Genomic DNA, 461,373 nt, shown 5'->3' with positions numbered 1-461,373 from the left:
TTCGCTGCTGCTGGCCGCCGCTTAAAGAGTCCACGGTACGGTTTTCGAAGCCGTCTAAGTTCACCAGTTTTAAGGCGTACTTGATCTTATCCTGAATATACGTCTTCGGTTTGTTTTTGATCTTCAGTCCAAATGCGATATTTTCCGCAATGGACATATGGGTGAACAGCGCGTATTTCTGGAATACGGTGTTCAGCTGGCGTTTATTTGGCGGAAGGCTGGTGATCTCCTGGCCGTCAAAAATGACCGTGCCCTGATCCGGCCGTTCGAATCCGCCGATAATCCGGAGCGTTGTGGTTTTACCGCAGCCGCTGGGTCCAAGCAGTGTGACAAATGTATTTTCCTTTACGGAAAGATTTAAATCGTCCAGCACAACCGTGCCGTCAAATGCCTTCGTAATGTTTTTTAAATCAATTAATGGCTGACCCATGACCCTTTATCCTCCTCGTTATGAGCACTTAGCGGACGTCTTTTGGCCGCTTACGTGCGATACATGTAATTTTAAAAGCTAGGCGGAGAGCTGACCCAGATTAAGACTGCGCCGGCCTTGCTGCTTAAGTAGTGCTTTTTATCTGAAACAAAGTAAAAGGATTCCCCTTTTTTCGCTTTATATGTCTTGCTTCCTATATGAATGGAGATATTGCCCTGCAGGACATAGCCAAACTCTTCTCCCTCATGCGGATTGTCGGGGTACGTTTCCCCGCCCGGCTCCAGTGTCAGAAGAATCGGCTCCATCATGTTCTTCTGTGCGTTGGGAATGATCCATTTGATATCATTTTTCAGTTCCAGATCGTGCTTTTCAAAGTAATCTGTCTTTCCAAAGACGATCTGCTCCTCCGGAGTCTCGTTAAAGAACTCTCCGATGGAGGTCCCAAGGCACTGCAGGATGTCCATGAGAGTTGCGATGGAGGGGGAAGTTAAGTCCCTTTCCAGCTGGGAAATGAATCCCTTTGACAGCTCCGCACGGTCTGCCAGCTCTTCCTGGGTTAGGCCTTTTAAGATCCGCAGTTCTTTTAATTTCGCACCGATATCCATACGCTCCTCCTTTTAATAAATATAAGCCTGGAGTTTAGCTATACTAACTGACTATAATAATAATCTAAAAGTTTAGTAATAATAAACACACGGCAAAATACATTATACCGGATTTTATCCGTATGTCAATAGTTTCTCCTTAACAAAAATACATTTTTATGATATGATATTTTTAGTTTATACAAGGAACAATCCAGGAGGACGCGAATATGAAAGGAAAGTATATGGCATACGTAGGTTCCTACTCCTACAACGGCCAGGCAAAAGGGATTACGGTGTACGATGTGGACGTGGCCAAAGGCCGTTTTATACCGAGATGCGAGATGGAAGTGGACAACTCTTCTTATGTCATCGCATCGAATGACGGAAAGACCCTGTACTCCATCGCGGACGAGGGTGTCGTATCATTCCGGATTCACGAGAACGGGGCGATTACAAGGCTGAATTCCGCTAATATCAAGGGAATGAGGGGCTGCCATCTGTCTACGGACGCAGAGGACAAGTATATATTTGTATCCGGATACCACGATGGGAAGTCCACAGTGCTGAGACTGAACCCGGATGGAACGGTGGGGGACATCGTAGACGGAGTGTTCCACAAGGGGCTGGGCAGCGTGGCGGAGAGAAACTTCCGGCCGCACGTAAGCTGTACGAGAAGGACTCCGGATGGCCGATTCGTAATGGTGGCCGATTTAGGGATCGATCAGGTAAAGATATACCGGTTCGATGAAAAAGAAGAGAAGCTGATGCTGGTGGATGCACTTCGCTGTGAGCTGGAATCTGCGCCCAGATGCTTCCGGTTCAGCTCAGATGGCAGATTCTTCTATCTTTTATATGAGTTAAAGAACGTGATTGACGTATACTCCTATGAGACGGGCGAGCGCCAGCCGAAGATCGAGAAGATACAGACCATATCCACGACGGGGCCAAAGGCGTTATCCCAACTGACCGCGGCCAGCTCCATGCGCTTATCCACTGATGAGAAGCACATGTTCTGCGGCAACGCAGGCGATAACACGGTAACCGTCTATGACCGTGATCCGAAGACGGGCCTTTTGGATTATATCTGCTGTCTGCCCATCAGCGGAAGCTACCCGAAGGACATCTGTGTATTCCCGGATGACAAGCATATCGCTTCCATTAATCATGAGAACGGCAGTATTACTTTCTTTTCCGTGGACTATAAGAAGGGCCTGCTGATCATGAACGGCAAAGAAATCAGAGTCAATGAACCCAACAGCTGCGTGATCGTAAAGGTCGGAGAGTGATTGCAGAAAATGGTATTTGAGAACCGGGGGCCGGTCCGTTTGCACAATGGACGCGGGCCCCGGTTTTGACAAAACAAGCGTGGATTGAAACAAGAATTGAGATAAGGAGAGATCATACATGGCAGGATCAACACTTGGGACCATATTGAAGGTAACAACCTGGGGAGAATCACACGGAAAGGGTATCGGTGTCGTGGTGGACGGATGTCCGGCGGGGCTTCCGCTCGCGGAAGAAGACATTCAGGCGTATTTAGACCGCAGAAAACCGGGGCAGAGCCGTTTCACCACCAAACGCCAGGAGGCGGACCGGGTGGAAATCCTTTCCGGAGTGTTTGAGGGGAAGACGACGGGAACTCCTATCTCCATGGCTGTGATGAATACGGACCAGAGATCGAGGGATTACGGGAATATCATGGAGGTGTACCGTCCCGGCCATGCGGATTATACCTTTGACGAGAAGTACGGATTCCGGGATTACCGGGGCGGCGGCCGCTCCTCGGGCCGGGAGACCATCGGCCGTGTGGCCGCGGGAGCCATAGCGGCCAGGCTTTTAAAGAGTCTGGGTATCACGGTATGCGCCTATACGAAGGCCGTAGGACCGTACGAAGCAGATCCCGCACAGTTCGATCCGGAGGAGATGTACAGAAACCGTCTCTACATGCCGGATGCAGGAGCCGCTGCTTTAGCCGAAGCGTATTTGGACCGTATGATGTCGGAATGCAACTCTGTGGGCGGCGTGGTGGAGTGTGTGATCGACGGACTTCCCGCCGGAGTGGGTGATCCGGTCTTTGAAAAGTACGACGCATCTCTGGCAAAAGCCATTCTGTCCATCGGGGCCGTGAAGGGCTTTGAGATCGGAGACGGATTCCAGGCCGCGAAGTCGGTCGGCTCGGAAAACAACGACGCGTTTCGCATGGACGAATCCGGTAAGATAAAGAAGGAGACGAACCACGCCGGAGGAATCCTGGGCGGCATCAGCGACGGAAGCCGGGTCGTGCTGCGGGCGGCCTTCAAACCGACGCCGTCTATCGCACAGCAGCAGAAGACCGTGACGCGCGGTATGGAGGAGACGGATATCGCGATCAAAGGCCGTCACGACCCGATTATCGTACCGCGGGCCGTGGTGGTGGTGGAAGCGATGGCGGCGCTGACGACGGCGGACTTACTCCTTCTGTCCATGACCTCCAGACTGGACCGGATTCAGGGATTTTTCGGTGTGCATAGCGCGGAGCATTTATAAACCATACATCTATAAAAACAGGAGAGAAGAAAATGAAAATAGCAATAGGAAATGACCATACAGCCCTTGAGATGAAGAATGAGATGAAGAAGTTCCTGGAAGAAAAAGGATACGAGGTAATCGATTACGGCACGAATTCCACGGAGAGCTGCGACTACCCGGTTTACGGAGAAAAGGTGGGCAATGCAGTGGCAAACGGCGAGGCGGATCTGGGGCTCGCCATCTGCGGAACCGGCGTAGGCATATCGCTGGCCTGCAACAAGGTAAAGGGAATCCGCTGCTGCGTCTGCAGTGAGCCGTATACGGCGAAGCTTTCCAGAATGCACAACGATTCCAACGTCCTCGCCTTCGGTGCCAGGGTGATCGGTGTGGAGATGGCGAAGATGATAACGGAAGAATGGCTGAATGCAGAATACGAAGGCGGAAGACACCAGAGACGTGTGGACCAGGTGATGGATATCGAGAGACGTAACCAGAGCGCGCTGTAGTCCGGTGTATGGTATGAGCGGCATGCTGGTAGCGCTCACGACCTGGATAGATGAAATATTCTTTGTTTCAGGTCGGGCTGATCCGAAATCCTATGGGATTCAGCCAGGATGAGATTCACGATGCAGACGGAAAGGCGGAGGTGCAGGCCATTGCCGCGGAAGTATTAGACAGCCTTCACTCACTGGTAGAATGCAGGATTATGCTGGGCGGAATCTATGATTCCATGTCTAACATCATAACCAGCTTTCATCAGACGCAGATGGTTGCGGAATTCTGTGAAAATGACAGGGGCCGCGTGTTCTTCTATGACGAAATAATGGCAGGAAAGCAGGAGAACGCCGCCTATGTAAGGGTGATGCCGGAGTATGAGGTGGCCCTTCTTTTTTGACTTACTGTCCCACATATCCAAAAAGTTGAAAATTTTGTTGGAAAACGCATTATTTCCATGCGCTCGGAATTGTGGTAGAATAAAAATATCAAAAAACAAAACCGCATGGGCAGATCCAGCGAGGGCTGAAATCATTTCCTGGATTGCGGAGAGGGTTTGGATATGTGTTCTTATGGACTTGATATGATGAAAATTAGAAAAAGAGACTTTTTAGTGGTGTTTTTTCTAGCTTTAATACCACTGATATTGTTGACTGGTTATCGGTTGTTTTCGCTTATTATAGAGTTAGCAGGCTCGATGAAAGATGGGGATATTATTTCAGGCGTAATAGCTTTTCTTTTGAGGATATTTGTTGAAACGATTGTATTGATAATCATCTCTGTGATATGGATTGCAATCTGTTGCTACATCCCATTAAAAAAGCTGCATAATTTTTATTGTGAAAATATTTTTACGCAGGCGGTTTTGCGCAACTCCGATTACTCCTATGTGCGCTATACTGAGCGATTGTTGAATACAGCGGAACTGGTGAAAGCGAAGATTATACCTCCGTATACCGACTATAAGCAAAAAGAAGCGGAATATCTGGTGGGCAGATACAAGGACGTCGATTTTGAAATCGCGCCGCTCACCTTATCCTATGGAAAAGGTCCCAATGAGGAGATTAACGGCTGCATCGTTGTGTTTACCGGGTTGGCAAGTCTGTTTCATAACGAAGATTTTGTGCAGGTATCTTGCAGCACAGATGAGGATGTCTTTGCCGAATACCTCCCCCAAAAGCGAGGGCTGGAGGTTAAAAAGAAGATTGCCATCAATCATAATAGAAACTGCTTGTTTATCGCACCAAAAAATCAGAGGATTTCCGAGGAACAATTTGTATTGCTGGAGCATCTTGTGGGGGAACTTTCCGAACAGGTGAGAACACATTTTTATATAATATTTGCACAAAGTCAGGTGTACTTTATCAACAATGATAAAACTCTTATTATTAATCTTCCTTTGTGGCACAGCATAGAAAAAGAGATTCAGGAGGTGGAGAAAAACGGGATTGTTAACATAAATCTGTTTGTCAACACATTTATCCGTGCAAAAGACGGGCTATCAGCTTATCGCTGATAGTCCGTCTTTTGGTGTCATATCCCGCTTGCTGGCTGCACAATTTGTATGTTCTTAAATATTGCCTCATTGGGGGCGGCCTTTATGAGGTAATATTTTTCGCATTTTACTCCATATATCCGCCCTTCATAGGCGAAACGGCATGTTCAGAAAAGATCTTCAGCACGCCGGAGGTGTATTTGGCCGGTTTTGGTGTCCAGTTCTTCAGACGCACGGCCAGTATGGCGTCCATTTCCTCCGGTGTTTTCTTCTCGCCTCTGACTCCGATTATCCGGAGAATTCTGGCGGGAATATCGATCTCGATTAAGTCATCCTCTTCGATCAGGGCGATCGGTCCGCCCTCCGCGGCTTCGGGGGATACGTGGCCGATGGCCGGTCCCCTGGAAGCGCCGGAAAAACGTCCGTCGGTGATGAGCGCAATGCTCTTAGACAGCTCTTCATCGGAGGAAATAGCCTCCGTGGTGTAGAACATCTCCGGCATACCGCTTCCCTTCGGGCCTTCATAACGGATGATGACGGCATCTCCTGGCCGTATGGTTTTGTCTAATACGGCGGCGATGGCCTCCTCCTCACAGTCGAAGGGTTTTGCCTTTAACACGGCCTGAAACATCTCTTTCGGAACAGCGGAATGCTTCACCTCCGCACCCTCGGGCGCCAGATTGCCGCGAAGGATTGCTATGGTGCCGTTGTCCCCAATGGGATTTTGGAAGCTTCGGATAATGTCGGTGCGTTTCCTTCCGACCTTCGCCAGGTATTCATCACATTTCTCATAGTAACCGTTTTTCTTTAAGTCTTCCAGATTCTCACCCAGCGTCTTGCCTGTGACGGTTAAGACATCGAGGTGAAGCATACTCTTAATCTCCTCCATGATCCTGGGAACACCGCCGGCATAATAGAAATACTGGGCCGGCCATTTGCCTGCGGGGCGGATATCCAGGAGATAGTGGGCGTTCCGGTGCATACGGTCGAAATAGTCTGCGTCGAGTTCATAACCGAACTCATGGGCCGCGGCCGGTATGTGAAGCAGGGAGTTGCTGGAACCGGATATGGCGGCGTGCACCATGATGGCATTTTCAAAGGACTTCATCGTTACGATATCAGTGGATTTAAGCCCGGTCTCTGCCAGCTTTACCGCCTGTACTCCGGCATCGTAGGCCGCCTTCTTCAAATCTTCACAGGTAGCAGGCATCAGGGCGGTGCCAGGAAGCATGAGACCCAGCGCTTCGGCCATTACCTGCATGGTGGAAGCCGTTCCCATGAAGGAGCAGGCGCCGCAGGAGGGACAGGCGTGCTGCTTGTACCAGGTCAGCTGGTCCTCTGTGATTTCCCCCCTCTGGCATTTGGCGCTGTACATTCCGATTTGTTCCAGCGTAAGGAGGTCAGGACCGGCGTCCATGACGCCTCCGGTTACGACGATAGACGGAAATTTCAGCCTCCCTATCGCCATCAGATGAGCCGGAACTGCCTTGTCACAGCTGGCAATGAAGACGCCTGCGTCAAATGTCGTGGCGTTTGCATGGATTTCGATCATGTTGCAGATGGTATCCCGGGAAGCGAGAGAGTAGTTGATTCCGTCGTGCCCCTGTGCCATGCCGTCGCAGATATCGGTGGCAAAATACCGTGCTCCCTTGCCTCCGCTGTGACCTATTCCCTTCACGGACTCTTCCACAAGTTCCAATAAATGAGCGCTGCCCGGGTGGCTGTCTCCAAATGTACTCTCTACTATAATCTGAGGCTTCGACAAGTCATCCACTTTCCAGCCCATTCCCATGCGCAGCGGATCCATCTCCGGCGCCAGTGCACGGACTTCCTGACTTTTTAGTTTCATAGCGTTTCCTCCTGAATTCTATGTTTTTCCTGGCAAAGGCATAATACGTATGATGTATTTTATAAAACCAAAATACCATACTCGCAGGACAAAGTCAACAAGGCGTTGGAAAAATATATGAAGTGCTGTTTATCCAAGAGGCTTCTCTTCTTTTTCTAACTGCCGGAATACTCTCCGGTTGTAGATCAGATGCATGTACATCGCGCATTTTGCGCCTTCTGCATCACGTTCTGCGATGCAGTTTACGATTTCGCGGTGGGTCTCGATGGTCTCCTGGCCCAGGGCACGGTTGGTTACATCGACAAACACGGCGATGGAGGAATTGATGACCGGAATCAGTTTTTCTACTACACTGTTGCCGCTGCAGGAGGCGATCATCGTGTGAAGGCGGATATCGGCCTCCATGTGGTCACGGCCGGATTTGATCAGCTCTTCGATCTGATCGCACTGGAGCTTCATCTCCCCGATCTGTTCCGGTGTCGCGTGATCGGCCGCCATCATGGCGATCTCAGGTTCCAGCATCAGACGTACGCTGACTAAGTCCAGCGCCAGCTTGGTCTTGTCTTTTACAAAGGTAAGTCCCAGCGGATCGTCGGTGATTCCCTGCCTCTCGGAGACGAAAGTGCCGGCGCCGCGCCGGATCTCCAGGATCTGCCGGGATACCAGGATCTTGATAGCCTCGCGAATCGTAGTACGACTGACGTTTATCATCTTGCCGAGTTCGAATTCGTTGGGAATCTTAGCCCCTACTTCCAGATTGTTGTCTATAATATAGTTTAATATATAGTCGGCTACCTGCTCTGCCAACGGTTTCCCATTATAAAATTCTAAGCTGCTCACCCATTTTACCTCCCTGTTAAATTGAGTTTATTTTAACATAGAACCGGCGTTTTGTCACCTGATGGCCGTTGAATTTAAGGCGTTGAGGGCTCAGAAAGCGTCAAATGGATATCTGGAAAATAGATCATACGTATTTGAGGGAGATATGCACAAAATAGAGTGGAATAATTTGTATAAAAAGTAAAATTATATGAAAATACTTGACATATTTATCCGGGAATGATATTTTATAGAGGCAAAGACATCATACGTATTATGAAAAAAGATAAACTTGAAACAGGGAGGTATTTTTATTATGGATTATGTAGCAAATCCGGCGCAGCTGATAACTGCCACACTGGTGGGGTTCGTGGTACTCTTGTTCCTGATTATTAAACTGAAGCTTCATGCGCTTCTGTCGGTTCTCATAGCGGGAGTCGTTATCGGAGTTGGAAGCGGTATGCCGTTTTCGCTGGTTACTCAGGCTGTCACGGATGGTATGGGAAACACCCTAAAGGGGATCGCGCTGATCGTCGGACTTGGTTCCATGTTTGGCGGCATTCTGGAAGTCAGCGGCGCGGCGCAGGCGATTGCCGACAAGCTGGTTAAGGTATTCGGTGAGAAGAATTCTGCGTTTGCACTGGGGCTAGCGGGCGTTATCATCGGTATTCCGGTATTCTTTGATCCGGCTTTCATTATTCTTATGCCAATCGTTTATTCCATTGCAAAGAAGACGAACAAATCCTTACTATATTATGTTCTTCCGATGACGGCGGGGCTCGGTATCGGATCGGCGATTCCGCCCACGCCGGCTCCCATGCTGATTACGGGAAGCCTTCCTGTGGATCTGGGAACGGTCACGATCCTGGCGCTTGTACTTGTTATTCCGAAATATTTAATCAGCTATGCGGTAGCTGTTCCGTTTGCAAAGAAAATGTATGTACCGGTTCCTGAAAATGCCGTTATGGCTCCTGAAAAGAAAGAGGGCACCGCAGGTGGGCCGTCCTTCGGCCTGGTTATCTCCATCGTGCTTCTGCCGATACTCCTGATTTTAATCAGCGCCTCCGCAGGCATGATGACTGCGGAGGGGGCCGGAATGCAGAGATTCCTGGATTTCTGCGTATTTATCGGCCAGCCGTATCTGGCATTGATCATCGCCAATGTGGCCGGAATCATCTTCCTGTGTGTGCGTAAAGGGATTACCATGGAGACGGTGGAGTCCGTTCTTGCAAAATCCCTTCAGCCTGTGGCCATGATTGTCCTGGTTACCTCGGCCGGCGGCGTGCTGCGTTACGTTCTGGATTATTCCGGGATGGGAACCCTGATTGGCAATGCCCTGCAGAATGCCAACCTTTCCGTTATCCTTGTAGCCTATATTATTTCTACTCTGATGAGAATCGGAGTGGGCTCCACCACGGTGGCGCTGACTATGACACTGGGAATTGTTGCATCGTTTCCGCAGATTTCCACCTACTCTCCAATGTATCTTGCCTGTATCGGTATGTCCGCCATGTTCGGAGCGACCAGCTTCTCTCATGTCAATGATTCCGGTTTCTGGCTGACAAAGGAGTATATGGGAATTGATTTGAAGACAGCGTTTAAATCCTGGACCCTGTATGGAGGCTTCTGCTCCATCCTGTCATTTATCGTATTGTATGCCATCAGCTTTATCTGGGCATAGACGCAGAAAGAAGGGAGAATACATATGGCACTTTTAAATGTAGATTTTTACTCATACTACCTCGGAATGGATTCACCGCTGACTGTTCTTCTTCCTGAAAAAAGGGGGAGGAAGCCGGAGGCGGCTCCTGATAAAAAGTATCCCGTCCTGTATCTTCTGCACGGCCATGCAGACGACAACACTGCGTGGATCAGAAAGAGCGATTTGGAGCTGCTGGTCCGGGATCACGATGTCATCGTGGTTATGCCTTCAGCACACAGAAGCTTTTACACAAATGGAAAACACGGGCACCTGTACTTCGATTACATCACAAAGGAGCTTCCCGTCGTTGTGAGCAATTTCTTCCCGGCATCCACCAGGAGAGAGGATACGTTTATCGGCGGTCTCTCCATGGGCGGTTACGGTGCCTTAAAGGCGGCGCTGTCCTGCCCGGAACAGTACGCAGGTGTCGCCGCAATGTCGGCGGCCAACAGTCCCTTCGAGGCTATGAAGGCAGCCGGAACCATGTTTTCAGTTTCTGATTTTATGGACAATGTTTACCGCATTTTTGGCGACGAGGAGGAGTATAAGGGATCGAAGGACGATCTGGAGTATCTGGCGAAACAGACAGCCGCATCCACAGGACCCAAGCCGAAAATCTACCACAGCTGTGGACAACAGGATCCCCTTTACGGTCTGAATGTGGAATTTAAGCAGTTTATGGAAACAAATTGCCCGGAACTGGATTACCATTACTGCGAATGTGAAGGGAACCACAACTGGGGCTTCTGGAATCCACAGCTGAAATGCATACTGGAATATTTCGGACTGATTCCGGCCAGCCGGGAGAAGTCCGGTACGTGAGAGCAGAAAATCGGGAGCCGGTCCGCTGCTTTTGACGAATGAGGCAGCCCGTGGTACAATCGCAGTATGGAGGGGCGCTATGATACATACAATCGATTTTTTATACGAGGTAAGAAAGTCAAAAGAGCTGGAGCGGAGACTGCTGGATAATATGAAAAACCGAAAAGAAGCGCATCTGCTGATTGGCGATTTCTCGCTGAAATTCGATTTCGACAGACGCATGGTGAATATTTCCTGCATGAATCCACAACACCCCTTTTTCCATAAATGCCCTCCGTTAGACTGGACGTTTGAAGAAATGGAAGAGGCTGTGAAGGTTGTTGTGGGAGATAAAAAATAATGAAAAGTTTTTTTGAGAGTATTTAAAATGCTCCTGCCGGATATGGCGGCGACAGGCATTTTGATACTCTCATTTTTGATTCATATGCAGCGGCGGCTTATAAAAAAGAAATTCCCCGGGAAGGTGTACTTTGTCTACCTGAATTTCGATGCAAAAGCCCGGACGGCCGTACGATTCTTTACAGACATCATGGGTTCTAATTACCATTGTGAAAAAAATATTAAAATATTTAATAATAGTTATTGTTATTATTTTAACGGCGTGATATAATGAGACCATATTGGAGATACTCTAATTATCTGAAACATTTTTTAGAACTAAGGTTTTACTCATTTAAATCATGAACAGGAGGATATTCACATGAAAGAAACTATTGTAGTAATCGGGGCAAATCATGCGGGAACGGCGGCGCTCAACACAATCCTGGATAATTATAAGGATAAAGAGGTGATCGCCTTTGATTCCAACAGCAACATCAGTTTCCTGGGCTGCGGTATGGCGCTCTGGATCGGCAAACAGATATCGGGACCGGAGGGACTGTTTTACTCGGATAAGGCGGCGTTTGAGGCAAAGGGCGCCAAAATATACATGGAGACTCCGGTGACCTCTGTCGATTACGATAAAAAGATCGTCTATGCGGCCGACCGCGAGGGCAACACGTATGAGCAGCATTTCGACAAGCTGATCCTGGCGACCGGTTCACTCCCGATTCGTCCGGCCATCGAGGGAATGGAGCTAGAAAATGTACAGTTCGTAAAGCTGTTCCAGAATGCTCAGGATGTGATTGAGCGTTTGAAGGATGAGAGTGTAAAGCGCGTCGCAGTGGTCGGCGCCGGTTATATCGGCGTGGAGCTGGCGGAGGCATTTAAGAGAAACGGCAGGGAAGTGGTTCTGATCGACTGTGCGGAGACCTGTCTGGCCGGATATTATGACAGAGAATTTTCCGATCAGATGGCGGATAATTTGAAGGAGCACGGAGTTACGCTGGCCTTTGGAGAGACTGTGAAAAAGTTGGAAGGTTCCGTTCGCGTGCAGAAGGTAGTCACGGACAAGGGAAGCTACGATGCCGATATGGTAGTGTTCGGAATCGGCTTCAAGCCCAATACTGCACTGGGCGGAGAACAGATCAGGCTGTTTAAGAACGGCGCGTTCTTGACGGATTTATGTCAGGAGACCAGCATTCCGGGCGTCTACGCGGTTGGAGACTGTGCAACGGTTTACAACAACGCGATTCAGGCCACAGACTACATTGCGCTGGCGACAAATGCGGTCCGCTCCGGAATTATAGCGGCTCACAATGCCTGCGGCACGAAGCTGGAATCCGTGGGCGTTCAGGGTTCTAACGGCATCAGTATCTGGGGCCTTAACATGGTGAGCACGGGAATCAGCCTGGCAAAAGCCGAGAAGCTGGGAATCGAGGCGCTCACCACGGATTTTGAGGACTGGCAGAGAGCGGAATTTATGGAAAATGGAAACTATAAGGTAAAGCTGCGCATCGTCTATGACAAAAACACGAGAGTGATTCTGGGCGCGCAGATCAGCTCGGACTACGATATTTCCATGGTGATCCATCTCTTCTCGATGGCGATCGAGGAGCAGGTGACCATCGATAAGCTGAAACTGTTCGATGCGTTTTTCCTTCCTCACTTTAACAAACCTTACAACTATATCACCATGGCTGCGCTGAGCGCGAAGTAAGATGGCCGGGAACGGCAACCGGGAATCCCGAATGACTCCAAAAAGTTTCCGCCGGTAATTTACAACCGCCATGGCTCGTGTTAAAATCGGAATAGAAGATGGACAATACGAGAAGGAGGATAAGGATACATGAAAAAGGTGGGATTTATCGGAATCGGGATCATGGGGAAATCCATGGTGCGCAACCTGATGAAGGCTGGTTTTGAGGTGGCGGTTTACACGAGAACAAAGGAAAAAGCAGAGGAAGTGATCGCAGAGGGCGCAGTTTGGTGTGAGGACGTGAAGACCTGTGCCGCCGGGCGTGACGCGGTGATTACCATCGTGGGATATCCGAAGGATGTGGAAGAAGTATACTTCGGGGACGATGGAATCGTCGCCAGTGCAGATCCGGGCACGTTTCTGATTGATATGACGACGACGAGCCCGAAGCTGGCGGTCAGGATATACGAGGATGCCGCAAAAGCGGGGCTGAAGGCCCTGGACGCGCCTGTAACCGGCGGAGACACAGGGGCGAGAGAGGGAACGCTGACGATCCTGGCCGGCGGAGATGAAGCGGACTTTAACGCGTGCATGCCGCTCTTTGAGGCCATGGGAAAGAACATCAAGTATGAAGGAAAAGCGGGAAATGGCCAGCATACGAAGATGTGCAACCAGATTGCCATAGCCGGCGCGATCTCCGGCGTATGCGAGGCCATGGTCTATGCGAAGGCCACCGGACTCGATGTGGCCCGGATGGTGGATTCGATCGGAACGGGAGCGGCGGGCAGCGCACAGCTCAAGACGGTAGCGCCCCGTATCCTTGTCGGCGATTTTGATCCCGGCTTCTTTATCCGGCATTTTATTAAGGATATGAAGCTTGCCTCCGAGGAAGCGGAGAACGCAGGCGTTCATCTGGGAGTGCTGGATTACGTGCTTTCCATGTATGAAGATATGGAGGCGCAGGGAAAAGGAAGTCTGGGGACTCAGGCGCTGGTTCAGTACTACCAGTGGTAGAGGAAAATGAAGATATAGCAGAAAATGCGGAGGTCTGCCGGGAACAACCGGCGGACTTCCGCATTTTCCATTACTTATTTAGAAAGAGTTCAGCCTTCGCATACGGCAGCCGCTGCCGTATGTGAAGGCTGAACTCTTTCCTTATTCGATTTTTCCGATGCCTGGATAATACCGGAACAGTACTTTTGCAATGATTTTATCACGCTTTACGTATTTATTCTCCCAGCGCCTGGCGTCTGCGGAGAAATTACGGTTATCGCCCATCATAAAGTAGGAATCCTCCGGCACTTCGAAGCGGGCCGGTGGTTCCGGGTCCATGGGCTCCCGAATGTAAGATTCGTCGAGAGGCGTCTCCGATCCGTTTAAATAGACCTTTCCATCGATGATATCTACGGTGTCTCCGGGCAGACCGATAATCCGCTTTACATAGTAAATGGTACCGGTCGGATCATCCGGAAAGTGAAAGATAACGATGTCGCCGCGCTTTGGATCGCTGAATCTGTAAGACAGCCTGGAACCGATGACACGGTCTCCGGTCATGATTGTATTTTCCATGGAGCCGCTTGGAACCTTGCTGTTTGCGATGATGAAGTTGTTCAGAACAAAGGCGATGACGGCCGCCGCTATAATAATTTTAATCCAGCTTATGATCTCGGCCTTCCAGTCAAATGCCTCGCTCTTCTCCAGTCTGTTATCTTCCTTTTTCATTGAAACCTTCTTTTCTATCCATATATTTTGTCCATAACAGAGTTTAAATGAGTTTCCGGGATTCCGCAAGGGGTTTTCTTAAATGGTAAGAAAATATTCACAAACATTCCACGAAATGTCCATAAAAATATGGTACCGTTATTTTAAACAATCCGCTGTGTGGGGCATGGCGGAAGACTTCGGGGGGAAGACGTATGGGAGAGACAATTAAGCAAAAGAGTATGAACAGCGGCGCAGAGGGGAATCCTGCACAGAAGCGGCGGGAGATACGGCTGCTTCTGGCATCTGGCGTCCTGTTTGCGTTATCACTGCTTTTTCAGCTTCTGGCCCGTCTTGTACCGGGATTTGGAGAATGGTATGCAGTAACCGTTTATCCGGTTATCGTGGGAACACTGGGACGATTATCCGGGATTTTTCCATTTTCCGTAGTAGAGTCAGCCGTTTATTTCCTTATAGCATCAGCGGTCTGGTATACGGCCACTCATATCAAACGGATTAAAATGGTGCTTGTGAGGGCGCTGTTTCTGCTGACGGGGATTTTTTTTCTGTTTACATTTAACTGTGGTATCAATTATTATAGAAAACCGTTCTCCAGCTACACCGGTCTGGAAGTCAAAAAGTCTTCAAAGGACGAACTTACGGAACTGTGCGCTGCGCTGACAAAGACCGTGAATCAGTACTGTGAAGACGGCGTCGGTGCGGCCATGGAGATGAAGGAGGCCAACCGGGAAGGCGTGGCAGCCATGAGACGGTTGGGAGAACGGTATCCTCAGCTTGCAGGCTACTATCCCAGGCCGAAGCCGCTGGCGTGGTCATATTTCTTTTCCGTTCAGCAGCTGTGCGGCCAGTATTCACCCTTTACCGTAGAGGCGAATTACAACCGGGAGATGCCGGATTACAACATTCCCCACACGATCTGCCATGAGCTGTCCCATCTGCGGGGATTTATGAGGGAGGACGAGGCGAATTTTATCGGTTATCTGGCCTGTATTGGTTCCGATTCTCCCTCCTACCGTTACAGCGGATACTTAACCGGATGGGTCTATGCGACCAACGCCCTGGCGAAGACCGATATGGATGCGTATCTGGAGCTGTGCGGCGCTCTGGACGAGCGGGCCTGGGTGGATCTGAGAGGAAATAATGAATTCTGGGCAAGATACGACGGGAAGGCGGCGGAAGTGTCCAACCAGCTGAATGATACGTATTTAAAAATAAACAGTCAGGCAGATGGTGTGAAGAGCTATGGCAGCGTTGTTGACTTAATGCTGGCTTATGCCAGGAAACAGGCGGATTCCCTGGAGGAAGAACAATAGGAAAACGTGTAGATTTCGGAGGTTTTTTGTCGGAAAAATACGGAAAGTGCTGTTGGATTCTATTGTAAAATACGCATATGAATGCTAAAATAGACTCAGTCGCAAACCCCGCCGCAGACAGCGGGGAATCAAAAATGCAGCGTCGTGAGCGGCGGGGGTTCCGACCCTCGCGGCAGTCGCCGGATGGACCCGCAAGCGCGTCCGCCCGGCTCGTTGCACGCGGGAATAAACAGGGACCAGGAGGATATTGTATGGACAAAAAGTTGTATGATTTGATGGATTGGGCCGGGATTGAAGAGATTGTATATTCAGAAGCGGCGGACCCCCACAAGCTGCTGGGACCGCATATCACGGACGATGGACTGCTGATCTCCGCATTCATACCGACGGCAGTCATGGTGACGGTCAGACTTGCCTCCTCGGGAAAGGAATTTCCGATGGAACTGGCAGACGAGGCGGGCTTTTTCGCAGCGCTGATTCCGAGAAAGAATATTCCGGAATACACCCTGCTTGTGGTTTACGATAATGGCACGTCGGAGGAACTTTACGATCCGTACGCATTTTCACCGCTGTACACAGAGTCGGACTTAAAGAAGTTTGAAGCGGGCGTTCATTATACAATCTATGAGAAGATGGGCGCACATCCGATGAGTGTGAATGGTGTGGAAGGTGTCTATTTCTCCGTGTGGGCGCCGTGTGCCATGCGCGTCAGTGTTGTCGGAGATTTTAACTTATGGGATGGAAGACGTCATCAGATGAGGCGCCTGGGCGATTCCGGGATTTTTGAATTGTTTATACCGGGTCTGGCATCGGGACTGATTTATAAATATGAGATTAAGAACAGCCATGGAGAGCCGCAGTTAAAGGCGGATCCATATGGTAATTTCTGCGAGCTGCGTCCGAACACGGCTTCTGTCGTATGGGATACGGGCCGATATGAGTGGCAGGATAACGCGTGGATGGAAAAACGCGCGAAGATGGATTCTAAAAATCAGGCTATGTCCATATATGAGATCCACCTCGGATCGTGGATCAGGAAAGAGACGGAGCGGGATGAGAACGGGAACGATATCACCGGTTCTGAATTCTATAATTACCGTGAGATCGCGGTAAAACTGGCGGAGTACGTGAAGATGATGGGTTACACCCATGTCGAGCTGCTTCCGGTCATGGAGCATCCGCTGGACGCATCCTGGGGCTATCAGGTGACCGGGTATTACGCGCCGACCAGCCGGTATGGCACGCCTGATGATTTCATGTATTTTATGGATTATATGCATGGACAGGGCATTGGCGTGATCCTCGACTGGGTTCCGGCACATTTCCCGAGGGACAGCTTCGGACTGGCTAACTTTGATGGGACATGCGTCTATGAACATAAGGACCCGAGACAGGGAGCTCATCCGCACTGGGGCACGCTGATCTATAACTATGGCCGTCCGGGAGTATCCAACTTCCTGATCGCCAACGCGCTGTTTTGGGCGGACAAGTATCACGCGGATGGAATCCGTATGGATGCTGTGGCTTCCATGCTGTACCTGGATTACGGAAAGAATCCGGGGGAGTGGGTTCCTAATATTTACGGCGGCCACGAGAACCTGGAGGCCGTGGAATTCTTAAAACATTTGAATTCTGTATTTAAAGGAAGGGCAGACGGAGCCGTTCTGATCGCTGAGGAGTCGACCGCATGGCCGGAGATCACCGGCGATATCAAGGAAGGCGCCCTGGGCTTCGATTATAAATGGAACATGGGCTGGATGAATGATTTTACGGGATACATGCAGTGCGATCCCTATTTCAGAAAGCACCATTACGGAGAATTGACATTCAGCATGCTTTACGCATACAGCGAAGATTTTATTCTTGTGTTCTCACACGACGAGGTGGTCCACGGAAAGGGATCCATGATCGGTAAGATGCCGGGAGAGGAACTGGAGACCAAGGCTGCGAACCTGCGTGCTGCGTACGGTTTTATGATGAGCCATCCGGGCAAGAAGCTGCTGTTCATGGGACAGGAGTTTGCACAGGTTCATGAATGGAATGAGAATGCGGAACTGGATTGGGGGATTACAGAACAACCGGTTCACAAACAGATGCAGGAGTATGTGAAGTCCTTAAATGAAATTTATGTAAACTATCCGGCGCTGCACCAGATGGATTATGAGCCCGAAGGCTTTGAGTGGGTGAACTGTACGGATTCGGAAGAAAGCATTGTGGTATTCCTGAGAAGGACGAAAAAGAAGGAGGAGACACTTTTGATTGTCTGCAACTTCGATACAGTACTGCATGAGAAATTCCGGGTTGGCGTTCCGTTTGCCGGAAAATATAAAGAGATTTCCAACAGCGACGCGGAAAGCTATGGCGGTGAAGGACGCACCAATCCGCGTGTGAAGAGCTCGAAAAAGGCAGAGAAGGACGAGAGGCCGGATTCCATCGAAATTACGGTGGCACCGCTCTCTGTGATGATCTTTACCTGCACGCCGGTGGAAGAAAAAGTGGTTAAGAAAGCTGCCGGAGCGAAGGCTGCCGCTGCAAAAACCTCCGGAGTAAAGACGGCTGGAACAAAAGCAGCTGTGAAGAAGGCACCGGCGAAAAAAAACGCTGTAACAAAGGCGGTGGAGGTGAAGCCTGCGGCAGAAAAGATCGAGGACAAGAAGCTGGAAACTAAGAAAATCGCAGATAAAAAGGTCATGGCGGAGAAGCTTGAGGATAAGAAGCCCGAGACAAAGAAAATCGCGGATAAAAAGGTTGTGGCGGAAAGAATCGAGGATAAGAAGCCCGAGACAAAGAAAATCGCGGATAAAAAGGTCGTGACGGAGAAGCTTGAGGATAAGAAGCCCGAGACAAAGAAAATCGCGGATAAAAAGGTCGTGGCGGAGAAGCTTGAGGATAAGAAGCCCGAGACAAAGAAAATCGCGGATAAAAAGGTCGTGGCGGAGAAGCTTGAGGATAAGAAGCCAGAGACAAAGAAAATTGCGGACAAAAAAACAGGGGTGAAAAAGATCGAGGGATAAGAAGCCCGAGGCGAAAACGGCTGAGGACAGGTAACATAAGAATTGATTTGATTGGAGAGATATAAGAATATGATCACTGGCAGTTCAAACGCGAGCATTCCGGAAGAATCTCTGGCGGCCCTGCAGCAGGAGGTTCAGCAGAATTTAGAACAGCTGAAGCCTAACGTTATGCTGGAGACGATGAAAGGCTGGATTCCGGGACTGATCGCATTTGGAATCAAGCTGCTGATTGCACTGGCGATCTTTGCCGTTGGTTCCAGAGTTATTAAAGTTATTTACCACATGCTGAATCGTTCCTTTACAAGGATGGATATGGAGATCAGCTTAAGGAAGTTCCTGCTGTCCGTGCTGAACGCGACCATGTACTGCCTGCTGGGCTTCATCATTGCCGGGCAGATCGGTGTGAACTCCGCTTCCATTGTGGCTCTGCTGGGATCGGCCAGTATCGCCATAGGTCTTGCCGTCCAGGGAAGCCTGGCGAACTTTGCAGGCGGGGTATTGATCCTGATGATGAAACCATTTCGGGTAGGTGACTATATTGTCTCTAAAGACGGAGAGGGAACGGTGCATACCATTGGTCTTGTCTATACAGTGTTGAATACGGTTGACAACAAGCAGGTGGTAATTCCCAACGGAACACTGTCCAACTCGCCTTTAACCAATGTGACAGCCATGGACAAGCGGCGTGTCGATATTAAAATCGGCATTGGTTACAGTTCGGATCTGAAACGGGCAAAGGAGATTTTAGAGCAGATTTATGTAAATCATCCGTCTGTCTTAAAAGAGGAGTCTATTGATGTCTATGTGGACGATCTGGGGGCCAGTTCTGTTACGATCGGCGGCCGCGGATGGGTTGCCGCGGAGGACTACTGGTCTACGAGATGGGATATGATGGAGCAGATTAAGCTTCGCTTTGATGAAGCGGGAATCGAGATTCCTTTTAATCAGCTTGATGTGCATATAAAAAACGGAAATGTGGAGACGCGGGACAGTTAGATGCGGGATTCGGATTTCTTTTAAGAAAGTAACAGCAGGGGCGCTTCCCGAACGGTGCAGAACCGGCGGGCAGTGCCTCTTTTCTGCATTTACTATGGTGTCCGGGGCGGGAACTGAACTGTTACCGGAGAGTGAACTGTAACCTTCAAAAGATTGCTTTTTCCAGTGCACTTTGTTATACTCGACATAGTATGTTTTTTAATGATTAAATAATTACAGATACTGTCCGGAAGGAAGTTCCGGCGAAGGAGTGCGGATGATGAAACGAGCATCGGTCGTGAAACGGTTCCGGCTTTGTGCTGTGGTAAGCTTTGTGATCATGATAATGACAGCGCTTTGCATTACCTCAATGGCCGCGGAGAGTCAACCGCGGGTGCTTCGGGTAGCATTTAGTGAAGCAAAAGGGATTACGGAAAAAGATGCGGATGGAAGCCGCCATGGACTGGTGGTGGATTACCTTAATGAGATAGCCAAATATACAGGATGGGAGTATGAATATATCGATACAGTTCCGGAGACTATGCTTGAAGAATTTGCCAACGGTGAGTATGAACTGATGGGCGGTAATTATTATCTTCCAGGAATGGAGGAGTATTATGCCTATCCGGATTATAACATTGGTTACAGCAAGTCGGTGATTTTCGCACGGGAAAACGATGATTCTGTACAGAACCATAATCTGAGATCGCTGAATGGGAAAACTATAGGAGTTTATGACCGCGCTGCAGAAAACATCCGTCGGTTAAAAGAATATCTGTCCATGAATGATCTGGACTGTACCTTGATCTACTATTCCTACGACCAGCTGGTGGATGGGAATCTTTATCCGTATTTGATAGAGGGAGAGGTGGACTTACTGCTGGGAAACAGTGTGGAACAGAGACTGGGCATCCGTGCGGTAGCTTCTTATGATTCGCAGCCATACTATATTGTGACGAATGTGGGAAACCAGGAGGTCCTGGATGGCCTTAATATGGCCATGGCGAAAATTGCGGATTCAAATCCTGATTTTGCAGCAAGCCGCTATGCCGCCAATTTTATGAATCAATCTCCTGTTGATATACATCTCACCCGGGAGGAGACAGACTACATTCGGCTGAAGGGCATCGTAACAGTGGCCATGCCGCATAATTTTCATCCAATGGCCTGCGAAAATCCGGATGATATGCATGATGGACTGTCATATGATATTCTAAAAGAGGTCGCTGAATTTACCGGGTTGGAGTTTAAATATGTTTCTGCTGAATCTTATATAGAAGCGCTGGACCTGGTGCGGCAGGGGAAGGCGGATATACTCGGATTTTATCTGGGGGACGAAGCGGATTCGCTGAATCAGAAAATGGTGCTTACGGCTCCGTTTGCCAGTATGAACAGTATTATCGTGCGCAACAAAGCGTCCGGCTTTCCGGGAAGCGAGCTTGTGGGGGCGGTGATTGAAGGAAGGACGCTGCCAAAGAGCATACGGGCTGCCGAGGTAAAAAGCTATCGCAATATCAATGAGGCGTTAAAGGCGGTGAACCGTGGAGAGGCAGATTTTGCTTACGGTCTGGCCACGTACATGGAACATGAAATTCAGAAGAGTCATTTTGCCAACGTCGTACCTGTGACGCTGATTAATGACCGCATGGATATCTGTTTGGCAATGGCAAGACCGGCGGACCCGGAGCTTCTGACGATTATGAATAAGGCAATCAACAGCATACCCAGCGACAGAAGCGCAGAACTGCTGGATCACAATATGGTTTCCGCGGGGACGGGCGTGCTTTCCATAACAGAACTGATTTATGCCAATCCCATGATGTTTGTGGGGATTTTAACAGCTGTCCTTCTGATTCTGGTTATTGTCATTCTGTGGGTTAACCGTGTCCATGTGAAGGCCGCAGTTATGCAGAGTGAATTAAAAAAGGCTGAGGCAGAGAGCCGGGCGAAGGGCGAGTTTCTCTCCCGCATGAGCCATGAACTCAGAACCCCTATGAATGCTGTGGTAGGGCTGGCGGATCTGGCCGTAATGACAGAAGGGGTGCCACAGAATATCCGGGAAATGCTTGTGAAGCTTCGGGCTTCTTCCCATTATCTGTTGGATCTGATCAATGATATTCTGGATATGAGCCGCCTGGACAGCGGGAGGCTGACCATTGCCAGCGAGCCCTTCTCTCTGGAACGTATGCTGAATGAGCTGCGGACAATGATGGAGACAGACGCGAACAGGCGTGGCCTGAATTATCGTATCGAGACATATATTTCTCATGGCGGAGTGACCGGTGATGTCATCCGCCTGAGACAGGTTCTGACGAATCTGCTTTCCAATGCGTTTAAATTTACTCCGGAGGGGGGCACTGTGATTCTCCGGGTGACGGAGAAGAGGGACCCCGGTGAGCATGTGGACAGTGAGAATGCACTTTATGAATTCCGGGTGCTTGATACTGGAGTGGGCATTGATCTGAAAGACCAGACGCGTATTTTTGATACCTTTGAACAGGTGGGGACGAATTATGCCAAGAGCCAGGGAACCGGGCTCGGGCTGCCGATCAGCCACAATATTGTGCAGCTGATGGGCGGAGAACTGCGGGTGAAGAGCGAACCGGGCCGCGGCAGTGAATTTTACTTTACGCTTACGCTGCCTGTTGGCAGCCCTGTATACGATAGCGTGAGTGTGAACGAACCCCATATCGGAGAAGCGCTGTTGAAGGAAGTCAGGATTCTGCTTGCGGAAGACAATGATCTAAACGCCGAGATCGCCATTCAGCTTCTGGAACTGAAGGGAGCGGTGGTGAGCCGGAGTGAAAACGGCAGGCTTGCGGTGGAGCGGTTTAAAGAGAGTGAGCCGGGAGAAATCCAGGTGATTCTCATGGACATTCAGATGCCGGAGATGAACGGCCTGGAGGCGACGCGGGCCATACGGGCCATGGACAGGCCGGACGCAGCCGCCATTCCCATCATAGCCATGACTGCGAATGTATTCAAAGAGGATGTGGACGCAGCCATGGAAGCCGGTATGAGTGGATTTGAAGGCAAGCCATTGGATGTGGAACATCTTTATCTCCAGATTTGCCGGCTTCTGGGACTCGAGGCAGGCGGATTAAAGAGTGAATAGAAGAAAGAACTGAGGCTGGAAAACAGTAAAAAACCCCCGTTTTGGAATGTTGAATTCCCAAACGGGGGTTTTGTTGATTGGAGCGTTAGACGGTATCCCCTCTTTACGGACGGTATTTCCCATCTATTTGGCGGAGATTCCGCTTTCTTTCTGCATCTTTTTGTAAAAGAACAGCAGGTGGTTCATGTGAGCTGTGCTTCTCTGGAATCCGCCGCTTCGATTTCTGGCTGTCCAGAGAGAGTAATGAATCTTCAGTATTTCGTCCAGGTCATCGAAGAGTACCGCCATCTCCCGGGAAAATGCTTCCGGATCGTCCCGGAGTGCGGTCATCGTATGATACAGATGCAGTCCATGGCGAACCATACGCAGGCCATTTGTCATCTCTGCGCGAATCAGTGCGGCATCGGCGCAGCATAGGGAAATATCGGAAATTTCCGTCTCCACCCGGTCCAAATACTCTTTCATAGCTGTAAAATCAATTCGAATAGCCGGTTCTCTCGGCGGAATGGAGTTCGTCCGCGCAATGTTGGCGGAAAGTGTCAGGAGCCGCTCCATTTTTGCATCAAATTCCTCTATGGATTCAAAGGTGTATTTGCTGGACATGACTGCGAACGCCAGCGTCGTGTTGTACAGCGGCGCATGTTCCAGGTGGTAATAATTGCCCAGATCCCAGGCGGCCTGGAAGGCGTTTTCAGCGGGGCTCTCATAGATGAAACGGTTGCAGAACCAGGCCGTTAAATCGGAATCACTTTCGGGGCCAGTCCAGGAGCAGGCAGCAGTATAGGCGAATCCTGGATAGCTGGCACTTAAGTACTGCCAGTGGCCGAGATCGCCCCAGTCAGTTGTGATAATACCGCGCCCGCCATATTGGATGGCACAGGAGGCAGCATCCCGGATATTTTTCGCCATATTGTCGGAACGGCCTGTTAAGGAACCCCAGGAGCTGGTTCCGGGGCAGAGGCAGTAGTTTAAGCCGGTTTTCTGCATCAGTTTGGCGTGGTCCTCAAAATGGGCGTCACCCTCATAGATCCAGTCCAACAGGACCGCATCCTTTGGAAAACGGGATACACAGTCCGGGTGATGAAGAATCTCATCGCCCCACATGAGCATCTTCCTGCCCTGTGAGGTGCAGTAATCATGAAGCTTTTCCACATATTCAAAGTACAGGCTCAGACGGCCTTCCTTTTCTGCGGCCTCCTTGTTTTTTCCCATGCCCAGTTCGAAGGGTTCATCCATGTTGACGTTGATGTAGTTGGAGACGGAGGCCTCCATCAGCGTGCCCAGGAGCGTTTCCGCCAGTTCAAAGCTTCGGCTGTCACGGACATCCAGGGTCATCGGCGGGCGCCAGAAGAGATTTTCAAAGATATAGCCGTCCTCGCATTCAGCCAGGCTGCGAAACTGCGGTTTCTCCAGCCATTTCTCCATGTGTCCCAGAACATTCTGATTGGGGACCAGATCGATAAAATGTGCCCTGGCATACAGGGAGAGTTCCCGGAATTCCGCTGGAGTCATGGGTGTTTCGTTGGTGAAGAGGTAGTGGAAATCCTCGTAATCGAAACTGAATCCCTCCATATACATCTGGAGATGGTTGATTCTCATGGAGGCAAATAAATCGATCAATCCACGAAGTGTCTCCATGGAAGGTATCTTGTCACGACCAATATCCAGCATGATACCCCGGACAGAAAGGACAGGCTCATCTGCAATCTCTGCACATGGAAGGGGACCGCCTGCCTGGGCAGCCAGCTGAACCAGCACACCCAGTGCGTAGAAGAATCCGGCGCCGTCTCCACAGGAGATCCGTATACCGGAAGGAGCGATGTTCAGTTGAAAGCCTTCCGGCGCACACGATACGTACTCGGCTGTCAGTGTGATCCCTTCCGGCGAAAAACCACCTGGAAATACAGAAGCCAGTAGCGGGGCTGGATCGAAGCCGGCAGCCCGGCAGGATTCCTCGATTTCAGGCGCTGTTGTCACGGCGCCGCAGCTGGTGCAGGACAGCGTATTGTGATAAAACGTGCATCGCTTCGGTGATGGGAAAATTCGGTACATTGTAAATACCTCCTAACATTTATCAAGGTGAGAGACGGATAGCGGCAGCGGGAACCAGTTTACGGAAAAAAGTGGGGAGGACGGATCTCGGCCATAGAACGAGGCCGGAGAAAACAAGAGATCCACTGCTTCCACATCGTTCAAACAGAGATCTGGCGTGTCACAGCATGGCTCTATGGTGATAACTCCGGAAGAGACTGCTATGGCAAATGCGGGCCTGCCGCCGATTTTCAGTGCGAGACGGCCGTCAGTTAAAGGCTCTGTCTCCGATTTGATGGAAAGGAAGAACCGAATCGCGTCGCTGTAGTTGAAAATCCGGTAATTATCTTCTTCCCGCACCGAAAAACGCTCATAGAAACCGGACACTCCCCGGATTCGTTCCGTATCATAGGAAGGGACCGCCAGCGTAAATGATTCGCAGCCTTGGAGTGCGGACCATGCTTTCAGAGTCGGGAAGAGCAGTGTTTCATCCGATAGAACCAGTTCGTAGACATGGTCCTTTGTGCCGCAAATGTAACCGGCTGTGGGCTGTGCGGATTTTTGCAGACCCGAGGCGTCTGCCGGATTCTCAGTTTCTTCCATATCCACTGCGTACAGGTTGCTGCCCCAGCTGGTGCAGATATTAAAGAAATCCTGGACGGAGCGGGAGGTGTGTACGGGAAGCTCGGAATACATGCGGCTCAGTACCCCAATCCGTTCGGTATCCCCGGCCGCGACCGGGCGCAGTGTGAGTGGGGTATCAGGATAACGGGCCGCACAGTGGCGGAAGTTATCCTCGTTGAAACGGTATTCCAGATAGTGGCCGCCGGGCTCATAGCCGTAATACTGATAGCGGTGGCGCCTGCCGTCCAGAATGCTTAGGGTGATGCCCTGGCGTTCCATATCTTCGGCAGCCATAGCCATCAGCTGCTTCATATAGCCTTTTCCGCGGCTGTAAGGATGGACCGATACGCTGCCCACGGTGGCGCAGGTGATCGTATGGCCGCCATGCTCCAGGGTGATGGGGAGAACGCAGACGACGGCCCTTATCTTGCCGTCCTCTTTTGCCAGATAGTGGCACCATTCAGTCTGGCGGTCCGCACCGTAAAGTTTGGGTAAGAGGGTCCGGAAGTTATGAGGGGCCTGGTGCATGCTGAATACCATGTTAATAAAGTCCAGAATCTCCGGAAGTTCTCCCGGCTGGCCCTTGCAATAGACTGTCATGAGGCAAATCTCCTTTCTTGACTGCTGTTATCCTGTTGCTGTTATCAGGTTACACCAAAAGAAAAATATTCCTAAAAGTATGAAAAAAGACATAAAAACAGATTAAAATTTAGATATCATCCATGTTAGCACAATTTAGGATGTAACACAATATAAAAGTAAAAAAATCAAAAATATTAGGAATATTCCATAAGATGAGGCGGGTAAATACGGCATATTGACTATATTGACAGAAACTGGAGAAACGTGTACGATAAAGAAAAATATTAAAAAAAGTATGAAAAAGGAGATGCAATATGTCAAAGATTGTATTTATCCCTTTGGACGAGCGGCCCTGCAATTACATTTATCCGGACTATATTGGAAGAATGAGCGGGCTGGAGCTGAGTATGCCGCCAAAGGAGATTCTGGGAGACTTTAAAAAGGAGGCTGACGTAGAGGCTGTCTGGGAATGGACCAAAGGACAGGTAAAAGGAGCTTCCCATCTCGTGGTATCCATGGATATGCTGTTGTACGGAGGGATTGTGCCGTCGAGGCTCCATCACCTGCCGGACGCGGTCTGTGCTAAACGGCTGGAGCGTTTAAAGGAGATCAAGAGGCTGGAGCCGGGGATTCAGATATACGGTTTTCAACTGATTACCCGGGCGCCGGCCAGGGACGGCAGCGGGGAAGAACCGGATTATTATGAGGATTATGGCTACCGCATTTTCCGTTACGGCGTGATCCGGGATAAGGAGTCGGTGAAGGCGGCGTCTCCGGAGGAACTGAAAGAACTGGAGACCATCTGCCGGGAAGTGCCGGAGGAATACTTAAACGATTTCTTAGAGCGCCGCCGCATCAATTTTAACAACCATATCCGTTCCATCGAACTGGTGGAGGAGGGCGTCATCGATTATATGATTATTCCTCTGGACGACTGCCGGGAGTACGGTTACGCTCCCTCTGAACGGAAAAAACTCAGCTCCGTTATGGCAAAGAAAAATCTGCTTTCCCGTATTGCCATGTATCCGGGGGCTGATGAGATCGGCTGTACGCTGCTTGCCCGGGCGGTCAATGGGCAGAGCGGTCTGGCGCCTGCCGTTTACGTCGATTACTCCTCCCTGCGCGGAAAGACACAGATTCCATCGTATGAGGACCGCAGTATCGGTGAGACGGTTTTGTCCCACCTGCTGGCAGCCGGATGCGGCGAGGCAGAGACGTCTGCGGAGGCGGATTTCGTACTGGCGGTCAATCCGCCTACACCATTCAGCTTAAAGCTGGAAAAGGAAATCCTTACCGACGATATTATTCTGGAGAGTGAGCGGAACCTGTCCGCATTTCTTGCAAGAATCAGGAAATACAGGAAAAAAGGGCTGGCAGTGGGAATTGCCGACTGCGCGATTCCCAATGGGGCTGACCGGGCGCTGATGCAGTTTCTATACGAGCAGGACATGCTGAAGGAGTTGGCCGCCTACGGCGGATGGAACACCTCATCCAATACCCTTGGAACGGTGCTGTCCCATCTGTGCGCGTGGAACGCGGCGGAGAAGCTGGGGCGCTTATCGGAGGCGGTGCGGGAAGCGTCCGAAGAATTCCTGTTCTTCCGGTATCTGGAGGACTGGGGCTATATGGCGGAGGTGCGCAGAGATGTGACCAATCATCTGACGGATATTGATCCGGCTCTGAACCGTCTCGATTTAAGAGATAAGGAGCCGGTCGTTCGGGAGATTGTGAAGAAACGGCTGGAAGAGTTCCAGGCGAAGTATTTTCCGCAGGAACCGTACCGGTTTGACCTTTGGATGCCATGGAACCGGATGTTTGAGGTTGAGATTCAAATATATTATGTATAATTGATATGAAAAGAAGATGCGGTATTTAAGGGAGAGCTGCCTTGGCAGTCAAATCGCAAAAATACGCATCTTCCATCATTTATTTCAATCGAATGTAGCAGGTTGCTTTTCCTGCGCCTTCACGTTTTAATTCACCGGACTTTACCAGCTTTCGCAAAGAACCCCATTGGAACTGATGCTTAGGGACGGGCACAGCTCCCGGATATCCTGCTTATTAAATCTTCCGATTTTGTTTTGAGTTGATTTTCTTACCATGTCAATCGCAGGTAATTCTGTGCAATTTTAGACTCCAGTGAGATGTACTTTCCAACATAAAAACCATTTCGGTATAAAAGCAGTGTCGTGAGTAAGCGGCTCATTCGGCCATTTCCGTCATTAAAGGGATGGATGCATAAAAAGTCATGAATAAATACCGGTATTGCAATCAAGGGCTCAACTTCCATGTTTCCGATGACTCGATTATATTCTTCGCAAATTCTATCAAGGGCTTCCGGCGTTTCGAAGGGAGCAAGTGGAGTAAATAAAATTTCTGTGTGTCCTGCAATCGGGTTATTCATGTGGCTGTACATGATTTTGTGCAGCTGCAGAATGCAGTTTCTGGAATTCGGAATAACATCAAAACTCTCATGATTCTTTATAGATGGCTGCTATATATCCAAGGATGTCAGAGTCCCATTTTTGTTCTCTGATTTGTGAGTAGTTGAATTCTCTCATTCCCTTAGTCTCCTTTCAATTCCCTTAAATCAGGTAAATAAATTTATGCCCCGAGAATCATAAACGGATTCATTCGGGGAGTTTTACGAAAGAAAAATCAGGGCAGCCCGAGGCGTGATTTGATTTTTTTGCGGTAGTAGATTCCCATACAGACCGCGGCGGTTCCCCAGGTGACGGGATAGCCGAGATACAGTGTGTAGATAGATGGGAAGAGGGGGATCATGATGGTCAGCCACAGGATTCTGAGTCCGCATAAGTTCAGGATAGACAGAAGCATGGTGCTGAACGTATTCCCTGCGCCCCTGGCGGTTCCGATCAGAATCTGGCATGTAATCAGCAGAATATAACCCGGTCCGAGAACCTGTCCCATCATAGCTCCGAAATGGACGACCTCCGGGTCGGAGGTGAAGAGCCGGAGCGGGCCTGCGCTGAAGAAGCAGAGCAGGATTCCCATGACGACTGCGTAGAGGTTGCCGAGCCACAGAAAGCTTTTAAAGCCCTTCTTCACACGGTCAAACTTTCTTGCCCCCATGTTCTGAGCAATGTAGGTGGTCGTGGTCAGGGACAGGCAGTTGGCGGGGAGCAGAGCAAAGCTGTCTACCTTCCCGTAAATGTTGCTGCCAGCCATGGCCAGGGAACCAAAGCCGTTCAAATAACTCTGTACAATGACATTGGACAAGGAGATGATGGCGGTCTGAAGCCCGGTGGGAATGCCGAATTTTAATATCTTTACCAGCATGGCCCGGTCGGAACGTATCTGTGAAGGTACCAGACGGTATATATCATCGGTATGAGTCAGCTTCCATAACACACAGACAGCCGAGACCAGCTGGGCGATTAAAGTGGCCAGAGCAACCCCAGGCACCGCCATGTGGAAGACGGTGACGAAGAGTATGTCCAGCACCACATTGACTACAGAGGAAAGGCAGAGATAGTAGAGCGGATGCTTCGTATCTCCCGTCGCCTGCAGCGTACCGGCTCCCATATTGTAAAGGATATTGAAGAGTGCCCCGAGGAAATAGACGCGCAGATAGATGGCTGCGTCGGGAATGACCTCGGCCGGGGTGTTCATGGCAGTTAAAATAAGGGGGGAGAGAAGACAGCCTGCGATAGAAACCAGAATTCCTCCCAGGATACAGAACCAGAAGGACGTATGGACGGCTGAGTGAAGACGGGTGCCATCCCCTGCGCCGTAATACTGTGCGATGATGATTCCCGCACCGGTGGTCAGGCCAATGATGAAACCGATGAACAGATTGATAATCTGGGCGCTGGCGCCGATGGCGGCCAGCGCACCGCTGCCTACGAAATTGCCTACGATAAAGGAATCCGTGGTGTTGTAAAGCTGCTGGAACAGGTTCCCGATGATGAGGGGGCCTGTAAACAGCAGAATCGACCGGGTGATGGGCCCTTCAGTCAGTGAAGTTGATGAGCGCTCCTTCATATTACAGTCTCCCGCATGTCCTGTCAGGTCTGGTCGCTGTCAGAAGAATCGGACTGGCTGCGGCTGATTTCGAGGTAATTATAAAAAGTGAATTTGCTGATTCCCAAAAGTTCGCAGATCTGTTCCCCGGATTTTGTGATGAGGAACGCGCCCTTTCGGTCGAGAAAACGGATAAATTCGATCTTCTCGTTTTTGTTCATCTCCAGGGCAGGCTTTCCGATCTGTTCCTGTCCCATCTGAATCAGATGGCTGAGAAGATTGTTCACGTCGGGAGCGAAAATCTCCTCGTCGTTGGAGGTAAAGTTATCAAATTGGTTGAACTGGCGTAAATAGCCTTCAAACTGAAGCGTCTCCGTGATATCCAGATTCACACAGATCGATCCGATGACGTCTCCCTGATCATTTTTAAGATAAATGGATGAGGAGCGCAGGATCTTTCCATCCTGTGTGGTGGTAACATAGTTAAAACGGTCCCCGTCCAGCACGGTGCCCCGAAGGACCTCCAGTCCTAAGTTGCTTCCGCAGCCGCCTATGGAACGGTGCGTAATGTCTCCGTTGCGGATATCGACAATAGTATGGTTGTAATCCTTCGTGAGATCGTGGAGCACGACTTCACATTTGTTGCCAAAGTGCTGTTCCACTAATGTGAGGAGCTGCTGAAGTACTGGCATAATTTCATCAAGGGTTTTCATCGTATCACCTCTCAAATATGAAAAAAAATAAGAATATAGTTCCAAATACTGTTTGTAAATTCAGTATATCATATTAAAAGTTTTCTAACAACAGAAAAATCAGAAAAAAAGTATGAAGGTTACACCGAAACCTAATGCTGCAGATGTGACCCGCAGCTTTCACCGATAATCAGTTCCGGGGGGAAGGTGATGCGGGCGTTTTCGGTGGAGCCCTGGACGGCCTGGATCAGGGTGCGGACGACCATCTGTCCCCAGCGGCGGCTGTGATGATGGATGCTGGTGAGGCGGGGGATCGTATAGTCGGCGAAGTAGAAACGGTCGCAGCTGATGAGGGCCACGTCGCGCGGGACTGAGAGACCGTGGTCGGCGAATGCGCGGATGGCGCCGAGGGCCACATTGTCGTTCATGGTGATTACGGCGGTAAATGGCGCATTTCTGGATATAAGGGCTTCGGCGGCCTGGTATCCATCCGGGAGATAGTAGTCGGAGAGGGATATCAAATCCTCACGTACCCCGCGGCCTGATGCGGCAGCAGCTTTTTTGTATGATTCCAGGCGGGTCTCTGTAATGGTGACGCCGGGCTGGCCTCCGACGAAGGCGATATCTTTATGTCCCAGTGAGGATAGGTAGTTGTAGGCAGTCGTGACGCCGCTTCCGTTCTCTGAGTCAATAAAGATGCAGCCGGCGCCGGGAATCTCCCGGCCTGCCGCCACGACGGGGAGCGAGGCTGAAAGCTTGTTCAGTGCCTCTTTATAGGCGGGAGTGATTTCGACCATGTCCAGCTGTCCGCCGATGATCAGAATTCCATCCACCTTTTTATCCATCATCATACGGAAATACCCGGTCTCGTCGATCGGGGCATCTCCGTGGTGAAAACGGGTGTTGCACAGATAGACGGAGTATCCCTCCTCAGCGGCGCATCTCTGGACTTCCTGAAAAATGGTCGCAAAATAAGGGTTGGTGATATCCGGCAAAATGACACCCAGCGTCATGGTTCTCTTCGATATTAACCCGCGTGCCAGTGCGTTGGGCGTAAAATCATATTTCCTGACAACCGCTTCGATCCGGGCTTTTTTATCAGCGGAGACCGGTACTTTTCCATTTAAAAAACGGGAGACGGTGGCGACCGAGACGCCGCTTTCCTGGGCGATCTGGGTAATTGTAATCGTTGATTTCATAATCTGCCCCTCCTAAAGATCTGATTGTTTCCCACGAATAAAGAACCGGGGGTCCTCCCAGTATATCACGAACGAAATGAAATTGCAATGAAACCCTTTTCACAAAAATACGGGATCAAATTTATGTAATATCACGAATTGACAAGCGGATAACCGGATGGTATTGTAAAAATATGAAAACCTTTTCATAAAAATCAAGCTTAGAGAGGGAGTAACGGTAATGAATACGTATCTGGGAATGGATTATGGGGGAACGAAACTCATCATCGGAGAGGTCCGGGAGGATGGAGAGCTTCTGCGCTACAGGAGATATCCGACCGGGCTGACCGGGCAGGAGGAAATAGCGGCTCATCTTCTTCAGTGTCTCGATAACTATGTGGCAGAGGAAGCCCCGGGGGACAGAATCCGGGGAGCGGGTATCGGCATTGTAGGGATCAGCGATTTTAGAAATGGAATCTGGCATTCTGTGAATCATGAAAAAGGAATTCCAATTCCTTTGGCGCAAATGGCTGCCGATCGGCTGGGAGTGCCGGCGGGAATTGATAACGATGTCAGGAGTGCGGCAACGGCGGAGCTTCTGTGGGGCGAGGGAAAGAACTGTTCCGATTTTATCTATGTGAATGCGGGAACGGGGCTGGCTGCCGGATTCGTGATAGACGGAAAGGTGCTGCATGGGGCCCACTGTGATGCCGGGGAAATCGGGCACATGGTTGTGGATTACAGGAGCAGCAGAGAGTGTGTCTGTGGACGAAGGGGCTGCTGCGAACTCACGGCTTCCGGAATCGGAATTCACAAAATGGTCAAAGAGAGGCAGGCGGAGGCTCCGGCGGAACTCCTGGAGCTGGGACGGAACGGGAGATATCCGGCGGCGGCCGTATTCCGGCTGGCCCGGGAGGGCAATGATTTCTGCCTTTCCATTGCGGAGGAAGCCGCTGCGGTGCTCAGCTGTACCATTATGAATCTGGTGCGCATGTCAGATCCCGATATGGTGGTGGCCGGAGGCGGCCTGATGTCAGATCCGTGGTTTTTTAAACGTGTGGAAAATCTCCTGGAGAAAGTGACCATGCGCCACGTATCAAAAGGATTCCGGGTATCCGGCTTCGATGCAGCCTTTTCCGGTGTAATCGGTGCGGCGGCCGTAGGGTGCCTGAAGGCAGAATAGTTGGAAGAAAGGGAACGAATAAACAGCATTTAATGACAGGAGAATAAATCATGAAGATAACTATTGCAGAAAATGAAAAACAATTTGACGAAATCGTTGCCTGGAGAATTATCGGACAGATTCTGGAGAAGAAGAATTCCGTAATCGGCCTTTCCACAGGGCAGACGACTACAAATATGCACAGAATTGTCAGCGAGCTGTATGAGCTCCATCCCTTTGACGTCTCGGAAGCCGTGTTCTTTAACGTAGATGAACTGACGAATCTCCCGCGGAGCTATGCGGGCAGCTGCTATGCCATGATACGCAGCCAGCTGCTGGACCATTTAGGCGTGCCGGATGAGCGCTTTTTAATGCCGCTCACAGAGAGTGATGATTTTGAACTGGAAAGCAGAAAATTCGAGGACAGTATCAGAGAACACGGCGGTGCGGATCTGCAGATACTGGGCATCGGCTGGAATGGCCATATCGGGATCAATCAGCCGGGAACACCGTTTGGCAGCGATACCTGGGTATCTCCTATGGACGAGATATTCGAGGCAAGGGTGAGAAGAGAGACGGGAGTGCCCGACGGGCACGAGCTGGGCGGCCTGACACTGGGGATCAGGACGATCATGCAAAGCAGGCGGATTATTCTGGCGGCAAAGGGAGCACATAAGGCGGAGATTATAAGACAGGCCCTGCAAGGACCTGTGACTGAAGCGGTACCGGCCTCCATTCTTCAGCTGCATCCGAACTGCGAGGTGCTTTTGGATCGTGAGGCAGCCAGTACAGCGTTGCGCAAGTTCCAGTGAATTCTGCACTCGCTATTCACGCCAGGACCACGCCCGCGAAGCTAGACGTAGGGTCCACTACGCCGTCGCTTCGCGGACGCGCCCCTGACGCCAATATCAAGTGCATAATTCACCGAAACTTACGCAATGCTGTACTGGTACAGCATTAGCTTTATAAGTGTTACCAGATTTTAAGCTTTACAGAAATATAAATCCCGGATTCCCGGCGAATTGCGGAGTGATGACAGAAAGGACGGAATATGCGGATGAATGCAGAGTTTCAGCAGGAACTGATGGAGAGTGGTTACATACACAGACCGCTGCCTCTCCACGAGGAAGCATCTCTGGAACAGACGGAGAGAGAAAAAAAGGTGACAGCGAGGCGGGCCGTGTGGAGCGGAGGCGGGGAGGGCTGCTGCGGCAATCCTGTGTCCATGGAGCGCGGAACGGTGGAAACTGTCCGGATAGAAGCGGAAAATATGCTGGCTATGGAGGCCCCTCTCCTGTGCCCGTGCTGGCCCGAAGGGATGCCGCAGGATGGCGACTGCGCATATTACGGCCATATTCATGCGGCATTTCCGGTGAAGGAGGCGGACTGGACGTCGTTTCACCGCGTACGCGCCCTCATCAGGCCGGAGTGCGACGGATCGAGAACGGTCAGTCTCTCCATGTATCTGGAAAATGACGGAGAGCGCAAAGTGCCGGACCGGTACCGTCGACAGGGTTTTCATATGATGAACTTAAATAACCACCAGTGGAACGACTGTATATGGGAGTTCCCGTCTCTGCCGCGGGACTGCGTGAGCGGATTTGGATTTCGCTACCGGATCAATGGCCGGGATACCGCCAGCGGCGAGAACGCTGTCTTCTATGTAAAGGAAATCTGGCTGGAGGCTGTGGAAAATCCGGGAAAGGAAAGCGGCTGGCTCCCGGAGTCAAATCGATTCTGCTATTCCACCTGCGGCTATGAGTCAGGTGCATCTAAGAAGGCGGTGCTGGCTGCGGGGGCGGATACGGATACATTTACAATTGAGGACCGAAAGGGACAGATTTGTCTGGAGAAACGTCTGGAAAATGTGGCCTGGAAGGGAGAAAACTTCCAGATCGCGGACTTTTCAGAGCTGACACAGGAGGGGGAATACCGAATCTGTGCAGGCGGCATGGCCGGAGACTGGTTTCCGATAAGGGACGGTGTTCTGGAGGACGTAACGTGGAAAGGAATAAACTTCCTGTTCTGCGAGCGGTGCGGTTATCCGGTTCCAGGCAAGCATGGCCTCTGTCACATGGACACATACGCGGAGCATAAAGGCCTGAAGCTTCCCTACTGCGGCGGATGGCACGACGCGGGCGACATGTCCCAGCAGACGGTCCAGACCGCGGAGACTGTAGAGAGCCTTCTGGAGCTGGCTGCAGAGCGAAGAGAGAGCACGCTGCTCTGCCAGAGACTGATGGAAGAGGCCATGTGGGGACTTGAATTCATCTTCCGGACGAGATTCGGAGACGGTTACCGGGCCACCAGCCTCGGCCTGATCCGGTGGACCGATGGAAAAATAGGCAATGACGATGACGCTTCCAACGTGCGGGTTCATAACCACGCCCTTGAGAATTTTATCTGCGCCGGAGTCTTTGCGTTGGCCGCCGAGTGTCTGGGCGATTACGACCGGGAGCTGGCCTGGCGGTGTGCGGGGGCGGCAGAGGAGGACTTCGGATTTGCACAGGAACGCTACCGGACCCATGGCATGGAACTGCCTCTTCCGTGGGAGCACACATACTCTTCCTCTGCGGCGCTTTATTATGGAGAGATTGTGACCGCCGCCGCCAGAATCTGGAAAGTGACGGAGAAGGAGGCGTACGCGGAGGCGGCGGCAGAGTATGGAAGGAAACTCCTGGACTGTCAGGAAAAGGATTCCTCAAAGACGGGAATGCGCGGCTTTTTCTACAGGGACGAGACCCATCAGGATATCATCCACTACAATCACCAGGCCAGGGAACACGTTCCGGCCACGGCCCTTGTACTGCTGTGCCGTGTGCTGGAACACCATCCCGACAAGATCTTGTGGGAAGAGGGAATCCGCCTGTACGGAGAATATCTAAAGAATCTGCTGGGGTATGCCTCCCCCTATGAAATGTTTCCGGCCGGACTCTATTCGGAGACAGCGGAGGATCCGGATATTTTCCGCCTGCTTCATTTGCAGGCGGATTATGAGACAGAGAAAGATAATCACACGCTTCAGGTGAAAGCGGGAACACGGGTGAAAACGGGCTATGGAGTGCGCCAGTTCCCTGTATGGTTTTCCTTTCGGGGAAATACGGCGGTGATGCTGTCCGCGGCCAAAGGCGCGGCTGCTGTGGGCGGATATCTAAAGGATACATTTCTGATGAAGGCCGCGGCCTCCCAGACGGACTGGCTGTTCGGCAAGAATCCATTCGGCCGCTCTCTTATGTACGGTGCAGGCAGGGGATATCAGCAGCTTTTCTCCACATTTCCGGGTACCTGTGTGGGACAGCTGCCCGTGGGAATCGAGACGGACGGCAATTCCGATGTCCCTTACTGGCCCGGCGGCAACCAGTCTACCTACAAAGAAGTCTGGGTCACATCAGTTGCCAAATTGTTTGGAATAATTGCGGAAATATACAAAAATCAGACATAAAGTATGAAATAGCAAACTAAAAAACATATAAAAAAAGAGGAGAAATTAAAAAAAGTAAGCGGTTAATTAAAAAAAGTGATAAAAAAGCCGAATAAAAAGAAAAAAAATACTTGAAAACTAACAAAAAGTATGATATTCTAAAACCACCAAAAGAAAAAATGATTTGAAAAAGCATAAAAAAAGTTTGAAAAATATGAAGAATATTAATAACTGCTTTTATGCAAAGAAAAGGAGGAGAATTAAATGAAGAAGAGATTTATGTCCTGCCTGCTGGCGACTGCTATGGTGATTACCTCACTGACAGCGTGCGGAGGCGGAAAGAGCACCACAACTGACACCACTGCGGCTGCAGGCGGAGACGCAAAAGAGACAACAGCCGGAGAGGCAGCGGGGGATACAAAGGCAGAGAGTGGTGACAGAAAGAAAGTTGTTTTCTGGTATTCCCATACAGGTGATGAGGCAACCTGTTTTGAGAATGCGATTAAGGCTTATAATGAGAGCCAGGATAAGTACTTTGTAGAGGGGTTAAGCGTATCCGATAAGCAGAAGATCATCGTTTCCATTTCCGGCAATGAGGCGCCTGACGTTATTGAGGTATCCAACCAGGATGTTCTTTCCTACGCCACCAACGGTCTGGTAGAGTCCATCTCCGATCTGGCGGCGGCTGATAATTACGATCTGCCGGGCGTATTTTCAAACCAATCCCTGGAAGCCAACACTCTTGACGGCACCGTATACGGCGCCCCGCTGGCATCCATGATTATTCAGATGTTCTATAATAAGGACATTCTTGAGGAGATCGGCTACACAGAGCCTCCGAAGACCATGGAAGAACTGTATGAGATGGCGATAAAGGCCACTGAGGTTGACGATAAGGGGACCATTACAAGACTCGGCTATCCGTTATTCCCGCTGGCAAGTGCAAGACAGGAACTGATTTACGCTTTCGGCGGAAAGTGGTGGTCAGATGACGGATTAACCTTAACACCGGATGATCCGGCGATCCTCGACAGTCTTAAGATGAACATCGACTTCAGAAGCCAGTACGGAATTGAGAAGGTTCAGGAATTCGTAGCAACCGCCAATACCAACCGTTATACAGAGAACGATATGTTCTTCGCCGGAAAGCAGTTATTCCGTTTTGACGGAACCTGGATGGCAGCCATGATGAAGAATTTCAACTCCGATGTGAACTATGGCGTAGCGCTGATCCCTGGAACCGAAGCACATCCGGAGATTGCAGGAACCAGCCGTTATGAGACCAACTCCTTAAGCATTCCGGTCGTAGCGAATGAAAAAGAGGGAGCATGGGACTTCGTTAAGTACTTCACAAACTCTGAGGCGACAAAAGAACTGTTAATCGGTATGGCAAACCTGCCGACACAGCTTGCATTATATGATGATCCGGATATTCTGGCACAGCCGAACTTCGATATGTTTATTGAAGCGCTTAAGACAGAAAACGGCATTCAGTATGCGAAGATTGAAGATCTTGCAAAATATACTTCCTTAATTGAAGAGTATCTTGACTATGCTTACAACGGTATGCAGACGCCGGAGGAGGCCATGAAGGGCCTTGCCGATCAGGCAAAGATGCTTCAGTAACCCATAACTCAGCGGGTCACCGTGACAATCAGAATATCACATATGATGCCGCAGCACATATGTGATATTCGTATTTATTCAGCTATACAGCTGAATAAGTACTGATATCCGGATCGTTTTTGCGATCTCACACATCAGAAAGGAGTAGTCCAATGTCAAAACCGACTGCCAAGAAAATGAGCAAATCAGAACGGCGGGACAATATCAATGGATTTCTGTTTGCACTTCCATGGATTATTGGATTCGTATGTTTCAGCCTGATACCGCTGCTCACCTCGTTTTACTACAGCTTCACGTCCTTTAACCCGGTGAAGCCGCCGGAATGGATCGGCCTTGAGAACTTCAAGTATATTTTCCAGGACCCGCTGGTTTTCAAGAGCCTGAGAAATACTCTGTTCATGGCCTTTGTATCCACTCCCATCAACTTATTCATTGCAATGCTCCTTGCTTCCTTATTAAATAGTAAGTTTAAGGGCAGGGGTGTGGCGAGAACCATTTTCTTCATGCCTTCCATTATCCCGATGGTTGCGGCTACCATGGTATGGATCTGGATGTTCGACCCTACATACGGCTATATCAACCGTGTCCTGGAGATGGTCGGCATCAACGGGCCGTCCTGGCTGGTTAATCCGGCCTACACGAAGTGGGCGCTGGTATTAATGGGTACCTGGTGTACCGGTACGACCATGCTGATCTGCCTTGCGGCGCTTCAGGATGTGCCGAACAGCTATTATGAAGCTGCCGAGATTGACGGAGCCAATGCCTTTGACAAGTTTTTCCGGATTACGATGCCGTGTGTGGCGCCGGTTCTGGTTTATCAGGGGATTTTGAATATCATCAACTCGTTCCAGTATTTTACACAGGTATATGTTATTATTAATGCAAGCTCCGGCGGCGGCGCCAGCAATGCCAGCGGCGGGCCGGCCAACTCGATTTTAATGTATCCTCTGTATCTGTTTAATACGGCTTTCTCCTATATGAAGATGGGGCGGGCTTCTGCGATGGCATGGCTGTTGTTTGTCATTGTATTTGTACTGACGCTGGTAATGACCAGGATCACGAAGAAGGTATCCGAGAATGGCGTAGGGGGTGAATAAGAATGAAAAACAATAGTGCGTATTATAAAAAACGTTTAAAACCGATTCCGAAGTATGTACTTGTCATCGTGCTGAGTCTCGTCTTTTTTTCACCGTTTTTAATTATGGTGACGACGGCCCTTAAGACAAACGCGGACGCCTTTCAGCTGCCGGTCAGACTGTTCCCGAGAGAGATCATCTGGAACAATTTCCCGGAGGCCATGGCGAAGATTCCTTATGTCAGATATATGATGAATACCATTTTTATCACGCTGCTTTCCGTAGTGGGACAAATGATAGCTACCCCTCTGGTAGCCTACTCTCTTGCCAAGATCAAATGGAAAGGCGCTCCCATCATATCCGCTCTGATTATGGGAACGATGATGATCCCCTATACGGTAACCATGATCCCGTTATATAAAATCTGGTCCAGACTGGGCTTCACCAATACATATGTACCGCTGATTCTGCCGACATTCTTTGGCAGCCCGTTCTACATCATTATTATGAGACAGTTTTTTGCGGGTCTTCCCAACTCCTTAATGGAGGCGGCAAAGATTGACGGCGCAGGTGAATTTAAACGCTACATCGCCATTGCACTTCCGCTTTCAAGACCTGCGCTGACAACCGTCGGTATCTATGCGTTTATCAATGCCTGGTCCGATTACCTGGCGCCGCTTATTTATATCAACAAGACAGAAAAACTGACGCTGTCCTTAGGTCTTCAGGGTTTCCTAAACCAATACTCGGTTGACTGGACGCACCTTATGGCGGCGGCGACTATTTTCGTAATTCCGGTCGTAATCTTCTTCCTGTTCTTCCAGAGGAACTTCGTAGAAGGTATTGCAACGTCCGGTATCAAGGGCTAGTAGGAGCAGATTATGGAACATAGAATTACACTGAATGGCACCTGGAACTGGTGCGATATGGAATCGAAGGAATGGCATAAAGGAACTGTACCGGGAACTGTTTTGACCGATATGATGGATGGCGGTCTCATAGAAGATCCCTATTGGCGGACGAATGAGTATGAGACCAGGGAGCTTTCCCGCAGGGATTACCGATATGAAAGAGAGTTTGAAGTGCCGGAAAGCTTTTTCCGGGAAGAAGAACAGTGCCTTGTGTTCGAGGGACTTGATACGATCGCGGACATTTATTTGAACGACGAACTGCTCCTCGCGGTAAATGATATGCACCGCACCTGGAGAATTGATGTAAAGGGAAAGTTAAAGGCTGTAAACCGGCTGGCTGTTGCGTTCCATTCCCCCACCGCCTTTATCGAAAAGGCGGACCGGGAGGGCGATATCTTTTATGCGTCTACCGGCTGTATGAAAGGAAACGGAGCGCTCAGAAAGGCTCATTATATGTTCGGATGGGATTGGGGTCCTCAGCTTCCCGATGCCGGAATCTTCAGAAATGTCTATCTATCCGGCTTTTCAACCGCCCGTCTCGATGATGTGAGAATTCGCCAGGAACACGGAGCCGGCGGGGTGAAGCTGTCGGTTGAAAGCAGTGTAAGGAAGCTCAGCGAAAGTGACACGGCTGGAAGTGGTACGCTTGCATGTAAAATCACAGCACCGGACGGAACCGTGATATCCGTGGAAAAAGAGTTATGCATAAATGATACCATCGAAGCCCTGATCGAAGCCCCGCAGCTGTGGTGGCCGAACGGATACGGCGCGCAGCCGCTGTACGCGGTCCGTGTGGAGTTAAGGACGTCGGATTCTATTCTCGATGTGTGGGAGAGAACGATTGGTTTAAGGACCGTCACGGTCTGCACCGACGCGGATGAGTGGGGGAACCAGTTTGCCTTTGTGGTCAATGGCCAGAAGATATTTGCCATGGGTGCCAACTACATACCGGAAGACAATCTCCTCGGCCATTTGAGTGAGGAACGCAGTGAACGGCTGATCCGTGACTGCGCCAGGGCCAATTTTAACTGCATCCGGATCTGGGGAGGCGGTTACTATCCGGAGGACTACGTATATGACGCCTGTGACCGTTACGGAATTCTGGTCTGGCAGGACTTAATGTTCGCCTGCAATGTCTATAATTTAAACGATGAATTTGAAGCTAATATTCTGGCTGAGACGGCCGATAATGTGAAACGAATCCGCCACCATGCATGCCTTGGCTTATGGTGCGGCAACAACGAGATGGAATGGGGCTGGCGTGACTGGGGCCGTCTGGAGGGACACAGACCGAAATACAAGGCGGATTACACGAAGATTTTTGAAATGCTCCTGCCCCGTCTGGTAAAACAGGTGGATGGCCAGACGTATTACTGGCTTTCTTCTCCATCGTCAGGCGGTTCATTCGATGATCCCAATGATTTCAACCGGGGCGACAACCATTACTGGGAAGTGTGGCATTCAAACAAACCGTTTACGGAGTACCGGGATTTTTATTTCCGGTTCTGCTCGGAGTTTGGCTTCCAGTCATTCCCCGGAAAGAAGACGCTGGATAGTTTCAGCCTTCCGGAGGATCAGAACATCTTCAGTGAGGTCATGGAATCTCATCAGAAGAACGGCCTTGCAAATACCAAGATATTCTCCTATATTTCCGGCTATTATAAGTATCCGAAGGATATGGAGAGCATCGCTTATATTTCCCAGATTCTCCAGCTGAAGGCGATTCAGTACGGCGTGGAACACTGGAGAAGGAACTGGGGCCGGTGCATGGGTTCTATCTACTGGCAGCTTAATGACTGCTGGCCGGTGGCTTCCTGGGCCAGCATTGATTACTATGGCCGCTGGAAAGCGCTGCATTACGGAGCGAAACGGTTCTATGCCCGTTTCATGGCTACTGCCTGTGAGAAGGAAGAACTGAGTACAGAGATTGACTATTACATTCATAATGAATCCTTTGAGGAGAGGAAGGCCGTATTAAGGGTCCGCCTCATCGACCGGGATTTCCATACCCTGTATGAGACGGAAACGGAAATCACGGCGGCGGCCTTCGAAGTGAAGAACGTGCTTCCCATGGACTTCGCCCCCTTCCTGGCAGAGGCCGGGCTGAAAAAGAGGGCGGTGGCGGAATACAGTCTGATCGAGGATGGCTGTGCAGTAAGCCGCGGAACCACGCTGTTTGTGAAGCCGAAATACTTTGATTTCAAGACTCCGGAGTACCGGATTTCCGTGACAGAGAAGGCGGATGTATTCTGTATTCACGCAGACGCTGATACGTATGTGAGTTATGCGGAACTAAGCCTGGATGGGTATGATGTGGTATTGGAAGACAATTTCTTCGACATAACATCGGAAGAAGGCGTGGATATAAATGTGGATAAAAAGGAATTCCCGAACCAGGTAACGGCGGAGGAAGTGGCGGCTGCACTTCACATCAGGAGTGTGGCAGACAGCTTTTAAAGGGAGGAAGAACGTATGCAGAAAGAATTACTGGATCAGTTGGAGACACCCTGCATTGTCATTGATATGGCCAGGACGGAGAAGAATGTGATCCGGATGCAGGCGGAAGCGGATGCGGCCGGATGCAGGCTGAGACCGCATATCAAGACGCACAAGATGCCGCTTTTTACCAGAATGCAGCTGGCTCACGGGGCCGCCGGCATCACCTGTGCGAAGGTCTCCGAGGCGGAGGTCATGGCAGATGGGGGAGCGGAGGACATTTTTATCGCTTACCCCATGGTTGGTGATTTCCGCATAAAAAGAGCCATCGCACTGGCCGGGCGTTTAAAACGCCTGATTCTGGCGGTGGACAGCATGGAATGCGCGGTGCCGCTTAATGAGGCGGCAAAGGCCGCCGGTATTACCCTGGAGGTCCGGCTGGAAGTGGACACCGGAGCGAAGAGGACCGGCGTCCAGAGAACAAAGGCCGCAGAACTGGCGAAGGAAGTCTATCAGCTTTCCAATTTGAATCTGACTGGTATTTATACCTTTAAGAGTCTGGTTTATCACGATGAGCCAACCGAGGATAAGGTCATCGCGGGAGCCGAGGAAGGCGATATGATGGAGGCTATAGCGGAAGAGATCAGGAAGGCCGGCGTTCCCATTGCCGAGATCAGCGCAGGCTCCACACCTACGGGCGTGGAGGTTGCGAAGACGGGAAAGGTGGATGAGATTCGCCCGGGCACCTATATTTTTAAGGATCACATGCTGTGCAAGGAGGGGGCGGCTGAGCCGGAGGACATTGCTGTCCGGATCTACGCTACAGTGGTCAGTACGCCATGCAGGGAGTATGCGGTGATCGACGGCGGCACGAAGACATTTCCCATGGATATTCTTCTCGATACGCCTCCCTATTATTACCCCGGATACGCACTGGTTGCCGGAAATGATGATCTTCAGCTTCGCCGTATGAATGAGGAACACGGAATTATTACCAGCAGAAAGGGAGACACCGGACTGAAGGTCGGCGACAAGGTGGAACTGATTCCGATTCACGTCTGCACCGCCATCAATATGCAGAATAAAGTTTATCTCTATGACGGGGAGACGCTGCGTCAGGAAGTGGTGGCTGCGAGAGGGATGCTGGTATGAGAACACTGATAAAAAATGGACTGGTTTATGACGGAAGCGGCGGTACGCCTTTCCGGAAAGATGTGCTTATAAAGGATGGATTTATCGAGGCGGTGACAGAGAGCACGGAAGCGGCCGCAGCGGAAGTCATCGACGCGTCGGGGCTTGTCGTGACGCCGGGCTTTATCGATACACACAGACACTGTGATATCGATGCCCTGTATAATCCTGAATTCGGCAGACTGGAGATGGCTCAGGGCCTTACGACGGTCATTGGAGGAAACTGTGGTCTGGCGCCGATTCCGGCCCCGAAACAGTACCGCCGGGATATTTATGATTTTATCGAGCCGTGTCTCGGTATTGCGCCTGAGGAGATGGCCATCGAACGGTTTGGCGATTATCTGGAGGAACTGGGGAAACGGGAGCTTCCGCTTCATGTGGGCAGCTTGCTTGCGACAGGGACGCTTAAGGCAGCGATCAGGGGATATGGGAAAGGTCCGTTTACCAGACAGGAGATGGACCAGGCGAAAGCCTATATCCGTGAAGGGCTTGAGGCTGGGGCCGCGGGCCTTTCCATGGGCATTATGTACCAGCCGGAATGCTATTCCGCCCGGGCCGAGATGCAGGAGCTGATTAGCGCAGCCGCACCGTTCGGACGCCCTTTGTCCTGTCACATTCGAGGTGAGGGGGATAACCTGGTCTCTTCTGTGAAGGAGATTATCGAGGTCACAAAGGAAGCCGGGGTCCCCTTGAATATCAGCCATTTCAAGGCAACCGGAGTGAAAAACTGGGGCAAAGAGATCTATCAGGCGATCGAACTGATTGACGCGGCCAGAGCGGCCGGCCAGGATGTGACTGTGGATTTCTATCCCTACTGCGGCGGTTCCACCACGCTGATCAGCCTTCTGCCCCCTTCCGTGATGGAAGACAGCGTGGAGCTGACCTTAAAGAAGCTTAAGACAGAAAGCGGAAAGGAAGAACTGAGGCGGGAGATCTACCGGGAGCATACAGGCTGGGACAACATGGTGACCGCCATAGGCTGGGAGCGTATTCTTCTTAGCTCCGTTACGAAGGAGGCGAACCGCAGGTTCACAGGAAAGAATTTCCGGGAAGCCGCATCCCAGGCCGGATACGAAGAGCCGGCTGATTTCTGCAGCGACCTGCTGGCAGAGGAACAGGGAAAGGTGGGAATCATCGTTCTCTCCATGTCCCAGGAGGATGTGGATACGGTAGCCCGGCTTCCATACTCCATGGTAATTTCGGATTCCCTGTACGGCGTGAGCGACTGTCCGCATCCCAGACTTTACGGTTCCTTCCCGAAGATTATCAGGGAATACGTCAGAGAACGCGGCGTTCTGACAATGGAGGAAGCAGTTAAAAAAATGACGCTTCTGCCTGCGAAGAGGCTTTCCCTCGATGGCCGGGGTATGATAAAAGAAGGTTACCATGCGGATATTAACGTGTTTGACCCTGCAAAGGTAAGGGTTTACGCGGTTTACGAAAATCCAAAACAGCTGTGCAGCGGATTTCAGATGATTATGGTAGATGGAACGGTTGCCGTTTCAGACGATAGGATATTGAAAAGAAACTGCGGCAGTGTTATAAAATTATAGTATAACGAAAAATCAGAAGAATGAGGGAATGAATCATGAGTGATGTATATGCAAAGTTAAAAGAATTAGGTCTGGAACTGCCGAAGGCACCTGCAAAAGGAGGCGTTTACTCATCCTCCAGAATGTTTGCAGGCAATCTCGTTTATATCTCCGGCTGCGGCCCGGTAATCGACGGTCAGGTGGCTGGCAAGGTTGGCAAGGAATTTACAAAGGAAGAGGCGTACGTATTCTCCAGGAATTCCATGTTAAATGTTCTGGCTGTTTTACAGGACCGCATCGGCGATTTAAACAAGGTAAAACAGGTTGTGAAGATCCTGGTTTATGTGGCAAGCGAGGATGATTTTTATGAGCAGCCATACGTTGCAAACGGAGGTTCCCAGCTTCTGGTGGATTTATTTGGCGAGGAAGCGGGAGCGCCTACCAGATCTGCAGTAGGCATGAACGTGCTGCCGGGGAATATTCCGGTGGAGACAGAGGCTATTTTCGAAATCGAAGAATAGGTCACAGGAGTACGAGATGGAAGCGGTATATTTGGATGAGAGCAGGACAGATGAAGAGAGGGTACGGGATCTGGTGTCACAGATGACGCTGGAGGAAAAGGTATCGCAGCTTCGTTACGATGCCCCGGCGGTAAAACGTCTGGGGATTCCAAGCTATAACTGGTGGAACGAGGCGCTGCACGGAGTGGCCAGAGCCGGAGCGGCTACGGTATTTCCGCAGGCCATCGGATTAGCGGCAATGTTTGATGAGGCGCTTTTGCAGAAAATCGGTGATGTGACCGCTCTCGAGGGGCGGGCAAAATATAACGAGGCGGTGAAGAACGAGGACAGGGGACTCTATAAGGGAATCACCTTCTGGTCTCCCAATATCAATATTTTCCGTGATCCGAGATGGGGGCGGGGTCATGAGACGTACGGGGAGGACCCGTGCCTGACAGGACGCATGGGAACAGCCTACATTAAAGGGCTTCAGGGAAATGGAAAGAGGCTGAAGGCGGCTGCCTGTGTGAAGCATTTTGCCGCCCATTCGGGACCGGAAAAGGGACGTCATTCCTTTAACAGCGTGGTGAGTAAAAAGGATCTGGCGGAGACGTATTTTCCGGCGTTTGAGCGTTGCGTGAAGGAGGCCGGAGTCGAAGGAGTGATGGGAGGCTACAACCGTTTGAACGGCGAGGCGGCCTGCGGGAGCCATCATCTGATCACAGAGATTCTGAGGGAAAAATGGGGCTTTGACGGTTATTACGTTTCGGACTGCGGGGCGATCAAAGATTTCCATATGCATCACGGGCTGACGGACACACCCCAGGAATCGGCGGCTCTGGCGCTTAAGAGCGGCTGTGATTTAAACTGCGGCGCCGTCTATCTTCATGTGATGAGTGCCTGTAACCAAGGGCTGGTGTCTGAGGACGATATCGACAGAGCAGTCACCCACTTAATGATGACGAGGATGAGGCTGGGAATGTTTGACCAGCATACGGAATTCGATGAGATACCCTATGAGGTCAATGACTGTGCCGAACATCACAGTCTGGCCCTGAAAGCGGCGGAGGAATCCATGGTGCTTTTAAAGAATGACGGAATTCTCCCTCTCGATAAGGCGAAGCTTAAGACTGTGGCGGTAATCGGACCCAACAGCGACAGCGAAGAGATTCTGAAAGGTAATTATAACGGCACAGCAACGGAGAAATACACGCTTCTGGAGGGAATACGGGCCGTACTGGGGAAAGATACCAGGATTTTCTGCTCGGAAGGCGCCCATCTTTACCGCGACAATGTGGAAAATCTCGCTGAGGCAGATGACAGGATCAAAGAGGCTGTTTCCATGGCAATGCGGAGCGACGTGGTATTCTTATGTCTGGGCTTAAACGGCACACTGGAGGGGGAAGAAGGCGACGCCAACAACAGCTATGCCGGTGCGGACAAGGTGGATTTAAGTCTTCCTGAGTCCCAGAAGAGGCTCTTAAAGGCGGTCTGTGAGACGGGAACGCCGGTGATTCTGCTCCTGTCTACAGGCAGTGCCATGGCGATAAGCGATGCTGATGAACACTGCAGTGCGATTCTGCATGTATGGTATCCCGGACAGATGGGCGGTCTGGCGGCGGCAAGGCTGTTGATGGGAGAAGCAGTGCCTTCGGGCAGACTGCCGGTCACATTTTACCGGACAACGGAAGAACTGCCGGACTTCACAGACTACAGCATGAAGGGCAGGACATACCGCTACATGGAACATGAGGCGCTGTATCCGTTCGGATATGGTTTGAGCTACGGCGATTTTGAATACAGCAATTTGAAGGCGGAACAGATCGAAACGGGACAGGGGGAAGCCAGACATTTAATGCTCTCTGTGGAAATTACGAACCATTCGATGTTTGAATGCGACGAGGTGGCGGAGGTTTACGTCCGGATTACGGATTCGGAACTGGCGGCGCCTGGGGGATCCCTGGCGGACTTTAAGCGGATTCATTTAAAAGCCGGGGAGTCTGCGGCGGCCACGTTTATCCTTTCTGCCAAAGCATTTATGGTGGTAAATGAGGAGGGAGAGTTTGTATTTGACGGAAGTGCGGCGGTTGTCACCTGCGGAGGGAGCCAGCCGGACGGCCGCAGCGTAGAACTGACAGGAAAGACGCCTTTAAAACTGGAATTAAAGCTGGAGGACATAAGATGGTAGAGCAGTACCAGGCCATATTGTCAGCGGAGGCGGCAGAACTGAAAAAACGTCTGCCCGGGGGCAAGCTGGCGGACATGTTTGAACGGTGTTATTTAAATACAATCGATACAACTGTAAAAGAACTGGAAGATGGAAGCCTGTTTGTCATAACCGGCGATATTGAGGCCATGTGGCTGAGAGATTCGGCGGCGCAGGTGCATCACTACTTACCAGCCGCGGCCCGGCATGAGGAAATCTATGATCTGATCAGACGGGTTCTTCAGAAACAGGTCTATTATATGAATAAAGATCCTTATGCCAATGCATTTAACGTCACAGCCAACGGACGTCACTATGCGCCGGACCGGTCAGACCAGACAGACTGGACCTGGGAACGAAAATACGAGGTGGATTCTCTCTGCTTTCCGATTGCACTGGCCTTTGAACTGTGGAAGACTACAGGGCGTACGGACCATCTGGATCATGCTTTTAAAAGCGCCTGTGAGAAGGTCACAGACCAGTGGGCCGCAGAACAGAACCATGAGGCAGAATCCCATTACCGGTTTGAACGGGATACGGATAAAGAGACAGAGACTTTAAAACGCTCCGGACTGGGAACACCGGTTGCCTATACAGGCATGACCTGGTCAGGATTCCGGCCCAGTGATGACGCCTGTACTTATGGATATCTGATCCCTTCCAACATGTATGCGGCTGTGGCTCTGGAACAGATGTCTAAGATTGCAGAGACGGTATGGCAGGATCATGCGCTGGCCGGCCGGGCAAAGCTTCTTAGCCAGGAGATTCGGGGCGGAATTGAGCGGTACGGAATCGTGGAGCACGGAAAATATGGGCGTGTCTACGCTTACGAGGCGGACGGATTGGGAAATACACTTTTAATGGATGACGCAGGAATCCCGGGGCTTTTGTCTATGCCGTATTTTGGATACTGTGATGCATCCGATCCGGTGTATCAGAATACCAGGAGATTGGCGCTCAGCAGTGAAAATCCGTACTATTTTGAAGGAACCAGACTCACCGGAATTGGAAGCCCCCACACGAAACCAGGCCACGTATGGCCGATGGCTCTGATTATTCAGGCTCTCACAACGGATGACAACGCAGAAATTGACCGCTTGATTACTATGCTGGTGGAGAATGATGCGGGCACGGGATATATTCATGAGAGCATTTATAAGGACGATGAGATGATTTATACGAGGCCCTGGTTTGCATGGGTGAATTCGCTGTTCAGTGAGATGCTGATGAAGAAGGTTATGAGATAAAAAGGGGATTTGAGACAGGCTTGCCTGTCTGGTTGACTGAAAGAAGTCTTCCGGGCGGACAAGCCTGTTTTTATTTATTGGAGTAATCGATAACTCCTGCTTATAATTAAAAATGTGAGAAGGAGCGTACGCGCACTGATTAATCTAAGTTCTCGCCGTTGGATTCTATTACATTTTTATACCAGAAAAAGGAGTCTTTTTTTAATCGGTCTAAATCACCAGTGCCATCATCATATTTATTTACGTATACGAATCCATAACGCTTAGCCATTTCGCCTGTTGATGCGGAGACAACATCAATCCATCCCCAGGGGGTATACCCCATCAGATCCACACCATCTTTTACTGCTTCTGCCATCTGTCGGATATGCTGTCGTAAATAGTCTATTCTGTAAGTATCATGGATTGATCCGTCTTCTTCCAGCCGATCAAAAGCGCCTAATCCGTTTTCGACTACCATCAATGGTATTTGGTATCGATCATAAATTTCATTCAATGAATAGCGTAATCCTTTCGGGTCTATCTGCCATCCCCAGTCGCTTGATTTTAAATATGGATTTCTGATACCACCTATTATATTGCCGCCTGCCTGTTCAACAATGGCAGGGTCTGCGGATTCACAAGCACTCATATAGTAGCTGAAGGTATAGAAATCAACTTTACCATCCCTCAAAATTTTATCATCTCCGCTATCTTTTACAATTTGAATATTATTTTCATCAAAGAAGCGTTTGGCATAACATGGATAATACCCCCGAACCTGAATGTCCGAGCAAAACCAGTTCATATCTCTCATTCGCTTCTGACATAACAAGACATCATCTGGATTACAGGTACTTGGATATTTTGCGGCAAAAATGCTCATATTGCCAATCTTAAAATGAGGATATTTGTCATGAGCGATCTTAACAGCTTTAGCGCTTGCGACAAATTGATGATGGAGTCCCTGATAGCGAATTTGTTTTTCATCCGGAACGTCAGCAATCGGACCGCAATAGCCTTTGACTGTTCCTAATGATAACACGGCTCCCAACGGCAGTGTACCAGAGTTTATTTCATTGAAGGTCAGCCAGTATTTAACGTTGTCCTGATATCGTGCAAATATGGTTTTACAATATCTGATATAGCAGTTAATGACTTCTCTGGAATACCAGCCGTTATATTTTTCGACCAATGCGTATGGGATCTCATAATGGGAGATGGTTACCAGTGGCTCGATGCCTGCTTTACTTAACTCATGAAAAACATTATCATAAAATTTTAATCCTTCCTCATTAGGCACTGTTTCAAGGCCTGTCGGATAAATGCGTGACCAGTTAATGGACATACGAAAAACATGGAATCCCATTTCTTTCGCTAAAGCGATATCTTCTTTAAAATGGTGATAAAAATCAGTGGCTTCCCAGCTAGGATACAATGTTCCTTTTTCCAACACGGGTGTAATTCGTTTGGGACTTGACTGTGATCCACAGGTGCAGTGATCTGAAATAGAAGCTCCTTTGCCACCGATATTCCATGCGCCTTCATACTGGTTGGCAGCAGTTGCACCGCCCCATAAAAATCCATTTTTAAATGTCATGATATATTCACTCCTGATTTTTTATGCATCCTCGTTATCTTTCACCAAGTAGGTAACGGCAACTGATACTATGAAAGTAATTAGTAAAATTGTATTTCCAATGACTGTATTGCGAGGATCCTCCTGATTCATCCAACAGGCCCAGATTCCGAGCACAGAAGTAGAGGTATAAACATATAGTTTGGGAACAAAGATACCACACAGGAAGCCGCCCACCGCACAGGAAGAGATCAGACCTAAAATAGATTTTTTATACTTGATTAATACTCCATATAGGATTGGCTCCGTAACGCCGCCTAAAATACATGTAAAAAAATAATTAAGAGTTAGACTCTTATTTTCTTTGCTTTTTAATTTCAACGCCACGCCTAAAGCGATACCAAATACGGCTACATTGGCAACATAGGCCGTATTAAAGAGGAATGGATCATAACCATAGTCATTCATCATGCTCATGGCAAATGCCGATAAACCGCCGTGCATACCCAGAAGAATAATGAATGGCCAGGCAATTGTAATAAGAGTAGCTCCGATAATTCTCGAAAATGAATTAGCAGAAGACAGATACATGAAGATATTTCCCAGGTAATTGCCAATATAAGTACCCAAAGGGGCACAGATACCTAACATGACAGGAGCCATAATCAGTACTGTCAATAATGGTATTAGTAATGCCTTGGCAGATGAAGGAATGTGGTTTTCCAGGAACCCGAGAATATATTTACATACTAATCCTCCCAATAGTACCGGCAGGAATGAGTTGGAGTAACTGATTATAGGGAAAGACATACCCAGTACGACTAAACTATTCTGAACACCCACCAAGTTGATAAATCCGGGAACGATTATCAGAGTACCCAGATAAATACCGTATATTGGATTGTAGTTAAGTACCTTGCCTGCAACATACCCCAGAAATACCGGAAGGAAATAGAAGAAAGCATCATACATCAGATTGAGCATAACATATAGTCCATTATCCGCAGCTATTACTTTTAAGAAGTCCGGTCCAAGCAAATATGCGATGACTTTACATAGACTGCCTGCTACCATCAGAGGGATAACAGATGTCATCATTGGGCTTAGGTAATTCAGTGCCTTATAGCCCAGACTTTTCCAACTCCATTTTCCTCTTTTTACTAAATCCTGGTCTAAATTTGTATTTATTTTTGCGCTATTTTCGAAATTTCCAATCTTACATAAAGTAGAATATAGTTTATCACTTTCAGCCCCAACGATAACCTGGAACTGTTCCCCCTGCCACTGACTTCCCATTACTCCCTTTATTTTATTGATATCTTCTGCTTTAACAATACTTTTATCCTTTACATTAAACCTCAGTCTTGTAATACAATGCGTGAAATTAGAGACATTTTTTTCACCGCCTACAAGTATCAGGATTTCTTTAGAAAATTCTACATGGTTCATATGTAATCCCCTTCCCAAATATATGAAACCTCACACACAAAACAGCGGTCTGCTTTGTGTATGAGGTTTCCGCCCGATTGGTTACAGACCTCTTACTTACACTGATAAATATCATCATTAAATTAATCAATTACATGGAAACCATAAGCTTTAATCACATGATCATAGGCACCTGTATGTTCGCCCCAGGCAAAAAATAACTTATGCTCATATGGTATCTTTCCTTCATACCAGCTTCCGTATATTTGAGACTGGCCATGCCTTTCAATACGCGGTTCTTTTGTAAAACCTTTCGTTCCCCACTTACCACAGAAATGAATTTCCTTTGGCCCTATATGAAAAATAGCATCTTTATAGACAACAGTACCGTCATCTACATAGGGAAGGTGTACCCAGTCTGCCTCAATTTCTGCATTACTGACGATAATAGGTTCCTCCCCCTCAAGCCAGTAGTAACCATTGTTGATACCATTAGATTTATCGTCATATAGGCCTTTTGTAATCATGTAAGCTTCTTCTCTACCGTCTTCTCTGATTCCGTGTCCAACGACATAAATATATGCAGATCCGGCCATTACATCGTCGACGACAGTAGAGGGGGCATAAATTCGGTCGTAGCTGCCTAAGCCCATTACAGGCCGGTTCTCATAGAAACCTGTCAGCATACAGGGCTGCTGAACCTGAAAACGCCCCTTAAACATGTTCCCATAGTCCACGTTAGCGTATTTGAAAGGCTTAAAAGTTAAATCGAGAAAATCTGCCTCTTTTACTGTAAGGGTTCCATCATCGTAATATCGTATTTCCGAATAGGGAAAATCTGTCTGCTGTACATAACCACCGCAGGGAGTATCTTCAAACCTGACATATTGCTTAGTCACGGGGGTAGTGGGCTGTGCCATCTCATCGTGATGTTTTCCTGATTTTTGATGTGACAGGTAATCATCTCCCAATTCTGTTATTCCATTGAACCTGATTTTATTTATGTAGGCGTGGTGAAAATATACCGGCGGTTTTTGGCTCGTATCCCCATAAGGGAATAAAAATCCATATGGGTCCAACATAATTAGCTTTGCTCCCTCATCTAATTTATCTGGATCTAATTCTCTTGGAAAATCGGGTGATGCACCAATTTCACTGAATTTTTTTAACTTAAAGTATTCTGCAGCCATGTTCCTGTTCCTTTCTTAAGTTTTATATTTACAACACTTCGCGCGTTAGTATTGTTAAAATTATTATAAATAAAACCTCATGCACAAAACAGCGATCTGTTTTGTGCATGAGGTTTCTGCCCTATTGGTTACAGTCCTCTCTGGTACACAGACGATTAATGTGCAGCATTAGATACAGTTTTTCCTCATCGGTAAGTTGGATGCCTGTTTCACTTACAAAATATTTGCTTACTTTTTCTGTACAGACATAGGTAAGGGGTTGGTCTTCCTTTAAAATATGATACAATTTTCTGTTATCTGTAGAAAGAAGTTCTTTGCTTTTTCCTCGTTTTAAAAGGTAATGCATATGTGAAACAAACCGGGAGTAATTAAAATTTTCTTTATTAATCTTCAATTGATACTCTTCTTCAATGAGTTCCGTTATTTTTTCGATAATCTCGTCATCATTGTTTTCTTCCTTACTTTTAAAGTTTTCTTCAGCGTTAATAATGTGTAGTGCAATGTAAGCGGCTTCTTCCTTAGGGAGATAGACATGCAACTGTTTCTTAATTAGCTTTAACCCATACTTTCCAATTTTCATTTCTTTTTCGAAAAAGAATTCAATATCATTCGTAATTGGAAGCTTTATATTCATATGTTTCTGATAACGCTGTATACAAAAATTTATGTGATCCGCCAATGTAAAGACAATATTGGAACTAATGGGATTATCAATTACAAGTCTCGTATAATCAATGATTTTTGATGAAACATCAATAATTTCATCTGGAAAGTCATTGATCATAGCTATATAAGCTGAATCAACATCATAATACGTACGGTTAATCACACCTAAATCGGTAATTTCTCTGGGAACAGTACCAAAGCCTATTCCTTTCCCTGAGACGATACATTGATTCCCGGCGCTGTCCTCCGCTACAGCAAAATTGTTATTAATGCTTTTTATGATTTTCATAACTATCCTCTAACAATAATATCTCTGGTTTAACAGTCTCTTTTATATGCTCTTTTCTTCTTTTTTATAAGTATAACCATTACGGGTGGTTGAATTCCTTCAGCGTTTATTCGTTTGCATTCATACCGAATCGCAGGTTCTAAAGTGAACTAAATTTCCTGTCTGTTATCTGTTTTTATTCCAAAGTCATGTTTATTGGATAAATTATTGTAATTATACTATCGATGCTTTAATACCTAAAAGCCTGCTGTGATTTGGGAATATCTTTTCTTACCATTTTTTGTAACAAATATAGCAAACCTCTTTATCAATAAAAAACTCGCGGGAAATAACCGATAGGTTATGCCTCCGCGAGAGTTACATGCTATTCATTAATTACTTTATACCAGAAATTGAATTTATTGTCAATTGTTTTTGTAATAATTATACAAAAATATTTCTGAGCCTGAGTCTTACTGAATTTCAAACTCCACCGTCACCCGCGCTTCGACGCTTAACTGTCCCGGTTCGACGCTCATGGAGGCCGCGCCTGCAGCCATATCTTCAACGGCTGCATTCTTATAGGTGGAGTAGCGGGCGATCTGGTTGTCGTTATATTCTGCCACGTGGACGACCGGTCCCAGCGTGCAGCCGCCCGCTTCCGCAATGGCTTCAGCCTTGACTTTGGCAGAGGCGATGGCATTCTTAAGCGCCTGCTGGTACGTCTCGTCATACTTGCTGGAAAGGTAGGTGACCTGGCTGATGCTGTTAATTCCGGCTTCAACGCTGGAAGATATCAGGGTTCCTGCCTGATCGATCGGAATATCGGACACGGTAATGGTGGTATTCATCTCGTAGCCTGTGATCGTTCTTCCCGAATTCCAGTCGTAAATCGGGTCAAGCCCATAGTTGGAGGTTTGAATCGAAGTTTCCGCAATACCGGTACCCTTTAAAAAGCTGATTACATTGTCCAAATCTTTGCTGTTCTGTTCCTGGCATGCCTTCGCGTCTGCCGCCTGAGTGGTCACTGAGAAGACCAGCTCCGCCATGTCGGGGACGACCTTTACCTCCTCCGTACTCTGTACGGTGATTACATTATCTTTTACATTTTCAACTTTAATTGTGTCTGGAATGGGAGCGGTAGTGCTGCCCTGTGTGCAGGCCGTAAGGCCTATGGCCGAAACCGCGGCCAGAATAACTGCTGTCTGTGTGAAATGTTTTCTCATAATAAATCTCCTCCTTATTCTGTCGTACCTTCATTTTACACTAAATGCAAGAGTTTACTATTTCTTTTCTCTTAACATTACAGGTCGAATTCTTGAATTATTTCGTCGGTGTGGCACAACCGGATGAACTCCCTGGCAGACGGCGTTAAATACTTATGTTTGTGGTAAATAATAGAAAATTTACGGGAGAGTGAGATACCTTCCACCTTTTTTTCCAGGATAACACCGTTTCTGATGTCATCGGCGACCAGGAGATAGGGGAGAATGGAAATGCCAAGCCCCTCGGCCACTGCCTTGACAATGGCCTGCGTGCTGACGCTCTCCCAGACGGCATTCAAATGAATCTGAAAGCCGGTTAAGAGACTCTCCAATATCTCGCGTCCCCCGCTTCCCGGTTCTCTTAAGATAAAATTGTGCTGCTCCAGTTCCGCCAATGGAACCGCGTCTCTCGATGCAAGAGGATGAGCTTTGCCGCAGATCAGGCAGAGACGGTCGTTCATGAAGGGGTCCCTTACAATTTGAGGAGATTCCGGAATTCCTTCGATCAGTGCAAAATCGATCCTGTTGTTTAAAATACAGTCCTCAATATAAGAAGAGTTATGAACCGATACATTTACATTCATCTCCGGGTGTGTGGTCGTAAACTTTTTTACGAGGCCGGGGAGAAGGAAGTTGCCAATGGTGATGCTGGAACCAATGCGTAGCGTACCCATGTGTTCCCAGTTACGGATCCCCAGCTCCATCTCATCGAACAGGGAGACGATGTGGAGCGCGTAATCGTAGAACATCCTTCCCTGTTCTGTGACATAGAGCCTTCTGGAGATACGGTCAAACAGGCGGATTCCGTAGTAATCCTCCAACTCCCGGATAGCCAGGCTGACGGATGGCTGGGCCAGATGGAGTTCTTCAGAAGCCCTGGTAATTCCATTGTTCTGGTAGACTGATACAAAGATTTTCATATGGCGGAGCGTCATAAAAATACCTCCTTTCGATCGGGTAAATTTGCGATACATAAGAAGTATGTTATATATTTGATATAATAATACTATTTTACTTATTAATCAAGTGGAAATATACTGTTGGTAAGAGGAGGGAAGCAAAATATGAAACGAGAAAAAGGAATTTTATTAAAGCTGTTTCTATCCATGATATCGCTTGGAACTTTTACTTTTGGAGGCGGCTACGTGATCGTGACTCTGATGAAAAAGAAATTTGCCGATGAATATCACTGGATTGACGAAAAGGAAATGCTGGATCTGATTGCTATTGCACAGTCCGCACCCGGAGCCATCGCGGTCAACGGTTCCATCGTAGTAGGCTATAAGCTGGCAGGCATACCAGGGATGCTGGTGTCCATACTGGGAACGATTCTTCCACCGTTCGTGATCCTGTCCCTGGTCTCGATGTTTTATATTGCATTCCGCGATAACATCTGGGTCCATTCCATGCTGACGGGAATGCAGGCAGGCGTCGCGGCAGTCATTATCGCCGTGGTAATCGAGATGGGACATGGAATTCTGGTGGAAAAAAACAGGGTGTCCGTACTTATTATGGCAGCGGCATTTATTCTTACGTTTTTCCTGAACATCAATGTGGTATACGTGGTAATCGGCTGTATCGTATTTGGAGCGGTCAGAACCTGGAGAGCGATGAAGAAGGGGGAGGTACAATGAGTTACATTCAGTTGTTTTTAAGCTTTTTGCAGATTGGAGCATTCAGCTTTGGTGGAGGTTACGCGGCAATGCCGCTGATTCAGAATCAGGTGGTTACGCTGCACCACTGGCTGACGGCGGGGGAATTTAATGATCTGGTTACAATCTCCCAGATGACACCGGGACCGATTGCAGTCAATTCTGCTACCTTTGTGGGGCTTCGTATTGCCGGGCTTCAGGGAGCGGTTATAGCAACCGCCGGGTGCATTCTGCCGTCCTGTATTCTGGTGTCGGCTCTGGCATACGTCTATACGAAGTATAAGAAACTCACGATGCTTCAGGGGATTCTGAATACCTTAAGGCCGGCTGTAGTGGCAATGATTGCGACTGCAGGAATGAGCATCATCATCACCTCTTTCTGGGGGGAGGCCGGATTTTCTCTTCCGGCGGTTATATCCGGACTGAAGGTGGACGCGGTACTGATCTTTGCGGCGGCACTGTTTGTGCTTCGCCGGTTTGATATCAATCCCATTTATGTCATGGTACTGGCAGGTGTCTGCCAGACCGTTATTACAGCGGCAGGAGGTATGATAGGATGAAAATCAGGATTAAAGAATGTGTGGGAAATTCCAGAATTTACGGAGAAGATGGAAGTATGGCAGGAACCATAGAGGGATGGCCCAAGAACGGCCCTGCCCGTGAAATATGTGGAACAGACGGCAATGTCCTTTACCGTGTAAGAAAGGAAAAGGGCGGCTGTCTCATAGAAAACAGGACAAAGCCGCAGATGAAACAGGAAGTTCCAATCTCTTATCAATATGAGGAGAGGACGGAGAACAGCGGAAGCGGTAAGGGATATGGAGCGGCGGTCCTGTTTCGTGCACCGCTGGCCGTGAAGGCGGTGATTCCCCTGACGGCAGGTGATGTGATGGTACGGCAGAACCGGAAACGGGAAATAGTTCTGGAAGATCAGAACGGACGGATCGGGCGCATTACCCAGATCGCCTCCTTGACAGGACATGAGGTGGAATGGGAGAAAACACTTGATGTATACGAAGCGGCTGTGGTGTTTGCGGTGGCGGAATATATGTATCATGATGATGATATTGACATGGTGTAGAATCAGGATACGTGAAGCTCCTTCAAAGAGGCACAACTCTTAGGGGGAGCTTTTGCTCCCCGTGAAGTAAAACAACTCTTAACTTCAAGCTTTTTCTCAACATCTCCATAATCATACAATTCGACGCTTTTACCAACAATCTCCTCTGCGTTTTTAAATAAAAGGAATAATAATTGTGACATATGCATAAAATTATAAAATAATATTGTGGTATAGTGACAAAAATAGAAAGGGAATTAAAAAAACTCTTGCATCTCCTCGTACACTGTGCTATAGTGAAAACAAGGTTATTGGAAACGTTACCGATACCGTTACCGAGAAGGTTCCCGGTAACAGTTCCAAACGTAACGCAACACATAATATGGTAAGTACCTGCGGCAGAGAACGCAGATACGGAAGGAGGATATATATTATGAAACTAAGAAAACTGGCAGCACTTTCACTGGCAGCCGCTATGGCGGCTGGAACACTGGCCGGATGCTCTTCCAAACCGGCGGAGACAAAACCGGCAGAGACCACAGCGGCTCCGGCTGGCGAGACCACCGAGGCGGCAAAGGCGGAGGACACTACTGCAGCACCATCCGATGCGAAGGGACAGATCTATTACTTAAACTTTAAGCCTGAGGTTGCGGATGTATGGGTAGAGCTGGCTGAGAAGTACACGGCTGAGACCGGAGTACCGATGAAGGTTCAGACAGCAGCAGCCGGAACGTATGAGCAGACATTAAAATCCGAAGTAGCAAAGAAAGAACCGCCGACACTGTTCCAGATCAATGGACCGATCGGATATAAATCATGGGCTAAGTACTGCCGTGATTTAAAGGATTCGGATATTTACAGCCATCTGGTTGATAAGAGCATGGCAGTGACAGACGGCGACGGCGTATACGGTATCCCGTATGTAGTAGAAGGCTACGGCATTATTTATAACGATGCGGTTATGCAGAAGTATTTCGCACTGGACGGTGCAAAAGCAAAATCCATGGACGAAATCAAGAATTTTGATACATTGAAGGCAGTTGCCGAGGATATGCAGGCAAGAAAGGCTGATCTGGGCATTGAAGGTGTATTCGCTTCCACATCCTTCGCACCTGGTGAAGACTGGAGATGGCAGACCCACCTTGCAAACCTTCCGATTTATTACGAATACAAAGATGACAATGTAAGCGATAAAGATGCGATCGACTTCAAGTATTCCGATAATTTCAAGAACATTTTCGACTTATATTTAAATAATTCCTGCACAGATCCGAAGATGGTAGGTGCCAAGACCGTAGAGGACTCCATGGCTGAGTTCGCACTGGGCAAGGCTGCCATGGTTCAGAACGGTAACTGGGGATGGAGCCAGGTAGCAGGCGTAGAAGGTAATACCGTGAAGGAAGAAGATGTTAAGTTCCTTCCGATCTATACAGGCGTAGCAGGCGAAGAGAAACAGGGCTTATGTATTGGTACAGAGAACTTCTTCTCCATCAACAGCCAGGCCAAGGAAGAAGATCAGCAGGCATCTCTTGACTTCTTAGCATGGCTCTTCAGCTCTGATACAGGAAAAGACTATGTGACAAATAAGTTAGGCTTTATCGCTCCGTTTGATACTTTCGCAGCAGACGAGAAGCCAACCGACCCGCTGGCAAAAGAAGTTGACAGATACATGAGCAATACCGATTTATATTCCGTATCCTGGAACTTCACATCATTCCCGAGCCAGACCTTTAAGGATAACTTTGGCGCATCCCTGTTACAGTACGCTCAGGGCGGAAAAGAATGGCAGGCCGTTGTGGACGACATGAAGGCCGACTGGGCTAATGAAAAAGCGATGACCAAATAAGACTAAGGCAACAGACATGAGATGGGTGAGCGTAAGGGAACTTCCTCACCCATTTCTTTACTTATCACGGTGACTCGTGCGCGAAGCGTCCGGGTGATCGTCAATAGCTAAGAATCAGTATGAATGTTCAAGGAGGGTGCGCCATGCAAAAATCCATCAAACGGTATTTTCCGATTTTTGTGCTGCCGACGCTGATTGCATTTATCATTGCATTCCTGTATCCGTTTATCATGGGTATTTATCTTTCATTTACGGAATTTACCACGGTAAAGGATGCGACGTGGGTAGGCATTAGCAACTATAAAAAGATATTTCTGGACCAGAACTTTTTAAACGCATTGGTATTCACTGTGAAATTTACCATAGTGTCCGTTGTTACAATTAATGTGTTTGGATTTTTGATGGCGTATGCTCTGACAAGGGGAATCAAGGGGACGAATTTATTCAGAACCGTGTTCTTCATGCCTAACTTAATCGGCGGTATCGTTCTGGGCTATATCTGGCAGCTGTTATTAAACGGTATTTTGGCGAAGTTCGGAGTTACACTGTCCTTCGATGCGAAATACGGCTTCTGGGGTTTGGTTATCTTGATGAACTGGCAGCTTATCGGATATATGATGATCATCTATATCGCTGGCCTTCAGAACGTTTCTCCGGACCTGATCGAAGCGGCCAAGATTGACGGAGCTACGAAGACACAGACACTGCGGCGTATCATTATCCCGATGGTTATGCCATCTCTTACGATCTGTCTCTTCTTAACCCTGACCAATTCCTTTAAGCTGTTTGACCAGAACCTTGCTCTTACTGCGGGAGGACCGGGCAGACAGACCAGCATGCTGGCACTGGATATCTACAGCACGTTTTACGGCAGAGTCGGATGGGAAGGCGTCGGTCAGGCGAAGGCGGTTGTCTTCTTCCTGATGGTGGCGATTATCTCTCTGACACAGCTGTATCTGACAAGGCGTAAGGAGGTGGAAAACTGATGAGCGGGAAAGCTAAAAAAGTGGAAAATCAGCAGATGGAAGTCAGCAAATCGACTGGCGCTGTGATGACGGCGTTCTTCAGCGTACTTTCACTCGCATTTCTGTTTCCCATTTTCCTGGTACTGGTAAACTCTTTTAAGAGCAAGCTGTATATCAGCGACGCACCGTTTCAGCTGCCTAAAGCGGGAACCTATGTGGCCCTTACGAACTATTTTGAAGGCGTAAGGAAGACCGGATTTTTCCCGGCGTTTGGACGGTCTCTGTTTATCACGGTGTGTTCCGTGGCGGTAATTGTGCTGTTCACCTCCATGACCGCGTGGTACATTACGAGAGTAAAATCGAAATTTAACAGTATTCTCTACTATGTTTTTGTGTTTGCCATGATCGTGCCGTTCCAGATGGTCATGTTTACCATGTCCAAAACGGCCAATGACTTATATTTAAACTCCATGTATGGACTTGTTCTGCTGTACCTGGGATTCGGGGCGGGGCAGGCGGTGTTCTTGTTCTGCGGATTCGTAAAGGCGATTCCGCTGGAGATCGAAGAAGCGGCCATGATTGACGGTTGTTCTCCCATTCAGACTTACTTTAATGTGGTATTTCCGATGCTCCGGCCAACCGCTGTTACAGTAGCGATTTTAAATGCCATGTGGATTTGGAACGATTATCTGCTTCCGAGCTTGATTCTTCCACAGGAAAAGGGTACAATACCCATGGTTATCCAGAACTTAAAGGGCGGCTACGGTTCTATCGACATGGGAGCCATGATGGCCATGCTGGTTCTGGCGATTGTGCCAATTATTATTTTCTATTTAAGCTGTCAGAAATACATCATTAAGGGTGTGGCTGCCGGCGCAGTAAAAGGATAAAGGAGACACACGATGCGGGAATGTGGTATGTTGCTTCCGGTTGCCAGTCTGCCGTCAAAGTACGGAATCGGAGCATTTTCTAAAGAGGCATATGAATTTATTGATACATTGAAAGAGGCGGGGCAGCATTACTGGCAGATTCTGCCATTGGGACCGACCAGCTACGGGGACTCGCCCTACCAGTCATTTTCTGCTTTTGCAGGCAATCCCTATTTCATCGATCTCGACAGGCTGGTGGAGGAAGGTCTCCTTACAGAAGAGGAATGCGACGCCGCGGATTTCGGAGATAATCCGAGGGATATTGATTATGGAAAGATCTATTTTAACCGCTTTCCACTGCTTCGCAGGGCGTATGAACGCTGGCTGAAGGATGGACACACAGCGGCCGAGGCCAGGGAGAAACTCTGGCCGGAGACCGTAGAATACAGCTTTTATATGGCGGTTAAGAACCATTATAAGGGAAAGAGCTGGACGGAGTGGGATGAGGATATCCGCCTTCAGAAGCGGGAAGCTATGGAACAGCTCCAGTATGAACTGGCGGATGAAGCGGGATTTTACGCCTTCCTTCAGATGAAGTTTGAAGAACAGTGGAGCACGCTGAAATCTTACGCGAATGAAAAGGGAATCCGTATCATTGGGGATATTCCCATCTATGTGGCCTTGGACAGCGCGGATACGTGGTACCATCCGGAGCTGTTTCAGTTCGATGAGAACAGGGTGCCGGTGGCGGTAGCAGGATGCCCTCCTGATGGATTTTCAGCCACAGGACAACTTTGGGGGAATCCGCTGTACCAGTGGGAGTATCATGGTAAAACCGGATATCAGTGGTGGATGAGGCGTATGGAATACAGCTTCCGCATGTATGATGTGGTGCGTGTGGATCATTTCCGGGGCTTCGATGAATACTATTCCATACCGGCCGGGAGTGAAACTGCCATTCATGGAACCTGGGAAAAGGGACCCGGAATTGAGGTTTTCCAAAAAATGCAGAAAAAGTTTGGTAAACTCGATATTATTGCGGAAGATCTTGGATTTTTAACGCCATCTGTGTTAAAATTAGTAAAAGATACGGGATTTCCAGGAATGAAGGTTCTGGAATTCGCGTTCGATTCCAGAGAGGAAAGCGATTATCTGCCGCATAACTATACGACTAACTGTGTTGTTTATACGGGGACTCACGATAATAATACCATCCGCGGATGGTATGAGGAGATGGACGAGGCCGACAGACAGCTTTCCGTGGACTACATGAACAATGCACACACCCCCGGGGACGAGATTCACTGGGATTTCGTACGCCTTGCACTGTCGAGTGTGGCGAAGCTTGCAGTGATACCGGTTCAGGACTATTTAGGGCTTGGAGGGGAAGCGAGGATTAACACGCCTTCCACTCTGGGGGAGAACTGGAGATGGCGCATGCTTTCCGGGGAAATAACTGACGAGATCGCGGTAAAGTGCCGGAAGATGGCAAAGCTTTACGGCAGGGTATGACAGGGGATGAGTATTTCTTATGGATTCTATCAATATTAAGGACATAGCCAGAATCTGCGGGGTTGGCGTAAGTACGGTATCACGTGCTATTAATAATCATCCGGATATCAATCCGGAGACGAAGAACATGATTATGCAGGCGATTAAGGAACATAATTATATTCCTAATAACAGCGCCCGGAATTTAAAACGCACGGATTCGAAGGCCATTGCGGTATTGATCAAGGGAATCAGTAATCCGTTCTTCAACAAGATGATCCGCGTTTTTGAAGAGGAAATCCAGAAGAAGAAATACTTGTTTATCATGCAGCGTGTGGACGCCAGTGAGGATGAGGTGGACGTGGCGCTGGAACTGATTAAGGAAAAGAAGCCGAGAGGAATCGTGTTCCTGGGCGGATTTTTCTCACACAGCAGGGAGAAGCTGGAGCAGCTGACGGTTCCCTTCGTGCTGAGCACCATCGGAATGACGGATTCTCTGGAGGAATCCTCTTCCTACTCCTGGGTTTCCGTGGACGACTACGCGGAAAGCTACAAGATGACGGATTATTTATGTAAACTTGGACATAAAAGAATCCTGATTCTGGCGGCAACACAGGATGACGAGAGTATCGGAAGACTGCGTCTTGAAGGATATAAAAAGGCCCTGGAAGACAATGGGATCGAGCCTGATGAGGAGCTGTGTGTGTTCTCTGATGCAGGCAGGGACTGTTATACCATGGATTACGGATTTGCGTCTATGAGCCGGATTCTGAGGGAGAATATAATGGATTTTACGGCAGTCTACGCAATATCGGACAGCATCGCCATAGGAGCCTGCAAGGCGATTACCGAGTGCGGCGGGAAGATTCCGGAAGATTATTCCGTGGCCGGATTCGACGGGCTCGATATCGCTCATTACTACAATCCGACGCTGACTACCATAAGACAGCCGGTGGAGGAGATGGCCGAAAGCACTATAAAGATTCTGTTCGATGTAATCCGCGGGAAGGCGGGCCATCAGAAACGGGTGTTTAAGGGTGAACTGGTGGAGGGAGAGTCGACCAGGAGAGTTTGAGGCTGGTGGGAAACGAACTGTAACATTTATTGTGTATGCTGTACACGGATTTTAAATTGTGATTGACATATCATATTTATAAGGTTTATAATAAAGGTACAAAAGGCAGTCCACTCCACAGAGTGGCTTCCAAAAGATTAATTTCTATTAAAAAATAGTCACTTACCTTTGGGTTGGAGGGTGACTATTTTTTTTGTACCATTTTTTCTATCTATGTAAACGAGAATAGCAACGATAAGCATCGCTGCATTTATGATAATCATAAATTCTTCATAAGTAGACATATTATAGAACCACCTCCTTTCGGAGATGGAAGTCACCCGGCAGATGGACTGCCTGATTGTATTATATCAAAATACGGTAAAAAAAACAACTAATTAAAGTGATGAATATTGATACGAGTATGATAAGATTGAATTGGGATTATGTGATATTTCATATATTTTACTGAGGGACAGTGGACTTATATAGAACACTGTCCCCACTTTTTTACATTCTTTTGTCTTATTTGCTTTTTTATCAGAATCAACCGGCCAGCCGTCTTCTTAGCAGTTCCAGATACGGCTCGTTTACCTGACAGTTTAAAAGCGCAAAGGATCTCATGATTCTGGCAATGTCATCGGCGGAACAGTTCTGAAATGCCTTGGCGTATTCCGGCTGCAGGACTCCGGCGCAGAAACTGGTGAGAAGGGCGTAGTTCATGCATTTCTGGAAGGTGCCAAAGGTGTAGTTTGACGACTCGCTTAAAAGTGACATGACGTAGCGGGTGAACTGTCCGGTGACCTCCTTGCCGGGGCAGGCGCTTCGCCAGGCGGTGAAGTTTTCTGCGCCAAGCAGACCTTTCATACGCTGCACATCAGAGACTGTTTTCATGTATTCGCTCTCGGGATCTAAAGTGACCCAGCCCATGGTACCGCAGTCCTTGTACGTCCAGGTGGTCCAGTGAAGCCCCAGTTCATTAAATGCACGGAGCTGATCATCCATGGAGGCCAGCCGGTAAGGGATGTCATCGCCTCCGGTGCAGTACTGGGAACCGAATTCCCCTACCCACAGAGGAACCTGGTGGGTCTCGGAAAACTGCCAGCCTTCCGTCTCCTTTATGTGGCGGATCTGTTGTTCATAATCCCAGTAACAGCCGGCTTCGACGCGGTCGTTGTGAAGCATCTCATACTGGCCGGGATAGGCGCCGGGACCGAAGCTGGAGACAATATAGTCGTGGGAAGAGTATACCAGGTTATCGTCAAACGGAGCCTCTAAGCCGTTAAAATTATGGCCGTAGGAGTCCCCTTCTATGAAGATGATGTGGCGTTTGTCTATCTCTCTGATCCGGTCTACGGCAGTGTGAATGATCCGGTTGAAGTTCTGATAATCGGAGGTAAAGTTTTCATACATATTAAAGGGATAATCTCCGCTGCGGCAGCTTGAACTCGGTTCATTGAGAAGCTCATAGCCAGCCACGGCCGGACAGTCTTTAAAGCGGGACGCAATTTCCTGCATCAGGGCGTAATAGCGCCTCTGGTAACAGGCGTCAGACCAGAACAGGGAGATTCCCCGGTCATTATCGCTGTGCCAGTGGGTGTTCTGCCAGCCCTGAACCGCATGCATGTCAAAGATTACGTAAAGACCGTGTTTTTCACAGAGATTCACGGTCTCCCGGAGAAGACGGAAGCCCTCTTCTCTGTAAACAAATGGAGCGTCATCGGTCTCAAAATGACGGTAGTTCAATGCCAGACGCACCACAGTAGCGCCTGTGGAAGCAATAAATGCCAGGTCTTCCTCTGACAGAAAATTGCGAATCATTTCCTGGAAGAAGTAAGTTCCGTTCTCCTCCCCCAGCCTTTTTTTCATATGCTCGCGAAGCGAGATCTCTGTTCCTGGGAATCCGTTGATAAAATTCTCCATGTTCATCCAACCGCCTACACAGGTGCCCCTCAAGTAAACCGGCGTTCCGGATTCCGTTACAATGTTCTTTCCTCTGGTATTAAGGAATTCCATACAGTATAACTCCTTTCTAAAAAAATATTTATCTAATTTTACTATGGAGAAGTGGCTGGGACAAGATGAAAAAACATAAACATTAACAAAAAAATGGATAATAACGAAACAATAAACGGAAATGTTGATAAAAAATCATACTTATTTTTTCTGGAGCGATGTGCTAAGATGCAATCATGAAGTTCAGATGACGCCGGCGCTGGCAGCAGAACTTGTAAATAAAAAATGGAGGAGTCTATCATGAAATTAAAAAAGTATTTAGGGGTTTTACTGAGCGGAATAATGGTACTTTCCATGGCGGCCTGCGCCGGTACGGATAAAGGGCAGACGGCAGCCCCGGAGAGTGGACAGACTGGGGGGACAAAAAAGGAACAGGCGAAAGGGGAAGAGGGAAGCGGCGATATAACTAAGATTACCATGTGGTCCAATGACCAGCATGATCAGGCGGTTTATGAAGAAAGAGTTAAAGAGTTTAATGAAACCATTGGAAAAGAAAAAGGAATTTCCGTGGAATACACAGTTTATGGGAGTGATTATTATACGACGCTTGATGTGGCTGTAACTGCCGGAGAGGGGCCGGACATTTTCAAATGCAATAAAATCGGCAATTATGCGGAGGCGGGATACATTATGCCGTGGGAGGATGAAGACGGTTTAAAGGGTCTGGTGGATCGTTTTTCGGAGTATAACGCTCCAGGCTATGGAGAATTTGGCCAGAAGACGTATTCTATTCCGATCCGCGTGACGACGTATGGCCTTGCCTGCAACATGGATATTTTTAACAAATACGGACTTAAGACGCCTGAGACATGGGAAGAAATGAGGGCGTGTGCCAAGGCAATCACCGAAGGGAGCAGGGAATCGACTTACGGATATGCACTGGCCATGGGATATACATCATACAACTATTTCTATTTGAATTTACCGAACGCAGCCAGCGTGGGTGATGAATATTTCAATCACACTACAGGCCGGTATGATTTTGAATCCCTTGGCGGTTTCTTTGACCATCTTCAGGGGATCATCGACGACAAGAGTATGTTCCCGGGCTTTGAGACGATGGATGGGGATACTGCAAGAGCTCAGTTTTCGGCAGGAAATGTAGGAATGATCGGTGTTATGTCTTCAGATGTGACGACATTTAAAAATCAGTTTCCATGTGATTTCGAGTGGGTCGTAATTCCGTATCCGGTTCAGGATGCTTCTAACCGTTATAAGGAACCGATTGGAGTTTCCATGTCCTATGTCATTAATTCCAGGGCGGCAAAGGAGGGATATGCGGACAAGGTTGCAGAGTTTGTAAATTACCTGTATTCCGATGAAATGTTTGTTGCTACAAATGATGCACAGGTGGATATCAGTATTCTGGGTGACGAGATTACCAGCCAGTCGAAGGCAGAGAGTCTCGATCCGAACTGGATTAAATTCTCTGATATGGATGTGTATTGTATCAAGTATCCAAATCCGGATGGTGATTTATCAATTGAAGGCGACAGCTATCAGGACGTTTACAATAAGATTTTGACCGGAATTGTCACAGATGTGGATGGTGCGCTGAAGGATTTGACGGAACGCTATAATAAGGCCCTGGATGAAGCCATTGCCTCTGGAAAGGTGAACATCGACGACTATATTGATTCTAATATTGCCGGGAAAATGAAGTGGGGTCAGTAACAAAGATGATAAAAACGAAGAAAAAAACGAAAAAACTGCATTCCGCAAACAAAATTCAGGAAATCCTGATGATTACGCCAATGACGATCGGCTTTCTTCTGTTTTCCGTCTATCCGATTATCTGGGTGCTTCGGTGGTCATTCTTTAAGTATAATGGATACAGTGAACCGATTTTTGTGGGGCTGGGTAACTTTATCCGGGTGTTCACACGTGATCCGGCATACTGGGATTCGCTGAAAAATACGTTCCTGATTGCCGGTATGAAGATGGTATTTGAAATTCCGCTGGCCCTGGTTTTAGCGGTATTCCTGAATAATAAGATTAAGGGAAGCTCTTTCTTTCGCGTGGTATTTTTTCTGCCCTCCGTGTTCAGCATTGCTGTAGTAGGTTTGATTTTCTCTATCCTGTTTGGGGCTTACAACGGAATCGTCAACGCGATACTAAAAAATATGGGGCTGATCACGCAGAATATCAGCTGGTTCAGTGACAAAGGACACGCCATGTTCGTCATAATCCTGGTGTCGCTGTGGACTACCTTCGGATTAAATATGATTTATTTTCTGATGGGGCTTCAGAATATCTCCAAATCGTTGTATGAATGCGCTGCCATTGACGGAGCCAATGAAATGCAGCAGTTCTTTTACATTACGCTGCCCCTGGTAGCCCCTATCCTGCAGCTCGTACTTATGCTGAGCGTATTGGGAACCATGAAAATGACGGATTTAATCCTGGTGCTCACGAATGGAGCGCCGGGAGGTTCCACCGAGGTGGTTATGACGTACATCTTTAAGTATTTCTTTTCTTATGGGGAAAGCGCCGCTATGGAAGTGCAGTTCGGTTACGCTTCCTCCATGGCGGTCGTCACGGCGGTGATTCTGGGCATTGTCACGCTGATCTACTTAAAGGTATCGAAAAAAATGCAGGAAGTGGAAGAATAGGAGGCGCTATGAGAACAGTCAGTAAGAGCTTCTGGAAAGCAGTGATCTACGCGTTTCTCCTGGTGATTGCCGCATTTGCACTGTTTCCGGTTATTTACATTTTACTAAGCTCCTTTAAGTCCAATAAGGAGATTCTGGTTGGAGGACTCGGAATCCTTCCGACGGAGTGGCATTTTGAAAACTATATACAGGCATGGAAGCTGGCGGATTTTGGAAGGCTGACCTTTAACAGTATTTTTTATGCGGTTGTGGTGGTAGGCGGATGTGTCGTTACATCGATTACGGCGGGGTATGTATTTGCCAGGGGGACGACCCGGTTTTCCAAAGTGGTGAACACCATGGTGCTCTGCTCCATGTTTGTATCCATTGGAACTCTGTCGCTCTATCCGCAGCTCAGTCTGGCCAAGGTGTTCGGGCTTAGCGGGACGTTGTGGGGACCCATCATCATCCGCGTGTTTGGCATGAATGCGACACAGGTTTTTATCGCTACCGGTTTTGTGAGGCAGATATCCAGGGAGATCGATGAGGCAGCACAGATTGACGGATGCAGTTTTTTTAAAATATTCTGGAGAATTATTTTTCCGCTCTGCAAGCCGCTGGTGGCAACTACAGGCCTGGTAGCGTTTCGGACAGCCTGGAGCGATTATCTCCTGCCTTACGTATTTACCATTGCGGCAAAGGACAAATGGCCGCTGGTCGTCGGTGTTGTCAGTCTGAAATCCAGCGGCGAGGCTGTGTCCTCATGGAATCTGATGCTGGCGGGAATCAGCATTTCCATTTTACCGATGCTTATTGTATACTTATTTTTAAACAAGTATTTTATTTCAGGTTTGACGGAAGGCGCCATAAAAGGATAGGTGACTGTTAAGCCGGACGGGGATTGTGGGGGAAGAAGATGTTTTATACAATTGGATTGCTGGTGGCGTTTTCTGTCATACTGCTTATTTTCGACCATAAGAGCAGATACTCCTATTTATTTGTTCTTATGGCGACAGGAGCGACCCTGGCCTTCTTCTCCATCATTCTCCATATTAACATGTTTGCCAGTTATGGAGAATACTACGGCAGAAATATTTATTACCGGCTGGACTATATGATCTATAAAGTAATAACCGCCAGGCTGGCGCTTCCCATCGTCATGAACATCCGGCTCATGAACGTGGGGATCGCCCTGTTCCTTCTGGCTGAGACGATTTTTAACTATGAATTTCAGAAAAACCTGGGAAGAGGGAAGACGAAAACAGAAAAGGATAGCTGGACGAAGCGGCCGCGCTCCGGCGCGCGCTTCCGACATGCCGGACTCTTTATTCTGGTCCCCCTACTCTCCCTGATTCTTTATGATCCGGTAACTTCCACAAAAATGTATATTTTGTACCATACCAGCGGGAACAAGCCGCTTGTGTACGCTTTGTTCTGTTTCTTAAATGTTGTATTTAAGCTGGTGGTTCTGCTGTTGCTGCTGCGTCCCATCTGTGTTCTGATCCGGTATGTGATGGTGACGTCAGTGCGGTTTTTGCGCAAACGGATACTCCTGTTTTCCATGGGGCTTCTGCTTGCCGACGCAATCTTTTATGTGTTCTTTTATATCGGGCCGTTCAGCGTGTCTGTGGATAAGGTAATCCGCAGCGGTTTCTGGATTTTTGAAAATGTCCAGGCCCGGATTCAGAAGGTCTATTTGACCGCCCCGTCACTGGTACTGGTGGTGATTTCTTTTTGCATGTTTATCCTGCTGAGTTTCCGGATGGACATGTCGGCGACGCCGTTTGTGAAGCGGAAGATCCAGAAGAATTTAAACATTATGAACGAGGTGCTGGGAGAAACGCTTCACTCTCAGAAAAATCTCTTCTTTTCCCAGCAGATTCTAATCACGAAGATCGAAAATAAGGTGGAGAATAAGGAGGCGATACCGGAAATCGGGCGCATGAGAAAGCTGATCGACGAGTCGCTGGGACGGACGACGCAGATGCTGGATGAATTGAAAGAGATTAAGTACCACTACTTAAATAACAGCGTTACCAGCATCATCGATGAGGCGTTAAATGAGGTTACGCTGCCTTCCTACATCACGGTGGAGTGGAGCAGCGAGGGTTACGAGGATATTTGCGGAATGTACGACCGGTATCATCTGTGCAAGGCGCTTGTTAATATTTTGAATAATTCAGTGGAGGCCATTGAACAGTCGGGAAAGGAAGAGGGGAAAATCGCAATCCGGCTGGAATTTCTGTTCCGGTGGCTGATTATCATGATCCAGGATAATGGGAAAGGAATCCGTTTCCGTGACCGCGGCCGCATATTTTCACCGCACTATTCCGGAAAACAGGGGAAGATGAACTGGGGGTTGGGTCTTCCTTACATATACAAGGTGATCAGGGCACATCTGGGACAGATTAAGATTGACAGCAGATACGGAGTGTATACGTCGGTGTTTCTTCTCCTGCCCATGAGCAGAGAGGAGAAGGCTGGTCCTGCATTGCAGAATGCAGCGCTAGTGCCTCCGAAGGCATTGGCGCCTGGAGACACCAAGTAAAAGGGGGAGGAAAATGGAGAAGATTAAGCTGGTCATAGCGGATGATATGGAGGAGATCAGAATTCATCTGGCGGAGGAGATTGCCGCCCACTCGGACGATATCGTGGTGGTGGGGCAGGCGGCTACCGGCCATGAGGCGTTTATCATGGTGGAACGGCTGCTTCCCTCTGTTGTTCTCATGGATATTCAAATGGAGACCAGAACATCCGGCATTACGGCGATCGGCAAAATTCACGAGCGTTATCCGGGGGTGAAATGCATCGCGCTGACCATTCATGAGGACGAAGAATTTATATTTCAGGCATATCTGGCCGGAGCAGTCGATTATATCATAAAGACCAGTTCGATTGAAAAGATAGTCAAATCCATTCACGATGTGATTGACAATAAGCTTCTGGTCCGACCGGAGGTGGCGAAGAAACTGATCGACGGGTACCAGAGAGTCTACGAGAAGCAGAGCCGGTTAAAGGAGACCTTTCAGGTCATGCTTCTGATTAACACGACGGAATATGAGATTCTTAAAATGGTATATGAAGGCTTTACTTATAAGGACATTGCATCAAAGCGTTTCGTGGAGGAAACCACGATACGGTCCCAGGTCAACCATATTTTAAAGAAATTCGGCAAGAAGCGGATGAAGGATGTGGTGGCACAGTTAAGGGAACTGAATATTTTTGACGAGTGATTTTACAGATAGAAATGGGGATGGATAACGATGGAATACAATATATTTGGCAGGACCGGCATGAAGGTGTCGGATATCGGATTTGGCGCCTGGGCGATCGGCGGGAAAGGCTGGGGTGATGGAAGCAGTGACAGGGATGCGGTCGAAGCTTTAAATGTTTCATGGGAAAAGGGGATCAACTTATACGATACATGCGATGCCTATGGAGATGGGCACAGCGAAATACTGATCGGAGAGTTTTTGAAGGGACGAAGAGAGACGTCCGTTATCGTGACCAAGGGCGGTACGAACTACCGTCTGCCGGAACGCAGCAAGAATTTTAACAGAGATTATCTCATGATGTGTCTGGAGGAGAGTCTGAGACGGCTTCAGACGGATTATGTGGATGTCTATCTCCTGCATGTCCCGGATGCGGATTGGCAGGACAGAGCCGCGGTACTGGAGACGCTGAAAGAGATGAAGCAGTCGGGTAAGGTGCGGTTTGCAGGACTGGCGATGTGGGGAGCAGGAGATACGATGCACGCTCTGGAACGCGACCATGACCGCGTGATCGATGTGCTGGAATGTCCGTTTAATATCCTGAACAAATCCAATCTGGAGGTCGTGAAGCTGGCAAAGGAGCGGAATATCGCGGTGATGACCAGTCAGCCGCTGGCCAGCGGAATACTGACTGGAAAGTACCGGGAAGGCGCCCGTTTTGCGGAAGGCGACAACCGGAGAGGATTCTGGTCAGAGGAACGTTTCGAGGCGGTAAGACCGGACATGGAGATTGTGGAGGCGTGTACCGCGGAGACGGGACTCTCCATGGGGCATCTGGCGCTGGCGTATAATATGACGTATCCGGGTATCAGTTGTGTGATTCCGGGAGCGAAAAATGCGGCCCAGGCACTGGATAACGCAGCGGCCACAGGACTGCGTCTAAGCAGTGAGATTATGGAGCGCTTAAGCAGTACAAAAGGCTTTGTTTTTTAGTCTGGTGCCGCATAAAGCTTGAGGGAGACTGTCATGAAGAAAATAAATTTGCGGGAGGGCTGGCTCCTGAAGCGCTTTCCCGCGGGAACGGAGTATCGTCCGGAGGAATTGGAAGCTGCTTTTGGAGCGCCTGGCAGCGGGAAGGACCGCAGTTTTTCTGTCAGGGATTTTCCGGAGCAGGTACACGATGTGCTTCTGGATTACGGTGTGATAGAGAATCCCAATGAGACGGGGATTAACCGTGATTTATGGATTGATGAGTACGACTGGGTATACCGGCTTGAATTTACCGGCGGTACTTTTGCGGGAGCAGGGGGATCAGTCTATCTCAATCTGAAGGGAACAGATACCTTTGCTTCGGTCTATTTAAATGGAACGTTAGTTGGCACATGCTGCGATGCATTTCTGGATTACCGGTTTCCTGTAGAGGGAGTGAAGGCGGAAGAAAATGTGCTGCTTATCTGGTTTCGGTCTGCAAAGGAAAAAGTGAACGGGGTCAGGCTTCCGGAACGGTATGAGGGGCGTGTACCCACTATCTCCGCAGTGCGGGCATTCCGCTCTGGTTTTCATGAGTACTGCGGCCCGGTTCCGAGCCTGATCCGGTGCGGGATCTATGGTGATGTGACTCTGGCGCGGGAAGATCCTCTTCTGTTTGATGAGGTGACCGCGGACAGCAGGCTTTCTGAAGACGGGGAAACAGGTATGGTTGCGGTTACAGCCTCTTTTCTGGGGGCTTTGGAGAAGTACCGGGGAGAACTGCTGCGGGCCAGGATTCTTGATGGGGACGGCTGTGTGAGGGCGGAGGAAATACGGCCAATCACGAAGCGGTCAGAGACCGTGGAACTCATGGTACCGCATCCCAAACTCTGGTGGCCGAGGACAATGGGCGAACCGGCGGTATACCGGCTGGAGCTTACGTGCGGCAGCGGGGCGGTGGATTCGTGCGGCAGCGGAATGGCAGATTCGGTGGAAAAGGTGATCGGATTCCGCAGAATATCCATGGTGGGGGATATGGATTTCCAGATCAATGGAAAGCCGCTTAAGCTGTGGGGAGCCAATCTCGTCCACCCTGATACACGGAGCAACCGTTACCGCCCGGCGGTGATGGAACGGCTGTTTAATCTGGCGGAGCTGGGGAATTTTAATATTCTGCGGGTCTGGGGGGAGAGCGAACGTTATCCTGAGGCATTTTATGAGGAGTGTGATAGACGGGGGATACTTATCTGGCAGGATTTTTATCTCTGCTATTCGGCATACCCGGAGGAACCGGAGTTTCTGGAACTCTGCCGCAGAGAGGCAGAGCAGATGACGAGACGGCTGAAATCCCATCCGTCCATACTTCTCTGGTGCGGCGGTAATGAGACACTCTTATGGAGAGATTATGATAATCCCGGCGGTCCCTGTTTTGGTGAGGAGATCGTTTGCCGCGTACTTCCACAAGTATGTGCGGAACAGGACCCGGATCGGTACTACCATCCGTCTTCTCCGTGCGGCGGGGACTTTGCCAATGATCCTTCCGCGGGAGATACCCATGGCTACACCCATCTCTGGTTTGTGCCAGGGAGGGAATTCCCCGTCTTCTTAAGTGAAAACTGCCGGGTCTCTACACCATCCATGAAGTCCATGAGACGGATGATGAAGCCGGAAGAACTCTGGCCCCCCGGATATACGGGGTGTGTTAGCCGGAGGCAAAGGAAAGAGTGGCCGGAAAGCTGGGAGCTTCACAACACGAATCAGGGCGTTATAAAGCTTGGGCCTGTGGAACATTATTATGACGCGGAGACGGCAGAGGAACTGGTCTATCGGATCGGCGCCGCTCATGCGGAGTATATTCACGGGCAGGTATGCCGGTTTCGCAGGGGCTTCCGGGGAGATGAAGCGTCTTCCACCGGCACAGTCAGGAGGACGAACGGCCATATACTCTGGAAATTTAACAATAACAGCAATATTATCTCCTATGGAATTGTGGACTACTATCAGGAACCCTACTATCCCTATTACGAGCTGAAACGGTGTTACTCGCCATTTCTTGTGTCGTGTGAGCTGGGGGATCATGGGTACATCTGGGTGACGAATGATACGGGGTGCGCCGTAAGCGGACGTCTGGAAATATTTCTGTTTGACATAGTAAAGAATGAACGGCAGGCGGTATTTTATGAGAACTTTCAGGCGGAACCGGATGAATCGAAACCGGTCTGTACGATTGACCGATTCGGTCAGTTTAAAAAAACCAATCTGGTCTGTGCCGTCGCATATTCCGTGGAAGGCAAAATTCTGGGAATGTGTGCAGAGCCGTGTGAGATTGAACGAAGAATGGAGTACCCGGAACATACGGGGCTTCAGATCAAGCAGGAGGGAGATGACCTTGTCGTCACTGCGAGCCGGTTTGCCAGATGTGTAGAGCTGACCGGGGATGAGGACGGCGATGAATTTGGCTGGCTGTTTGAGGACAATTACTTCGATTTGCTCCCCGGAATGAAAAAAAGAATCCGGGTTCTGGGGCGCCATGAGAGGGGAACGGTGAAGGCGAAAGCCATCTATGATGACGATGAGGGGAAAACAGAATATCAATTACTCATGTCTTCTACCTCAAACGTTGGCTACAATAGGCTGATTGATAGCAGCCTGCCTGCTTCGGACATGCCTGACAGGCCTCTGCAAACAGAGTATTATATCCTCCCCTCCATAGCGGGACTATAGTTTTGGTACGATTACCGGACCAAAAACATACCTGCTCCATACCGTGAGATAAGTGCCTTTGTAACTGTGCAGTTAAAATAAAGTAAATAGCAAGCGAAAATTTTGGAGACTATTATTGTATCATTAGTTGGAAAAGAGAGGAGGCTAAGTGGAGATCACGAAAGAGTCAAGAGGGGTACAATTCCTCTCATGTCTAAAGATATGAATTTCCATGTACATTTTATGAAAAGAGAGATAGAGGAGCACAGGAAGACTCCGGTGAGATATGACTGTGATGTGGTCGTCTGCGGGGGCGGAACTGCAGGCTTTACGGCGGCGCTGGCAGCAGCCAGAAACGGAGCGGATACCATACTGGTGGAACGGTTTGGCCATGTAGGGGGAACTCTTGTGAATGGGGCCGGACCGCTGCACAGCTTTTTTAACCTGTATAAGGCCTATGCGGATGCGGCAAAGACTCAGGTGGTCCAGGGAATTCCGCAGGAAATTGTGACGCGCATGATGGAGGCATCGGGATCGCCGGGGCATCTGGAACAGGATAAGGGCGGGAACTACGATTCTGCTATTACGCTGATAGATTGGGAGATTTTTAAGGATGTCGCATTTACCATGCTGGAAGAGGCAGGTGTGAGGATTCTGCTTCATACGGTGATCGCAGACGTGATAAAAGACGGCGGGCGGCTGGAGGGGATTATCATCGAAGGGAAGTCCGGAAGAGAAGCCATACTTGCCCGCACCGTGATCGATTCCACCGGCGACGGCGATGTGGCGGCGCTGGCTGGAGCAGGATTTGTTAAAAAGCATGATACAACCTCAGTGGGAATGCCCTTTGGCATGACAAATGTGGATATGCCCCGGCTGGTGGAATTCTGCCGGGAGAGGGGCCTTGTCAACCAGCTGATTGAGGGGGATAAGGGGAGCGTGACCGACCATGTGATACGGCTTGGCTTTGAACTGAAAAAGGTGCCTGAATTTACGGAGTTTATGGAGCAGACAGGGATGTGGGGACCCCTTGGGTTTTCTCTTCATGAGGGAGAATTCACCTACATTAATTCGGCGGCGCTGCCCAGTGTGGATACCACCGACACGGAGGCTTATTCAAAGGCGGAGATCGCGCTCCGTCATCAGATTATGAAACTGGCGGCAATGCTGAAACAGTATATTCCAGGCTTTGAACACGCTTATGTGAGTTGGACGCCGGCCAGTATCGGCGTGAGACTTACGAGAATCGTGGAATGTGAGTATGACCTGTCCCTTGAGGAGATTGTATCCGGAAAACGGTTTGGGGATGAGGTGTATTTATATGGATTCCATGACTGCGCCCCAAGAATTACCATTCAGGGAGGCGGATATTACGGCGTTCCATACCGGGCGCTGCTTCCAAAGCATGTGGAGGGACTGCTGGTGGCGGGAAGATGCATTACCAGCACCTGGGAGGCACATATGTCCACGAGAAACACCGTGTCCTGTATGGCTCAGGGCCAGGCAGCAGGAACTGCGGCGGCGATGTGTGTAAAGGAAAATATCCTGCCGAGAGGTCTTAATGCGGAGAAACTGCGAAAAACGCTGAGGTCGCAGGGTGTATTTTTGGGTGATGCTTCATAAGAAAGGAGAACAGGGATGAAAATTAAATTACTGGAGCCTATAGGGGTTCCCGCGGAAACAATCGAGGAATATGCCCGGAAACTGACGGAGATGGGGCATGAGTTTGAGTGGTTTGACACCGTGGCGACAGATCCAAAGGAGCTGGCTGTTCGATCTGCAGGGAGTGATATTGTTATGATAGCCAATCATCCCTACCCGGAATCGGTGATTCTGTCTGATCAGGATTTAAAGATGATATCCGTGGCATTTACGGGAATTGACCATGTAGCAGCGGAGGCTTGCAGGGAAAAAGGAATCATGATCTGCAATGCGGCCGGTTATTCCAATCAGACCGTGGCAGAACTCGTTATCGGGCTGGCGGTGAGCGGACTTAGAAATATAAGGAAGGCGGATATCCAGCTTCGCAAAGGCGGGACAAGCGCGGGAATCGGCGGCCGGGAGATCTGCGGCAGAACGGTGGGAATCATCGGTCTGGGACGCATCGGCCTGATGACCGCAAAGCTGTTCCTGGCATTTGGGGCGAGAGTGATCGCCTATGGGAGAAGCCGTTCGGAAGAGGCGGAGAAGATGGGGATTACCTACTGCTCCCTGGAAGAGGTTCTGGCGGAGAGCGACATTGTGTCACTGCACCTTCCGCTCAATGGAGAAACCAGAGGCTTTCTGAATGCGGACCGCATCGCACTTATGAAAAGAGATGCCGTGTTTATCAATTGTGCCAGGGGTCCGATTGTGGATAATCAGGCACTGGCCGACGCACTGAATGAAGGGCGTCTTGGCTATGCGTGCATTGACGTCTACGATATGGAACCGCCGCTTCCGGAAGATTATCCTTTGCTGTCCGCAAAGAATACGCTGCTGACACCTCATCAGGCGTTTATTTCGGAAGAGTCCATGCTTCGGCGGGCGGAGATCGTGTTTGAAAATGTCTTTGCCTGGCTGGAGGGGAAGCCTCAGAATGTTTGTAAGATATAAATTTGCAGGATAATAAAGGGATTATAAAAATGCAGGCTGATGCAGATCGGCCAGATATGTATAATTTTCCGCATATTGACATCTCTTTCAACGTAGAGAGGATCTCTGCACAGATATATTTCTTATCCAGTTAAGCGCCAGAGCAGAAAAAATTCTAATTGACACGATGGAATAGATAGGTTTTCATTAAAAGTACAAAAGGCAGTCCACTCCACAGAGTGGCTTCCATGCGATTAGTTGCTATTAAAAAATAGTCACTTACCTTTGGAGGGAGGGTGACTATTTTTTTGTACCATTTTTTCTATACTATATTAAACGAGAATAGCAATGATAAGCATCGCTGCATTTATGATAATCATAAATTATTCATAAGCAGACATATTATAGAACCACCTCCTTTCGGAAATGGAAGCCACCCGGCAGATAAACGGCCCAATAAAATTATATCAGAGAAAAATTCTGACATAAGGAAAAAGTTGATATAATCCTGTAAAATGATATGGATCTCAATCGTAGCCCAATGTATATACAACTTAACATAGGCGTTACTAAAGACAATGATAGAAGATAGAATAAAAAAATCGAATGGTATAATACGCATTTATAACGTGGAGACAGCGGTCTATAGAAGCCCGCTGTCCTCACGTTTTTTATGTGAAAAATATCATACCACGGCTACCTTACAAAATGCAAGCATATATAAGCTTACAAAATTGTGACATGTGTGCAAAACAAAGCGGTTATGTTTGTACAAAAGGTAAAATAACATAATAAAACGACAAAAATAAAAAATAAATATTGCATATTGCATAAAAGTATAGTACCATGTAACTAACAAAGGAAATAAAATGTATGCATACAAAAATGACCGTATCATGAATGAAGTAAGAGGAGGGGCTTATGGAAAAATTAAAGGCAAAGGAGAAGGACAGGCGGATCAAGCGAAGCACGATTGAGGTGGCGGCCGAGTACCTGATTATAGCGATTCTGGCACTGGCGTTTATCGTTCCGTTTATCTGGCTGATTCTGAGTTCTTTTAAGACGAGTCAGGATTTATTCCGGACACCGCCGAAGTGGCTGCCTGAAACATGGACAATAGGGAACTATATCCAGGGATTTACCGGATTTCCATTTCTCAAGTATCTGGGAAATACGCTGTTTATCATTGTATTTAACGTGATCGGCGGACTGTTCTCCAACTCTCTTGTGGCCTATGGATTTTCCAGAATCAAATGGAAAGGAAGAAACGCGGTGTTCTATCTGGTGCTGATGACGATGGTTCTGCCGTTCCAGGTAACCATGATTCCGTTATTCCTGATGTTTCAAAAGCTGGGCTGGATCGGAACCTTTCTTCCGCTGATCGTTCCGTCGTTCTTTGGTAATGCCTTCTTTATCTTTCTGCTGCGGCAGTTTCTGGTCGGGGTACCGTATGATATCTCGGAATCCGCCAAGATAGACGGGGCAAGCGAATTTACTATTTTTTACCGGATTATTATCCCACTGGCGAAACCGGCGCTGACGACGGTGGCGATCTTTACCTTTATGAACTGCTGGAATGACTTTATCGGACCGCTGGTATTTTTGACGGATAACAAGCTGTATACCCTGTCCATTGGAATTCAACAGCTGATGAGCACGAACGACCCGAGGTGGCCTCTGGTTATTGCGGTTGGAGTGTCGATGACACTGCCGATGCTGGCGATTTTCTTTATCCTTCAGAAATACTTTATCGAGGGAATTTCATTTTCCGGTATCAAGGGGTAATACTGGATTTGATGCGTAAGGTTTGATGCATAAGGTTAGATGCGTGAGAGGTGACACGCAGATAGGAGTGAGATATGAACAGGAAAAAAACGAGGAGCAGATCGAAGGCGGACAGACGGAGTCTTCTGACGGGCCTGGCGTTTATCAGCCCGTGGATCGTGGGATTTTTATGCTTTACTTTATATCCGATCATTAATTCTTTGCGGTATTCGTTTACGAACTATTCCGCACTTAAGGCCCCCAGATTCGTAGGCCTCGATAATTATAAGACGCTGTTTACCAGTGATCCTCTGTTTATCAAGTCCATTATGAATACAGGGTATATGATGGTGGTGGGCCTTCCCATAATTATCATTGTAACATTTATCATTTCAGCAATTGTAAATGACCGGAGACTGAGAGGCGTTTCTTTTATCAGGACATTATTTTTCATGCCGACGCTGGTGCCGATGGTGGTGCTTTGCATTCTGTGGATCTGGCTCCTTAAGGACAATGGGGCGGTAAACCAGGGGCTGGCACTGATCGGGATCGACGGACCGGGCTGGCTGGCCAGTCCACGGTGGGCGAAGCCGGGCATGATTCTGATGAATTTATGGTGCTCCGGTAATCTGATCATTATATTCCTGGCCGGTCTGCAGGATGTACCGACGAGCCTTTATGAGGCAGTGGAGATTGATGGAGGCAATATCCTACATAAGTTCCGGTACATTACCATTCCTTTTATGAAGCCGATTATTGTGTACAATGTGGTCACTTATATGATCAAGCTGCTGCAGCAGTTCACAGAATCCTTCGTTATGACGAACGGAGGTCCCAATGATTCGACGACCTTCTTCGGATATTATCTGTATAACAATGCGTTCAAGTTTATGAAGATGGGGTATGCATCCGCGATGGCCTGGATCATGCTGGTGGCTGCGATGATTTTGACCTTTGTCATGCTGAAGGTAACCGGTTTTGGCAAAGAAGAGTCTTAACATATTTAATAAGAAGAAAGATAAATATAAGGAGAAAGCGAGGAAGTAAAATGGGAAGCGTAATAGAAACAAATGTGGTGTGTCAGATTGGACTGGTAGTCAATGATGTGGAGAAGACAGGGCAGGCCTTTGCAGATTTCTTTGGAATCGAGAGGCCGGAGGTTGCGGATTCCGGCCCCGATGAGATTGTAAAGGCGGAAGTCTGCGGGGAACGGTCCACGGCCTCCTGCAAGATGATGTTTTTCGATACGCCAACGGTACAAATTGAGCTTATTGAACCGGATGAGAAGCCCAGCGCTTGGCGGGATATTCTCAATGAAAAGGGGGAGGGACTTCATCACATCGCCTTCCAGGTAAAAGATGCCGAGGGCAAGATAAAGACTCTTGGTGAAAAAGGATTTCCGCTGATGCAAAAGGGCAATTACGGAAATGGTTCGGGAATGTACGCCTATATTGATGCAAGAAAAGATCTAAAACTGATTTTTGAGCTTCTGGAAAGCTTTTAAGAGAAGGAGATACGAGATGGGGAAGAGAAAAGGAATCATTAATCCAAAGACCTGCTGTCAGGTAGGACTGGTCGCCAGAGATATTGAAAAGACGGCGGCGCTGTACGCGGAAGTGTTCGGAGTCCCTATGCCTGAGATCAATTCGATGCCGCCGGTGGAAATAGCGCAGACGAAATTCAGGGGAATCGCTTCAGGCACGCAGGCCAGGCTATGCGGATTTGACATGGGCCAGCTGTTCCTGGAGATCATGGAACCGGATGAATGTGACAGCTCCTGGAAGGAAGCACTGGGGGATAAGGACGTGGTATTCCATCACGTGGGCTTTATGGTCGATGATCTGGAGGAAGCCGTCGCATTTTTCGAAGACAGGGGCTGCCCGGTCAGACACCATGGAAAATATCCGGGGGGCGAGTATCTGCTTCCGGAGTCCATGGAGAAGTATGGAATCCTGTTCAATTTAAAATATGAGCCGGAAGGCTGAAATGAATCATTAAAATAAGAAGGAGGAGCATTTCATGAGAAAAAGAGGAGCAGCACTGGTTCTTACAGCGGCAGTGGCGTGCAATCTGGCCGGATGCGGCGGTACAGCGGCCACAAAGAATGAAACCACAAAGAGTGATACCACAAAGAGCGAGACCACGAAGGAGGCCGGAGCACAGACGGAGGAGAGCAAATCGGAAGCAGCGCAGATGCCGGCGGAAGGAGAGGTTGTAATCAAATACTGGTATCCGTGGGGTGGAGATTCGGAGACCTGGGATCTGTGGCGTATCGAGGAATTTGAAAAGAACAATCCGGGCATAAAAGTAGAAGCTACGTATGTGCCGCCGGATGCGGGAATTACCAATGGAAAGCTGATGGCGGCCATCGCCTCCGGCAATGTACCGGACGTCATCTGTGCACCGAACCTTCTGACCTATCCTATGGCGGCCCAGGGCGCCTTCGAGGACGTGTCTGCGGCTATGGAGAAGCTTGGCCGATCCAGAGACGACTATCAGCCCAGCGTTCAGAGCCTGATGGATATCGATGGAGCATGGTACATCATGCCGATGGAGACGGACACGCAGATGCTTTTCATTAATAATGAAAAAGCGGCTGCGGCCGGCCTGGACGTGAGCAATCCGCCGAAGAGCATATCGGAACTGGATGAGTGGGCGGATAAGATGACGGTGAAGGAAGGCGACGACTATACGACAATGGGCTTTATCCCATGGATTGACGGCGCGGAGACCGACGTTTACAATCAGGCATGGTACTTTGGCGCTCAGATTTATGAGGATGGGAAGATCAACCTTACCGATCCGGACCTTGTCGAGATGATGAACTGGCAGAGAAAGTATGCAGAAAAATATAACCCGGAGAAGATTAAATCCTTCGCTTCCGGTTTTGGAGGCGCATTCTCGCCGGATCACGCGTTCTTTACGGGAAAAGTGGCCATGACGATGAATGGAAACTGGTTTAACAACGCGATTAAGCAGTATGTGCCGGATATGGACTATACGGTAGTGCCGATGGTAGTAAGCGACAGCCATCCGGAGCTGTACGGCGGTTCCGTTTTGGGCGTCAATACGTACTGCGTGCCTAAGGGGGCAAAGAACATCGATGCGGCTGCCCGGTTTGTCGATTACATTGCCAACGCATATATTGCGGATGACAACAACAAGACATGGTACAGCACACCTACCAGAAAAGACGTTATCGACGAGCTGACTCTGGTAAAGGAGAATGACGAACGCTATTCAGTTATCAAGAATATGGTCTTTAACGAGCACTCCAATACTCCGGCGCTGTGCAGCATTCGAAGCGTCATGGGCCAGGAACTGATCTCCGTCCGTGATAAGTGCCTTTATGAAGATAAGGACCCGGAGCCGCTGCTGGCGGATCTGCAGGGAAGAATGGAAAAGGAATTGCAGAACACGCAGTAGAGCAATGTTTAAATACGCTCTGGTGAAAAACGGGGCTGCTGCACTGAATCAGTGCGGCGGCCCGTTTGTACGCGGATGGAGGTAGAAGCGATGGAAGTATTGGTATCGGGGGCGCTTATGGGACTGGGCGCCGCGTTATGCAGAAAATTTTTAAGCGAGGGACACCGGGTTTTCGCAGGTGTGCTGCAGACAGAAGATTTGATGGAGCTGGAAGAACTGAAGGGCAATCCCCGGCTGATTCCCGTCTTGCTGGACGTTTCGGATAAAGACAGTATTGAGGCGGCGAGAGCGGCAGTCGGGAAATACACGGACCGTCTGGAAATCCTGATCAATGTGGCCGGAGTGCTCTTAAACAGGGAAGGAACCATTCTGACGGACCGCTATGAGGAGCTGGAGAAGACCTTTAAAGTAAATACCATAGGCCCTGTCTATATTTGCAGCCGCTTTTTCGACCTGCTGACGGAGAGCGGAGGAGGAACCGTGATTAATATTTCGTCTGAGGTGGTCTCGATTGACGGAGTGGGGCCAAAGTACGCCGCCTACTGTATGAGTAAGACGGCAATTGCACAGTATGGCTTTATACTGAAGCAGACGGTTGCTGCGCTGGGTATACCGACCCGCGTCTTTTCCGTTCACCCGGGGCGTATGAAGACGGCCATGGGGGCGGAGAACGGCCAGATTGAGGCGGCTGAGTCGGCCGAGGGAATATATCGTCTGGCGGTAGGGGAAGTGCTTGCGGATAACAGGGAAATCTATGTGGATTACCGTGGAACTGCTATGCTGCATCAGGCTGGAAGAAAGGAGTGACAGGATGGGATTTAAGGATGGATTTGTGTGGGGAGCGGCAACGGCTTCCTATCAGGTAGAGGGGGCTGTGACGGAAGGCGGCAGAGGTTTAACCGTATGGGATGAATTTGCCCGCATGCCGGGAAAGACATTTTCCGGGCACACGGGGGATGTGGCGGCGGACCACTATCACCGCTATGCGGAGGACGTGGCGATTATGAAGGCGCTTGGGTTAAAGGCCTACCGCTTCTCCGTGGCCTGGAGCAGGATTCTGCCGCAGGGATACGGGGCGGTGAATGAGGAAGGCCTCCGCTTTTATAAGAACCTGGTGGATGAACTCGTTAAGAATGGGATTGAGCCGTATGTGACACTGTTCCACTGGGATCTGCCATACGGGCTTTACCGGATCGGCGGTTGGCAGAACCCTGCGATCACAGATTATTTTGCAGAGTATGCGCGGATCGTGGCGGAGTATCTGGGCGATAAAGTGAAACACTATATTACGTTTAATGAGCCTCAGTGTTTTATAGGTCTCGGCCACGTGACCGGCGAGCATGCCCCGGGAAATATCATGTCCCGGAGAGCCGTTCTGGAGATGGCTCATCATGTGCTTCTTGCCCATGGAAAAGCCACAAAAGTATTGAGGAAAGTGGCTCCGCATGCTAAAATTGGGTATGCGCCGACGTGCAGCGCCCATTATCCGTATACGCAGAAACAGGAGGATGTGGAGGCTGCGAGAATGGCAACTTTCGATATATGTCCGGATCCGGATAATTTTATGTGGAATATTCCCTGGTGGAGCGATCCTGTTCTCTTCGGGAAATACCCAGAGGAAGGGGTTCGCCTGTACCGGGATATTATGCCGGAGATCGGGGCAAAGGACATGGAAGTGATCTCTGAGCCGATCGATTTCTACTGTCAGAATATCTATAACGGGAGCGCGGTACGCGCGGATGGAAACGGCGGATACCGCTATGTCCCGCGTGAGCCGGGATACGCCCGCACATCCATCGGATGGCCGGTGACGCCGGAGAGTCTGTACTGGGGTCCCAGGTTTTTATATGAGAGATATCAGAAGCCGTTTTATATCTCAGAAAATGGGATGGCGGCTCACGACAGTGTTTCGCTGGATGGAAAGGTCCATGATCCGAACCGGATCGATTTTCTGCAGCGGTATCTGCGCTGCTTAAAGAAAACGGCGGAGGAAGGGACTCCTGTTGAGGGATATTTTTTGTGGTCCCTGATGGATAATTATGAATGGTCAAAGGGTTACTCTGAGCGTTTTGGAATCGTTCATGTCGATTACAAAACACAGGTGAGGACTATCAAGGATTCCGGATACTGGTACAGAGACGTAATTGCCGGCAACGGTGTTCATTTGTGATAAAAGGTTACTGTGCACAGCGTGAACCGTAACGATAAAAGAGATTGTCAGAACCCAGGGGGTACGAAGATGAGGACAACACAGCAAGACATAGCAGATTATTTGAAAATATCCAGACTGACTGTTTCCAAGGCGTTAAATTATGCCTCGGGAGTCAGCGAGGAGACGCGGAACCTGATTTTGAGCACGGCAAAACAGCTCGGATACCGGCATATTTCTGAGAGACAGATGCAGGAGGCAGAAGTCCCTTCGGAACAGGAGGGAAATGTGACGATGTCGGATTTAAAACAGATTTGCCTTTTTTCAAACTTAAACTGTACAACGGACTCTTACTGGGCGCCTGTCATCAGCGGAATGGTCAGGACTCTGACGAAACGCGGCTATAATCTGAATCTGTGTTTTCTGGATCTGTCGGAGGATACGGATTTTGAGTTCCCGATTAACTTTAATCCCAGGACGGCCAGCGGAATCATTCAGCTGGGGAATTTTAAGAAACACCATATCCGCCGGATCAGGGAGTGCGGACTTCCGGTGGTGGCTGTGGATACGGTGGAAGACGCGTGGACGGAAGGGCTTTTCTCAGATGTTATCATGGGCGTAAACGAAGAGCCCATGAAGGTGCTGATCGGCCATCTGGCAGATCTGGGACATACGAGAATCGGTTATGCCGGAGCCATAAACGGCCAGCTGACGAATAAGGAGCGGTGGCAGGGCTACCGCCGGGGGCTGGCGGCCGCGGGGTTAAACGTGGGATCGGAGGACTGTTTTATCGGAGAGTTCCAGGAGATCGTACAGAAGATTGAGGCAGAGGAGCGGCTTTCGCATCTGAAGAATTTCCCTACGGCGGTGGTGTGTTTTAATGACGTGCTGGCCATTTCGTTGATGCGGTATTTCCGCGCAGCGGGGGTAAAGGTGCCGGAGATGGTGGCGGTGGCTGGTTTTGATAATCTGAGCGAATCGCTGGCCGCGGATTTGACTACGGTGAGTGTGAACCGGGAGGAGCTGGGGATGAGCGCTGCGGAGACGATCCTGTGGAGAATTGAGAATCCGGAACGCCCGTACCGGGTGATCCGGATATCGGGGGCGGAATTGATCGTTAGAAACAGCACCAGTGCAAAGCTGTACTAGAGCGTGGGGGAAAGAGAAAATAGAACTTATGGATAGAGTGAAAACAGGTATTTTAGGCTGCGGTGTGATCAGCAGTACCTACATAAAGAACATACAGGAGCTGTACCAGCCTCTGGAAATCGTGGCGTGTGCAGACGTGGATACCGGGAAGGCAGAGGCGCGTGCCAGAGAGTTCGGGATAGAAACGTGGTCCGATCCGGACCGTTTGCTTGAAAATAAGGACGTTTCCATGATTATCAATCTGACGCCGCCTAAGTTCCATTATGAATTAAACCGCCGGATTCTGATGGCGGGTAAGAATTTATTCTGCGAGAAGCCATTTGCCTTTACCTGGGAACAGGCGAGGGAGCTGACGAAGCTGGCAGAGGAGCGGGGAGTGCGGATCGGCGGTGCTCCGGATACGTTTTTAGGACTGGGGCTGCAGCGGACCAGACTGCTTCTGGAGCGGGGAGCCATAGGACGGCCGCTCTACTTAAACGCGGCGATGATGTCCTGCGGAGTGGAAACGTGGCATCCGGCGCCGGCTCAGTTTTACCAGGAAGGGGCCGGGCCGCTTTACGATATGGGACCATACTATATAACTGCTGTCGTGGCCTTGTTTGGACCTATTGCGGAGATCAGAGCCATGGCGGCAACCGGATTTGAGAAGCGGAAGATATACAGCCAGCCTTTGGCGGGCGAAGAGCTTACCGTTGAGACTCCCACTTATTATACGGCCCTTTTAAAGCTTACCGGCGGGCTGATTGCCAATCTGACCATCAGCTTCGATATCTGGAAATCTACTCTGCCGATGTTTGAAATATATGGAACAGAGGGGACGCTGTCTGCACCGGATCCCAATATGTCGTCGGGAATGCCGGAGGTCACCAGGAAAGAGACAGTGCTGACGGACCGTACGGCCGCAGCAGAGCCGTTAAACCGCAGTTTCCCGGATGAAGAGGAACTGAGACGGCTCTATCCCGAGACTGCGGAGTATATAAGAGGAGGCGGGGCGCTGGATTTAGCGATGGCCATAAATGAAAACAGGCCTGCAAGAGCCGGAATGGATTTGGTCTGCCACGTGTTGGAAGCTATAAACGGAATCATGGAAGCTGCGAAGAGCGGCGGGTGCTATTATATGAAGACAACCTGCGGGAGGCCGGAGCCTCTGATGGAGGGGGATTCTGCGGGAGAAGTCAGACAGAACAGAAAGAGAGAATAGAATATGAGGCTGGGATTAGCGTCGCCGCTGAAACATGAGACTCCAAAGGAGTGGGCGGCCAATATGAAAGCCATCGGCTGCGGCTGTGTAGTATTTCCCGTGGATTATATGGCGGGAGAGGCGGTTGTCGGTGCGTATGCCGAAGCCGCGGAGCAGGAAGGGCTTACAATCGCAGAGGTAGGGGCATGGTCCAATCCGCTGTCACCGGATGAAGATGTGCGGAGTGAGGCTTTCACCCGCTGTGTCCGGCAGCTTCAGCTGGCTGACCGGATTGGCGCGTCGTGCTGCGTCAATATAGCCGGAAGCGCGGGAAGCCGGTGGGATGGGGCTTACAAGGAGAATTTTACAGAGGCGCACTGGAAGAAGACGGTGCGTTCCATTCAGAATATTATTGATGAGGCAATGCCGGAGCGGACGTATTATACGCTGGAACCGATGCCCTGGATGGTACCAGCCGGTCCGGAGCAGTATCTGCGGCTGCTGGAGGATGTGAACCGGGAGTGGTTTGCCGTGCATATGGATCTGGCAAACTGGATCACAAGCCCGGATAAGTATTTTAACAATCATGAATTTATGGAGCAGTGCTTTGCGATGCTGGGAGACCGGATAAAAAGCTGCCATATTAAGGACGTATCCCTGCGGGAGGAATTTACGTTCCAGTTAAAGGAGACGGCCTGCGGAGACGGGACGCTGGATTTAAGGAATTATATCAGGCTGGCAGAACACGTCAATCCGGATATGCCGGTTATCATTGAGCACCTTAAAGGGGATGAGGAATACTTAGAAAGCCTGAAGTATGTCAAGTGTTTTGGTTCTGATATCCCATAGGAAATACCTATATAATACAATACAAAATCTATATTTCCCTATGCTTTCGATCTATGCTATGATTATGTTCATAAAATCAGAGCCGCCAAAGGCGAAAGGGGCAGCTGCCCTTTGCATATGGCCCAACCGGCAGGGAGATAGAAACATGAAAACAACAGATATATTTGCAAAGAAACCGGTGCTGTCCTTCGAGGTCTTTCCTCCGAAGAGAACCAATCCGGTCGAGACGATATACGAGACACTGGACAGTTTAAGAAAACTGAATCCGGATTTTATCAGCGTTACATACGGGGCGGGCGGCAGTGAAAACTGTAAGGCGACGACGGAGATTGCCTCCAGGATCAAGAATGAATACGGGATCGAGAGCGTGGCGCATTTGCCATGCATTGGCCTTAAGAGAGACGATGTAATCAGCCTGCTGGGCGGATTTAAGAGAGCAGGAATCGACAATATTCTCGCTCTGCGCGGGGATATCCCCGAGGGAGGCCGCCCGGACGGCGACTTCGAGCATGCCAGTGACCTGATCTCCTTTATAAAAGAACACGATGAGTTCAGGGAATTCAATGTGCTGGCGGCCTGCTATCCGGAAGGCCATACGGAATCGGAAAACATCCTGACTGATATCCGCAGCTTAAAGACCAAGGTGGACGCAGGCGCCGACCATTTGATTACACAGCTCTTCTTTGACAATGACTGTTTCTACCGGTTCCGGGAACGCGCTTCTCTGGCGGGAATTCACGTCCCGGTGGAGGCGGGGATCATGCCGGTTACCAACAAAAAGCAGATCGAGCGTATGGTATCTCTCTGCGGCGTAAGCCTGCCTTCAAAATTTACCGCAATGATGGAACGGTATGAGCATAATCCCGAGGCTATGCGTGACGCCGGTATCGCCTACGCGGTGGACCAGATCGTGGATCTGATTGCGCGTGGCGTCGACGGCATTCACCTTTATACCATGAACAATCCTTACGTTGCGGCAAAGATTCACGAGGCTGTCTGCCGCCTGCTGGCCGCATAAGTAATCTTACCGGCCGGCCTCCGGCAGAATGGTGAAGCCTTCTTCCAGAATCAGCTTCTTCAGTTCGCTGATATAGGAAAGTGAAATTGGGCTTAGAGGGAATTTATCGCTGCAAATATAGCCCACCCGCATCCATTCATCCGTTTGAAGCGGTACGGACACGATGTTGTCACCATTTAGATTGCTGTTTAGTATTCCGCTGCAGATCGTGTAGCCGTTCAGACCAATCAGCAGGTTAAACAGAGTCGCCCGGTCGCTTAAGTGAATGGTCTTCTTATGCGGGGCGGTGCTTAAGATCTCCTCTGAGAAATAAAAGGAATTATAGGTTCCCTGTTCAAATGCAAGAAACGGATAGTCCTCTAAGTCATCGAGAGTGACCGCCTCCCGTTTGGCGAGCGGATGGGCGGAACTGATAAACACGTGGGGAGCCGCCTCGAACAGGGGCACAAAGGCCAGATGATGCTCCTTCAGCAGCTTTTTCAGCACCTTTTCATTAAACTGGCTGAAGTAGAGAATCCCCACCTCACTTCGGAAATTTGCCACATCTTCTATGATCTCGTACGTTCGTGTTTCCCTTAATGTAAACTCATACTCATCCGTATCGATCCGGGAAATTAAGTTGACAAAGGCGTTGACCGCAAATGCATAGTGCTGCGTGGATACGGAGCAGAGCCGCTTCGCCGGCTTTCCATTTGTATAGCGCTGCTCTAAAAGCTGCGTCTGCTCAATGATCTGGCGCGCATACGATAAAAATTCCGTGCCTTCGGCTGTCAAGGATATCCCTTTCGCTGTCCGGTAGAAAAGTTCAATTCCAAATTCTGATTCCAGTTCTTTTAAAGCCGCGGAAAGGCTGGGCTGCGATATGTACATCTGCCTCGCCGCCTCCGTGATCGATCCGCATTCTACGATTTTTATGATGTATTTCAGCTGCTGAATCGTCATAGGACACCTCCCATAGTTTTTTTCTATAATATACTGTATTTTTACCAAAAGTGCAAATAGTAACGTAAAAATGAGCCTTTCGGGCGATTTTTCGACCCATCAAAACTGCAGAATCCGTCCGTCGGTCCCAAATTCCGACAAAAAATGACTCTGGAAAAAATTACCATTTTTGGAAATTACCAAAATATGGTATGATGAAATAAGGTTTTTAAATTCAGGAGGAGAAAAATTGAGAGGCTTACGATGGGATTATGACTTGCAGGAGAGAATTTATCAATTTATCGTGTACTTTGTTTCTGAAAATCTGTATTCTCCCACCATCCGCGAAATCTGTGACGGTGTGGGAAAAAACTCAACGGCTACGATCAGTCTTTATCTGGAGGAACTGGAGGATATCGGGAGGATTATTCTCGGCCATGGACCGCGGACGATTAAGCTGGTAGGATTTAAGGTCGTGGAGGAGTGTGAGCATTAAAACTGTATGAGAACTGAGGGGGGAGTCAAAAACCCGGGAGAGTATTTCAACTGATGGATTCAGCTGAAATGCTCTCCCGGGTTTTTGTATGGCAGTTATGTTGTTATTCTGCTGTTTCCAGATTGGCGTCGTTCTCAGCGCTGTCACCGGCATCCGCATCACTGGCCTGGGCTGCTTCCTGGCTGGCCTGGGCAGCCGCTTCCTCCGGGTCCAGATTCTCGCCCTGAGGTGTGATCGTTACACGGGCCTCGTTGCCGATTAAGTCCTTTACACAGATGGTCAGATTCTCCTTCTGCATATCGAACGTGACGAGTCCGGTGCTGCGGTCGATAGAGAGCGGAAGAATCTCCGGCGTGTCATCATCGTATGCGTATATGGTGTCATAATTCACTCCGGACTGGGTATCCTCCAGACGGAAGGAAAGAACGCCGTCCTCGATGATGGAATCCTTTATGCTTGGCGGAGTGTCGTCCAGGACATTGACCTGTTCGGAAAATATATTTTTCATGCCGTTAAAGGCTGTTAAACTCACTTTTACGGTTCCGTTGGAGCCGAGCGTCGCCGCGTAGGTCTTGGAGGCGGTTTTGGTGAGCTCCACTGCGTTGCCGTCCAGCGTCACAGTCAACTCCTTGATGGGAAGCAGTGATTTTATCTTTAATTCCATGGTCGTTGTCGTAAAATTGGTGGCCTCCCCGATGGTCAGATCGCCCTTCGGAGCCGCGGTGACGAGAATAAAGATAATGGAATTGACGACAATAAATGGAAGCACGTAAAACAGGAGGACCGTCATAAAGTCACTCCGTCCGGAATCGTGCCGGTTGGAGCCTCCTCTCCCTCGGTTCTGCCTGGAATTGTTGGTATATGGACTCATATTGATTAAGGTTCCTCCTCATGTTTTTTACGTTTCCTAGCATAACAGAAAAAAGCGTTTCTTACAAGATGATCTGTTAAATCGTAATAAATTGTGGTAATATATTAAGAAAGAGCTTAGAAGGAGATGCCATATGGTTGACGAGGCCGTTGCATTTGCGATGAAGGCCCATGAGGGGGCCTTCAGGAAAGGAACCAGAGTTCCTTATATCGTCCATCCGCTGGAGACGGCAGTGATCGTTTCCATGATGTCGGAGGACGAAGAACTGATTTGTGCGGCGCTTCTCCATGATGTAGTGGAGGATGCGGGAGTATCGGAGCAGCAGCTGGAGACCTTATTTGGTCCGCGGGTAGCGGCGCTCGTGATGGCGGAGACGGAGGACAAGACGAAGTCCTGGAAGGAACGCAAGGCGGCGACCCTTGATCATCTGGATACGGCTCCGAGGGAGAGCAAGATCCTGATTCTGGGGGATAAGTTAAGCAACCTGCGGTGCACGGCCAGAGATTATATGGTAATGGGCGAAGCAATCTGGGACAGGTTCAATGAAAAGAGGAAGTCGGAGCACGCCTGGTATTATAACGGAGTGGCGGAACGGATCAGGGAACTGGCCGGGTATCCGCTGTGTCAGGAGTATTTTGAACTGTGCCGGAAGGTGTTTGGAAGCTAGTGCCTCCGGGCGCGGATAATGAAAAATGGTATGGGACTGCCCTGAAACTGTGATATCAGGACGGCACCATACCATTTTTTTTCGGTGGAACCATTACAGCGTGTTCGCTCGATCTGCGACATTTTTGTTGAAATTAATCACCTGATGCTCATAGGTTGCGCCCATCAGCGGAGAGGTGATAATAAAATCCGCGGTCGCCCTGGTATTGGCGATGGGAATATCATAAACCTGAGCGATACGGAGCAGGGCCTTCACATCGGGGTCGTGGGGCTGTGCGGTCAATGGATCGGAGAAGAAGATGACCAGGTCAATTCTTCCCTCCACGATTTTTGCGCCGATCTGCTGGTCACCGCCTAAAGGACCGCTGTTGTAGCCCTTCACCGACAGGCCCGTCTGGTCTGTGATCATGCGCGCTGTGGTGCCGGTTCCGCATAAGGTGTGCTGGCTTAAGATGTCTTTATGTTCCTTGCACCACTCGATGAGGGAATGCTTTTCATTGTCATGGGCGATGAGAGCAATATTTTTCTGTTTCTCCAGTGTCAGTGTGATAAAATCTTCCTGTATCATAAGATTCCTCCTGTAAAATATAGATTCTGATGTCTTATCTGGTGGTATTTTCCTTTTTCAAACTCCCTTTTATCATAAATGATTTTTAAACAATTGAATAGTGTAAAATGGTAAAATTCTTTAAAAGAATGGAATTGTAAGGGGATATCAACCGGTATTGTAGGAAAGATTTAAGGAATTCAGGAGTTATTTGCCCGGAATCTATGCTATACTTAATATATCAAAATTGAAGATGCTTGCGGAGGTGGGAGAAATGAAGAGTATTAAATGGAAGATTCTGAGAAGAATCGGGGCGTTTGTTCTGGCAGCCGCGCTGGTGGCCGGTGGACAGCCCTTCTGTTCCTGTGCGGACGAGGCTGCGGCAGAAGAAGAGATCGGACCGGGAATCATCCCAAAGGTGAATCCGGAGGATTTGACGCTTCTGGTGGTGAACTACAGAGCCTATCAGGACAGCGTGGGCTGGAGTGAGGTTAAGGCCGACAACGACCCGCTGAAGGTTCAGACGGGAAGCTTTGCCAGCGCCATCCGCATGACGGTCTCCGGACAGCCGGAGGTCCTGAAGGGAACGCTGGCCTATCAGGTGAATATCATCGGCAAGGGCTGGCTTGACTGGGGAGAGAATGATGTGGAGATCGGAGCGGCTCCAGAACAGCTTCCGATTGAGGCGGTTGCCATGAAGTTTACCGACAGACTGGCTGAGTATTACGATATCTATTATTCCGTATGGGAAAATGGCGCATGGACCGAATGGGCCATGAACGGCGCAGCGGCGGGAGCGGAAGGCTCCGGTATCCGTGTGGAAGGCTTAAGGGCCGCGGCTGTGATCAAGGGGGCCGCTCCGCCGGAGATAAAACCGGAGGGAATCGATCCTGCGAAGCCCATGGTGGCCCTTACTTTTGACGACGGGCCAAGCACGCCTGTGACCACGAGGATCTTAAACAGCCTGGAAGCGAATGGAGGCCGGGCCACCTTTTTCATGGTGGGCAACCGTGTCCCCGGAACGCAGGCGGTGGTTCAGCGCATGAATGCCCTGGGCTGCGAGGTGGCAAACCATACATATGAACACAAGTACTTAACAAAGGTGGGGGACTCAGGAATCCGTTCTCAGGTAGGGCTGACGAATCAGAAGATCGCCGAGGCATGCGGCGTGACTCCGACTCTGGTAAGACCGCCGGGTGGCTTTTATAATCAGGCGTCACTGGACACACTGGGCTCCATGGGAATGGCGGCTATTATGTGGGACATCGATACGCTGGACTGGAAGACGAGAAACGCGCAGAACACGATCAATGTTGTATTGAATCAGGTAAAGGATGGGGATATTGTGCTGATGCATGATATTTACAGCACTTCGGCGGATGCCGCGGAGGTGATTATTCCGGAACTGGTGAACCGGGGATATCAGCTGGTGACAGTCAGTGAGATGGCCCAGTACCGGGGCGGAATTCAGGCCGGACACGTATATAATCGTTTCCGGCCCTGAGAATTTAGTCCTAGTACAGCATTCACTGGAACTTGCGCAACGCTGTACTAGCTTGGTATAATGCTCTGAAGTGAATACGTAATGGATAAGTCTTTTCTGGAATACGCTTTTTTAAAATTCTGGATAATCCGCTTTAATACCATCTCTCCGTTTTCATAGGTGGCTGTCGGAAGCAGCATAAGGTACTGGCTGACGCTGTACCGGCTGTAGATGTCGCCCCGGCGGAGAGAGGTGCGGATGGACTCACCCAGCTCATCCATGGCCCTCGTCTGTACGGAGGGCTTTAATAATTCTCCCTTTAAGTTGCTGATGGTGATCAGGCATAAGAAGATGGAGTCGCCGGTACGCTCGATGGCGCGGGTCTCCAGCTGATAGACATCCCGGAATACGGAAGGTTCACAGCAGAATGCGCCTTTTTCCTTGGCTCCTTCCATCAGTGTCTCCTGGATCGTGCTTAAATCCATGGTGATGCCGTGCTTCTTGTCGCTGATCAGCTTATAAAGCTCTTTAAACCGCGCGGACGGAGTGATGGCGAACTCATTATAAAACATGTCATTGACATGCTGATAATGTTCCATGGCCATATACTGATTGCCGCTCTGGTAGAGGGCGTAGATCAGATAGTAATGGGCATCCTCCTCATACTGGTCGATCGCGATGGCCTGCTGGCAGACGTCGATGATCGTCGGATAATCCTTCTGCTCATCAAGCAGCAGCAGTGTGCGGTGAATCAGGTTCTGATAGAGGGTATGGTAATACGTATGGATCGGTACGACCCAGGATTCCCACTCAGATTTTGGAAGAAAATTACCCTTATAGATGGCTACCGCCTCCAGACAGAGGGAGAGGCATTCCTCGCTGTTTATATCCGTCGCTTCGGAACGAAGGCATAAATCCTCAAAACGATCCGTGTCGGTGATGGTAGTCAGTTCTTTGGTCCAGCCGTAGGCCTTCCTGTTCTGAGTAATTAAGTCCTGAGGCGGAACTCCCAATGGCTCTAAAAGCTTCCTGACACGGAACATCAGGGTCTTCAAAGCGCCGGCCGGGTTATTGCTGGCCTCATCCTTCCAGAATAAATCGATCAGTTCCTCAACCGGGATGTTTCGGTCGCGGAAGGTAATTAAATACTCTAACAGGCTCCAGGGCTTTTTGGACTGATTGTTCCGGTCCATGATCGTCTGGCTGCCTATCGTTATGGAGAATTCCCCCAACATATTTACATATATGATTTCATTCTTGTTATTCATGAGTATCTCACACTCCCATTTTCTAATATTAGTATAAAGAATAAAAGGAAAAATGTCCAGTACTGCTTGTGAAACATTTTAAATATGAAGGGTGGGAGCGGAAAAAAGATTGAGATTTCACCAGAAATCATATATACTGTAGGAAAAAATACATAAAACCGAAGGAATGTGACAGTATGAAGAAAAAACGTATTGCATCGGTCCTCCTACTGCTGGCCGTGGTGCTGGCGGCGGTAGCGGGAATAAAAACTTATGTGGATTACCAGGTGCGGGCTGCGGCTGAGCGTGAGTATGAGAGTCTTGCGGAAATGGCCAGAGAGACAGAAGCACCGACCGAGATTTCGACCGAGGCCGAGACGGAAGAGACAGAGGCGCCTTACGTGTCGCCCATCCAGTTTGACGAACTGCGAAAGATCAATCCGGACATCGTAGGTTGGCTTAAAGTCGAGGGGACTGAGATCGATTACCCTATCGTCCAGACCGGAAATAACGAAACTTACTTAAATACGGACTTCGAGGGCAAAAAAAGTGTGGCCGGAGCCATATATCTTGATTATGAGAGTGAACCTGATTTTTCCGGCAGGCATAATATAATTTATGGGCACAATATGAAAAATGGAAGCATGTTCAAAGACATCGTAAAGTATAAGGACGAGGAATATTTCAAGGAACATCAGGATATCACCGTCTATACTCCGGAGCGCGAATACCATTTACGCCCCATGTCTGTGCTTTACACGGAACCGACCGGCATGAGACGGAAGACGAAGTTTGCCACGGAGGAGAGTTTCCAGGCGTATGTGGAAGAGATGACGAAGGGCTGTGATTTTGCACAGATCCCGGAGAAACCGCTGGAGCAGCTCTGGTCCTTCATCACCTGCAGTTATGAATTTAACGACGCCAGAACGATTCTGTACGCATATGAGGCCGCGGAAGAATAGTCTCAGCGGCGGTCTGTAAAATTATAACAGTTCAGACGTGGATCGAAATAAGAGAAACTTAATTGAAAAATGGGAACATGTGTGCTATAGTACATTCTGATTCTGGAAAATCAGTTAGCAGTACTCGTATTGAAAAGAGGAGATAAAAATATGGGCAAGTATTTTGGAACTGACGGTTTCCGAGGGGAAGCCAACGTAACGCTGACAGTAGAAGATGCTTTTAAGGTAGGACGGTTTCTGGGCTGGTACTACGGACAGAGGAAGAAGAGCGATGTATGCAGGATCGTCATCGGAAAAGACACGAGAAGAAGCAGCTACATGTTCGAGTATTCCCTGGTGGCGGGATTAACCGCATCCGGAGCGGATGCCTATCTGCTTCACGTAACGACGACTCCCAGTGTGTCTTATGTGGTCCGCACAGAGGATTTCGACTGCGGCATCATGATCTCAGCAAGCCATAATCCTTATTACGACAATGGAATTAAGGTAATTAATGGAAACGGAGAGAAGCTGGAAGAGAGCGTAATCGTTGAGATCGAGAAATATCTGGATGGGGAGACTCCTGAGGTTCCGCTGGCTAAACGGGATAAGATTGGAAGAACCGTTGATTTTGCCGCCGGCAGAAACCGCTATATCGGATACTTAATTTCCATTGCTACCCGTTCTTTTAAGAATAAGAAGGTGGCGTTAGACTGTGCCAACGGCAGCGCTTCTGCTATTGCCAAGAACGTGTTCGACGCTCTGGGAGCGGAGACTCATGTAATCAGCAACAGTCCCGACGGCCTGAATATCAATACAAACTGTGGTTCTACCCATATTGAGGTACTGCAGGAGTTCGTGAAGGAGATCGGAGCCGATGTGGGATTTGCCTACGACGGCGATGCGGACCGCTGTATCGCGGTAGATGAGAACGGAAATGTCGTGGATGGCGATGTGATCATGTTCGTCTGCGGCAAGTACATGAAGGAGCAGGGCGCGTTAAAGAATAACAAGGTGGTTACCACCATCATGTCCAACTTCGGCCTATACAAGGCGCTGGACCGCGAGGGAATCGGCTATGAAAAGACGGCGGTCGGTGACAAGTATGTTTACGAGAACATGGTAACTTATGGAAACTGTCTGGGCGGCGAGCAGTCCGGCCATATCATATTCAGCAAGCATGCCACCACGGGCGACGGCATCTTAACGTCCTTAAAAGTGATGGAAGTCATGCTGGAGAAGAAGGAGAGCCTGGCGAAGCTGGCTTCTGAGATTGAGATTTATCCGCAGGTGCTTAAAAATGTCCGCGTGAAGGATAAAGCAGCGGCTCAGGACGACTCCGTGGTGAAGGCAGAAGTTTCCAGGGTGACGGAAGCTCTCGGAGACAGCGGAAGAATCCTGCTTCGCCAGTCCGGCACGGAGCCGGTAGTCCGTGTCATGGTCGAGGCGGCCGATTTGGAGACGTGTGAGAAGCACGTGGATCAGGTGATCGAAGTGATGAAACAGCAGGGGCACATCCTGTAAGCGCATGTGACCGGAGGGGCGGTGCCCCGGAGGCCCGCGGCCCGGGGGAGAGGAAGAAAAAGTTTGTTCCTCTCTTCCGGGCCGCGGGCTTTCTGTTTTTCCGGGAAGTGGCCTGATTTTAACAGATTTTAGCCGAGAACTCCCCTGTCCTCTTAGGCGGTGGGGTGAATCGGCTTCGGTTGTAAGGTGTGGTTACGTTCTTTGTAACTATATCGCAACAGCCGATAAACAAAGCTTGAATAGAACGGATAAAAAAGGTATTATATAATGGAGTTGGACAATAATGCGCACTCAGTATTCTTGCGGCATTATCACCCGGTTCTTGTTGTAAAATAGCGGAGAAAAGTCTTTGATATTGTTTACGAAAGAACAAAATCCATTTTTGAGTATATTGCTCCTAAATATCATAACACATTGATGGAATGGAATCATGACCATGACCATGTGCATGTGCTTGTGCTTTTACGGGCACATCCTAAATCTGAAATCAGCAAATTTATCAATGCCTGTAAAAGTACATGCGGCAGGCTGATTAAGAAAGTGTTTCCGAGCATAAAGACAAAGCAGTGGAAAGAGTATTTCCGGAGCCAGAGTTTTTGCCTTATTACAGCAGGCGGTGTACCGCTTTCTGTCATAAAGCAATCCATAGAATCGCAGGGAGGTAAGCAGAGCCGGCAGATAACCAATGCTTACGATGCCGTTGTGGTGGAAAATCTTAACATGAAAGAAATGTATGAGGCATTACGGTTTGGAAAATCTGTTCACGATGATGGCTGGGGATGTTTATCCGGTTCCTGCAGTACAAGCTGACAGAAGCAGGAAAACAGCTTGTAAAAGTAGATAAATGGTTTCCGTCAAGCAAAACCTGTTGTGTGTGTGGAAAGAAAAAAGATGAACTTGCCTTGTCAGAACGAGTGTATCTATGCGAGTGCGGGAACATCATGGACAGAGACCAGAATGCAGCAATAAACATAAGGCAGGAGGGACTAAGAGTGTTAGGCATAGCCTGAAACCTTATAGCAACCGTGGGACACACGGGGATAGCTTGTTGATACTGTCGGGATTACCCGGCTTGAACAGGAAGCCCCCACTTCAAGAGAAAATCATCCAGTGAATGATTTTCTCTAAGTGGTGGGAGTATGTCACATTGTAAACGGGCTCAATTCATGATATGATAGGTAGTGCTATGAAGGATGCAAATGTTGAATGCATATGGAGAAAGGCCATTGTTTATGGATAATAAAGACTTTTTAAATTTAGGAGATCAAATCAGGGATTCTGTGCAGGATGCCATAGATTCCATGGATTTTAAACAATTGAACAGAACGATTTCGGACACGGTGAATTTCGCGCTCGATGAGGCCAGAAGCCAGATGCGGGGAGGGATGGACGCAGCCCGAAGGATGGATACCGGCAACAACGGACGAAAAGGACAGGGCACAGGGCCGGATACAAACGCAGGCGCTTATGATACGGCCGCAGCTGCGGACGCAGGAAGATATGCGGGGAGAGACTGCGGCAGCTGGACGGGATCGGCAGCCGGCAGCGGCCGTACCGGGGAAAGAAGGCGGACCGGCTATGAGAGCCGCCGCTACACCACGGAGAGAACCACCACACGCGCGGAAAGTCCGGGGTACCGCGCCTTTCAGACCAGCGAGACGGCAGGAGAAGACCAGAGGGCATACCGCGTTAGAAAAATGGCTCCCAGCCCGGTTGCCATAAAACTGAATCAACCCGGGCGCATTTCCGGGATTCTGTTTACTGTGTTCGGCGGAATCGGGCTGGGCGTGGTTGGAATCCTGTTTCTCGTGACATGGATTCTCGCCCTCGTGGTAAAACCATTTTGGGGAGCTATTCTGGGATCGTCAGGACTTCTTCTGGTGCTGGGCTGTGTCTTCGGCACCATGCTGGGGACCGGCATCTCAACGAGAGGCCGTTTAAAACGGGCCGGCCTCTATTTAAAGCAGGCGGGCAGCAGGATGTTCTGCGATATCGAGGAGCTGGCGCGCAGCATTGGGAAGTCAAAAAGATTCGTTGTCCGTGATTTACAGAAGATGATTGAAAAGGGGATTCTGCCGGAGGCCCATATCGATGAGCAGAAGACCTGTCTGATGTTAAACGAAGAGACGTACAAACAGTATTTAAGCGCCCAGCAGTCCTTAAAACAGAGGGAGAAGGAGATGGCTCTTCTGGCTGAATCGGAAAAGAAGCAGAAGAAGAGTACAGCGGCTCCTGAAGGAAAGAAAAAGGCAGAGGAAGATGAAAAACAACTTCCGGAGGGCTTAAGAGAGATGATGGCCCAGGGCCATGAGTATTTAAGAATTCTGCGGGAAGCCAACGATGCGATTCCGGGAGAGGCGATATCCGGGAAGATTTCCAGGCTGGAGAATGTCATCAGAAGAATCTTCGAGACAGTGGAGCGTCAGCCGGACCAGATGGAGGAGATGGAGCGTTTTATGGAGTATTATCTCCCAACCACGGTGAAGCTGGTAACTGCGTACCGCGATTTCGACAGAATTGAGATAGAGGGCGACAACATCGTCTCGGCGAAGCATGAGATTGAGGAGACTCTGGATACGATCAATACGGCGTTTGAGCGCCTTCTGGATGATTTATACCAGGACGCGGCGATTGACATCACCACTGACGCCTCCGTGCTTCAGACGATGCTGAAAAAAGATGGATTCGCAGAAAGCGATTTTAGTAAAAGCGACTTAACAGGAGGGAAGAATCATGAGTAAAGACATCGAAACGATGATAAACGAGGCGCCGGTGCTGACCCTGGACCCATTCAGCACATCGGAGCTTCCGGCGGAGAGCAGCCAGGCGGTGCCTGCGGAGATGAAGGAAGAGAGCTTGACAGAGTCCATTCCCGAGGCGGAGCTGACACCGGAGGAGCGAAAGATGATCGACAGTTTCGCGGCGAGAATTGATTTGACGGATTCCAACCTCGTGCTTCAGTACGGAGCGGGAGCCCAGAAAAAGATCGCCGATTTCTCTGAGGCGGCGCTGGATAACGTTAAGACAAAGGATTTGGGCGAGATCGGCCAGATGTTAAGCAGCGTGGTGACGGAGCTTAAAAGCTTCGAGGCGGAGGACGAGGATAAGGGCTTCTTCGGCTTTTTTAAGAAGAGCTCAAACAAGCTGGAAAGCATGAAGGCAAAATACAACAAGGCTGAGATCAATGTGAATCAGATCTGCAAGATTCTTGAGAACCATCAGATTCAGCTTTTAAAGGATATTGCGCTGCTGGACAAGATGTACGACTTAAACACGACTTACTTTAAAGAACTGAGCATGTACATTCTGGCGGGCAAGAAGAAACTGAATGAGGTTCGCGGAAGCGAGCTGCCGGCTCTCATGGACAAGGCTCATAAGACCGGCCTTCCGGAGGATGCGCAGGCGGTCAACGATATGGCGTCTCTCTGCAACCGGTTTGAGAAGAAGATCCATGATCTGGAGCTGACACGTATGATCTCCATTCAGATGGCTCCTCAGATCCGTCTGGTGCAGAATAATGATACACTGATGTCGGAGAAGATCCAGTCGACCATCGTCAATACGATCCCGCTCTGGAAGAGCCAGATGGTTCTGGCTATCGGAATCAACCATTCCGAACAGGCAGCCAGAGCCCAGAGAGAAGTCACCGACATGACGAATGAGCTGCTGAGAAAGAACGCGGAGGTCTTAAAGACGGCTACCATCGAGACGGCCAAGGAGTCGGAACGCGGAATCGTGGATATGGAGACCCTTAAGATTACCAATGAATCCCTGATCACCACGCTGGACGAAGTGGTCCGTATACAGACGGAAGGCCGCCAGAAGAGGAGAGAGGCGGAGACGGAGCTGGCCCGTATGGAAGGCGAGTTAAAGCAGAAGCTTCTGCAGCTGAGCAATTAAACTTAACGAAGATTTTTGTTGTAACTCATTTCTGAACGTGCTATAATAGTATAACACTTTACCTCGGCAAATTCCGGGAGGGTGATTCTTATAGTAAAGGAATGATGAAGATGGGGTTAGACCTGTAAAAACCACGTTGTTCATTGTCAAGAAGTATAGCGTGATTTATCGACTCCAAAGCCCTGGATGAAGATAAAAGGGAATGAATCGAATAAAAATTATAATTTGGAGGAGAAAGACATGTTAAACTATCAGAGATATAAGCGGGTACCAGTAATCAATTATCCGGAGAGACAATGGCCGTACAAAGAGATTGAAAAAGCACCGATCTGGTGCAGCGTTGACTTAAGAGATGGAAACCAGGCGCTCATTGAGCCCATGGTTGTGGAAGAGAAGATTGAGATGTTCAACCTTCTTGTGAAGCTTGGTTTTAAGGAGATTGAGATCGGATTTCCGGCCGCTTCCCAGATTGAGTTTGATTTCTTAAGACAGCTCGTAGAAAGGAAACTGATTCCTGATGATGTGGTAGTCCAGGTTCTGGTTCAGTGCCGTGAGCATCTGATTAAAAGGACATTTGAGGCTATTCAGGGAATTAAGAAGGCGATTGTACATATTTATAACTCCACCTCTACTCTGCAGAGGGATGTGGTATTTCACAAGAGCAAAGAGGAGATCAAGGACATTGCCGTAGAAGGCACAGAGATGGTAAAGAAGTACATGGACGGGTTTGACGGGGAAGTGATCCTCGAATATTCACCGGAAAGCTTTACCGGAACGGAACTTGATTTCGCGCTTGATATCTGTACGGCAGTACAGGATACATGGGGAGCGACTCCCGAGAAGAAGATCATTATCAATCTTCCTTCGACCGTGGAGATGACGACTCCTAACGTTTACGCAGACCAGATTGAGTGGATGGACCGTCACTTCAAGAACCGTGACAGCATCATTTTAAGTGTTCATCCCCATAACGACCGCGGTACCGGTATCGCGGCCACGGAGCTTGCGCTCCTGGCAGGCGCTGACAGGGTGGAGGGAACTCTGCTCGGCAACGGCGAACGGACCGGCAACGTGGATATTCTGACCGTGGCATATAATATGTTCTCCCAGGGCATCAATCCGGAGTTAAATCTGGAGAATATCCGCGAGATCGTGGACGTATGTGAGCGGTGCACCAAGATGGAGGTCGAACCGAGACATCCGTACGCAGGAAAGCTCGTCTTTACCGCGTTCTCCGGTTCCCATCAGGATGCCATCAACAAGGGCATGCAGGCCATGCACGAGAGAAACCAGGAACACTGGGAGGTTCCGTACCTTCCGATCGATCCGGCGGATATCGGCAGACAGTACGAACCAATCGTGCGCATCAACAGCCAGTCCGGCAAGGGCGGCGTGGCGTTCGTCATGGATACATTCTATGGTTTCAGGCTTCCGAAGGGAATGCACAAGGAATTTGCCGATGTCATTCAGGCAATTTCTGAGAAGCAGGGTGAGGTTGCACCTGAGCAGATCATGGATGAGTTCAAGAGAAACTACAGCGAGCGCAAGGAACCGATCCATTTCCGTAAGTGCCAGATTACAGAGGCCGAGGATGATACCGAGTTCTCAACACTTGCCAAGGTCCGTTATACCGACCACGGCGTGGAGAAGGTCTTTGAAGGCGTCGGAAATGGTCCTATCGATGCGGTACAGAAGGGACTTGAGAAAGAGCTGGGAATTGAAATCCGGGTACTGGATTACAACGAGCACGCACTTACTTCCGGTTCAGGAGCACAGGCGGCTTCCTATATCCACCTGCTGGATGTGAAGTCCGGACGCGCCACATACGGCGTGGGTATCAGCTCCAACATCACCAGAGCCTCAATCAGAGGTATCTTTAGTGCGGTGAACCGTCTGTTTTATTAAAAAGAAACGAAATAGCAGCAGGGTTGCTGCAGAATGGCTGAGTGATCAGTTGTTTTGCAGTAGCCCTGCGAGACTTTAAGAGTAAGCGATAGCCGTCGCTTCGCAGACGCACATCTGACGCGGATATCAGGCACTATTACTGAGTTATTTATGCAATGCTGTACTAGCCGGATTTAGCGCGCAGTTCGCTATGGGTCGGATATGCATGGAGCGCAGAGCTGCCCTTATAATCCAGGTCAGGAGTCACCAGGAGAAGCTTTGATTCGTACTCCATCCATTCATGCAGAGGAGAAGGAACCAGAATATCGGAAAATTTGCTTCCATCCTCCGTAACCAGTGTGATCCACACGATTGTGCTGGCCTTTGACCGGAAGTAACGTTCTTCTTTTTTCCAGACACAGATGGCATTCTGTACGTACAGCATGTTCTTCAGAAGCCGGCATTTTTGCAGATATGCATTACAGCAATACAGGCCATAAAAGATCGATATAGAAAGGTTGCCAAATATGTAGGGAGATACGGCAGGTGCGGTACTGCCCGCCATGATTAAAGAATTTATCAAAAGAAAGGCTGCAAAAGCCCAGTACAATCCCATGACATATCTGTGTTTCAGTATTTGTTCTTCCATCCTGCATATATGATAATATTCATTTCGATGGATAGGTCTCCACATATCACTTACCCCCAAGAATGGGAATCATATCAACAGTATTCTTTCGCATAATAAGGTCTCCTTAATAGTTAATAAGTTTATTATGCAATAAAATGGCTAATAATGGAAGCATTAATGTTATTACAGATGGAAAATGCAGCAAATGATAAAACTTTTGGAATTGAAGTAAAGCTGGCAGGTCCGAAGGTAAAACAGCACAGTTGCTGTTGGCTGACGGAAAAGTAGAGGCTGTATATTTCCTAAAGGGAGATGCTTATGGGGGGATAGCGGGCAGAAAAATCACAGTGTCTGTTTATCTGGCTAACAGAGTGAAGTTTGATTATCAGAGAGATGATAAAAACCAGAAGCAAGGCGGATATTAAAACTGAGGATCAGAGTACCGGAGAATTGGAATGAAATATAATGCAGAGACTGCGGCAGCCTGTTAGGAAAGGCGCCGCAGTCTTGCTGTTATTGCTCTGGAATATGATCCAAGGTGTATGTTTGTTTACTTTAACGGATACTCTGTACCGTTGACTGAAATGGACTGTATCTCGGATACCAGGATAATCCGGCCGAATTCACCGGCTATTGCAAGCTTTCCGCTGGGATTTCTCTGCCCGTATGTGGTGGTGACAAGCGGTCCGGTCATAGGATCTTCTCCGATGACAACGCCGCCGCCTCCGGTTATTGTACCGCCTTCGCCGGAGTCGAAGGACATGGGCGTGATTAAATCTTCCTGTGATCCGTCCTTAAAGGTAAGGCTGATGGAAGGCGTGGGAAGCCCACCGGAGGCAGCGCCTTCACTTCCAATTACCAGGAAGCCTAAGGGGGAGATCTGGAGCGTCTCAATCGTCAGACTGTTGTCGATGGCCTGATTGATGGTAAGCTCTGCAGCGGCCGCTGAGCCTTTGATATCCGATTCCAGAGTCAGGTTTCCCAGACTTTCGGACAGGGAGACTTTGATATTCCAACCGGTACAGTCGGTCAGGGAATCCAGCTGAATGTGGTAATAATGCTGGCTTTTCGATGAAAATTCCGTCAGTTCCGTGCAGGTAAAGGCCATGGTTTGTTCCTCCTGCTCAGAACCGGAGACGGGAGGCTGAAGCTCTACCTGGAACAGATTGAAAGGATCTGTTTTTTCGATGTCTTTGTCGGCCTTGCCGGATACGGTCTTCAGCGATACAATAAGGTTGATCTTGTAGCCGTCTGTCAGCATGCTGTCCAGCGCCATTTGCCGGGTGCCGTCCGTGACGGTGATTTCAGGTGTCAGAATATCCTGTCTGGCATTGTCAACCGTGTCTCCGTAGATGGAGCGGAAATACTCGAATCCTCCTGCCATGGCAAACGCAGTCGTTGCAAACAGGCAGAAGACAGCGGCGATCGCCGCAATTTTCCATGCCTTCTTTTTCATATTTACTCTTTTCCCGGCCGGTGCGGCCGTTTTCTGTTCTGGATGCAGCTTCTGAAATACGATATCTTCTATTCGCTGCTCCGAGGGGTGTAAGTCTGTCATATTGGTCACTTCCAGGTCTTCCATATATTGCGGGTTCATCCGGGAACATAAATCACTGATTTTTATCTTTTTATTCATATTGATATCCCCTTTCTTCAAAGATCCCTTTTATCCGTTTGCGGCACCGGTGCAGCTTTGTGCGGATTGTCGACTGGTTCATGGCCAGCCGTCTGCCGATGGCCTCGATGCGCTCACCCAGAAAGTAAAAACGGATAAAGATTTCCCTGTCTGGCTCGCCGAAGGCCTCCACTGCCGAATTGATAATCTGTGTCTGTTCCCGTTTGATGGCCAGTTCATCGGGATTTTCCCCGGCCTGCAATGTGATGATGTCATCGTCGAAGGGAAGGGCAGCTTCTCCGCGCTTTCGCAGTCTGCTGATCGCTGTATTGCGGGCGGCCTGAGCCAGATAGGGGCGCAGCGGCCTGTCCTCCATGAGGCCGGCCGCGTGGTTCCAGACAGACAGAAACACGTCGGCAGACAGTTCTTCCACATCCTCCACGCTCAGAATCCCCTGGGAAATGTTGCAGACAATAGCCGCTACATAGCCGGAATACTGCTTCATTAAGTCCCGGAGGCCGTCCTCCTCCCTGCGCTTTAGCTTTTGGATGATTTCGTAGTCATTCATGATATCCTCCTTTTTATGTATCTCACCTATCAGTACGCAGTCTGTCAGAAAATGTTTCAGTTTATTCAAATTTTTTATTTCCGCGCAAGGCAGAAACGCAGAGACCGCGGCAGCCTTCCGAGAAAGGTGCCGCGGTCTCCAAATGGGTTAGCTGATCCAGGGCCTGTTTGATAATTCATTTCTGCCATCTGCACGCCCCATTTTGCGGTATATTTACCCCTCATTCGGTCAACGTAGCCCACTACGCGTCCCTTATTCGGGGCAAATCTCCCACAAAATGTGACGCACATCTGACAGAAAGCAATTTTCAAACATGCCCTATAGCGGATAGATGTTCAGCCGTTTTATTTTGCCGTTCTCATCCGTCTCGGATAAGAAGGCGGTAACCGGTACGACGTGATCGTGGTAGGTAATAAAGTACCATACGGTATTATCCCCCACGTATTTTACACTGTGAATGGGAAATGGTCCCCCGTTGAATCCGAATTTGTGGTGGAACATCATTTCCACGGCCATCCTTCCTTCCAGGTGGATGGTGTCCATGCCGGCCTTTATAACGGACGAATCGTGAAGAACACCGTACTCATTAAACAGATCGGCCAGTGCCACTTCATCGCCCTTTTTCATGCATTCAATATACTGCTCTAAGATTGTCATCGCTTTATCCTCCTTATTTAAATCTGCTCTGAACGAAGCAGGGCGTCAATGCCGCCATCAACGAACAGAATGACTCCGTTGATGCCGCTTGCCAGCGGAGAAGCCAGGAACACAATTCCATTGGCGATCTCCTGGGCGTCCAGGAATTCCCTGCGCCCGTAGCGGGTCGGTATCGGGATTAATAAGGCGGCTTCCATCTGGGCGTCTGTCATACCCTGGGTCATCGGTGTCGTCGTGTTGCCGGGGGCCACAGAGTTGATTCTCAGTCCGTCTACGGCCCAGGAAGGAGAAATCCGGCGGACCCAGCGGGCGAGTGCGTGTTTGGAGGAGCTGTAGCAGGACGGTGTCTGATTCCTGGGGATATCGTCCGCCAGTTCCAGAATTCGGTCTTCATCCATGACATTGGAAAGCATATCAACCCAGTCCATACGCACTGTCATGTTGGTGATGGAGTTGGAGGAGGTGATGACACAGTTGCCGCGTTTCTTCTTAAGTAATGGTCTTAAGCCTTCCGCCAACTGAATGCTGGCAAAGAAGTTCAGGGCAAATATCATCTTGGGCGGCGCGGTCGGGCCGACGCCTGCATTACAGATCAGAACGTCGATTCCATCGGGATACTTCTCAAAGACCGCCTCGATGGCGCCCTGGCGTCCCTCCTTCGTGGACAGATCGGCCAGGTAGTCTCCGCCCTTATAATCAATGTTAAATACCTCATGGCCCTGATCCAGTAATGTCTTTCGTACCGCTGCTCCGATTCCGGTTGTTCCGCCGGTAATTACATATGTACTCACTGTTCTTACCTCTCTTTCTCCCATCTGTTTCATGGTGACACCTAAATAATAGTAATTATTATTAACTTATGAAAATAGCATATCATGTCATGAATTGATTGTCAATTAAAATAAATATTTTACAATCTACGGTTAAAAAAAGGACAAATAGGTATTGTTGTTGCACAAAAATGGTGGTAAACTGGGACTATAAAAAATCCTGCATAAGAAAAGCGGGGAAAGAAAGGAGACAGAATATGGTGAGATTTCAGTGTGGCGTGTGCGGATTTGTTTATGATGAGGAAAAAGAAGGGAAACCTTTTGAAGATCTGAAAGAATGTCCGGTGTGCAGGCAGCCGGCCTCCGTGTTTGCCCCGTTAAAGGAAGCAGAGGAGGAAGCTGCATTGACGAAGGAGGAGGCAGTATCCGCGGAATCTGTGGATATCGGTGAAAATCGGCCAAAGGGCCTGGAATACGATCCAAAGTATGCGAGACAGGACAGCACCTGCCGCTATATGAAAGAGATCCATGAGATGGCGGTGAGCGGGAAGACGATTATCGATGCCATGGGCACAAAGATGGCCATGCCAAATTGGGATGATATCCTGATTCTGGGTGCGCAGCTGAATCCGCCGCCTTTGATGGAGCACGATCCGGTGAATATCACTACGGTGATTGGCAAGCGCGCGAAAAAGCCCATGGTGCTGGACGGACCGGTCTACATATCCCATATGTCCTTCGGAGCGATGTCAAAGGAGATGAAGGTGGCGCTGGCAGAGGGAAGCGCTATAGCCAGGACTGCCATGTGCAGCGGCGAGGGCGGAATACTGCCGGAGGAGAAGGCCGCGGCTTACAAGTATATCTTCGAGTACGTACCCAATAAATACAGCGTGACGCCTGAGAATCTCCAGGAGGCGGACGCCATCGAAATCAAGATTGGCCAGGGAACGAAGCCCGGGATGGGCGGCCATCTGCCGGGAGAAAAGGTAACTCCCGAGATTGCTGCGATCCGTAATAAGCCGCTGGGCAAGGACGTGATCAGCCCTTCCAAATTTGAAGATATCCGCAGCAAAGAGGATTTGAGGGACCTGGTAACCCAGCTGCGCCTTGCGTCTGACGGACGGCCCATCGGGATCAAGATCGCGGCGGGAAGAATTGAAAAGGATTTGGAGTACTGTGTGTTCGCAGAACCTGATTTTATCACCATAGACGGCAGAGGAGGCGCTACGGGAGCCAGTCCGAAGCTGGTACGGGATTCCACCAGCGTTCCCACGGTCTTCGCCCTGTCGCGGGCGAGAAGGTATTTAGATGAGGCAGGAGCCGACATTGATCTGGTGATCACAGGCGGACTGCGGGTCTCCTCCGATTTTGCAAAGGCCATTGCCATGGGCGCGGATGCCGTGGCGGTAGCGTCTGCGGGCCTGATTGCGGCGGCATGTCAGCAGTACCGGATCTGCGGAAGCGGAAACTGTCCGGTGGGAGCGGCCACGCAGGACCCGGAACTGAGAAAAAGGTTTAATGTCTGCGCTGCGTCTGCACGTGTCGGCAACTTTTTAAAATGCAGCTTTGAGGAACTGAAAACATATGCGCGGATTACCGGTCATGAAGATATCCATGATATGACGGTGGACGATCTGTGCACGATTAACCGGGAGATTTCGGAATTTACGGATATCCGGCATGCGTAAGCCGGAAGACATACGAGATACATAAGATACGGTGACACGATACGGCCGCCGGGGCAGGGAACTGAAAGGACTCTGCTCCGGCGGCCGTTGTTTACATTTCCGGGCAGATATAGTACAATGATGGGCAGATGATTACAGAACAGGAGAACACAAAACATGAAAAAGTATGATTACGTCCTGGTAGGCAGCGGACTCTATTCCGGAGTCTTAGCATATCTGGCGGGAAAAAAGGGCAAGAAGTGTCTGGTGGTGGAAAAGCGGGATCATATCGGCGGCAATATTTACTGTGAGGACGTGGAGGGCATCCATGTTCATCGTTACGGCGCGCACATTTTTCATACCAGCAACCGGAAGGTCTGGAAATTTGTGAATGAACTGGCAGAGTTTAACCGCTATACCAACAGCCCGGTGGCAAATTATAAGGGTGAAATGTACAATATGCCCTTCAATATGAATACCTTCAGCAGGATGTGGGGCGTATCCACTCCGGCGGAGGCGAAAAAGAAGATTGAGGAACAGAAGGCTTCCGTAAAGGGAGAACCGAAGAATCTGGAAGAACAGGCCATCAGTCTGGTGGGCATGGATTTATACCAGAAGCTGATCAAGGGCTATACGGAGAAACAGTGGGGCCGTGACTGCAAGGACTTACCGTCCTTTATCATCAAGCGGATTCCGGTGCGTTTTACGTATGATAATAATTATTTTAATGACCTGTTTCAGGGAATTCCGGTAGGCGGCTATAACGTAATTATAGACAAGCTGTTCGAGGGATGCGACATCGAGACGGGAGTGGATTACCTGGAGAATAAGGAGCGGTATGACGGTCTGGGCGAGACGGTCGTCTATACGGGGACCATCGACGCTTACTTCGGATACCGTTACGGAAAGCTGGAGTACAGAAGCCTGCGATTTGAGAGCGAAACGGTGGACACCGATAATTATCAGGGTGTCGCTGTGGTAAACTACACAGACAGGGAGACTCCGTATACGCGGATTATCGAGCATAAGCATTTTGAATTCGGAACCCAGCCTAAATCGGTGATCACCCGGGAGTATCCGGTGACCTGGAGTGAGGGCATGGAACCGTACTATCCGGTCAACGATGAGAAAAATCAGGAGCTGTTCCAGAAATATGCGTCCCTGGCAGAGGGCGAAAAGAACGTGATCTTCGGCGGCCGGCTGGGCGAATACAAGTATTACGATATGGATAAGGTGATTGAATCGGCGATGAAAAAGGCCGGAGAGGTGCTGGGAGTATAAATGGAATCTCGGCGGAATAATATAGAACGTGATAAAAATTCAGAGTGGAGGCCGCAGGAAACTGCTGCCTCCATTTGACACATTCGGGCAGGAAGCAGTTTCGATCCGCCTCCATTTTAAAGAGTTTTGGTAAGATAATACCGTTTTCCCGTGAGTGGATATTCTTCCAGCGCAAACACTTCACGATAACCGTGTTTTTTATAAAAATCCGGCGCCTGGAAGCTGAACGTATCCAGAAAGGCGTATTTGCAGCCCCTTTTCCTGGCTTCTATTTCTGCTTCCTCCAGAATCCGGCTGCCTATATGCCGGCCTCTCAAGGATTCATCCACCCATAAAAACTTAACCATAAGCCAGTTGCCATGGGTCTCTCCAATCAGCCCCGCCTGTTTCCTGCCCTGCTCATCTTCCAGATAGATACCCAGTTCCTTTGGATTTCTGTCCTCGATTCTGTCCAGATTATATTCCAGCAGTCCCTGAAAGATTTCCGATCTGTCCTTTTCTTCTATCTTTTCTGTTATTTTAAAATTCATTCTAATCCCCTTTTCTGATGTATGCTCCGCCTTCTGTGAGGCGGAATGGAAGTGCGGTGTGGGAGGTACCCTTACAGTATAGGGGAAAGCCGGGCGGAGTGCAATGGTCTTTCTAAAGAATTCATGACATTTCCAGATGGCTATGGTAAACTGTATATATCAGCGGAAATGGAGGTGAGGCCATGCCTGAGAAAGGACCATTGCATGCAGCCGCGATACCAATTGAGTACTCAGCAGTAAGGGGGGAAACGATGAAAAGAAATAAAAACTGTTTCATAATTTTTTACACGGTTGTAAACATAGCTCCAGTTGTATTAACGATTCTTACAGATATGATACTCAGAGCATACAAACGGTATGCTTTTCCCGCTATGCCTGTCTATTACATGTATATTTTTACTCCAATCGTAATTTCAATTCTGTCTTTTATAAAGATAAAAATGCAAAGCGGAATGCCGGTTAAGCTTAGCAGACTTCTTAATATCATAGTCATTATATTTTTTGTTATTGCGGTAAAGCTTTTTTATCATACGCTGGGATTCATGCATTTTATCAGCACGTACGTCTTCACTTCATTTGTCTTTTATTTACATTTGTGTTCCCTGGCCTTTGATATTTTCATTCGAAAAAGTGAGGATAATAAATGAATTGATTATTTGTATTCGACGTAATGAAAGAGAGCAGTATCTTTCCTGCCGGAGGCCCAGCCCGGCAAGAAGATTCCCTGCATAAAACGGCCGGCGGCATGGAACCATTGAGTTCATATGCCGCCGGCCGTTTTATTCCTTGCAATTTACAAGGCTTCTGCACCGTCTGCCATCGCCTTAAGCGCCGTGATAAGCCTTAAGTTATCTTCTCCATTTCTGACTGCGATCCGCACATACTGTCTTCCGTTATGCAGCTTTGAGGTCAGATCCTTGATGAAAATATCGTGTTTCAACAGTTCGCAGGCAATCTCCCTGCTGGTACGGCCTTCCATGACCTCACACATCACATAGTTGGCCTGAGAAGGGATCGGCCGGAGAAATGAAACAGAGCTTAACTCCTTCATCAGCCTTCTTCGATCTGCAGCCAGTTTTTTTAAGGATTCCCGGTAGTCTTTTTTATACTTTTCGCTGTTCTGCATAAAGAATTCGCCAAAAGAGTTGATGTTCCAGATCGGCGCCTCTTTCTTTAACAATGCGATCGCGGCCTCGTCGGAACTTGCCAGAACACCGAGGCGGATTCCGGGAACTCCATAGGATTTGGAGATGCTCTTTACGACGAAAAGACCGCTGTAGGACTGCAGCACCTCCTCGTTAAGCAGGGATAAGTCCAGGGCTTGCGTGTCTCCCGGCAGCTCTGCAAAGTCAGAAAAGCTTTCATCGATAACGAGGCGTATGGAACTTGTCCTGGCCCAGTCAATCAGCTTTTTAAGGCCTTCGCAGTCGATGTAATTGCCGCTGGGATTATCAGGGTTAATGAGAACCAGCGTACCGACCGTGTGGCCGGGACTGTTGTAATACCGGATTAAATCTTCCGCCGTATAGGAGAAATCTTCATTATCCGGTGTAAAGACAACCGATAAAGCGCTGTCATAGCGATTGGGATATTCTTCAAAGGTCGGGCGGATAAAGCCTACAGGACCTTCCGTGTGTTCCATGAGTACCTTAATCAGTTCCGCGGCACCATTGCCGATCACGATGTGCTCCGGCCGTACGCCGAAGTTTCTGGAGGCCAGCAGGCTGTTGATCCGCATGCCGGAGGGATATTCCGAGATCAGGATCTCAAAATTGGATTTCATCTCGTCGAGCATCTTCTGAGGCGGAAAATAGGGATTGACGAGATAGCAGAAGTCCAGCAGCTTCGGATAACGCCAGTGGCCGCCGTAGCGGGAGGCAATGGCGTCATACCGCTCCTGGATGGTGCCGGCAAAAAGGCTTTCCGCAATATCCAGATCCTGAATGTCGTCGATCTCATACCAGACCTCGCCGCTCAGCCTTTTAGCCTTGATCTCCTTTGTCTCCAGAAGAGCGATGAGTTTGATGACGGATTCGTAGTATTCGTTGTTGCCCATGGCTTTCGCATACGCTTCCAGGAAGGGAACGTAGGTGTTGGCGGAAAAATGCTGACTGAATTTATAGATATTGACGGTCTTATAGTAACCGCCCTTGTCTTCGAACTTTAAGTATTTGCCCGGGATAAAATCCTTGATGGAATCGTCGTCATCCAGCACCATGCAGGTTCCGTCCATCCAGCTGGCGAACTTGTCCACCAGAGCCAGGGTCTCTCTGGAGTCTTCCATCAGAATATCTACCAGGGCTTCCTCAAAAATGATATCGGATTCAAAGAGCAGCGTATCCTCGGATACGAGATACTGTTTGGCCAGAGCCAGGGAGTAGATATTGTTCGTTTTGTCATAGACCTCATTATTGATAAAGCAGACGGGAGTCTGTATGGCCAGCGTACCGATATAGTCCATGAGCTTCCGGCCTTCATAGCCTGCCACAATGACAATTCTGGAAAGCTGTTTTTTATCGAGAATGCGCAGCGCGCGTTCAATTAAAGTGGTTCCATTCACCTTTACCATACATTTTGTATTTTCCGCGGTATATTCCTTCAGTCTCTTTCCCATACCTGCGGCCAGGATGATTGCCTGCATCGCGTTCCTCCAATCTGCGCCCGTCGCGGGCACTTCAAAATTCAGCTTCATTTTATCACAGGCAAGAGATGATTACAATGCGGAAACGCTGGGAGTGGGCTGAACTGTTACATGAATGCATCTTAAGATATTAAGAATTCTTACGATTTTCTTATAAAATTACGATTTTTCCGGATGCTTTACTTTTAAAAATCGCTATAGTATAATGATACTATCTGCTTTTTAGAGTATGGAAAGCCCGTTTCTTTCGGGAAAAAACGGATGTATCAGGAGGATAAGGATATGTTACAGGCATTGAAAAAGGTAGCAGGTGCCGTAGCGCTTGCCGCTTTCATGGTGTTAGGATGCATGACGGCATTTGCCGACGATGAGGTACAAAATCCACCGTCTCCACATGTTGTATATCAGGTATTTACCGATGGTCAGTGGAAGAGTGAAGCCATGGACAAGCAGTCGGCATCAGATTCAGCATCGCCGGTGGAGGGCCTTAAGGTATGGCTCACCGGTGTGGACGGGAGTATTTCCTACCGCGTATACTTACACGACGGCGGCTGGCAGGGCTGGGTTTCTGACGGCGCTGTGGCAGGCGGAGAGAATACCGGGAATCAGATTGAAGCGATTCAGATGAAGCTTTCAGGATACGCAGGACAGGTATTGGATGTCTGGTACCGGGCTACTGTTTCAGGCAAAGAAAAACTTGGCCTGGCCATGACAGGAAGTCCGGCCGGAACCGTAGGAGAGGGAAAACCCTTGACGAGCCTGGAGGCGTACCTGACAGAAGTGAATCATAACGAGAGCGACGGGACACCGTCTGTCAGAACGAATCTTCCATTTGGATTCTATGATGACAACGGCGTAACACGCTACACGGATGTTCCGGGCGGTATTTATACCGGTTGGATTGATCATGACGGAGCACGTTACTATGTCCGGGACAACTCCTTCTTAACGGGCTGGCAGTATATAGACGGACTGAAGTTTTACTTTGATGAACAGGGAAAACTGGTTCAGGATCTGGATCCGATTATTGGAATTCAGAGCTCTTACGTGATTAAGATCAACAAGCAGTTAAATACACTGGTTCCATACGCCAAGGATGGCGATAACGGATACATAATTCCGGTTAAAACGATGTTATGCTCCGTGGGAGACGATACTCCGCTGGGGACCTTCCACACACCGGAAAAATACCGCTGGCGTCTTATGGTGAATGATACTTATACACAGTATGCGACCAGAATTACCGCTGGACAGGGATTCCTGATCCATTCGGTCTGCTATGACAAACCTGATATTTACACGATGCAGTCCGTCGGATATAACGGACTGGGCGTGGTACGCTCTCTTGGCTGTATCCGTCTGACCGCGGAGAATGCCAAGTGGGTATATGACAACTGCGCGATCGGCACTACGATCGAGATTTTCGAGGACCCAGTAAATGTAGGACCCTACTATAAACCAACCATTACTCCGATTCCGGTTGAACAGACATGGGACCCGACCGATCCGCTGGTAAGCGATGAGGTAAAGAATCAGGCCGCAGCGCAGCAGCAGGAAGAAGCTGCACGCCGTCAGGCGGAAGAGCAGGCAGCGGCACAGGCCGCAGCCGAGCAGAAGGCAGCAGAAGAAGCCGCAGTGAAGGAAAGACAGGAAGTCGGACCGGGCTTTGGACTGTAAAAGATGAAAGAAGTGCAGCATCAGAATCTGTTTAAGGCAGATTCTGATGCTGCTTTTTCGTTACTCCATCATGGCCAGCCGTATAAATTCGTCCATTTCCCGCGTCTTCCATTTATCCTTGTGGTAGAAGATCTGGCGGTACATGGAGGCGTGAAAATCGGTGACATCGAGGACACAGGTCTGCCCCTTTGCGGCGCTTTCCATAACGGCGAAGCGTGGAAGGAAGGAGAGACCCTTGTTCTCCTCGATCATTTTAATGATAAATTCGGTATTGCTGATCTCCAGAAATGGGGTCAGCAGTATATTCTTCGTTGCCAGATAGCGGTCAAATGCGCGCCTGTAATTGGCATTCTTCTCCGTCAGGAAGAAGGGCTCATGAAGCAGCTCCTCCAGTTTAATCCCTTTCTTTCCGGCTAAAGGAAAGGAGGGCGAGGAGAGGAAGACCACCTCTTCCTTCTGTTCCATGGCCTTATACCAGTTGCTGTCATAGCGGGGCTCGTCCAGAATATAGATAAGATCCAGCTGGTTGTGTTCCATCATTTCGATCAATTCTTCCGGCGGCGCGGTGGTGATCCGTATCGCTACCTTCGGGTGATGTTCCCTGAAACAGCGCAGGATAGAGGGAAATTTCGAAAAACAGAGGGACTCTATGGTGCCGATATGGAGGGGATTTTTGAGTTCCGTTTCATCGCTGACGGACAGCTTCGCCCGATTGACCTCATAGAGGATATCGTAAGCGCTGGTCAAAAACTGCCTTCCCTGTGGTGTGAGTGTGACCTTTCTTCCGATCCGGTCGAAGAGTCTGGTGCCCAGCTCCTCCTCCAGCAGCCGGATCTGCACCGTGACAGCGGACTGAGAATACCCCAGGCTCTCGGCTGCCTTTGAAAAGCTCTGAAGCTGTGCCGCCCGGATAAATGTGCTCAACTGACGCAGTTCCATTTGATTTATGCCCCTTTCCAAGGATGATTCCGGAATATAATCTATTAAAAATATTCAATAAGTACATAAAATATATGAATTGGATTCATACATAATGCCATGATATAATGAGACCATAAAGATGTCAACCGTGAAATGAAAAAACAGGAAACGGTGCAGGGAGGTTATCATGTCGTTTATCAGTGTTTTTGATGTATTGGGGCCTAATATGATCGGCCCATCCAGTTCCCACACGGCGGGAACCGCTGTCATTGCCTATCTCGCCCAGAAGATGATCAATGGGCCGCTTAAGAAGGTAGAATTTACCCTTTACGGGTCATTTGCCAAAACCTACAAAGGCCACGGTACGGACCGGGCTCTCTTAGGCGGAATTATGGGATTTTCCACGGATGATACCAGGATCCGGGAATCATTCCGTATTGCTGACGAGCGGGGCCTTGAGTTTCATTTCATTGTAAATGATACGGAAACCGATATTTACCCAAACACCGTGGATATTCGCATGGAGAATGAGGCTGGCCAGGTTATGACTGTGCGCGGGGAGTCTCTGGGGGGCGGAAAGGTGCGGATCGTGCGCATCAACCAGGTGAAGGTGGATTTCTCCGGCGAGTACAGCGCCGTCATCGTCGTCCATCAGGACAAGCCGGGTGTCGCCGCCCATATCACAAAAGTATTGAGCGACTGCAGCGTCAATATTGCCTTTATGAGAATATTCCGCGAGGCGAAGGGACATACGGCTTACACCATTGTGGAGTCTGACAACCGCCTGCCCGAAAATATAACTGAAACCTTAAGAGAAAACAGCCACGTTCATGATGTGATGATCGTACAGTCATAGGAATGGCGCCGCCGTGTATCTGAAGCAGGCGGCACAGGTGAGGAGAAGAAAAATGATGGATTTTAAAAATGCCAGAGAGCTTCTGGATTTATGCAGTGAAAATCATTGTCCGATATCAACGATTATGCGGGAGAGAGAATGTGACCAGGGAGAGACGACATCCAAGGAGGCGGACGGCCGTATGAGGCGTGTCCTGGAGATCATGCGCTCATCCGCCACAGAGCCGATTGAAAAGCCAGGGAAATCCATGGGCGGCCTGATCGGCGGAGAGGCCCGGAAGCTGGCCGTACGCCGGGAACATGGACAAGCCGTATGCGGCACAGTCATGAGCCGGGCGATCACCCACGCCATGGCTGTCCTGGAGGTGAACTCCTCCATGGGACTGATCGTAGCGGCTCCCACAGCCGGTTCTTCCGGCATCGTCCCGGGACTGCTGCTGGCCCTTCAGGAAGAGTACGGCCTTACTGACGACCGGCTTATTGACGCCCTTTACAACGCCGGAGCCGTCGGCTACCTGGCCATGCGCAACGCCACGGTGGCGGGAGCCGTAGGGGGCTGTCAGGCCGAGGTCGGAATCGCCTCCGCCATGGCCGCGTCAGCCGCTGTAGAGCTGATGGAAGGAACCCCGGAACAGTGCCTGTACGCCGCCTCCACGGTTCTCATGAACATGCTTGGCCTCGTCTGCGACCCCGTAGGCGGCCTTGTAGAATATCCCTGTCAGAACCGCAATGCATCCGGCGTGGCTAATGCCCTGATCGCCGCAGAGATTTCCTTGAGCGGAATCAGGCAGCTGATCCCCTTCGATGAGATGCTGGCTACCATGTACTCTGTGGGCAAAAAGCTTCCCTCTGAACTTCGCGAAACCGCTTTGGGAGGCTGCGCCTCGACTCCATCGGCCTGTCAGTTGTGCCATTTATCCAGTTAATTGAGAGGCTTTACTTTTCCGCCCCAATATTGTAGAATAAAACGGAACATTGTTAGAAATTGGAGGCAGACGGATGGCAGGTTTTTATGAACCGGAGATCCTTTCCCGTGTACAGCAGATGGAATTGGAGATACTGAAGGATGTCATGGATATCTGTGACAGCCACGGGCTTCTCTGCTTTGGCATGGCGGGAACGGCGATCGGAGCGATTCGGCATAAGGGATTTATTCCGTGGGATGACGACATTGACGTTGCCATGCCAAGGAAGGATTTTGAGTGCCTTTTAAAGCTGGTGGAAGAAGAACTCGGCGATAAGTATTACGTCCTGAACTGGCGGACCAGTGAGAATTATCCGTTGATGACGACGAGGATCTGCCGCCGCGGCACCAGATTCGTGGATTCTCCCATGAGGGATGTGGACAGCCCTCTCGGAGTATTTTTAGATATGTATGTATATGACGATATACCGGATTCCGGGTTTCTCATGAAGCTTCAGGCATGGGAGGCCTGGTTTTTCAGTAAACTTTTAATTCTGCGGTCGATTCCCCGGCCGTATCTGGCCCAGACCGGCTGGAAGGCCAGGGTGATCACCGCCATCTGTATTGCGGTGCATAACGTGCTGAAGGGGCTTCGCATCTCAAAGCGGGGACTGGCGGCCCGCTGTGAGAAGATCTGCCGCCGCTACGAGGGGAAAGATACAAAGCGCATGGCCTTTTATCCGGATACGAACCCGTTCTGGAATGTAGTGGAAAAGGCGGCGTTTTCGCCGGGCATGAAGCTTGATTTTGAGGGCTTCAAGCTGGTATTTCCAAGAACAGAGCATGACATTCTCACCTATATGTATGGGGACTATATGCAGATGCCTCCAGTGGAGAAGAGGAAGACCCATTATCCCTACATTCTTGATCTGGGCGACGGAACAGTACTGTCGGGAGAAACGGTCACAGACAGAGGAATGAAGAAGACATGAAATGGCTCAGACAAAGGATGTTCGGCAGTCTCCGTACAGGAACTGCCGAGGTAGAACGGCAGAATATTGCCTGGAACATGATCGGGAGCCTGATTTATGCCGGCTCCAGCATGATTCTGACTGCTCTGGTCAATCATTTAATCGGCCCGGAGCAGGGCGGTATCTTCGGATTTGCGTTCAGCGCATTCGGTCAGCAGATGTTTCTGGTGGCCTATTTTGGTATGCGTCCGTTTCAGAGCACCGATGTAAATCAGGCCTACACCTTTGGAGAGTACCGGCGTGTCAGGCTTTATACGTGTGTGGCGGCCGTTATATTCGGCATAATCTATATTTTCGTTAATTCGTTTATCGTACCGGATGGATATTCACGCCAGAAGACGGTGGTGGTTTTTCTGATGGTAATTTATAAGGTTCTGGATGGCTTTGCCGATGTCTATGAATCGGAATTCCAGCGGGAAGGACGTCTCTATCTGACCGGGAAAGCCATGGCATACCGGACGATTCTGTCGGTAATCCTGTTTCTGGGCGCGCTTTATGCGACACAGGATCTGGTATTTTCCTGTGTAATCGCAGTACTGGCCCAGGCGGCCGGAATTCTGTTGTTCGACTGGAACACCATGAAGCTGGTGCCCGGCGTGAACCTTTCGCGGGCGGCAGGAAAATCCCTGGCTCTGATCCGGGAATCCTTTCTTCTGTTTCTGTCGGTCTTCCTCGACGGTCTAATCTTTGCTATGGCGAAATATGCGGTGGATGCACAGATGACCTCGATGGACACCGCCATTTTCGTGGCTGTCTTTATGCCGACCTCTGTCATCAATCTGGCGGCCAACTTCGTGATCCGGCCGTTTTTAACGAAGATGTCCTACCAGTGGGAGGAAAAAAAGTTCGTCGAATTTACCCGGGATTTAAAGCGGCTGGTGGCCATTATACTGGTCCTGACAGTCATCGCACTGGCCGGCGCCTGGGCGATCGGTGTGCCGGTGCTGGGGGCGATCTCCAATGTGGAACTGGCGCCATATAAGTCCGGACTTCTGTATATTATTCTGGGAGGCGGGTTCTTTGCGGTTATGAATCTGTTTTATTATGTGCTAGTTATTATGAAATGCCAGCGCAGGATCTTCTTTGGATACGTTCCTGTGTGCCTCCTGTCCGTGATTCTGTCGTTTCTTCTGGTTAAGATCGGCGGAATCAACGGAGGGGCATTTTCTTATATGCTGGAAATGCTGGTGCTCATGATGTGCTTCATGGGTCAGGCATTCTATGTATTTCACAGAGCGAAGAAAAGACAGGGAGGGGGTTGACCATGGACAAGGTGCTGGTGATCATACCTGCATATAACGAGGCGCTCAATATTGAGCGTGTCGTGACGGGGCTTCAGGAGGAATATCCCATCTTCGATTACGTGATTGTCAATGACGGCTCTGCGGATGAGACTGCGGCTGTCTGCCGGCGCTGCGGATTTCATCTGATCGATCTGCCTGTAAATCTGGGGCTGGCCGGGGCATTTCAGACAGGACTCAAGTATGCGTACCGTAAAGGATACCGCTACGCGATCCAGTTTGACGGCGACGGACAGCACAGGCCGGAATATATTGAGGCAATGCGGGAAAAAATGGATGAGGGATACGATATTGTGATCGGTTCCCGTTTCGTCACGGAGAAGAAGCCGAATTCCATGCGTATGCTGGGAAGCAGGCTGCTGTCGGCGGCGATCCGGCTGACAACCGGAGTTTCAGTCGCGGACCCGACCTCCGGAATGCGTATGTTTAATGAGCGCATGATCCGTGAGTTTGCAGAAGGCTTAAACTATGGCCCGGAGCCGGATACGATTTCCTATCTGCTGAAGCAGGGCGCGCGGGTGGCGGAGATTCAGGTGATGATGGATGAGAGAATCCTCGGAGAGAGTTACTTAAAGCCTGTGAGCGCCGCTCGTTACATGGGGAAAATGATGTTTTCCATCCTGCTGGTGCAGAATTTCAGGAAACGCGACTGAGTTTCCGAGAGTACTCAATAAGAGAAGGGAGAATGTACGATGACCGTTATACTTCGGTGGGTACTGATAATAGTTTCCATACTGCTGACATTTTTTGTGCTGAGAAAGATCCGTCAGTCCAAGGTAAAGATTGAGGACTCCATATTCTGGGTGATGTTCGCTCTGATGATGGTTGTGTTCAGCATATTCCCGGGATTAGCCGACATTCTGTCTGATTTCGTCGGAACGTATTCCACCTCTAATTTCATCTTCATGTTTGTGATCTTTATTCTGCTTGTGAAGGTGTTCTTTTTGTCTCTCAAGATCTCACAGCTGGAAAGCAGGGTGACGGAGCTGATCCAGCAGATGGCGCTCGACAGAAAAGAAGATGGAGACAGAAAGGAAGATGGAGACAGAAAGGGCGTGGAAACCTATCCGGATAAGAAGGGAGAAACGCGCGATGAACGCAGATACTGTTAAAGTCGGAAAGAAGAGAAATCTTCAAACTGCAAAAAAGATTGCGGGACAGAGCGGTCTGTGGATGGCGGCGGCCGCAATCCTTTTTCTTCTCATTGTCTTCGTAAAGCCGTATCACAATGTGATTGACGCCATTCCTTCTCCGGAATACGAGTCTGTGCGTCTTTTTTATATCTGGGTTTTGCGGCTGGGGATCGTGTTTCTGGCAGTTCTTGCCGGAATACTCTGGATATACGGGAAGAAACCTGGCTGGTTGCTTCCAGCTACGGTCATCTGCCTGGGACTCTTTTACATGATGATTTTGCCGCCGTTTTCGGCTCCGGACGAACCGCGCCATTTTGTCAGCGCATACCGGCTGTCAAACCAGATTATGGGGAAACAGGCAGTGGCGGACGAGGTATTTCTTTCATCGGCGTCGGATAAGGAAAAGGAATACATTGCCCGGGGCGGCAACGTTCTGGTGCGGGAGCAGGACGGACGGGAGGAACCGTATTCCAGCGTGGGGCGGGATTCCTATGCGCTGATGCTTAGGGAACTGTTTACGAAGGATGCAGGCAGCGGCACGACGGTTCGTTTCGAGGCGCCGGTGAATACGACGCCGGTGGTCTATTTACCGCAGGCGCTGGGCATTTCCTTTGCAAGAGTACTGCATCTGGGATATATTCCGCTCATCTATATGGGGCGTCTGTTCAACCTGCTGGCATTTGCCGGCATGGCATGGCTGGCTGTCCGCATTATGCCATTTAAGAAAGAAATGTTCATGGCCGTGAGTCTTCTCCCCATGACCCTCCATCTGGCTGCCTCCTTATCGTACGATACGTCGCTTATCGGCCTGTCTCTCCTGTTTTTCGCATGGTGCTTTTATCTGGCCTACGAGAAGAAACAGATCGGAATCCGTGATACGGTGATCCTTGGACTTCTTCTTGTCCTTTTAGAACCATGTAAAATTGTATATCTGCCGCTGGCGGGGATCTGCCTTTTGATTCCGGCATCGAAATTTGGTGAGAAGAGACGGTACTGGATCTCGGTAGCCGCAGTCATTGGAGTGATGGCGCTGGCTATCTTCTTAATCAACAATGTGGTACTGTCCGCCTGGATTCAGGATACGGAAAATATAATCAGCTGGGAAGGCGGATCGGCCGGATATACGATCCAGGATATCTTAAAGGAGCCGTACCAGGCGTTCCTGATTTATTATGAGACACTGGTGACACAGTTTGACTACTATCAGGCCACCATGCTGGGCGGGTATCTGGGAAATCTGGATCCCAATCTGACGGTTCCGTATTTCTGTCTGTATCTGTTGTGGGGAATATTGATTGTAAGCTCTGTCAGGAGGACTGGGGAATATACTCCGTTTAAGTCTGGTCAGAAGGTGTGGATCGCGGTTCTTACATTACTGAGCTTCTGTCTGGTGCTGACCTCCATGCTTCTGGGCTGGACGCCAAAGGGCTTCACCTATATCGCGGGAATCCAGGGGCGGTATTTCCTGCCGATTCTTCCGCTGATTCTGCTGATGATTTATGGAGACAATCTGACTATTAAGAGGGATTATTCGAAGGGGATTTATTATCTGGAGTGTTTTGTCAGCATCTATGCGCTTGTGAGAATCTGCACTGTGACGTGTATCAGATGATGGGAGATGGTAGACAGATGATAGATAGCAAACAGATGGTAGATAGCAAACAGATGGTAGATAGCAGACAGATGATAGATAGCAGAAATAAATAACAGAAAGGCTGGACTATGGCAGTAGAAACGATTGAAAAAAAACGAACGGTGGATGTCATTATTCCGGTATATAAACCGGATGCGGTATTTGAAACGCTTTTAGAGCGGCTGGGAAAGCAAAACTATCCGATCCGGCGTATTATTATTATGAATACAGAACAGTCTTTCTGGAAAGAAGATATTTATGAGACTGTCCCAAATCTGGAAGTACACCACGTGACAAAAAATGAGTTTGATCATGGCGGAACGAGAAACCAGGGAGCTTCATATTCGGAAGCCGATATCATGGTATTTATGACGGACGATGCGATCCCCGCGGACAGGGAGTTAATCGGAGCGTTGGTAAAGGGGCTGAGTCAGAAAGGGCCGTCAGGGGAATACGTGGCGGCGGCCTATGCGAGACAGCTGCCAAACCGTGACTGCGCTCCGGCGGAAAAATATACCAGATCCTTTAACTATCCGGCGGAAAGCTATGTAAAGACGAAAGGCGATTTAGAGGAACTGGGAATTAAGACATTCTTTGCTTCCAATGTCTGCTGTGCCTATGACAGAAAGCTTTTTCTTGAGGCAGGCGGATTCACGAACCAGACGATCTTTAATGAGGATATGATTTACGCAGGAAATGCAGTTCTCTATTGGGGGCAGGCGATTGCCTATGTTGCAGAGGCCAGGGTGATTCATTCTCATAATTATGGGTGCAGCGCTCAGCTAAAGCGCAATTTTGATCTTGCAGTTTCCCAGACAGACCACCCGGAAGTATTTGACGGGATCCGCTCAGAGAGCGAGGGAATCCGTTTGGTGAAGAAGACGTGTAAATGGCTCGTAGAACAGAAAAAGCCATGGCTGATCCCCGGAGTGATTGTAAAAAGCGGATTTAAGTATCTGGGATATCTGATGGGGAAACGGTATAGGAAGCTTCCGAGGTGGGTGATTATGAAAATAACGATGAATCGGGAATATTGGGGGAAAGTATCGGGATAATAAGGGAGTAAATAAAAATAGAGTATATAATACTGCTTGCTGTTGTAAAACATTGCTATATATGTTAATATAAAGTTGGGTGCTGCCAAAACGGTAAGCGGTTCACCTTTCGCCGAAATGAGTACATTTTGAGAACTTCCCGTATTTTCGGAGGTGATACATATGTGGAAAATAAGAACGAAAGGGACAGATGATGCCAGTGCCCCATCCAGCCAGTAATCATAGTTCCAGCACTGCCTATTTTGCCATCTGCCGCGTTGTCGTCGGTCAGCGGAGGAACCCACTCCGCTTCCGTCCTCCGCCTTGCAGACTGACAAAATATTCAGCACTGGAATTATGATTACTGACTGGATGGAGCACTGGGTATTGTTGTCGGGATTGTCGGTATCATCGTGACTGTAATCAGTATTGTAGTAACAGTCGTGAGTATCAGACATGATGACAAAAAAGACAGAATAAATTGACATCAAAAAAGCAACCGCTCGACTTCCCAAAGTAGTAGTTGCTTTTTTTGATAGTAACTATTAACCAAGGTGAACCGTTTGCTATGGCAGCACCTTTTTGTAATTACATTGTAGCAGAGTAGAATGATTGTGTCAAGGATTCTAAAATATAAAGTGGAAAAAATAAGAACGAAAGGACAGATGATGTTAGGTATTGTTGTTGGGATTGTCGGTATCATCGTGACTGTGGTCAGTATTGTAGTAACAGTCGTGATTATCAGACATACTGACAAAGAAGACAACTATCAAAAAGCAACCGCCCCTTCACCAAAGTCGTGGTTGCTTTTTGATAGTAACTGTTAACCAAGGTGAGCCGTTTGCTATGACAGCACCTTTATGTGTTTACATTGTAGCAGAGTAAATATCATCTGTCAAGATGGGAAGATACACGAATTCTAAGGTAAAATCCCCCATCTAGTGGAAATTTAAGCTGAGTTGTGATAGAATGCTACAAGACAAGAAATGACAAAGTGATGTAAAGGAGCATGAAAATATGGGAAAGATAAAAGTAACACCGTGTGATATTAAAGGGCTTTATGTGATTGAACCGTCTGTATTTCCGGATTCCAGGGGATATTTTATGGAGACTTATAACCAGAATGATTTTAAGGAAGCAGGACTTAACATGGTATTTGTGCAGGACAACCAGTCCATGTCTGTGAAGGGTGTGCTTCGCGGCCTTCATTTCCAGAAGCAGTTTCCACAGGGAAAGCTGGTGCGGGCCGTGCGCGGAAGCGTCTTTGATGTGGCAGTGGATCTTCGTTCTGATTCCGAGACGTATGGGAAATGGTTTGGCGTTGAACTGACTGCAGAGAATAAAAAGCAGTTTTATATCCCGGAGGGCTTTGCCCACGGTTTCCTGGTTCTGTCCGATGAGGCGGAATTTGCTTACAAATGTACGGATTTCTATCATCCGGGCGACGAGGGCGGAATTCTCTGGAGCGATCCGGAGATTGGTATCGACTGGCCGATTGAGGAAGGTATGGAACTGATCATTTCCGATAAGGACCAGAAGTGGAGCGGTATTCGGGATACATTTAAATTTTAACCGGAGAGGAGCGGACCATGGATTATCTGGTTTCCTTATGTAAAGAAATTGTACACAAGAGAAAATTGATTCTGGATCTGGCAAAGGCGGACTTTAAGAAGCGGTTTGTAGGTTCTTATTTCGGTATCGTGTGGATGTTTTTGCAGCCGCTTGCGACTGTGATCGTCTATTTTTGCGTATTCCAGCTGGGATTTAAGAGTGTGCCGCCAGTGGACTACCCTTACGTGTTGTGGTTGATTCCAGGCATTATGCCATGGTTTTACTTCAGTGAGGTGTTAAACTCGGGAACTAATTGTTTGCAGGAGTACAGCTATTTGGTCAAGAAGGTGGTGTTCCGTGTGGAGATACTGCCAGTTATCAAGATGCTGTCCTGTATGATGGTACATGGAATTTTCGCCATTATCATGATTGTTGTCTTCCTGGCATACCGTATACCGCCCAGGTTCAGCTGGTTACAGATTATTTATTATACATTTGCATGTTCCATGCTCTCGCTGGCTGTGACGTATTTCACCAGCGCTATCAATGTATTTTTCAAAGACATGGCGCAGATTATAGGAATTATGCTGCAGTTTGGAATGTGGATGGTACCCATTATGTGGGCGCCGGAGATACTACCTAATGCGCCTGCGTGGCTGACACCACTGTTAAAATTTAATCCATTCTACTACATCGTGGCCGGTTACCGCGACAGCATGCTGACCGGGGACGGATTCTGGATGCGGCCGACACTGGGAATCTACTTCTGGGCGGTGACCATCATTTTGATGCTGATCGGACTGAAGGTATTTAAAAAGCTGCGGCCGCATTTTTCCGATGTACTGTAAGAGGCCCGAAATGGAGGACTAAGATTCGTGAAATCAAAAAATAGTGCAATTTCGGTAAAGGATGTTACAAAGATTTACCGGCTATACGAAAAGCCCATCGACCGTTTAAAAGAGACGATGAGCATTACCCATAAAAATTATCACAGAGATTTCTACGCGCTAAACGGAATTTCCTTTGATGTAAACAAAGGAGAGACGGTGGGAATCATTGGAACAAATGGTTCCGGTAAGTCCACCATCTTAAAGATTATTACCGGGGTTCTGACCCCGACGACCGGCGAGGTGGAGGTGGACGGAGTGATTTCCGCCTTACTGGAGCTGGGAGCCGGATTCAACATGGATTACACTGGCATTGAAAATATCTTTATGAACGGCACCATGATGGGCTTCTCCAGAAAGGAGATGGAGGCGAAGCTTCAGGATATTCTGGAGTTTGCCGATATCGGAGATTTCGTCTATCAGCCCGTTAAGACGTATTCCAGCGGTATGTTTGTGCGGCTGGCTTTTGCGCTTGCGATTAATGTGGAGCCGGAGATTCTGATCGTTGACGAGGCGCTGTCAGTGGGCGACGTCTTCTTTCAGGCCAAGTGCTACCGCCGTATGGAGGAGATCAGGAAGAACGGCACCACCATTCTGATGGTTACCCACGATATGGGCGCTATTATTAAGTACTGCGACCGCGTCGTGGTGCTGAACAAAGGCGCATTTATCGCCCAGGGAGAACCGGGGAAGATGGTTGATTTATATAAGAAGATTCTGGCGAATCAGATGGATCAGCTGGAAGACGAGCTGGTGGAACTGAATTCAGAGGAGATGAGTGATTTCTCGGGAGACAGCGCTGCCGGACAGAGGCGGAAGGCGGAAGCCCACAGCGGCCTCATGAAGGAAAAACTGACGATCAATCCCGCAAAGACAGAATATGGCGACGGACGGGCGGAGATCGTGGATTTCGGCCTTTTTGACGAGCGGGGTAATTTGACGAACCTGCTTTTAAAGGGCGAGATGTTTACGATTAAAGAACGGATCCATTTTAACACCAGTCTGGATACCCCGATTTTTACGTATACGATCAAGGATAAACGGGGAGCTGATTTGACGGGAACCAATACCATGTATGAATCGGCGGATGTGAAGCCGGTGAAGAATGGCGACGAATACGAGGTGGAATTCAGTCAAAAGATGAATCTTCAGGGAGGCGAATATCTGCTATCCATGAGCTGTACCGGATTTGAAAATGGGGAGCACGTGGTATATCACCGCCTGTATGATATTGCAAATATAACGGTAATTTCCAATAAGAACACAGTGGGCGTCTACGATATGGAATCGGAAGTGAAGGTGGCCCTGAAACGGGGAGTCGCTGTACTAAGCGGTCAAAGAACGCCCGCTAAGTACCAGTGACATGTATCGCACGTAAGAGACCAAAAGACGGTCTCTAAGTGCTCATAACAAGGAGGAAAATGATATGGGGAGCATCAGTTCCGAAATAAAAGATCTCCTGATAAAGTATCACGGCGACACGAAGCTGGCGATTAAGGAAGAGCCGGAGCCCGCATACTTTTATGCGTTATCGGATACCCGGGAAAATGTACTGGAATGGTTTGATTTCAAACCGGAAGCCTCTCTTCTGGAGGTCGGATCCGGCTGCGGGGCTTTAACCGGCCTTTACAGCAGACGGGTGAAGGACGTGACCGTTCTGGACGAAGATCTGGAGGATCTGGAAGTGAACCGCCTCCGCCATGGCGCCTGCGGGAATATTCAGTATGTGAAGGGCAGCCTTGACACGTATGAGGGCGGCGCATTCGATTACGTGGTGATGGCCGGATCCCTGAAAATGCCGTATGAAGCGCAGATTAACAGGGCTAAATCTCTGCTGAAGCCGGGCGGAACCCTGATGGTAGCGGTGGATAACCGTCTTGGCCTCAAATATAAGTTGGGCGTGAAACCGGATGAGACCTGCCTGCTTAAGACGGAGCTGACGGAGCTTCTGTGCAGCGCCTCTGACGGAAAATGCGGCAAACTCGAGTACTATTATCCCATGCCGGATTACCGTCTGCCCGTGACCATCTATTCGGATGAGCATCTTCCTGCGAAGGGAGAGCTGGCTCACGCGGTTCTCGCTTACGATTATCCGGAGTATATCCGGTTTGATCCGGGAAAATTTTTCGACGAAATATGTGAAGCCGGACTGTTTGAAGCGTTTGCAAACTCATTTTTAGCCATATGGAGCAGCTATGAAGAAGACTAAGTATATTAAATACAACAGGACCCGCCGGGAAGAGTTTCAGATACGGACCTGTATCGTGGAAGAGGACGGGAAACAGTATGTGGAGAAAACGGCTTTAAACGAGCAGGCAGTCTCCCATATCCGGTCGATGAAGGAAAAATATGACCGTCTGACCGATCAGAGTCCTCTGGGCGTGGCCCTGGTGACGCTGGATCAGGAGGGACGCACTGCACGTTTCCCATTTCTGAAGGGGGAGACCATGGCCGAGATCCTGGGCCGCAAAATAAAAGAGGAACGTGTCCCGGTGGAGGAACTGAAGAAAGCCATGGAACTGGTCCTGGAGGTTCGGGAAGGTTTCTTAAGACCGTTTGTGGAAACCGCTGAGTTTGTCACGGTGTTTGGCCGGTATACGGGTTCAGAAGGGAAGGCAGAAGCGGGGCCTGGCGGGAAGGCAGAAGCGGGCTTCGACGGGAAATCAGTAGCTGATTCGAGTGTGGAACAGGACGAGGCATTTGTTGCTTCCAATGTGGACTGCCTGTTCGAGAACATCATGGTAACCGAAGACGGCCCGTGCTGTCTCGACTATGAATGGGTGTTCTTTTTCCCGATTCCGGTGCGCTTTATCCGTTACCGTATGCTGTATTATTTCTATGAGCAGTACAGAAGCCTTCTGGGAGAGACGACTCTGCCGGAGTTTATGGTGAATTTCGGCATCCGGCCGGAGATGATTCCGGTTTATGGAGAGATGGAACACCATTTCCAGGAGTATGTTCACGGAGAGAACCAGAAGATCTATCTGACGAATTACATGCACGATGTCCATATAATTCCGGAAGACATGAACGAGGTAAAGCGGGCGGTAGAAAAGCAGCGGGAATGGGTAAAACAGCTCCATCTGGAGATTGAGGAAAAGGATTTGTCCATCCGCAAGCAGATCGAGCTGAAGCGTCTGACGGACAATCATGTGACGAATCTGGAAGTGATGATCGGTAATCTCCGCCAGGATAACGAGAACATGGCCCAGACGATTGCAGTCTTAAACCGCCATGAAGCCATCATTTTCAAGGTGAAGAGAAAGCTGGGAGAGAAATTCAACCAGAAGTTTCCCAAGGGAACCAGAAAAAGGAAGATCCTGGGCTATGTGAAGAATACATTCCGCCATCCGGTGGAGTCCTTTCATTTATACACCACTCCCGAGGGGCGGAATCTCATTGAGGGAGACATGAAGATCGGCGAGGGGTACCGGATTCATGGAAAACTCAGGTTTAAAGAAGAGAACGAGCCGATGGTATCCATCGTCATTCCGGTATACAATCAGATTGATTATACGTATGTCTGCCTGGCCTCCATTTTGGAACACACCACGGATGTATCGTATGAGGTGATTATCGCGGATGATGTCTCGACGGATGCCACTATGGAGCTGTCGAAATTTGTGGAACACGTGACCATCTGCAGAAATGAGACGAATCAGGGATTCTTACGCAACTGCAATCAGGCGGCGAAGGCGGCCCGCGGAAAATACGTGATGTTCTTGAATAACGACACCCAGGTCACACCGGGATGGCTTAAGAGCCTGGTGGACTTAATCGAGCGCGATCCGTCGATTGGTATGGTGGGGTCCAAACTGGTTTATCCGGATGGGCGGCTTCAGGAGGCGGGCGGAATCATCTGGAGCGATGGTTCCGGCTGGAATTACGGCCGTCTGGACGATCCGGATAAGCCGGAATATAATTACGTAAAAGATGTGGACTATATTTCAGGAGCCGCAATTCTCTTATCCAACAATCTGTGGAAACAGATCGGCGGTTTCGACGACCGGTTTGCACCTGCGTACTGTGAAGATTCCGACCTTGCTTTCGAGGTGAGAAAGGCTGGTTACCGGGTGGTATATCAGCCGCTTTCGAAGGTAATCCATTTTGAAGGCATTTCCAATGGAACCGATGTGAGTGGCAGCGGCCTTAAGCGGTACCAGGTGGAAAATTCCGTGAAGTTAAAGGAAAAATGGGCGGATGAATTCAGGAAGCAGTGTGTAAACAACGGTAATCCAGACCCATTCCGGGCACGCGAGCGGAGCCAGGGAAAGGATATTATCCTGGTGATCGATCACTACGTTCCTACGTATGACAGGGACGCGGGGTCTAAAACCACCTTCCAGTATTTAAAGATGTTCCTGGAAAAGGGATATGTGGTAAAATTTTTAGGCGACAATTTCCTTCACGAGGAGCCGTATTCCACTGTACTGATGCAGATGGGTATAGAAATCCTCTATGGACGCGACTATCAGGTGAAAATCTGGGACTGGCTGAAGGAGCATGGGGGTGACATCACAGCCGCCTATTTAAACAGGCCTCATATTGCGGAAAAATACGTGGACTTTATGGAGGAACACACCAATATCAAGATGATTTACTACGGCCATGATCTTCATTTCCTGAGAGAGGGCCGTGAATACCAGCTGACCGGGGACGAAAAGAAGCGGGATGCGTCGGAATACTGGAAAGCCATCGAATTCCGCATCATGCGGAAGGCGGCGGTATCGTATTATCCGTCCTATGTGGAGCGCGACGCGATCCATATGATCGATCCCACAATCCGGGTAAAGGCAATCGTAGCCTATGTATTCGAAAAATTCTTAGAGTCGGTCCCGGATGACTTTGAGAAGAGGGAAGGGCTGCTGTTTGTAGGCGGCTTCGCCCATCCGCCGAATGCGGATGCGGTTCTCTGGTTCGCGCGCGAGATATTCCCTAAGATCCGTGAAAAACTGGAAGTCCCCTTCTACATCGTCGGATCAAAGGTGACAGAGGAAATCCAGTCCCTGGAGCAGCCGGGAAACGGTATCATTGTGAAGGGCTTCGTCTCTGAAGAAGAACTCTCCGAGCTGTACCGTACCTGCCGGATCGTGGTAGTTCCCCTGCGCTACGGCGCCGGAGTCAAAGGCAAGGTCATCGAGGCGCTTTATAACGGCGCGCCTGTTGTGACAACTTCGATCGGCGCGGAAGGAATCACGGAGGCCGAATCGGTCATGTGCATCAAGGACGCCCCGGAAGAATTTGCCGAAGAGACGGTCCGCCTCTACCAGGACCCGGAGAGTCTCCGTGAACTGAGCCGGAAAACGCAGGATTATATTCGCGAGTATTATAGCGTGGATGCGGCGTGGAGTGTGGTGGAGGAAGACTTTAGAGGAATGGAAAAGATATAGCGTAAGTATATGCGTAAGAAGATGTGAAGTATAAAATATTATAAAAAGCCAGTGACTCCTGTTATTTAAGAGCCACTGGCCTTTTTTTCGGTCAGACAAACGCTTTACAGTCAGACAAACGTTTTGCGGACTGATTTTACGCGGCACTGTTTTTTGAAAAATGCAATTCCATAGTTAAGAACTTCTGTGTAGCCTTCCTCTGGCAGCCAGTCGTTGTAATGGTTTGCTTCGATCTGTTTCAGAGCGGCGTCACAGGCGGTCTCCATACCTTTGTAGGTATCGGACACCATCAGCTCCAGAATAATGGGGGGCTTCGATACATTGAGACTGCGTATCGCAATGTCGTATCGCCCAAGTCCGGCCTCTCTGTTAGATGTTACAAGGTATTCCTTCAAATTCTCTAAAATTCCCAGAAAAAAACCGTGGTAGAATGCTTCGCCTCCATCCATATAGCTGATGGAGTTTATTAGCAGCTCCGACAACTCCTTCTGGAAGCTTTCCGCCTCACCGCTTAAAAGTGCCTGATAAAGAGCGGTCATATCCCTTGTTTTTATCAGATCACGAAACCAGTTCATAACTGTGCTGTTATAGATATACCGTACCTCTCTGTTGGGAATGGCCAGGCGGACATATGGGATATCCTCTTCCAGCCTGACGGAAATCTGTTTCAGGTAACCGGTAAAGAACAGAAAATTCCAGAGATTATCCTCAGAATCATAGATATCTCCGTATGTGATGTCTTCGTGAACCGGTTTTTCTATGGTGCCGTCGGCTATAAGATTTTCGATTTCAGCTTTTACCTGGAAGTCCGCCCGCTCTACCAGGTCCTTTACTATGGCATTGGAACTGGTATTTTTCCAATAAGGGAACGGAAATGCTGTCGGGTTTATTGACAGAGCTTTTACGTAATTAATCACGCTCCAGGGATTATAAACTTCGGCATTCCCGAACAGGTATCCATCGTACCATTCCTTTAGTTCCATCTGCTTTTCCGCTCTGTGATAATCCTTGAGCATCTGATCGGCTTCCTCCTGCAGGAAACCAAAATGTTCTCCGTAGGCATCAGACAGAATGGAATGAATCTCCAGATTGTTCAGACCTGTAAAAATGGATTCTTTCGAAACCCTTAAACAACCGGTCATCACTGCAAATTCCAGGCATGGATTTGTCTTGAGCGCCGATTCAAAAACGGAACGGATAAAACTTATCATCTGGTCATAAAAACCCGCGAACCAGGAGTTTTCCAGAGGTACATCGTATTCATCGATGAGGATAACGGTTTTTGCATCATAACATTTCGTCAGACATTCAGAGAGAAAACGGATTGAGGTAGCGTATTCCTGTTCACTGCCTTCTTCTTTTGCTATTCTTATATATTTATCCTTTTCCAGCTCTAATTTTCCGCTGTCAAGAATCGATATATGGCGTTTGTATTCTCTGGCGATTTCTTCACGCAGGCAGCCGAAGGCCAGTTCATAGGAGGGCTGTTTTCCTGATTTTAAGGAGAGGTTTATGACTGGATACGCATTCATTTTTGCCAGATAAGTGTCGCCGGCTTCCATAATTTTCATTCCTTGAAATAAAAAACGATTGCGTTCATTCCATTCATTTACACCTGTATTTTCAAAATAGTACTGGAGCATGCTTATATTCAGGGTTTTGCCGAATCGGCGGGGACGGGTAAATAAGTTCACTTTCCCCTTCAGATCGAGCAGTTCCTTTATGAACCAGGTTTTATCTACGTAGTAGTAGCCACCGAGAATTAATTCATCAAAGCGGTCAATTCCGATAGGCAGTGGTTTATATTTCATAAAGACGACCTCCTTTTGCCAAGTCAATGGTATCGTATTCTTTGCTAATTATATCAGAAAGCCAGGGTGTTCTCAATCGTTTCAATCAGGTATTATGTAGAAGTACACTGCAAAATTATTTCAAAATCCTTAAGATGGTGGATTGTTCCCCGCAATCTATGGTATAATGTGATGCAAAATGGATTATTATGCAGTTTTGCAGCTGTTACAGATATTTTTATATAGCAGGAGGAAATCATACGATGCAGGCAGTATTACTGGCAGGTGGACTGGGAACCAGGCTTCGTTCCGTGGTGGCTGACCGACCGAAGCCCATGGCGCTCATTGGGGATAAGCCGTTTATGGAGTATGTGGTGCGGGAGCTGAAGAATCATGGAATCACGGAAATCGTTTTCGCTGTTGGATATAAAGGCTCTATGGTGGAAGAATATTTTGGTGACGGAGAACGTCTGGGAATCAAGGTTTCCTATGCGTATGAGGAGACTCTGTTAGGCACTGCAGGTGCCATTAAGAATGCCGGCCGTCTGGTGACGGATGAGCGTTTTTTCGTCTTAAATGCGGATACCTTTTATCAGATTCAGTATGACCGTCTGGTGAAGATGAGCCAGGAGAAGAATCTGGACATGGCGCTTGTACTCCGTGAGGTACCCGATGTGTCGCGGTATGGCCGGGCTGTCCTGGAAGGAGACCGTCTGACTGCGTTTGATGAAAAGACGGAAGGTGCCAGTCCGGGGACGATAAACGGCGGGGTTTATTACATGAAACGCGCCCTGCTGGACGAGATACCGGAGGGAAAGGTTTCCTTAGAGCATGATATGATTCCAAAATGGCTTTCCGGCGGGGAGAAGGCTCTCGGCGGAATTGTAAACGACGGATATTTCATTGATATCGGAATTCCGGAGGACTATTACCGTTTCATAGATGATGTGGAGAAAGGGGCAGTAACTGTATGATAATCAGAGGAAGAGCGCCGCTTCGGGTCAGTTTTGGCGGCGGAGGCACGGATGTGGCGCCGTTCTGCGTGGAGCAGGGCGGAGCGATCATTGGAAGCACGATCAACAAGTATGCGTATTGTTCCATCGTTCCCAGGAATGACGATCAGATAATCGTCCATTCGCTGGACTTCGATATGACGGTGAAATACAATACAAAGGAAAACTACGTTTACGACGGCCGCCTGGATCTCGTAACGGCGGCGTTAAAGGCCATGGACATCAAGCAGGGATGCGAGGTATACCTGCAGTGCGACGCACCTCCAGGATCCGGTCTTGGAACGTCTTCGACGGTTATGGTGGCGCTGCTGATTGCCATGGCGAAGTGGAAGGGCGTTTATTTAGACGGTTATGCCCTGGCCGATCTGGCATACCAGGTGGAACGGGAAGACTTAAAGATTGACGGCGGCTATCAGGATCAGTACGCGGCTACCTTCGGCGGATTTAACTTCATTGAATTCCATGGACGCAACAATGTGGTGGTGAATCCGCTGCGCATTAAGAAGGAAATCATCCACGAGCTGCAGTATAATTTACTGCTGTGCTATACGGGAAATATCCATGTGTCCGCCAATATCATCAAGGATCAGGTGAAGAACTACGAGAAGAAGGACGCGTTCGACGCCATGTGTGAGGTGAAGGCGCTGGCTTATGCCTTAAAGGACGAGCTTTTAAAGGGGAACTTATACAGCTTCGGCAAGCTGCTGGACTACGGATGGCAGAGCAAGAAGCGCATGAGCAGCAAGATCACCACTCCGCAGATCAACGAACTCTATGATGAGGCGCTGAAGGCGGGGGCTCTTGGCGGGAAGCTGCTGGGCGCGGGCGGAGGCGGATATCTGCTGGTATACTGTCCCTACAATGTGCGCCATAAAGTGGCGGCCAGGCTGGAAGCGGCGGGCGGTCAGCTGACGGACTGGAATTTCGAACTCAGAGGCGCCCAGGCATGGGTGACGGATGAGGAACGGTGGAATTACGACAGTGTGAAGGTGCACATGCCTAACGGAGACTACACATTTAATCTGTAAAACGGGAACCTATGTAATTTGAATAAAAAAATATATTACAGGAAGACGATGCATGGACAGAGTTATTTTTTTAGACCGGGATGGAACCATTAACGAAGAGGTGGAGTATTTACACAGGCCGGAGGATTTAAGACTTCTTCCCGGTGTGGGAGAGGCCATCCGGCGTCTGCGGGAGCATGGATTTGCCGTCGTTGTGGTGACGAATCAGGCGGGAGTCGCAAGAGGGTATTATGAGGAAGAAGACGTAACTGTGCTCCATGACTTTATGAATGAGCAGTTAAAAGAGCAGGGCGCCTGTATAGACCATTTTTTCTACTGCCCCCATCACCCGGTTCACGGAATTGGAAAATACCGGGTGGCATGCCATTGCCGTAAACCGGAGACCGGAATGTTTCTCATGGCGGAGCAGTTCTATCAGGTGGATAAGGCCAATTCCTATATGATCGGCGATAAGCTGCTGGATGTGGAAGCAGGCCATAACTACGGCGTGAAATCCGTGCTTGTGGGGACCGGATACGGCGCAGAGACTGTGGCAGACATGACGGAGGAGGAACAGAAGAACGCATTCGAACACTACTCCCCGAATCTGCTGTCTGCGGCGGACTGGATAATCGGAGAAACCACGACAAAACGCCCATAACAAAATGCCCTTAAAAAGGAGGAACGATAAGATGGAACCTATGAAGTATTTAGAGGAACTGGTGGAGCGGTATCCGGTACTTGATGCGGTAAAAGATGATGTGCAAAAAGCGTATGAACTGCTGGAAGCCTGCTATGAACAGGGCGGGAAGCTGCTGATTGCCGGTAACGGCGGAAGCTGTGCCGACGCGGAACACATTGTCGGTGAACTGATGAAGGGATTCGTGAAACGCAGAGAGGTATCCGATTCTTTTGCCGAATGCTTAAGAAACGCTGATGAGGTCCGGGGAGCGGAACTGGCGAAGAAGCTGCAGGGCGGCCTTCCGGCCATTGCCTTAACCGGCCACGCAGGACTTTCCACCGCCTATTTGAATGATGTGGACGGGGATCTGATCTTCGCCCAGCAGACGTACGGATACGGAAGGCCTGGCGATGTGCTGATCGGTATTTCGACCTCCGGCAATGCGAAGAACGTGATGTATGCCATGACCGTTGCAAAGGCCCTGGGCATGAAGACCATCGGACTCACTGGAAAAGACGGCGGAGCGCTGAAGAGAGAGGCCGATGTTTCTGTCGTCGTGCCTGAGACGGAGACATTTAAGATTCAGGAGCTGCATCTTCCTGTTTATCACGCCCTGTGCCTGATGCTGGAAGAACGCTTTTTCTAAATTCGGGACAGATTGGAGACTGCTATGACAGAAAAGCACTTTATGGATGGAATCGGTAAATGGAAGGATGAGATCATTGCCGCGGGACTTCTTATGGCGTTTGCCTTCTTCATAAACAGAGGAATTGAAATAAAGGGGCTTTATATGGATGACCTCTATCTGTGGTCCTGTTACGGAGAGCAGACCTTTGGGCAGTTTATATTTCCCATGGGGAGTACGCGGTTCCGTTTCCTGTATTATCTGGCCGCATGGCTGGAGCTGGCGGTAATCGGTAATCATATCGGATGGTTTGTACCTCTGAACATCATCTTAAACGGCTGTATCGCCTATTCGGTATACCGGTTTGGAAAGCGGCTGTCGAGAAGCTATCTGATGGGACTCGGATGCGGGTTTCTGTACCTCTTATCCAGAATGTCCTACTACCAGATCAGCCAGGTGTACGGGCTGATGGAGAGTCTGGCTCTGTGGGCAGCGCTGGGGATTCTTTACTGTCTGCTTCGTTACGTGGATGAGAAGGGGGAGGGAAAGAAGTACTTAATCCGGTCGTGCGTGCTCTATTTTGCAGTCTGCTTTATTCATGAGCGCTATCTGGCGCTGCTTCCCCTCATTTATCTGGCGATTCTGTATAAAAAGGGAAAAAAGAAGGCGTTCTGGTTTCTTCCTGCTGGAGTGTTCGCAGTGGTCATGGCGATCCGTGTGCTGACGACCGGAGGTGTAGCGCCTGCAGGCACGGGAGGGACCAATGTCGCCGAGACGTTCAGCGTGATGACCTCCATACGCTATGCGATCGACCAGGTCCTGTATATTTTCGGCATCAATGCCGGACCGGGCCATCTAAGCGGCGCCAGCTGGACCGAGTCGCCGTCATGGATCCATGTGCAGATCATTGCCGCGGACCTGGTGCTGCTGGTGCTTGTGATACTGGCAGTCATCCGTTTGATCCGGGATAAGGAAGGCCGCCTTAAGTATCTCCGTGATATCAGCCTGTTCCTTGTATTTATCGCCCTCTGTATCGGCGCATCCAGTGTCACAATCCGTGTGGAGACGAGATGGATCTATGTGTCCATGACAACTGCCTATCTGCTGGCCGCCTATTTATATGGGATGATAACGGCAAAGCCGGAACACGGCAAGGTCGTTGATATCAAGCGGGAAGCGAGAAAGGCAGCCGATAAAAAAGCGGGACGCCAGAGCGCGGTTCTCTGCGGCGGCCTGTTTCTGGTCTATATTATCATCATGTTTCCCGTGGAGAATTACTACCGGGGACAGTATCCCAACCTCTATTTCTGGGCCGACCAGCAGCGGTATAATTCGCTGGCGGAGGAGACGTATGGAAAATACGGGGATGATATCTTCGGCCGGAAGATCTATATCATAGGTAATTCATACCAGATGAGCGATTTCACGGCGAGGACCTTCTTCAAGGAGTTTGACCGTGACAGGAAGGCGGAAGGAACGGAAGTTCATTTCATCGATTCCATCCATGATATCGGCCTGATCACCAATAATATGCTGGTGCTGAAGGAAGATCCGGCCCACAACGCGTTCCAGGATGTCACCGACTTTGTACGTAATTTAAAATGCGAGGCGGTATACGGATATTACCGGGATGGCTGGATGGACGAGAGCGCCGAAGTCAGGGTTATGACAGGAACCAGCGGAGTGATCAAATTGGAGATCTATTACCCGGGAGAACTGACGGGATTGGAGATTTCGAAGATTTCCCTGAATGGGGAACCTGTCAAAGATCTGGTCATCAATCAGAATACCATGAAGCTGGAGATTGAGGCGGAACCGAATCAGATCGCCTGCCTCCGGTTTGATAATAATTTTTATTTAAAAGACGCGGGAGAACAGAGAGGGGAGAAACGTTTCTCCATGATTGTGAATTTTGCCGCAGACTAGTGCCGCCGGGAGGCATTAATACAGCATTACATTAGAATGAATTACCTGGAAAGGAACTTTATGAAACGCAGATACTATTTATCCATCCTTCCCCTGGCCGGAATCCTGTTCGGCATGTGGTATATCCATATTGCGGCTTCCGATGTGATCTATTCCGATTATATCAGACTGGTGAACAGTTATCTTCCGGATGTGTGGAACCCGGCCAAATTCTTTGTGCCGGATGTTCTCACCAGAATTCCGGTAAATTATCTGTCCCGCATCATCAATGTGGCGTTTTTCGGATTCAACACCATGTTTGACCGGGTGCTCGGCGTTCTTGCGCTGGGACTTTCCGGATTTGTCCTGGGAAAATACTGCCTGTTAAGGAAGGTGGGGGCCGTCTGGTTTACTATCCTGATGGCGCTGATGTTCAGCCTGAATAAATGGGAGATGCTGATCAATGGAAGCGGCTGGGCCCATTTCCTGGCCTTCGCCGGATTCTATTACCACTATCTCGTTATGGACAGGCTGTGGACCGGGGACGAGAAGCCGGGAGACAGAAAGCTTCTCGTGATCCTTCCGTTTGCCATAACCATCCTGACGGCCGGTCCGTACTGCGCTGTCTATTCTGTGGTGGTCATGATGGCATATGGCTTCATGGCGATTCTGGATTACCGGAAAACGAAGCGGCTTGAGAAAACGTATCTTCTCTATGCTCTGTGTACACTGGCGGCTCTGCTCCTTTATATGTGGAGTAATTCGCTTACGGTGGAGGATCATGCCGCGGCGGCCGAGGTGGGGCTGTTCACACAGCTTGCGCAGACTCCGGGCTTTTTTGTCCGGTTTATCCTGATCTCCTTTTCCTCCATGGTCGTTGGAATCGAGGAGGCAATTGCCGCATTTAAGGGGAATATCCTCCCGTTTGCGATTCTGGGATTCCTTGTGATAGCAGCTTACTTATACGCGCTGTATTTAAATTTCCGGTACCGGCTGTATGAAAAGTCAATGGTGCCACTCATACTGATTGTATCGGGAGGGCTCAACCATGTGCTGATTCTCCTGTCACGGTGGATTTTTCTGGTTGATGACTATGGCGCCAGTTCGAGATACGCCCTGCAGTTTCAGGCGGGGATATTTGGAATTATACTGACTTTTGCGCTGTGCCGGAACGAAATGGTGATGAAAAAAATGGTGCGCGGAAAATACCGGCTGTTCTCTGCAGCGGTTGTTTCTTTCTGCCTGCTGTTTCTGGCCGGTAATGCGTATACGACATACCATGAACTGAAAAAGGCTCCAGATCGGAAAGGAACCTTTGAGATACGGGCGCAGATGGCGCTGAACTTCGAAGAGATGACGGATGATGAACTGAGGGCCGGGTTTGAATACCGGACGACCCGCCCGGAAAGCGGGGCGCAGGTCAGGGAGGCGCTGACGATCTTAAAAGACAACGGGTGGGGTGTCTTTAGGCCAAATAAATAAATTTGTAACTGAGGTGGAGAAACTGATGGAACGGACTCATAAATCTCCCCGCGGGAGGCGGGGCGGCTGCTTTCTGCAGAGCATAGGGCTGGTTTTACTTCTGTGGGTGTGCGCCCTGTGGGCGATCGCGTATTCCGCGGACCAGTTGTTCGTAAAGGGAATCCTGTCATGGCACAGGCAGCAGAAAGAATATTACGATATGATGGCAGAAGTAACTGCGCTCTTCTGCGTTTTTACTGTCCTGTATGGACTCATAAGAAGCCGGATTTTAAAGGCGGTCGGGACCGTGGCAGTTCTGTCCGTCTTTTTCTGGGGGCATATGGTATTTCTCCCGGTGGTGACGGCAGGCGTCTATCTGGCCTACTTGACTGTATTGGGAGAATTTTTTTGCAGAAGGGTCCTGAGGCTTAAGGCGTCCGACGGCGCAGCGGTACATTTCCTGTGCGGCTCTCTTCTTGTGATCCTGGTCTTCTGCCTGATGTCGGCCGTGGGAATCGGCGCCATCGGGTATCTGCAGGTATTTGTGGCAGCCAGCGGAATTCTTCTGGTGTTCTGGCGGTGTGCGCGGTGCGGTAAGAAAAATGTGGAAGAACCGGCTGGAAATGGACGGGGAAATAACTGGAAAAATAGCTGGGGATATAGCCGGAGGGCCGGGAGGGAGAGTGAGAGCGGAATTTGGCTCATGGCGCTCTGCTTTGCGTTTATCGTGACCATGTTCTGTATACAGGCCGGGCGCATGAATACCGCCCTGGATTTTGACAGCCTCTGGTACGGCGTCCGCTCCCGGTACGTGCTGGACAATGGAAACGGAATTTACGAAAATATGGGGACCATCGGAATCGTCTACACCTATTCCAAGGGCTGGGAAGTGATGACGCTTCCCCTCGCAAATCTGCCCTCATACAGCTTCCTTCTTGCTTTTAATCTGTGGCTGACGGCGGGCGTCATATTTATGGCGTACCAGATTGCCCGTTTCTATATGGGAAAAGGCCACTCGACCGTATTTGCGGCTCTTTTAGCCGGTGTGCCGGGTATCATGAATATGGCCATCACTACAAAGACGGATATTGCCACGCTTCTCTTCCAGGAAATCATGATCTGTTATCTTCTCAAGTATTTGAAGGAGGGCAGAAGGGAGTGGAGATATCTGGTATATGGATTTGCCGCCTTCTTTCTGACGTGGACACTGAAGCCGACGGCTCTCGTATTTTCTACCGCTATTCTCGGTATGAGCGTGCTGTTTCTGTTGTGGAAACGCCTGCTTCCGTTGTGGGGCAGGAAAAGAAAGGCTGGACAGGCCGGTGGGAAAGGGAATGCTGGACAAGGCGGCGCTCTGGGGCTTTTTCTGCTGTCGATTCTGGCACTCGCCGGAATCTGGGCTAGAACGGTAATCATCACAGGGCTTCCGGTGACCTCGGTGTTCTCCTCCATTCTTACGAAGCTTGGGCTGGAGATGAAGTATCCCTTCAATGTCAATAAAATTCCTAACAGCGGGGCGGAGCTGCCTCTTGGCGAACAGCTTGTGAATTTTATCGAGCGGGCCTTCGGCTTCCTGCTTCGGCCGCTGGGCGTGGATATGGACCATGTGATTCTGGCCTGGGGTGGATTTCTGCTGTTTATCCTGCTTCTTTTGTGGATATTCAGTTTGTTTTACAGAAAAAATGTGGAAAATGATAGTGAAAGGCTGCTTTCGTCCTGGCTGAACGTAGTGTTTATCCCCTTTTTGATCGTCTGCGTAGTCAGTCTCTATATGCTGGTCCAGGTGGACGGAAATTACTTTATGCTGCTGTATGTCCTGGCTGCGCTTTACGTGATGCGGCTTGTGGTCCGTATCTCCGATAAGGCGGTGAGAAAGGGGCTATGCGGTATACTGGTTCCTGTCATGTGTTTCTGTGCGGTGGTGTCCTCCCTGACAAACTGGAGCTGGGTCGTAGGATTTTCGCCGGTTTCCTGGAATCATCACGGGTACTACGACCACCAGGAGGCGAAGCACCAGGAAATGGTGGAAAAAGGAAACGGGCAGATCTGGGATATTCTTGCGGAAGACCCCGAAAACCGTCTGATTGCGGTGGGAGACCATCCCGGAGTGCTGGGATTCCCCTGCAATGCCCAGTCGTACGATGATATCACCGGTTCCTGGGGAAATGTGGTTCTGGTGAAAACCATGGATAATTTCGTGGAATTTATGGACTATGCGAAGACGGATTACGTCTATACAGAGGCCGGATATATGGAAGAGGAACAACGGTGTTACAGCCTCGTTCGCACGCTCATTGAATATGGCAAGCTGATTCCTGTCTGTTATGAGGAGGGAAACATGCTGGCGCGGGTGGATATCGACGGAGAATATACGGAAACCAGCCGGGCAGCATTGACAGAATTTGACAAATGTTATATAAAGAAGAATGTGGAATAGGCGGAAAGGTTGGAGTAGGAAATGAAGAAAGAAGTTAAAATAGGAATCGGGCTGGTATTTCTGGCGTTTTACGTGTTTCTGATCATGCAGTTTGGCAAGGTATTCGTGTATTATGACGACTTCGGATATTTATCGCTCAGCTATGGAAACACGGTGCCGGATGTGATTGGTTCCAATTATACGTTATCCCTGCTGCTTTCCTTTATGGGGAAACACTACTTCTATTCGAATGGAAGGCTGTTCTATTTATTCCTGTTCAGTTTTTTAAATATGATAGGCGGACTGGCTGCGGTCCAGGCCTTTATGGCGACCAGTGTTCTGACGATTCTGATTCTGGTCCATTACGTGGTAATGCGCCATATAAAGCCTGCGGGATGGCGCCCTGTGTTTCTGGCTGCTTTTATCTGCCTGCTCTATGGAACCATCGGAATTCTGATTCAGCGTCTGGGAACGTACTGGTATGCGGCCAGCTTTCTGTATGTTGTACCTACGGTTACATTTCTGGTACTGGCGGTTCTTTACTATGAGACAATTGGGGAAGAACCGGAGACCTGGAAAAAGGCAGTCTGCATCGTGCTGGCATTCTTCGCAGCATTTTCTCAGGAAGAGTGGCTGGTGGCCGTGATCGGATATATCTGCATGGTGATCGCCTGGAAGACTTTGAAAAAATACCGCGTCCGCGCTTACGATTTCGGAACGCTGGCAGCGGCTGTGGCCGGGGCGCTTCCGATTCTGACCTCACCGGCGGTAAAGATGCGTATGGACAACAACAGTGAGTTTTCCAATCTGCCGTTTATCCAGAAGGTAATGACCAACCTAAGAAATTTGATGAACCTGTTTTTTTCTTCCGATAATCAGAATTACCTGGCAGTGCTCCTGATGGCTCTAATGGGGCTTGGAGCCTATATGATCTGGAAGAAGATGAAGCTTCCTGTTTTAAATATCGTTTATCTGGCATTTTCCGCGGCCATCACTGTGTACCTGTTCCTGAAGCTGAACCGCCATGTCCTGGGGGCTGGCGGCCATTCTCAGGCGATGATATGGGTTCTGTTTCTCTATCTGATCGTGACTGCGGTACAGGTGATCCGTATTTTATATGACAGAGACCAGATTTTGATGGGAATGATATTCCTGGCGGCGATTCTGACACTGGCCTGCCTTGTGGTGGTGCCGGAACTTCCCCAGAGGGTGCTTCTTCCGTTTATCTATCTGTCCTATACACTGTTCGGGTACTTATTCTGCCTGATCCTGCTGGAACGGAAGAGCGTGGTATGGGGGCTGGCCGGGCTCGCCTTCGTGGCGGCTGTCAGCATTCCCAACCTTAAGAATATTTACCGGGGGTACAGCATCAACTATGAAGTGCTCATGTACAATGACGGTGTCATCCGGGATGCTGCGGCACGAATCCGCGGGGGAGAGGAGATAAAGAAATTAACTCTTTATGAGAATCCCGACCGTCTGTGCAGCTGTGAGATGGTTTACGATGAGAATTTTAAGTATATGATATACTGGATGGACGAGTATTACGATTTGCCGTCCGAAGTGGAACTGGAGTATGAGCCAATCACTGATTTGAGTGCATGGCAGCAAACACACTGACTTAAAGGAGTATAAATTGTGGAGAAAAAATTATCGGTCGTCGTATCCTGCTATAATGAGGAACTGGCGCTGCGCCAGTTTTACGCGGAGACGTCGAAGGTACTGAAAAGCTTAAGCTGGGATTATGAACTTATTTTCGTCAATGACGGAAGCCAGGATGGCAGCATTGAAATTCTGAAGGAACTGGCGGCTGGGGATGAGAAGGTGAAGGTGGTGGATTTTTCCCGCAATTTCGGCCACGAGGCCGCTATGATTGCGGGCATGGACTACAGCAGCGGGGACGGAATCGTCTGTATGGACGCGGACCTTCAGCATCCGCCGGAATGCCTGCCTGGAATCATTGCAAAGCTGGACGAGGGGTACGATGTCATCAATATGGTCCGTACGAAAAATGAGTCTGCCGGCTGGTTTAAGAACTTTGCCGGAGCGGCGTTTTACCGGCTGATTAATATTCTCTCCGATGTGAAATTTGAACCGAACGCCTCCGATTTCTTTGCTGTATCGAAGAAGGCGGCAAAGGTGCTTAAGACAAATTACCGTGAAAAGGTTCGTTTTCTTCGCGGCTATGTGCAGAATATCGGATTCAGACGGACAACCATTGAATACGAGGCCAGAAACCGCGTGGCCGGGGAAAGCAAGTACAGCATCAAGAAGCTGATAACATTTTCCATGAATACGATCATGTGCTTTTCCAATCTGCCGCTGAAGCTGGGCATTTACGCCGGCGGATTTGCGGGAGTCCTGGGAATTATTATGATGATCTACACGATCTGGAGCTGGGCGGAAGTTGGAACACCCAGCGGCTACGCGACAACCATTGTGCTGATCTGCTTCATGTTTGCGATTCTCTTCCTTATTGTCGGGATCATCGGGAATTACATTGCGATTCTGTTTGCAGAATTGAAGGACAGGCCGATCTATATTGTGGGTGAGACGAAGAATTTCCCGGACGAGAAGGAATAAGAATAGATATAAGTGTTTGAGCAGTTCTGCGAAAATAGAGAAAAGCGGGGAAAGTCAAGATGACATGTAAAAAAGTGGATACGATGAACTATGTAGTGGCGTTTCTGGAAAAACTGGTCAATACGCCGAGTCCCAGTGGATTTACGGATGAAGTGATGGCTTTGGTGGAGAAGGAGGCGGCCGGTTTTGGGTTCCTGTCCCATTACAGCAGGAAAGGCGGTCTCATCATTGAGGTTCCCGGGAATACGGATGCGGTTCTGGGGCTTTCCGCCCATGTGGACACGCTGGGGGCTATGGTCCGTTCCATCAGCTCCGAGGGAATGCTGCGCATCGTTCCGGTGGGCGGCTTTATGATGGAGAGTATTGAAGGAATGTACTGTAAGGTGCATACCAGAACCGGAAAGGTATATACCGGTACGATTCTCACAAAGGAACCGTCGGTTCATACGTATGATGATGCCAAAACCCTGGAGCGAAAACCGAAGAATATGGAAGTTCGCCTGGATGAGAGAGTGAAGAGTGAAGACGATGTCAAAGCGCTGGATATCTCCGCCGGTGATTATATCAGCTTTGATCCGATGTTTGTCTATACGGAAAACGGGTTTATCAAGTCACGCCATCTCGATGATAAGGCCTCCGTGGCTGTGCTGATGGGGGTATTGAAGGAGCTGGGGGAATCCGGTGTGAAGCCGGAGCGCACACTTAAGATCGTAATCAGCAATTATGAGGAAGTCGGTTTCGGCGCAAGCTGGATTCCGGAAGATATCGAGGAATTTATCGCAGTTGATATGGGAGCGCTGGGTGATGATCTGGCTGGGGATGAATACCGGGTATCCATCTGCGCACTGGATTCTTCCGGGCCATACGATTACAAGATGACAAGCCGTCTGATCGAGATCGCAAAGGAGCGGGAGATCGGGTATGCCGTGGACATTTTCCCGCATTATGGCTCTGACGTGGGAGCGGCTCTGCGCGGCGGTCACAATATCCGCGGCGCGCTGATCGGACAGGGTGTTCATGCGTCGCATGGAACGGAGCGGACTCATGTGGAAGGGCTGGAGCAGACACTTCGGCTGATTGAAGGGTATCTTGGACTGAACTAGGACGTGCAGATGGGGAGGTCAGAATGAAGATGGTTACATTAACCAGGGAGCAGGCGCGGCGTTTTTTGCTGCGGAGACATGGCCTTTTGGGCGGATACCGGTTTGAAGGAAAACGGGGAGTCCTGGAGTTTGTAAAACAGGAGGGATGTATACAATTCGATCCGGTAAACGTATGCGGAAGGAGTCCGGAACTGGTCCTGTTGTCCCGGGTAAAGGGATTTACGAAGCAGATGCTTTATGAGCTTCTGTACCAGGACCGGGTGCTGATTGATTACTTCGATAAAAACCTCTCCATCTTTGCCACGGAGGACTGGCCCTATTTTGAATGCTACCGCGACCAGCACCGGCAGTGGGAACGGAGCCATGCCGATATCGAGACGGTGAGTGAGCAGGTGAAAGGGATCATTGCGGAGCGGGGAGCGGTCTGTTCCGCCGACTTGGATATGCCGGGGAAGGTGCACTGGTACTGGAGCGATACGAAGCTTTCCCGGGCGGCGCTGGAACATCTGTATTTTACCGGTGATCTGGCTGTTCATCACAAAAAGGGTACGGTAAAATATTACGACTTGATCAGCCGCTGTGTCCCGGAGGAAATTAGAAACCGGAAGGATCCGCTGCCGAATGAACAGGAACACCAGAAATGGCGCATTCTGCGGAGAATCCGTTCCGTCGGTTTCTTATGGAACCGCCCGTCAGATGCATGGCTGAATATTACAAACTTAAACGCTGCCGGCCGCCGGACTATTTTCGAAAGCCTGCTGAAAGAGCATGCCATCGTTCCCGTTTCGATAGAAGGAATCCCTGAAACTTTTTATATGGCTAGCGAGGATCTGGAACTGGCGGATGCGTGCGGAGCAGGGAAGAACTGGAAGAAAAGGTGCGAGTTTCTGGCGCCGCTCGATAACCTGCTGTGGGATCGGAATTTGATTCGCATGATCTTTGACTTCGATTATAAATGGGAGATTTATACTCCAGTGGAGAAACGGAAATACGGCCATTACGTGCTCCCGATTCTCTACGGCGACCGCCTGATCGGACGTATCGAAGCACCATACGACCGGAAGGAAAAGCAGCTGAATGTGAAAAATATCTGGTATGAGCCGGGAGTCAGGAAGACGGCAGAGATGCAGAGGGCGCTTAACGGTGCAGTGGAGCGGCTGGCTGAATTTAACCGGGGAGAAGTTAGCGGTTTTACCTTTCCGCCGCCGTAAATATATTTGCGATTCAGAATCATCTATAGTATAATTATATTTATGAATAAATATCAATGGTTCCTATAATGGCACTTATGAGAAGCGTATTTTCTTATAGGTGCTTTTTTTCATCAGATCTGATTCCGCCAGATCTGTATTTTTTTGGAATTTTCCGGAAATTCCTGTTAATTTTTACGCACGTTGATAAACATAAGTGCCATTATAGGAAAAATATCCAATAACGGCGTTTTTATCAAACGTTTTGTGCGAAAGGAGCTCCTCAAAATGACTGAGAAAGTATGTTTTACCAATCTGGAGACAGATGAAAAGTTAAATTATCTTTATGATGAGATGAGAGGATTGGCAAAGAGGCAGGACCAGATGATGGGGGATTTGGAATACATAGGAAAGCAGCTCAGACGGATAGAGATTATTCAGGATGATAATATTGCGGACAGCATTGCGGCCATGGTATCAAATTTTTCGGACATATCAAAAAAGATGGATCATTTCATTAACATGGAAGCGGTCCTTCATACAATAAAGTCAGATGTGAAGATCATAAAAGAGCTTTAGAGTGTGTTCCTGGTGCGGGGCCGGCTATTTGCCGGCCCGCTCCAGGTCTTTCTGAAATACGTTGAGATCCTGCCCCTTCAGAGCCCGTTCCAATAGCTGTGGAACCTTCTGAGGATTGCACGCAAAGCAGGGGATTCCCATGGAGGCAATCCGGCCGGCGATCTGTTCGTCGTAGTAGGGACGGCCGCCGTCAGCAATGGCGAGAAGGCAGATGACTGACACCCCGGAATCCTTCATTTCGCCCAAACGGCGCAGAAGGCCGGCGCGGCTTCCGCCTTCCATCAAATCGCTGATAAGGAAGAACAGGGTTTTCTTTGGGGTATCAATCAACAGTTGGCAGTAGGCCACCGATTTCTCGATGTCGGTGCCTCCGCCTAGCTGGAAGCCAAACAGAAGATCCACCGGATCATCGCATTTTTCTGTTAAGTCCACCACATTCGTGTCGAAGGCTATGATATGCGTTTTTAAGGACCGGAGACTGGCCAGAATGCAGCTGATCACGGAGGAGTAGATCACCGATTCTCCCATGGAGCCGCTCTGGTCCACATCCAGGATCACTGTGTAGCGGTTGGACATATTTTTGGATGTCCTGTCATAAAAGTAAAAGCGTTCCGGGACCAGCTTCTTCAAATCGGGATTATAGTTCTTCAAATTCCGGCGGATTGTTTCCTTATAGTCGAGGGCAGCGGCTGATGGGATCGGGCTGTGGCGCCTCCGGTCAACCGCGGCGGTAACGGCTCTGCGGATATCGTCTGCCAGCAGGCGGTTAATCTCTTCCACGATCCGTTCAATAAAGGAACGGACCTGCTCCTTGGAGCGTTTTGGTATCTGATCCTTCAGGGTCAGCATCATGGAAGCCAGATTTAAGTCCGGTTCCAGCTTTTCCAGGAGCTCCGGCTCGAACATCAGCTGTTTTAAGCCGCAGCGTTCCATGGCATCTGCCTGGATGATCGATACCAGTTCCTTGTCGAAAAGCGATCTCACATCGCCCAGCCATTTGGAGACAACGGGGGCCGAAGGGCCTTTGCCTGCGCCGCGGGCGCCGAAGCCTCCGCCGGAGGAGGTATTGTCATAGATGGCGGCAAGCGCCTGATCCATCAAATCCTGTTCCCCGCTTAAGGAGGTGTCGCCCATAGCAGAAAATCCGGCCTCACTCTCTTCACCCAGAATTAACCGCCACCTTTTGATTCTATCTTCCAGTTCCATATATGTCACCTCCCATGTAACTTTTGAGCACTCTCGGAAACTCCTGTTCAGACGGCTCATCTTCCTGGCCGAAAAAGCCGGTCATATTCCGTCAAAGTCAAAATCATCCAGCGAATCTATCATTTCCAGTTCTTCCGTCTTTAAGGCGCGGGTCACGGTTTCGGAGACCTGATCCTTGTTCACCTGCCAGATTTCCCCCAGATTCTCTGCCACATCGGCTTTTTCGCCTGGAGTAAAATCAGAAAATGCCCGCCGGAGAAAAAGTAGCGCCCGTTTAAACTCTTCCTCATCCAGAGTATCTAAGTAGCTGCTTAGTTCCTTCCACAGGCTGAGCCGGGCGATAAGGGCGTATCGATTCTTTTTCGACAGCCCTGCAAACCATCCGGCCCCCAGTTCGGCCGGAATTCCCTTTGAAAGCCGTCTCTGGACTTCCCGACCCAGCTCCTCATCCTGCATGCGGCCGCGTTCCAGAAGAACAGCCGTGCAGAAACCGGAGATTCTGGTGTTTAAATCATCCCGCGAGGCGATCTCCTCCATGAGGCGGACGAAACGCTCCTCATCCAGAAAATCGTGGTGAAGGCAGACAGAATTTAACCGATCCACACTTCTTACAATCTGTTCCGCGGCGGGATCGTCGCAGAAACAGGCAGAGACCAGCAGCAGGCAGGCGCGCAGGAAAATCTGTTCCAGAACGGGAACCAGCGGGGATGAATCGAGCCGCCGGATATCTCCAAAACGCATGACCACGGAGATGCTTTCCGCCGAAGCCGCAAGATCGGTCAGAGCAGAAGAGTCCGCGGCCAGGTGCTGCAGAATATCCGTGATATAAGCGACCATCTCCGGCATGCCGCAGAGGTAAGATTCCTCCAGAAGCTTTGCAGCGGCGCTGATTTCCGTGGCTTCCCTGGCCCGCTCTCTCATGGAAAAGGAGGCGGCCCCTGTGACCGTGTCCCCCTTCAGCGTGGCTTCAACCAGCTCGATCTCGACCTCCGGCGTCCATTTTAGTGTCCAGGCCTCCGCCCATGTGGCGTCCTCCTGCCTGAGCGGCTGCAGCGTACCGAAGCCGACATTTAACACCCTTAAACGGTGCAGAAAAAAAGAACGGTTCAAGTCGCGGAATGCGGCCGCTTCGGATTTTACATTTAGATTTTCGCGAAGGTCCAGGGATATGCTTTCCGCCACCTCGGACCGGTATTTCTCCAGCTTTAAATCCCGCAGATTCCGGTAAAAATCATCCTGAAGGCTGGTGCGGCTCACCCCCTGAGGAAGGGAGCCTGTCACAGTCCCGATCTCCGTGGCTGCGGCGGCGAGGGCGATTTCAGAAAAATGTCCATGCCCCATGCAGGTTACGGCAGCGTCGCGCAGATCACAGAGGGCAGGCAGACTGTGTCCGCCTAAAGCGGCCAGAGATTTGGAAAGTTCGACCGCTTCGATGACTTCAGCGGACGAGACCATGAAGCCATGCTCTCTCTGGTAGGTGGAAATGGAGGTCAGGTACGTATAGAGCGCCAGCTCCCGGTCCTGTTCCAGGAAAGAGCGCCAGACCATTCCGTAATAGAAGGGGGCCTTGTTACCGGCGCCGTATCCGGATCGGGAGGAGAGGCGGTAATAGGAGTAGGGCATCAGCGTCACGCTGCACTCCACGGCCGGAAGCTCTCCCCGCTCTTTGTCGGTCATGGCAGGGGCGTCGCTTAAAAGGCCTGCCGTATGGTACGCTCCGGTGACCACCACCGTGCGTTCCGGCGCGAAGCCTTCTGCGGCAGCCCGGGCAATCTGGCGGCGCATGTAAGCCTCGCGGACGAGGATTTCGGGCCAGTCGCTGTCATTTCCCGCGGTCAGGCTGCGCAGCTCTTCACCGAATACCGCCGCCCCGGCCATATATTCCTCCGGAGTCTGGCTGTGCTCCATGGTATATTCCCAGAATGCCTCATGACCGCCTTCTCCGCACTGGGAATCCAGCAGCCGGTATACGTCGCCATAGCCCTGATTCTCTGAATCATCGGAAAGAGTGGTCTCCGTCACCGGTCTCTGAATGCCCAGAAATACGCCTGAAGGCAGATCGATGAAACGGCAGGGGACGCCATGGTCCTTCGCCCAGAGCACCGCCTGATACTCCGGTGAATATTCTGCAAACGGGTACAGGATCGTGCGGATAGGCGACTCTTTTGTGTAGGCCATGACCGCGATCGGCGGTCTCGTCTTGGCCCCTGCAATGTCGCCAAGGAGAGCGGTAAAATCGGAGGGGCCCTCCACTAATATCAGTTCCGGTTCCCTTTCGTCCAGGAGCCGTCTCAAATGGTATGCGCCGGCGGGCGAAAGATGACGGATTCCAAAACAAACCGGATGCTCCATCTATTTGTTCAACTCCTTACACTCTTTGTAAAGGCCAAGCCACTGGCTGCCGCGTTTTTTCATGATGTTTTCCAGATACTCCTTAAAGACCATGCTGTCCTTGTCCTCGTCCTTTACGATGGCGCCCTGCAGAGCGGCCGCCAGATCGTAGTCGGTAATCGTTCCGTTTCCGAAGCTTCCCGCCAGAGCCATGCTGCCGGCAAGAAGGGAGATGGCCTCAGCCGTGGAGAGTACTCCGGAGGCCGGCTTTAGTTTCTGTTTTCCATCCAGCGTCATCCCGCTCCGCAGTTCACGGAAAATGGTGCAGACCTTTTCCACCACGTCTGCTTCCGGGAGTCTGGCGTTTAATTCCAGATTGGCCGCCATCTGATCCACCCTGGTTTTTACGATTTCCATTTCAGAGGTTAAGTCTGAGGGCGTCGGAAGGACCACGATGTTGAAACGCCGTTTCAGGGCGGCAGACATCTCGTTGACACCTTTATCGCGGGTGTTGGCCGTTGCGATAATGGAGAAGCCTTTTTTTGCCGGCAGCTCGTAGGCCAGCTCCGGTACCGAAATCCGTTTTTCGGACAAAATGGAGATCAGCGCATCAGAAACCTCGGAGGCGCAGCGGGAAATCTCCTCAATTCTGGCGATACTTCCGGTTTCCATGGCGCGGTAGACCGGACTTTTGATCAGCGCCTCGTCGGAGGGCCCCTGGGCGATCAGCATGGCGTAGTTCCAGGAATACCGTATGTGTTCCTCCGTGGTGCCTGCAGTTCCCTGTACTACCTTCGTAGAATCTCCGTTAATGGCGGCCGTTAAATGTTCCGACAGCCATGATTTGGCCGTTCCCGGTTCGCCGATTAAAAGCAGGGCGCGGTCGGTGACAAGCGTGGCGATGGCGATTTCCACCAGGCGTCTATTTCCAATATATTTCGGTGTGATTTCTATTCCGCCGGCCCGGCCACCTGTGATGTAGGTGAGCACGGAGCGGGGGCTCATACGCCATCCGGACGGCACCGGATCCTTTTCCGATGCGATCAGGGCGTCGATCTCTCTCTGATACATTTCCTCGGCGGGCATACGCTGTACATTGTCGTTGTCTTGTCTGTTCTTTTCTGTTACCATCATTTACCTCCCGGCAGTTTGGTACTGCTATACAAGCCCAGCTGCCTCATCAATCATTTTTCTCATCATGCTGCTGGAATCCCAGTTTTTACGTATGGGGCTCTTCATGGGATACGTGCATATAAAATTGTCGATTTCCCGAAATTCCTGCTGTTTTTCTTCTTCCGTCATGGGAAGCAGGTCGATCATCTGTCTGATACGCCAGAAGTTGATGCCCGAATCCCCATTTTTTTCAACGTAACGGGCCACCAGTCCTTTAAAGTCGGTCCAGCCACACTGGAGAAGCAGATTGTAGAGGAAACGGTTATCGGACACAATAAGAGCCTTTTTATAGAGATGACTTCCCAGAAGAGGCCGAACCTCGGGAGCGGCCATCTTGGCAAGCAGATGATCGCTGTCCAGCTTTTGCGGCGTTCCATTTTCGGCAACGCAGCTTATGCCTTCCCGGACTGGAACCATACTGCCGGTAAAGAATTCAAACCATCGGGGATCTAAGTTTTCTTTCAGCGGCCGCTGAAGCTTTATAAGTCGCTGCCGTCCGCCGCCTTCTCTCAGGGGAATGAAATACTCGTGGCGCCCGGAGCGTTCCACGTAATTGATCTGACCGAACACTGCCATCAGAGCAGTGGTGGCACGGCTTTTCTCCTCTTTCCCGATGCCAAGAATACTGGTCTTAGGGAAACGTTCCCGATACTGGTCGTAAACTGTTTTTGCTGGCATGGTCAGCAGATCTGCTGTCAGCGAAGCGGGATACCAGGCTTTTCCGTGTGTTTCGGCCAGCGCGCGGGCACAGGTTATGAGCCGCTCATCGAGGCCGCGGGCGATGGATTTCGATAAAAGCTCCGGGAATCTTCCATAATAGCTCTTCTTATTCCAATCGGCTGCGGCTGCACGTTCATACAGGGACAGGACAGAAGAGTCCGCTTTGCCGGTCAGGGCCTCGAGGAGAAGCTCCAGATGCTCTTTCTGTTCCTTTTTTTCTTTCTGCTCCTTCGTCTTATTTTCGGAACTGAGGTCAAGCTCATCAAAGAAGGTATGGGCTAACGCTCCAAGGCGGCCCGAAAGGTGGTCGGAGCGTGAAAAATTTAAATATTTCATGGCCTCCCAGGGAGTGCTGTCCAGAAGTGTTTCTAAATACTGTTCTGACTCTGCGGTATCCATATGAACCAGAACCTGTCGGGCCACCTCGAGGCTGCTGCCTTTTTCTGTCTTCAAAAGGTCGAGAAGCAGGCCGGAATTCCTCTTGTCGAAACGGAGTGCGGATACAGCCTCCTCCCTCAAGTCCTTTTTTGCCCAATCCAGCAGGCTTATGTAGAAATCATTTTCCTTCTCTCCGGAGATCGCCTCGATGACACGAAGACGGCGTACCCGGCCTCCGTCACTGCACTCTGCAAAGCCCTGTTTCAGGAGAGGGAGGAAGCTTTCACCCTGATGGGAGAGCCAGTCCTCCGCCAGAGCCGCAATCTCATTGTAGCGGTCAGACAGGGCGGGAACCATGGCGGCCTGTACACGGTAATCGTCAAAAAGCTCCGGTGTATTTTGAAGCGCTTCTGAAATGACGGCATATCTCCCGCCTCCTGTGCCTGTGAGGGCCTCCAAGAGAGGTTTTACTGCACGGAAGGGCTGGCAGGGGGAGAATGGCCGCACGGCCAGCTCCAAAGGAACGAGCGTGCCGGGAACGCCGCACCCGGCCTGCGTGCAGAGAATGGCTTCGGACAGCGCCAGCGTATCGAGCAGGGTCCCCGCCCGGTCTTTGCAGTCCGGGGAGATGGTCTGGGCGGCCATCAGATAAAGCTTTTTAATTACCGGTGATGCGTCGGCCAGAGGGGCGATGCTGTCTACGGCTCTTTTCAATCGAAAGTCTTCTCCGGCAAGCCGGACGCCTGCCGCCGCCGCGGCTTCCAGCCGTTCCTGAAGATCATATAATGCCTGAAGTTCCATAATTGTTCCTCCCCATATTAATAAAGCAGACGTACGACAGTCTGATCTGTAATGACCGCATACGGGTGCAGACAAATGGCATGAAGTTCTGTGCTGTGCCATAAGACACCGAAAAGTACCTGATTTTCTAAAAACCCGGGATCGGGAAGCTGGTTAAGTCTGAACACTCCCGGCTGGTCGCCGGGACGGTCCGCCAGCCGGATGGCAGTATTGTCGTGGTCCATTAGTCCCAAGGTGGTCTCGTCGGCACTATGACCAATCAGAGCATAAGAAAGCAGACAGCCGTACCGTCCGGAGGAGAGTGTATTTTTCAGTTCATTTTTGGCAGCCTTAACCGCTTCTTTGACGGATGCACAGGCATGGGCCCGGACTTCACTCATAACGGCACTGGTGATCGGTTCGAATTCCTGACGGTCCCAGCGAATCCGGCGGTTTCCCGTACCCGGATAGTAGGAGAGGCAGGGAACCCGCACCATATCGGATACCGAGTCTTCTTCCTTTACATATTTTAATGCCTTCAGCGGGCGGTAATGACAGGTAACGGATAGCTCTCCGCTGTCTAAGTCGATCCACCAGCCCTGGTCTACCAGTTCTTTTCGGGCCATGTCGCAGGATTCCTGGAAGGAAAGCTGCAGGAGACGAGCGTTCTCCTTCTTTAAGCCCAGTTCATTTAAACGGTCAAGGGTCCAGATTCCGCCAAGTTCCTCGTAAAGGACGCTGTTCTCGTCTTCCACATTTCCCTGTTCCAGCTTCTCGGTCAGCCATGCTCTGGATTTCCGGATCAATGCGCGCAGCCGTACCAGCGTTCCGGCGGATTCAGCGATACCTCTTTCCCGAATGCCGTTTTCCACACCTGCCTTTTCCAAATCCTGCATTTGCAGAATGAGCGTGCGGATCAGGCGCTCCGGGCCGGGCAGATAGTAGTCACCCAGCTGCTTTGCCAGATCCTGATACGTCTTTAAGGAACTGCCTTTTAATGTGGAAAGTCCGGCATCCAGAAGTTCGTTTACCATGGATTCCGCCATGGCGAGGCCGTCCAGCTGTTTTTTCAGTTTCTTTGTGCGGGCTGCAAGACTCGCTGGTTTTGAAGCTTTCGTGGACTTCTTTGCCTCACCGTCCGTGCGGCCTTTCTCTTCTTTTTTCTCCTCGCGGGCCTCTTTCCTGGCGCGTTTGTCGAGGATGGTCTGCGGAATCTCACAAGTTTCCCACGGCTCATCTTCCAAAAGCTTAAACATCAGAGCCAGGCCATGTTTACAGGGAAACTGACGGCTGGGACAGCTGCAGCGGCAGACAGGCGCTGCTTCATCTATGAAATCGACGGATACGCTGTAAACGGAACTTCCGCTTCCCTTGCAGTCTCCCATGTAAAAGGTGTCGTCGGCGGAACGGGCCAGGTGTGTAAATCCGCCGCTCTTTACAATCTTCTTTGCATTGGCCACAGCACTCGCGTTCGGCGCCATGGCTGCGATCTGTTGTTCGGTCAGATGCTTCATGATGCGGTCCTCCTGATTGGTAGATTCTTTTATTCCCGCGTGGGAATTTGACTGATAATATTTTCACGAATCAGATTGCTATGATAAGAGTATAGCACATATATGGCGGTTTTTTAACAAAAAATTCCCCGGAAGCGTTCGTGCAGCTTCCAGAGAATTTAGTGTAATTTTAAGATTTACGATTTATTTGCTTTTAAAAGAGACTTGTACTGAATAAAGAGTTCCTCCAGGTTATCAGCTATTGTACTTCCGGAGGCATGATAAACCTTCGAACCATCCATAAGAAATAATGCAGGAACTTCATTTACGCCTTACTCCAGGCTAAATTTACTGTTGTATGGTGAGTTTTACCGGAATTAAAGGTTTGGCTCGTCTCTGCACTAATCTCTAAAAATTATTATTAAAGACTCAACAACTATTGCAATCAAAATAATTAAAACATATGTTCCGAATTGAGACTTTACTATATTAAACCAGGAAGCATGGGTCTTAATTCTTTCTCCAATAATCATTGCAGCAAATATGAATATAAATCCCAAATTGTTTATTATGATTTTTTTGTTCATATAACCTAGTCTTTATAGTCCTTCGCATATGCTGTGGTAGTAACGCTGTCAATCGCTGCCGCATAATTACTATCCGTATAAAAAGTACGTATTGTACGTTCAACTGCGCGTTGCTGTACTGCAGCCGTTGGTATCTCCGTCCATCTAAATGCAAAGATCCCTTAGTCTTGCTTGCATTCCTGAAAAAATCAGAGTGTGTGGGACTTTATTTTATTGACATTGATTTGAATGCAGACATGAATGGTCTGGAACTTGCCGTAAAAATACGAAAGCATGATCCACGGGGATATATTGTGTTTATTACAACTCATGATGAGATGGCGCCGTTGACATTTAAGCTTAAGGTAGAGGCTATGGATTTTATCTTGAAGGATGAACCAGACCAATTTGAGAAGAAAATCTGTTCCTGTCTGGAAGCTGCTCATACCAATTATTACAGGCATTTACAGGCAGGAAACAGAGCGCTGGTCATAAAAGACGGTCCGGATTCTATCCTTATGAATCAAGATGATATTCTGTTTATTACCTGTGGTTATAATTCCCATACGATTGTCATATACACCTGGAATGGAGTAAGGCGGCTGTCAGGAACTTTAAAAGAAATAAAAACTCGTCTGAACCGTTTTTTTTGCTATTGCAGCCGATCCGCAATTATTAATATTAAAAATATGGAGATTTATTTACCGGGGGAAAGAAAAGTGCGAATGAAAAACGGTGCGTTTTGTGACGTGTCATTTCGTATGGCTGGAGAGATTCAGCGCCGTATAAAAGAACTGGGGTTATATTCTTGAGACAGTCCGCCCGCACACGTTCCAAATCCCTGTCCGATATATATCACCGCAGTCTTTTTATCAAATAATTCTGCCAACGCTCCTGCGAACAGCTGAAACAGAATGGTAAGGCTGGAATTAACGCCATAAATGACAGCCGCAGAGAATAATTTTCAAGTTTCTCTATAGATTCCCTTCCTCCTCCCCAAACACATACTTCCGTATTGCCCAGGCCACGCCGTCTTCAGCATTGGATTTCGTTACATATTTGGCCCGCTCACGGATACAGTCCATGGAATTGTCCATAGCCACGGTCCAGCCGAATTCCGGAGTAAACATGGAGATGTCATTGTCGCTGTCGCCGAGAACCATGACGTCATCCAGGGAGATTCCCTTTGCCGCAGCGTAAGTCTTCAACGCGTTGCCCTTCTGGGCGGCAGTGTTGGTCAGTTCGATATTATTGGGAAATGAGGAGGCAGCAGCTAAATCCGGGTAGTTTGTAAATGCCTCTTTCATGCGGATTACCAGATCGCAGTCTAAGTCGTTCCCACAGATTTTGTAGATATCCGCATCTGCGGGAATTTCACCCAAGTCCTGGACGAAGGTCATGGTGTCCATGCGCTCTTTGGCGGCAGCCCGGATTTCGTCAGGAATTTCTCCAGAAAATGGGGCACGGCCATTTAAAAAGTCGTAAAGCTCCAGGATTTTTCTCTCCGGATCGGCAGTGGAGTAGCGGCCATGAGAGGTCAGAACATCCATAGCAGCCCCGAACTCTCCGAAAATGTGGCTGATATCCTTTAAATTCTGTTCGTTCAGTGGAAGATTCGCCATTTGTGTTCCGGTCTGGTCATAAATGACGGCCCCGCTCAAACAGATATAGCCACAGGTAATACCGCAGCTGTCCATCATTCCTTTTGCGTCGTGGTGGTCACGGCCGCTGCAGATTAAAAATTCCACGCCATAGTCGGACAGACGGTGAATTGCGTCGATGTTGGCCTGAGAAATATTTGTATATGGGTCAAGAAGGGTGCCATCCATATCGGAGGCAATCAGTCGAATGCTCATTGGTACATGCTCCTTTATTGGTAAATGCTGATAAATAAGATTCCTTTCCATAGCTTATACTAAAAAGAGATATTCGTCAATGAAGAAACTGGTTTTGGCCGCAGCCATAGAAAAAAACAGATTAAATAGTGCTTGACCGTGACCTGACGTCACCCTGTATACTCCAGTTAGCAGAGTAAATGGTTAGCCACATAAAAGGTTAGCTGAGTATAAGCATGGCTATGTATAAATCAGGAGGAAAAGGAATGGGCGGTTTTAAGTTTGAGCAGTGCGGGAACATAGAAGGACTTTATCTCGTGGAGCCTCAGGTGTTCTCGGATGAGAGAGGATATAACCTTGAGGCATACCATGCCGGCAGTTTCCGGGAGGCGGGGCTGGACATGGTATTTGTGCAGGACAACTTATCCATGTCTGTGAAGGGGACGCTCAGAGGGATGCATTTTCAAAAAAACTATCAACAGGGAAAGCTGGTCTGTGTCGTGAGCGGAGAGGTGTTTGATGCAGTGGTCGATATCAGAGAAGGGTCCAAGACGTATGGACAGTGGTTTGGCACCGTACTTTCCGCAGAAAAGAAGAACATGCTGTATGTACCGGAAGGCTTTGCACATGGATTTCTGGTGCTTTCAGATACTGCTGTTTTTTCTTATAAGCTGTCCGATTATTACTATCCTGAGGATGAGAGCGGCATACCGTGGAATGATGAAACCATTGGAATCCGGTGGCCCATTCCGGAGGACATGACGATTCTAACCTCGGAACGGGACAGCCGCCATCCGGCTTTTGGCGAATTAAGCGCTTTGAAACCGAAAAAGAACCGGAAAACAATGGCGGCGGCGGTCCATGCATAAATGTAATGGCTGAGACAAGCTGTGGCAGGAATTAGAAATTCTTTCAAAATAATGAATAGGGTAGATTGTTTGAGGATGTTTATGGTATACTAGGAACACTTAGTGAGGCAGGAAACCACGCATAGAAAGAGTAAAATATAATGAAGCCACATACATTTGCAGTCTGCGCATACCGCGATTCTCCATATTTAGAGGCGTGTATCCGTTCCCTGAAGGGGCAGAGCGTGCCGTCGGATATTATTCTCTGTACTTCCACACCCAGCCCCTATATTATGGATATGGCGGACAAGTACGGCATTCCCGTTCATGTGCGCGAAGGAAAGAGCAGGATTATGGATGACTGGAATTTTGCGTATCACATGGCAGATTCCCGTTTCGTGACCATTGCACATCAGGACGATATGTATCAGAAGGATTATGTAAAGCTGCTTCTGGAGTCCTGGAAGCGGTATCCCGATATGACGCTGTTTACCGGCGGGTATACGGTGGTGAAGAAGGATACGCTTGTAAAGTTTGAAAAAGTAGAGTTCATCAAGCGTTTTCTGCGGCTGCCGCTGCGGCTCCGTCCGCTCAGCCATCTGCGGGCTGTCAAGAGGAGCGTGCTGCTGTTTGGAAACTCCATCTGCTGTCCAGCATGTACGTACAACAAGGAACTTCTGGGAGAACCGCTCTTTGATTCGCCGTACCAGTTCGCATTGGACTGGGACACGTTGTGGAAGCTGGCGGAGCGGGGCGGCCGCTTTATCTGTATAGAACGGCCGTTAATGTATTACAGGGTCCACGAGGAGGCCACAACGAAGGCCTGTATTAAGGACAACAGCCGGGCGCGGGAGGAAGCGGAGATGTTTGCAAAGATGTGGCCTAAGCCCGTTGTGAAGCTTCTCATGCATTATTACCGCAGAGCATATGAGGAATATGAGTAACAGTTCAGACGGCGTAAAATCAGTGCAAAGGCGGGCGTTAAGCTTGCTTATAAGACCGTATTGGCACTGATTTTTACATCGGATGAATATCCGATGCTTCTTGACCGGCTTTTCCGGTCAAGAAGATGAGCCGTCTGAACTGTTACGATATGAGCAACAGCAATGAACCACTAAGTGGAGATGACATGTATCGCACGTAAGCGGCCAAAAGACGTCCGCTAAGTGCTCATAACAAGGAGGATATACAGATGAAAGTAGTACTGCTGGCCGGTGGATTAGGAACCAGAATCAGCGAAGAAAGCCATTTAAAGCCGAAGCCTATGATCGAGATCGGGGGCAGGCCGATTTTATGGCATATTATGAAATACTATTCCGAATTTGGCTTTCACGATTTTGTGATCTGCCTTGGATATAAGCAGTATGTGGTGAAGGAGTTTTTTGCGGACTACTTCCTTCACACATCGGATGTGACCTTCGATCTTGCCAATAATAAGATGGAGGTTCATAATAACTATTCTGAACCGTGGAGGGTGACTCTGGTCGACACGGGCTTAAACACGATGACAGGCGGAAGAATCAAGCGGATTCAGCCGTATATCGGCGATGAGCCATTTATGATGACGTACGGCGACGGCGTGTGCACCGTGGATTTGAATGCCCTCGTGAAGTTCCATAAGGAGCATGGAAAGACGGCCACCATGACGACGGTGAACATCGCGCAGATGAAGGGGGTTCTGGACATCAGCGATGACAACGCGGTCCGTTCCTTCCGTGAGAAGGATGAGAAGGACGCCAGCCTCATCAACGGCGGTTTCATGGTCCTGAATCCGGACATATTCTCCTATCTGGAGGATGACACCACGGTATTTGAGAAAGAACCGCTGCAGCGTCTGGCCGCAGAGGGACAGCTGATGAGTTTCCATCACACCGGGTTTTGGCAGTGCATGGATACGCAGCGTGAGATGCAGAAACTGGAGGCCTTATGGCAGACAGGAGCGGCACCCTGGAAGATCTGGGAAAACTGATACAGGGGAATTGAATACATGTGGGAGAATCGAATTGATACAGGAGAATAGAATTCATATGACAGAATGGACAAAGGAAATGTGGCAGGAATTCCGCACATTTTATAAAGGAAAAAAAGTACTGGTAACAGGACACACCGGTTTTAAGGGCTCCTGGCTTGTCCGGATGCTTGAGGAAGCAGGGGCAGCGGTGACGGGATATTCTTTGGAGCCGCCGACAGACCCCAGCCTCTTTTACGTCGCAGGGCTTCATAACACCATGGATTCGGTGATCGGGGATATCCGGGATCTGCCCCATCTGATGGAGGTGTTTGAGAGAACACAGCCGGAGCTGGTGTTTCATCTGGCGGCACAGCCCATCGTGCGGGATTCCTATAAAGAACCCGTATATACGTACGAGACGAACGTGATGGGCACGGTTCACGTGCTGGAGTGCATCCGGAAGAATCCGTGTGTGAAGTCATTTTTAAATGTGACTACGGACAAGGTATATGAAAACAGGGAATGGGAATACGGCTATCGGGAATGCGATCCCTTAGATGGATTTGACCCCTACTCCAACAGCAAATCCTGTTCCGAGCTGGTGACACACAGCTACGCGAAGTCATTTTTTGCGGACGGCCATACGGCGGTGTCCACATCCCGGGCGGGGAATGTCATCGGCGGAGGTGATTTCGCCAACGACAGGATCATTCCCGACTGCATCCGCGCGGCGACGGCCGGCAGAGAGATCGTAGTCAGGAATCCATACTCCACGCGGCCATACCAGCTGGTGCTGGAGCCGCTGGCGATTTATATGGCTATCGCCATGAAACAGTATGAAGATATGAACTTTCAGGGATACTATAATGTGGGCCCGGACGACAGGGACTGCGTGACCACCGGTGAACTGGCGGATTTATTTACGGCTGCCTGGGGCGGCGGCATCACGTGGGTGAACCGGTATGATGGAGGCCCTCATGAGGCCAATTTCCTGAAGCTGGACTGCTCCAAGATTAAAAAAACCTTTGGCTGGAGCCCCCGCTATGGCGTGAAAGAGGCCGTGGAGAAAACGGTGGAGTGGACAAAGGACTATCTGGCAGGTGAAGATATGCTGGCTGTGATGGACAGGCAGATAAGAGAATTTTTTAGAGAGGAAAGATACCATGTTTGAAAATAAGACAGAACAGGAAGCGAGACAGCAGATTCTGGAGATGGTGGGAGCTTACTGCGATACTTACCATAATAAAAAGGAGCCATTTAAAGCGGGAGACAGGATTCCCTACGCGTCCCGCGTGTATGACAGAAATGAGATGGTGAATCTGGTAGACAGTTCCCTGGAGTTCTGGCTGACTTCCGGCCGGTATACGGATGAATTTGAAAAGGAGCTGGCCGGATATCTGGGTGTGAAGTACTGTTCTCTGGTGAATTCCGGTTCTTCCGCGAACCTTGTGGCCTTTATGACACTGACGTCTCCGCTTCTTGGCGAACGCCGGGTGAAGCGCGGTGATGAGGTTATTACAGTGGCCGCCGGTTTTCCGACCACGGTGACACCGCTCATCCAGTACGGTGCTGTGCCGGTATTCGTGGATGTGACGATTCCGCAGTATAATATTGATGTGACGGTGCTGGAGGAGGCCTGCTCCGAGAAGACCAAAGCCGTAATGATCGCCCATACCCTAGGCAATCCCTTCGATCTGGCGGCGGTGAAAGCATTCTGTGACCGCCATAATCTGTGGCTGGTGGAAGACAACTGCGACGCTCTTGGAACGAGATACACCATAGACGGACAGGAACGGCTGTCGGGCACCATCGGAGATATCGGTACCTCCAGCTTCTATCCGCCTCACCATATGACGATGGGAGAGGGCGGCGCCGTTTACACGAATCACCCGATGCTGAACAAGATCATCCGGTCCTTCCGTGACTGGGGCCGTGACTGCGTCTGCCCATCGGGAAGAGACAACATGTGCGGTCACCGTTTCGACCGAAAGTTTGGAGAGCTTCCATTGGGGTACGACCATAAGTACGTTTACTCGCACTTTGGGTACAACTTAAAGGCGACAGACATGCAGGCTGCCATTGGATGTGCCCAGCTAGGGAAGTTCCCGACCTTTGTGGAACGCCGCCGCCATAATTTTGACCGGCTTCGTGCCGCGCTTTCAGCGGTGGAAGAGCAGCTGATCCTTCCGGAGCCGTGCCCGAATTCAAAGCCAAGCTGGTTTGGTTTTCTTATTACCTGCCGGGAAGGCGTGGACCGGAACGGAATCGTGCAGTATGTAGAGTCGCACGGTGTGCAGACCAGAATGCTGTTCGCGGGCAATTTGACAAAGCATCCATGCTTCGACGAGATGCGTGCGGAAAAGACCGGATACCGGATCGTCGGAGAGTTAAAGAACACTGACCGGATTATGGCCGATACGTTCTGGATCGGAGTCTATCCGGGAATGACGGATGTGATGATTGATTATATGGCCGAGACTATTATAGAAGCAGTAAAGAAAAACAGTTAAACGAAAGAAGCCCGGACGTGGGGATTCATGGGGAGAAGGAAACCAAATGGAGAATTACGATCTTAAAAAAGTCCATGAGGCGAACCTGGCTATTTTGAAGGAAATTGACCGGATTTGCCGGAAATACAGGATAAAGTATGTCCTGGATGCGGGAACTCTCTTGGGTGCGGTGCGCCATAAGGGCTTCATCCCGTGGGATGATGATGCGGACGTGGCGTTCACCAGGCCGAATTACGACGCATTTTTGAAGGTGGTTAAAAGAGAACTGCCGGAGGGAATGACGTTGGTGGAGCCGAAGGATCTGCGGGACGGGAAGGCATTTTTCGATTTTACGGCCAGGATAATCTATGAGAAGAGCCAGATGCATGAGGATACGGAGGAGATGCAGTATTACGGAGGTAAGCTGAATCACCTTTGGGTGGATTTATTTACGATTGATGAGCTTCCAGCCAACAAGGCGGCATCCACCTGGACTCTGTTTCTGCACACTGCGATTTACGGACTGGCCATGGGACACCGCTATAAGCTGGACTTCGGAAAGTACGGCGTGATGGGAAGACTCTGCGTGTGGATACTGTCCACCGTGGGCAGGCTGATTCCCATGAGCGTCATCAGAAAGCTGCAGCATATGGCAGCGGTGAAGGACAGAAAAGGAAAGAGCCCCCTGCGCTATTACAGCAACTACCAGCCGGATTACCTGTATGTGACGCTTCAGAAGGAGTGGTGCGAGGAGACGGTGGATCTGCCGTTCGAGGACACCTTGCTCATGGCGCCTAAGGGATGGCATGAGGTTTTGACCTGGGTCTACGGAGATTATATGACCCCGCCGCCAAAAGAGAAACAGATACCCTCTCACTCCAGCATGAAAATAAAAATCATGGATTGATTACTTAATGTCCACTGGGCGTATAGATTGCTGGAAAATATTTCCAATCGGACATTATATCGACCGAATTCTACAATTTTTTTAGTTACACTAAAGAAAAAAGGAGGGATTCGGTCATGACGATATGTGAAGCAACCAGTAAGAGGATTGAACAGCTATGCAGGCAGAAGCGTCTGACGGGATATTCTCTGACCTTTCAGGCAGGGATACCGCCATCAACCTTTAAGAGTATTATGAATGGAAAGAGCAAGAACCCCGGAATCTGCAACATTAAAAAAATCGCCGATGGCTTTGGGATGACCATCCGCGAATTCTTTGATTCCGATATATTCAATGATCTGGACCAGGACGATTAATTCGCCCTGGTCTTTTCTTTTTCGATTTCATTTCCAGGTATCTCTCCGCTTTCACAGTGGTCTAAATATTCCCTCGCATCCTTAAAGAAGCTGAAGAGTATCAACAGAATAATGATTCCGATGGGGAATGCCGCGATGATGGATACGGTCTGCAGATTCGCCATCGAGTTCTCTGAAAAAATGAGGGCAATAGGGAACAGCATCAGCAGTATGGCCCAGAACAGCTTCACGTGCTTATCGGGTTGGGCGTCGGACGGCAGTTCCTTGTAGGAATAGGACGAAGCCACCATGGTAAGGGCATCGAAGGAGGTGGCATAAAAGGCGATCATGGTGACTGCCAGCAGGATAAGCCCCAGCTTCGCCAGCGGAAGCGTCTCGAAGATGGCCATGATAGTCTGATATAAATCCCCGGTGGCTGCGTAGATGCCCATGACATCCAGATGTCCCTTCGTCTGCAGCGCCAGGCTGTAGTTGCCGAGTATGATAAAGGAGGTAAATGTTCCCGACAGTCCGAAGCAGTATCCGCCGAGCACTGTCTGGCGGATGGTGCGTCCCTTGCTGATGGTACCGATGAAGAACGGGGTGGCTACGCACCACACCATCCAGTAAGCCCAGTAGAAGATGGTCCAGTTCTGCGGGAAAGACGAGGTGCGCAGCGCGTCGGTCCATGTGGATAAGCCGATAAAATTCTGCACCATGTTGCCGATAGCCGTAACTCCCGTCTCAATGGTATAGCGGGCTTCTCCGCCGCCGATCAGTACGTAGAGCAGCAGGCCGAAGAAGAGCCAGGTACAGGAGGCCGCCAGCTTGGCGATGCCCTTCATACCGAAATAAACGGTGATGGTGTAGACGACACAGATGATGACAAGGATTACAATTGTCAGCATGTTGGACTCCGGGATCCCGGTTACGCGGCTGACCGCCATGGAGAGCAGCGGAGTGGCCAGGGAAAATGTGGTAGCCGTCCCTGCCAGCAGCGCGAATACGGCAATCAGGTCGATGACTTTTCCCCCGATCCCATCCACGTGTTTTCCAAGGATCGGGCGGCAGGCCTCAGAATACTTCTGTTTGGTGCGCTTCCTGACGTGAAGCATGAAGCCGAAAGCCACGGCCAGCACCATATAAAAGCTCCAGGGAATCGGTCCCCAATGGAAGAGGGGGTAGGTGGAAGCCCAGTCCTGAAATGTTCCCATGTCTGCAATGTGCGGTTCATTGGCATAGAGCACCCACTCGCAGAGCGAGTAGAAGAGAATGTCGGCCGCAAGGCCTGCCGTAAACATCATGGTTCCCCATTTAAAATTGGAGTACTGCGGCTTTTCTATATTTCCCAGCTTAATCTTTCCGTATCTGGAAAATGCCATGTAGAGTGAGCAGAGAAAGACGCCGAGTCCGATCAGTAAGTAGTAGCTGCCAAATTCATTGCCGAGGAAGAAACGGATCGACGAAAGCGTATCGGTCGATTTCTGCGGGAACACCATAAATAAAAGACAGAGTATAAGAACACAGACGAACGGGACGATGGTCGTAACCCAGTCCAGCTTCTTCATCAAGTATTTTTTTTCATCCTGGTCCATGATAGTACCTCCTAAATGTTCAAAAAAGTAAAAATAAATTTGATATTGAACATAATACCATGGTTATCCAGAAAATGCAAGAATTAATTGTGAAGATTTTCTGACTTTTTTCCAAAACCACTACAAAAATGAAGCCGCATCCGATATAATAGCCTCGTGCAGAAAAAAGGAGGACTGAAATTGATCATGAAGAAAAAAGTGTTAATTATATGTGGAATTACGGCAATGCTGCTGGCTGGCTGTACCAAAAGCAATATTGTGACAGGAGGGCCTGCGGAGCCGGTATTTGAAACTCAGGAAGGGATTGTGCTGGACTGGGGACAGATCGGAGATGATCTGGATGAAGAGTACTTAAATAACGAGGATTACCCGAAGGCGGTGAGCGTCAATTACAGTGTGGATCCGGATAAGAAGACTATCGATTTAACGCTGATGATGAACGCGGGAGCCACCCCGGAGGAGGCCGTGGCCTTTGCAAATGCGGTTGTGAGAACGATCAACGATGAGGCAGCAGTACAGGACTTCTCCATTGAGACCTCTACCGAGGATTCCTATGGCGGATTCTTCCAGGACTATACGCTTAATCTTATCGTTATGCCGGACGGCATGATGACGGATAAGTCCGTATGGCTGGTGAATATGACGATCCCGGCCGGTTCCAACGAGGCTATTGTGCCGGTAGAAGGCGCGAAGGTTATGGAGCCAACGTCTGCAGAAGAGGACATGGGAGAAGAAGTGGAAGACAGCGATGAGGAAAACCAGGAATAATCGATTTACCGAGACCGCGCAGATACGAGAAACAAAAGGTGCAGCAGCGAATTCCCTATTCGCGTCTGCACCTTTTAACATCCTGAGAATCCCAGAGCGTGTTTGAAAATTCATTCCCGCCATCTGCCCGCCCCACTTCGCGGCATATTTGCCCCCAATTCAGTCAGCGTAGCCACTACGCCTCCTTCATCGGGGTCAAATCTCCCACAAAGTGTGACGCACAGCTGACGGAAAGCAATTTTCAAACGCGCTCTAAGATACTGCCAGGCCGCTGTGGTAGGAGTAGTTGCCCAGTTCCTTTAACAGCGCTCCATGGTCCTGATGAGAGAGCGGAATGGTTGATATCAGCTCTTCATTAAATAAGTAGAATACGTCGCTGCATTTCCGCATGGACTGGTGGAAGAGATCCGGGAACGATGCCTGGGAAGCCAGACGTTTATCCCATGGATTACACCAGGTCTCGTGATCTAAGTTCATGGCTCTGACCGGATCCGGCGGTATGTCGGTTACCAGCTTTTTGGAAGCGATGGGATTCTTCAAAAGCAGATTTTCCACCACGGCGATGCTGTTTCTTTTGCGGCTCCTGGGATCGGCCAGTGTGCGGCATCCGATGCGCATGGCCAGAATGGAGCGGGACACCATCCGGGGCGTTACGCGGAAATTGTTCCGGTAGTTGATCGGATAGTAGGCTTCATTGATGCAGGACGAGAGGAAACCGGAGATAAACTGCATTTCCAGTCCGTTTAAACAGATCGTGGCCGCCTGGTTAAACTGGGACGGCTTTTTCTTTTTGTATTTCATAAGAAGAAGGGCGTCGATGTCATTCTCCAGCGTGGCGTGAAGGCCATGGTAATAATTACCTGAATTCTTAATGTCGTATTCGATCCGTCCATATACGTAGGGATGGCAGATGGAATCCGCAACGTAGTGACAGAAATAGCCGCTTAAGTAGGAGATAGCCTGCTCTCGCTGCTGCTTCGACTCAATGGTGGCCAGATGGTTTAAGCAAACGGCGAAAAAGGCGCTCACGTGGTTCTCGTGCATGTAAGAACCTACGTTTCGGTAGTCACGGTGGCGCAGGATTGGAATGTTGTAGAAAAACATATCGGGGCCCTGCAGCCCTAACTGATAGAGCCAGCGGTATTTGGAGATGATTCTTCTTAGCTGGTTGTTCGGAAGATCATTGTATGCTTTGACGCCGAGTAGATAATGGGTGGTAAATCCAGGCATTTGATCACCTCTTGATGGAGTATTTTGGGGGATAGTCAGCGAAAACCGGTGAGTGAATCGAAGAGACTGACGATCCCGGGCAGAGAAGCTGAAACGCAGAAATTTCAGATGCCCTGCCCTATACGCACATTATACCACATCCCGCCTCGCATGGTGTAATATATAGTGTGATTTTTAATGGAAATTTTATTCCTGTTTATTTTTTATTATTATATTCCGTGATCTCTGCCTGGGAAGAGGAATAAATCACGGGAAACAGGTGCTCACTCTGCAGTATTGTGATAATATTACTTTTGAATAAGAGAAAGGGGTGTGAGACCATGTTTCATGGAAAAATGAAGGCACTGACCTTCAGCTACGATGATGGCGTGACACAGGACCGGCGGCTGGTGGAGCTGTTTGACCGCTACGGGTTAAAGGCGACCTTCAACATTAATTCCGAACTGCTGGGAAAATCCGGTACTCTGTGGCGGGAAAATATGTGGGTAAATCACAATAAGATCCGGCCGGAGGAGGTCGGTGAACTTTACAGGAATCACGAGGTGGCTGTGCATACACTGACCCATCCGCATTTGACGGAGCTGGAGGAACCGGAGATCATCCGTCAGGTGGAGGAGGACCGGATAAACCTGGAGCGTCTTACCGGAAAGGCGGTTGTGGGAATGGCTTACCCTGGCGGCGGTATCAACAACGACGAGCGGGTGGCGTCAGTCATAAGAAATCATACGGCTATGAAATATGCCAGGACGATTACCTCCTGCTGCCGCTTTGATGTGCAGCAGGACCTTTACCGGTTTCAGCCATCCGTTTATCATATCGAGTTTGACCGGATGACAGAGCTGGGAGAGGCGTTCCTGAAAATACAGCCGGATACGCCGCAGATATACTATATCTGGGGGCACAGCTACGAGTTTGACTACCATGACACCTGGGGGGAATTCGAGGAATTCTGCCGGATGATGAGCGGCCGGGATGATATTTTTTACGGGACAAATTGTGAGGTACTGCTGTCCGATGTAACCGACAGCCTGTACCATGCATAGAACGTTGTCTCTCCGAATAAGTCTTAATAAAAGCAAATTGGAGCGGCATCGATGATACATAGAATTCATGAGCTTGTCTGGGGGCCATGGCTGCTGGTCCTGTTTCTGGGGATCGGCATTATTTATACGGTGAAGTCCGGTTTTTTCCAGATCAGAAGGCTGCCGTACTGGTGGAAGATGACCATCGGAAGCATACGGGAAGAGGAACTGGAAGAGGAAGGCGCCGTGACGAAGTTCCAGACGGCCTGTACGGCTCTGGCGGCTACCATCGGGACCGGAAATATCGTGGGAGTGGCGACCGCACTCACCGCAGGGGGGCCGGGAGCACTCTTTTGGATGTGGGTGTCCGCCGCCATCGGCATGATGACAGGCTATGCGGAGACCATGCTTGGTATCCGTTACCGTTACCGGGATAAGAAGGGCAAATGGATCTGCGGTCCCATGGTTTACCTGGAGCGCGGAATGCATATGCCGTGGCTGGGAATGCTGTACAGCTTCTTCTGTGTCATGGTATCGCTGGGGATGGGGAGTATGGTACAGTCCAATTCCATCGCGGAAACCTTCCAATATACGTTTGGGAGCCGCCCGGAGGTGGTGGGAGTAATACTGACCGGCATCGTCTTTCTCGTGATTTTTGGCGGAATCGGCCGGATCGCCATGGTTTCCGAACGGCTGGTTCCCATTTCAGCCGGGATTTACATGCTGTTTTCCATGGTGGTCATCATGTCGTGCTACGACCAGATCCCCGCTATTTTCGCCTCGATTTTTCACGATGCGCTGAAGCCTGGTGCGGCTGTATCCGGGGCTGCGGGATATGGAATCTCCAAGAGCCTTCAGTATGGCATGTCCAGAGGCGTGTTTTCCAATGAGGCCGGACTGGGCAGCATGGCCGTTTTGCATGGAGCGGCTGAGGAGACGACGCCGGAGCAGCAGGGGATGTGGGCCATGTTCGAAGTGTTCTTCGATACCATTTTGATCTGTACTATGACAGCCCTTGTCATCCTCTGCATGACCGGCGGAGACGCGGCAGGCTCCGGATACGATGGAGCGGCTCTCACGGCCTACTGTTTTTCCAAACGGCTGGGCGGCCTGGGAGAGTATCTCGTGTCGGCAGCGATGATGCTGTTCGCATTTGCCACCATTATCGCCTGGTACTATCTGGGACGGCAGGCGTCGGGCTATCTGGCCGAACGGCTGAAGGAGCACGGTCATTTCCTGCTTCTCTCTCGGATTCTGCGGGGAAAGGCGTATACGTTCCTCTATCTGGGAGCGGTGTTCTTAGGCTGTGTGGCCAGACTGGAAACGGTGTGGGAGCTGTCCGATATCTGGAACGGCCTGATGGCGCTGCCCAATATTGCGGCTTTAATCTTTTTGATGAAGGAAGTAACCTTTCCCAAGGGAAAAGAGGAGGAAATACAGACCGGAAAAAACTGATATGGCAGCAGCCGAAAAGAGCCTCTCCGCAGCGGAGAGGCTCTCTTTAATATATTTGTTTGAAAAAGGGAGGAGAGCTGATAATAAATTATCAGCTCGAGTATTATGAAAAAAATCTTATAAGCTATTTATTTGTTTACAATTAAAGTATATCCACGAATCATGAAGAAATCATGTTATTTGTGTAAAAGGTTTTTGAATGAAATTTAAACAAAATGTGAACAAAAGCCTGGCATGGCCTTTACTGTTCCGAAAAGAATTGTAAATACTGTCAACCGTCTTGAAAAGCCGGGACAGATTTGGTAAAATACTTTCAGGTTGTACAGAATGCATGGTACAGAGAAAGGAAGTAATAATAATATGAATAATCCGGTTGTTACAATAACCATGGAAAATGGCGATATCATGAAGGCCGAGCTCTATCCTGAGATTGCTCCGAACACAGTAAATAATTTTATAAGTCTGGTAAAAAAAGGTTTTTATGACGGACTGATTTTCCACAGAGTCATTAACGGCTTTATGATCCAGGGCGGCTGCCCGGACGGAAACGGAATGGGAGGCCCGGGATATTCCATTAAGGGTGAGTTCAGCCAGAATGGATTTAACAACGCGTTTAAGCACACCGAGGGCGTGCTGTCCATGGCCAGAGCGATGAACCCGAACTCCGCAGGCTCCCAGTTCTTTATTATGCACAAGGTTTCCCCGCATCTGGACGGTTCCTACGCGGCATTCGGCAAGATTACCGAGGGAATGGATATTGTGAATAAAATTGCCGATGTGCGCACAGATTACAACGACCGCCCGATGAAAGAGCAGAAGATCAAATCCATGACAGTGGAGACTTTCGGCACAGAGTATCCGGAACCGGAGAAATGCTAATTAGGAAGTACTAATAAGAAGTACTGATTAAGACAGAGGATGATTGTATGACAGAGAAACGAACCGTATTCATCAGCGGTACGCCGTATACTGTCACCATTTCCAGCGAACAGGAGGTCCTGTCGGCCGCGTATGCGGCTGGCGGGGCCATCATTGGTTTATGGGACAAAAACAGAAGCGGCCAGAGCCTTGCCCCTGCGGACTACGTTGTGGAGTGTGCGGAGGATGCCGATGAGGAGTTTCTGGAGCGGGTGGTGAGAAGAAGGCTTCATATGCCCTGGATCATCGCAGAGACGGAGCGGCTGGTGATCCGGGAATTCACGGCGGAGGATGCCGCGCACATGATTTCGGAAGATGCGGGGCCCGGTGATACGATTTTTTACAGCAGAGAGAAACTGGCCGCATATATCGACAACCAGTACCGGTTCTTTGAATACGGAATCTGGGCGGTGGTGGAAAAGGAGAGTATGACCGTGATCGGAAAGGCCGGGCTGTTTCAGCCAACCGCAGAATTCCTGAATGGGGAAATCCAGCAAACAGAGTCCTGGCAGGCAGAAATCCAACAAACAGAGTCCCGGCAGGCAGAACCTTCTCCGCCGCAAAAAAAAGAGGATACCCCGCTGGAACTGGGATATCACATCTTCACTCCCTGGCGGCGCTCCGGCTATGCGAAGGAGGCGTGCAGGGAAATCTTAAATTATGGTACCGACCGGCTGACCGGTTGTATCTGCGCGGTCATTGAGGAAGGAAATACGGCCTCCATACGTCTGGCCGAATCACTTGGCTTTCGTCTTACTGCTCAAAAATGTAGCGAATCAGCTGGATTGCTGTATCTGTATGAGGCGAGTTGCTCATAATGGTGAGAACCGGATTTTCCAGGATCAGGCCGGTCTTCTCGCCAAAGGAGGTATCTCCGATGCGGATGCCGCAGAACGCTTCCTGGCCGGTCTCGGCATTGGTGACCGGATAGAGGTAATCCTTTATCTGCTCGTATAAATCCGCCGGGAGGGCTTCTTCCAGATTGAGAAATCCGTCCATCTCTCCGTAATGGTCAATGACATCCGGGCGTCCGATCATGACGTCCAGTCCCTTGCTGGAGATCATGGCAGTCAACTTTGCCAGCTCCGCGTAGGAGTACTCGTTCATGGCCGATTCATCAAAAGAAGGGGACATGGAATAGTCCACATCGATCTTCGTATTTTCGTCGAGTCCGATAAAGGCGCGGAAGCCCTCGTTGAAATACTGGTCCACGGTCAGCGTCTCACTGTCATAGCGGCTGTTTAAGACGGCACAGCTCAGCGCGGTGTCAAACCGGTTGTTATACATGGCGCCTCCGATGGAACCCACCAGAAAAACCGCGATCACAACCCCGATGATAGGAAACTTATAGTATTCCCAGATATACCAGAATTTGTCTCTGAAAGACATCTCTTTAAGCTTGGCGGCTTCCTCATGCAGCCGTTCTTTAAAGGTAACATTTTCATAAGGTGTCATGGATAGTCAAACCTCTTTCGTGAATTAGTCGGCCCGGATTAATCCGGTTCCGGTTGAGCGGGGGCCAAAGGCCCAGGCAATTGCTCATTGTATACCACATTATACCACAACCCCGGCATAATAATTGTGAAATTTTCATGAAATAAAGAAGAATGTTTGCTTTTTGGGACAGGATTCGCTATAATACTTTGTAATGCTACTAGAGCGTGTCTGTATACTCATTTCCACCGGACACACTCAAAGGAAAGAGAAGGGGTACGACTTATGCTGTCTGGTTTTTTTAATTATGATAATCCTGTCTGGCGTTTTATCGGAAAGTTTGGAGATCTGATCATACTGAACGTACTGTGGTTCGTGTGCAGTATTCCCATTTTTACAATCGGGGCGTCTACGACCGCTGTATATTACGTAACGCTGAAGCTTGCGAGGAATGATGACGGATACACAATCCGGTCCTTTTTCAAGTCCTTTAAGGAGAACTTCAGGCAGGCGACTATTATCTGGCTGATCATGCTGGCTGTGGGCCTTATTCTGGGCTTTGACATGCTGTTCTTTACAAGGGGCGGGTTTAACATGTCCCAGCAGTTTAAGACAGTCATGGTAACGATTTTCCTTGCGATGTCCATTATTTATCTGGCGATTATAACCTACATATTCCCGCTACAGTCCAGATTTTATAATACCATTAAGAGAACGTTTTTCAATGCGTTTTTCATGTCCATCCGTCATTTGTTTCAGACAATCGCGATCATCGTCATCGATGTGGCTGTGGTTGTGGCGATGGTGATGATTCCGCAGATCATGATGTTTGGCGTGCTCTTTGGATTCCCGCTTCTTGCATTTATCAACTCCTATATATTATCTCCGATCCTTCAGAAGTATATGCCGAAGGAAGATCGTGAAGACGGCGATATGAGACCGATCTTTGCCGATGAGGAAGAGGCATTAAAGGCAGTGGGAACGGTAAAAGAGGAGGAAGTTAAGAAAGAAGAGCCGGCAGAACAGTAATCGTTGATAAGACCGGCTATATTATATAGAAGAAAGCGTTGTGATTCTGATCAGAAAAAGTTCAGAAAGCACAACGCTTTTTTTAGAATTTGGACATGGGATGGACACAAAAATGAGGTATAATAATCCCCAGTATGGTTGGTTTTGAAAAATCCGGGAGGTGGCATATGACGGAAGAGGAGTATGTTGTGTTTATCCAGCCTTATGAGGACGCGCTGAAGAACATTCGCGTCCGCGTCGAAGTGTTGAATGACGATTACCGGCGCAAATACCAGAATTATCCCATTCACCATGTGCAGGACAGAGTTAAAAAGAAAGAAAGCATAGAACAGAAACTGATCCGCAGAGGCTACGAGAGCGACGTGGAATCCGCCAGGGACTGCCTGACTGATATTTCGGGAATCCGCGTAATCTGCTATTTTGTGCGTGATATTTACGCTGTGGTGTCTTTGCTTAAGAAACAGACCGATATCGTAGTGATCAAGGAGTGTGACTACATCAGCAATCCCAAGCCTAACGGCTACAGAAGCTATCACATCGTGTTCGGCGTCCCCGTCTATCACACGGACGGCATGGAGTATTATCCCGTGGAGATACAGCTTCGGACCATGTCCATGGACTTGTGGGCGAGCATGGAACACCGCATCTGCTATAAAGGCAGCCAGAAGCTGGAAGAGAAGGCGGCTCAGGAATTCAAGGAGTATGCAGAATATTTAAAGAACATGGAAGAAGAGATGGAAGCGTACTTATAAGGAGAGTCCCAGGACTTAAGTTCACAGTCATAACCCCCGCCGGCGGTGTACTGCCGGCGGGGGTTATGAAGTATATAGATAATATGAGGGAAAGCGTGATTATTTATCGATCCGGAATCCGGAGTATGCGGTCATGCCGTGCTCATGCATATCCAGTCCGTCCAGCTGTTCCTGATCGGATACCCGCAGGCCGATGGTCAGGCGGATCACTGTGAAGATAAGGAATGCCAGCACCGCCGCGTACACAAGCACGGATACGACTCCGGTCAGCTGTGTGACGAAGCTGCAGCCTTCGCCGAATACACCAGTCAGCAGAGTTCCCACCAGACCGCAGCAGCCATGTACGCCTACGGCGCCTACCGGATCATCCACACGGACCACCTTGTCGATGAACTCGATGGCGAGTACGACGACAAATCCGGCGATGACGCCGATGATGATGGCCTCATAGGGAGTGACGACATCGCAGCCGGCGGTGATGGCCACGAGACCGGCCAGCGCTCCGTTCAGAGTCATGGAGACATCGGGCTTGCCGTAACGGGCCCAGGTGAATAAAAGGGTAACGAGAGTGGAGGCGGCAGCCGCCAGATTCGTAGTTATGGCGATATCTCCCAGGGAGGTGGAGGCGGCGGTGGTGGAACCGCAGTTGAATCCGAACCAGCAGAACCAGAGGATGAACACGCCCAGGAAGCCCAGGGGAATGTTATGGCCGGGAATTGCGTTCGGTGTCCCGTCACTGTTGTATTTCCCAAGCCGGGGACCGACGATTTTTGCTCCGACAAATGCACATACGCCGCCAACCATGTGAACGGCCGTGGAACCGGCAAAATCGTGAAAGCCTATCTCTGCCAGCCATCCGCCGCCCCAGATCCAATGGCCGGTCACCGGATAGATGAAGATACTGATCGCTGCCGAATAGACGAGGTAGGAAGAGAATTTCGTCCGTTCCGCCATGGCGCCGGAGACGATGGTCGCGGCAGTGGCACAGAACACCGTATGGAAAATCATGAATACGCCGATGGGGAGTCCGTTGATCATCCCGTTTGCATCCGCCAGGGAATAGGGATTTAGAAAACCGGATCCGCCGATGATGCCGGCGATATTCTTTCCGAACATGAGAGGGAAGCCGAGAATGAAGAAAAAGAGGGAGCCGAGAACGAAGTCCATCATATTCTTCATACAGATGTTTCCCGCGTTTTTTGCCCTGGTGAAGCCCGTTTCCACCATGGCAAAGCCTGCCTGCATGAAATAAACGAGAAAAGCGCCGAGCATGGTCCACATAATATTCATCAATAAGGTTGTTTCTTCCATAATTTTACTCCTCCTGAACTGTTTTGGTAAACGCCGCCAGAATCCCGGGAATGGATGCAGGAAGGGGATAACCGCTTACCGGCCGGCAAGCAATTATCCCCTTTGATAATTTTATATGTTGGATTCTGTATGGAGTTTAAAGTGGTATGGTTAAACCGCGGCCGCATGGCCGGTGATACGGGATAGCAGGGGGCTAAAGAGCCTCGCGTCCGTGCTCTCCGGTACGGATCCGGATGGCGTCCTGAACGTCGTAGACGAAGATCTTTCCGTCACCGTAATTTCCCGTGTTGATCTCATCGACGACCGCATCGATGATGGGATCCGCCAGTTCCTTTGGAATCACGGTTTCCACCTTTACCTTTGGAAGCAGGTTCACATTGTATTTGGTACCCCGGTACATCTGCGTATACCCCTTCTGATTGCCGTAGCCCATGACATTGCTGATCATGATGCCGTTGACCTTGCAGCCTTCCAGAATCGCTTTTAAATTCTCCAGCTTTTCCGGTCTGATGATGATTTCCAGCTTTTTCATACCGCATATCCTCCTTGTTATGAGCACTTAGAGACCGTATTTTGGTCTCTTACGTGCGATACATGTCATCTCCACTTAGTGAGGTCTTCCACGAACTTAGTGGAGTGACTTTATGGTGTTGACAACAAAAACGAGGGCCATTCCTTAAGTGGAACGCCCTCGTTCGATATTAAACATTATACATTTCTGAAAATAAATGTCAAATACATTTTGTAACGGAATAATTAGAAAAAATTGTGAAATATTGACAAAAATGAGCGGCCACAAAACGTAGAAAAGACTTGTGCTTTTTCCTCTTTCGTACTATACTTAATACTGTATACAAAATAACGAAAAAGTACAATCTGAAGAGATTAAGAAAATGCGAGGTATTTATGCCTATGATAAGACATCTTGGACTTAAGGCCTATGGGAAGATTAATCTGGGGCTCGACGTTCTTAAGAAGAGAGAGGATGGATACCATGAGGTCCGTATGATTATGCAGACAGTCGGACTTTATGATAAGATTGATCTTTACTTAAAGGAGACGCCGGGGATTACCGTCCAGACCAATTTATACTATCTTCCGGTAAACGAGAATAATCTGGTGTACAAGGCGGCGAAGCTTTTGATGGATGAGTTCCACATCAACCACGGAGTCACCATTCATTTAAAGAAGTTTATTCCGGTATCCGCCGGGATGGCGGGGGGCAGCAGCGATGCCGCGGCCGTGCTGTTCGGAGTGAACAAGATGTTTAACTTAGGGCTTTCCATGGAATCGTTAATGGAACGCGGCGTGAAGATCGGGGCCGATGTTCCCTACTGCGTGATGCGGGGGACGGCGCTATCGGAGGGAATCGGTGAGATTTTAACGCCTCTGCCGCCTATTCCCCAGTGCCAGGTTCTGATTGCTAAACCGGGCATCAGCGTCTCCACTAAATTCGTATATGAGCATCTGGATGCCGCGTCCCTGCGTCCGTCGGACCATCCGGACATTGACGGCATGATAGCAGCTATCCGGGAACGCGACATTTACGGGGCTGCCTCCCTGCTGGGCAATGTGCTGGAGACGGTCACAATACCGGAATACCCTGTGATTGCGGAGATCAAGGACCGGTTAAAATCACTGGGAGCCGTAAATGCCCTGATGAGCGGAAGCGGACCCACGGTTTTTGGAATATTTACAAGCCCGAAGGCGGCGGAAGAGGCCTACGAGGAAATGCGTTACGGCAAGTCGGCCAATCTGGCGAAATCTGTATATCTGACTAATTTTTACAATACAAAGGAGGTTTCCCATGGGAAATGATCTGAAGGTGAACATGAATGAATATCTGCCGCTGCGCGATGTGGTTTTCAATACGCTGCGCCAGGCTATCTTAAAAGGAGAACTGGCTCCGGGCGAACGTTTAATGGAGATTCAGCTGGCGGAGCGTCTGGGTGTTTCCAGAACACCGATCCGTGAGGCGATCAGAAAGCTGGAGCTGGAAGGTCTGGTGCTGATGATTCCGAGAAAGGGCGCCGAGGTCGCGAAGATCTCCGAGAAGAGCCTTCGTGATGTCCTGGAGGTGAGACGTTCCCTGGAGGAACTGGCGATAGAACTGGCCTGTCAGAGAATGACTGAGGAAGAGGTAGATGCCCTGGAACAGACCCAGGAGGAATTTAAGGCTGCGGTGGCCTGCGGAGATGCCATGAAGATCGCGGAGAACGATGAGACGTATCACGATGTCATCTATAAAGGCACCGGCAACGACAGGCTTGTACAGATTCTCAACAATCTAAGGGAGCAGATGTACCGTTACCGTCTGGAATACATTAAGGACGAGGATAAGCGTCAGATTCTCCTTCTTGAGCACGACAAGATCTTAAAGGCTGTGAAGCTGCGCCGGGTGGAGGAAGCCAAGGAGGCCATGAGGGAGCACATCGATAACCAGGAAATCACGGTTTCCAGAAATATAAAGGAGCAGGAGGGCTAAAGATATATGATGACGTTTAAGGACCGGTATTTGGCAGGTGAAGTCGAATTTGAGGCGATTGACGATTACGTGGAAGAGTGGAACGGCAGCGACGATCCCCGTACTCTGGCCCGGTTTCTGGGGCTTAATGAGGAAGAAGAAGACATCTGGATTGAGGAAAGTGATGAAGCTCTGAAAGAGCTTCTTGACAGCAAAAAATAAATGAGCATAAAATTTATAAAAAAAGTATAACCTTTATTGACAAGGTGACAACATGTCATTATAATAAGTGACAGGTTGTCACCTTTTGCGCTTAAAATTATGGCTGGCCGGAAAAAGGGTGAGAACGGATAAAGAGGGGTGAGAATATGCCGACAGAACGATTTAATAAGTTGCCGGAGGAGAAGAAAAAAGCGATACGTGACGCGGCCATGGAAGAATGCATCCGGGTTCCTTTTGAAAAGGTCTCCATCAATAAAATAATTCAGAATGCAGGAATATCCAGAGGAAGCTTTTACACTTATTTTGAAGATAAGCGGGATTTGGTGAGATACATATTCAGCGACACTGCGGATAAGCTGAAATTCTTCTGGACGAAGTCCGTGGTCACACACGGCGGGAACCTGTGGATTGCCTCGGAGGAACTGCTGGATCAGGCGATTATCTTTGCACAGAGGGGGAAGATGTTCCAGATGATGCAGAGCATCGTTCTCTACCAGGACTTCGACAAGCTTTTTGCGGAAATCCATGGAAGCAATGGTGTGGGTGAAGAAAAGGGCAACGAAATCTTAGAGGCACTGTACGAGGTGACGGACAAGGAGAAGTTCTGCAAGAACGATATGGATTCCTTTGCAATTCTCGTGTCCATGATCATGGGATGTGTAATGGAAAGCATATGCTGGTATAACCGGCATATGGAGAGTGAGGAAAATATTAAGAAAATTTTCCGTGAAAAATTAGAAATACTGCAACATGGAATTTGTAAACAGTAACTAGAATAATCTTTGTAACGAAGTGAGGAGTTCAGCATGAGTAAGAAGAAAGTAATTACAATCGCAGTCAGCGTAGTGTTGGTGGCTGCTGTGGCAACCTTAATCGTAACCAATGTTGCCGGAGGAAAGAAAGAGGAGGTCGTGGCGGAGGTGCCGCCGGTGGTAGCCGCAGAGAATCCGGAACTTCGTTCGATCGAGGTGAGCACAGAGCTGATCGGTACGATTGAACCGGACAGCATCGTGTATGTAACACCGAAGGGAGCCGGAGAAATCATAAGCGTCAACGTGCAGACCGGCGATCAGGTGACGGCGGGCCAGCTGTTATGCGAGATTGATACGAAGCAGGTGGAAGCGGCAAGACTTACCATGGAGACGGCCCGGGTATCGTATGAGGATGCGAAGAGCAATCTGGACCGCTATTCCGTGCTGCATGCGGCAGGGGATATGGCTGAAGCTGATTTCCAGAAGCTGGCCGATAATGTAGAACTGGCAAGACTGCAGTATGAGAGTGCAAAACTGGGGTATAACCTTCAGCTTGAGAGCAGCCAGGTTACATCCCCGATCGCAGGACGTGTGGAGAGCTATAATGTAAAGCTTCACGATATGGTTTCCCAGCAGAGCCAGATCTGTGTCATCGCCGGAGCGGGCGACGGCAAGGCGGTTACCTTCTACGCTTCAGAACGGATCGTAGGGGGCCTGAAGGCTGGAGATCCTGTCACAGTTGAGAAAAATGGAACAGACCATGTGGCGTCGATCATGGAGGTGAGTTCCATGGTTGATCCGCAGAGCGGCTTATTTAAAGTAAAGGCATCCATTCCGGATGGAGGCGCCCTGGCTACAGGAACCTCCGTAAAGCTTCGTGTGATTTCCGAGAAGGCCGAAAATGTGCTCACTGTGCCGGTTGACGCAGTCTACTATGAGGGCGGCAGTCCCTATATTTACACATACGGAGACGGTGTTCTCCACAAAAATGCGGTTACGGTGGGAATTGCTGATAACAGCTTCATCGAAATAAAAGATGGAATTAACGCAGGCGATCTGGTTGTTACCACATGGACAACAGAGTTTTATGACGGATCCAAAGTCACCTTAAGTGAAAATCAGACATCAGAAGACGGGACACCTGACGCTCAGACCGAAAGTTTCAGTCAGACAGAGCCGGCTGATGCGAATCAGTAAGGGGGCGGAAGAATGGGAATTACAAAAAGTGTTTTAAAGAGACCCATCACCACCGTTTTGGCCGTTCTATGCCTTCTGGTCTTCGGTTTGTCTTCCGTGTTCTCCTCCAAGATGGAGCTGACACCGGAGATGAATTTCCCGATGATGATGATCACCGCCGTATACGCGGGAGCCAGCCCGGATGATGTCAATGAGCTGATTACAAAGCCCATCGAGGAATCAGTTGGAACCCTGTCCGGCATTAAGAATATTCAGTCCATGTCCCAGGAAAATATCTCTATTGTCATGATGGAGTATGAATACGGCACGGACATGGATAAAGCGTATTCCGATTTGAAGAAAAAGATGGACAGCATCACCATGCCGGATGATGTGGATTCGCCAAGTATCTTCGAATTTAACATGAATGACATGCCGAGTATCACACTGTCAGTCAATGATCCCTCGGCGGATAACTTATACAATTACGTGAGCGATGAGATCGTTCCGGAATTTGAGAAAATATCATCCGTAGCCAGCGTGGATTTAAGCGGCGGCCAGGAGGGCTATATCAGAGTCCGCCTGATCCCTGAGAAGATGAATCAGTATCATCTGAATATGAATTCCATCAGCCAGGCCATTAAAAGCGCGGATTTCACCTACCCGGCAGGAAGCACAGGGGTAGGCAAACAGGATTTATCGGTCAGCACCTCCGTGAAATTCGATACAGTGGAGAGCTTAAAGAGAATTCCGATCGTAGCCGGAAGCGGAAAGACCATCTATTTAGAGGATGTGGCTGATGTGTCCGAGACAACCGGAAAAGATACCAGTATCGGCCGTTATAACGGAGAAGATACCGTGTCCCTGTCCATCAACAAGCAGCAGAAGAGCAGTGCGGTAGACGTATCGAAGTCGGTAAAACGGACGATCGAGACGCTGAAGGCAGAGCATCCGCAGCTGGAGATGATCGTTGTCAATGATACCAGCGAGCAGATTACCTCCGCGCTGAGTTCTGTGACGACCACCATGGTTATGGCGGTTATCATTTCCATGGTTATCATCTTCCTGTTCTTCGGAGATATCAAGGCGTCCCTGATCGTCGGAAGCTCCATTCCGGTATCGATCCTGGCGGCTCTGATCCTGATGTCGGTTATGGGATTTTCCCTGAACGTTGTTACTATGGGAAGCCTGGTTCTCGGCGTCGGTATGATGGTCGATAACTCCATCGTTGTGCTGGAAAGCTGTTTCCGTTCCCACAAGGGGCAGGGCTTCCGGGAATACATGGAGGCGGCGTTGGAAGGAACCGGTAAGGTTATTCAGTCGATCTTCGGCGGAACCGTTACCACCTGTGTCGTATTTATCCCGCTTGCACTCTTAAAGGGTATGTCGGGACAGATGTTCGCACCGCTTGGTTTCACCATCGTATTCTGTATGGCGGCCTCACTGATCTCCGCTATGACCATTGTTCCGCTGTGCTACAGCCGGTTCCGTCCGGTGGAGAAGAAGAATTCTCCGGCCTCCGGCATGGTTCGCTGGCTGCAGGAGGGCTACCGGAATATCATCGGAAAGCTGCTGAATAAGAAAAAGACGGTTATGGCGGTTTCCGTACTGCTTCTGGTGGTATCCTTTGTGATCGCCGGCCGGCTGGGATTCGCCCTGATGCCTGATGTAGACCAGGGAACCGTAGCAGTGACGGTAGAGGTTCGCCCCGGTCTCAAGATAGAAGAGGTAGATAAGATTTTAAGCAAGGTGGAGGCGATTGTCAAAGCCGAGCCTGACAGGAAGTCCTACATGGTTACATATGGCGGCAGCGGATTGTCCCTGGGCGGAAGCAGCGCTTCTCTGACCGCATATTTGAAGGATGACAGAGAACTCACCACAAAACAGGTCGTGGATAAATGGAAGAAAGAGATGCGGGATATCCCGGACTGCAACATAACCGTGGAATCCAGCTCCATGATGAGCTCCTTCAGCAGTTCCAACGATTTACAGGTTATTTTACAAAGTTCCCAGTTAGATGACTTGAAAGAGGCCTCCGACAATCTGGTCGATGAGCTCACACAGTATCCGGGCCTTATCAAGGTGCATTCCGATCTGGAAAACGCAGCTCCGGTAATTAAGGTTCATGTGGACCCGATTGAAGCTGCTGCGGACGGCGTCGCTCCGGCCTCTGTCGGAGGATTGCTTAACAACATGTTAAGCGGTGTGAAGGCGATGACCATGGACGTGGACGGCAACAACGTGGACGTTAAGGTCGAATATCCGGATGGCGAGTATGATACGCTGGATAAGGTAAAGGGAATCACGATTCCGACACAGACAGGCGGTTCTGTGGCGCTTACCGATATCGCTGATATCGTTTATGAAGACAGCCCGGCCGGAATCACACGTAAGAATAAACAGTACCAGGCGACCATCACGGGCTCCTTTACCGACGAGGTGTCCAGCGACAAGGAAAAGACGGAAGCCCTGAAGAAGATCAATGAACAGGTGGTAAACAAATACTTGAACAGCTCGGTTACAAGAGCGAAAAACAGCGTTGACGAGTCCATGTATGAGGAATTCAGCGCCCTGTTTAAGGCCATTGCCATCGCGATCTTCCTGGTATTCGTGGTTATGGCGGCTCAGTTCGAGTCACCGAAGTTCTCACTGATGGTCATGACGACCATTCCGTTCAGCCTGATCGGTTCCTTCGGTCTGTTGGCGGCAGCGGATGTCATGATTACCATGCCTTCCTTATTAGGCTTCCTGATGTTAATCGGTACGGTTGTGAACGCCGGTATTCTTTATGTCGATACAGTCAACCAGTACCGCTCCACAATGGATAAGCGAACGGCCATGATAGAGGCGGGCGCGACGAGACTTCGTCCTATCCTCATGACGACTCTGACCACCATCGTGTCCATGATCCCGATGGCGATCGGATACGGAAGCAACGGAGAACTGATGCAGGGGCTTGCCCTTGTCAACGTCGGCGGTCTGACGGCTTCGACCATTCTGTCCCTCCTGATGCTGCCGGTTTACTACTCGATCATGAGCGGAAAAGTGGATACGGAGCCAATGCCAGACTAAGTTATATGAAAATTGGAATAATGTGTCTTTGAACTTATTGCAGTTATATGGTAAGATAAGGATACGAAAAAAGAGCAGAGGATTCAGACTGTAACATAAAATCCATCCGGTACAAGGTTAGGAGGACCAATTGATGAAAAAATGGAAACAGATTAGTGCCTGCTGTCTGGCAGCAGTTCTGGCGGCTGCGGCTCCGACAGGGACTGCCTGGGCCGGAAGCCCGGAATTCGCCAGAAGCGCCGAGGAGTGGGCAAAGCTTCGCGATAATGTCATGGAGTATGACGAACTGGCGGGGCTGATACATGAATATAATGTGACGGTACAGAATAATCAGCGTGATTATAACGAGAAAAAGAATAAAACAAGCGATGAAATCGCACAGGATTATCGGGATGCGGCTGACGCGGTCCGGAGCAGCATGTCTGGGGACGACAGTCCCCAGGCTATCATGCAGGACAGCATGGCGGAAGCGCAGGCTTTAAGCCTGGAGCAGCAGGCCGATGACAATGTGGAGGACAGCGAGATTTTCAAGATGACCTATGATCAGACAGAGGCCACGCTTGTATCCAACGCTCAGACCAATATGATCTCCTACCACCAGAAGGCCCGGGACCTGGATTTGAAGAAAAAGAACAGGGAACTGCTGGCCGCGACCTATGACTCCGTGGTGCTTAAGATGAATCACGGCATGGCCACGCAGATGGAAGTGCTGACTGCCCAGGAGAATTTACAGAACGCGGATGCGGCGATCTTAACCGCCGAGTCCGATCTGGAGAATACACGGCAGAAGCTCTGTGTTATGCTGGGCTGGAGATACGACGCTTCCCCGGAGATTCGGGAGATCCCAGCCGTGGATTTAAACAGAATCCAGTCCATGGATCCGGCGGCAGACAAGGCCAAGGCCCTGGAGAACAACTACACGCTTCGCATCAACAAAAAGAAACTGGCAAACTCCTCGAATAATTCGAAAAAAGAGAGCCTTCAGATGACCATAGACGATAACATCCAGAGAATCGGATCGTCCGTGGATTCGGCATATAAGAATGTCATTCAGAGCCAAACCGCCTATCAGCAGGCATCGGTATCCTTAGAGGTGGCCTCCAAGAACATGGAAGCGGCTGAGAGGAAGATGCAGATCGGTACGCTCAGCCGGCTGGATTACTTAACCCAGCAGTATGCGTATCTCCAGGCTCAGGTAGCCATGGAAGACGCGAGTATGGCGCTGTTCCAGGCTGTGGAATCTTATGACTGGAACATTAATGGCCTGGCGAGTGCCAGCGCAGGCATGTAACCGGTGGATGGGATAGCTTACAGCCGGAAGGAGTAAAGGCATGAAAAAATGGAAAATGATAATGTGTATGGCTCTGGCCGGTACGCTTTTAGCCGGAGGAAGTTTCTCTTCCTGGGCAAAGCTGTCGGATTACGATGCGGAGACGGCGGCGCGGCTTCAGGACGATAAAATGGAGTACGACGAACTGGAGAATCTGATCAGGGAGTACAATCCCGAGATCAGCTACGCGTATAAGCAGCTGGATTTCTCGGATGATGATACGGCTTCGACAGTCAGAAATCTGAAAGATTCGATAGAGAAAAATGATTATAAAGATACGGTTAAGGCGCTGAAGGAACAGAAGAAACAGCTGGAAGCGATGCCGGATTTCGAGGGCAAGGATGCCGCCCTACAGGAATTGAAGACGACAATTATGGGGCTGGAGTCCATGCTGGACGCCCCGTCGACCACGACGAAAGCAACGGATAAACAGCTGGACAAGGCGAGAAAACAGATTGACACGGGAGTGAGATCTGCGTTAAAGGGCACACAGACCCTGATGATCACGTATGACAATCTCCGCGCCCAGGTGCAGACCCTGGAAAAGGTGGAAGAGCTTCAGAAGGAAGCGCTGGAAGCCGCGAAGCTGCAGGCAGGGCTGGGGATGGCCACGGACACTGGCGTATTGCAGGCCCAGAGCGATCTGCTGTCCAGTCAGTCCCAGCTTGACAATCTGCGCAATCTCTCTAATAATCTGCGCAGCCAGCTCTGCCTTTTAACGGGCTGGAAGGTGGACGCCACACCGGACATCGGTACGGTTCCCGCTGCGGACCCATCGAAGATCGACACCATCGATCTGACGGCCGATATTTTAAAGGCCATCGGTAATAACCAGACCCTGATATCACAGCGTCATGCGTCATCTACAAAGTCCACGGCCGCCATCGACAACCGTCTGAAGAATATCGACGTGTCGGAACAGCAGCTGACGGTGGAAATGCAGCGGCTGTATTCGGTCATGCAGCAGAAAAAGGTGCTCTACGACGCGGCCAACACGGCGTATCAGAAGGCTCTTCTGGCCAAGGGCGCCGCAGAACGCCAGTATAACTTGAAGATGCTGAGCAGACTGCAGTATCTCGGTGCAGAGGCCCAGTTTTACCAGGCGGAAGGCGCGAGAAAATCGGCTGACACCGCGCTGCTTCAGGCTATGCTTGACTATGACTGGGCAGTTCAGGGATATGTGTCCATACCACAGTAGGATTACAGAGCAGGGCGCGCATTTATGCCCAACAGTAGGATTACAGAGCAGTGGACGCATTTAAGCTCAGCAGTATTAATTATCCAGCAGCTCTAGGAATTTTGAACGAATCCGGATATGGACCTCCGGCTGCTTCTTAAGAAGCGCCTGATAGTCCGCGGCATCGAGGGATTCTCTTAATATTTCACGGGAAGAATCGGGAACGACCGCGTATGTCGAATCAACAAAACAAAGCGGAGGATAGAGGACACACCACCAGTTGTGTCCTTTTCCTTTGCCTATTTCCACCCGCACCGCGTCGTAGGTACCACAGGGAAATACCATGTCGCCGTAGGTTTTTGTGGGAAAATAGCATTCTGTTACTTCCATATGTGCAGGATAATCATATCCTTCCGCTTTCATGTAATCTTCTGCCTCCTGTTCCAGGCTGTCCTTATTGGCAAGGACATACTCTTTCGTATCATCCAGTGATGCATTTTCCCCCAGTTTCTCATATATTGAATCGAGGAGCAGGGTTCGCACGCGCAGCTTCAGCTGCTGGTCTTCGTCGGAATCGCTGTTGGCCAGAACGTGGAAACGCAGGATTTCCGGGGCGATCCGGGCGGCCATGGCTTCGTCGCTCTGGCGCTGGCCGGCCATGGTGAATAAGAATGCCAGAAGAAGGCAGGTTAAGCACAGGAATAAATCACGTCTATATTTCATAAGGGACCTCCATTTTACAGTCAGGAATTATCTATTTGTTGTAATTGTAACCATATGTGCTATAATATAAACACTGTAAAAAGGAAATTCCTGCAGCAGCAATCCCGCGGGAAAAGGAAAGTATGAGGAGAAAGTAAAATGAACAGGAAAACAGCGGTTGTCTTATTTGGCGGCCAGTCATCTGAGCATGTGGTATCCTGCATGTCTGTGGTCAACGTCATCAATCATATGAATAGAGAGAAATACGACCTTCTTTTCATTGGAATCACGGAAGAGGGCCATTGGATCAAAGTGGAATCCGTGGAGGCGATCGAGTCAGGCAGCTGGAGAGAGGGGGCGGTAAATGCAGTCATATCCCCCGATGCCACGAAGCAGTGCGTCATATTAACAGAGGGAGACCGTGTGGAGTTTGTGAAGGCGGATGTGGTATTTCCGGTGCTTCATGGGCTGTATGGGGAGGATGGCACCGTTCAGGGACTTCTGGAGTTGGCCAGAATCCCGTACGTGGGCTGCGGCGTGCTGGCATCTGCCGTATCCATGGATAAGTTGTATACAAAGATCGTGGTAGACGATTTAGGAGTGCGCCAGGCCGCCTACGTCCCTGTCATGCGGTCTGACTTAAACGATATGGCCTCCGTAGTCGGCAGAGTGGAAGCGAAGTTCTCCTACCCCGTATTCGTAAAGCCGTCGAATGCCGGTTCGTCGAAGGGCGTGGCACGTGCGGACGGCAGGGAGGAGCTGGAGGCAGCGCTTCGCGAGGCGGCAAACCACGACCGCAAGATTCTTGTGGAGGAAATGATCAAGGGCCGGGAGATCGAGTGCGCGGTATTTGGCGGCGGACTGATTCCGGTGGAAGCCTCCGGAGTCGGAGAGATTCTGGCGGCCGCGGAGTTCTACGATTTTGACGCGAAATATTACAATTCCGATTCCAGAACGGTTGTGAATCCGGACCTTCCGGGAGACGCAGTGAATCAGGTTCGGGAAGCGGCAAAGGCCATCTTCCAGGCGGTGGACGGCTACGGCCTCGCCCGTGTGGATTTCTTCGTTAAGGATGACGGAACCGTGGTATTTAATGAGATCAACACACTGCCTGGCTTCACGGCCATCAGCATGTATCCTATGCTCTGGGAAGCCGCAGGAGTCACCAAGGATCAGCTGGTAGACCGCCTGACGGAGCACGCATTTGACCGCTTCCGGCTTTAGAAAACGGATCAAAACTTAAGGAGAGACACTATGGCAGACAGGAATTCACCCATAGGGGTATTTGACTCCGGCGTCGGTGGTCTGACCGTTGCGCGGGAGATTATGAGACAGATGCCGACAGAGCGGATCGTCTATTTCGGCGATACCGCCAGAGTTCCATACGGCAACAAGTCCGGTAATACGGTAATCCGTTTCACGAGACAGATTATCCGCTTTCTTCTGACTCAGGATGTAAAAGCCATCGTTATCGCATGCAACACCGCGACAGCCTACGCGCTGGAAGCGGTGGAGGGGGAGTTGGATATCCCCATCATCGGTGTAATCCACGCCGGCGCCAGGACGGCGACCCAGGCCACGAAAAATGGAAAGATTGGCATTATCGGCACGGAAGGAACGATCCGCAGCGGCGTCTACACAAAGGTGATGAAGGGGATGCGCTCCGATATCGAGGTGACCGGCAAGTCCTGTCCCCTCCTGGTCCCGCTGGTAGAGGAAGGGCTGCTTCACGATTCCGTGACAGATGAGATTGCGTCCCGTTACTTAAGCGAACTGAAGGGCAAATATATAGACACTCTGGTTTTGGGCTGCACCCATTATCCGCTGCTGCGTTCGACGGTAGGGCGTCTGATGGGACCCGGGGTGACACTGGTGAATCCGGCGTATGAGACGGCCCTGGAACTGAAACAGGTTCTGGAGGATGCGGATCTATTATGCGGAGGTCCCCAGGACGGCCAGGAGCAGTATCGCTTTTATGTCAGCGATCTTGCAGAAAAATTCACCAGCTTTGCGGCGTCGATTCTTCCCGGAGAGGTGAAGGAAACGAGACAGATAAACATAGAGGAGTTTTGAGATGACAAGAGATGTACTGATTACCATAAGCGGCATTCAGCTGGCGGACGGTGACAGCAATGAAGTCGAGATGATCACCGCCGGTGATTATTTCCAGAAAAACGGCAGCCATTACATTCTGTATGATGAGGTAATGGAAGGCCAGAATGATATTATCAAAAACACAATCAAGATCCGTCCCGAGGGTCTTGACATCATAAAACGCGGAAGCTCCAGCGTCCACATGACATTTGAAAAGGACAAGAAAAACCTTTCCTGTTATGCGACGCCCTTCGGAGAGATGATGATCGGCATCAACACCAACGACATTCTTATCGCCGAGGACGAGGACAGCTTAAAGGTCCGCGTATCCTATTCCCTGGATATTAACTACCAGCATGTTTCTGAATGCAATATTAATCTGGACGTACATTCTAAGTCTACCGCCAGTATTCATTTGTAAGAGCGTGACGCCCCATGCCTTCCGTGCGGCCCGGGGAACCGGGAGGGGAGGGGGAGGAAACGTTTCTTGTTTCTTCGGCGGCAGGAACTAAAGCAGAACGGCGGGAAAAATGAGCGGATCGCGAAAACTCCGCCGAACTCCTGAAGGACTTCGCCTCCGTGTTCACTTGAAAGTTGGCTTTGAGGCCAACTTTCACCACCCATTTTTCCCGCCGTTCTGCTTAAGCTCCTGCGAGCCTCAGAAAAGGAAACATTTCCTCCCCCTCCCCTCCCAGTTCCCCGGACCGCACGGAAGGCATGGGGCTGTGTACTGGCTGTGTGAGAAAAGCAAAACAAACCCCATCCCTAAAAACTGATTTATAAATCCAATTAGAAAGCAACCGCTGTCTGAATATTACTATAGATTTACCAATTTCAATTCATATCTATTCACAGATGATGTCGCGTTGCGTTCATATCCACTAGCGGAGCCAATACACAGCCCCAGTACTTGCGGAGAGGCGGAGCCTGGCGGGGGAGGGATCGTGAACGGTTTCCTTTTCTGAGGTTCGCAGGAACTTAAGTGGGAAGAGATGAAAATGAGGGGGTGAAAGCTGGCCTCCAAGCCAGCTTTCAAGTGAACACGGAGGCGAAGTCCTTCAGGAGTTCGGCGGAGTTTTCGCGATCCCCCTCATTTTCGTCTCTTCCCGCTTTAGTTCCTGCCACCGAAGAAACAAGAAACCGATCGCGATCCCTCCCCCGCCAGGCTCCGCCTCTCCGCAAGTACTGGGGCGTAACTCCCACAATAAAAAAACCGCCCCATCAGCCCAAGGCCAATGAAGCGGTCTCCAATTTACTTTTTGTCGTTCTTTTCTTTTTTCCCTTTTTTGAACCTGTCCATAAATTTCTTCTTCTTCGGTGCAACCGGAACCGCACCGCCGCGAATGCTCTTGATCTCGGTTATGTAGATACCGCTCACTACGACCTTAGCCTCCGTCTTGACTGGAAGAACATCGAATACCTTCGCATCTGCGATCAGCGTCATGACCTTCGGACCAATCTTGGCCTTTACGATCGGTACCTTCGCACGCCTCATGTATTTCGGCGTCTGCTCGTAAACGATCTTTGGAAGTCCGGCGTCCTTCAGCTTCATCTTTTTCTTGTCGATGACCAGCATGGATACGGTCTGTGCTGCCGCTTCCAGAGCCTGCTGCTGTTCAACCTGGCGTTTTTCCAGCTTTCTTCCGAGAAAATAGAGAACAGCCAGTACTACCACTAAGATGAGAAGAATCACCAGTAATACGTTTAAAAATGTGCTCACGGGGAATACCTCCAATAGTTCATTTTGTAAATAAAGTCTATCTGTAATAGTATAGCATTATATTATGGAAAGTGCAAGCAAAAAATGCTTGACACCTTGACAGGGCTATGATATTATGGAATGTGCACTATTGTGGCATCATGTGCCTTGAGGGACATTTATGCCCAAAAACAGAACCAATAGAAAGAAAACAGGGGTGAAACGTCAATGGAAAAAAGCAGAATGCGTCCGGTCCCAGCCGGTAAAAGCCTGAGAATGAGCTTCTCGAGACAGAAAGAAGTCCTTGAGATGCCTAACCTGATCGAGATTCAGAAGAATTCCTATCAGTGGTTCCTTGATGAGGGATTGAAGGAAGTCTTCGAAGATATCTCTCCGATCGCAGACTTTGCGGGTCACTTGAGTCTGGAATTTGTTGACTTTACATTATGTAAAGACGACATCAAGTATACCATAGAAGAATGCAAGGAAAGAGATGCAACTTACGCAGCTCCTTTAAAAGTCAAGGTAAGGCTTTGCAATAAAGATAAAGATGAGATTAATGAACATGAGATCTTCATGGGTGATCTTCCGCTTATGACAGATACCGGTTCCTTCGTCATTAACGGTGCCGAACGTGTTATTGTCAGCCAGTTAGTACGTTCCCCAGGTATATATTATGGTATCGGACATGACAAGGTAGGTAAGGAGCTCTATACCTGTACAGTAATTCCTAACCGAGGTGCGTGGCTGGAGTATGAGACAGACTCCAACGACATTTTCTACGTACGTGTAGACAGAACCAGAAAGGTTCCGGTTACCGTGCTGATCCGTGCCCTTGGTTTCGGAACGAATGCCGAGATATTAGAGCTGTTTGGCGAGGAGCCAAAGCTTTTAGCCAGCTTCGGTAAGGATACGTCCGATAATTACCAGGATGGCTTATTAGAGTTATATAAGAAGATCCGCCCAGGTGAACCTTTATCTGTTGATAGTGCAGAAAGTTTATTAAACAGTATGTTCTTTGACCCGAGAAGATATGATCTTGCAAAGGTCGGAAGATATAAATTTAATAAGAAACTTCATTTCAAGAACCGTATCGTGGGCCACGTGCTTTCAGAGGATGTGGTGGATACCACAACCGGCGAGATTCTGGCGACTGCCGGCACGACTGTAGACAAGCAGCTTGCCGTAGATATCCAGAACGCAGCCGTACCTTACGTATGGGTGGAAGGTTTGGAGCGCAAGCAGAAAGTCTTATCCAACTTAATGGTAGATTTAGGCGCTTACGTATCCTTCGATCCGAAGGACGCAGGTGTTACGGAGTTAGTATTCTATCCGGTACTTGAAAAAATTCTGGAAGATGTTGGCACAGAAGACGAAGAAGTATTAAAGAGCGCGATTCACAGAAGTTTGGGCGAACTTATTCCGAAGCATGTCACAAAAGAAGATATTCTGGCATCCATCAATTACAACATGCATTTAGAGCAGCAGATAGGTAATGCCGACGATATCGACCATTTAGGAAACCGTAGAATCCGTGCGGTCGGCGAGCTGCTGCAGAACCAGTACCGGATCGGTCTTTCCAGAATGGAACGTGTGGTTCGTGAGAGAATGACAACACAGGATATGGAGGGTATTACTCCCCAGTCCTTAATCAACATTAAACCGGTAACTGCGGCTGTAAAGGAATTCTTTGGAAGTTCCCAGCTGTCCCAGTTCATGGATCAGAACAACCCGCTGGCTGAGCTGACTCATAAGAGACGTTTATCCGCATTGGGACCTGGCGGTCTGTCAAGAGACCGTGCCGGATTCGAGGTTCGAGACGTACACTACACCCATTACGGTCGTATGTGCCCGATCGAGACACCTGAAGGTCCTAACATCGGTCTGATCAACTCCCTGGCGACGTATGCGAGGGTAAACCAGTATGGATTTGTAGAAGCGCCTTACCGTCTTGTAGACAAGACCGATCCGGCCAATCCGATCGTTACCGACGAGGTCGTTTATCTGACTGCCGATGAAGAAGATAACTTCGTTGTCGCGCAGGCGAACGAACCGCTGGATGAAGAAGGCCACTTTATTCATAAGAATATTTCCGGACGTTTCCGCGAGGAGACATCCGAATTCCAGAGAAAGAGCATCGATTTGATGGACGTTTCCCCGAAGATGGTATTCTCCGTGGCGACAGCTATGATTCCTTTCCTGGAGAACGATGATGCCAACCGTGCGCTGATGGGATCCAACATGCAGCGTCAGGCCGTGCCGCTTCTGACAACGGAAGCGCCAGTCGTTGGAACCGGTATGGAAGCCAAGGCAGCCGTTGACTCGGGTGTCTGCGTTGTGGCGAGAAATGCCGGTGTGGTAGAGCGTTCCGCTTCCAACGAGATCATCATCAAGAGAGATGCTGACGGCGGAAGAGACGTTTACCACCTGACCAAATTCAAGAGAAGCAACCAGAGCAACTGCTACAACCAGAAACCGATTGTATATAAGAATAATCATGTGGAAAAGGGAGAGGTCATCGCTGACGGCCCGTCCACACAGAATGGTGAGATCGCCCTTGGCAAGAACCCGCTCATCGGATTCATGACCTGGGAAGGCTACAACTACGAGGATGCCGTTCTGCTCAGTGAAAGACTGGTTCAGGAGGATGTTTACACCTCCGTTCATATTGAGGAATACGAGGCGGAAGCCCGTGATACCAAGCTGGGACCGGAAGAGATCACCCGTGACGTTCCTGGTGTCGGTGAAGATGCGTTAAAGGATCTGGATGAGAGAGGTATCATCCGAATCGGTGCGGAAGTCCGTGCCGGAGATATCCTGGTCGGAAAGGTTACTCCAAAGGGAGAGACCGAGCTGACAGCCGAGGAGAGACTGCTTCGTGCAATTTTCGGTGAGAAGGCGAGAGAAGTCCGTGATACTTCCTTAAAGGTACCCCACGGCGCTTACGGTATTATCGTGGATGCCAAGGTATTTACCAGGGAGAATGGTGACGAGCTGTCCCCAGGTGTGAACCAGACAGTCCGTATCTACATTGCTCAGAAGAGAAAGATCTCTGTAGGTGATAAGATGGCCGGCCGTCATGGCAACAAGGGTGTTGTTTCCCGTGTACTTCCGGTTGAGGATATGCCATTCCTGCCGAATGGCCGTCCGCTGGATATCGTTTTGAACCCTCTGGGCGTACCTTCCCGTATGAATATCGGGCAGGTTCTGGAGATTCACTTAAGTCTTGCGGCCAGAGCCCTTGGATTTAATATTGCAACACCTGTATTCGACGGTGCAAACGAGATCGATATCATGGATACCCTCGATGTCGCCAATGACTACGTCAACATGACCTGGGAAGAATTCCAGGATAAATATAATGACACTTTGAAACCCGATGTGATCGAGTATCTGGGTGAGCATCTGGATCACAGAGAACTGTGGAAGGGGGTACCGCTCAGCCGTGACGGTAAAGTAAGACTCCGCGACGGACGTACCGGTGAGTATTTCGACAGTGCAGTTACGATCGGACACATGCATTATCTGAAGCTGCATCATCTGGTTGACGATAAGATTCATGCCCGTTCTACAGGACCATACTCCCTGGTTACACAGCAGCCTCTGGGTGGTAAAGCCCAGTTCGGCGGCCAGCGTTTCGGAGAGATGGAGGTTTGGGCTCTCGAGGCGTACGGTGCATCCTACACACTGCAGGAAATCATGACTGTGAAGTCGGATGATGTGGTAGGCCGTGTGAAGACGTATGAAGCGATTATCAAGGGCGAGAACATTCCTGAGCCGGGTATTCCGGAATCCTTCAAGGTACTGCTTAAAGAGCTTCAGTCACTGGCTCTCGATGTACGTGTACTGCGAGATGATAATACCGAGGTACAGATTGCAGAGGCAATGGATTACGAGGAGACAGATTTACGATCCATCATCGAAGGTGACAGAAAATTCAGGGAAGAGGAACCTCTTGCTGACTACGGTTTCCAGAAGCAGGAATTCCAGGATGATGAACTGGTTAGTATTGATGAAGAAGAGGATGCAGACGGTATCGACGATTCTTACGAGGATTTCGATGACGCCGAATTAGACGATTCAGACGAAGAATAGTTGTGTATGTTAGGAAGGAGAACCGCTCATGCCTGAGAATAATGAAACTTATCACCCAATGACGTTCGACGCTATCAAAATTGGGTTAGCGTCTCCGGAAAAGATTCTCGATTGGTCCCATGGCGAAGTTAAAAAGCCAGAGACGATCAATTACAGAACCTTAAAACCGGAAAAAGACGGTCTTTTTTGCGAGAGAATCTTCGGACCGAGCAAGGACTGGGAGTGTCATTGCGGTAAATACAAAAAGATCAGATACAAAGGCGTTATCTGTGACCGATGCGGTGTCGAAGTCACGAAGGCCAGCGTTCGTAGAGAGCGTATGGGCCATATTGCGCTTGCAGCTCCGGTTTCCCATATCTGGTATTTTAAGGGAATCCCGAGCCGTATGGGCCTGATTCTCGATATTTCACCGAGAACCCTTGAGAAAGTACTGTACTTCGCCTCCTATATCGTACTGGATGCGGCGGATACAGGACTTCAGTATAAGCAGGTGTTATCTGAGAAGGAATACCGTGAAGAGATTGACAAATACGGTTACGGCGCATTCCGTGTAGGAATGGGTGCAGAAGCAATCCTGGAACTCTTGCAGGCGATCGATTTAGAGAAAGATTCCGAAGAGTTAAGAAAGGGACTGAAGGATGCCACCGGCCAGAAACGCGCCAGGATCATCAAGAGACTGGAAGTTGTAGAGGCGTTCCGTAACTCGGGCAATAAGCCGGAATGGATGATCATGACCGCGATCCCGGTTATCCCTCCGGATATCCGGCCGATGGTGCAGCTGGATGGCGGACGTTTTGCCACCTCCGATTTAAATGATTTATACAGAAGAATTATCAATAGAAATAACCGTCTGGCCCGTCTTTTAGAGCTGGGCGCGCCGGATATTATTGTCCGCAACGAGAAGCGTATGCTGCAGGAAGCCGTTGACGCCCTGATCGATAACGGCCGTAGAGGCAGACCTGTTACCGGACCTGGTAACCGTGCTCTTAAATCTCTTTCTGATATGTTAAAGGGTAAGCAGGGACGTTTCCGTCAGAACCTGTTAGGAAAGCGTGTTGACTATTCCGGACGTTCTGTTATCGTCGTAGGACCGGAACTGAAGATTTACCAGTGTGGTCTTCCGAAAGAGATGGCGATCGAGTTATTTAAGCCGTTTGTTATGAAGGAACTGGTTGCCAATGGCACCGCTCACAATATCAAGAATGCCAAGAAGATGGTGGAGAGACTGCAGACCGAGGTTTGGGATGTACTGGAGGACGTAATCAAAGAGCATCCGGTTATGTTAAACCGTGCGCCTACACTGCACAGACTTGGTATCCAGGCATTCGAGCCGATTCTGGTGGAAGGTAAGGCGATCAAGCTGCATCCGCTGGTTTGTACCGCGTTCAACGCGGACTTCGATGGTGACCAGATGGCCGTTCATCTGCCTCTGTCCGTAGAAGCACAGGCGGAGTGCCGGTTCTTACTCCTCTCACCGAACAACTTACTGAAACCTTCCGACGGTGGCCCTGTGGCCGTTCCGTCTCAGGATATGGTCCTCGGAATCTATTACCTGACCCAGGAAAGACCTGGCGCCAAGGGCGAGGGCATGGTATTCCATAATGTAAACGAAGCGATTCTTGCCTATGAGAACGGAGCCGTAACCTTACACTCCAGAATCAAGGCGAGAGTGACAAAGAAAATGCCGGATGGTACCATGAAGACCGGTTCCGTAGAATCCACGGTGGGCCGTTTCATTTTCAATGAGATCGTTCCTCAGGACCTGGGCTTTGTGGACAGAAGCATTCCGGGCAACGAGCTTCTGATGGAGGTGGATTTCCACGTCGGCAAGAAGCAGTTAAAGCAGATTCTTGAAAAAGTTATCAACGTTCACGGTGCAGTTCAGACTGCTGAGACGTTAGACGATATCAAGGCGATCGGTTATAAGTATTCCACGAGAGCGGCCATGACCGTATCCATTTCCGATATGACCGTGCCGGAGAGCAAACCGAAGCTGATTGCGGACGCCCAGGCGACCGTTGACCAGATTGCCAAGAACTTCAGACGTGGTCTGATCACGGAGGAAGAGCGTTATAAAGAAGTTATCGATACCTGGAAAGAGACGGATGATCAGCTGACTCACGATCTGCTTACCGGCCTTGACAAATATAACAACATCTACATGATGGCGGACTCCGGAGCACGAGGTTCTGATAAACAGATTAAACAGCTGGCTGGTATGCGTGGACTTATGGCCGATACAACCGGTCATACCATCGAACTTCCTATTAAGTCCAACTTCCGTGAAGGTCTGGACGTACTGGAGTACTTCATCTCCGCTCACGGCGCCCGTAAGGGACTTTCCGATACGGCTCTGCGAACAGCCGACTCCGGTTATCTGACGAGACGACTTGTAGACGTTTCCCAGGATATGATTATCCGCGAGGTAGACTGCTGCGAAGGAAAGACAATTCCTGCCATGGAGATCAAGGCTTTCATGGATGGCCAGGAGACGATCGAGGGTCTCGAGGAGAGACTGACAGGCAGATATATCGCTGAAACCATTACCGACCCGGATACCGGAGAAGTAATTGTGAAGGCAAACCATATGTGTACACCGAAGCGTGCGGCTGCGGTTATGAAGACCTTACAGAAGATGGGACGCGATTCCGTCAAGATCCGTACCGTTCTTACCTGCAAATCCCATTTGGGTGTCTGTGCGAAATGCTACGGTGCCAACATGGCTACCGGACAGCCGGTACAGGTTGGTGAGGCAGTCGGTATTATTGCCGCTCAGTCCATCGGTGAGCCTGGTACACAGCTGACCATGCGTACGTTCCATACCGGCGGTGTTGCCGGCGGCGATATCACACAGGGTCTTCCCCGTGTCGAGGAGCTTTTTGAGGCGCGTAAGCCAAAGGGACTTGCGATCATCGCGGAGTTCGGCGGCGTAGCCACGATCAAGGATACGAAGAAGAAACGTGAGATCATCATTACAGATAATGAGACCGGCAACTCCAAGACGTATTTAATTCCTTACGGATCCAGAATCAAGATCCAGGATGGCGTCTATTTAGAGGCCGGCGACGAGCTGACAGAAGGTAGTATCAACCCGCATGATATCTTAAAGATCAAGGGTGTCCGCGCGGTACAGGATTACATGATCCAGGAAGTTCAGCGTGTTTACCGTCTGCAGGGTGTTGAGATCAATGATAAGCACGTTGAGATGATCGTCAGACAGATGCTTAAGAAGATCAAGATCGAGGAGAGCGGAGACAGCGATGTGCTTCCGGGTACCTCCATGGACGTTCTTGATTACAACGATATGAACGAGGCACTTCTTGCAGAAGGCAAGGAGCCGGCGGATGGAAAGCAGGTTATGCTGGGTATCACCAAGGCATCTCTGGCTACCGATTCCTTCTTATCAGCGGCTTCCTTCCAGGAGACCACCAAGGTTCTGACCGAGGCGGCGATCAACGGCAAGGTAGACCACTTAATTGGCTTAAAGGAGAACGTAATTATCGGTAAACCGATTCCGGCAGGTACTGGAATGAAGCGTTACCGTACTGTTAAGCTGAGCACGGACGGGGAAGAGATGAATGAAGATGAAATCATCCTTGGCGACGATCTTGCGATTCCCGTTACGGAAGAGTATTTAGAGGCTGAAGAAGTTCTGGACATCGATGATATTGATGAAGAGGACGTATAAAGCTGTCTGAGAATAATATAAGTCCCGGCGGACGGAGCCGGTTGGGCGTATGCTCAGCCGTCCGGCCCGCCGGGATTCTTATTTCTGCGGGCCACGAACCATGCGGAGCCTTCCGGCACATAGAAGAATACTTCAGAGGGGGAGATAAACAGAACAGGCTGAATTGATGAATCAACTGCATTCACAGGAGGTGGAGTTCATGGCAGATCTTATGATCGGAATCATTCTGATAGCAGCGGTCGGCGCGGTGATCTGGAAGAAAAGACGGGATAAAAAAATGGGGAAATCCGGCTGCGGAGGATGCTGCGGCAGCTGCGGGATGAACTGCCATCAGAGAAAAGACGATGGGAATGAGGAGACGGGGAACAGTAACTGACTGCCATATCGTTACAGTTCACTTTCCACCAGTGGCACCGCAGTCCGGTTCGGCCGGGCAGGCTTCCTCAGCATTTCCCGTTCCGGTTTCGGGCATAAGAAGTTCTAAACGTGCAGAATTTTTCTAAAAACCAGGTGAAATTCCCAAACTCGCTGCGCTCAGACAAGTGAGAATCTCACCTGAACGAAAAATTTTACGCGTTAAGAACTTCTAATATCCTGCAAAGTCACAGGAAAGACTGAGGAAGCCTGCCCGTCCAAACCGGACTATGGTGCCATTGGTGGGGAGTGAACTGTAACGCCATATCCATATAAGAACGACAAAACAGAGATTGCGTCTTTCCAGAAAATATGATATCCTTATAATACGGTTTAAGAAACAGCGGTTCCGCTGACTTGCCAGGTCCGGTCATTTCGACAGAAGTTCCAGAATAAACCTGTACTATGATAACTGTATATCGATGGACTTTGCCTGTTTTTCATGTTATGATAAAAGACGAAAACTTGCCTGTCAATTAGTGAAAGGGGAGGGATAGAATGGCAGATCAGGAAACATTAGATGCGATTGCCGTCATGCTTGACGGACTGGAGACGCGGCTGTACCAGAAGCTGGACGAAAAGTTAGAAGAAAAGTTAGAATTGAAATTAAAGCCGATCCGTACCGACATACTGACTTTGTATGGAGAGGTACATGGTCTGAAGAACGAGATGGCTGATGTGCGTGATGATATCTGTGAACTTCGGAAGGATATGGATATTGTAAAGAAGCAGACTGTATACAATTATGATAAGATTATCGACAATTACGCCGCCATACGGGAATTGCAGACTGTAGTGGAAGGAAAAGTGGATAAACCGAGACTCGTTCAATAGGACGAATGGTATAAATTGAGAAAAAAGGCAAAGTCCGGACGGGCCGGAGCTGCCTTTTCTCGTTTTTTAGAATGTTTTAAAGAATTTCCTTGACAGAAAAATGCAAAGTGTATATAATAATTAGGCGTGCATAAACGCGTCATGTTTTTGTGCAAGCAATCAGGCTGAAAGAAATACAGCAACCACAGACAATATCACAGGAGGTGAAAAGAATGCCAACATTTAACCAGTTAGTTAGAAAGGGAAGACAGACATCCGTAAAGAAATCCACAGCTCCGGCTCTGCAGAAGGGTTATAACTCTTTACAGAAGAGAGCTACAGATGTTTCCGCTCCTCAGAAGAGAGGTGTCTGCACAGCAGTTAAGACTGCTACACCTAAGAAGCCTAACTCAGCGCTCAGAAAGATCGCCAGAGTACGTCTGTCTAACGGGATCGAAGTAACAAGCTACATTCCAGGTGAGGGTCACAACTTACAGGAGCATAGCGTTGTTTTAATCCGTGGCGGAAGAGTAAAAGACTTACCAGGTACCAGATATCATATCGTTAGAGGTACACTGGATACCGCAGGCGTAGCCAACAGAAAGCAGGCTCGTTCCAAATACGGTGCTAAGAGACCAAAAGACAAAAAATAATAATTAGAACCACATGATTGAATTTCTAGTGCCGGATTGATGATATTGAACCTGTAGGTTGCAGGATAATATATAAGAGAACCGAGCGCGAACGCAACTTCAATGTTTGTGAGTACCTAAGATCTAATGAAAAGCTGTGGAACCTGCATCATGCAGGCCCGGGCGGCGATATTAAGGAGGGAAGTAACGTGCCACGTAAAGGACATACTCAGAAGAGAGATGTATTAGCAGACCCGCTTTACAATAACAAGGTTGTTACCAAGTTAATCAACAACATCATGTTAGATGGTAAAAAGGGCGTTGCTCAGAAGATTGTATACGGCGCATTCGGCCGAGTAGAAGAAAAGATGGGCAAACCGGCTGTCGAAGTATTCGAAGAAGCGATGAACAACATCATGCCTGTACTGGAAGTAAAGGCAAAACGTATCGGTGGTGCTACCTATCAGGTGCCGATCGAAGTTAAGGCTGAGAGAAGACAGGCATTAGCACTCAGATGGATCACTCTGTACTCCCGTAAGAGAGGCGAGAAGACCCAGGAAGAAAGACTTGCTAATGAGATTATGGATGCTGCCAACAACACTGGTGCTTCTGTAAAGAAGAAAGAAGACATGCACAAGATGGCAGAGGCAAACAAGGCATTTGCTCATTACAGATTCTAATAGGAGGAAAAAGCTTTGGCTGGAAGAGAATATCCATTGGAAAGAACCAGAAATATTGGTATTATGGCCCATATCGATGCTGGTAAAACAACATTGACAGAGCGTATCCTCTATTATACTGGTGTAAACTATAAAATCGGTGATACTCATGAAGGTACTGCTACCATGGACTGGATGGAGCAGGAGCAGGAAAGAGGAATCACAATCACTTCAGCTGCTACAACCTGCCACTGGACCCAGCAGGAACACTGCAAGGTAAAGCCGGGTGCTCAGGAACACCGTATCAATATTATTGATACTCCAGGCCACGTTGACTTTACAGTAGAGGTTGAGCGTTCCCTTCGTGTACTGGACGGCGCTGTGGGCGTGTTCTGTGCAAAGGGTGGAGTTGAGCCGCAGTCTGAGAACGTATGGCGTCAGGCGGATACCTACAATGTACCACGTATGGCATTCATCAACAAGATGGATATCATGGGTGCTAACTTCTATGGTGCCGTTGATCAGATCAGAACCAGACTTGGCAAAAACGCAATCTGTCTTCAGCTGCCAATCGGCGCAGAAGATGAATTTAAAGGTATTATTGATCTGTTCGAGATGCAGGCTTACATCTACAATGACGAGAAGGGTGAGGATATTTCCATCGTTGAGATCCCTGAGGATATGCAAGTCGATGCCGAGCTTTACCACACCGAATTAGTAGAGAAAATCTGCGAACTTGATGATGATCTGATGATGCAGTATTTAGAGGGAGAAGAGCCTTCTGTAGAGGAACTGAAGAAAGCACTGAGAAAAGCGACATGCGAATGTACTGCGATTCCGGTATGCTGCGGTACCGCTTACAGAAACAAAGGTGTTCAGAAACTTCTTGATGCAATTGTAGAATTTATGCCTGCTCCAACAGATATCCCGTCCATTAAGGGTGTGGATATGGATGGCAACGAAGTTGAGAGACATTCTTCCGACGACGAGCCATTCTCAGCGCTGGCATTTAAGATTATGACAGACCCATTCGTGGGTAAGTTAGCATTCTTCCGTGTATACTCCGGAAGCATGAACTCCGGTTCTTACGTTCTCAATGCCACCAAAGGCAAAAAAGAGCGTGTTGGACGTATTCTTCAGATGCATGCCAACAAGAGACAGGAGTTAGATAAGGTTTATGCAGGAGATATTGCTGCTGCTGTAGGTTTCAAGACCACAACAACTGGCGATACTATCTGTGACGACCAGCATCCGGTAATCCTGGAATCCATGGAGTTCCCGGAGCCTGTTATCGATATCGCGATCGAGCCGAAGACCAAAGCTGGTCAGGGCAAGATGGGCGAGGCACTTGCAAAGCTTGCAGAAGAAGATCCGACCTTCAGAGCGAAGACAAACCAGGAGACCGGTCAGGTTATTATTTCCGGTATGGGCGAGCTTCATCTGGAGATCATTGTAGACCGTCTGCTGCGTGAGTTCAACGTAGAAGCCAACGTAGGTGCTCCTCAGGTTGCTTACAAGGAGACATTTACAAAGGCTGTTGACGTAGACAGCAAGTATGCGAAGCAGTCCGGCGGACGTGGACAGTACGGACACTGTAAGGTTCACTTTGAGCCGATGGATGCCAACGCAGAAGAACTGTTTAAGTTTGACTCCTCCGTTGTCGGCGGTGCTATTCCGAAGGAATATATCCCGGCAGTCGGTGAAGGTATTGAGGAAGCTTCCAAGTGTGGTATTCTTGGCGGATTCCCTGTACTGGGTGTTCATGCAACCGTATATGACGGTTCCTACCATGAGGTAGACTCCAGTGAAATGGCATTCCACATCGCTGGTTCCATGGCGTTCAAGGATGCGATGCACAAAGCCGGAGCTATCTTACTTGAGCCGATTATGAAGGTTGAAGTAACCATGCCGGAAGACTACATGGGTGATGTTATCGGTGATATCAACTCCCGTCGTGGCCGTATTGAAGGTATGGACGATTTAGGCGGCGGTAAGATTGTTCGCGCATTCGTTCCGCTGGCAGAGATGTTTGGATACTCCACAGATTTACGTTCCAAAACACAGGGACGTGGTAACTACTCTATGTTCTTCGAGAAATACGAGCCAGTTCCAAAATCTGTACAGGAGAAGGTACTTGCTGAGAAGAACGGTAAATAATCCGTCACTCCAAAAAGGGACTTCAGCAGACCAGAAAATCCGGGTACTAAATGGACTCCGAGCGGCCTAAAACCGCCCGGAATCCATCAAATAGGCTTGAAAATAGTGCATAAATAGCATATAATAAAAGACAGCCTAACATAAAAATTAAAGCTCAAAAGAGCACAAATTAAGGAGGACGTTATAAAATGGGCAAAGCTAAATTTGAAAGAAACAAACCACATTGTAACATCGGTACCATTGGCCACGTTGACCATGGTAAAACAACTTTAACAGCTGCTATCACAAAGACTCTTCATGAAAGATTAGGTACCGGTGAGTCCGTAGCTTTCGAGAATATCGATAAGGCTCCGGAAGAGAGAGAGCGTGGTATCACTATTTCTACTTCTCACGTTGAGTATGAGACAGAGAAGAGACATTATGCTCACGTTGACTGCCCAGGCCATGCTGACTATGTAAAGAACATGATCACTGGTGCTGCTCAGATGGACGGTGCTATCCTTGTTGTTGCTGCTACTGATGGTGTTATGGCTCAGACAAGAGAGCACATCCTGCTTTCTCGTCAGGTAGGCGTTCCTTACATCGTAGTATTCATGAACAAGTGCGATATGGTTGACGATGAAGAATTACTTGAATTAGTAGACATGGAAATTCGTGAACTGTTAAATGAGTATGAATTCCCGGGCGATGATACACCAATCATCCAGGGTTCCGCTTTAAAGGCTCTTGAGGATCCGTCCAGCGAGTGGGGCGATAAGGTTCTTGAATTAATGAAGGCTGTTGACGAGTGGGTTCCAGATCCAGTTCGTGAAACAGACAAGCCTTTCTTAATGCCAGTAGAGGACGTTTTCTCCATCACAGGTCGTGGTACTGTTGCTACAGGTAGAGTAGAGCGTGGTACATTACACGTATCTGACGAAGTTGAAATCGTTGGTATCCATGAAGAGACCCGTAAGGTAGTTGTTACAGGTATCGAGATGTTCCGTAAGCTGTTAGACGAGGCTCAGGCTGGTGATAACATCGGTGCATTACTTCGTGGTGTTCAGAGAACTGAAATCGAAAGAGGACAGTGTCTTGTTAAACCAGGTTCTGTAAAGTGCCACAAGAAATTTACAGCTCAGGTTTACGTTTTAACAAAAGATGAAGGTGGACGTCATACTCCTTTCTTCAACAACTACAGACCTCAGTTCTACTTCAGAACAACTGATGTAACTGGCGTATGTGATCTTCCAGAAGGCGTAGAAATGTGTATGCCTGGCGATAACGTAGAGATGACTGTAGAACTGATTCACCCAGTAGCTATGGAGCAGGGTCTTCGTTTCGCTATCCGTGAAGGCGGCAGAACTGTTGGATCAGGAAAAGTTGCTACAATCATTGAGTAATCATGCGTAAGCAATGAGCAGTGCAAATAATGCGCAAGCATTGAGCAGTGCAAAAATAAATGTGAAAGTGCCCAGAGGAGAGCTAGCTCTTCGCTGGGCACTTTTGCATTTATTTTTATAGGGCGAAAGCCCGGAGCTTCTTGTCCGCCGAATTTGCGGACAAGAAGATGCACTGCGGAGTAGCGGGAGGCCAAGGGAGAGCTAGCTCTTCGCTGGGCACTTTTGCATTTATTTTTGTAGGGCGAAAGCCCGGAACAGGAGAAACACTATGAAAATATTCATCAGCGCAGACATCGAAGGCTGCGCCGGACTAAGTTTCACCGATGAGACTCATAAAAATGAGTCTGTTTACCAGAGGTATGCAGAGGAGATGACAAACGAAGTCGTCGCAGTCTGCGAGGCGGCTCATGCCGCCGGAGCGACCGCTATTGTCGTAAAGGATGGCCATGGCGATGCATCTAATATTAATCCTCTCGCGATGCCGGAATATGTAACGCTGATCCGGGGAAAGAGCGGACATCCGTATAACATGATGTTCGGCCTTGACGAAACCTTTGACGGAGTATTTTTTCTTGGGTATCATGCGGCCGCCGGCAATCCGGAGTTTGCCATCAGCCACACCTCCACAGGAAACAGCCAGTACATTCGCCTCAATGGCCGCTATATGAGCGAGTTTATGCTCAATACATACACCGCGTCTTCACTCGGAATACCAGTTCTTTTTCTCTCTGGTGACGAGGCCGTGTGCCGGGATGCCAGAGAACTGGCGCCGCATATTTCGACTGCCGAGATCAAGCGCGGTGTAGGCGGTGCCACCTTCTGCACTCCGCAGAAGCTCGCAATAGAACGTCTCTGTGAAGCTGCCAAAACCGCTGTAGAAAACCGGAGAAAATCATCAATCCCTATAGTGGATTTACCGGAAGAGTTTATTTACGAAGTGACCTACAAGGACTGGAAGAAGGCGTATCAGATGTCTTTTTATCCAGGTATGGAGCAGGTGGACCGTTTTACAAACCGTCTCAAAGCAAAATGCTGGATGGAGGTTATTACTGCCCACAGTTTTGTTGTTTATTAGTCATAATATCCACAAAGCGAGTTTGATTGAGGTGCTCGTGGAGTTCCAGATGGTACCAATATTGTAAGTAAATTTAGAATTCCGTAATAAAAACTTTATTGCAAATGGTATTGCAATTAGGTATCATGGTAGAGTACATAAAGTTAGACATCACGGAGGGAAACAGGAATGGATAGTAAGATGATAAGAAGAGGAGCAGCAGGCATTCTGGCTACAGTGTTGTTGTGCTTTACCGGTGTGTTTGCTTCATTCGCCAGCGTGGACACTGAGACTTCTGAAAACGCTGAGACACAGGGACCCAAGGTGGAATCATCGATCACCTCCTGCCTGATCAATCCGGATAAGAAAAGTGTGACGGTCAAGGTCACCAGCAGCGGAGACATGACCGGTACGGACGGAGTTCTCTATCTGGTGGAACAGAAGCCGTATCAGAAGAATCTGGAAGGACGCCTTGATTACGCGGGGGCCGCTTCATTTGGAACGGAGGTAACGTATCAGTTCCCGTTGAATGAAGGCACTGCGGAGGACCGGTTATACAGCAGATTTGTGGTAGCGGTCTGGGATGGTGCGAAATACATCGAGGTCAGCGACCCGCACTATATCACAAATCCGGAGGCGGTAGCTCCGAACACAGCGGCATTTAACGATCCTTTGACAAAAAAAGGGCTTAATATCGAGCTTAATATGCTGGCAGACGCATTTGATCTGGGTGTCAAACATGTGGGAACGAATATTGCCTTTCATCAGATTTTAGGTCAGGGTATTGACTATGAGTATGACGGTAAGACGTATCATTTCGACAAGCGGGTCATTGAAGATTACGACAGAACCATCAGTGCGCTTTCCGGTAAAGGTATGACGGTTACGGCTATCATCCTGAATGGATGGAATGATGCTACGCCGGATCTGATCTATCCCGGTACGAAGAAGTCTTCAAAAGCATTCTATTATTTATTTAACGCGGCAACAGAAGCCGGTTTTGAGCAGACTAAGGCTATCGCTTCATTCCTTGCAGAGCGTTATAATGGATCGAATCCGGATCATGGAAAGATTTCTAACTGGATCATTGGCAATGAGATTAATAACCAGCAGTGGAATTACACTGGAGCCTGGGATTTAAACAGCTACGTTCAGGCGTATCAGGATGCATTCCGCGTGTTCTATACGGCAATCAAGAGCACCAGTGCAAATGACAGGGTCTATTTCTCACTCGATTATAACTGGAATGCGGAGATCGACAACAAGTTAAAATACGGCGGAAAAAATATTGTGGATACATTTAATTCTATCGCCAACACGCAGGGACAGATGGACTGGGGATTGTCTTACCATCCGTATCCGGCGCCTATGACGGAACCGGAATTCTGGGATGATGCGCAGACCGGATGGATTACCAATGACTTTAACTCCCCTGTCATCAACTTTGCGAATTTAAGTGTTCTTACAGACTACATGGCACAGGCTGCATTCCGTTCACCGACTGGAGATGTCCGCCATATTATCCTTACAGAGGAAGGATTTACGGCGAAGAGCCCGACAAGAGGAGACATTCCTCAGATTCAGGCGGCGGCATTTGCCTATTCCTATTACCTGGTAGATAGTAATCCATATATCGACGCCTATATCTTAAGCCGTCAGGTGGACGCGCCGTTGGAGGTGCGCAGCGGATTGGCATTTGGTCTGTGGGAGTGTGATATGAATCAGGGTGATACCATTGTGGCCACGAAGCGCCGTAAGATCTGGCAGGTGTTCCGTGACATTGATAAGAAGAAGTATACGCTGGAAGCTACGGAATTTGCAAAGCCGATTATCGGTGTCAACAAGTGGTCTGATCTAATTCCGAATTTCAGATGGCGTTCCATGGAGTAGAAGAGACGAAAGTGAATGAATAAGAAGTGGAAGTGCTTCCCGGGAAGACATGTGCTTCCCGGGTTATTTTTATGGAAAGACAGGAGCAGATTATGAAGAATCGATCAGAACAAGAGGAATCAACCCTAAGAAATAGTATACAGGAAAAACAGAATCAACAGAATCGGGAGTTCCATCGGGAAAATCGGCCAAAGGCTGTAAATCAGGCAGAAATATTTTTGCAGGAAGTACGAAGCGATGAGTTGATCGATCGGCTGACAGAAGTATGGAGGCGCTCTGTCAAGAAAACCCATCTTTTTCTGTCTGATCAGGAAATCGGAGAAATAGAGAAGTATGTCCCGGCCGCGCTTCTTGAAGTTCCCACTCTGGTGACAGCTGTAAATACAGAGGGTGAACCCATTGCCTTTATGGGTACAGCGGGAGAGCGTTTGGAGATGCTTTTCCTTGAACCGGAAATGCGTGGATCTGGTTTGGGCAGGCGGCTTCTTACCTATGGTATAGAGGAGCTGGGAGTAAGTGAATTGTGCGTAAATGAGCACAACCCGTTGGCGAAAGGGTTTTATGAGCACATGGGATTTGAATGTTTCAAACGGACGGAGCTGGACGAGCAGGGAAATCCATATCCGCTGTTATACATGCGTTTGACGGCTAAGACGGCAGGTGATTTAGACAATGCGGCTATCGATTGTCTGAAGATTGAGGAGTAAGTTCGATAAAAACATGTAGTTTATAAATAGGCCTTTTGAAAGTCTCATCAAATACATTATAAAATATAGTATGAAAAAGTATAAAAGCAACATGAAGTTCAAATAAAACCGAACATAAAACCTAATGCGCAAACCACATAAAGCCCAACGCGAAACTCCACATACCTCCCCCATAAACTCCAACCTGCCTCAACATAAAAGGACGCCCCCGCCAAATACCTGACAGGAACGTCCTTTATATAATTGTTCTTAAAATCTAAATTTCTCACTGAATACTGAAATTCAACATCTCCCACCACTGACCCCCACCTTAATATTACTGGTAACTCAGCGCCGCATATGCATCCAGCATTCCGCCGCTCACCATTTTCCCGCTTAACTGGTCCATCTTTCGGCTGGAATTCAGCAGAATATTCTTCACGTCGGACAGTGAGATCTCGGGGCGGTAGGAGTAGAGCATGGCGGCGACTCCGGTCACCATAGGGGCGGCCATGGAAGTGCCGCTCATAAAACCGTAATTATTGCCCGGCAATGTGCTGACAATATAGGTTCCGGGGGCTGCGATATCCACGCTGGCGGCTCCGTAGTTGGAGTCACGGCTCAAACTTCCGTCGAATAACAAGTTGGCAACGGAGATTACGTTGTCAAATGGGAATGACGCGGGATAGACCGGGTAAATGTCGGTGTCGTATCCCTTTCCGGCAATGCCCCCGTTGCCGCAGGCCACGATGAACAGCATCTTCGAATTCTGTATGGTCTGGGCCAGCGCCTCGTTATAAGCGGAGGTTCCCATGCTTAAGTTACAGATGGCGGCGCCGTTGGCTTCCGCGTAGCGAATCGCCTGGATGACAGAGTCGGGCGAACCCGTTCCGTCACTGCCGCCTAATGCCTTTAAGGACATAATCTTTACGTAATTGTTGTCAGTGATGCCGGCGATTCCGTAGGAACCGCGGACTGCGGCGATGGTGCCTGCGGCGTGGGTGCCGTGACTGTCTTCTTCGCCGACAAAGATCTGGCTGTTGCCGGAATAGAAGTTCCAGCCGTGAACATCGTCCACGTAACCATTTCCATCATTGTCAATTCCATCACCGGGGATTTCTCCGGGATTCGTCCACATGGCGCCTGAAAATTCCTGATGGTTATAATCGACGCCTGTGTCGATGATGGCTACGACCACGGACCGCTTATTTTCTGACTGGTCATAGAGATCCCAGGCCGGGCGGATATTGATATCGACACCCATTACCGCGTCGGTAACCGTGGACTCGAAGTCACCGGGGCCAAGGCCCGGAAGGCCGAAACCGCCTTTGCCGCCGGAATAGATATTGTCAGCGGCCTGGAACTTTGCTTTTATCTCAACGAGCTGAAATTCCCCGTCATTCTTTAATCCCCATTGATAGGTGGCAAACTGGTCTGCCGGGGATAAATTGACAAGGCCTGGCCCCAATGCGAAGGTCTGCATGGACTGGCCGCTCTGGCTGACGGACAGCATGTCTCCCTGTGTTGTTTTCCAGGAGGCCGTTCTATCACTTCTCAAATCGGATATGGATCCGGAATCGGAAGTGGATGCAAAAGTCCATGGGATCACTGCAGACACAGCGATGGCAAGGGCTAAAGAAAGACTGACTGCGCGCGTTCTTTTCTTCATTCTGATGATTCTCCTTATGCGAGGAACATTTTTCTTTAGTATACCATAATCCCGGAGCAAAGGAGTGGAAAAATATGTGAAAATTCCCTTAATATTTTCTCAGCAGGCTGGGAACTGCAACCTCACCAGACCCGCCAGTGCGGTGGCAAGTGCCTCGTGGCCCTCTTTTGTAAGGTGCATATAATCGATTTTATTGTTTTCTTTTACGACGGTATTGGCGTCGAAATAGTGGCAGCCCATCAACTCTGCGATTTTTCTGTATTCTTCGGCGAGCCCTTCTGACTTTTCCGCACAGCCGCGGCCCATAGTAGCGCCTACCGCTGTGGCCTCGTACTCTTTCTCGATGTTCTTGGGAGCGATCACAAGGATACCCGGCTTCTTATCCCGCCAGCAGTCGGTGGTGGCGATGGCCTTTGCGATGAGACGCTTGAGGCCCAGCGCAATGCAGGCGGCGGATGCGCCGAAGCGTTCCTTGGTATCATTGGTTCCCAGCATGATGATCAGCAAATCTACGGGTTCGTGGCTCATGAGGCATGGGTAAATATAATCCAGCCCGGACAAGCCCTCGTGGATCGGATCGTTAAAACAGGTGGTCCGGCCAGACAGGCCTTCCTCGAGAACGAGATAATCTTCCCCCAGCTTCTGTTCCAGGAGACGCGGCCAGCGCTCATTTTCATCAAAACGGCCGTCGTTCGCAGCACAGTACCCGTGGGTATTGGAATCTCCGTAGCATACAATGTGTTTTTTCATGATGTCCTCCTTCTAAAAAAGAGAGGATGCAGCCTGCAAGCAGGTACATCCTCTCAGACTGATTCTTAAAGTTTTTATAAATCTTTCGTATCCTCGACAGCTTTTCTGATATCGTGGTAAAGCTCTACCAGCTTCGGATCATCCAATGCAACCGGAAGGAATGGAAGTCTCGGATCGCCCATCGGACAGCCGTCCAAGGAGATGATTCCCTTTACTGCACCGTGCATGGACGGGAAGGAGCAGAGACGGTAAATAAGCGGGGTAACCAGATTCTGCACTTCTCTGGCCTTTTCCCATTCGCCGCGGTTAACCAGTTCATCCATTTTTAAGTATAACTCCGGCATGGCACCGTATGTACCGCCAATACCGGCATCAGCGCCCATCAGGCGTCCTGCGATGAACTGCTCGTCCGGTCCGTTGAATACGATGAAATCCTTTCCGCCGGCCAGTTTAAAGCGAAGGATATCCTGTGCCGGGTCAGAGGAGCATTTTACGCCGGCAACGCGCTCGTTTTCCAGCATGCGGCCGAACAGCCCCATGGACAGATTGAATCCGGTCAGCTGCGGGATATTATAAATGAAGAAAGGAAGATCGGCAGCCTCGGTAATTTTTGTCCAGTGCTGGTATACACTTTCCTCGCCCATGTGGTAATATACACAGGGAACCGCGGATGTAGCATCGGCGCCTACAGCCTCCGCATGTTTGGCGAGTTCGGCGGAATGTCTCGTATCAGGACAGCCTACATGGACGATGATATTCATGCGTCCTGCCGCTTCCTTTACAACAGTCTCCGTCACGGCCTTTCTTTCTTCCGTATCCAGAAGGAAGCCTTCGCCTGTACTGCCGCAGACATACATCTGCTTAATACCTTTGTTACAGAAATAGTTTACAACGGCCCTCGTCGCCTCTAAATCAACATCGCCGTTTTTGTCGAACGGAGTGTTGAGCGCAACAGTAACGTTTTTGAATTTGTTGACATCATACTTGGACATAATACATACCTGCCTTTTCAATTATTATAATAATTCAACAGTATCTGTGTGTATCATATCATCATTACTGGCAGAAATCAATAAAAATAAAAACTTTTTTTTATTTAATGTTTGTATTGAAAATATTTTTTATACGTGCTATGATTAAAACAGCTAAAAATCCCAAAAATCAGTAAAAAATACAAGAGGGGGTATCTAATATGGATTATTCAGTACTGGAACGGGTCAGAGGTGGTCTGATCGTATCCTGCCAGGCATTAAAGGAAGAACCGCTGTACAGTTCTTACATTATGTCCAGAATGGCATATGCGGCCAAAGAGGGCGGCGCGGTCGGCATCAGAGCTAACACGGTCGCAGATATTGTGGAAATTAAGAAAACGGTAGATCTTCCGGTAATCGGCATTATTAAGGAAGTTTACGGGGACTGTGACGTATATATCACACCGACCATGAAGGAAGTTGACGCGCTTGTGGAGTGCGGCGTGGATATTATTGCCACGGACTGCACCAATCGCATCAGACCGGATGGAAAGACTCTGGACGAGTTCTTCGCAGAAGTACGCGCGAAATATCCGGATCAGCTTTTTATGGCAGACTGTTCCTGTTATGAAGAAGGTCTTCATGCCGCACAGATCGGACTTGATCTGGTTGGTACAACGATGAACGGCTATACGGATTATACAAAGGGAGCCAGGCTTCCTGATTTTGATTTGATGAAGCATCTCGTTGAGACCTGCGGCAAGCCGGTTATCGCGGAAGGCGGAATCTGGACGCCGGAGCAGTTAAAGGCGGCTCTCGATACCGGTGTGCTGGCGGCAGTTGTAGGTACTGCGATCACGAGACCGAGGGATATCACAAGACATTTTGTGGCTGCGATACAGTAAAGAATAGTTAGGTATGACGGACAAAGAGGCCAGAAAAGTTAGTTTCTTTGTCCTTTTTCTATCAGGAGGAGATTGTTATGAGGATTGCGGCACTGGATATCGGAGGCACCTCCATCAAGTCTGGAATCTGGAACGGACAGGACATTGTGGGGGTGAAGGAGCATGCCACCAATGCCAGGAACGGCGGAAGGTATGTGATGGAGCGGGCTGTGGAGATTCTCCGTCAGTACGATGACTTTGAGGCCATCGGGATCAGCACTGCCGGCCAGGTGAATTCTGCGGAAGGCTATATCCGCTACGCCAATGAAAACATACCCGGTTATACGGGGATGAAGGTGCGGGAGATCATGGAGCGCGAGTTTCGTGTGCCTGCCGCTGTAGAGAATGACGTCAACGCGGCAGCCATCGGGGAAGGCCAGTTTGGAGCGGGAAGAGACTTTCAGGATTTTCTCTGTATCACCTACGGGACCGGAGTCGGCGGCGCCATTGTCATGAATAAGGGAATCTATACGGGAAGTGCCTGCTCGGCGGGAGAGTTCGGCGGTATTATGATCCACCCGGAGGACAGCGTGTACGGGGAACCTTTCTGTGGCTGCTACGAGAAATACGCTTCCACCACGGCGCTGGTGCGGAGGGCCATGGCCTACAACCGGGACCTGGACAATGGAAGAAAGATATTTGCCAGACTGGACGATCCGAAGGTGAGAGACATTGTGAACAGCTGGATCGATGAGATTGTGTACGGGCTGATTTCTGTTATTCATATTTTTAACCCGTCCTGTATCGTCTTAGGGGGTGGTGTCATGGCGCAGCCCTATATTCTGAAAGAGGTGAAGCAGAAGGCTTCTGCGAGAATCATGAGCAGCTTCCGCAATGTGGAACTGCGCCAGGCGGAACTGGGCAACCGTGCCGGGTTGATGGGCGCGGCGTATCTGGCCGGTGCACTCTTAAAAAAGAACGGCCGGACTGAAGTGCAATAAGCAGAACTGAAGTAAGCAAAAGCGAAATTAGCATAATTGTTTCGAAAACAAATGCAATACTACAAAACTGTATACAATATCACGAAGGAATCTTTTGGATATTTGTAAACCGGATAAAAGATACATAAAATAAAAAATGAAAAAAATTTTTTTTCTATCCAATGTTGACAAAATAAATTTTCGGTAATATAATGTGTTTATCAACAACAAGGGCGTGACGGATGAAGGACAAATGATCCATTGCGCCTTTTTATTTTAAAAAAGGAGGAAGTATTGCATGAAATTGAAAAAAATCTTTTCTTTAGGACTGGCTGCGGCGATGACGGCATCTTTGCTGGCAGGCTGTGGATCCGGTAACCCAACGAGTTCCACTACAGCTGCCACCGCGGGGGGACAGGCAGATACGACAGCCGCACCGGCAGAGCCGGCAGCAGCGGGGGAATCGGGTGTTCTCTACAGCAACGGCGGCCCTACTGAGTTCTTCGAGACACCGTGGCTCAATCCTGGTACATACACATATAACAAAACCCTGTACGCACATCTGATCTTTGCCGATGAGAACCTGGCGCCGGTAACCGGTGAAGGCGATCTGGCTAAATCTTACGAGATGTCCGACGATGGAATGACACTGACCTTTGAGTTAAGAGATAATATTTTCTGGCACGACGGCGAAGCGATTACAGCAGACGATATTCAGTGGAGTATCGAGTATGCGCTTAAGACAACGGTGTTAAACTCCGTATTCCGTTCCACATTTGAAGCATTAAAGGGTGCGGCTGCCTATGAGGACGGCAGCGCCGAGCACATCGAAGGAATTGCCGTGGACGGCAGCAAGATTACACTGACCTTTGAGAAAGTCGCACCGGATGCACTGCTGACATTTACGCAGTTTGCTCCTCTGCCTAAGAAGTATTTGGCGGATACAGATCCGATCTCCTTACAGCAGGCCAAGTATTTCCAGAGCCCGATCGGTTCCGGCCCATTCATGGTAGATGAAGTTCAGATGAATAACTACACCACATTGAAGCCGTTTGACAAGTACTACGGCGGAACCGCGAACTTCACTATTCACCTAAATCCGAGTGCAGGCGACAGCGATGCGAACTTCGTAACGAATGCGAAGGCAGGCAAGCTGGATTACGCTTACACCAAGAACATTGCCGATGTCAAGGCGCTGGAGGGAACACCTGGACTTACCATCGACACTGTAAACGTGCGTTATACCCGTCTTCTGTATTTAAACAAGTTTGACAAAAAGGATGGAAAGAAGGCGCCTCTGGCAGACGAGAAAGTACGCCAGGCCATCGCTTATGCACTTGACATGAAATCCATCTTAGACGGCGTTTTCGAGGGAGCAGCACTTCCTGCAAACAGCCTGACACCAGATGGAGCGGACAAGGCAGACGGACTGAACAATTACGACTACAATCCGGAAAAAGCAAAAGAACTGTTAAAGGAAGCAAACTGGGATCCGAATACAGAGCTTGATGTTGTTTATTACTATACGGATCAGATGACACAGGATCTTATGGCTATCATTCAGCAGTACCTTGCAGAAGTAGGTATTAAGATGAACGCAAGACTGGTAGAAGGCGATCTGGCAACCATTCTCTGGAAAGCTCCGGAAGATCCGGTCAACGGACCGAGCGCAGTAGACTGGGATATGTGCTACGCAGCCAATGCAGCGTTATCCTTACATGAGTACTATGACAGATATCAGACCGGTTATTCCATCAACTCTCATACACCGAGCGATCCGAAGTTAGACGAACTCATCGCAGCCACCAACGCTTCCGTAGATGCAGAGGTACAGAGAAAGGCATTCTTCGAATTACAGAAGTACGAGAATGAGACATTATTTGAGCTTCCGCTTTACTATCAGCCAATCTTCCTGCTTCAGAGCGACAAGATTGTAAAGGGTGCAAAGCTTGGCAACCCGCAGTTTAACTATAACTGGGATATTCAGAACTGGGAAATCAAGTAACACTTAGGAGGTGCTGTTAAGGGATTGTATATCATGTACAGTCCCTTAACTTTTAAGAAAGGTGATAAAATGGCAAAATACACAATTAAAAAAATTCTTGGTATGATTCCCATGCTGTTGATCATTACGTTTATCATTTACTGGCTTCTGGATTTGACACCAGGCGATCCCGTTTCGTACCTGATGGACCCGGAGGCGCTTGCGAGGCTGACCGCCGAGCAGGTAGCGGCGCTGCGCGCACAGTATGGACTTGATGATCCTTTTTTTGTCCGCTATTTTAAATGGCTGGGCCGCCTGCTGACCGGAGACTTTGGCTACAGTTCTTCCAGCGGTGTGCCTGTAATCCAGATTATGGCGGAACGGCTTCCGGCCACTCTTGAACTGGCCGTGGCGGCACTCTGCATCTCCACCGTATTAGGAAGTGTTCTCGGTGTTCTCGGCGCAATCTACAAGGGAACCATCGGCGACAACGTTCTGACCGTAGCCGGTATGATCGGCGTATCCATCCCTCAGTTCTTCTTCGGTGTCTGTGCAATCTTAATCTTCGCATTAAATTTAGGATGGCTGCCGGTTGGCGGCCGGACGGATCCGACCGTGGTCAATTTTGCAGGGCGAATCAAGTACCTCGTCATGCCGGCTCTCGTTCTGGGAATCTCCATGACGGCAGGTGTCATGCGTTACGCCCGAAGCAGCATGCTGGATACCATGAACAAGGACTACATAAAGACGGCCCGCAGCAAAGGGCTCTCTGAATTTAGAGTGAATTTAGTACACGGCTTCCGTGTATCGCTGACGCCTGTTATCGTCCTGGTGGGCTTCCGCCTTCCGACCCTGATCGCAGGTTCCGTAGTTATCGAGACCGTATTCCAGTGGCCTGGAATCGGAAGTGCATTCAATACGGCGGTTCGTTCGCAGAACTACAATCTGGTCATGATGCTGGCGCTGTTATTCGTCTTCATGACACTGTTTGCCAGTACTCTGGTCGACATCCTGACTGCCGCGTTAGACCCGCGTATTAAGCTGGAACGATAGGAGGGACGGAAGATGAGTATAAAATCAAAACAGCTGCATTTAAACCGGAAGTTTGACCAGATCCGACAGATGGAGGAATCCGGAGAACTGAAGAACAAGAAGTCCGGCAACCGGGCGTTGCGAAAGCTTTTGAACAACCGTCTTGCCATCGTGGGCGGCGTAATTTTCCTGATCATTCTTCTGGCCTGTATCTTCGCACCGCTTTTAACCGGCTATTCGCCGAAGGCCGTGGATATGAAATCTATTCTGAAGCCGCCGTCAGGCGAGCATTGGTTTGGGACGGATAAGATAGGCCGGGATGTATTTGCGCGAGTCCTGTACGGCGGCCGCATGTCCATCGCGATCGGATTCGGAAGCGCCCTGGGCTGTGCATTTATCGGCGTACTCTTAGGATGCTACAGCGGATACCGCGGCGGCTGGTTCGACAGCCTTATGGTCCGGATCTCCGAGGTGTTCATGTCCATTCCACAGCTGATTCTCGTTATGATGCTGGTTGCGATCATGGGACAGAGTGCGAAAAATATCGTGATTATCTTTATCATCTGCGGATGGGGGTCCTGTTTCCGTATGGCCAGATCCCAGGTGCTCTCCATAAGAGAAGAGGAATACGTACAGTCCTTAAAGGTGTTCGGACTCAATCCGTTTATCATCTGCTATAAGCATATTTTACCGAATGCGTTAAGCCCGATTATTGTCAATGTTACACTGAGTACAGCCATGTTTATCCTGGAGGAGGCTTCCTTAAGCTTCTTAGGCCTGGGCGTTCCGCTGGAGGTCCCGACCTGGGGCAATATTTTAAATGCGGCTCAGGATATGTTCACTCTTCAGAATAACTGGTGGATGTGGCTCCCAACCGGTATTGTGGTTTCCTTATTCGTCATGAGCATTAACTTCATGGGCGACGGCATCAGAGATACCACAGATCCGACACAGCAGGGCTAGGAGGCAGGATATGAGCGATAATGCAGTAATTTCCGTTAAAAATTTAAAGACGTATTTCTATACAAATGAGCGCTGCAACAGGGCGATCAACGGCGTTTCCATGGATATTAAAAGCGGCAAGACACTCTGTATCGTAGGAGAGTCGGGCTGCGGCAAGAGCGTGACGGCTACTTCCATCATGCAGCTGCTTCCCAAGCTTTCCAGGATCGAGGAAGGGGAAATCATCTATCACAGCGGAGACAAGCGCGGTGATATTAAGATCCACGAACTGGAAAGAAACGGAAAAGAGATGAGGGATATTCGCGGCAAGGATATCGCCATGATTTTCCAGGATCCCATGACGGCGCTGAACCCGGTCTACACGATCGGATGGCAGATTGAGGAGATGATCCGCTCCCATAACAAGAACGTATCCAAGAAGGAGGCCAGGGAAACAGCCTTAAAGCTTCTGACCGACATGGGAATCCCCAATCCTCAGAAGAGAATCGACCAGTATCCCCACGAATTCTCCGGCGGTATGAGACAGCGTGCCATGATCGCCATGGCCATGAGCTGTAATCCGAAGGTCCTGATCGCCGATGAACCGACTACGGCTCTCGATGTGACCATACAGGCCCAGATTTTCGAACTGATGGATCATTTAAAAAAGAATTACAACACGGCTATCATGCTGATTACCCACGACATGGGAGTTGTCTGCGAGCTGGCCGACGATGTCGCCGTCATGTACATGGGCAATATCATCGAAAGCGGCTCTGCGGAGGAGGTGCTGGATCACCCCACGCATCCGTACACGAGAGCGCTGTTAAAGTCCATCCCTGTTCTGGGAAGGGGCGCCGAACAGGACATCAACCCGATCAAGGGTTCCACGCCGGATCCGTACAACAGGCCGCCCGGATGCCAGTTCGCGCCGCGGTGCGACTACGCCTGCCCGGAATGCGACAAATGCATGCCTGAAGAGGTACAGCTTGGCGGAACTCACATGGTACGATGTGCACGGTATCAGGAGGTGACAAACGATGGCAGATAAGAATCATGATAAGAATAAAGAAGCGCTGCTTACAATCAAAGGCTTAAAAACGTATTTTCCGGTCAAGGGCGGCTTCATGGGAAAGACCCAGAGCTACGTCCAGGCCGTCAACGATATTGATTTGACCATCTATAAAGGGGAGACCCTGGGGCTGGTAGGAGAGTCCGGATGCGGAAAGACGACGCTGGGCAAAACCATCCTTCAGCTCTATAAGCCGACCGAAGGAGAGATGGTCTACGAATTTGAGAACGGCCCCCGCAATCTGGAGAAGCTGACCAGTAAGGAGATGGATGAGGCCAGAAAGAAGATTCAGATCGTTTTTCAGGATCCTCAGTCTTCCTTAAACCCGTCCTTTACGATCTACCAGTCCCTGTCCGATCCGCTGAAGAAATTCGGCATCAAGACGAAAGAGGAGAGAAGGAAGACCATCGGCGATCTGCTGGAAGCCGTAAATATGCGGCGGGAATACATGGACCGTTATCCCCATGAGTTCTCCGGCGGCCAGAGACAGCGTATCGGTATCGCCAGGGCGCTGTGCATCAACCCTGAGCTTGTGATCTGTGACGAGGCGGTCAGCGCGCTCGACGTATCCATACAGGCTCAGGTATTAAACCTGTTAAAGAAACTGAAGGAAGAGCGCAATCTGACCTATATTTTCATCACCCACGATTTGAGCGTGGTGGAGTATATCAGCGACAGAATCGCAGTCATGTATCTTGGCAGAATCGTGGAGCTGGCTGAGGCGGATGAGCTGTACCGCAATACCGTTCATCCATACACCCAGGCCCTTCTCTCCGCGATTCCGGTTGCGGATATTCATCATAAGAAACAGAGGATCATTCTGGAGGGCGATGTGCCTTCCCCGATGAATCCGCCCAGCGGCTGCCATTTCCACGGAAGATGCAGCCAGTGTCAGGAAATCTGTAAGAACCAGAGGCCGGAACTTAAGAAATATGACATTGACGGGCGTGAACACTACGTCGCCTGCCATTTTGCAGAGGAAAATATCAAACATGCGGCTGAAAAACGAAATAAAATGTGATGTGCTTGTCATGGGGGCCGGGATCGCGGGCATTATGGCTGCGATCTCAGCCGCCGAAGCGGGGGCAGATGTCTGTATCGTAAGCGGTACGCGCATCTGCTCCGGCTCCAGTTTTTATCCGGGGACATGGGGCCTGGGGCTCGTGGGACCCGAGAGTGAAGCGGATGAGGAAGACCTAAAGTCCGTGATTTTAAAGGTCGGTGAAGGCATGGCAGACCCGGAGCTGGTCTCCGTCCTGGTCAGCCATATCCGCAGGGGGACTGACCGGTTAAAGGCATTTGGAATCCAGCTGAAGGAAGCTGAAAACAAAGGGGAGAAGGAGTTCATCCCCTGTTTTGATTATAAGAACAGAGACTGGCACGGTATTGTAAAAGACAGCGCCCGGGAGGTGTTCCTGGCCCGGTTAGAGGAACTGGGGGTCAGATGCTTTCCGTCCACCCGGATCTTACAGTTTATCATGACGGACGGACGGGTAAGCGGCGCGGCGGCCTTGACGGAGAATGGAGGACTGACCGCGTTTTCCTGCAAAAGTCTGGTTGTGGCTTCCGGAGGCCTGGGCGGACTGTTCCAGTACCGTCTGAACACGGATGACGTCACCGGATGCGGCCAGTATCTGGCGCTCCGTGCCGGTGCGAAGCTGGTAAATATCGAGTTCATGCAGATGATGCCAGGGTATCTGTCTCCGGCGCCGAAGACGATCTATAACGAAAAGGTGTTCAAATACAGCAATTTCTGCCGTCAGGAGACGGGGCGTTCCATCTTTGAGGACTGGCGGAAGGCGGATTTGGAAGAGCGGATGGAGGTGCGTTCCACCCACGGTCCGTTTACCACCAGACTTCCGTCCGCGCCGGTAGATATCAGGCTGTTCACGGAATTTTTGAGGAATCCCAGGGGGGTCACGGTGACATACCGGGAATCCTTAAGGGAAAATCAGCCGGAATTCATCAGGACCTACTTTGAATGGCTGAAAGAAGAGAAGCATTTGACGATCGACGATCCCATCCAGCTGGGGATTTTTGCCCACGCATCCAACGGGGGAATCAGGATCGGACCGGACGGAAGTACGGGAGTTCCCGGCCTGTATGCCTGCGGGGAGGCGACGGGAGGAATGCATGGGGCGGACCGGCTGGGTGGCTTATCGACGGCCAATGGCCTGGTGTTCGGAGAGATCGCGGGGAAAGCCGCGGCCGGCTGGAGCAGCAGCATCTCCGGATCGGAGGAGGAATGGGCGGAGGTACTGCTCTCTGTCATTCCTAATGCCGCTTCCTATTTAAAACAGATTCAGGAAATGAATTTCGAATGCGCCATGGTGATTCGCAATGGCGCGCGGGCAGAGCTTGCATTAAACCGATTGGAACGGATCAGGGAGCTGTGCAGATGTGAAGCGGGATACCTGGAAACGGGAGACGGCACGGCGGGACTTGCGGTATCCTGCCGTCTTACCGCAGCGCTGTATTTATCTGAGTGTCTGATGAAGGCGATTCTGCTGCGAAAGGAAAGCCGTGGTTCCCATTATCGCTGGGATTACCCGGAGAAAAAAGAAAATCTTTCCAAAAGGATTTTATCGGTGTGGGATGATGGGGTGAGAACCGGCTGGGAATAATTTGTCAGTTAAAAAGAAAATTTAAAATTATATAATAAAAAAACTTTTTTTTATTAATTGACAAACGACTGTTCCCTGGTATATTCTAGTAGCAGAGGCGGCGTAGGCGCGACGGAAACGGCATGATGCGGTGCCGTTTCCGGCGTGCCTTTTCTTATTACGGTGATCCGTGCATCATGCATGGGCTTCGTCGTAGGATGGCCGTTGGAAACATAAAGGGGGATTAAACATGCAAGGAGACTTTTTAACAAAAATCAGAGCAGAGTACAATCAATTTACGAAGGCGGAAAAGAAGGTGGCCGATTATATCCTGCAGAATCCGAGAGAAGTGCTTTTTATGTCGATTACGGATCTGGCAGAGGTATGTGAGGTTGGAGATACGAGTGTATTCCGCTTTTGTAAGACCATGAATTTGAAGGGATATCAGGAGTTTAAGATGATGCTGTCCTTAAGCCTTCACGATGGGAAATCGGGGCTTGGTCAGCTGGATGGCGACATCAGCCAGGAGGACAGCTTCTCGGAGATGGCTCAGAAGGTGCTGAACACAAATGTAAATGCGCTGAAGGAGACCTTTTCACTGTTGAATGAGGAGAACTTCGATAAGGTGATCAGATACCTTCATGATGCGGACAGGATCTGCTTCTATGGAGTGGGTGCCAGTATGCTTACGGCCATGAAGGCGGCCAATAAGTTTCTGCGCATCGAGCCGAAGGTGTACTGTGTCCAGGATTCTCACATGCAGGCCATGGTAGCTTCCATGATGAGAGCCAATGAGGTGGCGGTGGTCTTTTCCTATTCCGGAGCCACAAAGGACACCATCCATGTGGCGGAACTGGCAAAACGTGCCGGGGCGACGGTGATCTGCGTGACCAGATTCGTCAAATCGCCGCTGACATCATTTTCCGATGTGACGCTGCTGTGCGGAGCCAATGAAGGACCGCTTCAGGGAGGTTCTACTTCGGCGGAGATCAGCCAGCTGTTCCTGATTGATTTAATGTATACGGAATACTATCGTCGATATTTCGAAAAATGCAGCAAAAATAACGAAAAGACTTCTTCGTCGGTCATTGAAAAACTTTACTGACCAAAGATTATTCCTAAAAAAAAGAAAAAAAGAAAAATTTTTTTATTTCAGATTGACAAAAAGAAAATTCCGATATATAATAAATTCATAAACGAGAAAGGCGCTTAATTGCAAAAAGTATACAGATTGACCAAATGCCTTTGGCGTTAAATTGACTTATTATAAGGAGGAGTAGTAATGAAGAAAATTTTATCTCTTGGTTTGGCAACGGCTATGGTAGTTGGTACGCTGGCAGGATGTGGTGGAAACAAACCGGCAGAGACAACGGCAGCTCCAGAGACGACGACAGCGGCGGCAACAGATGCAAGCAAGGCACCGGAAACAACCGCAGCAGGCGGCACCACGGATATCGTATGGTGGGCATTCCCGACATTCGGCGTAGACACTGGATACGAGCAGGAAGTCGTTGATGCATTTACTGCGAAAAATCCTGACATTAACGTTAAGGTAGAGTACATCGACTTTACGTCCGGCCCGGATAAGCTGACAGCAGCTCTGACCTCCGGTACAGCACCTGACATTCTCTTCGATGCACCAGGCCGTATCATTGAGTTTGGAGAAGCCGGCTATCTGGTTCCTTTAGATGATATGTTAGACGAACTGAAGAGCGATTTAACCAGCCAGTCTCTGATTGAGACCTGCGTAGGCGCAGACGGTACTGCCTGGATGTATCCGATTTCCTCCTCTCCATTCTATATGGGTCTGAACAAAGAGGCTCTGGAAAAGGCAGATGCACTCCAGTATGTAAACCTGGAAGGCGACCGTACATGGACGACTGAGAACTTCGTAAAGATGTGTGAAGCGCTTCGTGACGCAGCTCCCACACAGGTTCCCGGCATTGTATACTGCGGAGGACAGGGCGGCGATCAGGGTACCCGCGCTCTTGTAAATAACTTATATGGCGCTTCCATCGTCGGCGATGACGGCAAATGGAATATCAGTGAAAATGGCGTAAAAGCTCTCACTCTGTTAAAGAGCATGTATGACAGCAAGGCAATCGATGCAGGCTTTGACATGGCAGCAGCAGATGAGCTTCAGAAGTTCCAGCAGGAGACTGCAGCGATGACATTCTGCTTTGGTACTTCCAGTGAAATTACATATGCATCAGATGACTTTACACAGCTTTCCGTTCCATTCCCATCAGAGAGCGGCAAACCTTCCTTAGAGTATCTGGTTAATGGCTTCGCTGTATTTGACAACAAAGATGAAGCACGCGCTGAGGCATCGAAAAAGTTTGTGAAATTTATCTGTGATGATGCGGAATGGGGTCCGAAGAGTGTTGTTAAGACCAATGCATTCCCGGTACGTACTTCCTTTGGCGATCTGTATCCTGGAGATGAGCACAAAGCGATGCTGGCTTCCTGGAGCCAGTACTATGGCCCATACTACAATACACGTGCAGGCTTTGCAGCCATGCGTCCGCTGTGGTTCAATATGCTTCAGCAGGTATTCAACGGTACCGACCCACAGGCCGCTGCTGACGAGTTCAACGCGAGTGCAAACAGCAACTAATAAACACTAATTTATGAACAGCAACATTTACATGGCTTCCTTCTTCTGCCGGGTGCAGAGGGAGGAAGCCAATCTTTAGGGAGGGAGTGTAAAACACATGGCAAATACAACTGTTTCCACACAGAAACCCGGGCGTCCAAAAAACAAAAAAGAAAAAATGCCTGCACGAAGTAAGGTGCTTCAGCGCAGAGAGACATTTGTTTCATATATGTTCCTGCTTCCGGCGCTGATTTTCTTTGTAGGCTTTGTTATTTTCCCTATGGCGTCAGGGGTTATCACCAGCTTTACCAATGCCAGTTTTTCAGATCCGAAGGGAACTGCCGTAGGATTTGCCAATTACATACGGCTTTTTCAGGATAAAATTTTCTTAAAATCGGCGGTGAATACCGTTATTATCGTGGTGGTATCGGTTCCTGTTGTAACCGCATTCTCCCTGTGGGTCGGAACAGCCATCTATAAGATGCGTTCCGGTATCCGTTCCTTTTTCCGCTGTGTATTCTATCTTCCGGTAGTTACCGGTTCCGTCGCAGTCGTTGTAGTATGGAAATGGATGTTCGATAAGTATGACGGCCTTTTTAACTATATCATCAGGAGCTTTGGCGGTCAGCCGCTTCCCTGGACTTCCGGTGAGTCCATGGCCCTGTGGTGTATTATCCTGATCCTGTTTACGACCTCCATCGGCCAGCCGATCGTTCTTTATGTAGCTGCACTGGGTAATGTGGATGCCTCTATGGAGGAGGCTGCCAAGGTGGATGGAGCCAATAATTTCCAGGTGTTCTGGAATATTAAGTGGCCGTCTATCATGCCGACGACACTGTATGTGGCGGTCATTACCACCATCAACAGCTTCCAGTGTTTTGCACTGATCCAGCTTCTGACCTCCGGCGGTCCGAATTACAGCACCAGTACGGTTATGTATCTGCTGTATGAGATCGCATTTAAGACCACCAAGGAGTTTGGTTATGCCAACGCCATGGGTGTGGTTCTGGCAATTGTAATTGCGCTGTTCAGTGCCTTGCAGTTTAAGGTTATGAATGGTGGAACATCAGAATAGGAGGGGCGAAAGATATGGGAAATAAAAAGAAAGCAATAAGTCCGTATTATGTGATTACACTTATCCTCCTGGCGGCTATGGCCGTGTTCTTTCTCTTTCCTCTGTACTGGATTATCACCGGTTCCGTGAAGGAGAAGAGCGACATTATTATAAAGTCCGGTGAAATGGTAAAGTGGTTTCCTACAACGATTACATGGGATAACTACAGCCGGCTCTTTAAGAGCGGGACGAAGCTTTTCGGCATAGGCATGCCGATGGCAATCCGCTGGCTGTTTAACAGTGTGTTCATCTCCGTAGTGGCGATGGGACTTACCTGTATTACCTCTTCTCTGGCAGGATACGCACTGGCGAAGAAACGTTTCTGGGGCAAGAGCCTGATCTTCGGTCTGTTCGTATGTGCCATGGCACTCCCGAAGCAGGTTATTCTGATTCCTTTGATGAGACAGATGTCAGCTATGGGATTTTTGAAATCTGTATGGGGCTCCATGTTTGCAGTAATCTTCCCGGTTGTCGGATGGCCATTCGGTGTATTCATGATGAAGCAGTTCTCTGAGAATATTCCGACCTCTCTTCTGGAAGCCTGCCGGATTGACGGGGCAGGAGAGCTGACAACCTTTGTGAATGTGGCATTTCCAATCATCAAACCTGGTTTTGGTGCGCTGGCGATCTTCACATTCATTAACTCCTGGAATGAATATCCGCTGCAGTTGGTTATGCTGACTCAGAATGAATCTAAGACCATTGCTTTAGGTATTGCCAGTAAGCTGAGCGAAATGTCCAACGATTTCGGATTAATTATGGCAGGTGCGGCTCTGGCCTCCGTTCCGATTATCATTGTGTTCCTCTGCTTCCAGAGATACTTTACGCAGGGAATTACGATGGGGGCGGTAAAAGGCTGAGTGTGGATTGAAATAAAACTTCTTCATATAATAAGAAGAGGCTGACCGGAATGAATTCGGCCGCCTCTTCTTTTTTTTGCAGCAGAGTCAAACCAGACGGCAGAGCTTTGGGCTGGGAGGAAACAGTAACTGTCTTGAGGTTTGCTGTGAGGATTATGCTAAATATATTGCCTGTTCTTTTCCGGGTGTGATAGAATAAAATAAGTATCAGGACGGAGAGGGAGGTGCGGTTTCCATGGCAGAGAAAACATTCAGAAATAAAATATACTGGTTTACCTTCCTGTTCAGCGTGCTGGTTATCTGGGTCCACTCCTATAATGCCGTACTGTTCCTGGGAAATACCGGAGCGGCGGCCTCCCTGGTGCGGCTGGAGCGCTTTTTCGGCGACAAAATCGCTCAGATCGCGGTTCCCGGCTTCTTTATGATTTCTTCTTATCTCTTTTTCCGCGGATATAAACCGGAGATTTTAATGCGCAAATGGAACTCCCGTATCAGAAGCGTTCTGGTTCCGTATATCGTGTGGAACAGTCTGTACTATTTCGGCTATGTGATCGGAAGCAGGCTTCCCTACATTTCTGATGTGATCGGTAAGGGAAAGATTCCGTTTGGCCTTTTGGAAACGGTTGATGCGATTCTGAATTATACCTATAATTATGTGTTCTGGTATCTCTACCAGTTGATTCTCCTCATTCTCCTGGCTCCTCTCATCTATCTCGCGGTAAAACGGATCTGGCCCGGAATCGTGTTTCTGGCGATCCTGCTGACAGGGGTCTATCTGGGAATCGATCTGCCGTTTCTGAACCTGGACGCGCTGTTTTACTATTCCTTTGCGGCCTTCGCGGCGGTACACAAAAAAGCGGTGGTGGAAGGCGTCTGGTCACGGAAACGCCTGATTGCGGGTTTGGTGCTTCTGGCGGCCGGCTGCATCTCCCTGCGGACGGATCTGCCTGGCAGCAGCCTGGGGGAGACTGCGTCTGTTACGGTGGTCTACCGGCTTCTGGTCCCGGTTGGCCTGTGGCTCATGGTGCCGGAGGAAAGGCTTTTCGAAGCCAGAGATTTCATGAAGAATAACTTTTTTTTGTATGCGGTTCACTTTGCACTTGTCCGTCTGATCAACAAAACGGGAGCATTGCTGCTCCCGCCTGTACCAGTTCTTGCTTTTCTTCTGTTCTTTCTTATGCCTCTGTTCGCCGTTGTCATCAGCTGGCTGGCAAGCCGTCTGATCCGGCGCTTTGCGCCTGCCGTATGGAGGCTGTTAAACGGGGGTCGATGACCACCGGCCTGAGGCTCCGCACGGAAGTACAAGGCCTGTCCTGGTAACCGGAAGACCCACCTCCTCCGACTGAACGAAGCCGCCGTGTTTGCTGGCCACCTCGATGGACAGCATATAGGTTAAGACGGCGGGAGCCAGTCCCGTGGTGTAGGAGTTGATGAGATAGAAGAGCGGATCATCCGAGAGAAGCTGGGCACAGAGCCTGACCAGCGGATGAATGGATTCCTCGATCTTCCAGATCTCCCCTTTAGGACCGCGGCCATAGGATGGCGGATCCATAATGATTCCGTCATAGTGATTCCCGCGCCGGATTTCCCGCTCCACGAACTTGACACAGTCGTCCACGATCCAGCGGATAGGCGCCGATTCGAGTCCGGAGGACCTGGCGTTTTCCCTGGCCCAGCCCACCATGCCCTTGGAGGCGTCCACATGGGTGACCGAGGCGCCGGCGGCTGCGGCTGCCAGTGTGGCGCCGCCCGTGTAGGCAAACAGGTTTAAGACTCTGACTGGCCGTCCTGCCTCCCGGATCTTACTGCCGAACCAGTCCCAGTTGGCCGCCTGCTCCGGAAACAGTCCGGTATGTTTGAAACTGAAGGGCTTCAGCTGAAATGTCAGCTCCTTATATTGAATACTCCACTGCTGAGGCAGATCGAAGAATTCCCATTCTCCGCCTCCCTTAGCGCTGCGGTGGTAATGTCCGTTCCTGTGTTTCCAGCCTTTCTCCGTCTTTGGGGTAGACCAGATGACCTGCGGGTCCGGGCGAACCAGCGTGTAGTTACCCCAACGCTCCAGTTTTTCTCCCTCTGAACAGTCTATCACTTCATAATCCTTCCAACCGTCTGCAATCCACATGCCACTTATCCCTGACCTTTCTGTATTTACCGTATAATGCGTTGTATGATTCTATGATTATACTGGATAAGGGGAAAAGCGTCAAGGGAACAGAGTTCTGAAGGGCAGCCGTTTTTTTTACATAGTTACGGAGCTGTGCATTATCCATAATTTACTTAAAAATTGTAATAGAATTGAAAGATAATAACAGTTGAATAATTTCAGATAAATTGCTACAATGAATAGAGTAAAAAGGAGAATCCTGTAAGGAGTGACAATATGAAGAAAAAAGGTTTCGTTGTGCTGGCGGTTGCTGCGGTACTGGCTTTAGGAACTGCCACCATGAGCGCATGGGCAGCTGAAGGGTGGGCGCAGTCCGGAAACACCTGGTCATACTATGATTCCAACGGATATAAAGTGACCAATGTGTGGAAAAAAGGCGCGGACAACTTATGGAGATATTTGAACGGCAATGGCGAGATGGCCGTCAATACATGGGTAGATAATACTTATTATATGGATTCTAACGGGATTCTGGTAACGGATAAGTGGATGAAGTTTCAGGAGTCCGGCAGCTCCGAGTATAAGTGGTATTACTTCGGAAGCAGCGGAAAAGCGATTATGGACAACTGGTCCAAGATTAATAATAAATGGTATTATTTTGATTCTAACGGTGAGATGCAGACCGGATGGGTTCTGGATAACATGTACTACTGTGGTACGGATGGAGTAATGAGGACAGGCTGGCAGAAGCTGTTTCCGCCGGACAGTGATTACGATCCGGACCGTGTGTCTCCTGGAGACGAGGATGACGACGGAAAGCACTGGTATTACTTCAGCGACAGCGGCAAAAAGTATATGCCGAAGGAAACCAGCGGAGACTACGGTACTTATAAGATTGACGGCGTAGCATACTGCTTCGATTCGGACGGCGCGCTTCAGACGGGCTGGAAGAATGTCGGCGTTGATAACGCAGATTATGACATTCAGAATTATAAGTATTACGATTCCAGCGGGAAGTTAAGGACCGGCTGGTATTCGATCGAACCGCCGGAGGATTTAAGCGGATACGAAGGTGATGTAGAATGGTTTTATTTTTCCAGCAACGGAACGCCAAAGGCGGGACCGAAGGAAGGAGAGGCCACAACACAGAACTTAACAAAGATCAACGGAAAGACGTATCTGTTCAATGACAGAGGGAATCCGGTCTACGGTCTTCAGAAGGTTCGGATTGGAAGTACTTCGGAGTATACCTCCTATTATTTTGGTGACAAGAAGACGAGTACCATGCAGAAGGGAAAGATCAAGGTTACCGAGGGTGACGGCGATGAAGAGACGTATTACTTCAGCGACAGCGGCCGCGGCTATACCGGCGTTAAAGACGGATACCTCTATTACATGGGCAAGCTGCAGCGGGCGGAGGACGGCGTCAGATATGAGCCGATTACCATCCCGGCCGGAAACAGCTACACGACCTATGTGGTGAACGCATCGGGCAAGGTGGCTAAGAACACGACTGTCAAGAACGCAGACGGTGTGAAGTACAAGACGAGCAGCAGCGGATCCCTTACGAAGGTGGATGACGAAGACGCCTCCGGAAGCTACCGGGATCCGATTGAACCGGTTTGGAAAGAATAAAAAATTTTAGAAGAATGACAGGGAAGCAGGATTGGAGCCGAAGGGATGGTTCTGATCCTGTTTTTATTATACCTGTTTTTAATAATCGCTTCTCCGGGTCAAATGACCTTTCTTACGCCTCTGTAGTGGATTACAATGAGGAAAAAGAAAAGGAGAGAAATAATATGAGAAAATTAATTATTGATACTGATACGGGAAGTGATGATGCAGTGGCCCTGATGCTGGCGCTGTTGGAGGAGTCGGTCGAGGTGCTGGGGATTACCACGGTCTGCGGCAATGTCCCGCAGATGCTGGCAACTAAGAATGCGCTGATGACGGTTGAACTCTGTAACAAAGAAGTCCCGGTTTATCCGGGGGCAGACCGTCCGCTGTTTCGTGATCTGGTAACGGCCGTGCGTGTACACGGAGATGACGGAATGGGAGACTGTGACTTAATCCATCCCACCAGGGCAGCCGAGAAAACACATGCGGTCAATTATATCCTGGACACTGTGCGTCAATATCCAGGCGAGATTGAAATTGTAACGCTGGGACCGATGACAAATCTGGCATTGGCTATTTTACAGGATCGCGAGGCGATGAAAGGAGTAAAGCACATTTATACGATGGGGACATCGGGCTTTGGACCAGGAAATACAACGCCTGTGGCAAGCTTTAATGTCTATGTAGATGCCGACAGCTTCCGGGTACTCCTGGGAGCAGGAATTCCGCTTACGATTATCGGCTTTGACCAGTGTATCGGAGAGTCAGCCCTTCATAAAGAAGATTTGGAAAAACTGGCATCACTGAATAGGCTGGGAAAGTTTGCGGCAGATTGTAACCGCACCCTCCTTCAGTATAATCTGAAGCGGACCGGTGAGTATATGGTGGATCTGCCGGATGCGGTGGCAATGGCAGTGGCGCTATGGGATGATATTGCGTTAGAGCGGGTGAGTGTGCATGCCTATTGCTGCACCGCAGATGAGGTCACCTATGGTCAGGTTATATTCTATGACAGATATGACTTCCTTTCTGTACAGCATGAGGTTCCGCCGGATAATGCAGAGGTGGTCCGTAAAGTGGACGCAGCATTATATAAGAGGCGTCTGTTACAGGCTTTGGAAGGCAGACAGTTAAGATCTTTTGTGCAGCAGTAGCATGTCCTGCAAACCTTCACAGACATCGTGTATCTGCTCTTCATTGACGATCTGAAAGCCGGAAGCGTCGTAGCTGACCAGTTCTCTGTTCTCTGCTACCAGTCGGTTTAAGCTGCGGATAGGGGCACAGATTTCTTCTGCAATACGGGCTTTGCTCAGAGAATCCAGGTCACATGCATTATGATGGTTATAGATTGAAAGAAGGTACCGTTCCCGCATAGTCAGTAAAGACAGCCTGGTCATGCGGTCGGAGTTATCCAGCAGTTTCTCACTCATGCGTTTTAAAAGGAAGAACGAAAAATCGGGATCTTCCTTCAGCCACTGTAGAAAATCACGTTTCGCTACGAGATATACGGTGCAGTCTGTCGTGGCCCTTACCATCAGGGGATAACGCCTGCCGCAGAGCAGTTCTATCTCACCAAAACAGTCTGCACCGCAGTACTCGTAGATATTCAGTTCTTCACCATCGATCCCGAGATTGTATACAGCTGCTTTTCCTGACACCAGGATATAGAGGCAGCCACTGGTTTGATAAGGATCCAGGATTGTTTCTGATTTTTTAAAATTGCGTGTGATGAACGATAAGGTCTTAGGGAGATGGCTTAGCAGATCGTACATGTCAGTTCTTTTCCTTTCAGGGGTAATGGGGTTATACTAATTTTAACTGTTGTTTCATCGAATACCAGCATTCTGTTATTATTATACTACTATTTGAAGCAGCCGGGGAGACTGCTTTTTGTGTTATCCGGAGATTTCGCTTTCGTATTCTTCACTGTTTCCTCTGAACGATTATAAAATGGCTACTACTAATAGGAAGAAACACTGTAAAACCCCTCAAAAGCGGCAGATCAGCCATCGAATAAAAAAAATTAAGAAATAAAGAAAAAAATGCTTGCAATGTAAAAAAAAGTGTGCTATCCTGTAAAGGCTGTGGCATGATAGCTGTGAAGCGTGAGGTTGCTGCCCAAGAGGCAGGTTTTCCGTGGAGCGAATGTCAAGTTAGGAAACTGGCGACAAGTCACTGTACAATTAAAGAATTCTGTTTCAAAAAAACGGAAAATCAGTGTGGGGTCCTGGAGGACACACACGGGAACGTGTACAGTCACCGCTTGTCGTACTTCTACTAAGTGCGAAAAGGAGGCGACTTTTTTTATGGCAAGTCAAGTAATGAGAATCACATTAAAGGCGTACGATCATCAGTTAGTTGATCAGTCTGCAAGCAAAATCATCGACACTGTGAAAAAAACAGGATCACAGGTGAGCGGACCGGTGCCGTTACCAACGAAGAAAGAAGTGGTAACTATCTTACGTGCAGTTCACAAGTACAAAGATTCCAGAGAGCAGTTCGAGCAGAGAACGCACAAGAGACTCATCGATATCATTACACCAAGTCAGAAGACTGTGGACGCATTATCCAGACTGGAAATGCCGGCCGGTGTATACATTGATATCAAGATGAAGAACAAATAATTTTTCTTCATCGCATCAATTAAGGTAATATCCTGAAGGGTTTAGATATAGAAGCAACACACCATTCCGCCGAACCTCGGTGAGGGGAACTCTCACATTCCTCCAAACGAAAGTGAGGAGAGTTACCAGTTCCTCCAAAGGAATCAACATCTCCGGAAAGGCCGCTTTGAAAGCAGCAGAGAAGGCCTGAGATGGAGTCATAGTGTTCCACTTATATTGGACTGTTCTAGGATGATTGCAGAAGGGATCTTTAATCCCGGCAATCCGCTGTAGAATTAACAAACAGGAGGTAAAAACATGAAGAAGGGTATATTAGCTACCAAAGTCGGAATGACACAGATCTTCAATGAGGACGGAGTATTAACTCCAGTAACAGTTCTTTTAGCCGGCCCGTGTGTAGTAACACAGGTTAAGACCGCTGAGAACGACGGTTACAATGCAGTACAGGTTGGTTTTGTTGACAAGAGAGCAAAACTTGTAAGCAAGCCACTTAAGGGCCATTTTGATAAGGCCGGTGTATCTTACAAGAGATACGTAAGAGAGTTCAAGTTCGAGAATGCTTCCGAGTATTCCGTTAAGGACGAAATCAAAGCAGACATCTTCGCTGCAGGCGATAAGATCGATGCAACCGCAATCTCCAAAGGTAAAGGTTTCCAGGGTGCTATTAAGAGACACGGACAGTCCAGAGGACCTATGGCTCACGGTTCCAAATTCCATCGTCATGCAGGTTCCAACGGTTCCTGTTCTGACCCGAGCAAGGTATTCAAAGGCAAGAAGATGCCTGGACAGATGGGTAACAAGCGCGTAACAATCCAGAATCTCGAGATCGTTAAGATCGACGCAGAGAACAACTTAATTCTGGTTAAGGGCGCTGTACCAGGACCGAAGAAGTCCTTAGTAACAATCAAGGAAACAGTAAAAGCAGCAGTTTAATGCTTTTATAAGAAAGGAGGAACACACAGATGGCAAACGTATCTGTTTACAATATGGAAGGTAATGAAGTTGGCACATTAGAGTTAAGCGATGCTGTGTTTGGTGTGAATGTAAACGAGCACCTTGTACACTTAGCAGTTGTCAGCCAACTTGCTAATAAGCGCCAGGGCACACAGAAAGCGAAAACTCGCTCTGAAGTATCCGGCGGCGGAAGAAAACCGTGGAAGCAGAAAGGAACCGGTCATGCAAGACAGGGTTCAACAAGATCTCCACAGTGGACAGGCGGCGGAGTTGTATTTGCTCCAACACCAAGAGATTACACGATCAAACTGAACAAGAAGGAAAGAAAGCTTGCGCTTAAGTCTGCCCTTACAAGCAGAGTGAACGAGAACAAGTTCATCGTTGTTGACGAGTTAAAGTTTGACGAAATCAAGACAAAGAAGTTCCAGAACGTATTGAATAATTTAAAGGTATCCAGAGCACTTGTTGTTGTTGGCGAAGACAGCGCAAACGCAGTGAAGTCCGCAAGGAATATTCCGGCTGTTAAGACTGCTTTTGTTAACACGATCAATGTATACGATATCTTAAAGTATAACACAGTTGTTGCTACCAAGACTGCTGTTGCAGCAATCGAGGAGGTGTACGCATAATGGCAGATATTAAATATTTTGACGTAATCCAGAAGCCGATCGTAACCGAGAAGAGCATGAACGCTATGGCGTCCAAGAAATATACTTTCACTGTTCATCCGGATGCAAACAAGGCCATGATCAAAGAAGCTGTCGAGAAGATGTTCCCGGGAACCAAGGTTGCCAGCGTGAACACCATGAACTTAGAAGGAAAGACCAAGAGAAGAGGAATGACCTTCGGTAAGACAGCTAAGACGAAGAAAGCGATCGTTCAGCTTACTGCTGACAGCAAGGATATCGAAATCTTCGAAGGACTGTAGGATATTCGCCGTTACGGCAGTATTGGTCCTATACTATGTGATGAACATTATATCACGATAAAATGAAACGCCAGGCGGCGTTGAAGCATTTGCGGGCCATGATAACAAAGGCTCATGTATAAGTGCTTTTAGCAAGAAAGGAGAGTTACAACATGGGAATCAAAAAGTATAACCCATATACCCCTTCCAGAAGACATATGACTGGTTCTGATTTCAGCGAGATTACAAAGACAACTCCAGAGAAGTCCTTAATCAGCGCTACAATGAACAAGCAGGCTGGTCGTAACAATCAGGGTAAGATCACTGTTAGACATCGCGGCGGCGGTGCTAAGAGAAAATATAGAATCATCGATTTCAAGAGAAACTCCAAAGATGGTATTCCGGCAACAGTCATCGGCATCGAGTACGATCCGAACAGAACTGCTAACATCGCTTTAATCTGCTACGCAGATGGTACAAAGTCTTATATCCTCGCACCGGCTGGTTTGACAGACGGTATGAAGATCATGAGCGGCGAGAATGCAGAGGCAAGAATTGGTAACTGTTTACCATTAGGCCAGATCCCGGTTGGTACACAGGTACACAACATCGAACTTTATCCGGGCAAGGGCGGTCAGCTGGTTCGTTCCGCTGGAAACTCTGCTCAGTTAATGGCTAAAGAAGGCAAATATGCAACCTTAAGATTACCTTCAGGCGAGATGAGAATGGTTCCGATCAACTGCAGAGCTACAATCGGCGTTGTAGGCAACGGAGATCACTCCCTTATCAACATTGGTAAAGCTGGTAGAAAGCGCCATATGGGCTTCAGACCTACTGTACGTGGTTCCGTCATGAACCCGAACGACCATCCACACGGTGGTGGTGAAGGAAAGACCGGTATTGGCCGTCCAGGTCCGTGTACACCATGGGGCAAACCTGCTCTTGGTTTAAAGACCAGAAAGAAAAACAAGCAGTCTAACAAGTTAATCGTTAGAAGAAGAGATGGAAAGACCATTAAATAATTGAAGGAGGTTAGAACCTATGGCTCGCTCACTGAAAAAAGGACCATTCGCGGATGCGTCTTTACTGAAAAAAATTGATGCTATGAACACAGCAGGACAGCATCAGGTAATTAAGACCTGGTCCCGTCGTTCTACCATCTTCCCACAGATGGTTGGACACACAATTGCAGTTCATGATGGAAGAAAGCACGTTCCGGTATATGTTACAGAAGATATGGTTGGACATAAACTCGGTGAATTCGTTGCAACCAGAACCTACAGAGGTCATGGAAAAGACGAGAAGAAATCCGGACGTAAGTAATAGATTGATTAGTTGAAAGGAGGCTTCACCAATGGCTAAGGGACATAGAACCCAAATTAAGAGAGAAAGAAATGCTCAGAAGGACACAAGACCGTCAGCAAAGTTATCTTATGCCAGAGTTTCTGTTCAGAAGGCATGCTTCGTATTAGACGCCATCAGAGGCAAAGATGCACAGGCAGCACTTGGTATTGTAACTTACAATCCCAGATATGCTTCTACTTTAATAGAAAAGTTATTAAAATCAGCGATTGCGAATGCTGAGAATAACAACGGTATGGATCCGTCCAAACTTTACGTAGAAGAATGCTACGCAAACAAAGGACCGACAATGAAGAGAGTAAAACCGAGGGCACAGGGCCGCGCTTATAGAATCGAGAAGAGAATGAGCCACATCACCATCGTGCTTAATGAAAGATAAGGAGGCAAATAATGGGACAGAAAGTTAATCCACACGGCTTAAGAGTCGGTGTTATTAAAGACTGGGATTCCAAGTGGTATGCAGAAGCTGACTTTGCAGACAATTTAGTAGAAGACTACAAGATCAGAACATACCTGAAGAAGAGATTATACAGTGCCGGCGTATCTGATATCGAGATTGAAAGAGCGTCTGACCGTGTTAAAATTATTATCCACACTGCAAAACCGGGTGTCGTTATCGGTAAGGGTGGTTCTGAAATTGAGAAGTTAAAAGCAGAAGTTCAGAAGATGACAGATAAGAAATTATTTGTTGACATCAAAGAAGTTAAGAGACCTGACAAAGACGCTCAGTTAGTAGCTGAATCCATCGCACAGCAGTTAGAGAACCGTGTTTCCTTCCGTCGTGCTATGAAGTCCACCATGGGCCGTTCCATGAAGGCTGGCGTTAAGGGTATCAAGACTGCAGTTGCAGGACGTCTTGGCGGCGCTGATATGGCTCGTACAGAGTTCTACAGCGAGGGAACCATTCCGTTACAGACATTAAGAGCAGATATTGACTATGGTTTCGCTGAAGCAGATACCACCTACGGCAAAGTTGGCGTTAAGGTATGGATCTACAAAGGCGAGATACTTCCAACTAAAGGAAATAGGGAAGGGAGCGATAAATAATGTTAATGCCTAAGAGAGTTAAACGTCGTAAACAGTTCCGTGGTTCCATGGCTGGTAAGGCTTTAAGAGGCAATACAATCAGCAATGGTGAATACGGTTTAGTCGCTTTAGAGCCATGTTGGATCAAATCGAACCAGATTGAGGCAGCCCGTGTTGCCATGACCCGTTACATCAAGCGTGGTGGTAAAGTCTGGATCAAGATTTTCCCGGATAAACCTGTAACAGCAAAGCCAGCAGAAACCCGTATGGGTTCCGGTAAGGGCGCTCTGGAATACTGGGTAGCAGTAGTTAAGCCAGGCCGTGTATTATTTGAAATCGCTGGAGTACCTGAAGAAACAGCTCGTGAAGCTTTACGTCTTGCTATGCACAAGTTACCATGCAGATGTAAGATTGCTGCTAAAGCGGATTTAGAAGGCGGTGATAACAGTGAAAATTAATAAATATGTAGAAGAATTAAAGGCAAAATCAGTCACAGAACTGAACGAAGAATTAGTAGCTGCGAAGAAGGAACTCTTCAACTTAAGATTCCAGAACGCAACGAATCAGCTGGATAACACCAGCAGAATCAAAGAAGTTCGTAAGAACATTGCCAGAATCCAGACTGTTATGACAGAAAAGGCTAAACTGGCTTAAGCAGATATTTTTCATCTCAGTATGACACACACGACCGTGTGTAACATTGAAAGGAGTAACGTAGCGTGGAAAGAAATTTAAGAAAAACCCGTACGGGCAAGGTAGTCAGCAATAAGATGGATAAGACTATTGTTGTGGCTATCGTAGACCATGTAAAACATCCTTTATACGGCAAGATCGTAAAGAGAACGTATAAATTAAAAGCTCATGACGAAAACAACGAATGCAACATGGGCGATACAGTAAAAGTAATGGAAACAAGACCGCTGTCCAAGGACAAGAGATGGAGACTTGTTGAGATTATCGAGAAAGCGAAATAAATTATTTCCAGGAAGGAGTAACAGGCATGATTCAGCAGGAGACCAGGTTAAAGGTTGCCGACAATACCGGTGCGAAAGAATTACTGTGTATCCGTGTTATGGGCGGCTCTACAAGAAGATATGCTAATATTGGTGATATTATCGTCGCTACCGTTAAGGATGCAACACCAGGCGGTGTTGTAAAGAAAGGTGACGTAGTAAAGGCCGTTGTTGTGCGTACTGTAAAAGGTGCCCGCCGCAAAGACGGTTCTTATATCAGGTTCGATGAGAACGCTGCAGTAATAATCAAAGATGACAAGACTCCGAGAGGAACTCGTATCTTTGGACCGGTTGCAAGAGAATTAAGAGAGAAACAGTTCATGAAGATTGTTTCTTTAGCTCCAGAAGTATTATAGGGAGGTGTCGACTGTGCATAAAATTAAGAGAGATGACCTGGTAAAGGTTATCGCAGGAAAAGATAGAGATAAACAGGGCAAAGTTCTTCATGTAGATACAAAGAACAACAAAGTTCTGGTGGAAGGCTGCAACATGATTACAAAGCATGTAAAGCCAGGCCCAGGAAGCCCACAGGGTGGTATTGTTCAGAAAGAAGCTGCGCTTGATATCTCCAACGTAATGCTTGTTGTAGACGGAAAAGCAACCAGAGTCGGCTTCGAAGTAAAAGACGGCAAAAAAGTCCGTGTTGCCAAAACAACCGGAAAAGCGATTGACTAATTCGGAGAGGAGGAATAAAAATTGGCTAGATTAAAAGAAACATATCAGAGCGAAATCGTAGAAGCTATGATTAAAAAATTCGGTTATAAGAATATCATGGAAGTGCCGAAGTTAGATAAGATCGTCATCAACATGGGTGTTGGCGAAGCAAAGGAAAATGCCAAGGTTTTAGACTCTGCAGTCAGAGACTTAGAAATCATCTCCGGACAGAAGGCAGTTTTAACTAAGGCAAAGAAATCTATTGCTAACTTCAAGCTCAGAGAAGGCATGCCAATCGGCTGTAAGGTTACATTACGCGGTGAGAGAATGTATGAGTTTGCTGATCGTCTGATCAACCTTGCATTACCTCGTGTACGTGACTTCAGGGGTGTTAATCCTAACGCTTTTGACGGCAGAGGAAACTATGCCCTTGGTATCAAGGAACAGCTTATTTTCCCTGAAATTGAGTACGATAAAGTTGACAAGGTAAGAGGTATGGACATTATTTTCGTTACTACCGCTAAGACCGATGAAGAAGCCCGTGAACTTTTGACATTATTCAATATGCCATTTGCAAAATAACAGGAGGAATATTCCATGGCAAAGACTTCAATGAAGATTAAACAGCAGAGACCTGCAAAATTCTCTACCAGAGAATACAACCGTTGCAGAATCTGTGGACGTCCACATGCTTATTTAAGAAAATACGGTATCTGCAGAATCTGCTTCCGTGAATTAGCATACAAGGGTCAGATCCCAGGCGTTAAGAAAGCAAGCTGGTAAAATAAGGAAGGAGGCAATTCAAAATGACAATGAGCGATCCAATCGCAGATATGCTTACAAGAATTCGTAATGCAAATACTGCCAAACACGATACAGTAGATGTACCTTCATCCAAGATGAAATTAGCTATTGCTGATATCCTTGTAAAAGAGGGCTACATTAAGAAATATGATCTCGTAGAAGACGGTGCATTCCAGACAATCAGAATCACCTTAAAATACGGCAAAGACAAGAACGAAAAAATCATCACAGGTATCAAGAGAATCTCCAAGCCTGGTTTACGTGTATACGCAAACAAGGAAGAGTTACCGAAGGTTCTGGGTGGTTTAGGAACAGCTATCATCTCCACCAACCAGGGCGTTGTAACCGACAAGGAAGCACGCGAACTCGGCGTAGGCGGAGAAGTGCTGGCATTTGTTTGGTAATTTAAGAACTACTGAAAACAGAAGAGGCGCAGACGCTTTTTCCGAAAATTTAAGGAGGTACACGGCATGTCACGTATAGGAAGAATGCCTATCGCGATTCCGGCAGGCGTTACTGTCACAATCGCAGAAAATAATAAAGTGACTGTAAAAGGTCCAAAGGGAACTCTGGAAAGAGTATTACCGGCTGAGATGTCCATCAAAGAAGAAGATGGCCAGATCATCGTTACAAGACCCAGTGATTTAAAGAAGATGAAATCTTTACACGGTCTGACAAGAACACTGATCAACAACATGATCGTTGGCGTAACCGCTGGTTACGAGAAGAAACTGGAAATCAATGGTGTAGGTTACAGAGCTCAGAAGCAGGGTAAGAAGCTTGTTCTTTCCCTCGGTTATTCTCATCCGGTTGAGATGGAAGATCCGGAAGGTCTGGAATCCACAATGGAAGGCCAGAACGTCATCATTGTAAAAGGTATCGATAAAGAAAAAGTAGGCCAGTACGCTGCTGAAATCAGAGACAAGAGAAGACCTGAGCCGTATAAGGGCAAAGGTATCAAATATGCTGATGAAGTTATCAGACGTAAAGTTGGTAAGACTGGTAAGAAATAATTTAAGGAGAGTGTAAAAATGGTTAGCAAACAGTCAAGAAGCGAAGTTCGCGTGAAGAAGCACACCAGATTACGTAATCGTTTTGCAGGCACTGCAGAAAGACCGCGTTTAGCTGTGTTCAGAAGTAATAATCATATGTATGCTCAAATTATTGACGATACAGTTGGTAAAACTTTAGTCTCAGCTTCTACAGTTGATAAGGAAGTAAAGGCTGAATTAGAGAAAACTAACAACGTTGATGCTGCAGCATATGTAGGTACAGTAGTTGCCAAGAGGGCTCTCGAAAAGGGAATCAAGGAAGTTGTATTTGACAGAGGCGGCTTCATATATCAGGGCAAGATTCAGGCATTAGCAGACGCAGCCAGAGAAGCTGGTCTGGAATTCTAGTAGAGAGGAGAATAGGGCGTTGAAACATACAATTATTGATGCAAGTCAGTTAGAATTAAACGACAAAGTAGTTGCTATCAAGCGAGTATCGAAAACCGTAAAAGGCGGACGTACTATGAGATTCTCTGCTTTAGTAGTCGTAGGCGATGGCAATGGCCACGTAGGTGCGGGCCTTGGCAAAGCAGGCGAAGTTCCGGAAGCAATCCGTAAGGGTAAAGAGGCTGCAGTTAAGAATATGGTAACTGTACCGATTGACGAGAACAACAGTATTCCTCATGATTTAATCGGAAAATTCGGAAGCGCAGCTGTACTTCTTAAGAGAGCTCCGGAAGGTACCGGTATCATCGCAGGCGGTCCTGCCCGTGCAGTAGTGGAGCTTGCGGGAATTAAGAATATCCGTACAAAATCTTTAGGATCCAACAACAAGACAAACGTAGTTTTGGCTACAATCGAAGGATTGACTCAGATAAAGACTCCTGAGGAAGTTGCAAAGCTTCGCGGCAAATCTGTAGAAGAGATTTTAGGCTAAGGAGGATAAGAAGATGGCAGATAAATTAAAAATCACATTGGTGAAATCCCCGATCGGCGCAGTTCCGAAGCAGAAAGCAACCGTTGAAGCTTTAGGTTTAAAGAAGCTTCATAAGACAGTTGAGATGCCGGATAACGGTGCTGTAAGAGGCATGATCCAGAACGTTAGACATTTAGTAAAAGTTGAAGAAATTTAAGGAAAACAGTAAGGAGGTGCAAACGATGGAATTATCAAATTTACAGCCTGCATTAGGATCCAAACACAGCGATAGCTTCAGAAGAGGCCGTGGCCATGGTTCAGGAAACGGTAAGACTGCAGGTAAGGGCCATAAAGGACAGAAAGCTCGTTCTGGTGCTCCGAGACCAGGGTTTGAAGGCGGTCAGATGCCTTTATACAGACGTATTCCTAAGAGAGGCTTCACAAACAGAAATACCAAGACTATCATTGGAATCAATGTTAGTGCTTTAGAGCAGTTCGAAAACGATACTGTTGTTACAGTTGAGACTCTGTTGGAGAGCGGCATTGTTAAGAATCCGCGCGATGGTGTTAAGATCCTTGGAAACGGAGAATTAACCAAAAAGCTTACAGTAAAGGTAGATGCTTTCAGCGAAGGCGCTAAGACCAAAATCGAGGCTTTAGGTGGAACCTGCGAGGTGAACTAATATGTTAAAAACGCTCCGTAATGCATTCAAGATCAAGGACATCAGAAAGAAACTTCTGTATACGTTCGCGATGCTGGTGGTTATTAGAATTGGCTCACAGCTGCCGATTCCTGGAGTAGAAACAGCATTTTTCAAAGATTTTTTCGCTCAGCAGAATAACGATGCGTTCGGATTTTTTAACGCCATGACAGGTAGCTCCTTTACCAATATGTCCGTGTTCGCGCTGAGTATTACCCCGTACATCACTTCTTCCATTATCATGCAGCTTCTGACCATTGCGATTCCGAAGCTGGAAGAGATGCAGAGAGATGGTGAAGACGGGAGAAAAAAGATAGCAGAATACACCCGTTACGTAACAGTTGCTCTGGCTTTAATTGAATCCATTGCTATGGCAGTCGGATTTGGCGGCCAGGGACTGTTAAGCGAGTTCAACGCAATCAGCGTCATTATCGCCGTAGTCACTATGACTGCAGGTAGTGCGCTTCTGATGTGGATTGGTGAGCGTATCACTGAGAATGGTGTGGGAAATGGTATCTCCATCGTCCTGTTATTTAACATCATTTCCAGTTTGCCCTCTGACGCATCTACACTTTATACCAGATTCATGTCTGGCAAGTCGGTTGCAGTGTCGGCGGTAGCTGCCATCATCATCGTGGCCATCGTGATTGCAATTGTGGTATTTGTCGTTGTCCTTCAGGATGGCGAGAGAAGAATTCCAGTCCAGTATTCCAAAAAGATGCAGGGACGTAAGATGGTTGGCGGCCAGTCCTCCAACATCCCGTTAAAAGTAAATACAGCCGGTGTTATCCCGGTTATCTTTGCTTCCTCCATCATGTCATTCCCGGTAGTTATCGCCCAGTTCTTCGGCAGCCGGATTAACTATGACAGCATTGGCGGACATATCCTTCTGATGCTGAATTCTTCTAACTGGTTCAAGCCGGAGCGTCCGGTCTACTCGATCGGTATGGTGGTTTATATCGCCCTGATCATCGTGTTTGCTTACTTCTACACATCGATTACCTTTAATCCGTTGGAAGTAGCGAACAACATGAAAAAATCAGGCGGCTTTATCCCGGGTATCCGCCCAGGCAAGCCAACCAGCGATTACCTCAATTCCATTTTGAACTATGTAGTATTTATCGGTGCATGTGGTCTGACGGTTATATGTATCATCCCGATTATGGTATCCGGCCTCTTCAATGTAAGCCGCCTGTCATTTGGTGGTACATCCTTAATCATTATTGTCAGCGTTGTCTTAGAGACACTGAAGGCAATAGAATCTCAGATGCTTGTACGTTATTATAAGGGATTTTTGAATGACTAAAGGGCAAATCCAAGAGGAACACATTATGGCGTGTTTCTCTTGGTCTTTGTGCTATATGAACATATTGCAGGGAGGGACTGCTGATGAAGATTATCATGTTAGGTGCCCCAGGTGCCGGTAAAGGTACCCAGGCAAAGAAGATTGCTGAGAAGTATCAGATTCCACACATTTCCACAGGCGATATTTTCCGTTTCAACATCAAAGAGGGAACCGAGCTTGGAATGAAGGCGAAGGCATTTATGGATCAGGGCGGCTTAGTACCGGATGAGCTGACGATCGGCATGCTGATGGACCGCATCCAGAAGGAAGACTGTCAGAATGGTTACGTATTAGACGGTTTCCCAAGGACGATTCCGCAGGCGGAGAGCCTTACGAGCGCTCTTAATGAGAGAGGACAGAAGATCGATTACGCCGTAAATGTGGATGTTCCGGACGAGAATATCGTGAATCGTATGTCAGGACGCCGCGCCTGCTTAAGCTGCGGTGCTACATATCATATTGTCTATAAACCCAGCAAAGTGGAAGGCATCTGTGATGTCTGCGGTGATAAGCTTGTCTTAAGAGATGACGATAAGCCGGAAACCGTTAAGAAGCGTCTGTCCGTGTATCATGATCAGACACAGCCTCTGATTGACTATTATAAGGAAGCCGGCGTACTGGCAAATGTTGACGGAACACAGGATATGGAAAAAGTGTTCTCCGATATTGTCGCTGTTCTGGGAGCGTAATGTATGTCAGTTACGATTAAATCTGCAAGAGAAATAGAACTTATGAGAGAGGCCGGGAAAATCCTCGCGAAGACCCACGAGGAGCTGGCGAAAGCCTTAAAGCCCGGTATGACAACCTGGGATATCGACCATTTGGGAGAAGAGATCATCAGAAGCTACGGCTGCATCCCTTCCTTTAAAAATTACAACGGCTATCCGGCTTCTATCTGTGTATCGGTGAACGACGAAGTGGTTCACGGAATTCCCAGCAGGAAGCATTTCATAGAGGAAGGCGACATTGTGAGCCTGGATGCCGGCGTGATCTACAAGGGATACCATTCTGATGCGGCGAGGACGTACGGGATCGGTGAAATCTCCCCCGAAGCAGGCAGACTCATCGAAGTGACAAAACAAAGTTTCTTTGAAGGGATTAAATTTGCAAAAGCTGGCAATCATCTGAATGATATATCTTCTGCGATCCAGGCCTATGCGGAAAGCTTTGGCTTTGGCGTGGTACGGGATCTGGTAGGACATGGAATCGGAAGTCATCTCCATGAAGACCCGGAGGTGCCCAATTTCGCCGGAAGGCGGCGCGGCCTAAAACTGAGGCCAGGCATGACACTCGCCATTGAACCGATGATTAATGCGGGAACGCCGGAAGTGGTATGGCTCGATGATGACTGGACGGTTGTAACAGAGGACGGAGCGTTATCAGCCCACTATGAGAATACGGTCCTGATTACAGAAGGCGAACCGGAGCTTCTAAGCCTGGTTTCGGAAGCCCATTAGGGAATTTGAGTGAGGACAGTATGGAGATCACGACAGGAACGATTGTAAAAAGCCTGGCCGGACACGATAAAGAAGAGGTTTTCTTCATATTAAGAGAAGAAGGCGAATATGTTTATCTGGTGGACGGAAAATACCGGACGCTCGACAAGCCGAAGAAGAAAAACAGAAAGCATGTGGAGACCGTTTCCTGTGAAATGGACGGTCCGGGTAAAAAGATCAGGGAAAACCAGAGAGTCACCGATGAAGAGATCGCTCGTTTCATCAAATGTATCAAAAGATTAAAGTAGTGAGTAAAGACACAGGTTGTCAGGAGGTAAGATTTTATGTCGAAAGCAGATGTTATTGAAATTGAAGGAACCGTTGTTGAAAAGCTTCCGAACGCCATGTTCCAGGTAGAACTGGAGAACGGCCATCAGGTGCTTGCGCACATCAGCGGAAAACTTCGTATGAACTATATCCGTATTTTACCGGGTGATAAGGTAACCATTGAGTTATCCCCTTACGATTTGTCCAAGGGAAGAATTATCTGGAGAGATAAATAAAAGTAAAAACAAGGAAAAAGTGCTTGCATTCGTATATGGAAAGTGTTATAATGCTATAGCGACTTTGTTGAAATACCGGGTGTATTATGCCCAAACGGCAGCACTGGTTGGTTTTATATAAAACACATTGCGGGTATACCTGGATGTCCTCATTTTGGGGACGCATAACGGAAAGGAGAATTGCTGTGAAGGTTAGATCATCAGTCAAACCGATTTGCGAAAAATGCAAAATCATTAAGAGAAAAGGCAGTATCAGAGTAATCTGTGAAAATCCTAAGCATAAGCAGAGACAAGGTTAAAAATTATTAATGGAGGTGTACTACACAAATGGCTCGTATTTCAGGTGTTGATTTACCAAGAGAAAAACGTGTTGAGATCGGCTTAACTTATGTCTACGGTATCGGTAGAACAAGTGCAAACCGCATTCTTAAAGAAGCTGGCGTTAATCCTGACACTCGTGTTAAGGACTTAACCGATGACGAAGTAAAGAGAATATCAGTTGTAATTGCTGACAGTCAGACCGTTGAAGGTGATTTACGTAGAGAAATCGCTATGAACATCAAGAGACTTCAGGAAATTGGCTGCTATCGTGGAATTCGTCACAGAAAGAGCCTGCCGGTTCGTGGTCAGAAGACAAAGACCAATGCAAGAACTCGCAAGGGCCCGAGAAAGACCGTAGCAAACAAGAAGAAATAAGCATTAAACTTAATGAAACTAAAACAGTGAATCACGTTACATGTTTTAAAAACAGGAATAACAGGATTCAAGAAATGAAGAAAGTAGGTTAGTTTAAAATGGCTAAAAAAGTGTCCACTACTAAAAAAGTGACAAAAAAGCGCGTAAAGAAAAACGTTGAACGCGGACAAGCACATATCCAGTCATCTTTTAATAACACAATCGTGACATTAACAGATACTCAGGGTAATGCCTTATCTTGGGCAAGTGCTGGTGGTCTGGGATTTAGAGGTTCAAGAAAATCTACTCCATATGCAGCTCAGATGGCGGCAGAAACTGCTACTAAAGCAGCTCTTGTACATGGTTTAAAATCAGTAGACGTTATGGTAAAGGGTCCTGGTTCAGGCCGTGAAGCAGCTATTCGTGCACTTCAGGCATGCGGTTTAGAAGTAACCAGTATCAAGGATGTTACTCCGGTTCCACATAACGGATGTCGTCCGCCAAAACGTAGAAGAGTCTAATTAGGAGGTAATTACAGTGGCAGTAGATAGAGTTCCTGTTCTTAAAAGATGTAGATCCCTTGGTCTTGATCCAATCTATTTAGGAATAGATAAAAAATCCAACAGAGAATTAAAAAGAGCTAACAGAAAGATGAGTGAGTACGGCCTTCAGTTAAGAGAAAAGCAGAAAGCCAAATTCATCTACGGCGTTCTTGAGAAACCGTTCCGTAACTACTATGCAAAGGCTGAAAAGATGAATGGTATGGTCGGTGAAAACCTGATGATCCTTCTGGAAAGAAGACTTGACAACGTAGTGTTCCGTATGGGCTTTGGAAGAACAAGAAGAGAGACCAGACAGATGGTTGACCATAAGAGCATCTTAGTAAACGGCAAGTGTGTAAACATTCCGTCTTACTTAGTTAAAGCTGGCGACGTAATCGAAGTAAAAGAGAAATGCAAAGGAAACGCCAGATTTAAAGATGTAGTAGAGACCACAGCAGGACGTTTAACTCCGGCCTGGGTTGATGTTGACCATGAGAATTTACGTGGTACTGTTAAAGAGTTACCAACAAGAGATGAGATTGATGTTCCAGTGAATGAAATGCTTATCGTCGAGTTGTACTCCAAATAATTGAAAGTCTGTTAAAGAGAAACAACAACTTTCGCCCGGAGTATGGGAAACTGTACTCCGGGCAAGGATTTGAGTATAAGACCCTCGATACAAATTACCCAAAAGGAGGGGCTATTAGTGTTCGATTTTGAAAAACCAAACATTGAGATTGCTGAAATCTCTGAGGACAAGAAATATGGCAAGTTTGTAGTTGAACCGCTTGAAAGAGGTTACGGTACGACTTTAGGCAATTCCTTGAGAAGAATCATGCTTTCTTCTTTACCGGGAGCCGCAGTCAGTCAGGTAAAAATCGACGGCGTTTTGCATGAATTCAGTTCTATCCCAGGCGTTAAAGAGGATGTAACTGAGATCATTATGAACATCAAAAGCTTAGCAATCAAAAATAACAGCGACACCAATGAAGCAAAGGTTGCATACATCGAGTTTGAAGGCGAAGGTGTGGTAACGGCTGCTGACATTCAGGCGGACCCGGATATTGAAATCATGAATCCGGACCAGGTGATCGCGACACTCAGCGGCGGCACAGACAGTAAGTTCTACATGGAGCTGACTATCACAAAGGGCCGCGGCTATGTAAGCGCAGACAAAAACAAGAGTGAAGATTTACCGATTGGCGTGATTGCCGTTGATTCCATCTATACACCAGTAGAGCGCGTCAACATGACGGTACAGAACACCCGAGTAGGTCAGGTTACCGATTTCGATAAGCTGACATTAGATGTATTTACAAACGGAACACTGGCACCAGACGAGGCGGTAAGCCTTGCTGCGAAGGTGTTAAGTGAACATTTAAATCTGTTCATCGACTTATCCGAGAATGCCAAGACTGCAGAAGTCATGGTAGAGAAAGAGGATAATGAGAAAGAGAAGGTTCTGGAGATGAATATCGACGAACTGGAACTTTCCGTACGTTCATACAACTGTTTAAAGAGAGCCGGAATCAATACAGTAGAAGAGCTGTGCAACAGAACTTCTGAGGATATGATGAAGGTTCGTAACTTAGGCCGCAAGTCTTTAGAAGAAGTGCTGGCAAAGTTAAAGGAGTTAGGCTTACAGCTTAACCCGAGTGATGACGCGAACAGCTAATTGCTCGTTACAGGAATTTATGGAGATTAAGCGCAGGATGCAGTAAGACCGAAGAAGCATGCGCCGGCGTTCCACAAATGGAGGGAAATAAGACATGGCAGGATATAGAAAGCTGGGAAGAACTTCCAGCCAGAGAAAAGCACTGATCAGAAGCCAGGTAACAGCATTATTACACAATGGCAAGATCGTTACAACAGAAGCGAGAGCAAAAGAAATCCGTAAAGTAGCAGAAGGACTGATTGCTCTGGCCGTAAAAGAGAAAGACAATTTCGAAACCGTTAAAGTAACCGCTAAGGTTGCCCGCAAGGACAAAGACGGCAAGAGAGTCAAAGAAGTGGTGAACGGCAAGAAAGTTACCGTATACGACGAAGTAGAAAAAGAAATCAAGAAGGATCTTCCTTCCAGACTTCACGCAAGAAGACAGATGTTAAAGGTACTGTACGATGTAACAGAAGTACCGCAGGCAGCTGCTGGAAAGAAGAAAAATACAAAGAGCGTAGATCTTCCAAAGAAATTATTTGAGGAAATCGCACCGAAGTATGTATCCCGAAATGGTGGATATACAAGAATCGTAAAGATTGGCCAGCGTAAAGGCGATGCAGCGATGGAAGTGGTGTTAGAGCTTGTCTAAGCACTGAGCAGTGTCAAAAAAAGTCAGGAGAAAATTTTCGTTGTGCTAGCACATAAGAAAATTTTCTCCTGGCTTTTTTTGTAGGGCGAACGCCCCACACCGAACTGGAGCGCAGCGGAAGTGAGGTGTGCACTGCGGGGTACCGACCGAGAACGACTAACGAATCCCCAACGATGCGCAAGCGAGTCGTCCCCTCCCCCCATCCTCGTCCCCCACATTTTTCTCCCCCCAACATATTCCCCCATCCTCCCAAATGTGTTATGATACAGAAGAACGACAAAGAGCAATTGAAAAAAGAAAGAGGGCGGTTACAATGATAAAATACTACGAAGGCGACATATTCAACTCCAGTGCGGACATCATCTGCCACCAGGTAAACTGCCAGGGTGCGTTTGGTCGTGGAATGGCGGGCCAGGTAAAGAAGTTATTTCCGGAGGTAGAAAAGTCCTATAAAATTCTGACAAAGCAGTGGACAGAAGAAGCGCGAGGCAAGACATCGGCGCTGCTGGGCCGGGTATCGGCCCAGCCGGTAGAGAAAGACGGCCGCTGGTTCCTGATTGCGAACCTCTACGGCCAGGACGACTATGGAAAAGGCGGAGTCTACACTGATTACGAGGCTTTAGAAAAAGCCATGGAAGAGATCCGCGAGTTTCTGACGGTACGCGGCAGAAACGAGACAGCCGCATTCCCGCAGGGAATCGGCTGCGGCTTTGCAGGCGGCGACTGGCAGATTGTAGAATCCATCATCAAGCGGGTATTTGAAGATTACCCAGGAGAAGTACAGATCTGGAAATACGACGGAAAATAAAAATACGGAAAACAAAAGTATCGATACATACTCCCCATAAACCACCATATACCACCGTATACCAGCCCCAGAAGGCGTTACCGCCCCGCAGGCATAACTTTATGCCTGCCCCGCATTCTCCCCGTCATACGGCCCGCTACAGCCGTTAAAACGCCTCTTCTGCCCGGCCCCTGGTAAAAAATAACTCCCCTGTTCCCCACATCACCAACCGGGGAAATCTACAGCATCAGAAAGGATATTGGATGAAAAATAAATTTGTGATCGTGGATGGTTCTTCCATGCTGTCCACCTGTTACTACGCCGTGCTTCCGCGGGAAATCATGTTCGCCAAAACCGAAGAGGAAAAGCAGAAGCATTACGGAAAGATCCTGCACGCCGCGGACGGAACATATACCAATGCGATCTTCGGCATGCTGAAGACCGTTGCGTCTCTCATCAGGAAACAGGAACCCGGATATATCGCCTTTGTGTTTGACAAGACGAGGGACACATTCCGGCGGGAACTGTACGCGGAATATAAGGGGACGAGGGGGGCGACTCCCGAGCCTTTGAAGCAGCAGTTTGTCCTGATTGAGTCAATCCTTCAGGAAGCCGGATTCAAGGTGCTCTACAGCGACGATTACGAGGCTGATGATTACGCGGGATCCCTGGTTATGAAGTTCCGCAGCCAGCTTCCTGTGGTGGTCATGACGAAGGATCACGATTACCTGCAGCTGGTCAATGACGAATACAACGTCAGGGCCTGGATGGTACAGGCGAAGCAGGAGAAGGCAGACGAACTGTACGAAAAATACTACGGCCCATACGGCCTGACGAAAAAAGACGTGAACCTTCCGGAGAAGACGTTTGAGTTTACCTCGGAGCATGTGTTTGCCGAGGAAGGCGTGTGGCCAGAGCAGATCACCGATTTAAAAGGAATTCAGGGTGACACCTCGGATAATATTCCGGGAGTAAAAGGCGTGAGCAGCGCGGTGCCGCCTCTCCTGGCTGAGTATGGTACCGTGGAGGCGATGTATGAGGCGATCCACGACGCAGAGACGGACAAAAAGCAGCTGAAGGAGCTCCAGGATTTTTGGAAGGAGAAGCTGGGGATATCCAGAACTCCCTACAAAGCGCTGACGAAGACAGGAGAGGACGGCGAACTGTGCGGGGAAGCCGCGGCCCTGCTGTCGAAGCGTCTGGCTACCATTAAGACGGATATTCCGCTGGATCTGGAACTCGCTGATTTTTCCGTGGAACAGTATAAGGAGAAGGTTCTGCGCAAATGGTGTAAGAAACTGGATATCAAGGAGACCTCTGTATTTGGCTGAGCCATCTCAGCTCCGGCAAGAATTTCTGGTAAAAATTGCCATTCTTGCAAATTAATTACTCAATTTTTCCCAAACGCAAGAATAAAGAAAGAATATCGTAAGTTGACGGTGAATTACCCCAGGGGCTATAATAATAGTAGAAAAAGGAAAATGAGGATTGATTATAAAGAGTGGGAGGTATTTTTATGAAACGGTTTGGGAAACTATTGGCTTTGACCGCAATTGTGAGTGTGTTGGGCGTGAGTATACCATTTCAGTCATTTGCCGCGTCGAAGACGATATCATCGGTAACGATCTATGCGGGGCTTGAGGAATTGGAATCCGGAGAGAATCTTCCGGAGGAGACGGCCTTTGAACTTAAGGAAAATTCCAAGGGCAACTATGTATATACCAACAACAGCAGATACGAGGTCAGCGGCGTAGAGTGGATTACCTCTGGGTCGAAAGAGATGACCATCGGATATGAGCCCAAGATGAAAGTGGAACTGCATGCCACCGATTCTGACGAGTATGCGTTTAAAGGCGGCTATCAGTCCAGCAACGTGACTGTGAAGGGCGGAACCTATGTGTCAGCCAGCCGTTCCGGCAGCGATACTTTGTACGTGACATTCAAGTTCAAACCGATCAAGGGTACGTACAGCTCCCCGGATGATGCCTACTGGAAGGATTCCGGCTACGGCGGCGCCCGCTGGAGTAAGGTTGACAACGCATCTGACGCCTATGATGTCTATTTATACCGCGGAAGTACGGTTGTGAAGAAGGTTGAGGGGCTTAAGGCTACGTCCTATAACTTCTATCCTTACATGACGAAGGCCGGCACGTATTCATTTAAGGTACGCACGGTTCCATATACCGAAAGTGAGAAGAAGTACGGAAAGAAGAGCGACTGGACGGAATCCGATGAGGTTTATCTGCCGGAGGAGAAGGTATCTGACGGCTCAGGACAGGAAAGCGGAACGCCTGGAACCACCGGTCAGGTTGGATGGATCAAGGACGGCAATAACTGGTATTTCAAGTATCCGGACGGAACTTACCAGAAGAACAATTGGGCTAAGATTAATGAGAAATGGTATTTATTTGATTCAAATGGTGCAATGCTCACCGGATGGCAGCAGAGAAATAATTTATGGTACTATATGAACGACCAGGGCGCCATGGTAACCGGCTGGGTCGTATCGAACAACAAGTGGTATTATTTAAATCCTTCCACGACTACAGGTGTAGAAGGCGCGATGCTTACAGGCTGGATCGCCTACAACAATAAGTGGTACTGCACAGACGCTTCCGGCGCGATGCTTGAGGGGTGGCGTCAGGTTGACGGCAGCTGGTACTACTTCTATCCAGGTGAAGGCTCCAAGGCCGTGAATACCACCATCGATGGTTTCCCGGTTGACGGCAACGGCGTGTGGCATAAGTAAATTCATCAGGAAAGGAAGATGACACGAATGCGAGGTATAAAGGGAAAGGGCAGATGGCTGATACTTCTGGGAGCGGTGCTGACGCTCGGTACCGCCATGACGTCCATGGCGGCGAAAAGTGTTAAGATTCGATTTGATAACGACGTAAGAAGTGAATGGACGGAAGATATCAAGGTACCGAAGGTTACCGTTAATTATGACGAAATATCACCAGAGTGGAGCAAGGATCCTGAGAAATGGGTTCCTGGAAAGAAGGTGACTGCTACCTTCACAATCTCCGGGGACTATGTGAAGAGCAACTGCAGCGTGTACGGCGGCGAACTGGTCTCCGCCAAGGCTTTGGACGGCGAGACGACCATCAAGGCCACCTATGTACCGGTTGCACAGCTGGGAGCACCGGAATCTGCCGGATGGAGCGATGCCGCGAAGACGAAGGCTTCCTGGAAAAAGGTTGCTCACGCTTCGAAGTATCAGCTTCGCCTTTACCGGGAAGATCAGTGGGTCAAGACGCTGACAACCGGTTCCACCTCCATCGATTTACTGGAGTATTTACAGGATGGCTACAGCTATTACTATGAGGTAAGAGCCATTGCGAAGGACAGTTCCGAGGAGAAGTATCTAAAAGACGGTGAATTTACCGTTTCCAACGATTCCGTGGTTCAGGAGCTGGGAGACACATCGGGCCGGTGGTCCAACACGCAGACCGGCAAACGGTACCGTGATGAGAACGGAAATTATGCAGCGAACTGCTGGAAGATGATAAGCGGCAAGTGGTACTATTTTAATCAGGACAGCTACGCGCTGACCGGATGGCAGAATCTGAGCGGCAAATGGTATTATATGAATGATAATGCAGAGATGGTGACCGGATGGCAGCAGATCGGCGGCAAATGGTACTATTTTAATACGGATGGCGACATGGCCACTGGCTGGATTCAGGCAGAGCCTGGGAAATGGTATTACCTGTATGAAGATGGCAGCATGGCAGCGGACACAGTGGTCGACGGTACGTACCGGGTAGATGCGTCCGGACAGTGGGTGCCGTAAGGGATTCGTAATTCAGGAAAGACATGGTGAAAGGTGCCATGTCTTTCTTTTTTCCTGTCTGACGGAGAAGAATCGGGCTGATTATGAAATCCGGCTTGACTGTTAAGCAAATTTCATCTAAAATTATGTGACATATAAAGACAGTATTAGACGTGACATTGTCCGCGTTAATCGCAGAAAGGTAAGCCATGGGAATTATAAAGACATCAAAGCTGATTTTCGATTATATCAGAAGAGATGAAGAAGAGAATATAGAAGAAGTAAACCGTGCCATAGACGACGTCAGCATCGAGATTAAGGAGGGCGAGTTTGTGGCGGTCTTAGGCCACAACGGCTCCGGAAAGTCCACCTTTGCCAAGCAGCTGGACGCGATCCTGCTTCCGACGGATGGGACGGTGTGGATCCAGGGGCTGGATACCTCCAAAGAGGAGAATCTGTGGGAGGTTCGAAAGAAAACGGGGATGGTATTCCAGAATCCCGATAACCAGATTATCGGTAATATCGTCGAGGAGGACGTGGGATTCGGACCGGAGAATATGGGGATTCCGACCGACGAGATCTGGAAACGGGTTGACGAGAGCCTGGAGGCGGTGGGCATGACGGCATACCGCATGAAGTCGCCTAACAAGCTTTCGGGTGGCCAGAAGCAGCGGGTCGCCATCGCAGGTGTCATGGCCATGAGACCCCAGTGCATCGTTCTGGACGAGCCTACCGCCATGCTGGATCCCAACGGGCGCCGGGAAGTGGTGAAGACCGTCCATGAGTTAAACCGCCAGGAAGGGATCACCGTGGTGCTCATCACTCATTATATGGAAGAAGTCATTCATGCCGACCGGGTTATCGTCATGGACGACGGACGGGTGGTGATGGACGGAACGCCCAGGCAGATATTTTCCAGGGTGGAAGAACTCAAGTCTTACCGGCTGGATGTGCCGCAGGTAACGGAACTGGCATATGAGCTTCAGAAGAATGGCGTGGATTTACCGGATGGGATTCTGACGCTGGAGGAGCTGATGAAATATCTGCTCCCCATATTTGCGGAGCGCTATCCGGACAGAGTGACTCTGGGAGATGGAGGATGCAATGGCAATTAAGATAGAACATTTAAATTACGTTTACGGACAGGGCACCGCTTTCGAACAGCAGGCGCTTAAGGACGTGAATCTGGAGATCCAGGATGGCCAGTTTATCGGACTGATCGGCCATACCGGTTCCGGGAAGTCCACGCTGATTCAGCATTTAAACGGGCTAATCAGGGCGACGGACGGTGCGATCTATTATAATGGAAAGAATATATATGACGACGGCTATGACATGCGGGCGCTGCGAAGCCGTGTGGGACTGGTATTTCAGTATCCGGAGCACCAGCTGTTTGAGATCGATGTGTTTACCGATGTCTGCTTCGGGCCGAAGAACCAGGGACTGTCGAAGGAGGAGACGCAGAGCCGGGCAAGGGAAGCGCTTACGATGGTAGGGCTGGATGAGAGCTTTTATAAGCAGTCGCCCTTTGAGCTGTCGGGCGGCCAGAAGCGCCGGGTGGCCATTGCCGGTGTGCTGGCCATGGAGCCGGAGGTGTTGATTCTGGACGAGCCTACGGCGGGACTGGATCCGAGGGGACGCGATGAGATCCTGGAACAGATTGAACGTCTTCATCATGAGAAAAAGATGACGATCATTCTGGTGTCCCACAGCATGGAGGACATCGCAAAATACGTGGACCGGATTCTCGTGATGAACCACGGGGAGAAGGTGTTTGACGACACGCCGAAGGAAGTATTTAAGCATTACAGGGAACTGGAGGCCATCGGTCTGGCCGCACCGCAGATCACCTATGTGGTGCATACGCTGCGGGATCATGGAGTTCCCATTGACAATAATATTACAACGGTGGAGGAAGCGAGAGATGAGATCCTTGCGCTGTTAAAAAAGGAAGGACAGGCGGCCTGCGGTGACGGAAGCCGCGGACAGGAGACATTATGTTAAGAGATATTACACTGGGGCAGTATTATCCGGTGGATTCCGTACTTCACCGGCTGGACCCGAGGACAAAGCTGTTCGGAACCATGGTATTTATTATTTCCCTGTTTGTCGCAGACAGCATCTGGGCTTATCTGGTGGCCACGCTTTTTCTGGCCATGGCAATCAGACTGAGCCACGTTCCATTTAAGTTCATGGTGCGGGGACTTAAGGCCATCATCTTCCTGCTCTTAATCAGTGTCAGCTTTAACTTATTTCTGACCCCGGGTGAAGTGGTCTTTAAGCTGTGGTTTTTAAAGGTGACAAAGGAGGGCTTAATGACGGCCGGATTCATGGGAGTCAGGCTGATCTATCTGGTGGTGGGATCGTCGGTTATGACGCTGACGACCACGCCCAATGAGCTGACAGACGGACTGGAAAAGAGCCTTGGATTTTTAAAGAAGATAGGACTGCCGGTACATGAGGTATCCATGATGATGTCCATCGCACTTCGTTTTATCCCGATTCTGGTAGAGGAGACGGATAAGATCATGAAGGCGCAGATGGCGAGAGGCGCTGATTTTGAAAGCGGTAATATCATTCAGAGAGCGAAGAACATGATTCCGCTCCTCGTGCCTCTGTTTATCTCCGCGTTCCGGCGGGCTACGGATCTGGCTATGGCCATGGAGGCGAGATGCTACCGCGGCGGCGAGGGAAGAACGAAGATGAAGCCGCTTCACTATGCAAAGCGGGACGGTGTGACGTATCTGGTTTACGTCTTTTACCTGGCTGTGATAGTTGTTTTAAGAATCCTGATATAAGGCGGTTTTTGAGAAGATGAAACGGATTAAGCTGATAGTGGCCTACGACGGCACAAATTACTGCGGATGGCAGATACAGAACAACGGGCGGACCATAGAAGAAGTCTTAAACGAGGCGCTGACCGCCCTGTTTCACGAAAAGGTGGCGGTAATCGGGGCCAGCCGGACGGATTCCGGCGTCCACTCCGATGGTAATGTGGCTGTGTTCGATACGGAGAGCCGGATGCCGGCGGATAAGGTCTGTTTTGCACTCAACCAGAGACTGCCGGAGGACATCCGGGTCCTTGCATCGGAGGAGGTTCCCTTAACGTGGCATCCCAGAAAATGCAACTGCGTAAAGACGTACGAATACAGAATTTTGAACCGGAAGATCGAGATTCCGACGCTGCGGCTGTACGCCTATTTCTGTTACTTCCCCCTCGATGCAGAGAAGATGAAGCAGGCGGCGGCGTATCTGGTGGGAGAACACGATTTTACCAGCTTCTGCGCACCGAGGACCCAGGCGGAGGACATGGTGCGTACCATTTACAGCCTGGACGTCGTGAAGACAGGCGATATGATTACGATACGGGTCAGCGGAAGCGGGTTTCTCTATAATATGGTCCGCATTATCGCGGGGACGCTGATGAAGGTGGGGATGGGGGTCTATCCGCCGGAGCATGTGGAGGAGATTCTGGATGCCAGAAACCGCGCGGCAGCAGGCCCTACCGCGGTGGCCAGGGGACTGACGCTGATCAGCCTGGAGGAAGAGACGGAGCTTCGCCCTGTCATAGCGGCTGAAAATAAGGAATGGAAATATTCTCTGGATCAGACGAAGACGGCAAAAGAGAAGCAGTCGTTTCTCACCATAGAGCGGTGCATCCCGGAGGAGTTTGAACGCCTTCTGTTCCGGGTGGTGCACCAGGCCGTCAGGAACGGAGCGGAGGCGGTTTATGTAAACGATCAGGAAGCCGTTGGGCGGATCGAAGCGGGCAAGGCATACGGCTATTACGTGTTCTGGCCTTCGGACGAGAAGGACGGATGGTATGTGACCCACGACGCGCGAGTCTGGGGAAAGAGCGGGGAGGAGACCTGATTTTTAACGGAATTGTTACTTGTATACGGCGGAGGTTTTTGATATACTTGCTAAAATCTCCATGGCAGGAATGCCGGGACGGTTGTGATACAGCCGTCTTTTTTCGTGCAAATGAATATTCTGCGGCGGGCCTTGAATGCGCAGGGAGATAAGGGCGCTGCCGAAAAAGAGGTTTTGATATGACGGCGGACAGAACAAAGACACATGAGATACCGACGAGCGCCGGTGCTGTATTGATCACGATGGGGGTGGTGTACGGGGATATCGGGACGTCTCCCATGTACGTAATGAAGTCAATTGTGGCCGGCAACGGGGGATTGGGAGGAGTCAGCGACGAACTGATCTTAGGCGCGCTCTCCCTGGTCATCTGGACCATCACCCTGCTGACGACGATGAAATATGTGGTGGTGGCCATGCAGGCGGATAACCACGGTGAGGGCGGTATCTTCTCCCTGTACAGTCTGGTAAAGCATTTTGGAAAATGGCTCATCTTTCCGGCCATGATTGGCGGAGCGGCCCTGCTGGCGGATGGTGTGATGACACCGGCAGTGACGGTGACGACGGCGATCGAGGGTCTTAGAAGCATCTCTTCCATGGGTGAGCTGCTGGGAGACGGGCAGAATAAGATCATTATTATAACGATTACAATTATTGCGCTGCTGTTCCTGGTTCAGAGAGCGGGCACCAGTTCCATCGGAAGGGCCTTCGGCCCTGTCATGGCAGTCTGGTTTCTGTTTCTGGCCGCGGCAGGGCTGGGGAACATAGGCGGGAATGTGGCGGTACTGAAAGCCTTTAATCCGGTCTACGCGGTGAAGATCCTGACCAGTCCGGCCAATGATGCCGGGATAATGATCTTAGGCAGCGTGTTTCTGGCGACAACCGGCGCGGAGGCGCTGTACTCGGATATGGGGCACGTGGGAAAGAACAATATTTTCCTGAGCTGGCCTTTCGTCAAGATCTGCCTGATTATCAATTATCTCGGGCAGGGGGCCTGGCTGATGGCCTGTAAATCCAATGGGGCGCTGGCGGCGATACCGGATATGAATCCATTTTTTCAGATGCTGCCGGAAGGAATCCGGCCCTTTGCCGTGGTCCTCGGCGCGGCTGCTGCGATTATCGCGTCCCAGGCGCTTATATCCGGTTCCTTTACGCTGGTATCGGAGGCGAGCCGGCTGGATTTAATGCCTCATATGCAGATTACATACCCTTCCCAGCGAAAAGGGCAGATTTACATTCCGCTGGTGAATCAGGTGCTGTGGTTTGCCTGTACCGGAGTGGTTCTTCTGTTTCAGACCAGCGCCCATATGGAAGCGGCTTACGGGCTGGCGATTACGCTGACCATGCTGATGACAACGGTGCTGCTCTTTCTCTATCTGCGGAAGGTGAAGAAACTGGCTGTGGTGCCTTTCCTTTTCCTGGCCTTCTTCGGCGGTCTGGAGGGGAGTTTTTTCCTATCCAGCTTAAGTAAGTTCAGCCATGGGGGATACGTGGCGCTCTTTATGGCTTTGATTCTGTTTGGGATCATGGTCGTATGGCATGAGGGGACCGGCATTGAGTCTTCCCAGGCGGTGCTCCTGCCCCTGCGGAAGTATCTGCCCCAGCTGGAAAAATTAAAAAATGACAGTTCCCAGGAGCTACTGGCCGACAATCTGGTCTTCATTACAAAGGACAGTGACAAAAATAAGCTGGACAGAGACATTCTGTATTCCATCTTTGACAAGAAGCCAAAGCGTGCCAATGCATACTGGTTTGTGGGCATTACCGTCACGGATGAGCCCTATACCCGGGAATACAGCGTGGACAGCATGGGGACAAATTACATGTTCCGTGTGCAGCTTAAGCTGGGCTTTCGGGAAAATCAGAGGGTGAATGTCTACTTGAGGCAAATCGTGGACGAGATGGTGAAGAGTGGGGAGCTGCCGTCTCAGAAGCGCCGGTATTCCATCTATGAGCCGGGCGTCGTGGGGACATTTAAATTCTGTATGATCCGGAAGCTTCTGGTTCCGGAAAGCGATATCGGTCCCTTTAAACGGGCGGCCATATCGCTGAAATACACGATCCGCCATTTCGCAGGCACACCGGACCGGTGGTACGGACTGGAGAATTCGTCCCTGATCATCGAGTATGTTCCGCTCTTTATCCAGATGAAGCCGGTAAGTCATCTTACGAGGGTATGACAGACGGCGAATCTGAACTGTTCCATATGAAAAAAAATTCTGCTTGTGCGGTTGGGACTGTTCCGGCAGGAGCCTGTGGCAGGATGTATGCCGGGGCAGCCCCCAACCGCACAGGTGAAAAACTTTTGTAAAAAACATCGAAAAAACCTTGATTTTATGGGAAAAAGAGGTTGACACACCCGGCTGAATGTAATATAATGTATAACTGTGACGTTAGACGAAAATGCTTATGCCAATGCCCCGGAGTGAGCGTTTTACGATATAGTTTTAATAATAACAGCAATTTAACAGGAGGTTAACCAATGAAAACTTTTATGGCTAGTCCAGCAACAATTGAGAGAAAATGGTACGTAGTTGACGCTACAGGACATACATTAGGACGCTTGGCTTCAGAAGTGGCTAAAGTATTAAGAGGAAAGAATAAACCGATTTTCACACCACACATGGATTGCGGCGATTATGTAATTATCGTAAATGCAGATAAGGTGAACGTATCTGGAAAGAAGTTAGACCAGAAGATTTACTACAATCACTCTGATTATGTAGGCGGAATGAAGGAAACAACCTTAAGAGAAATGATGGCTAAGAAGCCGGAGAAGGTTATGGAATTAGCAGTTAAAGGTATGCTTCCGAAAGGACCTTTAGGAAGAAGCATGATGACAAAACTTCACGTTTACGCTGGACCGGAACATGATAATGCGGCTCAGAAACCAGAAGTTTTAGAAATCAAATTTTAATTAAGGTACTGAAAGGAGGAAGTTATCATGGCTAATGCAAAATTTTATGGAACAGGCAGAAGAAAAAAATCTATCGCCAGAGTATATTTAGTACCGGGTACAGGTAAGATCACAGTTAATAAGAGAGATATCGATGAGTACTTCGGTCTTGAAACATTAAAAGTTGTTGTTCGTCAGCCGTTAGTTGCTACAGAGACCAACGATAAGTTTGACGTACTGGTTAACGTTCATGGTGGTGGTTTTACAGGACAGGCAGGTGCTGTAAGACACGGAATCGCAAGGGCTCTTCTTCAGGCAGACGCTGATTACCGTCCGATCCTCAAGAAAGCTGGCTATTTAACCAGAGACCCAAGAATGAAAGAGAGAAAGAAGTACGGCTTAAAGGCAGCTCGTCGTGCTCCACAGTTCTCAAAGAGATAATCAGACAAATTACGAGTTCATTCAAATCCCGCAGGCGGTTTCGTCTGTGGGATTTTTGATACAGCGGGAAAGTGCGGGAGGTCTCATGCTTCAGATTGCCATTTGTGATGATGAAAAATATTACCGGGAAACCATACGGTCGCTCCTCACGAAATACTTAGAGAAGCGTGGGCTGGAGTACACGTTTTCCATATTTCTGTCCGGAGAAGAGTTCTTGAGCCTGCCGGAAAACGCCGTGAAATATGACGTTGTGTTCATGGACATCAACATGAGCCGTGTGGACGGGATTGAGACAGCAGCCTGGATGAGGTCCCTTCATTCAGAGACGGAGATTGTGTTTGTGACGGCATTTATTCATTATGCGCCGGAGGGATATAAGGTAGACGCGGTGCGGTTTATCATGAAGGATACCCTGGAGGCGGCTCTTCCGGAGTGTATGGATGCGGTTCTCAAGAGAAAACGGCTGGAACAGGTGGAATTTTCCTGCGTGGAGGGGAATGTGAGGCTGTTTACGGATCGGATTCTCTACGTGGAGAGCCGGAAGCATAAGTCCATCTTCTGTTATCAGGGGGCGGAGCCGGCAGCCTATCAGGTGTATTTGAAGCTGGATGAGATCGAAGGGCGGCTGAAGGAATACGGTTTTCTGCGAATCCATAAGAGCTATCTGGTAAATATGAAGCACGTGAGGCGGATCAGCAATTATGAGGCTGAGCTTGACAGCGGGGAACGGCTGCCCATTCCGCGGCTCCGGTTCCAGGCGGTGAAAGAAGAGTATGCAGTATACAAAGGAGCGCTGTAATGGGGATTGTGATGCGAAATATCCTGTTGTGCCTGATGCTGGGGGCTGGCTGCAGCATTTACTATGAAACGATTGTGCCGGTGCGGGTCTGGCGCACAGTATGGGTGAAGTATACGGCGGTTCCGGCGTTTGCGCTGGGATTTCTGGTGATCGCATTTACGGAGGTTCCGCCCTATATCCTGCAGCCGGTGAGAGTGATCGCCGTCCTGTGGCTGGTCTCGTGGATTTACTTTCAGATGAAGGCGGTGCAGAGTTTGATTCTCTCCGTGCTGTTCTGCGCGGCCATGTGGATCGTGACGGCCATTGTCGTGTCGGCCGTATACGCACTTCCCCCGGAATTCCGGGGACTTGAGATGATCGAGGAAGAGTTGTCCTACAGTGTTTTGCTGTGCCTGATGCTGTTGTTTCATTTCCGGTACCGGAAGAAGCTCGGCGGTCTTACTGGGGCGCAGTGGGCCAGGTTTGGGTATTTTCCCATATTCAGTATGATCGTGATTATGGCAATCAGTATGATGATGGGAAGCGGGGATACGGAGCGGCTGGTGGCGGTGGCCGGTTTTGGCGTCCTCAATGTGATCGCCCTGTATTTTATTGGAAATATTCTGGAGAAGGATGCCCAGGTACAGGAGATGAGACTGCTCCAGGAACGCACACAGAACCAGATGGAGATGTACCAGAACATGCAGCAGAACTATGAACGGCAGAGGCGTGACCTGCACGACTATAAGAACCAGTTGACCTGCATCCAGGGCCTTCTTCTGGAGGACCGCAGGGAGGAGGCGCTCCATTACGTGGAAACACTGAACGGAAATCTTCGAAAAAACGCGGATTTTGTAAACACAAACCATGCGGTTGTCAATGTGGTGCTAAATCAGAAGTATCAGAGCGCGCTGGAAAGAAATATTACGATGCTTCTGTCTGTCAACGATCTGTCTGGGCTGACGATGCGTGAAGAGGATTTAGTCACGCTGCTTGTCAATCTGCTGGACAATGCCGTGGAGGCCTGCGAAAAGCTGGAAGAGAACCGGGTGATCCGGTTTAAGATGGTACTGGAGGAGGGGGAGCTGATCCTTTCGGTCAGAAATCCTGTGGCGGTGCCTGTCATCATTGAAGGAAAAAGAATTGTTACCACGAAAAAGGATGGGGGCAATCATGGAATCGGCCTGCTCAATGTGAATAGCGTGATTGAACACCGCGGCGGAACTTCTGCGCTGCGATGTGAGGACGGTTGGTTTTGCTTTTCTGCGATGATTCCTGCTGCGGAGTAAAGGGGGGATTGGCGGAGTCAGTATTGTGAAGTTTATGATACGCAGTACTGGTTGCCTGTTGAGGGGAAAATAGAAGGAGGTGCCGGAAGGCGCCTCTTTTTGCTGCCGCACCGTCTGTTTGTGCTCGGGGTATTGTTCTGTGAGGCGAAGATTCCTATAATTAGGAAGATGAATCAGAGAAGAGGCTGAATTAGAGAAGCGGCTGGATCAGAGAAGCGGCTGAAACACTGAATCAGACATTTCACAGAAAGGAGAGATGACAAATGAAGGGACTGAAAATGAGGATTGTAGTGGCAGCAGTGGTATGTGTCTGCCTGGCAGCCTGCGGCGGGAAGAGGAGTACGGCCAATGCAGAGACGCCGGAAGCGGCGGTTAAGTCGGCCATGGAGGCTTTACAGGCACTGGATTTAAGGACGTTTAATGCCTGCACGGATAATTATGTCAGCACCGACAGAAACTGGCTGGGGATACCGGTGGAAAGGAGGTACCGGGTGTTCAACGAGCTGCAGCAGCCGGGTATCCTGCAGGGAGCGAAAGAGCGGTTTAATCAGGCGTTTGCGGAGAAGATGGTGGAGAATCTGTCCTGGGAGATCATTGGGGAGACGACAGAGGGTCTCCAGTCTGTCATTACCTTGCGCATCACGAATACGGATATGTCCAATGTCATGGGATATTATACGGTTCATATTCTGGAGAAAATGGCGGGCGGCAGGGGAACCGGGCTGAAGGAGCTGTTTGAGGAGATCGCGGAGTCTGATTACGACAGAGGCGGAGTCCTTCCATTTCTCGATGAGGCGGAGGGAAATGTGACGACCGATGTGGAGGTGACGGTATGCAGGGAAAGTAATAGATGGATTATGAAGATCACAGATCCATTTATTGAGGCGTTTATGGGGAATTTCGGAACAGGGGAATTTTCTGATGAGGTGAAAGTGCGTATCAATGAACTGGAAAAGGAGTATGAAAAGAAGATGGACCAGTGGGGAGAGGACTTCGGCAGCCGGATTGAGCAGTGGGTGGAAGGGGTTTTTGATTAAAATACCGCTTGAATTATGGGCCGGACTGTGCTAAAATCTATTTTTTCCTAAAACGCAGGAGATGGATGGAGCATCGGAAAGGAACCGTATGGAGTGGGAGAAATTGCTTTCAAAGGAACGTTTTTATCATTCGGGAGACAGGGAAGAGTCTGACCGGAATGATTATGATACGATTATCAGGAGTACGCTGTTTCGGCGGCTCCAGGACAAGGCACAGGTATTCCCGCTGGAGGCGGACGATTATGTCAGAACGCGTCTTACGCATTCTCTGGAGGTATCTGCCATCGGGAAAAGGCTGGGAGAGCTGACATTCCGGCGGCTGAAGGAGAGACGGATAGACGCCTGGTTTGAAGAAAACCCGGAAACAGAATTTTCAGATACGCTTCTGTGTGCGGGATTGGTGCATGACATTGGAAATCCGCCCTTCGGTCATTTTGGAGAATATGCGGTCCGGGAGTGGTTTCAGCGTTATTTGAAGGACATGGAGCTGGGCGGACGCAGCGTCACGGAGGTGCTGGAGCGTGAGATGGTGACGGACCTTTACTGTTTTGAGGGCAATGCCCAGTCGCTGCGGCTTCTTTCCAAAACACCTCATCTCGGGAGGCAGCAGGGGTTCAATCTGACGTACCGTGTGCTGGCGTCCATCATCAAGTATCCGGTCTCCTCCTTTGCCATAAAGAATGGCAGTGGGAGCAGCCAATACGGAAAGTTCGGATATTATGTGGCGGAGCGGCCGCTCTTTCTGGCAGTCGAGGAAGCTGTGGGGACGGCCGGGGCGCGCCATCCGCTATCCTGGCTCCTGGAAGCGGCGGACGATATCGCTTACCGGACCTCGGATCTGGAGGATGCAATGGTAAAAAAGATTCTGACATTTTCCCAGATTGCAGATGAGCTTGAGGAGTATGCGGCCGGAGACGGCATAATGGGAGACGGGAGAGGGGAGATGACGGAGGCAGTTCTTCTTCTGAAGCAGATGTATGAAGAGGAAATTGCACACGGTGACCGGAAAATGGGAGGCGCTGTGGTCAGGAACCCGAAGCCGGAGCTGACAGCCATCCAGCGCTGGAACCGGTACGTACAGGAGATGATGATCGGGGACGCGGCCAGTTCGTTTGAGAAAAACTATGATGCGATAATGAACGGCACCCTTGAGGGAGATCTGCTGTCGGGGACGCCGTCCGGGTGCCTGGTGGAGGCCATCTCCAGGCTCTGCGAGGAGGTGGTCTATACCAGCCCTGTGAAAATAAAGGCGGAGCTGTTCGGGCGCAGAGTCATCGATTCCCTGATGGGCCAGTTTATGCCGGCGGCAGTCAAATATGATACCGGCGAGGCAATGACATTTATCGAACGGCGGATTATGGATACGGTGTCGGACTTTTATAAATCCATGTACCACGAACAGGCGGCGGGAAAGGGCGAAGAGGAGAGGCTGTATCTCAGAATTCTGATGGTAACGGATTATATCAGCGGGATGACGGATAATTATGCCAGACGGCTGTATCGGGAGTTGTTTTCCTGAGGCGGATGCGGGATTTAAAGCTATAGGCGATTGAAAAGGTAATTCAGAAGTAAGAAAGATGTAAGGTGCCCCAACCGGAGATGGGATTATCGGAATTTGATAATCACTGTTTCGCCCTCTTTTCTGGTATTATTTTCTAAAATATGTTAATATTTCTATTAGCGGTACATGACCCGGAAGGAGGCGGAAGATGGAGAAGAACGATATCGGTATCATTCACGGTACAGAATACCGGGCGATGACGAAGAAACTTCTGGAGTGGGCGGATCTGGCGGGAATGATTGGAAGTATGGATAAAAAGATCGGTTTAAAGCCGAATCTTGCGGTGGCGAAGGCGCCGGAGAGCGGGGCCACCACACACAGGGAGCTGCTGGAAGGGACCATAGAGTATTTGCAGGAACATGGATTTGGACGGATTTCCATTCTGGAAGGTTCCTGGGTGGGGGACAGCACGAAGGCGGCATTCCGGGCGGCAGGATATGACCGGGTATCTGAAAGGTATGGTGTGCCTCTGGTTGATTTACAGCGGGATTCTTTTACGGAGTATGACGCGGCGGGAATGAAGATCAGCCTTTGTGACGCGGCGGCGGAAGTGGATTTCATGATTAACATGCCGGTGCTGAAGGGCCATTGCCAGACTGCGGTCACATGCGCATTAAAGAATCATAAAGGAGTGATTCCCAATTCGGAGAAAAGACGGTTCCATACTTTGGGTTTACATAAACCGATCGCGCACTTGAATACGATAGCGAAAAATGATTTTATTCTTGTGGATAACATTTGCGGGGATTTAGATTTCGAGGAAGGCGGGAATCCGGTGGTGATGAACCGGATTCTGGGATTTCTGGATCCGGTGCTGTGCGATGCCTGGGTCTGTGACAGTATGGGGTACCGGACGGAGGAGGTGCCGTATATTGGGCTGGCAGAGAGACTGGGAGTCGGAAGCAGCGATACAGGGAGCGCCAATGTCGTCTTACTGAACGAAGATGCAGCGGGAACAGCGAAATTTACCATGACCGGACGGGTGAAAAGGCTGGCTGGATATGTGGAACCGGAGGATGCGTGCAGCGCCTGTTATGGATCCCTGATCTATGCGCTGGACCGGCTGAATGACCGGGGACTGCTCTCGAAAGGGGAGGGCCCTGTCTCAATCGGCCAGGGCTGCAGGGGAAAAACAGGAAAGACGGGGATCGGACGGTGTACGGAGCTGTACGAGCACTCTCTCGGCGGGTGTCCTCCGAAGGCGGTGGATATGGTGAAGTTTCTGGAGGAACATTGGGTTTCAGAACAGTAACAATAAGCAGAACAGAAAGAAGGAAACAAGAATGGGACATTTGACAACGCGGGACGCATACCGGAACTTAAGCGACCGTATCAATTGGTTTACACAGGGCGCGCCTACATCGGAGACCCTTTATAAAATACTGGAAGTGCTGTACACGGAGAAAGAAGCGAAATGGGTGGCACTCCTGCCTGTGCGCCCATTTACGGTGAAGAAGGCGGCGAAGATCTGGCAGACGTCAGAGTTTAAGGCGGAGCGGCTGCTGGACCATTTATGCGAGAAGGCGCTTCTGGTGGACTCTTACCACAATGGAATCCGCAAGTTTGTGATGCCGCCGCCAATGGCTGGATTCATTGAATTTGCGTTGATGAGGACGAGAGGGGATATCGACCAGCACTATCTGGGGGAGCTTTACTACCAGTATATGAACGTGGAGGAAGATTTTATCAAGGACCTGTTCTTTGCCACGGAGACAAAGCTGGGCCGTGTGTATGTGCAGGAGCCGGTTCTGACCAACGACAAGACGAATCATATCCTGGATTACGAGCGTGCCACCCATATCGTGGAAGAGGCGGAGTACATTGGCCTGGGGCTTTGCTACTGCCGTCACAAGATGTTCCACGCGGGCCATCCGTGTGAGATCAATGCTCCCTGGGATGTCTGCCTTACGTTTGACAATGTGGCGCGTTCTCTGGCGCAGCATGGCGACTATGCGCGGTTAATCTCCAAGGCGGAGGCACTGGATGCCCTGGAACGCTCTTACGCCAGCAATCTGGTGCAGATCGGGGAAAATGTAAGGGAACATCCGGCATTCATCTGTAACTGCTGCGGCTGCTGCTGTGAGGCGCTGCAGGCGGCAAGACATTTCAGTCCGATGCAGCCGGTGGCAACGACGAATTATATACCGGAAATATCCCTGGAGAACTGTGTGGGCTGCGGTAAGTGTGCCAAGGTCTGTCCGGTTCTGGCCATTTCCATGGAAGAAGGGGAGAATGGAAAGAAAAAGGCAGTGGTGAACAGGGAAATCTGTCTGGGCTGCGGCGTCTGCGCGAGAAACTGTGCGGTGAAGGCCATCGAACTGAAGAGACGCCCGGAGCAGATTATCACGCCGGTTAACAGCACTCACCGGTTTGTTCTTCAGGCGATTGAAAAGGGGACTTTGCAGAATCTGATTTTCGATAACCAGGCATTTGCCAATCACCGGGCGATGGCGGCTGTGTTTGCATCTATTCTGGAGCTGCCTCCGGTCAAACAGGCGCTGGCGAGCAAACAGCTGAAATCTGTGTATCTGGACAGGCTGCTTTCCCATCATAAGAAGTAATGGAATAGAAGATGCAGAAGGAGATACAAAAACTCCGGAAAAGGTTCTGTGACCCTTTTCCGGAGTTTTTATGTGTTGGTTGGTTATTTAAGTGGTACCCGCCGGTTTTAGCGGATAGCAGTGATGCAGCAGCAGCTTGTCTTTAATCGCAGCCGTCTCCGCGTAAAAGGTTTCGGAGATTCTGTTGGCGATCAACTCCGCATTCTGATTATCCACATCGGAGACCATGACGAGGTACTGGCAGCTGCTGTACTGGGTGAAGACATCGCCGAGGCGGAGGGAATGCTGGGTGACAGACTTTAAGGTATCCATCTGCAGCTCCCGCGTTTGAAGCAAGGGGAAATCTCCGTTTTTGTCGGTCAAAGTAAAAAGAATAATGTAGGCGCTTTCGCCGCTTCGTCGCAGCCGGCGCTCTACAAAACGGTATATGCTTTTAAAGGTATCATAGTCCTGGCAGTAAGCCCCGGAGGTCAGCTCCTGTTCCGATAATTCGGAGCGGATTAACGCCATATCGATGTCGATGCCCTTTTTGGCGGCGGAACGGCGTTCCTCGGCGGCGGTCAGAGCCGGTTTCTTATTTTTCTTCCGCTTTTCTGCCAGAAGCAGCTGGTCGGCACGGTCAAACAGACTTTTATAATCATCACCGGGCTGATAGAGGCTTCCGCATACTGTGACGGAGATACCGTTGATAAGCGGGCTGGTCATCTGGATTCCTAAAAGGCGGGTCCGTATCTGCCGGCACCGCTCATCTGCAAAACTCTGGTCCTGCGCAAGCGGCATATAGATGACAAACTCATCTCCGCCTACACGGCCCAGTATATCATTTTTAAAGGTCATGAGACTCAGGATCCGGACAACCTCCTGGATCACGGAATCTCCTCTGATATGGCCGTATCGGTCATTGATCTGCTTGAACTGGTCCACGTCAAGCACGAAAAGGACACCGGTCTTTTTTTCGGCCAGCAGCTGGTTTATTTTTGTTTCTGTAGCACCTCGGTTATAGATGCCGGTCAGCCAGTCGTGGCTGGCCAGATTGCTTAATATTTTGTTCTCCTCTTTCAAGGCTTCCAAATCCCACTTCATATGTTATTATGCCCCCTGTCACTCTGCCTTAATGATACACAGAACCCCCATGCAAGTCAAGAAATATAACTTGAAATGTATGAAAAGAGACACGGAGTGCCTGTACCATGGAAGCTCCGGCTTGCCGTTTTGCAGGAAAGAAGGTAGAATAAATGATAATGGGAAGGTGCGGTGAAGGTGGAAATGAATCCGGCAATATGATATACTCATAAGATGGCAGAATGACAGAAAGGAATGCAGAATTATGTATGATAAGCTGACAAAGAATGATATTCAGAAAATGCAGGAAGAGATAAATCACAGGAAGCTTGTGGTCCGGAAGGAAGCGCTGGAAGCGGTCAAGGAAGCGCGGGCTCACGGAGATTTAAGCGAGAATTTCGAGTACCACGCGGCCAAGAAGGATAAGAACCAGAATGAGAGCCGGATCCGATATTTGGAGAGAATGATCAAGACGGCGCAGATTGTATCCGATGAATCCCGGGAAGATGAGATCGGCCTTTACAATACGGTGGACTTGTATTTTGAGGATGACGATGAGGTGGAGACGTATAAGCTGGTGACCACGGTGAGGGGGAATTCCATGAAGGGGCTTATCAGTTCGGAATCACCTCTGGGCAGCGCCATTATGGGGCACAGGGTGGGAGACCGGGTCTATGTGAGGATTAACGAGAAGGCGGGATACTATGTGGTGGTGAAACGTCTGGAGAATACGACGGACGACGGGAGTGACAAGCTGAGAAGCTATTAAGGCCGCGGGAGGCGAAGTATGAAAAACACACAGGGTGACGGCGGTCTTACGATAAAATATGCGGCGCTTCAGGGAAACTACTGGATGCTGTTTGGTTCGGTCTTTACGTTTATAGCGGTATTTCTGCTGTCCCGGGGATTTTCGGCGGGCGGTGTCGGTGTTCTGATGGCCCTTGGAAATATCACGGGGGCAGTCCTGCAGCCGTGGATTGCCGCTGTGGCGGATAAGAGTGAGAAATATACGCTGAAACAGATGATGATGTGTATCACCGTCCTGGGAATTATTCCGGCGGCAGCGCTGGCGCTCGTACCGGGATCCCGGTATTTGGCAGCAGGGCTGCTCATGGTGGTTATGGCTGTAGTAAGCGTTCAGCAGCCTCTGGTCAATGCGGTGAACGGATATTACTTAAGCCGCGGGAAATCCATGAACTTCGGGATTGCGAGAGGAACGGGCTCTCTGGGATTTGCGGTTCTTTCCTGGATTATGGGGTATTTTGTGGCATCTTTCGGTGAAAATGTGATCCCCATTGCCATCTGCTTCCTGCTGGTCACCATGCTGGCAGTGCTTTCCTCATTTCGGATGGAACGGGGAAGGGAAAGTGCCGCAGAAATGGCTGAGAGTGCGGAGAAGCCTTCGGAGATTTCGTCAAAAGGAAATGTCATTTCCCGTACACAGGGCAGCGGCTGGGGGCTCATCAGGAAATACAGGAAGTTTTTCCTGGTGCTGGCCGGCATTGTATTTTTGTTCGCTTTTCACAATATGGTTAATACCTATTTAATACAGATTATGGGGCGGTTCGGCGGGGACAGCTCTGATATGGGAACGTCCATAGCCATTGCCGCGGTCTGTGAGATTCCAGTGATGGTGATGTTTTCAAAGATTGCAGAGAGAATCAGGCCCAACCGTCTGCTTAAGATCGCAGGACTCGGCTTCCTGCTGAAAGCCGCTGCAATCTGGATGGCCGGCAGTGTGCTGCTGGTCCATGCAAGCCAGCTGCTTCAGGCCCTGTCCTTCGCGATCCTGATCCCGGCCTCCGTCTACTATTCGGATGAGGTGATGGAAGAGCAGGACCGGGTAAAGGGGCAGGCCTTCATTACCGCGGCTATCACGGTCGGCGGAATGGTGGGCAATCTCTTTGGCGGAAAGATTATTGACGCGGCAGGGGTTCCGGCTATGCTGACCATCGGTGTGGCCTGCGCGGGAGCCGGCATGCTCTTCGTCTGGATCGGTGCGGTCCCGGCGAAAGAAAGGGGATCAGACGGCGCATTATGATGAAGGACATGACAAAGGGGAAGATACCGTCGGAGCTGATCCGGTTTTCTATTCCGCTGATTCTGGGCAACTTGTTTCAGCTGACCTATAACGCGGTGGACTCGATCATCGTCGGCAGATGGGCGGGGGAGAATGCCCTTGCGGCGGTGGGAACGGCGAATCCCGTGATGAACATTGTAATCCTGGGGATTACCGGTATCTGTATAGGGGCCTCGGTATTAATGAGCGAATTCTTTGGGGCGGGCCGCGGGGAACAGCTGAAGCGCCAGGTATCCACCACGCTGATCTTCGGCTGCTTCTTTTCGGCTGTCGTGGTTCTCTTGGGAGTGCTGCTTTCGGTTCCGGTTATGAGGGCACTGCGGGTGCCGGAGGAGATATTCGGGGATGCAGTGGCGTATTTGAGGATTATCTTTCTCGGAATGCCGTTTACCTATCTGTATAACGCGGTGGCGTCCGCCCTTCGGAGTGTGGGAGATTCCAGGACACCGGTCCGTTTCCTGGCAATGGCCTCGGTGCTTAACGGCTGTCTGGATCTGGTGTTTGTCGCCGGCTTTGGCATGGGAGTCGTGGGGGCGGCGCTGGCCACGGTTATCGCGGAGGCGGTGTCCGCTGTCCTGTGCGTCGTCTACGTTTACCGGAAGGTGCCTCTGCTGCAGTTAAAACGGGAGGATATCCGCATGGATAGAGAACTGCTGAAGCTGACACTGAAGCACGGCTCCATCACGGCGCTGCAGCAGTCCTGCCAGCCCATTGGCAAGCTTCTGATCCAGGGAGCCATCAATCCGCTGGGGGTCAGTACGATAGCGGCATTTAATGCGGTGAACCGGGTGGATGATTTTGCATTTACTCCGGAACAGAGTATCTCGAGTGGTATGATGACGTTTATCGCCCAGAATCGGGGGGCAGGGAAGAAAGAACGCGTGAAGAAAGGATTCCGGTACGGTCTCCTCGTCGAAGCGGGATACTGGGTGATGATCTGCACAGCAATCCTGCTTCTGAAGGAGCCTCTGATGAGGCTGTTTGTATCGGAGGGAGATACGAAGATGGTGGCGCCCGGCGTGGAGTATTTGAGCCTGATGGCATTCTTTTATCTGATGCCGGCATTTACCAACGGAATCCAGGGGTTTTTCAGGGGAATGGGGAATATGTCGATTACGCTGGTCTCCACGCTGATCCAGATCACCTTCCGTGTTGTCTTCGTATATCTTCTGGTGCCGCGGATGGGAATGACAGGGGTCGCCTGGGCCTGTCTGATTGGCTGGAGTTTCATGCTCATGGCGGAAGTTCCGTATTACTTCTGGTTTAAACGCCGCCACGAGCTGTTAAAGAATTAAATCAATCAACTTTAGCCTAAATCGCTGCTTCTGTCTATGTAGGAGGTGTGAAGCATCTCCTCCGCGAGAGGGCTGAGCGGTTTTTCGTAGAAATTCTTATAAATGGCTTTTATCTCCGGGTTTTCATGGGATAAACGCAGCTTCATCTGGCGGTCTCTCGCGTAGAGGCCGTCAATTCGTTTCTGGCGCAGCCCGTCGCCGGAGAAGTTCTTGTCCTTCGGCTGTCCGCCGCCGCCGATACAGCCGCCCGGGCAGGTCATGACTTCGATGAACTGATAGAATTTTTCACCGCGTTTGATGCTGTCTAGCAGCCGTCTGGCGTTGGCTGTGCCGTAGACGACGGCAATCTCCAGCCTGGTTCCCGCGATGGTCAGAGAAGCCTCCTTTGTGCCAGCCAGTCCACGGACTTCCTTAAGGTCATAGAGATCATCGGGCACAGGTTCGCCTGTGAGGGCGGCATAGGCAGTGCGGACCGCGGCCTCCATGACGCCGCCGGTATTGCCGAAGATCACACCTGCGCCGGAACCCTTTCCCATAAATGGATCATATCCAGCCGGTTCCAGGGCGAGGAAATCGATGCCCTCCGCCCGGGCCCACTGGGCCAGTTCTCTTGTGGTGATGACGTAGTCCATATCACGCATGCCTTCAATTCCCAGCGTTTTGCCTGCGGAACACATCTCCTCACGGCGAATCTCGAATTTCTTTGCGGTACATGGGGTGACCGCCACGTTTACGATCTTTTTCGGGTCCAGGTTTTCCTGATTGGCAAAATACGTCTTGATGGTCGGGCCCTGCATACCGATGGGGCTCTTGGAGGTGGAGAGATTTTCCTTGAATTCCGGATAGTACGTCTCCACAAATTTTACCCAGGCGGGGCAGCAGCTGGTGAGCTGGGGAATGGGGATATTGCTGCTGGTTAACCGGCGGATCAGTTCGTTGGCCTCTTCCATAATGGTCAAGTCGGCCGCGAAGTTGGTGTCCAGAACGTAATCACCGCCCAGGGCGCGAAGCAGCGCAACCATGCGGTCTTCCACAAAGCTTCCCTCTTCCATGCCGAATTCCTCACCGAGCGCCACGCGCACAGACGGCGATGTGGAGAAGATGACGATTTTGTCGGGGTCGTTCACGGCCGCTTTTACGCTTTCCCATTCAGGAACTTCCGTAATACAGCCGACAGGACAGACATTGGCGCACTGACCACAGTGGATGCAGATGGCGGTGTCACCTGTCTTTAACAGATCATAGTAGCCTGCGACTCCGATGGACTCGGTACAGACCGTTTTACACTGGCCGCATTTGATACACAATTCCTCATGCCGCATGACAGAGGGATTATCCGGCTCGATGGGGACCCGGATGTCGGTAAATAGGTGTTTGCTCATGTGAATATTCCTCCTAGGTGTGAACTAATAACAGTAACTATTATTGATTATAAAACTTCTGACATATTTTGTCAATGGCGTTCTTCTGTTTTTCAAATTCTTTGCTTGTTCCTTTTGCGATAGTGGATGACAGCCGGAGAGCATCGTAAAGAAATCGTGAAGATTCGGGAAATGCCATTGTAAGAAAGGCGCGGAGGCGGTATAATTTTCTTGTAATTAAGGAAGCAGCCCCCCCAATAATAATGTTTCCAAACAACACATTTCCCCGTCCGGGAACCACAGCTGTTGATTCAGCCGCTGTGGTTTTCGGGCGGGGGATTTTTTATTTCATTGGAAAGTTCATCCTATGAAATAAAAAACCTCCGGGAGGATGCGCACTCCGCGCTAAGGAAGTATGGCCGCCAAAGCAGCCGCGCTCCGTAGGTTTTCTTGACGGATAGGGGAATATTCGATACAATGTAGACATCTGTAATTACAAGAGACGGGAGATAAGAAGATGATAAAGAATATTGTATTTGATATGGGTAAAGTGCTGGTCGGGTATGACGCGGACAGAGTCTGCGGCCATTACATGGACGATGATGAGGAGAAAAAGGCGGTCAGCACCAGCGTGTTTGTGTCGCCGGAATGGCTGATGCTGGATATGGGCGTGATTTCGGAGGAAGAGGCTTTAAAACGGATGCAGGCCAGACTGGAAACGGATCATGCGAAGGAGATGGCGGCCCTCTGCCTGGCGCACTGGCATGAGTATAACATGTGGCCTATGGAGAGTATGGGGGAACTGGTCCGGGAACTGAAGGCGATGGGGTACGGAATCTACCTCTGCTCCAACGCGTCTGAACGGCTTCTGGAATGTTACCGGATTATCCCGGGCATCGAATGCTTTGACGGAATCCTCTTCTCCGCGCAGGTGAAATGCGTGAAGCCGCAGAAGGAGATGTACCAGCATTTATTTGAAAGGTTCCATTTAAAACCGGAGGAATGCTTCTTCATTGATGATATGATGTTAAATATCGAAGGCGCCAGAGCCTGCGGTATGGACGGATACTGTTTTGCGGATGGCGATGAGGCGGCGCTCCGGGCTGCTTTGAAGCGGTTGAACAGGAATGCGGATTAGATTATGTCTGTGTCTGCACCAATAGAATGGAGACCATGAATGTACAAGACAGAGATTAAAAATATGGATTTGGACCAGCTGGCGAAGTCCGGCCAGTGCTTCCGTATGCGGCTCGCTGCGGAAACGGAGCATGGCGGAATATGGTCCGCGGCCGCCGGGGGACGGTATGTGGAAGTCATGCAGGATGGGAGCCATTTTCTGTTTTCATGTGAGGAAGACGAATTTGAAGGGGGCTGGCGTACGTATTTTGATATGGATACGGACTATGAGGCGGTAAAACGTTCGGTGGATCCGGAGGATGAGTACCTGCAGGCGGCCATGGCCTTTGGCGGCGGCGTGCGGATTCTCCGCCAGGATCTGTGGGAGATGATCGTCACCTTCCTGATTTCTCAGAACAACAATATCCCCAGAATCCGAAACAGCGTGGACGCACTGTGTGCGAAATTCGGGGAAAAGAAAGCTGGTATCGGGCTGGTTTTGGAACCGGATGGCTGTGTGAAACCGGTGGAGAAGACGTATGACTCATTTCCGGAGGCCGGGGCGGTGGCGGCGGGCGGTCTGGAAGGGCTTGCCGGCCTGGGACTCGGATACCGGGATAAGTACATATGGACCATGGCGGAGAAATGCAGCGGCTCGGATGGCGCAAAGTGGCTGGATGACCTGCGCTCCGCCGACTATCACACGGCTCACGGCATGCTCACAGCAGAATTCGGCATCGGCAGAAAGGTAGCTGACTGTGTCTGCTTATTCGGGCTTCACCACGTGGAGGCATTTCCGGTGGACACTCACGTAAAACAGATTGTGAACACTTATTATCCCGGCGGTTTTCCACTCGAACGGTATCGGGGATACGCAGGGATTCTGCAGCAGTACATGTTTTATTATAAACTGAACGATAAGTAAGGCAGGGGATCTTATGGAAAAAGAGATGAGTTTTCATATCCTGGGTATCGAAGAGACGAAGGATGAGAACGCCGTGAAAATGGCTTACAGGAAGCTTCTGAAGGAGACGAATCCGGAAGACGACCCGGAGGGCTTTAAGCGCCTGCGAACTGCGTACGAGACTGCGGCGGCATTTGCCGCGAAGCCGGATGACGGGACGGAACCGGAAAATGGCGGCGGTACGGAGGAAAAGACTGCTGTTGACGCGTGGATCGACCGGGTCGACGAGTGCTACCGCGATGTATACGACCGCGCCGATGAGCAGGCGTGGAGGGAACTTCTGGAGGATCCGGTCTGTGACGGTCTGGATACGTCACTGGAGGCCAGAGAGCGGCTTCTGGCCTATCTGATGAATCATGTCTATCTGCCGCAGAAGATATGGAAGCTGCTGGATAAAAACTTTCAGATTGTGGAAGACATCGAATTTCTGGAAGAGAAATTTCCAAAGAATTTTTTGAATTACGTCGAATATTACGTGGGTCATGAGGGCTTCATACGGTTCGAATATTTCCGGCGCAGGGGCGTGGGGGAAGAGAATGTGGACGGCTATCTGGACCACTATTTTGCGGTGAAGAAAAAGACGGACAGGAATGAGTTCGAGGGATGCGGGCAGGAGCTGGACGACTTGGCAGCGTTTGGTGTCTGGCATCCTTATGAGGAGGTGGAGCGTCTGCGTCTTCTGCTTGCGGAGGAGACGGCGGCCGGCGCGGTGCGTCTCGCCGATGAGCTGGAGGAAACATGCAGCGGTTCCATGAGAAATGACCCTTATATCTGGTCCTATATCGGACGTGTCCGTTACCGGGAAGGAAAAAAGGATGAAGCCTATGCTGTCTGGACCCGAGTGCTGAACGAATATCCGGACTATTATCAGGCCAAAACCGGCGCAGTCTCCTGTCTGATGGAGAAGGGGCGGTACTGGCAGGCGCGGGAATGGATGATGGAGATCCTGGAGCTGGACGGGCGCGATGAGGAGATCCTTGGCCGGCTGAAGGAGGCCAATGAGGCACTTATCACAAGGCTTCAGGAAAATCCGGAGTACCATGAAGAGGGAAAGGACATCCCGGCAGGAGAGGGGGCCATTGAGCTGGCCTGGTGCCTGTTCCAGAATGAAAGGCTCGATGAGACGATCCGGTATCTGGAGAACTATACACCGGAAGAGGGACAGGAATACAGCTACACCAATCTGTTCGGCCGTGTTTTATATCAGGCAGAGCGCTATCAGGAAGCGCGCCCCTATTTAGAGGAGTGGCTCCGTATGATTACCGGGACCGTGGATGACGGGACGCAGGAGAATCAGAGACGGAGATCCAGACTGGGGCGGGCGCTCTATATTCTGGGCGGATGCTGTTACCAGCTGGGGGAACAGGAGGAGGCGGCCGCGTATGTGGAACGGGCGGCGAAAGAAGCGGACAGCCAGCAGGAGCGGATGGGGTACCGTCAGTACCTCGCCCACATTCTCTGTGAGTCGAAGCAGTATGAGCAGGCGGTGGACGTCTGCGATCAGATTCTGGAGGAAGATGAGAATTACTATCCGGCCTATTTAATCAGGCAGGAAGCGTGCTATGAGCTGAGAAAGGGTCAGCAGGTCGTGGATGATTACCACCGGGCGGTAGGTATTTTCGCCGGATATTATAAGCCGTATCTTATGGCGGCACAGGTATTTTTCTATCATAACCAGTTTGAGGATGCCAGGGGAGTCATCGACCGGGCAAAGGAGAACGGAGTGGAGTTTTCCAGCTGCTTAAAGCTGTATGAGGTGAAGATTCTGCGCAATCTGGCCGGGAAGAAGGAGGAGAGGGAGCTTCCCTTAAAGCTTTGCGGGGAGTTAATGAAGGAGATCGAGGGTGAAACGGACATTGAGGATACTTCCGAGGTGGAATTCGAGACGGCCCTCCTCCACTGGGATAACGATGAGTTTCAGGAGGCCCTGTCCCACATGGCCGAGGCTATTCGGAAAAATGCGGACCGGATGCAGTACCGGCTGGTGCGCGGGAACATTTATCTGGATATGAAGAAATATAACGAGGCCCTGAGGGAATACGCCGACGCCGAAGATTTTTATCGCGACTCGCCCTCCCTCTATTATAACCGGGGACTGTGCTATGAGGGAAAGAAGATGAAGGTGCAGGCCGCCGAGAACTTTGAAAAGGCGCTGGAACTCCAGGAGGGATATCGGGATGCCTGCGAGAAGCTGGCGGATTACTACCGGGAAAAATACGAGGATCAGTACAAACGGGCTGATTTTGACACTTCTATCGCCTATATCAGCCGTCAGATCGCGGTTACGGAGAACTGCTACTATCTGGTGCACCGCGGCCTGATCTACATGAACGCCATGGAACTCGACCAGGCCATACGCGACTTCGAGAAGGCGCTAGAGTATGTCCCGGAGGACTGGGCGGCGCATAACAACCTGGGATGCTGCTATAAGTATCTGGGCCGTTTTGAGGAGGCCATCGGATATTTCGAGAAGGCCGTGGAATATATGGAGGACAGCAAAAGCCTGCTTCCGTACAGCAATATGGCCGACTGCTATGAGGCGCTTGGGGATTACCGGAAAGCGATCGAATGCTATCAGAAGGATCTGAAGCTGTTTCCGGATTACACATCGTTCTGGAAGGAGATCGGGCAGTTATACGCCTATCTTGGGGAGTATGACAGGGCGGAGGAGGCCTACGGCCATACGACGAAGATGGACGACTACTACAGCCGTATGGGTGATTTGTGGTTTTATCAGGGAAACGGTAAAAAGGCCCTGCATTTTTATAAGAAAGGGATTGAGAACGCGGCGGCGGATAAGAAGGCGGAGCGGCAGTCCGATTTAGGCCAGGCTTATATGGACCAGCTGCAAAACTATCCGAAGGCGGCGGCCTGGCTGAAACGGGCGATTGCCAGAACGACGGATCACGGCGATTTATTCGACTATGAGCGGTATCTTGCGCGGGCGTATTACCTGATGGGCAAATATGGCCCGGCAAAGGAGCATGCGAAGGCGGCGCTGGAGCATTTTAAGCAGTCCGGAGAGGGAACGGAGGAGGACTATTTGGCCTACGGCCCCTACAAACCGGCCCGGGAAGGTGTGATGGGCTGGCTGTATCTGGCGATGGGAGAACGGGAGAAGGGCATGGAGCTGTTCGGGCAGATGGACCGGGGATACCGGTGCAAGGGCTGCCGTTACCAGGGCTGCTATGAGAAATACCTTTTCCAGGGCTGGTGTTACGAGGCCATGGGCGATCAGGAGAACGCGCTTCTCATGTACCAGGAGGCGGCCCGGCTGAATCCCCATTCTATCGCGGTGATGTGTGCGCTGGATAATTTACAGAAGAAGGTGGACAGAAAGAAATGATCATTGGAATCGATTTGGGAACGACCAACAGCCTGGCGGCTTATTATACAGATGAGGGTCCGAAGATCATCCCGAACCGGCTGGGGAGGCGTTTGACGCCTTCCGTAGTCAGTATGGATGTGGAGACTCCCCCTCACATTCGTTCGGCGGAATGTGTGGAGACTCCCTCTCACATTCGTTCGGCGGAAGGGAAGGAATATCAGATTTATGTGGGGGACTCTGCGGTGGAACGCGGACTGCTCCATCCGGAGAGTACGGCCAGCGTCTTTAAACGTGATATGGGAAGCGGGAAGCAGTTTCATTTGGGCCATAAAAGCTTTCTGGCGGAGGAACTCTCCTCCTTTGTGCTCCGGGCGCTGAAGGAGGACGCGGAACACTATCTCGGGGAAGAGGTGACGGAAGCGGTGATCAGCGTGCCGGCCTATTTTAACGATGCCAGAAGGCGGGCGACGAAGCGTGCCGGGGAACTGGCGGGTCTTTCAGTGGAGCGGATCATCAGCGAGCCTACGGCGGCGGCCATCGCCTATGGACTGTACCAGAACCGGGAACATGCCAGATTTCTGGTGTTTGATCTGGGCGGCGGGACGTTTGACGTATCTATTCTGGAGCTTTACGATACCATCTTAGAGGTGCGCGCCGTGGCGGGCGATAATTTCCTGGGAGGGGAGGACTTCACGGCGGTTCTGGAGGACATGTTCTTCGAGAAATACCGGGAGCTTGACCGCCTGTCCCTGGATGAGAAGACGATTCGCCATATCCATAAACAGGCGGAGCTGTGCAAGATCGGATTTACTGATGCCAGGAGCTCCTCGATGCGCTGTAAGATCGGGGAGGAGATCATGGAATTTACTGTGGAGCTCTCCCGATACGAGGAGGCGTGTGAAGACCTTCTGGAGCGGATACGGAAGCCGGTGAAACGAAGCTTATCAGACGCCCATATCCGGCTCTCTGATATCGACAAGGTGGTGCTGGTGGGCGGCGCCACGAAGAGTCCGGTTATCCGCCGGTTTGTGAGCCGGTTGTTTAAGATGCTGCCGGACACCAATGTAAATCCCGACGAGGCCGTGGCTCTGGGCGCGGCGATTCAGGGTGCCATGAAGGAGCGGAGGGAATCCATCAAAGAGGTGATCCTGACGGATGTGTGCCCGTTTACCCTGGGAACCGAGGTGGTGCGGGAATGGGAGAAGGGCGTGTTTGAAAACGGCGTGTTCTGCCCGATCATCGACCGGAATACGGTGATCCCGGCCAGCCGTACGGAACGGCTCTACACCGCCGGCGACAACCAGACGAAGATACGCGTCAATGTGCTTCAGGGGGAGAGCCGCTTTGCGGCCAATAATCTGTCACTGGGAGAGCTGATGATCGATGTTCCTGCCGGCCGGGCCGGTGAGGAGGCTGTGGACGTGACGTACACCTACGATATCAACTCGATTCTGGAAGTGGAGGTGAAGGCGGTCTCCAGCCAGAAGCAGGTGAAGGAGGTATTTAAGGGCAGCGATGTGGATATGACGGATGAGGAGATTAAGGAGCGGTTCGAGACGCTGTCCTACTTGAAGATCCACCCGAGAGACCGGGAGGAAAACAAGTATCTGCTGCTGCGCGGTGAACGGATCTACGAGGAAAGCATCGGAGAAAAACGGCTGTATGTGGAGGCGGCGCTTCATAAGTATGAGAAGGCACTGTCCTCGTATGATACGGGTCTTATTGATGAGGCGAAGGAAGAGTTTAAGAAGTTTCTGGAAGAGATTGAGGAACTGTAGAGACAGGGGAAATGCGGCTGAACGGCTGCATTTCCCCTGTGTTTTTCTGGTTAAGCTATGAGATGGCTCCGAGTGCACACTCATCAATTCGCCGGACTACGCCGCTGGTATACGGTTCAAAGTATTTGGGCCAGAAATGTGCCGCGGTGGAATTTATACTTTCGTAATCGACGCCCAGATGGGTCCAGCCTTCCGCTTCCAATGCTTCGATCCCGTCGCGGTCGTGTGCGTAAAGGCTGACTGCGTGCGACACAATCTTATGTTCCACCCAATTTTCGGCGGCTTTCTGATACATCTGCCTGTAAAGGAAGGCCCGGTTCTCTTTGAATGCGTCATGTTCCCTGATTAGTTTCCCTATACTCAGCAGTGGTAAAGTCAATTGATATATGCTAGAATGGTGTCAAACTGTTAAGGAGGAAAATCCATGAATCGAATTGAGAAAGTGCGGGAAGCCGTTGACGCTGTCCTTCTAAACATCGCCGATGCCGGTGAAAGAAGATGCGGATATATGCATCTGTACGGGGTCTCCCAGGCCTGCGTGCTGATTGCCTTAAAGAGAAATGAGAACGCCGAGCTGGCGGCGGTTGCCGGGAGGCTTCATGATATTTATACGTATGCCACGATGGATCCCAGGGATCACGCGCATAAGGGATCGGCCATGGCCAGGGATTTACTGAATTCCATGAAGTGCTTCGAGGCTGGGGAGATTGATGTAATCTGCAGTGCAATCTATCATCACAGCAGCAAGGAGATATCCCACACATCGTTTGACGAAGTGTTAAAGGATGCGGATGTCATGCAGCACTGCCTGTACAATCCCCTGTTTGATGTCATGGAGCATGAAACGGAGAGATTCGGGAAGTTGAAGGAGGAATTTGGGCTGACAGGAAGGGAAACGTAGATTTTTTCAGCCATTAGTTCGGAGGAAATACTGAAAAATAGCTAAAAATCCCCATTGGATTTTGTTACGTATCCGTATTGTGAAACAGTTCCATAAATGGTATGATAATACAGAAGAGGCCGGCAGCATGATGATGCATGAGCCGGAAACCGATGACAGAGACTAAAATGACAGAGATAAAAGGAGTGGGAAAATGGCAAGTATCAGAGAGGTGGCCAGACTTGCCCGGGTGGCTCCCAGTACGGTCTCCCGCGCACTAAACGGGAGCGGATATGTGGCAGAAGAGACGAAGGAAAAGATCAGGGAAGCCGTGGATGAACTGGACTATGTGCCGAATCAGTGGATACGGAATCTGTATCAGCAGAAGACAGGAATCATCGGAGTCATGGCGCCTGAGATCGTGCATCCTTACTTTTCGTCACTGTGGAGTTTTTTGGAGCTGGAGCTGAACAAATACGGATATAACATGATGCTTTGCAATACGTCCGGCAAGAAGGATATTGAACGGCAGTACTTAGACACGCTGGAACGAAACCTGTTCGACGGGATGATTGTCGGAGCGGCCTTTCTTCCGGATAAATATTATGAGCAGATTCAGAAACCAATTCTGTCCCTGGACCGGATTATCCCAGGAATCCCCCTGGTGACCTCGGATCACACACAGGGCGGCTTAATCGCGGCGGATAAGATGCTGGAGAAGGGCTGTAAAAAGGTGCTGAATTTAATCGATCCGCAGGCGAAGACCGTGGCGTCCTCCCGCGGCGGATTGAATTTCATCAGGAAGATGCAGGAGGAGGGAGCGGAGGTCATCACGGAGGAGTTCCTGTGGGATGATGTCATCCACTACCCCAGAAGCATTCAGCGGACCAGAGAGATTCTGACGGAATATCCGGATCTGGACGGAATTATGGCCAATGACCTCTGTGCGTCGTCATTTTTAAAGACAGCAAGGGAGCTGAGTATCCAAGTGCCGCAGCAGCTTAAAATCATAGCATACGATGGGACATACATTACTGACTTCAATTACAGGACGATCGCGTCGATCCAGCAGGACGTGGCCCTGATTGCAAAGGAGGCCGTCCAGGTACTGGTAAAGCTGATTAATGGGCAGCCGCTGGCAAACGAGGCGGTCTACGTGCCTGTGAGCTATAAAGAGGGGGATACGATATAGAAGGGCGGAACGCCGCTGCTGACGGGAAATGTGTCTGGCGCTGGGGACTGAGGAGTGGCAGCGCGCTTTGCTTTCTTTACTATGTGCTGTGCGCGGACCAGTACGGAGCCGGTATATCCGTGCTGTGGATCTGGATCGTGGCAGGAGCCGGTCTTGCCGCTGCCGCTTTTATCCCTCCGGGATTAAAACAGCGATGGAAGATCAGGAACAGACTGATGAAAACGGCAGTTTCGGCAGGGGCGATTCTGTTTTGCCTCTATTTCTTTCTTGTTGAGTTAGGTGTTCTTATCTGTCTGCCATCACAGGGGAAGGAGAACCTTGATTACATTATCGTGTTGGGAGCCGCGGTTTATGGAACAGAACCCAGTCCGGTGCTGCAAAAACGGCTGGAGACTGCGGCGGCATATCTAAAACGGAATCAGGATACCGTCGTCATAGTGTCAGGTGGACAAGGGCCTGGGGAAGATATCAGCGAGGCCGGGTGTATGGAAACATTTCTTTTGGAAGAAGGGATCTGCAAAAGCCGCATCATTCGGGAGGAAAAATCTGAGACAACGGTGGAAAATATCAGGTTCAGCGGCAGTCATATCCAGGAGCAGGAAGCATCAGTCGGCATAGTCAGCAGTAATTTCCACATCTTTCGCGCGGTCGTAACCGCACGGAGTAATGGGCTGAAGCACGCCTGTGGAATTGCCGCCCCGTTTGGAGGGCTGCTCCTTCCCCACTACGCTGTAAGGGAATTTTTGACATTTACCTTTGATTTGATCAGTGGAAATCTGATTTGAACCGCGTCTGGCCGGGAAACGGAAGTTCCCGGAAGCAGGCGCGGTTTTTAGATACAGGATGGGGCGGTCGGTACACGTAAAATATAGATCAGGAGGCTCTTTTTTGTAAATGTGCAATAAAATGACTGCTCAAATTTAGTAAAAATGATGATTGTAGGAAAAATGTAAAAAAGTACTTGAAAAAATGCTTTGAAAGTTGTATATTAAGCACATGGAACAGTTCCACACATTGTGGAACTTTAAAAATAGGAAAATATGGAACAGTTCCATATTTGAAAAAATCACTTCACCAGATTCGTGGATAATCTCATGATACCCGGGGAAACGGAACACACTGAGTGGAGATGACATGTATCGCACACAAGTGACTACAAGAAGGTCACTGGGCGCTTATAACAAGGAGGATATTTTTATGAAGGCAAAAAGAACAGCGGCACTCGGTCTGGCAGCGGTAATGGCGGCATCACTTCTTTCCGGATGCGGCGCAGGGGGCAGTAAATCGGCAAAAACAGAGATTACGATTTACCAGAGCAAGATTGAAGCAAACGAGGGCTACAAAAAGGCGATCGCGGCTTACGAGGAGTCCCATCCGGATGTGAAGATCAACCTGGAAGCAGTAACCGGCAACGACTTCGCTGCCTCCTTAAAGGCAAAGATGCAGTCCGATCCGCCAACTATCTTTTCCGTCGGCGGTTTCCAGGATTTAAAGGACTACGGCGATATTCTGGAGGATATCTCAGATCTGGAGGTGCTTAAGAATGCGCTGCCGGGAACCACGGATATGTTTACAAAGGATGGCAAGGTGCTTGCGGTTCCGCTTTATATGGAAGGATACGGATTTGTTGTGAACCGCCAGATGTTTGAGGACGCGGGCGTCGATTTTGAATCCATGATGACGTATGAGGGCATGAAGGCCGGTTTCGATACGCTGAAGGCGAAGATCGACAGCGGCGAGATGAAGGAGAAGTATCCGAATCTGGAAGCGGTTATGGAGTATCCGACCAAGGAGCTCTGGATCGCAGGCGACCACGACGTGAATGTGGCGCTGACTCACGACTTTGACACGGCAAAGGCTGCTTACGACTCCGCAGTTCTTCCGGGCACCGGTTTTGCCGACTATAAGACGATGGTTGATTTCCAGGCCAGCTACACCACCAACGCGGACAATACCGCAAACTTAAACTCCGTCGATTATACGGCTTCCCTGGAAGGCGGACTGGCGATTGAGCGTGTGGCATCTATCAAGCAGGGCAACTGGATCGCACCGGCAGTAGAGACGACGGATCCGGAAGTGCTGGCAAAGCTGGATATGCTTCCATACTCGGTTCCAGGATACTCAGACGGCAAGTATTTCGTAGGTGTGTCCGGCTACTGGGCGATCAACAGCAAGGTTACCGACGAGCAGAAAGCTGCGGCAAAGGATTTCATCAACTGGTTATATAAAGACCCGGCAGGACAGAAGATTGTAGTGGAAGATTGTAAATTCGTTCCCCCTTATGACAACTTCGGCGATTTAAAGGCAGGTGATCCTCTTTCTCAGAGAATCATGGATGCCAACGAGGCGGGAGATACCATGAACGGATGGGTATACAGCGGAGCTCCGAATACATGGGGACAGCAGGCAGCAGGTGTCGAGGTGCAGAAGTATTTAGCCGGACAGGCGACATGGGAGGAAGTGACGGAGAGCAGCATCAAGCAGTGGGCGTCCATGCGCGAGTCTCAGAACTAGCACAGCGTTGCGCAAGTTCCAGTGAATTCTGCACTCGCTATTCACGCCAGGGCCATGCCCGCGAAGCTAGACGTAGGGTCCACTACGCCGTCGCTTCGCGGACGCGCCCCTGACGCCAATATCAAGTACATAATTCACCGAAACATACGCAATGCTGTACTAGCACAGCGTTGCAACGCTGTACCGGGATTCCCAGAAAGAGGAAGGTGGTTTATAAAATGAAAAAGAGCAAAGCAAGATTCTGGATATTTCTGGCCCCTGCATTGATTTCTTTTTCCCTGGTTGTTTTGATTCCAATGCTGATTGGCTTCTTTTACGCCTTTACAGACTGGAACGGAATCGTGGGAAGTGAAATTACATTCGTAGGCTTTCGGAATTTCATTGAAATATTTACGAGAGACAGTTCCTTCATGCACGCGTTTGGCTTTACTGCGCTGTTTTCCATTTGTGCGGTGGTGCTGGTCAATATCGTCGGATTCGCCCTGGCGCTTCTGGTGACGCAGAAGTTCCGCGGTGCGACGTTACTTCGCGGCATCTTCTTCATGCCGAACCTGATCGGCGGCCTGCTGTTGGGCTTTACCTGGCAGTTCATCTTCGTCTCTATCTTCGGAGCCATCTCCAAGGCGACCGGATGGCAGGCACTTAACGGATGGCTTGCCGACCCGGTCACCGGATTTGCGGGACTTCTGATTCTGACTGTATGGCAGTTATCCGGCTATATGATGATTGTGTATATCGCGCAGATTCAGCAGATTCCCGAGTCCGTGAAAGAGGCGGCCCGTATCGACGGCGCCGGTTACAAGGATATGTTAAAGAGCATTATCATGCCGCTTATGATGCCGGCTTTTACGATTGGCCTGTTCTTATCCATCTCCAACTCGTTTAAGATGTTTGATCAGAACCTGGCGCTGACTCAGGGCGGCCCTTATAAATCAACGGAAATGCTGGCGCTGAATATCTACAACTCCGCATTCGGGGCAAATGAGTTCGGATTTGCACAGGCAAAGGCAATTATTTTTATGATCGTGGTGGCAGCCATCGGTGTGACACAGCTGGTGCTCACAAAGCGGAAGGAGGTAGAGATGTAATGGCAGAGACGAAGAATGTAAAACGTGATTCCAAAGGTGCTCAGAGGATTATCATGGGAGCTGCCGGACTTTTTCTCGGCTGTCTGTTCCTGTTCCCGATCTATATTCTGGTTTTGAACTCATTTAAGAATACGAAGGGAATCTTCACCGATGTTATCGGATTCCCGAACGCGGCTACCTTTACACTGGTAAACTACCCGAACGCGTTTGAGGCGCTGGAGTACATCAGATCTTTTGTGAACTCCCTGACGATCACGGTGATTGCAACGGTTTTGATCCTGCTGATCTCGGCTATGGCGGCGTGGGTTTTAGTCCGGTATAAGACAAAGACCAGCAAGATCATCTTCTTCCTGTTCGCGGCCTCCATGCTGATCCCATTCCAGTGCGTGATGCTTCCGCTGGTGGGATTTGCCAGCCGCATCGGAATCATGAACCCACAGGGGCTGATCTTTATGTACATGGGCTTCGGCAGCAGCATGTCCATCGTTATGTTCCACAGCTTCATCAAGAACATTCCGGAGGAACTGGAGGAGGCAGCTACCATCGACGGATGCGGTTCCTTCCGGCTGTTTTTCTCCATCGTGATTCCGCTTATGAGAACGATTTTAATCACGGTTGCGGTGCTTAATGTGATGTGGATCTGGAACGATTATCTGCTTCCGTCCCTGATTATCAACAAGCCGGGCTGGCAGACACTTCCGCTGAAGACCTATCTCTTCTTTGGACAGTTTGCAAAGCGTTGGGATTTAGCGTCCGCAGGACTGATCATGTGTATCATACCAATTATCATCTTCTATCTGTGCTGTCAGAAGTATATTGTTAAGGGCATTACAGATGGCGCGATCAAATAAATAGTAACTCATTAAAAGGAGAGAATTATGGCGGCAGAATGGTGGAAAAAGGCAGTAGTCTACCAGATTTATCCCAGAAGCTTTAAGGACAGCAATGGAGACGGAATCGGGGATTTAAACGGCATCACGGAAAAGCTGGATTATCTAAAGAAACTGGGAGTGGATGTGATCTGGGTCAGCCCGATGTATTGTTCTCCCATGGATGATAACGGATATGATATCTCTGATTACTATAAGGTAGACCCGATGTTTGGCACAAATGACGACATGGACCGGCTTCTGGCCGAGGCGGGAAAAAAGGGCATGAAGGTGATCCTGGATCTGGTGGTCAACCACTGTTCCGACGAACACCAGTGGTTTGTAAAGGCGAAGCAGGACCCGGACTGTGAGGAAGCAGGATATTTCTACTTTAGAAAGAAAGAAGACGGCGGGGAGCCGAACAACTGGAGGTCCAATTTCGGCGGCTCCGTGTGGACGGAGCTTCCGGATGGACGGTGGTATTTCCATACGTTTTCAAAAAAACAGCCGGATTTGAACTGGGAAAACCCGAAGCTGCGGGAGAAAATCTATGAGATGATAAACTGGTGGCTGGAAAAGGGCGTGGCCGGATTCCGGGTGGATGCAATCACCTTCATCAAGAAAGACTTAACTTTTGCTTCCAGGGAGACGGAGGACGGTCTTCGCTACCCGATTGAAAACCTGACAGACTATCCGGGAATCGGGGATTTCCTGGCGGAAATGAAGGAGAAATGTTTCGACCTGCACGACTGTATGACCGTGGCGGAGGCACCGGGAGTGGGAGAGGAAACGTTCCGCAGATATGCCGGAGAACATGGATATTTCTCTATGATCTTTGATTTTACCTGGGAGAACATGGAAGGCGAGGCGGACAAATCTTCCGTGGAAGCCGTGGAACGGTGGAAAAAGAGGATTTTAAAGAGTCAGCGGTTTACCAGTGAGATTGGCTGGAACGGGCTGTTTCTGGAGAATCACGACCAATCCCGCTGCGTCAACAAATACCTGGAAAAGGATCAGATTGGATATGCAGGCGCTTCGGCCCTGGCGGTCATGTATTTCTATCTCTACGGGACCCCGTTTATCTATCAGGGGCAGGAGATCGGTATGACCAACGCGGTGTGGAACTCCATCGAAGAGATGGACGATGTGCGTGCAAAGGGAATGTACCGGGAGGCACTGGAGCAGAAGCAGGATCCACAGAAGGTCCTGGAATACTTCGGAGAGCTGGGCCGTGACAACGCGCGGACCCCGATGCAGTGGTGCGATGAAAAGAACGCCGGATTTACGGAGGGAACGCCGTGGCTGAAGGTAAATGAAAACTATCAGGACATCAACGTGAAAGAGCAGGAAGCACGCGGTGATTCCCTTCTGGCCTTTTACAGGAGGCTGACCGCGCTGCGCCATCAGGAACCGTATGCGTCCGTGTTTGCAAAAGGCACGGTCCGGCCGGTGATGGAAGAGCTGCCTGCGGTGATCGCCTATGAGAGAGAATGGAACGGGCGGACCGTAACTGTGGCTGTGAACTTTAAAAAGACGGAGCAGGAGATCCCGGCGATTCACGGGGCCTTGTCCGCGGCTGGGAATCCCACGGAAGGGACGTGCCTGCTGAGCAACGAGGGAGAGCCGGAACGGATTGGAGAGAGGTATTTGCTGAAGGCTTACCAGGCGGTGGTGTTCGATGGAAAAATGGTATAATCGAGCAGGCGTGGAATTACGTAAATCCGGCGAATATATTTCGGGGGTGCAGCGCTAGCTGCCGTCTTTTCTGAGCTAAAATCGAAAAAAGTGACAGGTGATTGCGAAAAATCACCTGTCACTTTTTTCGTTATAGAAAAGCCTGCTCTGTGAAACAAAAAAACTCTGTGAGTTCTGCACACCCCGTAAAAAATGTAGCTGCTGAAATATCCAGGCACCGATGCTGGAGTTTAAGTAAACCAGACTCTCTATTCATGCAAATGTAAAAAAATAATGGCTTTTGGTGGCAATATATTGTTATATTTGCATAAGAAAACAAGATTTTTACAAAAAAAATAGTGTTATAATAATAAAAAATAAAAGGAGGACCTGGAAATGAAGAGCTTTGAGCAGAAAATATTCCCGTATCTTTTACTGGCTCCGACCATGATTATCTTCGGCCTGTTTCTGTTTTTTCCGGCGCTGAACGGCCTGTGGATATCGCTGACGAAATGGGATGGCGTTAATCCCCAGGTATTTGTGGGAGTAAAAAACTATGTGACGCTTTTTGGAGATAAGAGCTTCTGGAACTCGTTTGTGAGGACGCTTATATTTACTCTGGTATCCGTCCCCTCGGTCTATGTGGCGGCCCTCGGACTGGCAGTTCTGCTGACTGGAGGGATTCGCGGAAGCAATTTCTTCCGGGCGGTGTTCTACTGGCCGACCATGATTTCCACGATCATCGTCGGACTCACCTGGCGTTTTTTGCTGGGAGAAGATTTCGGCCTGGTCAACTACCTGCTGACTGCGATGGACCGGTCTCCGGTTAAATGGCTGACTGATCCGAACAATGCCATGGGAGTCGTGATCTTTGTCACGGTCTGGAGCATGGCAGGCTACTACATGGTCATGTTCGTGTCGGGAATCAAGGCGATCTCTGAGACATACTACGAGGCGGCCCGAATCGACGGTGCAGGCGCGTGGCAGCAGTTTCGGTTCATCACGCTTCCCCTGCTGAAACCCACCAGCCTACTGGTACTGGTTTTATCTACGGTATCAATCATCAAGACGTATCCCCTCGTATATTCCCTGACCCAGGGCGGTCCGGCCGGGGCTACGAAATTCATGGTGCAGATGATCCAGGAGACGGGCTTCGAAAAGAATAAGATGGGCTATGCCAGTGCGATGACCATGGCGCTGTTTCTTATCCTGGCACTGTTTACGATTATTCAGTTCAAACTGAATCAGGGAGGTGAGCAGGATGCAGACTAAAACAAAGAAAATCTGTACAGAGGGGCTCAAATGGATTCTTCTTCTGGTTTTGACCTTTTTGTTTCTGATGCCGGTAGTCTGGGTGATCTGTTCTTCCTTTAAGAGCGTCGGCGAGCTGTTTTCCTGGCCGCCCAGCCTTCTGGGGAAGAATCCGTCTCTGGATAACTACACAAAGGCCATGGCGGAAGGCCGCTTTGGCATATACTTTTTCAACACGGTATTTGTCAGCCTTGTAGCCACATTTCTGACCATAGTGGTAAATGTGATGAGCGGCTATGCATTTGCCAAGTACCATTTCAAGGGGGACAAAATCCTGTTTGGAATCGTCCTTGCAACGCTGATGGTACCGCTGGAAGTCATTATGATCCCCATTTTCAAGGTGATCGTGGCGACTCATCTATACAATAATTTGTGGGGGCTTATCATTCCGGCGGTCGCATCCCCGACGGCAGTGTTCCTGGTGCGCCAGTACTATGTGGGGATTCCCGACGCCTATATGGAGGCGGCCCGAATCGACGGCGCGTCGGAGTTTAATATCCTCTTAAAGATCATGCTTCCCATGGCAAAGCCGGTCATATCGGTTCTCTGTATCTTCTCCTTCATGTGGAGATGGAACGACTATCTGTGGCCGAAGCTGGTAATTAACGGAAAGGAACGCTATACCATCCAGCTGGCCCTGGCCAACTATTCGGGTGAGTATTCTGTGGACTGGAACAGCCTTCTGGCCATGTCCGTGATCTCGATGATACCGGTGATCATTGTATTTGTAACGCTTCAGAAATATATTATCGGCGGCATGACTGCCGGAGGAGTAAAAGAATAAGAGGAGGGTCTGCTATGAAGTACTTGGAGTATCCGCTGTTTGCGGAAGGTTATGTCAACCGATTTCTGACCGCCGGTGTCTTCACGGAGGTTCAGCAGTTTGACAAGGTGAAGCTGCACGGCCGGGTGAATGAGTGGCTGAAAAAGGGATTTGCAATCCATGAAAATCCGTGCAGAAAAGAGTTTGTCAGGAAGAGGCAGGAGAATATGCCGGATTATCTGGAGCTTGACGGGGCCACAGACGGGAAAAATGTGGAGGTCTTCGGACAGAGGCGCCCGCTCATTCCGTACTTTCCGTTCGGCAACACGGGCGTGGATGGCTCTGGATTCTATTACTGCCCGACCTGGCTGCGCATGTACAGTTATGTGCTTCTGGAGGCGGAAAGGGACTGCGATGTGGAGTTTGAGCTGGAAACCTGCGGCGGTGTTACAATCTGGGTGGATGGGGCGTTTGTCACGGACTTTACCCCATTTACAAGGAACATGGTGAAGCAGACGACGGTCGTTTTGCCGCTTAAGGCGGGAAAAAACCGGCTTCTGGTCTGCCTCGATGATCTGGCGGAGCGGGACACGGACTACTATTTCCGCTTGAAACGCCTGGGAGACGCGGCGCTTACCATGCTGGTGCCGGTGAGGGATGAAGTGGATGCAGACGTGATCGGGCGGATGGAAAATATGCTGGATCAGATGTATTTCGATAAGGAAGCGTATATCAGTGAGACGGTGAAGCTAAATATATCGAATCCATTTTCCTCTCCTCTGCCTGTCGCGGTTGTGGTTGCTCCGGGTGAATTTATCGAGAAAATGGAGGGGCAGGAAGGTCTGGTGCGTACCTTCCGCTATGGACTGGAGCAGGATCAGAAGGTTCTGGAGCTTTTCGAGTCGGATGAGATCCCGCCGGGATACTGTTACTTTACGGCATGCGCAAACCATCAGGGGATTTCTCTGAAACGTAAGATTGGAAATCAGCTGGTTCGGAAAGAATTCTTAGAGTATCACGAGGCGGATTTAGAGGAGAGAAAGCGCCATATCCTGGAGGTGATCACAGAGTATGCGCCGGAAAATACATACAAGGCGGCTGCGCTTTTAAAGCTGGGCCGCGAGACGGAACGTGCGGAGCGGATCCTTCTCACGGAACTTCCCGGCGTGTGGGCGAGAAAGGACTGTTCGGACTTCCATTTTATTATCATGCTGTATATTTACCGTACATTTTATGAGCGTCTGTCACCGAAGATGCGGGAGGAGCTGGAGCTTGCCATGTGCGGCTTCCGGTACTGGATCGATGAGCCGGGAGATGACGTGATGTGGTTTTTCAGTGAGAATCACGCGCTTTTATTCCATTGCTGCCAGTACCTGGCGGGAAGCTGGCTTCCGGACAGAATCTTCACATGCAGCGGGAAAAACGGGCAGGAGGTGAGCGCCAGAGGCGAGGAGCTGCTTCGCGAGTGGTTTGAGGGCTTCTTCGAAGAATTTATCACCGAATGGAACTCCAACGCCTATATTCCGGTAGACGTGCTGGGCCTGGGCACACTCTATAATCTGACAGAGCCTGGAAGTGAGTTCCATCAGAAGGCTAAACGGGCTTTGGACATGATCTTCTATTCGCTCAGGGTGAATGCCCACAAGGGAGCCGTGATGACCAGCTTCGGCCGCTCCTACGAAAAGGAATTGAAGGGGAATTACAATGCCGGCACGACGTCTCTCCTCTATCTCGCCTATGGAGACGGGTATTTGAACCGTGCCTGCAATGGCTGTATTCCGCTGGCTCTCGGAGACTACGCGGCGCCGGAGGTGTTTAAGCCTTACGGAGCGTTAAAGAAGAATCAGGAACTGATATTTAGGAATACTCAAGGGTTTGAGAAGCATGTGAATCTCTATCTGTATAAGAACGCTTATGCCCTGCTCTCGACTGCGGTGGGATTCAAACCATTTCAGAAGGGGTATCAGGAGCATATTGTACAGGCGGTGATTGATGAACTGGCTCAGGTGTTTGTAAACCACCCGGGGGAGTCATTCCCATACGGCAGCGGCCGGCCTAACTTCTGGGCCGGGAATGGGAGCCTGCCTCTGGCAGTCCAGTACCGCAATACGGCGATTCTCCGGTATCGGATTGGCAGGGAGGAACGAATCGGCTATACTCATGCTTACATACCGCTCTCTGCGTTTAACCGGTATCTTGGGGAAGACGGCGTCATTGTCCTGGAAAAGGACGGCGCTTACATTGCGGTGAAGGCGATGAACGGGCTGACCATGCAGCAGGAAGGACCAAACTGTTTCCGGGAATTCATGAGTCAGGGCCGTGATAATGTGTGGGTTATCCGGGCGGGCCGTATGTACGAGTACGGCGATTTGGATGCGCTGCTTGCTGCGTTTAAGAAAATAGAGATCCGGACAGACGGGGAGGAGACTGTGGTAAGGGATGAAAGGGGAACGGAGTTCCTGACCGGCCCGGATTTCCTTATGAAAGTAAACGGAGATACGGTCTATGACTATCCGCTGGACGTGGAGGGCAAATTAAATCTGGAGGAATGCGATCGTGGTTGAGAAGCAGATTATGGAAGAAAAGCTGAATCTTGTATCTGACAAGATGATGATACTAAAAAATAATGGAATGAAGGAGAAATATCCGGTCAGCTTAATCGACATCAATTGTTGGGAATGGCCGCAGGGGGTGGGACTCTTCGGCCTTTACCGGTATTATGAGATGAGCCGGAAACCGGAACTGCTCGCATTCCTGACGGATTGGTATGACAGACGCATGGAGGAGGGGATCGTTGAAAAAAATGTGAATACGACTTCCCCCATGCTGACACTCACCTACCTTTATGAAATTACGAAAAAGGAGTCCTATCTCTCCTTTATTGGGGAATGGGCGGACTGGATCATGGAGGAAAAAGGTCTGATTCGGACCGGAGACGGCTGTTTTCAGCATATGATCACCGGCAATCCCAATGACTCGGAGATCCTGATCGACACACTGTTTATGGCGGTGCTGTTTCTGGCCAGGGCTGGCAGGCTCTTAAACCGGCCGGACTATATCGAGGAAGCAAAGTATCAGGTTTTGTGCCACATTAAATACCTTCTGAATAAAAATGAGGGGCTGTTTTACCATGGCTTTAATTTTAAGCGGAACGACAATTACGGCGGAATTCTCTGGGGGCGGGGAAATTGCTGGTATACGATTGTGGCAATGGAGCTGATCCAGGAAATTCCCATGGAGGAAGGGCTGAAACGCCATTTCCTTACGGTCTATGAAAATCAGGTGGAGGCACTGAAACGGTATGCAGATCCGGAAACTGGGCTGTGGCACACGGTGATCGACGACCCGGATAGCTACCTGGAACTCTCCGCCAGCGCGGCATTTTTAAGGGGTATTATGCAGGGTGTGAGGCTTGGAATTCTGAAGCGGGAAGCGTACGAGGGGCTCATAGAAAAGGCCGTGAAGGGGCTGCTGGACAACATCGACGATGACGGAACGGTGAAGAATGTATCTTATGGCACACCAATCGGGCTTGATAAGGAATTTTACAATAAAATTCCGTGCTGCCCCATGACGTATGGACAGGCACTTATGATACTGGCCCTTCAGGAGGCATTGACGGATTACTGGCATTAGAATGGAGGTTGTGACAATGAAAGAACGCGTATTTTTTGAAGAATTTGAATCTCTGTATTATTTTCATGGAAGTACACAAAACTGGTCGATGCAGGGCTTTCATTTTCACAACCAATATGAGATTATTCTGTTCTTAAGCGACGGGGCGCTGCTGGAAATTGGTGACCGCGTCTACCGTGTGATGAAGGGCGATCTGTTTTTTATTAACAACCGGGAATACCACCGCACCAGCGGGGCGGAGGGGCAGGAATACAACCGATACGTCCTGATGTTTGAACCGGAACTGCTGGAGCCGATGACAAAGGCGTTTGGCTATGACTTTACCATGTTTTTCGAGAACAGGGGGGATGATTTCGTCCACAAGCTCTATCTGGAGGGGGAAAATCTGAAGCGGGTGGAGCGGATGCTGGCCAGAATCGAAACGAATATAGGCAGCGGCAGCAGTGATGAAGCGTCTGTAAAGATCCGCCTCTCCATTTTGGAGCTGATTACCGCCATCAATGAGATGTATAAGTTTTTTACGAAGGAGAAACACACTGCCGCGGATCCGGAGGAACGGAAACGGAAAGGGGACGAGGAGATGTTCCGGGACCCGATTCTGTACCGGGAGCGGGTGGAACAGATCAAGAAATACATCGCGACTCACGTGGAGGAAAAACTGGACCTGGATGAGATTGCGGGAAAATTCTATATGAACCGTTATTACTTGAGCCATTATTTCAAAAAGGAGACCGGGTTTACGGTTCTGCAGTATGTGACGAACCAGAAAATTATTGCGGCCAAAGCGCTTTTGAAAAAGGGAACTTCGGTCACGGATGTGGCGCTGAAACTTTCTTACAACAGTGACAGCCACTTTATCTCAGTGTTTAAAAAGAATACGGGGATTACACCGAAAAAGTATGCACAGAACAAAAAGAACAATAATGTATGATATTTGAAAGGAGAAAATCTTATGAAGAAATGGTTATCAGTTCTGCTGGCAGGGGCTATGGTATTGGGGACGCTTTCCGGCTGTTCCGGCGGGGGCAAGAAGGCCGAAAATGAAGTAAAGACGTTGGATGTCGTCTGGTTCAGTGATGGAAAAGAGGGGGAATCCTTCATGAAACTGGCCGACAAATATATGGAGGAGCATCCGAATATCAAGATCGAGCTGATCGAAGTTCCGTATGCGGACCTCGAAAGCAAGATCAAAAACATGATCAACGGCAAGGAAGCTCCGGCGCTGGCCCGGCTTACGAATATCGGGCCGTTCCAGAACCAGCTGGTGGATTTGGGCGGATATGTGTCGGACAAGGATGCGTTCCAGAACAGCTTTGGCGAGGGGTTAAAGTTTATATTTGACGGAAAAATCCTGGCGGCGCCCATGGATGTAACGGCCAATGGATTAATTTATAACAAGACAGCGTTTGAAAAAGCCGGTGTGGCTGTACCGCAGTCAGAGGATGAGATCTGGACCTGGGATGAATGGAAGGAAGCCATGAAGACTGTGATGGATAAGAGCGACTGTAAATACGGACTGGTCTATGACAAGTCTCCGCAGCGTTTCACCACTCTGCTGTACGAGGCTGGAGGCAGCATGTTAAACAGCGATTTGACGGCGTCGAATTTCAATACAGATGAGACGAAGAGGGCGGTAAGCTTCTTTAAGGATCTGCACGACGAGGGAATTATCCCGACTTCTGTATGGCTGGGATCGGAAAATCCCAACAACCTGTTCCGTACCGGTCAGGTGGCCATGCATTTTGCAGGAAGCTGGATGATTGCAAACTATAAGGAAGAGATTACGGACTTCGACTGGGGCGTCACCTATCTGCCAAAGGAAGCGATCCGTTCCTCCGTACCGGGCGGCAAGTACCTGGCTGCTTTCCAGAATACCGGTGTGGAAAAGGAAGCTGCGGAATTCATTGAATGGATTTCCAAGGCGGAGAACAATGCGCAGTACTGCGTGGAAAACAGCTACTTATCTCAGGTTAAGGGCAATGAGAGCCTGGACTATGAATACGGAAAAGAATTCTTCACGATCTTCTCTCAGGAGCTGGCAGCTACAGGACCGCAGCCGGGTGCAGAGTGGGGCTACCAGGCATTTACCGGGGCGATTCAGAATGATTTGAGAGATAAGCTGATCGAGGTGCTGGCCGGCCAGCTGACGGTGGACCAGTATGCGGAAGATATGGATAAGCTGATTACGGATACGCTGGAGGAATTGAAATAGTTGGAAGAGGATGTCTGAGGGAAAAGAATAATAAACTGGGATCAAAGGAAATGGGTTTGTGAACCAGTGAGATGAGCTGCCGTACCGGATGAGGGGATCAGATGGGACGGCGGTTTTTTTTAGGGGGAAGAGGGGACTGATAGATACTGCGTATCTTATTATTATGAATGTTTTGATTTCTATTTATGATAGAAGACAAGAACATCCTTAAGGAGGGATTAAGGATACTGAAAGCGGCATAGAATAGAAAAAAGAAGTACCGTCGGAACGCCGGGAAGTACGCCTGTGGAGACAGAGGATGCGAAGTCGCAGAAGCAGGAATCACGCTGCTTTAGTGGCGTGAGGTTAAAAATAATTCAAGAACTTTCGTAAAATACCATATCTAAAACTTTAAAGGATAAGATTCAATATATCCAGATTGCTTGTTTGTCCGACCGCCTTAGCGAGGTGGTCGGACAAACATATAAAATATTTCTTCATTTCCTCCTTGCATTTCTAAAATATAATAATTAAATTTCCCCAAAGGATTTTAGAAGCGATAATTTGTAATATTTGACCGAAGACGAGGACGGTATCATTAAGTATAGTATTTTCGTCATTGACAACATTTAGACTATAAAAAATGGGAACAGCCTGTTGAATGATTGATAGAAACAAAATAGTTAAATAAAATATAATAACTATAAAAGCAAAAATAACAGCAAAAGTAAAAAATGATAAAAATATTTTTTTGATATAGTCAATGACGTTGCATTATGCAGATTTTACAAAATATATTTGTTGGTTTTGTTCAAAATAATGAAAAGCTAGATATTAAACTTAATTTAATAAATAATGTTGACAATGCCGTATAAGAAGCGTATATTAAAAAGCAGGAAGAGTATTGGAACTTCTAAGGAGTAAAAATTAAACTTAATTTAATGGAGGAGAAAGGCATGAGAAAAAAACTGATCGGATTATCAATCGCCACAGCACTTGGGATCATGAGTCTGACCGCATGCAAGAGCCAGCCGGCTGAAAACGCGAGCACCAATGGAGCCGCGGATACGACGGCCCAGGCAGAGGGAACGAAAGAGGAAGGCACGTCAAAAGAGGCGTCGGGGGATCGCGTTAAACTGGAAATATGGGACTGGTGGGGAGATGGTCAGTATAAATACGTAATTGAACAGCTCTGTCAGAACTTTAATGAGTCTCAGGATACATATGAGGTGGTGCATGTCAACTATCCATGGGGAGATGTGTGGACAAAGGCATTGGCAGCCACCGCAGCAGGGAATCCGCCTGACGTGATTATTCAGGATATCCGAACCGTTACGCACAGGGCGGAAGCGAAGCAGGCGACGGACTTGACAGATCTGATTGCAAAAGAGGGCGACGGTTTTACAGACCAGTTTTATCCCCAGCTGATGGATGCCATGATGTATGATGGACATGCCTATGGACTGCCTTACGTAACAGATACCAGAATTCTTTACTATGACAAGGATGCATTTGCGGAGGCGGGACTGGATCCGGAAGCACCGCCGGAAACATGGGCGCAGCTTGTGGAGTATGCCAGGAAGTTGGATGTGAAAAAGGACAACGGTTCCTATGAGCGCCTTGGATTCTTCCCGGGAACCCTGGAGTGGAATGCATGGGCATTTACCGCTGACGGAAAAGATTATACAGACGCAGACGGCAATGTCTACGTGAACACACCCGAAAAGGTAAAGATGTTTGAGAATATTTATAATGATTTTTACCAGTATTATGGAAAGAAAGAACTGGACAGTTTTTCGGCTGAATTTGGTAATGGTATGACGAATCCTTTCGTCGCCGGCAAAGTGGCGATGTGGGTGAATACACCGACCGAATTTACAAAGGTACGCGACTACGCACCGGATAAGAATTACGGTGTGGCCCTGCTTCCTGCACTGGAAGAAGGCGGCGAACAGTATTCCTGGGGCGGCGGTTTCTCGGTTGAGATCCCTTATGGAGCCAAGGATACAGAAGGTTCGTGGGAATTCGTAAAATTCATCACCAGCAAGGAGTCACAGATTTACTGGGCATCTGAAGTTTACGATACCGTAGCAAATATTGAAGCATCACAGGATCCGTCCCTGATGGAGATCCCTGTATTTAAGATGGCACTGGAGGCCATGCCGACCACAGTCGTTACTCAGGACCGTCTGACTGCACCAGGCGCCTCTGACATCGTGCTTCCGTATCTGGATGAGATCATTCTGGGTAACAAGACACCGCAGGAGGCACTTGACGAGGCTCAGGCTTCAGTTGAACAGTTGGTTCAGGACAGCAAATAACGGCGCTGGTAACTTTCTGTCACGGAGACAGGGGAAGACACAGGGGGTGTCAAATGACAAAGATAAAACACACCATGACGAAGCGTGAAAGCAGAGAGGCGCGAGCGGGCTGGCTGTTTATCAGTCCGTGGCTGATAGGCTTCCTCTGTCTGACAGGAGGACCATTGCTTTTTTCGCTGTATGCATCATTTACTAATTATAATATGACTTCCAGAATGGACTTTATTGGGCTTTCCAATTACATAAAGATGTTTACAAAGGATCCTGTATTCTGGAAGTCATTGGGAAATACACTTTACTACGTGGCGCTGGCAGTGCCCAGCTCCTGTATCTGTGCGATTTTTCTTGCGACGCTGCTGAACCAGAAGGTAAAGGGTACACCGCTGTTTCGGATGCTTTTTTACCTGCCTACCGTACTTTCTGGTGTGGCGGTATATCAGCTCTGGATGCAGCTGCTGGCGCCTCAGAGCGGACTGATCAATTCCGTGCTGCGGCTGGTGGGGATCGAAGGGCCTTCCTGGCTCTCCGATCCGGCCTGGACGAAACCGTCTTTGGTTATGATGCGGGTATGGGCGCTGGGAACCAGCATGCTGTTATACTTATCTTCTATGAATTCGGTTTCCAAGGATTTGTATGAAGCGGCCGATATTGACGGCGCCTCTTTTTTACAGAAATTCCGCAAGATTACACTGCCGCAGATTTCACCAATTATCTTTTTTGACATCATCACCAATATGACGGGGGCATTTCAGGTATTCCAGGAGGCGCTGGTCATGAGCAAGAACGGAAAGGGAGATCCGGCAGGGTCCCTTCTGTTCTATAATCTGCATATTTATCAGGAGGCATTTACCCATTACGACATGGGATATGCGTCGGCGATGGCATGGTTTTTGCTCCTGATTGTTATGTCGATAACTGTGGTCAATCTGATTGCATCAAAATACTGGGTACATACGGAAGAAGGTGAGACGTAATGGCTGCTGATACGAAAACAGGAAAAAGGGGCGGACTGACCAGCAGACGCAGGAAAAAGACAATCGTCAATGTGATCTGTTTCATTCTTCTGGCGGCCGCGTCCTTGACGGTGCTCATGCCCCTGTGGTTTATGGTGTCCACCGCCTTAAAGAGCATGGATGAGATATTTACGTATCCGATTACGTGGTATCCCCACGAGCCAATATGGAGCAACTTTAAGGATGCCTGGGTAAGCGCGGAATTTACCCGTTGGTTTTTCAATTCCGTATTTGTGGCGGCATTTGCCATTCTTGGCGGTGTTCTCGCTAATTCTCTGGTAGCCTACGGATTCGCAAAGATACGGTTTCCAGGCAGAAACATCATGTTCTCCATTATACTGGCGACGATGATGATTCCGGAATTTGTGACGATGATCCCCCAGTATGTCCTGTATGCGAAGCTGGGATGGGTCGGCACGTATCTGCCGCTTATTGTACCGCAGTTTATGGGATCAGCATATTTTATCTTTATGCTCCGGCAGTTTTACGCGGGGATTCCCAACTCGGTCATTGAGTCGGCGCAGATCGACGGCGCCTCCCATTTCCGGATCTGGAGAAGCATCATGCTTCCTATGGCCAAGCCTGCAATCATGACAGTGGTAGTACTCTCCTTTAACTGGAGCTGGAATGACTTTTTGAAGCCGCTGCTGTACTTGATGGATACGAAGACTTTCACCTTGCAGCTGGGGCTTAAGATATTTGTGAGCCAGTCCAATACCCAGTGGAACTACTTAATGGCGGCTTCCTGTATTGTTTTACTTCCGATTATTGTCGTTTTCATGTGCCTGCAGAGATACTTTACAGATGGCATGAATATTGGCGGAGCGGTAAAAGGTTAGTTTATTGATGCTGTTCACTCTGTTGAAGCCTTTGGCGAATTGAAATATCATTTGCCCTGAAGTATAATGGTACTATGAAATTCAGACAAATGAAAAAGGAAAAGGAAGAAATATGGCAGACCAGAATAATCAGGTACAGCTCAAGAATTTTAACAGAAGAACAGTGCTGGGTTACATCAGAAGGAACGGCACGGCTACGAAGGCAGGACTCGCCAGCGTTACCGGCCTGACGTTTATGGCGATCAAGAAGATCCTGGCAGAGCTCCAGGAACTGAATCTCATCCGTGACGGACAGATGGAATCGGGCGGCATGGGCAGAAAAGCAGTATCCTATGTGATCAATGAGAATTACCGCTACACCATAGGCATCCATATCAATAAATTTATTACCGGTATTGCCCTCTTAAATCTGCGGGGGCAGATTCTGGCCATCGAGCGGTATTCCATGGATAAGGAATTTGAGAATCAGAACGATTTTGTGACCATGCTGGTTGAGGCTGTGAACAGAGTGATAGAAAAATCCGGTGTAAAGCGGGACGATATTCTGGGGATTGGTGTAGGCGCTCCAGGTCCCTTGGACTGTGAAAGCGGCGTAATCCTGACTCCGCCCAATATGCCGATGCTGGATTACCTTCCTTTGAAGGAAACGCTGGAGGGAAGAACCGGTTTTCCCGTCTTTCTGAATAAAGATACGAATGTAATCGCATTTGCCGAGTACTGGTACAGAAATAACCGGGACTGCTCCAATCTCGCATATGTGGAAGTGGATATGGGAATCGGCAGCGGTATCATTATCGATGGAAAGCTGAACGTAGGCGCCAACTGTATCGCCGGTGAGTTCGGCCATATCACCATTGATTTAAACGGTCCGCTCTGCAACTGCGGGAACCGCGGATGCCTGGAGGCCATGAGCTCCGGCATTGCTGTACTGCGGATGCTGGGAGAACAGCTTGAGAATCAGAAGGACCACCCGCTTTACCATAAGAGGAATTCCCTGACGATTGAAGATGTGTTTGAGATGACGGACAAAAAGGATCTGCTCACCATTTCCATCTTAAACCGCTCCGCTTTCTATGTCGGAGTGGCGGTCAGCAATCTGATCAATACCTTTGATCCCGAGATGATTATTCTGGGCGGAATCCTGATACAGAAGTATCCCATGTATTTTAATATTGTCCAGGATGTGGCGAATCAGAGGAAGGTGAAGGGAGCAAAGGAAAACTTTATGGCGGTATCCGTATTAAGGGAAAATGCAGGTGTCATTGGAGCCGGCGAGATTGTGACGGATCACTTCTTCAATCAGTTTGTGAACGAAGTGTTCCATTAAAAAGAGAAGAAGAAGAAAAAAGGGGTTCTATGTTTAGCAGCAGAAAAATAACTCAGTGTGATCAGATAGAAGTGATTTGGGATGACAGAGTAGTTTTTCTGCTGTCTCTTTCTCCAGAGGAAGGGACGGCGGGAGAACTGCAGGAGACAGCAGCGGAAGATACGGTGCTTATTACGGTGCGGGCGGAAAAGGAGACGAGGGAGCCCTGTTTTGGACCACAGACATATTTTGATCCCCAGGAAGGCTTTGTATACCATATGGAGCTTCCAGAGACGGAACGTTTCCTTGCCGTCTATCAGCATAAGGACTGGTGGGTCAGACCCGCTTTTTTTTCGGACATAAGATCGCTTCCGGACAGGACGCAGCTCCTTCTGTTTCAGAATGGAGCCACGTATTTCGTCATTCTTTCCGTATGCGGGGAGAATTGCCGGACGGATTTATGTGGGGAGGAATCACACGAGGGAGATCATTCCTGGTCCGAGAACCGTTTGTCAGTCCGCATGGCGTCAAATGCGGGAAACAGAAACCGCATGGAAGACTTAAGTATGGTGCTTGCCGGAGGAACTGACCCGTATCTCTGCTGTGAGAGAGCGGTTAAGGCGGCTCTTAACAGGCTGGGGAGAGCTTCCATGTTCCGAAAAAACAGGAGGTTTCCAGAAAAACTGGATTCCTTTGGCTGGTGCACCTGGGATGCCTTTTACCACAAGGTCTCTCATGAAGGCGTGATGAAAAAAATGAGAGAGTTCCAGACGAAGCAGCTTCCGGTGAAGTGGGTGCTGATTGACGATGGGTGGCTTGACGCAGATTACGATAAAAAGGTGCTGTTTGATTTGGACGCAGATAAAGAGCGTTTTCCGGAGGGCTTGAAAGGCTGTGTAAAGGAGCTGAAGAAAATCTGGAAGGTGGACAGCGTGGGTGTCTGGCACGCCGTCATGGGCTATTGGAACGGTCTGGCCAGCGGTTCTCCGGCCGTCCGGAAACTGAAGATAGGTTCCAGGAGGGTGCCGGATGGGCGGATTCTTCCGGAACCGGATGCCGGAAAGGCATTTACCTTTTTTGAAACGTGGCATGAGTATTTAAAGAACCACTGCGGCATTGATTTTGTAAAGGTGGACGGACAAAGTGCAGTCTCGCTGGCTTACAAAGGGTTAGAGACGTATGGACATGCCTCCCGGGAGATTCAGAAAGGGCTGAACGCATCGGCGGCGCTTTATTTTGACAACTGTATCATCAACTGTATGGGGATGGCCTGTGAGGATATGTGGAACCGTCCCAGCAGCGCCGTAGCCAGAAGCAGCGACGACTTCGTCCCGGAGGTACTTCACGGTTTCCGGGAACACGCGGTACAGAACAGCTATAATTCACTTCTTCAGGGTCAGTTTTTCTGGGGAGACTGGGATATGTTTTTCAGCAGCCATGAGGAAAACTGGCAGAATTCCATTCTCCGCGCGGTAAGCGGAGGCCCGGTCTATGTGAGCGACCGGGTGGGAGAGACGGATCCGGACTATATCCGGCCCCTTATCACAGGAGGAGGGCGTGTGATCCGGTGTGAGGACGTGGGGATGCCTACGACGGACTGTCTGTTTGAAAACCCGGCAGACACGCTGCGGCCGCTTAAGATATTTAACCGGTACGGAGAAAACTATGTGATTGGCGCCTTCCATATCTGCGGAAAAGAAGAAATCTGCCAGGGGAAGCTTGATAAGACTGACATTCCGGCACTTTCTGGACGAAACTGGCTGGTATACGATTATAAAGCGAGGACGGTATGCAGACTGGGAGATGCCGGGATAAGCTTTTTGCTGCCGGAAGGCGGGGCGAATCTGTTCCTGCTCGTTCCGGACTGCGGCCGGGGCAGGCTGATCGGAATACTGGAAAAGTATATTTCCTGTGGCGGCCTCCGAATCCTGCGCGAAGAGGAATGCCGTGTGACTGCGCTCGTTTGTGAGGCCGGCACGCTTGGCTTTGCAGCGGATCAGGGACCGTACCGGGTGCGGATTGACGGCAGGGAATGTGAGGCGGTCTGCCGGGGCGGGATGCTCTGGACGGTTCAGTGTGAAAAAGTGGACTGCCTGGTGGAGATAGAGTGGTATGGGAAAGGTGAGGTTGTGTGATGATATCTTTGGGAATTGATATAGGGACCACTTCGATCTGTGCGGTTCTCTATGATCTGACAGAAGATAAAATAATGAGGAGTGTAAGTGCACCTAATTCCTTTGTAAATACAGGAAGCTATCTTCAGGATCCGGATAGAATTGTATCGGTGGTAAAAGAGTTATATAAAGAATTGATGATGGAATTAAAGCTGTGGACCGGGGAACGTGGAACAAGAAAAGATATGACGCTGGCCGGAGTGGGAATATCCAGTCAGATGCATGGTATTTTGTATACAGACAGTATGGGGAAGGCGGCAACCCCGCTTTACACCTGGAAAAATGAAGACGGGAATAAGGAGTACCGTGATGGCCTGACCTATGCCCGTTATCTGACGAAGAAGGTGGGACTGCCCTTTTATACGGGGTATGGGAGTGTCACACATTTTTACCTTCAGGAGACCGGACAGATTCCGGATAACGCGGCCGCATTTGTTGGGATTGGAGATTATCTGGCCATGCAATTAACCGGAAGCCGAAAGGCGGTCGTTCATAAGACGATGGCGGCCAGCTTCGGTGGCTGTCACCTGGAGGACGGCCGGTTTGAGCTGGAAAAACTTGCAGCAGCCGGCGTGGATATTTCCTATTATCCCGTTGTTGCAGGGGCGAAAGATCTGACTGCCGGATCTATGAAAGTGGAGAGTGAGACGGATTTACCGGGCGGGGGTCGTGCTGTGCCAGAATCGGTTCCGGTGCTTTATGCGGTAGGGGACAATCAGGCCAGCTTCCTGGGGGCTGTCAGGGATCAGGAGCATAGCGTCAGCATCAATGTGGGAACCGGCTCTCAGGTGTCCGTTTACAGCAGAGAATTTAATCCTATAGCGGGAAATGATATACGCCCCTGGATTGGAGACGGATATTTATATGTGGGTGCCTCTTTAAATGGAGGAAAAGTGTACGAGCGTCTGGCTGCATTTTTTGCGGAAGTCTGCGAGAAATTTACGGGACAGAAGACCGATACCTACAAGATGATGGAACACCTGGCGGTGAAGAAAAAAGAGACCGGACTGCGCGCGGTACCGACTCTTTATGGAAGCAGGAAAGAGACGGAATCGGGGCAGGAAGCGGGAATCTACGGGTTAAACCCGGATAATTTCCATCCGGAAGACTTCATCCGCAGCTTTACGGCGGGTATGGCCCGTGAGCTGTTCTCCCTATACAGCACATTTCCGGACATGGTATGTGTGGGGAAGACGCAGATTGTAGCGTCCGGCAATGGGATTCGGAAAAATACGCTTTTGAGGGAAGATGTGGAACGTGTATTCGGTTTGCCGGTTATTTTTACGGATCGGGAAGAAGAGGCGGCGTCCGGCGCGGCGCTGTACGTCCGCCGCGCGGTCATTGAGGGGGGAGCAGAATGCAGATAATTGCAGGAATTGATATTGGAGGAACGAAGAGCGCCGTCTCCTTTGCCCGTTATGCGGACGGAGGAATCGAGATCCTGGATAAGGTGAAAAGGCCTACGAAGACAGATGATTACAGGTCAGCTTTTGAAGAGTACATCGGAATTATCCAGACACAGTTAAAAACGAATCCGGACTGGCGGCTCTGTTCCATCGGTATTTCGTGCGGAGGGCCGCTGGACGCGGAAAAAGGAGTCATCATGGCGCCTCCTAATTTGCCCAAATGGGATAACGCAGATATTTTTACACCCTTACAAAACGCATTCCGCGTTCCGGTTATGCTGCAGAACGACGCGGATGCGTGTGCGCTGGCAGAGTGGAGGCTTGGTGCGGGAAAAGGGACGAAAAATATGGTGTTTTTAACCTTTGGAACCGGAATGGGAGCGGGTATGATCTTAAATGGCCAGTTGTATCAGGGATCCACCTGTATGGCGGGCGAGGTGGGGCATATCCGGCTGGAAAAGGACGGGCCCTATGGGTATGGAAAAAATGGTTCCTTTGAGGGCTTTTGCAGCGGCGGAGGAATCGCCAATTTAGGAAGAATGAAGGCGAAGGAAGCCCTGGAACATGGCATTGTCCCCTCCTTCTGCAAATCAATGGACAGGCTGTCTGAAGTGGACTGTAAGAAAATCGGCAGGGCACTGGAGGAAGGTGATGCCACGGCCAGGGAGATATTTGATATCGTGGCGGAGTATTTAGGGAGAGGCATTTCTATCCTGATCGATATTTTAAATCCGGATATGATCGTACTGGGCAGTATTTACGCCAGACAGAAGGACGCTCTGGAGCCGGGAATGCAGGCCGTAATTGCCAGGGAAGCCCTGGCCGCCTCGGGAAGAGTCTGCAAGATTGTACCGGCCACCCTGGGAGAGATGATTGGGGACTACGCGGCTGTTTCGGTAGGAATGAAAGCCTACGATGACTTTTACAGATAAGGAAATGATACGATGAAAAATAAAATTATGCTGATTACATACGCCGACAGCTTCGGTAAGAACTTAAAAGAGATGAAGGGAGTGATAGACCGGTATTTCAGAAGGGAGATTCATTCCATTCATATTCTGCCCTTCTTCCCTTCCTCCGGAGACCGGGGATTCGCACCGATCAATTACCGGGAGGTGGATAAAGCCTTTGGTACCTGGGAGGACATAAAGGATATTGCCGGTGATTACGAATTGATGTTTGACTTCATGATCAACCATCTGTCCAGGAGAAGTCCGGAATTTCTTAATTTTGTTGAAAAACATGACGAATCGGAATATGCGGATATGTTTCTGCGTTTCTGTAAGTTCTGGCCGGGCGGGGAGCCAACGGAGGCAGAAGTGGACTTACTCAATAAACGGAAGCCGTGCGCACCCTGTGAAGAAATCACATTTCGGGACGGGACCACGGAAAAGATCTGGTGTACCTTTGATGAGGAACAGATGGATCTGGATCTGCAAAACGAAGCGGCCTGGAATTACGTGGAAAGCACGCTGCGTTTTCTGATGGACCAGGGGCTCTCCCAGCTGCGGCTGGACGCATTTGCCTTTGCCACGAAAAAGGTGGGAACCACCTGCTTTTTCCTGGAGCCTGAGATATGGGAGATGATGGATCGGATTCAGCGTGTGCTGGATGAGAAGGGGATCCCCATGCTGCCGGAGATTCATGACCATTATACCGTGCAGCTTAAAATTGCAGAACATGGCTATGCAGTTTACGATTTTGTCCTGCCAGTCATGGTGCTCCATACTCTCTTTTCAGGCAGCAGCGCCAGACTCAGGCACTGGCTTTCCATCTGTCCCAGAAATCAGCAGACGACGCTGGATACCCATGACGGGCTGGGAACCGTGGATGTCGTGGATTTACTCTCCCCGGAGGAGCTTCAGGCCGTGGTCCGTCAGACTGAACAGTATGGGGCTAATTTTAAATGGGATTACAGCAGCGGAAATAGCGGCGAAAAGGTGGTGTATCAGATTAACTGCTCCTACTATTCAGCGGTGGGGGAGCGGGATGACAGCTACCTTTTGTCCCGGGCAATTCAGTTTTTTACACCGGGGATTCCTCAGGTTTACTATATGGGGCTTCTGGCAGGGGAAAATGATTATGAGCTGATGGAGCGAACCAACTATGACCGGAACATCAGCAGACATAATTATACAATAGAAGAGATTGACCGGCTGGTGGAGAAGCCGGTCGTAAAGAATCTGTGTGTAATGATGCAGTTCCGAAATGAATATCCCGTGTTTGACGGAGAGATGACGGTTCACGATGCACCGGACGAGCATCTGTGGATTTCCTGGAAGGAGGGGCAGTACCGGGCGGACTTAAAGGCGAACCTTAAGGATCATTCCTTTGTGATCACCTATCTGGACCATGAGGGCGTGGAGAAGATACTGGATCTAAATGTCTGCTAATCGGTGGAGAGAGACCACCTATCTGATAACCGGCAATACGCTGGAGGCGGTAAAACGGTCTGTATGTCTGGCACAACAGGGAAAAGCGGTTCTGCTGGCGGTGGAGGAGACGTTTCTGGCCGCAGATATAGGCAGTTTTTTAAACTGTGAAAGCAGGGCGGAATGGAGGGCATTTTTCCAGGATTCGCTGTGGGAGAACGGTTATCTGCATCCGGATGGATATAAAAAGTATCTGGAGCAGTTATGCCGCGAACAGGGAGCGGCCTTCTTATACGGATTATATTTTGTGGATGCGGTCCCTGTGGAGAAGGAGGGCATCGAGGTAAGGTTTGCCTCCAAGGGAGGGCTGTATGGAGTCCGGTGCCAATATCATGAGGCCTATGGACTGGCGAAGGATTCGGAAAAGACCGCTTATGCCGCCTGGATAACCGATGAGACTACCGGTGAAAACCGAATCCTGAAGGCGCCGTTTCGCTGGAATCCGGTGAAAACGGAAGCGGAGAATCTGCTCGCCGGACGAAGAGAACTTCTCCAGGCCTTTGGACGGTCAAAGGCGGAAAATCCGGCGCTCAATCTGGGGCGGTTTGCTTTGCGGGCGGGAGACGGCTTCCTTGCCAGTACAAAGCTGACAAGGACACATTTTGACGTGATCATAGCAGGAGGCGGCACTGCCGGAGCCATGGCGGCCCTGTATGCCGCCCGGGGCGGTGCAGAGACGGTTCTGATCGAACCGCAGTACGACCTGGGAGGAACCTCCACATTAGGAGGCGTCAGTACCTACTGGTTTGGAAACCGTTACAGAGATATGGAAGAAATTGATCGGGAGACGGACCGGATCGAGCGTAAGCTTGGAATCAGGAGAGGACCAGGGCTGTGGAGTGAGTATGACGATTTTCATGCGGGAGTCAGGGGATACGTACTGCTGAAGCTGTGTCTTGACGCTGGTGTGGCCGTGGTATTCGGGCAGATTGCCTATGATGTGGTGAAAGAGGGGAAACGCGTATGCGGCGTAAAAACCGCGGGGCATGCGGGAAAACAGACTCTGTGTGGGGCGCTGGTCATCGATGCGACCGGTGATGGGGATCTGGCGTATTATGCCGGAGCGAAGACGGTCTACGGCTCCGGCCGTGACTGTTTTACTTATTGGGCTTCTCTGGCTCAATACACGGGAACAGACGGATACCGGAATAATTTTTCGTCTATGGTGATTGCAGCTGACCCGGAGGACATGACCCGGTTTACCGTTCTTGGAAGGCTGAGAGGGGAAGGGATGTTTGACCATGGGGCTTATGTGAGTATGCGTGAGAGCCGCCATATCATAGGGGAAAAAGTAATCGATCTGCGTGATTTATGCATGTTCCGGACGTATGACGACGGTATCTGCACCTTCTTTTCCAACTTTGATCCAAAAGGAAAGCTGGATGCAGATATGGTATACTGCGGCTACCTTCCGCCTCAGGTGAAAATGCAGCTTCCCTTAAGGGCGCTGATCCCGATGCACCTGGAGGGTTTTGTCCTGGAGGGCTTGTATGTGGCGGGAAAGGCAGTCTCCGCTACTCACAACGCTTTTCCCGGGCTGCGTATGCAGCCGGACCTGATGCATCAGGGGGCGGTATTGGGGCTGCTTGCGGCCAGGGCGGTATTTGAAGGCTGTCTGATTGAAGAGCTCCCCACTCCGCAGAGGAGAGAATGGATCAGGGAGACGACGGGAGACAAGCTGACTCTTCCCGGGAAACTCCGGTATCCATGTGACGGCGGAGACAATCCTGACTTTACATTTTATGCGGAACAGGTAACGGGAGACAGCCGCACACACTGGATTGATGTTCCATTTACGTATGAAGAGACGGAGATAAGTCCTCTTCTGGCTCTTGCGTGCGGTGAGAGTGATAGGGTACTGCCCTGTATCCGGAAGCGGATACAGGAACTGGAAGAGAAGGAAAACGGGCGGAACCGTGAAACACTGGCGGCTCTGAAACGGATGGCTCTGTTTCATGGCTGCGGGGATGATATGGAAGAGATTCAGCAGACTATTATGAGAAAGATAAAGGAGACTGCTCCCTGTCTGCCGATGAGAGAAGGATCTGTGATGTGTGCACAGCTTCTGCCGGATCATGGGGTAATGCCGGAGCTTGTATATGACTTAAATCTGCTGTCATGGGGGACTGGATTTTCCATGGAACCATTTTGCCTGGTGTTTGAAGCGCTGAAAAAGGAAGAACGGGATTACATGGATATCAGAAAAGGGACGTATTCCTATCTGGAATGCTTTGCCTATGCGGCCGAGAGAAGCGGCCGTACGGAATTCATCCCTCTGCTGAGGAAACTGACGGAACTGCCTGAATTTGAAGAAGCGCTGCGGGAAGAAAATCAGGTATCGCTGCTGGCGGAACGTCTTCAGACACTGCTGCTCCTGCTTTACCGGGTGTTAGCCGGGCTGGGAGCGGAAGAGGGGATAAAAGGCCTGGAGCAGTTGAGCACGGTTCGCTGTCTGGCGATCCGCAAATCTGCGGAGATGGGACGGAAAGCCGTAAAAGAAGGGACTTTCGACAGAACAGAAAAAACATGGTGAGTGTGTACGGAGGCGTGATGGAGAAAAAACAGCTCTATATGATAGGAAATTCCCATATTGATCCGGTGTGGTTCTGGGAGTGGGAGGAGGGGATGCAGGAGGTAAAGGCTACGTATCAGTCTGCACTGGACAGAATGCGGGAGTTTGAGGAATACAAATTTACCTCCACGTCCACAGCTTTCTTTCAGTGGATTGAAAAGCTGCTGCCCGATTTATTGAAGGAGATCAGGCAGCGGGTTCTGGAGGGCAGGTGGGAGATAACCGGAGGCTGGTTTATTGAGCCGGACTGTCTTCTGCCCTGCGGAGAAGCGTTTGCCCGCCATGGCCTGTACGGCCAGCGCTATTTAAAAGACCGTTTCGGGGAAATCTGCCGGATTGGCTCCAATGTAGACAGCTTTGGCCACAGCGGAAACCTTCCGCAGATATTGAGGAAAAGCGGCATGGATTCCTATGTGTTCATGCGCCCCAGGCTGAATACCCCGGTTTTTCGGTGGGAAAGTCCGGATGGAAGCAGTGTGAATGCCATATGTCTCCCAGCGGAGTACACCACCTGGTTCAGAGAGCCTACCCTGAAAAATATAGATGATACGCTGAAACGAACAAAGGGATACGACAGAATGGTCTGCTGCTATGGCGTTGGAAATCACGGGGGAGGACCGACGATCGAGAATATCGAGACGATCCGTGAACAGACGGAGGACTTTGACGGAGCGGATCTGCATTTTTCTTCCTTTGGGGAGTTTCTGAAAGATATCAGGGACTGGGAACTGCCTGTGAGAAAGGGACCGTTTGAACGAATAAATGAGGGCTGCTATTCCAATGATTCGGAATTTAAGCGTCTGAACCGCCTTGCGGAGGGCCGGCTCATAGCGGCCGACACATATCTGGCCATGGCGGCTGCGCAGACAGGGGAATGGCCGGAAGAAACTACAAAGATAGAGGAGCTGTGGAACACGCTGCATTTCAATGAGTTTCATGACACCATGGGCGGCACCACCATTAAGCCGGCGCGGGAGGAAGCGGTGATGCAGCTTTCGGCGGTATGCGCAAAAGCCGCTTTCATCAGAGAGACGGCGAAGCAGAGAATCGTAAACAGTCTGGATACCAGCGGCGTGGGATATCCGTTGTTCCTGTTCAATCCTTATGGCAAAGACTTTTCCGACTGCGTGGAGGTGGAACTGGAATGGTTTTGCCAGAGCCCTCTTAAGGTGTCAGATCCTTTTGGTAATGAGGTTCCGTACCAGAGAATTCATACTGCGGCCAAAGTCCGCCATACGGTGCTGGGAGGCAGACGCCGCATCGTCTTTTATGCATCGGTTCCCTCCTGCGGTTATGCCGTATACCGGCTTTCTAAAGAGGCCCCGTCTCTTGGGTTTAATCAGAAGATGGAAATTGATAATCCGGATCCCTATACGCTGGTAAACCAGTTTCTACGGGCCGAATTTGATAAGAAAACGGGAATGCTGTGTGTCCTGATGGATAGAACCACAGGATACGACGCCTTAAAAGGCCCGGCTTCGGTCCGGCTGTATGTGGACGAGCGGGACGCGTGGGGCGGTCTGCAGGGCAGGCGTTACGAGGACAGAAACGTATCATTCCGTCTGGAATCCATCGACAAGGTGGAGAGCGGAAAGATCCGGGAGACCATCCGGGTCAGGCTTACCTATGAGGGGACGAGGCTGGAGCAGCTCTATACTCTGGGAGCCGGTGAACGGGAGCTCCGGGTAGAGAACCGGCTGTGCTTTACGCAGCCGCGCGCACTCTTAAAGGCTGCCTATCCGACCGGGGAAGACTGCATCGCGACCAGAGCGGAGACCGCGTATGGAATTGTGGAGAGAGTGCATGAAGCGGATGACGGGGAATATAGTATGCAGCGTTTTCTCGATGTGGCGGATAAAAGAGGCTGTGGACTCGCTGTCGCCAATGACGGAAAATATGCATTTAATCTGACAGAGGGCAGAACACAGATAACCGTGGCCCGGAGTGCTATTTACGCTCAGGGAAGCAGTCCTGACTGGGAGAACGAAATTGAGAGCTATGAATATATGGATATCGGAACACAGACGTATCACTTACTGTTAAGGCCTCACGGGGAGCGGCTTCCTGCATCTGAGCTGTACCGCATTGCAGAGAAAGCGAACGGTTCTTATGAGTATCTCATGGACAGCGCGCACATGCCGCTTACCAGGAACGGTCGGAATTCTCTTCTCTCTTCTTTTGCAGCAACTGACCGGGATAATGTGGCGGTGCAGGTTGTGAAGAAGGCGGAGGATGACGATGGCTTCATCATACGGCTTCTGGAACTGCAGGGAGTAGATTCGGACTATCACCTGTTCCTCATGGGAAATGTGTATTCCCTGAAAATCGGGCATTATGAGATACAGACCATCAAAACGGACCGGGAAGGCAGAAACATAAAAACGGTGAATTTACTGGAATGGGAAGAGGAAAGGGATCAGAATGGAGAAAGATAAAAAATTATACATGATAGGAAATGCTCATATTGATGTTGTCTGGCTCTGGCGGTGGCAGGAGGGACTGCAGGAGGTGAAGGCAACTTTTAAATCCGTACTGGACCGGATGAAGGAATACGACGACTTTATCTTTACCGGCAGTTCTGCCGCTTATTATGAGTGGGTAGAAGAAAATGATCCCGCCATGTTTGAGGAGATCTGCATGCGGGTGAAGGAGGGCAGATGGGTGATCGTGGGCGGCTGGTGGACTGAGCCGGACTGCAACGCTCCCTGCGGGGAATCCTTTGTGAGACAGGGGCTTTATGGCCAGAGGTATTTTGAGGAGAAATTTGGTGTGAAGTCAGTCTGCGGTTATAATGTCGACAGCTTCGGCCATAACGGGAACCTTCCGCAGATCCTTAAGAAATGCGGCATGGACAGTTATGTATTCATGCGCCCTGGCCGCCACGAAAAGGGGATTGCAGGAGAAACCTTTGTCTGGAAGTCCGCCGATGGTTCGTCAGTGCATGCGTTTCGGCTTCCCTTTGAATACTGCACCTGGCCCGACCAGATTGAAGAACATGTCAGACGGTGCGCCGGTGAGATTAAGAATTCCGGAGGCGGTATCATGTGCTTTTACGGTGTCGGCAATCATGGAGGCGGTCCTACAAAGAGAAATATCGACAGTATTCACCAGATGGATGCCAGACCCGATCTGCCTGTGCTTAAGCTGTCTTCCCCTAATGAATATTTTGAGGACGTGAAAAAGAGCGGGAGGGATTTACCTGTGGTCTGCGGAGGACTGTTCCATCATTCCAGCGGCTGCTACAGTGCAGAATCGAGAGTGAAGGCATTAAACCGGGAGGCGGAGATGCGCCTGCTTATGGCGGAGCGCGTTTCCGTGATGGCAGGGCTCCTTGCCGGCGGAAAATATCCGGCAGAGGAGTATCGGAAAGCCTGGAAGAGCGTGCTGTTCAACCAGTTCCATGATATTCTGGCAGGTACCAGCCTGCGGGAGTCGTATGAGGATGCCGCAGAGGATTACGGCTATGCGCTTCACATTGCGGGAAGAGGTTTAAACAGTGCTGTTCAGTCCTTGTCCTGGCAGATAAATATTCCGATGGAAGAGGGGATGAAGCCTCTTGTCGTGGTGAATCCGAATGCGTTTGAGGCGAAGGCCGAGGTACAGGCAGAATCCTGGACGTTTCAGGAGGGAACGGTGCTGCTGGACGAGCAAGGGAACCAGATTCCCTATCAGCTGGTGCAGTCCAGCGCATCTCTGCAGGGCAGATGCTGTATCTGCTTTGTGGCGGATCTTCCTTCCCTGGGCTGGAGGACGTACCGGTTTGCAGTCAGGGAGAAGGCGGAGACATTTCCGGAGGTGACTGCTTCGGAGTGCAGTGCAGAAAATAAGTGGTTTAAACTCACCCTTGATCCGGAAACAGGATATATTACCTCGTTGTTAAAAAAGAGCGACGGCACGGAGTATTTCTCCGGTCCGGCGGCAGTCCCGGTTGTGATCAGGGATGAGAGCGATACCTGGTCACATGCAGTGCGGATTTTTGACGATGAAATCGGCCGGTTTAAAGCCATTTCTGTGCGTCTGATCGAGAGTGGTCCTGTTAAGTGCTTATTCCGTGTAACCAGCGTCTACGGTGTCTCCAGAATGATTCAGGACTTCTCTGTTTTCCAGGATCTGGATTATATTGCGGTTAAGACTACGGTAGACTGGCATGAAAAACTGGCTATGTTAAAGCTTCAGTTCCCAATGAATATGAACTACTTACGGACTAGCTGGGAAATCCCATATGGGGTGGAACAGAGAGAGCCGGACGGTGAAGAGTACCCGATGCAGATGTGGATGGATCTGGAGGGAACGAACCCTGGCATGGAGACTTCCATGAATGGGCTGTCCATCTTAAATGACGGAAAATTTGCAGGCAGCGTAGCAGGAAAGACGGCGGCGCTCACCGTGCTTCGGAGTCCGGTCTACACCCATCATGAGCCATACCAGCTGCAGGAAAACCTGGAATATGTCTATGTCGATCAGGGAACGCAGACGTTTACATACGGTCTCTATCCCCATGACGGAAGCTGGGAAAACGCGGCGACCGTGAGACGGGCAAAAATGATGAACTGCCAGCCAACAGCCCTGTTCGAGACGTACCATGAGGGAAGCCTTAAGCAGACCGGTTCCCTGCTGGAGGTCAATCAGGAAAATATCGTTGTGGAAGTGCTGAAAAAAGCGGAAGACAGCAGTGGAGATGTGATCCTCCGGGCATATGAGACGGCCGGCAGGTCGGTGAAGGCAGAACTCACAATTGATGTTCTGAGACAGACCATAGAGGCGGATTTCCAGCCATTTGAAATTAAGACTCTGCGGCTGCCGGAGGTGCCGGGCAAAAAAGGCGGTGAGGCTGTCTGGACTAACATGCTGGAGGAATAGAGGATGGATCATTTGAAACGGCTTCTGGAGCGGTATCCCGCTTTATGCGGCATGAAAGAGGAGATAGAACGTGCTTATGGCCTGCTGGAAACCGCTTATTCACAGGGGGAAAAACTGCTGGTCTGTGGAAATGGAGGCAGCGCGGCAGATTCCGACCACATTGTGGGGGAACTGATGAAAGGATTCTATAAAAAGCGCCCGCTGAGTGACGCAGAAAAGGATGGGCTGGGAGATCTGGGAAACCGTCTGCAAGGCGCGCTCCCTGCGGTCTCGCTGACAGGGCACAGCGCCCTGTCCACTGCCTTTTTAAATGACGTAGACCCGGAAATGGTATTTGCCCAGCAGGTGTACGGCTACGGAAGGCGCGGTGATGTGCTGGCGGCAATCAGTACTTCCGGCAATTCCGTAAATGTGGTAAATGCCGCCAGGGTGGCAAAAGCAAAGGGCCTTTCTGTCATTTCTCTGACCGGAAGCGCCGGGGGTGTCTTAAAGGAAATCAGTCACGTATGCCTTGCGGTGCCGGCGGAGGTGACAGCCGACGTCCAGGAACTGCATCTTCCCGTCTATCATACGCTGTGCGCGATGTTGGAGGAACACTTCTTCCCCGATACAGACGCCCGGTGAAGCACGGAATATGAGGTGAAAGAAAATCAATTTATCCTGACGGTAATGCTTCAGAAGAGAAACACGGAGAAATGACGCTGGAAGGTGGTTATAAAGCAGAGGAGGCTTGGACGCGGATGCGTTTCAGCTGCCTCTGCTTTTTGGTTCACACTTTTATCACAGAAACATCAAAATATGAACACAGAATCAACACATTTATTTTTTACCCTATGTATTAACACCGAATATGCGAGGCGTGCAGTGAGGCTGGCACTGCATTGCGCAAATACCAGATGTCAGCGGCCCTTTCCCGCGCCCGTGTAAATATAGAATTCAGGAGGAGAACGAGTTGATAGAAGTAAAGAATCTCGTAAAAGATTACGGCGGCCATCTGGCAGTGGATCATCTGAACTTTACCATCGAAGACGGTCAGATTTACGGCTTTTTAGGACCTAACGGCGCCGGAAAATCGACTACCATGAACATCATGACCGGTTATATCGGTGCTACGGAGGGAGATGTCCTGATTAACGGACACAACATACTGGAAGAACCTGAGGAAGCGAAGAAATGTATCGGCTATCTGCCGGAGCTTCCTCCTCTTTATGTCGATATGACGGTTATGGAGCAGCTGGATTTTGCAGCGGAATTAAAACGGATACCGAAGAAGGAACGAAAAAGTGCCATCGGCGAGGTGGTGGCGCTGGCGAAGCTGGAAGACGTGCAGGGAAGGCTGATCCGAAATCTGTCAAAAGGCTACAGGCAGCGTGTCGGGCTGGCTCAGGCGGTGCTCGGTATGCCTCCTGTGATCATTTTAGATGAGCCGACTGTAGGCCTCGATCCAAAACAGATTATCGAGATCCGGGATATGATCCGGGAACTGGGAGAAAAACACACAGTGATATTAAGCTCCCACATCCTTTCCGAGGTCAGCGCGGTCTGCGACCACATCCTGATCATAGACCGTGGAAAGCTGATTGCCAGCGACACGCCGGAGAATCTGGAGCGTCAGATGGCCGGGGCCGCCGGCATGGAACTGCTCGTCAAGGGACAGGAAGAAGAGATCCGGGAGATTCTCGAAGCGATTGACGGAGCAGAGGAAATCGCGGTGAGCGAGAGCGGCGAGGAAGGAGTGAGGAAGGTGAGCTTCCAGCTGATGGGAGAGAATTGCCTGGAAGATGGGGCTGAGGACGCGGAGAGAGAGGAGAGCGAAGAGAGAGAGGAAAGTGAAGAAAACGAAGACATGAATATCATTCCGCAGACGGACATCAGAGAGACTATTTTCTTTGCGTTTGCAGACCGGAGGATCCCGATTCTATCCATGCATACTTCAAAGGCATCTCTGGAAGAAGTATTCCTGGAACTGACTGCGGACAATGCTTCGGGCGCGGAAGGAGAGGAAATTGATTCCAACAATGCTTCGTACGCGGCAGAGGAAAATAATCCCGACAATGCTTCGTACGCGGCAGAAGAGAAAAATGATTCCGACAATACCTTGTACGCAGCAGAAGAGGAAAATAATCCCGACAATGCTTTGTACGCAGCAGAAGAGGAAAATGATCCTGACAAAGACTTCACGGCGGAAACAGAAAAGGAGGAAGTATAAATGGCGGCGATTTATAAAAGGGAATTGAAGTCGTATTTCCAATGCATGACCGGATATGTATTCATCGCGTTTCTGGTTCTGTTTGTCGGAATTTACTTCATGGCTTACAATCTGATGAGCGGTTATCCGTATTTTTCCTATACATTGTCCGGCATGGTAACGATCGTGATGATCGGCATTCCGGTTTTGACCATGAGAAGCTTTGCAGATGACAGGAAGACGAAGACGGACCAGCTGCTTCTCACAGCACCGGTTTCCGTACCGAAAATGGTTCTGGCCAAATATCTGTCCATGGTTACTGTTTTTGCGGTTCCGGTCCTCATTTCCTGCCTTTGCCCGCTCATAATAAAGATGAACGGAACGGCATACTTAAAGACGGATTACGCGTCAATTCTGGCGTTTTTCCTTCTGGGCTGTGTTTACATTGCCATTGGAATGTTTATATCGTCCACGACAGAGAGCCAGATTATTGCGGCGGTGGGAACCTTCGGAGTCATTTTGCTGCTGCTTTTATGGCCCAGCCTCGTGAACTTCCTTCCGACCTCGGCCTCCGGCTCGCTGGTGGGCTTCCTGCTTCTCTGGACACTTTGCGTGGTGATCCTTCATCGGGTAACGAGCCATAACCTTCTGGCGTTTGTGCTGGAGGCGGCGGGAATCGTCGCCCTGGTGGGAGCGTATGTTGCCAAAAAGAGCATGTTTGACCGCGCTCTCGTAAATCTTGTAGAGAAGATTGCGGTTACGGATGTGTTTCAGAATTTTGCCAACAACTATATTTTTGATGCGGGTGGTCTTATTTACTATGCGAGCATTATTTTTCTGCTGGTATTTCTGACCGTGCAGTCCGTGGAAAAACGCAGATGGAGCTAATTACTCAAAACTAGGAGGCTGGAAATGACAAGAAAACTAAAAAAGGGCGGCTACGCGGCGATCCTTTCTGTGATCGTAATCGCAGCTGTCGTGCTGTTAAATATGATCGTAGGCCGTCTTCCTGAAAAGGTACGCCAGTGGGATTTGAGCGGTACACAGATTTATACGGTGGGAGATACGACGAAGGAGCTTCTCGCATCCCTCGATAAGGACGTAACGATTTACGTGGTGGCAGATCCATCGGCGGTGGATGACAGAATTACGAGCTTTGTTAACCGGTATGCGGATCTTTCGGATCATATTAAGGTAGAGAATGTGGATTCCGTCCTGCACCCGGATCAGGTAAAGCAGCTGAACGCAGAGAACAATACGATTCTGGTGATGTGTGAGGATAATGGAAAAACAGAAACGATCCAGATGAGCGATATCATTAAATATGACCAGATGTCTTACTATTATTACGGCCAGGCAAAGGAGACGGAGTTCGACGGAGAGGGCCAGCTTACCAGCGCTGTCTCTTATGTAACAAATGATGTGCAGAAAAATATCTATGTGACGGAAGGCCATGGGGAGGCGGCGTTAGGTACGCTTACTTCCGATATGCTGGAAAAGTCAGGCCTTACGGTAAATACCATCAACTTTCTGACTGGAGGCGGGATCCCGGAGGACTGCGAACTTCTCATGATAAATGCGCCGGCAAGTGATCTTGCTGACGATGAGAAAACCATGGTGACAGACTACCTGGATGGCGGCGGAAATGTACTTTTAATTGCCGGATATTCCGATAAGGACCGCCCCAATCTGAATGCCGTTATGACCGCCTACGGACTAAATATGGAAAATGGCCTGGCGGCCGATACAAAGAGCTACTACCAGAATAATCCCTATTACATTTTCCCGACTCTCGTATCCGGCAGTGAGATTACGACGGGAATTGACAGAAAAAGCACTGCTCTGATCCTTCAGTCCGCTGCATTTAGCCAGCTGGAGACACTTCCCGATGAGGTTACGGTAGAGCCGTTTATGGAGACAACGGATGGCGGCATGCTTGTCACGGAAAACGGGCAGACACCAGGCACCTACATTCTCGGGGCAACGGCGGTGAAAACACTGGATTCCGGCACTGCGAGACTGACGGTATTCGGTACGCCTTCTCTGATCGATGACGGATTAAACAGTACCTTTACGAATCTTACGAATCTGGACCTGTTTATGAACGCGGTAACGGCCAATTTTGAAGATGTGACCAACGTTTCCATACCGTCCAAGAGCCTCGAGGTGACATACAACACGGTGACACATGGCGGCATGTGGGGAATCGTCTTTATTCTCGTTATTCCGGTGATAACCGTGGCGGCGGGCCTTATGGTTTGGCTGAAGCGGAGACGTTTATAGAAAGTAATTATTTAGCCGTGCGGCAAAATAAAAATGGAGGCGTGGCAATGAAGAAGAATTACGGACTGCTTACAGGCTGTCTGGTGGTGGCGGCGCTGGGCGTTATCTATGCCGGTGTCGGGGCGTATCAGGCACATACAAAGGAAAAGGAACAGCAGCAGGCGGAAAACGAAAAAATATATATGACTGATTTCTCTGAAATAAAGGCTGTTTCCTACGATAATGACGGTAATGTACTGGCATTTACAAAGGATGGCGATTCCTGGACGTATGACGGTGACGACCAGTTTCCGGTAAATACCACCCGCATGGATTCACTGGCAGGAACGGTGAAGAAGCTTCCGGCAGTGAGAAAACTGGAGGGCGGGGACGATCTGACCGCATACGGCCTGGATACACCGGTGCGGCGGGTGACCGTATCGGCAGATGAAGGGGATACGACCACCATTCTCATCGGTGATAAGACGGACGACGGAAACTATTATGCCGTTATCGATGGGCAGAATGTGCCTTATCTCATCAGTTCCTCCCTGTTCGATGAGACGGCTTACGGACTGGAAGATATGATGGCGCTGGAAGAGTTCCCGGCTGTCCTGGGGACGGATATCCAGACGATCACAATAGAGAAAAACGGAGTCAGCGAACATTATGTGAAGAAGACACTGGATGAGGACGGAACCATTGCCTGGTACCGCGGTTCGGACGATACGGAAGACAACAAACTGCCGGACAACGCGGCACTCAATGTGCTGGCAGATTCGCTGAGCGGCCTTGTGGTTAAGAGCTGCGCGAATTACAAGGTTACGGACGAAGAACTGGCAGGCTACGGGCTGGATCATCCACAGGCGGTGCTGACCTATACGTATGAGAAGAACGGAGAAGAAAAGACATTTACGCTGGCGGTAGGAAATACCGGCGAGGATGGAACCACATACTATACGAGGACAGAGGATTCCAAATATGTGAACGAGATCGATAAAACGACTCTGGATAAATGCATGACGGTTGATACCGGGGGTGAGGAATAAAAAAGGATAATGAAAAAACGCTGATGCGCACTCCGCGCCGGACCCTTTCCTGGTTCTCCTCTTCCCCTCCGAATATCGTAAGAATAACTTAGTAAATAATTTCTAACCGCAGTCTGCAAATGTAGTATGATAAGGATAGAAAAGGATAATCGGTTTTGGCAGACGGAGGTGAATGAAGATGATAAAACAGAAGCGGAAACTGTCCCAGAAACAGGTTCTCCTTATATTCTGTACAGTACTTATCATTCTGACCTATATAGCGGCCACCTTTCCTCAGCCCTTTCTTCGAAGGGGGACTGAACTCTATGGAATTTATTTCGCCTATACGGAAGACGTTCAGAATCAGGGTCAAGAGAAGGCGCCGGGATACCTGGCGGAGGGAAGCCGGCTTCAGCCCTGTACAGACATACTGGGGGCGTATCAATACCGGCCCTATGTTTATAAGCGCCGGAATGAGTTTGCAAAGGCAACGAAAGAACTGAGTGTTACCGTGTATTATACGGAATTCGATTACGATACGTATCTCTTTTATTCAGATGGAACGATTATGAAGTACCGGCAGGGGGATAAATGGATGAAGCAGGTTCATATCGGTTATGGATTAGGCGGAGAAAAGGGCCGGGAGCTGTTTGAAAAGCTGGCCGGGATCGCAGTACCGTTTGTATCGGATGAACAGGGCCTTCCGTGAGGAGGGAATACGTAAAGGCAGAAACACGGGCAAGGCCATATTGACAAACACAGGTCTTTCCACTTACAATAAAGGAAGCAACAGGGAAGAGAGTGGGGCTATGGGCGTAGATAAACGATATGAATTATTTTGTGAATTGTTAAAAACAATGGATGAAGGCGTCGACGCGATTGATGAATACGATTCTCTGCTCCATGATTATCAGGGAACCATCCTCTACCAGGCAGAGTCTCAGATTATCAAGGCTGTCGGAGACCAGCCGGGAATTACGGCCTCGGAACTGTCCAGGGAGTTTCATAAGACCAACAGCGCCTGCTCCCAGCTGATCCGCAAGCTTAAGAAAAAGGAATGGATCAGGCAGGAGCGGAACGAAAAGAATAACCGGGAGTATAACCTTTATCTGACAGATGAAGGGAAAGTTATCTATAAAAAGCACGAAGATTTTGAAAATGCCTGCTATGAAAGGACGTATCATATGCTGGACGAGATCTCTGAAGAAGAGATGAGGACGTATATCAGAATCCAGAATCAACTGAACCGGGCATTTAAGCTGGACGTGGAGGAAAGCCGGCAGCTGTCGGGAAACGGCGGGGCCGATTAGATAGCCAGTACAGTATTGCGTGATGATGTAGTACTGAGGGCCGCTGCGAAAGAATACTTACTTTCGCAGCGGCCCTTTCGACTCTGTTACATATGGATTAAGTGCGATGCTTTATCATAGTCCTTTTTTAGAACATAGATTCTGTATTCGGTGCTGGCAGTGATATTCTCGCCAAACTGCTGTATGGCGGGCCCGCGCGCTCCCACATTGCGCATGACTGTTCCTTTGGTGTCGATGATATAATCAATTCCTTCTGCGGTTAAGATATCGCGGATTCGTGCCTGCTCATTCATGGAATAGGTAATGGCCAGTTCTTTTCGATTAAATATGGTAATCATATCGGTATGTCCTCCATTCTCTGGTGACGGTTCGAAGGCTTCAAATGAATGGTTAATGCTCTGAATTACATGTATCATACCATGCCTTACCAGCAGATTCAAGCACTGAACGGTTTAGATTCAAACACAGATAGATTCCTGTTGACAAACGGCGGGAGATGTATTAATCTGATGATAGAATAAACGGTTAAGCAGATTAAATATTAATTGGCTTATACGAAGATGAATTAAAAAAGGAATCGGAGTAATAAGTGAGTAAATAACAACAGATGACAGGAGGCTGCAATATGAAGTATGATTTTGACACACTGGTAGAAAGAAGAGGCACACACTGCTGCAAGTTCGATACCATACCGGAGGAAGCCGGGAAAAACGCCATTCCGGTATCCATCGCAGATATGGACCTGCCTTGTGCAGAACCCATTATCCGTGCCCTTCATGAGCGGATAGACCAGAGAATTTTCGGTTACACGGTTTATGAAAATGGAGACTGCAAAGAGGCTGTTACCGGCTGGTACCGGAAAAGGTTTGGATGGGAGATTGACAAAAATGATATATTCTTCAGTCCGGGTGTCGTTCCTGCGCTGGCATTTTTGATTCAGTTCCTGACAAAAGAAGGGGATGGAGTCATTATTCAGAGGCCAGTTTACCACCCATTTACGGGAAAAGTGGAAGCCAACGGCAGGAAAGTGGTCAATAGTCCTCTGGTTAGAAAAGGCAGCACCTATGAGATGGATTTCGATGATCTGGATAGAAAATTCTCCGATGAGAATACGAAGGGAATGATTCTGTGCAGTCCTCATAACCCGGTTGGACGTGTGTGGAGAGAGGATGAATTAAGAAAGATTGTCGATATTGCAAAGAAGTATGATAAATGGATTATTTCCGATGAAATTCACGCAGACTTAACTAGAATCGGAGTCACCCATACGCCGTTATTAAAGCTTGCGCCGGACTACAGTGACAGAATCATCGTCTGCACCGCCCCCAGCAAAACCTTTAACCTGGCCGGAATGCAGTTTTCCAACATTATTATTCCTAATAAGGAGTATCAGAAGCAGTGGACCGATGTGGTCTCTAACCGTTTATCCGTTGGCATGTGCAGTCCTTTCGGTCTGACTGCCATCATTGCGGCTTACACGGAAGGGGAGGAGTGGCTGGATCAGGCCAGAGCCTATATCGATGGAAATATCCGTTACATAGAATCGTTTGTAAAAGAGAATCTGCCCAAGGCAGTGGTAATGGACTGCCAGGGAACTTACCTGGTATGGCTCGATTTAAATGAATACTGCTCCGATCCTGAGAAACTGGAGGAGCTGATGGTTCAGAAAGCCGGAATTGTATTCGACGAAGGCTATATTTTCGGACCCGAAGGCAATGGATTCGAGCGGATCAACGCAGCGGCCCAGAGAATTACAGTGGAAGCGTGCATGAATAGAATGAAAGCAGCACTCGATACGCTGTAAGGCAGAGAAGCAGAAAAAGAGGAAGTCCGATCAGTCATGTGTGTACAGACCGTCGGACCTCCTCTTTTCGATTACAGAAGACCGATCAGATGCCAGTATGGAATTCCAATTACCATCAGATACAAAAATGCCACCGCCATTTTCATGGCAAGCCCCTTCACAAAATCCTTCAACGACATCATGCCATAGGAAAATGAGATCAGGTAGAGCGCATATTCATAGGGCAGAAGGATCTGATCCAACCCCTGAAAGAAGGAATACAGCACCGGCTGGGGATTGATTCCCAGAGTCTGGGCAAGCTGGGCCAGCGGCGCTCCGAGGGAGGCCATGGCGGCCAGCGGCGTCAGCAGGAAATTCACAATCACAGCCACAAACCATACCGCGCCCAGGAGAACCGTCTCGTGCATCTGATAGAGGTATGGGAAGAGCATATCCGCCAGGATCTGGCCGAAGCCCAGTTCCGTTGCAACCATACCGATGGTCATACAGCCTGTGATAAAGAACAGAAACGGGTAATTGACCGTCCGGAAATCTTCTTCCCTGGAAATGCCGATAACCGGAATAAAGCCTGCAAACGCCGCCAGGATGAAGCCAAACATCATTTCCTGGCCGCTGATTAAGTACAGGAAGAGGCAGATGATAATGACAGTCGCCTTCTTTTCAGCAGAGGTAATCCTTCCCAGCTTTCTCTGTTCTTCTTTATAATATGCCTTTCCGCTGACAGCATGTTCCGGCCGGAACATCTTAGAGAGGATGAAAACCAGAAGGGGAATGAGCGGCAGGAATATGAGATTCTGTTTTAAATATTCCAGGTATGTGATCGATAGTTCCGCAGATCCCATCAAAACTCCCGTATTGCTGGGATCGAAGATGAAGTAGCCTGGCACCAGGGTCGAGAAGACACCAGTCAGCATGATGCCTGCGCCGGCCTTTGACTTCTGAATGCCGAGCGCCTTGCAGATACCGTAGGTAAATGCGGCAGTAACCGGGACAAAGCCTCCGGGCATGACTAAGTTGGAGATCATGCCAAACAGGAAGATTCCCCACAAAATACCGGTGTAGGTGCCGCCGGTTTTCACAATGCACCAGACCGCCACTCGCTTCAAAAGTCCGATACGTTCCAGTGTATTCGACAGGATAAACGCACCCAGGACCATCCATGGAATGTTGGTGGTCCACGGTCTGAATACAGTCTCAAAGCCGGTGAGCGACAACATGACATAACCGACGGGCAGAACAATGGCCGGTACGATATTGGGCAGAAGTTCCATGGCAAATGTCATGACACCCCACACGGTAAGGCATAAGAAAAGCTTGATCGGATGACTGAAAGCCCCGGATTCCGGCATGCAGAAGATAAGGAGCGGTACTCCCAGAACCGCCGCCCATTTAAGAATTTCTAATTTTTTTGTACTCATTTTTCCCTCCGTCTGGCTCGCAAGCCCCGGAGCTTTCCTCACAAATAACGGTTGGAAAAAGAGGTTACGGCCATTCTTTTGTTTGTCAAAAACATAACAATTATGGCCATATGTTATCAAAATGCGGGAGGTTTGCATATCAGTATCCCTTTGGGGGGATACAACAAAAAGTTGTAACCTGCCTACTGATGAGATTCCAGAAGCGCAAACCGTTTTCGGACAATGGTTAAAAACGCGGCAAGACATGGGGACAGCCGGTCCTCTTTACGGTACAGAAGCTGGTATCGGATGGCGGCGTGCGGGTGGCTTACGGGAATGACCGACAGCTTGCTTTTCTCCGCAAAGGAATAGTCTTCCTGCCAGTCCAGACGGTTGGTCAGCCCGTACCCCGCACCGTCCTGTACCATCTGGCGGAACAGCTCCGTACTGCTGGTCTCCAGAAGAATTCTGGGATTTCCGTATCCTTTAAAGAATTTTTCTGTGATAGACTGGTTCTCATATTGAATCAGCGGTTCTGTCAAGAGTTCCTCCGGCCGGATGACGCGTTTGGCGGAAAGGGATGATTTCTGGGAGACGCATACAAGCATATCCGCCCGGTATAGTTCCTCGCAGATCAACGAATCCGAAAGAGACGGATTCTCCTCCTCCCAGTCCCCGAACAGCGCCAGGTCCAGTTCTCCATCCATCAGCGCCTGACGCATCCATTCCACGCTGTGTTCGCTGACGGAAAAGCGGACGCCGGGGTTCTGACGGACAAAGGTATGGACAATGGTATGGAGAACTTCATTAATTATATGGTAATTAATGCCAAGACGGAGCCGGCCGGTAAACGCTTCGGATACGGGCTCTAAGTATGGCAGCAGCGATTTCCTCATGGCATAGTGCTCTTTTACGATGCGTCCCGCGTATTCGGACACAATTTCCCCCACTTCAGTCAGCTCGACCCCGTAATAGTGGCGTTTCAGCAGGGGCGCGCCGATCTCTTCCTCCAGAGTTTTGATGGCGCGGCTTAAGCTCTGCTGGGATATATAAAGCTGCTTTGCAGATATATTAATAGAACGGGTCTGCGTCACATTCAGAAAATATATCAGATAGTCGATTCTCATACCTTCCTCCATTCACGGGGGATTCCAGTTCCCGTTTTCCTGTTTTCTGCTATCATATCATACTGGGTAGAAAACTGCTGAAAAATCGCAGTGAATAAGAGAGAGATATCATACCGGGCCGCCGCAGTGACACCGGTTTCCATACCATGGCAGAAACATAAACGCGTTCTGAGCCCCATTTCTATAACTTCCATTTATAGTACTAATTCCAATCTCATATAGTATTTTGCAGAAAAATCCCGTAATATAGTTGAAAAATCCCTCTAAATGTTCTATGATGAAGAGAAATACATCAGCATGGTACAGTGACAGAACAGAATTGTGAAGAGGGAGATAGAAAAATGAATTATAATATAGCAGTAATTCCCGGGGATGGTATTGGACCGGAAATCATCAGAGAAGCTAAAAAAGTCTTAGACAGGGTCGGAAATGTGTACGGCCATGCGTTTTCCTATACCGAGGTTCTGATGGGCGGCGTATCCATCGACGCATACGGTGTCCCTCTTACGGACGAAGCATTGGAGACAGCAAAAAAAAGTGATTCCGTTCTTCTCGGAGCAGTCGGAGGAGACGTGGGAAATTCGAGATGGTACGACGTGGCACCGAACCTGAGACCTGAGGCGGGCCTGCTGGCAATCCGCAAGGGTCTTAATTTATTCGCCAACATCCGACCGGCCTATCTCTACGAGGAGCTGGCTGAGGCGTGCCCCTTAAAGAAGGAGATTATCGGTGACGGTTTCGACATGGTTATTATGAGAGAATTGACCGGCGGCCTGTATTTCGGAGAGCGCAGTACGAAGGAAGTGGACGGCGTTATGACCGCCGTGGACACCCTTACATATAACGAGAATGAGATCAGAAGAATAGCCATTAAGGCATTTGATATTGCCATGAAGCGCAGGAAGAAAGTGATCAGCGTGGATAAGGCCAATGTGCTGGATTCCTCACGGCTGTGGAGAAAGGTCGTGGAAGAGGTTGCCAAAGATTATCCCGAGGTAGCGCTGAGTCATATGCTGGTCGACAACTGTGCGATGCAGCTGGTAATGAATCCGGGCCAGTTTGACGTAGTCTTAACCGAGAACATGTTTGGAGATATCTTATCCGATGAGGCGAGTATGATTACCGGTTCCATCGGAATGCTGTCATCTGCCAGCATGAATGAAGGCAAATTCGGCATGTATGAGCCGAGCCACGGTTCCGCTCCGGATATTGCGGGACAGAACATTGCCAACCCGATCGCCACGATTCTGTCAGCGGCCATGATGCTTCGGTTTTCCTTCGATCTTGACCGGGAGGCGGATGCAGTGGAAGCGGCTGTTCAGAAGGTATTGTCCGAGGGCTTCAGAACGGGCGATATCATGTCGGAGGGCTGCAGGAAAGTTTCCACCAGCGAGATGGGAGATTTAATTGCGGAGCGGATTTAAGAACGCACAAAGAAAAGGAGTGACAGATTATGAAGAGTGATTCAGTAAAAAAAGGCATGCAGCAGGCACCGCATCGTTCCCTGTTCCATGCCCTCGGAATGACGGAAGAAGAGATGGAGCGTCCGCTCGTCGGTATCGTCAGTTCCTATAATGAGATCGTACCGGGCCACATGAATCTGGATAAGATCGTGCAGGCGGTTAAGATGGGAGTCGCCATGGCAGGCGGAACTCCGGTCATGGTTCCGGCTATTGCCGTCTGTGACGGAATCGCCATGGGCCACATCGGCATGAAGTATTCCCTGGTTACGAGAGATTTGATCGCAGATTCCACAGAATGTCTGGCGAAGGCACATGCATTTGACGCTCTCGTCATGGTTCCCAACTGTGACAAGAATGTACCCGGACTTTTAATGGCAGCGGCGCGCATTAATGTACCCACCGTGTTCGTCAGCGGCGGACCAATGTTAGCGGGCCATGTGCAGGGCCACAAGACCAGCCTTTCCAGCATGTTTGAGGCGGTAGGCGCCTATACGGCCGGCACCATGACAGAAGAAGAAGTCAGGGAGTATGAGTGCAAGGCTTGTCCGACCTGCGGCTCCTGTTCCGGTATGTATACGGCCAACAGCATGAACTGCTTAACCGAGGTCCTGGGCATGGGCTTACAGGGAAATGGAACGATTCCGGCGGTTTACTCCGACCGGCTGAAGCTGGCAAAACACGCGGGCATGCAGGTCATGGAGATGTACCGCAGAAATATAAAACCGAGCGATATTATGACAGAGGCGGCCTTCCGGAACGCGCTCACCATGGATATGGCGCTTGGCTGCAGCACCAACAGCATGCTTCATCTGCCGGCGATCGCACACGAGGCCGGAGTGGAATTGAATGTAGATATTGCCAATGAACTGAGCGCAAAGACTCCGAACCTGTGCCACTTAGCACCGGCGGGGCCTACTTACATAGAAGATTTGAATGAGGCAGGCGGTATTTACGCGGTTATGAAGGAGATCAGCAAGCTGGGACTCTTAAACCTGGACTGCATGACCGTAACCGGCAGGACAGTCGGCGAGAACATTAAAAACAGTGTCAACTTAAATCCGGAGGTGATCCGTCCGGTAGAAAATCCATACAGCAAGACCGGCGGCATCGCTATCTTAAAGGGCAATTTAGCCCCTGATTCAGCAGTGGTAAAGCGATCCGCAGTGGCTCCTGAGATGCTAAAGCACGAAGGGCCGGCGAGAGTCTTCGACTGTGAAGAAGACGCGGTGGCTGCGATCAAAGGTGGAAAGATCGTGGCGGGCGACGTGGTCGTGATCCGTTATGAGGGACCGAAAGGCGGTCCTGGCATGAGAGAGATGCTTAACCCGACCTCGGTCATCGCAGGTATGGGACTTGGCTCGGAAGTGGCGCTGATCACAGACGGCCGTTTCTCCGGCGCGTCGAGAGGCGCATCCATCGGCCATGTGTGTCCGGAAGCTGCGACAGGCGGTCCGATCGCACTTGTCGAGGAAGGGGATATAATTCTCATTGATATCAACAACAACCGTCTCGACGTGAAGGTCTCCGATGAGGAGATGGCGGCGAGAAAGGCGAAATGGCAGCCAAGAGTTCCGGAAGTAACGACAGGATACTTAGCGCGTTATGCGGCTATGGCAGCACCGGCAAGCAAGGGGGCTATCCTGGAGGTACCGGGGAAATAAGGGCATTCTCAAAGTTTTCGAGAGCGCTCAATAAGAGAAAGGGAGTAAGGCGTATGAATAAATTGACAGGAGCAGAAATCGTAATTGAGTGCCTGAAAGAACAGGGTGTAGACACGGTATTCGGATATCCGGGAGGAACGATTCTCAATATTTACGATGCACTTTATAAACACCAGGATGAAATTACCCATATCCTGACCTCTCACGAGCAGGGCGCGGCTCACGCAGCTGACGGCTATGCGAGAGCTACCGGCAAAGTGGGCGTCTGCATGGCGACATCAGGACCTGGCGCTACCAACCTGGTAACGGGAATTGCGACCGCGTGTATGGATTCCATCCCGGTTGTGGCGATCACCTGCAACGTGGCTGTCAGCCTTCTCGGCCGTGACAGTTTCCAGGAAATCGATATTGCGGGCATTACCATGCCGATTACGAAATATAATTTTATTGTCAAGGATATAACGAAGCTGGCGGATACCATAAGGCGTGCCTTCACGATTGCACAGACCGGAAGACCTGGCCCTGTGTTAATCGATATCACCAAGGACGTTACCGCCAATTCCTGTGATTACGAATACAAGGCTCCGGAGCCGATCGAGCGCCAGAATTCGACAATCACTGAAGAAGACATGGAAAAGGCGCTGTACTTAATCCGCAATGCGAAAAAGCCGTTCATCTTTGCCGGCGGCGGCGCGGTGATTGCGGACGCGGCGGATGAGCTTAAGTCCTTCGCCCATAAGATTCAGGCCCCGGTGGCAGACAGTCTCATGGGAAAAGGCGCGTTTGACGGAACCGACGAGCTCTATACCGGTATGGTAGGGATGCACGGGACAAAGACCTCCAATTTCGGAATCACGGAATGCGACTTGCTGATCGTAGTGGGAGCGCGTTTCAGCGACCGTGTGACGGGCAATGCGGCCAAATTTGCGCCGAATGCGAAGATTCTCCAGTTTGACGTGGATCCGGCTGAGATCGACAAGAATGTGAAGACGTACGCCAGCGTGATCGGAGATGTCAAAACGATTCTCAAGAAGTTAAACGCACGGCTCGATCCGGTCAACCATGACGAGTGGCTGGCTCATATCGACCGTATGAAGGATATGTATCCGCTCCGCTACGACAAGAACCTCTTAACCGGTCCTTATGTGGTGGAACAGATTTACGAACTGACCCAGGGCGATGCGGTCATCACGACCGAGGTAGGCCAGCACCAGATGTGGGCCGCCCAGTTCTACAAATACAAACATCCCAGAACCTTTGTCACATCAGGGGGCCTTGGAACCATGGGCTACGGCCTTGGTGCCGCGCTGGGCGCGAAGATGGGATGCAAAGACAAGGTTGTTATCAATATCGCCGGCGACGGCTGCTTCCGTATGAATATGAACGAGATCGCAACTGCGACACGCTATAATATCCCGGTTATTCAGGTGGTATTAAACAATCATGTGCTTGGAATGGTACGTCAGTGGCAGACCTTGTTCTATGGAAAGAGATATTCCCATACAGTATTAAATGATGCGGTTGATTTTGTTAAGGTAGCAGAAGGAATGGGGGCGAAGGCCTATCGGGTAACCAGCAAGGAGGAGTTCATGCCGGTTCTTAAGGAAGCCATCGGGCTTAACATTCCTGTTGTTATAGATTGTCAGATCCATTGTGATGATAAGGTATTCCCGATGGTTTCTCCGGGAGCGCCAATTCAGGATGCGTTCGACGAAAATGATCTGAAGATTTAGAACCCTATCAAAGAGGAGGAAAGAGATATGAGCAGAGTGTACAATTTTTCCGCAGGACCGGCAGTACTGCCGGAAGAAGTCTTAAAGGAAGCGGCCGACGAGATGATGGATTACAGGGGCTGCGGCATGTCAGTTATGGAGATGAGCCACCGTTCCAAGATGTTCGAAACCATTATCAATGAGGCGGAAGCCGATTTAAGGGATTTAATGGGCATTCCGGACAACTACAGGGTGCTGTTCTTACAGGGCGGCGCTTCCCAGCAGTTTGCCATGGTTCCGATGAACTTAATGAAGAACCGTGTCGGCGATTACATCATCACGGGACAGTGGGCTAAGAAGGCGTATCAGGAGGCACAGCTTTATGGAAAGGCGAACGCCGTTGCATCAAGTGCCGACAAGACCTTCAGTTATATCCCGGATGTTTCCGATCTGCCGATATCTGAGGATGCGGATTACGTTTATATCTGTGAAAACAACACGATCTATGGTACAAAGTACAAAACGCTGCCGAATACAAAAGGAAAAACACTGGTAGCTGATATCTCCTCCTGTTTCTTATCAGAACCTGTTGACGTGGAAAAATACGGTCTGCTCTTCGGCGGTGCCCAGAAGAACGTAGGACCGGCTGGTGTGGTGATCGCCATTATCCGTGAGGATTTGATCACGGAAGACGTCCTTCCCGGAACACCAACCATGCTGCGCTACAAGACCCATGCGGACGCGGCGTCCTTATACAATACTCCGCCGGCATACGGCATCTACATCTGCGGCAAGGTCTTCAAATGGTTAAAGAACCGCGGCGGCCTGGCAGCGATGAAGGAGTACAATGAGAAAAAGGCGAATCTTCTGTACGATTTCCTGGATAACAGCAAGATGTTTAGGGGCACGGTAGAGAAGAAAGACCGCTCCTTAATGAATGTGCCGTTTGTAACCGGAGACGCCGATTTAGACGCTCTGTTTGTAAAGGAAGCAAAGGCGGCGGGCCTCGAGAACTTAAAGGGCCACAGATCCGTAGGCGGCATGCGTGCAAGCATCTACAATGCTATGCCGATGGAAGGCGTGGAAACGCTGGTTGCCTTTATGAAGGATTTTGAAGCCAGAAATGGTAAATAGGAAAGGGAGAGACGCGAATATGAAGAAGATATATTGCCTGAATGCCATTTCCAGCAAAGGAACGGCTTTGTTAAATGAAGAGTATGAGTTAACCGAGAATATGAAAGAGGCCTCCGGCGTGCTGGTAAGAAGCGCCTCCATGCATGAGATGGAGCTTCCTGATGATCTGCTTGCCGTAGCCCGTGCAGGTGCCGGAGTCAATAATATTCCGCTGGATGCGTGTGCGGACAAAGGAATTGTGGTATTTAATACTCCGGGAGCCAATGCCAACGGCGTAAAGGAACTGGTAATTGCCGGACTGATGCTGGCCTCCCGTGACGTGGTAGGCGGGATCAACTGGGTAAAGGATAATAAAGAAGACGAAAATATCGCCAAATCCGTGGAAAAGGCCAAGAAGGCATTTGCCGGATGCGAGATCAAGGGAAAGAAACTGGGTGTCATCGGACTGGGAGCGATCGGCGCGGAGGTGGCCAACGCGGCTGCATCCCTCGGTATGGAGGTCTACGGATACGACCCGTTTATCTCGGTCAATGCGGCGTGGATGCTTTCCAGAAATGTCAGGCATATCACCTCCGTGGAGACAATTTACCGCGAATGCGATTATATCACCATCCATGTGCCGCTGTTAGACAGCACCAGAGGAATGATTAAGAGTGAATCCATAGCCCAGATGAAGAACGGCGTGGTGATCTTAAACTTCTCCCGCGACGTGCTGGTGAATGAGGATGACATGGCGGAAGCGTTAAAGGCCAGGAAGGTAAAATGCTACGTAACGGATTTCCCGAACACAAAGTCTGTCAATATGGAAGGCGCCATCGTGATTCCGCATCTTGGAGCGTCCACAGAGGAATCCGAGGACAACTGTGCAAGAATGGCAGTTGAGGAGATCGTGGATTACATAGACAACGGCAATATCCGCAACTCCGTTAATTTCCCGGCGTGTGATATGGGCGTGTGCCAGATGGCAAGCCGTGTTGCGGTTATGCATTTGAATATCCCGAATATGATTGGCCAGGTAACTGGAACTCTCGCGGCCGGAAATGTCAACATTTCCGATATGACCAACAAGAGCCGTGATAAATACGCGTACACCTTACTGGATCTGGAGTCCACACCGGATGCAGTGACGATTCAGAAGCTTAATGCAATTAAGGGCGTTTTGCGGGTGCGTGTAATTAAGTAATGAAGCAATTAAATGCAGCAGTTCGGACGGGGCATGGAAGGATCCATGGCCCGTTTGGACGCTAAAGTGCTCATAGAAGAAAAGGAGAAAAAATGGCTGTAGTAAAACCATTTCCGTGTGTGAGACCGGATAAAAGGTATGCTGCCCGTGTGGCCGCACTCCCTTATGACGTGTATAACCGGAAGGAGGCGAAGGTAGTAACCTCCGCCAATCCGAAATCATTTTTAAATATTGACAGGCCGGAATCCCAGTTCCCGGACGACATGGACATGTATGACGACCGCGTCTACCATAAGGCAAAGGAGATGCTTGAGAGCTGGATCGCAGACGGGACTTTCGTGCAGGATCCTCTGGCGGCCTATTATATCTACGAGCTTACCATGGATGGAAGAAAGCAGACGGGAATCGTGGCGTGTTCCTCCATCGATGATTACGTGAATGGAGTGGTAAAAAAACACGAGAATACCCGTGAAGAGAAGGAACTGGACCGAATCCGGCACGTGGATACTACCGACGCGCAGACCGGCCCGATCTTCCTGGCGTACCGTTCCAACCCGATGATCAATAAAGTGGTGAATTTAAAGACGGGTACAGAGCCTCTGTATGACTTTACAGCAGAGGATGGGATCCGTCACCGTGTGTGGGAGATCGACAATGCGGATTCCATCCAGACGGTGGAAGAGGCATTTGCGGAAATTCCGGCCACGTATATCGCGGACGGCCATCACCGCGCGGCTTCCGCGGTTTCAGTTGGTTTGAAGCGGCGAGAAGAGAATCCGGACTATACGGGAAAGGAGCCGTTTAACTATTTCCTGTCAGTCTTATTCCCTGATGACCAGCTGATGATCATGCCCTACAACCGCGTGGTGAAGGATTTAAACGGCATGACGGAGGAAGAATTCTTAACCCGTGTGGAAGAAGCCGGCTTTTTAGTGGACTCTATGGGGACAGAAGGCTTTGCGCCTGTGGAAAAAGGAACCTTTGGAATGCATTTATGTGGAAAATGGTACCGTCTCACAGCGGTGGAGCGTTTACTTGACAGCGACCCGGTGAAGGGGCTGGACGTCTCCGTTCTCCAGGATCACCTGCTGGGCCCGGTTCTTTCAATCGGTGATCCGAGAGTCGATCAGAGAATTGATTTTATCGGCGGAATCCGGGGGCTTTCGGAGCTGGAAAAAAGGTGCAGAGAGGATATGACAGTAGCGTTTTCCATGTATCCGACCTCGATCGAAGAGCTGTTCCATGTGGCCGATGCGGGCCTGTTGATGCCGCCAAAGTCCACGTGGTTTGAACCGAAGCTGCGGAGCGGGTTGTTTATACATCTGCTGCGCAGGAGGTAGAGTAAGCAGAAAGAGCAGAAAGTGTGAAAACTTTCCTGCTCTTTTTTTGATTAATTGCTGATTTAGTACGATTAAATACAGTAACAATGTTTACGCCTGCACAAAAAATAAAACATTTTGACGATTGAAAAATACAACTGTATATGGTAAAATAGAAACATCGATAAATATCGGGAATACTGTAAATATACTTTCAATAAGCTGTTCAGAGATTGGAGATATTTTATGGTATTCTTTTGATTGCAATGTAAATATGGAACTGGTTGATTTTATGTCATTGCCGGCGCTGGCGGGCGGGGAGAAATCGGTATCCCCCACTGACGTAAAGTCAAGCCGCGGGAGGGAAAGCTATGAATAATTTTGAATACTGTGTCCCCACAAAAGTGATTTTCGGCAGGGACACGCAGAAGCGTGCAGGAGAAATCATCAGAGAGTACGGTTTCCGAAAGGTTATGATCCACTATGGCGGCGGCAGCGTGAAGCGAAGCGGCCTTTTGGATCAGGTGACGGCATCTTTGGAAGAAGCAGGAATTGAATTCATACTCTTTGGCGGTGTGCAGGCGAATCCGACGCTGTCTAAGGCGCTGGAAGGCATGGAGATCTGCCGCCGTGAGAACGTGGACTTTATCCTGGCGGTAGGAGGCGGCAGTGTGATCGACTCCGCAAAGTGTATTGCAGATGGGACACCGAATCCGGAGATTGACCCATGGAAATACTTTATGAAGGAAGCCGTTCCTCCGAAGGCACTTCCCCACGGTAATATTCTGACGCTGTCCGCCTCGGGAAGTGAGACGAGCCAGTCCTGCGTGATCACCAATGAAGAGAATGGTCTGAAACGAGGCTTTAACTGTCCGACCCATCGGCCGCTTTTTGCTGTCTGCAATCCGGAGCTGACCTTTACGGTGAACAGATTCCAGACCGGATGCGGGACTGTGGATATTCTGATGCATACGCTGGAACGGTATTTAGGCGGCACTACAAAGGATACGGCGCTGACAGACCGTATCGCAGAGGGGCTTATGAAGGCCGTCATAGAGGCAGGAACCGCAGCGGACTTAAACCCTGAAGATTATGAGGCGAGAGCGACCCTGATGTGGGCGGGAAGTCTTTCCCATAATGATTTAACCGGATTGGGACGGGAGGTCATGATGACGGTTCATCAGCTGGAACATGAGCTGTCGGGGAAATATCCGGAGGTGGCTCACGGCGCTGGTCTTTCCGCGCTCTTCTGTTCCTGGGCCAGATACGTCTGCGGTGACGATCCCATGCGGTTCGCCCAGCTGGCTGTCCGTGTCTGGGATGTGGAGATGAATTTCGAGAACCCGCTAAAGACTGCGCTGGATGGCATTCAGCGGATGGAGGATTATTTTAAGAGCCTGAATATGCCGGTTCGGCTGACGGAACTGGAAGCCGACGTGAAGGAAGAGGACTTTGACGAGATGGCTGAAAAGTGTACGAACTTTGGCAGACGGGTGCTTCCGGGAATCAGAGAGTTGGGGAAGCATGAGATGATGGATATCTATCGAATGTCACTTTAGGGATGAAATAAGGCAGACGGTAAACGCAGCAAATCAGCGCTTTCCGCCTGCCTTATATACATCCCGGAACGCCTCCACCATGCGGTCATATGCAGCCCTTTCAAAACACCAGCCAGGTTCTGCGATCCACTGGATATGAGCCTCGTTTTGCATGTAGGGCTTCGTATAGTTGCGTCTTCTTCGAATCAGTTCCTCATCCCAGTGTGAGGAAATCCACTGCCGGTATTCTGCGCTGTCACACGGCTCACAGGCGATATTATCGCCGTACTGTTCCCAGTCTTCATCCGTATATGCCTCCAGGCAAAGGATTCCGGAACGTTTTTCCAGATTGAAGTCTTCGTTCTCATGAGTCAGACGTCCCAGCTTTTCCCAGAAGACGAGATTTTCTGTTTTTCGTATTCTGGCCAGGATGACGATGCAGCTTAGATCGCAGTCGTCTTCACAGACCAGAATCGGTACATTGAGCGTTTCCGGCGAGTCGATCATTTCCCAGATGAAACGGTTGTCCGCCTTCCATATCAGTTCGCCGGTCCAGGCCGGAAGGAGTCCGGTGAGAGAACCGAAGGGCTCTAAATCGGGACAGCCGCCTGCATGCACCCACTCGTCCAGATAAGTGACAATCGCCTTGCCGTCGATAATCCAGTAATACTCTTTATAATCATAGGCGGTCCGAATAAGGTCCATGCGGATCGTATGAAGATGAGAACTGCGTATGGCAGTGAGCCTCTTTCCATACATCAGTTCCATCAGGGACAGGCCCAGCGGCCCGGTCAGCCTCTTTAAGACAGAGGCACGGAAAAGAGCCGTACCTTGTTCGTACGACTCCAGTAATTCCACAGAGATTCCGGCCTTTTCGGCCAGCTCCTGTTCCGTTAAATGATTTACAATTCGCTGTTCTCTGATCAATGCTCCGGTTTTGACTGGATTCATGACTGTATCCCCTTTTTCTGTATGTGTGGATGCAGCCCCTTTTTTTAGCTAATCGGGAATATGCTGTTCCTCCGGCAAAGGGGCGTGGGGCACAAAGTTGTTCGGAATATCCGGGTCCTTCATGTCGTAAATGCGGTCGTACTCTTTGGTTTCCTGATTCTTAAGCGTCTCTGAGCGGTTCATGGACAGGAACTTCGTGAGTTCGTAGCAATCCACCCAGATCTCGTTGTTTCCTTCTTTCTGAGACTCATCAAAAATAAGCTGAAGGCCGAAATGCAGGTGCGCCTCATCGATATTGTTGGTGTTCTCCGTCCGGCTGTAACCGGTCCTTCCCAGATAGCCGATGACATCGCCGGCTGTGATAATACTTCCCTGCTTGAGGGATTTATGGTAGGGATAATTTTTCCGTAAATGCGCGTAATAGTAGTACCGCTTTCCGTCAAAGCTGCGGATACCGAGTCTCCAGCCGCCGTACTGGTTCCAACCGATGGCCTCCACATATCCCGATTCCACGGCGATCACGGGAGTACCGACCTGACCCATCATATCGTGACCCAGATGCTGGCGCTTGTAGCCGTAGGAACGGGAGACACCGAAGTCGTCGTAATCCTGATAAGGAAATCCCTTGGCGATGGGAGAAAACGCTTTTAAACCATATTTTGTGACCCATACGCGGTCCGGGTCCGTGGTCCCGTCGGAGTTGACCGCCGGAGTGGCGAATAAGGGCGCATTTTCCGCGGCGATCTGAATGTCGTACTGACCGACGAGACCGTCTAAAACGGCGCCGTAGGCCTGGCGGTAATATGTGTAATACTTCATATTTGCGGTCAGCTCCTCCAGCGTTTTACCGGATAAGAGCTGTTCTGCCAGCGTATCTAAGTCCTTGGTGGAGTATTTGGAAAAATCTCCGCCGTACCGTGTCCCTAAATAGGAGAGCAGATCCACCCAGTTTAGATGGGGGCTGGACTGGCAGGTGTTGACATCGTACCGGAACGCCTCCTGCATGGCCTTGGCCGTTACCTTAAAGTCTACCCACTTGATATACTTCTTCGCCTCGGAGGAGGTGGCTTTTCCGTCCTGGTTCGACGCCGGAAAAGAGAATTTTCCGCCTGGGGTGATCAGAAAAAGGGATACTAAAAGGAGTGTCAGTACGATGACCTCTATGTAAATAATAATATGGTGCAGAGTCTCTGGCGATTCTGCAATTCGTTCTTTCCATGTTTTCATAAGAAAATCTCCTCCATCTCATCCTATGCGGAGAGTGGAGAGAATATGAAATTTTATGAAAGAGGGATGATATCCCCGTCACGCGGCACAAAGATACCGCCATGGAACAGTGCTTCCGCATCTGCCGTATACCGTTCCCTGCGATGTTCCAGATCCGTGTCCTCGGTGTGCCACAGCACGATATTTTCCGCGTTCATGTCTCTGGCGGTTTCGGCCGCGTCTCTGGCGGTGCTGTGGTGCTTTTCATACGGTTTAAAACGGTCCCTGTCTTCATACAGGCAGAAGGCCTCATGAAGCAGCCAGGTGCTGTTTTCCACATAGGGGGCGCAGAGCGTATTCAATGGCTCATCCCCGCAGCAGGTGAGTTTCTGCCCGTCTGAGAGTATGGCGGTAAAGCCGAACTGTTTTGCCTTGGTGGAGTGGATGTCGAAGAAGGTGACGTCCATGCCCAGTATCTGCCGCTGTTCTCCGTCAGAGACGGGAATCAGTACGATGCGGTCCCCGATGAGGCGGCACAGCTTTTCCTGAAGCGTCAGACGGCACAGGGTCTCGATGGCCGGCAATAAGTCCTTGTGGCTGTATAAATGCAGCTTCCCCTCATAGGAGCCGTTTAAAATCTTCGTGCCGATGAAACGTACCATCCAGACGATTCCCAGTATGTGGTCTGTGTGGCTGTGTGTGACGAAGATATGGTGGATGTGGGCCATATTCACATCCATGTCCTGGAGAACTCTCAGAATGCCGTTGCCGCCGCCTGCGTCCGTCATGAAAAATTCCCCGTTCTTTTCTATGGCAAAGCACGTATTATAACACCGTGTCACAGCGGCGTGACCGGTTCCGAATACATATAACTGTTCCACTTTCTGCCTCCTGATTACAGACAGCCGGATCTGGGCTGTCCTGTGTATTGAATGCCATATGCGGCAAGATTCCCTGCTCCGGGGCCTTACGCCCCTCTGTAAGTATGTTACTACAACATAAAAAAATCTGCAAGTCCCGCGGGGCAGTATGGGGCTTTCAAAAGGCCATATTTTGTGTTACTATTACTTTATTAGAGATGCGGCTGCATGGTATGGAAAGGGAAAGGAGGGACGGTCTGCATGGACTCAGGCAGCGGCATGATGGGTGAGGAGAGAGGATTATGAGAGACTTAGCTTACTTGAAGCTGATGTCGCGGGAGTATCCGACGATCAAGGCGGCCTCCAGCGAGATCATTAACTTAACGGCGATTCAGGGGCTTCCAAAGGGAACCGAGTACTTTTTCAGTGACCTGCACGGAGAGTATGAGGCATTTATCCATCTGCTCCGCAGCGCTTCCGGTATTATCCGGGAAAAGATCACGGAGACATTCGGACATATTATTCCGGAAAAAGAAGAGGTGGAACTGGCTAACATGATCTACTATCCCGAGCGGGTGGTGAGCCAGATGCAGTTGAAGGGTCTGGCTACGGACGACTGGCAGAGAGTTGCCATATACCGTCTGGTTCAGATCTGCAAGGTGGTTTCTTCCAAATACACCCGTTCCAAGGTGAGAAAGAAAATGCCGCCGGAATTTGCCTATGTGATCGATGAACTTCTTCATGTGGATTATAATGACGACAATAAACGGGTATACTACAGCGAGATTATCCGTTCGATTATCGACATCCGGGTCGGAGATAAATTTATTATTGCGCTGTGTGAACTGATTCAGAATCTGACGATCGACAGTCTGCATATTATCGGCGATATTTTTGACAGAGGCCCCAGGGCGGATATTATTATGAAAGAGCTGATGCAGTTCCATGATGTGGATATCCAGTGGGGAAACCATGATATTTCCTGGATGGGAGCGGCAACCGGCAACCTGGCCTGCATCTGCAATGTGCTGCGTATTGCGATCAGCTACAACAGCTTCGATGTGCTGGAAGACGGCTACGGAATCAATCTCCGTCCGCTGTCCATGTTCGCGGCCAGGGTTTACCACAATGATCCGTGCGAGCGCTTTGTCCCGCAGATCCTGGATGAGAATATCTACGATGCGGTGGATCCGGGTCTGGCGGCCAAGATGCACAAGGCCATCGCCATCATTCAGTTCAAGGTGCAGGGCCAGATTATCGGGCGCCATCCGGAGTATGAGATGGATGACAGGAGACTTCTGGAGGCTGTTGATTTCGATCGGGGTGTGGTGGTGCTGGAGGGAAGGGAATATCCGATGCTGGATCTGTCATTTCCAACGGTGGACCCTAAGGATCCGCTCCGATTAACGGCAGAGGAGGAAGACCTTCTTCATACGCTTCAGCTGTCATTTAAACACAATGAGCTTTTGCATAAGCATATCCGTTTCCTCTATTCTCATGGAAGTCTTTACAAATGCTATAATTCCAATCTGCTTTACCATGGCTGTATCCCGATGAAGGAGGATGGAAGCTTCGACGAGATCGTGGTGGGCGGCATTTCCTATTCAGGACAGGCGCTGATGGACTATGTGGACCGGAAGGTGCAGAACGCGTATTTCATGGCGGAGGAATCGCCGGAAAAGGAAGATGCCATGGACTTCATGTGGTATCTGTGGTGCGGGGCTAAGTCACCGGTTTACGGAAAAGGCAAGATGACGACCTTCGAACACTATTTTATCGAGGACCCCGCCACTCACAAAGAACCGATGAATCCGTATTACCGGCTCAGCGTTAAGGAAGAGACGTGTGACCGGATCCTGGAGGAGTTTGGGCTTCCAAAGTCGGGTTCCCATATTATCAACGGCCACGTGCCCGTTAAAATCAAGGAGGGAGAGTCTCCTGTAAAGGCGGGAGGGAAGCTTTTCATCATTGACGGAGGCCTGTCGAAGGCGTACCAGTCCAGGACCGGAATCGCCGGGTATACCCTGATTTATAATTCCAATCACCTGGCCCTGGCCGAGCACAAGCCCTTTGACCCGGAAAAAGAGAGCACGCCCCGGGTATCCATTGTGGAGAATATGCATAAGCGGGTCATGGTGGCGGACACGGACAAGGGAGTGGAGCTGGCTGGGCGCATTGCGGATCTGAAGGAACTGGTAGGCGCTTACAGAGAAGGCATATTAAAGGAAAAAGTAGAATAATTATGAAATTTTAATAATTAATTTACAGAAGATTCCTTTACGTAGCCTGGGGGAAATGGTATACTAGGAAAGGTCAGTTACTTTACTGAAGGAGGCTTCAATGAGCAGACAGGAGTTTTTACAGCGTTTGCGGGACACGCTGACCGGCGAAGTGCCTGGAAATGTGATTGAGGAAAATATAAGATACTACGACGATTATATCAGAACGGAGACGGCGGGCGGCCAGACGGAAGACGAAGTGACCGGTGCGATCGGAGATCCGAGGCTGATCGCTAAGACGATCATGGAGGCCACGGAGAATGCCAGAGAGGGCGGAAGCTACCAGTCTGCGTATGATACGTACCGGAACGAGGGCCAGACGGTATATGAGGAAGAGGCCGGACCGGGCCGCCATTTCCACTTTGTCGATTTGAACAAGTGGTATTGGAAGCTTCTGGCTGTGGTTGTGACAGTGCTGTTCTTCTTCATAGTCGCAAGTATTGTGACCGGTTTATTCAGTCTTCTGATACCTCTCATGGGACCGCTTCTTCTGATTCTTCTGGTGGTCTGGTTAATCCGGGGCCCCAGGCGGTAAAAAGAAAATTATTAAAAACAGATTATAAATATTACAAAAGTGTAACGGCAGTTATACCGGTGTTTTCGGTATAGCTGCCGTTTTTGCCTGATTTTTGCTTGACATATGACGATGAGTAGAGTATACTAGTTTTTGTAACATTTATGTAACATATTACATAATGATAAACAAACGAAATAAAAACGTAAGAATCAGGAGTTGGAAAAACATGTGGAACAAAACTTGGAAAGTGCTGGGGGTCATCGGCCTCTATGCGGTTCTGGCCTGGCATTCACCGGTTACCGTAAAAGCGGCAGAGATCGAAGTGGAAACAAGTACAACACTGTATGCGAAGATAGATGCGCCGGACGTCGTGGTACGGAAGGCAAAGAACGCGGGCGGAGAGGCAGTTACAAAAGTCTTACGGGGGCAGACTTATGAAGTTGCCGCACCGGCAGAAGGCGGCTGGGTAAAGATCAGCACTGCGGAAGGCGAGGGGTACATACCGAGCAATCGGGCGACCCTGATCGAGAAGACAAAGGAAAAAGTGGATGAAAGCGTGAAGCTGCGTCAGGATGTGGTGAATTATGCGCTTCAGTTTGTTGGAAACCGTTACGTATATGGCGGGACGGACCCGAATACCGGAGCCGACTGTTCCGGATTCACAAGATATATCATGCAGCACGCGGCAGGCGTTTCCTTGAGCCACAGCTCCAGAGCACAGTCGGGAGAGGGACGCAGCGTCAGCTACAGCGACATTAAACCGGGTGATTTGATTTTCTACGGCGGCAAGGGCTATATCAATCATGTGGCTATGTATATCGGCAACGGACAGATTGTACATGCCTCCACGGAACGGACGGGAATCAAGATATCCAACGCGACGTACCGGACGCCTGTCAAGGTAGTCAGAGTGCTGAATTGATATGGAAAATAATGGAATGTTATCGGAATGAAATAATACTTGACTGAAAAGCAAGGTAAATGTATAATAAACGTAATGATTTTAACAATTACGTAATAATTAGAACGAAAAAGTAAAAAACAGGAGCAATGTCCCAATGATAAAGAATACATGGAAAACATTAAGCCTTTTGGCTTTCTGTGGAGCAATCGTACTTGCAAATCCGGCAGATGCCAAAGCGGATGAAGTTTCCGGACCAGGACTCAGTTCAGGTAATTATATCGCAACAGTTGAAGCAGAGACCGTGAATATCAGCACGGATGAGAGCGGCCAGGAAATATTGATGGCAGCTTCCAGGGGATCATCATTCCAGGTCGTGGAAGACATGGGTGACGGATTCGTGAAAGTGAAGGTTAAGGATACATACGGTTATCTTCCGGTCGACGGAAACGCAACAGTTACCCAGACCGACGAGGCGACGATCGCCGCACTGGAAGCAGCATACGATGCTCCTGCGGAGTTCAGACAGAGTGTTGTCAATTACGCACTGCAGTTTGTGGGCGGACGTTACGCCTATGGCGGCAGTGATCCTCATACCGGAGTGGATTGTTCCGGATTTACAAGATACATCATGCAGCATGCGGCAGGTATTTCTTTAAACCGTTCTTCAGGCGGACAGGCTTCCCAGGGAGTAGCTGTGAGTTCTGACCAGATGAAGCCCGGTGATCTGATTTTTTACGGGAACGGAAGATCGATCAATCACGTAGCCATGTATATCGGCAATGGACAGATCGTACACTCCTCCACCTATAAAACGGGAATCAAGATTTCTCAGTGGAATTACCGGACTCCCGTCAAGATTGTCAATGTCATTGGCGAATAATGGACAAGCGGATAACTGGATTTTCGATAAGGGATATAAGACTCCCGGCACTGGCTGCCGGGAGTCTTTTGCGTCCGTCGGGATTAAAAATATGGTCAAAAAAGGAAGAGCCCGGATAGGGGAGCTATCCAGACTCTTCTGAGGGGAGTATAAATAATTAATAAGGATGAGGAAATCTAATTCCTCACTCTAATTATAATATAGGCAGATGAAAAAAGCAAAGTTATTTTTTATAATTTTTTGTATAATATTTGAGGAATCAGCCATACTAACCGTGTAACAAAAAATCCGACAGGAGGTATCATAAGATGTCTAATAACAACTACAATGATAACTACAACGATTGCAGCAATTCTTCCAAGAACAGCAATCAGAACAACAGCCAGAACAGCAACAAGAATAACAGCCAGAACAACAGCCAGAACAGCAACAAGAACAACAGCCAGAACAGCAGCCGCAACAACAGCCAGAACAACAGCCAGAACAGCAGCCGCAACAACAACCAGAATAACAGCCAGAATAAGTCTGACTATTAATCTGTCTGGTGGTACGAAAATAAGGACTTGCCAATAAGTTCATGATTTCGTCGAAAAGCACAGGGAAACGATGCGAAAGCATATCTCCCTGTGCTTTTTGATTGTAAGGACTCCTTTCATGCAGTCACGATCAGAAAGATAAACTTTTCACGGGTCGTGAATATAATGGTAATAGAAAGGACAGGTGATTGTATGTTCAAGACAATACCGATTGGTGAAGTCGATTATTATATAGAAAATGAGTACGATATGATGCTGATTGATCTGCGAAATGCCGCATCGTATCAGAGAGCCCATTTAAATGGGGCTGTCAATATTCCGTATGAGGAAATGGAGCAGAGAGTTTCCGAACTTCCAAAAGATAAACTGCTGGTATTTTACTGTGCGAGAGGCGGACAAAGTATGATGGTATGCCGCTATCTGGCCCGTATGGGGTATTCTGTGCTGAATGTGGCCAATGGAATCGCCTATTACCGCGGAAAATATCTGGTTCGAGGGTAAATTTATTGACAGATACGCCCTGTAAGACTTAAAATATACCTATTAATGCAAGAAGGAGAATTTACTTATGAAATATATGATTGCGTCCGATATCCACGGTTCCGCGTTCTATTGCAGAAAGCTGCTGGAAGCGTTTGAGGCATCCGGAGCGAATCGCCTTGTTTTACTGGGAGATATTCTTTATCACGGACCGAGAAATGATCTGCCGAAGGAATATGCTCCTAAAGAGGTGCTGGCCATGTTAAACGGCTGTAAAGACAGAATCTACTGTGTCAGGGGAAACTGTGACACGGAGGTGGACCAGATGGTGCTGGAATTTCCCGTGATGGCGGACTATGCGCTGCTGGCGATTGATGGAATCACCATCTATGCCACACATGGCCACGTTTATCATGAGAATCACCTTCCACCCATGCAGAAAGGGGATGTGCTGCTTCATGGGCACACCCATGTGCTCCGGGCGGATCAGTGCGGGGATATCACCATCTTAAATCCCGGCTCTGTATCCATACCGAAGGAAGGCAATCCGCCGACATACGCGATTTTGGAGGCTGGGGTCTTTCGGATCCTGGATTTCGAGGGCCGCGTGATTAAAGAAAAGAACCTGGGAGAATAAAGTGAAAAAAACATTTGAACTCATTGCGCCGTGTCACTTTGGCATGGAGGCTGTTTTAAAAAGAGAAATTACGGATCTGGGATATGATATCACTCTGGTGGAAGACGGCCGTGTGACATTTATCGGAGATGAAGAGACCATCTGCCGCGCGAATCTGTTTTTGCGCACGGCAGAGCGTGTCCTGTTGAAAGTGGGAAGCTTTCATGCGGAATCATTTGAGGAGTTATTTCAGAATACACGGAGTATTCCGTGGGAGGAATATATTCCTCAGGATGGAAAGTTCTGGGTTGCGAAGGCGTCCTCCATTAAGAGCAAGCTGTTCAGCCCTTCCGATATCCAGTCAATCATGAAGAAAGCCATGGTGGAGCGGCTGAAGAAGGCGTATGGCCTGGAATGGTTTCCGGAGAGCGGAAGCAGCTATCCGCTCCGTGTATTTTTGTATAAAGATGAGGTGACGGTAGGGATCGATACTTCAGGAGATTCACTCCATAAAAGAGGCTACCGTACCCTTACCAGCAAGGCGCCTATCACGGAGACCCTTGCCGCGGCTCTGATCATGATGACACCGTGGAACCGAGACCGGATTCTGGTGGATCCCTTCTGCGGAAGCGGTACATTTCCGATTGAAGCAGCCATGATAGCGGCCAATATGGCGCCTGGAATGAACCGGTCCTTCCTGGCGGAAGACTGGAAGAACATCATACCGCGGAAGTTCTGGTATGAGGCCATGGATGAGGCCTCGGATCTGCTGGAGACAGAGGTGGAGGTCGATATCCAGGGGTACGATATCGATGGCGATATTGTGAAGGCGGCGAGAGCCAATGCGGAGTCTGCCGGTGTGGATCATATGATTCATTTCCAGCAGAGGCCATTAAGTGCGCTCAGCCATCCGAAAAAGTACGGATTTATCATTACGAATCCGCCTTATGGAGAGAGAATTGAGGAGAAGGAGAATCTGCCGGCGCTGTATAAGGAGATCGGTGAACGGTACCGCGCGCTGGATTCCTGGTCCCTCTATATGATAACCGCTTATGAGGATGCGGAACGGTACGTCGGGCGAAAAGCGGACAAGAACCGGAAGATCTACAATGGTATGATGAAGACGTATTTCTACCAGTTTATGGGACCGAAACCTCCAAAGCGGAAAACAGGAGATTGATTAGTTGAAAGCAGGAAAATGGCTGGGAACGGCGGCCGTTCTGGTGCTCACCGGAACCGCTGTACTCTGGATTAACGGCCGGTGGCCAACAGGCGGTTTCCGAGTGCCGGAATGGGCATTTACGGGTACCGGGGAGAATGGCAGAGATGCCGGTAAGGGCAGTGCAGATCAGGGGGATGCAGATCGAGACAATGCGGATCGAGACAATGCGGATCGAGACAATGCGGATCAAAACGATGTGACCCAGGGCAATGGAAATGCGGAGATGGGCGGCAGAGAATTTAACAGACCGCTGGAGGCGGAGGCGGAAAGAGACGCCGGAACTGATGGGACGGGGAATACCGCGAATCCGGTGCCGGAGGTGCTTCCTGTGGCCTATGACGGCCGTACAACAGGCCGGGCGCCTTCGATAAAGAACCAGGGCTCTCTGGGAACCTGCTGGGCCTTTGCCTCTTTGATGGCGCTGGAAGCGCGTCTGCTTCCCAATGAGGTATACGACTTTTCAGAGGATCATATGTCCCTGAATAATGGTTTCTGCATTCCGCAGAGCGACGGAGGGGAGTATACGATGTCCATGGCGTATCTCCTGTCCTGGAAGGGGCCGGTCCTGGAAGCGGATGATCCCTATGGAGACGGTGTCTCTCCCGCGGGCTTAAAGGCGGTCAAACACGTCCAGGGAGTCGAACTGGTGCCGGGAAAAGATTATGAAAAGATTAAGCGGGCCATTCTTCAGTATGGAGGCGTACAGAGCTCTCTTTACACTTCCATGACGGACGAGGAAAGCCAGTCCGTTCATTATAATGAGGAGAAATACGCCTACTGCTATATTGGGTCTCAGCCGCCGAACCATGATTCCGTGATCATTGGCTGGGATGACGAGTATCCGCGGGAGAATTTTAACACGGAAGTCAATGGCGATGGAGCGTTTATCTGCATGAACAGCTGGGGAGACGGCTTTGGCGATGACGGATATTTTTATGTGTCATATTACGACTCCAATATCGGGCTGAATAATATTATCTACACGGATGTGGAAGATCAGGATCATTACGATCATAACTACCAGACAGATTTAAGGGGCTGGGTGGGGCAGCTGGGGTATGGTTCCGATACGGTATGGTTCTCCAATGTCTATGAGGCGCAGGGAAAGGAGACTCTGGAGGCGGTTGGATTCTATGCCACAGACAGACATTCTTCCTATGAAGTCTATGTTGTGAAAAATATCGGGGACGAGGAGTCCATAAAGGCCGGAGAAGGTTTCAAAAACCGGAAGCTGGCGGCGTCAGGAAGTCTCGACTATGCAGGATTCTATACGATCCCTCTGAACGCAGATACAAGGGCTGGGCTGGATCTTGAACCGGGGGAGCGGTTTGCCGTGCTGGTGAAACTGACGACTCCGGATAGCGTCCATCCGGCCGCAATCGAATACGATGCAGGGGATGGAAAGACGATCGTGGACATCAGTGACGGTGAGGGGTACATCAGTCCCGATGGGGTGAATTTTACCAGGGTCGAGGAGGAGCAGAAATGCAACCTCTGCCTGAAGGCCTATACCACGGACAGGAAGTGAATCCGTTTTATGAAGGAGAATATACAGATGAGTAATAACAGGATCGTATTTGCCACTGGCAATGAGGGAAAGATGAAGGAGATCCGGCTGATTCTAGCCGATTTGGGAATGGAGATTTTATCCATGAAAGAGGCCGGGGCCGATCCGGAGATCGTCGAGGATGGGAAAACGTTCGGTGAGAACGCGGAGATCAAGGCGAAAGCGGTGTGGGCTGAGACTGGGGGGATTGTCCTTGCGGATGATTCCGGCCTGGTGGTGGACTGCCTAAATGGAGAGCCGGGTATCTATTCAGCCAGATATATGGGCGAGGATACTTCCTATGAGATCAAGAATCAGACCATTATCTCCAGGGTCAATGAGGCGGCCGGTGACGACAGAAGCGCCCGGTTTGTGTGCAATATTGCGGCTGTGCTGCCGGATGGAAGTGTTGTCCATACGGAAGAGACCATGGAGGGAATCATTGCAGAAAAAGCGGCGGGAAATGGCGGCTTTGGATACGATCCGATCCTCTTCCTGCCGGAGTTCGGAGTGACAAGCGCGGAGATTACCATGGAGCAGAAAAACCGGATCAGCCACCGCGGAAAAGCGCTTGAGGCGATGAAGCGGAAGCTGGAAGAGATCTATAAGGGGGACGTGGGATGAAGATATTAATTGTGAGCGATACACACAGAAAAGACGATAATCTGAAAAAAGTGATTGAGAAGACATCGCCGCTCGATATGCTTATTCATCTTGGCGATGCGGAAGGCAGCGAAACGAAAATCGCGGGCTGGGTTGGAGAAAACTGTGACCTGGAAATGGTGCTGGGGAACAACGACTTTTTTTCCAATTTAGACCGGGAGAAGGAATTAAAGATCGGAGAGTACCGTGTCCTTCTGACTCACGGTCACTATTATAATGTGTCTTTGGGCGTGGAGCGCTTAGAGCAGGAAGCGAGAGACCGCCGTCTGGATATCGTCATGTACGGACATACCCACAGACCTTTCTATGAGTTGCGGGGCGGTGTGACTATTTTGAATCCCGGAAGTCTGTCTTATCCCAGACAGGATGGAAGGAAACCGTCGTTTATGATTATGGAACTGGATGATCAGGGGAAGGCGCATTTTACTTTAAACTTTCTGGAGCCGCAGTATAATTAGTGGGTGGAGAATTAAGAAAAAGAGATTGCGGAAGAAGTGCCTGTAGTGAAATTAGTGGGAAGAAATGTGTAAAGGTGTGTAAGTGAATTTGGGATGTTACAGAAAAATGGAAAGTTAGAATACGAAGGTCTGGTAGTCCGTACTGCCAGATACCTGTTTGTTTATAAAAACGCTCCCGCAACGATATGCCGGAGCGTTTTTCATTTCAGGGGTTATAGGGGCGATAGGGCAGACTCCAGTCTGCAGACCCGGAAGTCCAGCTTATTCAGATAGGAATAAATGATGCCGAAATCATTGTCTTTCGATCTCAGCGAGGATACGTCCTTCTGGAGCTGCTTCAGCTTTTTGGAGTTTTCCCATACCTGCATGTGGATGCGCTCAATTTCATCGAGAAGCATGGCTTCGCTCTTGGCAATACGGGTGTCTATTTCTGACAGAAGGTATGCGGTGGTTGATTCGAAGCGGAAATCGAGTTTAGCGTCGTAGTCGGCGAAACGGGAGTCAAGCTTGGCGTCGTAGTCGGCGAAACGTGAATCGAGTTTAGAGTCGTAGTCGGCGAAACGGGAGTCAAGTTTGGCGTCGTAGTCGGCGAAACGTGAATCGAGTTTAGCGTCGTAGTCGGCGAATTGTGAAACGAGTTTAGCGTCGTAGTCAGCGAAACGTGAATCAAGTTTGGCGTCGTAGTCGGCGAAACGTAAATCAAGTTTGGCGTCGTAGTCGGCGAAACGTAAATCAAGTTTGGCGTCGTAGTCGGCAAATTGTGAAACGAGTTTAGCGTCGTAGTCAGCGAAACGTGAATCAAGTTTGGCGTCGTAGTCGGCGAAACGTAAATCAAGTTTGGCGTCGTAGTCGGCAAATTGTGAAACGAGTTTAGCGTTGTAGTCAGCAAAGCGGGTGTCTAATTTCGCATCATATTCAGCAAAGCGAGCGTCCAGTTTCGCATCATATTCAGCAAAGCGAGCATCCAGCTTCGCATCCAACCTCGCGTCATACTCAGTAAAACAAGTCTCCATTTTTTCGCCAACCATACATCCGATCGCCTGTAATAATTCCTGGTTCTGTGTATTTAACATGATCTTACCTCCTTTCCGTGAGAGTATCTATATTATACTACGAATAGGAGTAAAAAACCACGATTATTATTGTGAAAATTCATTAAAAATAATTATAAAACCGGCTTCTATTATCTCCGGGCTGCTTGTCGCTGTATACGTTACCTGGCGGCAGTGAAAAGCCTCTGATGCAGCCTTGCCTCCAGCGCCAGCACCTTTTTATAGTCCTCCGGCGTGTCCATATCTATGATGCAGGTCTCATCCTTCGCTGAAAAATATTTCGATTCGCTGTTAAATGGTGTCAGTGCTCCTTTTAGTCCCGCATCGCCCTGATAAGACAGTATCTCCGGAATGCAGGCGGCCGAGATCACAGGAGGATGGCCTTTCCGCATTGAAAAAGAGGGATACAGGACGGGAGCTCCCGAGCGGTGGAATTCTTCTATCAGGTCTTTTATCAGCGACCGTGTTACCAGCGGGTAGTCTACCGGCAGAATCAAAAATGCCGAAACCTCCTGGTCCAGAGCCAGAATCCCGGCCTTTACCGAGGTAAACATACCCTCCGCAAAGGCCTGATTTCTGACCGTTGTCACGCGGCTTCCGGATAAATGTGCTTCCACTTCATCTCCACGGTAACCGGTCACCACGATGGTCCGGTCGGTCAGGCCGTCAAGTACTTCGGCCTGCCTGCGGATCACCGTGGTCCCTCCTATGGGCAGAAGAGGTTTTAAACGCCCCATCCTGGAAGAATAACCCGCGGCTAAAAGTATTGCTTCAATTCTTCCCATAAGCATCATTCTTCAGTGGAGTTCTGGCGTTTAACAAGGAGTTCCGTACCAGAGTCTTGGCAATCTGTACTTTATAGCCATTTTTGGAAAGCGGAAGCGCTCCCTGAAGGGCGATCTCAGCCGCTTCAGAGGCCAGCTCCTCAGTGACTGTTTTTCCGATGATATAAGCTTCCGCCTCCTTGGCGCGCAGCGGAATCGGGGCGACGGCGCCCAATACAATTCTTGCATCTGTGACGACGCCATCCTGTACCTTGCAGGCAGAGGCAACGCTGACTACGGCGAAATCATGGGAATCCCTGACACGGAACTTATCATAGCCGATCCGGTAGTTCTTTGCGGAAGCCGGAATTCGAATTTCCGTTACAATTTCGTCCTCTTCCACCAGCCGGCAATGTGATTTCTTCATCATTTCCCCGATTGGCTCTCTGCGTTTGCTGGTTACGATCTCTGCATCCATTGCGGTGAGGACGGTTGCCACATCGGAGGGGTTCACAGCGAGACAGCCGCAGTTAAAGCAGCGTTTTGCCTCTTCCTGCACCTGTTCCCACGTAAGTCCATAGGAATCCTCCAGATGAAGTCCACGCTCCTCCTTCGGGCGTTCCGGCAGCCTGGCGGCTGTCGAGTGACCGGTACAGGAGGCGTCAAAGGTAATCAGCCCGCCAAGCGGGTGTCTCGCGTCCCCTTCCGTCTCGCCGGTCATAAAGCAGTGGACTGCGACAGAAGCTTTTTTGCCGTCTGCAATGGCGTCCACCACCGTTTTCGGTCCGGTCGTGACATCACCGACTGCAAAGACTTTATCTACACTGGTTTTCATAGTCGCAGGGTCTACGGATATCAGCCCGCGGCTGACCTCCAACTCCAGCGCCTCACCCAGGAAGGAGAGGTCGGTTTTCTGGCCTACCGCCATGAGGATGGAACTGCCGTGAAGTGTGGTAGTTTCATTTTCATCGTAAGATGGGGCAAAATGACCCAGATCATTGAAGACGGCGGTACAGCGTTTTAAGACGAGCCCTACGATTTCCCCATTGCCGCGGAGAATCTCCTTAGGCCCCCAGGATGGGAGGATCGTGATGCCTTCTTCTCTGGCGCGGTTCAATTCCTCTTCGCTTGCCGGCATCTGATTTTCCGGTTCCAGACACGCCATAACCACGTTTGCAGCGCCCAGACGTTTGGCTGTGATTGCCACGTCCACCGCCACGTTTCCGCCGCCGACAACGATGATGTCTTTGCCGATCTTGCTTTCCATCCATTTATTGACTTCAATCAGGAAATCCAGGCCGAAGGTGGTGAGTTCTTCCCCATCGAGCCCGATCAGAGGCCGTTTCCAGGCGCCCGTATTTAGAAAGACGCTGTCATACTGTTCCACCAGATCATTCACCGGGATGTCTTTTCCGATCTCAACGCCTGTCAGGAATTCGATCCCCATGTGTTCCATAGCGGAGATTAAGCTTCTGACGATCTCCTTTGGCAGACGGTATTCCGGAATCGCATAGCGGAGAAGTCCGCCGGCTTCCTCCATTTTATCGTACACCCGGACGCTGTGCCCACGGCTCCTTAAATAGAATGCTGCAGTTAAACCGGCGGGGCCGGAGCCTACGATGGCAACGCGCCTGCCGCTGTCTGTTTTCGGCGGCACCATAAACCGGTCGCTGTGTTCCAGGATATAGTCACCCACGTACCGTTCCATGCCTCCAATGTTGACATTGTCGTCGTACTCCTTCCGCTTGCAGTTCATCTGGCAGAAATGGGTACAGACACGGGAGGTGACGGCCGGAATCGGGTTAGCCTCCAGCAGGATCGCCGCCGCGCCGTCCATATCGCCGGCGCGCAGCTTTGCAAGGTATTCCGGGATGTCCACATGGGCGGGACAATTGGAAGAACAGCCGCTTAAGTTTACCTTCCTGGCTCCGAAAATGGAATGGTTCTTATTTTCGCCGGTCATGGCGTTGCAGGTATCGCCTCCCTTGCGGAGACACTGGATTCTGCCGCCGATTTCATCGGGATAGCGGTAGTACCAGCAACGGACTTCCTGACAGAGATTGCCGCCGATGGTGGCAAGGTTGCGGATTAAGGGAGTCGCCACACTTCTTGCGGCGTCGGCCAGCGCACCGTATTCCTGCTGAATCAGAGGCGAGGACGCAATATCACAGAGTTTGGCAGTCGCACCAATCTTTAAGCCGTCTTCGTCCTCCTCGATGTGGTTCAGTCCTTCAATGGATTTGATATTCACAATTGTTTCCGGGTAATCAGGTTCTAATTTATGCTTTAAGACACTGAGCAGATCCGTCCCGCCTGCGATAATTCGGGCATTTTGCTGTTCTTCCTTTAAAATGCCTGCGGCCTGGCTTAAGCTCTCTGCATCCGTATGGTTAAAATTTTTCATTTGGTGTTCACCTCGCCTTTCCTAACGCCTTAAGGATCTGATCCGGTGTCAGAGGATAATCCATAAGCTGAATGCCGATTGCATTGGAAACCGCCATTATAATAGCTCCCGGTAACGGAGCACCGGATATCTCACCGACTCCGATTCCTCCAAATGCGCTTAAATCATTGGGGGTTTCTTCAATATGAGTTTCAAAGGTCGGAAGATCCGGGAAGACTCTCCACTTAAAATCAACCAGGTTGTTAGTCAGGAATTTTCCGGTCTTTTCGTCCAGAATCATCTCCTCGTTGATGGCGCTGTCGCTTCCGCAGCTTCCCAGTCCGCCTTCTAACTGCATCTTTAAGGAATAGGGATCAATGACCTGACCAACGTCGGTTCCCTCTACTATGCGAACAATTTTTACGTCTCCGGTGTCGGTATCCACTTCCACCTCGACGAATGAGATCATGAAACATGGCTTGGAGTGATCCATTTCGAAGACGCCATGGCCTGTAATGGTGTTCATGGGCCCTAACACGGCAATCCATGGAAGCGCGACTTCCGGATTGTCCTTCATGAAAATGATTCCGTCACGCGTATCCAGCATTTCGGCAGGGCAGTGAAGAATGGCGGCTGCGCCTTCCAGCAGCTGTGTTCTGGCACTTCGGGCCGCGTCGCCTACCATGCGCCCATATACAAGAGTCCCTCTCGATCCGGCCAGTCCCCAGTCCCATGGGTTATCCTGGCTGTCAGGCGTAGAAATGGTTACTTTATCCAATGGAAGATTTAGAATTTCAGCAGCCATTTTCACAACGGCTGATCTTTGTCCCATTCCGGATTCAGCGATACAGACGTTGATATTGGCCGTTCCCCAGCCGTCCAGTTTGACGAAAGCCTCACCGTGCAGCATACCACAGTCGGCACTTCCGTGGACACAGCAGCCCACGCCATACTGCTTGCTTCCGACAGTCTTGTAAGGTTTCAGCCAACCGGCGAATTTGTCCTTCCAGCCGAAGTGTTCGGCTGCATGATCCATGACATCGTTATAGCTTAAGAAATGGTTTTCCCACCAGTGTCCCTCGACCCAATAGTAGCCGCCGTTGATGTCACACATATTCTTCTTGAAAAAGTCCACAGGATCCAGATTCATCTTCGCCATGGCCATGGACAGAACCGGAACGAGAGATGCATAAGATTCCTGTCCGCCGAATCCACGGATACCACCGGAACGGCAGCGGTTGGTGGCGACCAGATGGGGCTGGTAATTCCAGTGTTTGCATTTGTTGAGCAACAGCATGGCGCGTCCTAAACCGTTGGCGATCTGACCCTGACCGAAATCAGAGTGAACGCCTGAACCGACAAGCCAGGTTCCTTCATAGGCGTGAACCGTTCCGTCGGCCAGCAGTCCGACTTTGGCAGTCAGACGGCTGCCTAAACGGAGCATATAAGTGGACAGATGAGCTTCCTTGGAAATGACCAGCTTCACCGGTCTGCCGGAAGCTTTTGCCAGCGCGGCACAGTAGAGCCCTTCCATGGGAACCGTGTTCTTGCTTCCAAAGCTTCCACCTACATTGGTGGAGGTGACGCGGACGGTGACACCGGGCATGGCAAGCTGCATGATCATTTTCTGGATGTTTGGGCTCTGAAAACTGCCCTTCATGCTGCACTGGCTGGGTCCATCCCACCAGGCCACGAGTCCCGGACTCTCAGCAGGAAGCGGATTGGATATTGTCTCATACTTTGAGGTGCCTTCTACGACGACAGCACATTCCTCAAAGCCCTTTTTTGTATCTCCCATGACCAGCTCCTGCAGGGCCTTGGGGCCGAAAGGCGGGCAGCCGCGCTCGATAATATTGCCCGGAAACTGCTCGTATAACTGCGGGGCTCCGTCAGCAATGGCCTCATCTAAGTCATGTACGGCGGGGAGTACTTCATATTCCACTTCGATTAAATCAGCCGCCTCTTCAGCAGTCCGGTTTGACGTGGCGGCAATCAGCGCCACCGGGTCGCCGACGAAACGCACATGACGGTCCAGAATCCTTTTCTGAGCCGGCATCCCTGTAATCCAGTCAAAGACATTTTCATAGGTCAGGATGGTTCTTACTCCAGGAAGCTCCAGGGCTTTGCTCACATCAATTTTCTTTATCATGGCGTGAGGATGTGGACTCATTTTAATCCGGCCGTAGAGCATTCCGTGCATATGTATGTCGTTCGCGTACTCCGCGGATCCTGTAACAATGGCTTTGCCGTCTATTCGGGGAGTCGGCTTGCCCACATATCTGAATTCCTTACCCATATCATTCACTCCCTTCTTCGGCAGCCTGCTTCACGGCCTCCAGCACCTGGTAATGGCTGATGCATCTGCAGTAATTTCCGGCCAGAGCTTCCTTGATCTCTTCCTCATCCGGATGTGGATTTTCCGCCAGCAGTGCCTCGGTCGTCATAATGATTCCCGGTGTGCAGTATCCGCACTGAAACGCGGAATGGTCGACAAACGCCTGCTGTACCTTATCCAGTTCGCCTGTATTCGGGTCCTGGAGTCCCTCGATGGTACGGATGTCGGCGCCGTCGCACTCGATGGTCAGCACCGTACAGGACGGTATGGCTTTCCCGTTCATGATGACGGTACAGCAGCCACAGGCGCCGTCATCACAGGAAATCTTGGTTCCCGTCAGCAGAAGGCGCTCACGCAGCGTTTCTGCCAGTGTGTCCGCGGGAGCAATCTCACCCACCGCATTCCCCACACCCAGCTGGTACACATCACCGTTGACGGTGATTGTGACCGATTTCTTGTTTTCGCTCATAAATTTTATAACCTCCTTACATTGGTATTTGCCGAACTATAATAATGAACTAAAAAAGTAAAACGTTATTGACAAAAATATATCATTATGCCTAAAATAACTATAACACAGGTGTGAGACAGGTAATCTACAAAAAGTAAGCCATGTTTTTGTAGGGAAAGGAGCTTCACCGGAAATGAAATTAAAATTGGAGTATTTGGCCAGATGCGGGACTTTTTCAGAGTGCTGTTTTCGAACGCCTTTTTATAAGAAAGAGGTCAGCGGCCTGGCTTTTATTTGCAGGTCCGGGCCGGCAGTATGGGAGCCGCAGAGTCTGCTTCTGGTATACGGCGGCCTGATTCCCAGTGGGAGAGAGCAGCTGGCCATGTGGCTGGAGAAGCTAAAAGGCCGCGGGGCGGCAGGATTTCTCGCGGATTTGTCCGGGGAGGAAGATGAAAGGATTGATGCGCTGGCAAAGGCATGCTGTGAGAGGGAACTGGTCTTCGGGACTGCGGCAGCGGAACATTTCGCATCACTGATAAATGAGTATTCTCATCTGATCGCGTCCAGGACAGATGGAACCGTAAGAGCGTATGACCGGGTATTGGAAGATCTTCAGCACCGATTTTACACCAGCGGAACGGATTCTCTCTTAGATGGACTGAATTACTGGACCGGCTGCCAGGCGGCGCTGATTGTAGGTCAGGATACCTTTGTGAAGCCATCGGTTCCAGTGTTGAATGAGGCTGTTTTCTATCCTGCTTATTGGCGGAAGGAGCCGCAGAAATCTTCGTTGTCTCATGTAAGCCTCTATTTCTCGTCGCGTTCGAAGAAAATGCTGCTGCAGGCGGAGCTGTTTAAAAACCGCCTGCCATTTGGCGTGCTCTGCCTGATTGGAGAAGAGGGAATATTCGAGCCATCGGATTACATACTTTTAAACTACGCTTCCATTCTTTGTACCGGTATTGACGATTACAAACGGCGTTCCCGCCGGATTGAGGCCGCGATTGAAATGATCTGCGGCGGGCAGATGCCGGATTCGTCGGTGACGAACCTGTTTCCGGAATCAGGATATGCGCTGGTTCTTCGGGATCTGGAGGCAGACGGCACAGCGGACGGAAAAAAGGAGTATTTGTCCTATCTGATCCATCATTATTTTCCGCAGAAGCTCTGTTACAGCTTTTCGGCGGAAGGGAGTCTGCGGCTGTTTGCATCGACGGAAGACGTGGACCATTTTGGCCGTCGTCTGCTGGATATTTTAGACCGTGCCGGCAAACGGTGCAGGGCGGGAGTGAGCCGGTATTACACCATTTCCCAGGCGGTTACCGCTTTCTTTGAGGCGGAAAGTGCAGCCCATATCGCCGGACTTCTGGAGTACGGCGAGCGGATCTGCTATTACCACGATTTAGGAATCTACCGGCTGCTCAACTACCCGGAGAATTCATGGCCCATCAACCAGATGCTGGGGGAAATGGACGAACTTCTGAATCAGATGGATGAGGAAAAACGGGATGTCCTGGCGATGACCGTAAGGGTCTTTGTCAAATGTAAGTTCAATTACCAGAAGACGGCGGACAAACTTTATACACATGTTAATACTGTCCGTTACCGGATTAAGCTGATCGAGGATTTGTGGGATGCGGACCTCTCCAGCGATGAGGGACGGCTTCTGTTCAGCGTGCTGGCGAAGCTGCTTCCGCTGTGGATGAAGAGCGGGTGTTATAGTGGGACGATACCAAGAGAAGGGGAGTGAGGATGGGGACGCCTCAGAGCTTGTGGAGAGCGGGAGTGAGGCTGGGTACTGGCTTTGTAAGGAGGTAAAGCGTAGTTTTTGGATTGGGGGGATTAGCTTAGATTAGGTTAGTTTAGGTTAGGTTAGGTTAGCTTAGCTTAGATTAGATTAGATTAGATTAGATTAGATTAGATTAAATGGTGGAAGGAAAAAGGGTGCTCCGGCCTGGGGGTGACAAGGCGGAGCATCCTTTTAATAAAAGTTTAGTTTTAGTTTTCTTTCCAGCCGTCTGGCAGGTAGTTTAGGGTGTTGGCGATCATATCGTTTACCAGAGTTTGTACTTCTTCCTCTGATGCGCGTCCTTTGACAAGCGGGTCGGCGAGGAAGGCTTCGCAGACGAGGGCGCGGTCGTATGTAAGTGCAGCTTTTAAGATTCTTTCATGATTTTCTACATGAGGAGCAATTAAGGTCTTTACCTGCTCCGGTATGGTGCCGGCGACGATGGGCTGGATGCTGTCTAAGCTGAATACGGCATTGGTTTCTACCACGGCGTCTGCCGGGAGATTGGCAATCTGAAGGGCAGTATTCGGGATGTTGACATTGCTGATGGAGCGTTCCAAGCCGCATAAGGACTTGATTAACAGGATACCTTCCTCTCCTGAAGGTTCAAGCTTTATCTCTTCCTCACCGGATACGAGGCGGTGGCTGCGGTCGAGGCGCTTCTGTAAATCAGCCTTTCTCCAGTCTACTGTGGTCAGGCCGAATTTCCAGGAAGATACGGTCTCGGGATCTTTTAAGTATTCGCTGCCCGGCATGAACTCTGCCAGATGACGGTCGCCTGCGGCAGCGATGAGACCATAGCGGCGGAATAAATCAAATTTAACGCGGTGGGCACAGTCAAAGGTGCTGTTGGCCCAGTTTTTGTCTGGCTCGTTGTAGCCTTCTTCGTAGTGGCTGTCGATGTAATCACGGTAAACCGGGAACAGATCGATTCCTTTATAGGAAGCCTTGTCGAGCCATGTAAAATGGTTGATGCCCAGTACGTTGATGTTGATGTCATGGCGGTCGATATCGGTCAGACCAAAGGTTTCCTCGCAGATGCCCTTTAATACCTTCTGGGTGCCAAATACTTCGTGGCAGCATCCAAATGCCTTGATCTGCGGGAATACATGGTACAGCGTCTTCACGCATAAGGTCATGGGGTTGGTGTAGTTGATGACCCATGCTTCCGGAGCGTACTCTTTGATGGCCTCCGCAATTTCTACAAACATGGGAATGGTGCGCAGGGCGCGGATCATTCCTCCAGGGCCTGCGGTGTCGCCGACGGACTGGTAGATGCCGAGGCGTTCCGGCAGATGAACATCGCTTGCCATTTCATCAAAGGTGCCCGGCAGAATGGAGATTACGACGAAGTCACAGCCGCTCAGCGCTTCTCCGATGGTGCTGCAGGTAACGTAATTCCATTTTCCAGTTGTATCCTCTCTGGAAGTCAGCTTATTTCCGATGATTTCATTATTTTTGGCCGCAGCCTCATCGATGTCGTAAAGACGGATGGTTCCGCCTAAGGAATCGTCCATGGACAAGTCGGTCATGAAGGTCCAGGCCCAGCCTCTGGAGCCGCCGCCGATATAAGCGATGTTCAAATCACGGACTTTGTTGTTTTCGTATTTCATGGTAAAATCCTCCTTCTATGCATTTTCTGCTTTCGTGTCTCATTTCTTTCTATTGCTAATTATACAGCAGTATAGTATTATAAATCTTATAGAATCGATGCTTTTTATAGTATTTTCGTACTTTTGGCTACTTGTTTTTAAAATGAAGGAAGAGGCAGAGGATGGAACAAACGGTATTTTCAGAGAAAATGACGGGGCTCACCATTGATGAGGTGATCCGCGACTACGAATTTACGATGCAGACCAAACATTTTCATGACAGCTTTGAATTGTATTTTCTGCTGGAAGGAGAGAGGTACTACTTTATTGACCGGGAGACCTACCATGTAAAAAAGGGGATGGTGGTTCTGGTCAACCGCCAGCAGATTCACAAGACCAGTCTGGCCGGGAAGTCGTATCACGACAGGATCCTTCTGCAGATCAGCCAGGAAGGCTTCAGCCCATTGCTGGAGCAGGCGGGAGTGGTTCCGTTAACCAGGATGTTCGAGGAGAACTATGGCGTAACCGAGCTTCCGGAAAAGGTGTGGGAGCAGGTGAAGCGCCTGCTGTTCGAGATTCGGGAGGAGTTAAGGGAAAAGCAGGGAAAATACGATGGGATGGTAAAGCTGAAACTGGCGGAGATTCTTCTGCTCATTTACCGCTGCCGCAGGAACCGGGTATTTAATAAGCAGGGCGGGGAGATTTCCACAGTGCAGACGGCCAGACACCAGAAGGTTCATGAGGTGGCCGACTATCTGCTTCACCATTATGACACAGACGAATCGCTGGAGGACCTGGCGGAACGGTTCTTCATCAGCAAGTCGTATTTGAGCAGGATCTTTCGGGAGGTGACTGGTTTCTCCGTCAATGAGTACCGGAATATCACCCGGATCCGGAAGGCAAAGGAACTGCTGGCGGGCAGTGAGTATTCGGTAACAGAGATTTCGGAGCTGTTGGGATTTGAGAGTGTGACGTATTTTGAACGGGTGTTTAAGAAATTGACGGATAAGACTCCGCTTAAGTATAGAAGGATTTGCTGTGGGGATATGGAGGGGTAGAGGGAAGATTCATTTGAGAAAGGCAAGCAGGGGGGATTTCATTTCCCCGCCTCCCTGCCGCGATCCTATAACCTCAGTTATTCATGATCCCCAGTCTTATAATCGTCTCTGGCCCAGTTGGGTGCATGGATGGGGCCGGCTTTTGCATTACCATTTTTAGCGGCGCCCTGAATTTCGGGTACCTGGGCCTGCTCATTCTCAGGACGATTCATTTTATGATGATTTTCGGTTCCATGATTATCCGCATCATAAGGACTGGGTCTTCTCATTCCTGCTTTTGCCATGATCATACCTCCTGTCTGCAGTAGTTTCTGTATCATTGGGAGAAAATATGCAGGAAACTTCTGCTGACAGATGAATGGACCGGGAAAAGCCGTTTGGCAAGGCGGCAGGAAAGAAGAGGAACATAGAAAACACCGGGAATTCCAGTAAATATATGGAATCCCGGTGCTTTTTAACATTTTTATTACTGCGCATATCTGTACCGTGCTTAAACCATTCGCTGGAAAAAGCCGTGACTTACCGCTCTAAGATTCTTGCGATTAGTGAGAATTATTATATAGCCTGATCTTTTTATCAAAATGGTGAAACACGTTCTACCGTAAGAGTAGCGTTCGTAAGCGGAGTCAAATTAAAAGATGCGGATCCTGTGGAAGAAAACGATAGATCAACGGTACCGCTTAGGAACTCAATGACGCTTCCTTGTAAGATCGTATTATCAGTTGTGGATAATGTGCTGTACTGCAATGTGGAATCGATGAAGCTGCCGTTTTGCCGTACTCCCGCCGAAATTGTCTGGTCTGGCGTCTCAACTGGGGCTATACGGATCATATAATTAATTTCGTATTCACCTGGAATAAAAATTTGCAGTTCGTTTGGATTTGTCCCAACATCAAAAGAAGGCATAAAATTATTGAGTTGTACCTGTTCAATCTGGCCGCTGGTGGTAAAAACAAATGTTTGATCAATATTGGAATAAAGACCGCCAAATGCATTTTGCGTTGATTTACCATCAATTTCCACAGTTGCTGGATTGTCAAATAAATTAATATTTAAATTGGGGGATATAAAGTTTAAATCCTCTCCAAACCTAATGGGGATTGGGCCACCATTACCGTTTATATAAAACAGAACATCTCCCGGATTAAAGGAGCCCTCCGGTCCCTGCTCACCCTGTGGGCCTTGTACCCCTTGCGGCCCGGGTTCACCCTGCGGCCCTGTTACCCCTTGTTGTCCCTGTTCGCCTTGCGGACCTGTTACGCCCTGCGGCCCGGTTACGCCCTGCGGCCCGGTTACTCCTTGTTGTCCCTGTTCGCCCTGAGGTCCAGGTACCCCTTGTGGTCCCTGTTCGCCCTGAGGCCCAGGTACCCCTTGTGATCCCTGTTCACCCTGTTCGCCTTGTGGCCCGGTTACACCCTGCGGTCCGGTTATGCCTTGTGGTCCCTGTTCACCCTGTGGTCCAGGTGCACCTTGTGGTCCCTGTTCGCCTTGTGGCCCGGTTACGCCTTGTGGCCCCTGTTCACCCTGCAGCCCCTGTTCGCCTTGTGGTCCGGTTACGCCTTGCGAACCGGGTATGCCTTGCGGTCCCTGTTCGCCCTGAGGTCCAGTTACGCCTTGCGGTCCCTGTTCGCCTTGTGGTCCAGTTACGCCTTGCGGTCCTTGTTCGCCCTGTGGTCCCTGTTCGCCCTGTGGCCCGGTTACGCCTTGCGGTCCCTGTTCGCCCTGTGGCCCGGTTACGCCTTGCGGTCCGGTTACCCCTTGCGGTCCGGGATCGCCCTGCGGCCCTGTTACGCCTTGTGGTCCCTGTTCGCCCTGCGGCCCTGTTACGCCTTGCGGTCCCTGTTCACCCTGTAGCCCCTGTTGGCCTTGTGGCCCGGTTACGCCTTGTGGCCCCTGTTCACCCTGTAGCCCCTGTTGGCCTTGTGGTCCGGTTACGCCTTGCGGTCCCTGTACGCCCTGTGGTCCGGGATCGCCCTGTGGTCCGGTTACGCCTTGCGGGCCCTGTTCACCCTGTAGCCCCTGTTGGCCTTGTGGCCCAGTTACGCCTTGTGGTCCCTGTTCGCCCTGAGGCCCGGTTACGCCTTGTGGTCCCTGTTCACCCTGTAGCCCCTGTTCGCCTTGTGGTCCGGTTACGCCTTGCGGTCCCTGTACGCCCTGTGGTCCGGGATCGCCCTGTGGGCCTGTTACGCCTTGTGGCCCGGGATCGCCCTGTGGCCCAATTACGCCTTGCGGTCCGGGATCGCCCTGTGGGCCTGTTACGCCTTGCGGTCCCTGTTCGCCTTGTGGTCCGGTTACGCCTTGCGGCCCTTGTACGCCCTGTGGTCCCTGTTCGCCCTGTGGCCCGGTTACGCCTTGCGGCCCTTGTACGCCCTGTGGTCCCTGTTCGCCCTGTGGCCCGGTTACGCCTTGCGGTCCTTGTTCGCCTTGCGGTCCCTGTTCGCCCTGTGGCCCGGTTACGCCTTGTGGTCCCTGTACGCCTTGCGGTCCTTGTTGGCCCTGTGGTCCGGTTGGTCCCTGTTGGCCTTGTGGTCCGGGTACCCCCTGAGGGCCAGGTACACCCTGTGGTCCTCGACAGCAAGAGCAGTTGCAGCAGTTATTACAGTTTTTATGGTAATTTTCATCCATGCAGTTATATATATTCATGTTTGTATCCCCTCTTCCATTATGAATCTTAGAAACCAGATGAGTATCAAGCTTCTAATATAATTTTATTCTGGATAGTGGAAATAGTTCACCTGTTATGAATGGTAGCTATGTTCATTTTGCTTCATAATTACATGATATGATGGTTTGGCATAGAGCTTGGAATCGTCAACATTTCTGTTATATTTAAATAGCGTCAGGTCATTTTCGATAAGGAAGTTTCGGTTCACTCTGGCCAACGGCGTCGCTTTTGTCACTTATACACATCCATTCTACAAAACCCTGGAAGCGTACCTAATCAGGTCATAGCGTTGCCCAACCATCCGCTTCGATTCCATTTGTCTGCAAGAATCAAACGGTACATGCAAAATCTGAACAAAAACTGACTAATACATTTGAACTTCTGGATGAATGTGGCAAAGTCTATAAGCTGGCTGATGATTTACAAAAAAGAATGTTTATTCAGGCTGTAAGCGGATACTGGTTTCTGAGGATTTGACGCTTGATGCTGAGTATAAGGAACCGTTTGATTCAATCCTTTTCCCCGAAATGTTACGCTGGAAGGTGAGTTTGAGAAATGTGGCCCAAAAATGAAAGATGGGCTACCGAAACCGGCTGCCCATCTTTCATTGCTTAGATCTATTGAATTTGCTAATACCCAAACCACCGTAAATTTTTACAAATGGTTTAAGTATGGACTTTCTGGTGCGGGTAACAGGACTTGAACCTGCACGGTCTCCCACCAGAACCTAAATCTGGCGCGTCTGCCAATTCCGCCATACCCGCTGACACCAATGGATGATACCATCTGAGGGCGGAAATGTCAAGAATTTATAATTAAGCTTTGTGAGCACCTTTGCGGATAATCGGATAGATTTCCAATGCCAGCAGTGAGAATACTACGATATATGCTAAATATGTCATATGTAACACCTCTCTTTCTTTGATACCATTATTATATACAGGAGGAGGAAAAAGGGCAATCCGCATAGTATCTAAAAAATATTTAGGAAAATACTAGATTGAATACAGAATATACAAAAATATTTAGGTAGCCTAAAAGTTTTTCAGGTACCGTATGTTGCGTCGCACAGAGTGATAAAATAATGTCAAATGAGAACGTAAAAAGAGGAAGCTTTACTCCACAAAAAAAAGTCGTACTCGACGACTTTTTTGGCTGGTCTTTACATACCATGTCATTACTGAGACACCGGGGACTCGAACCCCGGACAACTTGATTAAAAGTCAAGTGCTCTACCACCTGAGCTAGTATCCCAAAGCTGGGCCAGCCAGATTCGAACTGGCGACTGCAGGAGTCAAAGTCCTGTGCCTTACCGCTTGGCGATGGCCCAATATCGTATGATAATTCCAGATAAAAAAAAATTCCCTATAAGGGAAAGGTGAGTAGAGGGATTCGAACCCTCGGCCTCCAGAGCCACAATCTGGCGCGATAACCAACTTCGCCATACCCACCATAAACAAATCGCACACATCGCTGGTTAATTGATGTGAAACGAGCCTGAAGGGATTTGAACCCCCGACCCACGGCTTAGAAGGCCGTTGCTCTATCCAACTGAGCTACAGACTCACAAGCGGGTGATGGGAATCGAACCCACGTATCTAGCTTGGAAGGCTAGTGTTCTACCATTGAACTACACCCGCAGATAAACATGAGAGACAGTAGTTAAAATAACAAATGTTATCTTTTTACTATCATCGGGGTGACAGGATTCGAACCTGCGACCTCCTGGTCCCAAACCAGGCGCTCTAGCCAAGCTGAGCCACACCCCGTAAACAGAATTTCTCTGTAATTTTTATCCACCGTCTCGCGACGCAAGAGTTATTATATACGATACTGCAAAACTTGTCAACCGTTATTTGAAAAAAATAAAAAAAAGTAGCAGTTCAGCCTTAGCTTCCAGCTGCCGTTTCCCGGTCCGGCGCTTTCGTTTCCTGGACCTTTCCAGTTCCGGTTTCGGGCATAAGCATTTCTAAATGTACAGGATTTTACTAAAAGCCAGGGAAAATTCTGCGCATTAAGAACTGTTAATGCCCTGCAAAGTCACAGGAAAGGTCCAGAAAACGAAAGCGCCGGACCGGACAGCGGCAGCTGGAAGCTAAGACTGAACTGCTATAAAATAAAAAATCCCCCATAAATGGGAGGGGCCGGCAGTAACCATCGGGTTACTGCCGGCCGAGTATGAAAAATAAAAAGTCAATGTTAAAAGGGTGGGGTTCCTTTACATTATTTAGTATAGGAGAAAATTGTGTCATAAATTTGTCCGCACCATAAACATTTCATAAAAAAACTTAAAGAAATATGAGGAAATCTTGAAAAATGGGAGAAGAAATATAAAATCCGGCGGGAAGCCGCCAAATGGGTGCCGAAACCGCCTGTTTATGGTATACTAGCCGGTAGAAGACATCGATCGCGGACTGCGATCGAAGAGAGCCACAGATGATATCCATAGAAAGGAAAATCCCCATGCTTTATTATGAATTTTACGAATCCGCACTGGGTCCGCTCACCATAGGAGATACGGACGGCGCGGTGAGCAGTATCAGCTTCGGCAGAATCCCTCTGAAGGAGGGCGTTCAAAAGGAAACAGACTTAACGCTCCAGGCCGCCAAAGAGATTGCGGAGTATCTGGCCGGTAAGCGCACGGCATTTGATCTGCCGTTGAGACCGGAGGGAACACCATTTCAGAAAAGAGTCTGGGACGCGCTTCTGACCATTCCTTATGGGGAGACGAGAAGCTACAGGGACATTGCGGTCCTTGCCGGAAGCCCGAAAGGATTCCGGGCGGTGGGGATGGCCAATAACCACAATCCCATCCCGATTCTGATTCCGTGCCACCGGGTAATCGGTGCGGATGGGAGCATGACCGGGTATGGGGGCGGACTTCCTATTAAAATAAAGCTGCTGGAAACAGAGCGGGGAGGAAAGTAACGTGCAGCTGCCATTGGTGAGTATAATTGTTCCAATTCATAATTCGGAGAAGACACTGAAGCGGTGTGTTGACAGTATTTTAAAGCAGGATTACCAGGAGCTGGAGGTATTTCTGGTAGATGACGGAAGTGAAGACGGGAGTCTGGCAATATGCCGTGAGTATGCAAAGCAGGACGCCAGGATCAAAGTAATCCGCAAGGAGCAGTCCGGGGTATCCGACGCCCGCAATCTGGCAATGGACCAGGCAGAGGGGAAATACCTGCAGTTTGTGGACAGTGATGACTGGGTCACCCCGGATGCCACGAGGATGATGGTATCCGCGGCAGAGCATAGCTCCTGCGATATGGTCATCACCCATTTTTTCCGTGTCAACCATGATAAAATAAGAAGAAAAGGCCATATCAAGGAATACGAGGTTATGACCAGGGAAGGCTTTGCGGAGCACATGATGGAAAAACCGGCCAACTTTTACTACGGAGTCATGTGGAATAAACTGTACCGCCGGGACATTTTGAACACACATATGCTTCGATGCAGCAGGGAATTGAACTGGTGTGAAGATTTTCTATTCAACCTTCAGTACCTCTGTTACGCGGAGCGCATCTGTGCGCTGCCGTATCCCACCTACTATTACGTGAAGACGAAGAACAGCCTGGTGGCGAAGGAAGCCACGATGAAGAATACGATTCAGACGAAAAAGTTTATATTTACCTATTATAAAGAACTTTATGAAAATATTGACCTCTACGAGGAAAATAAAGGGAAGATCAATCGATTCCTGATCTCCATCGCTTCGGACGGCCATTGAGAGGCCTGTTTTCCGGCTCCGCATGGCGCGGATTCCGGCCGGTAACAAAAGGAAAATAATGAGAACATGATAAACAGAACATAAAGTTTATTAAGAATTGTTTGTGATTCTTTCGGTTCTTTTAATACACTATACAAAAGAATCTGAACATGTTATAATCCTCTTCGTCGCAACAAGTTAAGACAGATTATGAGGAGAGATTATTATGAGAAAGAACAGCAGGATCATTACGCTGGCAGTGGCGGCAGCCGTTATGATGGCAGTAACTGCATGCGGATCAAAAGATAAGACAGAGACAACCGCTTCCACAGAGGCAACGACAGAGGCAGTAACCACTACCGGGGCAGAGACGACAGCGTCAGAAGCTGAAAGTACAGAGGAAGAAGACCAGGCAGAAGAGGAAGAGATGGATGAGGCTGATGAGGCCGCGGAAGAAACTACCGCATCTGCAGCGGGTGAGATTGGTTCCGACGGCGTATTTAAGGCAGCCAACGGCAAGTTTGAGATCAAGGTTCCGGCCGGCTGGACCATCGATGAGGGAAGCGACGATGAATATGTGACCTTCCTTTCCGCAAGCGGTGACGACATGCTGGAAATCATGACGATCAGCGGCAGTTCCGCAGACTCTATCCGTGAGATTTATCCGGATACAGCGGAAGAATACAAGAATATGGTGAGCCGCGGCGATGACATGGCGATTCTTTCCTACGATGTGAAGACGAAAGATGACGGAAGCCAGACCTTCCAGTACTCCATGAAGTACACGAATCCTAACGACGGGATTCACTACCTTGCTGAATCCGGTTCTTATGACGCGGCAAAGCAGACCTACTCCTGTGCGACAGGAACGGTTATGTCAACTGATGAGGCCGTTTCCAAGCAGGTTGAAGAGGCAGTAAAATCATTTAAGATTAAATAATCCGGTTTTGACGGATTGGAACAAGTAAGAGAAAAGGGATATGACCCGGAGTGATGGGGTCATATCCCTTTTTCTTCTGCCGTAAGGCGGATCAGACTGCCGCCCAGAAGGGGGACATCCTCCTCCTGATGGGTACTGATAATCGCCAGCTTTCCGGCTGTCTTCTGTTTGACAAATTCGATGACCTTTCTTCGTGTGTCCTCATCCAGACCGGTAAACGGTTCATCCATGAGGACCGCGTCAAATGGCACCGCCAGCGCCCGGCAGACGGCAACACGCCGCTTCATTCCACCGCTTAAGGTGGAGACCGGCCGGTAGATGGATTCCTCGGGGAGAAGTTTACATAAATCTTCCTTTACGGACTCCCGTATTTCCTTCGTTACCTTCGGGAAGACCATCAGCACATTATCGAGGGAAGAGAAAGATTCACACAGGCGGTTCTCCTGAAAGACCGCCGAGAGGAATGCGCCCTCTGTCCCGGATACCGTTCCGCTGTCAGGCTGGTCGAGTCCGAGAAGAATCCGGAAGAAGGTGGTCTTTCCCGAGCCGGAGGTGCCCATGAGGCAGTATATGTCTCCGGTCCGGAAGGTCTGGCTGACCTGGCTGAAGACTTGTCGCCCGTCAAATGATTTTGAGAGATTCGTTACTGTAATTTCCATAGTGATTGGCTCACGCACCCCGCTTTCTTTTCGCTCTGTTCTGGCGTTCTGCCGCCTTTAGAAGCTCGATGAAGACCTTTTCAAACAGGCCGCTGATGACAATGATTACCAGAGTCCAGGCAAATAGATCCGCTGTGCTCAAATAGATTTTTGCCATGTAGAGTTTTTCACCGATGGAGTGGTCTGGCACACCGATGACCTCGGCTGCGATACCGGATTTAAAGCTCATGCCCAGACTGATATTGGCGCCGCTTATGAGATAGGGAAGCAGGGCGGGCCAGTAAATGTAACGGAATTTCTTCCAGCCCGACATATGAAAGACCCTGGCCATCTCCAGAAGCTGGGGCTCCGCGCTGTGAAGCCCGGCGATGGTATTGATGTAGATCATGGGAAATACCACCAGAAACGCGATAAAGACTGACAGGTTTCTGGAACCGATCCAGATCAGCGCCAGAATGACGAAGGAAGCCACCGGCACCGATTTGACAAGAACCATGACGGGTTCCAGCAAATCCTTTAAGAATGGAAAACGGCAGGCGGCGCTTCCCGTCAGGATGCCGGCCAGGAACGCGCCTAAGAAGCCGGTACTGATTTTGCCGAAGGTAAGGCCGATCGTCCTCCAGAATTCCGCCGTGGAGATCTGGGCAATCAGCGCCCCCGCAACCTCCGCGGGGCCGACCAGGATAATGGAATTGTGAACGGCAATGCTGATAAACTGCCAGAGCACCAGCCAGAAACAGATGATGCCGGCTTTTCGCCCCAGACCTGATGGTTTCATGGTGTGACCCTCCTCGCTTATTTTGTCTGAACTTAACCGTACTAAATTTACCAGACAGCTTACTGCAAAAATTCAGCGGCCGGAGACCGGCCGCCGGATACATACTTAACTATTCATTATTTATGGCATATAAAAGAAGTCTTTCGCAGGAAGCTCGCCGCCCACTGTGGTCGGGTCCATTTCATACAGAGCGGAAAGATATTCGTAGAGCATGTTTTTCATATCGCTTCCGTCAATATAGGTAATGCTGCAGTATGGAATCGCCTTTTCTGCCACCGGGGCCTTTTCGATGATGCCCGCGGCTGCTACGAGTTTGGCTGTCTCGGCTACGTTCTCATTGGCAAATGCGGCAGATGCTTTCTGTTCTTCCATAAATGTTTTGACTGCATCACCATGTTCTTCGAATAATTCACCGCGGCAGATGGTTACACCCGTTACGAGGCTTCCGCCGTCCTCACCGGATACGGCTTCCCATTCCCTGGTCAGATCGAGCACCATCTTGAGGGTGTCATTCTGGGCCATGGCCACTGTGACGAATGGCTGCGGAAGAAGTCCGATACCATCCGGCTTTTCTTTTAAGAGAGCGGCAACCTCGGTCGGCTCTGATTTGTATTCGAGAGTGACATCATCCGTGGTCATACCATTTGCCTTCAATAAGTACTGAAGTGCGTAATCCGGTGTCGTTCCCTTGCCGGTTAAGTAAACGGTTTTTCCTTTTAAATCCGCGATGGATTTGATGGAGTCATCGGACGATACTACGTACAGAACTCCCAGAGTATTGATATTTAAAACATTAACGCCGTGGTTGGTCTTGTTGAAAATGATGGAGGCCATGTTGGAAGGCACCAGAGCGATATCGAGATCTCCGCTCACGATCTTTCCAAGCAGTTCATCGGCTGCGGTCACCATGGTGAATTCATAGGAACCTTTTGCCTCGCCCTTTGACGCCTGATCCATCAGCTCGACCAGTCCCATGGAGGTAGGCCCTTTTAAGGAACCGACGCGAAGCGTAAAGTCAGAAGACGCAGCGCCGGCGCTTTCCGTCTCCGCTTCCGTTTCAGGAGCTGTTGTGGTTTCTTCTTCAGTTGTCTCGGCAGCAGCCTCTGTGGCAGCCGCTGCTGTGGTTTCAGCCGCTGTCTCACCGCCGTTCTTTGCACAGCCGGTAAGAGCCGCCGCCGTCATGGCAAGAGCCATGAGTACAGGTAATACTTTTTTCATAATTATCATCCTCGCTTTCTGTCCGTATCAATAACCCGGCGGCATAGTCACTTGACTATGAAATAAAAAAACCACACCAAAAAGGCATGGGGAATCCCGCGATCGATGATTTCTCCTCGCCTTCTCCGTCAGGTAATCCTTTCGGGTTAGAACGAACAATTCCAGTATACCATTACCTGGCAGGTTTTGTCAAAATGTTACTGGTTTCCATTTTACCTGTTCAGATCTATTATAAATTGTGATATACTGTAATTACTTATACTTATATCACAGAAAGGAAATGAAGGAGGATAAAGACAAGATGAACGAAGTATATGAGAAACTGCAGGGCTGTTTAAAGAGTGTGCGGGAAAAGACAGATTTTAAGCCGGAGATTGCACTGGTTTTAGGCTCTGGTCTGGGAGAATACGCGGAGGAGATCGAGGTTGCCGCGGCCATTGATTACAAAGATATCGAAGGGTTTCCGGTATCTACGGTGCCGGGACACAAGGGCAGATTTATCTTCGGCTATGTAAACGGCGTTCCGGTCGTGATCATGCAGGGCCGTGTTCACTTCTATGAGGGGTATCCGATGAGTGATGTGGTGCTTCCCGCACGGCTCATGGGACTTATGGGGGCGAAGATCCTGTTTCTTACCAACGCTTCCGGCGGTATTAACGGCACATTCCATGCGGGCGATTTCATGCTGATTCGTGACCATATCGCAACCTTTGTGCCGTCACCGCTGATCGGCGCTAACATCGACGAGCTGGGGCCGAGATTCCCTGATATGAGCGATATCTACAGAAGAGAGCTGCGTGACATTATAAAAGAGACGGCGAAGGAAGAGGGCATTGAGTTAAAAGAGGGCGTGTATTTACAGCTTACCGGCCCCAGCTATGAATCCCCTTCCGAGGTATCCATGTGCAGGACGCTGGGAGCGGATGCGGTCGGTATGAGCACGGCCTGTGAGGCTGTGGCGGCAAATCACATGGGAATGGCTGTCTGCGGTATTTCCTGCATCACCAACATGGCGTGCGGTATCAGCAAGGAGCCTCTGAGCCATACCGAGGTCCAGGAGACAGCAGACCGTGTGGCACCGCTGTTCAAGCGCCTGATTACGGCCTCTGTCACAAAGCTGGCAGGCAGATAGCCAGAGGAACAGAAAGGGGAGTATTGATCTTATGGATAAGAAACTGTCAGAGCGGATTCTGGCTTCCGCCGGAGCGAAGAAGGCGTCTCTGGTACTGAAGCATGGAACCGTTGTAAATGTATTTACCGCCGGACTGGAACAGGCAGATATCGCCATCGAGGACGGCTGCATCGTGGGACTGGGGGATTATGAAGGGGTAACGGAAATAGATTTAAAGGGAGCAGTCGTCTGTCCCGGCTTGATAGACGGCCACATTCATCTGGAGAGCTCCATGGTGGCGCCGGGAGAATTTGAGCGCACTGTCATTCCCCACGGCACCCAGGCCGTCATCACCGATCCCCATGAGATCGCCAATGTGGCGGGCACCCAGGGAATCCAGTTTATGATGGAGCGGACGAAGGGGCTGACGCTGGATGTCTTCTTTATGCTCCCATCCTGTGTGCCGGCTACCGGTCTGGATGAGTCTGGAGCCGTGTTATCGGCAGATAAGCTGGAACCATTTTATAAAGAAGAGCGTGTGCTGGGCCTTGCGGAGCTGATGAATTCCTACGGCACCACGAGGGCGGACCGTGGGATTCTCGACAAGCTTTCGGGCGCTCTCGACAGGAATAAGCTGGTGGACGGCCACGCCCCCGGCCTTTCCGGCAAGGAACTGAACGCCTACGTGACAGCCGGTGTGAAATCGGATCACGAGTGTTCCGATGCTTCCGAAGCGATCGAGAAGCTGAGCCGTGGCCAATGGATCATGATCCGGGAGGGCACGGCTGCCAGGAACCTAGAGGCGCTGATTCCGCTGTTTCAGGAGCCATACTACCACCGGTGCATGCTGGTGACAGACGACAAGCATCCGGGCGATTTACTCCGTCTCGGCCATATTGATTATATCATACGGAGAGCCATAAGCCTTGGCGCCGACCCGGTTCACGCCGTGATTATGGGTTCCTACAACGCGGCTCAGTATTTCGGGTTAAAAGACAGGGGGGCGGTAGCGCCGGGATACAAGGCGAATCTTATCGTAGTGTCGGATTTTGAGAATTTCCGTGTGGAGCAGGTATATAAAAATGGGAAGCTGGTAGCGGAAAATGGTTCCATGAAAGAAGGAATCCTGGCTGCGGAGATAAAGCACATAGACACGCCCGTAAGGGTCGGAGATTCCTTCCATTTAAAGGAAATCGTGCCGGAGCAGCTCCATATAGAAAAAAAGAGTGATCAGGTGCGGGTATTATGTTTAACGCCAGGCGAGCTGACCACCACGGAACGTCTAGTATCATGGACTGAAAATGAGGGATACGCCCCAGGTGTGGACGTGGATCAGGACATCGTAAAAATGGCAGTATTTGAGCGCCACCACGACACCGGCCACATTGGGCTGGGCTTCTTGGGCGGCTACGGACTGAAAAACGGTGCGGTAGCGACCAGCATTGCCCACGATTCCCATAATTTAATCATTGCAGGAACCAACGATGGCGACATGGTTCTGGCTGGAAACACGGTACGAAAGAACCGCGGAGGCCTGGCGGTAGTAGCGGATGGTAAAGTCCTGGGCGAACTTGCCCTGCCCATTGCCGGATTAATGAGTGAAGAGGCGGCGGAAGCTGTAGATGAAAAGCTTGAAAAGCTAAAAGAAGAAGCCGGGAAACTGGGAATATCGAAGTCGATCGACCCGTTTATGACACTGGCATTCGCCAGTCTGCCGGTAATTCCGAAGCTGAGGTTAAACACATATGGACTGATAGATGCAGAAAAGCAGGAGATCGTGGATGTCATGGTTGGATGTATGTGAAAAAGTACAGCACAGATGAAGTTTTCTGATTGATAATAATATGTCAATGTGAGATAATGTACGCAAAGGGCAGAGCCAGGCAGATACACCCGAAGCCGGCGCGGAATATGAAAAGCCGTTTTTGCCTTTCATATTCCGCGCCGGCTTCGGGTGTATCTGTATGGCGAGCGAAGCGACCCTGGAATGCCGGAGGCATTTCAGGGCTCTGCCCGCACCCCCCGCCACTATGAGCGACCATTCAAACCAAGTATTTTATTCACCCATCACCATCACCACCACAACCAAACACAAGATATTGGAGGGAGATTTTCATGAGAGTTACAATCTGTATAGGAAGCGCATGTCATTTAAAAGGTTCCAGAGAAATCATCGCCCAGCTCCAGCAGTTGGTAAAGGAGAATCATTTAGAAAGCAAAGTAGACTTAAATGGTTCCTTCTGCAGCGGAAACTGTGTCAACGGGGTCTGTGTAACCGTAGACGGCCAATTATTCTCTTTAAAACCAGAAGACACAAAGGAGTTTTTCGATAAAGAAATCGTAGGGAGGCTGTAATCATGGCGATTATTGATTTCAAGGCTACGAAATGCAAGCACTGTTACAAATGTGTCCGCAACTGTGAAGTCAAGGCGATCATGATTAAAGATGAGCGGGCCGAGATTATGCCGGACAAATGTATTTTATGCGGAAAATGCATGCAGGTCTGTCCACAGTCAGCGAAAACGCTGGTAAGCGATTTAAACACTGTAAAGGGTTACATAGCGAATCACATCCCAACCGTCGTATCCATCGCCCCATCCTATATGGGATTATTAAAATACAAGACCATCGGCCAGGTGAGTGCAGCCCTTCGCAAGCTCGGTTTCACAGACGTCCGCGAGACGTCGGAAGGCGCAGCCGTGGTGACGGCTGAATACGCACGGCTTCTGGAAGAGGGGGAGATGGAAACGATCATCACCACCTGCTGTCCGAGCGTCAATGACTTAATTGAGATCTATTATCCCCAGCTAATCCCCTACATGGCGCCAATTGTCTCGCCGATGATTGCCCACGGCAAGATGCTGAAGGAAGAGCTGGGACCGAATGTAAAGGTCGTATTCTTAGGCCCGTGTATCGCCAAGAAGAAAGAAGCGGGCGATGTCCGCCACGATTCCTGTATCGACGCGGTCTTAAACTTCAACGATATCAACCGCTGGCTGAATGAGGAAGAAATCACCATCGAGGACTGTGAAGACATTCCGTTCCGCCATCTGGATCCCAAGGTCAACCGCCTCTATCCGGTCACCAACGGAGTCGTGAATTCTGTTCTTGCCACAGAGGAGAAGAAGGACGGCTATCGGAAATTCTACGTTCACGGCGCCAGGAACTGTATCGATCTATGCGAAAGCATGGTGCGCGGTGAGATAAAAGGCTGTTTCATCGAGATGAACATGTGCTCCGGCGGCTGCATCAAGGGACCGACCGTAGAGGACGAGAGCATATCCAGATTCAAGGTAAAGCTGGATATGGAAGAGACCATCGAAAAAGATCCTGCAAAAAAGAGCGAGGTTGAGGAAATCGTCAATAAAATCTCCTTCAATAAGTTATTCATGGACCGTTCTCCGAGAGAACCGATGCCGACAGAGGCCCAGATCCAGGAGATCCTTAAGAAGACGGGGAAGACGAAACCGGAGGACGAGTTAAACTGCGGCGCCTGCGGTTATTCCACCTGCCGGGAGAAGGCCATCGCCGTATTCCAGAAGAAAGCCGAACTGGGAATGTGCATTCCGTTTATGCATGAAAAGGCCGAATCCTTATCAAATCTGGTGATGGAGACATCTCCGAATATCGTTCTGATCGTGGATAAGGACATGAAGGTTCTGGAGTATTCTGCGGTTGGTGAGAAGTATTTCGGGAAGACGAGGCAGGAAGCCTTAAATATGTATTTGTATGAATTCATCGATCCGTCGGATTTCCAGTGGGTCTATGATTCCCATCAGAATATTCATGGAAAAAAGGTGACCTATAGCGAATATAATTTCTCCATGCTCCAGAATATCGTTTATATTGAAAAAGAGGACGTGGTGCTCGCCACATTTATCGATATCACGAAGGAAGAGGAGCTGGCGAAGCAGGAGTATGAAAAGAAGCTGGAGACCATCGATCTGGCGCAGCGGGTAATCCATAAGCAAATGATGGTAGCCCAGGAAATTGCCGGTCTGCTGGGTGAAACGACAGCAGAAACAAAGACCACGCTTACAAAGCTCTGCCGGTCCCTGCTGGATGAAGGAAGTGAAAGCGAGGTCAAGTGATGGGAGTAACAGTAGACGTTGCATACAAAAGCCTGAATAAGTTCAACGAGGTCCTGTGCGGCGATAAGGTGGAACTGCTCCAGACGGAGAATTCCAACATCATGATTCTCGCCGACGGCATGGGAAGCGGAGTCAAGGCTAATATTCTGGCGACCCTGACTTCGAAGATATTGGGAACCATGTTTTTAAACGGCGCGACTCTGGAGGAATGCGTGGAGACGATCGTGGAGACGCTTCCGGTCTGCCAAGTGCGGCAGGTGGCATATTCCACATTCAGTATCCTGCAGGTATTCCATAACGGAGACGCCTATCTGGTGGAATTTGACAATCCGAGCTGTATCTTTATCCGCGCCGGAGAACTGGTTCCGATTCCCCAGAATATCCGTGTAATTCAGAACAAGAAGATCAACGAGTACCGTTTCCGGGTAAAAAAAGGAGATGCCTTAGTTCTGATGAGCGACGGCACCATCCACGCCGGAGTGGGGCAGCTTCTAAACTTTGGCTGGCTCTGGGAAGACATCGCCGCCTATGCGCTGAAACAGTACCGGATCACGATCTCTGCGATCCGTCTGGCCACGGCCCTCAGCCGGGCCTGTGACGAACTGTACCAGTTCCGTCCGGGAGATGACACGACGGTGGCTGTCATGCGTATCATTGACAGGAAGCCGGTGCATCTGATGACAGGACCCGCCAGGAACCCGGAGGATGATACCGCCATGGTGGCCGAGTTCATGTCGGGAGATGAATTTACCAAGCGTATGGTCTGCGGCGGCACCAGCGCCAATATCGTGGCCAGAACCACGAAGAAGAGCCTGGACGTCTCGCTGGATTACAATGATCCCGATATTCCGCCGATCGCCTACATCGATGGCATTGAGCTTGTCACGGAAGGCGTTCTCACCTTAAACCGCGTTCTCCAGCTGCTGAGGCGTTATGTAAAGAACGAGGCGGTCACAGAAGAATTTTTCCTGGAGCTGGATAAACCAAACGGTGCGTCCATGGTGGCGAAGATGCTGATCGAGGACTGTACGGAACTGAAGCTGTACGTTGGAAAAGCCATCAACAGCGCATATCAGAACCCCGGTCTTCCATTTGACCTCGGTATCCGCCAGAATCTGGTGGAGCAGTTAAAACACACGGTGGAAGAGATGGGAAAAAAAGTTACGGTAACTTATTATTAATGAGATTTGCTATAGATATCCATTCTGCTTCCGGCAGATGGAAGTTACGAGGAGGAAAATTATGGTAACAAACGATGCAACATTACTTCGCATAAAACATCAGGTATTGTACGAGGTGGCGAAAATGGCGTGGGAAGGCTGTCTGGAGCAGCGCAGGGAAGAGATTCCCTACAAGATGCTTCCGGGCCCGAAAGCACAGTTCCGCTGCTGTATCTACAGGGAACGCGAGATCATCAGAGAACGTGTTCGCCTTGCAGAGGGCTTATGCCCCAGTGGAAAAGATACGAAGAACATTGTACAGGTTATCAGCTCCGCCTGTGAGGGATGTCCCATTGCCCGCTACGTCGTAACCGACAACTGCCAGAAGTGTATGGGAAAGGCATGTCAGAATTCCTGTAATTTCGGAGCCATTTCCATGGGCCATGACCGTGCCTATATCGATCCTGAGAAATGTAAGGAGTGCGGCAAATGTTCCCAGGCGTGTCCGTATAATGCAATTGCAGACCTGACCCGTCCGTGTAAGAGAAGCTGTCCGGTGGACGCTATCACCATGGATGAGGACGGTATCGTTGTAATCGACGAGAGCAAATGCATCCAGTGCGGCGCCTGTATCCACAGCTGCCCGTTCGGAGCGATCGGTTCCAAGACATTCCTGGTGGATGTCATCAACTTAATCAAGGCAGGCAAGAAGGTAGTTGCCATGGTGGCGCCGGCAACAGAAGGCCAGTACGGACCGGAGATTACCATGGCCAGCTGGAGGACTGCGCTTAAGAAGATCGGTTTTGCAGACATGGTGGAGGTTGCTCTGGGCGGCGATTTAACCGCGGCTGCGGAAGCGGCAGAGTGGGCGGAGGCATATAAAGAGGGCAAGAAGATGACGACTTCCTGCTGTCCGGCGTTCGTCAACATGATTAAGCAGCACTATCCGATGCTGCTCGACAACATGTCAACGACCGTCTCCCCGATGTGCGCTGTATCCAGAATGTTAAAGGAAGAGGATCCGGAGACCATCACCGTCTTCATCGGGCCGTGTATCGCAAAGAAGAGCGAGACTCTGGATTTAAATATTAAAGACAACGCGGACTATGCCATGACGCTGGGCGAGGCTCACGCCATGATGGTGGCAAAGGGCGTAGATTTAGAGCCGGAAGAAAATACACTTCAGCAGGGATCCGTATTTGGAAAGCGTTTCGGCAATGGCGGCGGCGTGACGGCAGCAGTTTTGGAATGCTTGAAGGAGACCGGCGAAAATGCTGATATCAACGTCATGAAGTGCAACGGAGCCGCAGAATGCAAGAAAGCCCTGATGCTGCTTAAGATTGGCAAGCTGCCCGACGATTTCGTGGAAGGCATGGTCTGTGTCGGCGGCTGCGTGGGCGGCCCCAGCAAGCACAAGAGCGAGACTGAAGCCAAGAAAGCCAGGGACTTACTGATCGGCCAGGCGGATAAGAGAGAAGTTCATGAGAACTTAAAGATGCAGGGCGCAGAACAGGTGGCAATGCACCGGCATTAGGGAGTTGGCAGAAATGGAAGCCCCGTCGGCTGAGCAAATCAGACCGGGGCTTCCATTTCTTTATAAATCAGACCGGAGTCATTTTTTGATTGTATTTCCACTTAAATCGCGGTAAAATAAACACATAATAAGAGTACCTGGAGAGTCACCTTATCACAGTAAGGAGGCAGGTACGTATGTTAAAAGAAGAAACAAAAGGTCTGGTTTTATACCAGACAGAGGATGGCGCGGTCACATTGGAAGTGAATGTGGAGGAAGATACGGTGTGGCTGACACAGATGCAGATGGCAGATTTATTTCAAAGGGATATTTCTGTGATCTCGAGACATATTAAAAATGTCTTTCAGGAAGAAGTCGAGGAGAAAAGCAATTTGCATTTTTTGCAAATTGCAAGTTCAGATAAACCGGTTGCCTGTTACAGTCTGGATGTCATTATATCTGTGGGATACCGGGTTAAATCAAAACGCGGGGTAGAATTCCGCAGGTGGGCCAATCAAGTCCTGAAAGACTACATAATTCGCGGCTGCGCGGTCAACCAGGGCCGCATGGACCAGTTAGGAGGGATCATCAGAATCATGAAAAGAGTGGACGAATGTCTGGATACAAGACAGGTTTTACACGTCATCGAGAGCTATGCCTCTGCGCTGGATCTTCTGGACGATTACGATCATCAGAGAATACAGAAGCCGGAAGGCAGCGGAACCGTGTATCACTTAACCTATGAAGAATGCAGGCAGATGATTTCCGCCATGCATTTTTCCGGGGAGAGCAGCCTGTTTGGCAATGAAAAGGATGAATCGTTCCGGTCCAGTATAGGAGCCATCTACCAGACCTTTGGGGGAAAGGAAGTATATGCCAGTTCGGAAGAAAAGGCGGCCAATCTCCTTTATTTTATCACGAAGAACCACAGCTTCAGCGATGGGAACAAGCGGATAGCAGCAGCAGTCTTTCTGTATTTCCTGGATAAGAATGGAATCCTTTTTGATGATGGAAATAAGCGGATTGATGATTATGCGTTAGCGGCTATTACGATTATGATTGCAGAATCAAGGCCGGAGGAGAAGGAACTGATGGTTAATCTGGTTATGAAGTGTCTGGTCTGATAGATATTTAAAAATCAGAAAACTCCGGGCAAAGTAATCTTTCCTGGAGTTTTCACTATTTGCTGCTTCTTCCTGTTATCTCACAATCACATAAATCAAATACACCAGATACATCGCCAGCATGAAAGCCCCCTCCATACGGCTGATGCGGTTCCGGCTGCGGCAGAGGATCCATGTAATGGCGCTGGCAATGATTAAGAATCCTATGTCATAAACCGAGAACGGGTTGACAAGGAGCGGGTGGATCGCGGCGGAGGCGCCGAGAACCATTAAAATATTAAAGATATTGGAGCCGATGACATTTCCCAGGGCGAGGCCATTCTCGCCTTTGCGGGAGGCGACGATGGAGGTGACAAGCTCGGGTAAAGAGGTGCCCAGGGCAACGATGGTCAGTCCGATCAGGTTCTGGCTTAAACCGAAAGACGCGGCAATAGCGCTGGCATTTTCCACGACTAAGTCACCGCCCCAGACGATGGCGGCCAGTCCGCCTACGATGTAGACGGCGCAGCGCAGCGGCGGAAGCGTTTTGACCTCCTCGGTGGTGACGATCCGGTTGACCAGGGCGTCGCGGACGGTCAGCCCGACAAATGCCACAAACAGGACCAGAAGGAGGAGGCCATCCACGCGGCCGACGGTCTGATCGAATAAGATCATTGCGAACAGGACAACCGCCACAGCTGCCGAGGCCGCATAGTCCCAGCGAAGCTTGACGGCAAACGGGCGGATCGCACCGCAGGCTCCCAGTACGACCAGGAGATTAAACAAGTTGGAACCGATCACATTTCCAACTGCGATATCATTATTTCCTGCGATGGAAGCGGATATGCTGACCGATAATTCCGGCGCGCTGGTTCCAAATGCCACGATGGTGAGTCCAATGATGATGCTGGGAATGCGCAGTGCTCTGGCGACAGAGGAACTGGCCTCCACAAAGTAATCGGCTCCCTTGATCAGCAGCAGGAAACCCAGGATCAGAAATACGTACATCATAAATAATTTCCCTCTTTCGTTTGTTAAGTGCTCTTGTTAAAAAAGGAAGAAGGCCGAAAAAAAGCGAGACTTTTATTGCACGATAAACTAAGATCATGCAATAAAAGTCTCGCTTTTTATATGTGCACCGGTTTCCGGCAAAATTTTGTTCCAGGTGGAACAGATCTTTTGCGGAAACGGGAATGTCGGCTACACAGGACACGGATTAACGTGCAAGCTACTCCCTTTTACCGGGTATTAGTATATCCAGTTTTCGGCGAAAAGTCAAGCGGCTTTTCATGCAGCAGCTTCTGCAGCTCCTCTGATATTCTTCCCAGTACGGCGATGACTTCTGTAACGTTCTCCCCCCGGTTCTCGGAAAACGCGTAATAGGCGCCGTAGATCTGATAACTCAGGATGAGATTTTTCACCGGATCATCCCGGTAGTCCGGATGGCGTTCATAAATCAGCTTTTTTAAGCTGGATTCGATCTTCTGGATCAGACATCCGCTCCGGCTGCCCGAAAACAGCGTCTGGATCAAAGAATCCCTGGAAAGATAGGCCAGAAAAAGCTCCTGGGTGAACGCGCCGGGATTCTCCACCATGTATTCCGGATGAGCCAGAGAATTGATGATGGAGGTCACGATCTCCGTTTCCAGGGAATCGGATAACTCATAGATGTCCGCATAGTGGAAATAGAAGGTTGACTTGTTGATCTGCGCCTTTTCACAGAGCTCCTTAACCGTGATTTTCTCCAGCGGCTTTCCGGAGCGAAGAGCGATAAATGCGTTGACGATGCTCTGGTGTGTTTTCTCTATTCTTAAGTCCATACCTGTTACACTCCTTTCCGACGATTTTACAAAAACGTCGTATATCCGACGGTTTTGCAAATCCGGTGATGGATAAAATAAAAAAGATTTTCTATAATCAATTATAGTAGGAAATCGGACGGTTGTCTATTTTCTTTGTGATCAGGGATCAATTTTTTACAGGAGGAAACGGGATGGACTATTATGGCTTTTATACGGGGAAGGAATTTACTGCCTATGAGTATCTGGGGGCGCATATTCAGGAAAATGGAACAGTATTCCGCACCTTTGCCCCCAACGCCGCGCGGATATCTGTGATCGGTGAATTTAACGGGTGGCAGGAGACTCCTATGGACAAGGTGTACGACGGTAACTTCTGGGAATGCTTTGTGCCTGCGGCTGAGGCGGGGAAGATGTATAAATACAGAATCCATAAACGGGATGGCTCTTTTATCGATCACTGTGATCCCTATGGTTTTCAGATGGAATTAAGACCTCATTCGGCTTCGCTGATCAGCCGGCTGGGAGACTATGCATTCAGAGATTCAAAGTGGAAAAAGAAACACAGAATCGGTTTGGACAAGCCGCTCAATATCTACGAAATGCACGCAGGCTCCTGGCGGAGAAAAGAGGGGGCGGAAGGGGAGGAGGCCTGGTATTCCTATACGGAGCTGGCGGAGCTTCTGATTCCGTATTTAAAAGAGAACGGATACAATTACGTGGAGCTGATGCCGCTGTCGGAGCATCCCTCCGATGAGTCCTGGGGGTATCAGAACACGGGATTTTACAGCCCTACCTCCAGGTATGGAACGCCTGCGGATTTGAAGAAATTCATCGATCTCTGCCACAGGCAGGAGATTGGTGTAATTATGGATTTTGTGCCGGTCCATTTCGCTGTGGATGATTATGCGCTTTGGAATTATGACGGGACGGCTCTCTATGAATATCCCCACAGCGACGTAGGACGGAGTGAGTGGGGAAGCTGCAATTTTATGCACTCCCGCGGGGAAGTCAGGAGCTTTCTCCAGTCGGCGGCGAACTACTGGCTGGAAGAGTTCCATTTTGACGGCCTGCGTATGGATGCGGTGAGTAATCTGATCTACTGGCAGGGAGATACCGCCCGCGGGGAGAACCGAAATGGTATTGGATTTCTGCAGGAGATGAACCGGGGACTGAAGAATAAGCATCCGGAGGCTCTTTTAATCGCAGAAGACTCATCCACCTATCCGGGGGTGACGAAGGCCGTGACAGACGGAGGTCTCGGTTTCGACTACAAGTGGGATATGGGCTGGATGAATGATACGCTGTCGTATTTTCAGGCGCCGCCGGCGGAACGGAAGCAGAGATACCACCAGCTTACGTTTTCCATGCAGTATTTTTATAAGGAACAGTACCTGCTTTCACTTTCACATGACGAGGTGGTCCACGGGAAAGCGACAATCCTGCAGAAAATGTATGGAGAATATGAGGGGAAATTCCCACAGGCCCGGGCGCTTTACCTATATATGTTTGCCCACCCGGGTAAGAAGCTGAACTTCATGGGTAATGAATTCGGACAGCTTCGCGAATGGGATGAAAAACGGCAGCAGGACTGGGAGATCTTAAGCTATCCGGTCCATGACGCATTTCACCATTTTATGATGGATTTAAACAAATTGTATTCAGAGAATCCGGCTCTGTATGAGATGGACTACGACCCGGAAGGATTCCGGTGGCTGGACTGCCATCAGGAGGAACGGCTGATCTATGCGTTCGAACGACGGAGCGGGAAGCAGCGCATTGCGGCAGTTTTCAATTTCTCAGATGAGGTACAGGAGGGATATGTCCTGGAGGTCAAAGGGGGAGCAAGTCTGTTACTGCTGATTTCCAGTGAGATGGAGATTCGGGAAAAACAAAAAATTCCGCTTAAGGAAGGCAAAACGGTGATCTCTTTGCCTCCATATTCCGGTAGGTATTATATCGTGGAGTAATAGCAAAAATAGAAAAACCCCCGCCGTTCCGGTGCACATAGATGCATACCGAAACGGTGGGGGGTGACTACGATATCGTATTACAATTCATCTGTGAGATTAAGCGCCTTTTTCATCGCTTCCAGTTCCTCATCTACCCGCGATTTTGACTGGTCGCCGTATAGCGCATCCAGTTCCGCGGCCGTGCTTCCTCTTCCGGTCAGCTCTTCTTTGGCTTCCGCTTCGTGAAGCAGCCGGTTGGCCTTTTCTTCCATGCGGTCAAACTGACTCATTAATCCCGCGGCGGTGCTTACGGATTTCATCTGGACTTCTCCTGCCTGATTCTTTACCTTGGCTGTGCGCACCGTGTTTTTCATGGCTTCTGCGCGGGCCTTCGTCTTCTCTAAGCCTGCTGCCAGCTTCCGGTAGTCTTCCTCGGCCTTATCCGCCTGTACTTTGACGGTTACGTAACTCTGCATCAGAGTCGGCCTTAAGTCTTCCTGCTCCTGCTTTAATGTGATAGCCTGCCTGGCTTTCTCCTCATTGCCATCCCGCAGGGCCCGCTCGGCGTAGGTGCCGTATTTCTTGATCTCCGCGTCGCAGGCATCCACCTTTGCCTTTGCTTCTCTGGCAGAAGCCATGACAGAGGCAGTGCTTCCTAAAAGATCCTTGATGGCGTCCTCGTACTTCCTTACCATCTGGTCGGCCATCTTCTCCGGATCCTCAGCTTTGCTTAAGAGTTCATCGATGTTTGCTGATACGATATCCTTAATTCTTCCAAATACATCTAATCCCATATATGCTCGCTCCTTTTTAACTCCGGCAGCTAAGGTCTGCGATTAAGGGCCTTTGAGCCTAATTCCGCTTATCCAGAACTGCTTCTACAATCTCCGCATTGGAAATCTCCTGTTCCATGCTGCGCTGGCCGTCTTCCTGGCCTCCGCCGTTAATATTAATATTCGTAGTGGTCTTGCCCAGCACATCCGCATCGATGATCTCCTTGAAATCGATGCCTGTGGTCTCCCTGACGGTCTCGATCGTCTTGGCAAGGACGGATCCTACATTGCCTGCCAGACTTCCAACGCCACCTTCTCCGGTGCCGTTGCCGCTGTCGATCACGGTGATCTTCTCGATTCTGGAGAGCGGTTCTGCGATCTTGCCTGCCATCTCCGGAAGGATGCCTACGATCATCTCTGTTATGGCTGCCGTATTGTACTTATTGTAAGCCTCAGCCTTCTTTTCCATACCTTCGGCTTCCGCTAACAGGGCGGCCTTGATACCTTCTGCCTCAGCCAGCTTCTTCGCGCGGATACCTTCCGCCTCAGCCAGCTGCTTCGCACGGATACCTTCTGCCTCAGCCAGCTGTTTGGCTCTGGTGGCAGCGGCTTCCGCCTCTGCCTTCATGCGGATCGCAGCGGCCTCTGCCTCTGCTTTTTTCGTCTCGGCGATCGCGTTCGTCTCGGCGGTGGCAAGACCTCTCATTCTCGTTGCCTCGGCTTCCGCGTCGGCCTGTTTCTTAAGGGTCTGGGCGGAGGCGTCGGCTTCCGCTACTTTCTTATATTTTTCAGAATCGGCAATCTGAGCCTGTTTTTCTCTCTCAGCAATAGCCGGCTGTACAACCGTGGCCTGCAGGGAGGCTTTGGCGGTCTCTGCCTGGCGCTCCGCCAGCTCGCGGTTCTTTACTTCCTTGGAAATCTCTACCTGTACGGCGGCCTGCTCGATATCTTTCTGGCGCTCCTGGCGCAGAAGCTCTGCATCCATCTGTGTCTGAATGACATCCTTCTGGGTAATGTTCTTCTGGATGTCGTAAGCCACGTCGGCCTGGGCCTTCGAGGTCTGGATTTCCTTCTGGTAGGCCTGTTCCTTGATTAATTTTTCCTTGTTGGCGGCACTGATCTCCGCCTCGGTTGCCAGCTTCGCCTGCTCACCGTCTCTGCGGGCCTCGCTGACTTTAATCTGACGCTCGCGCTCTGCCTCAGCCTGCGCAATGTCTGCTTCTTTCTTCTTCTCGGCGATCTGCTTCACACCCAGGGATTTGATGTACCCGTTTTCGTCTGTCACATCCTTGATGGTGAAAGACATGATCTCGAGACCCATGGTGGACAGCTCGGTGGCCGCCGCTTCCTGTACGGAGTTGGCGAATTTCTCACGGTTGCTGTACAGTTCTTCTACAGAAAGTGTGGATACTACTTCACGCAGCTTGCCTTCCAGGATCTGCCGGGCAATCTCTTCCATGTTGAGCTTGACTTCCTTGATGTCCTTGCCGTTGAAACGCTCGATTGCCTTTAAGATGCTGGTGGTGTCGTTCTTAACCTTCAGTACGACGGTGCTGACTACGTTGATCGGTACTTTCTGGGAGGACATACTGTCTTCCGTCGTAATCTCCAGGCTGGAGGCGCTAAGCGATATGTAATCGATTCGATTGATGACGGGAATCACGATACCGCCACCGCCGGTAATTACCTTTTTCTTGATGCCGGTTACGACGCCCGCCTTATCCTGTGGAACACGTTTCCACCAGGACATGATCACCATTATAATCAAAATGACTGCGGCCACAATAATGATGATTGGAATTAGCTTGTTGATTAGTTCGCTCATTTTCGTTCTCCTTTTCTCGCCTTTTCTTTTCCCGGTTACGCCATGCGCAGTTATGAAACCGCGGACATGAGGTTACGGAAAGCGAAGTGATGTGATGGTAAAGTTTATGTATAAAGACCGGCGGAAATCACCTCAGCCTCTATTCATCATTCATACTGCCGTACCCGGCAAACTCGTCTTTGGGACGAACCACGGCGATCTCGCCGTCAAATTCAACCAGCTTTACCACGGTGTTCTGCTTTAAGACCTCCGATGCGTCCGTGCTCCGGCACACGAAGGTGGTGGCAATGCCCTTGATATTATCGAACTCTACTGTTCCCAGGCCGCCTGCCAAAACCGTATTGATGATCTTTCCATCACACAGATAAAGCTCCTCACGATTCATAGCCTCATTTTCCACCCGTTTTAACCTCCTTATGACCATCTGTACCGCCATCGCAGCCGCATAGCCGATTACGATGGCGGGAATCAGGCTGTTAAACAAAAGTCCCATGCCGCCGAATGTGATGAGCCCGGTACAGATACTCACTCCCGAGATCGGCAGGAAATTCAAGTCAATATCAAAATCAAAATTAAGAAATGCCTCCAGCGCTCCGGATACATTTTCCAGAAATTCACCCAGAACAGACAGCGAGAGCAGTAAAAAACCGATAACCATACAAATGATGTAGATATCCCTCATGGCGTCCCCCTCCGCGGCTGTTTTAAGGCTTTGCTTTTTCGGCTCAGTGCCTCTGTCAGCCAGCTCCTGTAACGATATCTATTATACCATTTTTCGGCAAAACATACTATCTATCAATTCATACAAATTTCTTAAATTAGTTGAACAAAAATGGTATTAATCCGTTGTAGAAAGAATTTAAAAAGCAGTATGAGAGAAGGTTTTTAGATAAAGGACTGTATAGAGAAATTAAATTTCAATAAAAAAGCATTGCCATGAGAATTGGGCTCATGGCAATGCTTCTTGCTGTGCTGGGATATCTTACATTCCGGCGAATTTGTTTTTCACTTTGGCAATCTTTTCCTGTGGTGCCTGCTCCATCGGATACCAGCCCTTAGCGGACATCTTCTTGTAAATATCATCCTGCATGCAGAGACTGTCGTTTAATGCACAGTCAAATGTCTGATGAACATTAGCTGTCGATGACTCAATCGTTCCGTGCAGGTATAAGTCACACACTCCCTTGGTGGTAAGGAGTAAGTTTTCCATAATACACTTGTCGTCCATGTTTGCGCCTCCTTACACTAAATTAATGAAATTATCAAAAATCTGCTGATGCTTCTGGGAAATCTGTTCCACACAGGTCTTTAATTCCTGATCCTGTAAATTCGTGATTGCTTCCTGACACTGTGTCTTCAAAAACTTCTCATGACCTAATGCGTCTTCAATATACGTTAATTCCTTTGGACTCATATTATCACCTCCACATTTAGTATGTGAGTTTCTGCTCAATCCATTCCGGCAATTGATTCCTTTTGCGAAGGTGGAATAATTTTCCTGTAAAAAATCATGGTGAGCACAGTGGCCGCCGTCCATCCGAACGGCCATGCCATCCAGATGCCGGTGCTGCCAAAGTGAGGCGTCAGCAGGCAGGCGAACAGAATACGCAGGATCAGATCGGGGATGGTGGCAATGACAAAATATACCATGGCTCCGGAGCCGCGCAGAATACCGTCGGTCATCAGCTTGATCGAGATCATGAAATAGAGGGGCGCTACGATTTTTAAAAACATCACACCGGCGTTTATGGCCTCCTGACTGCCTGAATCCAGAAACAGCCCCATGATCTGTCTGCTGAACAGGAAATAGAGAGCCACAAAAGGCACGGAGGCGATCAGGGAGAGACGGACGCCTTCCCGGAAACCGGAACTGATCCGGCCGCCCTTGCCTGCGCCCAGATTCTGGGCCGTAAAGCCGGACAGACAGCTTCCCAGGGTCATGAAGGAGGTGATGGCAAAGGTATTCAGTTTGATGGCCGCGGAGTAGCCTGCAATGACGGCAGAGCCATAGTGGTTGACGATGACCTGGACGAATAGATTTCCCACGGAAAGCACGCTCTGCTGCATAATGCTGGGGACCGCGATTGCCGCGATCTGCTTAAAGAGTCCCCAATCAAACATGGCGGCTTTTTCGGTACCGGCCATATTTTTCAGGCGTGAACCGAGGGTCACCACTGCCAGAATACAGGAGACACCCTGAGCGAGAAACGTGGCCCAGGCGACACCGGCGACGCCCATGTGAAAGCCGGCGACGAACCAGATGTCGAGCACGATATTGCCCAGAGAGGAGCCGATTAAGAACCAAAGGGGCGTTTTTGAATCTCCAAATGCAGTGAAAATTCCGGTGCAGACATTATAAAGGATCAGGAACAGCAGTCCGAAGGTGTAGATGCGCAGATACAGGGCGCCGTCGGAGAAGACGTTGTCAGGCGTCTTGATCCATCTCATCATGGGAGCGCAGAAGATGACCCCGTAGGCGGTCAGAAAGAGGCTTAGAGCGACGCAGGATATGAAGGCCGTATGGATGGCTGTCTTCATTCTGCGGAAGTCCCTGGCGCCGAAGAGGCGGGATACGACCACCGACGCGCCTAAATTGCTTCCGGTGGCGAAGGCCATGAAGATAACTGTGATCGGATAGGAGGCGCCGACGGCAGCCAGCGCGTCTTCACCAGCGAAGCGTCCGGCGATCATGCTGTCCGCGATATTGTAAAACTGCTGAAACATGACGCTTACCAGCATCGGCAGCAGGAAGCGCCACAGGGTTTTTCGTGGAAGTCCCACGGTTAAATCGGTTGTCATACGGTATCCTCCGGAAAAAATAGTCTAAAGAAGAGTATAGCAGGAGTAGGAAGGGAAGGCAATCGGGAAAATTGGTGATAATTTATATTGTGAAAAAATTATTAATCTTTTACAATGATGGATATAGGAACAAATTATAAGAATGGAGGCAGCCATATGAGACGTGTGATCGACGCCCCGTCCACCTACATACAGGGACCGGGAGAGATAAGGAAGCTGGCGGAGCATTACAGGAGCATTGGGGAGGGCGAAGTACTGCTGATTATGGACCGGTTTGTCCATGACGTTTACCGGGATGCGGCAGCGGAGAGCTTTGAGAAAGAGGAGATTTCCTGGAAGGAAGAGGTGTTCACCGGCGAGTGCTGTGAGCCGGAGATCACGAGACTGGCCGGGCTGGCGGAGAACTGCGGCGCCGTATTCGGGATCGGGGGCGGCAAGGTGCAGGATACGGCAAAGGCAGCAGGCCATTATTCCGGAAAGCCTGTGATTCTGGTGCCGACTGTGGTTTCCACAGATGCACCGTGCAGCAGAATCGCCGTTCTCTACCGGGAGGACGGTACCTTTGATCGTTATCTTTCGTTAAAGAGGAACCCTGATCTGATTATTCTGGACACGGAGATCATCGCCCACGCTCCGGTGCGGCTGTTTACGGCGGGGATGGGAGATGCCATTTCCACGTATTATGAGGCTTTTGCATGTCGGAGAAACGGTGGGGTGACGAGGGCCGGCGGCAGCGTGTCCATTGCGGCGGAGGCTTTGGCGAAGGCGTGTCTCGATACGGTCCTCACATACGGGGAACAGGCCAGAAAAGATGTGGAGAACCGGCTCTGTACGGAAGCTGTGGAAAATATTGTGGAAGCCAATACGTATTTAAGCGGAATCGGCTTCGAGAGCGGGGGACTGGCCTGCGCACATGCGCTTCACAACGGCCTGGCCCTTCTTCCGGAGCTGTCTTCCGTAATGCACGGAGAAAAGGTGGCGTTCTGTACACTGGTGCAGATGGTGCTGGAGGGCCGGCCGGAGGAGGAGATCAGTAAGCTTCGCGGCTTTTGCCTGAAGGTAGGGCTTCCGGTCTCGCTGGAAGACATGCATGCGGGAGAAATCCCGGAACACCGTCTGCTCGAGGCCGCGATCAGAAGCTGCTCACCGGAAGAGACGATGAGAAACATTGGCAGGGACGTGGAGCCGGAGGAAGTGGTGAGGGTGATGAAGCGTCTATCAAAATGATCCGTAGTTAAAACATTTTATATGAAATAGAAAAGAGGTCCCCTACAGCAAAACGTCAGGAGACCTCTACTTTCTGTTATTTTTTCCCGCTCCAGCAATAGGTACAGAGCTTGCAGGGAGAAATGCCGATGGAGGCCTGTAAATCATCCAGCCTGTGGTAACGGAGTGTGGTGAAATTTAGTTTCTTTCTGATTTCCTCCACCATCTCCTGATAGTTCCTGCTGTCGGGATCCGCGTAATCGGCCAGCACTTCGTCGGAGATGTTGTCCCCCTCACGGTCGCGGATGATTCTGCGGGTAATCAGATCCAGCTCCGAGTTGGAACGGGAGAAGTTTAAGTAAGGACAGCCAAACATGAGAGGCGGGCAGGCCGGCCGGATGTGGACCTCTTTCGCACCGCTCTGATATAAGAACTCCGTAGTCTCGCCCAGCTGTGTGCCGCGGACGATGGAATCGTCGATCAGCAGCATACTCTTGCCGCGGATCAGGGCATCTACAGGGATCAGCTTCATCTTTGCAATCAGATTCCGTTCTCCCTGATTCTGAGGCATGAAGGAACGGGGCCATGTGGGCGTATATTTGATAAAGGGTCTTGCAAACGGGATGCCGGATTCATTGGCATATCCGATGGCGTGAGCGATTCCGGAATCCGGAACACCGGCCACCATGTCTGCTTTTACATCATCCCGGCGGGCCAGAAGCTTTCCGCACTCATAGCGCATATTTTCGACGTTGATGCCTTCATAGGAGGAAGTCGGATAGCCGTAGTAAACCCATAAGAAGGAACAGATATTCATCTCTTCCCTGGCTGGTACCAGGCTTTCCATGCCTTCCGGCGTCAAAAAGACGATCTCTCCGGGACCCAGCTCATAGTAGTCAGAGTAGCCTAAATTAATGTAGGCAAAGCTTTCGAAAGAGGCACAGAATGCGTCTTCCTTTTTACCAATAACGATAGGGGTGCGTCCCATACGGTCTCTTGCCGCGTAGATTCCCTCCGGGGTCAGGATCAGTATGGTCATGGAGCCGTCGATCCGCTCCTGAGCGTACTGAAGGCCCTCTGTGATGCTGGCTTTCTGATTGATCAGGGCCGCCACCAGTTCTGTCGAATTGATCCTGCCGCCGCTCATCTCCATAAAATGAATATGGCCGTTCTCATAGGCCGACCGGATTAAATCGTCCTGATTATTGATTTTACCTACTGTGGTGATGGCGAAACTGCCGAGATGGGACTGAATTAAGAGCGGCTGCGGCTCATTGTCAGATATGCATCCGATTCCGGAAGTGCCTTCCAGCTCGTCCAAGTCCCCGTCAAATTTTGTACGGAAAGGAGTGTTTTCGATATTATGAATGGCACGGGAGAAGCCCCGTGGCCCGTATACAGCCATACCGCCGCGCTTGGTTCCCAGATGGGAGTGGTAATCCACTCCGAAAAATACATCGAGTGTACAACTCTTTTTAGATACGACACCAAATATTCCGCCCATAAAATTCCCTCTTCTATGTGATTAAGTCGTGTGATCGTGTGAAAATCAATCCGGACGGTCTGACAAATCAGCCGCCCGAGACAATTCTAACACATATGAGGAGATGGAAACAATGGATTTACCCATTAAATATTCTTATGAGGTTTTAGAAGTATTGGAGGGGACGCCCCAGGACCTGCGGAGAGTCTGAGGGCGGCAAGGGCGGGAGCGCTGGTGGTTTCTTGTTTCCTCGGTGGCAGGAACTAAAGCGGAAAGACGGGAAAAAGGGGCGGATCGTGCAAATTACGGAAGAAATCCTGAAGGATTTTTCCTCCATGTGCACTTGAAAGCAGGCTTTGAGGCCTGCTTTCACCACCCCTTTTTCCCGCCTTTCCGCTTAAGTTCCTGCGTACCTCGGAAAAGGAAACCACCAGCGCTCCCGCCCTTGCCGCCCTCAGACTCTCCGCAGGCCCTGGGGCTGTGTACTGGCTCCGGTAGGGGAATGGCGCTAGATGTAATCTGGATACAAAGAGACCGTCCCTTTGGAATTTTTTATTAAGGCAAAGGGACGGTCTCAGGCAAATAATTATAAATTAAACTTCATTGATTTTCCGCTTTACATAAGTCGTGTGAAGCAGGTGGTGCGCTTTTTCGCTGCCTGGTTTGCCGAGGTAGGTCTCGTAGAGTTCCTTGATTGCAGGATTCTCGTGGGACTTACGGATGGTTTTGGCTGCGTCTTCGTCGTATAATACTTTGGCGCGCAGGGCTCTGATGTCTACGGTGTTGCGGACGGAGCCTGGCTGCTGGGGCTGGCCGCCGCCGTTTACACAGCCGCCCGGACATCCCATGATCTCGATGAAGTGGTAGTCTGCCTCACCTGATTTTACTCTGTTTAAGAGCTCTCTGGCATTGCCGAGGCCGGAGGCGACAGCAACCTTGACATCCATGCCGGCTACGTTGTAGGTGGCTTCCTTGATACCTTCGGTGCCGCGTACGTCGGTAAAGTCAACCTTCTGTAATTCCTCGCCGGTCAGGGTCTCGACAGCCGTTCTCAAGGCTGCTTCCATAACTCCTCCGGTTGCGCCGAAGATGACAGCCGCGCCGGTACCAAGGCCTAACGGAGCATCGAAATCTTCATCAGGAAGCTCGTTGAAGCGGATACCGAATTTCTTGATCATTCTGGCAAGCTCTCTCGTCGTCATGGAGTAGTCTACATCCGGGCAGCCGTTGGCATCCTGGTTGTCTCTGCCGATCTCGAACTTCTTCGCGGTACATGGCATAACGCTGACAGATACGATATCTTCCGGCTTTAAGCCCATCTTTTCCGCATAGTAGGATTTGGCGATAGCGCCGAACATCTGCTGCGGGGACTTGCAGGAAGATAAGTTCTCCGTCATATCCGGGAAATAGTGCTCGCAGTATTTGATCCATCCTGGTGAACAGGAGGTGATCATCGGCAGCGTGCCGCCGTTCTGAACTCTCTCAATAAATTCATGTGCTTCTTCCATAATCGTTAAGTCGGCGCTGAAGTTGGTATCGAATACTTTGTCGAAGCCGATTCTTCTTAACGCAGCAGCCATCTTGCCCTCTACGTTTGTTCCGATCGGATAGCCGAATTCCTCACCCAGTCCCGCACGAACTGCCGGAGCTGTCTGTACGATGACATGTTTGGAAGGATCTGCGATAGCGGCGGCTACGTCGTCGATGCAGGTCTTCTCATAGAGAGCGCCTGTCGGGCAGACTGCGATACACTGGCCGCAGGATACGCAGCTGGTCTCGCCCAGGCCCATATCGAATGCGGAACCGATGATGGTGGCGAAACCACGCTCATTGGCACCGATGACGCCGATTCCCTGTACCTTTTCACAGGTAGCAGAACAGCGGCGGCAGAGGATACATTTGCTGTTGTCACGGACCATGTGGGCCGCACTCTCATCGATACAGGACGGAGTCTTCTCTCCATCGTAGTAATCGCTGTCTTCCACGCCCAGCTCCTTACATAAGGTCTGCAGCTCGCAGTTTCCGCTGCGGACACAGGATAAACAGGAACGGTTGTGGTTGGATAAGATCAGCTGAAGCGTCTTTTTTCTGTATTCAACCAGGTCAGGCGTGTTGGTCCATACCTCAAGGCCCGGATTGATCGGGTAAACGCAGGCCGCAGCCAGCTTGCCGCCGTTAATCTTAACCGTACACATACGGCAGGCAGCAATTTCATTAAGATCTTTTAAATAACATAAAGTTGGTATCTCAACATGGGCGAGTCTTGCTGCTTCCAGAATGGTGGAGCCTTCTGGAGCGCTTACTTCCATGCCGTTGATTTTAATTGTAATATTCTCCATGATACGTTCTCCCTCCATTATTTCTTGTAGATAGCGCCAAACTTACACTTCTCCATACAAGCGCCGCACTTGATACACTTATCGCCATCGATAACATGCGGATTCTTGACGGAACCGGTAATTGCGTTGGCAGGACAGTTCCTTGCACAGAGCGTACAGCCCTTACACTTCTCAGGATCAATGTAGAAGTTAAGGAGTGCCTTACATACGCCTGCAGGACAGGTCTTATCTACAATATGGGCTACGTATTCATCGCGGAAGTACTGTAATGTGGAAAGTACCGGGTTCGGTGCTGTCTGCCCAAGTGCGCAGGCCGAGTTGGCCTTTATGTAGTAACATAATTCTTCCAGCTTGTCGAGGTCAGCCATGGTAGCCTGGCCCTTGGTGATCTTCTCTAAGATCTCCAGCATACGCTTCGTACCGATCCGGCACGGGGTACACTTACCGCAGGACTCCTCAACCGTGAACTCCAAGAAGAACTTGGCGATGTCGACCATACAGTCGTCTTCGTCCATAACGATCAGACCGCCGGAACCCATCATGGAGCCGATAGCAACCAGGTTGTCATAGTCGATCGGAATATCAAAATGCTCTGCCGGGATACATCCGCCGGATGGTCCGCCGGTCTGAGCCGCTTTAAACTTTTTGCCGCCCGGGATTCCGCCGCCGATCTCTTCGATGATCTCGCGCAGTGTGGTTCCCATCGGAACTTCTACAAGGCCGGTATTATGGATCTTGCCGCCGAGTGCGAATACTTTCGTTCCCTTGGACTTCTCGGTTCCCATGGAGGAGAACCACTCCGGTCCGTTTAAGATGATCTGAGGAATGTTCGCCCAGGTCTCTACGTTATTTAAAATGGTTGGCTTGCCAAACAGACCTTTCTGTGCCGGGAACGGAGGACGCGGGCGCGGTTCGCCCCGGTTGCCTTCGATGGATACCATAAGGGCAGTCTCCTCACCACAGACGAATGCACCTGCGCCGAGTCTTAAATCGATATTGAAGGAGAAGCCTGAGCCGAAGATATCGTCGCCCAGGAGTTCCATCTCTCTGGCCTGGTCAATGGCGATCTTCAGACGCTGTACGGCGATCGGGTACTCTGCACGAACGTAGATGTAACCCTGGGAAGCGCCGATGGCGTAGCCTGCGATGGTCATGGCCTCCAGTACTGCGTGAGGATCACCTTCCAGAACGGAACGGTCCATGAAAGCGCCGGGGTCGCCTTCGTCGGCGTTACAACAGACATACTTCTGGTCTGCATCGTTGCCCTTAGCCAGCTTCCACTTGAGTCCGGTTGGGAAACCAGCGCCGCCGCGGCCTCTCAAACCGCTGTCCAGCAGAACCTGGATTACGTCGTCCGGAGTCATCTCGGTTAAAACCTTACCGAGGGCCTGATATCCGCCGGTACCGATGTACTCTTCGATGACTTCCGGGTTGATGACACCACAGTTACGCAGTGCGATTCTGTGCTGCTTCTTATAGAAATCGGTATCTCCTAAGGACTTGACGCCGGATGGTGTAACCGTCTCATCATAGAGGAGTCTCTGTACAGGACGTCCTTTTAATAAGTGTTCTTCTACGATCTCAGGAATGTCCTCTTCCTTGACCATGGCATAGAAGGTTGCATCCGGGTAAACGATCATAATGGGGCCAAGGGCACAGAGTCCATGGCAGCCTGTCTGAACGACGGAAACTTCCTCATCCAGTCCCTGCTTCTTTAATTCTTCTCTTAATGATACCATAATCTGCTGGCTTCCGGAGGAAGTACATCCCGTTCCGCCGCAAACTAATACATGTGAACGATACATCTTGTTTCCTCCTTATTTAATGTCAGCTGAACCCAGCGTGTAATTTTCCAGAATATGACCGCCGATCAGATGCTCTTTGTATACTTCTTCCGCTTTCTCGGCATTCATCTTGATATAAGTTACTTTTTCTTTACCAGGCTCGAGAATCTCGACGATGGGCTCATACTGGCATAAGCCGATGCAGCCTGTCTGTGTAACGGAAAAACGGTCTGTCATGTTATTTTCCTGAACGAGTGTGGAAAGTTTATTAAGAACAGGTCTTGCGCCGCTGGCGATTCCGCAGGTTGCCATACCAACCAGTACACGGGTGCGTGCGTGGTCTTCTTCGCGCATGCTGACCTGACTCTGCATTTTCTCTCGGATTGCCTTTAATTCTTCAAGAGTCTTCATGTTATTCCTCCAATTCCGGCCGGTCTAAATGACCGCGCCACCATCTGTTTCAAGTTTGTTTTCTGCCAGATATTCCTTGATATAGGCGGATACCTCTGGAGTGTCAAAGGGGATATCCCCTAAAATCTCCCGAAACTCTCTGGTATCCAGTACAAATGACGCATCGTTATAGCGGTATGTATAGAGAAAATCCGTATCCGGATGGCATGTAATGAGCGTCTCTATCGTTCCGTTCATATCTCCAAGCGGCATCCGGTCAATATGGGAAAGACCGAAAACTGCGGTGACCGTGGTTCCCACACCGGGAGTTGAGTCGATGGTAAAGCTTCCGCCGGTGCTCTCTGCAGCATACTTAAAAAAGGGAATGCCAAGGCCTACCTTTCTCGTCTTTCTGGTCGTAAAAAATGGATCCGTCACATGAGCTGCCTGCTCCTCTGTCATGCCGCATCCATCATCCGCTATGGTGATAGTCAGCAGGTCAGAAGCAGTGTCAACGGCTGCGGTGATAGCGACAAGCGCTGCGCCCGCTCTCGTGGAATTTTCCGCTACATCCAATACATTTAAAGAAATTTCTGTCATCATGGGATTTTAACTATTCATATTTGGCAAGAATGCCAGGGACGTCATCGGGTGTCAGTCTGCCGTAAACTTCGCCGTTGATCATCATGACCGGAGCGAGTCCGCATGCGCCTACGCATCGGCAGGAGTCAAGGGAAAATTTACCGTCGGGAGTGCATTCTCCGTTGGTAATGCCAAGAAGTTCAACCAGCTTATTGTAAATCTCGCCGGAGCCCTTGACGTAACAGGCTGTACCAAGACAGACAGAAACCTGATATTTACCCTTTGGCTGGAGGGCAAACTGGGCATAGAAGGTAGCAACACCGTATATTTTCTCAAGCGGTATGCCCGTTTCATCAGATATCATGGTCTGTACTTCAATTGGAAGATAACCATAAATGTCCTGTGCCTTCTGCATGATCGGCATCAGGGCGCCTTTCGTGCCTTTAAGCTCGGAAATCACTTCTTTTAAAGCGGCTTCCTGCTCCTTTGTCCCGCTAAACAGGACACCTTGTTTTTTGCAAGCCATTTTATAACCTCCTTAAATTGTTGCTTATGCAATGTATCTAACATTCTACCATGATATTGAGAAAAAATCCATAGGTTCGGAGAGATTCGACAAAAAAATAACGATATATATAGGTAAAAATATACTGATTTCGCAATTGAATACATAGAAAAGTAGTAGGATATAGCAAAGGGCTGTAATCCGGCTCCTTTCTGCATCGGCAGGCAGGCCGCACACGGACCAGTTTTTTGTACAATTTTAACAGATAGAGGGCTGAAATATTCTATAAATAAAAGAAATTATATAAAAGGCTTTCCTTTCCTTCGAAAAATTACTATAATCTACTTATGAATTGAAAAAGAATATCATAGCTGAAGTGATAAAACCATCAAAAAGGAGAGTGTATGTATGACTGCTAGAGATGTAAAGGATATTCTGGGCGCCAGGGTGCTGGTTGGTGAGGATCATTTGGAGGTGGAAGTGCGGAGTGCCTGCGGTTCCGACATGATGAGCGATGTGCTGGCATTTTCCAAGGATCATTCGGTGCTGCTTACCGGGCTCTGCAATCCGCAGGTGGTCCGTACCGCAGAGATGCTGGATATCGTCTGCCTTGTTTTTGTCAGAGGGAAAAAGCCCGATGATGCCATGCTGGAAATGGCGAGGGAGAGAAACTTAATTGTGATGGCCACCGGCCACCGGATGTTCTCGGCCTGTGGAATGCTTTATTCAGCGGGGCTTCATGGAGGTGCGATCTGATGGATAACGTTATCACTCTGAAGTATCACATATCGCCGGATGACTTCACCAGGGCGGGTGAGGCCAGCAGCGATGTGAAGGGTAAGCTAAAGCAGATGGGCGTGAGCCCTGATGCTGTGAGAAAGGTTGCCATTGCCATGTATGAAGGGGAGATCAACATGGTGATTCATGCAAAGGGCGGGGAGATTACGGTCAACATAACGCCGGAAGAGATCGAGATGATCCTGGCGGACGTGGGTCCCGGAATTCCTGATGTAGAGCTGGCCATGCAGGCCGGATATTCCACTGCTCCGGACGAAGTGCGCTCTTTGGGCTTCGGAGCAGGCATGGGCCTCCCCAATATGAAGAAGTATTCGGATGTGCTGGAGGTTGACACAACGCTGGGAGTGGGTACAACCGTCCGGATGGTGGTGAAGATAGTATAAGCTGGGGGTGAGAAGGTGGATAAATTTTATCATTCAGTCAGGCTGGATGCGGAACTGTGCATGGGATGCATTAACTGCATCAAACGGTGTCCGACCCAGGCGATCAGGGTGAGAAACGGGAAGGCGCAGATCAACAGCAAATTCTGCATTGACTGCGGCGAGTGCATCAGGGTATGCCCCCATCATGCGAAGCATGCGACGTATGACAAGCTGGATGTGCTGAAACAGTACGAGTACACGGTGGCGCTGCCGGCGCCGTCCTTATACAGCCAGTTTAACAATTTAGACGATGTGAATATCGTGTTGAATGCCCTGCTGATGATGGGCTTTCACGATGTCTTTGAGGTGAGCGCGGCTGCCGAGCTGGTCTCGGAGGCCACCAGAGAATACTTAAGTGAGAATCCCGACCGGCTTCCGGCCATCAGTACGGCATGTCCTTCGGTGGTACGGCTGATCCGGGTCCGGTTCCCGAACCTGATTCCGAATCTCCTCCCGCTTAATCCCCCTGTGGAGGTGGCGGCGATCCTGGCGGCAGAGAAGGCCATGAAGGAGACCGGACTTCCAAGAGAGAAGATCGGTATCATTTTTATATCCCCGTGTCCTTCCAAGGTGACGTATGTGAAGTCTCCTCTGGGGACGGACCACAGCGAGGTGGACCGGGTGCTGGCCATCAAGGAGGTATATCCGCAGCTGCTGTCCTGCATGAAGGCGGTGGGAGACGACCCGCCGGAGATCGGGACGTCCGGAAAGATCGGCATCAGCTGGGGACGGAGCGGCGGGGAGGCCAGCGGCCTCTTCACGGAAGAGTATCTGGCCGCCGACGGGATCGAGAATGTCATCCGGGTGCTGGAGGACATGGAGGATCAGAAGTTTACGAACTTGAAATTTGTGGAGTTAAACGCCTGCAATGGTGGATGCGTTGGAGGCGTGCTGACCGTGGAAAACCCATATGTGGCAGAAGTCAAGCTGAAAAGACTCCGGAAATACATGCCGGTGGCGAGAAGCCATATCGAGGGAAACGCCGAGGAACTGGTCAAATGGACGAAGGATGTCCAGTACGAGCCGGTATTTAACCTGGGAAACACCATGATGGAGAGCTTTGCGAGGCTGGGTCAGGCGGAGCGGCTGTGCAAGAAGCTCCCGGGCCTGGACTGCGGCTCCTGCGGGGCGCCTACGTGTAAGGCGCTGGCCGAGGATATCGTGCGCGGGGAGGCAGTGGAGTCCGACTGTGTATACTATCTGCGGGAGAATTTACATAAGCTGTCCGAGGAGGTATCCATCCTGGCGGATGACATTGCCGCGGGCAATGCGGAGGGCTATGAGATGCTGAAGGTGATGACGGAGTACATCCAGAGGATTTCGGACGAGATGTCGCTGCTTGACAGCCGGGATGAGAAGGAAAAAGACCAGGAATAGGGAAGGAGCAGAAAATAGAATGACGGTTCAGGAGTTGATAGACAGCGGTATCTTCGGTGTCGTGAATGCCGGAGAGGGGCTGGAACGGGAAATCACAAAACCGTTCTGCTGTGACTTACTCAGTATTGCCATGGGGCGCGCGCCATTTGGATGCGCGTGGGTGACGGTGATGGGCAATATGAATACACTGGCGGTTGCGTCTCTGGCGGACGCGGCCTGTGTGATCATGGCGGAAGGGGCCGTGCTCGACGATGCGGCCAGAAAGAAAGCGGTCGATCAGGAGATCACGGTACTGAAGACGGAAGAACCTATATTTGAGGCGGCCCTCGCCGTCTGGAATAAGCTTCAGGCCGGGGCGCATGAAGAGCCTTAGCTACGATCTGCATATCCATTCCTGTTTATCACCGTGCGGGGATGACGATATGACCCCGGGCAATATTGTCGGGATGGCGGCCATAAAGGGACTGGATGTGATCGCGGTAACGGATCATAATTCCTGTAAAAACTGTCCGGCTGTCCTGCATTTTGCCAAGGAATACGGCGTTCTGGCCATTCCCGGGATGGAGATTAATACCTCGGAGGAGGTTCACGCCGTCTGTCTCTTTCCAAACCTGGAGGCGGCCATGGCCTTTGATTCCTACGTTTATGACAGGCTTATTCCATTTCCAAACAATGAGGAAATATTTGGTAAGCAGCAGCTATATAATAAGGAAGACGAAGTGTGCGGAACCGTGGCAAATCTCCTTATTAACAGCGTGGATATTTCCTTTGACGGGCTGTGGGAGCTGGTGCGCTCCTACGACGGCGTGATGTTCCCGGCCCATATCGATAAGACTGCCAACAGCCTGATTGCCAACTTAGGCTTCGTACCTCCGGACAGCCAGTTTAAGACTGCGGAGGTGAAGGATTTGAAGAAGCTGCATGAGCTGAAACAGACCAATCCGTACCTGAATGGATGTCGGATCATCAGCAATTCCGACGCCCATTACCTGGAGGATATCCACGAGCCGGAGCTTACGATCGAGGCTGGGGAAAAGAGCATGCAGGGCATTGTAGACTGCCTGCTCCGGCCGTTGGGAGTGTGAGCAGCGGACTATAGAAACGACAGGAAAGAAGCGATCCGCGCAGCAATTGCACAGACCGCCTCTTTCCTGTTTTTTTGTTGAGACATTCCTTCTGCCGCTTACGCTTCCGGGATCTCGAAGCTCTCGGAATGAAAATTGGTGTAGTAACGTCCGCTTAAGGCGGTAAAACGGAGGACGCAGTAATCCGGGTCTGTGACTCCGCCTGGGTAATACATGGTGTCGCCTTCCTGCCAGATCATCTCCCTGCTCTCACTGTCCTCCAAAACCTCCATGGTTCCGGTCAGCATGGCGCCGCGGAAAAAGCGGCTGTCGCAGACGTAGACACACGCCTTCGGGTTTTCACGGAACTGCCCGACCCTCATGGAAGAGGTGTTTGTGGTGAAATAGATGGTTCTGATTCCATCTCGTTTCCGTGGCCGCAGCATGGCCTTGACATTGGGAAATCCATCTGCGGAGATGGAACCGATAAATGAGACACTCTGTTTGTCAAGCATATTTCCTACGGTATTCTGGGCGTCTTTCATATGTAAATCCTCCTTTTTTCTCATTATAGAACAGTGAGACGGGCGTGAACAGTACCCACTTTTTTGTAACTACAGCAGCCCTTTTTCTCTCAGAAAATCTTCCCGCCCATCTTCTGTCATCATGTCGATCCCAACGCTCTGCATGATGGTAACCGCTTCAAAGATCTTCCTGCCCCGGTCGGTTAAGTAGTATTCCACCTTCAGCGGATAGCCGTCGTAGGCAGTCTTGCCAACGAAGCCGTACTGGGCCAGCTCGCTTAACTGCTGGAGCAGCATCTTCTGGGAAATGCCGGCGATTTCTTTTTTGAGAGAGGAGAGGGAGCGGCCGCCCTTATTCAGCTGCCACAGGATGATGGGCTTCCATTTGCCCCTGATTGCATCGTGGGTAAGCTCCAGCGGGCAGGTGTATTCGTTTCTCTGCTTCATATCTGATACCTCCTGAACACGTACGCCCTATGCGGGGCGGATCGATTTTTTGTACTCGGTGGGCGATACGCCGATTTTTTTCTTGAAGATTCTTGTAAAATAATTCACGTCTTCGATTCCTACATAGTAGGCAATATCCTGAATCTGAATATCGGTGGTGTTCAGCAGCTTCAGAGCGGTGTCGATCCGGCGGCCGTTGACGTAGTCGGTCAGGGTCATGCCCATCTCCCGGCGGAACAGGGAGGAGAGGTAACTGGCGTTGACACTGAACATCTGTGATAAGGATTTTAAACTCAGGTTTGAGCTTAAGTTTAAGTTAATGTGGTTTAAGAGGTCTCGGATCAGCGGCGGATAGTTCTTGAGGGACTGATTTTTGACGAGGAGGCAGTATTTCCGCACCATCTCAATCCGCAGGTTTTCCAGCTGTCTGCGGGAAGTAGAGGCCTCAATCTGGACGGCATAATGATGGGAAATCTCATCTAAGTATACCGGATGGACCACCGCCTTCTCCGCGGCCTTGCGCAGCAGCGTATTTAAAACAATGATCAGGTTCTTGCTGTCACGGATGGGGTCCTTATATCTGGGGGCGATACGGAAGTCTAAAAATGTCTCGAAGCGGCGGACTGCCAGCACCTGGTCTCCCCGCATGACGGCATCCAGAAATTCGTTTTCCGCGGCGTAGCGTTTTTCCGTCACGTGGATGGAAAATGCGTGTTCCGGATCAGGAATGTAGTTCCAGCCGCTGTACTGCTCGTTCCAGTCCTCTGTCATATAGCGGATGGTGAGATCGTGATGGTCCTCATACAGGAAGACGGCAATATGGTTTAACGCCGCGGTGATTCGCGCGGGATCTACGATGGATAAGTTCTGATAGTACTGCTTTAACACGGGAAGCGTCTCTAAGGTCAGCCGGTTCCGGTTGATGACTCGGTTATACAGGAACTCGTTGGCTTCCTCCGTCATATAGGGACCTACCAGAAGGCAGCCGGAATGATTCTTTTCCGGAAGAGGCATGAGAATATAGTGACTGAAAAAATGGTCCGTGATGCTGTAGATATATTTCTCCTCGGCTTTTTCCATTATTTCACTGAACAGTTCTCTGGCGTCATGTCCGGTGAAAATGGATTTCCGCAGGGAGAAATCAATATCCGTCAGTTCTTCCGAACCGGGAGAGAGAACGGAGGTCTGCACGCCGAGCGTGGTGGATAGAAGGGAGATCATCAAATCGATGACCGCTGTCTGAGGTTCATGGCTCATATAAGGGGGTCTCCTTTGTAACGAAATCTTTATACTACTTTTTTTTTATATTATACCATACAAAACAAATATTGTGCTGATAACTACAAAAATTATCCTCAAGACTTTTATGTATTTATGGTAAAGTTTGTTTATCGAAAAAAGATAAACTTACCTTTAGGAGGGGAAATTTTGCATGAAAAGAAAATTTGGTTTCAGGGATAAGATCGGTTATATGTTCGGCGATTTCGGCAATGATTTTTTCTTTATGCTGGCCAGCACGTTTCTTATGGTATTCTATACGAAGGTACTTGGCATCAGTGCAATGGCGGTAGGAACGCTGTTTCTGGTTGCCCGGTGTGTGGACGCATGTACTGATATTACCATGGGGCATATCGTGGATACGGCAAAGCCTGCAAAGGACGGAAAGTTCCGACCGTGGATCCGCAGGATGTGCGTTCCGGTGGTGGTGGCCGGCGTCCTGATGTTTAATCCGTTTATCGCGGATAAGTCCATGACATTTAAGATGGTGTACATCTATCTTACATATTTATTCTGGGGAAGTATCTGCTATACGGGAATCAATATCCCCTATGGCTCCATGGCGTCGGGAATCACCGCGGAACCCATCGAGAGAGGCCAGCTTTCCACATTTCGAAGCGTAGGAGCGGCATTGGCCGGCGTGTGTGTCAATGTGGGCGTTCCCCTGTTTGTATACGCCTATGAGGGTGGAAACCAGGTGGTTCTGGCAGACCGTTTCTTCTATATTGCCTGCCTGTTTGCGGTTCTGGCCCTGATCTGCTATATCCTGTGCTACAGCCTGTCAACAGAGCGTGTAAAGCCGCAGGTGAAGGAGACAAACAAAGGCAGCTTTGCAAGAGCTGTGAAAGGAATGATGCACAATCGCAGCCTGCTGGCCATCATCGGAGCGGCCATCGTTCTTCTGCTCTCCATGCTGCTGTCCGGAAGCATGAACACGTACTTATACATGGATTACTTTAAGAGTAAAGAAGCCATGTCGCTGGCCGGATTCTTCAGTACCGGCGCAACTCTGATTCTTGCACCATTTTCAACGACAATTTTAAAGAAGTTCGGTAAGAAAGAAGCTTCCGCATTTTCCGTATTATTTGCTTCCATTATTTATTTCATTTTGTTTTTCTTCAGATTTCAAAACCCATGGACCTTCTGTGTCATGATCGCCTTTGGAAACCTGGGAACCGGACTCTTTAACCTCTTAATCTGGGCATTTATTACGGATGTAATCGATTACCAGGAGGTACAGACCGGAAGCCGCGACGACGGCACTATTTACGCGGTTTACTCCTTTGCCCGTAAGATCGGCCAGGCGCTGGCAGGCGGCCTCGGCGGCTGGGTTCTGGGCGCCATCGGCTACCAGTCCTCCAAAGCTGGTGAGGTCATCGTACAGACGGAATCCGTCACCAAAAATATCTATACCGTGGCGACTCTGGCTCCGGCCGTCTGCTACCTGATTGTAGGCCTGATTCTGTTGTTTGCATATCCGTTATCCAAGAAAGTGGTAGAGGAAAACAACCGTATTCTTGCGGAGAGACGGGCTGCTGAGAAATAGATGGACTGCTGCGGAAAACAACGGCTGCTGTGAAAAACTAACTGCAAAGAAAGGTGAGAACAATGGGTGATTTATTTGAGAACTTTCAGCGAAAAAAGGAGTATCTGATCTGCATCGATTCTGACGGATGTGCCATGGACACGATGGATATCAAACATTTTCAATGCTTTGGCCCCTGCATGGTGAAGGAATGGGGGCTGGAGCAGTGGGAGAAAGCGCTCCTGGAGCGCTGGAACGAAGTGAATCTGTATTCCATGACCCGTGGAATCAACCGGTTCAAGGCGCTGGCCATCGTTCTCCACGAGGCCTCCGGAAAGTACCGTTCCATAGACGGGATCGATGCGTTTGTCCGGTGGTGTGAGACGGCGCCGGAGCTGTCGGGCGAGGCATTGTCGAAGATGGAGACGGACGAAGCCCACGTTTGTTTTCAGAAGGCGCTCTCCTGGTCGAAGGCAGTAAATGCTGCCATCGGAGGACTTCCGGAGGAGGCGAAAAAGCCGTATGAGGGTGTGGCGGAAGGTATCCGGGCGGCCCATGAGAAGGCCGATATCGCCATTGTCTCATCGGCCAATAAGCAGGCTGTGGTGGAGGAATGGGAGCGGTGCGGACTTCTTCCATTCACGGATATCGTGCTGACACAGACCGAAGGCTCCAAGGCATACTGCATCAGCCGTCTTCTGGAGGCCGGATATGAAAGAGATCACGTCCTGATGATCGGTGACGCGCCCGGAGACCATCAGGCGGCCGGACAGAACGGTGTCTGCTACTATCCGATTCTGGTGAAGAAGGAGGCGCAGTCCTGGAGACAGTTTCGGGAGGAAGCGTTGGAACGTTTTCTAAACGGCAGCTACCGGGGCGAATATGAGAATCAGTGTGCTGCGGATTTTGAGAAAAATTTAGGAAAAGGAGAAAACAATGGTTAATTTAAGAGAAAAACCTTATTATTTAAATGATGAAGATATGAAATGGGTGGAGGATACCATCGCGTCTATGACAGATGAGGAGAAGATCGGACAGCTGTTCGTCAATATGGTGACCTCCAGAAAACCGGAAGATCTGGAAAATGCGGTAAAGAACTATCACGTCGGAGCGATTCGTTATCACAATGCGCCGCCGGAGGAGTTATACGAGCAGAACCGGATTCTTCAGGAAAATTCGAAAATCCCGCTGTTGATCGCTTCCAACTGTGAAGCGGGCGGAAACGGCGGCGTGGGCGGCGGTACCGCGGTGGCCTGCGGGGCGGCGACAGCGGCTGCGGACGACGAGGAGACTGCCTGTGAGGTGGCGAGAATCGGGGCTTTAGAGAGCGCGGCTATCGGATGCAACTGGAACTTCGCACCGATTGTAGATCTGCTCTATAACTGGAGAAATACCATTGTCCAGTGCAGGGCCTTTAACAACAGCCCGGAAGATACCATCCGGTATGCGAAGGCATTTTTCAAGGGTACCAGAACTCAGAATATGGCTACCTGTATGAAGCATTTCCCGGGCGATGGAACCGAAGAGAACGACCAGCACCTTCTCATGGGCGTCAATGATATGACCTGCGAGGAGTGGGACAACACCTTTGGAAGAGTCTACAAAGAACTGATCGACGAAGGCGTCATGACCATTATGGCGGGGCATATCGCACTTCCCGCTTATACGAGAAAGCTTCGTCCCGATACCGCAGACGAGGACATTCTGCCGGCAACCCTGTCCCCGGAGCTGATTACGGATTTATTGAAGGGCCGTCTTGGATTCAATGGCCTGGTAGTAACCGACGCGTCTCATATGATCGGCATGTTTGCGGCCATGCCTCGCCGGGATCAGGTTCCGCAGGCGATTGCCGCGGGCTGCGATATGTTCCTGTTCTTCAACGACATGGACGAGGACTTCGGCTATATGATGGAAGGTTACAGAAACGGCGTAATTACGGAGGAGAGGCTAAGTGACGCGCTTCACCGGATTCTCGGAATCAAGGCGGCGCTGAAACTACACAAGCTGCAGGCCGAAGGCCGTCTGATGCCTCCGAGAGAGCAGCTGTCGGTGATCGGATGCAGTGAGTTCCACAAGTCTGCCGCAGAGCAGGCCGACAAGTTTATTACTCTCGTCAAGGACACGAAACATTACCTTCCAATGACGCCTGAGAAGTATAAGAGGGTGAAGCTGGTATTTATCGGCGGAGAGGGGACGGTAATCGCCGGTAAGCTTCAGGCGGACGACAGCGCTCCCATAAAGGAGATGGTCGTAAGGAAGCTTACGGAAGCCGGATTCATCGTGGACGGCGATACGCCGGCTGTAAAAGGTAAGATGGAGGACCTGCGCAAAAAGTATGACGCGTGTCTGGTGGTATTTAACGTATCGGGATTCGCACAGTACAATACCATGCGTGTAAAATGGGCGCAGCCCGCAGACCAGCCGTGGTACGTGTCGGAACTGCCCACCATATTCCTCTCTCTGAACTATACAAACCATCTGATCGACGTGCCGATGGCAAAGACTTATATCAATGCCTATCTGAATTCGGAGGAAGCAGTATCCGCCGCTATCAGTAAAATGACAGGAAAGTCCCCGTTTAAGGGCAGATACAGTGAAAATGTATTCTGCGGCCGCTGGGATACCAGAATTTAATCGTAAAACTCCTCTGCCCGAATGAGTTCCATTCAAACGGCAGGGGAGTTTTTGCCTTACGATTTTAAATCTTTCAATGTCAGCCCGTTTTCACGGCCCTGTTTCCTCCAGCCGATTGAAGCAGCGGCTAAGTAGAGCGGGCGGGGGAAGGAGAGGGAGATGAGCTGGTCCTTTCCTTTTTCAAGGCGTCCGATACGTGCAGCCATGTCTTTCAGCGCGGTGCCCAGCGGCTTTTTAATGCCCTTTTGCAGCGGAGCGCTTTTTATCTGAGCCAGCATGGCCCCGGCGCCGCATCCAATGCCCTGTTTGTATTCGAAACCGCAGCGCAGGCACCAGCTCTCCACGATCCGAAGAGCGAGCGCGGCCTGCTTTCCCTCGTAAAATCCACAGTTTATGGCGGCATAAACGGCCAGCGGTTCTTCAGTTGCCGGGAGCCTGTTGTTTTTCTGCTGCCATTCCAGTTCCATTAAAAAGGAAAGCAGATGGGACGGAACGGCATCCACATAGAGCGGGAAGGAGAGGACAAGAAAGCTGGAACCGCTAAGATGTTTTACGTCCTCGGGTGACGGCTCCCAGCGCATACCTGTGTAAGCGGACGAGGCGGCGGGATGGGAAGCGGTAACGGCCATGACGGCCGTCTCTGTGCCGGGATCGAGTAAAGACCTTAAATCGTCCAGCAGCGCGCCGGAGGAGCTGTCGCGTCTCTTCGGGCTGCCGTTTATCAAAATTCCTTTCATGCCATATTCCCCCTTATCTGTTCCGGTGTCTGATAGAAATGCACGGTGCAGCCGGAAGCTCCGAAATTGACGGCGTTTGCCTTCGCCAGGCGGTCCGCGGTCTCTTCCTCCAGCTTTGTGATGGCGTCCCCATAGAAATGCGTCGTGATTGCCATACGGTTATCGTGCCGCATGACATGGTGCATCTCTCCGTTAATGATGCGGAAAAATGGCTGGAGATAACCGATGCTGCGGTCCAGAATATTTTTCACATATGGGCTGTAGCCGCCGTAGCAGCAGCGGCTGATGAGTATGAGTTCGCTGGTCCTGGACAGCAGTTTGCCCATCTCCTGATAGGAATCGGGAAGGACGCAGCTGCCCGGAGTCTTGATCCAGCAGCCAAAACAGCCAATACAGGGGCGTGCCGGATACATGGGGGACAGGATGACGGCAGACGGCTCGGAGGTTCCGAGCCTGGTCAACTGAGCGGTTTCGGGAAACAGTTCTTCAAATACGGCGGGGTCAAAGTCGTGGATGATTGTTTTCACTGAGGGGACCTCCTTTTTGGGTGTTTGCTGTTGTGGTGGAGTTTTCTGTTGCCAGCCCGGAACACCATTCAATCAGCATCTCATAGTAACGGATTCCATAGACAAGCACAGATCCGTGGAACGTGTGGCCGGCGGCCAGATTTCTGTTATTCAGCTCTTCTCTCTGTGCCTTCAGCTCTCCGAGCCCTACGGAGGCGGTCTCCATAAACAACTCCAGATTCTGCTTTGCAGTAATGGGATCTAAATACTCGTAGAAGAAAAACGGCACCAGGTAGTCGAGGCGTGTTTTTACAAAACGCACCGGCTGCTTTAACCAGGTAAGAAAGACACCGCGGCCTTCTTCCGTAATGGAATAGAGCTTCTTAAACTTTCCCCCGGTCACTTTTTCTTCTGAGAGGATGAGTTTTTTCTCTTCCAGCCTCTTTAACGCGGGATAAATGCTCCCATAGCTGGCATCGAAGAAATAGGACGTGCTTTCCGCCATATACTGCTTTAAGTCATAACCGCTGGCGGCGCATCCCATTAAAAAACCAAGAATGATATACTCTAACATAATATTACCTCCTGATATATATCAAAACGATATATATTATGCCGATACTATATCAGGTAACCATTCCAAAGTCAAGGGAATAAAAAAAGTAAGTGACAGTTGACGTACCCTTTTTCTTTCATGTACAATGAAAGAGGATGCCGTCTGTCATCGTGTATAAGAGCGCAGGCGGGAAAGGAAGAGGTATGAGAAATCTTTTCGCGAAATACAGGGAAGTTATACTCGGTCTGTTGATACTGATTTTACTGACCGTGTCGTGGCTCTTATACGCGAGTACTTTGAAACATGATTTTCAGAATGAGATCATCTCTTCTCTTGAGGAGGTTTCCACACAGGGAAAGAGTATTCTGGAAAAAGAGATAAATGGAAAGCTGGAATTATTGACCGAGGTTTCGCGCCGCGTCGGTTTTTACACAGTGGACAATTATGAGGAGGCCGCTGCCATGCTGGCCGCCACCGCGCAGGAGAATGGGTTTAAGCGGATGGGGGTCATCACTGCGGATGGAACGACATATACCACGGATCATGTACGTATGGATCTGTCAGACCGCCCTTATTACAGAAGGGGCCTGGCGGGGGAAAACAGTGTATCCGATCCCCTGGTGGACCGGGAGGGGAGTGAAACGATCCATGTATATGCGGTGCCTGTCTATCATGATGGAGAGGTGACGGCGGTTCTGTTTGGCACCTATGATATCAACGAGATGCGCAGGCAGCTGGAGGTGACCTCCTTCGGAGGACGCGGATATACGTATATCGTAAATAAAGAGGGCAACTGCATCGTGGATTCCACTAATTCCTACAGTTACTCCAATATGCAGAATATTTTTACGTCCATGGAAGCGGAAGACAGGAAGAATCAGGCGATTGCGGACCGGATGAAGGTGGATTTTGAGAATGGGCAGGATGGATGCGTCAGATTCATAAATAAAGGGGTTCAGTACATGTACTACCGGCCGCTGCCCATCAATGACTGGTATCTGCTCACCGTGGCACCGGCCAGTGTGCTGGACAGCAAAATGAACGCGGTGCTGGGTCGGACGTATCTGCTGGGCGTGTTTATGGTGCTGATTTTCGTGGGAATCCTGGTTTATGTTCTGAAGGATCAGAAACGGAGGAAGGCCGAGCTCATGCACAGCCTCTATACGGATGAGATCACCGGCGGTTACTCCTTTGCCAAATTCCAGGTGGAGGCGGAGAAAAAGATACGCCGGGCAGAGGCGGGGAGCCTGTCCCTGGTCAGCCTGGATATCGATGATTTTAAGTTTATCAATGAGCTTCTGGGATATGAGGAAGGAAATCACCTGATCCGGTATATTCATGGAGTTCTGGCGGGATGGTGCGGAGGCGAGGAACTTTTCGCTCATCAGTCTGCGGATATGTTTGTGGCACTCGTTGACGGTCACGACCATGATGCCTTGTGCAGGCGATTAGAGGAACTTTGCAGCCGTCTTCAGTCGTATTCCATCTGGCCTCAGAATAAGCTGGCTATCGTGCCGGCCATGGGGATATTCCAGATTCGAGACAAGAGCCTTACACTGGATTTCTGTCTCGACTGCGCAGGCATTGCCAGAAAGAGCCAGAAGGGACAGTTCGCCGTCCATTACGCGTTCTATGATGAGCGGGTGAAGGAACAGATCTACCGGGATAAGCGGATCGAAGCGGTGATGAAGAGCGCGCTGGAAAATGGAGAATTCAGGGCGTATTACCAGCCCCAGTACGACGCGGAATCCAAGCGGATCGTAGGGGCAGAGGCCCTGGTGCGCTGGGCGAGGCCTGACGGTGAGATCGTGTCGCCGGGCGAGTTTATCCCGCTGTTTGAGAAAAATGGATTCATCAGCGAGCTGGACCGGTATATGTTCCGGATTGTCTGTGAACAGCAGAAGGAATGGGGGAACCGTGGATATGCGGTGGTGCCGGTATCCGTCAATGTATCGAGAAAGCTTCTCTATGACCTGAATTTTGTGGAGAAATACAACCGGATTCTGACAGAAACAGCGGTGGAAGTCCAGAATGTGGAGGTCGAGATTACGGAGAGCGTCTTCTTCGACAACCAGCCTCGGCTATTGGATGCCATCAGGCATCTGCATCAGTCCGGTTACCGGATCCTTCTGGATGACTTCGGTACGGGGTATTCCTCTATGGCTATGCTGAAGGACATGTCGTTTGACACGCTGAAGATCGATAAAAGCTTCGTTGACAATATTGGTGATGAGAGAGGCAATAAGATCGTGGATGGTATCATACGCCTGGCGGAGTCGCTGGAGCTGAGCACCATCGCCGAGGGCGTGGAGACGAGAGAGCAGTACGAGTATTTAAAGGCGCACGGATGCGACGTAATACAGGGGTATTACTTTGGCCGGCCGATGACCGCGGAATCATTTGAAATGCTGCTGAGCAGTCAGACGGCCGGCAGATAGAGTTTTGTAAGCAGGAGCAGGAGCCCGGGAGGTAATCTTATGGGGTCTGCTCCCCTTTTTTATCCTGGGAGAGGATGAGGCGGTTGATCTCATCCGCCTCGTGGCGGTGTACGGCCGAAAAGTATCGGTCGATCAGGAACGCGATAAACACACACAGCAGTGATGTGTATAGAAAGCTGCTGATGGTGAGAACCGTCCAGTTTAAAACAAAGCTTGCAATAATGACAATCGCATACTCTGCTGCGAAGAACGTGGTCTTGTACGCCCTTTCCGACTGAAACGGAATGTGATCGCACACGACCGATACGAGCTGTATGAAAATGATAAGCCCTGTAAGTTCCAGGACAAAGACGCCGCTCAGTGCATAGTTGTTTCCCAGAATCAGGTTATAGATTGCGTTAAACAGGATGACGATGGTAAATGCGATCGCCGAACTGGGAAGATAGGTTCTTAAAAATCGTTTCATGGCATTTCCTCCTTGTTATCGGGATAATTTTTCTTTCAGCGCAGGTATATAATTTCTGCTGACAATGAGCTTTTCACCATTTTTCAGCAGGGCCTCCAGCCTGTGATTCCACAGGGGGGACACGCTCTTCAGCCAGGCGGTGTTGACGATGCAGTTTTTGCTGATCCGGACAAATGTGGTATTGGCCAGCTTTTCCTCAAGGGACGAAAGCGTCTCACGGCTTTCGTACACATTTTTGCCGCTGTAGAGGAATGTGCGTCCGTCAGCGGAGTCCACATAGATAATCTCCTCGGAATGCAGATAGAAGGAAGTCTCACCGATCCGCCCTTCCAGTGAAAAGGAGTACTGTCGGATATAGTCCAGGAGACGCTTAAGCCGCTGGTCGGCAATGTGGCACCGGATTTCGATTTCGGGCTCGGAAAGGCCGAGCCCTTCGTGCAGTGTTATTTTCATGTCATTCTCCTTTTTGAATATCCAGTGCACCGGATTTATGATATCATTATAGAAGTAGCTGGAATAAAGAACAAGGGGAACCGGCCAAGATGCCTTGGAGGGCGATGAAATACATTACAGGGCTGTGACCTGTAACTGAAATACAGAGAGAGGAAGAGAAGGGGTAGATAACATGGCAAAGACGATGGGAGCTGTTATGGGTGATAACATGAAAGAGGAGATCATTCTTCAGACAGAAAGGCTGGCTCTGCGGCGGCTTCGGCGGGCAGATTACGATGACCTCTGCCTGATGTTAAAGGATGAAGAGGTGATGTACGCCTATGAGCATGCATTTGAGGACTGGGAGGCCGCCGACTGGCTGGACCGTCAGCTTATGCGCTATGAAAAATACGGGTTTGGCTTATGGGCCGTGATTTTAAAGGAGACTGGGGAGCTGATCGGACAGTGCGGGCTGACCATGCAGGAGGCCGGCGAAAGAGAGGTGCTGGAGGTCGGTTATTTATTCAGAAAGGATTTCTGGCACTGCGGATACGCGCTGGAGGCCGCTGCCGCGTGCAGGGATTATGCATTTGAGAAGCTGGGAGCGGAGGAGGTGTATTCCATTATCCGGGATACCAACGCTCCTTCCAGGGCCGTGGCGGAGAGAAACGGTATGACCGTTTGCGGCAGTATCGTTAAGCACTACTATGGAATGGACATGCCCCACCTTCTGTACAGAATTAGCCGCTCGGAAGCGGGGGCAGATTCGGCGCAGAAGGCGGGGCAGGATCTGGAGCATGTGTGAAATGCTATTTCTCGTCACATACCTGGAATATGAAGAATTTTAAATAGTAAGAGGTTTCATCTCCGGACCAGAGAATGGGATGATCCGGTGCCTGCGTCCGGTATTCGACCTGGCGGAGGCGCTTGTGGACATTGCCGGCGGCTTCCCGGATGGTCTTTTCAAATAACTCCGGTGTCATGAAGTGGGAGCAGGAGCAGGTGGCTAAGTAGCCGCCGTCCTTTACCAGCTTCATACCTCTTAAATTGATCTCCCGGTAGCCTTTAACCGCGTTCTTTACGGAGTTTCTGGACTTTGTGAAGGCGGGGGGATCGAGGATGACGACGTCGAATTTCTCACCCTGGCGTTCCAGCTCGGGAAGCAGCTCAAAGACATCGGCACAGCGGAATTTGACCGTATCTGAGAGGCCGTTTAAGGCCGCGTTTTCTTCGGCCTGGGCGACTCCCAGCTCGGAGGCGTCCACACCCAGGACGGAGGAAGCGCCAGCCAGACCGGCATTAAGCGCAAAGGAGCCGGTATGGGTGAAGCAGTCTAATACCCGTTTGCCGGCGCAGAGTCTCTGAATTGCCAGCCGGTTGTATTTCTGATCAAGGAAGAAGCCTGTTTTCTGCCCGTCTTTGACATCTACGAGATAATGCACGTTATTTTCCACGATCTCCACCTTGGTGTCGAAGGGATCGCCGATGAAGCCCTTGAAGCGCTCCATGCCTTCCTGGAGACGGACCTTGGCATCACTTCGTTCGTAGACGCCGCGGATCTGGATTCCGTCCTCGGCCAGGACCTTCTTAAGCTTGTCCAGGATAACCGGCTTGAACCGGTCGATTCCCAGGGCAAGGGATTCCACAACGAGTACGTCGGAAAACTTATCGATGACAATACCCGGAAGAAAATCGGCCTCGCCGAAGATGAGACGGCAGCTGGAGGTGTCAGTCGTGGTCTTCCTGTACTCCCATGCGGCGCGCACTCTCATCTCCAGAAAGTCGTCGTCCACAACGGTATCCTTTTTTCTGGACATTATGCGGACGGTCAGCCTGGAGTTGGCGTTGATGAATCCATGGCCCAGCGGATAACCGTCGAAGTCTTCCACGAATACCATGTCGCCATTGGCGTAATCCCCCTTGATGGTGTCGATCTCATTGTCATAAATCCACATGCCGCCTGCTTTCAACGAGCGGCCTTCGCCTTTTTTTATCCTTACAACTGCAGATTCCATATAGATTCTCCTTTTTGATTGTGAATACTCTTGTATATTAAAACTGGTTTTTCAGTCTGCTCAGCAGACGGTACAGCGGGTCAAACAGCAGGAGTGTGACGGCAAAGTTGCTGATGCCGTGAACAATGTCGAAGGGAATGCCTGCTGTCCACCATGCAAACGCGGCTCCGATGCCGCCTGTAAAGAAGTAGGAGACGGCGCACAGCAGCCCAAAGAGCATACCGAAGATCCCCGCAAGCAGTGCGGCCGATATGGAACGTGGTTTTCCGTTCCATCCCATGAGAAATACGGAACCGCAAAGGATCGCCCACACATAGAGATAAGAAAACCACCACAGGCCGAAGCCGTAGATCAGTCCTTCCAGAATGACGAATACATAGAGGATGAACCAGACATGGCGGCGGAATACGAGGGTATACAGAATCAGCAGGAGCGATACCAGCTCGACATTGGGAAGCCAGGACAGGCTGACCTGCAGCACCAGAAGGATTGCGGCAAGAAACGCGTCACGGACAAGTTCCTTTGTTTTCATGTTATCCCCCTTTTGCCCAAAGAAACGGCGGCTCCATTACTGGTCCGCCGGTGTATATACAATACTGTAATTTTCTCCGTCTTTGATGGGCTGCATGCTGATGCCGTAGTTGCAGGGCTCATGATCTAAAAGCAGCGCCCAGTAGGCTCCATCCTGTGTATAGTCCGCCCGCACTCCATTAACGGTAATCATCATGAGGCCGTATTCCTCGGTGGTGGTGCCTTCTATGGTCAGCTCCGGAATGTCATCCACCGCCTCCTTCAAGTACTGTGCCTCGGTAGTAACGTGATAGCTGTCCTCACTGCCATCCTTGTAAATCACATCGATGGTGATGGTTTTACTGCCAACCATGGGAACGGGTTTTGAAAAGTTATAGATAACCAGCAGCAGCGCCAGCACGGCCACAGCCACGCAGGCACCGAGAAACGGGGAGGGACGTTTCAGTCTCTTATGTCCTTGTTTGTCTGTAATCATCATTAAAGTCTTCTTTCTATACTAAGTTCTCATAGTATAGCATAAAAAGGCAGGGAAACTCAAGAAAATTTAGGGATACTGAGAAAATACTTTTCCCAGGTCCCGGGGTGGTGTATAATGAGGGGCAGTTGGCCGCTGTTTATTGGCATGATAACGGGAACGGGGCGGCCGGACAAGAGATGAAACGGAGAGTCAAAATGGAAGAATATCGGAATATCAGACAGGAAATTACAGAGTGTGAGAAATTATTGATCGGTCTGGGGGAAGAGTGGAAGGCGGAATTTGTCCCGGATATAGCAAATGTGTATGAGAAGCTGGCGGAGCTGACGGAGGGCAGGGACTTTTTTATCGTGACGACAGTGACGGATGCCCGGATCTTTGAGTCCGGGATCGATGCATCGAGAATTGTGGCTCCCTGCGGAAATGAAACGTGGCGCCAGTGTTCCCGCTCCTGCACGAAGGATATCTGGGAGCCGGGGGAGATTCCGGAGGATATATGCCCTCACTGCGGCGCGCCGCTGACGGGAAATACCATCAAGGCGGAAACTTATATTGAGGAAGGATATCTGCCTCAGTGGAATAAGTATACCGCCTGGCTGGCCGGCACATTGAACAAGAGGCTGGTTATCCTGGAACTGGGGGTAGGATTTGCCGTGCCTACAGTGATCCGGTGGCCGTTTGAGAAGACGGCGGCGCTGAATAAGAAGGCTCATATGTACCGGATCCACGGGAAATTTGCACAGCTTTCCGCTGAAATGGGGGAAACGGCTGTGTCTGTCCCGATGAATTCCGTGGAGTACTTTAGAAATTTATACTTCAACTTTTAACAAAATAAGCTTAACGGCAGTGGCGGGCGGAGAGAAATCGCTATCCCCCACTGACATGAAGTCAAGCCGCGCATCTATAAGATGTAGTCGCACTCTGTGAAATTATCGAGTGTGGATTGAAACAAAGTTGTACAATCAGGGATCCTGTGATAAAATGTTGAAAAAAGGCGATACGAGGTGACGGCCATGATAGCGATTATTGATTACGATGCCGGAAATTTAAGAAGTGTGGAAAAGGCACTGGATGCATTGGGAGAGCAGCCGGTTATCAGCCGGGATGAGAAGACGATTCTTTCTGCGGACCGGGTGATTCTGCCGGGAGTTGGTTCCTTTGGAGATGCCATGGGGAAGCTCCGTCAATACGGATTAGTGGATGTGATTCACCGCGTGACAGACCAGGGAACTCCGTTTTTAGGAATTTGTCTGGGGCTGCAGCTTTTATTTGAGCGGAGCGGGGAGAGCGTTAGCGTCCCCGGCCTGGGAATTCTTCCGGGAGAGATTGTGAAGTTCCCGGATACGCCGGGGCTCAAGGTTCCCCACATGGGCTGGAACTGTCTGGACATCCGTCCGGAAGCAAAGCTTTTTAAAGGACTGGCTTCGGGGGAATATGTGTATTTTGTCCATTCATATTATTTAAAAGCGGAGAATGAAGGGGATGTAGCGGCGTCCTCCGTTTACGGTGTCCGTTTTCACGCTTCCGTGGAACACGGCAACATCTTTGCCTGTCAGTTCCACCCGGAAAAGAGCGGTACCACGGGATTAAAGATTCTGAAAAATTTCATTGAACTACAATAGGAGGTGGCCGGATGCTGACGAAAAGGATAATTCCATGTCTCGATGTACATAACGGACGCGTGGTGAAGGGCGTCAATTTCGTGAATTTAAAGGATGCCGGAGATCCGGTGGAGATCGCGGCCGCATACGATAAGGCCGGAGCGGATGAGCTTGTCTTTCTGGATATCACAGCTTCCTCAGACAATCGGAATACCGTGGTGGATATGGTGCGCCGCGTGGCGGAAACGGTTTTTATCCCATTTACCGTGGGCGGCGGAATCCGCACGGTAGATGATTTTAAACTGCTTCTCCGGGAGGGCGCGGATAAGATATCCATCAATTCCTCTGCTATCAACACACCGGAGCTGATCTCCGATGCGGCGGACAAATTCGGACGCCAGTGCGTGGTTGTTGCCATCGATGCCAGAAGGCGGGCCGACGGAAGCGGATGGAATGTATACAAAAACGGCGGCCGTATCGACACGGGGCTGGACGCTGTGGAGTGGGCTATTAAGGCCGACCGCATGGGCGCGGGGGAGATTCTCTTAACCAGCATGGACTGCGACGGCACAAAGGCGGGATATGACGATGAATTAAACGCCGTGATCGCAGAATGCGTCTCCGTACCGCTCATTGCGTCGGGCGGCGCCGGAACAAAAGAACATTTTTACAATGCCCTGACGACGGGAAAAGCAGACGCTGCGCTGGCGGCTTCCCTGTTCCATTATAAGGAACTGGAGATTATGGATCTGAAGCGCTATCTGGCGGACCGGGGACTGCCTGTGAGGTTATAGGGCAGAGGATTACGATACAGTCAAAAGTATACAGGACAATACGAAAGGAAATAACAGCAAAATGGGTGCGATCGATAATGACTGGCTGGAACCACTGAGTGTGGAGTTTAAGAAGCCATATTACAAGGAACTTTATAAGAAGGTTAAGCAGGAGTATGAGACGAAAAGAGTCTTTCCGGAGGCGGATGACATCTTTAATGCGTTTCAGTTTACGCCCCTTTCTAAGGTAAAGGTGGTGATTTTGGGGCAGGACCCCTACCACAATTACGGGCAGGCCCACGGCCTCTGCTTCTCCGTAAAGCCGGATGTGGATGTACCTCCGTCGCTGGTGAACATTTATCAGGAGCTGCACGACGATCTGGGATGCGATATCCCCAATAACGGCTATTTAAAGAAGTGGGCGGATCAGGGCGTCATGCTGCTCAATACAGTGCTGACTGTCCGCGCTCATGCGGCTAACTCCCACCAGGGAATCGGATGGGAGACATTTACGGACGCGGCTATTAAAATCTTAAACGAGCAGGACCGGCCAATGGTATTCTTATTGTGGGGCCGACCGGCACAGAATAAGAAGAGTATGCTGACCAATCCGAAGCACCTGATTCTGGAGGCACCGCATCCCAGCCCCCTTTCTGCGTTCCGGGGCTTTTTCGGAAGCAGGCATTTCAGCAAAACCAATGAGTATTTAAAGGCCAACGGGCTGGAGCCCATAGACTGGCAGATTGAAAATATATAAGAATGGAGACGGAAAATAAGAGATGAGTATAATTGAGACATTAAAGGTAATCGTACTTGGAATCGTGGAGGGATTTACCGAATGGCTCCCCATCAGCAGTACGGGCCATATGATACTGGTAGATGAAATCATCCACCTGAAACAGCCGGAAGATTTTAAAAACATGTTTATGGTCGTGATCCAGCTGGGCGCGATTCTGGCGGTCGTGGTCATGTACTTCCACAAGCTGAATCCATTTTCACCGACGAAGAAACCCGCACAAAAGCGGGCCACACTGGAGCTGTGGTCCAAAATTATCCTCGCGTGTATCCCGGCGGCCATCATAGGACTTCTTATCGATGACATTATGGAAAAATACCTGATGAATGGTTATGTCGTTGCGGCCACCTTAATTATCTATGGCGTACTGTTCATCGTTATTGAAAACGCGAATAAAAGCCGAAACTTTGAGATGCAGCGGGTGGGAGACATCTCTTACCAGACGGCGCTTTACATAGGCCTTTTCCAGCTCCTGTCCCTGATCCCCGGCACATCCCGGTCCGGTTCCACCATCCTGGGCGCCATGATCCTTGGATGCTCCAGAGGCGCTGCCGCCGAGTTTTCTTTTTTCCTGGGAATCCCCGTTATGTTCGGCGCCAGCTTCTTAAAGATTGTAAAATATGGTCTCCATTTCACCGGCCCTCAGGTCTTCTATCTGATCCTCGGCATGGTAGTGGCTTTCATTGTCTCCGTATACGCAATCCGCTTCCTGATGGGCTACATCAGAAAACACGACTTCAAATTCTTCGGTTACTATAGAATCGTCCTTGGAGTCATCGTTTTAGTCTACTTTGGAATCACAGCCTTTATCGGCTGACTCGGTTTGGCAGCATATAATATTAGAGTTAGAAACGGATTTACGTAAATGAAAAGCTAAATAATTAAAAACGAAAAACAGAGGCATGCCGCAGACCCACCAGGGTTTGCAGCATGCCTCTGCTTTTTATTTAAACTTTCTTATTCAAACTTTTCTTAAATCTCCACGGCTCCCAGGACGATCACAGCCCTCGCTCCAATCGTGACCGAATGGCAGGCCGCTTCTTTCCAGCCGCTCACACGTTCCGGAATACTTTCTTTCCCTCTCCCCGTATCGACGAGCAGGTTCCAGCAAAATCCCTCGGGAAGTTTTGGCAGGCCGATTGTCAGCGGTTCCCAGTAGGTATTGACGGCGAGGTAGATGATATCCTCGGTGCCGTCGTCGTGTTTCCCGGCGTACATGATGCCGATGTAGTGGGTATAGGCCGCTGTTTCATTCTTCCATGCCTCTGTTCCGTGGACGCTGACAGGTGGAAATCCGGTGCTGGAAGGAATCGTCTCCCTTCGGATTACCGGATGACTCCTTCGAATGGCGATCATACGGCGGAAGAATGCATGGATTTCCCGGTTCTTCTCCAGCAGTGACCAGTCCAGCCAGGAGATGTGATTGTCCTGGCAGTAGGCGTTGTTATTGCCGTACTGGGTGTTTCCGAATTCGTCACCGGCGAAGAACATCGGAGTCCCGCGGCTGCACATTAAGACTGCACAGGCGTTCTTGATCATTCGGAAACGGAGCGCCAGAATGTCAGGATCATCGGTCTCGCCCTCGATACCGCAGTTCCAACTGTTGTTGTTACTGTCTCCGTCTGTATTGTTCCAGCCGTTGGCCTCGTTGTGTTTTTCGTTGTAACTGTAGAGGTCATAGAGGGTAAAACCGTCGTGGCACGTCAGGAAGTTGACGGAGGAATTATATCCACGTGTGGCCGGCGGATAGAGATCCGGCGAGCCAGTGATTCTCATGACAGCCGCAGCGGCAGTGTTGTCATCTCCCTTTAAAAAACGGCGCATATCGTCCCGGTATTTGCCGTTCCACTCCGCCCAGCGGTTCCAGGAAGAGAAGGAGCCGACCTGGTATAAACCTCCCGCGTCCCAGGCCTCGGCGATCAGCTTCGCACTGGCGAGAACCGGATCGTAAGATAAGGATTCCAGAAGCGGAGGCTTGTGAAGCGGCGTGCCATCCTCGCTTCGCCCGAGGATAGAAGCCAGATCAAATCGGAAACCGTCTACGTGGTAATGGATGGTCCAGTACCGGAGGCAGTCCAGAATCAGCTGCTGGACGATGGGATGGTTGCAGTTTAAGGTATTGCCGCAGCCGCTGAAATTATAGTAGAAGCCTTCGGGGGTCAGCATGTAGTAAATATGGTTGTCAAAGCCCTTGAAGGAGAAGAATCCGCCCTTTTCATTGCCTTCTGCGGTGTGATTGAAGACGACGTCGAGATAGACCTCCATGCCGTGCTCTTTTATGGTGCGGATGAGCGTCTTCAGCTCCCTGCCCTCGTGGTTGTGCTCGCTTTTTGAGGCGTAGCTGGTGTTGGGAGCGAAGAAGCTGACGGGATTGTAGCCCCAGTAATCCAGCAGCATCTTCCCGTCCACGCTGCGCTGGTTGCGCATCTCGTCAAATTCAAAAATGGGCATCAGCTCGATGGCGTTGACGCCCAAGTCCTCCAGATAGGGAAGTTTTTCCATGATTCCCTGAAAGGTTCCGGGAGCGGTGACCCCGGAAGAAGCATCTCTTGTAAATCCCCTGACATGAAGCTCATAAATAATTAAATCCTCCATGGGAATAGGAGGATGGCAGCAGTCGTCCCAGTTGAAATTGTCTGAGACTACCCTCGCTTTATACCGAAAGCCGCTTTCCGGCTTGGAGCCCCATGTGCCCTGTCCGGTAACGGCTTTCGCATAAATGTCCAGAAGGTATTTGGTTTTGTCGAAGATAAGCCCTTTCTTTGGATCATACGGCCCATCAATGCTGAACGCATACTCCAAATCCCGGGTGTCTAAGCCGAACACGATGATGGAATAGACATTCCCGATCCGGTAACGGTCCGGGATGGGGATCTTCGCGTATGGTTCGCTTTCGTTATGGTGAAACAGCAGCAGCTCGCAGGACGCAGCTTCCTGTGAATGAAGCGTGAAACTGACTCCTCCAGGTATCAGACGCGCGCCGAATTCTTCGTACAATCCTGGTCTTACGGAAAAACCGGATATGGTGTCAAGCGGCCTGAAATCATCGGTGTACTGTGGCATATCGGTGTCCTTTCTGACAGATTAAGGCTGAAACAACATCTCAATCCGTCCTTCAGCGGCTTTCTCATCTTTGCCGTCAAAGTAAAATAGTAAATTTCTGTTCCGCGTTACCAGTCCTTTTTTCATCTCATCATAGTCTTTTACATTTACTTTCGATTTGCCATTATCGATATAGATGTCGCAGTCAAAACAATTGGCCGCCGTAATTAAAACAGCTATGGGGATGGGGGTATAACGCTGATAAATGTCAACTTGTTTCGTTCGCATATCCCAGCCTCCTTTTTATGGCGGGCGGATAATCCGTACGTCGGGTGACAAAACATTAAGATACTCTTCCAGAAAATGATTGGTGAACTGTGAAATATAGATAAATCAATCTATCTATATTCTACCATATATTTTAGCGCGATACAAGATTAAAGCAAAATAATAAACAGTTTAATCGTGAAAATTTTGTGAAATATGTGTAAAAACTAAATGCTGACTGCATGTATCCACTAAAACTGGGAATGTGCGGAAACCTTTCAGATAACAGCGCTGGTTATAATATCTGCAATAGGGCCAGGTCACACAGATATAATATGATCCATGCGGCCTGGAGGTTCACAGCCGGCCTGTAATCCAGGAACCTCAGATATATTACTGCCCCTCTCCCTCCTGTCCTTCCGCCTGTCGATCACAATTGCGCACGGCTGGTATCGCAAGGCATAAAAACGACGCGATGAGCACCAGCCACCCGGCGATAATAAACCATTTCTCAACGCCAAAGCGCTCCGCAAATACTCCAGAGACGGATAATCCGACCGGTCCGCTGATCAGCCGGATGCTGCCGGATAACGATAAAACGCGTCCCAGATATTTTGCTTCGAAGCTGCTTTGCAGAAGCGGTGTGTAGATTCCCCAATAAAACGGGCCGGACACGCCCATCAGCCAGGAGCAGAAGACAAATGCGGCAAAACCATGCTCAGGAAGAAGCCCGGATATAAATAAACTGAAGCTCATCAGCAGAAACGAACCGACAATGGTATAAATCCTGTTTTTCGTTCCGCCCCATTTCGATAGTATAAGAGAGCCGAATAACAGCCCGATCGAAAATACGACTTCGACGACGCTTGCATTTGTGCTGGTTCCATGAAAATACGACATGCTCATCAGCGGGAACAACGCACTGGCCGGCATCAGCGCCAGGGTATACAGGGTGCTGATTAGAACCAGACCCAACATGCCCTTATTCGTCTTCAGAATTAAGAAGCCCTCCATAGCCTCCCGCAGTACATGGATCTTTCCCCTGTTTTCCTCTTCAGGCAGTTTCGGTATCTGCGTAATGGCCAGTGTAAAAACCGCGGCCAAGGCGCCCAGGACATCCAGAAAGATGATGCCGCTTAAACTCCAGGAGCTGTAGAATACGGCAGCCAGTACCGGGCTTAGTATCTGTGATACGGATTCTAAAGCCTGGGAATATCCGGCACAGCGGGTCAGCTGATCCTCCGGAACAATCTGCGGCGTAACGGCCTGGAGACACGGTGTGTGAAAGGCAGAACCGATGGAACGGAAAAACAGGACCACGAGGATCAGTTCGGTTGACAATGTCCCCGTCCAGCCGGCGATTACCATGACCAAACTGGCGGCGGAGATGAACAGATCCGAAAGAATCATGATCCATTTTCGGTTATACCGGTCGATGAACACTCCGATAAACGGCCCCAGGACTCCCTGCGGTAAAAATCCCATCATCATGGCGGCTGTCAGTACGAGGGCCGAGCCGGTTTGATCCGTTAGGTACCATACAATGGCAAACTGAAGGACAGCGCTTGAAAATTGGGAAAAAGCCTGCCCCGCCCATATCGTAAAAAAATTCTGTTTCCAGTTTCTCTGTAATGCGTTCATATTATTTCCCCCAGTTGGTGATTAGAAATATAGTATACAATAAATGATGCGAAATTAGTAATATAATTTTGAATCGCTTGATAATCAGGGAAGTACATTGTATAATTGATCTTAGATAATAAAAAATTAATGGAATTGTAAGGAAAATAGTGCAGTTAAAATCCTTACAATCGGGGCATGAAGGGAGACAAGAGATGAAAAAGAAACGAATGCTGGCGTTGGCGCTGGCTTTTGTGCTGGTTTGCAGTAATTTTGCGTGGGCAGACGCAGGCAGCAGACCAGAGCATGGCCTTGGATCAGAGTATGTATCAAAAGCGAGGGCAGCCAGCAGCTCAAATGCTGAAAAAGATGAGAGCTATAACAAGGCGACGGATTCAAATGCGCAGAATAAGGCAACCAGGTCCAATGCACTGCTGATGAAGTGGGAAGAAAGTGAGATAATTACGGACATTGCCCTTGTGAATAATTATCACAGATATGTACAGATCAAGTGGACCGTCTCTGGCTCTTATCCGTGCAATCTGTATCGTTCTGAAGACGGCAGTGATTACATAAAGCTGGAGTCAGGGACATGGAAAAGAAACTATACAGATAAAACTGCTGAAAAAGGAAAGACGTACCAATATAAGGTGACCGCAGTGAACCGCAGCTCAGATGGAAACCAGGACCCCCAGGAGACGGAGGGAAGAGTTTTAGAGGTCGTTGTTTCTGATAAAGAAATTCTGATGCAGAATCAGGACGTGACAGTCGGGACCACTGGTCCGGTTAAGATTACGTTTTCCGGCTTTGAAGAAGCTCCTGAAGGGGTATGGCGCAGCGATAACGGAAACGTGATCAGTATCACCCAGGAGGGGATTTTTACCGCAAAGAAAAGAGGCCGTGCAAATTTGTTCTTTCAGACAGCTGACGGATACGAGGTATCCTGCAAGTACCTCTGTTATGATGAAATGGTTCCACCGTCTGAAGATATGTGCACTTCAAGGGAATGGACCGTGTTTCAGATTACCAATCAGAACCGTATGAAGGAAGGACACCTTCCTCTTTCCATGGTTCCCCTTATGCAGACAGGGACTGATATAAGAAAAAAAGAGCTGACTCAGAAGTATTCCCATACCCGGCCTGATGGAAGCAGCTGTTTTACGGTTTTTGATGAGGTCGGCTATAACACCAGTTCCGTGGGAGAAAATATAGCATGGGGATATTCGAGCCCGGCGGCCGTTATGAATGGGTGGATGCACAGTTCGGGGCATTATGCAAATATTATGAATGACAATTTTACTCATTTTGCGACTGGGGAGACTAATAACTATTGGGTGCAGATGTTTTCCGGATGCTATAATGATAAGCTGAACCACATGGAGTTGTTTGTGCCGGCAGACATGACATTCAAAAAGACTTCGGCAATTGAAGATTTTGGCGTTGTTGCGGCATTTAACTGTACAGAACATGGGATTTCGTATATGCCGGTAATTTCGCAGATGTGTACCGGTTATGATGCGAATCAGGAGGGGCAGCAGACAATCGCTGTGAAATACAAAGATCTGGAAGCGTCCTTTACCGTGACCATAAAAGGAGGTTCTTCTTCCAGCAGTGGTGGAGGAAGCGGCTCCGGAGGAAGTTCTTCCGGCGGCGGAAGTAGTTCTGGCGGGGGAAGTGGCTCTGGCGGCGGCTCCCATTCATCCGGTGGCGGCGGTTCTTCAGCGGGAGGAACCGGAAAAGGGCCTGGTGCAGCCGGTACATCAGGGGCAGCATCGATCCCTGATTACGTGGTAAAGGGGGATTGGACACAGACGAAGGAGGGCGGCTGGAGATTTACAGATTCTAATGGAATGCCTTACCTCAATCAGTGGGCGGCAGTATACAATCCATATGCCAATCCCACGTCAGGGCAAAATGCCTTTGACTGGTTTTTCTTTGATGCGAATGGAAACATGGTTACCGGATGGTATCAGGACGGGGAGAATCTGTTTTACTTAAATCAAAATTCGGATGGAACCAGAGGAAAGATGGTTACCGGCTGGTGCTGGGTTCCGGATCAGAATGGCGTGCAGAAATGCTATTATTTCAACCCCAATTCAGACGGCACCCGCGGGAAAATGATGCGGAATGGTGTGATTGATGGGAATACCGTGAATGAGAACGGTGAATGGACTGTAAATGGAGTCGTTCAGACAAAGTAAGGGCAGAGTGAAACAGCCGCGCACAGGATTAAAACCTTGTGCGCGGCTGTTCAATTATTTTTATACATTTTCCGCTATCTCATAAAGCAGTCGTTCAGAATCTGCCCATCCGAGACAGGGATCGGTGATAGACTTCCCGTAGCAGTGCTCGCCGACTTTCTGGCTGCCTGGCTCAATGTAGCTTTCGATCATCAGGCCCTTGACCAGATCCTTGATCTGAGCCGCATGTCTTCTGCTGTGAAGAACTTCCTTGGCGATGCGGATCTGTTCCATGTATTTCTTGTTGGAATTGGAGTGGTTGGTATCCACGATACAGGCTGCGTTATCCAGGCTGCGCTTGGCGTAAAGTTCCTGAAGCAGAACCAGGTCTTCAAAATGGTAGTTCGGAATGCACTGGCCGTGTTTGTTGACTGCGCCGCGGAGAATGGTATGAGCCAGCGGATTGCCGCCGCTCTTTACTTCCCAGCCGCGGTATGTAAAATCATGGCCCTGCTGTGCCGCTACGACGGAGTTCAGCATAACGGATAAGTCGCCGCTGGTAGGATTCTTCATGCCGACGGCCACGTCACAGCCGCTGGCGGTAAGACGGTGCTGCTGGTTCTCTACGGAACGGGCTCCGATGGCCACGTAGGACATAATATCATCCAGATAAGTCATGTTCTCCGGATAAAGCATTTCATCGGCGGTGGGGAAGCCTGTCTCGGCAAATACGCGCATGTGCATCTTGCGGATGGCGATGAGTCCCTCGTGCATATCCGGTTTCTTCTCCGGGTCTGGCTGATGAAGCATTCCCTTGTATCCCTCGCCGGTGGTACGCGGTTTGTTGGTGTAGACACGCGGAATGATGATGAGACGGTCCGCGGTCTTCTCCTGAACCTTGATTAAGCGTTCTGCGTAGTCGCACACGGAATCTTCATTGTCCGCAGAGCACGGACCAATGATCACGAGAAATTTATCGCTTTTGCCGGTCAGAACATCGCTGACCTCCTGGTCCCTCTTTGCCTTCCGCTCTTTTAATTCAGCCGGAAGAGGGAAGCGTTCTTTGATTTCATCCGGGGTCGGAAGGTTGTTTACATATTGAAATCCCATGGTATCCTCCTGAAGATAAGATTCTTCTCTTTTGTTGTTGCCAATTATATACCAGAATATCGGAAAAATCTATACCTGACCGAAATTTTAGGAAATGTGTTCAAACAAGGGAATCCGGGTGTTCCTTTTTTTACAAAAATAGTGTATGATATGAGAGAAGATTTGAGAAAAGGGAATGGTGTGAGAGTATGGATAGATTCTGGACCTGGGGCGGTAAATACGTGGGAGTCAGACAGAAGGAGTATCTGGTGGCCTGTGACGGCACCGTGCTCGGGAAGTTTTACGGCAGAGATATTTATGATCAGGACGGATATTATGTGGGAGAACTGGGAAAGGGCGGCCGGCTGATTAAGAACAGAACAAAGTCTGCCACACGCAGACCGGCATTCAGCAGAGGCGTGAAGGGAACGATCCAGGCCCCCCTGCGGGACTGTGCGCCTTATCCGCTAATCTATGGGTTTGATGATTTTGAATTTTGATACGCCTGCACATCAACTTATTTGACCTGGAATCATGGAGGTAAGGGATGTGCAGGCTTTTTCATTGCAGTATGGCTGATTTCATTTGATGAAATGACGGGGAATGAAGGACAGGGAATGAACTGACGGGCCGTAAGAGAACCTTCAGTATTTCGTAGGAGATATGCTATAGATATCTGGCCGGTTCTATATTATAATGAATCCGCATAAGTAGAACAGATAAAGGAGAAATTTATGAGAAAATCAGTATTTGTAACCGCGCTGGTTCTGACAGCGATAAGCCTTACGGCCTGTGGAGGCAAGAAGGGCCCGGATAACGGCGGGTCAGGAACTGTGGCAGAGTCCACACAGGCGATTACGGTGGATTTGGAGAAAGTTCACCAGGCAGTAAAAGATGTATATGGAGAAAATTATATACCAAGCGCAGCCTATGACGCACAGGCATTAAACGATATATTCGGAGTTCCGGAGGATTTATATGAGGAATTCATCGCGGAGGGACCGATGATCAGCGTCCATGTGGACACCTTTGTGGCCATCAGGGCGAAGGAAGGAAAGGGCGGGGATGTGGAGAAGCTGCTTGGCGATTACCGCACCCGTCTCGTGGAAGATTCCATGCAGTATCCGATGAACATCAGCAAGGTGCAGGCGTCTGAAGTAGTCCGTCACGGAGATTATGTGTTCTTCGTTATGCTGGGAACGGCTTCTGAGGAAGCGCAGGAGCAGGGCGAAGAGGCTGCCCTTCAATCTGCACAGGAAGAAAACAAGAAGGCAGTTGACGCAATTAACGCATTCTTTGAGGGGTAAACATGGTATTTTCCAGCCTGTTATTCTTATTCCGGTTTCTGCCGGTTATGTTAATTGTATATTTTGCTGCTCCAAAGAGGTTCCGCAATGGGGTTCTGTTCATTGGGAGCCTCATTTTTTATGGATGGGGAGAACCGGTGTACATCTCCCTGCTGCTGTTTTCCACGCTGGTCGATTACGTCCACGGACGTCTGGTGTGGCGCTTTATGGAAGAGGGAAAACAGAAGCGGGCCAGGCTCTGTGTGGCTTCCTCGGTCATCATCAATCTGGGGCTTTTAGGCGTCTTTAAATACGCGGATTTCCTTTTGGAAACCGTGGGGCGGCTGACCGGGCTTGCGTTCCCTCTTTCGGGACTGGCGCTTCCTATCGGTATTTCCTTTTATACGTTCCAAACCATGTCATACACGATCGACATTTACCGGAAGGAGGCCAGCCCGCAGAAGAATATCATCGATTTCGGTGCCTATGTCTCCATGTTTCCCCAGCTGATTGCGGGACCAATCGTGCGGTATCACACCATTGCAGAGGAATTGCGGGAGCGGACTGAGAACTTCGCCGGATTTTCCAGGGGAGTCTTTCTGTTTGCCGTGGGCCTGGGTAAGAAGGTATTGATCGCCAATACCATAGGAGCGCTGTGGACGCAGATTTCGGGTGTACCGGATGCAGAGCGGACCGTCCTGATGATGTGGATGGGGATTCTGGCGTTCGGCATGCAGATATACTTTGATTTCTCCGGTTATTCGGATATGGCCATGGGGCTGGGGGCGATGATGGGCTTTCACTTCCCGGAGAATTTCCGGTATCCCTATACGGCGAAGAGCATCACCGATTTCTGGCGCAGGTGGCATATCACCCTGGGCACCTGGTTTAAGGAGTATGTGTATATACCGCTGGGCGGAAACCGGAAAGGCGCGGCGGTGCAGGTGCGGAACATCGCGATCGTCTGGCTGCTGACAGGAATCTGGCACGGAGCGGCCTGGAATTACCTCTTATGGGGGCTCTATTTCGGTGCGCTTCTGCTGCTTGAGAAGTTTATTCTGAAGCCGTATCTGGAGAAGATGCCATCTGCCGTCAGAAGCGTATACGCCATGATCTTCGTCTTTCTTGGCTGGGTGCTGTTTGCACATGAAAATATGGCGGAGGGGCTTCAGTACTTCACCCAGATGGCCGGCGCCGGAGGTATCGCCTTTGCAAGCCGGAGAACGTGGTATTTGCTGGTGACCAATCTGCCGTTATTTGCGGCGGCTGTCCTGGGTTCTACACCGCTTCCGGGGATCTTGTGCAGGAAGTTGTCGGGACGTGTGAGAGAGACGGCCGAATTGCTGTTTGTGGCGGTTATTCTTGTGCTGTCGGTAGCATTTCTGGTAGATGCCAGTTATAATCCGTTTCTGTATTTCAGGTTCTAGTGCCTCCCGGCGCTGGCAAATGAGGAGAGTTTATGAAGAAAGAGAGACATAGTGACAGAGCCATGACCTTCCTGTTTCTGGGCTTTTTGGGGATTGTATCCCTGGCGGGTATGATTATGCCGCAGAAGGCGTTTTCAGACTCGGAGAACCGGTATCTGCAAAAGAAACCGGAATTTACGGTGAAGTCTCTGCTGGATGGAAGCTATGGAGAGAAGTACGAACAGTATTTGAGCGATCAGTTTCCGGGAAGAAACGGATGGATCGGTCTGAAGGTTACGTCAGAGCGTCTGGCCTTCCAGAAAGATGTAAACGGCGTATACTTCGGGAAAGACGGCTATCTGATCGAGAAATACGATACAGAGGACGTGGAAGGGGAGCAGCTGAACAAAAATATGGAGAAGCTGGCCGCATTTACAGGGGCGGCAGAGAAGTCCCTGGGGAAAGACCATGTGCGGGTGATGCTTGTACCATCGGCGTCCCAGGTCATGACGGACCGGCTGCCATTTCTCGCCGCGCCCTACGATCAGGGCCGGGTAACGGAGCTGCTTTCCGAACGCCTGAAAGAAACAGGGAACTCCCCGGAGATGGTGCTTCCGGCAGAAGACTGCTTAAAATCGTTTCGTGACGAGGAACTGTACTACCGGACGGATCACCATTGGACCGCCAGAGGGGCGTTTTTGGGATACCGGCTGTGGGCGGAGTCCATGGGGCTTATCCCTTGGACGGAAGACATGTTTAATATCCGGAGGGTCAGCAGCGAGTTTCATGGAACGGTCTATTCCAAACTCAATGTTCCGTGGCGATACGATTCCATCGAAGAGTGGCAGCCGAAGGAGCCGCAGGATTACCGGGTGTCCTTCGATGGGGAACCGAAGGAATATGATTCCCTCTACTTTCCTGACGCATTAGAGGGAAAGGACAAATACGCCGTGTATCTCGACGGCAACCATGCCATAACCAAAATCGAAAACAGGAGCATACAAGGAGATCAGAAGGAAAAGAAGCTTTTCATAATCAAGGACTCCTACGCCCACAGCTTCGCCGTGTTCGCGGCCAACCATTTCGGAACCGTGTATATGGCGGACCTGCGGTACCTGAACCTGAATTTGAAGGAGTGGATGGAGAAACAGGGAATCACGGATGTTCTGGTGATGTACCAGATTCCGGGATTTGCAAAGGAAAAAACGGTATCACGGCTGGTTTATAAATAGCAGGGGCCGTGAACTGCAGCGAGGCGTATGATGAAGGAGATACAACAGAAGGCAGCAGGCAATGTGGACTTGGGAACAGAAGAATGGATTGAGCAATATGGAAGGTTCGTGTATGGGCTTGCGTTCCGTCTGACAACGGATGTGCAGGAGGCAGAGGACCTTTCCCAGGAGACGCTCTTAAAGGCGTGGCTGCACTGCCCGGAACTTAAGAATCCGGCGGCGGTGAAGAGCTGGCTGCGAACGATCTGTGTCAATGAATTTCGGATGAAGATCCGTAAACAGGCCAGCACCCCTCTCAGCTTTTCAGATGATCTGGAGGCCCTGGAGTGGGAGGGGAATCTATTTACTGAAAACATTCCGTCTCCTGTGGAAGAAGTTATCGTGTCGGAGGAGGTTGGAAGGCTTCGGGACGGCTGCTTTCTTGCTATGGCGGGGAAGCTGCCTTTGAATCAGAGGGCTGCATTTTCGCTTGTGGATATGTTTGGCCTGTCCATTCCGGAGACGGCGGAAATTCTCGATGTTACGCCCAAGGCGGTAAAGGGGCTTTTATACAGGGCGAGGCTGAGTCTGGAGTCTTTCTTCCGTGACCACTGCGGCATCCTGGATGAGAAAAATCCCTGCAGATGTTCGGCATGGATTGAATTTTCAAGTAACAGGAATGCTCTGCAGAGGGAGACGAGAACGCGGATCACCGTACTGGACTACCGGGATACCGGGTATCAGCCGGACGAAGAAACGAGGAGACAGATTCTCCATTATTACCGAAACATTCCGGACCGCGTTCCGCCGCGGGAATGGTATGATACGGTGGCGTCGGCAATCGGAACTTTTTTTTAAAATAATGCTGAAAAAATGGGACTTTCATAATTTCGCAGCATCTTACTTTATAGAAGCGGTTATAGGGGCTGGCAGCAGGCCGTGTGATTGTTTCAATACCATAAAACCAAAATAGAGAATGGAGAATGTGACATGGAGAAAAGTAAGATGGGAAATGGATTTAAGATTTTGCTGAGTGAGACTGGAGAAACCGGGAAGGCGTACATGGAAATGGTCATGAAAGGATCGCAGGCCAGTGCACTGGACAGAAAGACGCAGGAGCTGGCCTACTTATCCGTACTGGCCGCTCTGCGCATGACCGGAGGCATTGCATACCATGTGGATTCTGTAAAAAAGCTGGGAGCGACAAAGGCTGAAGTCATGAGCGCAGTTTTAGTCGGTCTTCCGGCCGTGGGAATACAGGTGATCGATGCGCTTTCGGCAGCCGCAGAGTGTTACGGAGAATCGTGAGATATCCGGGTGAAGGAAACTTGAGAAGCGGTTAAAAAATGCAGTGCCCCCATACAGGACAAAGAAGTTATATGTCCCGTATGGGGCGCTTTTTATTTTACCATACGTCTGATCCTATTCCTCTTCCTGCGGAGAAAAGTCGTAACAGTTCAGACGGCTCATCTTCTTGACCGAAAAAAGCCGGTCAAGAAGCATCGGATATCCATCCGATGTAAAAATCAGCGCAAAAACGGTCTTATAAGCAAGCTTAACGTCCGCCTTTGCACTGAGTTTTCCGCCGTCTGAACTGTTACGAAAAATCACCTATTTCATGTGGATTTTCTGCAAGATACTTTAACTGTTCCATATCACAGATTACGGTCTTGTGGCCTTCCTTTTCAATCACCTTCATTTTTTTCAGTACCAGCATAATTTTGGAAACGGTTACCGAATGGACTCCAAGGTATCTGGCCAGTTCAGTGTAGGTAAAATATTTCTGAAGTTCATATCTTCCGTTCTTTTCATTTGCCAGCTCAATCAGAGTCCGGCAGAGGCGCCCCGACGTATGATCCTCCTTCGAAGAATGTACATGGGAGATTTCTTCCATAAAATGCCGGGCGATTCCTTCGCTGATCCAGTAGCCGATTTCCGGCTCTTCTTTTATCTTTCTCTCCAGTACGGAAAAAGGAATTTTGTATAGAATGCACTCTGTCTTTGTATACAAAGAACAGAAGTTATAGAGTGTATTAATCTGGGCTGCCCCTTTGTGGGATAGAAAAAACGGCACGCCGCCGATCAAATCCTTTTCCCTGAAATAGTGATAGATAATCTCTTCCCCGTTTTGGGTGAAACGCAGCAGGGCGCATACGCCGGATATCAGACAGTAAGCGGTATTTTCATGATTGATAATCGAAGAAAAGTACTGGTTTTTATCCAATTGGATCCTGGTGCCCTCTCTGCATAGAATTTCTAAAAAATGATCTCTTTCGTTCTCCTTCACAGTCCCTCCGGTTGTACAACATGCACATAAATGATGCTGCCTTTTTAAAATTTATAAGCGATGTTTAGTGATTGCTATTTTTTTAACAGCGACCGTATGTTATTATCTTAACAGAGTACTCAGACAAATTCAACCGATAAAAGGAGAAGCACCATGAAATCAGGGGTTAAGTATTATATTCATTGTATTATTGGCATATTGATTATGCTGGTTTTCCGTTTTATTTCTCCCTTTGGACCAGTTACGGAAGTCGGAGTCAAGGTATTAGGCGTCTTTCTTGGAACGATGTATCTATGGACCTTTGTCGATACGCTCTGGCCCAGTCTGTTCGGCGTCCTGATGTTAGGACTCACCGGTTTCGGCAGTTTTAACGGCCTTTTGAGCTCGACCTTCGGAAATCCAATCGTCATCATGCTGTTCTTTGTCATCATGCTGACAGGAGCCATAACAGAAGAAGGAATTTGCGAGTACATTTCCCGCTGGTTTATCACCCGCAGGATCAATAACGGACGCCCATGGGTATTTACCGCAATGCTTCTACTGGGAGTATATCTTTTATCCGTATTGACTGCTCCGAGTCCCACCATATTCATCTTCTGGCCGATTCTCTACAGCCTATTTGCAGTAATCGGCTATAAAGAAGGCGACCGGTATGTGACCTTAATGCTGATCTCTGTGGTAATGGCGGCTTCCTTTGGGTTTGCGACAACACCTTTCAAGGGCGCGCTCCCGGGGCTGCTGGGCAATTATGCAAAGGTGACCGGGACGGCGATCGAATACCTCCCCTATATGGTAACCGCAGCGGCGATTTCGCTGACGGCGCTGGCAGCCATCGTTCTGCTCATGCGTTTCGTACTTAAGCCGGACGTGACGCCGCTGAAACAGATCGATGCCAGTCTTTTTGACAAAAATCCGCTGCCGCCCATGAATCTCCGCCAGAAAAGCTTAAGCTTTGCCCTGCTCTTTTTTATCATCTGGGTGCTGGCTCCCTCTCTTTTGCCGGAAGGGGCTCTGCAGCAGCTGTTAAAGGATACACAGAATGCAATCCCTGTCTTTATCATAACCGTATGCTGTCTGATCCACGTAGACAAAAAGCCGCTGGTTAATTTTAAGACGATTGTTTCCAAATATATGATCTGGTCCGTTGTGCTGATTGTAGGCTCCGCATTGACCATTGGAAATGCCCTGACCGATGAAGCCACGGGAATCACCGTGTTATTGAAGCAGATTTTAACGCCTGTATTCGAGGGACAGAGTCCGCTGGTCTTCACCATTACCATTGTTGTCATTGCGTGTGTTCTCACCAATATCTGCAACAATATGGTGGTAGGCATGCTGCTCATACCAATTATCCATGTATTTTCGCAGCAGATCGGCGCCGGCTCCGCGGCCACCTCCTGCTTGTCCATGTATATGGTGTGTATTGCCGTTGTGACGCCGGCCGCCTCCACGACATCGGCCATCCTGCACGGAAATACGAAATGGCTGAAAATTGGTGATATCTATAAATACGGAATCCTGATGAGCATAATCAGTCTGATTGCCGTCTTGGCCGTGGGCCTGCCCATCGCTAATATTTTCTTTTCATAAATAACAGGAGGAACAGGATGAAAACAATAGAACATTTTATAGACCAGCAGGCCGCAGCAGAACAGGAATTTATAGAGAGCTTTCACCGGGAACACCGTTCTTTTGAAAATCCGCTCGTTACGGTAAATCCTTACGGCATAGCGCCTCTCACCGCCGTGATCGCTTTTTTTACGGAGGAGAAGGTGAGTGTGAGCATTACGGTGAAAGGGATGGAAGCCAGCGGAGATATCTCGAAAGCATTTCCGGAGGCGTATGAACACGTAATACCGGTGCTTGGCCTGTATCCGGGAATGGATAATACCGTGGAACTGAGGTTGTCAGATGGTCGGCGTAAAGAAATCATTATCACCACCGGCCCGCTGGACAGTGCCGTCAAACTGCCGGAGTCCATTGACACGACAGCCGCGTATATGGATGGAAACGTGATGTTCGTCATACCCGCCATGGGCGCGCTTCCGGCCGCTTACGATTACCGCGGAGACTGCCGCTGGTACTGCACGGAAAACATCACCTTCGCCATAAAGGAACTGCAGAACGGCCGTTTTTCCATCGGTTCCCCCCGCCTTCTGGAGAAACCGTATTATACGACAGGGCTGTGGGAAATGGACCTGATCGGAAAAATCTATGCGGAATACCGTCTTCCCGGCGGCTATCACCACGACCAGTTTGAGATGGAGGATGGGAACCTCCTTGTACTGACGGAGTGCTTTGAAAATGGCACGGTGGAGGATATGTGCGTCCTGATTGACAGGGCGGATGGTTCCATTTTAAAAACCTGGGACTTCAAGGACATTCTGCCTCAGGATGCCGCTCCTTCCGGAAGCTGGAGCGCTCACGACTGGTTCCACAATAATGCCCTGTGGTATGATAAAAAGACGGATTCCATCACACTATCCGGCCGCCATCAGGATGTCCTGATCAACATCGATTTTCAGAGCGGAAAACTGAACTGGATTCTGGGGGATCCGGAAGGCTGGCCGGAGGACATGAGGGAAGCGTACTTCTTAAAGCCAGTGGGCGATCTGGAATGGCAGTATGAACAGCACGCCTGTCTCATAACCCCGGATGGTGATGTAATGACCTTTGACAACGGCCATTACCGTTCTAAAAACCCGGAGCATTACCGCCTGGGAAAAGACAATTACTCGAGAGGCGTGCGTTTTAGCATCGACCGGGAGAAACGGACCGTCCGACAGATCTGGCAGTACGGAAAGGAACGGGGAAATGAGTTCTTCTCGCCCTACATCTCCAACGTGGACTACTACGGAGAGGGGAATTATCTGGTACATTCCGGCGGAATTGCCTCCCTTGACGGTATCACCTGCGAAGGTGTCGGCTCCCGCAGATACTTTGAGAACAAAAATGTCCGGCTTGAGTCAAAGACCGTGGAGCTTCTGGACGGCAGAGTTGTCTACGAAATGTGCCTGAACGCCAATTATTACCGCGCAAAGAAAATGTCCCTTTACAGCGAAGGGGAGAACTTGACGCTGGGACGCGGAAAAATACTGGGGACATTAGGAAAAACGCCGGAATTCGAAACCGCCGCCGAGACGGAATATAGTAAAAGCACTATTCCGGATCAATACCACTTAGAAATCAGCGAAGAGTTTGACCGTTACACCTTCCATGGAACCTTCGAGAAAGGGCAGCTGGTGATGCTGGTCTTAGAAGACGGGGAGGGAAACTGTCATAACTATTTCGTATCCACTTCCGCAGTGTCATTTACCGCCATGTGCGTGGGCACATTCCAGAGTTCCGGGCGTCAGGTGGACTTCCGGCTGAATAAATGCGGTCTTCAGGGGGAATACGCCGTTTCTCTGATTATCGATGATACAAAATACAGCCTTGGCCTGACTTTAAAAATTGATGGCTGAAAAAATAAATTTAGGCTCTTGACAAACAAACCGAAACCTCATATACTAATCAATAACTTCATAAATGCAAAAAGGCGTTGATAAGAACAAGTAATAATGCGCAACAGCACACAGAAAGCAGCCGGTTGATGAGAGGCGCGTGGAAAGCGGATTGTGAATACATCTTTGAGCTTCACACTGAAAGCAGATCTGGAAAGGACGGAGAGTCCTATGGATCGGCGAGTAGACTGTGACGGATTCCTGCACACGTTATCGTGCTAGAGTATGGTGATCGTACTCGAAGAGGTAAGCGGCGCGAGCCGTTTATAAATTAAGGTGGTAACACGGGATTACAGTCTCGTCCTTTGAACAGGACGGGACTTTTTTTTATGTAATAGGAAAGTATCTGCAAAAATTAAAGAAAAGGAGAAAACAATTATGACAGCGTACGAAGAACTCAAAGCCCGCGGCCTCATTGCCCAGGTAACGAATGAAGAAGAGATCAGCAAAATGATCAACGAAGGGAAGGCTGTATTCTATATTGGCTTTGACCCAACCGCGGACAGCCTTCACGTAGGACATTTTATGGCGCTTTGCCTGATGAAGCGTTTACAGGAGGCGGGAAACAAACCGATCGCGCTGATCGGCGGCGGTACCGGAATGATCGGTGATCCGTCGGGACGCAGCGATTTGCGCCAGATGATGACTGTGGATACGATTCAGCACAACTGCGACTGCTTCAAGAAGCAGATGAGCCGTTTTATCGATTTTTCCGAAGGAAAGGCCATGATGGTCAACAATGCGGACTGGCTGCTGGATTTGAATTACGTCGATTTCCTGCGTGAAGTGGGAACTCATTTTTCCGTAAATAACATGCTGAGAGCGGAATGCTACAAGCAGCGTATGGAGAAAGGCTTAAGCTTCCTGGAGTTCAACTACATGATCATGCAGAGCTACGATTTCTATGAGCTGTTTAAGCGTTACGGCTGTAATATGCAGTTCGGCGGCGACGATCAGTGGAGCAACATGCTGGGCGGTACAGAGCTGATCCGCCGGAAGCTGGGCAAGGATGCGCACGCTATGACGATCACCCTGCTGCTTAACTCCGAGGGCAAGAAGATGGGCAAGACCCAGTCCGGCGCTGTATGGCTGGATCCGAACAAGACCACTCCGTTTGACTTCTACCAGTACTGGAGAAATGTGAGCGACGCAGATGTCTTAAAATGTCTTCGCATGCTGACATTCCTGCCGATCGAGCAGATTAACGAGATGGATAAATGGGAAGGAAGCCAGTTAAACCAGGCGAAAGAAATTCTGGCATACGAGCTGACAAAGCTGGTTCACGGCGAGGAAGAAGCTGAAAAGTCTCAGAAGAGCGCCCGCGAACTGTTCACTGGCGGTAATGCGGCCGATATGCCGACCTGCGAGCTGACGGATGAAGATTTCAGAGAAGGAACCATTGATATTCTCGATATTCTTCATAAATCCGGCCTCGCCGGCTCACGTTCCGAGGCAAGACGCAACGTGGAACAGGGCGGCGTATCCGTTGACGGCAATGCAGTAAATGACGTGAAGGCCGTCTTCGCCAAAGAGGGCCTGGAGGGCGAAGGCGTCGTTGTGAAGCGCGGAAAGAAGAAGTTTGTTAAGGTTATTGCGAAATAGAATTTAGGATATGGTGAGAGCGGTGAATGCTTATGGCGTTTGCCGCTCTCCTGTTGTTGGAGTATAACTGTCCCAGAGCCTGCGGCAAAAAAAACGCTGATAGAAATGACATCGGAATACTTGACAAAACCGGCAGCTGAATTTAGAGTAGAATGATAAATCCGGTTGGGACCGGAAAACAGTCAAAGCAGGAAACGCAGAATCAGGTAAGAACGCAGGGAGGAATACTGTGGAAAGCATAAATGTGATAGTGGAAACAGAGCGGTTGATTTTAAGAAGATATGTGGAAGGAGATGCGCAGGATTTGTATGAATACTTATCCAATCCGGAGGTCGTTAAATACGAACCTTATAAACCGATGGATCTGGATGAAGTAAAGAGCAGCCTTGCATGGAGAATCTCGACTGATGAGATGATTGCCGTCGAACTAAAAAGCAATCATAAGATGATAGGAAATGTATATTTGGGAAAGACGGAGTTTGACGCCCTCGAAATGGGATACGTATTTAATCAGGATTATTGGGGAAAGGGATATGCTAAGGAAAGCTGCAAGGCTTTAATCGAGCAGGCATTTTCCGGTGGAATACATAGAATCTTCGCTGAGTGTGACCCTCAAAATCAAGGCTCCTGGAAACTGCTGGAGTCATTGGGATTTGAACGGGAAGCTTACTTGAAACAAAATGTGTATTTTTGGAAGGATGATGATAACAAACCTCTTTGGAAGGATACTTATATTTATGCCAGGTTGAATCCGTATATGGAGAGGCGATAAAAGGATGGCGGAGGCTGGGATCGCTCTTGGAAGAATCCCGGTCTCTGCCATCCTTTTTATGTGGATTGCCTGATTGCTGTGGTGACGCCGATGTTGACATAAGCGCTGCCGTTGGTATCGAATGGCTTAGTGAAGTGCACCATTCTCGTCGGGAGTAAAAGTTTTCGCCTTTGTCAGCATTTTTCCATTTTCCTGCAGGTAATAGGTCTTTCCGTCAACGGTGAGAAAACCTGTCTGCATAACGCCGGTTTCCGGATTTAAGTAATACCAGTCGCCGTTATCATTTAACCAGCCTTTGTGGAGACTGCCGGTGCTGTCATAGTAATACCAGCTGCCATCCTGGGAAGACCAGCCGCGGGGGGCTGCCGCTTCGCCGGAACCGTCTGTATTTACCGAATCGGCAAATGCTACGATTTTATATGCAGTATTGGAACCCGACTGTGTCCAGACGAGACATTTCTTACCTTTCACAAGGTCCTGAAGTGTGACGATATTTCTTGTGAGGTAAGGAAGAATCTGACTGTCGGAGTTAACGGTATAGGTGGTACCGTTATCTGCTGAAATGGTACCGGAAACACCGTCACCTGCAACCGTCAGGGTATCAACTGTTATATATTCCGGAACTTTGAAATCGGCCGGAATGCTGCAGAGAATGATCTCTCCGTGAGACATCGGCGGAAGACTTAAGGTCATGGCCGGGCTGATATAGGCGTAGATGGTCTCGCCGTTTTTAAGCGTATCCAGCGAGGCGGGATAACCGTTTACTGCGTCTAAAATTCTGGTTTCTTCCGATACATTGATAATTAATTCCTGTCCGGCGAAATCCCCGTCCTGCCGGGAAATGGACAGTCGGCCGTCGCTGGTCTGATTTACCGTTCCATAGATCCGGACGGAAGAAGGAGCCGTACCTGTGTCAGCCTTTGAACGGAAAGCAAATCCAGAGGCGAAGACGGCTGTGACGCATAAAAGTGAGAGAAGCAGACTTCCGGTTATTTTTTTCATTGAAACCTCCATTAAATTAAGTTGTGTTTTTCAATTGCTGCCAATTAGATTATAGCAGGTTGGAAGAAAAATGAAAATTAAGAAAGGTTTACAAATACTTACAATGATGGATGGAGTGCTGGGAAGTATGGTATGATAAAATTGTGTGAAAGATGAGAGAAGGAACAGGAGAAAAACGATGCCTAAATTAAGAAAAATGCTTGGTGATGTCAATTCTGCGGAATGTATTGCTCTGATGCGTCTTATTGAAACACAGAATGAAAAAACACTGGCGGGCTGGGCTGTTGGCTATGCGAAAGATAATTTCCTGGGAATTTATGAGAACGAGTGCCCGGGGAATGCGTGTCTGAGGGATACGATACTGGTATGTGAAGAATATTTAAAAGGAAACGGTAAATTAAGTGAGATAAAACCGGTAATTAAGGAAGCGGGGCAGTTTGCCCGGGATCTGGCGGATAATCCGACCGCGCAGGCTGCGGCGCGAGCGGTTTCAACAGCATGTGCTTCGGTCCATACGCCGACCAGCGCGCTGGGATTTCTGTTTTATGGGGCCGCAGCCGCAGCATACAGCCAGGCCGGACTGGAACAAGGTGCTGAAGTTTATGATAAAATAGCTTCCAAAGAGTTGGAAAAAGCCGTAGATTCACTGAAACAGGTCTGCGTGACGGATGAAGCACATCCAGTGAAGGTGAAATGGAATTGTTAGGGGGGCCGATGCAGAAGATTGTTGCTGTTAAGTACAGCCGGCAAAGAAAATAATTTCAACGTGGAAATGCCGATTTCTCTTATCTTTTTAATCGGTATTTCCACGTTATTTTTTTGCGTTCTGTTCCCGCAGGGAAAGGTCTCACATTCGGACTCATCACTATCTGATTCATGGCCGCCTGATTCCAAGCCGAAATTCTGTTTATAATAGAATAAAAGCGCTTTTTCGCCCGTGTAATAAGATCAGATTTCGGGATGGCCATCAGTTTTGCATGTATCGATCTGTTGTATTACAAACGGTAAAAAAATCAAATATTTTGCGATCACAATCTTGTAATAAACTACATCTTGTGGTATCATCTTTTAGTGACGGCATTAATAACAGTTATTAATACTGATTGCTTGATGAATGAAAAATGACAATTAAACTTTGGAGAATGGCGGTAAAAGAAATGGATATCAGAAAAAGAAACGGTCAGCCGGAATCATACGAGTGCGGGAAGATAAAGAGTGCCATCCTGTGTGCGTTTGCCAGTGTGAATCAGGAGCCTGGCGAGGCGCGGATGGACAGGATCATGGGCCTGGTGAAAGAGAAAGTGGACGGCGCGGTAAAGGACGGAAGTCCTCTCAGCGTGGAGCAGATTCAGGATATGGTGGAACAGTCTCTGATGGAAGCCGGCTGCTACGAGGCGCTTAAGAGCTTTATTCTTTATCGGAATGAGCGGAGTAAGGAACGCAGTGTGAGGCAGGATCTGGTCCGGTATTTTAACGATGTTCCTGATATGGAGGCCGTCTTAAAGGAGATTCAGAAAAAATGGACCGGCACCGCGTACCGGCTGGAGCACCTGTTTATGAAATTTTCGGCTTTCTATAAACAGGGGATGACGGAAGCGGAGAAGCTGGCCGCCTTAATCCAGGCCGCTGTGGAGCTTACCACCCAGGAAGCGCCGGACTGGGAGTACATTGCAGCCCGTCTTTTGATGGTCCGCTTCAGAAAGAACTTAAGATCCATGGAGGCGAAGTATCAGATCAGAAGCTTTTACGATAAGCTGTATTTTCTGACAGGAGAACGGCTTTACGGCGACTATATACTGGAACATTACACCAGGGAGGAGATCGAGACGTGCGAGGGCTTCCTCGACGGCACACGGGATCAGTTTTTTACGTATTCCGGTCTGGAACTGCTTCTTTCCAGATATGTGATCCGCAGCCGGGAGAATGTTCCGTTAGAGTCCCCGCAGGAGATGTTTCTGGGCATCGCCCTGCATCTGGCCATGCTGGAGAAGAACGACCGGCTGGAATGGGTGAGGCGTTTTTACGATATGCTGAGTACGCTTAAGGTTACCATGGCGACGCCGACCCTTTCCAACGCGAGAAAGCCGTATCATCAGCTTTCCTCCTGTTTTATCGACACGGTGCCGGACAGCCTGGATGGCATTTACCGCAGCATTGACAGCTTTGCCAAGGTCAGCAAGTTCGGCGGTGGTATGGGGCTGTATTTCGGCAAGGTCAGGGCAGCAGGAAGTGCAATCCGCGGCTTTAAGGGCGCAGCCGGGGGCGTGATCCGCTGGATCAAGCTGGCCAATGATACCGCGGTGGCGGTAGATCAGCTGGGCGTGCGCCAGGGAGCCGTCGCCGTATATCTGGATGCGTGGCACAAGGACCTTCCGGAATTCCTGGCGCTGCGTACCAACAATGGGGACGACCGTATGAAGGCACACGACGTATTTCCGGCGGTCTGTTATCCGAACCTGTTCTGGAAGTTGGCAAAGGAGAATATCGACGCGGACTGGTACCTGATGTGTCCTCATGAGATCCTCACGGTAAAGGGCTACTCACTGGAAGATTCCTATGGACAGGAATGGGAGGAACGCTATCGGGACTGTGTCGCTGATCACAGGATTCATAAGCGGGTGATTCCGGTAAAAGAACTGGTCCGCCTGATTTTAAAGAGTGCGGTGGAGACGGGAACTCCATTTACCTTTAACCGGGACCTGGTTAATGAGGCAAATCCCAACAGCCATAAGGGCATCATTTACTGCAGCAATCTCTGTACGGAAATTGCACAGAATATGAGTCCGGTGGAACAGATGGAGCAGCGCATCGAAACGGTGGACGGCGAAACGGTGGTGGTGACAGTGACAAAGCCCGGCGATTTCGTGGTATGTAATCTGGCCAGCCTCTCTCTCGGGAAGATCGATGTGACGGACCGGAAAGAGGTTACCGAGCTGACACGGTACGCAGTGCGTGCGCTGGACAATGTCATTGACTTAAACTTTTTCCCGGTTCCATACGCCAAAATCAACAACATGCGGTACCGCCCTATCGGACTGGGGATCAGCGGTTACCACCATATGCTGGCGAAAAACGGAATTTCCTGGGAATCGGAGGAGCATTTGGCATTTACCGACCGGGTGTTTGAATGGATTAATTACGCGGCGATTGAGGCAAGCTGCGACTATGCCGGGGAAAAGGGCCGCTATGAGCTGTTTGAAGGAAGCGATTGGCAGACAGGCGCCTATTTTGAAAAACGGAACTACCATTCGGAAGAGTGGCTCCGGCTGAAGGAAAAGACGGCGGCAAACGGCATGAGAAACGGATGGCTGATCGCCATTGCGCCGACGAGCAGCACCAGTATGCTGGCGGGAACGACGGCCGGCCTGGACCCGATCATGAACCGTTATTACCTGGAGGAAAAGAAGAATGGACTGGTGCCACGGGTTGCTCCGGATTTATCTCCCGAGACATTCTGGCAGTACAAGAACGCCCACTACATTGACCAGCAGTGGTCCGTCCGGGCGGGGGGAATCCGGCAGCGCCATGTGGATCAGGCGCAGAGCATGAATCTCTATATCACTAACGAATACACCTTAAGGCAGGTGCTGAACCTTTATGTATTGGCCTGGGAGTGCGGCGTAAAAACCATTTATTATATCCGCTCCAGAAGCCTGGAAGTAGAAGAGTGCGAGGTATGCTCCAGTTAAATGCGGCCGCGGAAATAACATGCAGCAAGCTGTAAAAAGGGAAAGGAAAGACCATGGAACAATTAACCAGAAAGCCGTTATTCAATCCGAACGGCGATACCGACGTCAGAAACCGCCGTATGATAGGCGGCAATACAACGAATCTCAACGATTTTAACAATATGAAATATACCTGGGTGAGCGACTGGTACCGGCAGGCCATGAACAATTTTTGGGTGCCGGAGGAGATCAACCTGGGCCATGATGTAAAGGATTATCCTATGCTGGACGCCGGGGAGCGGAGGGCTTATGACAAGATTCTGTCATTCCTCGTATTCCTGGACAGCATCCAGACCGCCAATTTACCGGCCATCGGCGAATATATAACGGCCAATGAAATCAACCTATGCCTGTCCATCCAGACCTTCCAGGAGGCGGTCCACAGCCAGAGCTACAGCTATATGCTGGATACCATCTGCGAGCCGCAGACCAGGAACGAGGTGCTCTACCAGTGGAAAAATGATGAGCATCTGCTTGCCAGAAATACCTTTATCGGAAATCTTTATAATGAATTTCAGAAGGACAAGAGCCCGTTTACATTTATGAAGACCGTGGTAGCCAATTTTATCCTTGAAGGGGTTTACTTCTACAGCGGATTTATGTTCTTCTATAACCTTGGCAGGAACCACAAGATGCCGGGATCCGCACAGGAGATCCGGTATATCAACCGGGATGAGAACACCCATTTATGGCTGTTCCGCAACATGATTCTGGAACTCAAAAATGAGGAGCCGGAACTCTTTACCCCCGAACGCGTGGATGTTTACAGAGAGATGATTAAAGAGGGATGCCGCCAGGAGATTGCCTGGGGCCATTACGCCATCGGAGACAAGGTGCCGGGACTGACGAAAGATATGATAACGGACTATATTCAGTATCTTGGCAACCTGCGGTGTGTGAGCCTTGGCTTTGACCCGATTTATGAGGGGCATGAAAAGGAACCGGAGAGTATGGCCTGGGTATCCCAGTACAGCAATGCCAACATGATAAAGACGGATTTCTTTGAGGCCAGAAGTACGGCTTATGCGAAGAGCAGCGCTCTGGTAGATGATCTTTAAATCTGGCAGATGATCTTTAAAGAAGAAGCGGGCATGAGGACAGTTTTAGAAAACTGCCTTCATGCCCGCGATGTCATCCACGGTCATGGCCTGGGAAATCCGGTCAAAATCCTTTTGTATGAGAACGTAGATATCTAGAATCGGCTGGCACTGAATTCGGGTCTCCTCCATGATCTCATCGTAGTCGGAAATCATGAGCTCCACAATATCGGCGTCGATCAGACCAGCGTCCTTCATTTCTGTGATAATCGTGCATATTTTGTCTTTGGAAAATGCGGTCTTGTAGCTTCTCGTGCCGGAAAGGGCGCTGATGATATCGGCGATGGCCACGATCCGTTCTCCGGTGCTTAAGTCGGCGGCGGCCAGGCCTCTCGGGTAACCGGAGCCGTCGAGTTTTTCGTGGTGACGGAGGGCGAGCAATTTGACCGTATCCTTGATGACGTCTCCGAAAATTTTCTCAGTGATGTCCACGTGGGTGCGCATGATATTCATGGCCTGGGGACTTAATTTTCCAGGATATTCCAGGATTTCCACCGGAATGCCGATCTTTCCCAAGTCATGAAGCATGGAACCGCAGATGATCTGGTTGCATTCCTCCTCGTTCATCCCCATGCGTTTTGCCAGTTCGGCACTGATGGTCGTGGTGGTGATGGTATGGGTAACCGTGTGGCGGCTTCGGAAATCAATGGTGAAGATGAGCATCTTTAAATAATCCGTGATTTCGTCCTGTGTGAGGGGAATCTCGGAAAACAGCTGGAAAAATAGAGATTCTGCGTCCGTGTCGCCTTCGAACGGTGTGTGGAAATCGCAGGCGAGGGCAAGATCGGTAATAACGGGCGAGAATTTTGTGCCGCTTTCTTTCTTCAGAAGAACCGCGGTTTCTTCCCATGTCATGTGCTGCACCTCCATGGCGACGTCGATGCGGTCGGCCACATGAATGACCTGGGCAAGAAGCCGGATTTCCTTCGGAAATGCCTCCGAATGCTCCAGAACCTGCCAGGTGGCGTGATGCAGAAGAATAGCTCCGGCAAGATTTTTAAGCGGAGAAAAGTATTTGATGAACAGATAGCCATAAACGGAGTGGGCCAGAACATCATCGGTGTCAAACTGCAGCATCTTTGAAATCTCATCGGTCTTGTAGGCGCCGATGTCGTGGAGAAGGGACAGAAAGCAGACGTCCCGTATCTTCCGGGCGTCTTCGTGGAAGTATGGCTTTAACATTTCAGATACAATATAGGCCACCCTGTAGCCGTGATTCATCAGGCGGGCGTCCACATAGCTGCAGGAACGACGGATAATTTCCAGTATTCCCCGGTTGTCAATGGAACCTGTATACTGCATAATTTTGTTCTCCAGTTTTCGTGTTTGATGGTAAATTTAAGTGTAACATAAATGGGGGGAAATGTCATGCTTATGTATGGGAATTTTACAGCAAAATGTGAAAGGATGGTTACAGTTCACTCCCCACCAGGGGCACCGCAGTCCGGTTCGGCCAGGCAGGGAGTGAACTGTAACATAGGATGTTCCATGCGTTCCGGACGGATCGCAGAGTGAGAATGGCGCCCGAACTGTAGACGGATTATGTTCTTTTGATAAATTCGCAAATCATCGTGACAAATCAGTAAAAATCATTTACAATAAATGGAGAAAGGGCTTTCAGAGAGGGGATGCAGACTATGAATATCTACGATATTGCGGCGGAGGCGAAGACATCGATCTCCACCGTATCACGGGTACTGAATAATAAAGGGAATGTAAATCCGGAAATCAGACGGCGGGTGGAGGAGGTGCTTAAGAAGTACGACTATAAACCCAGCGCCATTGCGCGTGGAATGGTGTCGAAGACGATGAAGAGTATTGCGATTCTGACTGTGGATGTCAGGGTGACCCACTACGCCAGAATGGTTTACGTGATTGAACAGATTTTCAGCAATGAGGGGTATAATGTGACCGTCTGTAATACGGGTGGTTCGATCAGCGAATGCGGCCGGTATTTCGAGATCCTTTCCGAAAAACAGGTGGATGGAATTGTGTTGATCGGATCTGTCTTTAATGAGCTGATCCATTACCCGGAGATGATGGCCAGGATTAAGGGGATTCCTGTGGTGGTCGCCAATGGACAGGTGAAGCAGCCGGATTTCTATTCCGTTATGGTGGATGATATGAAAGGAATCCGTTCCGTCGTCGATTATCTCTATGAAAAAGGACACAGAGACCTGCTCTATCTCTATGACCTGGAGACGGAGAGCAGCCGGGCGAAATGTCAGGGGTTTCTGGAAGCCATGAAGCTGCATGATATCACCGGCGCCGAAAAGAATGTGGTGCACTGCCGGTACGGCCTGGAAGGCGGTCTCGAGGCGGCAGAGGAGATCTGCCAGCTCGGCATTCCGTTTACAGGGATTGTGTGCGGTGAAGATATTACTGCCATCGGGGTGATGAAGGGGCTGAAAAAGAAAGGCTTCCGGGTGCCCGAGGATATCGCGGTGACCGGCTGCAACAATTCTCCTGATTCTCTGATCTGTGAGCCGGAACTGACGACGCTGGATAATAAGCCTGAACTTCTGGGAGATATGTGCGCCCAGCTTTTAAAGGATGTTCTGGAAGGCCGGAAAGCCTTATCCAATGTGGCTATACAGCCAGAATTAATGATACGCGGGACTACACAGTGAGAAAACAGAATTGGGAAAACAGGATCGGGAAAATAGAATCGAGAAAACGGAATCGAGAAAAGAAAATCAAAAAAAGGATCATAAAATTATGATTATGTAAAAACGCTTTCTCAATATAAAAGAGTTTATTTGGACACTAAAATCAAATAAACTCTTCTTTTTTTATATTTAAACGTGAAAACGCTTTTATATGAATGTAAAACAATGTAACTTTTCAACAAAAAAGCATGCAGATAAATATGCATTATTAACTAAAATAAAGAGTTTATTACAAGGCATATTGACAAAATAGTCTCAAATGCTATAATGAATCTATAAGAAAGCGCTTTCTCAAAAAAACAGAAAATGAGATCTAAAAAGTAAAGAGCAGTAATGAAGACAGGACAGGTAATTGAGAAGAAGACAAATTCTTCCGTCAGTCCCCCACCGGCGGAGGCCAGATTAAAGGAGAGAAAAAACATGAGAGTGCAGTATGAGGATTTATTAATGAAGTTCCAGGGAATTTTGATGAGCAGAGGGTTTTCCGAGACTCACGCGCTTGACGCGGCGACGGTGTTTGCAAAAAACAGTCTCGACGGTGTGTATTCCCACGGCGTAAACCGCTTTCCGAGAGTGGTCAGCTATCTGGATAAAGGAGAGATCGATCCGTCGGCTATTGCGACATGCGAATCGGCTATGGGAGCCATTGAGCGGTGGAACGGACACCGCGGATTCGGTCCGTTAAATGCAAAGCTTGCCATGGATCGTGCCTGTGAACTGGCGAAGTTAAACGGTGTGGGCGTCGTGGCGCTGGGCAATAACAACCACTGGATGCGCGGCGGCAGCTACGGATGGCAGGCTGCTGACCAGGGATGCATCGGAATCTGCTGGTCCAATACCATGCCGAATATGCCGGCCTGGGGCGGTAAAGACAGAAAGATCGGAAACAATCCACTCATTATGGCGATTCCGAGAAGCAGCGGTAAGCACGCGGTCATCGACTGTGCCGTATCCCAGTTCTCTTATGGCAAGATCGAGGAGGCGAGGCTGAAGGGCCAGCAGCTTCCGGTACCGGGCGGCTACGACACCAATGGAAATATCACCACGGATCCCGCAGAGATTGAAAAGACATGGAGAGTGCTTCCGATGGGCTACTGGAAGGGAAGCGGAATCTCGATTGCCCTGGATCTGATCGCAACGGTTTTAACCAGCGAGAATTCCGTTAAGAAGATCGGAACCTTCGGCGACGAGGTAGGCTTATCCCAGGTGATGATCGCCATGGATCCGTCTAAGTTTAACACGACTGAGGAAACAGACCGCATTGTGGATGAGATCCTGGCGGATATCAAGGCCTCGGAGCCTGCGGCAGAGGGCGGGGAGGTGTTCTACCCTGGCGAGCTGGAACTGAAGACGAGAGATGACAACACGAAGAACGGAATTCCGGTTATCGAAGAGGTGTGGGAGACGTTGAATTCTTTGGAACGCTAGAAGGGGTTACCCGGAAAGAATGGTAGAGAGGGAGAGAAAAATCAATGGAATATATCATAGGAATTCTGATTCTGGTATCATTTTTCGGCCTGGCATTCTATGCCGCGAAAGGCGGAAACTTAATGATGGGTATGCTGGTCATGGCAATTCTCTGGACCGTACTCCCCATGATCGGCAATACATTTCCGACGAATCCGGCATTTGTTGCGGCTAATGCGGAGAACGTCGGTATCACATGGATCCAGGCATTCTCAAAAGTATTTCAGAGCGGCCCGGAAGGCTGGGGAACCGTTCTGGTCAACGTTGTATTCGGCGCCTGGTTTGGACGCGTGCTCTTAGAGACGGGAATTGCCTCCACGCTGATCCGAAAGACCACGGAGCTTGGCGGCGATAAGCCGGCCGTTACCTGCATTCTTTTATGTATCGTGACCACAGCGATTTTCTCCTCCCTGTTTGGAGCAGGAGCGGTTGTGGCGATCGGTGTGATTATCCTTCCGATTCTGATGTCTCTTGGGATTCCGAAGGTACTGTCTGTCGTATCCTTTATGCTGAGCATCGGCGCCGGAATGTTCTTAAATCCGGTCCTGTTTGGACAGTATACCGCATTTTTTCTCGATGCGGAGGGGAGAACTACATATCCTTACGAAGAGTATGTGCGTTGGGGCGGAATTGCCCTGGCGGTTCAGCTGATTTTCACCATTTGTCTTGTGCTGTTCTGCATGAGAAAGAAGAAGACAGTTCACTCCTGGGCGGCCAGACGGCCAATCAGACAGAAAATGGATTTCGCTCCGGGCAAATCTCTTCTTACCCCGTTTATTCCGGTGTTTCTGCTGATTGTGTTCAAGGTTCCGATCATCATGGGATTCCTGATCGGAGGTTTTTATGCCCTTTTTGTCTGCGGGAAGCTTAAGAATTTCCGTACGGCCTGCCGTACCTTTAATAAAGACTTTTTCGACGGAGTTGTCGATACCGCTCCGCTGGTAGGCTTCCTGCTCATGGTACCCATGTTCAACAAAGCGGCCGAACTGTGTATCCCGTATTTTAACGCGCTGCTGGGCAATGTAATTCCTCACAGCACCCTGTTTATCACCATTATTTTCTGTGCTCTGGCACCGCTTGGGCTGTTCCGCGGACCGTTTACCTTATACGGATGCGGCGCGGCCACGCTGGGGATTTTAAAGGGAATCGGATTTTCTACCGCATTTCTGGCGCCTCTTATGATTGCGTCTACGACGGTCATGAACGTTTCCTGCTGTATCACACAGTCCTGGATCGTATGGGGAATCAGCTATGCCAAAGTTTCCACCAGGGATTTCTTAAAGATGAGCGTCGTATGCGGCTGGATCATCTGCGTGATCTTACAGATTGTCACATTTGTGATGTTCGGTTAACGAAAAGGAGTAAACTATCATGGGAAAAAGATTAGTGAGAATGGGCATTGACGTAGGCGGGACCCATACGAAGGCGGTAGCCATTGACAATGCGACACATGAGATTATCGGAAAATCTTCCGTTAAGACGACACATGACGATGTGAGTGGTGTGGCGGCCGGTGTTGTAGCCGCGTTTCAGAACTGCTTAAGGGAAAATGATATCGCTCCGGAGGACGTGATTTTCGTGGCGCACAGCACCACCCAGGCTACCAACGCTCTGATTGAGGGCGATGTGGCGACTGTCGGAGTGGTCGGCATGGGGCCGAAGGGCATGGAGGGCGTTCTCTCCCGTGCTCAGACGAAGCTGAAGGACATCGATTTAGGATCCGGCAGAAAGATTGTTATCAAAAACCGGTATTTAAAGGACGACGAAGTGGATGAGAATACCGTGAGAAAGGCAGTGGAGGAATTAAAAGCGGAAGGCGCCCAGGTTATGGTTGCGTCGGATGCCTACGGCGTGGATGACATCGCTGGAGAACAGTTTGTCTATGAGATTGCCCATGACGAGATGGGATTTGAGACGACACTGGCCTCCGACATTACGAAGCTTTACGGACTGACGAGGAGAACGAGAACGGCTGCAATCAACGCCAGTATTCTGCCGAAAATGCTGAACACTGCCAACAGCACCGAGAGCAGTGTCCGTGAGGCCGGCGTGGAGGTTCCACTGATGATCATGCGCGGAGACGGCGGCGTTATGGAAATCAATGAGATGAAGAAGCGCCCGGTTCTTACCATGCTGTCGGGACCTGCCGCCAGCGTCATGGGATCGCTTATGTACCTGCGCGCCTCCAACGGGGTGTACTTTGAAGTGGGTGGTACGACGACCAATATCGGTGTCATTAAAAACGGGCGACCTGCCATTGATTACTCCATCGTCGGCGGCCACAGAACCTATATCAGTTCTCTGGATGTGCGCGTGCTCGGTGTGGCCGGGGGCAGCATGATCCGTGTGAATAAGACCGGGGTTCACGATGTGGGACCGCGTTCCGCTCATATTGCGGGGCTGGATTACGCGGTATTTACCGACGAGGATGAGATCGTGGAGCCGAAGCTGGAATTTTTCTCTCCCAAGGAGGGGGATCCGGATGACTATGTGGCAATCCGCTTAAAGAGCGGCAAACGGGTGACGATCACCAACAGCTGCGCGGCTAACGTACTGGGGCTGGTAACGGAGAAGGATTTCTCCCATGGAAATGTAAACGCAGCCAGAAAGGCGATGCAGCCGATTGCGGATTACTTAGGTGTTACGGTGGAAGATGTGGCGAGACAGATTCTTACCAGGGCGTACGAGAAGATTGAACCGATCATCCTGGATCTGGCGGCGAAATACCATTTGGAGCACGACCAGATTTCCCTGGTAGGCGTAGGCGGCGGCGCGACGTCACTGATCGGATTCTGTGCGGATAAAATGAATATTAAGTACAGCGTTCCGGAAAATGCGGAAGTCATTTCTTCGATCGGCGTGGCGCTGGCCATGGTTCGGGATGTGGTAGAACGTGTGGTTCCCAGTCCGACACCGGAGGACTTAAGAAGCATCAAGCGTGAAGCTGTTGACAAGGCGGTGGAGAGTGGCGCGGCGCCGGATTCCGTGGAGGTTCACATCGAAATCGACCCTCAAACTTCCAAGCTTACCGCCATTGCGCTGGGCTCCACGGAAGTGAAGACTACCGACTTATTAAAAGAGTGCACGGAGGAAGAGGCGCGGACTCTGGCGGCGGAAGACTTACGGGCAAATCCCGCCGATGTTCAGCTCGTCGGGCAGACGGCCAGCTTCTACGTTTATAATATGGAAGGGAAGGGCAGAAATCCGCTCCGCATTCTGGATAAGAAAGGATTTATCAAGGTCCAGAGAACAGACGGGGAAGTCGTTCTGACAAAGGCGTCCTCATATCGGAGCATTGTATCGAAGATGTGGGAAGAGCTGGCCATATTTAAGGCGGACGCCATTCTGCGGCCGGACTATTATATCTGTGTCGGCGCGCGGGTCATGGACTTTAACGGATCCGGAGAACTGGAACAGATTCTGATGTTGATGGATGTGGAAATGCAGATGATCGACTCTTCCGATGATATTATTATTGTCGGCGCGAAGAATCAGTTGTAGAATAGAAGAGAAAGAGCTGTTTTCCGGTACAGAGTCCGGTGAGCCAGTCTGTGATATTATTTATTATAGAAGAAAGGGGAGTGCGCTGTGGCTTTAAATGGTGCAAAACGTTTGGCGGGCAGTCTGTTCGGAAAGGCTGAAATGCCTGATCTGGGTCTGGGAGATACGGGGAAGGTGCTTCCGCTTCGTCCGATGATGGAACGCCTTCTCTCACTGGACCGGGAAGCCTGGGGGCTTTACGCCTGGTCGAGAGAGCCGCTGGAGGGCAAATTTGACCGGGAGCAGAAGCTTCAGTATCAGAGAAAGGCGGAAGCCTGCGGGAGAGAAGAGGCGGTGCTGGTAGCGGCAGAAGCCGTATTGGAAGTGCCGGACAGTCTGGCAAAATCCGCAGCGGCCTCCATGAAGCTGCATGTGACGACTCCCGATACACCTGTGGGCGGCGGCCAGGTTACCTTTGCACAGTATGTGGAACCGGACGAGGTGACCATATTTATGGACGCGGTCGAAAAGGCGGAAGCGTTGGCGGCCTCGGAAGGCCTCGCGGATATCCTGGGAAATATGAAGATTTTCGATATACTTCTGGCCCATGAGATATTCCATGCGGTGGAGTTCAAGAAGGAGAATACCATCTATACGAAGACGGAGAGAGTGGAGCTGTGGCGGAAACCATTTTCCAATAAGTCCCGTCTCGTCTGCCTCGGCGAGATGGCCGGTATGGCGTTTGCAGAGGAACTGCTTAAGCTTCCGTTTTCTCCCTACGTGCTCGATGTTCTTCTGATGTATGGATATCATGGGGCGGCGGCTACGGCTCTTTTTGAGGAAATCATGGAAATCGCCGGAGAGAACGGCGGGAAAGTTGAGGAAGAGACATGCTGACAAGTAATTTGAATGTAGTGGAGAAATACGACTATCTGGCTGAGAAATTCCGCAGGGGCTATGAATTTTTACGGACTACGGATCTGAAGGCGCTGGCCGTTGGAAGAGTGGATATTGACGGCGATGACATTTACGCCAGCGTTCAGGAATACACTTCTCTGAAGGCGGATACGTGCAAGTTCGAAGCGCACAACCGATATTTCGATATCCAGTATGTGGTGGAAGGCGAGGAACAGTTCGGCTATGCGAAACGCGCGGATCTGACGGAAGAGGCTCCTTATGATGAGACGAATGACATCGTGTTTTTCTGCGAACCCGAGGAAGCGGGCACGGTCCTGTTAAAGGCAGGAGACTGCATCGTTGTGGCTCCGGAGGACGCACATAAGCCGAGATGCCAGGCAAAAGAGGCATGCTATGTGAAGAAGATTGTGATTAAGGTCAGAGTGTAGATGATGATGTGAGAAACAACATACAGAAGACTGCCTGCCATCGGTGAAATACCGGGGCAGGCAGTCTTTGTTTCTCCGGGGCCTGCGTACTGCATGCTAAGGAAATATGGCTGCTGAAGCGACCGCATTCGGGCATGCGAGTCGGGCTTGTCGGACTCTCTGCTCTATAAATGATGCAGAAATATCAACATTGATTTTACTACCCCGGTGTGATACTATTTTCTCAGACAGACACGGTATTTGGGCGGTTTCAGCCGCCGGAAGGGAGCTGAAGGTGGAGGGTGTGAAAATGGAGGCGGCCAGCCGGATCACCTGGCGGCCGGGAACCGGTAAAACGGGAATTCCTGAAACGAAAAATGGACTGCCGTATCCTATAGGAAGTCAGGGCGCGGCGGAGGTAAGAGGCGGTAAGAGCCTCACATACGGCGGAAACGCGGCGAAAGAGGCAGTGGGGGCAGGAACCTCTGACACGGTGGCGTTTGGGGCCGAGGTCAGAGGGCCGGTTTCGGAAGAAGCGGTGCTTGATTATCTGCGTGTTCTGGAAAAAGATTACCCGGGTGTGACGATTCTGATCCGGGACCGGGAGGAGGTACGGGATTTAAAACAGTTGGCGGCTTCGATGGGAAAAGGGCGTTTTCTGGTTGTCACCACGGATTTTCTGAAGCGGATGGGACGGGAGGCCGGAGAATATGAACGGTGTAAGACTGTTCTTAAGGAGACGATGCGCGGACTGGCGATGGGCGGAAGTGCCAACACGAGCGAGGGCGCGTGTTTAGACGCAGCCGGTAAAAAGACGTGGGCGGCGCCGGCAGCAGGAAAGCTGAAGTCCGGTCAGAAAGATGGCACATCAGGCCTTACCGGCTTTCCGGGCAGTCAGGAAAAGCAGAAGTTGGAATCAGAAATAAATGTAAAAAAGGCCTCAGTAAGTTCCTATGCGACCAGCGGTCATTATGGGAGCCTTGCCAGAGCGGGGACAAAGGGCCAGGTGCAGAAGGTGCTGGGAGACGTTCACCGAAGCATCGGAAATTTAAGGCTGGCGGCTTGCTTCGGAGACGAGGAGGAGAGGACGAAGGCTGACCGGGCGATCCGCTCTCTCCAGAAGCTTCTGGCAAGAGGAAGCAGAAAGATCCGGCGGCTGGACCGGGAAAGCAGCCTGAAGCTTCAAAAGAAGCATGCGGAGAAGGCACGAAAGGAGAAGAAGGTTCTGCAGATCAGGCTGGAGATGAAGAAGAGAAGGGTCGCCCGGTATGGGGCCGATTACAGTCTTGTACGTGAAGGCCTTGCAGACACCTGCTATATTCTGGGGACGGGAAAGCACCGGAGCTGGGAAGAGGAGCGGGCGGCGCAGGAGATTCCGGGAGCCGGTATGGGTTCCATGGGTGGTGACGGAGGCGGAGAGGGAGCCATCGACGCTTCTGACGTGGTCATTTCGGATGGAGGTTCGTTTTAGCGACGAACCTTTTTTCTGTCATCACGCGGGAGAGTAGTGTTTTGTATCTTTATTTTGCGTTGACTAAGCTGTACGTATATGTTAAAATACATACAGGAGTTATATGGTTTTGGTTCGCTGTGGATTCTTGATTCGAATAAAGTGAGGTCAATTATGGAGAGTAAATACAAACATCTTTACAACCAGCTGCAGGCTCAGATTGAAAAGCGGGAATACAAGGCAGGGGACAAGCTTCCTTCTGAAGGCGATTTGATGGAATTGTACGGCGCGTCCCGCGATACGGTCAGGAAGGCGCTGGATCTGCTGGTACAGGACGGATTTATCAGAAAGGCGAAGGGAAAGCCTGCGGTCGTTCTGGACAAGAATAAATTTAACTTCCCAGTGTCGGAGATCGCCAGCTTTAAGGAGATATACCGTTTCTCCGATTCGAAGCCAAAAACGTACGTGGAAAATTTAGAGATCGTCAAGAATGACCCGAAGCTGATGGAGGCCCTGCAGATCGGCCCCGAGGACGAGGCGTTTGTTCTGGAGCGGGTCAGGGAGATAGAGGGGGAAAAGATCATTATCGATAAGGATTATTTCTCCAGAAAGGTGGTGGATAATCTTCCGCTTCGGGCGGCCCAGGATTCCGTCTATGAGTATCTGGAGCAGGAGGTGGGCTTAAAGATCGGTTTCGCCATGAAGGAGATTACGGTACAGATGGCGGGAGATGAAGACCGCCGCCTTCTGGATATGAAGAACTACGATATGATCGTTGTGGTGAAGAGCTATACGTATCTGGAAGATTCCACGCTGTTCCAGTTTACGGAGTCCCGCCACCGCCCGGATAAGTTTAAGTTTGTGGACTTTGCGAGGCGAAAACTGTAAATAATGTTATGTGGTGGAAGATACGCGGACTTCTGCATAGGGGATCGAGGAAAAGGGAGAGCGGGCGGCAGGAAGGGGACGGAGGCTGACGAACAAACGGTTTCCTTTTCCGAGGTTCGCAGGAAGTTAAGCGGGAAGGCAGGAAAAAGGGGTGGTGAAATCTGGCCTCAAAGCCAGATTTCAAGTGGACACGGAGGAGAAGTCCTTCAGGAGTTCTCCGTAGTTTGCACGATCTGCCCCTTTTTCCTGCCTTCCCGCTTTACTTCCTGCCACTGAGGAAACAAGAAACCGTTTGTTCGTCAGCCTCCGTCCCCTTCCTGCTCTCCTCAAATTCTTTGGCGCAGCATTCGCCAAACCACTATCTGCCGGTGGATTTTTTTGTTTATTTTTCCAAACATGTTGACAAACATATACGTATATGTTATATTGAATTCACAAAATAAACATACAAGAAGAGAAAAATAAAAAACGTGTATGAAAAGGAGAATGGTTATGGGGAAGTATTCGGATGACGCAAAGAAGCTTCTGGAATATGTCGGCGGAAAACAGAATATCTCAGCAGTCACACACTGTATGACCAGGATGCGTTTTGTTCTGGCCGATCCTGAGAAGGCCGATGTGGCGAAGATCGAAGCGCTGAAGAGTGTAAAGGGGACGTTTACACAGGCGGGACAGTTCCAGGTGATTATTGGAAATGATGTTTTTGCGTTTTACAATGAGTTTACCTCCGTATCCGGGATTGAAGGAGTTTCCAAGGAGGAAGTGAAGCAGGAAGCGAAAGGGAACATGAATCCGGTTCAGAAGGCGGTAGCCAATATCGCGGAGATATTCGCACCTCTGATTCCGGCCATCATCGTCGGCGGTCTGATTCTGGGATTCCGGAACATCATCGGTGAGATTCGGTTTATGAACGGCGGGACAGAGACGCTGATCGAGGTGTCCCAGTTCTGGGCGGGAGTACACAGCTTCCTGTGGCTGATCGGTGAGGCGATATTCCATTTCCTGCCGGTAGGCATCACGTGGTCGGTGACGAAGAAGATGGGCACGACCCAGATTCTGGGTATCGTACTCGGTCTGACACTGGTGTCTCCGCAGCTGTTAAACGCCTATGCCATGGCTCCCGGCGTGGAAGTTCCGGTATGGAATTTTGGATTTTTCACCATGCAGATGGTCGGCTATCAGGCGCAGGTAATTCCGGCGATTCTGGCCGGATTCGTGCTGGTTTATTTAGAGAAGTTCTTTAAGAAGATTACGCCTCAGGCGATTTCCATGATCGTGGTGCCGTTCTTATCACTGGTGCTGGCCGTGATCGCTGCACACGCGGTTCTGGGTCCTGTGGGCTGGGCCGTGGGTTCCTGGGTCTCAAAGGTGGTTTACGCAGGGCTTACCTCAAGTTTCCGCTGGTTATTCGCCACCGTATTCGGTTTTATCTACGCACCGCTCGTAATAACCGGTCTTCACCATATGACCAATGCCATCGATTTGCAGCTGATGGCGGAGTTTGGAGGCACCATGCTGTGGCCGATGATTGCTTTATCCAACATTGCACAGGGATCCGCAGTACTTGGCATGATCTATTTACAGAAGCATAACGAAGAGGCGAAGCAGATATCCATTCCGGCATGTATTTCCTGTTATCTGGGTGTCACGGAGCCGGCGATCTTCGGTGTCAACTTAAAGAGGGGATTTCCATTTATCTCCGCCATGATCGGTTCCGCGATTGCGGCCACCGTATCGGTGGGAAGCAACGTTATGGCGAATTCCATCGGCGTAGGCGGAATTCCCGGAATCCTGTCCATTCAGCCGCAGTATATGGGAAGATTTGCTGTCTGTATGCTGATTACCATGGTGGTTCCTTTTGTGCTGACGGTAGTAGTCGGTAAGAAAAAAGACGTTCGGTAAATAAGTGGAGGAGAATATGAAAGACTTCAGGAAATCGTGTGTATATCAGATCTATCCAAAGTCCTTCCGGGACACGACTGGTAATGGCGTCGGTGACTTAAACGGAGTCACGGAGAAGCTGGACTACTTAAAGAAACTGGGAGTCGATTATCTGTGGCTTACGCCCTTCTTCGTCTCGCCGCAGAATGACAATGGATACGATATTGCGGACTATTACCACATTGACCCGCTGTTCGGCACCATGGAAGACTTAGACCGCCTCATTAAAGAGGCGGCTGACCGGGGCATGGGACTGATGTTTGACATGGTGTTCAACCATACCTCGACCCAGCACGAGTGGTTTGCCCGGGCGCTTAAGGGAGAGAAGGAGTATCAGGACTACTATATTTTTCGGAAAGGAAAAAAGGGGGTTCCCCCCACCAACTGGCAGTCCAAGTTCGGCGGCAGCGCCTGGGAGTACGTGGAGGAGCTGGGGCAGTATTATCTTCATCTGTTTGACCGGACGCAGGCGGACTTAAACTGGGAGAATCCGAATGTACGGGAAGAGATCCGCAAGGTTCTTCTCTACTGGAAGAAGAAGGGAATCCGTGGTTTTCGTTTCGATGTCATCAATCTGATCTCCAAGCCCGCGTACTTTGAAGATGACGACGAAGGAGACGGCCGCAGATTCTATACAGATGGTCCGCGGGTGCATGAGTATTTAAAAGAGATGGTGAAAGAGACCGGCCTGTATGAGGACGATATCATCACTGTGGGGGAGATGTCCTCCACCACAATCCATCACTGTATCCAGTATACCAACCCGCAGGAACAGCAGCTGAAGATGTGCTTTAATTTCCACCATCTGAAGGTAGACTATAAAAATGGGGACAAATGGTCTCTGATGCCCTATGATTTCATGGGCCTGAAAAAGATTTTTCACACCTGGCAGACCGGTATGGCCGAGGGAAGCGGATGGAACGCCGTGTTCTGGTGCAACCATGACCAGCCGAGGGCGGTATCGCGGTTTGGGGACGAAGCGAGATACCGGAAGCAGTCGGCCAAGATGCTGGCGACGGCCATCCACGGCATGAGAGGAACGCCCTATATTTATCAGGGAGAGGAGCTGGGCATGACCAACGCCGGTTTTACTTCCGCCGATCAGTACCGTGATGTGGAAAGTCTGCATTATTTCGATATTCTGAAGGAAAGCGGAATGGAGGAAGCCCGTATTTACGAGGTCCTGCGCCAGCGGTCCCGCGACAACAGCCGGACTCC

407 protein-coding genes, 7 tRNA genes, 5 pseudogenes and 1 other annotated feature (2 of these 420 cut by a window edge) are annotated in these 461,373 nt (G+C 49.7%); of the genes and pseudogenes, 307 read left to right on the top strand and 112 right to left on the bottom strand.

Annotated features, from left to right (window positions below):
* Positions 1-430 carry the beginning of an ABC transporter ATP-binding protein gene (locus tag H8S75_RS07130; protein WP_055653316.1) on the bottom strand. It extends 647 nt beyond the left edge of the window, so 430 of the gene's 1,077 nt are visible here — the first part of the coding sequence; the start codon lies at positions 428-430; the stop codon falls past the left edge of the window.
* Positions 431-501: 71 nt separating this feature from the next.
* Entirely contained in the window at positions 502-1,035 is a 534-nt protein-coding gene (locus H8S75_RS07125; RefSeq protein ID WP_187020327.1) for a helix-turn-helix domain-containing protein, read from the bottom strand.
* 209 nt (positions 1,036-1,244) lie between these two features.
* Between H8S75_RS07125 and H8S75_RS07120 the strand changes: the two genes are divergently transcribed.
* From H8S75_RS07120 to H8S75_RS07100, 5 genes are all read left to right on the top strand, one after another.
* Positions 1,245-2,303 carry a lactonase family protein gene (locus tag H8S75_RS07120; protein ID WP_002604891.1) on the top strand — a complete coding sequence of 353 codons (1,059 nt, stop codon included), beginning with the start codon at positions 1,245-1,247 and terminating at the stop codon, positions 2,301-2,303.
* A gap of 118 nt (positions 2,304-2,421) precedes the next feature.
* Entirely contained in the window at positions 2,422-3,543 is a 1,122-nt protein-coding gene (aroC, locus tag H8S75_RS07115) for a chorismate synthase (RefSeq protein WP_187020325.1), read from the top strand.
* A 32-nt stretch (positions 3,544-3,575) separates the two neighbouring features.
* The gene (gene rpiB, locus H8S75_RS07110; RefSeq protein ID WP_055653318.1) at positions 3,576-4,031 is read left to right on the top strand and encodes a ribose 5-phosphate isomerase B; all 456 of its coding nucleotides are present in this window, start codon (positions 3,576-3,578) and stop codon (positions 4,029-4,031) included.
* Between the two features lie 50 nt (positions 4,032-4,081).
* Positions 4,082-4,420 carry a hypothetical protein gene (locus H8S75_RS07105; RefSeq protein WP_243270193.1) on the top strand — a complete coding sequence of 113 codons (339 nt, stop codon included), beginning with the start codon at positions 4,082-4,084 and terminating at the stop codon, positions 4,418-4,420.
* Positions 4,421-4,582: 162 nt separating this feature from the next.
* Complete coding sequence (locus tag H8S75_RS07100) at positions 4,583-5,536, top strand: hypothetical protein (protein WP_187020323.1); 954 nt, start codon at positions 4,583-4,585, stop codon at positions 5,534-5,536.
* 106 nt (positions 5,537-5,642) lie between these two features.
* On the opposite strand, the gene ilvD (H8S75_RS07095) is transcribed toward H8S75_RS07100, so the two are convergent.
* Both ilvD (H8S75_RS07095) and H8S75_RS07090 read right to left on the bottom strand, forming a co-directional pair.
* Positions 5,643-7,364 carry a dihydroxy-acid dehydratase gene (ilvD, locus tag H8S75_RS07095; RefSeq protein WP_187020322.1) on the bottom strand — a complete coding sequence of 574 codons (1,722 nt, stop codon included), beginning with the start codon at positions 7,362-7,364 and terminating at the stop codon, positions 5,643-5,645.
* Between the two features lie 129 nt (positions 7,365-7,493).
* Entirely contained in the window at positions 7,494-8,204 is a 711-nt protein-coding gene (locus H8S75_RS07090) for a FadR/GntR family transcriptional regulator (protein ID WP_002604881.1), read from the bottom strand.
* A 295-nt stretch (positions 8,205-8,499) separates the two neighbouring features.
* On the opposite strand from H8S75_RS07090, the gene H8S75_RS07085 reads away from it, so the two are divergent.
* The 5 genes from H8S75_RS07085 (at position 8,500) to H8S75_RS07065 (ending at position 13,738) form a co-directional block, all read left to right on the top strand.
* Positions 8,500-9,864: a GntP family permease gene (locus H8S75_RS07085; RefSeq protein WP_187020320.1), complete on the top strand. Its 1,365-nt coding sequence runs from the start codon at positions 8,500-8,502 to the stop codon at positions 9,862-9,864.
* A gap of 24 nt (positions 9,865-9,888) precedes the next feature.
* Positions 9,889-10,707, top strand: a complete 819-nt coding sequence (locus H8S75_RS07080) for an alpha/beta hydrolase (RefSeq protein WP_187020319.1) — start codon at positions 9,889-9,891, stop codon at positions 10,705-10,707.
* Between the two features lie 79 nt (positions 10,708-10,786).
* A complete protein-coding gene (locus H8S75_RS07075) occupies positions 10,787-11,047 on the top strand; it encodes a hypothetical protein (protein ID WP_187020317.1) in 261 nt (86 codons plus the stop codon).
* 360 nt (positions 11,048-11,407) lie between these two features.
* Positions 11,408-12,745, top strand: coding sequence for a H2O-forming NADH oxidase (gene nox, locus H8S75_RS07070; RefSeq protein WP_002604876.1), 1,338 nt, complete (start codon positions 11,408-11,410; stop codon positions 12,743-12,745).
* A gap of 129 nt (positions 12,746-12,874) precedes the next feature.
* On the top strand, positions 12,875-13,738 hold the full coding sequence (locus tag H8S75_RS07065; RefSeq protein ID WP_187020315.1) for an NAD(P)-dependent oxidoreductase: 864 nt from the start codon (positions 12,875-12,877) through the stop codon (positions 13,736-13,738).
* A gap of 141 nt (positions 13,739-13,879) precedes the next feature.
* On the opposite strand, the gene lepB is transcribed toward H8S75_RS07065, so the two are convergent.
* Positions 13,880-14,446: a signal peptidase I gene (gene lepB, locus H8S75_RS07060; RefSeq protein ID WP_187020314.1), complete on the bottom strand. Its 567-nt coding sequence runs from the start codon at positions 14,444-14,446 to the stop codon at positions 13,880-13,882.
* A 194-nt stretch (positions 14,447-14,640) separates the two neighbouring features.
* Between lepB and H8S75_RS07055 the strand changes: the two genes are divergently transcribed.
* From H8S75_RS07055 to H8S75_RS07040, 4 genes are all read left to right on the top strand, one after another.
* Entirely contained in the window at positions 14,641-15,759 is a 1,119-nt protein-coding gene (locus H8S75_RS07055) for a DUF3810 domain-containing protein (RefSeq protein WP_187020312.1), read from the top strand.
* A 251-nt stretch (positions 15,760-16,010) separates the two neighbouring features.
* Entirely contained in the window at positions 16,011-18,773 is a 2,763-nt protein-coding gene (gene glgB / locus H8S75_RS07050; RefSeq protein ID WP_187020311.1) for a 1,4-alpha-glucan branching protein GlgB, read from the top strand.
* Between the two features lie 69 nt (positions 18,774-18,842).
* Positions 18,843-19,769 (top strand): mechanosensitive ion channel family protein, encoded by a 927-nt coding sequence (locus H8S75_RS07045; RefSeq protein ID WP_187020309.1) that lies wholly within the window; start codon positions 18,843-18,845, stop codon positions 19,767-19,769.
* 256 nt (positions 19,770-20,025) lie between these two features.
* Positions 20,026-22,863, top strand: a complete 2,838-nt coding sequence (locus H8S75_RS07040; RefSeq protein ID WP_187020307.1) for an ATP-binding protein — start codon at positions 20,026-20,028, stop codon at positions 22,861-22,863.
* Positions 22,864-22,986: 123 nt separating this feature from the next.
* Here H8S75_RS07040 and H8S75_RS07035 read toward each other — a convergent pair whose 3' ends face one another.
* Both H8S75_RS07035 and H8S75_RS07030 read right to left on the bottom strand, forming a co-directional pair.
* Positions 22,987-24,915: a family 20 glycosylhydrolase gene (locus tag H8S75_RS07035; protein ID WP_187020306.1), complete on the bottom strand. Its 1,929-nt coding sequence runs from the start codon at positions 24,913-24,915 to the stop codon at positions 22,987-22,989.
* A gap of 12 nt (positions 24,916-24,927) precedes the next feature.
* Positions 24,928-26,118, bottom strand: coding sequence for a GNAT family N-acetyltransferase (locus H8S75_RS07030; protein WP_187020304.1), 1,191 nt, complete (start codon positions 26,116-26,118; stop codon positions 24,928-24,930).
* A gap of 296 nt (positions 26,119-26,414) precedes the next feature.
* Between H8S75_RS07030 and H8S75_RS07025 the strand changes: the two genes are divergently transcribed.
* Entirely contained in the window at positions 26,415-27,947 is a 1,533-nt protein-coding gene (locus tag H8S75_RS07025) for a DUF4127 family protein (protein ID WP_187020302.1), read from the top strand.
* A gap of 79 nt (positions 27,948-28,026) precedes the next feature.
* Here the strand turns inward: H8S75_RS07025 and H8S75_RS33570 are convergent.
* The 4 genes and pseudogenes from H8S75_RS33570 to H8S75_RS07005 all read right to left on the bottom strand — a co-directional run bounded on the left by H8S75_RS33570 (position 28,027) and on the right by H8S75_RS07005 (position 31,975).
* Positions 28,027-28,661: pseudogene (locus H8S75_RS33570) on the bottom strand (Fic family protein).
* A gap of 97 nt (positions 28,662-28,758) precedes the next feature.
* A complete protein-coding gene (locus tag H8S75_RS07015; RefSeq protein WP_187020301.1) occupies positions 28,759-30,105 on the bottom strand; it encodes an MATE family efflux transporter in 1,347 nt (448 codons plus the stop codon).
* Between the two features lie 23 nt (positions 30,106-30,128).
* Positions 30,129-30,797 (bottom strand): helix-turn-helix transcriptional regulator, encoded by a 669-nt coding sequence (locus H8S75_RS07010; RefSeq protein ID WP_187020299.1) that lies wholly within the window; start codon positions 30,795-30,797, stop codon positions 30,129-30,131.
* Positions 30,798-30,928: 131 nt separating this feature from the next.
* On the bottom strand, positions 30,929-31,975 hold the full coding sequence (locus H8S75_RS07005; protein ID WP_187020298.1) for a LacI family DNA-binding transcriptional regulator: 1,047 nt from the start codon (positions 31,973-31,975) through the stop codon (positions 30,929-30,931).
* A gap of 220 nt (positions 31,976-32,195) precedes the next feature.
* Between H8S75_RS07005 and H8S75_RS07000 the strand changes: the two genes are divergently transcribed.
* The 12 genes from H8S75_RS07000 (at position 32,196) to H8S75_RS06945 (ending at position 49,262) form a co-directional block, all read left to right on the top strand.
* Positions 32,196-33,137 carry an ROK family protein gene (locus tag H8S75_RS07000; RefSeq protein ID WP_187020296.1) on the top strand — a complete coding sequence of 314 codons (942 nt, stop codon included), beginning with the start codon at positions 32,196-32,198 and terminating at the stop codon, positions 33,135-33,137.
* A 50-nt stretch (positions 33,138-33,187) separates the two neighbouring features.
* Complete coding sequence (locus H8S75_RS06995) at positions 33,188-33,928, top strand: 6-phosphogluconolactonase (protein ID WP_187020295.1); 741 nt, start codon at positions 33,188-33,190, stop codon at positions 33,926-33,928.
* A 245-nt stretch (positions 33,929-34,173) separates the two neighbouring features.
* Entirely contained in the window at positions 34,174-36,558 is a 2,385-nt protein-coding gene (locus H8S75_RS06990) for a glycoside hydrolase family 9 protein (protein WP_243270192.1), read from the top strand.
* A 243-nt stretch (positions 36,559-36,801) separates the two neighbouring features.
* Positions 36,802-38,163, top strand: coding sequence for an ABC transporter substrate-binding protein (locus H8S75_RS06985; protein ID WP_187020291.1), 1,362 nt, complete (start codon positions 36,802-36,804; stop codon positions 38,161-38,163).
* Positions 38,164-38,315: 152 nt separating this feature from the next.
* Positions 38,316-39,260 (top strand): carbohydrate ABC transporter permease, encoded by a 945-nt coding sequence (locus H8S75_RS06980; protein WP_187020290.1) that lies wholly within the window; start codon positions 38,316-38,318, stop codon positions 39,258-39,260.
* A 2-nt stretch (positions 39,261-39,262) separates the two neighbouring features.
* Positions 39,263-40,108, top strand: coding sequence for a carbohydrate ABC transporter permease (locus tag H8S75_RS06975; RefSeq protein ID WP_187020288.1), 846 nt, complete (start codon positions 39,263-39,265; stop codon positions 40,106-40,108).
* A 12-nt stretch (positions 40,109-40,120) separates the two neighbouring features.
* The gene (locus H8S75_RS06970) at positions 40,121-42,607 is read left to right on the top strand and encodes a beta-mannosidase (RefSeq protein WP_187020287.1); all 2,487 of its coding nucleotides are present in this window, start codon (positions 40,121-40,123) and stop codon (positions 42,605-42,607) included.
* A 15-nt stretch (positions 42,608-42,622) separates the two neighbouring features.
* Positions 42,623-43,738 (top strand): alanine racemase, encoded by a 1,116-nt coding sequence (locus tag H8S75_RS06965; RefSeq protein WP_187020285.1) that lies wholly within the window; start codon positions 42,623-42,625, stop codon positions 43,736-43,738.
* On the top strand, positions 43,735-45,330 hold the full coding sequence (locus H8S75_RS06960) for an N-acyl-D-amino-acid deacylase family protein (protein ID WP_187020283.1): 1,596 nt from the start codon (positions 43,735-43,737) through the stop codon (positions 45,328-45,330). The genes H8S75_RS06965 and H8S75_RS06960 overlap by 4 nt, the downstream gene beginning before the upstream one ends.
* Positions 45,331-45,365: 35 nt before the next feature.
* Positions 45,366-45,830 (top strand): RidA family protein, encoded by a 465-nt coding sequence (locus H8S75_RS06955; protein ID WP_187020281.1) that lies wholly within the window; start codon positions 45,366-45,368, stop codon positions 45,828-45,830.
* 16 nt (positions 45,831-45,846) lie between these two features.
* Positions 45,847-47,997, top strand: coding sequence for a glycoside hydrolase family 3 C-terminal domain-containing protein (locus tag H8S75_RS06950; protein ID WP_187020280.1), 2,151 nt, complete (start codon positions 45,847-45,849; stop codon positions 47,995-47,997).
* The gene (locus H8S75_RS06945) at positions 47,991-49,262 is read left to right on the top strand and encodes a glycoside hydrolase family 125 protein (RefSeq protein WP_187020278.1); all 1,272 of its coding nucleotides are present in this window, start codon (positions 47,991-47,993) and stop codon (positions 49,260-49,262) included. Before H8S75_RS06950 ends, H8S75_RS06945 begins: the two co-directional genes overlap by 7 nt.
* Positions 49,263-49,401: 139 nt before the next feature.
* Here H8S75_RS06945 and H8S75_RS06940 read toward each other — a convergent pair whose 3' ends face one another.
* From H8S75_RS06940 to H8S75_RS06915, 6 genes are all read right to left on the bottom strand, one after another.
* Entirely contained in the window at positions 49,402-50,841 is a 1,440-nt protein-coding gene (locus H8S75_RS06940; RefSeq protein ID WP_187020277.1) for a glycoside hydrolase family 1 protein, read from the bottom strand.
* A gap of 21 nt (positions 50,842-50,862) precedes the next feature.
* The gene (locus tag H8S75_RS06935) at positions 50,863-52,269 is read right to left on the bottom strand and encodes a PTS transporter subunit EIIC (protein WP_187020275.1); all 1,407 of its coding nucleotides are present in this window, start codon (positions 52,267-52,269) and stop codon (positions 50,863-50,865) included.
* 122 nt (positions 52,270-52,391) lie between these two features.
* Entirely contained in the window at positions 52,392-53,438 is a 1,047-nt protein-coding gene (locus H8S75_RS06930) for a hypothetical protein (protein ID WP_187020273.1), read from the bottom strand.
* A gap of 121 nt (positions 53,439-53,559) precedes the next feature.
* On the bottom strand, positions 53,560-54,393 hold the full coding sequence (locus H8S75_RS06925; protein WP_187020272.1) for a PRD domain-containing protein: 834 nt from the start codon (positions 54,391-54,393) through the stop codon (positions 53,560-53,562).
* A 452-nt stretch (positions 54,394-54,845) separates the two neighbouring features.
* Positions 54,846-55,598, bottom strand: coding sequence for an SIMPL domain-containing protein (locus H8S75_RS06920; protein ID WP_187020270.1), 753 nt, complete (start codon positions 55,596-55,598; stop codon positions 54,846-54,848).
* Between the two features lie 77 nt (positions 55,599-55,675).
* Positions 55,676-56,572 carry a LysR family transcriptional regulator gene (locus H8S75_RS06915; RefSeq protein WP_055653357.1) on the bottom strand — a complete coding sequence of 299 codons (897 nt, stop codon included), beginning with the start codon at positions 56,570-56,572 and terminating at the stop codon, positions 55,676-55,678.
* Between the two features lie 129 nt (positions 56,573-56,701).
* Here H8S75_RS06915 and H8S75_RS06910 point away from each other — a divergent pair, with 129 nt between their 5' ends.
* The 8 genes from H8S75_RS06910 (at position 56,702) to H8S75_RS06875 (ending at position 64,595) form a co-directional block, all read left to right on the top strand.
* Complete coding sequence (locus H8S75_RS06910) at positions 56,702-57,271, top strand: chromate transporter (RefSeq protein WP_187020268.1); 570 nt, start codon at positions 56,702-56,704, stop codon at positions 57,269-57,271.
* Positions 57,268-57,849, top strand: coding sequence for a chromate transporter (locus H8S75_RS06905; RefSeq protein ID WP_187020267.1), 582 nt, complete (start codon positions 57,268-57,270; stop codon positions 57,847-57,849). Before H8S75_RS06910 ends, H8S75_RS06905 begins: the two co-directional genes overlap by 4 nt.
* Positions 57,846-58,370 (top strand): hypothetical protein, encoded by a 525-nt coding sequence (locus tag H8S75_RS06900; RefSeq protein WP_187020265.1) that lies wholly within the window; start codon positions 57,846-57,848, stop codon positions 58,368-58,370. The genes H8S75_RS06905 and H8S75_RS06900 overlap by 4 nt, the downstream gene beginning before the upstream one ends.
* A 412-nt stretch (positions 58,371-58,782) precedes the next feature.
* Positions 58,783-60,195 carry an ABC transporter substrate-binding protein gene (locus H8S75_RS06895; protein ID WP_187020263.1) on the top strand — a complete coding sequence of 471 codons (1,413 nt, stop codon included), beginning with the start codon at positions 58,783-58,785 and terminating at the stop codon, positions 60,193-60,195.
* 143 nt (positions 60,196-60,338) lie between these two features.
* Positions 60,339-61,181: a carbohydrate ABC transporter permease gene (locus H8S75_RS06890; protein WP_002604844.1), complete on the top strand. Its 843-nt coding sequence runs from the start codon at positions 60,339-60,341 to the stop codon at positions 61,179-61,181.
* Complete coding sequence (locus tag H8S75_RS06885; protein ID WP_187020261.1) at positions 61,181-62,050, top strand: carbohydrate ABC transporter permease; 870 nt, start codon at positions 61,181-61,183, stop codon at positions 62,048-62,050. Before H8S75_RS06890 ends, H8S75_RS06885 begins: the two co-directional genes overlap by 1 nt.
* 12 nt (positions 62,051-62,062) lie before the next feature.
* Positions 62,063-63,541 (top strand): 4-alpha-glucanotransferase, encoded by a 1,479-nt coding sequence (gene malQ / locus H8S75_RS06880; RefSeq protein WP_187020259.1) that lies wholly within the window; start codon positions 62,063-62,065, stop codon positions 63,539-63,541.
* A gap of 19 nt (positions 63,542-63,560) precedes the next feature.
* On the top strand, positions 63,561-64,595 hold the full coding sequence (locus H8S75_RS06875) for a LacI family DNA-binding transcriptional regulator (protein WP_187020258.1): 1,035 nt from the start codon (positions 63,561-63,563) through the stop codon (positions 64,593-64,595).
* 158 nt (positions 64,596-64,753) lie between these two features.
* Here H8S75_RS06875 and H8S75_RS33565 read toward each other — a convergent pair whose 3' ends face one another.
* Complete coding sequence (locus H8S75_RS33565) at positions 64,754-64,879, bottom strand: putative holin-like toxin (RefSeq protein ID WP_432764177.1); 126 nt, start codon at positions 64,877-64,879, stop codon at positions 64,754-64,756.
* A 241-nt stretch (positions 64,880-65,120) separates the two neighbouring features.
* Positions 65,121-66,590, bottom strand: a complete 1,470-nt coding sequence (locus H8S75_RS06870) for a glycoside hydrolase family 5 protein (RefSeq protein ID WP_187020256.1) — start codon at positions 66,588-66,590, stop codon at positions 65,121-65,123.
* A 240-nt stretch (positions 66,591-66,830) separates the two neighbouring features.
* Between H8S75_RS06870 and H8S75_RS06865 the strand changes: the two genes are divergently transcribed.
* The 20 genes from H8S75_RS06865 to metF all read left to right on the top strand — a co-directional run bounded on the left by H8S75_RS06865 (position 66,831) and on the right by metF (position 90,174).
* Positions 66,831-68,264: an ABC transporter substrate-binding protein gene (locus H8S75_RS06865; RefSeq protein ID WP_187020254.1), complete on the top strand. Its 1,434-nt coding sequence runs from the start codon at positions 66,831-66,833 to the stop codon at positions 68,262-68,264.
* Positions 68,265-68,332: 68 nt separating this feature from the next.
* Positions 68,333-69,202, top strand: a complete 870-nt coding sequence (locus H8S75_RS06860) for a carbohydrate ABC transporter permease (RefSeq protein WP_243270191.1) — start codon at positions 68,333-68,335, stop codon at positions 69,200-69,202.
* A gap of 8 nt (positions 69,203-69,210) precedes the next feature.
* Positions 69,211-70,059 carry a carbohydrate ABC transporter permease gene (locus H8S75_RS06855; protein WP_187020251.1) on the top strand — a complete coding sequence of 283 codons (849 nt, stop codon included), beginning with the start codon at positions 69,211-69,213 and terminating at the stop codon, positions 70,057-70,059.
* 38 nt (positions 70,060-70,097) lie between these two features.
* A complete protein-coding gene (locus H8S75_RS06850) occupies positions 70,098-71,729 on the top strand; it encodes an ATP-binding protein (RefSeq protein WP_187020249.1) in 1,632 nt (543 codons plus the stop codon).
* A 13-nt stretch (positions 71,730-71,742) separates the two neighbouring features.
* Complete coding sequence (locus H8S75_RS06845; RefSeq protein WP_187020247.1) at positions 71,743-72,414, top strand: response regulator transcription factor; 672 nt, start codon at positions 71,743-71,745, stop codon at positions 72,412-72,414.
* A 30-nt stretch (positions 72,415-72,444) separates the two neighbouring features.
* Entirely contained in the window at positions 72,445-73,386 is a 942-nt protein-coding gene (locus H8S75_RS06840; RefSeq protein ID WP_187020245.1) for an aldo/keto reductase, read from the top strand.
* A 33-nt stretch (positions 73,387-73,419) separates the two neighbouring features.
* Positions 73,420-76,086 (top strand): glycoside hydrolase family 2 protein, encoded by a 2,667-nt coding sequence (locus H8S75_RS06835; protein ID WP_187020244.1) that lies wholly within the window; start codon positions 73,420-73,422, stop codon positions 76,084-76,086.
* A gap of 258 nt (positions 76,087-76,344) precedes the next feature.
* Complete coding sequence (locus H8S75_RS06830) at positions 76,345-77,688, top strand: FAD-dependent oxidoreductase (protein ID WP_349768871.1); 1,344 nt, start codon at positions 76,345-76,347, stop codon at positions 77,686-77,688.
* Between the two features lie 15 nt (positions 77,689-77,703).
* Positions 77,704-78,660 (top strand): 2-hydroxyacid dehydrogenase, encoded by a 957-nt coding sequence (locus H8S75_RS06825; protein WP_187020242.1) that lies wholly within the window; start codon positions 77,704-77,706, stop codon positions 78,658-78,660.
* A gap of 900 nt (positions 78,661-79,560) precedes the next feature.
* Positions 79,561-80,424 (top strand): carbohydrate ABC transporter permease, encoded by an 864-nt coding sequence (locus H8S75_RS06820; protein WP_002604840.1) that lies wholly within the window; start codon positions 79,561-79,563, stop codon positions 80,422-80,424.
* Positions 80,425-80,498: 74 nt separating this feature from the next.
* Entirely contained in the window at positions 80,499-81,401 is a 903-nt protein-coding gene (locus H8S75_RS06815; protein WP_187020240.1) for a carbohydrate ABC transporter permease, read from the top strand.
* 50 nt (positions 81,402-81,451) lie between these two features.
* Positions 81,452-81,907: a VOC family protein gene (locus tag H8S75_RS06810; protein ID WP_187020239.1), complete on the top strand. Its 456-nt coding sequence runs from the start codon at positions 81,452-81,454 to the stop codon at positions 81,905-81,907.
* A 16-nt stretch (positions 81,908-81,923) separates the two neighbouring features.
* A complete protein-coding gene (locus H8S75_RS06805; protein WP_187020237.1) occupies positions 81,924-82,388 on the top strand; it encodes a VOC family protein in 465 nt (154 codons plus the stop codon).
* A 34-nt stretch (positions 82,389-82,422) separates the two neighbouring features.
* Positions 82,423-83,829: an extracellular solute-binding protein gene (locus H8S75_RS06800; RefSeq protein ID WP_187020235.1), complete on the top strand. Its 1,407-nt coding sequence runs from the start codon at positions 82,423-82,425 to the stop codon at positions 83,827-83,829.
* 90 nt (positions 83,830-83,919) lie between these two features.
* Positions 83,920-84,636, top strand: a complete 717-nt coding sequence (locus H8S75_RS06795; protein WP_187020233.1) for an SDR family NAD(P)-dependent oxidoreductase — start codon at positions 83,920-83,922, stop codon at positions 84,634-84,636.
* Between the two features lie 4 nt (positions 84,637-84,640).
* Positions 84,641-85,999 carry a GH1 family beta-glucosidase gene (locus tag H8S75_RS06790; protein WP_187020232.1) on the top strand — a complete coding sequence of 453 codons (1,359 nt, stop codon included), beginning with the start codon at positions 84,641-84,643 and terminating at the stop codon, positions 85,997-85,999.
* 69 nt (positions 86,000-86,068) lie between these two features.
* Positions 86,069-87,127 (top strand): LacI family DNA-binding transcriptional regulator, encoded by a 1,059-nt coding sequence (locus tag H8S75_RS06785; RefSeq protein ID WP_187020230.1) that lies wholly within the window; start codon positions 86,069-86,071, stop codon positions 87,125-87,127.
* Between the two features lie 28 nt (positions 87,128-87,155).
* Positions 87,156-88,328 carry a Gfo/Idh/MocA family protein gene (locus H8S75_RS06780; RefSeq protein ID WP_187020228.1) on the top strand — a complete coding sequence of 391 codons (1,173 nt, stop codon included), beginning with the start codon at positions 87,156-87,158 and terminating at the stop codon, positions 88,326-88,328.
* A 3-nt stretch (positions 88,329-88,331) separates the two neighbouring features.
* Positions 88,332-89,156: a sugar phosphate isomerase/epimerase family protein gene (locus H8S75_RS06775; RefSeq protein WP_187020227.1), complete on the top strand. Its 825-nt coding sequence runs from the start codon at positions 88,332-88,334 to the stop codon at positions 89,154-89,156.
* 145 nt (positions 89,157-89,301) lie between these two features.
* Positions 89,302-90,174 carry a methylenetetrahydrofolate reductase [NAD(P)H] gene (gene metF / locus H8S75_RS06770; RefSeq protein ID WP_187020225.1) on the top strand — a complete coding sequence of 291 codons (873 nt, stop codon included), beginning with the start codon at positions 89,302-89,304 and terminating at the stop codon, positions 90,172-90,174.
* A 6-nt stretch (positions 90,175-90,180) separates the two neighbouring features.
* On the opposite strand, the gene H8S75_RS06765 is transcribed toward metF, so the two are convergent.
* Positions 90,181-91,116: a LysR family transcriptional regulator gene (locus H8S75_RS06765; RefSeq protein ID WP_187020223.1), complete on the bottom strand. Its 936-nt coding sequence runs from the start codon at positions 91,114-91,116 to the stop codon at positions 90,181-90,183.
* Between the two features lie 229 nt (positions 91,117-91,345).
* On the opposite strand from H8S75_RS06765, the gene H8S75_RS06760 reads away from it, so the two are divergent.
* Positions 91,346-91,591, top strand: a complete 246-nt coding sequence (locus H8S75_RS06760) for a LexA family protein (RefSeq protein ID WP_002604828.1) — start codon at positions 91,346-91,348, stop codon at positions 91,589-91,591.
* A 103-nt stretch (positions 91,592-91,694) separates the two neighbouring features.
* Here H8S75_RS06760 and H8S75_RS06755 read toward each other — a convergent pair whose 3' ends face one another.
* Positions 91,695-92,462 (bottom strand): hypothetical protein, encoded by a 768-nt coding sequence (locus H8S75_RS06755; protein ID WP_187020221.1) that lies wholly within the window; start codon positions 92,460-92,462, stop codon positions 91,695-91,697.
* A gap of 133 nt (positions 92,463-92,595) precedes the next feature.
* Between H8S75_RS06755 and H8S75_RS06750 the strand changes: the two genes are divergently transcribed.
* Positions 92,596-93,129 carry an HD domain-containing protein gene (locus H8S75_RS06750; protein ID WP_187020219.1) on the top strand — a complete coding sequence of 178 codons (534 nt, stop codon included), beginning with the start codon at positions 92,596-92,598 and terminating at the stop codon, positions 93,127-93,129.
* 93 nt (positions 93,130-93,222) lie between these two features.
* Here H8S75_RS06750 and H8S75_RS06745 read toward each other — a convergent pair whose 3' ends face one another.
* Positions 93,223-93,696, bottom strand: a complete 474-nt coding sequence (locus H8S75_RS06745; protein ID WP_002604825.1) for a methylglyoxal synthase — start codon at positions 93,694-93,696, stop codon at positions 93,223-93,225.
* 253 nt (positions 93,697-93,949) lie between these two features.
* Between H8S75_RS06745 and H8S75_RS06740 the strand changes: the two genes are divergently transcribed.
* Positions 93,950-95,179, top strand: a complete 1,230-nt coding sequence (locus H8S75_RS06740; RefSeq protein WP_243270190.1) for a polysaccharide deacetylase family protein — start codon at positions 93,950-93,952, stop codon at positions 95,177-95,179.
* 47 nt (positions 95,180-95,226) lie between these two features.
* Here H8S75_RS06740 and H8S75_RS06735 read toward each other — a convergent pair whose 3' ends face one another.
* Positions 95,227-96,426 carry an AfsR/SARP family transcriptional regulator gene (locus H8S75_RS06735; protein ID WP_187020218.1) on the bottom strand — a complete coding sequence of 400 codons (1,200 nt, stop codon included), beginning with the start codon at positions 96,424-96,426 and terminating at the stop codon, positions 95,227-95,229.
* Between the two features lie 176 nt (positions 96,427-96,602).
* On the opposite strand from H8S75_RS06735, the gene srtB reads away from it, so the two are divergent.
* From srtB to leuA, 7 genes and pseudogenes are all read left to right on the top strand, one after another.
* Entirely contained in the window at positions 96,603-97,367 is a 765-nt protein-coding gene (srtB, locus tag H8S75_RS06730; protein ID WP_187020216.1) for a class B sortase, read from the top strand.
* 150 nt (positions 97,368-97,517) lie between these two features.
* Positions 97,518-98,870, top strand: coding sequence for a phosphoglucosamine mutase (glmM, locus tag H8S75_RS06725; protein ID WP_187020214.1), 1,353 nt, complete (start codon positions 97,518-97,520; stop codon positions 98,868-98,870).
* 267 nt (positions 98,871-99,137) lie between these two features.
* A pseudogene (gene tnpA / locus H8S75_RS06720) lies at positions 99,138-99,536 on the top strand (IS200/IS605 family transposase); the annotation flags it as partial.
* Positions 99,537-99,649: 113 nt separating this feature from the next.
* The gene (locus H8S75_RS06715; RefSeq protein WP_187020213.1) at positions 99,650-99,880 is read left to right on the top strand and encodes a zinc ribbon domain-containing protein; all 231 of its coding nucleotides are present in this window, start codon (positions 99,650-99,652) and stop codon (positions 99,878-99,880) included.
* Between the two features lie 222 nt (positions 99,881-100,102).
* A complete protein-coding gene (locus tag H8S75_RS06710; RefSeq protein WP_243270189.1) occupies positions 100,103-101,611 on the top strand; it encodes a 5-bromo-4-chloroindolyl phosphate hydrolysis family protein in 1,509 nt (502 codons plus the stop codon).
* Positions 101,604-102,770 carry a toxic anion resistance protein gene (locus tag H8S75_RS06705; RefSeq protein WP_187020209.1) on the top strand — a complete coding sequence of 389 codons (1,167 nt, stop codon included), beginning with the start codon at positions 101,604-101,606 and terminating at the stop codon, positions 102,768-102,770. The genes H8S75_RS06710 and H8S75_RS06705 overlap by 8 nt, the downstream gene beginning before the upstream one ends.
* Positions 102,771-103,010: 240 nt before the next feature.
* Positions 103,011-104,675, top strand: a complete 1,665-nt coding sequence (leuA, locus tag H8S75_RS06700) for a 2-isopropylmalate synthase (protein ID WP_187020208.1) — start codon at positions 103,011-103,013, stop codon at positions 104,673-104,675.
* A gap of 163 nt (positions 104,676-104,838) precedes the next feature.
* On the opposite strand, the gene H8S75_RS06695 is transcribed toward leuA, so the two are convergent.
* The 4 genes from H8S75_RS06695 to H8S75_RS33305 all read right to left on the bottom strand — a co-directional run bounded on the left by H8S75_RS06695 (position 104,839) and on the right by H8S75_RS33305 (position 107,758).
* Positions 104,839-105,237, bottom strand: coding sequence for a hypothetical protein (locus H8S75_RS06695; protein ID WP_187020206.1), 399 nt, complete (start codon positions 105,235-105,237; stop codon positions 104,839-104,841).
* Positions 105,238-105,835: 598 nt separating this feature from the next.
* On the bottom strand, positions 105,836-106,921 hold the full coding sequence (locus H8S75_RS06690) for a DUF4179 domain-containing protein (RefSeq protein ID WP_187020204.1): 1,086 nt from the start codon (positions 106,919-106,921) through the stop codon (positions 105,836-105,838).
* A complete protein-coding gene (locus H8S75_RS06685; RefSeq protein WP_187020203.1) occupies positions 106,914-107,468 on the bottom strand; it encodes an RNA polymerase sigma factor in 555 nt (184 codons plus the stop codon). Before H8S75_RS06685 ends, H8S75_RS06690 begins: the two co-directional genes overlap by 8 nt.
* A 74-nt stretch (positions 107,469-107,542) precedes the next feature.
* Positions 107,543-107,758, bottom strand: coding sequence for a DUF6783 domain-containing protein (locus H8S75_RS33305; RefSeq protein WP_349768885.1), 216 nt, complete (start codon positions 107,756-107,758; stop codon positions 107,543-107,545).
* Between H8S75_RS33305 and H8S75_RS33300 the strand changes: the two genes are divergently transcribed.
* Complete coding sequence (locus tag H8S75_RS33300) at positions 107,678-107,854, top strand: DUF6783 domain-containing protein (protein ID WP_349768884.1); 177 nt, start codon at positions 107,678-107,680, stop codon at positions 107,852-107,854. The two genes, H8S75_RS33305 and H8S75_RS33300, sit on opposite strands and share 81 nt — an antisense overlap.
* Here the strand turns inward: H8S75_RS33300 and H8S75_RS06680 are convergent.
* Both H8S75_RS06680 and H8S75_RS06675 read right to left on the bottom strand, forming a co-directional pair.
* Complete coding sequence (locus tag H8S75_RS06680) at positions 107,787-108,125, bottom strand: hypothetical protein (protein ID WP_002604815.1); 339 nt, start codon at positions 108,123-108,125, stop codon at positions 107,787-107,789. The genes H8S75_RS33300 and H8S75_RS06680 overlap by 68 nt on opposite strands.
* Before the next feature lie 17 nt (positions 108,126-108,142).
* The gene (locus H8S75_RS06675; protein ID WP_038259001.1) at positions 108,143-108,916 is read right to left on the bottom strand and encodes an SDR family oxidoreductase; all 774 of its coding nucleotides are present in this window, start codon (positions 108,914-108,916) and stop codon (positions 108,143-108,145) included.
* Between the two features lie 236 nt (positions 108,917-109,152).
* On the opposite strand from H8S75_RS06675, the gene H8S75_RS06670 reads away from it, so the two are divergent.
* Positions 109,153-110,583: a glutamate synthase-related protein gene (locus tag H8S75_RS06670; protein ID WP_187020201.1), complete on the top strand. Its 1,431-nt coding sequence runs from the start codon at positions 109,153-109,155 to the stop codon at positions 110,581-110,583.
* 156 nt (positions 110,584-110,739) lie between these two features.
* Entirely contained in the window at positions 110,740-111,843 is a 1,104-nt protein-coding gene (glf, locus tag H8S75_RS06665; RefSeq protein WP_187020199.1) for a UDP-galactopyranose mutase, read from the top strand.
* 116 nt (positions 111,844-111,959) lie between these two features.
* Here glf and H8S75_RS06660 read toward each other — a convergent pair whose 3' ends face one another.
* Positions 111,960-112,373 carry a GNAT family N-acetyltransferase gene (locus H8S75_RS06660; protein ID WP_187020198.1) on the bottom strand — a complete coding sequence of 138 codons (414 nt, stop codon included), beginning with the start codon at positions 112,371-112,373 and terminating at the stop codon, positions 111,960-111,962.
* Positions 112,374-112,555: 182 nt separating this feature from the next.
* Here H8S75_RS06660 and H8S75_RS06655 point away from each other — a divergent pair, with 182 nt between their 5' ends.
* Positions 112,556-113,020, top strand: a complete 465-nt coding sequence (locus H8S75_RS06655) for a hypothetical protein (protein WP_187020196.1) — start codon at positions 112,556-112,558, stop codon at positions 113,018-113,020.
* Positions 113,021-113,166: 146 nt separating this feature from the next.
* Here H8S75_RS06655 and H8S75_RS06650 read toward each other — a convergent pair whose 3' ends face one another.
* Positions 113,167-115,014, bottom strand: coding sequence for an aminotransferase class I/II-fold pyridoxal phosphate-dependent enzyme (locus H8S75_RS06650; protein WP_187020195.1), 1,848 nt, complete (start codon positions 115,012-115,014; stop codon positions 113,167-113,169).
* A gap of 282 nt (positions 115,015-115,296) precedes the next feature.
* Here H8S75_RS06650 and H8S75_RS06645 point away from each other — a divergent pair, with 282 nt between their 5' ends.
* Positions 115,297-116,691 carry a L,D-transpeptidase family protein gene (locus tag H8S75_RS06645; RefSeq protein WP_187020193.1) on the top strand — a complete coding sequence of 465 codons (1,395 nt, stop codon included), beginning with the start codon at positions 115,297-115,299 and terminating at the stop codon, positions 116,689-116,691.
* Between the two features lie 60 nt (positions 116,692-116,751).
* Here the strand turns inward: H8S75_RS06645 and H8S75_RS06640 are convergent, their stop codons facing one another.
* Positions 116,752-117,630, bottom strand: coding sequence for a LysR family transcriptional regulator (locus tag H8S75_RS06640; RefSeq protein ID WP_187020191.1), 879 nt, complete (start codon positions 117,628-117,630; stop codon positions 116,752-116,754).
* Positions 117,631-117,799: 169 nt separating this feature from the next.
* On the opposite strand from H8S75_RS06640, the gene sdaAB reads away from it, so the two are divergent.
* The 13 genes from sdaAB to H8S75_RS06575 all read left to right on the top strand — a co-directional run bounded on the left by sdaAB (position 117,800) and on the right by H8S75_RS06575 (position 133,331).
* A complete protein-coding gene (gene sdaAB / locus H8S75_RS06635) occupies positions 117,800-118,468 on the top strand; it encodes an L-serine ammonia-lyase, iron-sulfur-dependent subunit beta (RefSeq protein WP_110321877.1) in 669 nt (222 codons plus the stop codon).
* A gap of 55 nt (positions 118,469-118,523) precedes the next feature.
* Positions 118,524-119,393 carry an L-serine ammonia-lyase, iron-sulfur-dependent, subunit alpha gene (gene sdaAA / locus H8S75_RS06630; RefSeq protein WP_187020620.1) on the top strand — a complete coding sequence of 290 codons (870 nt, stop codon included), beginning with the start codon at positions 118,524-118,526 and terminating at the stop codon, positions 119,391-119,393.
* Between the two features lie 73 nt (positions 119,394-119,466).
* The gene (locus H8S75_RS06625; protein ID WP_187020190.1) at positions 119,467-120,363 is read left to right on the top strand and encodes a LicD family protein; all 897 of its coding nucleotides are present in this window, start codon (positions 119,467-119,469) and stop codon (positions 120,361-120,363) included.
* Positions 120,360-121,664 (top strand): lipopolysaccharide biosynthesis protein, encoded by a 1,305-nt coding sequence (locus H8S75_RS06620; protein WP_187020188.1) that lies wholly within the window; start codon positions 120,360-120,362, stop codon positions 121,662-121,664. The genes H8S75_RS06625 and H8S75_RS06620 overlap by 4 nt, the downstream gene beginning before the upstream one ends.
* Before the next feature lie 2 nt (positions 121,665-121,666).
* The gene (locus tag H8S75_RS06615) at positions 121,667-122,356 is read left to right on the top strand and encodes a glycosyltransferase family 2 protein (protein ID WP_187020187.1); all 690 of its coding nucleotides are present in this window, start codon (positions 121,667-121,669) and stop codon (positions 122,354-122,356) included.
* A 39-nt stretch (positions 122,357-122,395) separates the two neighbouring features.
* Positions 122,396-122,815, top strand: a complete 420-nt coding sequence (locus tag H8S75_RS06610) for a DUF2304 domain-containing protein (protein ID WP_187020185.1) — start codon at positions 122,396-122,398, stop codon at positions 122,813-122,815.
* On the top strand, positions 122,796-124,448 hold the full coding sequence (locus H8S75_RS06605) for a DUF2142 domain-containing protein (RefSeq protein WP_187020183.1): 1,653 nt from the start codon (positions 122,796-122,798) through the stop codon (positions 124,446-124,448). The genes H8S75_RS06610 and H8S75_RS06605 overlap by 20 nt, the downstream gene beginning before the upstream one ends.
* Before the next feature lie 110 nt (positions 124,449-124,558).
* Positions 124,559-125,524, top strand: coding sequence for a glycosyltransferase family 2 protein (locus tag H8S75_RS06600; protein ID WP_187020181.1), 966 nt, complete (start codon positions 124,559-124,561; stop codon positions 125,522-125,524).
* Between the two features lie 996 nt (positions 125,525-126,520).
* Positions 126,521-127,075 carry a dTDP-4-dehydrorhamnose 3,5-epimerase gene (gene rfbC, locus H8S75_RS06595; RefSeq protein WP_002604796.1) on the top strand — a complete coding sequence of 185 codons (555 nt, stop codon included), beginning with the start codon at positions 126,521-126,523 and terminating at the stop codon, positions 127,073-127,075.
* Between the two features lie 17 nt (positions 127,076-127,092).
* Entirely contained in the window at positions 127,093-127,902 is an 810-nt protein-coding gene (locus H8S75_RS06590) for an ABC transporter permease (RefSeq protein WP_187020180.1), read from the top strand.
* Between the two features lie 27 nt (positions 127,903-127,929).
* Positions 127,930-129,303, top strand: coding sequence for an ABC transporter ATP-binding protein (locus H8S75_RS06585; protein ID WP_187020178.1), 1,374 nt, complete (start codon positions 127,930-127,932; stop codon positions 129,301-129,303).
* A 64-nt stretch (positions 129,304-129,367) separates the two neighbouring features.
* Positions 129,368-130,150, top strand: a complete 783-nt coding sequence (locus H8S75_RS06580) for a class I SAM-dependent methyltransferase (protein WP_187020176.1) — start codon at positions 129,368-129,370, stop codon at positions 130,148-130,150.
* Positions 130,137-133,331, top strand: a complete 3,195-nt coding sequence (locus H8S75_RS06575) for a glycosyltransferase (protein ID WP_187020175.1) — start codon at positions 130,137-130,139, stop codon at positions 133,329-133,331. The genes H8S75_RS06580 and H8S75_RS06575 overlap by 14 nt, the downstream gene beginning before the upstream one ends.
* Before the next feature lie 110 nt (positions 133,332-133,441).
* On the opposite strand, the gene H8S75_RS06570 is transcribed toward H8S75_RS06575, so the two are convergent.
* Entirely contained in the window at positions 133,442-135,142 is a 1,701-nt protein-coding gene (locus tag H8S75_RS06570; RefSeq protein WP_187020173.1) for an AAA family ATPase, read from the bottom strand.
* A gap of 242 nt (positions 135,143-135,384) precedes the next feature.
* On the opposite strand from H8S75_RS06570, the gene H8S75_RS06565 reads away from it, so the two are divergent.
* The 12 genes from H8S75_RS06565 to H8S75_RS06510 all read left to right on the top strand — a co-directional run bounded on the left by H8S75_RS06565 (position 135,385) and on the right by H8S75_RS06510 (position 149,685).
* Positions 135,385-136,095 carry a nucleotidyltransferase family protein gene (locus H8S75_RS06565; RefSeq protein WP_025529486.1) on the top strand — a complete coding sequence of 237 codons (711 nt, stop codon included), beginning with the start codon at positions 135,385-135,387 and terminating at the stop codon, positions 136,093-136,095.
* Entirely contained in the window at positions 136,092-137,162 is a 1,071-nt protein-coding gene (locus tag H8S75_RS06560; RefSeq protein WP_002604790.1) for a GHMP family kinase ATP-binding protein, read from the top strand. The genes H8S75_RS06565 and H8S75_RS06560 overlap by 4 nt, the downstream gene beginning before the upstream one ends.
* A gap of 52 nt (positions 137,163-137,214) precedes the next feature.
* Positions 137,215-137,802: a D-glycero-beta-D-manno-heptose 1,7-bisphosphate 7-phosphatase gene (gene gmhB, locus H8S75_RS06555; protein WP_187020171.1), complete on the top strand. Its 588-nt coding sequence runs from the start codon at positions 137,215-137,217 to the stop codon at positions 137,800-137,802.
* A 31-nt stretch (positions 137,803-137,833) separates the two neighbouring features.
* Positions 137,834-138,469 carry a D-sedoheptulose-7-phosphate isomerase gene (locus tag H8S75_RS06550; protein WP_187020169.1) on the top strand — a complete coding sequence of 212 codons (636 nt, stop codon included), beginning with the start codon at positions 137,834-137,836 and terminating at the stop codon, positions 138,467-138,469.
* A 24-nt stretch (positions 138,470-138,493) separates the two neighbouring features.
* On the top strand, positions 138,494-140,374 hold the full coding sequence (locus H8S75_RS06545) for a hypothetical protein (RefSeq protein WP_187020168.1): 1,881 nt from the start codon (positions 138,494-138,496) through the stop codon (positions 140,372-140,374).
* Positions 140,375-140,434: 60 nt separating this feature from the next.
* Complete coding sequence (locus H8S75_RS06540; RefSeq protein WP_187020166.1) at positions 140,435-141,835, top strand: hypothetical protein; 1,401 nt, start codon at positions 140,435-140,437, stop codon at positions 141,833-141,835.
* Between the two features lie 25 nt (positions 141,836-141,860).
* Positions 141,861-144,251, top strand: coding sequence for a glycosyltransferase family 39 protein (locus H8S75_RS06535; protein WP_187020164.1), 2,391 nt, complete (start codon positions 141,861-141,863; stop codon positions 144,249-144,251).
* A gap of 21 nt (positions 144,252-144,272) precedes the next feature.
* Positions 144,273-145,850: a DUF6056 family protein gene (locus tag H8S75_RS06530; RefSeq protein WP_187020163.1), complete on the top strand. Its 1,578-nt coding sequence runs from the start codon at positions 144,273-144,275 to the stop codon at positions 145,848-145,850.
* An 18-nt stretch (positions 145,851-145,868) separates the two neighbouring features.
* On the top strand, positions 145,869-146,813 hold the full coding sequence (locus tag H8S75_RS06525) for a glycosyltransferase family 2 protein (RefSeq protein ID WP_002604783.1): 945 nt from the start codon (positions 145,869-145,871) through the stop codon (positions 146,811-146,813).
* Between the two features lie 59 nt (positions 146,814-146,872).
* Positions 146,873-147,916: a M42 family metallopeptidase gene (locus tag H8S75_RS06520; protein ID WP_187020161.1), complete on the top strand. Its 1,044-nt coding sequence runs from the start codon at positions 146,873-146,875 to the stop codon at positions 147,914-147,916.
* A 23-nt stretch (positions 147,917-147,939) separates the two neighbouring features.
* A complete protein-coding gene (locus H8S75_RS06515) occupies positions 147,940-149,127 on the top strand; it encodes a winged helix-turn-helix domain-containing protein (RefSeq protein ID WP_187020160.1) in 1,188 nt (395 codons plus the stop codon).
* 267 nt (positions 149,128-149,394) lie between these two features.
* The gene (locus H8S75_RS06510; RefSeq protein ID WP_187020158.1) at positions 149,395-149,685 is read left to right on the top strand and encodes a hypothetical protein; all 291 of its coding nucleotides are present in this window, start codon (positions 149,395-149,397) and stop codon (positions 149,683-149,685) included.
* Positions 149,686-149,709: 24 nt separating this feature from the next.
* On the opposite strand, the gene H8S75_RS06505 is transcribed toward H8S75_RS06510, so the two are convergent.
* The 5 genes from H8S75_RS06505 to H8S75_RS06485 all read right to left on the bottom strand — a co-directional run bounded on the left by H8S75_RS06505 (position 149,710) and on the right by H8S75_RS06485 (position 157,787).
* On the bottom strand, positions 149,710-150,891 hold the full coding sequence (locus H8S75_RS06505) for a VWA domain-containing protein (RefSeq protein WP_187020156.1): 1,182 nt from the start codon (positions 150,889-150,891) through the stop codon (positions 149,710-149,712).
* Positions 150,892-150,972: 81 nt separating this feature from the next.
* Positions 150,973-153,243: a DUF5682 family protein gene (locus H8S75_RS06500; protein ID WP_187020154.1), complete on the bottom strand. Its 2,271-nt coding sequence runs from the start codon at positions 153,241-153,243 to the stop codon at positions 150,973-150,975.
* Positions 153,244-154,353: an AAA family ATPase gene (locus tag H8S75_RS06495; RefSeq protein ID WP_187020618.1), complete on the bottom strand. Its 1,110-nt coding sequence runs from the start codon at positions 154,351-154,353 to the stop codon at positions 153,244-153,246. It lies immediately after the preceding gene.
* A 27-nt stretch (positions 154,354-154,380) separates the two neighbouring features.
* Positions 154,381-156,294, bottom strand: coding sequence for a hypothetical protein (locus tag H8S75_RS06490; RefSeq protein ID WP_187020153.1), 1,914 nt, complete (start codon positions 156,292-156,294; stop codon positions 154,381-154,383).
* A 17-nt stretch (positions 156,295-156,311) separates the two neighbouring features.
* Positions 156,312-157,787 (bottom strand): SWIM zinc finger family protein, encoded by a 1,476-nt coding sequence (locus H8S75_RS06485; protein WP_187020151.1) that lies wholly within the window; start codon positions 157,785-157,787, stop codon positions 156,312-156,314.
* Between the two features lie 676 nt (positions 157,788-158,463).
* Between H8S75_RS06485 and H8S75_RS06480 the strand changes: the two genes are divergently transcribed.
* On the top strand, positions 158,464-159,144 hold the full coding sequence (locus H8S75_RS06480; RefSeq protein WP_279288643.1) for a response regulator transcription factor: 681 nt from the start codon (positions 158,464-158,466) through the stop codon (positions 159,142-159,144).
* A gap of 162 nt (positions 159,145-159,306) precedes the next feature.
* Here H8S75_RS06480 and H8S75_RS06475 read toward each other — a convergent pair whose 3' ends face one another.
* On the bottom strand, positions 159,307-160,188 hold the full coding sequence (locus H8S75_RS06475) for a Cof-type HAD-IIB family hydrolase (RefSeq protein ID WP_187020148.1): 882 nt from the start codon (positions 160,186-160,188) through the stop codon (positions 159,307-159,309).
* 245 nt (positions 160,189-160,433) lie between these two features.
* On the opposite strand from H8S75_RS06475, the gene rfbC (H8S75_RS06470) reads away from it, so the two are divergent.
* From rfbC (H8S75_RS06470) to H8S75_RS06440, 7 genes are all read left to right on the top strand, one after another.
* Entirely contained in the window at positions 160,434-161,036 is a 603-nt protein-coding gene (rfbC, locus tag H8S75_RS06470) for a dTDP-4-dehydrorhamnose 3,5-epimerase (RefSeq protein WP_187020146.1), read from the top strand.
* 137 nt (positions 161,037-161,173) lie between these two features.
* Positions 161,174-161,959, top strand: coding sequence for a glycosyltransferase (locus H8S75_RS06465; RefSeq protein WP_432764181.1), 786 nt, complete (start codon positions 161,174-161,176; stop codon positions 161,957-161,959).
* Between the two features lie 248 nt (positions 161,960-162,207).
* Positions 162,208-162,984: a glucose-1-phosphate cytidylyltransferase gene (gene rfbF, locus H8S75_RS06460; RefSeq protein WP_187020143.1), complete on the top strand. Its 777-nt coding sequence runs from the start codon at positions 162,208-162,210 to the stop codon at positions 162,982-162,984.
* Between the two features lie 58 nt (positions 162,985-163,042).
* The gene (gene rfbG / locus H8S75_RS06455; protein ID WP_187020141.1) at positions 163,043-164,137 is read left to right on the top strand and encodes a CDP-glucose 4,6-dehydratase; all 1,095 of its coding nucleotides are present in this window, start codon (positions 163,043-163,045) and stop codon (positions 164,135-164,137) included.
* On the top strand, positions 164,130-165,476 hold the full coding sequence (rfbH, locus tag H8S75_RS06450; protein WP_187020140.1) for a lipopolysaccharide biosynthesis protein RfbH: 1,347 nt from the start codon (positions 164,130-164,132) through the stop codon (positions 165,474-165,476). The genes rfbG and rfbH overlap by 8 nt, the downstream gene beginning before the upstream one ends.
* A 46-nt stretch (positions 165,477-165,522) precedes the next feature.
* The gene (locus H8S75_RS06445) at positions 165,523-166,362 is read left to right on the top strand and encodes a LicD family protein (protein ID WP_187020138.1); all 840 of its coding nucleotides are present in this window, start codon (positions 165,523-165,525) and stop codon (positions 166,360-166,362) included.
* Positions 166,363-166,478: 116 nt separating this feature from the next.
* Positions 166,479-166,718: a helix-turn-helix domain-containing protein gene (locus H8S75_RS06440; protein ID WP_002604762.1), complete on the top strand. Its 240-nt coding sequence runs from the start codon at positions 166,479-166,481 to the stop codon at positions 166,716-166,718.
* Here the strand turns inward: H8S75_RS06440 and H8S75_RS06435 are convergent.
* Entirely contained in the window at positions 166,715-168,292 is a 1,578-nt protein-coding gene (locus H8S75_RS06435) for a BCCT family transporter (RefSeq protein ID WP_187020136.1), read from the bottom strand. The two genes, H8S75_RS06440 and H8S75_RS06435, sit on opposite strands and share 4 nt — an antisense overlap.
* 186 nt (positions 168,293-168,478) lie before the next feature.
* Here H8S75_RS06435 and H8S75_RS06430 point away from each other — a divergent pair, with 186 nt between their 5' ends.
* Together H8S75_RS06430 and H8S75_RS33725 are read left to right on the top strand one after the other, a co-directional pair.
* Positions 168,479-169,060 (top strand): hypothetical protein, encoded by a 582-nt coding sequence (locus tag H8S75_RS06430; RefSeq protein ID WP_187020135.1) that lies wholly within the window; start codon positions 168,479-168,481, stop codon positions 169,058-169,060.
* A 123-nt stretch (positions 169,061-169,183) separates the two neighbouring features.
* Positions 169,184-169,263: pseudogene (locus H8S75_RS33725) on the top strand (DUF6783 domain-containing protein); the annotation flags it as partial.
* 49 nt (positions 169,264-169,312) lie between these two features.
* Here the strand turns inward: H8S75_RS33725 and H8S75_RS06425 are convergent.
* Positions 169,313-170,290 carry a zinc dependent phospholipase C family protein gene (locus H8S75_RS06425; RefSeq protein ID WP_187020133.1) on the bottom strand — a complete coding sequence of 326 codons (978 nt, stop codon included), beginning with the start codon at positions 170,288-170,290 and terminating at the stop codon, positions 169,313-169,315.
* A 320-nt stretch (positions 170,291-170,610) separates the two neighbouring features.
* On the opposite strand from H8S75_RS06425, the gene H8S75_RS06420 reads away from it, so the two are divergent.
* The 4 genes from H8S75_RS06420 (at position 170,611) to H8S75_RS06405 (ending at position 174,503) form a co-directional block, all read left to right on the top strand.
* Complete coding sequence (locus tag H8S75_RS06420) at positions 170,611-171,333, top strand: polysaccharide deacetylase family protein (protein WP_187020131.1); 723 nt, start codon at positions 170,611-170,613, stop codon at positions 171,331-171,333.
* A 51-nt stretch (positions 171,334-171,384) separates the two neighbouring features.
* Positions 171,385-172,767 (top strand): alanine/glycine:cation symporter family protein, encoded by a 1,383-nt coding sequence (locus H8S75_RS06415; RefSeq protein WP_187020130.1) that lies wholly within the window; start codon positions 171,385-171,387, stop codon positions 172,765-172,767.
* Positions 172,768-173,127: 360 nt separating this feature from the next.
* Entirely contained in the window at positions 173,128-173,646 is a 519-nt protein-coding gene (locus tag H8S75_RS06410; RefSeq protein WP_187020128.1) for a peptidylprolyl isomerase, read from the top strand.
* Between the two features lie 47 nt (positions 173,647-173,693).
* Positions 173,694-174,503 carry a GNAT family N-acetyltransferase gene (locus H8S75_RS06405; protein WP_187020127.1) on the top strand — a complete coding sequence of 270 codons (810 nt, stop codon included), beginning with the start codon at positions 173,694-173,696 and terminating at the stop codon, positions 174,501-174,503.
* Here H8S75_RS06405 and H8S75_RS06400 read toward each other — a convergent pair.
* Positions 174,439-175,140: a hypothetical protein gene (locus H8S75_RS06400; protein WP_187020125.1), complete on the bottom strand. Its 702-nt coding sequence runs from the start codon at positions 175,138-175,140 to the stop codon at positions 174,439-174,441. The genes H8S75_RS06405 and H8S75_RS06400 overlap by 65 nt on opposite strands.
* Before the next feature lie 264 nt (positions 175,141-175,404).
* Between H8S75_RS06400 and H8S75_RS06395 the strand changes: the two genes are divergently transcribed.
* Together H8S75_RS06395 and H8S75_RS06390 are read left to right on the top strand one after the other, a co-directional pair.
* The gene (locus H8S75_RS06395) at positions 175,405-176,148 is read left to right on the top strand and encodes a YesL family protein (protein WP_187020123.1); all 744 of its coding nucleotides are present in this window, start codon (positions 175,405-175,407) and stop codon (positions 176,146-176,148) included.
* Positions 176,149-176,315: 167 nt separating this feature from the next.
* The gene (locus H8S75_RS06390) at positions 176,316-176,900 is read left to right on the top strand and encodes a GTP pyrophosphokinase (RefSeq protein WP_002604752.1); all 585 of its coding nucleotides are present in this window, start codon (positions 176,316-176,318) and stop codon (positions 176,898-176,900) included.
* A gap of 99 nt (positions 176,901-176,999) precedes the next feature.
* On the opposite strand, the gene H8S75_RS06385 is transcribed toward H8S75_RS06390, so the two are convergent.
* Positions 177,000-178,211, bottom strand: coding sequence for an ammonium transporter (locus H8S75_RS06385; protein ID WP_187020122.1), 1,212 nt, complete (start codon positions 178,209-178,211; stop codon positions 177,000-177,002).
* Between the two features lie 193 nt (positions 178,212-178,404).
* Positions 178,405-178,743: a P-II family nitrogen regulator gene (locus H8S75_RS06380; RefSeq protein ID WP_055653476.1), complete on the bottom strand. Its 339-nt coding sequence runs from the start codon at positions 178,741-178,743 to the stop codon at positions 178,405-178,407.
* A gap of 380 nt (positions 178,744-179,123) precedes the next feature.
* On the opposite strand from H8S75_RS06380, the gene ispE reads away from it, so the two are divergent.
* The 8 genes from ispE (at position 179,124) to H8S75_RS06340 (ending at position 188,425) form a co-directional block, all read left to right on the top strand.
* Entirely contained in the window at positions 179,124-180,029 is a 906-nt protein-coding gene (gene ispE / locus H8S75_RS06375) for a 4-(cytidine 5'-diphospho)-2-C-methyl-D-erythritol kinase (protein WP_187020120.1), read from the top strand.
* Positions 180,019-180,696 (top strand): GntR family transcriptional regulator, encoded by a 678-nt coding sequence (locus tag H8S75_RS06370; protein ID WP_187020118.1) that lies wholly within the window; start codon positions 180,019-180,021, stop codon positions 180,694-180,696. Before ispE ends, H8S75_RS06370 begins: the two co-directional genes overlap by 11 nt.
* A gap of 6 nt (positions 180,697-180,702) precedes the next feature.
* The gene (locus H8S75_RS06365) at positions 180,703-180,897 is read left to right on the top strand and encodes a hypothetical protein (protein WP_002604747.1); all 195 of its coding nucleotides are present in this window, start codon (positions 180,703-180,705) and stop codon (positions 180,895-180,897) included.
* 146 nt (positions 180,898-181,043) lie between these two features.
* Positions 181,044-181,667, top strand: coding sequence for a TetR/AcrR family transcriptional regulator (locus H8S75_RS06360; protein WP_187020117.1), 624 nt, complete (start codon positions 181,044-181,046; stop codon positions 181,665-181,667).
* A 36-nt stretch (positions 181,668-181,703) separates the two neighbouring features.
* Positions 181,704-182,846, top strand: coding sequence for an efflux RND transporter periplasmic adaptor subunit (locus H8S75_RS06355; RefSeq protein ID WP_187020115.1), 1,143 nt, complete (start codon positions 181,704-181,706; stop codon positions 182,844-182,846).
* 12 nt (positions 182,847-182,858) lie between these two features.
* Positions 182,859-185,897, top strand: coding sequence for an efflux RND transporter permease subunit (locus H8S75_RS06350; RefSeq protein WP_187020113.1), 3,039 nt, complete (start codon positions 182,859-182,861; stop codon positions 185,895-185,897).
* 133 nt (positions 185,898-186,030) lie between these two features.
* Positions 186,031-187,188, top strand: coding sequence for a TolC family protein (locus H8S75_RS06345; RefSeq protein WP_187020112.1), 1,158 nt, complete (start codon positions 186,031-186,033; stop codon positions 187,186-187,188).
* Positions 187,189-187,228: 40 nt separating this feature from the next.
* On the top strand, positions 187,229-188,425 hold the full coding sequence (locus H8S75_RS06340; protein ID WP_187020110.1) for a TolC family protein: 1,197 nt from the start codon (positions 187,229-187,231) through the stop codon (positions 188,423-188,425).
* Positions 188,426-188,500: 75 nt separating this feature from the next.
* Here the strand turns inward: H8S75_RS06340 and spoIIR are convergent, their stop codons facing one another.
* A complete protein-coding gene (gene spoIIR / locus H8S75_RS06335) occupies positions 188,501-189,127 on the bottom strand; it encodes a stage II sporulation protein R (protein ID WP_187020108.1) in 627 nt (208 codons plus the stop codon).
* Positions 189,128-189,265: 138 nt separating this feature from the next.
* Here spoIIR and H8S75_RS06330 point away from each other — a divergent pair, with 138 nt between their 5' ends.
* The 3 genes from H8S75_RS06330 to H8S75_RS06320 are packed head-to-tail and all read left to right on the top strand — an operon-like array spanning position 189,266 to position 191,621.
* Positions 189,266-190,330: a D-alanine--D-alanine ligase family protein gene (locus H8S75_RS06330; RefSeq protein WP_187020106.1), complete on the top strand. Its 1,065-nt coding sequence runs from the start codon at positions 189,266-189,268 to the stop codon at positions 190,328-190,330.
* Positions 190,331-190,360: 30 nt separating this feature from the next.
* Complete coding sequence (murI, locus tag H8S75_RS06325; RefSeq protein WP_187020105.1) at positions 190,361-191,179, top strand: glutamate racemase; 819 nt, start codon at positions 190,361-190,363, stop codon at positions 191,177-191,179.
* 1 nt (position 191,180) lies between these two features.
* Entirely contained in the window at positions 191,181-191,621 is a 441-nt protein-coding gene (locus tag H8S75_RS06320; protein ID WP_187020103.1) for a YwiB family protein, read from the top strand.
* A gap of 831 nt (positions 191,622-192,452) precedes the next feature.
* Here the strand turns inward: H8S75_RS06320 and H8S75_RS06315 are convergent.
* A complete protein-coding gene (locus H8S75_RS06315) occupies positions 192,453-192,920 on the bottom strand; it encodes a hypothetical protein (protein WP_002604737.1) in 468 nt (155 codons plus the stop codon).
* Positions 192,921-193,127: 207 nt separating this feature from the next.
* Here H8S75_RS06315 and rpoB point away from each other — a divergent pair, with 207 nt between their 5' ends.
* The 11 genes from rpoB to H8S75_RS06260 all read left to right on the top strand — a co-directional run bounded on the left by rpoB (position 193,128) and on the right by H8S75_RS06260 (position 210,390).
* Positions 193,128-196,994, top strand: coding sequence for a DNA-directed RNA polymerase subunit beta (rpoB, locus tag H8S75_RS06310; RefSeq protein ID WP_187020101.1), 3,867 nt, complete (start codon positions 193,128-193,130; stop codon positions 196,992-196,994).
* Positions 196,995-197,022: 28 nt separating this feature from the next.
* On the top strand, positions 197,023-200,682 hold the full coding sequence (gene rpoC, locus H8S75_RS06305; protein WP_187020100.1) for a DNA-directed RNA polymerase subunit beta': 3,660 nt from the start codon (positions 197,023-197,025) through the stop codon (positions 200,680-200,682).
* 199 nt (positions 200,683-200,881) lie between these two features.
* A complete protein-coding gene (locus H8S75_RS06300; RefSeq protein WP_002604734.1) occupies positions 200,882-201,058 on the top strand; it encodes a FeoB-associated Cys-rich membrane protein in 177 nt (58 codons plus the stop codon).
* Between the two features lie 536 nt (positions 201,059-201,594).
* Positions 201,595-201,930, top strand: a complete 336-nt coding sequence (locus H8S75_RS06295) for a hypothetical protein (RefSeq protein ID WP_117622358.1) — start codon at positions 201,595-201,597, stop codon at positions 201,928-201,930.
* A gap of 212 nt (positions 201,931-202,142) precedes the next feature.
* Entirely contained in the window at positions 202,143-202,562 is a 420-nt protein-coding gene (rpsL, locus tag H8S75_RS06290) for a 30S ribosomal protein S12 (RefSeq protein ID WP_002604732.1), read from the top strand.
* Between the two features lie 188 nt (positions 202,563-202,750).
* Positions 202,751-203,221, top strand: a complete 471-nt coding sequence (rpsG, locus tag H8S75_RS06285; RefSeq protein ID WP_002604731.1) for a 30S ribosomal protein S7 — start codon at positions 202,751-202,753, stop codon at positions 203,219-203,221.
* A 15-nt stretch (positions 203,222-203,236) separates the two neighbouring features.
* Positions 203,237-205,357, top strand: coding sequence for an elongation factor G (gene fusA / locus H8S75_RS06280; RefSeq protein ID WP_187020098.1), 2,121 nt, complete (start codon positions 203,237-203,239; stop codon positions 205,355-205,357).
* A 188-nt stretch (positions 205,358-205,545) separates the two neighbouring features.
* Positions 205,546-206,739: an elongation factor Tu gene (tuf, locus tag H8S75_RS06275; RefSeq protein WP_002604729.1), complete on the top strand. Its 1,194-nt coding sequence runs from the start codon at positions 205,546-205,548 to the stop codon at positions 206,737-206,739.
* A gap of 268 nt (positions 206,740-207,007) precedes the next feature.
* A complete protein-coding gene (locus tag H8S75_RS06270) occupies positions 207,008-207,814 on the top strand; it encodes a M55 family metallopeptidase (protein ID WP_187020096.1) in 807 nt (268 codons plus the stop codon).
* 168 nt (positions 207,815-207,982) lie between these two features.
* A complete protein-coding gene (locus H8S75_RS06265) occupies positions 207,983-209,683 on the top strand; it encodes a DUF5722 domain-containing protein (protein WP_187020094.1) in 1,701 nt (566 codons plus the stop codon).
* Between the two features lie 92 nt (positions 209,684-209,775).
* Positions 209,776-210,390 (top strand): GNAT family N-acetyltransferase, encoded by a 615-nt coding sequence (locus H8S75_RS06260; protein WP_187020093.1) that lies wholly within the window; start codon positions 209,776-209,778, stop codon positions 210,388-210,390.
* A 316-nt stretch (positions 210,391-210,706) separates the two neighbouring features.
* Here the strand turns inward: H8S75_RS06260 and H8S75_RS06255 are convergent, their stop codons facing one another.
* From H8S75_RS06255 to H8S75_RS06245, 3 genes are all read right to left on the bottom strand, one after another.
* A complete protein-coding gene (locus H8S75_RS06255; protein ID WP_187020091.1) occupies positions 210,707-212,038 on the bottom strand; it encodes a S8 family peptidase in 1,332 nt (443 codons plus the stop codon).
* Positions 212,039-212,137: 99 nt separating this feature from the next.
* Positions 212,138-212,788 (bottom strand): SGNH/GDSL hydrolase family protein, encoded by a 651-nt coding sequence (locus H8S75_RS06250; RefSeq protein WP_187020090.1) that lies wholly within the window; start codon positions 212,786-212,788, stop codon positions 212,138-212,140.
* Positions 212,789-212,862: 74 nt separating this feature from the next.
* Positions 212,863-213,780: a dihydrodipicolinate synthase family protein gene (locus H8S75_RS06245; protein WP_187020088.1), complete on the bottom strand. Its 918-nt coding sequence runs from the start codon at positions 213,778-213,780 to the stop codon at positions 212,863-212,865.
* Positions 213,781-213,980: 200 nt separating this feature from the next.
* On the opposite strand from H8S75_RS06245, the gene H8S75_RS06240 reads away from it, so the two are divergent.
* The 13 genes from H8S75_RS06240 (at position 213,981) to H8S75_RS06180 (ending at position 229,099) form a co-directional block, all read left to right on the top strand.
* Positions 213,981-214,664, top strand: coding sequence for an N-acetylmannosamine-6-phosphate 2-epimerase (locus H8S75_RS06240; protein WP_156833463.1), 684 nt, complete (start codon positions 213,981-213,983; stop codon positions 214,662-214,664).
* Positions 214,665-214,741: 77 nt separating this feature from the next.
* Complete coding sequence (locus H8S75_RS06235; protein WP_187020086.1) at positions 214,742-215,644, top strand: ROK family protein; 903 nt, start codon at positions 214,742-214,744, stop codon at positions 215,642-215,644.
* Between the two features lie 277 nt (positions 215,645-215,921).
* Positions 215,922-217,628 carry an ABC transporter substrate-binding protein gene (locus H8S75_RS06230; RefSeq protein WP_187020085.1) on the top strand — a complete coding sequence of 569 codons (1,707 nt, stop codon included), beginning with the start codon at positions 215,922-215,924 and terminating at the stop codon, positions 217,626-217,628.
* Between the two features lie 69 nt (positions 217,629-217,697).
* Positions 217,698-218,660 carry an ABC transporter permease gene (locus H8S75_RS06225; RefSeq protein WP_025530777.1) on the top strand — a complete coding sequence of 321 codons (963 nt, stop codon included), beginning with the start codon at positions 217,698-217,700 and terminating at the stop codon, positions 218,658-218,660.
* 12 nt (positions 218,661-218,672) lie between these two features.
* Entirely contained in the window at positions 218,673-219,602 is a 930-nt protein-coding gene (locus H8S75_RS06220; RefSeq protein WP_002604718.1) for an ABC transporter permease, read from the top strand.
* 10 nt (positions 219,603-219,612) lie between these two features.
* Entirely contained in the window at positions 219,613-220,632 is a 1,020-nt protein-coding gene (locus tag H8S75_RS06215; RefSeq protein ID WP_002604717.1) for an ABC transporter ATP-binding protein, read from the top strand.
* Positions 220,622-221,674: an ABC transporter ATP-binding protein gene (locus H8S75_RS06210; protein WP_187020083.1), complete on the top strand. Its 1,053-nt coding sequence runs from the start codon at positions 220,622-220,624 to the stop codon at positions 221,672-221,674. The genes H8S75_RS06215 and H8S75_RS06210 overlap by 11 nt, the downstream gene beginning before the upstream one ends.
* Positions 221,646-223,277 (top strand): FAD-binding protein, encoded by a 1,632-nt coding sequence (locus tag H8S75_RS06205; RefSeq protein WP_187020081.1) that lies wholly within the window; start codon positions 221,646-221,648, stop codon positions 223,275-223,277. Before H8S75_RS06210 ends, H8S75_RS06205 begins: the two co-directional genes overlap by 29 nt.
* 229 nt (positions 223,278-223,506) lie before the next feature.
* Entirely contained in the window at positions 223,507-224,361 is an 855-nt protein-coding gene (locus H8S75_RS06200; RefSeq protein ID WP_055653517.1) for a MurR/RpiR family transcriptional regulator, read from the top strand.
* Between the two features lie 177 nt (positions 224,362-224,538).
* A complete protein-coding gene (locus H8S75_RS06195) occupies positions 224,539-225,873 on the top strand; it encodes an ABC transporter substrate-binding protein (RefSeq protein ID WP_187020079.1) in 1,335 nt (444 codons plus the stop codon).
* A gap of 97 nt (positions 225,874-225,970) precedes the next feature.
* Entirely contained in the window at positions 225,971-226,927 is a 957-nt protein-coding gene (locus tag H8S75_RS06190) for a carbohydrate ABC transporter permease (protein WP_002604712.1), read from the top strand.
* A gap of 14 nt (positions 226,928-226,941) precedes the next feature.
* Complete coding sequence (locus H8S75_RS06185; RefSeq protein WP_002604711.1) at positions 226,942-227,826, top strand: carbohydrate ABC transporter permease; 885 nt, start codon at positions 226,942-226,944, stop codon at positions 227,824-227,826.
* 235 nt (positions 227,827-228,061) lie between these two features.
* Positions 228,062-229,099, top strand: a complete 1,038-nt coding sequence (locus tag H8S75_RS06180; protein ID WP_187020078.1) for an acyltransferase family protein — start codon at positions 228,062-228,064, stop codon at positions 229,097-229,099.
* Here H8S75_RS06180 and H8S75_RS06175 read toward each other — a convergent pair.
* On the bottom strand, positions 229,082-229,951 hold the full coding sequence (locus tag H8S75_RS06175) for a class I SAM-dependent methyltransferase (protein WP_187020076.1): 870 nt from the start codon (positions 229,949-229,951) through the stop codon (positions 229,082-229,084). The two genes, H8S75_RS06180 and H8S75_RS06175, sit on opposite strands and share 18 nt — an antisense overlap.
* 258 nt (positions 229,952-230,209) lie before the next feature.
* On the opposite strand from H8S75_RS06175, the gene H8S75_RS06170 reads away from it, so the two are divergent.
* Positions 230,210-231,568: a cell wall-binding protein gene (locus H8S75_RS06170; RefSeq protein ID WP_187020074.1), complete on the top strand. Its 1,359-nt coding sequence runs from the start codon at positions 230,210-230,212 to the stop codon at positions 231,566-231,568.
* Positions 231,569-231,732: 164 nt separating this feature from the next.
* The gene (locus H8S75_RS06165; protein ID WP_187020073.1) at positions 231,733-232,704 is read left to right on the top strand and encodes a nucleoside hydrolase; all 972 of its coding nucleotides are present in this window, start codon (positions 231,733-231,735) and stop codon (positions 232,702-232,704) included.
* Here the strand turns inward: H8S75_RS06165 and H8S75_RS06160 are convergent.
* The gene (locus tag H8S75_RS06160) at positions 232,681-233,322 is read right to left on the bottom strand and encodes a Crp/Fnr family transcriptional regulator (RefSeq protein WP_187020071.1); all 642 of its coding nucleotides are present in this window, start codon (positions 233,320-233,322) and stop codon (positions 232,681-232,683) included. The genes H8S75_RS06165 and H8S75_RS06160 overlap by 24 nt on opposite strands.
* 534 nt (positions 233,323-233,856) lie before the next feature.
* Between H8S75_RS06160 and rpsJ the strand changes: the two genes are divergently transcribed.
* The 49 genes and pseudogenes from rpsJ (at position 233,857) to H8S75_RS05915 (ending at position 269,365) form a co-directional block, all read left to right on the top strand.
* Positions 233,857-234,174 carry a 30S ribosomal protein S10 gene (gene rpsJ / locus H8S75_RS06155; protein WP_002604705.1) on the top strand — a complete coding sequence of 106 codons (318 nt, stop codon included), beginning with the start codon at positions 233,857-233,859 and terminating at the stop codon, positions 234,172-234,174.
* Positions 234,175-234,471: 297 nt separating this feature from the next.
* The gene (gene rplC / locus H8S75_RS06150) at positions 234,472-235,107 is read left to right on the top strand and encodes a 50S ribosomal protein L3 (protein ID WP_002604704.1); all 636 of its coding nucleotides are present in this window, start codon (positions 234,472-234,474) and stop codon (positions 235,105-235,107) included.
* A 29-nt stretch (positions 235,108-235,136) separates the two neighbouring features.
* Positions 235,137-235,757 (top strand): 50S ribosomal protein L4, encoded by a 621-nt coding sequence (gene rplD, locus H8S75_RS06145; protein WP_187020069.1) that lies wholly within the window; start codon positions 235,137-235,139, stop codon positions 235,755-235,757.
* Complete coding sequence (rplW, locus tag H8S75_RS06140) at positions 235,757-236,056, top strand: 50S ribosomal protein L23 (RefSeq protein ID WP_002604702.1); 300 nt, start codon at positions 235,757-235,759, stop codon at positions 236,054-236,056. Before rplD ends, rplW begins: the two co-directional genes overlap by 1 nt.
* Before the next feature lie 152 nt (positions 236,057-236,208).
* Positions 236,209-237,057 (top strand): 50S ribosomal protein L2, encoded by an 849-nt coding sequence (gene rplB / locus H8S75_RS06135; protein ID WP_055653530.1) that lies wholly within the window; start codon positions 236,209-236,211, stop codon positions 237,055-237,057.
* Positions 237,058-237,076: 19 nt separating this feature from the next.
* Positions 237,077-237,358: a 30S ribosomal protein S19 gene (gene rpsS / locus H8S75_RS06130; protein ID WP_002604700.1), complete on the top strand. Its 282-nt coding sequence runs from the start codon at positions 237,077-237,079 to the stop codon at positions 237,356-237,358.
* A 31-nt stretch (positions 237,359-237,389) separates the two neighbouring features.
* Positions 237,390-237,776, top strand: coding sequence for a 50S ribosomal protein L22 (gene rplV, locus H8S75_RS06125; protein WP_002604699.1), 387 nt, complete (start codon positions 237,390-237,392; stop codon positions 237,774-237,776).
* A gap of 11 nt (positions 237,777-237,787) precedes the next feature.
* On the top strand, positions 237,788-238,444 hold the full coding sequence (gene rpsC, locus H8S75_RS06120; RefSeq protein WP_055653532.1) for a 30S ribosomal protein S3: 657 nt from the start codon (positions 237,788-237,790) through the stop codon (positions 238,442-238,444).
* Complete coding sequence (gene rplP, locus H8S75_RS06115) at positions 238,444-238,881, top strand: 50S ribosomal protein L16 (protein ID WP_006771874.1); 438 nt, start codon at positions 238,444-238,446, stop codon at positions 238,879-238,881. Before rpsC ends, rplP begins: the two co-directional genes overlap by 1 nt.
* Complete coding sequence (gene rpmC / locus H8S75_RS06110) at positions 238,871-239,077, top strand: 50S ribosomal protein L29 (protein ID WP_006771873.1); 207 nt, start codon at positions 238,871-238,873, stop codon at positions 239,075-239,077. Before rplP ends, rpmC begins: the two co-directional genes overlap by 11 nt.
* A 65-nt stretch (positions 239,078-239,142) precedes the next feature.
* Positions 239,143-239,397 (top strand): 30S ribosomal protein S17, encoded by a 255-nt coding sequence (gene rpsQ / locus H8S75_RS06105; protein ID WP_002604695.1) that lies wholly within the window; start codon positions 239,143-239,145, stop codon positions 239,395-239,397.
* Between the two features lie 26 nt (positions 239,398-239,423).
* A complete protein-coding gene (rplN, locus tag H8S75_RS06100) occupies positions 239,424-239,792 on the top strand; it encodes a 50S ribosomal protein L14 (RefSeq protein WP_002604694.1) in 369 nt (122 codons plus the stop codon).
* A 13-nt stretch (positions 239,793-239,805) separates the two neighbouring features.
* Positions 239,806-240,111 (top strand): 50S ribosomal protein L24, encoded by a 306-nt coding sequence (rplX, locus tag H8S75_RS06095; RefSeq protein ID WP_187020068.1) that lies wholly within the window; start codon positions 239,806-239,808, stop codon positions 240,109-240,111.
* 21 nt (positions 240,112-240,132) lie between these two features.
* Positions 240,133-240,672, top strand: a complete 540-nt coding sequence (gene rplE, locus H8S75_RS06090; RefSeq protein ID WP_002604692.1) for a 50S ribosomal protein L5 — start codon at positions 240,133-240,135, stop codon at positions 240,670-240,672.
* Positions 240,673-240,687: 15 nt separating this feature from the next.
* Complete coding sequence (locus tag H8S75_RS06085) at positions 240,688-240,873, top strand: type Z 30S ribosomal protein S14 (RefSeq protein ID WP_002566501.1); 186 nt, start codon at positions 240,688-240,690, stop codon at positions 240,871-240,873.
* Positions 240,874-240,896: 23 nt separating this feature from the next.
* Positions 240,897-241,298, top strand: coding sequence for a 30S ribosomal protein S8 (gene rpsH, locus H8S75_RS06080; RefSeq protein ID WP_022031107.1), 402 nt, complete (start codon positions 240,897-240,899; stop codon positions 241,296-241,298).
* Positions 241,299-241,364: 66 nt separating this feature from the next.
* Entirely contained in the window at positions 241,365-241,907 is a 543-nt protein-coding gene (rplF, locus tag H8S75_RS06075) for a 50S ribosomal protein L6 (protein ID WP_002604689.1), read from the top strand.
* An 18-nt stretch (positions 241,908-241,925) separates the two neighbouring features.
* Positions 241,926-242,294: a 50S ribosomal protein L18 gene (gene rplR, locus H8S75_RS06070; protein ID WP_055653533.1), complete on the top strand. Its 369-nt coding sequence runs from the start codon at positions 241,926-241,928 to the stop codon at positions 242,292-242,294.
* A 19-nt stretch (positions 242,295-242,313) separates the two neighbouring features.
* Positions 242,314-242,823: a 30S ribosomal protein S5 gene (gene rpsE / locus H8S75_RS06065; protein WP_055653535.1), complete on the top strand. Its 510-nt coding sequence runs from the start codon at positions 242,314-242,316 to the stop codon at positions 242,821-242,823.
* 13 nt (positions 242,824-242,836) lie between these two features.
* The gene (gene rpmD, locus H8S75_RS06060) at positions 242,837-243,019 is read left to right on the top strand and encodes a 50S ribosomal protein L30 (RefSeq protein ID WP_002604686.1); all 183 of its coding nucleotides are present in this window, start codon (positions 242,837-242,839) and stop codon (positions 243,017-243,019) included.
* A 25-nt stretch (positions 243,020-243,044) separates the two neighbouring features.
* Complete coding sequence (gene rplO / locus H8S75_RS06055) at positions 243,045-243,485, top strand: 50S ribosomal protein L15 (protein ID WP_002604685.1); 441 nt, start codon at positions 243,045-243,047, stop codon at positions 243,483-243,485.
* A gap of 1 nt (position 243,486) precedes the next feature.
* Positions 243,487-244,809, top strand: a complete 1,323-nt coding sequence (gene secY / locus H8S75_RS06050; protein ID WP_110321953.1) for a preprotein translocase subunit SecY — start codon at positions 243,487-243,489, stop codon at positions 244,807-244,809.
* Positions 244,810-244,892: 83 nt separating this feature from the next.
* On the top strand, positions 244,893-245,537 hold the full coding sequence (locus H8S75_RS06045) for an adenylate kinase (protein ID WP_002604683.1): 645 nt from the start codon (positions 244,893-244,895) through the stop codon (positions 245,535-245,537).
* A gap of 3 nt (positions 245,538-245,540) precedes the next feature.
* Positions 245,541-246,305, top strand: a complete 765-nt coding sequence (gene map / locus H8S75_RS06040) for a type I methionyl aminopeptidase (RefSeq protein WP_002604682.1) — start codon at positions 245,541-245,543, stop codon at positions 246,303-246,305.
* 20 nt (positions 246,306-246,325) lie between these two features.
* Positions 246,326-246,592 (top strand): KOW domain-containing RNA-binding protein, encoded by a 267-nt coding sequence (locus tag H8S75_RS06035; protein ID WP_025530788.1) that lies wholly within the window; start codon positions 246,326-246,328, stop codon positions 246,590-246,592.
* Between the two features lie 36 nt (positions 246,593-246,628).
* Positions 246,629-246,847, top strand: a complete 219-nt coding sequence (infA, locus tag H8S75_RS06030) for a translation initiation factor IF-1 (protein WP_002604680.1) — start codon at positions 246,629-246,631, stop codon at positions 246,845-246,847.
* Positions 246,848-247,032: 185 nt separating this feature from the next.
* A complete protein-coding gene (gene rpmJ / locus H8S75_RS06025; protein ID WP_003497809.1) occupies positions 247,033-247,146 on the top strand; it encodes a 50S ribosomal protein L36 in 114 nt (37 codons plus the stop codon).
* A 28-nt stretch (positions 247,147-247,174) separates the two neighbouring features.
* A complete protein-coding gene (gene rpsM / locus H8S75_RS06020; protein WP_002604679.1) occupies positions 247,175-247,543 on the top strand; it encodes a 30S ribosomal protein S13 in 369 nt (122 codons plus the stop codon).
* Between the two features lie 98 nt (positions 247,544-247,641).
* On the top strand, positions 247,642-248,043 hold the full coding sequence (gene rpsK / locus H8S75_RS06015) for a 30S ribosomal protein S11 (protein ID WP_006771855.1): 402 nt from the start codon (positions 247,642-247,644) through the stop codon (positions 248,041-248,043).
* 16 nt (positions 248,044-248,059) lie between these two features.
* On the top strand, positions 248,060-248,653 hold the full coding sequence (rpsD, locus tag H8S75_RS06010) for a 30S ribosomal protein S4 (RefSeq protein ID WP_055653543.1): 594 nt from the start codon (positions 248,060-248,062) through the stop codon (positions 248,651-248,653).
* A 117-nt stretch (positions 248,654-248,770) separates the two neighbouring features.
* Positions 248,771-249,739, top strand: a complete 969-nt coding sequence (locus H8S75_RS06005) for a DNA-directed RNA polymerase subunit alpha (RefSeq protein WP_002604677.1) — start codon at positions 248,771-248,773, stop codon at positions 249,737-249,739.
* A gap of 94 nt (positions 249,740-249,833) precedes the next feature.
* The gene (locus H8S75_RS06000; RefSeq protein ID WP_002604676.1) at positions 249,834-250,370 is read left to right on the top strand and encodes a bL17 family ribosomal protein; all 537 of its coding nucleotides are present in this window, start codon (positions 249,834-249,836) and stop codon (positions 250,368-250,370) included.
* Between the two features lie 313 nt (positions 250,371-250,683).
* The gene (locus tag H8S75_RS05995) at positions 250,684-251,178 is read left to right on the top strand and encodes a macro domain-containing protein (RefSeq protein ID WP_117622350.1); all 495 of its coding nucleotides are present in this window, start codon (positions 250,684-250,686) and stop codon (positions 251,176-251,178) included.
* 242 nt (positions 251,179-251,420) lie between these two features.
* Entirely contained in the window at positions 251,421-252,488 is a 1,068-nt protein-coding gene (locus H8S75_RS05990) for a 5'-3' exonuclease (RefSeq protein ID WP_187020066.1), read from the top strand.
* A 185-nt stretch (positions 252,489-252,673) separates the two neighbouring features.
* Entirely contained in the window at positions 252,674-253,906 is a 1,233-nt protein-coding gene (locus tag H8S75_RS05985; RefSeq protein ID WP_187020064.1) for an N-acetylmuramoyl-L-alanine amidase family protein, read from the top strand.
* A gap of 18 nt (positions 253,907-253,924) precedes the next feature.
* Entirely contained in the window at positions 253,925-254,953 is a 1,029-nt protein-coding gene (locus H8S75_RS05980) for an N-acetylmuramoyl-L-alanine amidase family protein (RefSeq protein ID WP_243270188.1), read from the top strand.
* 188 nt (positions 254,954-255,141) lie between these two features.
* On the top strand, positions 255,142-256,047 hold the full coding sequence (locus H8S75_RS05975; protein ID WP_187020062.1) for an energy-coupling factor transporter ATPase: 906 nt from the start codon (positions 255,142-255,144) through the stop codon (positions 256,045-256,047).
* Positions 256,037-256,936 (top strand): energy-coupling factor transporter ATPase, encoded by a 900-nt coding sequence (locus H8S75_RS05970; RefSeq protein WP_187020061.1) that lies wholly within the window; start codon positions 256,037-256,039, stop codon positions 256,934-256,936. The genes H8S75_RS05975 and H8S75_RS05970 overlap by 11 nt, the downstream gene beginning before the upstream one ends.
* Entirely contained in the window at positions 256,930-257,730 is an 801-nt protein-coding gene (locus H8S75_RS05965; protein WP_187020059.1) for an energy-coupling factor transporter transmembrane component T family protein, read from the top strand. The genes H8S75_RS05970 and H8S75_RS05965 overlap by 7 nt, the downstream gene beginning before the upstream one ends.
* Positions 257,731-257,746: 16 nt before the next feature.
* Positions 257,747-258,481, top strand: a pseudogene (gene truA / locus H8S75_RS05960) (tRNA pseudouridine(38-40) synthase TruA); the annotation flags it as partial.
* A gap of 503 nt (positions 258,482-258,984) precedes the next feature.
* Complete coding sequence (locus H8S75_RS05955) at positions 258,985-260,982, top strand: KUP/HAK/KT family potassium transporter (protein WP_187020056.1); 1,998 nt, start codon at positions 258,985-258,987, stop codon at positions 260,980-260,982.
* Positions 260,983-261,284: 302 nt separating this feature from the next.
* A complete protein-coding gene (gene rplM, locus H8S75_RS05950; RefSeq protein ID WP_002604666.1) occupies positions 261,285-261,719 on the top strand; it encodes a 50S ribosomal protein L13 in 435 nt (144 codons plus the stop codon).
* 27 nt (positions 261,720-261,746) lie between these two features.
* Positions 261,747-262,139 carry a 30S ribosomal protein S9 gene (gene rpsI / locus H8S75_RS05945; protein WP_006771840.1) on the top strand — a complete coding sequence of 131 codons (393 nt, stop codon included), beginning with the start codon at positions 261,747-261,749 and terminating at the stop codon, positions 262,137-262,139.
* Between the two features lie 46 nt (positions 262,140-262,185).
* Positions 262,186-262,938 carry a LytR/AlgR family response regulator transcription factor gene (locus H8S75_RS05940; protein ID WP_349768869.1) on the top strand — a complete coding sequence of 251 codons (753 nt, stop codon included), beginning with the start codon at positions 262,186-262,188 and terminating at the stop codon, positions 262,936-262,938.
* The gene (locus H8S75_RS05935) at positions 262,938-264,206 is read left to right on the top strand and encodes a sensor histidine kinase (RefSeq protein ID WP_187020054.1); all 1,269 of its coding nucleotides are present in this window, start codon (positions 262,938-262,940) and stop codon (positions 264,204-264,206) included. Before H8S75_RS05940 ends, H8S75_RS05935 begins: the two co-directional genes overlap by 1 nt.
* A gap of 263 nt (positions 264,207-264,469) precedes the next feature.
* Positions 264,470-265,243 (top strand): hypothetical protein, encoded by a 774-nt coding sequence (locus H8S75_RS05930; RefSeq protein ID WP_187020053.1) that lies wholly within the window; start codon positions 264,470-264,472, stop codon positions 265,241-265,243.
* An 88-nt stretch (positions 265,244-265,331) separates the two neighbouring features.
* Positions 265,332-266,762 (top strand): dGTP triphosphohydrolase, encoded by a 1,431-nt coding sequence (gene dgt, locus H8S75_RS05925; protein WP_187020051.1) that lies wholly within the window; start codon positions 265,332-265,334, stop codon positions 266,760-266,762.
* Positions 266,763-266,952: 190 nt separating this feature from the next.
* Entirely contained in the window at positions 266,953-268,056 is a 1,104-nt protein-coding gene (locus tag H8S75_RS05920) for a DUF362 domain-containing protein (protein ID WP_187020049.1), read from the top strand.
* 31 nt (positions 268,057-268,087) lie between these two features.
* A complete protein-coding gene (locus H8S75_RS05915; RefSeq protein ID WP_002604658.1) occupies positions 268,088-269,365 on the top strand; it encodes a 4Fe-4S dicluster domain-containing protein in 1,278 nt (425 codons plus the stop codon).
* 87 nt (positions 269,366-269,452) lie between these two features.
* On the opposite strand, the gene H8S75_RS05910 is transcribed toward H8S75_RS05915, so the two are convergent.
* Positions 269,453-270,448 (bottom strand): GGDEF domain-containing protein, encoded by a 996-nt coding sequence (locus H8S75_RS05910; protein WP_187020047.1) that lies wholly within the window; start codon positions 270,446-270,448, stop codon positions 269,453-269,455.
* Positions 270,449-270,692: 244 nt separating this feature from the next.
* Here H8S75_RS05910 and H8S75_RS05905 point away from each other — a divergent pair, with 244 nt between their 5' ends.
* Genes H8S75_RS05905 through H8S75_RS05895 form a run of 3 tightly spaced genes read left to right on the top strand, consistent with a single transcriptional unit; the run spans position 270,693 to position 273,802 of the window.
* On the top strand, positions 270,693-271,196 hold the full coding sequence (locus tag H8S75_RS05905) for a GreA/GreB family elongation factor (RefSeq protein WP_002604655.1): 504 nt from the start codon (positions 270,693-270,695) through the stop codon (positions 271,194-271,196).
* An 18-nt stretch (positions 271,197-271,214) separates the two neighbouring features.
* Positions 271,215-272,468, top strand: a complete 1,254-nt coding sequence (locus tag H8S75_RS05900; protein WP_187020046.1) for an MFS transporter — start codon at positions 271,215-271,217, stop codon at positions 272,466-272,468.
* Complete coding sequence (locus H8S75_RS05895; RefSeq protein WP_207729072.1) at positions 272,465-273,802, top strand: MATE family efflux transporter; 1,338 nt, start codon at positions 272,465-272,467, stop codon at positions 273,800-273,802. Before H8S75_RS05900 ends, H8S75_RS05895 begins: the two co-directional genes overlap by 4 nt.
* Positions 273,803-273,813: 11 nt before the next feature.
* Here the strand turns inward: H8S75_RS05895 and H8S75_RS05890 are convergent, their stop codons facing one another.
* Positions 273,814-275,184, bottom strand: coding sequence for a [FeFe] hydrogenase, group A (locus tag H8S75_RS05890; protein WP_187020044.1), 1,371 nt, complete (start codon positions 275,182-275,184; stop codon positions 273,814-273,816).
* A gap of 496 nt (positions 275,185-275,680) precedes the next feature.
* Here H8S75_RS05890 and H8S75_RS05885 point away from each other — a divergent pair, with 496 nt between their 5' ends.
* The 4 genes from H8S75_RS05885 to H8S75_RS05870 are packed head-to-tail and all read left to right on the top strand — an operon-like array spanning position 275,681 to position 282,349.
* Positions 275,681-276,301 carry an HAD family hydrolase gene (locus H8S75_RS05885; RefSeq protein ID WP_187020043.1) on the top strand — a complete coding sequence of 207 codons (621 nt, stop codon included), beginning with the start codon at positions 275,681-275,683 and terminating at the stop codon, positions 276,299-276,301.
* A gap of 39 nt (positions 276,302-276,340) precedes the next feature.
* Entirely contained in the window at positions 276,341-277,204 is an 864-nt protein-coding gene (locus H8S75_RS05880; RefSeq protein ID WP_187020041.1) for a DNA-3-methyladenine glycosylase family protein, read from the top strand.
* A 13-nt stretch (positions 277,205-277,217) separates the two neighbouring features.
* Positions 277,218-280,589 (top strand): J domain-containing protein, encoded by a 3,372-nt coding sequence (locus tag H8S75_RS05875; RefSeq protein WP_187020039.1) that lies wholly within the window; start codon positions 277,218-277,220, stop codon positions 280,587-280,589.
* Complete coding sequence (locus H8S75_RS05870) at positions 280,586-282,349, top strand: Hsp70 family protein (RefSeq protein ID WP_187020038.1); 1,764 nt, start codon at positions 280,586-280,588, stop codon at positions 282,347-282,349. Before H8S75_RS05875 ends, H8S75_RS05870 begins: the two co-directional genes overlap by 4 nt.
* A gap of 55 nt (positions 282,350-282,404) precedes the next feature.
* Here H8S75_RS05870 and H8S75_RS05865 read toward each other — a convergent pair whose 3' ends face one another.
* On the bottom strand, positions 282,405-282,728 hold the full coding sequence (locus H8S75_RS05865) for a hypothetical protein (protein ID WP_187020036.1): 324 nt from the start codon (positions 282,726-282,728) through the stop codon (positions 282,405-282,407).
* A 45-nt stretch (positions 282,729-282,773) separates the two neighbouring features.
* Here H8S75_RS05865 and H8S75_RS05860 point away from each other — a divergent pair, with 45 nt between their 5' ends.
* The 31 genes from H8S75_RS05860 to H8S75_RS05710 all read left to right on the top strand — a co-directional run bounded on the left by H8S75_RS05860 (position 282,774) and on the right by H8S75_RS05710 (position 324,178).
* A complete protein-coding gene (locus tag H8S75_RS05860; protein ID WP_187020035.1) occupies positions 282,774-283,250 on the top strand; it encodes an HD domain-containing protein in 477 nt (158 codons plus the stop codon).
* Positions 283,251-283,443: 193 nt separating this feature from the next.
* Positions 283,444-284,421, top strand: coding sequence for a LacI family DNA-binding transcriptional regulator (locus tag H8S75_RS05855; protein ID WP_187020033.1), 978 nt, complete (start codon positions 283,444-283,446; stop codon positions 284,419-284,421).
* Between the two features lie 119 nt (positions 284,422-284,540).
* The gene (locus H8S75_RS05850) at positions 284,541-285,206 is read left to right on the top strand and encodes a YdcF family protein (RefSeq protein WP_187020031.1); all 666 of its coding nucleotides are present in this window, start codon (positions 284,541-284,543) and stop codon (positions 285,204-285,206) included.
* 412 nt (positions 285,207-285,618) lie between these two features.
* The gene (locus H8S75_RS05845; protein WP_187020030.1) at positions 285,619-286,935 is read left to right on the top strand and encodes an ABC transporter substrate-binding protein; all 1,317 of its coding nucleotides are present in this window, start codon (positions 285,619-285,621) and stop codon (positions 286,933-286,935) included.
* Between the two features lie 218 nt (positions 286,936-287,153).
* Positions 287,154-288,023: a carbohydrate ABC transporter permease gene (locus H8S75_RS05840; protein WP_055653599.1), complete on the top strand. Its 870-nt coding sequence runs from the start codon at positions 287,154-287,156 to the stop codon at positions 288,021-288,023.
* A complete protein-coding gene (locus tag H8S75_RS05835) occupies positions 288,023-288,874 on the top strand; it encodes a carbohydrate ABC transporter permease (RefSeq protein ID WP_055653600.1) in 852 nt (283 codons plus the stop codon). The genes H8S75_RS05840 and H8S75_RS05835 overlap by 1 nt, the downstream gene beginning before the upstream one ends.
* Before the next feature lie 27 nt (positions 288,875-288,901).
* Complete coding sequence (locus tag H8S75_RS05830; RefSeq protein WP_187020028.1) at positions 288,902-290,587, top strand: alpha-glucosidase; 1,686 nt, start codon at positions 288,902-288,904, stop codon at positions 290,585-290,587.
* A gap of 375 nt (positions 290,588-290,962) precedes the next feature.
* Positions 290,963-291,838: a carbohydrate ABC transporter permease gene (locus tag H8S75_RS05825; protein ID WP_002604639.1), complete on the top strand. Its 876-nt coding sequence runs from the start codon at positions 290,963-290,965 to the stop codon at positions 291,836-291,838.
* The gene (locus H8S75_RS05820; protein ID WP_187020026.1) at positions 291,828-292,661 is read left to right on the top strand and encodes a carbohydrate ABC transporter permease; all 834 of its coding nucleotides are present in this window, start codon (positions 291,828-291,830) and stop codon (positions 292,659-292,661) included. Before H8S75_RS05825 ends, H8S75_RS05820 begins: the two co-directional genes overlap by 11 nt.
* Before the next feature lie 14 nt (positions 292,662-292,675).
* Positions 292,676-295,204 carry a hypothetical protein gene (locus H8S75_RS05815; RefSeq protein WP_187020025.1) on the top strand — a complete coding sequence of 843 codons (2,529 nt, stop codon included), beginning with the start codon at positions 292,676-292,678 and terminating at the stop codon, positions 295,202-295,204.
* Positions 295,197-296,276 carry a glycoside hydrolase family 88/105 protein gene (locus H8S75_RS05810; protein WP_187020023.1) on the top strand — a complete coding sequence of 360 codons (1,080 nt, stop codon included), beginning with the start codon at positions 295,197-295,199 and terminating at the stop codon, positions 296,274-296,276. Before H8S75_RS05815 ends, H8S75_RS05810 begins: the two co-directional genes overlap by 8 nt.
* Positions 296,277-296,292: 16 nt before the next feature.
* Positions 296,293-297,207, top strand: a complete 915-nt coding sequence (locus H8S75_RS05805; protein WP_187020021.1) for an AraC family transcriptional regulator — start codon at positions 296,293-296,295, stop codon at positions 297,205-297,207.
* A gap of 21 nt (positions 297,208-297,228) precedes the next feature.
* On the top strand, positions 297,229-298,488 hold the full coding sequence (locus H8S75_RS05800; protein ID WP_187020020.1) for an ABC transporter substrate-binding protein: 1,260 nt from the start codon (positions 297,229-297,231) through the stop codon (positions 298,486-298,488).
* A gap of 935 nt (positions 298,489-299,423) precedes the next feature.
* Positions 299,424-300,788: an ABC transporter substrate-binding protein gene (locus tag H8S75_RS05795; protein WP_187020018.1), complete on the top strand. Its 1,365-nt coding sequence runs from the start codon at positions 299,424-299,426 to the stop codon at positions 300,786-300,788.
* A 53-nt stretch (positions 300,789-300,841) separates the two neighbouring features.
* Entirely contained in the window at positions 300,842-301,762 is a 921-nt protein-coding gene (locus H8S75_RS05790) for a carbohydrate ABC transporter permease (RefSeq protein WP_187020016.1), read from the top strand.
* Entirely contained in the window at positions 301,762-302,640 is an 879-nt protein-coding gene (locus tag H8S75_RS05785; protein ID WP_187020015.1) for a carbohydrate ABC transporter permease, read from the top strand. Before H8S75_RS05790 ends, H8S75_RS05785 begins: the two co-directional genes overlap by 1 nt.
* A 112-nt stretch (positions 302,641-302,752) precedes the next feature.
* Positions 302,753-303,967: an ROK family transcriptional regulator gene (locus tag H8S75_RS05780; protein ID WP_187020013.1), complete on the top strand. Its 1,215-nt coding sequence runs from the start codon at positions 302,753-302,755 to the stop codon at positions 303,965-303,967.
* Positions 303,968-303,996: 29 nt separating this feature from the next.
* Positions 303,997-306,081, top strand: coding sequence for a Sip1-related alpha-galactosidase (locus tag H8S75_RS05775; protein WP_187020012.1), 2,085 nt, complete (start codon positions 303,997-303,999; stop codon positions 306,079-306,081).
* Positions 306,081-307,487, top strand: a complete 1,407-nt coding sequence (locus H8S75_RS05770) for a sedoheptulokinase (RefSeq protein WP_187020010.1) — start codon at positions 306,081-306,083, stop codon at positions 307,485-307,487. The genes H8S75_RS05775 and H8S75_RS05770 overlap by 1 nt, the downstream gene beginning before the upstream one ends.
* On the top strand, positions 307,478-308,458 hold the full coding sequence (locus H8S75_RS05765) for an ROK family protein (RefSeq protein ID WP_187020008.1): 981 nt from the start codon (positions 307,478-307,480) through the stop codon (positions 308,456-308,458). The genes H8S75_RS05770 and H8S75_RS05765 overlap by 10 nt, the downstream gene beginning before the upstream one ends.
* A gap of 12 nt (positions 308,459-308,470) precedes the next feature.
* On the top strand, positions 308,471-309,919 hold the full coding sequence (gene gtfA, locus H8S75_RS05760; protein WP_187020007.1) for a sucrose phosphorylase: 1,449 nt from the start codon (positions 308,471-308,473) through the stop codon (positions 309,917-309,919).
* On the top strand, positions 309,909-312,491 hold the full coding sequence (locus H8S75_RS05755; protein WP_187020005.1) for an FAD-dependent oxidoreductase: 2,583 nt from the start codon (positions 309,909-309,911) through the stop codon (positions 312,489-312,491). Before gtfA ends, H8S75_RS05755 begins: the two co-directional genes overlap by 11 nt.
* 17 nt (positions 312,492-312,508) lie before the next feature.
* Positions 312,509-314,965: an alpha-mannosidase gene (locus tag H8S75_RS05750; protein WP_207729071.1), complete on the top strand. Its 2,457-nt coding sequence runs from the start codon at positions 312,509-312,511 to the stop codon at positions 314,963-314,965.
* Positions 314,952-317,390, top strand: coding sequence for an alpha-mannosidase (locus tag H8S75_RS05745; protein WP_187020003.1), 2,439 nt, complete (start codon positions 314,952-314,954; stop codon positions 317,388-317,390). Before H8S75_RS05750 ends, H8S75_RS05745 begins: the two co-directional genes overlap by 14 nt.
* A gap of 3 nt (positions 317,391-317,393) precedes the next feature.
* A complete protein-coding gene (locus H8S75_RS05740) occupies positions 317,394-318,014 on the top strand; it encodes a D-sedoheptulose-7-phosphate isomerase (protein ID WP_187020002.1) in 621 nt (206 codons plus the stop codon).
* Positions 318,015-318,342: 328 nt separating this feature from the next.
* Complete coding sequence (locus tag H8S75_RS05735) at positions 318,343-319,599, top strand: ABC transporter ATP-binding protein (RefSeq protein ID WP_187020000.1); 1,257 nt, start codon at positions 318,343-318,345, stop codon at positions 319,597-319,599.
* Positions 319,600-320,466 (top strand): ABC transporter permease, encoded by an 867-nt coding sequence (locus H8S75_RS05730; protein WP_002604631.1) that lies wholly within the window; start codon positions 319,600-319,602, stop codon positions 320,464-320,466.
* Between the two features lie 24 nt (positions 320,467-320,490).
* Positions 320,491-321,861, top strand: coding sequence for a GldG family protein (locus H8S75_RS05725; protein WP_187019998.1), 1,371 nt, complete (start codon positions 320,491-320,493; stop codon positions 321,859-321,861).
* Positions 321,862-321,908: 47 nt separating this feature from the next.
* On the top strand, positions 321,909-322,889 hold the full coding sequence (locus H8S75_RS05720; protein ID WP_187019997.1) for a DUF4340 domain-containing protein: 981 nt from the start codon (positions 321,909-321,911) through the stop codon (positions 322,887-322,889).
* A 178-nt stretch (positions 322,890-323,067) separates the two neighbouring features.
* The gene (locus H8S75_RS05715; protein WP_187019995.1) at positions 323,068-323,577 is read left to right on the top strand and encodes a hypothetical protein; all 510 of its coding nucleotides are present in this window, start codon (positions 323,068-323,070) and stop codon (positions 323,575-323,577) included.
* Positions 323,578-323,677: 100 nt separating this feature from the next.
* Positions 323,678-324,178 (top strand): MarR family winged helix-turn-helix transcriptional regulator, encoded by a 501-nt coding sequence (locus tag H8S75_RS05710; RefSeq protein WP_187019993.1) that lies wholly within the window; start codon positions 323,678-323,680, stop codon positions 324,176-324,178.
* Between the two features lie 86 nt (positions 324,179-324,264).
* Here H8S75_RS05710 and H8S75_RS05705 read toward each other — a convergent pair whose 3' ends face one another.
* Positions 324,265-324,516 (bottom strand): hypothetical protein, encoded by a 252-nt coding sequence (locus tag H8S75_RS05705; RefSeq protein ID WP_187019992.1) that lies wholly within the window; start codon positions 324,514-324,516, stop codon positions 324,265-324,267.
* Between the two features lie 287 nt (positions 324,517-324,803).
* Here H8S75_RS05705 and H8S75_RS05700 point away from each other — a divergent pair, with 287 nt between their 5' ends.
* Positions 324,804-325,982: a MalY/PatB family protein gene (locus tag H8S75_RS05700; RefSeq protein WP_187019990.1), complete on the top strand. Its 1,179-nt coding sequence runs from the start codon at positions 324,804-324,806 to the stop codon at positions 325,980-325,982.
* A 71-nt stretch (positions 325,983-326,053) separates the two neighbouring features.
* On the opposite strand, the gene H8S75_RS05695 is transcribed toward H8S75_RS05700, so the two are convergent.
* The 3 genes from H8S75_RS05695 to H8S75_RS05685 all read right to left on the bottom strand — a co-directional run bounded on the left by H8S75_RS05695 (position 326,054) and on the right by H8S75_RS05685 (position 328,685).
* Positions 326,054-327,400, bottom strand: a complete 1,347-nt coding sequence (locus H8S75_RS05695) for an SLC13 family permease (RefSeq protein ID WP_187019988.1) — start codon at positions 327,398-327,400, stop codon at positions 326,054-326,056.
* Positions 327,401-327,582: 182 nt separating this feature from the next.
* Positions 327,583-328,506, bottom strand: coding sequence for a LysR family transcriptional regulator (locus H8S75_RS05690; RefSeq protein WP_002604623.1), 924 nt, complete (start codon positions 328,504-328,506; stop codon positions 327,583-327,585).
* Positions 328,503-328,685 (bottom strand): hypothetical protein, encoded by a 183-nt coding sequence (locus H8S75_RS05685; RefSeq protein ID WP_187019987.1) that lies wholly within the window; start codon positions 328,683-328,685, stop codon positions 328,503-328,505. The genes H8S75_RS05690 and H8S75_RS05685 overlap by 4 nt, the downstream gene beginning before the upstream one ends.
* Positions 328,686-328,847: 162 nt before the next feature.
* Between H8S75_RS05685 and leuB the strand changes: the two genes are divergently transcribed.
* From leuB to H8S75_RS05650, 7 genes are all read left to right on the top strand, one after another.
* The gene (gene leuB / locus H8S75_RS05680; protein WP_002604622.1) at positions 328,848-329,930 is read left to right on the top strand and encodes a 3-isopropylmalate dehydrogenase; all 1,083 of its coding nucleotides are present in this window, start codon (positions 328,848-328,850) and stop codon (positions 329,928-329,930) included.
* Between the two features lie 29 nt (positions 329,931-329,959).
* Complete coding sequence (gene ilvD / locus H8S75_RS05675; RefSeq protein WP_055660674.1) at positions 329,960-331,630, top strand: dihydroxy-acid dehydratase; 1,671 nt, start codon at positions 329,960-329,962, stop codon at positions 331,628-331,630.
* A gap of 53 nt (positions 331,631-331,683) precedes the next feature.
* The gene (gene ilvB, locus H8S75_RS05670) at positions 331,684-333,363 is read left to right on the top strand and encodes a biosynthetic-type acetolactate synthase large subunit (protein WP_055660676.1); all 1,680 of its coding nucleotides are present in this window, start codon (positions 331,684-331,686) and stop codon (positions 333,361-333,363) included.
* Positions 333,364-333,390: 27 nt separating this feature from the next.
* Positions 333,391-334,476 carry a 3-phosphoserine/phosphohydroxythreonine transaminase gene (serC, locus tag H8S75_RS05665; RefSeq protein WP_002604619.1) on the top strand — a complete coding sequence of 362 codons (1,086 nt, stop codon included), beginning with the start codon at positions 333,391-333,393 and terminating at the stop codon, positions 334,474-334,476.
* Between the two features lie 19 nt (positions 334,477-334,495).
* Entirely contained in the window at positions 334,496-335,659 is a 1,164-nt protein-coding gene (locus H8S75_RS05660; protein WP_187019985.1) for a phosphoglycerate dehydrogenase, read from the top strand.
* A gap of 92 nt (positions 335,660-335,751) precedes the next feature.
* A complete protein-coding gene (locus H8S75_RS05655) occupies positions 335,752-336,999 on the top strand; it encodes a DUF1015 domain-containing protein (RefSeq protein WP_187019983.1) in 1,248 nt (415 codons plus the stop codon).
* A gap of 350 nt (positions 337,000-337,349) precedes the next feature.
* On the top strand, positions 337,350-338,537 hold the full coding sequence (locus H8S75_RS05650; protein ID WP_187019982.1) for an iron-containing alcohol dehydrogenase: 1,188 nt from the start codon (positions 337,350-337,352) through the stop codon (positions 338,535-338,537).
* A 33-nt stretch (positions 338,538-338,570) separates the two neighbouring features.
* Here H8S75_RS05650 and H8S75_RS05645 read toward each other — a convergent pair whose 3' ends face one another.
* The 3 genes from H8S75_RS05645 to H8S75_RS05635 are packed head-to-tail and all read right to left on the bottom strand — an operon-like array spanning position 338,571 to position 341,554.
* Complete coding sequence (locus H8S75_RS05645; protein ID WP_243270187.1) at positions 338,571-339,467, bottom strand: helix-turn-helix domain-containing protein; 897 nt, start codon at positions 339,465-339,467, stop codon at positions 338,571-338,573.
* Positions 339,468-339,515: 48 nt separating this feature from the next.
* Positions 339,516-340,694: a M23 family metallopeptidase gene (locus H8S75_RS05640; protein WP_187019980.1), complete on the bottom strand. Its 1,179-nt coding sequence runs from the start codon at positions 340,692-340,694 to the stop codon at positions 339,516-339,518.
* Between the two features lie 53 nt (positions 340,695-340,747).
* On the bottom strand, positions 340,748-341,554 hold the full coding sequence (locus tag H8S75_RS05635) for an MBL fold metallo-hydrolase (RefSeq protein WP_187019978.1): 807 nt from the start codon (positions 341,552-341,554) through the stop codon (positions 340,748-340,750).
* Between the two features lie 281 nt (positions 341,555-341,835).
* Here H8S75_RS05635 and H8S75_RS05630 point away from each other — a divergent pair, with 281 nt between their 5' ends.
* The 11 genes from H8S75_RS05630 to H8S75_RS05580 all read left to right on the top strand — a co-directional run bounded on the left by H8S75_RS05630 (position 341,836) and on the right by H8S75_RS05580 (position 351,634).
* Entirely contained in the window at positions 341,836-343,773 is a 1,938-nt protein-coding gene (locus H8S75_RS05630) for a fructose-1,6-bisphosphatase (protein ID WP_187019977.1), read from the top strand.
* 100 nt (positions 343,774-343,873) lie between these two features.
* On the top strand, positions 343,874-344,347 hold the full coding sequence (locus H8S75_RS05625) for a DUF1700 domain-containing protein (protein ID WP_002604611.1): 474 nt from the start codon (positions 343,874-343,876) through the stop codon (positions 344,345-344,347).
* 208 nt (positions 344,348-344,555) lie between these two features.
* Positions 344,556-345,251: a C40 family peptidase gene (locus tag H8S75_RS05620; protein ID WP_187019975.1), complete on the top strand. Its 696-nt coding sequence runs from the start codon at positions 344,556-344,558 to the stop codon at positions 345,249-345,251.
* A gap of 136 nt (positions 345,252-345,387) precedes the next feature.
* Positions 345,388-346,113, top strand: coding sequence for a C40 family peptidase (locus tag H8S75_RS05615; RefSeq protein ID WP_187019974.1), 726 nt, complete (start codon positions 345,388-345,390; stop codon positions 346,111-346,113).
* A gap of 308 nt (positions 346,114-346,421) precedes the next feature.
* The gene (locus H8S75_RS05610; RefSeq protein ID WP_187019972.1) at positions 346,422-346,649 is read left to right on the top strand and encodes a hypothetical protein; all 228 of its coding nucleotides are present in this window, start codon (positions 346,422-346,424) and stop codon (positions 346,647-346,649) included.
* 192 nt (positions 346,650-346,841) lie between these two features.
* Positions 346,842-347,150, top strand: coding sequence for a rhodanese-like domain-containing protein (locus H8S75_RS05605; RefSeq protein WP_002604607.1), 309 nt, complete (start codon positions 346,842-346,844; stop codon positions 347,148-347,150).
* A 67-nt stretch (positions 347,151-347,217) separates the two neighbouring features.
* Complete coding sequence (gene yfcE, locus H8S75_RS05600; RefSeq protein WP_187019969.1) at positions 347,218-347,766, top strand: phosphodiesterase; 549 nt, start codon at positions 347,218-347,220, stop codon at positions 347,764-347,766.
* A gap of 1 nt (position 347,767) precedes the next feature.
* Positions 347,768-348,925 carry a THUMP domain-containing class I SAM-dependent RNA methyltransferase gene (locus H8S75_RS05595; RefSeq protein WP_432764176.1) on the top strand — a complete coding sequence of 386 codons (1,158 nt, stop codon included), beginning with the start codon at positions 347,768-347,770 and terminating at the stop codon, positions 348,923-348,925.
* A gap of 4 nt (positions 348,926-348,929) precedes the next feature.
* Positions 348,930-350,495, top strand: coding sequence for a lectin like domain-containing protein (locus H8S75_RS05590; protein ID WP_187019967.1), 1,566 nt, complete (start codon positions 348,930-348,932; stop codon positions 350,493-350,495).
* A gap of 27 nt (positions 350,496-350,522) precedes the next feature.
* The gene (gene rdgB / locus H8S75_RS05585; RefSeq protein WP_187019965.1) at positions 350,523-351,137 is read left to right on the top strand and encodes an RdgB/HAM1 family non-canonical purine NTP pyrophosphatase; all 615 of its coding nucleotides are present in this window, start codon (positions 350,523-350,525) and stop codon (positions 351,135-351,137) included.
* Complete coding sequence (locus H8S75_RS05580; protein WP_187019964.1) at positions 351,134-351,634, top strand: metallophosphoesterase family protein; 501 nt, start codon at positions 351,134-351,136, stop codon at positions 351,632-351,634. Before rdgB ends, H8S75_RS05580 begins: the two co-directional genes overlap by 4 nt.
* Positions 351,635-351,846: 212 nt before the next feature.
* On the opposite strand, the gene H8S75_RS05575 is transcribed toward H8S75_RS05580, so the two are convergent.
* The 5 genes from H8S75_RS05575 to H8S75_RS05555 all read right to left on the bottom strand — a co-directional run bounded on the left by H8S75_RS05575 (position 351,847) and on the right by H8S75_RS05555 (position 358,637).
* Entirely contained in the window at positions 351,847-352,707 is an 861-nt protein-coding gene (locus H8S75_RS05575; RefSeq protein ID WP_187019962.1) for a hypothetical protein, read from the bottom strand.
* Between the two features lie 140 nt (positions 352,708-352,847).
* Positions 352,848-353,471, bottom strand: a complete 624-nt coding sequence (locus H8S75_RS05570; RefSeq protein ID WP_187019960.1) for a nucleotidyltransferase family protein — start codon at positions 353,469-353,471, stop codon at positions 352,848-352,850.
* Positions 353,458-355,854, bottom strand: a complete 2,397-nt coding sequence (locus tag H8S75_RS05565; RefSeq protein ID WP_187019959.1) for an FAD-dependent oxidoreductase — start codon at positions 355,852-355,854, stop codon at positions 353,458-353,460. The genes H8S75_RS05570 and H8S75_RS05565 overlap by 14 nt, the downstream gene beginning before the upstream one ends.
* 7 nt (positions 355,855-355,861) lie before the next feature.
* The gene (locus H8S75_RS05560; protein ID WP_187019957.1) at positions 355,862-358,129 is read right to left on the bottom strand and encodes a xanthine dehydrogenase family protein molybdopterin-binding subunit; all 2,268 of its coding nucleotides are present in this window, start codon (positions 358,127-358,129) and stop codon (positions 355,862-355,864) included.
* A 1-nt stretch (position 358,130) separates the two neighbouring features.
* On the bottom strand, positions 358,131-358,637 hold the full coding sequence (locus H8S75_RS05555) for a (2Fe-2S)-binding protein (RefSeq protein WP_187019955.1): 507 nt from the start codon (positions 358,635-358,637) through the stop codon (positions 358,131-358,133).
* Positions 358,638-358,812: 175 nt separating this feature from the next.
* On the opposite strand from H8S75_RS05555, the gene H8S75_RS05550 reads away from it, so the two are divergent.
* Positions 358,813-360,369 (top strand): PucR family transcriptional regulator, encoded by a 1,557-nt coding sequence (locus H8S75_RS05550; RefSeq protein WP_187019954.1) that lies wholly within the window; start codon positions 358,813-358,815, stop codon positions 360,367-360,369.
* 248 nt (positions 360,370-360,617) lie between these two features.
* On the opposite strand, the gene H8S75_RS05545 is transcribed toward H8S75_RS05550, so the two are convergent.
* Complete coding sequence (locus H8S75_RS05545) at positions 360,618-362,021, bottom strand: family 4 glycosyl hydrolase (protein WP_187019952.1); 1,404 nt, start codon at positions 362,019-362,021, stop codon at positions 360,618-360,620.
* A gap of 161 nt (positions 362,022-362,182) precedes the next feature.
* Here H8S75_RS05545 and H8S75_RS05540 point away from each other — a divergent pair, with 161 nt between their 5' ends.
* Entirely contained in the window at positions 362,183-363,058 is an 876-nt protein-coding gene (locus H8S75_RS05540) for an AraC family transcriptional regulator (protein ID WP_187019950.1), read from the top strand.
* A 77-nt stretch (positions 363,059-363,135) separates the two neighbouring features.
* Here the strand turns inward: H8S75_RS05540 and H8S75_RS05535 are convergent, their stop codons facing one another.
* The 9 genes from H8S75_RS05535 to H8S75_RS05495 form a co-directional block, all read right to left on the bottom strand.
* A complete protein-coding gene (locus H8S75_RS05535; protein ID WP_002604593.1) occupies positions 363,136-363,342 on the bottom strand; it encodes a hypothetical protein in 207 nt (68 codons plus the stop codon).
* A gap of 292 nt (positions 363,343-363,634) precedes the next feature.
* Positions 363,635-364,081 (bottom strand): hypothetical protein, encoded by a 447-nt coding sequence (locus H8S75_RS32600; RefSeq protein WP_243270209.1) that lies wholly within the window; start codon positions 364,079-364,081, stop codon positions 363,635-363,637.
* Positions 364,082-366,404: 2,323 nt separating this feature from the next.
* A tRNA-Leu gene (locus H8S75_RS05525) sits at positions 366,405-366,487 on the bottom strand.
* Between the two features lie 417 nt (positions 366,488-366,904).
* Positions 366,905-366,977, bottom strand: a tRNA-Lys gene (locus H8S75_RS05520).
* Between the two features lie 4 nt (positions 366,978-366,981).
* Positions 366,982-367,053, bottom strand: a tRNA-Gln gene (locus H8S75_RS05515).
* A gap of 46 nt (positions 367,054-367,099) precedes the next feature.
* A tRNA-His gene (locus H8S75_RS05510) sits at positions 367,100-367,175 on the bottom strand.
* A 40-nt stretch (positions 367,176-367,215) separates the two neighbouring features.
* A tRNA-Arg gene (locus H8S75_RS05505) sits at positions 367,216-367,289 on the bottom strand.
* Positions 367,290-367,292: 3 nt separating this feature from the next.
* Positions 367,293-367,363 (bottom strand) — tRNA-Gly (locus H8S75_RS05500).
* A 54-nt stretch (positions 367,364-367,417) separates the two neighbouring features.
* Positions 367,418-367,492, bottom strand: a tRNA-Pro gene (locus H8S75_RS05495).
* Between the two features lie 694 nt (positions 367,493-368,186).
* Between H8S75_RS05495 and H8S75_RS05490 the strand changes: the two genes are divergently transcribed.
* From H8S75_RS05490 to H8S75_RS05480, 3 genes are all read left to right on the top strand, one after another.
* Positions 368,187-368,651 carry a methylated-DNA--[protein]-cysteine S-methyltransferase gene (locus H8S75_RS05490; RefSeq protein WP_187020604.1) on the top strand — a complete coding sequence of 155 codons (465 nt, stop codon included), beginning with the start codon at positions 368,187-368,189 and terminating at the stop codon, positions 368,649-368,651.
* 1 nt (position 368,652) lies between these two features.
* On the top strand, positions 368,653-369,459 hold the full coding sequence (locus H8S75_RS05485; RefSeq protein WP_187019949.1) for a glycosyltransferase family 2 protein: 807 nt from the start codon (positions 368,653-368,655) through the stop codon (positions 369,457-369,459).
* 205 nt (positions 369,460-369,664) lie between these two features.
* Positions 369,665-370,378: a hypothetical protein gene (locus tag H8S75_RS05480; RefSeq protein ID WP_055656595.1), complete on the top strand. Its 714-nt coding sequence runs from the start codon at positions 369,665-369,667 to the stop codon at positions 370,376-370,378.
* 59 nt (positions 370,379-370,437) lie between these two features.
* On the opposite strand, the gene H8S75_RS05475 is transcribed toward H8S75_RS05480, so the two are convergent.
* The 3 genes from H8S75_RS05475 to H8S75_RS05465 form a co-directional block, all read right to left on the bottom strand.
* On the bottom strand, positions 370,438-371,037 hold the full coding sequence (locus tag H8S75_RS05475) for an ABC transporter ATP-binding protein (protein ID WP_117622617.1): 600 nt from the start codon (positions 371,035-371,037) through the stop codon (positions 370,438-370,440).
* A gap of 10 nt (positions 371,038-371,047) precedes the next feature.
* Positions 371,048-371,815 carry an ABC transporter permease gene (locus tag H8S75_RS05470; protein WP_002604588.1) on the bottom strand — a complete coding sequence of 256 codons (768 nt, stop codon included), beginning with the start codon at positions 371,813-371,815 and terminating at the stop codon, positions 371,048-371,050.
* A 120-nt stretch (positions 371,816-371,935) separates the two neighbouring features.
* Complete coding sequence (locus H8S75_RS05465; RefSeq protein ID WP_187019947.1) at positions 371,936-373,033, bottom strand: ABC transporter substrate-binding protein; 1,098 nt, start codon at positions 373,031-373,033, stop codon at positions 371,936-371,938.
* Between the two features lie 301 nt (positions 373,034-373,334).
* On the opposite strand from H8S75_RS05465, the gene H8S75_RS05460 reads away from it, so the two are divergent.
* The 7 genes from H8S75_RS05460 (at position 373,335) to H8S75_RS05430 (ending at position 382,032) form a co-directional block, all read left to right on the top strand.
* A complete protein-coding gene (locus tag H8S75_RS05460) occupies positions 373,335-374,165 on the top strand; it encodes a purine-nucleoside phosphorylase (protein WP_187019945.1) in 831 nt (276 codons plus the stop codon).
* A 31-nt stretch (positions 374,166-374,196) separates the two neighbouring features.
* Positions 374,197-375,948, top strand: a complete 1,752-nt coding sequence (ade, locus tag H8S75_RS05455; RefSeq protein ID WP_187019944.1) for an adenine deaminase — start codon at positions 374,197-374,199, stop codon at positions 375,946-375,948.
* 311 nt (positions 375,949-376,259) lie between these two features.
* A complete protein-coding gene (locus tag H8S75_RS05450) occupies positions 376,260-376,499 on the top strand; it encodes a (2Fe-2S) ferredoxin domain-containing protein (RefSeq protein ID WP_002604584.1) in 240 nt (79 codons plus the stop codon).
* Positions 376,500-376,501: 2 nt separating this feature from the next.
* Positions 376,502-378,235 carry a [Fe-Fe] hydrogenase large subunit C-terminal domain-containing protein gene (locus tag H8S75_RS05445; protein ID WP_187019942.1) on the top strand — a complete coding sequence of 578 codons (1,734 nt, stop codon included), beginning with the start codon at positions 376,502-376,504 and terminating at the stop codon, positions 378,233-378,235.
* Positions 378,235-379,416, top strand: a complete 1,182-nt coding sequence (locus H8S75_RS05440) for a SpoIIE family protein phosphatase (RefSeq protein ID WP_187019940.1) — start codon at positions 378,235-378,237, stop codon at positions 379,414-379,416. Before H8S75_RS05445 ends, H8S75_RS05440 begins: the two co-directional genes overlap by 1 nt.
* A 61-nt stretch (positions 379,417-379,477) precedes the next feature.
* Entirely contained in the window at positions 379,478-380,929 is a 1,452-nt protein-coding gene (locus tag H8S75_RS05435; protein WP_187019939.1) for a 4Fe-4S dicluster domain-containing protein, read from the top strand.
* A gap of 176 nt (positions 380,930-381,105) precedes the next feature.
* Positions 381,106-382,032, top strand: coding sequence for a virulence RhuM family protein/type II toxin-antitoxin system death-on-curing family toxin (locus H8S75_RS05430; RefSeq protein ID WP_187019937.1), 927 nt, complete (start codon positions 381,106-381,108; stop codon positions 382,030-382,032).
* 75 nt (positions 382,033-382,107) lie between these two features.
* Here H8S75_RS05430 and H8S75_RS05425 read toward each other — a convergent pair whose 3' ends face one another.
* Together H8S75_RS05425 and H8S75_RS05420 are read right to left on the bottom strand one after the other, a co-directional pair.
* Positions 382,108-383,022 carry a calcium/sodium antiporter gene (locus H8S75_RS05425; RefSeq protein WP_156833137.1) on the bottom strand — a complete coding sequence of 305 codons (915 nt, stop codon included), beginning with the start codon at positions 383,020-383,022 and terminating at the stop codon, positions 382,108-382,110.
* Between the two features lie 227 nt (positions 383,023-383,249).
* On the bottom strand, positions 383,250-383,831 hold the full coding sequence (locus H8S75_RS05420; RefSeq protein WP_187019935.1) for a TetR/AcrR family transcriptional regulator: 582 nt from the start codon (positions 383,829-383,831) through the stop codon (positions 383,250-383,252).
* A 173-nt stretch (positions 383,832-384,004) separates the two neighbouring features.
* Here H8S75_RS05420 and glgB (H8S75_RS05415) point away from each other — a divergent pair, with 173 nt between their 5' ends.
* Positions 384,005-385,780 (top strand): 1,4-alpha-glucan branching protein GlgB, encoded by a 1,776-nt coding sequence (gene glgB, locus H8S75_RS05415; protein WP_187019934.1) that lies wholly within the window; start codon positions 384,005-384,007, stop codon positions 385,778-385,780.
* Between the two features lie 80 nt (positions 385,781-385,860).
* On the opposite strand, the gene H8S75_RS05410 is transcribed toward glgB (H8S75_RS05415), so the two are convergent.
* From H8S75_RS05410 to H8S75_RS05385, 6 genes are all read right to left on the bottom strand, one after another.
* Positions 385,861-386,556, bottom strand: coding sequence for a PspA/IM30 family protein (locus H8S75_RS05410; protein WP_187019932.1), 696 nt, complete (start codon positions 386,554-386,556; stop codon positions 385,861-385,863).
* A 58-nt stretch (positions 386,557-386,614) separates the two neighbouring features.
* The gene (locus H8S75_RS05405; RefSeq protein WP_187019930.1) at positions 386,615-388,360 is read right to left on the bottom strand and encodes a flotillin family protein; all 1,746 of its coding nucleotides are present in this window, start codon (positions 388,358-388,360) and stop codon (positions 386,615-386,617) included.
* A gap of 139 nt (positions 388,361-388,499) precedes the next feature.
* Complete coding sequence (locus H8S75_RS05400) at positions 388,500-389,042, bottom strand: hypothetical protein (protein WP_187019929.1); 543 nt, start codon at positions 389,040-389,042, stop codon at positions 388,500-388,502.
* Between the two features lie 300 nt (positions 389,043-389,342).
* A complete protein-coding gene (locus H8S75_RS05395) occupies positions 389,343-389,588 on the bottom strand; it encodes a spore coat protein (protein WP_002604573.1) in 246 nt (81 codons plus the stop codon).
* A 12-nt stretch (positions 389,589-389,600) separates the two neighbouring features.
* Positions 389,601-389,774, bottom strand: a complete 174-nt coding sequence (locus H8S75_RS05390) for a hypothetical protein (RefSeq protein WP_002604572.1) — start codon at positions 389,772-389,774, stop codon at positions 389,601-389,603.
* A 35-nt stretch (positions 389,775-389,809) separates the two neighbouring features.
* Positions 389,810-391,159: an MATE family efflux transporter gene (locus H8S75_RS05385; RefSeq protein ID WP_187019927.1), complete on the bottom strand. Its 1,350-nt coding sequence runs from the start codon at positions 391,157-391,159 to the stop codon at positions 389,810-389,812.
* Positions 391,160-391,315: 156 nt separating this feature from the next.
* Between H8S75_RS05385 and H8S75_RS05380 the strand changes: the two genes are divergently transcribed.
* Positions 391,316-392,386 (top strand): glycerol dehydrogenase, encoded by a 1,071-nt coding sequence (locus tag H8S75_RS05380; RefSeq protein ID WP_187019926.1) that lies wholly within the window; start codon positions 391,316-391,318, stop codon positions 392,384-392,386.
* Positions 392,387-392,462: 76 nt separating this feature from the next.
* On the opposite strand, the gene H8S75_RS05375 is transcribed toward H8S75_RS05380, so the two are convergent.
* The 6 genes from H8S75_RS05375 to H8S75_RS05350 all read right to left on the bottom strand — a co-directional run bounded on the left by H8S75_RS05375 (position 392,463) and on the right by H8S75_RS05350 (position 399,469).
* Entirely contained in the window at positions 392,463-393,869 is a 1,407-nt protein-coding gene (locus tag H8S75_RS05375; protein WP_187019925.1) for an amidophosphoribosyltransferase, read from the bottom strand.
* 572 nt (positions 393,870-394,441) lie between these two features.
* Complete coding sequence (locus H8S75_RS05370; RefSeq protein WP_187019923.1) at positions 394,442-396,187, bottom strand: NADH-dependent [FeFe] hydrogenase, group A6; 1,746 nt, start codon at positions 396,185-396,187, stop codon at positions 394,442-394,444.
* A 17-nt stretch (positions 396,188-396,204) separates the two neighbouring features.
* Positions 396,205-397,992: an NADH-quinone oxidoreductase subunit NuoF gene (nuoF, locus tag H8S75_RS05365; RefSeq protein ID WP_187019921.1), complete on the bottom strand. Its 1,788-nt coding sequence runs from the start codon at positions 397,990-397,992 to the stop codon at positions 396,205-396,207.
* Between the two features lie 12 nt (positions 397,993-398,004).
* Positions 398,005-398,382 (bottom strand): (2Fe-2S) ferredoxin domain-containing protein, encoded by a 378-nt coding sequence (locus H8S75_RS05360; RefSeq protein WP_002604566.1) that lies wholly within the window; start codon positions 398,380-398,382, stop codon positions 398,005-398,007.
* Positions 398,383-398,406: 24 nt separating this feature from the next.
* Positions 398,407-398,964: a sensor histidine kinase gene (locus H8S75_RS05355; protein WP_002604565.1), complete on the bottom strand. Its 558-nt coding sequence runs from the start codon at positions 398,962-398,964 to the stop codon at positions 398,407-398,409.
* 10 nt (positions 398,965-398,974) lie between these two features.
* Complete coding sequence (locus tag H8S75_RS05350; protein ID WP_002604564.1) at positions 398,975-399,469, bottom strand: NADH-quinone oxidoreductase subunit NuoE family protein; 495 nt, start codon at positions 399,467-399,469, stop codon at positions 398,975-398,977.
* A 387-nt stretch (positions 399,470-399,856) separates the two neighbouring features.
* Here H8S75_RS05350 and H8S75_RS05345 point away from each other — a divergent pair, with 387 nt between their 5' ends.
* Genes H8S75_RS05345 through H8S75_RS05325 form a run of 5 tightly spaced genes read left to right on the top strand, consistent with a single transcriptional unit; the run spans position 399,857 to position 403,130 of the window.
* Positions 399,857-400,204: a DRTGG domain-containing protein gene (locus tag H8S75_RS05345; RefSeq protein ID WP_187019920.1), complete on the top strand. Its 348-nt coding sequence runs from the start codon at positions 399,857-399,859 to the stop codon at positions 400,202-400,204.
* Positions 400,204-400,629, top strand: a complete 426-nt coding sequence (locus tag H8S75_RS05340; protein ID WP_187019918.1) for an ATP-binding protein — start codon at positions 400,204-400,206, stop codon at positions 400,627-400,629. Before H8S75_RS05345 ends, H8S75_RS05340 begins: the two co-directional genes overlap by 1 nt.
* Positions 400,630-400,644: 15 nt before the next feature.
* Positions 400,645-402,045: a [Fe-Fe] hydrogenase large subunit C-terminal domain-containing protein gene (locus H8S75_RS05335; RefSeq protein WP_187019917.1), complete on the top strand. Its 1,401-nt coding sequence runs from the start codon at positions 400,645-400,647 to the stop codon at positions 402,043-402,045.
* 19 nt (positions 402,046-402,064) lie between these two features.
* On the top strand, positions 402,065-402,418 hold the full coding sequence (locus tag H8S75_RS05330; RefSeq protein WP_025531293.1) for a hypothetical protein: 354 nt from the start codon (positions 402,065-402,067) through the stop codon (positions 402,416-402,418).
* On the top strand, positions 402,405-403,130 hold the full coding sequence (locus H8S75_RS05325) for a PHP domain-containing protein (RefSeq protein WP_187019915.1): 726 nt from the start codon (positions 402,405-402,407) through the stop codon (positions 403,128-403,130). The genes H8S75_RS05330 and H8S75_RS05325 overlap by 14 nt, the downstream gene beginning before the upstream one ends.
* Before the next feature lie 98 nt (positions 403,131-403,228).
* On the opposite strand, the gene H8S75_RS05320 is transcribed toward H8S75_RS05325, so the two are convergent.
* The 3 genes from H8S75_RS05320 to H8S75_RS05310 all read right to left on the bottom strand — a co-directional run bounded on the left by H8S75_RS05320 (position 403,229) and on the right by H8S75_RS05310 (position 405,337).
* Positions 403,229-403,654, bottom strand: coding sequence for a pyridoxamine 5'-phosphate oxidase family protein (locus H8S75_RS05320; RefSeq protein ID WP_187019913.1), 426 nt, complete (start codon positions 403,652-403,654; stop codon positions 403,229-403,231).
* Positions 403,655-403,723: 69 nt separating this feature from the next.
* Positions 403,724-404,080 (bottom strand): winged helix-turn-helix transcriptional regulator, encoded by a 357-nt coding sequence (locus H8S75_RS05315; RefSeq protein ID WP_187019912.1) that lies wholly within the window; start codon positions 404,078-404,080, stop codon positions 403,724-403,726.
* Positions 404,081-404,107: 27 nt separating this feature from the next.
* Positions 404,108-405,337, bottom strand: coding sequence for an AraC family transcriptional regulator (locus tag H8S75_RS05310; protein ID WP_187019910.1), 1,230 nt, complete (start codon positions 405,335-405,337; stop codon positions 404,108-404,110).
* 175 nt (positions 405,338-405,512) lie between these two features.
* Here H8S75_RS05310 and H8S75_RS05305 point away from each other — a divergent pair, with 175 nt between their 5' ends.
* The 3 genes from H8S75_RS05305 (at position 405,513) to H8S75_RS05295 (ending at position 409,517) form a co-directional block, all read left to right on the top strand.
* Positions 405,513-406,904 (top strand): MFS transporter, encoded by a 1,392-nt coding sequence (locus H8S75_RS05305; protein ID WP_187019909.1) that lies wholly within the window; start codon positions 405,513-405,515, stop codon positions 406,902-406,904.
* Between the two features lie 62 nt (positions 406,905-406,966).
* A complete protein-coding gene (locus tag H8S75_RS05300) occupies positions 406,967-407,827 on the top strand; it encodes an HAD family hydrolase (protein WP_187019907.1) in 861 nt (286 codons plus the stop codon).
* Positions 407,820-409,517 (top strand): glycoside hydrolase family 3 protein, encoded by a 1,698-nt coding sequence (locus tag H8S75_RS05295; RefSeq protein WP_187019906.1) that lies wholly within the window; start codon positions 407,820-407,822, stop codon positions 409,515-409,517. The genes H8S75_RS05300 and H8S75_RS05295 overlap by 8 nt, the downstream gene beginning before the upstream one ends.
* 56 nt (positions 409,518-409,573) lie before the next feature.
* On the opposite strand, the gene H8S75_RS05290 is transcribed toward H8S75_RS05295, so the two are convergent.
* From H8S75_RS05290 to H8S75_RS05280, 3 genes are read right to left on the bottom strand one after another with little or no spacing between them, the layout of a single operon-like run.
* Complete coding sequence (locus H8S75_RS05290) at positions 409,574-410,254, bottom strand: hypothetical protein (RefSeq protein ID WP_187019904.1); 681 nt, start codon at positions 410,252-410,254, stop codon at positions 409,574-409,576.
* Positions 410,251-410,781 (bottom strand): flavodoxin family protein, encoded by a 531-nt coding sequence (locus H8S75_RS05285; RefSeq protein WP_187019902.1) that lies wholly within the window; start codon positions 410,779-410,781, stop codon positions 410,251-410,253. Before H8S75_RS05285 ends, H8S75_RS05290 begins: the two co-directional genes overlap by 4 nt.
* Positions 410,756-411,334, bottom strand: a complete 579-nt coding sequence (locus H8S75_RS05280) for a helix-turn-helix transcriptional regulator (RefSeq protein ID WP_187019901.1) — start codon at positions 411,332-411,334, stop codon at positions 410,756-410,758. Before H8S75_RS05280 ends, H8S75_RS05285 begins: the two co-directional genes overlap by 26 nt.
* A gap of 185 nt (positions 411,335-411,519) precedes the next feature.
* Here H8S75_RS05280 and H8S75_RS05275 point away from each other — a divergent pair, with 185 nt between their 5' ends.
* Entirely contained in the window at positions 411,520-413,754 is a 2,235-nt protein-coding gene (locus H8S75_RS05275) for a bifunctional diguanylate cyclase/phosphodiesterase (protein WP_187019899.1), read from the top strand.
* A gap of 37 nt (positions 413,755-413,791) precedes the next feature.
* On the opposite strand, the gene H8S75_RS05270 is transcribed toward H8S75_RS05275, so the two are convergent.
* Both H8S75_RS05270 and H8S75_RS05265 read right to left on the bottom strand, forming a co-directional pair.
* Positions 413,792-414,220: a DUF3021 domain-containing protein gene (locus H8S75_RS05270; RefSeq protein ID WP_187019897.1), complete on the bottom strand. Its 429-nt coding sequence runs from the start codon at positions 414,218-414,220 to the stop codon at positions 413,792-413,794.
* Between the two features lie 15 nt (positions 414,221-414,235).
* The gene (locus H8S75_RS05265) at positions 414,236-414,673 is read right to left on the bottom strand and encodes a LytTR family DNA-binding domain-containing protein (RefSeq protein WP_187019896.1); all 438 of its coding nucleotides are present in this window, start codon (positions 414,671-414,673) and stop codon (positions 414,236-414,238) included.
* Positions 414,674-414,845: 172 nt separating this feature from the next.
* Between H8S75_RS05265 and H8S75_RS05260 the strand changes: the two genes are divergently transcribed.
* Complete coding sequence (locus H8S75_RS05260; RefSeq protein ID WP_187019894.1) at positions 414,846-415,457, top strand: GNAT family N-acetyltransferase; 612 nt, start codon at positions 414,846-414,848, stop codon at positions 415,455-415,457.
* 4 nt (positions 415,458-415,461) lie between these two features.
* Here H8S75_RS05260 and H8S75_RS05255 read toward each other — a convergent pair whose 3' ends face one another.
* Genes H8S75_RS05255 through H8S75_RS05245 form a run of 3 tightly spaced genes read right to left on the bottom strand, consistent with a single transcriptional unit; the run spans position 415,462 to position 417,676 of the window.
* Positions 415,462-416,667: a class I SAM-dependent rRNA methyltransferase gene (locus H8S75_RS05255; protein WP_187019892.1), complete on the bottom strand. Its 1,206-nt coding sequence runs from the start codon at positions 416,665-416,667 to the stop codon at positions 415,462-415,464.
* Positions 416,668-416,704: 37 nt separating this feature from the next.
* Positions 416,705-417,199 (bottom strand): hypothetical protein, encoded by a 495-nt coding sequence (locus tag H8S75_RS05250; RefSeq protein ID WP_002604544.1) that lies wholly within the window; start codon positions 417,197-417,199, stop codon positions 416,705-416,707.
* Positions 417,200-417,235: 36 nt separating this feature from the next.
* Positions 417,236-417,676 carry a DUF4430 domain-containing protein gene (locus H8S75_RS05245; RefSeq protein ID WP_243270186.1) on the bottom strand — a complete coding sequence of 147 codons (441 nt, stop codon included), beginning with the start codon at positions 417,674-417,676 and terminating at the stop codon, positions 417,236-417,238.
* A 194-nt stretch (positions 417,677-417,870) separates the two neighbouring features.
* Between H8S75_RS05245 and H8S75_RS05240 the strand changes: the two genes are divergently transcribed.
* From H8S75_RS05240 to H8S75_RS05220, 5 genes are all read left to right on the top strand, one after another.
* The gene (locus H8S75_RS05240; RefSeq protein ID WP_187019891.1) at positions 417,871-418,500 is read left to right on the top strand and encodes an SIR2 family NAD-dependent protein deacylase; all 630 of its coding nucleotides are present in this window, start codon (positions 417,871-417,873) and stop codon (positions 418,498-418,500) included.
* A 186-nt stretch (positions 418,501-418,686) separates the two neighbouring features.
* Positions 418,687-419,295: an imidazole glycerol phosphate synthase subunit HisH gene (gene hisH, locus H8S75_RS05235; RefSeq protein WP_110324666.1), complete on the top strand. Its 609-nt coding sequence runs from the start codon at positions 418,687-418,689 to the stop codon at positions 419,293-419,295.
* 11 nt (positions 419,296-419,306) lie between these two features.
* Positions 419,307-420,068 carry an imidazole glycerol phosphate synthase subunit HisF gene (hisF, locus tag H8S75_RS05230; protein ID WP_187019889.1) on the top strand — a complete coding sequence of 254 codons (762 nt, stop codon included), beginning with the start codon at positions 419,307-419,309 and terminating at the stop codon, positions 420,066-420,068.
* Positions 420,069-420,129: 61 nt separating this feature from the next.
* Positions 420,130-420,804, top strand: a complete 675-nt coding sequence (locus tag H8S75_RS05225) for a uracil-DNA glycosylase (RefSeq protein WP_002604539.1) — start codon at positions 420,130-420,132, stop codon at positions 420,802-420,804.
* A gap of 22 nt (positions 420,805-420,826) precedes the next feature.
* A complete protein-coding gene (locus H8S75_RS05220; RefSeq protein WP_187019887.1) occupies positions 420,827-421,660 on the top strand; it encodes an undecaprenyl-diphosphate phosphatase in 834 nt (277 codons plus the stop codon).
* 155 nt (positions 421,661-421,815) lie between these two features.
* On the opposite strand, the gene H8S75_RS05215 is transcribed toward H8S75_RS05220, so the two are convergent.
* The 3 genes from H8S75_RS05215 to H8S75_RS05205 form a co-directional block, all read right to left on the bottom strand.
* A complete protein-coding gene (locus H8S75_RS05215) occupies positions 421,816-423,906 on the bottom strand; it encodes a glycogen debranching protein (protein ID WP_187019885.1) in 2,091 nt (696 codons plus the stop codon).
* A gap of 21 nt (positions 423,907-423,927) precedes the next feature.
* Positions 423,928-424,173 (bottom strand): HPr family phosphocarrier protein, encoded by a 246-nt coding sequence (locus H8S75_RS05210; protein ID WP_002604536.1) that lies wholly within the window; start codon positions 424,171-424,173, stop codon positions 423,928-423,930.
* A gap of 372 nt (positions 424,174-424,545) precedes the next feature.
* The gene (locus H8S75_RS05205; RefSeq protein ID WP_187019884.1) at positions 424,546-425,793 is read right to left on the bottom strand and encodes an MFS transporter; all 1,248 of its coding nucleotides are present in this window, start codon (positions 425,791-425,793) and stop codon (positions 424,546-424,548) included.
* A gap of 194 nt (positions 425,794-425,987) precedes the next feature.
* Here H8S75_RS05205 and H8S75_RS05200 point away from each other — a divergent pair, with 194 nt between their 5' ends.
* On the top strand, positions 425,988-427,973 hold the full coding sequence (locus H8S75_RS05200) for a CAP domain-containing protein (protein WP_243270185.1): 1,986 nt from the start codon (positions 425,988-425,990) through the stop codon (positions 427,971-427,973).
* A 60-nt stretch (positions 427,974-428,033) separates the two neighbouring features.
* Here H8S75_RS05200 and H8S75_RS05195 read toward each other — a convergent pair whose 3' ends face one another.
* Positions 428,034-429,062, bottom strand: a complete 1,029-nt coding sequence (locus H8S75_RS05195) for a 3-deoxy-7-phosphoheptulonate synthase (protein WP_187019882.1) — start codon at positions 429,060-429,062, stop codon at positions 428,034-428,036.
* A gap of 161 nt (positions 429,063-429,223) precedes the next feature.
* Here H8S75_RS05195 and H8S75_RS05190 point away from each other — a divergent pair.
* The 6 genes and pseudogenes from H8S75_RS05190 to H8S75_RS05165 form a co-directional block, all read left to right on the top strand.
* Positions 429,224-429,541 (top strand): annotated as a pseudogene (locus H8S75_RS05190) (hypothetical protein); the annotation flags it as partial.
* A gap of 234 nt (positions 429,542-429,775) precedes the next feature.
* Positions 429,776-430,348 carry a DUF4358 domain-containing protein gene (locus H8S75_RS05185; protein WP_187019879.1) on the top strand — a complete coding sequence of 191 codons (573 nt, stop codon included), beginning with the start codon at positions 429,776-429,778 and terminating at the stop codon, positions 430,346-430,348.
* A 2-nt stretch (positions 430,349-430,350) separates the two neighbouring features.
* Complete coding sequence (locus H8S75_RS05180) at positions 430,351-431,754, top strand: MBOAT family O-acyltransferase (RefSeq protein WP_187019877.1); 1,404 nt, start codon at positions 430,351-430,353, stop codon at positions 431,752-431,754.
* Between the two features lie 32 nt (positions 431,755-431,786).
* Complete coding sequence (locus tag H8S75_RS05175) at positions 431,787-432,965, top strand: DHHW family protein (RefSeq protein ID WP_187019876.1); 1,179 nt, start codon at positions 431,787-431,789, stop codon at positions 432,963-432,965.
* A gap of 27 nt (positions 432,966-432,992) precedes the next feature.
* Positions 432,993-433,802 (top strand): RNA polymerase sigma factor, encoded by an 810-nt coding sequence (locus H8S75_RS05170; RefSeq protein WP_243270184.1) that lies wholly within the window; start codon positions 432,993-432,995, stop codon positions 433,800-433,802.
* A gap of 132 nt (positions 433,803-433,934) precedes the next feature.
* On the top strand, positions 433,935-434,252 hold the full coding sequence (locus H8S75_RS05165) for a carboxymuconolactone decarboxylase family protein (RefSeq protein WP_187019874.1): 318 nt from the start codon (positions 433,935-433,937) through the stop codon (positions 434,250-434,252).
* 114 nt (positions 434,253-434,366) lie between these two features.
* On the opposite strand, the gene H8S75_RS05160 is transcribed toward H8S75_RS05165, so the two are convergent.
* Positions 434,367-434,555 carry a hypothetical protein gene (locus H8S75_RS05160; protein WP_187019873.1) on the bottom strand — a complete coding sequence of 63 codons (189 nt, stop codon included), beginning with the start codon at positions 434,553-434,555 and terminating at the stop codon, positions 434,367-434,369.
* Positions 434,542-435,231 carry a Crp/Fnr family transcriptional regulator gene (locus tag H8S75_RS33290; protein WP_187019871.1) on the bottom strand — a complete coding sequence of 230 codons (690 nt, stop codon included), beginning with the start codon at positions 435,229-435,231 and terminating at the stop codon, positions 434,542-434,544. The genes H8S75_RS05160 and H8S75_RS33290 overlap by 14 nt, the downstream gene beginning before the upstream one ends.
* Before the next feature lie 153 nt (positions 435,232-435,384).
* Here H8S75_RS33290 and H8S75_RS05150 point away from each other — a divergent pair, with 153 nt between their 5' ends.
* The 4 genes from H8S75_RS05150 (at position 435,385) to H8S75_RS05135 (ending at position 441,108) form a co-directional block, all read left to right on the top strand.
* Positions 435,385-436,821: an SLC13 family permease gene (locus tag H8S75_RS05150; RefSeq protein WP_187019870.1), complete on the top strand. Its 1,437-nt coding sequence runs from the start codon at positions 435,385-435,387 to the stop codon at positions 436,819-436,821.
* A gap of 17 nt (positions 436,822-436,838) precedes the next feature.
* Entirely contained in the window at positions 436,839-438,695 is a 1,857-nt protein-coding gene (locus tag H8S75_RS05145; RefSeq protein WP_187019868.1) for an aryl-sulfate sulfotransferase, read from the top strand.
* 68 nt (positions 438,696-438,763) lie between these two features.
* Positions 438,764-439,043: a binding site (T-box leader), on the top strand.
* A gap of 69 nt (positions 439,044-439,112) precedes the next feature.
* A complete protein-coding gene (tyrS, locus tag H8S75_RS05140; protein WP_187019866.1) occupies positions 439,113-440,336 on the top strand; it encodes a tyrosine--tRNA ligase in 1,224 nt (407 codons plus the stop codon).
* A 229-nt stretch (positions 440,337-440,565) separates the two neighbouring features.
* On the top strand, positions 440,566-441,108 hold the full coding sequence (locus tag H8S75_RS05135; RefSeq protein WP_187019865.1) for a GNAT family N-acetyltransferase: 543 nt from the start codon (positions 440,566-440,568) through the stop codon (positions 441,106-441,108).
* A 126-nt stretch (positions 441,109-441,234) separates the two neighbouring features.
* Here H8S75_RS05135 and H8S75_RS05130 read toward each other — a convergent pair whose 3' ends face one another.
* On the bottom strand, positions 441,235-442,110 hold the full coding sequence (locus H8S75_RS05130) for a hypothetical protein (protein WP_243270183.1): 876 nt from the start codon (positions 442,108-442,110) through the stop codon (positions 441,235-441,237).
* A gap of 178 nt (positions 442,111-442,288) precedes the next feature.
* On the opposite strand from H8S75_RS05130, the gene H8S75_RS05125 reads away from it, so the two are divergent.
* The 3 genes from H8S75_RS05125 to H8S75_RS05115 all read left to right on the top strand — a co-directional run bounded on the left by H8S75_RS05125 (position 442,289) and on the right by H8S75_RS05115 (position 446,896).
* On the top strand, positions 442,289-442,816 hold the full coding sequence (locus H8S75_RS05125) for a putative immunity protein (RefSeq protein ID WP_187019861.1): 528 nt from the start codon (positions 442,289-442,291) through the stop codon (positions 442,814-442,816).
* Between the two features lie 451 nt (positions 442,817-443,267).
* Positions 443,268-445,799, top strand: coding sequence for a ribonucleoside-diphosphate reductase subunit alpha (locus H8S75_RS05120; protein ID WP_187019860.1), 2,532 nt, complete (start codon positions 443,268-443,270; stop codon positions 445,797-445,799).
* Between the two features lie 53 nt (positions 445,800-445,852).
* Positions 445,853-446,896, top strand: coding sequence for a ribonucleotide-diphosphate reductase subunit beta (locus tag H8S75_RS05115; protein WP_187019858.1), 1,044 nt, complete (start codon positions 445,853-445,855; stop codon positions 446,894-446,896).
* Positions 446,897-446,941: 45 nt separating this feature from the next.
* On the opposite strand, the gene H8S75_RS05110 is transcribed toward H8S75_RS05115, so the two are convergent.
* On the bottom strand, positions 446,942-448,237 hold the full coding sequence (locus H8S75_RS05110; protein ID WP_187019856.1) for an HD-GYP domain-containing protein: 1,296 nt from the start codon (positions 448,235-448,237) through the stop codon (positions 446,942-446,944).
* A 335-nt stretch (positions 448,238-448,572) separates the two neighbouring features.
* Between H8S75_RS05110 and H8S75_RS05105 the strand changes: the two genes are divergently transcribed.
* From H8S75_RS05105 to treC, 10 genes are all read left to right on the top strand, one after another.
* On the top strand, positions 448,573-449,565 hold the full coding sequence (locus H8S75_RS05105) for a LacI family DNA-binding transcriptional regulator (RefSeq protein WP_187019855.1): 993 nt from the start codon (positions 448,573-448,575) through the stop codon (positions 449,563-449,565).
* Positions 449,566-450,024: 459 nt separating this feature from the next.
* Positions 450,025-451,032: a 3-dehydro-L-gulonate 2-dehydrogenase gene (yiaK, locus tag H8S75_RS05100; protein WP_187019853.1), complete on the top strand. Its 1,008-nt coding sequence runs from the start codon at positions 450,025-450,027 to the stop codon at positions 451,030-451,032.
* 44 nt (positions 451,033-451,076) lie between these two features.
* Complete coding sequence (locus tag H8S75_RS05095; RefSeq protein WP_002604500.1) at positions 451,077-452,423, top strand: hypothetical protein; 1,347 nt, start codon at positions 451,077-451,079, stop codon at positions 452,421-452,423.
* 19 nt (positions 452,424-452,442) lie between these two features.
* Positions 452,443-454,572 (top strand): hydantoinase/oxoprolinase family protein, encoded by a 2,130-nt coding sequence (locus tag H8S75_RS05090; protein ID WP_187019852.1) that lies wholly within the window; start codon positions 452,443-452,445, stop codon positions 454,570-454,572.
* A gap of 87 nt (positions 454,573-454,659) precedes the next feature.
* Positions 454,660-455,448 carry a hypothetical protein gene (locus tag H8S75_RS05085; RefSeq protein ID WP_187019850.1) on the top strand — a complete coding sequence of 263 codons (789 nt, stop codon included), beginning with the start codon at positions 454,660-454,662 and terminating at the stop codon, positions 455,446-455,448.
* Complete coding sequence (locus H8S75_RS05080; protein ID WP_187019848.1) at positions 455,442-455,897, top strand: NanQ anomerase/TabA/YiaL family protein; 456 nt, start codon at positions 455,442-455,444, stop codon at positions 455,895-455,897. Before H8S75_RS05085 ends, H8S75_RS05080 begins: the two co-directional genes overlap by 7 nt.
* A gap of 274 nt (positions 455,898-456,171) precedes the next feature.
* Positions 456,172-457,347, top strand: coding sequence for a hypothetical protein (locus H8S75_RS05075; protein WP_349768867.1), 1,176 nt, complete (start codon positions 456,172-456,174; stop codon positions 457,345-457,347).
* Between the two features lie 153 nt (positions 457,348-457,500).
* Positions 457,501-458,214, top strand: a complete 714-nt coding sequence (treR, locus tag H8S75_RS05070; RefSeq protein WP_002604495.1) for a trehalose operon repressor — start codon at positions 457,501-457,503, stop codon at positions 458,212-458,214.
* Between the two features lie 492 nt (positions 458,215-458,706).
* On the top strand, positions 458,707-460,116 hold the full coding sequence (treP, locus tag H8S75_RS05065; RefSeq protein WP_187019847.1) for a PTS system trehalose-specific EIIBC component: 1,410 nt from the start codon (positions 458,707-458,709) through the stop codon (positions 460,114-460,116).
* 16 nt (positions 460,117-460,132) lie between these two features.
* A protein-coding gene (gene treC, locus H8S75_RS05060) for an alpha,alpha-phosphotrehalase (protein WP_187019845.1) crosses the window boundary here: on the top strand, positions 460,133-461,373 show its 5' portion. 424 nt of this gene lie beyond the right edge of the window; 1,241 of the gene's 1,665 nt are visible here — the first part of the coding sequence; it begins with the start codon at positions 460,133-460,135; its stop codon lies beyond the right edge, outside the window.

Source organism: Hungatella hominis (assembly GCF_014288005.1).
Classification (GTDB): Bacteria; Bacillota; Clostridia; order Lachnospirales; family Lachnospiraceae; genus Hungatella; species Hungatella effluvii.
The sequence above is the reverse complement of the archived record's forward strand: the minus strand, read 5'-3'. Positions and strand labels throughout refer to the sequence as shown.

Excerpts from the sequence above, each read along its gene's own strand:
- H8S75_RS06960 (WP_187020283.1), top strand. The coding sequence starts at position 43,735 with ATGAGAACACTGATAAAAAATGGACTGGTTTATGACGGAAGCGGCGGT.
- H8S75_RS06745 (WP_002604825.1), bottom strand. The coding sequence starts at position 93,696 with ATGATACAGGAAGATTTTATCACACTGACACTGGAGAAACAGAAAAAT.
- H8S75_RS06350 (WP_187020113.1), top strand. The coding sequence starts at position 182,859 with ATGGGAATTACAAAAAGTGTTTTAAAGAGACCCATCACCACCGTTTTG.
- H8S75_RS06420 (WP_187020131.1), top strand. The coding sequence starts at position 170,611 with ATGTTTCATGGAAAAATGAAGGCACTGACCTTCAGCTACGATGATGGC.
- H8S75_RS06405 (WP_187020127.1), top strand. The coding sequence starts at position 173,694 with ATGACAGAGAAACGAACCGTATTCATCAGCGGTACGCCGTATACTGTC.
- H8S75_RS05700 (WP_187019990.1), top strand. The coding sequence starts at position 324,804 with ATGAAGTATGATTTTGACACACTGGTAGAAAGAAGAGGCACACACTGC.
- H8S75_RS05470 (WP_002604588.1), bottom strand. The coding sequence starts at position 371,815 with ATGAAACCATCAGGTCTGGGGCGAAAAGCCGGCATCATCTGTTTCTGG.
- H8S75_RS05435 (WP_187019939.1), top strand. The coding sequence starts at position 379,478 with ATGGTAACAAACGATGCAACATTACTTCGCATAAAACATCAGGTATTG.
- H8S75_RS06885 (WP_187020261.1), top strand. The coding sequence starts at position 61,181 with ATGAGCGGGAAAGCTAAAAAAGTGGAAAATCAGCAGATGGAAGTCAGC.
- H8S75_RS07000 (WP_187020296.1), top strand. The coding sequence starts at position 32,196 with ATGAATACGTATCTGGGAATGGATTATGGGGGAACGAAACTCATCATC.
- H8S75_RS06215 (WP_002604717.1), top strand. The coding sequence starts at position 219,613 with ATGAGCGATAATGCAGTAATTTCCGTTAAAAATTTAAAGACGTATTTC.
- H8S75_RS05170 (WP_243270184.1), top strand. The coding sequence starts at position 432,993 with ATGATGAAGGAGATACAACAGAAGGCAGCAGGCAATGTGGACTTGGGA.
- H8S75_RS06955 (WP_187020281.1), top strand. The coding sequence starts at position 45,366 with ATGAGTGATGTATATGCAAAGTTAAAAGAATTAGGTCTGGAACTGCCG.
- H8S75_RS06650 (WP_187020195.1), bottom strand. The coding sequence starts at position 115,014 with ATGCAGGCAATCATCCTGGCCGCAGGTATGGGAAAGAGACTGAAGGAA.
- glgB (WP_187020311.1), top strand. The coding sequence starts at position 16,011 with ATGGACAAAAAGTTGTATGATTTGATGGATTGGGCCGGGATTGAAGAG.
- H8S75_RS05575 (WP_187019962.1), bottom strand. The coding sequence starts at position 352,707 with ATGTTAAATACACAGAACCAGGAATTATTACAGGCGATCGGATGTATG.
- H8S75_RS05265 (WP_187019896.1), bottom strand. The coding sequence starts at position 414,673 with ATGAAAATAACACTGCACGAAGGGCTCGGCCTTTCCGAGCCCGAAATC.
- rpsC (WP_055653532.1), top strand. The coding sequence starts at position 237,788 with ATGGGACAGAAAGTTAATCCACACGGCTTAAGAGTCGGTGTTATTAAA.
- rplM (WP_002604666.1), top strand. The coding sequence starts at position 261,285 with ATGAAAACTTTTATGGCTAGTCCAGCAACAATTGAGAGAAAATGGTAC.
- H8S75_RS05210 (WP_002604536.1), bottom strand. The coding sequence starts at position 424,173 with ATGCGAACGAAACAAGTTGACATTTATCAGCGTTATACCCCCATCCCC.
- H8S75_RS05755 (WP_187020005.1), top strand. The coding sequence starts at position 309,909 with ATGTCTGCTAATCGGTGGAGAGAGACCACCTATCTGATAACCGGCAAT.
- H8S75_RS05610 (WP_187019972.1), top strand. The coding sequence starts at position 346,422 with ATGTCTAATAACAACTACAATGATAACTACAACGATTGCAGCAATTCT.
- rpoB (WP_187020101.1), top strand. The coding sequence starts at position 193,128 with ATGGAAAAAAGCAGAATGCGTCCGGTCCCAGCCGGTAAAAGCCTGAGA.
- H8S75_RS05370 (WP_187019923.1), bottom strand. The coding sequence starts at position 396,187 with ATGGAGAATATTACAATTAAAATCAACGGCATGGAAGTAAGCGCTCCA.
- H8S75_RS05785 (WP_187020015.1), top strand. The coding sequence starts at position 301,762 with ATGGCTGCTGATACGAAAACAGGAAAAAGGGGCGGACTGACCAGCAGA.
- H8S75_RS07030 (WP_187020304.1), bottom strand. The coding sequence starts at position 26,118 with ATGACAGTCTATTGCAAGGGCCAGCCGGGAGAACTTCCGGAGATTCTG.
- H8S75_RS05815 (WP_187020025.1), top strand. The coding sequence starts at position 292,676 with ATGAAGTACTTGGAGTATCCGCTGTTTGCGGAAGGTTATGTCAACCGA.
- H8S75_RS06660 (WP_187020198.1), bottom strand. The coding sequence starts at position 112,373 with ATGAATTTTAAAATAACAGAAAAGATAGAAGAAAAGGACAGATCGGAA.
- H8S75_RS06755 (WP_187020221.1), bottom strand. The coding sequence starts at position 92,462 with ATGAGTCCATATACCAACAATTCCAGGCAGAACCGAGGGAGAGGAGGC.
- H8S75_RS06445 (WP_187020138.1), top strand. The coding sequence starts at position 165,523 with ATGGAGAATTACGATCTTAAAAAAGTCCATGAGGCGAACCTGGCTATT.
- H8S75_RS05935 (WP_187020054.1), top strand. The coding sequence starts at position 262,938 with ATGGGGATTGTGATGCGAAATATCCTGTTGTGCCTGATGCTGGGGGCT.
- H8S75_RS05120 (WP_187019860.1), top strand. The coding sequence starts at position 443,268 with ATGGATATCAGAAAAAGAAACGGTCAGCCGGAATCATACGAGTGCGGG.
- ilvD (WP_187020322.1), bottom strand. The coding sequence starts at position 7,364 with ATGAAACTAAAAAGTCAGGAAGTCCGTGCACTGGCGCCGGAGATGGAT.
- H8S75_RS05630 (WP_187019977.1), top strand. The coding sequence starts at position 341,836 with ATGAGAGACTTAGCTTACTTGAAGCTGATGTCGCGGGAGTATCCGACG.
- H8S75_RS06965 (WP_187020285.1), top strand. The coding sequence starts at position 42,623 with ATGCAGAAAGAATTACTGGATCAGTTGGAGACACCCTGCATTGTCATT.
- H8S75_RS07075 (WP_187020317.1), top strand. The coding sequence starts at position 10,787 with ATGATACATACAATCGATTTTTTATACGAGGTAAGAAAGTCAAAAGAG.
- rplP (WP_006771874.1), top strand. The coding sequence starts at position 238,444 with ATGTTAATGCCTAAGAGAGTTAAACGTCGTAAACAGTTCCGTGGTTCC.
- H8S75_RS06560 (WP_002604790.1), top strand. The coding sequence starts at position 136,092 with ATGATAATCAGAGGAAGAGCGCCGCTTCGGGTCAGTTTTGGCGGCGGA.
- H8S75_RS06410 (WP_187020128.1), top strand. The coding sequence starts at position 173,128 with ATGAATAATCCGGTTGTTACAATAACCATGGAAAATGGCGATATCATG.
- H8S75_RS05750 (WP_207729071.1), top strand. The coding sequence starts at position 312,509 with ATGGAGAAAAAACAGCTCTATATGATAGGAAATTCCCATATTGATCCG.
- H8S75_RS05655 (WP_187019983.1), top strand. The coding sequence starts at position 335,752 with ATGGCTGTAGTAAAACCATTTCCGTGTGTGAGACCGGATAAAAGGTAT.
- H8S75_RS05970 (WP_187020061.1), top strand. The coding sequence starts at position 256,037 with ATGGCAATTAAGATAGAACATTTAAATTACGTTTACGGACAGGGCACC.
- H8S75_RS06835 (WP_187020244.1), top strand. The coding sequence starts at position 73,420 with ATGAAGAAAATAAATTTGCGGGAGGGCTGGCTCCTGAAGCGCTTTCCC.
- H8S75_RS06235 (WP_187020086.1), top strand. The coding sequence starts at position 214,742 with ATGAGGATTGCGGCACTGGATATCGGAGGCACCTCCATCAAGTCTGGA.
- H8S75_RS06340 (WP_187020110.1), top strand. The coding sequence starts at position 187,229 with ATGAAAAAATGGAAAATGATAATGTGTATGGCTCTGGCCGGTACGCTT.
- H8S75_RS05770 (WP_187020010.1), top strand. The coding sequence starts at position 306,081 with ATGATATCTTTGGGAATTGATATAGGGACCACTTCGATCTGTGCGGTT.
- H8S75_RS05255 (WP_187019892.1), bottom strand. The coding sequence starts at position 416,667 with ATGGAATCTGCAGTTGTAAGGATAAAAAAAGGCGAAGGCCGCTCGTTG.
- H8S75_RS05080 (WP_187019848.1), top strand. The coding sequence starts at position 455,442 with ATGCTGACAAGTAATTTGAATGTAGTGGAGAAATACGACTATCTGGCT.
- sdaAA (WP_187020620.1), top strand. The coding sequence starts at position 118,524 with ATGGATTTTAAAAATGCCAGAGAGCTTCTGGATTTATGCAGTGAAAAT.
- glmM (WP_187020214.1), top strand. The coding sequence starts at position 97,518 with ATGGGCAAGTATTTTGGAACTGACGGTTTCCGAGGGGAAGCCAACGTA.
- H8S75_RS05605 (WP_002604607.1), top strand. The coding sequence starts at position 346,842 with ATGTTCAAGACAATACCGATTGGTGAAGTCGATTATTATATAGAAAAT.
- spoIIR (WP_187020108.1), bottom strand. The coding sequence starts at position 189,127 with ATGAAATATAGACGTGATTTATTCCTGTGCTTAACCTGCCTTCTTCTG.
- H8S75_RS06710 (WP_243270189.1), top strand. The coding sequence starts at position 100,103 with ATGGATAATAAAGACTTTTTAAATTTAGGAGATCAAATCAGGGATTCT.
- rplB (WP_055653530.1), top strand. The coding sequence starts at position 236,209 with ATGGGAATCAAAAAGTATAACCCATATACCCCTTCCAGAAGACATATG.
- H8S75_RS06860 (WP_243270191.1), top strand. The coding sequence starts at position 68,333 with ATGATTACGCCAATGACGATCGGCTTTCTTCTGTTTTCCGTCTATCCG.
- H8S75_RS05385 (WP_187019927.1), bottom strand. The coding sequence starts at position 391,159 with ATGACAACCGATTTAACCGTGGGACTTCCACGAAAAACCCTGTGGCGC.
- H8S75_RS06415 (WP_187020130.1), top strand. The coding sequence starts at position 171,385 with ATGATACATAGAATTCATGAGCTTGTCTGGGGGCCATGGCTGCTGGTC.
- H8S75_RS05705 (WP_187019992.1), bottom strand. The coding sequence starts at position 324,516 with ATGATTACCATATTTAATCGAAAAGAACTGGCCATTACCTATTCCATG.
- H8S75_RS05795 (WP_187020018.1), top strand. The coding sequence starts at position 299,424 with ATGAGAAAAAAACTGATCGGATTATCAATCGCCACAGCACTTGGGATC.
- H8S75_RS07100 (WP_187020323.1), top strand. The coding sequence starts at position 4,583 with ATGTGTTCTTATGGACTTGATATGATGAAAATTAGAAAAAGAGACTTT.
- H8S75_RS06190 (WP_002604712.1), top strand. The coding sequence starts at position 225,971 with ATGGCAAATACAACTGTTTCCACACAGAAACCCGGGCGTCCAAAAAAC.
- H8S75_RS06895 (WP_187020263.1), top strand. The coding sequence starts at position 58,783 with ATGAAACTAAGAAAACTGGCAGCACTTTCACTGGCAGCCGCTATGGCG.
- H8S75_RS05570 (WP_187019960.1), bottom strand. The coding sequence starts at position 353,471 with ATGGGAAGAATTGAAGCAATACTTTTAGCCGCGGGTTATTCTTCCAGG.
- leuB (WP_002604622.1), top strand. The coding sequence starts at position 328,848 with ATGAATTATAATATAGCAGTAATTCCCGGGGATGGTATTGGACCGGAA.
- H8S75_RS06805 (WP_187020237.1), top strand. The coding sequence starts at position 81,924 with ATGGGGAAGAGAAAAGGAATCATTAATCCAAAGACCTGCTGTCAGGTA.
- H8S75_RS06085 (WP_002566501.1), top strand. The coding sequence starts at position 240,688 with ATGGCAAAGACTTCAATGAAGATTAAACAGCAGAGACCTGCAAAATTC.
- H8S75_RS06530 (WP_187020163.1), top strand. The coding sequence starts at position 144,273 with ATGAAGAAAGAAGTTAAAATAGGAATCGGGCTGGTATTTCTGGCGTTT.
- lepB (WP_187020314.1), bottom strand. The coding sequence starts at position 14,446 with ATGAAAAAGGAAGATAACAGACTGGAGAAGAGCGAGGCATTTGACTGG.
- murI (WP_187020105.1), top strand. The coding sequence starts at position 190,361 with ATGGCAGACAGGAATTCACCCATAGGGGTATTTGACTCCGGCGTCGGT.
- H8S75_RS06815 (WP_187020240.1), top strand. The coding sequence starts at position 80,499 with ATGAACAGGAAAAAAACGAGGAGCAGATCGAAGGCGGACAGACGGAGT.
- H8S75_RS05690 (WP_002604623.1), bottom strand. The coding sequence starts at position 328,506 with ATGAGAATCGACTATCTGATATATTTTCTGAATGTGACGCAGACCCGT.
- H8S75_RS05870 (WP_187020038.1), top strand. The coding sequence starts at position 280,586 with ATGATCATTGGAATCGATTTGGGAACGACCAACAGCCTGGCGGCTTAT.
- dgt (WP_187020051.1), top strand. The coding sequence starts at position 265,332 with ATGGAGTGGGAGAAATTGCTTTCAAAGGAACGTTTTTATCATTCGGGA.
- H8S75_RS06790 (WP_187020232.1), top strand. The coding sequence starts at position 84,641 with ATGGGATTTAAGGATGGATTTGTGTGGGGAGCGGCAACGGCTTCCTAT.
- H8S75_RS05390 (WP_002604572.1), bottom strand. The coding sequence starts at position 389,774 with ATGAGTCCAAAGGAATTAACGTATATTGAAGACGCATTAGGTCATGAG.
- H8S75_RS06740 (WP_243270190.1), top strand. The coding sequence starts at position 93,950 with ATGAAGAGTATTAAATGGAAGATTCTGAGAAGAATCGGGGCGTTTGTT.
- H8S75_RS06430 (WP_187020135.1), top strand. The coding sequence starts at position 168,479 with ATGAAGAAAAAAGTGTTAATTATATGTGGAATTACGGCAATGCTGCTG.
- H8S75_RS05725 (WP_187019998.1), top strand. The coding sequence starts at position 320,491 with ATGACAAGAAAACTAAAAAAGGGCGGCTACGCGGCGATCCTTTCTGTG.
- H8S75_RS05565 (WP_187019959.1), bottom strand. The coding sequence starts at position 355,854 with ATGAAAAATTTTAACCATACGGATGCAGAGAGCTTAAGCCAGGCCGCA.
- H8S75_RS06360 (WP_187020117.1), top strand. The coding sequence starts at position 181,044 with ATGCCGACAGAACGATTTAATAAGTTGCCGGAGGAGAAGAAAAAAGCG.
- H8S75_RS05125 (WP_187019861.1), top strand. The coding sequence starts at position 442,289 with ATGCCTAAATTAAGAAAAATGCTTGGTGATGTCAATTCTGCGGAATGT.
- rplO (WP_002604685.1), top strand. The coding sequence starts at position 243,045 with ATGGAATTATCAAATTTACAGCCTGCATTAGGATCCAAACACAGCGAT.
- H8S75_RS05215 (WP_187019885.1), bottom strand. The coding sequence starts at position 423,906 with ATGCCACAGTACACCGATGATTTCAGGCCGCTTGACACCATATCCGGT.
- H8S75_RS05445 (WP_187019942.1), top strand. The coding sequence starts at position 376,502 with ATGGCGATTATTGATTTCAAGGCTACGAAATGCAAGCACTGTTACAAA.
- H8S75_RS05450 (WP_002604584.1), top strand. The coding sequence starts at position 376,260 with ATGAGAGTTACAATCTGTATAGGAAGCGCATGTCATTTAAAAGGTTCC.
- H8S75_RS05615 (WP_187019974.1), top strand. The coding sequence starts at position 345,388 with ATGATAAAGAATACATGGAAAACATTAAGCCTTTTGGCTTTCTGTGGA.
- H8S75_RS05095 (WP_002604500.1), top strand. The coding sequence starts at position 451,077 with ATGGAATATATCATAGGAATTCTGATTCTGGTATCATTTTTCGGCCTG.
- hisF (WP_187019889.1), top strand. The coding sequence starts at position 419,307 with ATGCTGACGAAAAGGATAATTCCATGTCTCGATGTACATAACGGACGC.
- H8S75_RS06890 (WP_002604844.1), top strand. The coding sequence starts at position 60,339 with ATGCAAAAATCCATCAAACGGTATTTTCCGATTTTTGTGCTGCCGACG.
- H8S75_RS05175 (WP_187019876.1), top strand. The coding sequence starts at position 431,787 with ATGAAGAAAGAGAGACATAGTGACAGAGCCATGACCTTCCTGTTTCTG.
- H8S75_RS06800 (WP_187020235.1), top strand. The coding sequence starts at position 82,423 with ATGAGAAAAAGAGGAGCAGCACTGGTTCTTACAGCGGCAGTGGCGTGC.
- rpsS (WP_002604700.1), top strand. The coding sequence starts at position 237,077 with ATGGCTCGCTCACTGAAAAAAGGACCATTCGCGGATGCGTCTTTACTG.
- H8S75_RS06605 (WP_187020183.1), top strand. The coding sequence starts at position 122,796 with ATGAACGCAGATACTGTTAAAGTCGGAAAGAAGAGAAATCTTCAAACT.
- sdaAB (WP_110321877.1), top strand. The coding sequence starts at position 117,800 with ATGTCGTTTATCAGTGTTTTTGATGTATTGGGGCCTAATATGATCGGC.
- H8S75_RS06915 (WP_055653357.1), bottom strand. The coding sequence starts at position 56,572 with ATGACGCTCCGCCATATGAAAATCTTTGTATCAGTCTACCAGAACAAT.
- H8S75_RS06765 (WP_187020223.1), bottom strand. The coding sequence starts at position 91,116 with ATGACGATTCAGCAGCTGAAATACATCATAAAAATCGTAGAATGCGGA.
- H8S75_RS05580 (WP_187019964.1), top strand. The coding sequence starts at position 351,134 with ATGAAGATATTAATTGTGAGCGATACACACAGAAAAGACGATAATCTG.
- H8S75_RS06820 (WP_002604840.1), top strand. The coding sequence starts at position 79,561 with ATGGAAAAATTAAAGGCAAAGGAGAAGGACAGGCGGATCAAGCGAAGC.
- H8S75_RS06870 (WP_187020256.1), bottom strand. The coding sequence starts at position 66,590 with ATGGAATTCCTTAATACCAGAGGAAAGAACATTGTAACGGAATCCGGA.
- H8S75_RS06175 (WP_187020076.1), bottom strand. The coding sequence starts at position 229,951 with ATGTGGATTGCAGACGGTTGGAAGGATTATGAAGTGATAGACTGTTCA.
- H8S75_RS05790 (WP_187020016.1), top strand. The coding sequence starts at position 300,842 with ATGACAAAGATAAAACACACCATGACGAAGCGTGAAAGCAGAGAGGCG.
- H8S75_RS05555 (WP_187019955.1), bottom strand. The coding sequence starts at position 358,637 with ATGAGCGAAAACAAGAAATCGGTCACAATCACCGTCAACGGTGATGTG.
- H8S75_RS06980 (WP_187020290.1), top strand. The coding sequence starts at position 38,316 with ATGTCAAAACCGACTGCCAAGAAAATGAGCAAATCAGAACGGCGGGAC.
- H8S75_RS07105 (WP_243270193.1), top strand. The coding sequence starts at position 4,082 with ATGAAATATTCTTTGTTTCAGGTCGGGCTGATCCGAAATCCTATGGGA.
- treR (WP_002604495.1), top strand. The coding sequence starts at position 457,501 with ATGGAGAGTAAATACAAACATCTTTACAACCAGCTGCAGGCTCAGATT.
- H8S75_RS05310 (WP_187019910.1), bottom strand. The coding sequence starts at position 405,337 with ATGAGCCATGAACCTCAGACAGCGGTCATCGATTTGATGATCTCCCTT.
- H8S75_RS05920 (WP_187020049.1), top strand. The coding sequence starts at position 266,953 with ATGGAGAAGAACGATATCGGTATCATTCACGGTACAGAATACCGGGCG.
- H8S75_RS06205 (WP_187020081.1), top strand. The coding sequence starts at position 221,646 with ATGCGGCTGAAAAACGAAATAAAATGTGATGTGCTTGTCATGGGGGCC.
- H8S75_RS05300 (WP_187019907.1), top strand. The coding sequence starts at position 406,967 with ATGGGTGATTTATTTGAGAACTTTCAGCGAAAAAAGGAGTATCTGATC.
- H8S75_RS06225 (WP_025530777.1), top strand. The coding sequence starts at position 217,698 with ATGGCAAAATACACAATTAAAAAAATTCTTGGTATGATTCCCATGCTG.
- H8S75_RS05880 (WP_187020041.1), top strand. The coding sequence starts at position 276,341 with ATGTACAAGACAGAGATTAAAAATATGGATTTGGACCAGCTGGCGAAG.
- H8S75_RS05305 (WP_187019909.1), top strand. The coding sequence starts at position 405,513 with ATGAAAAGAAAATTTGGTTTCAGGGATAAGATCGGTTATATGTTCGGC.
- H8S75_RS06810 (WP_187020239.1), top strand. The coding sequence starts at position 81,452 with ATGGGAAGCGTAATAGAAACAAATGTGGTGTGTCAGATTGGACTGGTA.
- H8S75_RS06515 (WP_187020160.1), top strand. The coding sequence starts at position 147,940 with ATGAAGATGGTTACATTAACCAGGGAGCAGGCGCGGCGTTTTTTGCTG.
- H8S75_RS06400 (WP_187020125.1), bottom strand. The coding sequence starts at position 175,140 with ATGACACCTTATGAAAATGTTACCTTTAAAGAACGGCTGCATGAGGAA.
- H8S75_RS05640 (WP_187019980.1), bottom strand. The coding sequence starts at position 340,694 with ATGAAAACATGGAAAGAACGAATTGCAGAATCGCCAGAGACTCTGCAC.
- H8S75_RS06370 (WP_187020118.1), top strand. The coding sequence starts at position 180,019 with ATGGGAAATGATCTGAAGGTGAACATGAATGAATATCTGCCGCTGCGC.
- H8S75_RS33565 (WP_432764177.1), bottom strand. The coding sequence starts at position 64,879 with ATGTCTACTTATGAAGAATTTATGATTATCATAAATGCAGCGATGCTT.
- H8S75_RS05740 (WP_187020002.1), top strand. The coding sequence starts at position 317,394 with ATGGATCATTTGAAACGGCTTCTGGAGCGGTATCCCGCTTTATGCGGC.
- rpmD (WP_002604686.1), top strand. The coding sequence starts at position 242,837 with ATGGCAGATAAATTAAAAATCACATTGGTGAAATCCCCGATCGGCGCA.
- H8S75_RS05900 (WP_187020046.1), top strand. The coding sequence starts at position 271,215 with ATGAAAAACACACAGGGTGACGGCGGTCTTACGATAAAATATGCGGCG.
- H8S75_RS06425 (WP_187020133.1), bottom strand. The coding sequence starts at position 170,290 with ATGCCTGGATTTACCACCCATTATCTACTCGGCGTCAAAGCATACAAT.
- H8S75_RS06625 (WP_187020190.1), top strand. The coding sequence starts at position 119,467 with ATGGCAGGTTTTTATGAACCGGAGATCCTTTCCCGTGTACAGCAGATG.
- H8S75_RS06390 (WP_002604752.1), top strand. The coding sequence starts at position 176,316 with ATGACGGAAGAGGAGTATGTTGTGTTTATCCAGCCTTATGAGGACGCG.
- H8S75_RS05820 (WP_187020026.1), top strand. The coding sequence starts at position 291,828 with ATGCAGACTAAAACAAAGAAAATCTGTACAGAGGGGCTCAAATGGATT.
- H8S75_RS05650 (WP_187019982.1), top strand. The coding sequence starts at position 337,350 with ATGAATAATTTTGAATACTGTGTCCCCACAAAAGTGATTTTCGGCAGG.
- H8S75_RS06220 (WP_002604718.1), top strand. The coding sequence starts at position 218,673 with ATGAGTATAAAATCAAAACAGCTGCATTTAAACCGGAAGTTTGACCAG.
- H8S75_RS06855 (WP_187020251.1), top strand. The coding sequence starts at position 69,211 with ATGAGAACAGTCAGTAAGAGCTTCTGGAAAGCAGTGATCTACGCGTTT.
- H8S75_RS05845 (WP_187020030.1), top strand. The coding sequence starts at position 285,619 with ATGAAGGCAAAAAGAACAGCGGCACTCGGTCTGGCAGCGGTAATGGCG.
- H8S75_RS05775 (WP_187020012.1), top strand. The coding sequence starts at position 303,997 with ATGTTTAGCAGCAGAAAAATAACTCAGTGTGATCAGATAGAAGTGATT.
- H8S75_RS06615 (WP_187020187.1), top strand. The coding sequence starts at position 121,667 with ATGGACAAGGTGCTGGTGATCATACCTGCATATAACGAGGCGCTCAAT.
- H8S75_RS06365 (WP_002604747.1), top strand. The coding sequence starts at position 180,703 with ATGATGACGTTTAAGGACCGGTATTTGGCAGGTGAAGTCGAATTTGAG.
- H8S75_RS06600 (WP_187020181.1), top strand. The coding sequence starts at position 124,559 with ATGGCAGTAGAAACGATTGAAAAAAAACGAACGGTGGATGTCATTATT.
- H8S75_RS06265 (WP_187020094.1), top strand. The coding sequence starts at position 207,983 with ATGGATAGTAAGATGATAAGAAGAGGAGCAGCAGGCATTCTGGCTACA.
- leuA (WP_187020208.1), top strand. The coding sequence starts at position 103,011 with ATGTTAAACTATCAGAGATATAAGCGGGTACCAGTAATCAATTATCCG.
- H8S75_RS05280 (WP_187019901.1), bottom strand. The coding sequence starts at position 411,334 with ATGTTAGAGTATATCATTCTTGGTTTTTTAATGGGATGCGCCGCCAGC.
- H8S75_RS06645 (WP_187020193.1), top strand. The coding sequence starts at position 115,297 with ATGTTACAGGCATTGAAAAAGGTAGCAGGTGCCGTAGCGCTTGCCGCT.
- H8S75_RS05350 (WP_002604564.1), bottom strand. The coding sequence starts at position 399,469 with ATGGCTTGCAAAAAACAAGGTGTCCTGTTTAGCGGGACAAAGGAGCAG.
- rpsI (WP_006771840.1), top strand. The coding sequence starts at position 261,747 with ATGGCTAATGCAAAATTTTATGGAACAGGCAGAAGAAAAAAATCTATC.
- H8S75_RS05440 (WP_187019940.1), top strand. The coding sequence starts at position 378,235 with ATGGGAGTAACAGTAGACGTTGCATACAAAAGCCTGAATAAGTTCAAC.
- H8S75_RS05860 (WP_187020035.1), top strand. The coding sequence starts at position 282,774 with ATGAATCGAATTGAGAAAGTGCGGGAAGCCGTTGACGCTGTCCTTCTA.
- H8S75_RS05405 (WP_187019930.1), bottom strand. The coding sequence starts at position 388,360 with ATGAGCGAACTAATCAACAAGCTAATTCCAATCATCATTATTGTGGCC.
- H8S75_RS06995 (WP_187020295.1), top strand. The coding sequence starts at position 33,188 with ATGAAGATAACTATTGCAGAAAATGAAAAACAATTTGACGAAATCGTT.
- H8S75_RS06535 (WP_187020164.1), top strand. The coding sequence starts at position 141,861 with ATGGAACGGACTCATAAATCTCCCCGCGGGAGGCGGGGCGGCTGCTTT.
- H8S75_RS06270 (WP_187020096.1), top strand. The coding sequence starts at position 207,008 with ATGAAAATATTCATCAGCGCAGACATCGAAGGCTGCGCCGGACTAAGT.
- H8S75_RS06655 (WP_187020196.1), top strand. The coding sequence starts at position 112,556 with ATGCCTGAGAAAGGACCATTGCATGCAGCCGCGATACCAATTGAGTAC.
- treP (WP_187019847.1), top strand. The coding sequence starts at position 458,707 with ATGGGGAAGTATTCGGATGACGCAAAGAAGCTTCTGGAATATGTCGGC.
- rfbC (WP_187020146.1), top strand. The coding sequence starts at position 160,434 with ATGGGCGGTTTTAAGTTTGAGCAGTGCGGGAACATAGAAGGACTTTAT.
- H8S75_RS05355 (WP_002604565.1), bottom strand. The coding sequence starts at position 398,964 with ATGATGACAGAAATTTCTTTAAATGTATTGGATGTAGCGGAAAATTCC.
- H8S75_RS07120 (WP_002604891.1), top strand. The coding sequence starts at position 1,245 with ATGAAAGGAAAGTATATGGCATACGTAGGTTCCTACTCCTACAACGGC.
- H8S75_RS07005 (WP_187020298.1), bottom strand. The coding sequence starts at position 31,975 with ATGAAATCAACGATTACAATTACCCAGATCGCCCAGGAAAGCGGCGTC.
- H8S75_RS05765 (WP_187020008.1), top strand. The coding sequence starts at position 307,478 with ATGCAGATAATTGCAGGAATTGATATTGGAGGAACGAAGAGCGCCGTC.
- H8S75_RS06735 (WP_187020218.1), bottom strand. The coding sequence starts at position 96,426 with ATGAATAACAAGAATGAAATCATATATGTAAATATGTTGGGGGAATTC.
- H8S75_RS06045 (WP_002604683.1), top strand. The coding sequence starts at position 244,893 with ATGAAGATTATCATGTTAGGTGCCCCAGGTGCCGGTAAAGGTACCCAG.
- H8S75_RS06210 (WP_187020083.1), top strand. The coding sequence starts at position 220,622 with ATGGCAGATAAGAATCATGATAAGAATAAAGAAGCGCTGCTTACAATC.
- H8S75_RS05430 (WP_187019937.1), top strand. The coding sequence starts at position 381,106 with ATGTTAAAAGAAGAAACAAAAGGTCTGGTTTTATACCAGACAGAGGAT.
- H8S75_RS05105 (WP_187019855.1), top strand. The coding sequence starts at position 448,573 with ATGAATATCTACGATATTGCGGCGGAGGCGAAGACATCGATCTCCACC.
- H8S75_RS05090 (WP_187019852.1), top strand. The coding sequence starts at position 452,443 with ATGGGAAAAAGATTAGTGAGAATGGGCATTGACGTAGGCGGGACCCAT.
- H8S75_RS05930 (WP_187020053.1), top strand. The coding sequence starts at position 264,470 with ATGAAGGGACTGAAAATGAGGATTGTAGTGGCAGCAGTGGTATGTGTC.
- H8S75_RS06255 (WP_187020091.1), bottom strand. The coding sequence starts at position 212,038 with ATGAAGAAAAGAACGCGCGCAGTCAGTCTTTCTTTAGCCCTTGCCATC.
- rpoC (WP_187020100.1), top strand. The coding sequence starts at position 197,023 with ATGCCTGAGAATAATGAAACTTATCACCCAATGACGTTCGACGCTATC.
- H8S75_RS07015 (WP_187020301.1), bottom strand. The coding sequence starts at position 30,105 with ATGAAGGAGCGCTCATCAACTTCACTGACTGAAGGGCCCATCACCCGG.
- H8S75_RS05685 (WP_187019987.1), bottom strand. The coding sequence starts at position 328,685 with ATGGGGCTCAGAACGCGTTTATGTTTCTGCCATGGTATGGAAACCGGT.
- H8S75_RS05645 (WP_243270187.1), bottom strand. The coding sequence starts at position 339,467 with ATGAATCCAGTCAAAACCGGAGCATTGATCAGAGAACAGCGAATTGTA.
- H8S75_RS06975 (WP_187020288.1), top strand. The coding sequence starts at position 39,263 with ATGAAAAACAATAGTGCGTATTATAAAAAACGTTTAAAACCGATTCCG.
- ilvD (WP_055660674.1), top strand. The coding sequence starts at position 329,960 with ATGAAGAGTGATTCAGTAAAAAAAGGCATGCAGCAGGCACCGCATCGT.
- H8S75_RS05145 (WP_187019868.1), top strand. The coding sequence starts at position 436,839 with ATGAAAACAATAGAACATTTTATAGACCAGCAGGCCGCAGCAGAACAG.
- H8S75_RS06475 (WP_187020148.1), bottom strand. The coding sequence starts at position 160,188 with ATGAGCATTCGACTGATTGCCTCCGATATGGATGGCACCCTTCTTGAC.
- H8S75_RS05465 (WP_187019947.1), bottom strand. The coding sequence starts at position 373,033 with ATGAAAAAAGTATTACCTGTACTCATGGCTCTTGCCATGACGGCGGCG.
- H8S75_RS05975 (WP_187020062.1), top strand. The coding sequence starts at position 255,142 with ATGGGAATTATAAAGACATCAAAGCTGATTTTCGATTATATCAGAAGA.
- H8S75_RS05205 (WP_187019884.1), bottom strand. The coding sequence starts at position 425,793 with ATGAACGCATTACAGAGAAACTGGAAACAGAATTTTTTTACGATATGG.
- rpsL (WP_002604732.1), top strand. The coding sequence starts at position 202,143 with ATGCCAACATTTAACCAGTTAGTTAGAAAGGGAAGACAGACATCCGTA.
- ilvB (WP_055660676.1), top strand. The coding sequence starts at position 331,684 with ATGAATAAATTGACAGGAGCAGAAATCGTAATTGAGTGCCTGAAAGAA.
- H8S75_RS05895 (WP_207729072.1), top strand. The coding sequence starts at position 272,465 with ATGATGAAGGACATGACAAAGGGGAAGATACCGTCGGAGCTGATCCGG.
- H8S75_RS06970 (WP_187020287.1), top strand. The coding sequence starts at position 40,121 with ATGGAACATAGAATTACACTGAATGGCACCTGGAACTGGTGCGATATG.
- H8S75_RS06185 (WP_002604711.1), top strand. The coding sequence starts at position 226,942 with ATGGGAAATAAAAAGAAAGCAATAAGTCCGTATTATGTGATTACACTT.
- H8S75_RS06920 (WP_187020270.1), bottom strand. The coding sequence starts at position 55,598 with ATGAGAAAACATTTCACACAGACAGCAGTTATTCTGGCCGCGGTTTCG.
- H8S75_RS06240 (WP_156833463.1), top strand. The coding sequence starts at position 213,981 with ATGGATTATTCAGTACTGGAACGGGTCAGAGGTGGTCTGATCGTATCC.
- srtB (WP_187020216.1), top strand. The coding sequence starts at position 96,603 with ATGAAGAAAAAACGTATTGCATCGGTCCTCCTACTGCTGGCCGTGGTG.
- rpsK (WP_006771855.1), top strand. The coding sequence starts at position 247,642 with ATGGCTAAAAAAGTGTCCACTACTAAAAAAGTGACAAAAAAGCGCGTA.
- H8S75_RS06230 (WP_187020085.1), top strand. The coding sequence starts at position 215,922 with ATGAAATTGAAAAAAATCTTTTCTTTAGGACTGGCTGCGGCGATGACG.
- H8S75_RS05250 (WP_002604544.1), bottom strand. The coding sequence starts at position 417,199 with ATGAAAACAAAGGAACTTGTCCGTGACGCGTTTCTTGCCGCAATCCTT.
- H8S75_RS06170 (WP_187020074.1), top strand. The coding sequence starts at position 230,210 with ATGAAGAAAAAAGGTTTCGTTGTGCTGGCGGTTGCTGCGGTACTGGCT.
- H8S75_RS05990 (WP_187020066.1), top strand. The coding sequence starts at position 251,421 with ATGAAAAATAAATTTGTGATCGTGGATGGTTCTTCCATGCTGTCCACC.
- H8S75_RS06500 (WP_187020154.1), bottom strand. The coding sequence starts at position 153,243 with ATGGAGCATCCGGTTTGTTTTGGAATCCGTCATCTTTCGCCCGCCGGC.
- map (WP_002604682.1), top strand. The coding sequence starts at position 245,541 with ATGTCAGTTACGATTAAATCTGCAAGAGAAATAGAACTTATGAGAGAG.
- yiaK (WP_187019853.1), top strand. The coding sequence starts at position 450,025 with ATGAGAGTGCAGTATGAGGATTTATTAATGAAGTTCCAGGGAATTTTG.
- H8S75_RS06925 (WP_187020272.1), bottom strand. The coding sequence starts at position 54,393 with ATGAAAATCATAAAAAGCATTAATAACAATTTTGCTGTAGCGGAGGAC.
- H8S75_RS05855 (WP_187020033.1), top strand. The coding sequence starts at position 283,444 with ATGGCAAGTATCAGAGAGGTGGCCAGACTTGCCCGGGTGGCTCCCAGT.
- H8S75_RS06910 (WP_187020268.1), top strand. The coding sequence starts at position 56,702 with ATGAAACGAGAAAAAGGAATTTTATTAAAGCTGTTTCTATCCATGATA.
- gmhB (WP_187020171.1), top strand. The coding sequence starts at position 137,215 with ATGGACAGAGTTATTTTTTTAGACCGGGATGGAACCATTAACGAAGAG.
- H8S75_RS05395 (WP_002604573.1), bottom strand. The coding sequence starts at position 389,588 with ATGGACGACAAGTGTATTATGGAAAACTTACTCCTTACCACCAAGGGA.
- H8S75_RS05295 (WP_187019906.1), top strand. The coding sequence starts at position 407,820 with ATGGTTAATTTAAGAGAAAAACCTTATTATTTAAATGATGAAGATATG.
- H8S75_RS06840 (WP_187020245.1), top strand. The coding sequence starts at position 72,445 with ATGGAATACAATATATTTGGCAGGACCGGCATGAAGGTGTCGGATATC.
- H8S75_RS05995 (WP_117622350.1), top strand. The coding sequence starts at position 250,684 with ATGATAAAATACTACGAAGGCGACATATTCAACTCCAGTGCGGACATC.
- H8S75_RS06780 (WP_187020228.1), top strand. The coding sequence starts at position 87,156 with ATGGATAGAGTGAAAACAGGTATTTTAGGCTGCGGTGTGATCAGCAGT.
- rpiB (WP_055653318.1), top strand. The coding sequence starts at position 3,576 with ATGAAAATAGCAATAGGAAATGACCATACAGCCCTTGAGATGAAGAAT.
- H8S75_RS06550 (WP_187020169.1), top strand. The coding sequence starts at position 137,834 with ATGGAACCTATGAAGTATTTAGAGGAACTGGTGGAGCGGTATCCGGTA.
- H8S75_RS05905 (WP_002604655.1), top strand. The coding sequence starts at position 270,693 with ATGTATGATAAGCTGACAAAGAATGATATTCAGAAAATGCAGGAAGAG.
- H8S75_RS05910 (WP_187020047.1), bottom strand. The coding sequence starts at position 270,448 with ATGAAGTGGGATTTGGAAGCCTTGAAAGAGGAGAACAAAATATTAAGC.
- rplV (WP_002604699.1), top strand. The coding sequence starts at position 237,390 with ATGGCTAAGGGACATAGAACCCAAATTAAGAGAGAAAGAAATGCTCAG.
- H8S75_RS05550 (WP_187019954.1), top strand. The coding sequence starts at position 358,813 with ATGAAATTAAAATTGGAGTATTTGGCCAGATGCGGGACTTTTTCAGAG.
- H8S75_RS05290 (WP_187019904.1), bottom strand. The coding sequence starts at position 410,254 with ATGAAAGGAATTTTGATAAACGGCAGCCCGAAGAGACGCGACAGCTCC.
- H8S75_RS06900 (WP_187020265.1), top strand. The coding sequence starts at position 57,846 with ATGAAAATCAGGATTAAAGAATGTGTGGGAAATTCCAGAATTTACGGA.
- secY (WP_110321953.1), top strand. The coding sequence starts at position 243,487 with ATGTTAAAAACGCTCCGTAATGCATTCAAGATCAAGGACATCAGAAAG.
- H8S75_RS07025 (WP_187020302.1), top strand. The coding sequence starts at position 26,415 with ATGTCAAAGATTGTATTTATCCCTTTGGACGAGCGGCCCTGCAATTAC.
- glf (WP_187020199.1), top strand. The coding sequence starts at position 110,740 with ATGAAAAAGTATGATTACGTCCTGGTAGGCAGCGGACTCTATTCCGGA.
- rplC (WP_002604704.1), top strand. The coding sequence starts at position 234,472 with ATGAAGAAGGGTATATTAGCTACCAAAGTCGGAATGACACAGATCTTC.
- H8S75_RS05715 (WP_187019995.1), top strand. The coding sequence starts at position 323,068 with ATGATAAAACAGAAGCGGAAACTGTCCCAGAAACAGGTTCTCCTTATA.
- H8S75_RS05560 (WP_187019957.1), bottom strand. The coding sequence starts at position 358,129 with ATGGGTAAGGAATTCAGATATGTGGGCAAGCCGACTCCCCGAATAGAC.
- H8S75_RS06705 (WP_187020209.1), top strand. The coding sequence starts at position 101,604 with ATGAGTAAAGACATCGAAACGATGATAAACGAGGCGCCGGTGCTGACC.
- H8S75_RS07080 (WP_187020319.1), top strand. The coding sequence starts at position 9,889 with ATGGCACTTTTAAATGTAGATTTTTACTCATACTACCTCGGAATGGAT.
- H8S75_RS06440 (WP_002604762.1), top strand. The coding sequence starts at position 166,479 with ATGACGATATGTGAAGCAACCAGTAAGAGGATTGAACAGCTATGCAGG.
- H8S75_RS06260 (WP_187020093.1), top strand. The coding sequence starts at position 209,776 with ATGAAGAATCGATCAGAACAAGAGGAATCAACCCTAAGAAATAGTATA.
- H8S75_RS05985 (WP_187020064.1), top strand. The coding sequence starts at position 252,674 with ATGAAACGGTTTGGGAAACTATTGGCTTTGACCGCAATTGTGAGTGTG.
- rfbC (WP_002604796.1), top strand. The coding sequence starts at position 126,521 with ATGGGAAAGATAAAAGTAACACCGTGTGATATTAAAGGGCTTTATGTG.
- H8S75_RS05710 (WP_187019993.1), top strand. The coding sequence starts at position 323,678 with ATGGGCGTAGATAAACGATATGAATTATTTTGTGAATTGTTAAAAACA.
- ispE (WP_187020120.1), top strand. The coding sequence starts at position 179,124 with ATGATAAGACATCTTGGACTTAAGGCCTATGGGAAGATTAATCTGGGG.
- H8S75_RS06345 (WP_187020112.1), top strand. The coding sequence starts at position 186,031 with ATGAAAAAATGGAAACAGATTAGTGCCTGCTGTCTGGCAGCAGTTCTG.
- rdgB (WP_187019965.1), top strand. The coding sequence starts at position 350,523 with ATGAGTAATAACAGGATCGTATTTGCCACTGGCAATGAGGGAAAGATG.
- H8S75_RS05375 (WP_187019925.1), bottom strand. The coding sequence starts at position 393,869 with ATGGGCGGAATATTTGGTGTCGTATCTAAAAAGAGTTGTACACTCGAT.
- H8S75_RS05800 (WP_187020020.1), top strand. The coding sequence starts at position 297,229 with ATGAAGAAATGGTTATCAGTTCTGCTGGCAGGGGCTATGGTATTGGGG.
- H8S75_RS05245 (WP_243270186.1), bottom strand. The coding sequence starts at position 417,676 with ATGATGATTACAGACAAACAAGGACATAAGAGACTGAAACGTCCCTCC.
- H8S75_RS06750 (WP_187020219.1), top strand. The coding sequence starts at position 92,596 with ATGGTTGACGAGGCCGTTGCATTTGCGATGAAGGCCCATGAGGGGGCC.
- rplF (WP_002604689.1), top strand. The coding sequence starts at position 241,365 with ATGTCACGTATAGGAAGAATGCCTATCGCGATTCCGGCAGGCGTTACT.
- H8S75_RS05130 (WP_243270183.1), bottom strand. The coding sequence starts at position 442,110 with ATGAAAAAAATAACCGGAAGTCTGCTTCTCTCACTTTTATGCGTCACA.
- rplR (WP_055653533.1), top strand. The coding sequence starts at position 241,926 with ATGGTTAGCAAACAGTCAAGAAGCGAAGTTCGCGTGAAGAAGCACACC.
- H8S75_RS06520 (WP_187020161.1), top strand. The coding sequence starts at position 146,873 with ATGACATGTAAAAAAGTGGATACGATGAACTATGTAGTGGCGTTTCTG.
- H8S75_RS05240 (WP_187019891.1), top strand. The coding sequence starts at position 417,871 with ATGGAAGAATATCGGAATATCAGACAGGAAATTACAGAGTGTGAGAAA.
- H8S75_RS06775 (WP_187020227.1), top strand. The coding sequence starts at position 88,332 with ATGAGGCTGGGATTAGCGTCGCCGCTGAAACATGAGACTCCAAAGGAG.
- H8S75_RS06180 (WP_187020078.1), top strand. The coding sequence starts at position 228,062 with ATGGCAGAGAAAACATTCAGAAATAAAATATACTGGTTTACCTTCCTG.
- nuoF (WP_187019921.1), bottom strand. The coding sequence starts at position 397,992 with ATGTATCGTTCACATGTATTAGTTTGCGGCGGAACGGGATGTACTTCC.
- H8S75_RS05805 (WP_187020021.1), top strand. The coding sequence starts at position 296,293 with ATGAAAGAACGCGTATTTTTTGAAGAATTTGAATCTCTGTATTATTTT.
- H8S75_RS05780 (WP_187020013.1), top strand. The coding sequence starts at position 302,753 with ATGGCAGACCAGAATAATCAGGTACAGCTCAAGAATTTTAACAGAAGA.
- H8S75_RS05480 (WP_055656595.1), top strand. The coding sequence starts at position 369,665 with ATGAGAAAGAACAGCAGGATCATTACGCTGGCAGTGGCGGCAGCCGTT.
- H8S75_RS07125 (WP_187020327.1), bottom strand. The coding sequence starts at position 1,035 with ATGGATATCGGTGCGAAATTAAAAGAACTGCGGATCTTAAAAGGCCTA.
- H8S75_RS06385 (WP_187020122.1), bottom strand. The coding sequence starts at position 178,211 with ATGGAAGAAACAACCTTATTGATGAATATTATGTGGACCATGCTCGGC.
- H8S75_RS05835 (WP_055653600.1), top strand. The coding sequence starts at position 288,023 with ATGGCAGAGACGAAGAATGTAAAACGTGATTCCAAAGGTGCTCAGAGG.
- H8S75_RS05110 (WP_187019856.1), bottom strand. The coding sequence starts at position 448,237 with ATGCAGTATACAGGTTCCATTGACAACCGGGGAATACTGGAAATTATC.
- H8S75_RS06540 (WP_187020166.1), top strand. The coding sequence starts at position 140,435 with ATGAAACGCAGATACTATTTATCCATCCTTCCCCTGGCCGGAATCCTG.
- H8S75_RS05225 (WP_002604539.1), top strand. The coding sequence starts at position 420,130 with ATGGGTGCGATCGATAATGACTGGCTGGAACCACTGAGTGTGGAGTTT.
- H8S75_RS07010 (WP_187020299.1), bottom strand. The coding sequence starts at position 30,797 with ATGAAAACCCTTGATGAAATTATGCCAGTACTTCAGCAGCTCCTCACA.
- H8S75_RS05185 (WP_187019879.1), top strand. The coding sequence starts at position 429,776 with ATGAGAAAATCAGTATTTGTAACCGCGCTGGTTCTGACAGCGATAAGC.
- H8S75_RS05115 (WP_187019858.1), top strand. The coding sequence starts at position 445,853 with ATGGAACAATTAACCAGAAAGCCGTTATTCAATCCGAACGGCGATACC.
- H8S75_RS05165 (WP_187019874.1), top strand. The coding sequence starts at position 433,935 with ATGGAGAAAAGTAAGATGGGAAATGGATTTAAGATTTTGCTGAGTGAG.
- H8S75_RS05400 (WP_187019929.1), bottom strand. The coding sequence starts at position 389,042 with ATGAGGGATATCTACATCATTTGTATGGTTATCGGTTTTTTACTGCTC.
- H8S75_RS07055 (WP_187020312.1), top strand. The coding sequence starts at position 14,641 with ATGGGAGAGACAATTAAGCAAAAGAGTATGAACAGCGGCGCAGAGGGG.
- H8S75_RS06715 (WP_187020213.1), top strand. The coding sequence starts at position 99,650 with ATGTTTATCCGGTTCCTGCAGTACAAGCTGACAGAAGCAGGAAAACAG.
- H8S75_RS05220 (WP_187019887.1), top strand. The coding sequence starts at position 420,827 with ATGAGTATAATTGAGACATTAAAGGTAATCGTACTTGGAATCGTGGAG.
- H8S75_RS05915 (WP_002604658.1), top strand. The coding sequence starts at position 268,088 with ATGGGACATTTGACAACGCGGGACGCATACCGGAACTTAAGCGACCGT.
- H8S75_RS06640 (WP_187020191.1), bottom strand. The coding sequence starts at position 117,630 with ATGGAACTGCGTCAGTTGAGCACATTTATCCGGGCGGCACAGCTTCAG.
- H8S75_RS05345 (WP_187019920.1), top strand. The coding sequence starts at position 399,857 with ATGACTGCTAGAGATGTAAAGGATATTCTGGGCGCCAGGGTGCTGGTT.
- H8S75_RS06395 (WP_187020123.1), top strand. The coding sequence starts at position 175,405 with ATGCTGTCTGGTTTTTTTAATTATGATAATCCTGTCTGGCGTTTTATC.
- H8S75_RS05325 (WP_187019915.1), top strand. The coding sequence starts at position 402,405 with ATGAAGAGCCTTAGCTACGATCTGCATATCCATTCCTGTTTATCACCG.
- H8S75_RS06940 (WP_187020277.1), bottom strand. The coding sequence starts at position 50,841 with ATGACATTTAAAAATGGATTTTTATGGGGCGGTGCAACTGCTGCCAAC.
- H8S75_RS06165 (WP_187020073.1), top strand. The coding sequence starts at position 231,733 with ATGAGAAAATTAATTATTGATACTGATACGGGAAGTGATGATGCAGTG.
- H8S75_RS06930 (WP_187020273.1), bottom strand. The coding sequence starts at position 53,438 with ATGGCTGCAGAATACTTTAAGTTAAAAAAATTCAGTGAAATTGGTGCA.
- H8S75_RS05980 (WP_243270188.1), top strand. The coding sequence starts at position 253,925 with ATGACACGAATGCGAGGTATAAAGGGAAAGGGCAGATGGCTGATACTT.
- H8S75_RS06320 (WP_187020103.1), top strand. The coding sequence starts at position 191,181 with ATGACAAGAGATGTACTGATTACCATAAGCGGCATTCAGCTGGCGGAC.
- H8S75_RS05545 (WP_187019952.1), bottom strand. The coding sequence starts at position 362,021 with ATGAAATACGAAAACAACAAAGTCCGTGATTTGAACATCGCTTATATC.
- H8S75_RS06300 (WP_002604734.1), top strand. The coding sequence starts at position 200,882 with ATGGCAGATCTTATGATCGGAATCATTCTGATAGCAGCGGTCGGCGCG.
- rfbH (WP_187020140.1), top strand. The coding sequence starts at position 164,130 with ATGTTTGAAAATAAGACAGAACAGGAAGCGAGACAGCAGATTCTGGAG.
- rplN (WP_002604694.1), top strand. The coding sequence starts at position 239,424 with ATGATTCAGCAGGAGACCAGGTTAAAGGTTGCCGACAATACCGGTGCG.
- H8S75_RS06905 (WP_187020267.1), top strand. The coding sequence starts at position 57,268 with ATGAGTTACATTCAGTTGTTTTTAAGCTTTTTGCAGATTGGAGCATTC.
- H8S75_RS06380 (WP_055653476.1), bottom strand. The coding sequence starts at position 178,743 with ATGAAAAAGCTGGAAATCATCATCAGACCGGAAAAGCTGGAGAATTTA.
- nox (WP_002604876.1), top strand. The coding sequence starts at position 11,408 with ATGAAAGAAACTATTGTAGTAATCGGGGCAAATCATGCGGGAACGGCG.
- glgB (WP_187019934.1), top strand. The coding sequence starts at position 384,005 with ATGGACTATTATGGCTTTTATACGGGGAAGGAATTTACTGCCTATGAG.
- H8S75_RS05195 (WP_187019882.1), bottom strand. The coding sequence starts at position 429,062 with ATGGGATTTCAATATGTAAACAACCTTCCGACCCCGGATGAAATCAAA.
- H8S75_RS07035 (WP_187020306.1), bottom strand. The coding sequence starts at position 24,915 with ATGTACCGAATTTTCCCATCACCGAAGCGATGCACGTTTTATCACAAT.
- rfbF (WP_187020143.1), top strand. The coding sequence starts at position 162,208 with ATGAAAGTAGTACTGCTGGCCGGTGGATTAGGAACCAGAATCAGCGAA.
- H8S75_RS05825 (WP_002604639.1), top strand. The coding sequence starts at position 290,963 with ATGAAGAGCTTTGAGCAGAAAATATTCCCGTATCTTTTACTGGCTCCG.
- H8S75_RS06495 (WP_187020618.1), bottom strand. The coding sequence starts at position 154,353 with ATGGTAACAGAAAAGAACAGACAAGACAACGACAATGTACAGCGTATG.
- H8S75_RS05540 (WP_187019950.1), top strand. The coding sequence starts at position 362,183 with ATGGAACAAACGGTATTTTCAGAGAAAATGACGGGGCTCACCATTGAT.
- H8S75_RS06685 (WP_187020203.1), bottom strand. The coding sequence starts at position 107,468 with ATGAATGACTACGAAATCATCCAAAAGCTAAAGCGCAGGGAGGAGGAC.
- H8S75_RS07045 (WP_187020309.1), top strand. The coding sequence starts at position 18,843 with ATGATCACTGGCAGTTCAAACGCGAGCATTCCGGAAGAATCTCTGGCG.
- H8S75_RS05340 (WP_187019918.1), top strand. The coding sequence starts at position 400,204 with ATGGATAACGTTATCACTCTGAAGTATCACATATCGCCGGATGACTTC.
- metF (WP_187020225.1), top strand. The coding sequence starts at position 89,302 with ATGAAAACAACAGATATATTTGCAAAGAAACCGGTGCTGTCCTTCGAG.
- H8S75_RS05420 (WP_187019935.1), bottom strand. The coding sequence starts at position 383,831 with ATGGACTTAAGAATAGAGAAAACACACCAGAGCATCGTCAACGCATTT.
- H8S75_RS06355 (WP_187020115.1), top strand. The coding sequence starts at position 181,704 with ATGAGTAAGAAGAAAGTAATTACAATCGCAGTCAGCGTAGTGTTGGTG.
- H8S75_RS05745 (WP_187020003.1), top strand. The coding sequence starts at position 314,952 with ATGGAGAAAGATAAAAAATTATACATGATAGGAAATGCTCATATTGAT.
- H8S75_RS06845 (WP_187020247.1), top strand. The coding sequence starts at position 71,743 with ATGGAGAAGATTAAGCTGGTCATAGCGGATGATATGGAGGAGATCAGA.
- H8S75_RS06950 (WP_187020280.1), top strand. The coding sequence starts at position 45,847 with ATGGAAGCGGTATATTTGGATGAGAGCAGGACAGATGAAGAGAGGGTA.
- H8S75_RS07065 (WP_187020315.1), top strand. The coding sequence starts at position 12,875 with ATGAAAAAGGTGGGATTTATCGGAATCGGGATCATGGGGAAATCCATG.
- serC (WP_002604619.1), top strand. The coding sequence starts at position 333,391 with ATGAGCAGAGTGTACAATTTTTCCGCAGGACCGGCAGTACTGCCGGAA.
- H8S75_RS05475 (WP_117622617.1), bottom strand. The coding sequence starts at position 371,037 with ATGGAAATTACAGTAACGAATCTCTCAAAATCATTTGACGGGCGACAA.
- rpsM (WP_002604679.1), top strand. The coding sequence starts at position 247,175 with ATGGCTCGTATTTCAGGTGTTGATTTACCAAGAGAAAAACGTGTTGAG.
- H8S75_RS06435 (WP_187020136.1), bottom strand. The coding sequence starts at position 168,292 with ATGGACCAGGATGAAAAAAAATACTTGATGAAGAAGCTGGACTGGGTT.
- H8S75_RS06000 (WP_002604676.1), top strand. The coding sequence starts at position 249,834 with ATGGCAGGATATAGAAAGCTGGGAAGAACTTCCAGCCAGAGAAAAGCA.
- H8S75_RS06035 (WP_025530788.1), top strand. The coding sequence starts at position 246,326 with ATGGAGATCACGACAGGAACGATTGTAAAAAGCCTGGCCGGACACGAT.
- H8S75_RS07085 (WP_187020320.1), top strand. The coding sequence starts at position 8,500 with ATGGATTATGTAGCAAATCCGGCGCAGCTGATAACTGCCACACTGGTG.
- H8S75_RS06330 (WP_187020106.1), top strand. The coding sequence starts at position 189,266 with ATGAACAGGAAAACAGCGGTTGTCTTATTTGGCGGCCAGTCATCTGAG.
- H8S75_RS06875 (WP_187020258.1), top strand. The coding sequence starts at position 63,561 with ATGGATTCTATCAATATTAAGGACATAGCCAGAATCTGCGGGGTTGGC.
- H8S75_RS05270 (WP_187019897.1), bottom strand. The coding sequence starts at position 414,220 with ATGAAACGATTTTTAAGAACCTATCTTCCCAGTTCGGCGATCGCATTT.
- H8S75_RS06935 (WP_187020275.1), bottom strand. The coding sequence starts at position 52,269 with ATGAACCATGTAGAATTTTCTAAAGAAATCCTGATACTTGTAGGCGGT.
- rpsJ (WP_002604705.1), top strand. The coding sequence starts at position 233,857 with ATGGCAAGTCAAGTAATGAGAATCACATTAAAGGCGTACGATCATCAG.
- H8S75_RS06850 (WP_187020249.1), top strand. The coding sequence starts at position 70,098 with ATGTTTTATACAATTGGATTGCTGGTGGCGTTTTCTGTCATACTGCTT.
- H8S75_RS06245 (WP_187020088.1), bottom strand. The coding sequence starts at position 213,780 with ATGTCCAAGTATGATGTCAACAAATTCAAAAACGTTACTGTTGCGCTC.
- H8S75_RS05410 (WP_187019932.1), bottom strand. The coding sequence starts at position 386,556 with ATGGGATTAGATGTATTTGGAAGAATTAAGGATATCGTATCAGCAAAC.
- H8S75_RS06505 (WP_187020156.1), bottom strand. The coding sequence starts at position 150,891 with ATGGAACTGGAAGATAGAATCAAAAGGTGGCGGTTAATTCTGGGTGAA.
- H8S75_RS06200 (WP_055653517.1), top strand. The coding sequence starts at position 223,507 with ATGCAAGGAGACTTTTTAACAAAAATCAGAGCAGAGTACAATCAATTT.
- rplD (WP_187020069.1), top strand. The coding sequence starts at position 235,137 with ATGGCAAACGTATCTGTTTACAATATGGAAGGTAATGAAGTTGGCACA.
- yfcE (WP_187019969.1), top strand. The coding sequence starts at position 347,218 with ATGAAATATATGATTGCGTCCGATATCCACGGTTCCGCGTTCTATTGC.
- H8S75_RS06785 (WP_187020230.1), top strand. The coding sequence starts at position 86,069 with ATGAGGACAACACAGCAAGACATAGCAGATTATTTGAAAATATCCAGA.
- H8S75_RS06570 (WP_187020173.1), bottom strand. The coding sequence starts at position 135,142 with ATGAAATATAAACCACTGCCTATCGGAATTGACCGCTTTGATGAATTA.
- tyrS (WP_187019866.1), top strand. The coding sequence starts at position 439,113 with ATGACAGCGTACGAAGAACTCAAAGCCCGCGGCCTCATTGCCCAGGTA.
- H8S75_RS06945 (WP_187020278.1), top strand. The coding sequence starts at position 47,991 with ATGGTAGAGCAGTACCAGGCCATATTGTCAGCGGAGGCGGCAGAACTG.
- H8S75_RS06565 (WP_025529486.1), top strand. The coding sequence starts at position 135,385 with ATGCAGGCAGTATTACTGGCAGGTGGACTGGGAACCAGGCTTCGTTCC.
- H8S75_RS06690 (WP_187020204.1), bottom strand. The coding sequence starts at position 106,921 with ATGAATAAAAAGATAAAAATCAGTGATTTATGTTCCCGGATGAACCCG.
- gtfA (WP_187020007.1), top strand. The coding sequence starts at position 308,471 with ATGAAAAATAAAATTATGCTGATTACATACGCCGACAGCTTCGGTAAG.
- H8S75_RS05320 (WP_187019913.1), bottom strand. The coding sequence starts at position 403,654 with ATGAAAGACGCCCAGAATACCGTAGGAAATATGCTTGACAAACAGAGT.
- H8S75_RS06865 (WP_187020254.1), top strand. The coding sequence starts at position 66,831 with ATGAAATTAAAAAAGTATTTAGGGGTTTTACTGAGCGGAATAATGGTA.
- H8S75_RS06795 (WP_187020233.1), top strand. The coding sequence starts at position 83,920 with ATGGAAGTATTGGTATCGGGGGCGCTTATGGGACTGGGCGCCGCGTTA.
- H8S75_RS06485 (WP_187020151.1), bottom strand. The coding sequence starts at position 157,787 with ATGAAGCATCTGACCGAACAACAGATCGCAGCCATGGCGCCGAACGCG.
- H8S75_RS05720 (WP_187019997.1), top strand. The coding sequence starts at position 321,909 with ATGAAGAAGAATTACGGACTGCTTACAGGCTGTCTGGTGGTGGCGGCG.
- infA (WP_002604680.1), top strand. The coding sequence starts at position 246,629 with ATGTCGAAAGCAGATGTTATTGAAATTGAAGGAACCGTTGTTGAAAAG.
- H8S75_RS06295 (WP_117622358.1), top strand. The coding sequence starts at position 201,595 with ATGGCAGATCAGGAAACATTAGATGCGATTGCCGTCATGCTTGACGGA.
- rfbG (WP_187020141.1), top strand. The coding sequence starts at position 163,043 with ATGACAGAATGGACAAAGGAAATGTGGCAGGAATTCCGCACATTTTAT.
- H8S75_RS05965 (WP_187020059.1), top strand. The coding sequence starts at position 256,930 with ATGTTAAGAGATATTACACTGGGGCAGTATTATCCGGTGGATTCCGTA.
- rplW (WP_002604702.1), top strand. The coding sequence starts at position 235,757 with ATGGCAGATATTAAATATTTTGACGTAATCCAGAAGCCGATCGTAACC.
- H8S75_RS06510 (WP_187020158.1), top strand. The coding sequence starts at position 149,395 with ATGACTGAGAAAGTATGTTTTACCAATCTGGAGACAGATGAAAAGTTA.
- H8S75_RS05875 (WP_187020039.1), top strand. The coding sequence starts at position 277,218 with ATGGAAAAAGAGATGAGTTTTCATATCCTGGGTATCGAAGAGACGAAG.
- H8S75_RS05315 (WP_187019912.1), bottom strand. The coding sequence starts at position 404,080 with ATGAAGCAGAGAAACGAATACACCTGCCCGCTGGAGCTTACCCACGAT.
- H8S75_RS05275 (WP_187019899.1), top strand. The coding sequence starts at position 411,520 with ATGAGAAATCTTTTCGCGAAATACAGGGAAGTTATACTCGGTCTGTTG.
- H8S75_RS05260 (WP_187019894.1), top strand. The coding sequence starts at position 414,846 with ATGGCAAAGACGATGGGAGCTGTTATGGGTGATAACATGAAAGAGGAG.
- H8S75_RS05660 (WP_187019985.1), top strand. The coding sequence starts at position 334,496 with ATGAAGAAGATATATTGCCTGAATGCCATTTCCAGCAAAGGAACGGCT.
- H8S75_RS06575 (WP_187020175.1), top strand. The coding sequence starts at position 130,137 with ATGAAGAAGACTAAGTATATTAAATACAACAGGACCCGCCGGGAAGAG.
- H8S75_RS05535 (WP_002604593.1), bottom strand. The coding sequence starts at position 363,342 with ATGGCAAAAGCAGGAATGAGAAGACCCAGTCCTTATGATGCGGATAAT.
- H8S75_RS05330 (WP_025531293.1), top strand. The coding sequence starts at position 402,065 with ATGACGGTTCAGGAGTTGATAGACAGCGGTATCTTCGGTGTCGTGAAT.
- H8S75_RS06545 (WP_187020168.1), top strand. The coding sequence starts at position 138,494 with ATGACAGAAAAGCACTTTATGGATGGAATCGGTAAATGGAAGGATGAG.
- H8S75_RS05695 (WP_187019988.1), bottom strand. The coding sequence starts at position 327,400 with ATGAGTACAAAAAAATTAGAAATTCTTAAATGGGCGGCGGTTCTGGGA.
- H8S75_RS05620 (WP_187019975.1), top strand. The coding sequence starts at position 344,556 with ATGTGGAACAAAACTTGGAAAGTGCTGGGGGTCATCGGCCTCTATGCG.
- H8S75_RS05460 (WP_187019945.1), top strand. The coding sequence starts at position 373,335 with ATGAACGAAGTATATGAGAAACTGCAGGGCTGTTTAAAGAGTGTGCGG.
- H8S75_RS06825 (WP_187020242.1), top strand. The coding sequence starts at position 77,704 with ATGAAAATTAAATTACTGGAGCCTATAGGGGTTCCCGCGGAAACAATC.
- aroC (WP_187020325.1), top strand. The coding sequence starts at position 2,422 with ATGGCAGGATCAACACTTGGGACCATATTGAAGGTAACAACCTGGGGA.
- hisH (WP_110324666.1), top strand. The coding sequence starts at position 418,687 with ATGATAGCGATTATTGATTACGATGCCGGAAATTTAAGAAGTGTGGAA.
- ade (WP_187019944.1), top strand. The coding sequence starts at position 374,197 with ATGGATAAGAAACTGTCAGAGCGGATTCTGGCTTCCGCCGGAGCGAAG.
- H8S75_RS05885 (WP_187020043.1), top strand. The coding sequence starts at position 275,681 with ATGATAAAGAATATTGTATTTGATATGGGTAAAGTGCTGGTCGGGTAT.
- H8S75_RS06680 (WP_002604815.1), bottom strand. The coding sequence starts at position 108,125 with ATGACAATCTTAGAGCAGTATATTGAATGCATGAAAAAGGGCGATGAA.
- H8S75_RS05840 (WP_055653599.1), top strand. The coding sequence starts at position 287,154 with ATGAAAAAGAGCAAAGCAAGATTCTGGATATTTCTGGCCCCTGCATTG.
- H8S75_RS05380 (WP_187019926.1), top strand. The coding sequence starts at position 391,316 with ATGAGACGTGTGATCGACGCCCCGTCCACCTACATACAGGGACCGGGA.
- H8S75_RS06490 (WP_187020153.1), bottom strand. The coding sequence starts at position 156,294 with ATGGAACTTCAGGCATTATATGATCTTCAGGAACGGCTGGAAGCCGCG.
- H8S75_RS05180 (WP_187019877.1), top strand. The coding sequence starts at position 430,351 with ATGGTATTTTCCAGCCTGTTATTCTTATTCCGGTTTCTGCCGGTTATG.
- rpsH (WP_022031107.1), top strand. The coding sequence starts at position 240,897 with ATGACAATGAGCGATCCAATCGCAGATATGCTTACAAGAATTCGTAAT.
- H8S75_RS06670 (WP_187020201.1), top strand. The coding sequence starts at position 109,153 with ATGGTGAGATTTCAGTGTGGCGTGTGCGGATTTGTTTATGATGAGGAA.
- H8S75_RS06610 (WP_187020185.1), top strand. The coding sequence starts at position 122,396 with ATGACCGTTATACTTCGGTGGGTACTGATAATAGTTTCCATACTGCTG.
- tuf (WP_002604729.1), top strand. The coding sequence starts at position 205,546 with ATGGGCAAAGCTAAATTTGAAAGAAACAAACCACATTGTAACATCGGT.
- H8S75_RS06590 (WP_187020180.1), top strand. The coding sequence starts at position 127,093 with ATGGATTATCTGGTTTCCTTATGTAAAGAAATTGTACACAAGAGAAAA.
- H8S75_RS05490 (WP_187020604.1), top strand. The coding sequence starts at position 368,187 with ATGCTTTATTATGAATTTTACGAATCCGCACTGGGTCCGCTCACCATA.
- H8S75_RS05360 (WP_002604566.1), bottom strand. The coding sequence starts at position 398,382 with ATGAAGACTCTTGAAGAATTAAAGGCAATCCGAGAGAAAATGCAGAGT.
- H8S75_RS06160 (WP_187020071.1), bottom strand. The coding sequence starts at position 233,322 with ATGTACGATCTGCTAAGCCATCTCCCTAAGACCTTATCGTTCATCACA.
- H8S75_RS05730 (WP_002604631.1), top strand. The coding sequence starts at position 319,600 with ATGGCGGCGATTTATAAAAGGGAATTGAAGTCGTATTTCCAATGCATG.
- H8S75_RS06620 (WP_187020188.1), top strand. The coding sequence starts at position 120,360 with ATGAAATGGCTCAGACAAAGGATGTTCGGCAGTCTCCGTACAGGAACT.
- malQ (WP_187020259.1), top strand. The coding sequence starts at position 62,063 with ATGCGGGAATGTGGTATGTTGCTTCCGGTTGCCAGTCTGCCGTCAAAG.
- H8S75_RS05150 (WP_187019870.1), top strand. The coding sequence starts at position 435,385 with ATGAAATCAGGGGTTAAGTATTATATTCATTGTATTATTGGCATATTG.
- H8S75_RS05425 (WP_156833137.1), bottom strand. The coding sequence starts at position 383,022 with ATGATGTACGTATTTCTGATCCTGGGTTTCCTGCTGCTGATCAAGGGA.
- H8S75_RS33305 (WP_349768885.1), bottom strand. The coding sequence starts at position 107,758 with ATGTGCGTCACATTTTGTGGGAGATTTGCCCCGAATAAGGGACGCGTA.
- H8S75_RS06195 (WP_187020079.1), top strand. The coding sequence starts at position 224,539 with ATGAAGAAAATTTTATCTCTTGGTTTGGCAACGGCTATGGTAGTTGGT.
- H8S75_RS05955 (WP_187020056.1), top strand. The coding sequence starts at position 258,985 with ATGACGGCGGACAGAACAAAGACACATGAGATACCGACGAGCGCCGGT.
- H8S75_RS06990 (WP_243270192.1), top strand. The coding sequence starts at position 34,174 with ATGAATGCAGAGTTTCAGCAGGAACTGATGGAGAGTGGTTACATACAC.
- H8S75_RS06250 (WP_187020090.1), bottom strand. The coding sequence starts at position 212,788 with ATGAAAAAACACATTGTATGCTACGGAGATTCCAATACCCACGGGTAC.
- H8S75_RS05830 (WP_187020028.1), top strand. The coding sequence starts at position 288,902 with ATGGCGGCAGAATGGTGGAAAAAGGCAGTAGTCTACCAGATTTATCCC.
- H8S75_RS05890 (WP_187020044.1), bottom strand. The coding sequence starts at position 275,184 with ATGAGCAAACACCTATTTACCGACATCCGGGTCCCCATCGAGCCGGAT.
- H8S75_RS07040 (WP_187020307.1), top strand. The coding sequence starts at position 20,026 with ATGATGAAACGAGCATCGGTCGTGAAACGGTTCCGGCTTTGTGCTGTG.
- H8S75_RS06580 (WP_187020176.1), top strand. The coding sequence starts at position 129,368 with ATGGGGAGCATCAGTTCCGAAATAAAAGATCTCCTGATAAAGTATCAC.
- H8S75_RS06985 (WP_187020291.1), top strand. The coding sequence starts at position 36,802 with ATGAAGAAGAGATTTATGTCCTGCCTGCTGGCGACTGCTATGGTGATT.
- H8S75_RS05200 (WP_243270185.1), top strand. The coding sequence starts at position 425,988 with ATGAAAAAGAAACGAATGCTGGCGTTGGCGCTGGCTTTTGTGCTGGTT.
- H8S75_RS05625 (WP_002604611.1), top strand. The coding sequence starts at position 343,874 with ATGAGCAGACAGGAGTTTTTACAGCGTTTGCGGGACACGCTGACCGGC.